The sequence below is a fragment of the Alteromonas sp. M12 genome, assembly GCF_037478005.1.
GTDB lineage: Bacteria > Pseudomonadota > Gammaproteobacteria > Enterobacterales > Alteromonadaceae > Aliiglaciecola > Aliiglaciecola lipolytica_A.
Genome location: NZ_CP144164.1, coordinates 1 through 461,373, shown reverse-complemented (window position 1 = coordinate 461,373; position 461,373 = coordinate 1). Strand labels below are relative to the sequence as shown.

Here is a 461,373-nt window from a genome sequence, read left to right as displayed (position 1 = left end):
CTATCTGATTCAACGCGCATAATGTCGAGTAAAAAGGCTTTTTCGAAATTCTCGTCCTTAATCATTGCCATAGTGCGATGCATGGATGTGCCAGGATAAGCATTGCTTTCTGTGGCGCTCACTACTTGGACATTGTCTTTCTCGGCATCAAAAGTAAACAACTCTGAATGGTGTTGACTCGCTATATCATAACTACCATTAAAGTGCTTTTTCTCATTTACCGACAAAGTATTATGGGCGATCGTTGTTTTCGCCCAAGTGGTGTTCTCTTTAAGGTAATTGCCGCCGCCTTTCTGCTCTATATTAACAAATCGTGCTAAGCCATAGTCCTGTAAAACTTCATCACCTTTTTCATACAAAGAATAAGAAAGCTTATCGTAATGGCCATGACTCAAACCCTGAGCAGCATATTTGAAGACTAGAGTGAGATCTTCGTTGCCGTAGCGCAAAATCCCAATTCCACCTTGCTTACCATTAATACCGTCACTTAAATTAATCGATTTTTTAGCAAAAGCTTTAGCTTTTCCATCGCGCACACCAATCGCTGCCTCAAGGCCAGACTCATCAATCAGAACCTGTCCTTGTTTCTCAACGATACTCAATAACTCAGGGTTTTTATCACCATAAAAATATGCCAAGTTCACCGCTGACACTAATGAGCTGGTGTAATATGACATGCCTTTTTGGCCGTCGTTAATAGGGAAAAATTCACCATCGGCATCAGATAAGTTAAGTAATGCGTTAACCCCTTTGAATAATACGTTATCTTTATGTTGTAGCACCTTAAGTTCTGGACGGTTATTTTCCATAGCCAGTGCCAGTATCAAGAATGGGTACATGGCATAACGTTGGTAGTAAGGACCTTCAGTATAATAACCATCAGGTGAGAAAGGTTCTTCTAAGTTGGCAAAGAAGCCTTTGCGTTGCCCTTCAACTTTGATTGTTCCGCCGTCGTTGTCTTTACCACCGACTTCCAAGCCGTCATCTTCAATGCCATAAAGTGCACGCTGAATGAGTTCTTCGTCATCCATTACCAAACCAATCATACCTACCGCTGTGACCCCCCAGGTACTGTGGTTGTGTACTCGATTGAAAAACTGCGGATTTTCTAATGATAAAAAGTCAGCAAAAGGACGAAATAAGTTAGTTTCTAATTTGTCACGCTCACTCTCGCTCAAATAATCGTAAATCGCATCATAGGCTTGGCTCATATAAACCAACCAGTTACTGTCGTTTAGACACTGCCAAAATAGCTTTCCCCGGGCGTAGGAACGCTCTTGTGGGTGAAGCGGTAAATCTTTATACATTGCTTCATACTGAAACAACATGTCACGAATATACTTAGCGTACTTCTCGTCTTCTAGAACCTGATATAGCACACCAGCTTTTTGCGCGGTAAAGAAATTAAGTTTGTGACGTTGGTGGGTATAACCGCCAGAAAAATCCTTAGGAATGGGTGTATCAATGCCCAATGCAATTTCAACATCAACTTGTTGCTTGATTGTTGCTAGAGATTCGTCAAATAAAGGAACCTGGCCTAAATTTGCTCTAATTCTCTCCACACCAGGCTCGGTCAGAATAAGATTTGGATGTTCCTTTGCACTAAGGGCGAAAGACGAAATACTAATCCCAATGGATAGCAAAGTAACTGAGAACTTTTTGAGGTTCATTAAGCTTGGGTTCCTTTTTTAACAAAAGCCGTTTGGCAAACATTCACGATTAATTAGAAACTCGTAACATTAACATATAGATGACAACTTAGGGACAGTACAATAACAGAATCACTGAAGTATAAAAGCAGACCACTGGATTGTTACGTTTCCCTTGATGAAAACTCCCTTCAGGCTAAATTGAATTGCGAATTAAAATACAAAACTTGCCATAAAAAAAGCCGCTCAATAGCGGCTTTCTAGAAAATTTTTCAACATTATTATTTTTGTCTTTGGTTAGAACGGAATATCATCATCAAAGTCAAAATCAGGCTCAGCCATAGGAGGTTTTTGCGCTGGGTTTTGGCCTGGGTTTTGGCCTGGATTTTGTTGCGGCGCATTACCGTATTGCTGACCACCGCCTTGTTGTGGTGGTTTAGTGTAATTCTGCTGTGGTGCTTGCGCTGGCTTTTGCGGCGCTTGGTTATATTGACCGCCACCTTGGTTAGCATAGCCACCTTGCTGACTGTCAGACTGACCGCCACGGCCACCAAGCATTTGCATTTGGTCAACGATAATTTCAGTGGTGTATTTGTCTTGACCACTTTGATCTTGCCATTTACGTGTCTGCAATTTGCCTTCAACATATATTTGCGAACCTTTACGCAGATATTCACCAGCGATTTCTGCCAGGCGACGGTACATAGTCAGTCTGTGCCACTCTGTACGTTCCTGCATCTGACCGCTCTGATCTTTCCAGCTTTCACTGGTAGCCAAGCTTAAGTTCGCTACTGCATTGCCGTTAGGCATATATCTTACTTCTGGATCTTGTCCAATATTGCCCACTAAAATGACTTTGTTGACACCTTTAGTTGCCATGTGTACTCCTATTATTCGTCGCTAAATGAGTTGTCTTTACCATCTTCGTATATCTCAGGTCAGACTTATTTAGCATCCAAGCTGATATTTCTAAATTGGTTATTAAATTCAGAAACTTACCCAAATATCTTTATTGAAAAGGTATGTTCGCTGCCAATTTAGTTAAAAAACTTGGCATCAATGATTCGATATTATCCGCGGTATTGTAACCCGATTAAACAGTTTTATCTCAATAAAATCGGAACTAAATTCAGTTTAAATCCCTTAACATTAATATAAATGAATTTGCTTAATGAGCTAGTCTAGTTTTGCTTATTCACTCTTTTTAATAGATTTTCAGCCCGTTGCACCACGGGTAAATCAATCATTTTATTGCCATAGTTAGTGGCCCCAGTGCCCTGCTTGTATTGCTGTTGAAACGATTGAATTAACTCTTTTGCTTGTTTGACTTGCAGTTCAGTAGGCATAAAGACCTGATTCAATATACTCACTTGCAAAGGATGCACGCAAGGCGCACCCGCAAACCCAATTTTATTTGCCAACTCAGCGGCGGTTTGAAACTTAGCAGGATCACTGAAATCGGCAATCGAGGCCGGAAATCCCATAGGCGCAATATTCGCACGCCGACAAGCCATAATTAACTGCTGGCAAGGACCGATAAGAGCTTCTGTAACCGGTTCCATGCCAATCGATAAGGATAAATCTTCAGTGCCCATTGTCATAGCAATTAAACGTGATGAACTAGCGGCAATTTCATCTAATTTAGGCATCGCATTAACATGCTCAATTTGCGCAATAAGTCGTGTATAACCTATGGGCATTTGCTTTTCATGTTCTAACTCGTCGATTGTCTCAGCGATTAGTTGAATATGGGCAGCGCTGCTGACTTTAGGGATAACTATGGCACATATTTGCGGGGCGACTACTGCTTCTAAGTCTCTTATTGCTAGACGCAATCCTGCGTTTATTCTGACTAAGGTATCAGCCCCATTTTTAGACACAACTTGGGCAGCAGCAAGAATATTAGCGCGCGTTTTGGTTTTGTGATCAATTGGAATACTGTCTTCTAAATCAAGGATATAACCATCGGCTGCGCGGGTATGCGCTTTATCAATAAACTTTTGATTATTGGCAGGTAAAAACAATAACGAACGCCAGGGGATTAATTCGGTCATCAGTATTCTCGTGAAAATTGTTATTTCAGTTTAGCGCAAATTTGGGCCAACATTGAAGTTGATATAACCTGCTTGAATTACAACTGCGGTGCAGTGTGAAGCACCAGTTGCTGCGCTTGTCGAAGATCAAATTCTGCCGTTGCTTTCACGTATACGCTGTCTTCCTCAGTCACCAAAGCAAGATCAACAACGCCAGGCATCGCCTGCAACTGTTGTTTCAACAAATCTAGATCCGCAGAATGATTAATACCGCTTAATGTATAACGTCGGTATTTATTTACGCTTTTAAGGTTATAAATGATGCCTGTCCATATAAACAAAATGGCGATTGCGAACATTAAAACTTGTGACGGGGAGAAATATTGGTTGAGGAATCCGGCTAACATCCCTCCTAAAAAAGCACCAAAAAACTGGAAGCTAGCATACATTCCCATTGCAGAGCCTTTTTTACCCGCTGGGGCAATGCTCGATACCCATGCAGGTAAATTTGCTTCTAAGTAATTAAAACCAGTGAAAAATATTACTACAAAGCAGGCTAACGAGAACAAGGTTGATGACCAAGATAAGCCAGCACAGGCAATGATGAGTAAAAATATCGACACTAACATCAGCACTTTCTGCGAGACTTTTCTATTTAAGCCCATCAAAATCGTTAAACCTACAATCGAGATTAACAATACAGGTAAATAAAGTTGCCATTGAGAGTCGATCAATAACCCCATTTGTTGCAGCATAACCGGTAATTGCATGAAAAACAGCGTAATCATCATATGCAACAGACATACGCTAATGTTTAATTTTTGAATTTGTTTATCGCCAAACAAGTTACCCAAGTCTTTCCACGTAGGCAGCGTATCGCCAGATGGCGCTGAGTTTTGTTGTGATGGAACCACAAATCCAACGATAAAAACACACAAAAATGCTAACAATGCAGTGACAAAGAATATCCCCGACAGCCCCCAAACATTGGAAATCATCGGGCCAATCATTAACGCTAGATAGAATGAAAAGCCAATAGCGATACCAATAATTGCCATCACTTTAGGTCGTTGATTTTCACGGCTTACATCCGCGGCTAACGCCATTATCGCACCAGCGATTGCGCCAGTTCCTTGCAGTATACGGCCCAACACCAGCATCCACATATTGTCTGCAAAACCAGCGATTAGGCTGCCTAAACAAAACATCAGCAGTCCAACGACTATGACAGGTTTTCGGCCAAATTTGTCTGACAACATTCCCATTGGAATTTGTAGCAACGCCTGAGTTAGTCCGTAACCACCAATGGCGATACCCACCATAAGCACCGAATAATCAGGGTACTCTTTGGCTAAGATAGCTAATACTGGCATAACCATAAATAGCCCTAACATTCTTAGGACATAGATAAAGGCAAGAGACAAGGCTGCGCGTAATTCAGTTGCGTTCAAAACAAATCACTTTGGTTTATATAGAGCTAATTGAAGTCGTCTAATATCAAGTTCGTGAATCACAAAGGTGATTGACCATTATTTTGATAAAGAAGTTAATACTAATTGGCCGCGAAGTTTATCACAGCATTAAAATACGCGATAGATCGTTGAAAAGTCGTTTTAAATAAAATATTTTGGCTTTTTTTAGCTAATTAGTCAGTTCCTAATAGAGCATGAATTGCAATTATGTAATACTGATCTTTTGGTCAGGCAACATTCTGGATCCATGGATAAAATTGAAGTTAGGGGTGCACGCACCCACAATCTGAAAAATATTAATATAACGCTTCCTCGTGACAAACTAATTGTGATTACTGGCTTGTCGGGTTCGGGGAAATCTTCATTAGCCTTCGATACTTTGTATGCAGAAGGACAACGGCGTTATGTAGAATCCCTTTCCGCCTATGCCAGACAATTTTTGTCAATGATGGAAAAACCTGATGTGGATCACATTGAAGGTTTATCACCTGCTATTTCCATCGAACAAAAGTCCACGTCTCACAACCCACGTTCTACGGTAGGAACAATTACCGAGATATATGATTACTTAAGACTGTTGTACGCCAGAGTGGGTGAACCGCGCTGTCCAACTCACCACGTTCCTTTAGCGGCGCAAACTGTCAGTCAAATGGTTGATCGTGTACTAGAGATGGAAGAAGGCACAAAGTTAATGTTGCTTGCACCTGTGGTGCAGGAGCGTAAAGGCGAACACATTAAAACCCTTGAAGGCTTAGCGGCGCAAGGTTACATACGTGCACGTATCGACGGTGAAGTCTGCGATTTGTCCGATCCACCTGAACTTGACCTGCATAAAAAGCACACGATAGAAGTGGTTGTCGACCGTTTTAAAGTGCGTGAAGATTTGGCATTGCGATTGTCAGAGTCGTTTGAAACAGCATTGCAGTTATCTGCAGGCGCGGCCAAAGTCGCGTTTATGGACGACCCAGCAAAAGACGAATTGGTGTTTTCAGCCAATTTTGCCTGTCCTCATTGTGGTTACAGCATGGCCGAACTCGAGCCTAGATTGTTTTCGTTTAACAATCCAGCTGGCGCATGTCCAACCTGTGATGGGTTAGGTAACAAGCAGTTTTTTGATCCGGGAAAAATTGTCAGCAATGAAGAATTGAGTTTGTCTGGCGGCGCAATACGCGGTTGGGACAAACGCAGTTACTACTACTTCCAAATGTTACAAGCCGTCGCTGATCACTATGGTTTTAGTTTGACGGTGCCATTTGAAGAGCTTGAAGAAAAACACAAAGAAGTGATTTTATTCGGCAGCAAAGGTACCGCAATAAAATTCAAATACATTAATGATCGTGGCGATATTATGGAGCGCAAGCATCCATTTGAAGGCATTATTCCCAATATGGATCGCCGCTACAAAGAGACAGAGTCTAACGCGGTGCGAGAAGAACTGTCCAAATATCTCAGCCAACAACATTGTAATAGTTGTGGTGGTGCACGTTTACGTTTGGAAGCCAGAAACGTCTTTATTGGTCAAACTGCCCTGCCAACAATCACTGAAATGTCGATCTCTGATGCACTCTCCTTTTTTGCTGAATTAGACTTAACAGGACAGCGCGCGCAGATTGCGGAAAAGATTTTAAAAGAAATCAACGACCGGTTAAGTTTTCTAGTCAATGTGGGCTTGAATTACCTTTCCATGTCAAGAAGCGCCGATACCTTATCAGGTGGTGAAGCTCAGCGGATCCGCTTAGCCAGCCAAATAGGTGCAGGCTTAGTTGGCGTTATGTACGTTTTAGATGAACCATCTATTGGATTGCATCAACGAGACAACGAGCGATTATTAAAAACCCTGCGTCACTTACGAGATTTGGGCAACACGGTTATCGTCGTAGAGCATGATGAAGATGCCATAAAAGAAGCCGACTATATCGTCGATATAGGCCCAGGAGCCGGTGTCCATGGCGGTCAAATCGTTGCTGAAGGTAGTCTTAAAGACATCCTAGAAAGTGAAGACTCACTTACTGGGAAGTACCTATCTGGTAGAGAACGTATAGAAATCCCCAAAGAACGTAATAAAGTCAAAGATGACAAATGGGTGAAACTGACGGGGGCATCCGGTAATAACCTACAACAGGTAGATTTACACGTTCCTGTGGGACTAATGACCTGTGTTACTGGTGTGTCAGGATCGGGTAAATCGACCCTAGTGAATGATACATTCTACAAGTTAGCCCATCACGCGTTAAACGGCGCAACCACCGGTGAAGCCGCTCCCTACAAAGACATCACCGGTCTTGAGCAGTTAGACAAAGTGGTTGATATCGACCAGAGTCCTATCGGTCGCACACCACGCTCAAATCCGGCCACTTACGCGGGTATTTTCACGCCAATTCGTGAAATGTTTGCGGCAACCCAAGAAGCTCGCTCTCGCGGTTACAAACCCGGTCGATTCAGTTTCAATGTCAAAGGTGGACGCTGCGAGGCGTGTCAGGGAGATGGTCTGATTAAAGTGGAAATGCACTTCTTACCAGATGTGTATGTGCCATGCGATGTGTGTAAAAGTAAACGTTACAACCGTGAAACACTGGAAATTACCTACAAAGGTAAAGACATCAATCAAGTGTTAAACATGACCGTGGAAGAAGCCCGAGAATTCTTCGATGCCATCCCGGCGATTTCGCGCAAACTACAAACGCTAATGGATGTAGGCTTGTCTTATATTCGCTTAGGTCAATCGGCGACAACCCTCTCCGGTGGTGAAGCACAGCGGGTGAAACTAGCCAAAGAGTTATCTAAGCGTGATACCGGTCAAACTCTGTATATTTTAGATGAACCAACTACCGGTCTGCATTTCCACGATATAAAACAACTGTTGGAAGTATTACATAGACTCCGTGACCACGGTAATACAGTTGTGGTTATTGAGCATAATCTGGATGTAATAAAAACCGCAGATTGGATTATCGATCTTGGTCCTGAAGGTGGTTCAGGCGGGGGCAATATTATCGCTCAAGGTACGCCAGAAGATGTGAGTAAGGTAAAAGGTTCGCACACTGCGCATTTCCTTAAGCCAATTTTAGACAATGCCAGACAGGCATAATTAGACACGGATTAGAGTATGTTTAGCGAACACTTTAAAGTCAGGTTTTATGAAACAGATGGTTTGGCTCACGTCAGTAACACTGTTGTTGCCGGCTGGTTTGAATGCGGCAGAGAGCCGATCTTCAAAATGTTTACGCCAGATCTAGATTTGCAGAATTGGCCATTGATTTTAGCCAGTTACAAAATCGACTTTCATTTGCAGATATATTACGGCAAATCAGTAGAAGTACGCACTTACGTAAGCCGAGTGGGCAATAGTTCATTCGATACTTATCAGGAAATTTGGCAACAAGATCAGAAAGTCGCCTCAGGTACTACAACCTTAGTGCGGTTCGATTTTGAAAGCAATAAATCGGTACCAATTGACGGCGCAATCAAATCCCAACTTGAAGAACATTTGTATCCCCAGCAGGAAGCTTAAAAGTGACAGATTTTATTGAAGTAATTGATGATGTATTGCCGCAGAAGTTGTGCCGCGGATTCATCCAGCGTTTCGAAAACAGCAAAAATATTCAGCCAGGTCGCACTGGCGGCGGTGTTGATACTGATAAAAAGCTCAGTAAAGATGTATCGATAGTACAACATCCTGAATTTCAGCCTGAATATCAAGCGATGCTGCCATTGTTATCTCAGCAATTAATGAATTACTTTGAAAAACATTTTTTTGCACTGATCGGCCCAATTGGTTTAACGGTGCAAGATCCCAGCAGCGGCCAACCAGTAAAGTTAACCCAAGAAAATTTCGAAACAGTGGGTAAACCGAACTTACAAAACTTGGTGCAATACCTATTTCGAATTGGTGACATCAACGCACAAAAATACCAAAAGAACAAAGGTGGATATCCATACTGGCACTCAGAAGTTTATCCACAAGCTGGTAATAATGACGCCCTGCATCGTATCTTATTGTTTATGTTTTATCTAAATGATGTGGATGAAGGCGGCACCACGGATTTTTATTATCAAAATAGATCTGTACAACCCAAAGCCGGTAGAATGGTGATTGCTCCTGCTTATTTTACCCATACCCATAGAGGCTCAGTGCCTGTTTCCAACGATAAATACATTCTCACCTCTTGGGTGTTATTTAATCCGGCAGAGCGCATCTACACGGCTTAAAAGTTCAAACGCTTATTTTATTTAGCCGTCGTAAGGTAATACCGATTGTCCCTTCAAGGTATACCCTACTGTTGCAATCTCGCCACTCCAACCTTCTGTTGTTAAGGTGCCGACTACCCAAACCACATCAGTTAATGCCATCGCTGGCACGCCCTCTGGAATTTTCACGTAAACAATTTGATTAGGTGGTGGCGGCGGTACATGGATACAAGCACCAAAAAAAGGAACCAATAAAAACTCAGTAATATTGTCTTGATCACCTTCAAGAGGAACGACAAATCCGGGTATTTTCACTTCCATATTGTTGAATTTGGTCACCACAGGCGCAGATAGATTTTGCTGACCGGTAGTCAAAGCGTGATCAATGTCTACAGGCGGTGCGACATAATTGGCAGGCACTAAATCTTCCCAAAACACTTCTGTGGGTTCGCTATAAGCAGAGGTTGTTATAAAAAGCAGAGTAAGTAATAGAGCTCGCATAAATTTAGTTAGTCCTTAGATAGTGGGCTTAATGTTGGCTGATTCTTCAGATATCGCAGATGCAGCAGAAATGTCTGGCGCTTGATAAGGATGATTTGCCCAACAAAAAGGGTTCTTTCTTACTTCGTTTCCTGCATCAGGTGCATCTGGAATATTCAATGCCAACAGCAATGAACACACAGCAAAACTTGCACCAATAAAGAATACTAAAGTAGGCGAAGTAAGCCAAACAATACCTAATAAAGCGGGTATAACCACAGCCGCAATGTGATTAATCGTAAAACTCACCCCTGCTGTGGATGCAATGTCCCGTGGATCAGCAATCTTTTGAAAATAAGTTTTCATGGCTATCGCCATGGCAAAAAACAGGTGATCAATAACATACAAAGCAGCGGCCCATTGTGAACTTGTCACTAAGGCGTAACTCACAAAAATCACAATTAAGCCAATGTACTCCACGGTTAAAGCCTTGCGCTCCCCTACTTTCGCAATCCATCGACCAATTTTACTGGCAAACAACAGGTTAAATACGTAATTGATAATAAATAGCAGGCTAATTTCACCCACGCTGTATCCAAATTTTTCGACCATCATAAATGACGCAAAAACCATGAATATTTGTCGACGAGCACCGCTAAAGAAGGTTAAACAATAATATAACCAGTAGCGTTTGCGCAGAAACATATGTTTGTGTTGTATAGAAGGTTGCTTAAACTGTGCGAAGAAAGCCCATAGAAACAGAACAATGACTAAACCTAATCCACCAGCTAGCATGTACATGGTTTGATAGCTTATACCCACGTAATCCATTAACAACCAAATACTGCCGTAAGCAAACAATGATGCGAAGCTTTTAACAGCTAATTGTTGCCCCATAAAATGCGCAGTTTTTTCTTTTCCAAGCCACTGCAACGTCAGCGATTGGTTCATGGTTTCAAAATAATGGAAGCCAACTGACATGATCACCGTGGTGCAATACAAACCTATCTCAAAGGGAAAAAAGCCTGTCATTGCGACACCGACACACATAGCTGCGAGTGAAAGCATTGCCAAAGTTTGTTCTTTAATTACTAACAATAAAAACACGGCGGTAAAGGCCAGAAACCCCGGTACTTCTCGCAAGCTTTGTAGCATGCCAATTTCGGCACCTGTAAACTGGGCTTTTTCAACCACAAAATTATTCAGAAGAGCATTCCACACCGAAAATACTAAAGGCATAACAAACGCCATCGCCAACAATAGTAATTGAGGATTATTTCGAATCGAATTGAGCTTCATGATGTTGTGCTTTAGCCATTTACGGGAATAATAAAGAATGGCAAGTTTACAGCAGTTTGCAGAAAAATGCTTTGCTCAGAAACAAGCAAAAAAAAAGGGCTAACCTAAAGTTAACCCTTTTCTAAATTTGCTTGGTACTAAGCTTTTTCTTCAGTTTGGTAGCGTTTTACGCTATCAACGATTTCAGCTTTAGCATCTTCACAATTTCCCCATCCTTCGATTTTCACCCATTTGTTAGGTTCTAAATCTTTATAATGGGCAAAGAAATGCTCAATTTGTTGCTTAGTCAATTCAGGCACCTGATCGATTTCTTTTACTTCACGATAGATGGTAGAAAGCTTATCAATTGGCACAGCCAATACTTTAGCATCTTCACCTGACTCATCAGTCATCTTCAAAACACCTACAGGTCTACACTTGATGACTGAGCCAGCCAATAAAGGAAACGGTGTCATCACCAAAACGTCAACAGGGTCGCCATCAAGAGAAAGCGTCTGTGGCACGTAACCATAGTTAGTTGGATAATGCATACAAGTTGCCATGAAGCGGTCAACAAAGATGGCGCCAGTGTCTTTATCTACTTCATATTTTACTGGGTCAGCGTGGGCTGGGATTTCGATGATGACATTTACTTCATCTGGCAAGTTTTTACCTGCTGGAACAGCATTTAAGCTCATTGATTCATACCTATAAGTTGATTTAACGTGAATATTGGCAATTATAAAGACTTCCAGTGCAAGATGAAATCGCTACCTTGGTCTTATTAAGGTTGTTTTAAAGTATTATGCGCAATTATTTAGCAAAAGTGTGTACTTTTGTGTCTTCAATAGCGATTTCATCGCCAAACGACAACTTACCTGCAAATCACCAGTGCCTAGTTCACTTTAAGATTAAAAATAAAGCAGACCGGATTCAGCTAATATCGCCCATAAAAAAGGGCGTAAGTTTTTATCCTACGCCCTGATTTGGAATTGCCTATAGAAACAAATCTATTACTTAGATTATTTTGAGTAATAGGTAATACAAGTTTCCACTTCTTCTTTAGAGCCCATAATAACTGGAACACGTTGGTGAATTTCTTCTGGCATAACTTCCAAGATTCGTCTGTCACCTGTTGTGGCAGCACCACCGGCCTGTTCAATTAGAAATGACATGGGATTTGCTTCATATAATAAACGCAATTTTCCCGGTATTTTTGGATTACGTTTATCAAATGGATAAGCAAAAAGGCCACCACGAGAAAGGATACGGTGAATATCACCAACCATTGCGCCAACCCAACGCATATTGAAGTTTTTACCTCTAGGGCCTTCATCACCAGCAATCAAGTCGTTAATATAATTTTGCATAGGTTCTTCCCAGTGACGCTGGTTAGAACTATTAATGGAAAACTCTTTAGTTTGCTCAGGTACCTCTACGTTAGCTTCTGTTAATAGGAAGCCTCCGTGGGTTTTATCCAGAGTATAAATGTGAGTACCGCGACCAGTGCTCATTGCCAACATGGTAGACGGGCCGTAAAGCACATATCCAGCAGCCACAATCTGCGTTCCAGGTTGCAAGAAAGCAGAAGGATCATCTGGGTCCATCCATTGTGGTGCATGGGTAATTGAGAAAATTGTACCTATCAAACTATTGATATCTGTATTTGATGAACCATCAAGAGGATCAAAACTGACCAAATACTTACCTTCAGGGTGGCACCCTACAACGTCATCTTCTTCCTCGGAAGAAATTGCTTTTACATAACCCGACTCTTTTAAGATATCTTTTAAGATTTGGTTAGAAATAACGTCCAGTTTCTTTTGCGTTTCGCCTTGAACGTTTTCACTTAACAAAGAGCCCAACACTCCCGCTAGTGCGCCCTGACTAACCCTAAAAGAAATTTCCTTGCAACCTGCTAATAATGTGCGGATCAACAATATTAGCTCCATTGGAGCGCCGTCTTCTTGCAATTGTGAATTGAGTCGTTTCATTCTTGTGAAAGCCTATTTTTAGATTGTATAAGGGACATGGTTTAGACAGTAATTGTTACTAATCATAGAACACATTGATAAAGTGTACCTTTATTAAACACAAAACTCAGCACAAAAAACAACAAGTTAAAATTAATATCCATTTGTTGGCATTCGAATCTCTGTTAACCTTACGAAAATTTTTTTTCAAAAAACCAAAGTTATGCATATTCATATTTTAGGGATTTGCGGCACCTTTATGGGTGGAATTGCCGCCATTGCCAAATCAATGGGACATCACGTAAGTGGTTCCGATGCCAATGTTTATCCGCCAATGAGCACTCAGCTAGAATCTTTAGGCATTCCACTGACCCAAGGGTTTGATCCAGCCCAGCTCAACCCAGAACCCGATGTGGTGATTATTGGTAATGCAATGTCGCGGGGAAATCCATGTGTAGAAGCGGTGTTAAATCGCAATTTAAATTATATCAGTGGGCCACAGTGGTTATCTGAAAACGTATTAAAGCAAAGATGGGTAATAGCTGCATCAGGCACCCATGGCAAGACGTCGACCGCCAGCATGATAGCGTGGGTACTCGAGTATGCAGGATTGCAACCTGGCTTTCTAATCGGCGGGGTTCCAGAAAATTTTGGAATTTCAGCTCGTTTAGGTGAATCACCATTTTTTGTTATTGAAGCAGATGAGTACGACAGTGCGTTTTTTGATAAACGTTCTAAGTTTGTGCACTACCATCCTCGTACCTTGGTGTTAAACAATTTAGAGTTCGACCACGCTGATATTTTTGAAAATTTGGCGGCGATACAAAAACAGTTTCATCATTTGATCCGAATATTGCCCGGTAATGGTTTGGCATTAGCACCGGCGAATGATGAAAATATAAAACAGGTTTTAGAACAAGGCTGTTGGACACCCGTTCAATATTTAGGCACGGATTGGCAAGTTGCAAATCAAACCGCTGATGGCAGTGAGTTTGATGTGTTATTGCAGAACAAAACTATTGGCCGGGTAAACTGGTCATTGATAGGGCAACACAATATTCACAACGGGATTATGGCCATTGCAGCGGCCCGTCATGCTGGCGTAAAGCCTGAATTGGCGATTGAAGCTTTGGCACAATTTGTTAATGCGAAAAGACGCATGGAGACCCGTGGTGTGGTAAATGACATTACCATTTATGATGATTTCGCCCACCATCCCACTGCGATTGCAACCACGATCGATGGCTTAAGAAACAAAGTCAAAGAGGCACGTATTTTTGCCGTATTAGAGCCTCGTTCAGCCACCATGAAAATGGGGGTTCATCACAGCACGCTTGCTAATTCGTGGAAAAATGCAGATCAAGTACTACTGTTTCAACCAGACAATTTAGACTGGTCTTTACAGCAACTTACCGCAGAATCAGCTGTGCCGAGCCGAGTTTATGCTAGTGTTGACGACATTATCGAAACACTAATACACGAAGTGGCACCAGGCGATCATATTCTAATAATGAGTAACGGTGGCTTTGGCGGCATTCATTCACGTTTACTGGAACAGTTGGCCCAACATGAAATTTGAAAAACGAATTACATTAGCATTCACCGGGGCATCTGGCGCACCTTACGGTTTGAGGTTACTGGAAACCTTAGTTGCAGCTAACTATCAAGTTTATTTACTCATATCTTCTGCCGCTAGAGTCGTTTTAGCGACCGAAGAAGACTTGAAAGTACCCGCCAATCCGAAAACCTGTAGTGAGTTTTTTACTAACCGTTTTGATGCTAAACCGGAACAAATAACCGTGTTTGGAAAAGACGAGTGGTTTTCTCCAGTAGCCTCCGGCTCTGCCGCCCCTAAACAAATGGTCGTGTGCCCTTGTTCAACTGGCTCACTGAGCGCTATTTCCACCGGTAAAAGTGACAACCTAATCGAACGCGCAGCAGATGTTGTGATAAAAGAAAGAGGACAATTAATTGTAGTTCCTCGGGAAATGCCACTATCCACCATTCACCTTGAACATATGCTCAAATTGTCGCAGATGGGCGTGACCATAATGCCTGCGGCGCCAGGGTTTTATCACCAACCTAAACGGATTGAAGATTTGGTCGACTTTGTGGTCGCACGGATCCTCGACCACTTAGATATTGACCAACAATTGATGCCTCGTTGGGGCTACCAAAAATAATAAAAAGAGATAGATATTTATGTCATATACCGCTTTTTTGCGTAAACATTCAAAATGGGCGCTGCTTGGAATCTGTTTATTTCAGAACAGCCAAGCCTTTGCGTGGGGGCAAACTGGTCATCGCGTCACCGCGAATATTGCGGAGCAGTATTTAAGCGCAGATGCGAAAGCAAAAATTGCAGCTATTTACCCAACCAAATCCTTAGCTGAAATATCGACCCTTGCAGATGAAATGCGCTCTGACCCTTCGGAGTTCTGGCAGAAAACTTCATCTCCTTGGCATTATGTTAGCGTCCCCGAAGGCAGCGATTATAGTGCCGCTAAACATGCCCCGTCACAAGGTGATGCTTACACGGCTTTGCTGTCATTTAGTGCGACCCTGAAAAACCCAGAAGCAACTTTGCAAGACAAACAATTAGCGCTGCATTTTATTGTCCATATTATCGGAGATTTGCATCAGCCATTACACGCTGGTGATGGCACAGACCGCGGTGGAAACGATGTCAAACTCGAGTTTTTTTGGGAAAACTCAAACCTGCACCGAGTTTGGGATAGCGGCATTATTGATAGACAACAATTGTCTTTCACAGAATGGACAAACTGGTTAACTCAAAAAATCTCACCCGAGATGGCTAAACAATGGCAAACCACTGATCCCAGAGTGTGGATCAAAGAAAGCATTCAATTGCGCAATAACATATACCCACAGGAAGAAAAATTAAGTTGGAGCTATCAATACCAACACCTACCTGAAGTTAAGCAAAGGTTGCAGATGGGTGGAGTGCGAATTGCTGCCTACTTGAATTCAATCTTGTAACCAACACCCTAACGAAGATTTATCGTAACAGCTGCCTATTCCCATTAGGCAGCTGCTAGCAAATAAGATTCACTGAATCATTCAAACTCATTCTATATCAAGCGGCTCTGGGGATAAAATAATGCCAGTGCTATCAGCATAAAGATGATCTTCAGGTAAAAAAGTGACACCACCAAAATTAACCGCTACATCAACTTCGCCGACTTGTTCAAATGCAGCGTTAACTGGAATAGACGCGACGGCATGAATACCAATATCTAATTCTTCAAGCTGATCGACTTCACGCACGCTGCCGTAACAAACAATGCCTTCCCAATCGTGCTCAATGGCAATTTGAGCCGTATTCACATCAATCAAGGCTCGACGAGTAGAACCGCCACCATCAATTAGTAAAACTTTGCCTTTTCCAGGTTGAGACAATACTTTATCAATCAATCCTTTATCTTCATGGCATTTAACGGTTGTAATCTCACCACCGTAAGAAAGCCTACCACCATAATTAACAAATAAAGGGTCGACAACATCTACACTATCAGCAAATAAATCACACAGTTCAGACGTGTTGTATTCCATCAGAATATCCAACTCAAGCATTAAAGCTCTAGATTAAGTGTTACGAGCGAGTTTGTAAAACCTTAAGATTAGTTTTCTTCACTGTCACAAATATGACTTACATCTGTCACAAAGGTTTCGTATTTTTGTCAACTAGCGTTCATACACAAGGGTTACTTTTATTCGCAATGAGTACAAAATGTAAGAGTACCTAGAGATGAATGCATTTGGCAGAGCTGATACACATATATTCCGTTGGATTTTCGGTGTAACCGCCGGTCGCGATTGCCGAATAATTAAATACATCTCAAAAAGTGGCGACGGGCACGTTTATTTGCTGTTAGGCGTGCTGTTGTGCGTTTTCGACCCCAAAGATGGGGCGATATTCCTTTACACCTCATTATTAGCCTACGCTTTAGAATTACCCATATATGTGATTTTAAAAAAATTGTTTAAGCGTCAAAGGCCTTGCGATTTAATCTACAATTTTCGCTCTCACATTACTCCTTCGGATAAATTCAGCTTACCCTCAGGCCATACCGCAGCTGCTTTTTTGATGGCATCGCTATTGGCTCACTTCTATCCCAGCGTAGCTGTTTTAGTTTATATTTGGGCAAGCTTAATTGGATTATCCAGAGTCATGCTGGGTGTCCATTATCCTAGTGACATTGTTGCCGGTGCGTTTTTAGGTATCACTATTTCAATGTTAAGTCTTTCTATCCTTGTATAAGTAGTTTTAATGAAAATATTGTATGGCGTGCAAGGCACGGGTAATGGTCACATTGCTCGGGCGCGAATCATGGCGAAAGCTTTTGCCAAACGAGATGATATTGAAGTTGACTTCATATTTAGTGGTCGCGATCCCTCCCGTTACTTCGACATGGAAGTGTTTGGCAATTATCGCACTGTGACAGGATTAACGTTCATTACCGAAAATGGCGAGGTAAATCGCTGGGAAACGCTAAAACAAGCCAATATCAGACAATTTATACGGGATGTAAAACAACTCAATGTGGCCAAATACCATGTATTACTGAATGACTTCGAGCCAGTAACAGCTTGGGCCGCCAAAATGAAAGACCTATCGTCTATATCAATTAGTCACCAAGCAGCATTTAAACATAAAGTGCCTAAACAAGGTGAAGCTTGGACCGACAGAATGCTGATGCGCACGTTCGCTCCCTGCGATGTCAATTTGGGAGTCCATTGGTATCATTTTGGCTTCCCTATTATGCCTCCATTCATCGAAGAATCTTACAGCAAGGCAACCAAAGGCGAACATGTGCTGGTCTATTTGCCGTTTGAAAATGTAGAGGCCATCAAAGCGTTACTAGAAAAGTTTCCTAACGAAAAATTTGTTTGTTACCACCCAGATATAGACGGCCCTTTTGCAACTGTAAACAGCCAATGGCGACCACTTTCTAAACAAACCTTCCAACAAGCTTTATTTGAATGTGCGGGAGTCATTGCAAATGGAGGTTTTGAGCTGTCTAGCGAATGTTTGCAATTAGGCAAAAAAATTCTGGTAAAGCCGCTGAAAAATCAATACGAACAAACATCCAACCGCGTCACACTAGAGCGCATGAACCGGTGTGACAGTATGGATAGTTTAGACCCAAACATCGTTTCAAAGTGGCTAAGTAAAGACTCACCGGAACCAATTACCTACCCAAATTCCCCAGACATACTAATCAACTGGCTACTGGAGGGGGATTACATGGATACCAAAAGACTGTGTGAGCAACTTTGGAAAATCACCCGTTTCCCAGAGTCAGTGCGCATGTCTTTAGCCAATGGCGCCTAACTCCAAATTTTGCAAATGTCGTTCAGATCAAAGTGGCTGTCCAAACATGCCCCTTTGGATGGCTGTCCTAACAAGTCCTTTTGGATGGCTGTCCAAACATGCCCCCTTTGGGTGGCTGTCCTAACATGCCCCTTTGGATGGCTGTCCTAACAAGCCTTTTGGGATGGCTGTCCTAACATGCCCTTTTGCATGGCTGTCCAAACATGCCCTTTTGGGTGGCTGTCCTAACATGCCCCTTTGGGTGGCTGTCCTAACATGCACCTTTGGGTGGCTGTCCTAACATGCCCCCTTTGGGTGGCTGTCCAAACAAGCCCCCTTTGGGTGGCTGTCCTAACATGCCCCTTTTGGACGGCTGTCCTAACATGCCCCTTTGGATGGCTGTCCTAACATGCCCCTTTGGATGGCTGTCCTAACAAGCCCCTTTGGGTGGCTGTCCTAACAAGCCCCTTTGGATGGCTGTCCTAACAAGCCCCTTTGGGTGGCTGTCCTAACAAGCCGTCCTAACAAGAAAAAGTGCGGCGTCAGTTTAATGTGACAGCGACGTAAGTGACCTTGATTTAGAGGCAATTATTAATTTATTGCATGTCTTATCCCAAATCAGGCAGTGGCAATGCTTGTTTTTTTTGCTTTTGATGAGATGATATAGCCTTTCGTAATTGTTAGGTGATATCAGTGTTCAAAAATCTGTGTTTTGCGATTCGTATGCTTTCCTTATTGGCGTTCATTTTTATCATTTCAGGTTGTGGGCTTAAGGGTGAACTAATTCATCCCACTGAGCAAAACTCACCCACCGCAGAGCAAAATTTAGATGACTCAGAGGAGCAGTCGTAGTTGGATTATTTTCAGTATCAAGACTCTACCCTTCACGCCGAAGATGTGCCGGTTCAACAGATTGCAGAGCAGTTTGGGACACCTTGTTATGTTTATTCCAGAGCAACAATAGAGCGTCACTGGCATGCTTTTGACAAAGCTGCAGGTAAGCATGCTCACCTGATTTGTTACGCGGTGAAAGCAAATTCCAATTTAGGTGTGCTTTCGGTCATGGCGAAGCTAGGCTCTGGTTTTGATATCGTCTCAAGCGGTGAATTATCTCGCGTAATTGAAGCCGGTGGTGATCCAACTAAAGTGGTATTTTCTGGAGTCGGTAAAACCGAACAAGAAATTGAATTTGCTCTGTCTAAAAACATTTTATGTTTTAACGTTGAGTCTGCTCCTGAATTAGAGCGGATCAATAAAGTTGCATCTAAACTCAATGTAGTCGCGCCAATTTCTATTCGCGTAAATCCCGATGTGGATGCTAAAACGCACCCCTATATTTCAACAGGGCTCAAAGCCAACAAATTTGGTATACCACGAGAAAACGCGGTTGCCATTTATAAGCTTGCCGCTAGCTATGAGCATTTAGAAATTAAAGGCATGGACTGTCATATTGGCTCACAACTCACCGATATAGTGCCATTCGTAGATGCACTAGACAGATTGTTATTACTGATTGATGAGCTGGCCGAACTGGGTATCACCATCAGTCACCTCGATGTCGGCGGTGGTTTAGGCGTGGCGTATAAAGATGAAACGCCGCCCCATCCCGATCAGTACGTTGAAGCACTTATGACGCGCATGCAGCAGCGCCCAGAGCTTAAGCTAATATTTGAACCTGGACGTGCGATTATGGCAAACGCAGGTATTCTCATCACCAAAGTAGAATTTATTAAACAAGGGGAAGAGAAAAACTTCGCCATAGTAGATGCCGCAATGAATGATTTAATTCGTCCAGCACTTTATTCAGCTTGGCAAAACATCATTCCTGCGGAACTGAGTACAGGCAAGCCTAAGGCAATCTATGACATCGTTGGTCCAATTTGCGAAACCGGAGATTTCATTGGTAAAGACCGAGAGCTGGAAATTGCTCCTAACGACTTGTTGGTTGTGCGCAGTGCAGGTGCTTACGGTTTTGTGATGGCGTCAAATTACAACAGCCGTTGTCGTCCAGCTGAAATAATTGTTGATAAAAACCAATTACATTTAGCACGTGAACGAGAAGTGTTATCTGACCTGTGGAAGGGTGAACACGTTATTTCGTAGCGATAACATGTAAATTAGTTACCTGAATTTACGTTGTTTTTAGTGTGTGTCGCAAATAGACTGCAAAATAGCTATTTTGGTCGCCGCATATGTAGGTTAATATAACCGTAACAAAACTTTTAGTAGTAATAATGCAAATTCAATTTTCTAAGATGCATGGTCTTGGCAACGATTTCGTCGTTATCGACAATGTCACGCAAAATGTATTTTTTTCGAAAGATAAAATTCAGCAATTGGCTGATAGAAACTTTGGCATAGGCTTCGACCAACTGTTGTTGGTTGAACCGCCTTATGATCCGGAACAAGACTTCCACTATCGTATTTTTAATGCCGATGGTTCGGAGGTTTCTCAGTGCGGCAATGGCGCAAGATGCTTTGCAAAGTTTGTAAAAATAAAGGGGTTAACTAACCGTAATAAAGTGGTGGTTAGTACTAAGTCTGGCAAAATAGTGTTGTATCTTGAAAAAGACGGCCAAGTCACCGTAAATATGGGACGCCCGATTTTCGAGCCAGCAAAGATACCTTTAAAAGCCAATAAAGAAGAAAAAATTTATTTGATTCGAGCACAAGAGCAAACCTTTATGGTTGGGTCGGTGTCAATGGGGAATCCCCATTGCGTGCTTGAAGTTGATGACGTGCAAACTGCAGATGTAGAAAACATCGGCCCATTACTTGAAACCCATGACAGATTTCCTGAAAACGTCAATGTTGGGTTCATGCAAATAATCAACGAAAATCATATAAAACTGCGAGTACACGAACGCGGAGCAGGTGAAACTTTAGCTTGTGGAACGGGTGCTTGTGCAGCAGTGGCAATTGGTCAGATTCAAGGTAAACTAAGCAAAGATGTACAAGTTGACCTACCCGGTGGTACATTAAAAATACGTTGGCAAGGTAAAGACAATGTATTAAAAATGACTGGTCCTGCGGAACATATTTTTGATGGAACCCTCATAATATGAGTGATACAGCACAACAACAGGTAAATAGGGAAATGCTAACTAATTATGAAAAAGTGGCAGACGTCGTTAGCGATAAAGACGTAAAAGACTACTTGTTAGAGAATCCTGATTTTTTTGTTGAGTATCCAGAATTGGCGGAAAAACTCGTCATTTCTCATCAACAAAAAGGCAGTATTTCTCTGGTTGAGTTGCAATCAGAACAATTACGCAAGAAAAATCGCGAATTGTCCCACAAGCTCAATCAACTCATTTCGATAGCAAAGCAAAACGAACAAATATACCGTATTTATGCAGATTTGAACCTTCAATTACTCAGTTGCCGATTTTTTAGCGAAGTCCAAGATGTACTTGAAGATGTTATGTGCCAAAAGCTACGATTATCTGCAGTCACGTTAAAATCGTTCAGCGGTGCCCATGCGTTACCAGAGATTCAACGCAAATTATTTATCGAAAAGCGTTTTAAACAAGACTGTTTTTTCTTCGGCCGCTTAAGCCAACATGAAAAGCAGTTGCTGTTCAAAGAAGGAAACGTTGAATCTGTCGCTCTTATGCTGCTAGGTGAAAAAGGCGAACTAGGCATTTTAGCCATTGGCAGTAAAGACCCAAGTCATTTCAATCCAGATATGGATACTTTACTGATAACTCAGTTGCAACAGTTCTTAAACGTACTGCTGCCAAACTTGGCTGGATATTAACCATGGACGCTCCAGCCTTAGACCACTGGCTGGAAAAATTTTTTTCGTTCATAAAATACGAAAGAAACCTTTCACCCAAAACAATAGAAAACTACCAGCGACAACTGCACTCGATAAGTGAACAGTTAGACATATCAAGTTGGTCTGAACTAACTACTCATCATATTAAATCTATTTTGAGTCAGACTAGACGCAAAAATTTAGCCCCGCGCTCAATTGCATTGCGTTTGTCTGCATTACGCACGTTTTGCCAATTTCTAGTCGCTCAGAGTGTACTCAAAACTAACCCAGCGAAAGCCGTACAAACACCTAAACTTGGCAGGCCACTGCCGAAACACTTGAATGTAGACCAAGTTGGCCAATTACTGGAAATAGATCCTGAATCAGTGTTGGCGGTGCGTGACCGAGCAATGATGGAGCTAACGTACGGTTGCGGATTACGTTTAGCCGAATTGTCTGGCTTAAACTTGCAAGACATAGTCACCAAAGGTCAAATTAGAGTATTCGGTAAAGGTCGTAAAGAGCGTGTGATACCGGTTGGTAAGACAGCCATAACTTGGTTAAATAAATGGTTGGCGGTACGCAGTCAAATGACTCCCCCTGCCGACGAACAAGCGCTGTTTGTTAGTATGCACAAACGCCGCATAAGCCACCGTCAAATTGCCAAGCGAATGCAATTATGGGCACACAAACAACATATTGACCAAAAAGTAAATCCACACAAGTTGCGACATTCTTATGCCACTCATATGTTAGAATCCAGCGGAGATTTACGCGCAGTACAAGAGCTACTAGGTCATGCGAATTTGTCGACCACCCAAGTGTATACACACTTGGATTTTCAGCATTTATCCAAGGTGTACGACAACGCACACCCTCGGTCGCGAAAAAACAAATAGTAGTCAGACTTCCAGTATTGACGAATAAAAAACATTTTAAGGTTGAAGAATAGGTATTCCTGAATGAAATTTTATCGGAATTTTTCCCCAATAAAAGCCATTAGTTTTGATTTAGATGATACGTTGTATGACAACTATCCCTTTATTATGGAAGCTGAAAGAAAGCTACTTAGCTATTTGTCTGCTAGCTACCCAAAAACATCAGAGTTTTCCTACCAAGATTGGCAACAATTCAAACTAGAACATTTACAAAGTCAACCTCAACTGGCCTCAGATATGGGGGCTTTACGCAAACATACATTACAAACAGGATTACAAAAAGCGGGTTATCAAGATCACCATCTCAGCTCCGCGGTGGATGACTGTTTTGATTTCTTTTATCACCATCGCAGTAACTTTCAAGTGAACCAAGAAATATGTGCCTTGTTGTCTAAGTTGGCTAATAAACTCCCTCTGGTTGCTATCACCAACGGTAACGTGAACCTGCAACAGATTGGTATTAGTGAGTATTTTAGCCATTGTTTTAAAGCCAATTTGGAACGGCCGATGAAGCCTCACGATGCGATGTTTACGCTGGCAAGTTCAACATTGAAAGTAGCTCCCAAAGAGATTCTACATGTGGGTGATAACTTAGAAAAAGATGTGATGGGCGCAATCAATGCGGGCATGCAAAGCGGTTGGTACGCCTACAACCGGAAAATGCATTTAACTCAAGAAAAGACCACAGTCCTTCCTCATGTTCAATTAGATGATTTGGAAGAGTTAAATTTATTGATTGAAAACTAAATACGGACAGTTCGCTCTTATAACACGAGCCTAAAGCACTCGCCTACAGATAAATAACCAAATACATTTTCGCCTTTGTAGCACGGGCTTCAGCTCTCAGTAAACAATTCAACCAATCCACGGCATAAGTACCGTGCTACTAATGTCTGTAGCACGGGCTTCAGCCCGTGGAAAAGCGATGACAAACTCGGCCTAAAACCCCCGCCTACAGGGGAATAACGAGACGCTTTATGGTCGACTTATCTGCCCAACCATTAATCTTCGTAAATATTTTGGTTCATTGTTTCACAAGGATTAGGACAACTAGGTACACCGACAATTTTCGCAGGCACTCCTGCAACTGTAACGTGCTTAGGTACGTTCTTGAGAACCACACTACCAGCACCAACTTTAGCACCTGCACCAATCTCTATATTACCGAGAATTTTGGCCCCTGCTCCCACCATGACGCCCTGGCGTACTTTAGGGTGACGATCGCCGGACTCGTTACCAGTTCCGCCTAACGTGACGGATTGTAGAATTGAAACATGATCCTCCACAACGGCTGTTTCACCAATAACAATACCAGTTGCGTGGTCAAACATTACGCCTTTGCCAATCACTGCGGCAGGGTGGATATCAACACCGAAGACTTCGGAGTTTCGACTTTGCACAAACAGGGCTAATTGCTTACGGTTTTTGGCCCATAAATAATGGGATAATCGATAAGCCTGAATCGCTTGAAAGCCTTTAAAATACAACAATACAGTGAGAATTTTATCTACTGCAGGATCTCGGGTTAACACAGCTTCAATGTCTTCGATTGCTGACTCTACAATTTCGGGACTCAATGTATAGGCTTGATCAAGCACTTCGCGAATAGCGAGCGCGGGCATAACCTCATCTTGGATTTTATTGGAAAGAATAAAGCTCAAAGACGTCTCAAAGTTGTGGTGAGCGAGAATACAAGCATGCACATAGCTGGCTAAGAGAGGTTCGCTTTCCACTAATTCTTCAGCTTCAGCTTTTAATCTCTTCCAGAAATTATCGATTGGCATCTAGTTCTCCTCAATTGAATTCTACCCAAACGTAGGGTAAGTCACTTTTGTCTTATGTTAGTTTATTAGAACGGATGTGCGGGCAAAAACGTTCAAATACAAGCTCAGTTTGCATATTGCTGGGTAAAAGTCACAAAACCAGCCCTTTCGATGTATAAAAACACAGTATAACTGATATACTTCGTCTATTAATCAATAAATTTAAATAAGCTTGTTATGGATGTATCTCGACTTTTAGACCAACTTAACGATAAACAACGTGAAGTGGTGGCAGCACCCCCGTCCGATATGTTGGTTTTAGCCGGTGCCGGAAGTGGCAAAACTCGAGTGCTTGTGCATCGTATCGCTTGGTTAATGGAAGTTGAGCAACTTGCTCCTTTTAGCATTCTTGCCGTGACATTTACCAATAAAGCAGCCAGAGAAATGCGTGGTCGAGTAGAACGTTTAATGGGTTCAGGATTGCACACTATGTGGATTGGTACCTTTCACGGACTCGCCCATCGACTGCTTAGAACTCATTTCAAAGAGGCACGCTTACCTGAGAATTTTCAGATATTGGACTCTGATGACCAGTATCGATTAGTTCGTCGGGTGATTAAATCGCTTAATTTAGATGAAAAGAATTGGCAACCTAAATCGATTCAATGGTACATCAATGGCAATAAAGACGAAGGCCTGCGACCTGAGCACATAGATACTCAGGGTGATCCAACCAAACAAACCATGAAAGACATATACCAAGCTTATCAACAAACCTGTGATCGCTCAGGCTTGGTAGATTTTGCTGAGTTATTGCTGCGCGCCCATGAATTGTGGCTGAACAACCCCGATGTACTCAGACATTACCAAAAACGTTTCCGCACAATTTTGGTCGATGAATTTCAAGACACTAACAACATCCAATATGCTTGGTTGCGCATTTTGAGCTGTGCAGACAACAACATGATGATTGTAGGTGACGATGATCAATCCATATACGGCTGGCGTGGCGCCAATGTGGAAAATATTCAGCACTTTTTGCGGGACTTTCCTAGCGCCAAGACAATTCGACTAGAACAGAACTATCGCTCAACAGGCAATATTCTCAAAGCCGCTAATGCGGTGATAGATAATAACCAAGGGCGACTAGGCAAAGACCTATGGACTGAAGATGCCGAAGGCGAAGCCATTTCTATGTATGCAGGCTTCAATGAACTGGATGAAGCTCGATTCATTGTGGCACGGATTAAGGAATGGAGCGACAAAGGTGATGCGTTAGCAGATTGTGCCATTTTGTATCGCAACAACGCTCAATCCCGGGTTATAGAAGAAGCTCTGTTACAGGAGTCGGTGGCGTATAGGATATACGGCGGATTACGCTTTTTCGAACGCCAAGAAATCAAAGATGCCCTAGCCTACCTAAGGCTGATTAATCAACCAATAGATGATGCAGCTTATGAGCGAGTTGTGAACACGCCAACTCGTGGGATTGGAGATAAAACCCTTGGATTAATTCGAGAAACAGCCCGTAATGAAGAGTTATCAATGTGGCAAGCCACCAATGACATGCTCCGTGAAAAGCGTTTTTCAGGAAGAGCTGCCACCGCACTTCAGCGCTTCGTCGAGTTAATATTGAAGTTACAAGTTGAAGTACAAGAATTTGAATTAGACCAGCAAGCTGATCATGTCATCAAAAATTCAGGCCTATTTGCTATGTATCAGGCGGAAAAAGGTGAAAAAGCCCAAGCTCGTATCGAAAACCTTGAGGAACTCGTGACCGCTTGTAAGCAATTCGAAGCCCCTGAAGAGGCTGAAAACATGACTCCCTTATCAGCGTTCCTAGCCCACGCATCATTGGAAGCAGGTGAATCACAAGCCGATGCCCACCAAGACGCCGTGCAAATGATGACAATACATTCAGCAAAAGGCTTGGAATTTCCATTAGTTTTCTTAGCCGGTGTTGAAGAAGGTATGTTCCCCAGCCAGATGAGCCATGAAGAGCCCGGGCGCTTAGAGGAAGAACGCAGACTTTGTTATGTCGGTATGACCCGTGCGATGCAAAAACTATACATGACTTATGCCGAATCAAGACGGTTATATGGTCAAGATAAATACCATACACCATCACGTTTTATCAAAGAAATTCCCAGTGAATGTATTGAGGAAGTGCGCCTGCGAACAACCGTCAGCCGCCCGATTCAAAACCGCTTTCAACCAGCAACATCGCATATGGCGTTTGAGTCTACCGGTTTTCAGCTAGGGCAACGGGTCAAACATAGTAAGTTTCAAGAAGGAACCGTTTTAAATTACGAAGGAAGCGGTGAACATGCCCGAGTTGAAGTGAATTTTGACAACATAGGGACAAAGTGGCTAATGTTGGCCTATGCTAAATTGGAAAAAATTTAAAACGAACTGAATTGCCAATGAAATTTAAGGTTCTGTTAATAGAAGATAGTGAATCAAGTGTGCGCGTGCTCAAGCGTGTCATTGGCAAAGCTAACTTAGATGTAGTGTTAGCCAATACGTTAGCTCAAGCGAAAATCATTTTTGAAACTACATCACCAGAGCTTTATTTGTGCGCGGTTGTTGGCTATTCCCTTCCCGACGCTCCTCATGGACAGGCAATTAATTTCACCATAGATGCCTTTATTCCTACCATTGTTATAACCGGTGGTGTTGAAGAGGATGTTCGCGAGAATATTTTAGCCAAACCTGTAGTTGATTATATCCCTAAGCAAAACGCACAAATGTTCGAATATCTGAGCCGGCTATTAATCAGATTAGAAAAAAACAAACAGATTGGGGTGTTATTGGTAGATAAATCTAGGCGCGATCGCAATAAGCAATCTTCATTGATAGCCCGGCATAACTTCATCACTTACGAAGCCTCAAGCGCCGAACAAGCACTAACCCTGTTACAAAGACACCCACTTATAAAATTGATGTTAGTTGAAGAACAATTGGCCGATACGACAGGGTTGGAATTAGTCTCAGAAGCCAGAAAACTTTACGATAAAGATCAATTAAGCATTATTGGTTTGTCAACGAACATGAGCGCTTCGTTATTAGCTCAATTCATAAAGAGTGGCGCGAATGATTTTTTACGAAAGCCTTATTGTCACGAAGAATTTTTTTGCAGAATCGTACAAAACGTCGAACATATCGAGCAGATAGAAGCCATTAGACAAGCGGCCAACTCAGATTATTTAACCGGACTCCCAAATCGCCGGCACTTCTTTAATAAAGTTAACAACACCATCCACCGTGGACAGGCACAAATGTCGTTAGCTTTAATCGACTTGGACAACTTCAAATTAATTAACGACTCTTTTGGCCATGACTTCGGAGATGTAGTGCTAAAAGAAGTTTCAAAGATAATTGTTCGCCACTTTTCATCTTTTCACTTCTCACGTTTCGGTGGCGAAGAGTTTTGTATTTTTATGGCGAATGTCGACCATGCTCATGCAGTTGAACTGCTAAATGCTTTTCGCGAAGACGTAAGTAAAAAAATAATAAAGAGTAAAGGTATTAGCCACTCATGCACATTGAGCGTTGGAGTGACGAGCCGCGCTAGTAAAAAAATAGAGTCGATGTTAACCGTAGCTGACGAACACCTTTATAAAGCCAAGGCCCAAGGTCGCAACCGAGTGATTGGCGACCTTGACTAAAAGCAGGGATAATTGTTACCCCCCCATGCATTTCAAAGATTTACGATATGCCCGATAAGAATCAAAGCTAAAAATCACTAAAGCTAACCAAACAAATCCGAATGTGACTAAACGCGCCTCATGCAAGGGCTCGTCATACAAGTACACAGCCAAAATAAACATAATGCTAGGGCCGATATATTGGAAAAAGCCCAATGTAGAATATCGTATACGGCGAGCAGCCGCGGTAAAACATAATAAGGGTGCGGTTGTAATAATTCCTGCCCCTATTAATAATGCGTTTAGATCTGCATCATTACTGAATAGGTTACTCATTTGGGAAGCAAAAAACAGCCAATAGAAGATGGCAAATGGCAACATCATCATGGTTTCGATTAACAGTCCTGGCAAAGAATCTACTGCAACTTGCTTTCTGAGCAATCCATAAACACCAAAACTAGATGCCAGTAGCAAGGCAATCCAAGGTAGTTCCCCATAGGAAAACAGTAAGATTAAAACGCCGAAAAGTGCAATCGCCACAGCAATTTTCTGCATTCTCCGTAATCGCTCCCCTAAAAACATGCGACCTAAGAAGACATTAAGCAAAGGGTTAACATAGTAACCTAGGCTAGCATCGAGTAGATGACCATTGTTGACAGCCCAAATAAACAACAGCCAATTCCCAGCTAACAGTAATCCCGATATCAATAAAATTTTAATTACTCGTGGATTTTTTAATGCAGCTTGAACTTTTGGTAGCTGCTTTAAGGCCAATACTAAAACCACTAATAGCAGAGCAGACCAAATCACTCTATGTACGAGGATTTCTGCCGCAGGCATCACCATCAGCATTTTGAAATATAGTGGAGCAAAACCCCACATGGCATATGCAGCGACGGCGAAAATAACGCCTGCTTTCAACGATTTATCAGACATGAATTTACAACAACCAGAAAAATGAACTCGAAGTTTCGAGCGAATAATAACAAAACGTCAACAACGATTTGATTACAAAGAATTGAATATATGACGACAACCAACAATATGACACGATTTCACAATTAACATTAGGCCGCAATGCGCTTTAAAAGCCTCGGCGATATTAAATAAGCTTGCGGATATTTTATAGATCAAACCTGCAAGCAAAGAATCATTAAGATCCTCCGCGTAGATTTAATACCGACGTTTTTCGAAATCAATTTGAATCGCGAAATTGATTGATTTTATTCTACCGGTTGTTGTTCCATTCCGTACTTTTCTTTCATTAAGTAAGCGAAAGCGGTGCTAAAGGCCACTTCCTGAAACATTTTCAAACCTGTTTCTGAAAATAGCACGGGAATTGGATTACGTTTTAAAATTTCTTTGATAAACGTTGGCGCCAAAACATCGACCTTTAATTCTTCAATTAATTGAATTGCCGCTTCCATTTTAAAACCAGCCGCACTGCCTGCAAATTTGCCTTTGGTTGGACGTTCACGAATAACCACAGCGTCAATCTTGTAGTCTTCCATCAATTTTTTAAATGTAAACTGAAATTCCCGAACTTCTTCTGTAGAATCCTGTTTAGGATAAGTTAACTTGCGCGCACGGCAATCTGGAATATGAAACACTTCGTTTTCCAAAGACAACAAACATAAATTGGCTTCACTACCTTTTAGTTCAACACCGCAAATTCTCATAACTTCTCCTAAACAATACACTTTTCACAATTATACCTCATGTTTCACCAAGTTATTGCAACAAAATATCTTCCATATCGAATCTGTTTGCTGACATTCTCACCAATTTGTTCTATTTTGATTTCATAACATGGACAGGCATCATTGAATACCAACTAATATTAACGTTTATCTTGGACAGGCATGTTCGTTTATTTTGGACAGGCACGTTTGAAGTTCATTTTAGACAGCCATGTTTGTGACATTTATTACTTTATCAGTCGCCAACAAAAGTGGCTGTCCAATAACTCATATCGTTAAACCATAAGGAGCGAGTATGTTTCGCCCAACTACAGTAGTAACACTTATTCTAACCTTGTTTTCCTCGGTAACTTTTGCGGAGAACATTGAAGAAGCATCTATACGTTTGTGTGATCATATTAAAGTTTGTGTGACAGAACAGATAGGAACAACAGATGGTATCCCTCCAGAAATGCGAGTGATGATAGATGGTGTAGTGGATAATATGTGTAAAAGTATGATGGATACAAACGCGGTTAAGGGAAACATGGATTTCGAAGATTCTGCCATTGCGTGTATAGACTCAATAACAGAATTAAGTTGCGCAGATATTGAAAGTGCAGGACAAACCCCAGCCTGTTTAGCGTTCGAAAAGAAGCTGTCAGAACGCTATCCCAATCTAAAGAATAAATAAAATGACAAAAAAACCACCTTTAGAGGAAGCAAAGATACCGAAAGGTAGAGTTTCTCGATTTGCAAAAATGGGAAGTTTAGCTTCCCGGATTGCAGGGAATATGATTTCAGAGGGCGTTTCTGAGCTTGCTAAAGGTAACCGGCCAAAAGTAAAAGATCTGCTGCTGACACCGTCAAATGTCAAACGGGTAGCAGATCAACTTGCTCAAATGCGTGGCGCGGCCATGAAAGTTGGACAGTTAATTTCCATGGATGGCGGTGATGTGTTGCCCAAAGAATTATCTGATTTATTAGCTCGATTACGATCTGACGCTAAATCTATGCCTCGAGCAGAATTGATGACTGTCTTGGAATCACATTGGGGAGGTGAATGGCAATCGCAATTTATCCAATTTCAGTTGAACCCCATTGCATCTGCTTCTATTGGCCAAGTTCACAAAGCAATTGACAGTAATTTGCGACGATTAGCGATTAAGGTCCAGTATCCAGGAATTAAAGAGAGTATCAACAGCGATGTAGATAACGTCGCGAGTTTAATAAAATTATCAGGCCTTCTACCTAAGGGAATAAATATTGGACCACTTTTATCTGAAGCTAAAGCGCAATTGCACGAAGAAGCTAATTACATTTTAGAAGGTAAACGCTTAGAACAGTACGGTTCTTTATTAGGAACTGACGACAGGTTTGTAATTCCTCACTGGATGCCGGAATTAAGTAGCGAGACGGTGTTAGCCATGACTTTTTTAGATGGAGAACCAATTGAAAATCTCAGTGAAGCAAGTCAAACACTGCGAAACAAAGTCGTAAGCGACCTTTTTTCACTATTTTTCAGAGAGTTATTTGAGTTTCAACTTATTCAAACCGATCCGAATTTTGCAAATTTTTTGTATGATAACGAAGCTGAAAAGATTGTATTGTTAGATTTTGGCGCAACGAGAGAATACAACAAGTCTATGGCTCAGGCGTATCTCCAGTTAATGCAAGCTGGATATCGAAACGACAAAAATGGAGTCGCTGATAATGCGTTGGAATTAGGCTTAATGACCACTACCCTTTCAGAAAAAACACAAGTCGATATAACTGAAATGTGTTACTTATCCTGTGAGCCACTTTATTTAGAGGGGGGCTACGATTTTTCAACTAGCGATTTGTTAGATCGATTAAGGGTAATCGGCACCCAAATGAGTATAGACAAAAGCTATGTGCATACGCCCCCTGTAGATACTATTTTCTTGCACCGAAAGCTAGGTGGCTTATTTTTGTTAGCGATGAAACTCAAAGCTAAGGTAGATTTACGTTCTATATTTGAACCTTATTTGGATTATCGAATTTAAACCTACTCTATTTTTACACTGGAATAATTTATGTTTTCAACAGATTCATTGTTAGAACTAACACTTTCTTTTATACCGCTATTGATAACCCTTTTAATTGTATTTGTGGTGCTTTGGAGTGCGCACAATATATTGATAGTTAAACAAGCTGATGCTGGAAATGAAAAACTGTTTTCGCGACAGTTAATAATGCTTGGATTGACCTTAGTGGCATTACTGGCGACAGTATTTGCATTACCAGTGAGCGAAAGTTCTCGCAATCAAATCATAGGTTTAATTGGTTTAGTCATCTCAGGGATTTTTGCGTTCTCTTCTAGTACCATTTTTGCCAATTTATTAGCTGGAATAATGCTAAGAATTACGAAACCATTTCACACTGGTGATTTTGTTCAAGTAGGAAGCTTCTTTGGGCGAGTTGTGGAGCGTGGATTGTTAGATACAGAAATCCAGACAGAAGTTAGAGATTTAGTAGCTCTGCCCAATACGTTTATGATCACTAATCCCATCACAGTGACTCGTACATCAGGCACAATTATCTCTACAAGTTTATCCCTTGGATATGATATTCATAATTCAACAATTGAAACCATGTTGTTACAAGCTGCTACCAATTGCCAACTAACCGACCCTTTTGTGCATATTGTTGAGCTAGGGGACTTTTCGGTAACCTACAAAATCAGTGGTAAATTGGAAGAAGTTAAGAGTCTAATCAGCTCGAGAACTCGACTGAACCGGGAGGTTTTAAATATCCTTCACGAAAACGATATCGAAATCATGTCCCCTAGTTTCATGAACCAACGTAAAATTCCAGATGACGTCAAAATTATTCCACCTAAACAACAAGTTAACAATGAGAATAGTGAGTCGACTGTAGATCAGGTGATTTTTGACAAAGCTGAAGAGGCAGAACAAAAAGAAGTACTTTTAGAACAGTTAAAAACGCAATTAGTTGAGTTAAATGAGCGACTCAAACAAGCTGATGAAAATCAGAAAGAATCGTTTAAATTACAAATCGAAGATTTAACGCAAAAAATAAAATCTTTCAATAAAGCCGAAGAAATTAAAGAAAGTTAATACCCAATCAGTTCTTACTATTCCGATTCAAAAAATGTGATAAAAAGCAGAATTCCATAAAGGACAGTCACTAGTTATAATCAACTTAAGTGATCAAACCTCGACTGAGACAGTCATAAAAACTCGACCTAAACTGGACTGGTGTTTAGCGCCCTAAGCGCTATGCTTGTGCACAATATTTAGTGTTCGGAGTTTTATATGCCGCTGCCCAGGAAGCATCAAATCAGTCTTGAAGATACCCCCTACTATCATTGTATGTCGCGGTGTGTTCGTCGTGCTTTTTTGTGTGGTTATGACAAATATTCTGGCAAAAATTACGAACACCGCAGACAATGGGTAGAAGATAGATTGCTCCTGCTTGCTTCTGTATTTTGCCTTGATGTGTGCGCTTACGCGGTCATGAGTAACCATGTTCACGTGGTCTTGCATATAAATAAAATTGAAGCCTTAAAATTATCAGATTTCGAGGTCTTTAAACGTTGGCAAAAAATACACAAGCCAACGGATCTTGTTCAGCAATTCTATATGAAAAACAATTCTGCTGAACGTTCTAGCATTCAGCTAGAAACCATTGCTAACACCATATCCATCTATCGGAAACGCTTGTACGATATTAGCTGGTTTATGCGTGAACTCAATGAGCCTATTGCTCGAAAAGCTAATCAAGAAGATGACTGTACAGGACATTTCTGGGAAGGGCGGTTTAAATCCCAAGCACTATTAGATGAAAAAGCTTTAGCAGCTTGTTTAGCTTATGTTGATTTGAACCCAATTCGGTCCAAAATAGCTTACAACCCCGAATCTTCCGAGCACACAAGTATTAAGCGACGCATAGATGCACTTCGTCAAGGCTATCAACCAACGTCATTAATGGCTTTTGAGCATAGTCCAATTCAAAATCAGCGAACCGAATTACCGTTTCGCTTAGATGATTACATTCAACTTATTCGCTTTAGCGCTCAAGGGTTTGATTCGGCAAGTAGAAACGAAACTACACAGCCATCAATAATTCGAACTTTCGGGTGCAGTGAACAGCTTTGGATGAATCTTCTTCATAATTTTGAGAAATATTTTGGCGTGGCAGCTGGTGAGCCAAGGTCGATGGAACGTTTTATGCTAAACACGGGGAGGGGCAGACTAAAAGGCAGCAGAAGGATAGCCCAATAGCCTCGCTCCATAAACCACCGATTATTCCAAATGCATCCACTTACCTGCTGTCCTTTCTAATTTGGCTAAATCGACCAAGACAACATAAATACGGTATAAATATAGAGTATCGGCTGTTCTTAGGTCAAAAACACCCTTGAACATTTGCACTTACTGCTTAATCACAATATATTTTCACTAAAGACTGTCCTATTTGTGGTTTTATATATGACTGTCTCGAAAGCGAAGTAATGTGCTAACCAACCATATAAGTGGCTGTCCCAAATGCGATGCTAACCAACCATATAAGTGGCTGTCCCAAATGCGATGTGAGTGCCTGTCTCATTATGTAGTTCCATTCTACACACGGCGACTTTCTTGCCCTTGCGAATCACCTTCGCCGTAGCGATAAACTCTTTTCCCTTGCCTGGCCGCAAATAATCAACCCGCATATCGATAGTGCCAACATTAGAAAACGAGCCCTGAAACTCATCCAAACTAATATCTCCAAAATCCTTAATAGAATACAAAATGGCCATCACCCCACCCACCGTATCCAAAATTGCTGCAGTAACCCCCCCATGCAAAATTTTGTGAATAGGGTTACCCATTAACTTGTCATCCCAAGGCAACCTAACCTCAACCTCATCAGCGCTCAATTTATCGATTTTTAGTCCAAGTAGCTTATTAAATGGCATTTGCTCACTAAACATATGCATCACAAATTCACCTAACGCCTCAGAACTCAAACGTACAGTTGTATCCATGTTATTTTGTGTCATATTAGATCCCATTAATATTTGGTGTTTATAGCGTATACCCCAAGGCGCTTTTTAAGTAAAATCATCATTACTAATTCCAATTCAACACCATTTTTGATTCGTACGAGGAAACTACTTGTCTACTGCCACCAGCAACCCCCTAGCAAGCAAAGATTTTGCAGCGCCAGCAGTAAAAGTGCTAAAAGATGTTTTCGGTTATGACAACTTCAGGGATGGACAACAACAAATCATCGAGCAAGTCCTAAACGGACGTGACGCGCTGGTTTTAATGCCCACTGGTGGCGGAAAATCCCTATGTTACCAAGTTCCCGCTTTGCTATTGCCCGGATTAACCGTTGTCGTATCTCCACTTATTTCATTAATGAAAGATCAAGTTGATGCATTAACCGCATCAGGTGTTGCCGCAACCTACATTAACTCATCAATTCCCCGTGAGCAGTTGGTCAATATCTATCGGCAACTACAAGACGGCAAATTTAAATTACTCTACGTTGCCCCAGAAAGACTCATGCAATTGGAATTTATCGACCGTCTACACACCCTAAATTTAAGTTTAATTGCAGTAGATGAAGCCCATTGTGTTTCCCACTGGGGACACGATTTCAGACAAGACTACCGACTTCTCGGCCAATTAAAAAAGCATTTTCCCAACACCACCGTTATGGGCCTAACAGCAACAGCCGACATCGCAACCAGAGCCGATATCTCCCAACAATTGAATTTACACAATCCATTTGTATTCAGAAGTAGTTTTGACAGACCCAACATACGCTACAATTTACTCTCAAAATACAAAGCAGTAGATCAGCTCATCCACTACGTAAAAAACCAAGAAGGCAGCGGAATTGTTTATTGCAACAGTCGCGCTAAAGTAGATGAACTAAGCTTTAAATTAGCCAAACAAGGGATTAATAGCGCCGGTTATCACGCAGGCCTAGAGCCAGAGATAAGAGATAAAATCCAACGGGACTTCATTCAAGACAATGTAGATGTGATCGTCGCCACAGTTGCCTTCGGAATGGGCATCAACAAATCCAATGTACGCTACGTCGTGCATTTTGACTTGCCACGAAGCGTCGAATCATATTATCAAGAAACCGGCCGAGCTGGACGCGATGGCATGCCAGCGGAAGCCTTATTGTTATATGACGAAAAAGATGCCGCCCGCATTCGTCAATGGATCAGCATGGGTGAAAATACCGAGCGTCACGAAGTAGAACTGCAAAAATTTGCGGCCATGGAAGCCTTTGCTGATGCACAAACCTGTCGACGCCAAGTACTCCTCAATTATTTTTCCGAGTACAGTGGCGCCCATTGTGGTAACTGCGACATCTGTATCGACCCACCCAAACGTTTTGACGGCACCATTCAAGCGCAAAAAGTACTTTCCTGCATATTCAGACTAGGTCAAACCGTGGCAACTCAATACGTTATCGATGTTCTGCGGGGAAAAAACCACAAACGTATTATTGAACAACAACATGACAAACTTCCCACCCACGGGATTGGCAAAGACCAATCAGAAGCCTACTGGCACAACGTGATCAGCCAACTTATTCATCAAGGTTTAATTCGAATAGATATTACCCAAAACGCCAACTTGAAACTCACTGAGGCAGCTCGACCAATCTTAAAATCTGAAGTGATGGTTACCCTTGCTGTGCCGCGCCTTGCGTTAGAAACCACCAAACGAAGTAAAAACGACAAGCGATATTATGATCGAGCCTTATTCGCCAAGTTAAAACATTTACGCAAGACAATTGCCGAACAAGATGACGTGCCCCCATTTGTCGTGTTCAGTGATGCTAGTCTGGCAGATATGGCTGAATTTTTACCAGAAAATGCATCCCAATTTCTACAAATAAGTGGCGTAGGAAACACTAAATTAGAGCGCTACGGAGAGCGCTTTTTAGCACAAATAAGTCGGCACGTTAATGGGAGTTAAAAGCCTCAAGGCGTAACTCAAGCGTAGGCGTACTCGCCACCTTTTTGCAATGCCCGCTTGTAAGCTTCGCGCTGATGGATTTTTTGCACATAAGCAGCAATAGCGGGATATTGCTTACCTCCTCCACGAGAGAAGCTCGCTTCCAATGGAAAACTCATTTGGAAATCGGCACCTGAGAGCTCATCGCCAGCAAACCAGAGATTATTTTGTAAGTGAGTATCAACATACTCCAAATTACCTGAAATCATTGGCATGTAGTAACCATCCATGACTTTATCAGCAATTTTGTTGGCAATTATTTTGATGAAAAATGGTTTCGCATTAGCTCTAACTTTATCAAAAACCAGTTTCGCTACCATGGGCGGCATCAGAGTTCCCTCGGCAAAATGTAACCAATATTGGTATTGTCTAAGGGCTTCAGTGTGCGCTTTAGGTTTCAAATGCTCACCATAATGCTCAACTAAGTATTCGATAATCGCACCCGACTCAGCAACCGTAACGTCACCATCGGTAATAACGGGCGACTTTCCTAAAGGGTGAATTAACTTTAACGTAGAAGGCGCAAGGTTGGTATTTGCATCACGCTTGTAATGTTTAATTTGGTAGTCTAATTCAAGCTCTTCGAGCAACCACAAAATGCGTTGCGAACGTGAATTATTGAGGTGATGTAGAACGATCATAAGAAATCTCTGTTATTTAATTTCAGTAGATACGTTAAGGTTTCGAAAAAGATCTATTTCGAAAAAAATGCGTCAGCAATAAACAGGAGGTATTAAACCTCCTGTCACAAACTGTTACTTACAATTTATCCAGCCGGATTCAGGCTCGCGAAATAAGCCGCTAAATCATCAATATCCTCGTCGCTTAGGCCCTTAGCCATAGGTGCCATAACCATATTGTTACGCTCGCCACTACGAAATGCTTTCATTTGTAAAACCAAATACTGCTCTTTTTGACCAGCTAAATTTGGATACATAGGGATCATAGAAATTCCATTAGACCCGTGACAAGCTGCACAAGTAGCAGACTTACTCTTGCCTTTTTCTGCATCTCCAGCAAATGCAGGGGCACACAGGGCACTACCAGCAATCAACATAGCGAAAAGTGCTACAGGTTTTAAATTCATGTTACTAACCTCGTAATAATTGATTAAGAGTTCCAAAATCGTTTTTCAGAACAAGGGTATCAAGATAGCCCCATGTCAGGATAAACTATACTTTGAATTAATACTAATAAGGCGCAAACGTGCATTTCGATCATTCTTACGCACAAAAATTATCCAACATGGTAAGCCAGGTTCGAATTTCACCGTTACTTGAGCCAGAATTAGCATTATATAACTACCAATTGGCAGAAGACATAGAACTTAAGAACGAATTTTCGCAAGCCGAAATCCTTTTTAGAGAATTATTTGAACCTGAGGGCCAGTTAAATCAACATGCTATCGCGCAAAAATACGGAGGCCACCAATTTGGCGGCTGGAATCCAGAACTTGGTGACGGTCGCGGCGTGTTATTGGCTGAAGTGATAACCCAAAAACAGAAGTCATGGGATCTGCATCTTAAAGGGGCTGGCAAAACCCCCTACTCACGCTTTGGCGATGGACGTGCGGTGTTAAGGTCGACGATCCGTGAATACCTAGCAAGTGAAGCATTGCACAGTTTAGGCATCCCCACCTCACGGGCATTGTGCCTAATTTCCAGTAAAGAGATAGTATATCGTGAACAACCCGAAACTGGAGCGATGTTAATTAGAGCATGTCAAAGCCATATTCGATTCGGCCATTTTGAGTATTTTTATCAAACGAAACAGCTCGATAAGCTCGACAATCTTTTTAAATATACATTCCAAAAGCATTACCCAGAATTACTGAATCACGATAACCCTCATTATTCGTTGCTCGAACAAATCGTGTTAGATACGGCAGACTTGATTGCAAAATGGCAGGCCTACGGTTTTTGCCATGGCGTAATGAACACTGATAATATGTCGATTCACGGTATTACCTTTGATTTTGGACCCTACACCTTTCTAGACACCTATGACCCAGAATATATCTGCAATCACTCTGACCATAGCGGACGTTACGCATTTGACCAGCAACCTAGTGTAGCTTTGTGGAATTTAAATGCACTAGCCCATGCATTCACTGCCTACTTGTCCATCGAGCAAATAAAACAAGCTCTCACACAGTATGAAACACGTTTACAAACTCAATATGCCGAGCTTATGAGGTTGAAATTTGGATTCAAAAAAATCAGTAATAGCCACATGACATTAGTAAATGACTGGCTCGCATTACTTGCTCAAGACAAACGGGATTACACCCAAAGTTTCCGTTTACTGTGTGACGAAAACTTGAATATCCGTAAAGTTGCAGACCACTTCATTGACCGTACGAAAGCAGAAAGCTGGTATTCCTCATATATTGCAATGTTAGCAGAGGAATCAATACCTAAAAACGAACGCTTAGTGACAATGAAAGAAGCAAACCCGAAATTTATTTTACGAAACTACTTAGCTCAAAATGCGATTAATGAAGCGGAAAAAGGGAGCTTTGACGAGTGCAAGCGCTTACTAAAAGTACTTTCTAATCCATTCGATGAACAACCTGAATTCGAGCGTTACGCACAAACTCCACCAGACTGGGGACAATCAATGGAAATATCATGTTCAAGCTAAACAACTATAGCTGGCAATTAGAGGAGTCGATTATCAGATTGGTTTGTGATTATTTTCCTTCTCAAGAGGAAGCAATTGAGCAAGCCCAAAATTGGTTACAGTCGATAGAATCTAGAGTTTCAGATGTTAGTGAAGGTGCTGACCGAGCACAAATACAATTTGTATCAGATCAAGATACCTTTTTACTTTGTTATGACGGAACTTGTGAGGCATTATGGATAGAAGTGACGGGCTACGCCGAGTCGACTAGTTTAACAAAATTATTAGCTAAATTAGATGCAATTCAATAATATAGCCTTCTCACGCACTGAATATATGTTCTTTATTTTTACCAATAAAGTTAACGTCAAAATAATAAAAATGGTTGCTTAATGTGAAATTTGTCGGTCTTCTGAGTCTGTTGTTATTGAGTTTCGCAGGCTGTGTTGTTGCTCAACAAACAGATCCTATCCCAACGGTAATAGTAGATGCCGAAGTGGAGCATGTGCGTGTAAACGGCTTGTCTGAATTAAAACGCACCAATAAACGTGATCAACTTTCTCAAGTTCAGGCGTTACAAGACTGGTCAAAAGTGATTGATACAACGCCATTAGTTGAAAACCAAGCCTTGTGGCAGCGTTTTTCAATTGTTCACCAAGACAGCATAGACCAACAATATTTGTTGGTCATCAGCAACCCTTCAATAGATTATCTAGACGCCTATGTGCTCGATGATAAAGATCGACTTTTGGAGACTTATTTAGTCGGCGCAAAACGCGATTTAGCAACACGCCCTTATAACCATAGAGACTTCGTTTTACCCATAGCATTGAGCCCAAACCAAAGCGTCAATATATACCTACGCATCCAGGATGATGGTCCCTCTGTTTATGCTATCGATCTTTGGACAGACACCGAATTTATTGCCGAAGAACAATTCCATTTGGCCTTCATCGGCGTGGTCGGCGGCGCCCTAGCTATTCTATTTTTCTACTTCCTTGTCACTTATGTGCTGCTTAGAAGCCCCATCCGATTTTGGTTTTCTGTGGCTAATGCGGGTTTGTTATTCCTATTTTTGAATATTCAAGGAATTGTCAGCCAGTTCACCGGCCTAGGATCATACACCTCTCAAATTAGCAGTGTAACAGTAGCAATTGTAATATTCGCAGCTGCAAAAGTTTGTCACGCCATGTTGGTACGGGTCCCAATATTTTGGCGTTTTATTTCTTATTTAATGGCGATTTCGCTGATTGTTATCGCGCCTATTTTAAACAGCTATCTACAACTAGTGGTTGGCTCAGCCCTCGCTGCTGCCGCGGTCTTGTTACACTTATTATTAGCGCTAATTTATCATGATCGGAAACATACTATGCCCAACGGCTTATATGCATTCGGCTGGTTGATTATCTGCGCTACAGTAATGGCTGAAGTAAGTTTTTACTTATCTGGAAATGCAATAGATACATACACGGGGTTGATATTGTCGTTAATCGTTATGTCCGGTGTCTTGCTAATAGCGGTTGCAATTGAAAGCCATGAAAAAGCACTCGCCTTTGCCAAACAGGTACAACAACAGAACGCCATTGAAAACCTACACCAATTTTATGATCTTTTCCGCAACTCCGCAGAGGGCCTTTATACATCAACCCAAGACGGTAAGTTAGTCACCACCAACCCAGCAATGTGTCAATTGTTCGGATACGCTGACGAATCGCAGATGTTATTAGAAGTCAAAGATACATCCGTGCTCTACGCCAATCCCCATGAACGTGATTTATTAATGGAAGAAATCTTCCTCAACGGCATGGCATTAGGCAAAGAAATAAAAGGTATTCGTAGGGACGGCAGTGAATTTTGGTTTTGTATTTCAGTACAACTCACTGGCACAGAAGATAAAAAATACTTTTTTGGGTCAATTTTTGACATCACCGAAAAGAAACAATCAACGATTAGCTTAGAATACTTAGCCACCCACGATTCATTAACCGGTGTGTATAACCGAAGAGAGTTTGAGCAAAAACTACGAGATGGCATACGCCGTTCTAAGCAGTTAAAACAAGAGCTCACACTGCTTTATATGGATCTTGAGCAGTTTAAGATAGTGAATGATACCTGCGGTCACAAAGCCGGAGATGCACTCATTAAACAACTATCACAGATCCTCAATGACGTGGTATTGAATAAAGGTGTATTAGCCCGACTAGGGGGCGATGAATTTGGCGTGATTTTAGAATCTGAAAATGCGCAAATGGCAGATGTTATTGCAAACCAATTAATGAACGCCGTTAAGGAATTTAGGTTTATTTGGGACAATCGTATTTTTGCTATGGGCATAAGTATAGGTATGGCCAAATGGCAAGACGAGATTGAAACGCCGGAACAACTTATGAGCATGGCCGATGCAGCCTGTTACGTAGCCAAAGAAAAAGGCCGCAGTCAGATACACCTGTATTCCAGTGAAGATCTCAAAATGCAGCGTTATGAATCTGAATTAAAGTGGGTGTCTCAAATAAACTTGGCGTTGGAACAAGATAAATTTCAGCTCTATTATCAACACTACTACCCGCTGTCTAAAGTGGCCGATGGCCACCACTATGAAATTTTGCTGCGGATGCGAGACGAAGATGACCAAATAGTACCACCAGCGGCATTTTTACCTGCAGCGGAACGTTACAATTTAACCATCGAAATAGATAAATGGGTAATTCAACATACCTTTAAATGGCTGTCCGAACACCCCGAACACCTAGCACAATTGCGTCAGTGCAATATCAATCTCAGTGGTCATTCGCTAGCCGACAACGACCTCAAGCGTCATGTAACCAAAGCCTTTGAAGATTATCAAATTCCCCATCAAAAGATTTGCTTTGAAATTACCGAAAGCATGGCAATCGTCAAAATGGAAGAAACCTTACGCTTTATAAGCGCATTTAAGAAACTCGGCTGCACCTTCGCGCTAGATGATTTTGGCAGCGGATTTTCGTCTTACAGCTATTTAAAAAACCTGCCGGTCAATTGTCTCAAAATCGACGGAAGTTTCGTTAAAGATCTCTTAGTTGACCCAGTCGATATGGCAATGGTTGGTTCGATGAAAGATTTGGCCAAAGCAATGTCCATGAGCACCGTCGCTGAATTTGTAGAGTCTAAAGACGTAATGGTAGAGCTAGGTAAGATGGGCATAGACTTCGCCCAAGGTTATGGCGTAGCGAAACCAGCTCCCCTTAACGAATTTACTGACTGTAAAACTATCGACTAAAGGTTGTAATGTGTAGATTCGTGCCCATATTGGTGAATTAATATTTAATTTACAATTTATAAAGGCCCGTAGTGGTGACAAACACGCCAACCAATAAGTTTGAATTTGTAAGTTCAGCTGCCCTTCCAACCCAATTTGGATTATTTACTATCCATGGTTTTGTTGAAATTGAAACACAACAAGAACATGTTGCTCTTTCATACGGTGAATGGCAGCAAGATGAAACCATTCCAATCCGCGTACATTCTGAATGTTTAACAGGTGATGCCCTATTCAGTACTCGCTGCGATTGTGGGTCTCAGTTAAAAAAAGCCCTGCAAAATATTGTTGAACAAGGAAAAGGGGTGTTGCTTTATCTTCGTCAAGAAGGACGAGGTATAGGCTTATTGAATAAGATCCGCGCCTACAAATTACAAGACAGCGGCCTAGACACAGTAGAAGCCAATGAACATTTGGGTTTTGATGCTGACTTACGTGACTATGCAATATGTAAGTTAATGCTCGATACGCTGGGCGTTAAGAATGTTGCGTTGATGACCAACAACCCCAAAAAACAAGCGGCGTTGGCAGAAATGGGCGTTAATGTGGTTTCCAGAACCCCTATCGACCATGGTTTAACAGAGGATAATCGACGCTACCTACGCACAAAAACAGAAAAGCTAGGTCATCAGTTCGATTTACACTTACTCAATAACGGTCCGAATAAATAGCTAACGGCACTCGAATTTGCCAATTACATAGGTATTAGCCAAAGCCAAATACCTGCCTAATAAAAAAGAGACCTAGGTCTCTTTTTTATTGTCTAAAACAGTCTCTTTAGCACTGCTTAGTTGTGAATTTGAACACCGGGAACACAACCGTTTTCATCGAGTTTCTGGCGTTTAACCAACATCGACAATTTGCGGCATAAAATGTAAAAAACCGGCGTAAAAATAAGACCAAAGAATAACACGCCAAGCATGCCGCTAAATACCGCCACACCCAATGCTTGACGCATTTCGGCTCCAGCTCCAGTGGCAATCACCAAAGGAACAACCCCAAGTATAAAGGCAAAAGAGGTCATCAATATTGGACGTAGTCTTAACCTCGCAGCTTCAACTGCCGCATTATAAAGCGGGACGCCATGCTGTTCTTTGTGACGTGCAAATTCCACTATCAAAATCGCATTTTTACTGGCCAAGCCAATCAACACAATCAAACCAACCTGAGTCAAAATATTATTGTCCATTCCAGCAATGTAAACACCAGCGATAGCCCCTAACAAACACATTGGAACAATTAGAATTACCGATAGTGGTAAAGTCCAACTTTCGTACAAGGCAACGAGTAACAAAAACACAAAAACAACCGCAAAAACGAAGGCCAATATAGCCGAGCTGCCCGCTTGTTTTTGTTGATAAGCAAGTTCAGTCCACTCATAAGCGATGCCGTCTGGCAAAATTTGCGCAGCTAAACGCTCCATGGTGGCGATTGCCTCGCCAGAGCTATAACCAGCAGCGGTATCTCCGTTCAAATCTGCCGCTGGATAAAGATTATATCGGGGAACCCGCGACGGCCCAGAGCGATATTCGAAAGTTGCCACAGAGCTCAACGGAACCATATCACCCGCTTTGTTGCGAACCCGAATCCGGCCAACATCATCGGCCTCCATCCTAAAAGGAGCATCCGCTTGTGCCGTGACTCTGAAGGTACGCCCTAAATAGTTAAAATCGTTCACAAAGGCGCTACCAAGATAAATTTCAAGAGCACTAAAAACCTCATTAACTGGCACACCTAAGCGCTCAACTCGTTCTCGATCAATGTCAGCGTACAACTGCGGTGTATTCGTTTCAAAGAAGCTAAACACTGAGGTAGTAGCAGGCTCTTGATTGGCGGCGTTAGCAAGTTGCCACATGGATGCCTCAAGCGCAGGAAGACCCAAGCCACGACGATCCTCAAGCATCATTTTAAACCCACCACCGTTACCTACTCCACGTACAGGTGGAGGCGGAATTACCGCCACATAAGCCTCTTTAATGCCAGACAACTCCTTACGTGCCTGAGCCACTAACTGGTCGAAGGTGATGCCCTTCGCTGCCCTATATTCAAAGGACTCAAGCGCTGGGAACAAAGCTGCCGAATTAGACGCACTTGAAAACGTTGCGCCAGAAAACCCAGTAAATGCAACAGATGTTTTTATGCCATCAATTTTCAGCAACTTATCCAATACTTCCTGCACCACATTATCAGTACGTTCTAGTGATGCACCAGCAGGTAACTGCACAGCGATGATCAAATAACCCTGATCCTGAGCAGGGATAAATCCTTGCGGGACTTTATTGAAGAAAAAGCCCGTCAAACACATCAAACCCAGATAAATGATAGACATGATCGCGCCAAAACGAATTATCTTCGACACGAACTTGCCATATGCAGAAGACGTACGATGCATGCCGTGGTTAAACTTATTCGCAAACCATGCAAAAGGACCTTTACTCGATGTCTTGTCACTATGAGGTTTAAATAAAACCGCTGACAACGCAGGGCTTAACACCAAAGAGACAAATACCGAAATCATAGTAGCCGCAGCAATGGTTATCCCAAATTGGCTATAAAAAGTGCCGGAAATTCCATCCACAAACGCAGTAGGTAAAAATACAGCCACCAGCACCAAACCAATTGCTACCAAGGCACCGCCCACTTCCGTCATGGTTTCCCGCGCAGCTTCCCGCGGACTCATTCCTTCGGCAATAAGGCGCTCCATGTTTTCAACCACCACTATGGCATCATCCACCACAATACCAATGGCTAATACCAAACCAAACAAGGTCAAATTATTCAAAGAAAAGCCCAGAGCGCTCATTACCGCAAAGGTACCAACTAACGAAATCGGAATCGCCAATATGGGGATAATCGCCGCGCGCCAATTTTGTAAAAACACCAAGATCACCAGCACCACTAGCGCTATAGCTTCATAAATAGTGACTTCTACCGCATCAATCGACTGACTAATAAATTGGGTAGGGTTATAAGCAATATCGTAGGTAAGCCCTGGAGGAAAGTCTTGAGACATTTCTAGCATGGTTTGTTGAATCGCCGCAGCGGTCTCCAATGCATTTGAACCAGGCCGTTGAAATACAGGCATCGCAATGGCTTTTTTAGTGCCTAAATACCCTCGGGTGGCATAACTTTCAGCACCTAACTCAACTCGTCCCACATCTTTTAAGCGTACGATTCGACCGTCGGTATTTTTGATTATCACATTCTCGAACTGTTGCGGATCAATCAAGCGTCCTTGGGTTTGCACACTTAATTCAAAGGCATTTTGCCCTGACTCTACAGGTGATTTATTTAGCGTACCACTGGCGACTTGAATGTTTTGCCCTTGCAGCGCAGTAATGACTTCTGAAGCCGTCATCCCAATGGAAGATATTACGTCAGGATCAAGCCAAATTCGCATCGAGTATTGGCTAGCACCAAAAATACGCACCTCGCCAACCCCATTAATTCGTGCTATCTGATCTTTTATTTGCAAGGTTGCATAGTTGGCAATGTAGGTTTGGTCATAAGTACTGTTAGGTGAAAACAAATTCACCACCAACATCAAATCCGGAGAGTTTTTGCGGGTCACAATACCCAAGCGCCTAACCGTTTCAGGTAACCGAGGTTCGGCTATAGCGACCCGGTTCTGCACCTGTACCTGTGCATTATCTAGGTCGGTTCCCAGTTTGAACGTAATAGTGATAGACACTTGTCCGTCGGCAGTAGATTGCGACGACATATACAGCATGTTTTCAATGCCGTTAATTTCTTGCTCAAGGGGAGTTGCCACCGTTTTAGCCGCAGTTTCAGCATTTGCGCCTGGATAACTGGCCGAGACTTGAATCGTCGGCGGAGCGATTTGCGGGTATTGCTCAATCGGCAAGGTAAAATACGACAGCGCCCCCACGATAAGAACGATAATTGCCAGTACCGAAGCAAATTTAGGTCTATCAATGAAAAAATGGGAAAACTTCATCTGTTATTCTCCCAATTAATGACTGTAGATTTCACTGATATTGACTTCCACCGGAGAGACTGTCGCTCCTGGTCTGGCTCGCATCATGCCGTTGACTACAATTTTGTCGCCTTCTTCAAGACCCTGTTCAATTATTCTTAACTCGCGGGTATGCAGCTCACCTAAAGTGACAAATCGACGTTCAATTTGGTTGTCTTGATTAATTAAATTCACGTATTTACGTGACTGATCAGTGCCGATAGATTTGTCAGGTATGAGTAAAACAGTAACATTTTCCCGATTTAGCAAACGAATACGCCCAAATATTCCTGGAACAATAAAACCGTCTTCGTTTTTCAAAATGGCGCGGCCCTGAATTGTCCCTGTGCTTTGGTCCATTTTATTATCAACAAAATCCATCACACCTTCATGGGTGTAGGTATCTTCATCTTGCAATTTGATTTTCACTGGATTGGGTACATCACGTGAACTTTCTCGCTGATTATTCTGATCTAGGCGAAGATATTTCAAAAAATCTCTTTCCCCAGCGTCAAAGTAAAAATGAATCGGCGAAATGGACACTACAGTGGTTAACAAAGTGGCATTAGTAGCGGTTCCGTTGACCAAGTTTCCGGCATTCACAAAATCTCTAGAAACAATCCCATCAATGGGCGATTTAACTTCGGTAAATTCCATTTCTAATTTAGCGTTGTCATAGGCAGCTTCAGCCATTTCGAATTCACTAAGACGCTGATCTACTTCTTCTTGCGAGATGGAATTTTTTTTACGCAAATCCAGTCCACGCTCTAGCTCTTTTTTAGCCAAGGAAACCCGAGACTTAGCGCTTTTTAAAGCAATTTCAAACGGTCTCTGATCGATTACAAACAACACGTCACCTTTATTAACCGCTTGGCCATCTTTAAAGTTTACCTTGTCTAAGTAACCGCTTACTCTAGCAACAATTTCTACCTCTTTAACCGCCCTAAAACGCCCAGTGTATTCGTCCCATTGATCAATTACCGTTTTGATTGGCTGGGCAACATCCACTTCTGGAATTGGCTGAGACTGAGGGGCTGACGGCTGTTCGCTGCATGCAGATAACAGCGTTAGAGAAAAAATGAGTGTAGCAAAACTAAGACGCATTCTTAGAGTCCTTAAATTGGTAATTACGGCACCCAAACACTGTGGTTTAGCGCTTATTGTTAGGCCCAACTGCTAAGATTGCCTCTTAGCAGTATAGTTAATCTTGGATAGAACGATTAAACGATAAATTTATTGCAGAATAATGTGAAAAATTTAGAGGTGAGAATCATATCTTCCAGCCAAGATTGTAACTTACTACGTGGTTAATCTGTAGAAAGATCTCAGTTAATTCACTTTAACGCTGCGAATTAAGGTGAGATTTTAAGCATTGGTTCAGCTAAGGTTAAGGACAGTCATTCTATAAGTATTCTGTAATAGAGGAGAATACTATGAAAAGCAGTACAAAATACGTTTTAGTGTACCTGACATTAATTTCGTTGACTGTGATGTTAGCTGTCAATCTTGCACAAGCGCAAGAAACACAAAATGTCATTGCCATTGAAACTAATAGTGACACAGATATTGATGAGTCTGCTCAAGAAAGTGCTTATTTACTTGATCAGGCAGAGCTAGATCAAATGCTTGCTCCAATCGCACTGTATCCAGACACAGTGCTATCACACATTTTAGTAGCCTCCACTTATCCATTGGAAGTAGTGCAAGCGGCTAGATGGCGTGAAAAAAATCAAAGCTTGTCAGAACAAGAAGTGATGGACGCGACAGCGGAGGAAGACTGGGATCCGAGTGTCAAAGCGCTGGTGCCATTTCATCAACTGTTGCAACAAATAACTGAAGATCTTAACTGGTTACAAGATTTAGGTGATGCCTTCCTAATTAACGAAGAACAAGTATTGTCTAGCGTGCAGAACCTGCGCCAAAAAGCCTATGCTCAAGGTAGTTTAGAAAACAGTGAGTATATAGAAGTGGTAGAAGAGGATAATGACATCCTTATTCAACCCGCCAGCACAGAAATTGTTTACGTACCTTATTATGACACGCGTGTCGTTTATGGTTCATGGTGGTGGCACGACTACCCTCCAATTTACTGGCATCGTCCGGCCCATTTTTACATACATGCAGGTTTGTATTGGAGTCCACGAGTTTATGTCCGTCACAATCTATTTTGGGGTGGGTTTAATTGGCGTAATCGCTACATTGTTGTGAATCATCGTTATCCATATCGCAATGGTCGTCGTGATGATGGCGTGCGCAGAGTCAGCTCTAGTGAGTATCAGCGGTGGCAGCACAACCCGACTCATAGAAGAGGCGTAAGATACGACGCGCACACACCAAAAGTGGTATACCGTCAGCAGAACCGAAATGATAATAAACGAGTGATTAGTTCTGAAGGAAAGTCTCGTGTATTAGATAAATCTAGACCGGTTCAAGTGCGCCAAAATATCAAAACAGTAAAAACCAGTACTAAGGCGCAGCAAACACAACAGCGTTTGCAGACCAAGTCTAACCGAGTCAATGACTATTCAAATAAGAACGATAAATCGAGTCAACGTCAACGGGTAGAGCGCGATAAGACAGAGCAAAAAAATGTACGCCAGGTGTCTGCCCAGTCGCGTAATAATGTAGTGCAACGTTCACCAAAAGATTTGCAGCAAAATGCCGCGAATGTGCAACGTAATAGCAACAATATTACAAGTGACAAAGCAAGTGCGCAGCGCAACACGGGCAATGTCTCAAGGGATAAGGTATCTAGTGCTAACCGTTCAAGTTCTAAAAGCAATAATGCCTCGAAACAAGGTTACTCGAATAAACAATCGCAGGGCGCGCAACGGAGTACCAGAAGCTATTCAACCAATAGAGCAACCACGCCAAGGTCGAGCAATAGACCTGCACAAAAGCAGAGTCACAGAGGGAATACTAAAGAGCGCTAAAATTAGCATCTAAGGTTTTTTCAAACTTCATTTAACCCAAAATCAATCCATGCTAACAAAGACTTTGTGAGTATGGATTGATTCCATTATGCGCTAAGGCGCTTGCTAATCCTCACATCTTGCGCAATTATACGGTTAAGCGGTCTTTTTGAACCCTATCCACAAGGTTAGTGGCACGCAGCAAAATTTAACACCTTTGAGTTGATTGACTGGTTAACGGGGTTAAATTCGATTGAAAGCAATCCCCATAAAAGCAATCGATTCAATCACAATTTGTCTGTCGATAAGGGTTCATGTTGTATTCGACCTTCCACAGTAGAAAAATAAGATGTTGGAATTTAAGAATTGATTGAGATCCCCCCGCAAAAGCCATTAAGCAGCTTAAATGTGTTGGTCATTGATGGACAATCGTTAGTTCACGATAGCATTAAGTCGGCGTTAATAGAGATTGGTATCAGTAATTGTAAAAGTGCTGAGAATGCCTTTTATGCACTGCGTTTATGTGAACAAACTAAATTTGATGTAGTACTCATTTCGTTTGACATCCGTAGTGACAAAGACGGCTTCAATTTACTTGAAGAAATGCGCCTCAAAGGCCATATCAGTAAAACAACCATGGTCATATTCTTAAGCGCTGACACCTCTATGTCATTGGTGAATTGCGTGGTTGAATTGCAGCCCAGCGATTTTTGGGTGAAACCATTAGATCGCAAAACTATGGAAAAACGCTTTAAGTACTTATTTGCGATTAAAGAAAAACTGTATAAATTATCCTACTGCATTGATAAAGCAGAGTATCCCACAGCCATCTACTACGCTGAACGCCAACTAAAAGACGAATCCCTTAGCAAATACTACCCCATGATTAACCGCTTAATCGGCGAATGTTTAATTAATCTAAAAGAATATTCCCAAGCAGAAGCTTTTTATAAAAAACTAAGCGAACGGTATAAATATGGTTGGGTTCAGGTCAATCTCGCACGCAGTTTATTAAAACAAGACAAAATGTCTGAAGCCATAACGCTCACCGATGCACTCCTCGAACGAGATGATACGCGCTTCACAACTTATGATGCCTTAGCCGAGTACTACATTGAAAAAGAAGATTACGCCAAGGGTTACGAGATTATCCAAGAGGCCACCAAATTAGCGCCACGCAACCTAGACAGAAATAAAAAATCGTGGAATTTAGCACGCCTTAATCATGATAAAAAAGGCCAATACATGGCCACCATGAACATGGCGAAATTTGCTAAAAACTCGATCCACGACACACCAGATTTAAATCTCAACGTTATCCGCGCCGCCATAGATTTAGCAGGTTCGCTAAACGGCGAAGAGGCCACTCGACTGATCACCAAAACCGAACGTGACTTATCTTTTTTCGTCAATGAATACGGACACGACAGTCAGTTAAAAGAACAACTGGCTATTATCAATGCTCGCATGTTGAATTTGAAGAGTGATAAAAAAGGTGCCGAAGAAATTATCAAAGAGCACATGGAAACAAGTTCAAGCAATTCTGTGGAAGATAGCCTAGACAAAGTAAAAGCATTTCATGAAATGGGCTATTGGGAAGAGTCGATTCGTTTACTTGACTCTATCAAGTCTAAAATTGAAGGCGATAGCTTTATCGGACAGGTGATCAATGAGTACCTAGATCAGGAAAGCAAAGAGCGCACAGATATTCGCTACTCTCCCAAAGAGCTAGGCGAAATGGCTTCTTCCCATTATAAAAATAAACGCTATGAACCTGCTTATGAATTGCTTACGCAAGCTTTTGTCTTAGCGCCGAAAAACCCCAATATGGCGTTAAGCATTCTAAAAGTCATGGTTAAATTAATTGATGAAGTACATTTTGACGAAGAGCAACTTGCTTGCCTCAAACGATGCAAAGATTTACTAGATTCCATCCCGCTATCCCCCAATCAGCATAAAAAAATGGACGAATACTTGGCGGTTATCGAACCATTATTAAAATCCGCTTAATCAAGCCGAGATAACAATTGGCAGGACGAATAAAATCACCTGCCAACTTCTCTTTAGTCGTCGCTGTTGTGCTTAAACGCAGCTATCAACAAGTCAACTTGTTGCATCGAATTGTAAACATGAAACGACAAGCGCATTACATTACCTCGAGTATCAAAATAACAATTCTGCTTTTTTAAGCGTTGGCTAATTGCCGTGATTCGAGGAGCTGATAATTCGATACACAAGGTACCGCCAACATTTGCCAAATCAATTGGCTGCATCGCACCTTCGTCCAAGGTTGCTAAAAAGTACTCTGCCAATTTTCGATTGTGGGCAAAAACAGTGTTTTGACCAATCTCCAACAAGGTTTGTAAACTTCCCAACGCCAAAGCATAGGGCGCAATATTTGGTGTACCTCCCCAAAACCGTTTGGCATCGGGTGCATAGGCAAAGCGCTTAATCTCCATTTCGAAAGGATCGCTATGGGAAAACCAACCCACATCTATTGGTTTAAGTTGTTCGACAGTATTGGGATTAACCCACATAAACCCAGCGCCTGGCCCTCCACATAGCCACTTAACGCATGAACCAAACAACGCATCTACATCCCAACGATGCAAATCAATCGGCAAGATACCCGCCGATTGCGCCACATCCACAGCTAGATAACAGGATTGTTGTTTACACAATTGCCCAATAGCTTCGACCGGTGCGACCTGACCCGTATTGGAGTGAACATGGGTTGCCAGAACGCAATCAATATCTTTTTGAATATAACGCTGCCAAGTTTGAATGTTGAACGCTGACTCGGATGCCGGAATGAACACAAGTTCAAAACCGAATTGCTGCATTGCCTGTGCTACATATCCCATGGATGGAAATGCGTCTTCGTGGATCAGTATCTTGCGTTTACCGACCTGAGAATTTTCCATTGGCAAAGCCATCAACCACTTTGTAAAAGCACTGGATAAATTAGTTTGAGGACAAAAATCCGCAGCCTTTGCGTTAAACAACTTTGCTAACGAAGCACAAAATAAATCAACGGTTTGCAACCAATCCGGCCATGCATCGCCCCCTGACAATTTCCAAGGGGTTAGAAAGTTTTCAGCCAAACTAAGTTCCGACTGTTTGCTTAAGCACCCCACTGAATGACTTAAAAAATAGGGCCCAGCGGGAAGATTGAACATGTTAGAAAAACTCACCCTGCTTGGGTTCCGGTAGCTTGTTTTGGCACGATAGAGTCTCTCACTTTACCGTAAGACTGTCCCCATGCATCCGTCATCTGATTCCGTATCTGCCACAATTCAGGGAAAAATTGATTCCTTGCCCCTGATTTTAATAAATCAACAGGTCGGCCTTTTAACGAATGAGATTCCATGCCGATGGTGCGCTGAATCAAGAACAGATGCTGCCAACGGAACTTCTGCAGTAATTCATCAAATTCAACTAAACTCTCGGCGATCACATAGCTATCATCATGCTGATATTGGCTATCGTAAATAGCTTCGATAGTGGTGTTTCGGTCTTGAATATAGTGTTTATTAAATACCGTCCACAGATCCGCAGGAATCTTTACCAAAATACGAAAGCCAGGAGACTCCTGGCCACTACCATTGCCTAACTGCAAACGAATTTGTTGATACTCTTTGGGCGACATTGTTTCCAATAAGTCCATTTGTTCGCTCATCATTTTTTGCAGCATGTGTACCCGCTTCATGAGCGAAATCACACGATGACTTTGTTCAGTTTGCATGTACTCCAATACATCGATAAGTGTGAATATCATCAACTTCATCCATAACTCTTCAACTTGATGGACAATCTGAAACTGCAGTTCGTCTGAATTACACAATTTATCTAAGGGCTTTTGGCATTGTAGTAAGGTGTCACATTGCAAATAAGCACCGTAATCAAGAATTTCTGGGTTTTCTAATAGACTGCTGTATTTTTGTCGGTACATGGGACTTTCCAAACGTTTAATTTGGATTTTATGGTAATGGATCGGGATTTGAACATTGTTCCTGAATTACTTGATATTTTGCAATTTTTAGAACAAAGTTTCATTTATTTAGAAATAATTAGAACGAATGTCGGAATAAGCCATGAATGACAAAGATAAACAAATCGTTTCCAAACTAGAAGAAGATGGCCGTTTGTCCTTCGCCACCCTTGGCGATTCAATTGGTTTGAGCAAAACTCCCTGCTGGAATAGAGTAAAAGCCTTGCAACAGAAGCAGATAATTACCGGGTTTTCAGCGATTTTATCGCCACAAGCCATGGGACTTAATATTCGTGCCCTAGTCAACGTGGTCATTGACATTGGCCAACACCAGAAATTTGAACAAGCAATTATTGAGCACGCTTCGATACGCTCCTGTCACGCAATCACAGGAGAGTTCGACTATGTATTGGAGATTTTAGCCAAGGACATAACTGACTTTGATGAGTTGCTGCGAGTAGATTTAAGTAAGCTTCCTGGGGTTTTACGTTTTAACACTTCAATTACTACTCGCTTAGTTAAGCAAAACGGACATTACAGCAAAATGCTTTAAATCACTTGCAAACATTTTGCTAGTTGCCTCGGCCATATTTATCCACAAAACCATCGGCAAAGCGTTGTGCAGAGTCCACATCCATATTGAAATACAATGAGGGTTCAATCAATTCAACTTCCATTGTCACGTAGGTGTCTTTGTATTTAACTAGGTCGATACGGGCATACAACGGCATTTCCGGTAAGGCTGCTAACACCTTTTGTGCGCTCGCTAATATATGTTCGTCGGCTTCTACACTTCGAAGTTGTCCACCATGTTCTTCTTGCACTCGAAAATCATTTTGTTTGGGCACTTTAACAATGCAATGACTGTATTGTCCGTTAAAATAAAACAATGAATATTCGCCTTCGTTAATCACACTCTTTAAAAAAGGTTGGATCATAAATGGACGAGTGGAAAATACCTCAGTCAAACCTTCTTGCTCTTCCACCACAGATTCGAGCGACAAACGATAGGTGTAATCGGCATTTGCACTGACTAAAGGTTTGACGACGATTTCTCGGCTATTAAATTGTTCAAAAGCACCTTTCATAAATGCTAAATCGAAAGTGTCACACCAGATAGTAGGTACTATCCCCACGCCCTTGGCTTCAAGTGACTTTAAATAGTCTTTACGGATATTCCACTGTACCAACGCTAAACTGTTCTCTAGTTTTGCTGTGCTGCTGTCTATTTGTTGTAAACGCGCTAAAAAGGCATCGGCGTTATTTTGATAATCCCATGTACTGCGAATTATCACCACTTCGTAGTCATCCCAGTTGGTACCGTCTGCATGCCAAGAAATTTCAACTGCTTCCCAGCCCATTTCTGCCAGAGGCTCGTAAGCTAGGTGATCGTAAACGAAAAAATCTTCCAGATCGTCAGTCGATAAAATTGCTACTTTTCGCATCGGTTATCCTCCGAGTAATTGCAAATACATAGGTTATTAGGTTGAAACGCAGGATTTAGGGTAACTAAGAATCTACGCCTTCACCAGCATTGTTAAAATTTTGTTAGAAACCACTGTTGCAATAGCGTGTTACTTTAGACAAGCAACTTTCACACTGCGGTCTAACTCACTTGGCGTTAGGCGAAAAACAGCGATTTGTTGATTAGTTGAAAGCCAGCCCAAGTCAACAATGGAATAGATATTAATATGGTGACTCGTACTATCAATTGAAAGGCATTTGCCCATTTTTTTGGTGGGGTGTTATGTAGGCGTTCTGTATCACTTAAAATCAGATCTCGTTCACGTGGCGTTAACTTTTCAAAACTGACATGGGGTGTCATCTCCGAAAAATGCCACTCATATTGATTAGCTGCTTTGAGGGTTTCAAAAGTACTACTTTTTATTTGTTTGATTCGCAGCAGTGGATAAAAGGTCAGGTTAATTAGGATTAAAAAGACCGTTCCGGCCATGATAAAGTCTTTAAATTGAGGTTCCCCGCCAATCCACAGTAATGGTACTAGTGACAGACCGATAGAAAAGAACAATGCATTCCAAAAAACCGCTTTAGAAAAAGGATAAGAGTGATGGCTTCGAAACAGCTCTACAGTTAAATGTTCAACAATGAACTTATCAATAATGTGCGTATTACGCAGAATTACTGCAATAGCTAAACAGATACCTGTCCACATCCACCATGTCTGTAAAATCAAAGGAAAACGTTTGAGGTTACCTTCAAAGCCCAATTCTTCTATGTAAAAAAGACGCTCGCTATATAAATAGCTGAACATAATAACGAAGCCAGCAATCAGGCTGAATAGGAATACTTTACGGGGAATTTGGCTGATTTTATTCGCAATGATGCTCGACTCGTTAAGTGACAAGCCGCAATTTTGCGCATTTTTTAAGACTTCTTTATAGGCAATTGAAATAATCAACGGCAAAATAAGGTAGCTAAAAGCGCCAATTATTGGCAACCCTAACGCAGCCCCAACATCTCTAACCTGCTCTACATTAGAAATTGAGTTAGGACTTACTATCAAACCACTAAGTGTATTCAGTGCAATAAAACAAACCGCAATACAAATTGCCAAATACGCTGAATTCACAGTTAAACTAAAACTTCTACTACTCACAAACGTCCAATCACTACTTACTATTTGTTAACGAACAAAATTTGTCCGGCTAATATTTATACATTTAAACAACTAAAAAGCAAAAGTTTAAAATGGATTAAGTGAATACCCTTGCTGATTCAACAAGGCATGAGCCGTCATAGCTGAAAGCGACATTTGAACTCCGTCTATCAGATCTTGATTGGCAATCTCATCAAAGGCGGCTGACTGGCCACATAAGAACACTTGAACATTGTTTTTTAACAGCTCAGTGATCAACGGATGATTAGGGTTGTCGGTAGCAAAACGTTTTTTATAGGCTGTTGGATTAAGTAAATCGTTACCCGCGCGGCCATGTACTACCAAAGCCAATTGAATGTTTTCTTGCTTTGCGCCGTTAGCCACCAGCATATTGATAAACCGAGCTAAACTACCAAAGTGACGGTTAAGCTTCTTCTCGCCACTGACTTTACTCACGTCAAATGCCACTTTGAATTTAGTATCGCTATCAAAAGTTTGATCAATTTGCACTTTTGCGTGTTTCCCGAAATTATGGATCACAGGACCAGAGCTAAACACTTCCGCCTTTTTGCTTTCAGCTGCGACACTTTCAGTTAAGCCACCTTGCCAACAGACCACCAAAACACCCAACATTAGAATAAACTGTTTCAACCTTTTCACTCCCAATTCGAATAAGTGACAAATTCTACCTTACTTTTGCAAATTCTCTGAGTACGATTTTGCCCTTTACTTTGTGTTTAAACCCAATGGTAATTCCGAGCGTACCAACGATTGTTGCCAAGGTTACAAGTTAAGACACATATTTTAACAAATCAGCTAAGGTAAAATCTTCTTTATTGCCATTAGACAAGGTAAGATTGTCGGCCTTTAAAACAGTGAAAGATAATCAGGCATTCTTCAAAACGGTTAATCGCTGTTTTGAGAAGACCTTAGGTGTGAAGTAGTTGATTTGTGAGTGTTGGTCTGAAAACGACAGGTACAGCAAACAGATGCCCATAAAGTATAAAAATAAAAATGTGAGTTAGTATGAATAATACATGGATTAGAGCCCTGCTATTTATTGGTGTAGTTGGTTTGGGAATTGGCGCTATGATAATAATTGGCGCATCAGGTAAAGAAGAATCAGCAGAAGAAAAAGTAGATACTCGACCTCTGGTCAATATTATTCCTGCAGAATCCATGAATTATCAGGTTTTGATTCATAGTTTTGGTGAAGTCACACCGCTAGAAAGTACTAATTTGTCTGCTCAGGTATCAGGTGAAGTGACCAGCTGGAACCCTAAATTTGTTGCCGGTGGACTAGTCAAACGCGGCGAAGTTTTATTTAGCATCGAAAAAGACACCTACGAAGCCGCGCTATTGCAAGCAGAAGCGGAATATACCCAAGCCCAGGCAGCATTAATTGAAGAACAAGCCCGCGCCGAAGTAGCAAAACAAGAAGCGAAAAACTTCCCATCAAGTCAAGTGAGTGACTTGTACCTACGTAAACCGCAAGTGATGAGTGCCCAAGCTGCCCTAAAATCTGCGCAAGCAAGAATGAAAATAGCGCAGCGTGATTTAGACAATTGCGAAGTGACCGCTCCTTATGATGCGCTCGTCATCGAACGCTCCATTGGCCTTGGAGAATACATAAGCAGTGGCACCCAAGCAGGCACTTTAAACAGTATCGAAGCGGCGGAGATTTTGTTCCCAATTGCTGGATTCGATAGCGCTTTTCTGCCGACCAACTTAGAAAACCAAGATGCAGTGGTGATTATCAAGGGTGCAAAAACCTTTACCCGTGTGGGCAAAATTGAACGTGATACTGGGGTTATCGATCAATCCACCAGAATGAGCCATATCGTGGTTAGAATAGATGACCCTTATGGCTTGAAAAGCCAAGTCCCAGCCTTGAAATTTGGTAGTTATGTAGAGGTCAACATTTCCGGTCAGGTATTAGAAAATGTATACCGCCTACAACAAGACTTGGTCACCAATAAAACGGTGTGGGTCGTTGATAAAGACAACAGGTTACAACCCAAACCAGTGCAGATTATTCGCGAAGAGGGCGCGCACTTTATATTAAAAAGTGGTTTAGACAATCAAGATCGCGTTGTTACTACTATTCCAGAATATCCTCAGAAAAACATGGAAGTACGCCTGTCTAGCGATCCAAAAGATGACGATTTAGTCGCCCAGCAACCGAACCAGTAGGCCGAATATTATGACAAATGAAGCCAAACAGACGGGACTAATCGCCTATTTTGCGAATAACGCAGTAGCCGCCAATTTGCTGATGATTTTTATCGCTATCATGGGTGCAGTCACGTACTTCTCGCTACCCAGACAAATGTTCCCCAGTATTGAAGTAAACTTTATTTCGATTCAAGCCAATTACCCTGGTGCGTCCCCGCAAGAAATTGAAGAAGGTATTCTGATTAAGATTGATGAAGCCTTAAAAGATGTCACCGAAATTAAACGTAGTGTTTCTAGAGCATTTAGAAACAGTGGACGAGTGTCCTTAGAAATCGATCCTGATGAGCAACTATCTGATGTGCTCGACAAAGTTAAGTTGCGTGTGGATGGCATCGCCACGTTTCCAGCGGGTATGGAACCGGTCACGGTTTATCAAGAAGAATTTAATCAAGACGTCATAGAAATGGCAATTGTCGGCGATTCAAGCTTAAAGGACTTGAAACCACTAGCCAAAGATATCGAAAACGAATTGCTGCAATTATCCAATGTGTCTTTGGTTGACCTATATGCCCCAGATGACGAAATTGCGGTTGAAATTCAGCCCGACCAATTACGCAAATACAACATAACCCTAGACGATATTCGTCTGGCGATTCAGCGTTTTTCAGCCAATTATTCGGCCGGCCAACTACGCACCGACACCGGCATCATTTCTGTGCGGGTGGAAAACCAATTCTATAAAGGGGATGAGTTCCGCCGTATCCCAATTAAAATAGGCAACAACGGCGCCCAAGTTTTGCTTGAAGACGTGGCCATTATTCAAGATGGTTTCACCGAAGGCGAACGCTACTTTAGTTTTTCTGGCCAGAACGCCATTTACATGTCGGTGAAGGCCACTAAAGATCAAAACATGATCCCCGTGGCAGAATCGGTAAAAGCCTACGTTAAAGAACGCAATAAATCCTTACCCGAGGGCTTGGAACTAAAAATCTTAGTTGATATGACCAAATACGTTACCGAACGATTAAATATGATGCTCAGCAACCTGTTTCAAGGTTCGATTTTAGTTGCATTCATGTTGACCCTGTTCCTACGTTTCAGGCTTGCATTATGGGTAATGATTGGTCTGCCCGTGTGTTTCTTGGGCGCTATTTTAACCATGAGCATGTTTGGCATTAGCATCAACGTGCTATCGTTGTTTGCGTTTATTATGGTACTGGGCATAGTCGTAGATGACGCCATAGTAATAGGTGAAAGTGCCTATACCGAAATAGAAAAACACGGCGGAGGGGTCGAAAATGTGGTTAGAGGTACAATGCGGGTAGCCACCCCAGCCACCTTCGGAGTACTGACCACCATAGCTGTATTCGTACCATTCACCCAAGGCAGTGGGTTTTTAGGCACTATGATGTGGAACATCGCCGGTGTAGCCATATTTTGTTTAGCCTTTAGCTTAGTTGAATCAAAATTAATCTTGCCGGCCCACCTAGCCCATACCAATTTTAAACCTATCAAAGCAGGCAGTTGGCGAGATAGATTTAATAGCCGATTTTTTGGCTTTGTTAACGGCCCATACCGTAACTTCATTGAAGTCAGTACACGCTTCCGCTGGGCAGTATTTGGTACCTTTATTGCCTTGTTGCTGACCAGTGTTGGGCTAATTTCCGGCAACTTTGTACGCATGGTTCCATCGCCATCTGTACCACATGATTTCCCTAGTATTCGCATAGAAATGAATGAAACCGTTTCAGATACAGCGACCATAGAGGCATTAAAACTTATCGAAAAAGTTGTCCAGAAAGTGGAGAACGACGTGATAGATGAATACGGCTCTGGCTTGGTCAGAGACACGCTTTCATTTAACGATGGTCGCACCGAAGGTCGGATTATGGTTGCACTAGTGCCAGAAGAACAACGTCCCTTTGATACCTTTGAATTGGCAAGAAGATGGCGTGCGGAAATACCTGAAATTCCGGGCATGAAGTCATTTACGATTAGAGATGACCCCTTCGCTGAAGGTGGCGGTGATGGTGACTTTGGCTACTTATTATTTGGCCCCGACATTGAGACCCTCAATGCCGCTGGACGAAAATTCATTGAGCTATTGCAACAAGAAAAAGGCTTATTCGATATTAGCTCAACTATCGATCCTGCCAGTAAAGAAATCCAGATGACACTATTACCAGTGGCCTACGATTTAGGCTTGGATCTTTCATCTATCGCCAACCAAGTGGGTGCCAGCTTCTATGGCGGCGAAGCCCAACGCGTCATTCGTAATGGTGAAGAAGTGAGAGTTATGGTCCGCTACCCTAGGCTGACTCGGGAGCGATTTGCCGAACTAAAATACGCCGTCATCACCACACCTTCTGGTAAAGAAGTGATGTTAGGTGACGTGGTAAGTTTAGAAGAAATGCCCGGTATCAGTTACATCCGCAGAGAAGGCGGCTATAGAAGCGTTTATGTATATGGCAATATCGACGAAGAAGCGGTAGAACCCAATGCCGTAGTCGAAAGAATTGCTGAAAACTTACTGCCTGAAATGCAGAAATTTTTCCCATCGGTGAAAACCGAATTAGGTGGTGCGATAGAAGAAACCCAAGCCCAGCAAAATGAACAAATACTGTTTTTCATTGCCGGCTTAATCATGATGTATATTCTATTGGCCGTGCCGCTGAAAAGTTACATGCAGCCCTTTATGATATTGATGGTGATTCCATTTAGTTTTACAGGAGCAATATGGGGCCACTTTTTCTTTGGCGTTGACCTTAGCACCATGTCGACCTTTGGGCTCATTGCTGCAGCAGGGGTAGTAATCAACGATTCATTGTTAATGACAGATTTTATTAATTCCAGACGCAAAGAAGGCATTCATATAAAACAAGCAGTACTGGACGCAGGTTGTGCTCGTTTCAGAGCAATCACATTAACCTCGATCACCACTTTTGTGGGGGTATTGCCAATCATGTTCGAAACCAGCATGCAAGCCCGGATGGTAGTGCCCATGGCCATCGCACTAGGCTTCGCCGTAATGTACGCCACCATAGTGACCTTGGTTCTGATTCCAAGCATGTACCTGATATTGGAAGATATTAGATTACCGTTTAGATGGATCAAAGCACGCCTATCCAAATCCGAACCAACCCCACAACAAAGCACCCCATAGGCGGGTGCTTTAGCCTCACTAACACCTGCGTATTCATAGGGGTTTTCCATGGGCTTTCTCCATGGCCTGAAGGCCATGCTACAGGGCGATAAAATCCGGCTACCGCGGATCCATGGCCTAAAGACCATGCTACAACCCGCGTTTACCGTGACGTATTCCCCCTGTAGGCGGGTGTTTTAACCCCGCGAAAATGTAAAATATTCCATGGCCTAAAGGCCATGCTACAACCCGCGTTTACCTTGATGTATTGTATTCCCCCTGTAGGCGGGTGTTTTAACCCCGCGAAAATGTAAAATATTCCATGGCCTAAAGGCCATGCTACAACCCGCGTTTACCTTGATGTATTGTATTCCCCCTGTAGGCGGGTGTTTTAACCCCGCGAAAATGTTCAATATTCCATGGCCTGAAGGCCATGCTACAAGAGATAACCTTCGGCTCCCGCGGATCCATGGCCTAAAGGCCATGCTACAAGAGATAACCTTCGTCTCCTGCGGATCCATGGCCTGAAGGCCATGCTACAACTCGCGTTTACCTTGATGTATTGTATTCCCCCTGTAGGCGGGTGTTTTAACCCCGCGAAAATGTTCAATATTCCATGGCCTGAAGGCCATGCTACAAGAGATAACCTTCGTCTCCTGCGGATCCATGGCCTAAAGGCCATGCTACAACCCGCGTTTACCGTGATGTATTGTATTCCCCCCGTAGGCGGGTGTTTTAACCCCGCGAAAATGTAAAATATGCCATGGCCTGAAGGCCATGCTACAAGGGCGATAAAATCTGGCTTCTGCGGATCCATGGCCTAAAGGCCATGCTACAGGGCAATTAAATCCGGCTTCTGCGGATCCATGGCCTAAAGGCCATGCTACAGGGCAATTAAATCCGGCTTCTGCGGATCCATGGCCTAAGGCCATGCTACGGGCCGTAACCTGCTACTTACTTTTAAATTTCATAATTTCGTCACAGCTTAGTCATACTTTAATCGCATGCTTTATCTTCGTTAATTGGAGAAAGTAAAAATGAGTTTAAGTATTTGGCAATTGGTTTTAGTGGCGTTGTTGTTCATTTTATTGTTCGGCAGAGGCCGTATTCCTGCTTTGATGGGTGACTTGGCGCAAGGCATAAAAAGCTTCAAACAAGGCATTGGCGAAAACGACGAAACAGCGACTCAAACACCGACTGAGTCACAGCCAAAAGACAAGTTAGAAAACCAATAATTACACTGTCTGGAGCACCTTATGTTTGATCTCAGCTGGGTAGAACTTGGTTTTGTGGCCGCCATCGCACTATTGGTAATTGGTCCTAAAGACCTGCCAAAAATGTTCAAAATGATTAATCAGTTTGTGACCAAAGCAAAACGCACTATCAATGACGTTAAAGGCGGCTTTAAACAACTTGAAAATGAAATACGCATAGTTGAAGGCACTACGCCGGAGTCAACAAACTGGAAGCAACTATTACCAGACGAGATACGCAACTTGCCCGATGATTTCATACCCGGCTCGCAACACGCCGAATATCACAGTAACCGTGAACAGCAAATAGCAAACAAAAAAGCTGAAATCGAGCAGCATCAAACGACGCAACTAGAGCAAAACGCCACTCCCACAAAACAGGAACAGGCGCAATGAAACAATCTCAACCAAACGACAGTCATTTAAATAACGATGGGGCAAACAAAAGCCACACTGAAAATAAAGCGCCACTGCTGACTCACTTAATAGAATTGCGCAGACGCCTACTCTTCTGTTTTGCGTTTTTTGCTTTAATGTTTGGTGTTTCTTACTTTTTTGCAGAACAAATTTACAGCTTTTTACAACAACCTTTGTACCAAATTTTCGGGCCGGACAGCGGCAGAAGAATGATCTACACCGGCTTACATGAAGCGTTTTTTACCTATATTAAACTTGCCTTCTTTAGTGCCACTTTTTGTACTTTACCCATCACCTTAATTCAAGTCTGGAAGTTCATTGCCCCGGGCATGTATAAAAACGAACAAAAGGCTCTCTCACCACTGTTTATAGCCACCCCAATTTTGTTTGTAATGGGCGCAGCCCTAGCCTTTTATGTGGTGATGCCATTAGCTTGGGAGTTTTTCATAAGCTTTGAATCAAGCGGGCAAAACGCCACTATCAATGTTGAACTGGAAGCTAAAATGAGTGAATACCTAGCATTGGTGATCCGCTTAATCTTAGCCTTTGGGCTGTGTTTCGAATTACCAGTTTTACTGCTGGTTTTAGCCAAAGCAGGAGTGATTGATGGGCAAACCCTAAAAGACTACCGAAAGCACGCCGTAGTCGCGGTATTTTTCATTGCCGCGTTAATTACACCTCCAGATTTAATTTCGCAGATAGCCTTAGGCGTGCCTATTTTAGCCTTGTACGAATTGTCGATTGTACTGATAAATTGGACCCAATCAGACAAACAACAAATACTTCGCAAGCAAATGGACCAGTCCACCTAACTGATTAATAAAAAAGCAATATTTGTGTCATTAAAAGTTTAAAAAAGCGTAAAAAAACAGATCCTAAACTGTCATTTAAGGTCGGTAGATTAGTTGTCAGCAGGTTGTTTTCTAAAACAGAATTCAACTATCGCCAAACCACTAATAAAGGACCGGAGACAACATGTCAGAACAAGATTTAATACCACAAAATAATGATAAAATTGAACCTGCTTTTAGCCGCCGTCAAGTGTTAAAAGGTGGCTCTATTGCCGCAGCAAGTACTGCTTTTGCAGCGGTTTCTAGTAAAGCACAAGCTGCGTCTTTACCTTTTACCAGCTCATATGGTCCATTAGTACCAACAGCTGACAAAGCAACTGGTCTAAACTTACTTTCTTTACCAGAAGGTTTTGAGTACACCTCTTACGGCTGGACAGGTCAAACACAAGCAGATCTTTTACCTACTCCTACTGATCACGATGGTATGGGTATTGCGGCAGTAAAAGGCAACATCATTGCACTTGTGCGTAACCACGAATGTTCAGAAGGCGAAGGTTCTCCAGCATCACCTCGCGGTGGTCGTGGCGTGTATAACCCAGCCCAAAACGGCGGCACAACTAATCTTATGTTTGATATCGTCAAAGGTGAATTTTTATCTTCCTATAACAGCTTAGGCGGCACGATCAGAAACTGTGCTGGCGGAAGCACGCCTTGGGGTACTTGGTTGTCTTGTGAAGAAACGTTCCACACCTGGAATCAAGGTCCACAAGGTGAAAACCACGGTTATGTATTCGAAGTACCTGGATTTGGTATTTCTGATGGCCAACCAATTCGCGAAATGGGTCGTTTCTCTCACGAAGCTGCAGCTGTTGATCCGGCTACTGGCTATGTGTATGAAACTGAAGACGCTGGCTCATCTGCATTCTACAAATTTGTACCTGCAGGCGAATGGGGCGACTTAAAATCTGGCGGTAGCTTGTTCGCTATGGTTTTAAACGGTGAGTCTCGCGTAGATTTGCGTGGCGGTTTAGTTGTAGGAACAGTTTGGGATGTGACTTGGCAAGAAATTGCTGATCCAGATGCAACTACCGAAAGATGTTACAACCAAGCTTCTGACGCGGCAATCATTGAGCGTGGCGAAGGCTGCTGGTATGACGATGGCAAAATTTACTTCGTGTCTACTTCAGGCGGCGCTGCAAATCTTGGCCAAATCTTCTGCTACGATCCTCGTAAAGAAACACTAACCATTATTTTTGAATCTTCAGACGCTGTGAATGAAGTTAACGCGCCAGATAACATCGCTGTTAGCCCACGTGGAAACATCTTGATGTGTGAAGATGGAAGCTCTAACCCTAAACGTCTTATCGGTTTAACCCTATCAGGTGAAACCTTCCCATTCGTTGAAAACAACGTGTCTTTGGACCAAGGCGATTTAGCCCACATCGATTCAATTTATCCGGGTACAGCAGCTAACTTCTGGGACTCAGTAGGTGACTCAACAGACGGTAGCAACAGACGCAGCTTCACTAGCCGAGAAATGGCTGGCGCATGTTTCTTTGGTCGTTGGTTATTCGTAAACGTGCAATCTCCAGGTGTGACTTTCGCAATCACAGGTCCTTGGGAAAACGGCGCACTTTAATCTAAAACAATAATAAATGGCACCTCGAAATACTTCGCAGGTGCCTTCTTCAAATTAGGAAAGACTATGAAACGTATATTTACTCCAATGCTAGCTGCCCTAGTATTGTTATGCAGCGCATCAGCTTCTGCTTCAATTATTTCTTTACCGAGTGACGGCTTAATCGCTGACTCAGTTGTTGGCGATAGCGGTTGGTTAAACGAAGATACTTTTGGTGACGCCATCGACTTCATCACTTTCGATGTTGCAGCACAATCGACTTTCTCTGCCACTGCTGATTCATTGATCACTATGGGTTTGAGCTTATATCAAGGAACGATAGCTAACGACTTCGCTATTCCATTTTCAAATAACTCAGATTTTACTGATTTCTTCAGCAATTTAGTGTTTGTAGATGGAAATAGTCCGTTTGTACCTGGCTTAGGCGGAAGCTTAACAGGCCTAGTATTAGAAGCGGGTTCTTATACTTTAGCTGTTGGTGGTAACGAAGGTTTCTTCGATACATTCACAGAATACAGCTACAACCTTGAAGTAGCGATTGCAGAAGTTCAGCAAGTTTCTGAACCATCTGCATTATTTTTATTGTTTTTCGGTATCGCTGGTTTGTTAGCAGCTCGCAAACAACAAACAAAATAAACCGCGAAACAATCATCGAATACCAAGGGGCAAACGCCCCTTTTTTGTTTTGTCCTCGCCAATGCCAAACCCATGGCCCCGCAATCCATGGCCCGCGTTCCATGGCCTAAAGGCCATGCTACAAGGACGTTAACATCCGGCTTCTGCGGATCCATGGCCTGAAGGCCATGCTACAACAGAACATCTACCTGTAGGCGGGCGCTTTAGCCCCGCGAAACGGTAAACCATCCCAACATCGGCGGTTCCTCCATTGGAGGGTTCCATGGCCTAAAGGCCATGCTACAACAGAACATCTACCTGTAGGCGGGCGCTTTAGCCCCGTGAAATGGTAAACCATCCCAACATCGGCGGTTCCACTGGGATTTCCCATGGCCTAAAGGCCATGCTACAACAGAACATCTACCTGTAGGCGGGCGCTTTAGCCCCGCGAAACGGTAAACCATCCCAACATCGGCGGTTCCTCCATTGGAGGGTTCCATGGCCTAAAGGCCATGCTACAACAGAACATCTACCTGTAGGCGGGCGCTTTAGCCCCGTGAAATGGTAAACCATCCCAACATCGGCGGTTCCTCCATAGCGTATTCCATGGCCTGAAGGCCATGCTACGGGCGATAGATTCCAACTCCCGCGTTTCCATGGCCTAAAGGCCATGCTACAAGAGAGATTACCTCCTCCACCTGTAGGCGGGTGCTTTAGCCCCGCGGATTGCCATGGGTTTTCCCATGGTTTTTCCATGGCCTAAAGGCCATGCTACAAGAGAGATTACCTCCTCCACCTGTAGGCGGGTGCTTTAGCCCCGCGGATTGCCATGGGTTTTCCCATGGTTTTTCCATGGCCTGAAGGCCATGCTACAAGAGAAATTACCTCCCCCACCTGTAGGCGGGTGCTTTAGCCCCGTGAAACGGTAAACCATCCCAACATCGGCGGTTCCTCCATTGGGGGGTTCCATGGCCTGAAGGCCATGCTACAAGAGAGATTACCTCCCGCACCTGTAGGCGGGTGCTTTAGCCCCGCGGGTTGCCATGGGTTTTCCCATGGTTTTTCCATGGCCTGAAGGCCATGCTACGGGCGATAGATTCCAACTCCCGCGAATCCATGGCCTGAAGGCGATGCTACAGTTTTAATTGCTGTTTTCGCCATAAATAGAACACCACGGGCACGACCAACAATGACAAGATCAATGCACTTGCCATGCCACCTACCATGGGTGCTGCGATACGGCTCATTACCTCGGAACCTGTACCTGTGCCATACATGACGGGCAACAATCCAATCATCACTGTTGCAACCGTCATAATCACTGGTCTTACTCGTTTTCCAGCGCCGTCTAAAATGGCTTCAATTAACGCACTTTTGGTAACAGGCACCGCATCAGTCGAGGGTTCATTAACATGCCTGTCCACGTTAGCGTTTTCATGCCTGTCCAGTAAAACCTGAAAAGCCTGATTCAGATAAACCAACATGATCACCCCTATTTCCACGGCCACGCCGGCCAAAGCGATAAAGCCGACACCAACAGCCACCGATAAATTAAAGCCTTCAAGGTAAAGCAACCAAATTCCACCAATTAACGCCAGCGGTAAGGTGCCCATGATGATGATGACTTCCACAACATTTCGGAAGTTCATGTATAGCAGAAGCACAATAATTGCCAGCGTTAAAGGCACAACATAACTGAGCTTTTGGGTAGCACGCTGCATATATTCATACTGTCCTGCCCATTGCAGACTGTAACCTGTAGGTAAATCCAAATTTTCTGCTAAGCGTACTTTGGCGTTTTCCACATAGCTGCCCACATCAATATTCTCAATATCAATGTAGGTCCAACCGTTGATCCGCGCATTCTCACTCTTAATCCCCGGCGGACCTTCTTCGATATACACTTGGGCGACATCAGCCAGCGCAATTCGTTGGCCATTGGGTGTCACTATGGGTAGCAATTGCAAGGCTTCTGGCGAATCGCGGTAAGATTGTGGGTAACGCACATTCACCGGATAACGTTCCAAGCCCTCAACAGTTTGGGTAATGTTCATTCCACCGATAGCAGTAGCTACCACTTGTTGTACATCACTGATATTAAGACCATAACGGGCTGATTTTTCGCGATTGATATCCACCTTGATGTAACGTCCACCAGCCACACGCTCAGCATAAACCGAAGCCGTGCCGTCCATGGTAGAAAGGATTCTTTCGATATCCTGACCAATACGCTGAATGACTTTGATATCTGGCCCTGCTACCTTAATACCCACGGGGGTTTTAATTCCCGTTGCCAACATATCAATTCGGGTTTGAATCGGCATTACCCAAGCGTTGGTTAAGCCCGGCAACTGCACTACCTGATCAAGTTCCTCGCGCAAATCATCAATACTCAACCCCTCTCGCCATTGGGATTGGGGTTTTAATTGAATGACAGTTTCGATCATGGTGAGCGGCGCTGGATCTGTGGCTGTCTCAGCTCGGCCGATTTTGCCAAACACGCTTTTCACCTCGGGAATGGTGGCAATTAACTTATCGGTTTGTTGCAATATCTCGCGCGCTTTACCAATAGATAACCCCGCGTACGTGGTAGGCATATACATCAAATCCCCTTCATCAAAAGGGGGAATAAATTCAGTCCCTATTTTGCTCAGTGGATAAAAACCAACAACTGCCAACACAAACGCCCCAAGCAAAGTCAGTTTAGGGAACAGCAGGACTAATTTAAGTACAGGGGTGTAAACCGCAATCAACAATCGATTCAATGGATTTTTAGCTTCACTGATTACTTTGCCGCGCACCAAATACCCCATTAACACCGGAATTAAGGTTACCGCCAAACCAGCTGAAGCGGCCATGGCGTAGGTTTTTGTATAGGCCAGCGGCGCAAACATCCGGCCTTCTTGTGCTTCTAGAATAAACACCGGCAAAAAACTTACGGTGATGATCAACAAACTAAAAAATAGTGGTGGCCCCACCTCTGACGCCGCTTTAGCCACTATTTGCCAACGATTTTGCTCAGTTAATGGGGTTTTTTCCATGTGCTTATGCAGATTTTCAATCATCACAATTGCACCGTCGGTCATGGCCCCAATGGCAATGGCTATTCCCCCTAACGACATGATATTGGCATTAATTCCCTGCCAATACATCACCGCAAATGCAATCAAAATCCCCATCGGCAAACTCACTACCGCCACAATGGCAGAGCGCAGATGAAATAAGAAAATCGCACACACCAGAGCCACAATAATCAGCTCTTGAGCCAACTTACTCCATAAATTATCCACCGCTCGGTTGATCAGTTCCGACCTATCGTAAACCGTCACCACCTCTACCCCATCGGGTAAGCTAGATTGCAGAGCGGCCAATTTAGCCTTGAGGGAATCAATGGTTTTTTGTGCATTTTCACCAAAGCGCATCACCGCCACGCCCCCAACAACTTCACCTTGGCCATTTAGCTCGGCAATCCCCCGGCGCATTTGTGGTCCTAACCGAATATCAGCTACATCGCGCAATTGCAGCGCAGTGCCTTTATCGTTTAATCCTAGGGGAATCGATTCTAAATCGGCAATGCCAGTTAAGTAACCAGTGGCTGTCACCATATATTCGGCTTCGGCCATTTCAATCACCGACGCCCCCACCTCTTGATTGCCTTGGCGAATGGCGTTTTGAATATGACTAAGGGGAATGTTGTAAGCACGCAACTTGTCGGGGTCAATATTCACCTGATACTGTTTTACCATGCCGCCAATAGTGGCAATTTCAGCAATACCTGGCACAGTTTGCAGCTCAAATTTCAAAAACCAATCCTGTAACGAACGCAACTGGCTAATGTCGTGCTGACCGCTTTTATCTGTCAGGGCATACATAAACACCCAGCCCACACCAGTGGCATCAGGCCCCAGCTGCGGCTTCGCGGAATCAGGAAGGCGCGAAGAAACCTGCGATAGATATTCAAGAACCCGACTGCGAGCCCAATAAAGATCAGTTTTGTCGTCAAAAATCACATACACATAAGAATCACCAAAAAATGAGAAACCGCGCACGGTTTGCGCCCCAGGGACCGACAGCATGGCCGTGGTGATGGGATAAGTGACTTGGTCTTCGACCACCTGAGGTGACTGTCCTGGATAACTGGTTTTGATGATAACCTGTACATCAGACAAATCGGGAATGGCATCTACAGGCGTATTTTTCACACTATAGACACCCACCCCAATCATCATTGCAGTGCATAACAACACAAAAAATCGATTGTGAATGGACCAATGAATTAGCTTCTCAATCATGCTGCATCCCCTGATGCTTTTCAGCGTGGTTAGCATGGCTGTCCTGTTTATCCATGCCCGTCATATCATGCCTGTCCATGTTGCCTTGGTTCATGTTGCTGTGGTCCATGCCCTCGTGATTAGCGTGGCTGTCCTGTTTATCCATGCTCGACATATCATGACTGTCCATGTTGCCGTGGTCCATGTTGCTATGGTCCATGCTCTCGTGGTTAGCATGGCTGTCCTGTTTATCCTGTCTATCCATGCCCGACATATCATGGCTGTCCATGTTGCCGTGGTTCATATTGCTGTGGTCCATGCTCTCGTGGTTAGCATGGCTGTCCTGTTTATCCATGCTCGACATATCATGACTGTCCATGTTGCCGTGGTTCATGTTGCTGTGGTCCATGCTCTCGTGATTAGCATGGCTGTCCTGTTTATCCATGCCCGACATATCATGGCTGTCCATGTTGCCGTGGTCCATGTTGCTGTGGTCCATGCTCTCGTGATTAGCATGGCTGTCCTGTTTATCCATGCCCGACATATCATGACTGTCCATGTTGCTGTGGTCCATGTTGCCGTGATCCATGTTGCTGTGGTCCATGCTCTCGTGGTTAGCATGGCTGTCCTGTTTATCCATGCTCGACATATCATGACTGTCCATGTTGCCGTGGTTCATGTTGCTGTGGTCCATGCTCTCGTGATTAGCATGGCTGTCCTGTTTATCCATGCCCGACATATCGTGGCTGTCCATGTTGCCGTGATCCATGTTGCTGTGGTCCATGCTCTCGTGGTTTGCATGGCTGTCTTGTTTATCTGCTTCTTGTTTATTCGAGAGTGCCGTCATTCGTGAAAAGTCTGAATTGATACTGCTTTCGGAGTCCAGTAAGAATTGTGCTGAGGTGACGATGGTATCGCCCTGTTCTAATCCATCGAGAATTTGTGCCTGTCCATGAGCTACTGTGCCGAGTTTTACCTCTACGGATTTAAATTGGCCATCGCCTAACGCGAGCACTACGCGGTTTTGTGCGCGGGTGCGGATCACCGCTTCGCTAGGAACCCATAAACTGCGCGCGCTGGGTTTGGTATGGATCACCACTTGGGCAAACATATTGGGTTTGAGTTTTCGCTGGCTATTGCTGAACCTTAATCGGGCACGAAGGGTGCGCGTTTGTTCATTCAATGTAGGATAAATATAATCCACTACACCTTGCCAGCTTTCACCAGGCAGGTAATCCAAACTCATGGTTACCGGCAATCCAACTTCCACTTGCCCTGCCAAACGCTCAAAAACCTCAGTTTCTACCCACACATCGTCAAGTGACGCTATCGACATCAGGGTGCGCTCGGGATTCACAAAAAAGCCTTCTCGAATATTTAAGTTATCCACCACTCCAGCTTGGGGTGAACGAAACTCCACGGTTTGCAGTACTTTTTGTGTCTGCTTGAGTGTTTGAATGGCTTGTTTGGGCATTTGCAGCGCCACTAAGCGCGATAGCGCAGCATTGGTGAGTGCACTATTACCTCTATTTACCGCAAGTAAATATTCTTCTTGAGCATTAACCAGCTCGGGGGAATAAAGGGCGTATAAAGGCTGGTCTTTTTCCACCGGCTCGCCAGAGGCGGTAACATAAAGTTTATCTACCCAACCTTGGGCACGAGCATGAATATGAATTAATCTATCTTGGTTATAACCAACATAGCCAATTGTTTGTATCGGCACATGCATGCTGCTGTACGCTACTTTGGCGGTGCGCACTCCTAAATTATTGACAATGTTCGGAGCAATAGAAACCGTGCCTGAGCTATCGTTATTCGTCGAATTATTGTTGGCATATACTGGCACTAAATCCATTCCCATGGGTGACTTGCCAGGTTGATCACGTTTGAAGTTAGGATCCATAGGCGCTACCCAGTAAAGCGGCACTTCATCTGCTTCAACATTTGTATCCTGTTTAGCTGATGCTGATTGACCGTGACCGCTAAAGTTGAAATACAACCCCGATAACAGCGCTCCACCTAACAAACCGGCAACTAAATAAAGTACTGGTGTTAATTGCGATTTGCTATTTGTGGATTGATTGTTAGTTTGATTCATTACTGTTCTCCTAAAACCAGTTTTGATTGGTGGTTGTCACTGGGTTTAGCCTGTACAAGAAAATACTGTAAGTGAGCATTTACTTTTTGTTTTTTAGTGGCGATTAATATGCGCTCTAAGCGGCTATTTAGCTCAGCGATTCGAGCTCGCATCACTTCCCCAAAATCTCCGTTGTTACTGGTGTAGGCAGTCAATTCAGCTTCGGCCTGTTCGTGCATTTGCGGTAAAATGGATGTGTCATAATTCGCTAACCTATCTGCAAGTCGCTGGCGCTGAGAAAGCAAAGATTCAAGTTGCGCCAACATATTGCGCAACAACAGACGTTTTTCAGTTTTTAAGGATTCGGCTTGGTATTTTGCGGCCTGCACGGCTTTGTCTTGGCGCTGATGGGTAAACAGCGGCAAATCCACAGACACACCAACAGAAAAGAAATCCGCACGGCTTTGCCCCGCCTGATCGTCGGCTCGCATGGCATAACTGGCATTCACGCCCCATTGCGGCTGATATTTTTGCTGCGCTAGTTCAACTCCAACCTGTCCAGCCAGAATGGTTTGCTGTACCGCCAGCACCGCAGGATGTTTGCCAAGGAGCTGTCCATAACGTTGCCGATCAAAGGGGGCAGATACAAACTCTGTCATAGCGGGAAACATGGCTGTCTCGGCTTGATTGGTCTCGGCTTGATTGCTGACCGCCTGATTTAGTGCAAAATCGAAAGCGCTGACATTACTCTGGTCAAAATGCTCATTTGCTATCCATTGATATAGCGCAGCTGTGGCTGTCTCTTTATCACTCTGTAATTGGGTTAAGCGGTCTTGTAGACGTGCGAGCTCAAGATTGGCGCGTATCACATCTTCTTGGCGAGTACGCTTTTGTCCAGAGGCGTACTGAGATTCAACCGTTTGCGCCAATTGTTCAAAAAGACGACTTTCTTGTTTTAGCAATTGAATGCTTTGTTGCGCCCCATAACCATCAAGCCATAACTGCGAAACTGTCACCGCGATTTGCGCTGAGCGATCTTGCGCCAGAAACGGATGTTTAGCCGCTAGTTGCTGAAGCTGACGTTTGCGAATACCACGACTATCACCACGAGGAAATTGTTGCGCAATACCCACTTTAAGCTGCGTCATCGCCTCTTGATCGAATGCGAATCCGTTGGTTGGCAAATTCAGCAAGCCCATAGATAAAACCGGATCGGGCAAAGTATCAGCCGCATAGCTTTGCGACTCCAAAGCCTGACGCTTTAATTGATTGCCGCTTTGCCAAGGATCATTATCGATGGCCAACTGCACCGCATCATGCAAGGTCAGTTGCCGTTCGGCAGCCTCAAGATTAGCCTGAGCCGCAGGCAGCGCAAACATAAAAGCACCTGCAATTAAAATCTGGGTTAGATAATTAAGCTTAAACATGTCAAAACTCTATTCATAATGTAATTCCAAAACCTGTAGGCGGTTGCTTTAGCCGCGAAACAAATCGCAAATCCAAACCTGTAGGCGGGTGCTTTAGCCCCGCGAAACAAATCGTAAACCCCAACCTGTAGGCGGGTGCTTTAGCCCCGCGAAACAAATCGCAAATCCCAACCTGTAGGCGGGTGCTTTAGCCCCGCGAAAATAATAAAAATCCACACATTCGTATCCATGGGGTTTTCTCCATGGCCTAAAGGCCATGCTACGGGGCCCCGCGAAAATAATAAAAACCTAAACGTTCGTATCCATGGTTTTTCCCCATGGCCTAAAGGCCATGCTACGGGCCCCACGAAAATAATAAAAACCTACACATTCGCATCCATGGGGTTATTCCATGGCCTAAAGGCCATGCTACAGGGCCCCGCGAAAATAATAAAAATCCACACATTGGTATCCATGGGTTTTTCCATGGCCTAAAGGCCATGCTACGGGCCCCGCGAAAATGATAAAAATCCACACGTTCGTATCCATGGGGTTTTTCCATGGCCTAAAGGCCATGCTACGGGGCCCGCGAAAATAATAAAAATCCACACATTCGCATCCATGGGGTTTTCTCCATGGCCTAAAGGCCATGCTACGGGCCCCGCGAAAACGATAAAAACCTAGACGTTCGTATCCATGGTTTTTCCCCATGGCCTTAAGGCCATGCTACAGGACGATAAAATCCGGCTCCTGCGGATCCATGGCCTAAAGGCCATGCTACACGGGCGTACGGTAAATCCCGTGCGACGAAAAAACGGCGGATCTATTTTGGGGTATTAAATAATCGGGGGTTTGATTAAATTTGAGGTGTGGGCGTCGAGGGCCCTGAATTGCTCGGCGATAACATCGGTATGATTTATCAGCGAATCTGGAAATGGATTGGCCACTACCAACGCTGCTGAAAACGCAGTGCCGTGTTCGCAATCGCAGGTTTGGTTGCAGCAATCTTGGCTTGATTGCATGCTGTGATACTGGGTTTCATCTAAAATCGGAATCGGCTCACCTAGCTCACCTTCATCACTACCATGCTGCATTCCACGATGGGAATCCTGTTGTTGCACCATAATAGAATCAGAGACATTAGCAATATGATTCATTTTTGGCATATTTTCCATGTCACAAACCGCCACCAACGCAGAAACCCCTTGGCTGAAAAGCAAGGCGATTATCATTAACGCGGTAACAAGTTGTTTAACCATGAATAAACCTAAATGAAGTATCTCCAGTATAATAAACCCAGCGAATAAAGAATGCTACCAACAAAAAGAAATAGCTTTGGTGCGGAATGTGCATATCCTTTGTACGACTTAAGGGTGGATTGCCCACTGAACGAACAATAATGTGGATTAAGTCACAAAAATTTAATTACCAATTAATCTATATTTTTGCGTCGAGGTTTGCTATTTTCCCCAGCAATTATGCGTTAATCGACTTGCTTAGTTGTGGTGATGCAGGAATTCTCTCTAAAAGCACGTTTTACGGCCGATGAGAGGAAGACCGGAGTTTATGGAAAGAGCTGTATGATTAACTTAAATAATATGATCTCTCATTTACAGAGACCATTCCTCAAGCTTATTTTGATGCTTATTGCGTTGGCGTACTTCAATTCTGCTAATGCACAGCAACATGAAGGATTTTCGGCCGTTATAGGTGCTAGCCTCGGACAAGATGACAATATTTTCCGAAGCTCAGAAGAACTATCCGACCAATTTTTACAACTTGCCCCTGCACTAAAATTGACCGAGCTTTATGAGTCTGTGCAACTCGATGCACAATATAAGGGCAATTATCGTCAATATAATGATTTGAGCGACCTAAGTTATGCCGAACATGAGGCATCATTGAAAGGTCAGTATAAACACACTTCTAAGTTCACATCAGAATTAACCTTGGGCTACTCAAATAAAATAGAAGAGCCTGGCACAACTAATGCTGAAACCAGCGTGTTAGACGAATTTACTGAGGTATCGTCTTCCTCATTAAAAACCTCAGGGACTTACGGAACGCGAAAGAGTATTGGTCAGATAAGAATAGCTTACGATATAGACAAACGCAGATACGACAATAATGAACAATTCTTCCGTGATTACGATGTCAATCGAATTACTGGGACATTTTATTATCGATTAGCCCCAAAAACCCGATTGTTGTTAGAAGCAAGTATAGATGATTTAAGCTATATAAATACCGAGACATTTGATGTTTCAGCAAGCCAGAATCGATTTTTAATGGGGGCGGAGTGGACAGCAACAGCGCAAACCACTGGAATATTCAAAGTAGGTTATCAAGATATAGATTACGACAATGAGTTTTATGATGATATATCCGGCCTAGCTTATTATTTAGATATGGTTTGGAAACCCAACACATACTCCACAATCACGTTAGGAGCTGATCGCTCCACCCGAGAAAGTGCAGTACAAGGCTTACCCAGTTTCGTCAGCGAAACTTATTCCATTGGGTTAGAGCATAATTTTAGCGCAAAAAGTGAAATAAGCTTTAGTTACCTTTATCGTGAAGATGATTTAGGAAGCACTTTCTCTAGAAAAGATACTATTAGCGCCATCGAAACTAAATACACTTATGCATTAAAACGCAGTTTAGAAATTTATATTGATTACTCTCATAGAAAGCGTAGCTCTGAACTTGCACTTTATGATTATGACTCAAATATTTATATGTTAGGTATTGACTGGTTAATCGATTAGTCAATTTACAGATTTTGAAAAGGAACTATTAAGTGAAAAAACGTATTCTTTTGTTCATTGGCATTTTATGGACTGGGCTTAGTGTAAATGTGTTTGCACAAAGCGTTGAAAATACAAGTGACACCGACACTACCTATCGATTATCAACCGGTGATTCCATATCTGTCACGGTATTTGATGAGCCAGAATTAGGCCTAAAAGAAGCGCAAATAACCGATGAAGGGACTATATCTGTGCCACTGTTGGGCCAAGTAGTAGTGCAAGGCAAAACCGTACCTGAAGTGGAAGCCTTGTTGACTAAGCTATTTGGTGACGACTACCTGAAAAAGCCCAGCGTATCTGTGAGCATCGCTGAATATCGCCCTTTTTATATTAATGGTGAAGTGAAAAAACCAGGAAGCTACCCGTTTAGAACCAAGATGACGGTACAAATTGCAGTAACTATTGCGGGCGGGTTTACTGAGCGTGCTTCAAAAAGCAATATTTACTTGTTAAACCAAGCCCAAAATAGCGAACGAAAAAAAGTCGATTTAAATGCCACGGTTAAACCGGGCGATGTAATTACAGTGGAAGAAAGCTTTTTCTAAGCACTATATGTTAAAGCTCAGCGGCCATTAGACCTATGAGCAGTAGTAACAATAGTAGTGTTTTGAATGTAGCAAAGATAATAGGTAGCGCAAAATAAGCGCAATAGAAATGGAACAGTGAAAAAATGACATCACAACAAGGCTTGAACCCCACTTTAACTAACGACAGCGCCGAAGAGACGTTAGACTTGAGCCAGTATTGGCGCACCATTAAACGGGCCAAATGGTTAATTGCTGCAGTGACTATGGTATGTCTGTTAATTGGTGGTTATATTGCGGCTACCGCAACGCCCATTTATCAAGCTAGCTCAAAAATACTCGCAGATCCCCAGCAACCTAATGCTGCAAGAGAAGAGCAATATATAGCTTCGGCCTTAGTATTTTTGTTTTATGAAACTCAGTATGAAATCTTACAATCTAGAGCCATTGCCGAAACCGTTGTCGACAAACTTGATCTGGTAGAAAAATACAAAAAAGAACAACTAGCAAATAAAGGCAAAAAAGCCAGTGGATTATCGGCCACCATTACTGAAATAAAACAAGAAATCGTTGCACTTTTTGGCAAGGATGAGAGTGCCGCTCCTGCTAAAAAACGCTCTGACCACGAGATTAAAGTAATGTTGGCTGCAGACATTCAAGCGGGGCTAAAGGTGAGTGGTGGTAAACAAAGCCAAATTATCAATATTAGTTATCAGTCGGATGATCCACAGTTAGCTACCGATATTATTAATGCTTTGGGTGAGGCTTATATTCAGTTTGGTTTAGAGTCCCGCTTGGGTGATGTGAAAAATACTGAAAAATGGCTGTCGGAACAATCATCAGAGCTAAAAGCGCAGTTAAGCGCCTCTGAAGAAAAACTACGTCAATTCAGAATGCAGCAAGGCATTGTCGATAGCTCCTTGCAACAGCGGGATTCAAACTCGCGCTTACAATCGTTAAATAGTCAGTTAATCAGTGCACAAACTGAACTCAGTACTGCAGAAGAGTTATATAGACAGGTGGAAGGTGTAAAACCTGATTCCAAAGCATTTTATTCACTAGGGCCTGTGTTACAAAATAAAACCGCTAGTGACTTGGTGAAAGAAGAAGCCAGATTGCAAAGTAAAGTTGATGAGCTGTTTGAGCGTTATAAAGAAAAACACCCTAAAATGATTTCAGCCCGTACTGAACTGAAAAGTGTGCGCGATAGTTTATCTCGCGAAATTGCTAAAATTGTTGATCGCATTGAAAGTGATTACCGACTAGCGAGCCAACAAGTTAACAATATTCAACGGTTAATTAGCAATGAAAAAGATGAAATACAATCATTACAAGGTTCAAACTTCACTCTTACTTCCTTGGAACGTGAAGTGGAGAATAACCGCCGTATCTATGAGTCATTTATTAATCGCTTGATGGAAACCAATATTCGCGGTGACTTTACTGCATCTAATGTACAAGTAATTGATACAGCGACGGTTCCGACCTCGCCAATTAAACCTAACGTCAAATTGATTGTGGCATTGTCAGTGTTTATAGGCGTGTTTTTTGGGGTGGTATTAGCCTTTGTAAAAGAGGCACTACACAACACTTATCGAACACCAGATGCACTGGAAGAAAATCTAAATATTCCAGCGCTGGGCATTACCATGGCCTTGAAGAAAAAAGATACTCACACTATTCCAGAGATGGAATACTCAGAAGATACCCGCTCTGTTTTTGCTGAGAGTATTAACAGTATCCGTACCGGATTGCAGTTTTCGAATATCGATAATCCGCCTAAAACCTTGTTAGTGACCTCGGCAACGGGTGCAGAGGGTAAATCCACTTTAGCAATGAACTTAGCGGCGGCCTATAGCCAAATTGGCAAAACGCTGTTGTTAGAAGTCGATTTACGTAAGCCGAGCATTGCAAAAAACCTTAAAATTCAATCTCGTCATGGTTTAACGGATCTTTTAGCAGGCACGGTAAACTTCGCAGATTGCATTGTAAACCCAACAGACAATAAACAGTTTAATGTGATGCCTTGCGGGACTATTCCACACAACCCCATTGAACTGTTGTCTTCAGAAAAGTTTGCTAAAGCCTTGCAGTCGTTAAAAACCCACTTCGATCACATTATATTAGATGGCCCCCCTACTTTACCGGTAAGTGATGCCTGCATTGTGGGGACTAAAGTTGATGGTGTGATAGTCGCAGTACGAGCAGAAGAGACTAAAATTAAAGTCTCTAAAGAAGCGGTTAAACGTTTGCAGAAGCTACATGCCAACGTTATAGGCGCAGTGTTGACAGTAGCCGAACCTCAGAAGATGAGTTACTACGGTGATCATTATTATTCAGGTGAATATTACGGTACTGTGGTTCAGCCTGAAAACGTTAAAAGCTGAGCTGCATAGCTTGAAGGAACACCAGCTATGATAGATATTCACAGCCATATATTACCGGGAGTAGATGACGGAGCAAAAACTCTGGCTGAAGCGCTGGAAATGTTAAAAATGGCTGTGGATCAGGGGGTGAAAACACAAGTGCTCACCCCACATATACATTTTGGTCGTTATGAAAATACCAAAGCCGATTTAATCAATCGTTTTGCGCAATTTCAACAACAGGTTATTGAAGCCAATATTGATATTGAATTACGTTTAGGTGCCGAGATCCGAATTGGCACTGAGCTTATGCAATTGGTGCAGCAAGATCAAATTCCTTGGCTAGGCACTTACCAAGGCAAGAAAACTTTCTTGTTAGAGTTTCCTCGTATCGATGTGCCCCACGGCAGCGATAATTTAGTCCGCTGGCTACTGCAAAAAGACATTATTCCCATCATAGTGCACCCTGAACGCAATAAAACCTTTTTGAATCACCCTCACAAACTAGAAATTTTTACCGATATGGGTTGCCCACTGCAAATTACCGCCAGCAGTTTAACCGGAAAATTTGGGGATGACGTTAAACAGATGGCATTGCAATTAGTTGAACAAGACAAAGCCTTTGCTATCGCTTCTGATTGCCATAACTTGAAAGGACGTGCGCCGGATTTAAAACCTAGTATTGCAGATTTACCAGCGATTATTGGCCAAGATAAGCTCAATAACCTAGTGTTAAATAATCCACAATCCCTTTTCGACGGTAATGAAACTCGGCTTTGAAATGTAGATGCTATTTTTTAGTGGCTTACAGCCAATAAATTTCTTTATCTCTCTAAATTGCAGTGAATTCAATCATGACTAGTTCGTCTAAGCATTCCCCCAACAAACTAGCTAAAATCAGCAAACTAGCATGTATTGCTTTTTTAAGTTTTTTACTCATTCTCGCCTGTCAGTTTTTTATCTCATCCGTTCTTATTGTAAAACCGGAACAGACAATTAGTCTGTGGGAAAATAAAAAAAAGCCAGTGGACGCTGCTCAAGCACTTACAATTATATATCGTTTGGAGCGTGCGGAAAGACTGGCATTTTTACCACTCAGATTAAGGGATTCCACGAAAATCAATGAGCTATATAGCCGACTCTATCTAACTTTAGCTTTATTGGAGCACCCCGAAAGTAACTTAATATCAGCAGAACACTATGCCTTGCTATTGACCCAAGAGGCACCGTCAGATTATTTAGGTTGGACTTTACTTGCACAATCCAAAGTCAACAACGAAAACTACAATTGGGAAGATCAATCAGCTCTGACAAAAACACTAACTTTGGGCCCATTCGAAAGGACGAACCAGATCCGTCTTGTTCCTTTACTTATAGAGAATTGGGCAACTTTATCTCTCAAGAATAAGGCTCTTGCTAGTAATATGCTCCATGCCGCACTGAATGAACTCCATATGTCACGGTTAGCTGCTATGAATATGCGTAAATTTGGCAATATTGAGCCTTTTCGTCGATTGATCGCTAATTCACGATATAACGACCGTATTCAGCGGGTACTGCTACAATGAAAACACACATAAGCACTTGGTTAACAGCTAGCGCATTTTTATGTTTACTGGCTGTTCACATTGTTTCACCGTGGTTACACGGTGCTGAACTGGCTTGGGAGCTTTCCTCAATCGCGATAATCACGACTTTTGGGCTAATTCTTTTAGTCTTGGGTAAAGAACAGTTTTTTGCGGAGACTAGGCAGGTACAAAAACCACTATTGGTTTTGTTGTTGTGGTTGCTGTATTTGGGTATCTATTTAATTCCAATCCCCATGGAATTATTATCGATAATTAGCCCGCAAAGCGCTTATTATTATCAACTTAATACGAATACAGATTATGGGTACCTTAGTTTATCTCCTACCACCTCTGCCATCGAGTGGTTCGAACTCACCACCCTAGTGATGCTGTTTTTGCTCACTTACGTACTTTTAAAACGGCCACAGCGATTAAGCAAATTAGTGTATTGCTTGTTAATTGTTGCCTCAGCTACCGCGCTGTATTCCCTAGTAAATCATTACACTGGGGGACAATACCAACTTTCAAAGGCCATACCACCCTGGGATTCCGATTGGAACAAGGTGATACGGGGCACCTTTAGTTACAAAAACCAATATGCCATCTATTTAGCGATGAGCATTCCTCTGGCCCTTGGATTAACTTTTGATGTCCTAAAAAAGCGGAAGAAAAATTGGCAACATAATCGTTTATCACGTGCGCTGATTTATATCATCTGCTCGCGAATATTTGTCTATCTTTGCATCGCACTGTTACTGTTTTTCGTACTAACCAAAACCGACTCTAGAGGTGGTAACTTGGTATTTATGCTGGTTATGTGTGGAATATGTGCACGCTATATATTTTGGCAACAACAGAAGCTTAATAAACGAAAGTCACTTTTATCTATTTTTGGCGTAATTGTGGTGCTTGGACTGATTTTTGTGAATTCCAATTCCTTCGAGCGATTCGAAAAATATGGTTTTAGTGATAGCTCACGCTCTAACTTACACAGCGTGGCTTTAAGTGTGATAGCTGATTTCCCGCTATTTGGCAGTGGCCCTGGCACTTACCCGCTAATTCAACATCATTATAAACCTGAATCATTGGGTAACAGTGAAATGTCGAAACGAGCTCATAACGACTACCTTGAAACCCTCGCGACCCAAGGTATTATCGGGATCTTGATATTTAGTATTGCAATTTTACTTATGCTGAAAAAAGTATTCATGGGCAAATCGAGTACCCAACAAGGGCTGTTAATGGGCTGCCAAGCATCCTTGTTAATGTTGTTATTGCATTCAAGCTTCGATTATAACGTTGCTACTTTTTACTTATCCGCGCTGTTTTTTACCTTGTTAGCCATTGGATTAAAGTTAGTTGAACCATCTAAACGCAGAGGGAGCGCCAGTGCTTAACTCACCCCAAACAACACCAAAGCTAGTACAGCTTAGTAAGTTGATTCTTGCAGATCTTACAAGCTTGCAATCAATAGGTATGCAAGATGCTCAAGCGCTAACCGACATAGCCATTGAACATGGTGTGGCCGCGTTGCTTGCTCAAGTACTCGAACATCATAAGCTTAAAAAAACGTTTTTTGCTTCTTTAATCAATTATCAAATGCACCAAAGCTTACGCAATCAATTGTTAGAGCAACAGTTCCATCAAACTTTAACGCAGCTTACCGAGTCTGGGGTTCAATTTGTGGTACTTAAAGGATACGCCCTTGGTCACGCTGTTTATTCCAATTCCTTATTACGAACCAAAGCCGATGTGGACATTATCATCCGTACCGATGATAAAAACTCTGTTGTTGCAGCATTTGAGTCGATGGGTTTTGCTAATCCAAGAGGGTGGAACCCTACAGCTATTATCAACCAATTTTCAATGCGTAAAACCTTAAGTCCTGGAGTAAACGTTGATTTTGATATTCATCTGCGATTAAGTAATGAACTTGGAGTGGAAAACATTCTCAAGTTTGATGAATTAGCCGGCGCTGCGGATCCCAAAACGCTAAGGAACATTCCTCTAGTGTGTAAATCTCACGGGCTAATACACGCAATAGTGCATCTTCTTCATCACCGCAATGTGGGTGATGCGGTGAAGTTGATTTGGTTATATGACTTGCTGCTACTTTGTCGACAAATGACCCATTCTGAAAAAGCTCATTTTCGTCAATGTGTTGATGAGAAGGGACTTGGCACACTAGCAAAGTTTGCCCTCGATCTAGCCAACCAGCACTTCGAGGATGCTAGTCTTAAAAACGTGATAGAGATACTGGATGGTGCAACTACAAACGCTGAATTAGATTATTTGATAAGGGTGGATAGTCGGTCTAGCCAGTTTTGGCGTTCATTGAAACAGCGCAGTAGTGTTCGCGAAAAATGGTTATTTATAAAAGAAATGGCGTTTCCACCAGCGCAAGAAGTTTATCAAAAATACGGAAAACAGCCGGGTTATTTAATGCCATTTTTTTACATTCGCCGTTTGCTCGGCGGTGTTATCAAGCACCTAGTCAATTAAACACCTGTAGTCGGGTGCTTTAGTCCAGCAAGAACCGTTCATACATTCCATGGGCTGAAACCCATGCTACAACGTGATTCGTTCACAACCTGTAGGCGCTTGCTTTAGCCCCGCGAGAATTATTCATAGATTCCATGGGCTGAAGCCCATGCTACAACGTCATACGTTCACAACCTGTAGGCGGGTGTTTTAGCCCCGCGAGAATGCTTTATACCTTTTTCCATGGCCTGAAGACCATGCTACAACGTGGTTGTTGCCACCTGTAGGCGGGTGCTTTAGCCCCGCAAGAATTATTCATAGATTCCATGGGCTGAAGCCCATGCTACATTGGGGGGATTATGAAATACCAACATGGCCTGAAGGCCATGCTACATAAAATACCATTTGGTATGTTTGTGTACGGCATCGTTGTTTAACAATTCGCTGATTGGCATCCACTGATAACTGCCATGCTGTTTATCTAATGGCAGGTTTTCTAATGGCTGGATTAATTTTAACTTGTAGGCAATAGCTACATAATGGGTGGTAAACTCGTCCCCAAACACATTATCTTGGTAAAAATGGTCATAAGGACCAAGCAGAGTGGCTTGAGCCATGGTAAACGCTTCGCCTAACTCTTCTTGAGTTAGACGTTTAAATGCATTGGCCAGCGATTCATCTTTTAAGATTCGCCCGCCTGGCACAAACCAATAACCTTTGGCAGGGCGATTTAAGCGCTGCCCAAGCAGCGCTTCATTGTTTTCATTGGTGATCACCAAATCAATAGATACCAGCGGTGTGCTGGCAATGACAGTGCTAAAGGTGGGTTTATCTAAAAACATATTGGTTTCTTATTTAATACTAAACTTATTTTCTAAAACTATCCTGGTTTGCCAAGAACCACTCATAAGTACTGGCTAACCCTTCTTCTAATGAAATGCTGTACTGCCAGCCTAAATCTTTTAAGCGTGATACATTCATTAGTTTACGGGGGGCTCCATCGGGTTTAGACGCATCAAAGCTAATATCACCTTCATAGCCTGTTACTTTAGCAACGGTTTCAACTAACTCACGAATAGTACAATCAACACCTGTTCCCACATTAATGTGACTAAGCATAGGCTGAGTATTCGCTTCGTAAGTAGCGTTATCAAGTTGCATAACATAAATAGACGCTGCGGCCATATCATCCACATGCAAAAACTCACGCATTGGCTTACCACTGCCCCAAGCTACGACTTCCGGGTTTCCTTCCAATTTCGCTTCATGGAAACGGCGAATAAGAGCCGGAATAACATGAGAATTTTCAGGGTGGAAATTATCGTTTTCACCATACAAGTTGGTAGGCATCACTGAACGGTAGTTACGACCATATTGGCGGTTGTATGACTCACACAGCTTGATACCGGCGATTTTAGCAATGGCATAAGGCTCGTTAGTTGGTTCAAGTGTACCGGTAAGCAGCGCATCTTCTGACATTGGCTGTTCAGCCAATTTAGGATAAATACAAGAAGAACCTAAGAACAGCAAATCTTGCACACCAGCTACGTGGGCGCTATGAATAATGTTGCATTGGATCATCAGGTTTTCATAAATAAATTCAGCAGGGTAAGTGTTGTTAGCAATGATCCCACCTACTTTTGCTGCAGCTAAATACACTTGTTCGATGTTTTCTTTAGCAAAAAACTCGCTGACTTCGGCTTGGCTAGTCAAATCTAGCTCTTTGCGAGTTTTGGTGACAATTTCCACATCACCTTGTTTTGTCAGCTGACGAACGATGGCGGAACCCACCATGCCTCTGTGGCCTGCAACAAAAACTTTTTTCATGTTGATTTACTCTTTAAATAATAGTCATTTCACCGAGATAAACCCTCGGTATACAAAAGGCGATAATATTGCCCGGGCTAAAGCCCGAGCCTACAACGAATTCTTATCCGTTTTTATTTTGTAGCATGGGCTTTAGCCCATGGAATATCGATATCAAAAACAATACCGGCATTTGAAATATTTCACCCGGGCTGAAGCCCGAGCCTACAACGAATTTTAATCCGTTTCATTTTGTAGCATGGGCTTTAGCCCATGGAACACCGATATCAAAAACAATACTGGCATTTGAAATATTTCACCCGGGCTAAAGCCCAAGCCTATAACGAATTTTCGTCCGTTTTAATTTGTAGCATGGGCTTTAGCCCATGGAACACCAATATCAAAAACAGCCTCGGTGTTGCAATTTTCACCCGGGCTGAAGCCCGAGCCTACAACGAATTTTCGTCCGTTTCTTTTTGTAGCATGGGCTTTAGCCCATAGAGCACCGATATCAAAAACAATACCGGTATTTGAAATATTTCACCCGGGCTAAAGCCCGAGCCTACAACGAATTTTCGTCCGTTTTAATTTGCAGCATGGGCTTTAGCCCATAGAGCACCGTTATCAAAAACAGCTTCCGAATTGCAATTTTCACCCGGGCTGAAGCCCAGGCCTACAACGAATTTTAATCCGTTTTATTTTGTAGCATGGGCTTTAGCCCATGGAGTACCGAAATCAAAAACAATACCGGCATTTGAAATATTTCCCCCGGGCTGAAGCCCAGACCTACAACGGATTTTAATTCGTTTCATTTTGTAGCATGGGCTTTAGCCCATGGAGTACCAATATCAAAAACAATACCGGCATTTGAAATATTTCACCCGGGCTGAAGCCCGAGCCTACAAGGAGTTTTACCTTACTATTCTCTGGATACTGCTAACGAATAGCCGTGTTCTTTCAACAAGGCGTGTTGTTTGGCTTTATCCAAATCACTGCGAACCATTTCGGCACACATTTCTTCAACTGTGATCTCTGGTACCCAGCCAAGCTTTTCTTTGGCTTTTGAAGGGTCGCCTAACAAGGTTTCAACTTCTGCAGGACGGAAATAACGTGGGTCAACTTTCACAATCACATCACCAACTTTAACGCCTGGTGCATCATCACCAGAAACGGCTGTTACCGTGGCAATTTCATCGACGCCTTCGCCGCTAAATTCAAGCGTAATACCCGCTTCTGCTGCAGACATACGTACGAATTCACGTACTGAAATTTGCTTACCGGTAGCGATAACAAAATCTTCTGGCTTGTCTTGTTGCAACATCATCCATTGCATACGAACGTAGTCTTTTGCATGACCCCAATCACGTAATGCATCCATATTTCCTAGGAATAAACACTTTTCTAGGCCTTGGGCAATGTTCGCAATAGCACGAGTAATTTTGCGCGTTACGAAGGTTTCGCCACGGCGCGGAGACTCATGGTTAAACAAAATACCGTTACAGGCATAAATACCATAAGATTCTCGGTAGTTTACTGCTATCCAGTAAGCGTACATTTTTGCCACGGCATAAGGTGAACGTGGGTGGAATGGCGTGGTTTCTTTTTGTGGAATTTCTTGTACTTCACCGTAAAGCTCTGACGTAGAGGCTTGGTAAAATTTAGTTTTCTTTTCTAACCCTAAGAAACGAATCGCTTCTAACAGGCGCAAAGTACCTAAGGCATCTACGTCAGCAGTATATTCTGGCGCTTCAAATGAAACAGCAACGTGAGACTGAGCACCCAAGTTGTAGACTTCATCAGGTTCAACTTCACGCATAATGCGGATTAAGTTAGACGAGTCAGATAAGTCGCCGTAATGTAACTTGAAGTTAGCATTTTCAACATGTGGATCTTCATAAATATGATCAACACGCTGAGTATTAAATAATGAAGCACGACGTTTGATACCGTGAACTTCATAACCTTTTTCTAATAAGAACTCAGCCAGGTAAGAACCGTCTTGACCTGTAACCCCAGTTACCAATGCGACTTTTTTTGTCATTTTATTTCCTTTGCAAAATCTGAATTTGATTCCGTTATCTCTGTTAATCTACTAATAAATCTATCAATGATGACATTTTTATCTAAATGGGACAGCGCAAACTTTCGTGCCACCTCATTGTGTTTCGTGGTGTTCTTTTTAATAGAGCTTTCTATTGCTGACACTAGTGTACCAATACTTTCCGGCTCAATACACTCATAGATGCCAGGCTGTTCTTTTTCAATACGCCCCAATTCTGTATCTTCTTCCGCGGTGACAATTGCATGACCACCAGCGGATAATATATTGGTTAGTTTTGAAGGTAAAACCGCATCTGCAGCACCTTTTTTCTGAATCACCAAATGGATATCAGCCATAGCAAGCAATTGGGGTACTAACTCCCAAGGTTGCAAAGGTTTAAAATACACATTCGACAATTCAAGATCACTTGCCATTGTTTTTAGCTTATCAACAATAGCCCCAGCCCCAACAAATACAAATTTGATTTGGCTGTTTTCTCGTAAAGCACTGGCAGCATCTAAAACAATTTCCAAGCCTTGCTTCGCGCCCATGTTACCAGCATAAAGTACAATTTTATCTTGGTTACTAAATCCCCACTCTTGGCGCAAAACAGAACCGTCGGTATCTGGAGTCACAAAAGTAGTATCTGACCAATTGGGAAAATGAATTAATTTCTGTTCTGGCACACCCTTTTTTTTCGCGTTTTCTAACATACTATAAGAAATAGTCGATACAGCATCGAAACCAGACATTAACCAACGTTCAATTTTCTTAGCGACACTAGCAGCTTTACCATCCCCCATTAACCCAAGGCCAAATATTGCATCGACTTCAAAGTCTTGAATATGTAAAACCGTTGTAATGCCAGTTAATTTGGCATACAACAAAGTCAAAGGCGCACAGAACAAAGTAGGTTGAACCAAAATGATCACATCCGGCTTTTTAAAAAGACGACTAAAAAGTGCTAAACCGGAACTAAAGGCAAAGGTAGCTAAATGCAGTAAACGCTTAATGGTGGTAACTTTTTCAGGCACATACAAAGGGCAACGAACTAGCTCTACACCGTTTTTAATTTCAGACTTAAACCAAAACTTACGATAGCCAGTGTGAACTTTCCACTCGGGATAATAAGGAGGCGCGACAATTGCAGTTACGTTCACACCTTTTTCTACAAAAGCTTCACACATTTCACCGTTGTACTTACCGATTCCGGTTAATTCCGGCGCATAATTTAAACTTTTCAAAAGCAGTTTCAAGCTATATCCCTATTAAAATTGCCAACTAAATTCACGCTCGAACCACTTCCTAGACTGTTCTGTTCTGTTCTTTATTATTCAAGCATTTTTAATACTTGTATATACAGCCTTAAATCAGCTGCAAAATAACTATGGGGCAAAAAGGTAGACTCCCCTACCATTTGTTGTGCAACATGCAAGTCTCTTACCAGTAAACTAGAATTTACTGTAAATTTGTTGCAATAATTTGAAATTTACAAAAACTAAGGCTTCAAAACATCGAGCGTTCACTTTTGCCAAAAAAACAGTACTTCTTTAACTGAATACTCTGTGACAGATAGATTTGAAAAAGAGGAACGTTTTTTACAGACTAACCAAGACTAAGATGCTGGTGTTAAGTCTCTATTTCTATAGTCGATATTGTCTCATTAAAAGGCAGTTAAGCCAATCATTGCACCAAAAATGATCAGCTTCATAGTCCTAAGAAGGATCACGTCGTCGATTGACCTGTTACTTGCCTTTTTTTAACTGGTTTAGCCGGGTACCCTAGGCAGATCATGCCACTTGGCATGTCCTCAAAAACAGAACTTCGCGCCCCAACTAAAGCTCCCCTACCGATTGTTATACCAGGAGCGACAAAAACATCTGTAGCTAACCATGCTTCAGCTTCAATCACTATTGGTTTTGCATATATGTCGAAGGTTTCAACTTGAAAATCATGCGAACCTGTACACAAATAGCACTTTTGAGAAACAACAGCACTCGCGCCAATATTAATTTCTCCAAGGGTATATAGTTCAACATCATCACCAACCCATGCGTAATCCCCGACAGTTAATTTCCAAGGGTATGTAATTTTGACGGTTGGTCGAATAATTACGCCAGTACCAATTTTTGCTCCAAATAGCCGAAGTAACCAATTTCGCCATTTATAAGCGAACTGAGGTGACCAAGCAAATAAACACGCTTGTACGAGCCACCAGAGTTGCACCCATAATGCATTACGACCCCGAAAGCCTGCAGGCACGCGAAAGCGACTAAGATTTTGGTATGTCATCTTGTATCATTCCATTAATAAGTTGACTAAGGGTTCCATCTGTAACTTCTTTTTGCTTGTTAAACAGATTTATTCTAGCCAAACGCGCGTCATTAGCAAACAAGTTACATTTTTGAGCATTTAGGATTGAAAGAACAATTTCTTCGGCTAAGTTTTTATTTTCTTCAAAAGAAAACCCACCAAAACAACCAATCACATCTTTCATACACCCCCTTTGAGAACCAATTAAGAGTCCACCAAATTGAGCTGCTTCATACAATACAAGTGGTTCAGCTTCATTTTGATATTTCGACGGAAATACGAAGCAATCTAATGATTGAAAAAATTCTTGTTTCTCATGTCCGTAAACAGAACCGACATACTCTATCTCTTTCAAATCTTGTAAAGCTCTCTCTAAGAGTGTTTTTTCAGCTTCACTTGAGAAGGGTCCAGCCACCCTCGCATGAAAATCAACACCTGCTTCTTTGAGCGCTATACAAACATCAATAAAAATATCTAAACCTTTATCGATACTCAAATTAGCAAGATGCCCTATCACTAATTTGCTTTTTCTTTCAGTGACACTCGACTCTACTGATTTAGGAAAAAAGGCTAGATTGGATAACACCACAATATTATTTTCAGGAATAGCATAAAGCTCTATAAGTTTTTCCTTCATTTTGGCACCTAGAGCGACGTGGACAGTTTTATCACCCAAGAGTTTATTCAAAATAAAAAACAGTCTACTTTTGTCATTGAGGTAATTGAATGAATGGTGATGAATATATAAGTGTGAATTGAAAGCTTTACAAATGGTAAAAAATACAACGTCAAATATCTGACCTGAACCACCATTGATTGGACGATATATTGTTTTGTGTTTTCTAAAAATCAGAGTAATCAATAGCCGAAAATAAGAGACAATAGTATGGAATATTTTAATAAATACCCACAACTTTCCAGGGAATAAAAATGCGGCGTAGGAAGGTACCGTATTTAAAACATAAACATGCTTAGACTCTCCTAACTCTTTGAGTATCGATTCATTTATGTTTGACATACCATGTATCGGTTTGGCTCGGTCAAGCAATGCAATCACGATTCCCCTGCCTCTGAAATTTTAATCTTTTTTGCCAGCAAAGCATCGTAAATTGGTGTAAGACTTTTAACTTTTCGCGCCAATTCTGGGTTTTCCTTAAATAACTCTGCGTATCTATTTTCATTATTCGAAACAAATTTAAAATCTGTATTTTTTTTATTAGGATCACCGTACAACGATTCTAACTTCGCCATATTTTCACGAGACGATAAAAGTAAACTATTACTAATAATTGGTTCTTCGATTTGATACCCAAGTAGCTCTAATATTTGGGTAATACCTACAAATTGATTTTTAATGAGATCATCATAAGAAACAAAAATAGTGTTTTCGGAACTAAGCCAACTACGATGAAACAACGACCAATAATCGATACCTACTCTCGATGAATTTAAAAACCTTTCGAAAGAGCTATAACTCTTTCCTTGCTCATTAATCATATATTTATAGTACGATACGAGCGCTTTTTGTGGCTCTCGAAATAAGACTACCGATTTATACTCTTTACACTTACGAGTATTATAAAAATGTGTTTTCAGAAATGTAGGGCATTCATTTGAAAAAATGGCGTTGTCTAAATTTCTATTTCCCCTAATCTCAGGGGCCAGTAATTGTATATTGTCGAAGTTTACCTCTTGAGGAAAGTTTGTCTTTTCTGCAATAACATTGGAAAAAACAAATCTCAACCAAGTATTCCCAGACTTAGGGAAAGACGCAAGTAAAACTGCATTAGTGTATTGTTTAGCCGGTACCTCCCAACGGGACCTCAGACATTTCTCTATTTTTTCAATTATCATAATTATTGAGCACCTTACAAAATATATTAAAGTATTGGTTCGCAACTTTTTCCAATGTGCACTTCGCCATTATCTCCTCAATGTGCTCAAATTTAATACTTTCCACCGGAGCAGATATGAGGTTATCTAACATTAAACAAGACTCGTTTATGTCAAATTCGATAGGTAACAAATATTTATAATTCCGTCCGACAATATTTTTATGTTCGTCAATATCGCTAAGCAACATCTTATTGCCTAATGCTGCATTTTCTACAACCGAGTTGGGCATACCCTCATATTTACTCAATGATATGAATACATCTGCTGATGTAAAAATATCGCTTATTTTTTCTTCAAATGGTTTCATAAAAACTTGGCTTCCCAAGTATTCCGAAAAGATTTCCTTTACCACGTCCTCTTGGCTTCCTTCTCCAAAAATATGTAAGTTCACTGACTTACGTTTACTCACGTATTTGGATAAAAACTCCGCTGTTCTTATAATATTCTTTTGTTCTTCAAGCCTTCCTGCGTAAACGATGTTGCATTTACCATCATTAAAATAGTCGTTTTTTCCTTTTTCTTGAATAAATGCGTTTTCTATTAAACTAATTTTCACATTTTGTATTCTATTTTTACGCCAGTAAGATGCACCTTTTTCAGAGTTTGCAATTATATGATTGGCTTTTTTAGCAAATTTCTTTCTCAAATTGAATAAAATACTATCAGGATATTTAGAGTTTCTTTCTGCCATAATCCACAAAATGTTACTCTTAATTTTTTTTAAAAAATAAGCATAAAAGTCAGAAGATCTTAACCAAGAAAATAAAACAACTTTGTCGCTAGGTAAAATGCTGCTTATTCGAGCAATGTTTCTGGGGTCATAAAAACTTGAATAATTTATTTTATGAAGAATTAGCCCTCCTGTTTCTAGTAGGTGAAAGTAAAATCCTTCATAAAAATAAATAAGGTGTACTTCCAACTCCAAATTTTTTTGAAGTTGATTAAGTAAATAAACACATTGTCTTTGTGCTCCCCCTTTACCAAAACCATTAATTAGAAAGTAAATTTTTTTCTTCATTTTTGTTTGCTCAAAGAAAGTAAGTATTCGCGTTTCTCGCTTTCCTCAAGTTGCTTGGTTTCAACTCCCGTGGAAATAACTTTTTCCTTGTATTCATTTAAAGACTTAATTTTTCTGGCTGGCACGCCACCATAGATATAACCGGCTTCGAGATCTTTAGTAACGACTGAATAAGCACCAACAACTACGTTACTGCCAATTGTAATACCAGGCATTATTACCGCTCCATAACCTAAAAAAACGTTATCCCCTATATTAATTCCTTTTATGACATCTAGTTTTGGTAATTCATTTCGGAATACCCAAACACCGCCATCATGAGTCTCAAACCTAACTTTTGTAGCACTAACGTGATTGCCCATTTTTATCAAGTATGGTTCAGTACTGAAATCAACTTTTATTAGCCGACACCCATCACCAAATTGAACACCAATCTTCTTAGCGTAACCTAAAGGGTTTAGTGATTTATATATGTAGATAAATAGTCGTCTAATCATTTTCTTGTAACCTTAAAAAGCTTCTTGTATATAAAAAATAGTAGAAATAGCCAAACTAAATTTCTGATTGGAAAGGAAAAAGCATAACGTGGTAACTCACTGATCAATCCCAAAGAGAATAAGTAAATTACAATGTATTGAAGATCGCCATGGTTTTGGCGAACACCATTTTCAACAAATTTTGTAAAGAGACCGACAATGAATAACAATATGACTACCCCATATACTCCAAAGTCCAAATAAGAATCAGATACTATATTAGTCCCAACACTCCAAGTAGCGTTTGCACCAAGAATTTCTGTTGTATTAACTTCTGCACTGTTGGTAAAGGGGTCATTTGGATCAACAATCATACCGCGAACGAGCGGTATAACACCCAATAGTCCTATTGCTTTAAATTTTCCCTGAAAACTTTCATCTGTTTTTTCCAAATATGAAATTGAAGCTCTAAGAGAAATAGTAGTGTTATTCAATGACCCTTCGAAAAAAGAGCTTTTGCTATCTTCCGAGTCTGATATTGAAGAAGCTATAGAAGAAAAAGAACGCTCTTCGAGTTTTCTGCTTTGTTCAATTACTCCATACAAAGCAATACCAACGAATACTGTTGCAGCAACGCCCACATAAGAGATTCTGCGACAGAATGTAAAATATCCCCCAAGTAAAACTATACCGTGAATAAAGAAAGTATTACGGTCTCCTAATACCAAAAGAACCATACACCAAAATAAGACCACTAAAATAGAAATCATAAGTAATGTTGAAATTTTTTGGCCGAGAGCTTTCTTAGCGATAAATATAGCCGCGACTAAAAGTGAAAAATGGTTTAATAAGAAATAAAGTCCATTCTCCGTACTGCTTCCAACATCAGAACCGGAATATGCTCCCTGAATCATTTTTGGAAGAGTTGCCAGAAGATTGATTAATATCAATGAAAAAAAAATGTAAATTACAGAGGTAACAAAAAAACTATAATCCCTTAGTTTCTCTGGGCTTAAATTTGCGCTTTTATTGGGTAGGATTTCTCTTCCTAATAAAAAACTAAGGTACCCAATATTAGATAAAATAATAGCTTTATTAGAGTGCTCTACAAATGTATGAGAAAAAAACGGGCTGTAATAAATGTCAGATAAACCAAACGAATATGTAAGATAGGGCAAATAAAATAATATAAAGTAAAATACTGTAAATAAAACAAGCACATTGATTTTAGTATCAATTGCTTTAAATACTGTGAATCGATTCTTTGCAAAGGCTATAAATAGTAGGCCAAACATAATACTTGATGAATAGACTATGTATTCGGAAACGCCATAACCGACAAAATAAAAGGTAACAAAATTAACCATCAATAAAATTAATAAAATAACCATAACTCAACCAATAACCTTCCGAAACATCGTAAAGACAAAAGAGCGACTAGACGAGTCAAGAATGAACAAATAATATATTGCGGAAAAAATTACCGAATACAAAGTAGACATAATAAATAAGTTTAACCAAGACTCGGCTAAATAATTACTCCCCAAATACATTACTAAGGGTGATAAAAAGAATATTACACACACTAATTTAGCGCCTGAACCTACTCCTTTTATTTCTTTGTATACTAGTTCTCGTTGTGTAACATAAAAAAGACATCTAAATGCTAAAATAACAGTCAAAATGGTGATCATATTTGGATAAAAATCGAATAGAATATAAACAAAAAGAAAAGCTCCAATGCAGAAAATTAAAGACCATAACGCTCTACTCTTTAAGTCCAAAGACAAATTACCTACTTGAGAATCACTACGTATTAATGAAATAAAAACGAACAGCAAACTAAGCAAAAAGTTTTCTATTTGCCCGACATAATGATCAGAACCTATCCACAAAAAGACAAAACTAGCATTAAAGATCACCATATAACCAAAAAGTATACTTGTGATGAAATATAGTATTTCTTTGTAAACTTTGATCCCGTTTATAAAGTTAGAATGCCCCTCTGTTTTGTTTCCATTTGCCAAATAGGGCATAACCGCTGAACCAATCAAAAGTGTAACTGACAGAGAAAAAACTTGGATAAAACTAGAAAATATAAAAGAAGTAACTGCTGTTGTACCAAGTAAAATTGAAATACAGAAAAGCTCTTGGGTTACAAAAAGTTTATCGGAAAAACCCCAAACAGACATCCATTTACTAAAAGGTTGTATTACTGTCTTTTCGCGATTTATTTCGCCAAGACTTTTTAATTTAAACCAATCAAACTCACTCTTGAGTAAAAATATTAGGATAAGTAGAAGTAAAGTAGTCGATATCAAATATGATAACGCGATACCGATAATTCCAAAACCAGCGATTAAATTCAATACAATAAAAAGATTAAGGAAAATCAAAAACAACAGTTTCAAGCTTTTACTTTTGTATGCCTCATTCATACCGACAAAAACCCCGTCAATTACTTCACACATCAAATTAATTAAAAAATGTAAACTTAATAACAATCCAAAAACCGAAACAAGAAGAAAGTCCTCTTCAACAAAGTCCTCAAAAAGATAATTAACAGTAAATGAACAAGTTAGAAGTACTAGAATATAGTAAGGAAGCGCTTTAAGTGTTACCGATAAGGCTTCAAATACGGCTCTTTTAAACTGTTTCTCAAGTAACTTATTTTTCCTTTGTTGAGCTATTACCCATTTTATAGATTGGGAAGCCCTACCATCAAACATAGTTAAAAAATCAAATACCTTTAGAGAAGTTTTCCAAATAGCAAAATAATAAGTACCGAGAAGTCCTACAAAAATAGGGTTAAGTAAGAAATTAAGAAAAGCAAATAGGAAGAAGTAAATGTAATTTGTAGTTGCATTATATAACATTTTCCGCTTTTCGCTGAGTTGACGACTTTTCACTTACATTAATTCACTTAGTTGAAGTACTAGTACCGGGTTAATTTTATTGAGCATTATTGCCAGTGTGTTTATATCGTTTAATATATTTTTATTGATATGTACTATATGACTTATACCATTTAACGAATTCTGAAACGCCATCACAAATATTCGTTTTAGGTTTATAATTAATAACCTTCATCAAACTAGCAATATCAGCATAAGTCTTCTTCACATCGCCGGGCTGCATCGGCAACATGATCTTTTCTGCTCCTTTCCCACAGGAAGTTTCTATAGCAGAAATAAAGTCGCCAAGCTTTACACTGCTGTTATTACCTATATTAAAAACTCGATAGGGTGCTGTACTTGAAGACGGGCTACTTAAGTCATTATTAACATCGATAGTTGGTATTTCGTTTTGAATTCGAGTAATCCCCTCTACTATGTCATCAATATATGTAAAATCTCGCTCCATTTCTCCATTATTGAACACTTTGATTGGCTCACCTTTGATTATTGCTTCGGTAAAAAGCCAAGGAGCCATATCAGGTCTACCCGCGGGTCCATATACCGTAAAAAATCTTAGCCCTGTAGTAGGAATGTTATATAAATGGGAATACGAATGTGCCATCAATTCATTTGATTTTTTAGTCGCTGCATATAGAGAAACGGGATGATCAACGCTGTCATCCGTTGAAAACGGAACCTTGGGGTTCATCCCGTAAACAGAACTGGAAGATGCATATATCAGATGTTCGACGTTATTATGTCGACACCCTTCTAAGATTGTCATCATACCTATTAAGTTACTATCAACATAATCAAAAGGGGCTTCAATTGAATATCTAACACCTGCTTGCGCTGCTAGGTGAATTACTCTATGAAATTGTTCTCTTTTGAACAAGTCTGAAATTGCATGCCTATCACTAATATCCATCTTAATAAAACGAAAACTTTCAAAAGGCTCTAGTTGTTTAAGTCTATATTCTTTTAGAGTTACGCTGTAATAAGCATTTAAATTGTCTACTCCTACTATCTCATGACCTTCTTTTAAGAGCCTTAAGCAAGTATGCATCCCGATAAAGCCTGCTGCGCCAGTAACAAGAAACTTCAAAATCTAATCCTTATAAATCAATACGCATTCTTGTCAGTAAAACTACGAAATACTGTAAAAACAACAATTTTAAAATCCATCCATAGTGACCAATTGCGAATGTATTCGAGGTCGTATTCGATGCGCATTTTCATTTTGTCTACCGTGTCGGTTTCACCGCGCCAGCCGTTCACTTGTGCCCAGCCAGTGATGCCAGGTTTTACTTTGTGGCGCAGCATGTAGTAATCCACTAACTTTCTATACTCTTCGTTGTGTTTTACGGCGTGAGGACGAGGGCCAATCACCGACATATCGCCTTTTAGCACGTTAATAAATTGCGGTAGTTCGTCGAGTGAGGTTCTACGTAAAAATGAACCGACTTTGGTAATGCGGCTGTCACCTTTTTTGGCTTGTACCACGTTGTCGGAGTTTTCCGTTACCGTCATAGAACGGAACTTCCATACCTTGATTTTTTTACCGTTTAGGCCATAACGGTCTTGTTTGAAAATAATCGGCCCTTTGGAGGTAAGCTTTACGGCTGCAGCTATGGCTAACATTGGAATGGCGATCAGGCTTAAAATGGCAGTAGACAAAAATATATCTTCTAAACGTTTTACGATTGCCACGCCGCCTTGCATAGGGTTGTCGTATACGCTAATAGTTTGTACGCCGCCCACGTGTGACATTTCACCGTGCATCAGGCAATACATAAATAAATCAGGAACAACGTGTACGTTAGCTGTGGTATCCCCTAATTGATAGAGCATTTCTTGTATGCGATGCTGAGCTTTAATGGGTAAGGCAATATAGATAACGTCGTATAGGCCGCGCTTGGCACAGTCGATGCCTTTTTCGACGTTACCGTGTAGCAAATAGTGATAGTCGTCATTTAAGCGTTCTGGGCCACGATCATCAAATACCGCCGTTAATCGATAACCGGTTTCAGGGTTTTTCATGACTTCATTGGCTAAACGTATGCCTTTTTCAGACAAACCAAAAATAGCAATACTGCGGGTGTTATACCCTTTGCGGCGCATATTATGCAGGAATAGCTGAAACATAATACGCCAGCCAATTAGCGCCATAAATGCCATGGAAAACCAAATGGCTAAAGCAAAGCGTGAATAGTCTTCGGCGATTTTAAAGAAAAACAAATAGGCAAGAATTAACATGCAGGCGCAGGCCCAACACAGGAAAGTGTAAAATACGATCTGTTTGAAAAAGCCGGCGCGCCAAGAACGATATAGGGCAAAAGATTCAGCAACTAACGCAAAGCTCACCGAACCGATAAGAGAAAGGGTAAAATAATCTTTTGTATAATCTAAACCGTAAACGAATACCGCACCAAAAAGTGCGAATTGAATCACTACTACGTCAACAAGTCGATAAGCGGCCGCAAACTTGTTGGTATTGTTTTTAACCATACCACTTTGCATGTTCATTTATCTAGTTCCTTTACTGTTTAAGAAGTTGAATGGAGTTGGAGTGTATCCAAGTCTTCTAAAATAGCCTTACTTACGAAATCCAAATTTTCCTTACCACTAGAGTAAGTGATCATTTTTACTTTTGTTGTTTGAACCAAAATGGACAGTTGGCGTATTCTGTCGGCTTCTAGTTCTAATGCCGAATAGGCATTTCCCAATATACTGTTCTGTAAAAGCAAGATTAATGCCTGACTTGAATTGATAGTTTCAATTCGACAGTGCGGTTTATTATCGTGGTTATCTGTTACAGTTCTATTAAGAATATATATTGTTGATAATTCTGAAGAATGTTTACTTTCTTCGGTCAACTCTGGCATTTCAATCAAACGTTTATCAAAGCGGTTATGTACTTTCCTTAATACAGCTACCTCACCACCGAGGGCATTTTCGACTGAATCGGGCCACATGCGTGCAATTGGCCAACTGGGGTAAACTTTTGGGGCGTTCCCTGATCTTATACTTGCACCAACTTGATGCAGCGCGATCATATCATCAGTTAGCCATTCACATCCAGTTTGTTGTAACTTTGCACTTAACGTTGATTTACCTGTGCCGCTATTTGCCACTAGCGCAAAGGTTTTATCTGCTCGCTTTAAGGCATTTGCATGTATACAAGGTACATGCTGAGTTTCTAACCAGAGCGCTAACGCTAGGGTCTGAAAATAATGGGAGGAAGATGTACCTTCATCCCAATCAATGGTTATTTTGTGTTGTTGGATTAGAAAGCGACCTTTGCCTTCACAATTAACGCTAAGTATGTAGCTTGGAAGTGCTGGCGTAGCCTGCTTTACTTCTTGGCTTGTATTGTCAGCATTAGAAAGTGAAAGGTTAGAAACATCTGGGGGACAAGAATGGGGGTAGAGATTTAACTCACTGAAGTATCTCAATCCCTGATCTTTTAACGTCCATATTGGCTGCTGATTTGCGTCAATGCTAACCGCTTCAAAAGCGAGTTCAACAGCCAATTCACAGAGTTCAGTTTTATCACCAGTGCAAGTAGCATCAGCTAAAAAACATTCAACGCCATGAAGCGGCGTTGAATAATATTTATCTTGCATTGGTGACTAGTGCCTCTGTTCAATCCTGATTTGAATCTAAGGTAGTCGCTTTCGCAGACTAAAGATTAACCCGTAAAAGGATTACGCTTAGTGTGTCCGCCTTGCTCATCAGGAATGCTACCCGCATAACCTTGAGTCAATTCAGCTAGGTTACCTGGATTGGTTAACTCTGGCTTAGTATAGGGCTTCTTGCCACTAACGTTATCGTTTACATTTACTTCATTCATGACGTGTCTCCCTAATTATTTATTCTGATACTATTTTCTAGAACGTAGACGCGCTGCGCCAAACAATAAACCAGTTAAGATCATCGCAGTAGTAGCTGGCTCTGGTACTTTTACAGTTTCAGTATCCGCTACGAAAACTAGTTCTTCATCAATCGCTAGTTCTGATGAACCGAATAATACTTCAAGTGCAAAAAACAAATCACCGTAAGCGGCATTTAGTTGATCGCTATACGTTACTGAATCAACGCTTGTTGCTGAAGCAAATGCAACACCCACACCTGAGTAAGGAGTGACTTCGCTACCAGAGTCGATATCAAAAGCAACATTAGCAACTGAACCATCAATGCTAAAGCCGACAATTGCAGATGCAGAAGCTAAGTTAGTTAGAGTCCATGCACCATAAATATCACCACTTGGAGCAACGTTACCGCTACTGAAGCCTTGTTGAGTCAAAGACCAAGTTGAGGTGACTACACCACCAGAAAAACCTTCAGCATCAGCAATTGGGTCGCCAGTACCTAAAATAACGTCAGGAAACGCTGACCAAATACCTGTATCTGTAGTTCCATCACTGAACATTGCTGTTACAGAGATACCGCCCATATCAGCACCAGTGATGTTTGACTCATCGATTAAAAGAGCTGACTGAGCGCTAAGGCTCATACCTATTAATGACAATCCCGCAATAATTTTCTTAATCATGTGATGCTCCTTAACTAGTTCGTTCGTTGAACTTTGAAATCTGTGAATATGCAAAATTTGCTATTACTACTGCCAAAGTAAATGCAAAAGCTATTCCAGAAAATAATAAATCCATATTTATCATATACTTAAACAAAAAGTCACGTTAAAAAAATGTTAAATCAAAATTGATCTGTAAAAAAATTTGACAGAAAAAAGCTAATGTAAACAAAAGGTTATAAAACCAATTGATATGACAGCTACGTGACATTTGGCGTATAGTACAGTTTAATTTAACGGATTGTTGTAATTTATTTAGGTCTAAAGATTATATGAAATCGATTTTTGCTCTTTTTGGGTCTAAAACAGCGTTTTATTTAGATGCTATTTCAGGGTTTTATAAAAATCTAAATAGTTCATTAATTTCAAATAGTTACATAATAAATACCAACACAAATATTAGCGTAATTCTTGGTGAGATTGGAAACCTAGAAAGTGCAATTCATGGTGTAAATAATCTCGACTTTAACCATGTAAACCTGGGAAGAATAGACAGCAAAAATGCACCTAACCCGTGCGGCTCTGCACTAAAAGATCGCGATCCTACGAACTTGAGCGATCAAAATCACTTGCAGATGATCAAAAGCTTAAACACCAGCTTCAATCTTATATCTTGGGATCAAGCATCCGCAACCTTACGCTTTAGTAGTTCAGCGTTTAACCCTCGCACACTATATTACGCCTGGCTCGACGATTGTTTTTTGGTGACCAGTGATTTGGCATTGATGACATCATTGCGTAAACCTGAAGTGGATAAAATTTCAATACTTCAGTGGTTAGCCGGCCGTCCCGATCCCAATCGATCGATGTTTAGTAATATTGATCAATTGCCTTTTGCGCATACGGCTTGTTTAACTGCCAATAAGCAATTAAGCGTAGAGCGTTTTTGGGACATAGATCCGAGTAAATCGTTGATTTTAGCCAGTGAACTCGAATATCAGCAGGCGTTTTATGACGTATTAAAGCAAAGTGTTGAAGCTGAACTGCCGGTAGCCAAACTAGGTGAGAAGCCGGTAGCCAAACTAGGTGAAAGGCCGGTAGCTAAAGTAGGTAAAGCGCCAGAGCCTATCTTTAGTCAGATGAGCGGCGGTATGGATTCAACGTCAATCACTTCAATTTTGAATTCGTTGATTGAGGAGCCAGCCAATGGCGTTGAACCCGGAGAATTTGCGCTACATTCCATCTCTCATACTTATCGAAATACCGAAAGTTGCGACGAAATAGACAAAATTGAAGCGATGCGTGCTTTTTTAAAATTGCAACATAGTCATTTTGTCGAGCTTGACCAATTTAATAACCTTTCTTTTGCACAGCTTTATCCAACACAGTTGCAGAATCCTGGCGTAGTAGCTTCACCTAAGTACACTCAAGAAGCGGAAATGATTCAGCAATTGGGCGGTCATCATTTATTTACCGGCAACGGTGGTGATGAGATGTGTTGGGGCCATAGTTTTGCTTACCGTGACAGGCTAGCCAATGGTGAACTGGGAGTGATTAAAGAAGTGTATAATTCGGCGCAGCAATTAGGTATGTCGCCGTTGACTATAATGCTGCAAGTGTTGGTTAAGCCTTTGTTGCCAGCATCTTTGTTAACCTTGTTGGGTAAACAGCCGGTAGATGCCGACCATTTTCCGCAGTGGTTAGGGCCACAACAGCAAGAGATGTTGAAGTCGGTGGAGAAGCACAATCCGTTTGCGCAAAGTAAACAATGGGCAAAGCGCGCCCGTTACGAAGGTTTGTTTACCACCTCAACATTTAACAGTATGCGTTCTTATCAGCAAGTTTGTGATCCCTTAGGCATTGACGTGCATCATCCGTTTTTCAACAAACAGATAGCGGAGTTTAGTTTTGCGGTGCCGCAAAAATTACATATTCAGGGCCGGTATCCCAAGTATTTGCTGCGCAAAGCCATGGACAGTCATTTGCCAAAAACAGTGTGTTGGGATCAGAATAAGACGGTATTTGATCAGCATTTCGCAAATTTGGTGAGAGAAAATAAAACCGAGTTGCGCGCCCTTTTAAGCCACCCAGGATTAGAAGAGTTAGGTTTAGTCGATAACCAAAGCTTGTTAGCCAGTTTCGATAAGGTGGTAGATTCACCAAATGGTTCATTGAACGTAGATTTGTTATACGCCATTTTAACCCAATCCTGGTACCAAACCCACATGCTGTAGCATGGCCTTTAGGCCATGGATTCTTGCATATTCCCGCGGGTTAAAACACCCGCCTACAATAAAAACCCCGTAGCATGGCCTTTAGGCCATAGAATCTTGCACGTTCGCGCGGGGTTAAAACACCCGCCTACAAAAAAACCGTAGCATGGTCTTCAGGCCATGGAATCTTGCACGTTCGCGCGGGGCTAAAGCAACCGCCTACAATAAAAACCGTAGCATGGCCTTTAGGCCATGGATTCTTGCACATTCCCGCGGGGCTAAAACGCCCGCTTACAAAAAACCCCGTAGCATGGTCTTTAGGCCATAGAATCTTGCATATTCCCGCGGGGTTAAAACACCCGCCTACAAAAACCCCGTAGCATGGTCTTCAGGCCATGGAATCTCGCATGTTCCCGCGGGGCCCGTAGCATGGCCTTTAGGCCATAGAATCTTGCATATTCCCGCGGGGTTAAAACACCCGCCTACAAAAACCCCGTAGCATGGTCTTCAGGCCGTGGAATCTCGTATGTTCCCGCGGGGCTAAAACACTCGCCTACAATAAAATCCGTAGCATGGTCTTTAGGCCGTGGAATCTCGTATGTTCCCGCGGGGCTAAAACACTCGCCTACAAAAAAATCTGTAGCATGGCCTTCAGGCCATAGAATCTTGCACATTCCCTCGGGGCTAAAGCACCCGCCTACAAAAAAACCCGTAGCATGGCCTTTAGGCCATGGATTCTTGTATGTTCGATGCCCCCGTAGCATGGCCTTTAGGCCGTGGAATCTGACATGTTCGCGCGGGGTTAAAACACCCGCCTACAGGTAAATGCAATCCCAATGGGGATATTGTTTGAGGCTTTTGACTATCCCTGCCCTTAATGGATTGGCAACAATATATCGTGCTGCATCGATTACATTTTCCTCATTACGTATGGCGTGGTCGTGAAATCCGGCTTGCCAAATTCCGCCTTTTCGATTTAACCGTTTGCAAATTTGGTGTGACGTGGTGCCCTTGATGTAACCGATAACATCACTGAGATTTGAATCGCCTTCTAAGGAAATTAAAAAATGAAAATGGTCCGGCATAATTACCCAACTTACGAAGATTAAATGTCCTCGTTGTTGCGCTTTCATCATGTGATTTACGACGATTCTGGCAAGATTAAAATTGGTAAACAGGGGCTCGCGATTTTTTGTACAAGCCGTTATTAAATAAACCTGTCCGGTAATGGAGCGGCGTCCCTTTGTTAAGGTTTTGGCCATTGTTCAATCCTTGGAATGGCAAATTTTAAGTTTAGGTCGATTCAGTATGAGATGAGGTACAAAAATTCAAAATCCGTAGCATGGTCTTTAGGCCATGGATTCTTAATGCTAGAGCGCGGGGCTAAAACACCCGCCTACAATAAAAACCATGTAGCATGGCCTTTAGGCCATGGATTCTTGCACATTCCCGCGGGGCTAAAACGCCCGCTTACAAAAAAACCGTAGCATGGCCTTTAGGCCATGGAATCTCGTATGTTCCCGCGGGGCTAAAGCAACCGCCTACAAAAAAACCGTAGCATGGCCTTTAGGCCATGGAATCTCGTATGTTCCCGCGGGGCTAAAGCAACCGCCTACAAAAAACCCCGTAGCATGGCCTTTAGGCCACGGATTCTTGCACATTCCCGCGGGGCTAAAACACCCGCCTACAAAAAATCCGTAGCATGGCCTTTAGGCCATGGATTCTTGTACATTCCCGCGGGGCTAAAGCGCCCGCCTACAAAAAAGCCCGTATCATAGTCTTTAGGCCATGGAATGTAATATGTTTGCCCAGGCGGTTTACATGGAGGATATGCTTGTTTGGAAAAATTGGCTTTTATTGGTTATTTCTGTGTAGGTACTTACCACTTCTTTGCTGTCGTTAATGATAAATCCGTTGATGGTTAACCAAGAATGGGCTTGTAATGTTTTGCCTGTGCTTGGTTCTATTGCGGGGCTTTGTGATGGATTTGGGGTGGTGAATCTGACGCCAATGTGTAATCTCGACGGCATGTTTTTGCTCAATAACAGCTCTTGCAGCGCTAGGCAGCGACGTAAACAATTCATTGGTCGGTAATGATGTCGCGTGACTTTGGCAAACAGGATTGATTGCTGAAGATATTTTTGCTGTGGATAGGCGTCAAACTGGTTGCTTGGACTGCTAACTGACAAACTTGAATCGAGATGCTTTTTCCATTTTTTGTAGGGCTGTTTGGATATTCGCCAATCCCATTTCGCCAATAACCAATAGGCGTGCACTATGGTGGGTAGAGAGGTGATCAGTTGCATCATTTTCATTTCCCTTGTTTCACCCACATCCCTTAATCAAATCTCGATTCCTACTGAATTTCTTCTAGTAATCCTTTGTCGCTCATTTTACTAATGAGTTCTGCCAAATCGGCTTGGATACTTTCAGCTTGGGCATCATAACTTTGTTCGATGAGAGCAACCACCTGTGACACAGACTTGCCAGTGGTTAGCGCTTCGACCATTTCTGTTCCAATGGGATCCAGGGTGTAATATTGTCCGCTGATGGAGTCTAATATCACCGTTTCATCAACGACTTTTTGAAATAACGCTTTATCTGAAAGTTTATATTTAGTGTTGCTATTCAGCATTTTACGTCCTATTCAGTGTTAGTTTTGACTGATCTGCTATGCAAATTCACGCTATTACTACGAAGGTTCTTTTTCCACAAGCGCGAGAGTTCCTTGCTGTATTTTATAGACTTTATCGGCGACTTCACACAGTTGTTGGTCGTGAGTCACGATTATTACGGTTTTGTCTTTCAATGATTTGGCCAACAACTTTGAAAACTCCAGTTTTCCGGCATCATCGGTAAACGATGTTGGTTCATCAAAGAGCAATATTTGCGGGTTAATCACCAGCGCGCGAGCTAATGAAATACGCTGGCGTTGGCCGCCGGAGAGCAGCACACCGTTTTCCCCGACTTTGGTGTAGTAACCGTCTTTCAACTCGGATATGAAGGTGTCTGCACCGGCAAGTTTGGCTGCCTCAACTATTTCTGCTTCGCTGGCTTGCGGCAAACCGTAAGCTATGTTGTCTAAAATGTTGCCATCACACAATGCGATATCTTGAGAAACCAAACCTATGGCTTTACGCAGTGAGACTAAACTGCAATCGGCAATGGCTTGATCATCGATATAAATGTTGCCCGATTGGGGTTCCATAAAACGCATTAATAAATGAATTAAGCTGGTTTTTCCAGCGCCATTTGGCCCCAAAATAATGCTGGCGCTGCCGCTGTCAAAAACTACATCTACGTTCTTCAGGATGGGACTTGACGCATGATATGCAAAAGATACATCGTTAAACTGAATACTGCCGCGTTCACAGTTTAGGTCGAATTGCGCTTTATCATCAGACTCGGGGGATACATTAAATACCTCCAAAATACGTGTGGAAGATCCCCTAGCCTGTTGCAATTGGCCGTAAAGCCCCGCAAAGGTGCTCATGGGTTTTGCGAACACTAGGCCGTACATTAATAACGTAATGAGGCTGGGAATTGTGAGTTCACCAGATTGATAATGCAAAGCGCTAACCACAACAATGAACACGATGCCGATTGAGATAATCATCTGAATTAGTGGCGAAATTAACGCTTGGATTCGTAATAAGCGGGTTCTAAGATCAAGTACCTGATTGGCATTTTTGCGGAATTTTTTCGACTCGATACCTTGGCGATTAAAGGCTTTTACCAGCTGCATTGAACCAAAATTTTCGGTGGCGATGGCAATGGCACCTGCTTGGTGTTTTATGACTTGTTCAGAGATGGGTCGGATGGTTTTGCCGACAATTTTGATCGTGATTAAAAACACCGGCACTGTGATGATGATAATGAGCGCAATACTGAGATTAATTTGCGCCATCATAATAATGGCACCAAAAACCAAAAGTGCCGCAGGCACCAGGCCTGTCAGTACGCCAGATAAAAAGTAGCTGAGTACGTTGGCGTCATTGCTGATAAGAGATAGTATTTCGCCCTTTTTACGGTTACTGAAATAGGCCATTGGCAGCATTTGTACGTGGTCGTAGAGTCGGCAACTCAGGTCGTTTAGCACCTCAGCGCCTACGATGTTGGTTCTAAACGTAGATTCAAAACGCAAAACCGCTTGTAAGATAATCAGGCCCACCCAGGCCAAACATATTTGACCGATCGACCAACCAAATGCGTTTTGTTGATCTAAGATGCTAGTTGAAAACTGGCCGATAAAGTACGGAATGCTTAAGCTAATCAGGCTTTCTGCGATCATCAACAGTACCGCGAGACTTAGCGCGGTTTTGTGGTAGCGGAGTAGTTTAAACAGCGATAAAAATGACATGCAATGAGTTAGCTAGGAACAAACGACTAATGCCTTCTACTCTATCTTAATTTGGTCAAAGATGCACCTGTAGGCGGTGGTTTTAGCCCCGTGAAAAACCATGGAAGGTTAGATCGTTCGTTCATGGCCTGTAGGCGGGTGTTTTAACCCCGCAAGGATCGTTCGTACATTCCATGTCTCCTTCCATGGCCTAAAGGCCATGCTACGGAGGTATGGCCCTTGTAGGCGGGTGTTTTAGCCCCGCGAAATCGTGTGGGATTCCATGGCCTAAAGGCCATGCTACAGGAATGGCCCTTGTAGGCGGGCGCTTTAGCCCCGCGAAATCATGTGGGATTCCATGGCCTAAAGGCCATGCTACAGGAATGGCCCTTGTAGGCGGGCGCTTTAGCCCCGCGAAAATCAAATGAATGCCTCTTGTAGGCGGGTGTTTTAACCCCGCAAGAATCGAATGGATGCCTCTTGTAGGCGGGTGTTTCAACCCCGCAAAATCCTGTGGGATTCCATGGCACATTCCATGGCCTAAAGGCCATGCTACAGGGTATGCCCCTTGTAGGCGGGCGCTTTAGCCCCGCGAAAATCAAATGAATGCCTCTTGTAGGCGGGTGTTTTAGCCCCGCGAAAATCGAATGAATGCCTCTTGTAGGCGGGTGTTTTAACCCCGCGAAATCCTGTGGGATTCCATGGCACATTCCATGGCCTAAAGGCCATGCTACAGGAATGGCCCTTGTAGGCCGGCGTTTTAACCCCGCAAGAATCCTGTGGGATTCCATGGCACATTCCATGGCCTAAAGGCCATGCTACAGGGTATGCCCCTTGTAGGCGGGCGCTTTAACCCCGCGAAATCCTGTGGGATTCCATGGCACATTCCATGGCCTGAAGGCCATGCTACAGGAATGGCCGCTGATTGACTACGAGTGTAAAATCTGATTGAAATTTGTGCAAAATCGACTTTACTTAAAATGGTGTTTTAAAATCCGTGGCAATCAAATATAGGGAGATGCACATTGGCTAAGTTTGGAGAGTTGTCAGATTATAAAGTTGAAGGAAATATCGACGAGTCATTTTCTGAAAGTAATCAGAAAATGAAACCCATGGACGGAAGTTTTCGTGTTAAAGAAAAAAGGGGAAGGTCAAACAAAGATCTGATTGACGAAGATCAAGTGGGCCATATCTTCAATATTAATCCGAAACTCGAAGGTGACGCATTGCTTGATCCTCACGAAACTGTTCCTGACATAATTGGCTCTGAAGATCAGCCGGATGTTATTTTGAAAACTGAGCTCGCCACCTTCCATCCAGCCGAAGTTGATGAAGACAGTATTGGTGCTTCGTTAAGAATGGACATAGGACAAGACAGTACTTCTAATTCTCTGTTAAAACCCTTATTTTGGTCGATTGCAGCGGGCTTGGATATTAGTAACGCAGCTAAACAGTCCAGAGATACCACCAAACTTCGTGCTAATTTCTCCAATGACTTATTTAACAGACAGCCTATACAAATTGGAGGCGGTTTAGCGCAGTTTAGTTTAGAAATAATGGAAAATAAAAAACCCAAATGGTGGCAGGATTTATTTGGTTTATTAGGAAGTGAGCAAGGGAAAAAACTCACCAGCGCATTCGGTTTCCCCGGTATCGCGAATGAAGCTATAAAAGTACTTAACGAATTATTTAATCAATTCAGTGCAGAACAGGAGCCGATTTTAAAGAGCCCGCGTTTTGTATTTGCCCTCTCAAAGTATGCACAAGATGAATATTTATTGGGAAATCCGCGGATAAAAATTGGTGTTATAAACAAAGGATTTAGTATTGTTGTACCTAAACAGTATAAACATCAATTTGAAGAGCATGACCCTGTTTTTTATAACACCTATGGGGTCGCACTCCCCAAAGAAATGGATATAAACGAATACTTAGAAACCGGTTTCGATCCTTTTGCCAACATACCTTATGCTGTAATAAAAATAAGAACAAAACAAACTAAAATAGATGTATCAATCTAGCCACAGGAAGTGAATCAAAGTATGTATGAATTGACCATCTTAAACCATGAGGGTGAACAAATCACAACGACCCTCTATGTATTTTTGAAAAATGGAGAAAGTATTCAGCTTAAAGATTTTCGACCATTTAAAATTGCCGACGTAGAAGAAAAGGATATTGACTATATTCAGATAAAAGCCTTTGCGCTAGGGTTTTGGCGTCATGCTCAAAACGCCCCTCCTAGCGGTTCTACTATTCGTTTGCAGCGTATCGACCAAACGGGTCCTTTAGGTTGGTGGCACCGTGCCCATGGTATAACTAGCAGTGATATTAATCGTGGACAAAATATTAGAATTGGAGTCATTGATTTATGCTTAGAAATAGATGAATCACTTCAGCATATTAAGAATCTAGGACAAATGGATCCGCAAGGACAGCTTAAAGAAATGAATATAGCTGAGCATCCTCATGGGCGTTATTGTTGTTCTTTGTTAGCGAATAAACAGACTGAAGATGGGGGTTTTGAAGGTATTTCGCCAGGATCTGAAATCTTTTTTATTGGTGCGATGGATGAAACCGATGTGTCCAGATTGAATCCTCTCCAAGTGGCGACAGCGGTACTAACACTATCCAGAGATTATCAATGTGACATTATCAACATTAGCGCAGGAGACTTAGATAAAAAGCCGCAGTTTTTGTTAAGCGTCATTCTGCAAGCTAGAAAAAACGGAACAGTGATAGTCGTTGCCGGTGGAAATGATAATAAAAAACTCAAATATCCTGCGGGATTTGCCGAGGTGGTTACGGCGGTTGCTCTCGGTAAAAAAGGGGCGTGTCCTCCTTCGTCACCCGGTTATGAACATGAACGGTCTCAACAGGCTGTAGATATCGATGATACTTATTATTATTGGCCAAATAACGATTATGGTGAGAACGTGGATTATATCGCGGCCGGTGCAGGTATTATCGATACGCTAGATCAAACACCCAACGTCGATATTTACGGCACGTCATACGCTTCTCCGATGTTATGCGGGATATTGGCAGCTAAATTGTCTAATAATTCAACATATCATAGTTGCAACCGAGATATATCAAGAGTTACACTCGCCCTTGATGAGCTTAAATCGACATCAATACCCTTGGAATTAGGGGATAATATGAAGTTTAGCATTCCTGTATTATAATGTGAGATACGGTGTTTAGGAAAAAATGGCAATTCAACAGATGCAAACCCAAAGGCGACAACTTATGACTTACGTTATAGCGCCTGCTTATGGTGCAGCTTCAATAGATAATCTGCGTGAAGAACTAAGCAACTTTAATGGTGTTAAAGTCATAGCAGGTAATGAAAGCGTAGGTTATCAAGTAAGCGCAACTGATACAGTGCTAGAAAAGATTAAAAACACATTTGATGGCAAAGTGACAATAGACGAATTCCAGCTCATGAAGCCCCTCTGATCCCATGTTATTGTACATGACTTGCACTTCCCCCTGTAGACGGGTGTTTTAACCCCGCAAGAATCCTGTGGAATTGCATGGCACATTCCATGGCCTGAAGGCCATGCTACATTGGAATACCTCTTGTAAGCGGGTGTTTCACCCCCGCAAGAATCGAACGAATTCCTCTTGTAGGCGGGCGCTTTAGCCCCGCGAAATCCTGTGGGATTCCATGGTACATTCCATGTCACATTCCATGGCCTAAAGGCCATGCTACAGGAATGGCCCTTGTAGGCGGGCGCTTTAGCCCCGCGAAATCCTGTGGGATTCCATGGCCTAAAGGCCATGCTACGGTGGGAGGATTGATTAATCGACTAAATGATTCAACGAATATAAATCGCGGGTTTGGGTCGATTGTTTGCGCACTTCTTCTAGGGCTTTAGCTTCGCTAATTTCGAATAATGTATTGATTAATCGATTGAAATGATAATGCATTGCTTGTCTTGCTTCGGCCGAATCTCGATTTTTTAGGGCGGTGAATATCTTTCGATGTTCTTCTAATCGGTCGCTGTCGCTGCGGTTGCAGACATTTTTGTAGACGTTAACAATCTCTGGTTCTGAATCTCGTAATTGCCAAAATTTTTCGACCGCTAGAGAGACCGCGTTGTTTCGCGTTGCCTTGGATATGATGAGGTGGAACTGGCGATCGGCCTTTTCCGGTTGAATGCCTTTTTCCATGGCAACTAAAGTGGCTTCTAATTCAGCCAGTTCTTGTTCGGTAATTGAGGCTGCTGCTAACGCTGCGGCTTCACCTTCAACTAATGCTCTTGCTTGGGTTAATTCAAAGGCACTGACTTTTACTTCAGGTTCTGCTTTTTGAGGATTTTCCAGCACGTAAACCCCAGAACTTGTTTTCACGTCTACCCGTTCCCTTACTTCCAAAGCAATGATTGCTTCTCTAATAGTAGGGCGGCTTACGTTAAACGTTTCAGCTAATTCACGTTCGGGTGGTAATCGACTGCCGGGAGGATACTTTCCGGAATCAATTAACGCTTCGATTTTTTCGACTATCTGCCAAAACATGCGACGATTTTTCATCTTATGACCTCTCACCCAAACACTACAGCTTTAGTATTATTATTTCGCTTTTCTGTTTATTTTACTTATACCTAGGTTTGTACTAATACTTAGTTAGGATAAACCTTGTCTATCTTTACACTTGCTTAACAACTAAGGTAATTAACCTAGCATACACCTCCCCAAGATTATTACCAATAAAATTTAAATTGGTAACAACAAGAGGGCATTAATGGTTGACAATTTTAGGTTAAGTTGATTAGATACCACCATAAATTAACTTGGGGAAAAAATATGACACATAGCGAAGCGTTTATTTACGGTGATAAACAACCAATTGAAGATATTGGTAACGGCATGAAACGCCAATTAATGGGCTATAACGACCAAATTATGATGGCCAAAATCTGGTTTGACGACAATGCGATTGGTTATGTTCACGCCCATCCTCATTCTCAAGTTACCTATATTGAAAGCGGTGAATTTGAAGTGCAAGTGGGTGAAGAAAAACAATTATTGAAAGCTGGCGATTGCTTTTTTATGCTACCTCATGCTGACCACGGCGCAGTATGCAAAAAAGCTGGCATTTTAATCGATGTTTTCAGCCCGCTTAGAGAAGACTTTTTATAATATTTATTAAATAGAGAACCAATGAATGTCACATCAGAATGAAAATACCAGCGATAACCCGTCAGTGGATATTTTTACTAAAGTAAGCGGGCCGCTAGTATTTGCAGGCGAGTGTATGCTTGAGTTGGTAAACAAGAGTGAGAATGAGCTTGGAAAGTCATTTGCAGGCGATTTATATAACTCTTGTGTCTATTTAAAACGTGCCTTTCCTGAGCTAGACATTGAATTTATGTCGTGCTTAGGAATGGACAAACTCAGTAGTGAGTTGGTGTCTCGTCTATCCAATGAGAGCATCGGCAGCCAGTTTCTCCCGAAGATAGCTTCACATCATATTGGCAGTTATATGGTAATTACTGACGATTTTGGTGAGCGCTCATTCATTTATTGGCGTGGTGATTCTGCCGCGAAGCGCATGGTTAGTGCTTTGTCTTCTGAGCAATCCTTGGCGTTAAATGAAACCGGAATGTTCTTCTTCTCAGGCATAAGTTTAGCGATTTTGTTGGATGAAGAAAGATCCTTGTTCTGGCAGAAACTAGAGGAAATGCAGCAGGCTGGCGTGGTGATTGCGTTTGATCCTAACTACCGCCCTCAGCTTTGGCGTTCTGCCGATATTGCGAAATTAAATATCGAAAAGGCGTTCCAGATAGCCGATGTATTACTACCTGGCGTAGATGACTTTGATAAGCTTTATGGTATGGATGACGTTGAGCAATGTATCGAGTTGTGCATGCAGTATTCGCCAAAAGAATTGGTGATGAAGCAAGGCGAGAAGAACGTCATCATCATCAACGAAGGCGGCCGAGAGGTTGTCCCCATTGTGCCCAATGACAATGTAGTTGATACCACCTCAGCGGGCGATGCATTTAATGGCGTTTATATTGGTGCTCGAGTTTCCGGTTTCGATCCTAAAACCTCTGCCTTAGCGGCTAGCGCAGCTGCAAGCAAAGTAATAGAAACACCAGGCGCTATCATGCCTAAAGACCTGTTCGAAAATTTCTGGCAGTCTTATAAATTACCGGTTTAATCAAACCGGTAATTCCCTTTTCTAATCAGTTAGATCCCCTACCCTTGTAGGCGGGTGTTTTAACCCCGTGGGTGTGATTTGATGGATTCCATGGCCTAAAGGCCATGCTACAACCCCCCGTTTACCATGATATATCGCATTCCACCTGTAGGCGGGTGTTTTAACCCCGCGCGTGTGATTTGATGGATTCAACCCTGTAGGCGGGTGCTTTAGCCCCGCAAGTGATTAGATAGATTCCACCTGTAGGCGGGTGGTTTAACCCCGCAAGTGATTAGATAGATTCCACCTGTAGGCGGGTGTTTTAACCCCGCGCGTGTGATTTGATAGATTCCACCTGTAGGCGGGTGTTTTAACCCCGCGCGTGTGATTTGATAGATTCCATGGCCTAAAGGCCGTGCTACAACCCCGCATTTGATTTGATGAATTCCATGGCCTAAAGGCCATGCTACAACCCCGCATTTGATTAGATAGATTCCATGGCCTGAAGGCCATGCTACGAAGGCGATAAATCCCCTTAGAGACGTCGGATTCTGGTTAACCAAACAAATATAACCAAAAACGCAAATTGGTCTTACATTATTCTTGGAGTAACTAATTTTTACGCATATAATCCTTTTATAGAAGTAACATTAATTTTACATTTTGTAGGGGAAACGTATGTTTCGAAAGCGGTTACATAGCCACAATCAAAGCCAAAAGGTCCATGCCTTGATAGTCATGATGTTGTCGATTGGGATCAGTGCTTGTGGCGGAAGTAGTGGAAGTACCGCAACTCCACCAGTCATTCCTCCAGTGGTTGTTGAGCCTACACCAGAGGTCTGTGTAAACGAGATATACGCTATTACTGCTGCTAGTGATGATGGTAGTTTTGAAAGTGGATATCCACCTGCAAATGCGGTTGATGGATTGACCACTCCTGAATCAAGATGGACAAGTAATGGCTCAAATAAAGAGTTAATACTTGATCTTGGTAGTAGCAAAGTAGTAGGGGCTTTAACGATTAAGTGGTACAAAGGCAATGAACGTAATGCCTACTTTTCGGTAGAAACCTCGGCGGATACTTCACTTCAAAATGCCAGTTGGACTAGTGTGCTTAACGACGCAGAATCAAGTGGCAAGCACAGCGGCTTTGAGTTGGTCAACTTGGTCGAGTCTGATGCTCGCTACATCAAGATTATTGCTGATGGAAACAGTGAAAACACATTCAACAGTATTGTCGAGATACAAGTCCATAGCTGCGAAGAGGCAAATGGCGAATTCGCAGATATTTTCCCCAATGAAGTGGGTATCGACTTATTAGATTGGTATTTAAGTGTACCAACTGATGAGGATAACAGCGGAACTTCAGACTCCATTTTTGAGACTGAACTAGCTGCGGGTTACACCAATTCCGAGTATTTTTATGCTTCTGCTGACAATGGCATAGTCATGCGTTCTCCAAGTTACGGCTTTAAAACCTCGCAAAACACAAGTTATGTGCGGGTAGAATTGCGAGAAATGTTACGCCGCGGTAATACATCAATTAGCACTCAAGGTGTAAACAAAAATAACTGGGTTTTTGCCAGTGCTTCCTCACAAGGTCAAGCTAATGCTGGAGGCGTAGACGGAGACCTGCGAGTTTCGTTAGCGGTGAATAAAGTCACAACCACAGGCGAAGATTATCAAATTGGACGGGTGGTGATTGGTCAGATCCATGCTAACGATGATGAGCCTGTGCGTTTATATTATCGAAAACTGCCGGGCAATAATCTCGGTTCTGTCTACTTTGCTCACGAGAGTCGTGTTAAAGACAGCGACGGTGATAATATTGAAACCTATGTTGAGATGATAGGTTCGAGAAGCAATTCAGCGAGTAATCCTTCAGATGGGATCGCATTGGACGAGAAGTTTAGTTATCAGATTAGTGTTAACGTTAATTTGCTGACGGTGACAATAAGCCGTGAAGGAAAAAGTGATGTGGTTGCCAATTACGATATGAGCGAAAGCTTGTACGACCAAGACGGCCAGTATCATTATTTCAAAGTCGGGGTTTATCACCTGAATAATTCAAGTGATCCTGATGAATACGCCCAGGCCACCTTTTACGAGATCAAGAATAGTCACACAGGTTATAGCGCCAGCGAGTAAAGCGTAAAATAGTGGGGGTGTTTTAACCCCGCGGGTGATTTGATGGATTCCATGGCCTAAAGGCCATGCTACAACCCGCGTTATCGATGATGTATCGGATTCCAACCTGTAGGCGGGTGTTTTAACCCCGTGGGTGATTAGATGGATTCCATGGCCTAAAGGCCATGCTACAACCCACGTTTACCATGATGTATCGGATTTCACCTGTAGGCGGGTGTTTTAACCCCGCGGGTGTGGTTCGATGGATTCCATGGCCTGAAGGCCATGCTACGGTGGTATCTTTTAACCCCGCGGGTGATTCGATGAATTCCATGGCCTAAAGGCCATGCTACAACCCGAGTTTACGATGATGTATCGGATTTCACCTGTAGGCGGGTGTTTTAACCCCGTGGGTGATGTGATGGATTCCATGGCCTACGAGGCCATGCTACGGTGGGGTGTTTTAACCCCGTGGGTGATTTGATGGATTCCATGGCCTGAAGGCCATGCTACTAGTGCTGATTGTCTAGATGATAAAAAGTGGCTTGCACGTAATCTTTGGGTTCGCCGCCATTGTTTTGATTATAAACACCGGCTTTAAAATACATGTATTGGTTATTTTTGTGGTAGCCGCTGTCACTCATATCAAATGATTTGGTGATATTGGGTTTGCCTTGGCGAATCAAAGTGACAAAAAGAATATTGTTTTCGACCGTGATCTTATAACTAAACTTTTCGTTTAATTCGATGCCATCTTCCGGATTAGCTAGGGTGTGTGAGCGCGTACCAATTAGGTTTATCCACTCATCATCTCCACCATTAATTTCATGAGCAAAGTACACCGAACCTTTAGAATTATTAGGCAGCTTGCGATAATAGAGTCGAATAGGTTCATCATCAGTGGCATGGATTTGGCCAATGATAACCCGCCCTAGCTTTTTCTCATCGCCGGTGGTTGACACGCGGTTCACCGCTAAGGTCGCTTCTAAGCTCCCCTCAATGGCACCCGCTTTCCTTTTGACCGAGCCATGAGCTGCATCGAATACCCAGTTATTTTCAGTTATGCCTTGGGTTTTAATACGAGTATTTCCACGCCTTAACATTTCACGAAGTTCAGTTCGAGCGTACTTAGTGTTTTTGGAGGTTTTGGCACCGACATTGGGACAGGCAAAAACCATCCCACCATCATCTGCTGTATAAAAAAGCGGTTTTAACTCAAAGCCGCCGCTTAATGGTCTTTCGTATATGATATCGGCTTTTTTATCTTTATTAAGGTCGGTAGGTAGTGTCAGTGTCCAATCTAACAAATCAAAGTTTTCACTTGGCTTTTTAGTTGGATCGAGAGAGTCAAAGTTACCTAGCAAAACACCGTCAGCAAGGGCCCGGTGAGACTCAGGCATATAGCTTTGGTTGTTTGCCTGAGTTGCTTGATTTGCATAACCGAAAGGCGCAGCTGAAACAGCTAGGCCGATCAGAGAACTACAACAAATACTGCGTAAACTTAACATTGAACTCCCCCACATCTTTAACAAACCCAAAGCACTATTTGGCTTCTACAGGCTCTATTTTAGGACACAATATCCAAATACTTGCCATTGCTAGTATCGCTAACGCAGCACCAATCACAAATACCACTGTGTAGTTACCGTCGGCAGTTAATGAGGGCACTAGATAAATCAACACACCGGCAGCCAACTTCGCGGCCATCCCAGCAAAGCCCGATAAAGTACCAACAGATTTTCCGCCAAACAAATCACTTGGCAGTGTTTGAACATTACCAATAGAGGTTTGGAAACCGAACAAGATGGTCGCCATAATAAGTACAGCAGCAACTTCACCACCTGGATCAGACAGCATTAACAATGCAGGCAGCATGATTAAGCAACCCATAGTGATAACCAGTTTTCTGGTTTTATTTACTGTCCAGCCGGCTTTAAGACGATTTTGTGCAAGTAGGCCACCAAACCATGCGCCTAGCATCGCACCAACATAAGGAACCCAACCGTAAATCGCCAAGCCCTTAACATCCATTTGATAGACTTCAACCAAATAGGTAGGAATCCAAACAATAAATAACCACCAGATTGGGTCGATTGCTGCGGTAGCAATAATTACGCCCCAGCTTTGTTTATGAGATAACAGTTGACCTGTAGTTGGTGTGTACTCTGGCGCGCTGATGCCATTTTCACATTTCACTTCATTTTTCTGACCAGTCAGTATGTATTCGCGCTCTTCTTCAGTGATCCAAGGGTGAGATCCAGGAGGAGATTTAACAACAATCAACCAAGGAATAAGCCAAAGTAGTCCGGTACAACCTACAATCACAAATATTGCTTTCCAACTGAAAAACAATGCAAGGTAGGCGATTAACGGAATTGAAACTATCCCGCCGATTGCAGCGCCTGAGTTGAATATCCCTTGAGCTAACGCTCTTTCACGGGTTGGAAACCATTCCGCATTCGCTTTAGCAGCGCCGGGCCAGTTACCTGCCTCAGAAATACCTAAAATCGATCTAAAGATACTAAAGGTTAAGATACCTTGGGCAAAGGCGTGCATAATCGTCGCCAAAGACCAGATTCCGATGGACAGTACGAACCCCATTCGGGTTCCGACCCAATCGAAAATCTTACCAAATAACGCTTGTCCAAACGCGTACGAGAATAAGAAAACAATACTGATAATACCGTAGACTTCTTTCAACTCTGCATCAGTTTTTTCAGGATAAATTTCCTTACCCATGAATGGCCAGAGTACGCTCAAGGATTGTCTGTCGATATAGTTCACTACCGTTGCCAGAGCAACGAGAGCAATAACCCACCATCTTAAATTCTTCATGTTTATGTTTACCTATACCTGATGCTAATAATATTATTCTTTACGTTTATGATTACGTTTGTTGGTTAACTTTTAGAACCTTCATTAATCTCGAAACCCTTGCATAATGCCGTGCTCACATATTCTTTATAAGACTAGGTGAGCACGGTTTCGCTGTCTTGGTTTTATTGCTTCACTTAGAAACATTACCTTTCATAACCGCAGTAGAAGGACCCTTAGCAAAGGTTTCTGTCACTACCGGTAAAGGTGTTTTAGTAAATGTATTGTTCAATATCTGGGTACGCGGCTCACCAACAGTATGATCGATAGTGATGACCTTGCTTTGCGTAAACTGATTTCCCTCTAATAGAGTCTGTTGAACACCTAAAAGAAAGATAGCAGAGGCAGATTTATTACGTTTGCCGCCACCAACATTTTCAACGGTGCTGTTGGTCATTCTAAAATGTGGACCAAAAGTACTTTCATCTGTACCGCCACGATAGACTTTCGCAACCGCACCTTCAATGTTCACAAAACTAGAATTTTTGATAGTGACGTATTCCGCATTATAAATGCCCAAATCATCTTGTTCTTTGTCTAAGCGTAGAACATCACCCGTGATATTTTTGAAAACACTATCAGTAATCTCAATATTTTCGGCCATGCTGCGATAACCAGAGTCAAACACATGGGCCGAGTGGTTCACATTTAAATCGGTGATATGCGTATTGTTGATGGTCAATTTGTAATTATGTAGGGTGGGTAATTTGGTATTTCGAATTAACACATTACCTGCGTTGTCTGGAGTTTTCACGCCTGAGATATTCAGTCCATCTAATTTCAAGCTGCCGCCATCTTCTATCTCAAAAGTCAAAGAACGCATTGGGTAAAGAGTAACGGAACGTGGAGTAGCGGCTTTAAGGGTTACCACAGACTTCACTTGTAGTTGTTTGTTGAGATCATAGTTACCTGGCGCAAGCATTATGACGCTGCCGTCTGCTACTTCACCGATTGTTTTCATAAGCTCTTCGGCTGAAGAAACATTCACCACACCTGCAGAATCAAACTCAACAGGCGCGTCGGCTTTAGGATACCAACTTACACCGGTTTCATCTTTAGCAATAGGTTTAAGTGACGCTGCAGCACCAACATTGGCTTGCTGTGCGCTGGCACTTTGAAGAAGACCATTATCGCCTCTGACCAAATCACTTTTGTGTATTGTGAAACCTGAAGCAATCTCTTCTTGTGGAGATTGGCTGGCAATGTTGTTGGCAAAGGTAATACCTGAAACATCATCAAATATTTTAAAAGGATTACTGCCGTCAGCATTGATGATCAAATTATTTGAAAAGCTGCTGTCAATTGGTGTTGCAGTACGCTCACTGTCACTGCCGCCAGCCAAATTAATGTTGTCGACGTTAACAATAGTGTTGTTTTCGATTGTCGCGTTTTTAACTTGATGATAGCGGTTAATAGTTGAATTAGGCACGCCGTTTAGAATAGTAAAGCCACCACCAAAACGAATTCCTGTTAACCCTTCCATATAGTTGTTGCGAATGGTTTGGTCAGCGTTGATGACACGAATACCACCAGTATGGTCTTTGCCATTACCGAAGAATACGTTGCCTTCGACTACGTTACCGTTACCATGACGTAGAGTTAAGGTTCCGCGGCTTTCTAAAAATACATTATTAAGGAATTGGTTTTTACCAGATTTATTAGAAATGATTTCCACTTCACCGTTACAACGTTCAAAGTAATTATTTTCAACCACTGTGAAAGAGTCTGTTAAAGAGTACTTACTGGTACCAATACGCAGTGTTTCGCCACCGTTAGAACCAAGGATTGGACGTGGACCGAAGTAGTTATGATCTATGCGGTGATGGTTCTGTTGGCTATCTTCTGTATTCAGTCTAACCGCCATGGTCACACCAGCATTGTTTTTACCTTCCAAATGGCTGTGGTCAAAACGGTTATTCTTGCCGTATAAGACAACCCATTTATCCGCATTAAATTTGTCCGTGTTGCTAAATCCATCTATGACGACTTCCGTTACTCGTGAATTATAAGCTAAGGTGTTAGCGTCTTCTCTGAACGAAATCACTTCACCAGTGGGGCTGTATCCGTCTTTAAATACGAGTCCTTCAACAACTAAATATTCACCAGATAAACGTAAGTTAGAAAGTCCGGTTAAAATGACTTTGCCTTTGGTTTGGGCTTTTAGGGTAATTGGTTTTTCAGCTGTGCCTTTACCTTTTAAAAGAATTTCAAAATCTTTCCATTCTTTGTCAGCGAGAATTAAGGTATCGCCAGGTTGTAATGAGGCCGCGGCTTCTAAAAACTGCTGTTGGTTGTTAATCAAAATACCATCTGCGGTTTTGAGCATTTCAGCAGAAGCTGATTGGCTAGTTGAGTTTTTGCTAGTGTCAGCATTTTGAGAAGATGCGCTACAACCCACAACTGAAACAACCATGGTAAGCGCGACAAGACGAGGAAAAGAGAATTTTTTAGCAAACATTCAACACGACCTAATTCCATTTTTAAAAATAAGTAGAACCCTTTCAGTATTATTAATACGATGAGCTCTGGTTGGCATTGTATGTAGTGGAAACCATACATGATTTATTTGTTACTGACACTATTACTTGTGCGTCAACTAAGCTTAGGCTTTGAATTGCAATAATTAAAGTAATGAATATCGAATAGACAATGTAACCAATTCAACAACATTGTGTCAACCACACATTAACATTTATTATTACCAATAGCGCCATTATTGGTAATACCAAATGGTAGCCCGTTGTTTTTAAAAGAGTTTAATTACAAAAAAAAGGGCCCCATTAAAAGAGACCCTGAAATTCACTACCTAACTTATCAAAATAGCCCTGTCACTTAACCCAGACTTTTCAAACTAGTTTGATAAGCTATTGTTTTATTATGAGAAAAGTAACCCGCCGTTTATGTCAACATTATTTCCCGTCATATACGAAGAGTCATCATCAGCTAAAAATCCAACTAATTTAGCCACTTCTTCTGAAGTTCCCTCACGTTTGATACAAGTCGCCCCAGCCACATTAGTTCGCACTGCATCTGGAGTGAAAGTGTCATGGAAGCCAGTTGAAATCATCCCTGGGCAAACCGAATTAACCCGAATATTAGGACCTAGCTCTTTGGCTAAACCACGGGTAAAGGTTGATACAGCGCCCTTAGACGTTGCATAAGGGATAGCACCACCGCCACCACCGTCACGAGCAGCTTGAGAAGAGAAAGTGACGATAGAGCTGCCCGGTTTCATATGCGGGATTACAGCTTGCGACATTAAAAACAGCGAAGTTAGGTTCACATCTAGTACTTTTTTCCAGTGAGCTAAATCCATTTCGGTTATTTTTTTGCGCTCAACCAAGCCACCAGAAACGTGGACTAAGCAGTCGATAGCGCCAAATTCTGATAATGCAGCTTTTACGGTCGCATCAACACTGCTTTGCTCGGTTAAATCGGCTTGCACAGCGACCGCTTTGCCACCAGCGGCAGTAATTTTAGCAACCGTTTCTTGTGCTGTTGTGGCACTGGCATGATAGGTTAACAAAACGCTCGCACCTCTCGATGCTAATTCTACTGCACAGGCAGCGCCAATATCTCGACCACCACCAGCTACAATAGCTACTTTACCTGTCATTGACATAAGTTGTTCTCCAAGAGTAAATGTTTGTTTATACCATAATGAAATCTTGCAATTATTACGTTGTATAGCTGATAACCAGTGATCTTAACAATCCAATTAACGTCAACATGCACGCGCAACTGCTGGTGTATATGTTAAATTAAAGTAACTAACCCGAATTTCATTGTCAACCAAGAAATTAAATTGATCATTACCAAAAATACTAACCAAAATTACTATTTGGTCGTAATAATGACTATAGTCTATTCATTATATTAATGACTATTATTTAATATATGCAGAGTAAAGTGCCACAATATGTTAATCAAAATGCGCCCTGTAACGGAAGAAAGATTAATCAGTGCGACTAAAGCAGCATTGATATAAAAGTGGAAAAGGTTTTCAATCTAGCTTTGATACGCCTATGTTTAATACAGACATGCTTAAATTTGATAGATAGAAGGAATGGCCGTGAAAGGTATTGTTTTTGTAAAGTTTAATGAGTTTATCGAAGAGCTGTGGGGTGAGGAGTTTTGGGACACCTTACTGGATGAAGCAAATTTACCAAGTGAAGGCATTTATACAACAGTAGGCACTTATGACGATGAGGAGTTATTTACCCTAGTTGGACTTGTGGTAGAAAAACAAAACATCTCAGCTAAAGACGCTCAGTTCGCATTCGGAAAATGGGTTTTCAAGGAATTATTTAACGCCGCGCCAGCTGGTGCTCATGATTTTAAAGACGTTTTTGAATTTTTACACGCGGTGCAAGACTTTATCCACGTAGAAGTCAAAAAACTCAATCCAGATGCCTTATTACCTGAGTTTGAATTTCTATCTGAAACACCGACAACCCTAACCTTTCACTACCAGTCTCCGCGCAAGTTATGTTATTTCTGCGAAGGTATTGTGTACGGCCTCGCGGAACACACAGAACAAAAAATAGCGGTCTCACAAATAGAATGTGAACATCGAGGTGATCAACGCTGCGTGTTAGAGGTGGTGAAAGTTTGACACTATCCAAAGAAGAATTGGAAAAAAGAGTTTCCGTTCTTGAACGCAAGGCCTTGAGGGAGAAAAAGGCACGACAACTAGCTGAGAACCAGCTTGAAAAATACTCTTTGGACATATACGAAGCCAATCTATCTTTGAAGAGCGCGCTGGCCGACTCTGAACAAAAGCAACTGGAATTGGAATATCTAGCGCGTACCTCCAGCGAAGTGGCATCTGAAATACCGCTCAACGACATGATATCCAATATCGTGAGGTTGACAGGTGAATTTTGTTCCGCAAGTTATGGACTTTTAATTATTAGCGAAAATGGCCAAGACTTATCTGACAAGAACAAAAAAGTATGGTCGTTAGAACAAGGTTGGCAGGAAAACAGCCAAGCTAAAGAATTAGCAGTTTCTTTATTACCCCTTTGTGAGTCAACAATTATGGACTCATGGTTGGTTTCACTAGTTGACAACAGCGAGCTTGACCAAAATCGACCTATCAATTCAATTTTCTATACGAACTTTGCTTGGTCTGGCTCTAAAGTAGGATGGTTAGCGTTTTTAAGCGAAGATGAAGGCATTGCGGAAGATTTGCTACCGGTATTAAACACCTCAAAAGAGCACTTAGTCAGCGGTATTCGAAGACGCTTAACGGATATTCGGATATTGAAACGTAACGTGCAGTTGCAAGATTCCTTAAGTAAGCTCGAAAAAGCTCGCCGTCAACTTATTCAGTCAGAAAAAATGGCATCTTTAGGGCAGTTAGCCGCTGGCGTAGCCCACGAAATTAATAACCCTATCGCTTTTATACGCTCAAATTTAGAAGTGCTGCAAGATTACTTAAATGATTACAAACAACTCAATACGCAGATGCAAGCCAGCTTCGAAAAAAACAAAACATTGGATATTTCTCGGTTTAAAGACATATGTAAAAAGGTTGACCTAGACTACATCGAAGAAGACTCCGAAGATCTACTTCAATCAAATATTGAAGGCTTAGACAGAGTGAAAGAAATCGTCGATAACTTGAAAGGGTTTTCTCACTCAGGAGATGAAGCTTTAGTTGAGACATCGTTAAACGACTGTATTCAATCTGCTCTTAAAATTGCTGGAAATATGTTCAAATACCAGCACAAAATTGATAATCACATGTCTACTGATTGCCCTTTGATTTTAGGTAACTCCGGCCAATTGCAGCAAGTTTTTGTGAATTTATTTGTCAACGCTGCTCACGCAATGGAGGACGGCGGTTTACTCACAATTGACTACACCAAAATCAACGACGCTGTGGTAATCCACATCAAAGACACTGGCAGCGGTATGGATGAGGAAACGGTAAATCAACTATTTACGCCTTTTTTCACCACTAAACCTGTAGGTGTGGGCACCGGCTTAGGACTATCCGTATCTTATGCAATTTTAGAAGCTCACGGCGCACAGGTTACTGTTGATTCTGAGTTAAATGTGGGCACCACCTTCAATATCACGTTTCCAGTGATTAACTAAGCCTCAACCCTATCATCTTCTACAATCAATGAGATCGGTTTGGCTTGGCTTTTTTCAAATTGGGTTAGCTTCAAAATCGTCGCTTGATTAAAAACATGTCCTTCTGGCAACACCAGAATATGTTTGTCATTCAAAATGTTGTACTTCAATGTCATCCCAGGCTCGAGCTCCTGAGTAGTAATAACGTTTTCGACAAACTCATCTGAAACAATATCTTCGTTATCCAACAAAATATCCAGTATTTGCGGATCGTAATGAGTCCCTTTCAGTTTAGTCATTTCGATCGGAAAAGTAGTATCGTCCAATTTTACTGGATTGATGCGGCCCATCTTATAACGCCAATAGTCTCTGGCTACCGCCAAGATTTTTGCGCCTAAAGGGATTTGTGCATCCACTAATTTCTTGGGACCAGAACCGTTCAATGTTTCAAATTGGCAGGTAATTATATCTGCTACATCTTGTAAATGGGTTGCAGGAGCAAGTACCAACTGAGCCACTTTAATTTGTTCTAGGTATTCCTGCTGCTGGTTGTAATTGAGCTCTTTGAAGGGTTTGCTATATAGGGCTGTATCTAGCCCTAATAAGCCAATTTCACACAGCAATGCGGCATAAGATATGGTATTAATCTGTTGTTTGGGTAATGATAATTTTTCCGCTATGCGTTTGGCAAGTAAGCTAACACTATTCGCAAAACCACCGTTTAAGTTAGGGTTAATACTGATTAAATTGTATAGTACTTTTTGGGTGGCACTGTTGTTATGCTCAATTCGCTGCATCGCTACGTGTATTTGTTTAGTACGCAACTTAACTTTGTCTTCTAAGTTTTGATTGAGCTTTTTAAGCAGCGAGTTTTGTTTTTTTACTAACTTCTGTAAATGACTATTTTCATGCTTTAATCTGACTTTTTCCAAACCTTCTTCGATAGTTTGAATAACCTCTTCGTTATTCCAAGGTTTTTGTAAATAACGGTGGATCTTGCCTTTGTTTACCGCATCTATGGTTGATTCCATATCGGAATAACCGGTTAGTAGAATACGATGACAATCCGGTTCTGTTATTGCTACTTTTTCTAATAATTGCGCACCAGACATGCCCGGCATTTTCATATCGGATATAACGAGATCGATCTTATTTTGTTCCATTATCTCTAGTGCTTGTGCGCCACTTTCAGCAAGTAGCAACTGATAGTTTTGTCTATGCAGCAAGCGCTTCATTGACTTAAGAATATTTACTTCATCATCAACGCAAAGCACTGTCATTGGTATTTCTGTTTCAACATTTTTTTCACTCATTATGGTTGCTCTTGAGATCTTCGCTATCGTTTTGAATCGGCAGGGTTACGGTAAAACAACTGCCTTTGTTGAGTTTACTGGTTACGCTAATGTCACCACCGTGTTCTTGAATAATGCCGTAGGAAATAGACAAACCTAAACCTGTTCCCTTGCCCACATCTTTAGTAGTGAAAAACGGATCAAACAACTTACTTAAGTTATCAGGCGCGATACCAGATCCATTGTCTTTAACCGATATAACAACATCTTGGTTTTGTACTTTAGTGGAAATAGTGATTTGTCCTTTCTCACCTATCGCCTGCCCTGCATTGATTAATAAATTGGTGAGTACCTGGCTAATTTTTCCAAAATTCATCTTTATTTTGGGTAACTCGCCGAGATCTTTATGAATTTCACAATGATATTTAAGCTCATTGCCGACCATTTTAAGGGTGGTCTCGATACAATCATTAATATCTAACCAACTCTTTTCCTCTGTGTCTGCCCGAGAAAATTGTTTTAGATCTTTGACGATATTGGTGATCCTATCTAAACCATCAACAGACTCGCTAAGAATGTCTTTCGCATCTTCATTGATAAAATCTAAATCTTCATTATTTACAATATCAATTAATTTTTGTTTAGAGGGCTCTACAGATTGGGATGTATCGTTCGCAAAAACAGTTGCCACTTGTGTACTGATTTGACGATAGACATCAATATATTGTTCAAGGGAACTTAAATTACTTTTAACAAAACCAATGGGATTATTAATTTCATGGGCTACGCCTGCAGCAAGTTGTCCGATGGAAGCCATTTTTGCAGATTGCGTCAGCTGTTTCTGAGTGGCATGTAGCTCCTGATTTATCTGTTCCAGTTGATGATTTCGTTGGTTTAATAAGGTAGTGCGTTGCTCTACTTTTTGCTCCAATGTGCTATTAAGCAGCTCAAGCTCCTGCTGGTAAGCTTCAGTGCGTGCATTCTCATATTCCAAGGTAGTCGCGAGTTTATTGAAAGCGCGAGTCACTTCGGCTAATTCGTCATTGCCATTCACTGGTAGCTGAGCCTGATTAAAAGAGCCACTTTCTATATTGCTTGAAATTTCTCGTGCAGCAGTTCGTAGAGTTGCCAATTGCTTGGTTAAGTAATTTCCCAACACAAAGGAAAACAAAGCCACTAGCGCCATTTCTATGACAGCGATACCAGTAGTCCAATTTTTAATCATGTCTACTGAGGTGCGAATATTAGAATTATCTAAGCCAAGCTCGACGCGACCATAAATGTGCTCAGATTCAGTGATTGTGGCAAAACTATCAAACACTCCATCATTTACGTCTTTGACTTGCGCATCTTCGACAAACTCACGAGATAACAATTGTGTATCACCGGCTTGGGCCAAAACTTGGTTTTCACTGTTTATGACCCTTACATAAAGGATATCTGGATTTTCCAATAATTCGGCGCTATAGGTCTCTAAAGATGCGAGGTCATAGGTTAACACTGCGTGTTTTATAGTACTTGCGAACAGCGAGGTAACAGTTGATGAACGGGTCGCTAAATTATCATTTAAAGTATTACGCATAAAATTGACGGCAGTAAATATCAAAGCAATCAATAACACAGCCTCGATGGCCGCAATGCTTACTATCGTTTTATTGCGTAAGGAAAGATTCATTAGTTAGCCAAAGCTGTTGCTGGTTTGCTAGTCATTAGCGCATCGATATTAAGTGCTCTTACATCATCCCAATCACTATTTTGTGCGCCATCAAAACCATTGAAATTAATACTTTTTAGTAACGCCTTTCCCTGTTCACTGTTATTCATGTTCAAAAGAACGGCTAGAATCTTATCTCTTGTGGTTGCATCCACGTTTGGATGGGTGGCAATAGCATGGCAAGTGTATCTAGCACTCTTCCAGATAGTTACTAGGGTAGATTGGGTATTTTCGTCCATGTTGTTAAGTGTGCGTTGAATCCCGCCACCAGCTGGAAAAAAGCTTCTAGACACATTCAGATAAACTGAGTCATGGGATCCCACGTACTTGGGAGTATATTCCAAACCTAGATTATTAAGCTCTGCTTGCGGCAATAAACTTGCGGCGAATGCTGCTGGAGCCGGAAAAGCTAATTGGCTACCTGCCAGATCTTGGATATTCTTAACCTTACCATCAGCATGAGCAACTAGGACGCCTTGGATGGTTTTATTGCTTTGTTTCGCTAAGGCGTTGTAACCAGAGCTTTGGTTATAAACAACATAGTGATAAGGATTCATATAGGCGATATCATATTCACCGGATTCAAGACGTTTTTCAAAGGTAGGAATATCTTTTGCCGTAGTGAATACAATATTGAGATCGGTTTGGTCGCTAATATGTTGCAGTATAGGGGTCCATAAAGTTGCTAAGCGTTTGGCCGACTGCTGCGGTACCACGGCGAAGGTTAAGGTGCTCTGTTGTGCAATTACAGCACTTGGAAAACCAATCAAAAAACCTATAAAAAATAATAACTTACACATTAGAACACCTCACTTTTGAATATCACTACTGGGTCATTTCGTTTACTAATTTCAATAATTCATCGTTTTCGAATGGCTTGGAAAGTACTGCGTTAGCACCTAATGCAAGGGCTTCATCAAGGCTGTCTTGATTCAATGCTGATATCACCAATATTTTCAAATCACGAAACTGTTCTTCTGCGCGTAAATGCTTCAAAAGCTCGAAACCATTTAAACCAGGCATGGTCAGATCAAGCGTCATCATGCTAGGTTTGTGTTGCATGAGTTTACTGCCCGCTAAAAAACCATTAGTGGCGGTATCACACTCAAAACCCGCTTTTTTGAGTACGCGTTTTATCGCATTGCCCATATCTTTATCATCGTCAACAATCAGAACGGTTTTGTTATTGGGCAAAAGTCCTGGTGGCACTGGCATATTGTTTTCTCTTAAAAAGAGTACAAAATTATCCACTGTCACCCTATTGTTGCCTCTTCCCGGTAATTTATAACCTTTCAAACTTCCCTTATCTATCCAACGTATCACCGTACGTAAATTGACATCGCAATATTCAGCAATGTCACCTGTAGTAAGAGATTTAACTTTCGTCATAAACGCTTTTCCTGAATTAGTTTTATAGTTATATCACATAAGACAAACAAGACATACATGACTAAAGTATAATACACGACATTTGTGACATTTGCTACATTTACGTCACCGATATGAATATAGTTAATTTAGCTTTGCACAACGCAGAGAATTTAGGTCCTCAGAGGTAACGTATATAATGAATAAATTGCATGTACTAATCGCTGTCTGTGTGCTGAGCATACAAAGCGTGCAAGCAACAGAAACAGAGCTTGATGGCAGCGTATTGCTCAGATACGAAAATGAAACGGACCAAATTAATTTAACACCACGTAAAAGAGTAAGAGTAATTGCTGCGATTGGCGTCACTAGTCAATTGAATGATATGTGGTCATTTACGGCACAAGCGCGCACAGGATTAAAAAACAAGCAGAATGTTCCGGCCTTTACGTTATATCAAATCACCGACCAACCCGCTGGCGACAAAGACATTTACATATCACGGGCTTTTGCGAAGGCAAAGTTTGACAGTCTAACCATGTTTGCAGGGAAAATTCCTTGGAAAACCAATCAAGTTACCGATCTGTTTTGGGACAGGCACTTAAATCCTATTGGTGTTCATTTAGATTATGACCTTGGAGCTGGGCAGAATTTGAAATTCACTAGCTTCAAACCTCTCGATGGCGCGAGTGGCACTGTTGGCCACATGTCTATTTTTCAATATCAGAGCGCATTTTCAACTGATTTAGGGAAATTAACTATATCTCCATGGTTTGTCGATTATCGTGGCCAGACAGGTGCGTTGTATGCCAAAAAAGACACACAATTCGATAATCAATTTGTACGTTTATCGATGAAAATAAAACAAGGGAATTGGCAGTTAGGAACCGATATTGGCTGGTCGATTAAAGACACGCCAATAGAACTTGGAGAAGCGTTTTCTAAGCAAAAATTGAGTTATGCCATTGAGTTAAAACAGGGTGATTTGAAAACTAATGGAAACTATTTAACCCAACTAAGATATTTACACGTTGAACGGTTTTCAGTGGTAACAGAGTTTGCACAAAACGCGTCAAGTCGTTTTGCTACAAGCAACTTTAAGGGGTGGGATTTACGTATACGCCATAAGTTAAGTAAAAATTTATGGGTAGGTGGTCGTATATCTCGGACGCAACGCTTAGTGGGGACACCCGAGCAAAGTGTGCGATTCAGATTAGAAACAAAATATACCTTTTAACCGTTATTTAGGGCCAACTATTATGTCTACAGCACTTCAAAGATACCTTTCAGAAACGCCTGCGGAGCTTTGCAATCTTCTTGTTATAGACGACGAAGAGAGTAACCTAAAAGCCATTAGCCGCACGTTTAGACGCACAAAGTACCAGGTCTTCACCGCCACCAGCGCCAAAGAAGGTTTAGAGTTACTCACTCAACATGATTTTCAAGTGGTTTTGTCTGACTTTCGGATGCCGGATATTGATGGCGGTACCTTGGTTAAAAATATCAAACAATGTTTTCCCAACATCATTTCGATGATTTTAACTGGCTATGCAGACTTCGATTCTGCTGTAGATGTAATGAACTCAGGAGCGGCTTATAAATTCCTAACCAAACCTTGGAATAATCAGTTGCTAATAGAGAATGTTGAACAAGCGTTTAAAGAATACCATCAGCGTTTGCTTAAAATGTCTAAAGAGAAACTAAACGCACAATACATCAAACCAGATCGTATAAGATTAGATAGCACCATTAAGTTTTTACTCGATCAAGAAGCCCAATTTGCGCTAGCTTCGGTGATTATTTCTGATATTTCCTTGCATGACCAATATTGGGCTAAAAGAGGAGAGCAACAACTTTTAGGCTTAGAGTCGGTAATTAAAAATATACAGGCCTGTTTACCAAATAACTGTGAGATATTTGAAGTAGATGTCGACCAAGTGCTGATTATTATTCCCGAGTCTGAGTGCGATACTGAACTGCATAACAAAATAACTTTGTTGAGTGGAGCTTTGTCGGCTTGTTCTCAAAATGACCTTAATATTCCTAAACTACAGTGCAATTTATCTTATGCTTTAGCCCCCTTCTCTGATATGGATACGCAACAGTTATTGCACTCCATCAGAAATCTTCCGGAGCAAGACTTCCACGAGAGCAAACATCACGGTCAAAAACCATGTGTAGTGAAATTAGATGCCACTTATGTGGCGAAAAAGAAGCGTAAAAAAACCATTCAAAATAGTATCCAACAAGCAATAAATAGTGACCAGTTCAGTTTGTATTTTCAGCCGAAAGTGCGGTTATCTGATGGCATGGTCGAAACGGCTGAAGTATTAATGCGCTGGCAGCACTCATCTTTAGGCTGGGTGTCTCCGGTTGAGTTTATTAGCCTTAGCGAGCTAGATGGTCAAATTGAAAAAATCGGAAGTTGGCTATTAAAAAACAGCATCAATCAGTTGATTGGCCTGCAAAAACAATATGGCAATAATATCAAATTAGCGATCAATGTATCTCCCCGCCAACTTCAGAACAATAGATTAGTAGAAGAGTTAACATATTTGCTAGACAAGACCGGATTGAACCCTGCTAGCCTGGAACTTGAAATCACTGAAGGATGTATTATCGATGATTTAACGCAAACCAGCGAAGTACTTTGGAAATTAAAGAAGCTAGGAGTAAATATAGCAATTGACGATTTTGGCTCTGGCTATACTTCGTTTGCCTATTTAACAAAATTACCTGTTGATGTGCTCAAACTAGACAAAATTCTAATTGACGATTTGGGGATAAATTCAGACGTAAGTGAGATGGTTCAAAGTGTTATAGAGCTATGTAAAAAGATGCAAATTGAGGTCGTCGCTGAAGGGGTTGAAGATGAACGCCAAGTTAAAATATTAAGAGATTTTGGCTGTGACTACATTCAAGGCTATGTATACAGTAAACCTGTCGCCAAACCTGAATTTGAAAAAACTCTAATTAACCAACCATTTAAGGTTGCAGATAAAGCCAATTAGATTTGCACAAACGCATTCAGTGGATCTTGGAATATGATTTACACATTTTGCCCAGCAACCCAAGCGCTGCTCCAGGCCCATTGGAAATTATAGCCGCCAAGCCAACCGGTGACATCGACCACTTCACCGATAAAAAATAGGCCATCGATGTCGTTTGCCATCATGGTTTTCGACGATAGTTGGTTAGTATCGACGCCGCCCAAAGTGACTTCTGCTGTTCGATAGCCCTCTGTACCATTGGGTTTTAATTGCCATTGATGGAAGGCTGCGGAAACTTGCTCAAGCTGCTTACCTTGGAATTGTTTGAGGGGTTTATTTTGTAATCCCAAATAGGGTAACGCAGTCTGTACGTAGCGTTTTGGAAAGTGCTTAGATAACGCGGTCGCTAACAAACTATCTGGTGACTGTTGCTGGCTTTGGTTCAATTCTTCGAGTAAATCGCCGTTGGGAAACAAATCAAACTCAACCTCTTGACCTGGATGCCAAAACGATGAAATTTGTAACACCGCTGGGCCGCTTAAACCGCGATGGGTGAATAAGATATTTTCGTTAAAACTAGTATTATTGCAGCTTGCTCGCGCGTCTAAAGAAATGCCACTTAACTCGGCTAATACGCTTTTGTCTTGCTCGTGTAACGTGAAAGGAACCAGTCCAGCTCGCGTTGGTTTTACGCTTAAACCAAACTGTTCAGCTATTTTGAAGCCGAATGGTGATGCGCCTAATTTCGGCATAGATAAGCCACCGGTGGCCACCACCAGCGACTCGCACCTATATTCACCTTTGCTGGTTTGCAAAGTAAATCCATCGGATGTTTTATCAATATCGAGAATTTCACATTGATTAGTCACCCCAGCCCCTGCCTTATCGCATTCTTGCAATAGCATATTGAGGATATCTTTGGCCGAATCATCACAAAATAATTGCCCGAGAGTTTTCTCGTGATAAGCAATTCCGTATTCAGCGACCAACCCAATGAAGTCCCATTGGGTGTAACGACTTAGGGCTGATTTACAATAATGGGGGTTGTCTGAAAGAAAGTTTTCAGAGCTGGCGTACATATTGGTGAAATTGCAGCGCCCACCACCTGACATCAGTATTTTGCCACCAATACGTTTAGCGTGATCCAGTACTTGCACCTTGCGGCCACGCTTAGCGGCTTCAGCTGCACAAAATAATCCGGCAGCACCAGCGCCGATGACAATGACATCAAGTTGTTTCAATATTTACTCTGTTGTTGTGTGTGATGAAATTTGAGCGATTAGAAATATCTACGCAAATTGTTGAGGGGCATTATATCGTTTCCAAGAAGGTGTGGCACGGGATTTATCCGGCAGAGGACAATACACCCGTAGCATGGCCTTTAGGCCATGAAAGCTTAATGCGAGAGCGCGGGGCTAAAGCAACCGCCTACAAAAACATTCACCTACCGCGGGGCTAAAGCACCCGCCTACAAGAACATTCCCGTAGCATGGTCTTTAGGCCATGGAAAAATACCAAGCCGCGGGGTTAAAACACCCGCCTACAAAAACATCCACCTACCGCGGGGCTAAAACAACCGCCTACAAGAACATTCACCTACCGCGGGGCTAAAGCACCCGCCTACAAAAACATTCCCGTAGCATGGTCTTTAGGCCATGGAAAAATACCGAACCGCGGGGTTAAAACACCCGCCTACAAAAACATCCACCTACCGCGGGGCTAAAGCAACCGCCTACAAAAACATTCCCGTAGCATGGTCTTTAGGCCGTGGAAGAATTCCGAACCGCGGGGTTAAAACACCCGCCTACAAAAACGTCCACCTACCGCGGCGCTAAAGCAACCGCCTACAAAAACATTCCCGTAGCATGGTCTTTAGGCCATGGAAAAATACCGAACCGCGGGGTTAAAACACCCGCCTACAAGAACATTCCCGTAGCATGGTTCAGGCCGTGGAAAAATACCGAACCGTGGGGCTAAAGCAACCGCCTACAAGAAAACTCACCCCTTGTAGGCGTTAGAATCAGGTTAATGGTTCGGTGCTTTTTCCTCGTTATTTTTAATATAGAAGGCTTCAGGAGGAGTTGCGTTGAGCGTGTTGATTAAAGTCCTCGCTGCGTGCTTGGCTACATAACGGGTTTTTTCGTCCGGTTCGTTGTCACCCACTTCGTAGGTAACGCCATGGACATGGTAAACATCGGCAAAATACTGCTTAAAGACACCTCTACCAGGGGAAGTGCCAGGTTTGTCAAACACTTTAAACACTCCTTTAGTTTGTTCTTGTAAACTTGATAACCAAGTCACGACCATTTCGGTTGGAGCGATATTTTCATCCTGGGGAATGGTGTAAAAAACATTATTATGAGTTGAATGGAAGTCCATCCCCATCACAATTTTACCGCCGCCATCAGTTATGATGTCTAAATATTGTTTCACCGCGCTCGTTTCTGGCTGAGAAAATACATTCCAATCGCGATTCAGGTCTTTATGGCCTAAACCATGACGCCAATGACCTTCTGCAACGCCATCAGGATTGATGTTAGGCACGACCAACACATTAAACCGAGATAAAAAGTCAGTGTTAGATGCGGTGTCTGCAAGAAACTCGTCTAAAAATGCGAACATGGCTACAGCACCGGTGACTTCGGGAGGATGTTGACGGCCAACAAATATTACCCATTCTTTGTTTTCAGGTTTACTTAAAGTGAAGGCTGACAAGGACCGGCCTGCGGTGGACTTGCCAATAACAAATGGCTCAAAGGAATAAGTTTGCGCTGCTTTTTCTAACCAATTGTGGTACTCCGAATTTGGCATGGGCCGCTGCGCTGCAACGTACAAAGGTTTGCTATTCACTTCGAGTGACATTGACATACCCTTTTCATTTGTATCAAAGGCAATGGACTGCCAAGACATTTGATCATCACTTACTTTAGGCAAATATCTTGGCGCAAAACCGTCAAAAGTAAGTACAACTTTTATTGTTTTAGCCACCGGCGATTTTACGCTGAAGTAATACCAAGGGCTTGGGTTAATAGGTTTATCTTCAGGCAAGAAGGTCAATACGTACTCGCCTTTTTTGTTCAGTTCACAATTATCTAAACTACCAGACTCAAATTTGGCAGAAAAGCTTACATCCTTAAACTCACAAGCAAAGGTTACAGGTGCCGAAAATGCCAGTGCAATTAATAAAAATCGGATCATTATATCTCCAAAGAATTATCGCCCATGTTTAATGGGCGATATTTTCTAAACCGAATAGATTTAGGTATTTAGGTTAAAATTTATGATTTAATGTTATGTAAGAATAACGTCCTAACGAAGAATGTAAGTTGCTGCTATAACCAAAGGTGTTATCAGAAAAAGGAGGGGCTTCGTTGGTAATGTTGCGCATTCCCACAGTAACCTTAGTTTTACCAGAAAACAAAGCATCTTCGCTAAAGCGATAGCTCAGGTAAGCATCGACCGTCGACCAATCATCCACCACATAGGTAATCAAATCACCTGCATCATTGGTGTAGGTTAAGCTCGTATCTTCAACATCGCTGACAAAACGGTATTTCAGTCCAGCTCGCCACCCATCCTTAGAGTAGGTTAAAGACAAATTAGTCCGCCATTCAGGTCGTTCATCTTGGCGGATTAGATCACCATCGCTACCAGCTATTGATACCTGGTCACCTTGATACAATAACGCTTCGTTACCGGCTTCTTGAGCAGCCACGACTATGTCAGTAATTGCATCGGTGCCTTGGCTAAATTTTCGTAAATTAGCGGCGTTCAACTTAATTGAGAATTTCCCAATATCCGTTTCAAATTGGTAGTCAGCGCTATAATCTATGCCAGAAATTTCTCTGGGCAATAGATTGGTGTAGTCGTTTCGAATGTATAAAATCTCATCATTTTCGTCACGGACAACATTTTCATTCTGACTACCTTGACTACGCAGTAATGCATCATAAAGAATTTGTACGCGACTATCTAAAATACCTACGGTGTTCTCTTGCTTGATGCGCCACCAGTCTACCGTCAAGGTAAGTCTTTCGGTTGGTGTTAAAACAAGACCAAAAGAGTAGTTTTCACTTTCTTCTGGACTTAGAGTATCACTACCGTTACGCAACTCTAGGGTTCCCCGATTAGTTTGAGTCACTGGATCTATGCGGGTATTTGAACGGGCCACATCTACCGCGGTAGTTTGTGGTAAACCAGGCGCTTTGAAGCCACCAGAATAGGCACCACGAAGCAAAGCTTTGTCATTAACTATCCAAGCTAACGCAAACTTAGGTTTAAACACACTGCCTACATCAGAGAAGTTTTCATATCGCCCCGCCACCTGCAAATTTAAACTTTCGACAAAAGGTTTGTCGGTGATCAAAGGGACAGCGAATTCTACAAAAGCCGATGATACATTACGACTACCGCTGGCATCGGGTGTAGGACTACTTCCCAAAATTTGGCTGGCAATTTCTGAAGAAGTTCCTCCCACTAAGTCAGTAAAGTACAAGGTACCGTTTAAGTCATCAGAACGATTGTCGAAAAAGCTTTCATGGCGAAACTCGATACCAGCGGCAAACCCCACATCTCCGGCCGGCATTGTAAATAAGTCTGGTCGAGAAATTTTAGCATCAATAGAGGCTAATTCTGTTTCAGATTCACGTTCTACATTAACAGTAAAACTATCAATCACACTTTGTGAAACTGGGGTATCGTCGACGGTATTAGGGTTGGTAACACTTGCCCCACTAAATACATTGTATGCACTACTCTCATCGGTACTGTTAATCGCTTGTTGAAACAAGGTGGTGTTAATACGGTTAGCTTTATCTAAGGTATTGGCTTTTGAATAAAGCAGCCCCGTATCATAGTCCCAATCGCCAAAGTAACCACGACTGCCCACTAGAAGTCGATAGCTATAATCATCCACGTCGATATTACGTGGGCCAGTATCAATGGGACGGTATCTTCGCAAGGTTACTTCTTCACCAAAAGGGTTGTAAAACGCATCTGCTGATATCGTAAAGCGTTGGGCGGTGAGATTGCCCGATTGTTCACGCAAGCGCTTCGCCGTTGCCGAGTAATAAAGGGCTTCACCATAAATTTCTACTTGGTCGTTTAATTGATGATTGATTAAGGTGTAAAAGTTTAACCTGTCGACTTCAGAGCTAAGGCTTCGCTGAGAATTTGAATCGAATCTTAAATCACGGGGAGTGGAACCTGATGATGCGCAGACATCATCGTTAACGGCAACAGTACAATCATTGTAAGAGGTTGGTTCAAGGTGAAACGTACCTTGGCTATCTGAAGAAAACTCGCCCCATGGTGTGACTGTAGTTCGGTTATCTAACTGAGTGTCCCCGACAAAGTCACTCGGCACTTCACTAAATTCACGTAAGTCTGAACTCGCAGCGTAGTCTCTTTCGCTGGCCATCACCATATCACGGTGATAATAGCCACCACTGAAGGTTAAGTGAGTTTTATCATTATTGAACAGCCAGCCACCAGCGCCAGATATATTAATTTGATCTCGGCTGGTTCCCTGACTATTTCCATACTGGGCCTGGAGTTCACCACCGGTATAGTTGTCATCTAAAACGTAGTTAACCACACCGGAAATGGCATCAGTGCCGTAAATTGCGGCTGCACCATCGCGCAGAACTTCAACTCGTTTTATGCCTTTAACCGGAAGCGTATTGGAGTTAACCGTTGTAACCGGCACTAAATTTTCCGCCTGAGTTCCTGGGTGAAGCACTAATCGGCGACCGTTTAATAATGTAAGCGTATAGCCGGTACCTATTCCACGCAAATTAACTGACGAAACATCGCCGCGGGCATCATTTACGCCACCTACTACACGTTCACTGGTAAAGTTCACCGCACCTTGCTGAGGTAGTTCGGCCAAGATTTCAGCACCACTGCTGATACCTAAACCGTCAATATCTTCTGCGGACATGGTGGTTACCGGCAGAGCGCCGGTATCTTTCATGCCCCTGATATTTGAGCCTGTCACTTGAATTCGTTCAACACTAGATTCACTTGACGTATCGGTTGACACAACCGGTGATGATGTATTTTCTTGCTGACTGCTATCAGGGCTTTGAATCGGCGTAACTATATAGGTTCTTTTTGATGTTTGTTTAAACGTAAAGCCCGTGCCTTCTAATAAGGTAGAAAGGGCTTCTTGCACATCCATACTGCCTTCAAGCTTAGGCGCTACCTGTTCTTTTATTCGTTCATCTGAAAAGAGGATTTGAATTTCACTGTGCTGAGCAAGAGAAAGCAACGCGTTATCAAGGCTAGTTGATTGAATTGATAAATTATCGATTTGTTGAGCGTTAACACTGGAATTAAATGACAATGCGACGCATAGAGCTATTGTACTTATTGTTGTTTTAGGCAACTTCATGGCTGCTCCTTAGTTTTTTAATGTGTTCCTATAGAGTTAATACGCAGCCAAAAACAAAACCCTCCGTTATTTTTTCAATAAAATTATACGTTCTTTCTCAATTTGCGCTTCTATGGGTAAAGTTGCCTCTAGTGCCGTTAAAATAGCATCGCCATCTGATAACTTAAACACACCGCTGATTCGCAAATTTGCTAACTTTTGGTCAATCTCAATTTTTTTGCTTCTGTATCGATTAAAACTTGCGATGACCTTCTCTAGTCGTTCATCATCGAAGCGCAAGTATCCGGTACGCCAACTCTGTGCCTTCTCAACAGTTACTTCATTCTTCTTAGCAATGATGGCATTGGAGTCATTAAACGAAGCAATAGCTCCGGCCTCTAAAAAAACCTGTTGGCTTTTTTCTGCTTGCTTATCAGTGCTGCTAGCACTTTCTTCAACAGCAACAACCCCTTCTGCAACAGCAATATCAAAACCTGCCTGGGATAATTTAATGTTGAATTTGGTTCCTACCACCCGTACCGTTTTAGTACCGGTATGAATAAGAAATGGACGAGAAGGATCTTTAGCTATATCGAAAAAGGCTTCACCAGTTTGCAGCCAAAGCTCTCGTTGCTCTTCATTAAATTCGACTTTAATTTGAGTGTTGGTATTTAAACTAATTGTCGAACCATCTGCTAAACCGACACTACTGATTTCACCAATAGCAGTGCGATAGGTACTTGGTAGTTGGTTTTGTGGAGAAGTATCTATGTGGGTGTTTTTAGTAAACAGCATAAAGCAGAACATAAATACAAAAATGGATGCCGCCAAATAGCGCATGCTATAGAAACGTTTTTCTAATTTTTGCCTCCAACCCACATGAGGTGATAGCTCAACTGAGGCATCCCAAAGTGCAAGAGCCTGGTCAAATGCTGTTTGATGAGCGTCATTTTCTTCGCACCAACTGATAATGCGTTCTTCTTCCTTGGACGTTAGCTCACCAGAATAAAGACGCACAACGTATTCACTCGCTTGCTTATTTATTGCGTTCTGATGACTTAAACCTGTAGTCATTAATTTTGCACCTTATTTCGAATAGCGGTGAGGGCTGCAGATATATATTTTTCAACAGTGCTAACAGAAACCCCCAGTATATCGCTTATTTCTCGGTAAGCTTTTCCTTCGACTCGACACAGTACAAATGCAGTTTTATGCACAGGATTGATATTGTCTAGCACCTGCTCAATATCGGACAACTTTTCGGCAATATTTGCTTGCTCTTCTGGTTCATCCGCCTTTGAAGAATAAAGCGTATCAGAAAAGGGTTCGTGATCGTCTTGCGCCCGAGCTTTGGCTCGACGTTCTCTATCTATAATTAGATTGGTGACCACTTTAAATAAAAAACTACGAAAGGTGTCTTGCCGTTCTTCTGTTTTTGCTGCGAGTCCATTAAGTGAAAACAACTTAGTATACATTTCTTGCAGTATGTCTTCGGTTTCCGATGCATTTGCTCTTGCGCGAACACGGATAAACCGTCGAAGTGCAGCTTCATGTTCTGAGATGAGATCATACAAAACGCCATTGTCTCTGCCTGACTGGGCTATTGCTGACTGTGTATTAATATAAACAACTTTCACACTATTTATTTCTTTTTCATCTCAAGATTACCTATTAATACGCAGCAGAGTAAAAATCCCTCCATTGTTTTTGAAATTAACTAGATAGAAATAACCCGTAGCATGGCCTTCAGGCCATGAAAGCTTAATGCTAGAACACGGCGCTAAAGCAACCGCCTACAAGAAACATTCTCGTAGCATGGTCTTTAGGCCATGGAAAAATACCGAATCGCAGCGCTAAAGCAACCGCCTACAAAAACATTCACCTACCGCGGGGTTAAAACACCCGCCTACAAAAAACATTCTCGTAGCATGGCCTTTAGGCCATGGAAAAATACCGAACCGCGGCGCTAAAGCACCCGCCTACAAGAACATTCTCGTAGCACGGCCTTTAGGCCGTGGAAAAATACCGAACCGCGGCGCTAAAGCACCGGCCTACAGAGACTTCAACATTGTCTCGGCATCACTAACTTCGAATGTGCCTGGTTCTTCAATATTTGCTACTTTGATAACGCCATCTTCGACCAACATGCTATAACGACACGAACGGACGCCACCAAATGTGCCGGTGTCGATGTTCATACCGATTGCACTGGTAAAATTACCATCGCCATCGGCTAACATTAAAATCTCGTCGGCATTGTGCTGTTTACCCCAAGCTTCCATCACGAAGGCATCGTTTACTGATAAACAAATAATAGTGTCGACGCCTTTGGCTTTGATTTTATCGGCTAGTGTCACATAACCAGGTAAATGTGCTTGTGAACAAGTTGGTGTGAATGCACCAGGCACAGCAAACAAAACAACCTTTTTATCAGCGAAAAGGTCTGTGGTTGTGAATGTTTTCATTTCACCATTAATTCTTGCTGTGACATTTGCTTCTGGTAACTCACTGCCTTTACTAATCATAATGTTCTCCAATTAATTCTATAGGTTGGTCAAATAGACATCAAAGCGAAGCTTTTTGCCTTTAATCGACATATTAGGTTGTTTATCATTTAGGTAAGGAGCCGTATCTGGCCTTTTTACCACAACTCGTTGTTTTGCTAATTTTAGCGCAGGTTCGAGTAAGTCATCCGCATCTTCATCGACTCCCAGCAACGTTTGGAACAAGCGCATTTCTTTTTTCACTAGCGCCGATTTTTTGCGATGGGGAAACATAGGGTCCAAATACACCACATCTGGTTGTGTATTTTGCCAACTCGCCATAATTTCCGTCGCTGTGCCGCGCAAAAGAGTCATTCGTTGCGGTAGCCAATCACTCACCAGTGGTTGAGATTTAGCTCGCTGCAAACCATCTTCTAATAAGGCAGCTACTTCTTTGGATCGTTCAATCATATCTACGTGGCAACCAAAGCTTGCCAATATAAATGCATCTCGGCCTAAACCAGCGGTTGCATCTAAAATCCGCGGAAAAACATTTCCTTTGATGCCCACAGCCTTTGCTATGGATTCTTTTTTAACACTGGTTTGTTGTCGTCTGAAGGTCAATACATCAGATGCAAAGTCTACAAACACCGCGCCCAATTTGGGTTCATCCAACTGTTTAAGGGCCAAATAGTGTTGATCTAATACTAGCGCTAATCCCTGAGTTTGCTGATTATCAATCTCCAATCCCCAGTTTGTTTGCCAAATAACAGCTTGTTCCTGTAATTGTGGATTTTCCGGTTCAGTTAATATTAGCTTAAGCATGGCCATAACGCTCTTTATGTCCTAGCCAGCGATTAATGATGGCTTGAGATTTTGACGGATAATGTTGCCACATATGAGAAGCAATATTTTGAACTTGAGGGATGAGTTCGGCATCTCTAATTAAATCAGCAATTCTGAGATCCGCCAATCCAGTTTGCTTAGTACCAAGCAACTCCCCCGGCCCTCGTATTTCAAGGTCTTGTTGCGCAATATAAAAACCATCATGGGATTCACGCAACACTTTTAACCGTTTGCTCGCGGTTTTCGACAATGGACTTTGATACATCAACACACAATGACTTTCCACTGAGCCCCGCCCTACTCGCCCTCGCAACTGGTGTAATTGTGCTAAGCCAAGCCGCTCGGGGTTTTCAATAATCATTAAACTAGCATTAGGTACATCGACCCCCACTTCTATTACGGTTGTGGCCACTAATAAGTCCAATTCACCTTGCTTAAATTGCTCCATGATTTGCTGCTTTTCTTGCGATTTCAGGCGGCCATGCACCAGTCCTACCTTTAATTCGGGTAAAGCGGTATGCAAGGCAATAGCTGTGTCTTCTGCGGCCTGACACTGCAACACTTCTGACTCATCAATAAGGGTACAGACCCAATAAGTTTGACGCTTCTGGTTAACTGCAGCGTTACGCACTCTTTCAATCACTTCACCTCGGCGCGTATCGGGTAGCACAACTGTGGTGATTGGCGTGCGCCCTGGGGGTAGCTCATCAATTATCGAGGTATCAAGATCCGCATACGCTGTCATCGCCAAGGTTCGTGGAATAGGGGTTGCGGTCATAATCAGTTGATGGGGAAACGCCCCCTGTAGCTCGCCTTTCTCTCGTAACGCCAAACGCTGGTGCACACCAAATCTATGTTGTTCATCGACAATAACTAAGGCAAGTTTATGATACTCAACCGCTTCTTGGAAAACCGCATGAGTACCTATGAGCATATCAATCTGACCATTTTTCAGTTCAGTTAATACCGATTCTCTGGCTTTCCCTTTTAACTTACCGGCCAGCCAACCAATTCGAATATTAAGCGGTGAAAGCCAATCACTAAAGTTATTGGCATGTTGTTCTGCCAGCAGCTCAGTGGGTGCCATCATTACCACTTGGAAACCTGCACCTATAGCAGACAAAGCTGCCATTGCCGCCACCAATGTTTTACCAGAGCCCACATCTCCCTGGACTAACCGCATCATTGGCGAGTCTTGTTGCATATCATGCTGAATTTCATCTACCACACGGGATTGCGCGTTGGTTGGAGTAAAGGGTAAGTTTCCTAAAAACTGGTCGATTAACGCTGTAGAAATCGGAATCGAAAAAGTTTGTTGGCGCTTACTTTGTTGGCGAACCTTTAAAACGCTTAAATGGTGAGCTAGTAGTTCTTCGATGATCAAGCGTTGCTGAGCTGGATGTTTGCCTTCCTCTAATAGCGACAAGGCGACATCGGGAGGCGGCCTATGGACGAGCGATAGCGCATCGACTAGGCTAATTTGTGCCGCGTAAAGATTATCAGGCAACAGTTCCGCTAGACCACCCTGTTTCAGTTTAGTTAAAGCTTGCTCACTAAGGTTACGCAGCGTGATTTGCTTTACGCCTTCGGTGGTGGGGTACACTGGAGTAAGTGATTCTTCCAACTCGCTGACGGATTCATCACGTTTAACGCGATATTCAGGATGCATCATTTCTAAGCCGAATTTGCCTGCCCGCACTTCGCCGAAAGCACGAATCGTGGTGCCTTTTTCTAAACTGTTTTTTTGTGCTGCCGAGAAATGGAAAAAGCGTAAGGTAAGGGTGCCAGTATTGTCACTTACTCGCACCACCAACATCCGTTTTCGGCCAAATTGCACATCACAAGACATTACTTCCCCTTCAATGCTTGTGTGCAAAAAGGGCTGCAAATCGCCAATGGGGTAGATACGCGTGCGATCTTCGTAACGAAGGGGCAAATGGAACAGCATGTCCTGAATGGTAACTAACCCAATTTTTTCGAGCTTTTCAGCAACTTTGCTGCCTACACCTTTTAATTCGGTTAATTTTGTTATTGCCAGAGATTGCATCTGAGCCTTTTTATTCAGAACGAAACAACCTGTTATTTTGCCTTACAGCCAGCAGAATACAACTATTCTGAAGGCTAAAAATACAAAACCTTGGACAAAGCCGCTGCCCGCTGATATTTAAAGGCTTTTAACCTATCTAAAATACACGAAGTTTCACGCTTAAGATTGCTTTTAACATGAACACCGACCTGAAATTGGATAAAAACCAAGTCTATACTTAGTGCAATTATTCCGAACCAACTATACGAATTGACGGTATTGGTTCATAGTAAGTTTAGAAATTTGAAAATGTGAATTGATATGAACCTAGAAACCATTTCCACCCAAGCTGATCAATTATGGTTAGTTATTCTTAGCACTTTAACCAACCCAAATACTTATGCTCAAGTTTCCATAGTGCTGTTTGTCTACTTATTGGCTTTTTGGTTGGCTCGCAAAATACGAAATGCGGTAGGACTAACTCACTACGAACCAGACTCAAGCGCTCACCCTATGCGTAAACTCGCCTATCGAGTGGGTTATTTAGTATATCCATTGATTGCACTGATTACCTTAAAAGTGATTATCGAAACAGTCCACAATGCAGGCTTTTCAACATGGCTTTTGGATACAGCCTTGACCATTGCGGTTTTACTTTTCTATTACTCAATGATTCGCGTGTTGGTTGTAAATACTATCGCCGCGAAACTATTCAAGTGGGTGGGATTACCGATTTTACTGCTGCATTTAACCGGCTCACTTAGCACTGTTATTGTTGCACTCGAAGACATATCTCTTACCTTAGGTAACGTTAATATCACCGCATACGGCGTGGTCAGAGTGCTGATTTTCGGTGCAGTGCTATTTTGGCTAGGACGCGCATCTAATAGCTTTGGCAAAGACATCATTCGTAAACAAGAATCGATAGATATCCGCACTAGAGAAGTTTTTTCGAAACTCTTTGAGGTCGCGGTATTTTGTATTATTGCACTGTTATTGTTAAATGTGATGGGCATTAATCTAACTGCGCTTGCCGTGTTTGGCGGCGCCGTCGGTGTAGGGTTGGGTTTAGGTTTACAATCCATCGCTTCGAACTTTATTTCAGGCATTATCATTTTGCTAGATCGCTCGTTAACCGTTGGCGATTTTGTGGAAATGGATGACGGCAGTAAAGGATTCGTCCGTGAGTTCAGAATGCGATACACGGTTCTAGAAACCTACGACGGCAAAGACATTCTGGTACCCAATGAAAAATTCATTTCCAATTTAATGGTCAATTGGACTCATAAAGATCCTAAGCAGCGTTATCGAGTGGATTTTTCAGTGCCATACGCAACAGACATACGCTCGATGGTAGAGTTTATTAAAGTGGCAGTGGCCGAACATCCTTCTGTCATCAGCGGCCCGGACGTACCATTTGAAGAACGCCCAGATTGTGAAATTGATAGTTTCGGGGACTCTGGAGTAAACATGTTTGTGGAATTCTGGATGGAAGGCATCGATGATGGCAAAAATCGCGTTGGCGGGGATTTGATGTTAATAATCTTTGAAACCCTTAGAGAAAATGGCATTGAAATACCATTCCCTCAACGTGAAGTTCGGATCCTCAACGAAGAGACATTCAGTGTCAAAAGTTCAAGTTAGAGAATAACTGAGCCCTGTTCAACTTTAACTGTTTGAAAGGGCTCACAACTTAAGTAAGTATTTACAAACTTAGTTTGGCTGCTTGTAAAAGCAGCTCTGCAGAAGGTCTTACTTTAAAGTTTGGATTAACATAGTTGAATTTGATTAAGCCTGTTTTGTCGGTAATAAACACTGAAGGAGCCGGCAATACCGCCCGTTCACTGTCCGCATCTTCGGTTAACACTATGTTGTTTTTCTCTTTGTATTTAGATTTTGTTTCCGCAGGTACATAAAAACCAATTCCAAACCCTTTGATGGCCTGTAAACTTTCGTCTGATAACAACTGCACGGCAAATTCAGTTTCTAGTTTTTGTTCTTGTAAACGTGTTGGTGATTCGGGCGATATTGCCAATATTTGATAACCTAAATCAACCAAAGGTTGCTCGATATCTTTGAGCTCTGCTAATTGACGGCTGCAATAGGGACACCATCCCCCACGATAGAACAATATAATCGTCGGTTTTTGCATAATCATCGCCTGCAAACTAACCGGCGCACCAGTCGCAGTGCGCAGTGTCACATTGGGAATAGTTTGGCCATTTAATAAGGGAGTTACATCTTCAGGGGATTCCGCGATCAAAGTTCGGTCTAAGGCAAACAGCTGTGTTGCAAAAAGCGTAAGAAACAAGCCGATTAGGTAAGCGGATCGCATAGTAGGTTTCCTTTTAAAGTATGTTCGCAAACATAACAATGTAGCATGGGATTTATCCCATGGAAATATTTAGGTCGGATGATAGCGCGGGGCTAAAACACCCGCCTACAAGAGAAACCCGTAGCATGGCCTTTAGGCCATGGAGGTCGGAAGATAGCGCGGGGCTAAAGCAACCGCCTACAACAGAAATCCGTAGCATGGCCTTTAGGCCATGGAATATCATAGGATAGCGCGGGGCTAAAACACCCGCCTACAACAGAAATCCGTAGCATGGCCTTTAGGCCATGGAATATCATAGGATAGCGCGGGGTTGAAACACCCGCCTACAACAGAAATCCGTAGCATGGCCTTTAGGCCATGGAGGTCGGAAGATAGCGCGGGGCTAAAGCAACCGCCTACAGCTTTCGGAATTGCAATGCTTGCCACCAATCATCGTCGGCGACAATACTTCCTTGTTCATCAATATGTGGGTATGGCAGTTTTTTTTCGTCGCATAATTTACGAAAGTCAGGATAACCCCGTTCGAATAACATTTTTTGGCAGTCTGATTCATCAAGGTGCTGCGTATCATACATACCGGCAATTTGCCGTTGCCGCTGCGCCTCATATAAAACCAGTGCAGCTGCTACACTGACGTTGAGGGATTGAACCATTCCTACCATAGGAATGACAATCTCTTGATCGGCTAAATCGATAGCTTGTTGCGTAGCACCGTGCTTTTCTTGGCCTAAAATTATCGCTGTTGGCTTGGTATAATCGACGTCGCGAAAATCTACGGCCTGATCAGACAAATGGGTAACCAACACCTGCATTTTTTGCTCTTGCAAATGAGAAACTGCATCACCAATGCTATTGTGGTTTTCCATGTACACCCAATTTTGGCTGCCCATTGCGGTGCCACCACGTAATTCTTTTGTTTCATCATCCCAAACGGCATGCACTTTATGAATGCCTACCGCATCACAACTTCTAATCACTGCGGAAACATTATGGGGCTTATGAACTTGCTCCAAACATACGGTTAAGCTAGTTTGTCGCTTGCTTAAGACATCACGAATTTTTTGATAACGTTCTGGTGACACTGACACTAAAAAACCTCTAACTGAAAGCCAAACTTTCTAAAGCAATATCACTCAGGCAATTCCATAATGCCGTCGATTTCAATTTGTGAACCTTTTGGTAGTTCTTTTACACCTATAGCGGCACGAGCAGGATATGGCTTTTTAAAATACTGGCTCATCACCTCATTGACGGTGGCAAAATTAGATAAATCGGTTAGAAATATATTCACTTTAACCAAATCATTAGTAGTACCACCAGCGGCTTCACACACTGCAGTTACATTTTCAAATACCTGAATAGCTTGTGTTTTAAAATCGTCAGAAACCATTTCCATGGTCTCTGGAACCAAAGGAATTTGGCCAGATAAATACACAGTTGTGCCAGACTTTACAGCTTGACTATAAGTCCCAATAGCTTGAGGGGCCCGGTCAGTATGAATTACGGACTTTGACATAATTATTTACCTTAGTTGTGTCGAATTTGACTATGACGTGAGACTTTTTGCACTTCCGGCATGGAGCGAATTTTGCGCATGACCTTAGCCAGATGTACACGATTTTTTGTGGTTAACTCAATATCAATGTAATAAACATTGCTTTCTTTTTCTTCTGTTTGTAAACCAATAATATTTGAATCACAAGAAGCAACGGCATTGGTTAACGTAGCCAATGTGCCTTGATGATTAATTAGCTCTATTCTTACCGACGCTTTGAATTCACCTTGAGCTTCGCTATCCCAATGCATTGGTAAAACACGTTGAGGCTCTTCTTTACTTAACTTACGAATGTTACTGCAACCTACCTGATGGATAACCATGCCCCGACCAGGACTAAGAATCGCGATAATTTCATCATCGGGAATCGGGTAACAACATTTGGGGTAGGTCACTAACAAGCCTTCAGTGCCTTTAATCGCCACATTACGGCCTTTATCTGGCAGCTCTTCAGACTCGCCCAACAGTCGTCGAGCGACAATGGCACTGAGTTCATTACCTAAACCAATATCTGAAAGCAATTCGTCAAAAGAGTCGTGTTTGGTTTCAGCCACAACACGATCTCTATCTTCTTGCGGAATATCGTCTAATCTTCTCGCCCCTAAAGCATGTCTAAGTAAACGATTACCCATACTGATGGCTTCTTTGGACTGCTGCCGCTTGAGGTAGTGGCGTATGTTAGAACGGGCTCTGGCACTGACCACGAAATTGAGCCAGTTGGCGTTGGGTTTTGCTCTTGGAGAGGTAATTATTTCCACCGATTGACCATTTTGCAGTGGCTTATTAAGTGAGTAGTTACGTCGCTCTACTCGCACACCCACACAAGAGTTACCTACATCAGTATGCACTGCGTAAGCAAAGTCGACGGGCGTGGCTCCCATGGGTAATTCGATAATTCGGCCGTCTGGTGTAAACACGTATATTTCATCAGGAAACAAATCGGTTTTAACGTTTTCAATAAATTCAAATGATGAACTTGCACTTTGTTGCAGTTCTAATAAGGATTGCATCCATTTGCGTGCTCGAACTTGCGCCGTAGTGCCTTGCTGCGTTTCACCATCATCTTTGTAAATCCAATGTGCGGCGACGCCTTTGTCAGCCATCTGATCCATTTCAGCAGTTCGAATCTGAATTTCAACAGGAATACCATGAGGTCCAATCAAAGAAGTGTGTAATGACTGATAACCATTTGTGCGTGGAATGGCCACGTAATCTTTAAAACGACCTTCAATAGGCTTATACAAACCATGCATAGCCCCTAACCCGCGATAGCAATTATCGACAGAGGAGACTATCACCCGAAACGCATATATATCCATGACTTCGTTGAACAACAATTCTTTGTTCTTCATTTTCCGATAAATCGAATACAAATGTTTTTCGCGGCCAATGACTTGCGCATCAAGACCATGGGCTTTTAAACGAGTTTCCACTTCATTGCGGGTATTTTCAATGATTTCTTTGCGGTTACCGCGAGCCTGTTTAACGGCCGCCGAAAGAGCTCGATGACGCATCGGGTACATGGCTTGAAAACCTAAGTCTTCTAGCTCATTTTTAATATCGTGGATACCGAGTCGGTGAGCAATAGGCGCATAAATTTCGAGGGTTTCTCTGGCAATTCTGCGACGTTTATCTGGTCTTAGCGAACCTAAAGTGCGCATATTGTGGGTTCGGTCTGCGAGTTTAATCAGAATGACCCGGATATCTTGCACCATCGCCATCATCATTTTACGGAAATTTTCGGCTTGTGCTTCTTGTTTGGTACTAAACTGGATTTTATCCAGCTTAGACACCCCTTCCACTAAATCGCCAACAGTTTCACCAAATGCTTCAACCAGATCTTCTTTGGAATAATGGGTGTCTTCTATCACATCGTGTAATAACGCAGACTTGATGGTTTCTTCATCAAGGTTCATGTCGGCAAGTATGCCTGCAACGGCAACTGGATGGGTAATGTAAGGATCACCGCTGGAACGCATTTGTCCATCATGTGCATCTTGGGCTAAAACGAAGGCAGCCTCAATCCCCTTGACCGCGTCTAGAGGTAGGTAATCACTTAATTTGTTTTTAAGGCCTTCGAATAAATACACTTAACACATGCTTTTAGTTGACTTAGGAGTTAAGAATACGGAGATTTTGTAAGCTTGTCAGCCTATAAGTTTGTCCTGAACTCATATGAGTTCAGGATTGGCTTATTTTTACTCAGACAGGATGTTAGCAACTGACGAGAATTCAGCTTGATCGTGCTCTTGTTGGTCACGAATTGCTTCAGCTGCAATTGTTGAAGCATCAACAAAACCTTCTTCAATTTCACGAAGAGCGATTACTGTGGGCTTATCATTTCCCATAGGAACATGAGCGTCTTTGCCTTCAATAGCAATCTGACGTGCGCGCTTAGCAGCAACTAATACTAAATCGAAACGATTGCCAATTTTGTCTACGGCATCTTCTACTGTTACACGAGCCATATATTTCTCCGAGGTGGTCGATATGTCTAAAGGTGTTCAAAAAAAGGTCGAGTAGTTTACGTTTTTATTGGTCTAAAGGAAAGATCTTTCACGATCATTAGACTGTTTATTTTCCGAGTAAATCAGCAAATAAGCCAGCATGCCGAATTACTTGCTTCTCTTTTCGTAGTCTGCGAGCACTTACTATCGCATCTAACTCATTTAAAGCTGATTCGAAATGATCGTTGACGACAATAAAATCAAATTCATGATAATGGGAAATTTCTGACTCCGCTTCTTGCATTCGCTGCTCGATCACCTCTTGAGAGTCTTGATTGCGTTGTGTAAGACGACGGAAAAGTTCTTCTCGAGACGGTGGCGCGACAAAAACCGTCGCAGTGTCAGGAATTTGCGCTTTGACCTGACGCGCTCCTTGCCAGTCAATATCTAAGAAAATATCGGTACCTTCTTTGAGGGTTTTTTCTATTACCACTCGCGACGTACCGTAATAATTTCCAAATACTTCAGCCCATTCGAAAAAAACCTGCTGTTTGATCAAATCCTCGAACTCCTCTCTTGAGACGAAGTGATAGTGTTGACCATCGACTTCTCCGGGTCTAGGAGCGCGGGTTGTATGCGAAACTGAAACCTGCAGTTTATTACTATGCATATTCGACTCACTATGCCTTTCTATTAGCGCATTAATGAGACTAGATTTACCTGCTCCTGAAGGAGCGGCCAAAATAAATAAGTTACCGGGTGCTTTTGCCATAAAATTTAATAAAATAACTGTCGCGAATTTTTAGCAATGTTAACATATTCTGACTTATTACCTAACTAGCGAATCACAAAATGAATGACAGCCAGTATCACCAACTTGTAGATGACATGTTTATCCAACTGGAAGAAGCGTTAGATGCCTGCGAGGTGGATATCGACTACGAATCAGCAGAAGGAATTTTAACCCTAGAGTTTCAAAATAAAACCAAGATTATTTTGAACAAACAAGCACCTTTGCACCAACTTTGGGTGGCGACCAAATTCAATGGTCATCATTTCAATTATCAAGATGAAGTGTGGATAGATGAGCGCACCGGTGTTGAATTTTGGTCATTTATTGATGAAGCTGCCAGTAAACAAGCAGAGCAAAGCGTAAAATTGTCATAATTTAAATCAAAGGAAGCAGCTAAATGTCTGAGCAGATATTGCCCTACGTAGAAGTAAATCCCAAAAAGCCATACGATGCCGTTGTAATTTGGATGCATGGTCTAGGGGATTCTGGTAATGGATTCGCGCCAATCGTGCCCGAATTAAAGTTACCGGAAAGTATGGCGGTACGGTTTGTGTTCCCTCACGCGCCTGTAAGACCAGTAACCATCAATAATGGTATGCCGATGCGTGCTTGGTACGATATTAAAACCATGGATTTTAATAATCGCGCAGATGTGGACGGAGTGTTGGACTCAGCAGCTAAAGTCAGTGATTTAATTGAAGCCGAAAAAGCCAAAGGAATATCAGCTGATCGCATTGTGTTGGCCGGTTTTTCACAAGGCGGAGTTATCGCGCTTCATCTAGGCACTCGATACCCAGAAAAGCTAGCTGGCATTATGGCGCTTTCAACTTATATGTCTGAACCAGATAAGTTTGCCAGTGAAGTTCATCAGGCCAATAAAAACACACCTATTCTATGTGCCCATGGCCAGCAGGATGAAGTGGTACCAATGTTTTTAGGACATGCCGCGTTTAAAGTGCTCGAAGATATTGGTTACCCTGTGAAATGGAAAGAATATCCAATGCAACATAATGTTTGCCCACAGGAAATTAAAGACGTTTCAGAGTGGTTGCAGGAGCGTTTAGGTTAACTAGCAAATACTTAACCTAAGCAACTCAGACTTGCCAACGTTACGCTAACGCGGTATATCTTATTAAAAGAGCGGTAATTTAAGCAAAGTAATAGCAATTTCAACCGTCATCATAAATCGCCATGTGGATGAATTTGATTTCGTTCACTTTGGGTGGTGACATGCTTTATAAAATACCAGCCTTAACCTCATTTATCTAAATACATAAAAATACCAATATGCAGACACTCGGCTGTGTCTTGGTATTCGTAATTTACTGCCCCACAAGTCTTATCAATGACTAGATTGGTTGGGTTCAATTGCAATGCAATACGCAGAATAATTACAAACGTGGCTTTTACACAGATTTTAGAACAATACTTTAAATTTGTCCTATAGCTGGAATTGTTTTCCAGTTTCGACCTTTTCGATGTTAAGGCAGTATTATGAGTGATAGTTTACCGGAAATAACTGATCCGCAACGTGGTCGATATCAAAATATTGGATTATTGGCTGGGCCTGCCCTATTCGTTTTAATGATGCTTCTAGGAGCAAATCAAACAACAATGGATCCTACCGCTTGGCGCGTCGCGGCTGTAGGTATGTGGATGGCACTATGGTGGGCAACAGAATCCGCGCCCGTCCCTGTCACCGCATTTTTACCCATAGTTACCTTTCCCTTTCTAGAAATAACAACTCTAGCAGACGCCACATCCCATTATGCTAACCCAATTATTTATTTGTTTATGGGAGCCTTTATCCTAGCATTGGCGGTTGAACGCTGGAATTTACATAAACGAATAGCCCTAGTCATTTTGTCTTATACCGGTACCGATGGTCGAAATCTGGTTGGTAGTTTTATGGTAGTCGCGGCATTGCTTTCAATGTGGATGACAAATACTTCCACTACTATGATGTTAATGCCCATCGCCTTATCGGTTACGCATATAATTTCGGAGCAAAATGCGCACCTCAACAAACGGCAAATTAAGTCTTTTCAAGTAGCAATGTTACTGGGTTTAGCCTACGCCGCTACAATCGGTGGATTAGCCACACTAGTTGGTACTCCGCCTAATGCATTGTTAGCTGCATTTTTAAATGAAAACTATGATATCAAACTCACTTTCGCTAGCTGGATGGCACTTGGCATACCTGTAATGTTGCTAATGTTGCCGCTGGCTTGGTGGTCTCTAACACGCTGGACTTTTAAGATCGATATTCCAGCAAATCCAGTAGTCCATGAGCACTTAACCGAGTTACGCCAAGCATTAGGGCCAATGAGTCGTGCCGAAAAGCGAGTAGCAATAGTATTTGCTCTAGTTGTCACATTTTGGATTGTTAGACGCCCTATCTCGGTACTTCTTGGTATCGACTTTTTAACTGATACAGGAATAGTAATGACCGCGGCGTTACTATTGTTCTTACTTCCAAGTGGTAACAAAGCTCAACCGCAAATAATGACTTGGGACGATGTAAGTCGGCTACCCTGGGGAGTGTTGATTTTATTTGGTGGCGGATTAAGTTTAGCCGCAGCAGTTTCTTCATCTGGGCTGGCAGCATGGTTGGGAAGTAGCTTAATGCCTTTAGGCACATTTGGTGTATTTGTGTTGGTGATCGCAGCTACCGCATTGGTTATTTTCCTAACAGAACTAACCAGTAATGTTGCAACAGCGGCAACCTTCTTACCAGTAGTAGCGGCCGTTGCATTAGAGCTTGGTGTATCTCCGTTAGTGTTGTGTATTCCTATTACCTTAGCTGCAAGCTGTGCCTTTATGTTACCTGTTGCAACACCTCCAAATGCGATAGTTTTCGCCTCAGGTTTGCTCAATATTCCACAGATGATAAAAGCGGGTTTTGTACTAAATATTGTGGGTTTAATTCTTATTAGTGCTGTTTCATTGTGGCTAGCGCCATTAATATTTTTATAAATAACAGCATGAACTTTTATAAGAGCCGCGTCTCAAGGCCATGATTGTTTAGATAATGAGATTAAACAGCACAAGCGACGGTTTTAAATAAGGCGTCTATGGCTCTTTTTATAAACTCTTATTAAGTATCCTAAATTAGCTATTCGTAAAAAAGTAAGTGTTCACACTGCCTGCACCCTATATTAAATAAGTTATAGTGAACATCCCATGTAAAATACGTAAGCGTTGCGATTCCCGTAATTCTACCGTGATAAAATTGTGATGAAATTTTAAGTCTGAATAGCCGGTTTTGTAAGTAATTATAATTTAATTACCAAATCGGATTCCTCATGAACGCTTTAAAAGTACTAATATTTGCCTTAACCAGTTTGTTTTTCACTGCGGCTCACGCCTCAGATCCCATTGAGACAGGCTTTTTTAATAATCACGCTATTTATGGTTACGATACAGTGGCCTACTTCACCGAAAACAAACCTGTAAAAGGTAACAAACAGATTAGTTATGATTGGCGTGGCGCGCAGTGGCATTTTTCATCGGAAGAACATAAAGCCATGTTTGTCGCAAATCCCGAGAAATATGCCCCCCAGTACGGTGGATATTGCGCTTACGCAATGGCTGATGGCAACTTAGTTGGTATAGATGAAGAGGCATTTACAATTGTAAATAACAAACTCTATCTAAATTATAGTATCGGCGTGATGGAAAAGTGGCTCGAAAACCGTGATGAATATATTCGAAAAGCTGACGAGCAATACCCATTAGTGGTTAACTTTTAAACTTTTTTCATTGCTATTGATGTAGATCAGCTTGGTTGTTAGGTTTTTTACAACTCTGCTGTACCAATCCGGTCAGCAAAACCTTAAAATGGTGTTAAAAGGTTAATCGGATTGTTTATGACTCGCTCAGTAATTAAAATTGCTACCCGTAAAAGTGCCCTTGCTCTTTGGCAGGCAGAATTTGTCAAAGCAGAATTAGAAAAGGCGCACCCTCACATTGCAATTGAACTAGTCCCTATGACTACAAAGGGCGATGTGATTTTAGATACACCACTTGCAAAGGTAGGTGGTAAAGGATTGTTCATCAAGGAATTGGAAGTGGCTATGCAAAAAGGCGAAGCCGATATTGCAGTGCATTCCATGAAAGATGTTCCTGTCGAATTTCCCGATGGTTTTGGTTTACACGCTATTTGCCAACGGGAAAATCCATTAGATGCGTTTGTATCCAACAAATACGAAGATATTGTTTCCCTACCCAAGGGCGCGATTGTTGGCACTTCAAGCTTACGTCGGCAAGTCCAGCTCAAAGCGTATCGCCCAGATGTGCAGATAAAAGATCTGCGCGGCAACGTGAATACCCGCTTAGCGAAGCTAGATGAAGGCCAATACGATGCAATTATTTTAGCATCAGCGGGGTTAATTCGTTTAAATATGGCTGACCGCATACGACAAGAAATTAGTAGCAGGGTCACTTTACCAGCTGTTGGTCAAGGTGCTGTAGGTATTGAATGTCGTACTGAAGACGCAGAATTAGTGGCATTATTACAACCCTTGAATCACCCTGATACTGCGACCCGTGTGGTGGCAGAACGGGCGCTTAACGCTAAACTGCAAGGTGGCTGTCAGGTCCCCATCGGCAGTTTCTGCGAAATCATAGATAATCAACTACACTTGCGTGGTTTGGTTGGCTCTATTTCTGGAAAACAGATTATTATGGCTGAGCAGTACGGCGATATTGCAGAACCCGAACAACTTGGTAATGCAGTAGCTGAGAAATTGTTAGAGCTAGGCGCACAAGAATATTTAGCAGAAGCATACGTGTAACATAAATGTCTATTTTATTGCTGCGGCCAAAAGAAAAATTTGAAAAAAGTACCCGTTACTTGCAACAACAAGGTATTAGAACCGTTGGTGTAGGACTGATAGAAATAGACATCAATCAGGATAATCTACAGCAATTTGCGCAAACTATTTTAGCCATGGATGCACAGCAAATTAGCCGTAGTAAGTGCATATTTGTCAGCACGCACGCTGCCGAAATCGTTATTGAAGGTGTCAAAGATTGGCCCTCTGAACTCGCTGTTTTTGCGGTAGGTCCAAGCACTGGTGAGCGTTTAACACAGTTAACCGAGCAAGTAATTGTGCCTGACATGGCCTGTTCAGAAGGCTTATTGTCGCTACCACAATTGCAAAATTTATCGAGCCACAAAGTATTTCTGCTAAAAGGTGTTGGCGGCCGCAAAATGTTACCCTCAGAACTGCAACAACGAGGGGCTGAGGTGGAACATATCAACCTCTATAATCGTTTGCCATGTGTAAATTATTCGCAAACAGAAGCTTGGCAGCAGCAAGACATTCAATGTATTGTGGCTACAAGTGGCGAAATTATCCAAGCAGCATGGGACAAATTTGACCAAAATTGGTTAAAATCTACACCTTGGATTATGGTTAGTCAGCGTCTTGCCGATTATGCAACTAAACTAGGTATACAACAGGTATATCTCAGTGCTGGTGCAAGTGACGAGCAATTAAAAGACGCAATCAATCAATTTTTGGAGCGCTAAATGACGGAAAAAGACAAAATCACCGCCCTCGAAGAGGAAATGAAAGCCTTGGAAATCGAGAATGCGTCCTACGTCGAAGTAAAGGAACAGCCGAAGCCCAAAGCTAAAGTTGAAACAAAAAGCGAAAAACCGCCATTTACGCCCAAATCTAAGAACACTCCAGGCAAAGATGCGCCAGCTAAAGGTAAATCGAAAACTGGATTTTTATGGTTTGTCACATTAATTAATTTGCTTTGCCTCTTAGCTATTGCAGCTGCCGGTTATTGGTTTTGGCAACAATGGAATAGTACGTTAAATAATGAAAATGCAACTTTGACGGCGCAAAGTGAAACTATTTCAGAGCAAGGTCGAACAATTGACCAATTAGCTCGTCAGTTAGGTACTCAACAAACAGAGTTTGAAGAGTCCATCGCCAAGCAAAACGAATTAACTAACCAAGCATTGACCCAAGCGCAAGCCAATAGTAAAAATCTTGCAGACGTATCAGGCCGTCGTCCAGCTGATTGGTTATTAGCAGAAGCAGATTATTTGGTACGAATGGCCGGTCGAAAACTTTGGTTGGAAAATGATGTCCGCACTGCCGTGGCTATGCTGCAAGCAGCAGATAGCCGATTACAAGATTTAGCGGATCCGTCTTTACTACCAGTAAGACAATTTATTGCCAGCGATATTCAAAACCTTCAACAGATCAATCAGGTTTCATTAACCTCTATCGCTTTGTCGTTATCAGGCATGGTGCAACAAGTTAATAACCTCCCCTTGTCGCTACCAGAAGTGGAAGTGAAGGGATTTGAGCCAGAAGAACTCACGGGAATGGCAAGAGTTTGGGCCTATATTGAGAGCAACTTTAAATATCAAGCCAATGAAGGACCAGTTGAACCCTTACTATCACAACAACAACAGTGGCTAGCCAAAGAGCAGTTACGTTTTGCATTAATGCAAGCGCAAACGGCAATAATGAAAGAGCAAGACACTCTGTTTAAACAAAGTTTACAACGGGCGATAGGATTAATTGTTCAGCATTATGATCTTGAAACCACTGAAGTGGCAGGCATGTTAGACGCGTTACGTAATCTCGAAGAAACGGAAGTCGCGCGTAAATATCCTCAGCAACTTGATGCCGCAAAACCATTGCAAGATATCCTAGAAAACCGAATGAGCAACGCATTCTCAAACGGGAAGTTTGAACTATGAAAAAAATCATTCTGCTGTTAATTATCATCGGCCTCATTATCGTAGGTTTGTACGCAGGCCCAAGTCTAATTAATTACCAAGGGTATTTTCTAATCGCCCTTGAAAGTGGTACTTATCAGGTTTCCATTTTCGGCTTTGTGGTTTTAGTTGTTAGCTTGTTTTTTGTGACTTGGTTATCCATCATTCTGATTAAAAAGCTCATCGATATCTTAGCAGGCTCACAAGACTGGTTGTTCGGATTTAGCAGCAGACGTAAACAAAAAGCTTTCACCAACGGCTTAATTTCACTTGCAGAAGGAAACTTTTTAGAAGCCAAAAAATCCCTAAACAAAATACGTAACGAAGATTTTGACGGCATTAACTTATTAGCTTTGGCCGAAGTGGAAGCGCAGCTTAATAACAAAGTTGATGCTCGAGAGTTATGGTATGAAGCAGCAGAAAAAGACAAAACTGCTTTAGCCGCAAATCTATGCCTTATCCGTGATTTGGTCTTAGAAAATCAGGGTGAGCAAGCACTTACACACATCAATGAAGCCTCAGAAAAGATCCAACGAGATCCAAATATCATTAAATTGTGGGCCAGAGCACTAGAGCAAACTGGGAAATTTACGGTATTAAAAGAGCACGTTAAAAAGTGGAAAAAACCACTTGGAGAGGAATACGATTACTGGTTATTAAAAGCATCAAAAGGTGAATATGCAGAAATTGCCAGCAAAGAAGGTGCATTAAAATTGAAGGAAAAATGGCAATCTTTACCTAGAGGCGTTCGCAAAGAATCCGGCCAAGTTGCAGCTTATTCTCAACAATTAATTGATCAAGAGATGTATGAAGAAGCACAAACAATTTTAGTGAATAGCCAGAAAAGTGGTCCAATACCGGTACTGTATAATCTCTATCGACAGCTCAAAAATACCCAAACAAATGGTGCAATTAAACAGCTAGAAGGGTGGCTTAAAAAGGACGATTCCAATGTTGATATACTCTCAACTCTAGGACAACTTGCGTATAATTCTGGCGATTATATGCTTGCCGAAAAGGCCCTTTCCAAGGCCATTAAGCTTGCAAATGAACGTCGCGATGTGTTGCTTTTAGCGCAAATCAAAGAGGCGCAAAAAGACAATATTCACGCCTTAGAACTTTACAAACAAACCGTTTTAAGCGCTGATTAAGGACACCGAAAAAGCGCCTTATCAATTTTTATATCAATCACTACAATAATCGATTTTAAAACCTTATAGATTATTGTAGTGATGATTACATTAAATCCCCTAACACCCCGTCACTTGCTTGTACGACATTTATAAAAAACCCTCCCTATTTATCTCGAAAGCCTTGTAAAATAGCTTTTTGTAGCGTTTAATACAATTAATATTCCTAGCAATTAGCTAATTTATGTAATGAATGATACAAATAGTTCCTCGACACGAGGCAGGCCGAGAAAACTAGATACCAACGAAGGCCTAAAAAGAGCCCTAACACTCTTTCAAAGGTACGGATTTGAAAATGTATCAGTAGCCGAATTGTGCTCAACATTAAATGCAACCGCTACTTCTATTTATGCTACCTATGGAAATAAAGAGTCACTTTTTCTACGCGCCTTAGCACTGTATAAAAATCAGTTTTTAGGAAAACTTGAACAGACCCTAAAAGAATCAGAAAGCCCCAGTGAAATGTTCAGGAATTGCCTTGAAATGAGTTTAGAATTTTACCTAAACGACAATCATAGATCCGGCTGTTTAATTCTGCAAGGAAACCTCTTTTGTCGAAATAAAATTTTGCTAGAAGAAATCGCTAAACAGCAAATAGAAATACAAACAAATATAAAAATCCGTTTACAAAAATTGGAATCCGAAAACCCTGAAGAACTAGCCGATGTTTTAATGACCCTCATGCGCGGCATTGCCCTGTCTGTAAAATCTGAATCCGACGAAGACAAGCTTTATACTACTTTGGAATTTTTCTGTACCGCGTTTGATTGTTAGGATATTTAAAATAGAAAGAACAAAAACAAAAATTAATTTAAAAAAATGAGGCCTAAATTTCCATCGTATTCACAAGATGTCGATAACCGAATCTAACCAGAAGTTTTTATCTAAGTTAGTTGGTAATCACTATTATTTTTATAGATTAAAAATCAACCTCAGCCCGATAATTCCGCAAAAAATGCCTAGGATTAAGGATAATTGAAAATAACAGTGGAAAATTCCTAGGTTTTCATTAAGATCACGCCTGCTTCCAGCGCACCCGTAGCTCAGCTGGATAGAGCGCTGCCCTCCGGAGGCAGAGGTCGTGAGTTCGAATCTCGCCGGGTGCGCCATTTTTAAAGGCCTTTTAATTGTAGTGCTCACTAACTAAAAAATTCTGTGACCAGATTGTGACCAAAATTAACTAATACAAAAAGCCCATTACTCCAATTCAGCTTTTTGAACATGACTAATTTTAGTGGCTTGACTCAACTTATAAACCACTCTCACACCACCCTTTGCTGTTTACTCTTCTTTAAATTCAAACAACTCAGTTGCCAACATAAAACTATTTAATGTTTTATGTCCCTAAGTCTCGCGTAAAACTGTAATGCTCTAATTATCAAAATACGTCGTTGGAGGTATGATATCTAAAACCAACGAGATAAAAATGAAGAAATACACAGCCGAATGTAAACCAGAATGTGTTGAGTTGTTCACAACAAGCTGCCGAAGCTATGGGAGTGGGGTATTCCACCTTGCAGAAATGGGTGCATCAGTATCGCGAAGAACAAAAAGGGATTACACCTAAAGCGTCAGCTATCACTAATGAGCAAAAACGAATTCGAGAGTTAGAAAAACAAGTTAAACAGTTGGAAAGTGATAATAACCTTTTAAAAAAACCTTTGGCCATAATCACAATAGAAATCAACAAAGGGCGCAAGACGCGCTAGAATTGAAGAAGGCTGGATTTAATGTACAGCATATCTGTCGATGCTTAAATGTACCTCACAGCTCGTTTTATTTTCATGCTAAACCAAAGCGAATTAAATCGGCCGAGATTCGCTTAGAGGTTACGGGAAAGTATGTTCATAATTAGATGGACGCCACTTACGGCTGTCGAAGAATGATGATAGAAGTTAATCATCAACGTTATGTAGTAGGCCGTTATAAAGTACGACGATCGATGCGAAAATTTAAATTGATAGAGAAATGCCCTCGGTTACATCGTTATCCAGATGCGGGAAAGGCATCTATCATTGCCCCTAACTATTTAAATAGACAGGTTTGCTCATTACTAAAATGACATTAACACAAGGTGAGATTGGCTTTACTTACTACTGATAAATACCACACACCTAAACACGATATTCGTTTGGAAAATCAGGTTATAACACTTCCAATCTCGTGTTATAACCATAAATGATTAATTAATTTTAGTTACTTCTCGTTTTTAATAAATGCCAAAGCAGCGTTGCGTCCTGGCATACCCGAAATCCCTGCACTAGGATGTGTTCCCGAACCACTTAAATATAACCCAGGTATTGGTGTTTTGTAATCAGCCATCCCTGACATTGGACGTCCAGGCCCAAATCTAGTCAAATACGGCTCAACATGATAAACACTGCCATCAATGGCAAAAAAGCGCTTCTCGATATCTGGTGGAGCTAAAGGCCGTCGTGCTATTTCCAAATCTTCAATACCTTCATATATGATAGCTGCATCGGCAACTGTTTTGTTAGTGATCTCATCTCGCACTGAATCCCAGTCAGCTTTTGGTTGGGATGGTATCAACCCCGACCAAAACCAATAAGTATCACATCCTTTAGGTGCCATGCTGGGGTCAAATGCTGTAGTAATTTGTGATAAACCACCTATTTGTTCAGGTACTTCACCTTGAATACAAGCATCATATGCATCTAATGCTTGTTGATACGTCTGCCACTGTAGTGTTGGTAAACGCATGTCTTCACTCCACCCACGTTGTTTACGCCAATTAATATGACGGGTTGGCGATATTTGTCCTTTTAGAGCTATATTAAGTTTATAGTCTCCCAAACCGCGTTGATTTGTTGGAATGCGCTTAGCTCGAGTCTGTAATTTATCAGATAAAAGCCCTTCTGGTAGCATGTGATTAAGCACCATTTTGGGACTAAATGCCGTGATTACCCCCTTGCTAGCAAATATTTCATCACCATTTTGTAGTCTCACACCTTTTATCGCACCATCCCTAGCAATCATCTCAGCGATTGGCGCCCCGGTTTTGATTTCTCCTCCATAATATTTAAGGCAGCGTATTAGCGCACGGGGAAAAGCACCAGTTCCCCCTTCAAACATTGAGATCCCTTTACTTTGTAGAGCTGCTAAATAAACTACAGCAAAACCTGAAGTATCGACTTTAAAATCCATAAAAGGCAAAGGCGTTAAACAAGCAGCACGCACTATGTCAGCTTCAAAAAGCTCTTCAACTAAACCTGCATGTGAATTGCTGACCATGTTAATAATTGGTTTTAAATGTTTGAAGTGTTTAAGTGTCTGTCCAGCAGCTTTCATGATAGCGGAAAAGCTAGGTTTTACAGGACTTGTTAACATCATTGGCATTGCAATCTTAAACGCCGCATCGATTACTTCAGACATTTCTAACCAAGTTTTTGCATCTTTAGGGGAAAAGTATTTAATCTCTTCTGCTGTTTTTAGTGGATCATTCCACATTGCAAAAGATTCATTTTCAGTAGGAGAAGCCAACTGAATGTGACAAGGATCGATTTGTCTTTGACGTAAACCAAACTTGGTCGATAACTCTAATTCATCATCAATAGGAGAGAGTCTAAATAATGAAGCATGTATTGATGCTTCATTGATAATGTGTTCAGGCGCCTCTGGTGTCATCGGATTAGTTGCCGTCATTCCTCCAGGCGTGTCATGAGCTTCTAAAACTAAAACTTTAAGACCTTTTTTAGCCAAGTAGGCTGCCGAAGTTAGTCCGTTGTGACCCGCACCAGCAACTATCACGTCAAACGTTTTGCCTTCCAAATTAGTATTGTTATAACTAGTAAAATCGAACATTTTAACCCTCTAAATCGGTTACTAATATTTAAAAATATTTCAATGATTTTTATTATATAACGTTCGATATACAAATCAATGTAAAATGACAATATTTAACAATTTTTTAGCATTTAAGTAATGATGGTCACAATTAAGATTGATAATTTTATTAATTGCAGTTTATAAAAAAGCTAAACTGTGGAGGTGTTCCAAAGTTCATATTAAAAAGAGTTTTAAGGCGCGGAATAGTTTTTGTTAAATAATAATAGCTAGGTCACTTTTATCGCATTGATTACCGCTTCAGTCAGCATTGAGCGTTTTTCTGAGGGAGTTATTTCAGCGTATTGATAACCTGTAAGAAACTTTGAAACGGGGCTCATAGTGAAAAAGCCGAGGACTAACGAAAATAAAACTATAGGTCCAATACCGTCACCACAGCCCTCTTTATATTCATTGAGTAAATCGCGTAAAACAAGATGAACTTTTTGGAGTGCAATGTTAACTAGAAACTCATGGTTTTTTTCGCCGTCTTCCATTAAGTTGCGTTGTGACAGCCTTAAAAAATCAGAGTTGTTTTCAAATAGATCAATGAGGCTCGCGATGAATTTACGCAATTTGACTTCAGGCTCAATGTCCTCATGAGCAACATCCATTAAGAGAGTAGAATATTTACCATACATTTCTGTTTCAACGGCTTTATACAGCTCATCTTTATTTCCGAAGTGATGATAAATTGTTGGCAGTGTAAAATTTGACTCTTTAGCAATCTGACGCATTGACACCCCCTCGAAGCCTAACCTTGCAAACAATTTGGTTGATACGTCTAGAATTACTTTTTTGCCGCTAACACTATTTTCCCGTTTTGTCGCCATCTATGTCTCTCTGGTTACTATTTTAGTTGAGGTTTCCGTATTAATTTAGCACATTGATTAGCGCTTTGTAGACTAGAATTATTTATTCTCTGATTACCCATTTACAAAAAATAAACCGACAGATGGCCTCTTTGTAGAATACCCAAATAAGTCATGGCTAGATAAAGCAAAGAACATAGCGCTTCATCCCTTCATTATTTTTCTTCCTAGTTAGAAGAACAACTTGTCAGACTAAACCTTTTTGTCAATATTAACGACTTTGATACTATTTAGTTGTTTATGTTGATCTATTTGATCCGCCATATGTGTATTATTCAGCACATAGATTAACGCTTTTACGCCAGCCTCAACAATATCTGTAGCCAAGCCTATACCATTAAATCGCCTTTGGTTATATTCAACTACAACACTAACCTGAGCCAAGGCATCAGACCCTTCTCCCTTTGAATCTAGTTTGAAATCAACCACCTCAAGCCCATCAATCCCTGTAGCTGAAATTATCGCATTGAACGCAGCGTTTACCGGTCCATTACCTACTTCTGTTGCAGTTTTTAATGTATCACCCACTTCCACTTGAATCGTTGCAGTAGGAATGATGTTTGCTCCTGAGTTAGCTTGCAAATACACCAATGAATAATATGCTTGTTGATGTTTTTGTTGATCAAAAAACACCAATGCTTCTAAGTCATAATCAAACACCTGACCTTTTTTGTCTGCTAAAGCCAAAAAGTTAGAATAGAGTACTTCCAAATCGTAATCGTTTGGCATGTACCCCAGTTCCTTCATTCTATGTTGAATAACATGACGGCCTGAACGAGAGGTCATATTCAAATGATTTTTACTAATACCAACACTTTCTGGCGTCATAATTTCATAGGTATCTTTAGATTTCAAAACACCATCTTGATGAATACCTGAAGAATGACTAAACGCGTTTGCACCAACAATTGCTTTATTTCCTTGCACGGGCATATTGCATAATTGACTAATTAATTTCGAAGTTCGATAGATTTCATTGCTGTTGATACCGGTTTCAAAATTTAACAAAGACTGTCTTGTTTGCAGAATCATTGCGACTTCTTCAAGTGAACAGTTTCCCGCTCTTTCGCCTAAACCATTTATTGTGCATTCTATTTGGCGGGCACCTTGTTGAACTGCAGATAAGGAATTAGCCACCGCAAGCCCCAAATCATTATGACAATGGACTGAGATTACCGCTTTATCGATATTAGGAACGCGATTAAAAAGTGTTTGGATAATGCCTCCAAATTCACTTGGAATAGTATAGCCAACTGTATCAGGTATATTTATTGTAGTGGCCCCAGCAGTAATTGCAGATTCAACCATTCGACATAAGTAATCAATATCTGTTCGCCCAGCATCTTCGCAAGAAAACTCAACATCATCTGTATATCGGCGAGCACGCTTTACTGCTTTGACGGCCATATCCAATACATCTTGTTGCGTTTTTTTAAGTTTGGCATTTACATGAATGTCTGAAGTGGCAATAAACGTATGAATACGAAAATGTTCAGCGACTTTTAGCGACTCGCCACAAGCGTCTATATCTTCATATAAAGAACGAGCCAATCCACATACAGTTGCATTTTTGATGTTACGAGCAATTTCTTGAACCGATTTAAAATCACCCGGTGAGGATACCGGGAACCCTGCTTCGATAATATCAACACCAAGTCGTTCGAGAGCAAATGCTATTTGCAATTTTTCTTTATTGGTTAAACTTGCCAACAAGGCTTGCTCACCATCTCGTAAAGTAGTATCGAAAATCAAAATACGGTCGTTCATCATGCTATTCTCTTGATCACAAAGTAAGTTTCATATTGAAACGAATGTCTGCTAATGTCAACGCCATTAAGCGTTTAAAACAGTTAAAACTTCTTCCTATTCACGGTGCCCTGAATAATACTGTTTCAGTGAATTCAAGAACTAAATCATCACGCTGGTTCATCACTTTATGCAATAGGTTTACGACAGTAAATCCACTACGTGTGACGGCTTTAATGACTCCTTCCCCTTCTACATGAATAGTATCTCCGACAAATACTGAGCCCTTTATTTGAGCATCAACATTAGTCATACCAGCAAACTTACCTACCGGGTGATCACCTAATACTCGATCAACTATTGCCATCATTTGGGTAGAAACTAAGCCCATCCCAAGGGAGATTAATAATGGCCCTGGTGCAAATCGTGACTTATTAGCACCTTCCATATTGTCGTTTATAAACTCCATATCAATAAAATAAGGCTCATGTAAGCCAACTAGGTTAACAAAGTTGACGATATCAGTTTCCGTAATAGTCCGTGCATGACTTTTAAAATGATAAGGTTCATAATTTGGTTTTTCTATTTCATTTGCTGTAGACATATCTCACTCGCTTTTTTTAACTTACACTCGTTGTAATCGCGCTTTTAAGAGCACACTGATAATTTCTATTGGTTATATTTTTGCTTGCAGTTCTGGCAATACTTCAAATAAATCGCCAACTAAACCATAGTCTGCAATTTGAAATATTGGAGCTTCAGGATCTTTATTGATTGCAACTATGAATTTCGAGTCTTTCATTCCAGCTAAATGCTGGATAGCGCCTGAAATGCCAACGGCAATATACAAATCTGGGGCGACAACCTTTCCAGTTTGCCCAACTTGCATATCATTCGGTACGAAACCAGCATCTACAGCAGCTCTAGAAGCGCCTATGGCCGCCCCTAGTTTGTCTGCAATTCCTTCTAACAATGTGAAGTTTTCGCCATTTTGCATTCCGCGCCCACCGGAAATGACTACTGCAGCGGTTCCTAAATCAGGTCGCTCAGAAACACTAATTTCATCTGCAACGAAACGAGACAAACTGTTTGCATGAATACTTGAAATACTTTCAACTTCCACACTATTACTTTGTTGAGCGCCCTCAAATGCGGAGGTACGAATAGTCAATATCTTAACCGAATCGTTAGATTGTACCGTTGCAATTGCATTTCCTGCATATATTGGCCTAACAAAGGTATCAGAAGATTCAATTCGTATAACATCGGAAATTTGCGCAACATCGATTAAAGCTGCAACTCTTGGCATAACGTTTTTACCAGTTGAACTAGTAGCAGCCAATATATGTTTGTAATTACTACTGAGTTCTACAATCAAATTCGCTAAATTTTCGGCTAGTTGGTGCTGATAGACTGGATTGTCAGCGATTAAAACCTTAGTCACACCTTGTATTTCACTTGCTCGTTTTGCAACCATCGAGCAGTCTAGACCAGCGACTAGCAGGTGGATTTCGTCCCCTAAGCTTACCGCTGCCGAGACTAATTTCATTGTTTCAGTTTTTAACTGCTTATTGTCATGTTCCGCTACAATTAATACGCTCATGAGATTACCTTTGCTTCATTTTTTAATTTTTCGACTAATTCTGCAACGTCCGCAACCAATATTCCGCCCGCTCGTTGGGGTGGAGTTTCAACTTTTAGTATGCTTACTTTTGATGTTAGATCGAGACCAAAGTCATTCGCTTGAATCACCTCAAGTGGTTTACGTTTGGCTTTCATTATGTTTGGTAGTGAAGCATAACGTGGCTCATTTAAACGCAAATCGGTGGTAACTATGGCGGGCAAGGTAAGCGCTAATTTTTGCAATCCACCATCAATTTCACGAGTTAACAATAGTTCATTACCTTCGATACTAACTTCTGAGGCAAAGGTACCCTGAGGCAGACCAGCTAAGGCAGCCAACATCTGGCCAGTTTGATTATTATCAGAATCAATCGCCTGTTTACCTAAAATAGTCAGACTTGGCTGCTCTTTGTCTATCAACTTGTTTAGCAACTTAGCGACGTTGAGGGAATCCAATTGGCTGTCAGCCTCTATTTGTATACCTCGGTCTGCGCCTAGCGCGAGTGCCGTGCGAATTTGTTCTTGACAACTTTTGTCGCCAATCGAAACGACTACGACTTCAGTTGCAATTCCCTTTTCTTTGAGACGTATTGCTTCTTCAACAGCAATTTCACAAAAGGGATTAATTGACATTTTAACGTTACTTAAATCCACGCCACTATTGTCATTTTTGACACGTGCTTTGACGTTATAGTCAATTACACGTTTTACCGCTACCAGTACTTTCATAGAGTTAAACCTTTGTATTTATTGTTGGCAAATATCGATTTACATATTGGGATAATTAGGTCCCCCGCTCCCTTCAGGCGTTATCCACGTGATATTTTGAGCAGGGTCCTTGATGTCACAAGTTTTACAGTGCAAGCAGTTTTGTCCATTAACTTGCAATTTGGCTGCTTGCTCCGTGCCTATCACCTCATACACACCAGCTGGGCAATATCGCTGAGCAGGTTCAGCGTAAATTGGGAGATTGTGATTAATTGGAATTGATTCATCTTGTAAGGTTAAATGACAAGGTTGATCCTCTTCATGATTTGTATTCGATAGAAATACAGAACTGAGAATATCAAAACTAACTACGCCGTCTGCTTTAGGGTAAGTAATTTTTTGACTAGATTTTGCTGGTAGTAATTGTGCATAGTCTGGCTTTCTATCGTGCAAAGTAAAAGGTAGTTTTCCAGCGAAAATATTCTGGTCAATAAAATTAAATGCCCCTCCCAAGTATGCACCAAACTTATGCATTGACGGTCCGAAGTTACGAGCACTGTATAACTCTTTAAACAACCATGATTTCCTAAAGGCTTCTTCAAAACTATGGAGCTGATTATCGTCTTTTGCATTTTCATTTAATGCAGTAAAAATACTTTCAGCCGCCAACATACCCGACTTCATTGCTGTATGGGTGCCTTTGATTTTGGCAAAGTTTAAGGTTCCAGCGTTACAACCAGTAATAATGCCACCAGGAAAGGTCATTTTAGGAAGTGAATTAAATCCGCCTTTAGCAATAGCCCGAGCTCCGTAAGAGACACGAGTTCCGCCAACCAAATATTGCTTTAGTTTCGGGTGCTGTTTAAGTCGTTGAAATTCTTGAAAAGGACTTAAATAAGGGTTGCTGTAATTTAAATCTACTATCAGACCAACCACTAGCTGACAATTGTCTGTATGATATAAAAAGAATCCGCCACTATTACCTTCGTCCAGAGGCCATCCTGAGCCATGTATAACCAAACCAGGTTGATGAAGTTTAGGATCAATATCCCATAACTCTTTAAGTCCTAACCCATAATGTTGCGGATCTGAATTAGCATCTAAATCGAATTTGTGAATTAGTTGCTTGCCAAGATGGCCGCGGCACCCTTCAGAAAATACGGTATATTTCCCATGCAACTCCATCCCCTCAGTGTAACTACTTTTTGCTTGGCCTTTATGGTCTACCCCCATGTCCTGGGTGGCGACACCTTTGACACTATTGTCTTCATGATACAGAATTTCAGCAGCTGGGAACCCCGGGAAAATATCAACACCTAGTTGTTCAGCTTGCTCTGCTAGCCAGCGGCAAACTTCTCCCAAACTGACCAGATAATTACCGCTTTTTCCGCTTCCTTTATTACGATTGTGCATCGTTTTGGGGATCAGGCAATTAGGTATTTTCAGCGCAGAATCGCTATCTTTTAGTAAATAGACTTGGTCTTCTTCAGCTTTTAAGTTTAACGGCGCTCCACGTTCTTTCCAATCCGGAAACAATTCATCTAGCGCTTTACTTTCAATAATAGCGCCGGAGAGAATATGCGCGCCGACTTCCGAGCCTTTTTCTACAACACAAACGGAGAGAGCATGATTGCTTTGCTGTGCCAGTTGCATCAATCGACATGCAGTTGCTAACCCAGAAGGTCCAGCTCCAACGATTACGACATCATATTCCATCGACTCACGCATGTGCCGTTTACTCCTCATAGTCCAACATCAATCAGTTCTTGTTCTTCAGTTATCTATATAGCCACAAACGGCCTACATTAAACTTTTCAAATCCACGGTTTCATCTGCTAGCTTTGATTTATCAACGGCTTTTTTTGAAAGCAAAAGACGTTTTCCAACCATAAATGCTACCGGCATATTTACAGCATCAACGGCGATAAATTTATCCCCTTCAAAATAAAAAGCTGCAAATTGTCGGCCTTTAGCGATATCGCCTCTGATTACAATATTGTCGAAGCCTTGAGATAGTCCAGCTATTTGCAATTTTAAGTTATATTGATCTGACCAGAACCAGGGAATTTCATTGTAGGTAAGTTTTTGACCACAGATTGCAGCGCCTGCAACACGTGCCTGTCCAGTAGCATTTTGCACCGACTCCAATCGTAACCAGCGCTCATAGGTTGGATTAAAATGCCATGTACAGTCACCGGCAGCAACGATATCCGGATTAGATGTGGTCGCAAATTCATCGACGACTATGCCGCCCTGCTCAACGTTAAGTCCTGCCTCCGCAGCTAATTCAAGATTAGGAAGAATACCAGCCCCTATAATCACTAAATCCGCAGGAAATAACTGGCCATCTTGACTTCGCACAGCAGTGACGGCTTTATCACCTTCGATCTGATTGATTGCCGTATCTGTAACAATTTTGACGCCTTCCTCGGTATGTATACGACTGTAAAAATCAGAAATTTGCTCGCCGGTAACCCTTTGTAATATGCGCGACATCATTTCAATCACTGTCACTTCCATGCCCATCTTACGCAGAGCCGAAGCTGTCTCAAGACCAATATATCCGCCGCCAACAATAACGGCTTTTTTACCCGCTAGTGCGTACGGACGAATATTTTCTATATCGTCGATGGTGCGCAAATAAAAAACGCCAGCCTTTTCAGATCCGTTAATAGGTACTTTTCTAACCCGCGCTCCTAATGTTAAAGCCAGTTTGTCAAATGCTATGGTTTCGCCACTATCGAGTGACAATGTTTTGTTTTGCTGGTCAATTTTAGTAACCCAAGTATTCAGCCTAAATTTAATATTGAGTTTTTCGTACGCAGCTGCAGATTTCAGCAAAATATTATCTACGCTTTTTTGACCAGCGAGAAAATCCTTGGAAAGAGGTGGACGGTGATAAGGCAAAAAAGCCTCATTTCCGATAACCAAAACTTCACCTTCCCAGCCATGCTTTCTGACGCTCTCTGCTAATTGAGCACCAGCGTGACTAGCACCAATAACAATACAAACTTTTCCTGTTGATTCTGACATTACTTACCTCTTCAGCTATACATATCGATAGGACTTTAATAGCTACCAAACACTTATTATAGTCCGTCTCGCCGGTCTATAATAAATTTAACACACCTTAATTAGTTTCGCAACGAAACTTAGGTGGGTATTTTCAGCCAAATTAACATGACCACATTAGACAAAAAGAGGAACACGCAAGGCTTTGTTATCGACAAACAAAATAATGGAAGGAAGACCGCGAAAATACATTTAACTGTTAATAGTTTCCAGCAGTCTTTTAGCGCGAGCATAGACGGGGGCATCAATCATTTGTCCTTTGTACGCTATCGCGGCAGAGCCATTTTTTTGCGCATTCTCAAAATTGGAGACTATAGCAACAGCATCTTGTATTTCTTCAGCGCTAGGGGAAAACTCTTGATTTATAATTTTCACTTGTGTTGGATGAATGCAACAAGCACCGCGAAACCCCATATCACGAGATAGTTTTATGGTTTCTCTAAACCCTTCAACATCGGCAAAATTTGCAATCGAGTCAGGGAAACCGAAAGCTCGAATGCCGGCGCTATATGCTGCAAATATAATCTGTTGGCATGGGGCATATAAAGTAGCTCTATTTGGTTTCGCGCCAACCACGGTAGAAAAATCTTCAGTGCCGAGGCTTAACCCCACCAACCTTGCTGAAGCAGCTGCGATAGAGTGCGCTTTATCTAGCGCTGAAGGTGATTCAATAAAGGCTAATAATTTTGTTGAGCCAATTGTTAACCCCTTTTCCATTTCTAATTCGGTGACTATCTCGTCTATAATCTTTATGTGCTCTTCGCTACTTGCTTTGGGGACGATTATGCATTGCACATTTTTACCGATACTCGTTTCTAAATCACGTACAGCAAGCCGCCATTCAGAGTTGATTCGTACCATCACCACTAACCCTTGATTGGCTATCTCTGCGCTTGCCCCTTGGATACATTCACGCGCGGATATCTTTTGGTCTACTGCAATACTATCCTCAAGGTCAAGAATTATCGCATCAGCTCCAGTTTTATGGGCTTTAGCCACAAAATCACTTTTAGTAGCGGGCATAAACAATGCTGATTTAATGCTATCTAGTTCTTTCACAAAATCTCCTTAGCGAAACCACAAGGTCCTCTAATCTTCCGTCAGTAACGATACGTTTAATTGTGCTCTGCGGCGCAACCACATACTAGTTCGATAGCGCGGATCTCTCGTTACCTCAAATAAACCATCTAGAATTTTGACGATATTTTGGGTTCCGACTTTATCTCCCCAGCTTAAGGGGCCATGGGGGTAACCTAAACCAAATTTAACGGCGATATCAATGTCAGTAACACTAGCAACGCCTCGCTGTGCAATATTTGAAGCTATATTAATAATTACAGCTAGCACTCTTTGGCTAATGAACCCGGGACTGTCCTTTATAACTGTTACACTGTGACCACTTCTTACTAAGGATGCATGAATATTTGCTATGTATTCTGGCTGCACAATCATAGTCGACATAATAGTGCGGCGTTTCGACTCCTTAAATAACGGATCTATCGCTACCACCCGAGTAGCGTCAAGCCCTTTGTCTTCACAGACCTGACTAACATCCTTTCCCCAAGGTTGAATGACCAGAATACTATCCTGCTTAGCTTCAGTTACAACCGAGATTCCAGCTTCGCTGAAAAGATCTCTCAAATCGGCGTATTCATCCGCATCGGGGTCAATCCAAATGCTTAACGACTCTGAAAGAACAGGCAGACTAGATAGTTTATCTTCGACCTTTTTGCCATCTTCATATTGATACCAACCTTCACCAGTTTTACGCCCAAGCAAATTAGCGGCAATTCTCGGAGGAACTAGAGTAGATGGACGAAACATAGCTTCTTGTTGGAATTGTTGGTAGATGGATTCCATTACCTTACCAGAAACATCTAGACCAGTAAGATCAAGCAACTCAAACGGGCCCATTTTAAAACCGCAAGCTTCTCGTAATACTTGATCAATATCCGCCACTGAGGCTACTTGCTCTTCAAGGATGCGCAGTCCTTCCGTATATAGTCCTCGCCCAGCATGATTGACTAGGAAACCGGGTTGGTCTTTTGCAAGAACGGCAACATGACCAACACTATTTATCAAATTTTGAGCTGTTATCAGGGTATTTTCTGATGTACGCACCGACGATATGATTTCAACTAGTTTCATTAGCGGGACTGGATTGAAGAAGTGCATTCCTACTACACGATTAGGTAAAGTACAGGCAGCTGATATATCAGCAATTAATAATGACGATGTATTGCTGGCTAATATACAGTTTGCACTAACAACTTCTTCTAATTGTTGAAATACGCTGCGCTTTATATCAATGTTTTCAACTATAGCTTCAATAACAATATCGCAAACGGCGAGGTCTTTGATATGCTCTGCATGATTCAGATTGTTTTTTGCAATGGTTGCTGTGCTTTGTTCTATTCGCCCTTTGTTGGCTAATTTATCAATCATTTGCAATATTGAAGACATTGCACTTAAGACAGCTTCCTGCGCACTATCGTAAAGGTGCACTTGATGACCATTTTGAGCAAACAACTGAACAATGCCGCGCCCCATAGTCCCAGCACCAATAACACCAACAACTTGCTTCTTTTCGTTTACCATTTCACGTCCTAAGAATTCGATTATTTTCCGCTATATTCGGGTTTACGCTTTTCTAGAAAAGCAGTCATACCCTCTGTTTTATCTTTTGTATCAAAGAGTAAAAGAAATTCTCTATTCTCAATTGCAATCGCAGCACCGAGATCTATATCAGCACCAATTGCCAAGGTACGTTTGATAGCTAACATCGCTTTAGGTGGCATTTTGGTGATCCGTTTAGCCAATTTTTGAGCTCGATGAATGGTCTCTCCATTAGCAACAACATCACTAACAAGTCCTGCTTGAAGGGCTCTTTGTGCATCTAAAATTTCACCGCACAAAAGCATCATACTGGCGATAGGCTTACCTACAGCTCGAATTAACCGTTGAGTACCACCAGCACCGGGCATAATGCCTACATTCGCTTCAGGCTGACCGAAGCGAGCACTTTGATCAGCGATAACAATATCTGACATCATAACTAGTTCACACCCGGCACCAAGAGCATAGCCACTTACTGCGGAAATTACCGGTTTGGGGCAGTTAACTAATGGTTCCCAATATTGTCCTAAATTAAGCTCAGCTACTTCTTGAGCCCCCTTGGAAACCAGCATATTTAAATCCGCGCCGGCTGCAAAAACGTCATCTCCACCGGTTACTAACAAACACAATATGCTGTTATCTTCATTCAGTTCTTTTACTGCCTCAGCAATAGCTTTTCGCATCGTCAAGTCGAGAGCATTTCTCTTTTCAGGACGATTTAAGATAATGGTACCAACCCCCCCCTGCTTTTCGATTATTACAGCAGGAGTGGTTTTTTCGCTTGATTCACCCATTTTTTACTCATCAGTAGTTGTTTCGATAAAAATATTGTTTGTTGACCAATGCGTGACAACAGCCAGCATTAGTCAACTTAGCAACACAATAATTAAGCTACAGATTTTGCGAGAATATTATCTAGCGAGTCGTCTAATGAGAATCTAGAACCATATTTGGCTTCTAGATCTAAGCGCCGTTTTTCGAAACTCTCTTTCCCGCCAAACCAATCAATAAACTGAATTACCCCACCAGTATGAGCTGGGAATCCCCAACCAAAAATCGACCCGATATTGGCATCACGGGATGACATTAGTACACCGCGATCAATGCAACCTAAGGTTTCCACAACCTGACGGAACATGATTCTGTCCTTAATGTCATCTAATGGCATCTCAGAGTCGCCACCGAACTTATCTTTAAGTTCTGTCCAAAGTGTTTTACTACCATCTTCATGATAGTCGTACCAACCTTTACCGCAGGCTCTTCCAGAACGTCCCAACTCACACATCTCTATTGCACATGATTGCAATTTGGAGTGGGTATCATAAAAGTTGTCACCCAATTTAAGATCCAACTCTTGATTGGTCACACCCACTTTACGCATTAGTTCTATTTCGACTTCATCCATTACCGATAATGGACCTACTGGCATACCTACTTGTTTAGAAATATTTTCAAGGACCGCTGGATTTACCCCTTCGGTTAGCATATGCAAACCTTCATCAACGAAACAGCCAAACACCCTAGATGTATAAAAACCTCGACCATCATTAACGACTATAGGCGTTTTGCGAATTTGGGTAACGTAATCGTATACATAAGCTAAAGTTTCTTCACTGCTTTGCTTACCTGAAATAATTTCCACTAAATTCATCTTATCTACTGGTGAGAAGAAGTGAACACCTATAAACCTAGACGGATCACTGAAGCCTTCTGCAAGTAAACTTATCGGTAGTGTTGATGTATTAGACCCCCAAATACAGCCAGGTTTTAGGAAAGGCTCAATATCTTTGGTTAACTGGATTTTCAGATCTAGATTTTCAAAAACCGCCTCAATAATGAGATCACAATCACTCAAATCTTGATTGTCAGCAGTAGGTAAAATCCTCTCTAAAATCTGCTGTTTTTGCTGTTCAGTTTTGCGCCCTTTTGCTACCAGTTTATCTAATAACTTTTGTGAATATTCCTTACCTTTTTCGGCATTTTCGACTGAGATATCTTTAAGCACGACCTCAATTCCCGATAGTGCCGAAGCATAGGCGATTCCTCGTCCCATCATCCCGGCTCCCAAAATACCCACTTTCTTGATAGTATTTTTTTCACATTGAGCGGGACGGCTTTTTCCTGCGGCAATTTCGTTCATTTGGAAATAGAGTGTTTTGATTAAGGACGTAGATTCTGGGCTTTGTAATAATTCAGAAAAATAACGTGATTCAACCATCATGGCGGAATCGTATCCACACATTGTACTTTCAGACATGACTGCAATAATGGCTTCAGGAGCAGGTAACAAACCTTTTGTTTTTTTACGCAACATAGCCGGCGATGCAGCTAACATCATTGCATTGTGTGGCTTGAACGCATCTCCTCCAGGTATTTTATAACCCTTTTTAAACCAAGGTTGCTGTGCTTCTGGATTGGCTAATATCCATTTTTTTGCTTGTTCGATCATCTGTTCTGAGGTTTCTGCCAGTTCATCTATTAGGCCCAAATCCAGAGCAGCTTTAGCCGAGTAACGCTTGCCTTCTACCAAAGCAGGGAAAGATGATTGAAGACCAAGCATTCTTACGGTCCTTACAATACCGCCAGCAGCAGGTAATAGACCTAAGGATACTTCTGGAAAACCAACAGTGACAGAAGGAGCATTCAATGCGACTCTGTGATGACAGGCCAAACAAATCTCAAATCCACCACCCATAGCCGCACCATTAATTGCAGCAACTACTGGTACGCCTAATTTTTCAAGGTCGTTTAGCTGACTTTTGAGTTTTAAATTTAACTCGAAAGCTTTATCCCAACTTTTTTCTTCTTTGCTCTTTAATATAGTGTTGATGTCACCACCGGCAAAAAATGTTTTTTTAGCGGAAGTTATGATGATCCCTTTGATATTAGTTAAATCGCTTTTTATGGCGTTTAGGGTTTCGTCCATATAGATAAGGTAATCATCATTCATGGTATTCGCTGTTTGACCCGGCATATCCATAGTAACAATAGCGAACCCACTATCGTCTAATTCATATTTAAACCCTGAATTGACATTCGACATATTCTTTTACTCCAAAATTCTTATGAGATTCGTTCAATGATAGTGGCAACACCCATGCCAGCGCCTATGCACAAGGTACACAATCCATAGCGCTTATTTCTGCGCTCAAGTTCATCGAGTACGGTACCTACTAGCATTCCACCGGTTGCACCAAGTGGATGGCCCATGGCAATAGCTCCACCATTTACATTTACCTTTTCAGCAGGCACACCTGTTTCTTTCATAAAACGCATCACTACAGAAGCAAAGGCTTCATTTACTTCAAATAAATCAATATCATCAATGGTTAACCCCGCCTTTTTTAACACTTTAAAAGTAGCTGGAGCAGGGCCGGTAAGCATTATCATTGGTTCTGTGGAAACATTCGCCATAGCCACAATACGGCCTCGAGCTTTCAACCCGAGTTCCTTGCCAACAGCTTCATTTCCAATTAGCACTGCGCTAGCGCCGTCCACTATTCCCGACGAATTCCCTGGGGTATGCACGTGATTTATATTGCTAACTTGAGGGTAACGAGTCATGGCCATCGCGTCGAAACCCATGTCCCCCATTTTTTCAAATGCAGGTTTAAGTTTGCCTAAAACTTCTAAAGTTGTATCAGGCTTAATGAAACTGTCTTCACTTAAAATTGTGCGACCATGCATATCCAGAACGGGGACCACGCTTTTAAAATAACCTGCTTTTTGCGCGGCGGATGCACGTTGTTGCGATTGCAATGCGAAGTTATCGACATCTGCGCGGCTGTAACCATCAAGAGTTGCAATTAAATCGGCGCCAATTCCTTGAGGGAGGTAGTTTGTTTTAATATTAATCTGCGGATCAGAAACCCAGGCACTACCACCACTGCCAATGGCAACGTGTGACATAGACTCAACGCCACCAGCTACGACCAAATCCTCAACACCTGCAATAACTTTCATAGCTGCTAGGTTGACAGCTTCTAACCCAGAACCACAATAACGGTCCAGTTGAAAACCGGAAACAGAATCTGGCCAACCAGCCATCATTGCTGCTGTTTTTCCTATGGCTCCGCCTTGTTCAGCGAAAGGTCCTGTGCACCCTAATATTACGTCACCGACTTTACTAACATTAAGGTCATTACGCTGTTCTATCGAACGCAAAACTCCGGCAGCAAGTTCAACAGGCTTAACCTCATCAAGGGCCTCATTCGCCTTACCTTTGGCCCGAGGGGTACGAATAGCATCGTAAATAAGAGCATCAGTTGTCATATAGATTTACCTTAACTTTTCAGTATTTTTGAGAAATTTTGCAGCTATTAATTTCATTAGCGCTATTTCTAATGAAGATGAAATGTTCTTCATTGATATTAAATTCAAGTCATTCTTTAGCCTTCAACTTTATAATAGTCCGACGCGGCGGTCAACTCTAAAGTTAAATGATATTTACAATTTTGTAATTAATTAAACGGCTTTAGAATCGAGTAAGTTAACAGTTTGTAATAGCGAAATTCACTGCTACTTAATTTATGTCATTGGCCTATTTGACATGACTGTCACTTAGCAAGACGATGGCTTCTTTAAAAATAAGATAGTTGTTTCAAAGCTCAAAACCATTTCAGCTTCCCCCCGATATACCTCCACACTAAACGACACCCAACCTCGATCTTTCTTTAGACGATGGGGAAAGGTCTTTCTTACAAATAAATTCACCTTTAACTTATCGTTTGGAACGACCGGGGCGTACATATTTATTTTATCAACGCCTCTACCAGCCACCAATTTACTGCGACAAAATAAGTTATCGCAAATCAATTTATGGGCCATAGCGGTAGTATGAAGGCCACTTGCACAGAATACCCCTAAAGGCGATTTTTGGGCATGAATAGGATCGATATGATGGGGTAATGGATCATACTTTTGAGCGAAGTCGATAATTTCATTCTCAGTGACTTTGCAATCACCAAATTCAAAAACTTCATTCTCAATAAAGTTTTCCCAATAAACAGTTTTATTTTCCAAAATAGTCTAGACTCCAAAAAATTTGAAGTCCATAATAGTCCGACCAGTCGTTCAATTGCAATACTCATTTGAGTAGCTAACGTTGATCAAATATTGTTTAGTGATATCATCGAATCAATATAACTGCATTAAAAATTCTAACCCGAATTTCAATTAATCGTGAGTAAGAAACATACATAAACAGGAGTAACGCTGTATGCCGAGAGTAAAATCGGATAGCTACGACACTAAACGCGAACTTATCATGGATCAAGCGGCTCAATTATTTTCTGATTCGGGTTATCCGAGCGCTCGTATGATGGATATCGCCAAAGCCTGCGACGCTTCAAAATCAATGCTCTATCATTACTTTCCTAAAAAAGAAAATATTCTTTACGCCATCCTAATAGAACATATGGAAGAGGTAATAAGTGAAATAAATGGTTTAGTAACCGGTAACTACGATGCGGCTTCTTTGATTGGTAAATTTGTAAATTTGTTCGTACAAAAAACAGCTAAGGCTCGAGCTCGACATTTAACGGCCATGATGGACGTAAAGTATTTACCAGAAGAACAGCAATCAGATGTTATTGCGTTAGAACGTGAAATCGTAAAACTAGCCGGTAATATATTGAGGTTAGCCAATCCTAAACTACCTGATAGAGAATATAATCTTTATGCGCTAATGCTGATAGGCACGATCAATAGTATGGATTTGTGGAGAAACCCTGAAGGACGATATACTGCTGAAGAAATGGCGGATATTTACACTAACATATTCGCCAACGGCTTTATGAATATTTAGGAAACAGTTAACTATTCGATATTCAAATCACAGAGCTAACGCTAGGGTTAACTCTGTGCTCGTTTGAATCATTACTATTTGTTTACTTAGTTTTCTGGTGTACAAACCAAGAAATAAAACGCATAGGTAAATGACGCAAAAAGAATGCCTGAATGGATAAAAATGTACTGGGGACAACAATCATTTTATTTTTTTGTAGACCAGCGTAACCAGCCTTTGCAACTATGTCAGGTGTTAACATAAAAGCAGATACAAATTTGGTGATTCCTGAAGCCGACTTATGCCCATCTTGCGCTGTTTGTAAAAACGCAGTTTTAGTCGTCCCAGGACACAGACAGCTCACGTTGACACCATACTCTCCTAATTCCCTTGCTAAACTAACGCTAAAGGCCAATGTAAAAGCTTTGGTTGCGCTATAAGCAGAGAAAAATGGCGATGGTGAAAATGCAACTAACGAAGCTACATTTAGTATGCTTCCATGGCCCCTGAGTTTCATATTCTTACCAAACATATGACTTAACTTAGTTAATAGCATATTATTTACTATTAACATCTTTTCTATTCTCCCAAGATCAAGCTCTACATGCTCACCTAGTAACCCAAATCCTACATTATTAACCAAGACATCAACTTCTAGACCTTCGTCGTTACACCATTTAAAAACAGCTTCAGCAGCATTTTGTTGAGACAAATCCATTTGCAGAGGCCTATATTCAACCAATGGAAATTTATTTTTTAACTCTTCGCCTAAGTTGTCTAATGACTCTTTAAGCAAGTCAACAACGATAATCCGGTAACCATCACGAGCGAAAAGTTTAGTTAATTCTCCTCCAATTCCACCTGCACCGCCTGTTATTAATAACGTTTTTGTCGCCATATACTATTCAATCCTAATAATTTTAGCTTTATGATCTGAGTAAAACTTCATGGGTTAAAAAGACGTTCTATTGCCTGTTTAAATACTCATCGCGCAATTTTTTCTTATATAATTTTCCATTATCTAGTCGCGGTAACATTTCTGTGAAGACGATTTCTTTTGGCGTTTTTACCGCTGACAGCTGACTTTTACACCATCTAATCAGCTCATCTGATAAGGCTGCTTCTTCATTTTTATTTAGGGTACTACCAACTTTAGCTTGCACAACGGCAAACACTTTTTCCCCAAAATTTTCACAAGGCACACCAAATACAGCCACGTCAGCGACTTGTTCATGAGTTACAAGTAGGTTTTCTACTTCTTGAGGATAAATATTGACCCCACCAGAAATAATCATGAAGTTTTTTCTATCTGTAAGATATAGGAATCCATCGCTGTCCAATCTCCCTACATCACCTACCGTCATCCAACCTTTTTCATTCCGAGTTTCGCGTGTTTTATCCGGTTCTTTATAGTATTCGAAATTACTGCGAGGATTTTCAAAAAACACTTCACCTATTTCACCAGTAGGCAATTCGTTCCCATCTTCATCAAGTATATGAATTATGCAGCCTAAAGGACTACCTACTGATCCGGGATGCGAAAGCCACTGTTCACTGCTCAGTAACGTTACACCGGCATTCTCTGTTGAGCTATAGTATTCGGTCAGAATGGGCCCCCACCAATCAATCATGGCTTGTTTAATTTCCTGAGGGCAAGGAGCGGCAGCATGAATAGCACACTTTAGTGAAGATACGTCGTACTTCGTGCGCGTCGATTCGGCCAATTTAAGCATACGAATAAACATAATAGGAACCCATTGACCTATGTTCACTTTATACTTTTCGATCAATTGCAAATTCAACTCTGCATCAAATTTCTCCATGATGATCGACGTTCCACCTTGGAACATCACTAGCATGTTATAAATAAGAGGTGCTGCATGATAGAGCGGTGCCGGAGAGAGATATACGGTATTTTCATTCAATTTGAAAAAGTCCCGCAGCAGAATCATTCCTGGTTCCATGTGAGTAATTGGACGCCCATCCTCCCAAGTGGGATAAATTCCCTTGGGACGACCTGTAGTGCCAGAGGAATACAACATATGGACGCCAGCGCACTCATTTGCTATTGGCGTGGTTGGAAGTTCTTTAGTAGCTTCCTCCCACGAAGAAAAAAGATTTGTTTGTCCATTCACCATGAAACCTTGTAGCTCTTTGCTAAGACAAGATAAAACGGCATTACCAACAGCTTGCATCTTTTCAGAAATGATGAATGCTTTTGCATCACAATTATCTACAATATATGCCACCTCTTCAGCTTTAAGATGACTACTCACCGCCGTAAAGATAATTCCAGCCCTTTGGGCTGCCCAAACGATTGAGAAAAAATGACGGTTGTTCTCCATCATTAATGCTATATGGTCTCCGGGGTTAAGTCCCAACGAGCGGAATAAATGTGCGCCTTGATTTGATGCTATATCCAATTCCCCGTAAGTCACAGTTTCATTAGTGTCAGCAATTATATAGGCTGGTTTAGTCGGGTTCTTTTGGGCATGGATGGATGGATGCATGATCGTCTACCTATTGCAATTATATTAATTAATTTACGAGTGAAATTCATAGCCTGACATTGGCAATTAAATCTCAATTAACTCCACAAATGGACAACTCTGAAAAACATTGAACACATTTAAATTAAGGTCATTGTGGAGCTTTCATAAAACTGTCAACTTAATGTTGAACAGTCGCTTGAGCGACTAGTCCTCTTCAATTAAGTCGTAATCTTCTTTTAAAGCACCACAATCGGGACAAAACCAATCATCGGGTACATCTTCCATTGCAGTTCCAGGAGCGACTCCATTTTCCGGGTCACCTAAACTTTCATCGTAAATATGACTACAAAATCTACATTGCCATTTGTTCATGAAGTAACTCCTCTTGTATCTGTCGTACTTTTTTCTGCTGACGCATTTTTTGAAAACTCAATGTCTGCCACTAACTGAAAGTCATTTGCTACAGCTAGATCACGTAAACGCAATTCGGGCTCCAATAATTTCCATACACGTTGATTGTTATAAAATGGGGTTGTTGGCCATAAGTGATGAATGAGATGATAATTTTGATATTGCAACAACGGATTCAAGATCCATTCTTTTCCTAACCTTACAGCTGTCGCAATAGTGTAATTTTCCGATTGGCGTAATTCATAGTCTTTGTTTGGCCAGTGGGAATGAGGTAACCAGAAGAAGGAAAAACCAATGCCGATGAAAGCCAAACGAGAAGGTAAAAACCACAGCCAAAAGTACTCAACTCCATAGCCAGAAGCAATCAAACCCACAACAATTAATATTCCTATTACCATGTATGGTAGCGATTGCTTTAAGACACCCTTAGCCTGCGGCTTGTCATTTATCATCAAACGATAAACATAATAAATATCTATCGTCATCCATCGAAAAGGTAAGCTCCACCAAGCGCCATGTACGTAATGATCAGGGTCATCTGCTTCATCATTGGTAAAACGGTGATGCTCCATGTGTGCCCACCGAAACAACTCCAACGAAGCATATGGCGCATAAATTGATGTCACAATCTGCCCGATTAAATCGTTGAGTTTTTTATCTTTGCTAATGCTTCTGTGAACACTGTCGTGCATAACACTAAAAAACCAATAATAAATAAATGACAAAACTATGCATGCAATCGGCAATAAGATATATCCTGACAACGCCAGAACATCGACAGCAATAACCGCTCCTACAACAAATACAGCCAACATAACCGCCGGCCAAGAATATTCTGGGATACGAGTTAGCTTGCTGAAAGCTGCTTTTTTATCTGGTGGTACAACGATAGGTCGACCTAAATGATTCTTCATAATGTCCTCTTTAATAGTCGTCAAAATGGGTTGTTCGTTTTTAAGTTTCCAAGTAAATGCTTATTTAGAAATTTCATGATCAATTAGCTTGGTAAACAATTTTCCATAAGGTGGGCGCAGGAAACGACCCACATCGAATTTTGGCGCAATAAAAATAGACTTGGCATGGCTAAAAGTTTTGAATCCTTCCTTGCCATGATAAGCCCCCATTCCACTTGGACCTACGCCTCCAAAAGGCATGTCATCTTGCAGAAAATGTAGTAGTAGATCATTTACCACCATACCTCCACAGGCCACTTCCTCTGTCACTTGATTAATCAACTTTTGCTTGTGACTGAATAAATATAGAGCAAGAGGTTTTGGTCTTTGCTGTACAAAATTTAAAGCCTCTATTGGATTTTCTACCGTAACAATTGGCAACAGCGGACCAAATATTTCTTCGCGCATTAGCCGACAATCATGGTTGTTAACATCAATTATTGCTGGAGCAACGTATCGCTCATCAACCTCTTGAATAGGCTTAGAAAAAATGTCTATAACTTGATTTCCAGCATTTGCTGCATCAATCAATATTTCCCGTAAACGCAGGCTATGATTAGTATTAATAATATTCGTAAAATATGGGCTAGCTGCACCATCAGGAAACATCCTTAGCACAGCCTTTTTGTACTCATCGATAAATGGTTGGCGATGCTTATTGGTCAACAAAACGTAATCCGGCGCAATACAAATTTGTCCAGCATTTGACGTTTTCGCAAACGCAACTTTTTGTGCCACTTCAGCAATATCTGCATCATCAGCTATGATTACTGGCGACTTTCCCCCGAGCTCCAATGTTGTAGGAACCAAATTAGGTGCGGTGGCTTGCAGTATTTTTGCTCCAACCTGAGTAGAGCCAGTAAATAACAAATGGTCAAAAGGAAGAGAGCAAAATTCACTCGCAATATCAGCTCCTCCTTGAATTACTGCTAACTCATCAGGCGCAAAATAATCAGCAATAAGGTCTGCCATTAACGCACTGGTTCGAGGCGTATACTCGGAAGGTTTTAACATGGCTCTATTCCCAGCAGCGAAAATTCCACCCAAAGGAGATAAAGTTAGTGTTATAGGAAAATTCCACGGCGAAAGGTTACCTACAACGCCTAGCGGCTCGTACTTAATATAAGACTTTGCGCCAAGTAAGCCGAATGGGAAATTTGACCGCCGCTTTTCGCTTTTCATCCAATGAGTTAGATTTTTGCGTGCATACTTTAAAGCAGCAATAGGCGCCATAATTTCCTGCATGCGGCTAGCTTCCACAGCTCTTCGTCCATAATCGGCTTCTACCGCTTCGCACAATGAATACTGATGATCCACTAATAAATTGATCATTCGACTTATACGGTCAATTCGTACTTCAGCCTTTGGATAAGGATCAGACAAATAAGATTTGCGTTGAAGATTGAAAATACTCTCAGTCTGATTGCTAGGTAGTGCAGATTTTACCGCTGTGTTCATATCTAATTACCTTTCGCTAAGCAACAATTCTAAAGCAGAGTCAAAGAGTTTATTAAACGTGCGCCCTTCTACTAATTGCCGACTTTCATTTAGAGCTAAAATGCCATGCATGGTTGCCCAAACAATGTGTACCCAAGTACGCGCATCGATACTGATTTGTCCTTGTTGTTTTGCTTCCTTAGCAATTGCAACTATATGATCAAAAACTTCGTGTCGTAACGATAGCAAGGGCTCATTGACTTCCAAGTCAGGTTGCTCTGTAGAGAAGAGAAAACGATATTCTTTCCGATACTCAGTGCTAAAGGACTGCACGACATATGCAGCAGCTCGTATCCTCGCAATTGGATTTTCATTACGATTTTGTTCATCACAATTACGTAACATTTCGTGTAGCTTTTTTAAGCTTTCTAATCGAATCGCGCGAAATAGAGCTTCTTTACTATCAAAATAACGATACAACAGCGTATGACTTACCCCCATAAAATCGGCTAACTTACGTAAGCTCAATTTATCTGGGCCTATTTCACTAAAAAGTTTAAGTGCCCCGACGGTTAAATTTTCTCGAACTGATTCATATTCAGAATCCGTATAGGCTGGTCTCGCCATAAAACCTCTAAGTCTTTATTTAATTACCACTGTTAATTTAACTAAACTTTATATATTTTTTGTTAACGAGTCAACTATTTGGTGTAAATAAAATGAAATGAAAATCGGATGAGAGATGCGTAATTAACTCTCTTTTTGTCTAACCCAAGCCTAAGCCGAATAATTAGAGCACTTTAACAATAATCTTAAATAATTGATTTATATGACATTAAAAGGTTAAACAACTACATTTTCAGCCATAAAAGGCCAGTTAAACAAAGTTTTTTTGTTGCAATAATTTAAATGCTTTGTTAAAAGTTAACGCATACCGACAAGTCGGTCGAATTTAAACTCAACCACTTTTTTGAGTCTCAATCTTGTAGTCGGCATTGGGAGTTAACCTTATTTAAGTGGTCTTAAAAAGTGTTACGTAAACTAAATATTATCTACAAGGACATACCGTAATATGACCACGATACATACAAAGACCCTTGTTACTGCATTGAGTATTCTAGCCATATCTTTACCTGCAATAAGTCAAGTCAACGAAAACGACAAAGGTTTAGAGCAGATCACTGTTACCGCTCAGAAACGCTCTCAGTCAATCAATGACGTAGGAATGTCTATTACTGCGGTCAATGCTGAAGAAATAGCCAGTGCTGGCATTAACGATGTGGGAGACTTGGCCAAAATAACGCCTGGGATGACAACATCTCAGAGTTTAATGGGAACACCGACCATTACGATAAGAGGGATCGGGTTCAATGGTTTTACACTAGGCTCGAGTCCTGCTGTCAGTGTCTATGTAGATCAGGTTGCCAGTCCATTTATGGAAATGACAAGAGGCATTACCATGGATATAGAAAGAGTCGAAGTTCTTAAAGGTCCACAAGGTATTCTGTTTGGGCAAAATTCGACAGGTGGGGCGGTAAATTACATTGCTGCGAAGCCCACAGATCAATTCGAGGGTGGAATAAAGGGTAGTTACGGCTCATTCAATGAAACTCATTTAGAGGGTTTTGTATCAGGACCGCTAAGCGACAAACTCAATGCTCGATTGGCAATGCGCACTTCTCAAGGGGGGGATTGGCAGGAAAACTACACTCGTTCAGAAACCCATGGAGAACGAGATTTCACTGCTGCTAGATTATTGCTAGATTGGAGTATTTCTGAAGATGTAACCTTGCAGTTTAATTTTAATGGCTGGCAAGACAAGTCCGATTCAATACTTCCTCAATTTCGCGGCGAACGTATCCAAAACCCCGGCACTGATGGCGGCGATGCAATTGAACAGGAAAAATATGATCGCGCCCAATTAATTAGCGCCCTTCCAGTTGCACCTGATGATGCTCGGGCAACAAACTGGGGGAACCAAAACGCCAATACCCATGACGATAACGCTTACCAAATGTCTCTACGTGCAGATATAACGCTATCCAATACTATGATTTTCACATCCATAACTTCCTATGATGACTATTCGCAAAGTTTCAGTTTAGATAGAGATGGTACTGATCTTGATTTGATCGATATTACATCAAATACAGGTGAAATAGAGGATGTAACCCAAGAGTTTAGACTCAGCGGTGAAACTGACAATATGCAATGGGTGGTAGGCGCAAATTATATGAGTGCTTCAACGTCAAACTCTACGGTAATAGGCATAGGAGATGCCACTAATACAGCAGTAGTAACCAATGCTATTGTTGGTAAAAATTGGGCATCCGCTGTTCAAAAAGGAAATCACGAAATCGAAGAGTACGCGGTGTTTGGTAATATTGATTATTTGCTTTCCGACCAGCTAACTTTAAGTACAGGAATTAGGTTTACTGACAGTACCAAAGATTTCGAAGGCTGTACTACTGGGGATGAGTCTATTACGGCTCTACAATCCCTAGTTTCTAGTGGTTTCACCAATCCATTTGCTATAACACCAGGCGATTGTGTAACCCTTAATCCTGACAACAGCTTTGCTCCAGAATTAGTACAAAAAACATTGGCTGAAGATAATATATCGTGGCGTTTAGGGCTAAATTACAAACTTAACCGCAACACCCTTTTGTACGCCACCGCATCCCAAGGTTACAAATCTGGAAGTTTTCCAGTGCTGTCGGCACCTTTATCCATTCAACTAGATCCAACAACGCAAGAAGACGTTCTTGCATACGAAGCTGGTTTCAAATGGTCTTCAGACTCTGCTCCTATACAATTAAACAGTGCAGTATTTTATTACGACTACAGTGACAAGCAGGTGCGAGGAAATATTCTTGCGGCTCCGTTTGGCGTACTTGAAAAGTTAGTAAATGTTCCAGAAGCCCATGTACAAGGAGCAGAAGTACAATTTAGAGCCATACCACTTTCAGGGTTGACCACCAGCTTTACAGCAACCATATTAGACTCAGATGTTGATCAATACGTCGGCTTGAACAATGCAGGAATAGAAGAAGATCTTTCAGGTTCAATTATTCCTTTTACCCCAAAATTTCAAGCGAATGCTGATGCTGAGTATCGTTTTTCTGCGACCTCTGATATTGAAGCATTTGTTGGCGGATCACTGATTCACAATAGCAAAACCAACTCAAGTTTAGGTGAACCCGATTCCGGAAGAATTGATGCTTTCACCGTTTTAGATCTGCGAGTTGGACTAGCTTCAGACGACGGTATTTGGAATGCAACCTTATATGGTCGTAACGTTACTGATGAATACTATTGGACCAATAATTTTGCCTCGCAAGACGTAGAAGTTCGTTTCGCTGCAAAACCCGCAACTTTTGGAATAAGAGTCGAATATAATTTTTATTAGTTGGTCATATTGGCTGGCAATGTTTGCTTTAAAAACACTGTCGGCCTCGGCTTTTTTGCAATATTGAATTCATCGTCGAATTAACATAGCACGAGAGAGAACATGTCGATGTACATTACACAAGGTTTAAGAAAGTCCGCTCGTCAAACACCTTCGAAAGTTGCAACTATTTTTGGTTCTAAACAACAAGACTTCAGGACCCTTTTAGAACGAGTCTCGCGCTTCTCAATGGCATTGCAAAGTCGTGGACTAAAACAGGGTGATAGGGTAAGTATCATAGCGTTAAATTCAGCCAGTTATATGGAAATAATGTTGGGTACGTTTTGGGCTGGGGGCGTTGTTAGCCCCCTCAACACCCGATGGACTCTACATGATTTCATTTATGCTCTAAATAATTCCGCTACCAAAATCCTGGTCCTTGACCATCAGTTTGTGCACTTGGCAGGCCCGCTAAAAGAAGCTTGCGATTCAATTCAAACTATAATTTGTGATACCCACACAATAGAGTCCGATGAATATTTACATTATGAGACATTAATTAATCAACATTCCCCAGTTGAAGACGCAGAAAGAAGCAATGAAGACCTTGCAATGATTCTTTATACCGGTGGCACTACAGGTAAACCCAAAGGTGTGATGCTTTCCCACCGTAATCTGGTTTCAATGGCAATTGGACAGCAAGCGATAGACTGCGGTACTCAAGGCGACCGTTATTTACATGTCGCACCTATGTTTCATATGGCTGATATTCAAATGATGTTTAATCATATGCTAAACGGTGGCACTCATGTGATTTTACCAAATTTTATTCCAGCACAAACACTTGCAACCATTGTAGAAGAAAAGGTGACTGACGTATTAATGGTGCCTTCTATGATTCATATGTTAGTCAACTATCAAGATATAGATGAATTTGATCTTAGTCATTTACAAACCATTTTTTATGGTGGTGCTCCTATCACTAAAAAAGCCCTTGAATTGGCGATAAGCAAATTCTCTAACTGTGACTTTATCCAAGGCTATGGCATGAGTGAGACGGGCTTACTTACTATGCTTCCAGCATACTATCATACGATTGAGGGACTCACCCTCAACAAGCTAAAAGCAGCTGGCAGAGCAACTGCATTGGTAGAAATAAAGATTGTCGATGAAAATGATCAAGAAGTTGCAAAGAATACCATCGGGGAGGTAGTTGCAAAAGGACCTACTGTAATGCAAGGCTATTGGCAGGATTCTAAGCAATCAGCAAGCGCACTAAGAAACGGTTGGATGCATACTGAAGATGCAGCCTATATGGATGAAGACGGCTTTATTTTTATTGTTGATCGAATAAAAGACATGATAGTAACTGGTGGTGAAAACGTATATTCAAGTGAAGTTGAAAATGCACTTGCACAGCACCCTGAAGTCGCTCAGTGCGCAGTTATTGGGATACCTCATGAAAAGTGGGGAGAAGCAATCCATGCAGCAGTTGTACTTACGCCAGAGAGTAATTCCACCGCTGAACAACTCATTAAACACTGTAAAACCTTAATTTCAGACTACAAATGTCCTCGTAGCATCGAGTTTTTAACCGAATTACCGCTATCTGCTGCTGGCAAAATAATGAAAACTGAATTACGAAAATCATCAGCACTTGCCTCGCGCTAGCGCAATTTTAATTAGGAAAGATCATGGACAAACAACAGTCTTTGAGAAAGGCGGTCATCAACAGCCACTCAAACATTCAAGACGAAGCAAGAAAAAGAGCGGTTGAATATCAACATTCTCGCGGCAAACTGACCGCAAGAGAAAGAGTTGAACTTATCTGTGATAAGGACACATTTCTGGAATTTGGTGGTCTTGCGCTACCCTCTGACAATAATGATTCTGCGCCAAGTTTTGGTGATGCACTGGTTACAGGTTGGGCAGACATTGAACATAAGAGGGTGATTATTGCCGTCGCGGATTTCACTATTAACGGCGGAAGTAATGGCGATATTGGCCTTGAAAAAATGCGTCGCAGCTATATGCGAGCCATTGATTCAGGTGTACCAATGGTGCAATTATTAGAGGGAGTTGGGCATCGAATATCTGAAGGCTTAGACAGTCGATTATTTTCACCTGGTTTTGATTCACTGGCGCTTCAAGCGCAACTCTCAGGCTGGGTGCCAACCCCCGTAGCTGTGCTTGGTCAAAGTTTTGCAGCAATGACATTAATTGCATCCATGTGTGATTTTGTTGTGGTAGTAAAAGGCATGTCATACATGGGCATAGCCCCACCGCAACTAGTCAAAAAAGCAATAGGTGAAAATATTGATGCCGAAGAACTTGGTGGTAGCGATACGCAAGCTAAAAAAAATGGAATTGCAGATTATATTGTCAACAGTGAGGATGAAGCCAGTTCAATAATCAAACAATATCTTTCTTATTTTCCAGCGAACTCTTCATTAGCTCCCCCCGTTTCAGAGGTTAAAGCACCGGATCCAATATTTGCGGCTAAATTACCAGAGATTATTCCGGCAGATATGCGTTATGCCTACGATGTGAAAAAAGTAATTAAAGGGATTATTGATGCAGATTCAATGCTGGAAATAAAAGCAGATTATGCCAAAAACATAGTGTGTTGTTTAGTTAAAATAGGCGGTCGAAGTGTCGGTATCGTAGCGAATCAACCCAATTTTTTGGCAGGTTCTTTAGATTCGCCAGCCTGTGAAAAAGCGGCTCACTTCATTAACCTGTGTGACAGCTTTGGTATTGCTTTACTTTTTCTGCTTGACCTACCAGGCTTTCTCGTAGGTAGTGAAGTTGAACGCAGCAAATTAGCCCGAAAAAGCGCGCGATTAATTTATGAAATAGCCCTTACTACTGTGCCCACATACAACGTGGTGTTGCGTAAAGCCTATGGAGGAGCTTACATGGCAATGAATGGCGGAAGAAGCTTTAATGCCGAATTGACCCTGGCCTGGCCTACAGCTGAATTTGCGGCTATGAACGTAGAAACCGCAGTCGATGTAGCTTTTAAAAAACAGATAATGTCTGCGGAAGATCCGCAACAAGAAAAACAAAAAATAGTGGAGCAGACTCGTGAAAAACTTGGACCTATAAGGGCTGCTGAGGGATTTGGAATTGACGACGTCATTCTTCCAGAGCAAACTCGCAAGTATTTAGTGCATGCATTAAAATCTGCACCAGTGAGACGCAGGCAAACAACTAATACCCCCAAAACAAGACCAGTATCCCCAATATGAATACGCATCTCAATCCGGAACATAGAGGCACTGAATAAATCGACGTAAGGTTTACTGAATTTTAATTTTTAAGATATGAAGTGATATCACGGTCCATTGCGTCGTTAAACAGTAACTTTAAAATACATTTACACATCGCCTTACTTTTAAACAAATTGTCCATATTAAATATCCATTGTTAATATTAGATAATAATTACTACAACGATGACTGTTTCTGGAAACCCTCTAATCGCACTTAACAATAAGAATATGATTATATTCTTAGTAATGCTTTCGCCTGCGTTAATTTTTATGCCTGAGCATTCCCCTCTCCCTCGCCTGCAAAATGTGTTGAGCAATTAATGGCTATGTTTATTGAAAATCATACCAGTATCCGTTTAGCTATTATAATTACGATGTTATCGATTGTATTTTACAAAATGTACACCACCGTGATACCTCATTACATCAGTATATTAGAAGAACATAATGGGGTTTTAACTATGTTTCTCACAGGTCAGCTATTTTCTTTTTCCAAGAAGGGGGATTTGCATGGAATGGGTTAATCGGTTTCTGGTTATCAGCAATCGACTTCTTTTTATAACTATTAATTGCTTTATACTTTGTCTGTAAAGCTGTTAATCAAGAAAAATTGCATTTAAAGACAAACTAAGTAAATAGACTGAAAAGGTACGAGTATCGCTTTGCATGCTCTTAAATTAAGAGCTTGCAGTTTGGAAGGAAAATTAGATAGCAGAATTGAATTAAAGCATAGCGATAGTAAACCAAACGCATCTGGCTTTAATTTGAAAAGAAGTAAAATTTAAGGTATTCACAAGTTACGAGCGACAATTCTGTTTCGAAAAGGCTTAAATGTCGTTGATGTTAAAGCAATAGTGATAGTCAACTCGGGTGTAGATGGCCGTTATTTATATTTGCGAGTGAGCGCATATCGCGCTCATTCTATTTTTCCGCTGGCTATTACTTCTAATCCGTCAAGCTTTATCATGAATTAGTCAATTCTTAATGAAGCAAACAAAACTTTTGCTTCCTAGTACTGCAAGGGCTATATACTCCTTGAAATTAACTCCTTCATTATTTCATTAGTACCACCATAAATGCGTTGAGCACGGGCATCCACCCAAGCTCTAGCGACTGGATACTCTTGCATATAACCATATCCACCGTGCAATTGAACACATTCATCAACAACCTTACATTGCAGATCTGAACACCAATATTTCGCCATTGAAACCGTGTCCGCTGTCAGCTTATTATCTAAAACTAATTCCATGCAGCGGTCAACGAAGACTTGGCCAATTTGAATTTCACTTTTCATTTCTGCTAATTTAAATTTAGTATTTTGAAAACTGGCGACTGATTGGCCAAATACTTTTCGTTCTTTTGTATATTCTACTGTGCGTTCATATGCATCTTTTGCACAAGCAACAGCCGAGATAGCAATTTGAAGCCTTTCCCAAGCGAGCTCTTCCATTAAGTAAAAGAAGCCTTTGTTTTCTTCGCCAAGTAAATTTTCAACCGGTACTTTCATGTCATTAAAGAACAGCTCAGCTGTATCCTGGGCTTTCATGCCAATTTTTTTAAGTTTGCTACCTTTTTCAAAGCCTTGCATAGACTCGTCAATGACGAACAAGCTAACCCCTTTGGCTCCTAAAGTTGGATCAGTTTTAGCGACGACAATCACAACGCCACTTTCGTAACCGTTTGAAATAAAGGTTTTTGAGCCATTTATTATGTAGTGCTCGCCTTGTTTTACCGCCGTTGTGCGAATCGATTTTACGTCTGACCCAGCACCAGGCTCAGTCATTGCAAGTGCACCTATAAATTCTCCAGAAGCCATTTTTGGTAGATATTTTTGCTTTAGTGACTCACTGCCGTAACGTTGTATATAAGGAGCAACAATATCTGAATGCATTGCAATAGAGACACCAAGACCACCGAAAGGCGCTAATTCTTCTAACAGAATCATGCTAAATAAACGGTCACAACCCGCACCTTTATAATTTTCATTAATGTTGGTACATAAAAACCCCATTTCACCAAGGGTATTCCAGAGTTTTCTATCTACTCCACCAGCTTCATCCCATGCCTCTAAGTTTGGAATGATTTCTTTTTCTGCAAACTTTTTGACTGTATCACGAAAGAACTCGTGCTCCTCCTGAAATAACGTTCGTGGAATCATCTAAGTAACCTTTTAAGTAAAAAACACTCTACGAGTAGCAGTAGCTCAAGAAGTTAAAAACTTTAACCTTTACTACACCTTGTCAATCGGAAAATTTAAAATAGCGCTCAAACATATATAATCCGACCCGTCGGTATGTTATTATTGAGGGTATAATTTGTCAACAACTCAATTCTAATAAAGTGAGGTTTTAGAATTACTTATTTTTACATTCCTATCCAATTATTCTGCAGCACGCAGCAAATAGCTAACCTGCTCCCATATTTTAGAGATAATCAAATCTGAAGATGAAGGGGTAAGCCCATTCAGAGCAATTTAAAAACTACAGTTGAGGTTACTTTTAATTAGATTTTCACTGAATTTCGAATTGAATATCTTACATTTCGTAAAATTTAAAGAGCCTTTACAGTTAAATTAAAATTTAGATAATCAAACAACCCCCTACAACGGCAACTTCTGTGTTTTTAGTCGGTTCAATGTAGATTCTTTATACGAACTACCGTAAAATCAAAGTTCAACCTCGGTAGCAGTAATTGTCAAAAGGCCTAAGCAAAAAACAACTATTTATACAAAGTAGACATGCTACCAACTGAATTTACTTAATCGATGCACTACTCATGGAAAATAACTCTAATATGACCGAAAGTAATCAAGCCCCCTCAAAATTACCGCGTCCCGTTGCTGTAAAACGAACATTAGAGATTTTTAGCGACCCTTGGTCATTTGCTGTCTTACAAGAATTATTTTTTAGAGTGAAACGTTTTGATGAATTTCAGCAAAACCTCAATATATCTCGTAGCGTGTTAACTCGTCGTTTACGACATCTAGAAGAACAGAAGGTTATTACCCGAAAACTTTATTCTAATCATGCTCAACGTTTTGAATACGTACTCACTGAACGCGGCCGGGATATGTACACTATATTCATCGCTATACGCCAATGGGGAGAAAAATGGTTGGATGATGCTAAAACCGAAGAACTATCTTTGGTACATACCAGTTGCAATGCCGTTTTGGACTTGCAACTGGTTTGTGGAAATTGCCATCAGGAAGTGAAAGCGAGCGATATTTCTTATCAACAAACCGAACTAGAAAATATAAATAAGGATTGATTGGCTTGTCACATCAAGTCTCCTTTATAAAACATCCAAATCATTAATATACAGGTTATGGCTAGCCAGCTTTCATTGAGCAACCTTAAGACAATGGGAGCTTCACGAATTTCCATAAAATCAAGGATGACATATCTCACTTTAACAAAGGTGATGACAAAGATGCTGATTCCAGCATATTTCGAATCAATGGTTGCAAAGTCGTGGCCCATTACAAAAGTAAAAATTGTTGCAGCCATTAAAATAAACCAAATAAAAGTATAACGAGAAAAAAGTAAAGTTTTCATTATTACTCCGAATCAATTTCTTATTTTATCAAATAGAATAAAGCAAATATTATAATCCATAAAAAGTCCACCATATGCCAAAAGCCGACGCAGCTTTCGACAATCATAGTGTCTTCTTTGCTAAACTTTTGTTTTCTAAAATAAACCCAAACTGCGGCTAACCCAAAGAGACCAAGCCAAACATGGAGTAAGTGTAATCCGGTTAGTAAGTAATAAAACGTAAAAAACTCATTCGAGTATACTGTATATCCAGCATTTATTTTTTCATAATATTCAAAGCCTTTTATTATACTAAACACGATACCGCAAAATATTGCCAACTCCACCATTCTTTGAGCTCGAGTTTTCATATCTTTACGGTGTAAATGTAAAGCCATCGCCGCGAACCAAGAACTAGTCAGTAAAATGAGAGTATTAACGAATCCAGCATTTTGACTCAGTAATGCTTGAGACTCTAGAAACACGTCTAAATTCAAATTACGGAAGTGTGCGTAAACTAAAAAGAAAGCACTGAAAGTTAATTGATAACCACCTATTACTAACCAAAGCTCATCATAGCCGGGCGTATAGGGTTTTCGAGATATTCGACTCAATTGGTCGTATTGAGAATCAGAATGCACTTGAACGAATCCTTATTTGATATATCTTTTGGGTAAAATCAGAAAACTCAGAGAAGGTGTTTGGCTTGCATATATTCAAGTGAATCTTAAATATATGCTCACCAATTTAGCAGTTATAAATTAGCAAATCTCAATTTGCCAATTATGCAGTTACTGGCCGTTTCTTCGTATTGACACCTAAGGCTTCAACTGTGTTATCGGACTGTGAACTAACTACAGCCCCTACAAAACGAACAACCAATAAACAGAGCAACAGGGAAAGTACTGTTAATAAATAAGTCATATAAACTGGCATTTCCCAATTAAGCGCCATGAAATAAGGCCATGCTGTCATGCCATATGAAGCTCCCATGGCAATTACTGGAACCAGCATAATAAATGCTGATGAGTTTCCTTTTAAATGTGGTTTAACCAACCACAATAAAAAACCCACCATCAACATGGACGTTCCATTAAGCCATGACCAAGCCATTGGGAAACCAAGTATTTTGAACGGTACATCACCATAATAAGTATAAGCCCCAGTGGCAGTGCCTGGAATTTCAAGCGCTAAGTCGGTTGAAGCTATGATCAACCACACCATAAACAAACCTTTTAAGTCTAATCCGTCACGCATTTTAGTGTAAGCCCAATATCCCGTCATAGAAATGAAAGCTACATAGCAAGGAGGAATAAGATAAGGAATATGTAAATCAAATCCGATAAAAGCAGGACCCGGTAAATTAGTTGGATACCAGAGATGACCCAAATGATCTAACATAGGCTCAATTACCGAGCAAATCAGCCCCCCCAGCCACATCCACATCAAAGTTTTATCGCCGTCTTTGATCCAACTTCTGAGCACCCAGGGAATCAAGACAAATGCGAAGCCCCCTCCCCAGATTGTAAAAAGCATAGCAACCAAATCATTCGCAAAGTAGTCTTCTGGAACAGGTAACACAACTCCAGGACTGATTTCACTAAATATAGACATTATATTTATCTCCATTATTAAACTAACCAAATTGAAAAAGTTAGCCTGAAACTATCTGGCTAACTTTTGCTTTTGCATATTTCTAGTAAAAGTTATACAACAAAGCTATACCAAAGGTTCTTGGCGGTGCGGCGGAAATGGCATCTCCAACCTGAGCGCTGTTCGAGTAATATGAATACTCTTCATCGAGTAAATTTTTGCCATAAACTTTCACGCCCCAGACTTCATCTTTACTTGTCCAACTAACTAGAGCATTAATAATTTGGTAGGATTCTTGCTTTAATCGATTTTCTGCCTCCCAATAAAACCCATCATTGTAGTAATAGGTAAGGTTTGCTGACACTTCTCCGGTATCAGTAAAGACGGTATAGTCAGCTCCAATATTAATTGTGTAATCAGGGGTTCGAATTAGTTTATTACCCGTTGCATCCATAACGCCTGTAACGTTTCCGCCGATACCGGTAGGGGTTTGAGTCGGTGCATTAAGAAATTCACTGAATTCACTGTCAATCAAAGACAAGCCACTATTGATAGTTAGGTTATCTGATGCCAACCAAGTCAAACTGACTTCCGCACCTTTGATTTCTGCCTCTGCTGCATTTAATAGAACGGCTGCACCGCTTTGTACCGTTTGTAATTGCATGTCTGCATAATCGTAGTAAAACATAGATGCGTTAATCCGTATGCTGTCATCTAAAAGATCAGCTTTATATCCTACTTCCACGGAATCTAATATTTCTGGATTGACTGCGCTATCCGGGTTGGGACCTGATGTCACGGCCGCTGCAAGATTATATACGCCACTTTTAAAACCTCGACTATAGCTGGCATAAACCAGTGCTGAAGAATCAAGGTTGTGATCTATTGAAATACGCCATGTTGGTTCGGTCCAGCTATCACTGATAGTCCCTTCAGGAATTCCTACAATGTAGTCTGTACCTTCCCCGAATTGAAATAATTGCGACGACGTCAGTTCTCGTTCGTCTCGCGTAATACGTCCGCCTAAGGTTATTTTAGTCGACTCTGTAATATCGTATGAGCCTTGCGCGAAAGCTGCGTAAGATTCGGATAACTGTTCAGGAGAGCTGCGTAAAGAAGTTAATCCAGGAGCCAAAAGCCCCAACGCCGCACCATCTAAACCAAATGGTGCATAGCGTGCAGTTGAATCCATATAAAAGAAACCTATAATCCAGTCATAGCCGTTAGTATTTTTAGACAAAAGCTGTATTTCTTGGGTAAAGGTTTCCATTTCAATATCTAGTACGGCGTCTTGAACGGACATTCTTGATGCGTCAACATCCATAATTTGAGGAGAAGCACTTTCTTGATACGCAGAAATGCTCTTAAAATCGACCGTTGAAAAGCTATGGTCAATAAATAACGATGTTCCCCAATCTCGATTTTTGGCGATAGAAGTTAAATTGGAATCCACATTATACCAATCACCTGTGTAGGTTGATGCCGAAGCAATTGCTAGCGGCACACATTCAGCATCAGAAGCACCACTTGCTATGCATCCACCATATACTAAAGCCCCTTCAATCCCTAAAGCACCAGGCGCGAGTTGCCTACTAATTCCAAGGTCAGATTCTGTTTCAGAATAATGTGCAGCTAATTTAATGCTGGTATTTGTAGAGGGTTCGAAGAGGACTTTTGCCCGCACAGCTTCGGTATTTGAATAGTTAACGTCTTTGCCTGTTGTTAGATTGGTGCCCCACCCTTCGCCTTGATCATTATATAAAACTGCAATATTAGCTGATACATTCTCACTCAAAGCCCCAGTTAAGTACCCTTTGAATTCTGTTGTTTCATAGCTGCCATATGAAGCTTCAAAATTACCTTCAAATGTGTCAATTGGATCCTTTGTAATAATATGGATCATTCCACCTGTGGCGTTGCGACCGAACAAAGTACCCTGTGGCCCTTTCAATACCTCAATTCGTTCAATATTATTAAAACTATATGTGTTAGACACCATATTAGGTGAATAGATACCATCCACATAAGTTGCAATACTACTTTCATCTCCAGCTGCACTTGCTGATGTGCCCACCCCCCGCAAGAATGGAGTGCTGGAACCGATCTGTCTTCCTGATTGTAATCCAGGTGTAACAAGTGATAGGTCGTCTGTGCCCTTAATGCCAGACTTTTCAAGTCTAACTGACGTCACCGCAGTAATTGCGATCGGCACTTCCTGAAGATTTTCAGTTTTCCGTTGTGCTGTCACCTCAATTACTTCCAAACTCGAGTTTACTTCCGTTTTTTCAGCTGGAATATCTTGCGCAAAAGCACTACAAACAACCATTGAAACGGCAGTTGCCACTACAGTTAATCTAAAGTTTTTATGTGTCATGTTTTAATCTCTACTAAAGTTATCGCACACGTCTTAGTTATCAACCAGACGCAATTATTTATTAAATTCTATTGAGACCTTTATTCACTATGCCGTTAATAGCCAGCCTTGGCTGTATACTCCCTCTTAACGCATTATTTGTGACTTCGAAATCGCACACTCCCTCTCTAGTGCCCACTTTAAATTTGCAGAGAGTGTCTACACATGCGATACCGTGAATCCATGAAACTGCTCCTTTTTGCAATGGAGTGCAGTCAATCGTTAGAATTTCATTGGTGGTTAAAGTCATCACCACTTGACCGCCGCGATTGGTCAACCCGTCAGCCTCCAAATAGGTAATCACCTCTACATCTTTTGCATAAGTCAAGGTGTTGTCTTGAATAAAGCAACCGAAACGTACTAGATCGTCATCTGAGCTATGGAACGTCTGAGCTAAAAAAGAAAAATTTTCACCGACTCCGGCAACCCATCGATGGCTAACAAATGCATCCCATTTCCGGATGCCCCAGCCATGGTCTCGAAACGCCAAGCCATTGATAACGTGCACTTTACTTTTAATAGTTAATGATCCAGATACTTTTGAAGCGACTTCCATATGATTTGGTGCAACATCCTCTGCCAATGAACCTTTTTTAGGATATATATCCACAGGCGTATGCTGATCATACACATGTAACTCAGCCTGTATTTCAGGTTCATTTATGGTCCATACGGCATGATCTGTATATTCAAAAATACAAGTGTCATCACCACAGTTAAAACCATTTTTGAACTTATCTTGGGGCCTTAATGGAATTGTGTCGTCTCGTTTAAATATATAATCTGGAGAAAAGATATGATTCCACAAATTCACTTGTGGACCGTTCTTCGTATTAGGTTCATGCCCAATTCGATGCATGCCTCCAACACTGTTTTCCTCATCCCACCAGAACAGAACGACACTTTCTTGCCAAAACTCATGACTTCCAACCTCGTGTGGCCCTTCTTCTTCTGGCCCATACTCAAGAGCAGTACCGCCACCTACAACTTCCATAGTATTCTCCAATGATAAAGGTGATACACACTTAAACCGGCCAGAAATATTGAGGCTGAAAAACTATGATCATCTTTTTTATATAAAACACTCTATACCAATAATTGTTACCAGCTGTGTTAGCTGCTTGTTGCGCTCTTTAAAGCTGATTGCATAAAAGATGCAGTAAAACCAAGCTCTACCATTGCGTAACGTAGGTCTTCGTTTGCACCGGACTGTAGATTCTGACTGGCTCTATTTCCTGCTAAATTAGTTCTTAAGGCTGCGTATACTGTGCCGTATTTCATTGCTTCTGAATTAAGCGGCTTTCCACCGTTTGCAATGTAGTGATTAACAAAGCGTTCCCAGTTAATATGTTTCGATATGTTGGGACGGATATAGGCCATATCCTGTTCTGGAGAGCCAAACCCAGCGCACTCCCAATCTAGAACAGCAGAAACCTGATCGTCATGAACGAGAACATTGTGAACATTAAAATCTCCGTGAATTAAAACAGGTCTTCTATCATCTACGGGTATATTGTTACTCAACCAATTAACTAGCCAGCTTAGAAAGGGTGAGGGCAGATGTTCTTCACGTTCAATATATTTGATCCAACCTTCGATGTTATGCCTGTAGGTTTGCTCAACAGTGCAGCTAACAATTCGAGGGTCTTCATATTTAGCAATATAATCTTCGAAGGTGATAAGTGGGATACTGTGTAACCGAGCTAGTAGCTCAGCTAGTTCCAGAACCACCTTTTCAGATATTGTGCCTTCCCCTCCTCCTTCTAAATAGCTGCCAGCGACTACACCTGGAATTCTATTCATCGTATAAAAACTGCCATCGATATCTTTCCAACCTTCTGAAAAATGAAGGGGGGTTGGAGCGGGAAAACCTGTCGAGGCTATAATTTTAAGAAGGTCATATTCGTTTTCGAGAAGACAAGCACTGTGCTGCATAATGGGTGTTGGATCAGTCTTGCGAACAACTAAATCCTGTTTGTTACCTCGCTGGTCCGTAAATTCACACAGGAAAGTTTGCTTGCCAAACCCTCCCATTAAAGGCATGAACGAAGTTAGTTCGATACTTCCTTGTTTCTTATCGCGCATACTATTTAAATAGTCTTGCAATCTGTTTCTGGTTAGGGGCGAGCCAGAGTTTTCGATTGAGGGTAATTTAGGCAAAGATAACTGAGCTTGCTTTGTATAATACGACGCTTCCCACTCAGCAACTTTACAAAGCAAAGCAGAGCCTGTGTTCTCGTACTCCAGAGAGACCTGTTCACACAGAATAGCAATCTCACTTGTTAATTCTGCATGACGAGTGCGTAATTGCTCTAATCCTAAACCTTCCATTAATTCTATTGTTTCTGGAGCGGTATCACTTTTCACTAGATCTAAATGGAGCTTTAACTCATGAAGCAATATCTCGCCTTGAGAAATATTGTCCCTAATAATGGATTGAGTCCCGCTTTCGCGTTTTAGTAATTCAATTAGCGTTGCGCGTATCATATCAGCAGCCCCTTTTGCCGCTGATGACGTTAATTCTGGAAAAATTGTGTTTTCAAGCGTTTTCAATACCAACGATAGATAACGATCATTAGGATTAATTTTCAAAACAAACAACTCCAATTGAATTAAAGTTCATCTTAGAAAGACGCCATACTTTCTGCGTCTCTAAATTTTAAAAACACATTAAGGTTATTGCTGACAGGTTTTTGAATTAAATAAACTCATTGAACACCGTACAGTTTTTATTCCACAAGATAACGCCGCAGTGATAACACATCAAAAGGGCGGAAATTACCGCTACCCGTGATTGTTAAGTTGCAGTTTAGCAAATGTTAATCTATTGTATATAACGTTCGCTACAAATGTCAATCTCTAATGAGAACTTAAATTCGTTATTTTCTTATATTCTTGAAAATTAGCTCCTAACGTTTTGATTTTATTGAGTTATAAAAAGTTAAAATTATAAATTTGTTGACTCTTTTTACTCGAAAAGGGTTAGAGGAAGAAAAAAAATGTCTAAAACCAAAGCAAATAATTGCAGAAATAAAATTTTGCAGGTATCAACTGGTTTATTTGCCAGCCTCGGTTTTGAAGGTGTAACTATGCGTCAAATTGCATTTAACGCCGAAATAACAATGCCATCTATCTATCATCATTTCGGCAATAAAGAGGAACTTTACCGTGCTGTTGAGAAGGAAATGTATGGAACCTATAGTGGAAGCCTATTAAACGAGTTACAGGCAAAAGCCCATCCTGAAGAAAAATTACGAAACTTTATTACTAACGTAATAGATAGTTTCGAAACTAACCCAGAATTTCTTAAGTTATTGCAACGAAATCTAGTAGAAGATGACGAAAAAAATCAAAAATTTTTGGTAGATTTGTCTTTACAGAATGTATACGACGAATTAAAAATGCTACTGAATGAATATTCACCAAAAAGTGGAGATGGTATTGAACCTTTGATCATTTTTTCAATTGTATTAGGTTTCTTTACCATGCAGCCAGTCAGTCAAATGTTGAATAATTATGAGTATGCTCAAATCGACGCTAAGCAAAAGCGAGATTTACTCATTAATGCAGTCATGGCTTCAATTACGAAAAATGAATCATAGAGTTGAGGGCTGTTAAGCCCTTAGAAGGGTAACTACAGGCATTTCAATAAGTCAATTAAGTCTCTGTCGCAAAAATTCACCAATTTTCTCTATTGCCCTATTAGCTTCTGGAAGGTCAGCTGCGAACAAGTGGAAAGCGTGAATCATTTCATCCCACACTTCGAGCTCAACTTCCACACCTGCATTTGTCGCTTTATCAGCATATTGAATTGAGTCTCCTAGGCCTACTTCGTGATCCCCAACCTGAATTAAAAGTGGAGGCAAGCCATCTAAACTTGCACAAAGAGGAGACGCTAATGGATCATCAGCATCAGCTTCAGTACGAAGATAGTCCCTAGCTAAAGCTAATATCATTTTGTGCTGATGTATGGGATCGAATTTTGCGCGACTTTGATAAGTATCCGATGTTGCTTTCATGTCCAACCAAGGCGACAACATGACAGCTGCTGCTGGTAGGGCTATATCCAAACTATTTAATTGATTTAATAAGGCACCAACTAAATTCCCTCCCGCAGAGTCCCCGGCTATAGCGATTTGGTTACTGCTATATCCGTTATTTAACAACCAGCTATATGCATTAAACGCATCCTCTAACGCAGCGGGAAATCGGTGTTCGGGAATTAAACGGTAATTTATTCCTAGTACTTTACAACCAGAAAATTGGGATATTCTGGCCATTAAATCTTGATGGGAATCAATTGACCCTAATCGGAAACCACCGCCGTGAAAATACAACAAAACCTTGTTTGAATCTGCATTTTGATGAGCAATCCAACGACAATGCAATGCGTTAATATGAAAGTCACAAGTTTCTACTGGAGTTGTATTCCCATTGAATAGATTGTCCCAATCCACACGCATGTCAGCAACCGAAGTATCTTTGCTCCAGCCAGCGTAAGTTTTCTGAACACGTTTTATAACTTTAGCTAAAGCTTCATTTTTCACTTCATTATCCACCTAAGTTCTTATTAGCAACTCACATGGAAATCGTATATGATTGTTTCACTTATGTAAAGAACCCATTATTTATTTGCAAATGGCTTGAATGAAAATCTAACAGTGAGCAGGAGTTGTCCCTTATGACTAAATCAGTGAATATTGAAGAATTAATTAACTCAGGACCGATTTTATTGAGCATCCAAGATGGTATCGCACATTTGAAACTCAATCGTCCCGATGATTCGAATGGTTTGAATGTAGAAATTCTCAAAGCAATGTACGATGCAGTAATGCAGTGCCACGGTGATCCGCGGGTAAAAGTTTTAGTATTGAGTGGTGCAGGCCGACACTTTTGTGCCGGTGGAGACGTAAAAGTTTTTGCATCAAAAGGGGAAAAGCTACCTGATTATTTGCGGGAAGCTACCTCTTATTTACAGATAATAGTTTCTGCTCTTATGCGTCTTAACGCACCTGTGATTGCCTCAGTACATGGTTTTGCTGCCGGTGGAGGTGGTTTTGGTTTTGTATGTGCAGCCGATATGGTTGTGGCTGCCGAATCGTCTAAGTTTTTAGCCGGCGCAACGCGAGTTGGTATGGCACCAGATGCAGGCCTGTCGGTTACATTGCAAAATTTAGTAGGCTTTAGAAAAGCCATGGATATTCTATTAACTAATCCTGTCATATCTGCATCAGAAGCAATGGGTATGGGGCTTGTGAGCCGGGTAGTTGCAGATGAAGAATTGCAAGTTGCTACACAAGAATTAGCTGAACAACTTGCTAATAGTGCCCCTTTGGCATTATCAGAAACCAAACGTTTACTATGGAATGGTATGGGTTCACGAGTAGAAACCTGTCTAGCAGACGAATCACGCACAGTATCGGCGTTATCAGGCACTGAGGATTCTAGAGAGGGATTGGCTGCAGTCATCGAAAAACGCACTCCAAACTTCATTGGTAAATAAAGCGATCTGAATTTGGATTTGCAAATTAGATGCTATCAGACAAATAAAGGATAAAAAATGAGTTCACAACAAAATACACATAGTGCAAAGCGTGCCTTCGTAACCGGAGGTTCAAAAGGGATTGGCGCTGCTATAGTGCGCGCCTTGTGTCTTAAAGGTTACAATGTAGTATTTGCAGCTCGAGATGAAGAATCAGCTAAAGCATTATGTGCTGAAACCGGAGCTACCTCAGTTATTTTTGACCTGATGAATCTTCAAGAAACCCATGATACAGTTTGTAAATACGGGCCATTTGATATCCTTGTAAATAATGCAGGAATGGACCAACACGCATTTTTTACAAAAACAACTATTGAAGATTGGCGTTACCTTTTGACGATAAACCTAGAAGCAGTGTTTGCAACCACACATGCAGCGCTGCCTTCCATGCAAGAAAAAGGCTTCGGTCGGATCATAAATATTTCATCAGAGGCTGGCCGTATGGGGTCTCGTGGCGGATCTATCTATGCCGCAGCTAAAGGTGGCGTGCATGCTTTTACGAAATCTATTGCAAGAGAAAACGGTCGTAAAGGGATTACCGCTAACGTTATTGCTCCCGGCCCGATAGACACCCCTTTACTACAAAAAGCTGTGGCCAATGGCGGAAATAAATTGCTGGATGCAATGACTGGCGCAACCCTGTTGGGGAGACTTGGCACACCCGAAGAAGTAGCCGCTGCGGTTGTATTTCTAGCTTCAGATGAAGCAGGATTTATTACTGGTGAAGTACTAGGTGTATCAGGTGGGATGGGGATTGGTTAATGTGAATGAGTGTAGGCTGCTCAATATAAGGTTAAAAGCAGCCTGCTTTTTTAAGAATTGAGACAGAATTAACTGATTAAAAACTAAAAATTATAAAACCCCTGAATCTAATTTGATGTTAGATCTATAGCCAAAGATCAAATTAACACCTTCATTTAGATGATCTATATATTCTTGTTTTAAAGCAGAAGCATCTCTACTTTCCAACGCGCTAATAATTTTATCATGACCATGAACCAACTTTTCAAAACCAATATCCGAGTTAATAATATGGCGGGAAATAAACATTTCTATGTATAGTTCAGAATACAGTTTTTGCAAATACTTATTACGTGATATTAAGATTAAAATTCGATGAAATTCAGCGTTCAATACCATGAATTTTTTGAATTGCTCGTAATGATCGCTACCGTAAACATTATTGGCCATATTTGCATTTAATTGTTTTAATTTTTCTATGTCTTTAGGGGTAACGTTACTTATTAAGCTAGGTATCGCAGCGATATCGATAATGAGTCTAGTATAAAAAAGATCCACAAATTCCTTTTGAGATAGATTTGGTGATACACGGTAACCATGATTAGGAGTGAATACCACTAGGCCGACAGTACTCAATTTAGCCAGCGCTTCCCTAACTGGAATAATGCTCATATTAAATTCTTTTGCTATCTGTGAAATTACTAGTTTTTGATCGGATTCATAGGAACCGTTTATAATTTTTTCTTGTAATTTTTCAAAAATAAAACTAACTAGATCAGAGGGCAATGTGTTCAATTGTATAAACTCTTTTATTTTAGAAACTAATATTTACGGATATATTAGGGTATGAACCTCGCTACTCAAAGTTTAAACTGAAGCGAATTAAAAATATAACCTTGATAAAAGAAAACTAACATACAATTTATGAGGTGAAAAATGTATTTTAAATTCCACATTTTCCTGTATAGCACAATTTGCCATCGATTTATGTTCTGCTAAGAACTCAAAACTCTGAGCTCTTCAAAAACAGATCACAACACCATACCTTCTTCGTCACATTCTTCGGAGTAAAGTTTTATTTCACTAACTACTTAACTGGGTAATCTACCACTAGCTATCTTAAAGCCTTTAAACATTTTCTTTTGTCACCGATAAACAAAGCATTTAATCGTCAACTCTGAGAATGCTTCAAAAATGCGTTGATAAAACTGTCGTCGAAACCCAAAGAACGCAATATACTCTTACTATGCTGTCCTGGTTTCTTCAGCATTAAATCAACCTTGCAGGGTGTATTTGAAAAGCGAGGTGCGGGTGATGGTTGCACAACACCATCTAAGGTCATGAACCCCTGGCGTTTGGAATTTGCAGGGTGTTCAGCAGCCTCCCAAAAAGGTAAAACAGGCGCAAAGCAAGCATCCGTCCCTTCTAACAAATCGCACCATTGCTTTTGAGTTTTGGTTAGAAAAGTCTTAGTTAATATATCACTGACAATGGGCCATTTTTTAGGATCTTGGTGGGCTTCCAAGACAGCATCGGGAAGTTTAGCTTTCTCAATAAAGATACGCATAAATTGCTTTTCTATAGCACCTAAAGAAACGTATTTGTCATCGCTAGTCTTATACACTCGGTAATAAGGAGCACCGCCATCTAGAAAGTTACTGCTTCGCTCTTTTCGCCACATATCACTAGCGTGCAACGAGTGAAAGAGACTCATTAAGGTATTAACCCCGTCTACCATCGCAGCATCAACAATTTGCCCATTTCCGGTCTGACGGGCATTAAGAATTGCACAAACCATTCCAAATGCTAAAAACATTCCACCTGCATAGTCACCAACCAAATTCAATGGAGGTGTAGGTAATTCCCCATCAAAACCAATTGCGTGTAAGGCCCCTGTTAAAGCAATGTAGTTGATGTCATGACCTGCGACATTTGCAAGTGGGCCATCTTGCCCCCAACCGGTCATTCTGCCGTAAACCAGTTTAGGATTAACGGCCATACAAATATCGGGGCCTATCCCAAGTTTTTCTGCTACTCCAGGTCGGAAGCCCTCAAAGATGGCATCTGCGCTTTTGCAAAGCATTAATAATATGTCTTTATCCCTGCTTTGCTTTAAGTCTAATATAATCGATTTTTTACCCCGTCGGTGGATATCCACTTTCAATTGTGGAGCTTCCGATTTAGAAATACGGTCAACGGCAATCACTTCAGCTCCCATATCAGCTAACATCATGCCTACAAATGGGCCAGGACCCAGCCCGACAAGTTCAATGACACGAACACCTTGCAACGGCCCCATTTCAGTCTCCTAATAAAGAACTAATTATTGACATTATTTAATTTTTATAAATAAAAAACGCTAATTACAGCCCCCGACTTTAATTCTTTCATGTCAGTTTATTGGCAATTAAAATAAAGTTTGAATGTATTTATCGTGAGTTTCCCCCTCTGCTATTCGGCTTTACTAACTCAGTGAGATTTTTCTGTCCAGAAGCACCTTATTAATTAACGTTTAAGTGCCCTCACAACTAAAAGAAACAGAGTACAAACTAACGTTATTAGAAGGCGTTTCCTGCACCAGTTCCCTTCCCAATCTAGAAAAGCGTTACTTGAAAAAATTAAAAAGTAGCCGGCAACAAACTAGGGTCTTGTACAAACCAATCTTGTATTAAGTGTTTTTGTATCTTTAAATTAACTGATTTCGGCAACGGTTCGCTGACTAGGTGGATGTACTTAGGCATCATGACTTTGCCCAATTTATCTTTGCAATATTCTAACAACTCGTATTGAGTCACTCCCTCAAAACCGGGACGCGGATAAATTACCGCTACCACAGCTTCTCCCCAAACCTTGTGTGGGACTCCCACCACAGCTATTTCTGCGATGCTTTCGTGACTCGAAATGACCGCTTCAACATGGGCAGGAAACACGTTGATCCCCCCTGTAACTATCATAAATTTGCGGCGATCTTTTAGATACAAATAACCTTCTTCATCCTGCATACCCATATCATTGGTGATCAACCAACCATCTTCTTTAAGTACTTCTTTTGTTTGTTCTGGTAGGTTCAAGTAACCATTCATGATGCAATCGCTGCGAACCCATACTTCCCCTATTTCGCCCTGAGACACTTCAATACCATTTTCATCCCGTATCGACAAATCAAAATATGACGGCGCACGACCTGCTGACTGCAAAAGTTTTGGCTTCTCCTCCAATCCTTTTTTGTGATCCCTTGGTGTTAAATTTGTTATCCATCCCGCACAGGTCTCCGAAACACCATACGCCTGCAACAAACCACATTTGAATCGCTTCGATACTGCTTCAATTAGTTTAGGTGACGCCGGTGCAGAACCGTACATAACCATTCTTACACTGTCCATATCGCTGTCACTCTCTGCCAATGCATCCAATAACCATTGAAGCATCGTCGGCGCTAGCAAGAATATGGTGACTTTTAATGATTTAACCTCTTCAATGAAGCATTTTGTCTCATATTCTTTATCAGGAATTGCCGTAGTCATCCCATTGCAAAGACCTAATAAGTTTGCCACCACCGCCGCCCACGCATTTGCAAGTGGGCAATAAAATATATCATCTGACGAAAACCCAAAGCTGGCCGGTGCTCCTTCAATAACTGTTCGTACTGCCTTGTCTGATATCACTACACCTTTAGGATTGCCCGTTGTGCCCGATGTATAGGTATATATGGCCGGTGAATCCGCATCAACAGCTGGTGAGCAATACTTTTCTGTCGTTTCAGATAATAAATGCTCATAATCATAAGTTAGATTATGAGGACCACCATAACCTATTAATTTCACCCCCAATTCAGCCAGTTGGTCTGCCACACTTAGTAATAAATCCTGACAGTCTGAATGTGCTAGAATCAATCTTACTCCCGCATCTTTAACCACATGAATTAATTCACTACTACTAAAACGACGATTCAACCCCGTCCGAATTGCGCCCATTTTAAAACAGGCGTAAAAGTGTTCATAAACTTCGATGCTCTCTGGTGCTAAAATACCTGTGGCTTCTCCCGCGCTCAGTCCCAATCCAGCCATGGCTGCCGCTGCTTTATCTGAACGGCTATCCATTTGACCAAAATTAGCTCGACGATTTCCACAAATGTATGCCACACTCTTCGGTTTGTTCGCCGCATTGCGCCTAATTAAGTCTCTTACTAGCATATTGGCTTCTCTCTTACGTTTATTTAATCAGGTAGTCATCATATTTATGACTACCCAGCATAAAGTTAACCTAGTATTGATAACTCACTTCAATTCCTACTTGTCTAGGTTTAGACAGCCCCCAATAAGTATTTAAGCCTCCTAAAGCAAAGTTAACGTACTCTTTGTCTGTAATATTTTTAACGTATAGTGAAACTCGAGTATTGCCACTGGGTAATATGTAAGCCAAAGATGCATCACTAAACGTATATTCATCTAAGTCTATAGCTGCGGTGTTAGAAACATCTCCTGCTTGACTATCTGTGTATGTAGTAGACCACCTACCCTCTAGTTCGCCTTCACCAATGAAAGTGTTATAAGTAATTGAGATATTTCCACTTTTTTCTGGGACATTGGGGAGTTTAAAATTGACATCTCCGCCTTCGAAGCGGTCATATTTGGCATCAAGTAAACCTCCAGAAAGGTCAATGCGTAATCCCTCAAACAATAGTATCGAAAACTCTATTTCTATCCCTTTGATCGTTGCGTCTGCAGCATTTAACTTGGTCTGAATTACGCCAGAACTTCCTGAAGTTTGAATCGTTCGCTGAAGATCTGTGTAGTCATTATAAAATAGCGATGAATTAAAGCGGATAGCATATTCAGGCCATTCCGTCTTAAAGCCAATTTCATAAGCATCAAGTTGTTCCTCGTTATAAGGTCCAGGACTATTAGGAGCCGTATTTCTGAGGTTATATCCACCACTTCGAAAACTTCGAGTCCAACTGGAGTAGGCATTTAAATCTTTATTAATTGACCAATTAAGTCCAGTGTAAGCACTGATAAAGCTCCAATCATCTTTATTACTAAAATCATAATTACAATTTTTACCAAAGTCGTCACAAGAACCAAAACTTGCCACGTCTGCTTCTTTTTCTTCATAGGTATAACGAGACCCTAAGCTGATCGTCAACGATTCGGTTATATTGATATCTCCTTGCGCGAATAAAGCCCATGAATAATGATCGAGAATACCTCCAGCGCCTTGAAAGATGTCAAAATTAGGTGTGGCGGGCGTATTAATTGTTCTAGATTCTGAATAATCTATGTCTTGACTAAAATAAAATCCGCCCACTGTCATTTCTGCAATATCACTGATAGGTGTGTAATAGCGCAACTCTAAACTGGTCTGTTCTTGATTAATTAACCATGGATCGTTTGAGTGCACTTTAAAATTTTCTAGATTCGTCCCATCAGCATCTAATTCAGCTCCAACTTCAGCACTTCGCCAAGAACCAATAAACTTAAGTGTTCCCTCTCCAAGTCTCCAGTCCACATCAGCAATCAATTGATTAATCTCATATTCAGCCTGAGAATCAAGATCTGAAATTACCTGATGATCACCAAGGGTTCCGGTGAGATCTGAGTTGACATTACGACTAACCACCCCATCCCCATCGAAATCGGAATATTCAGCAATGAAAGTAATATCTAAATCTTCGTTAACCTGAAACGTAACACTTGGACGGATATAACGACTCGTGGCTTCACCTCTATTGGGGCCGGCGACATTCTCAAAGTAGTCTCCGTTCTTTTGATACCCTAAAGCAACACGTCCTAGTACGTCATCGCTTAGAGTATTTCCAGTTGCGATATCGAAACTTCTTTCACCATCAGTTCCTATACGTACACGAGCCTTAAAATCTAATTCTGCCGCTGGGCGACGACTTGATACAACAACAGCGCCTCCAGTGACATTACGGCCAAATAAAGTACCTTGCGGTCCTCGCAATATTTCTACTGTTTCAGTGTCAAAAAGGTTGGTCAATGAGCCAGCATTGACACCTAAGTACACACCATCAACGATGACTCCTACAGCTGATTCATCTGAAGGAATAGAGCTAAACACGCCCATTCCGCGGATAAAAAAGCCAGCGGTACCAGGCAGACTACCTACAGGTGTTAACTTTACATTTGGTGCGATATTTCCAACGTCGGTTAAATCTTTTACGAACCTCCTCTCAATCATTTCTCCACTCATTCCGGTAAGTGAAATGGGTACTTTTTGAGCGGATTCGCCTTTTCCCTTTTTCCTAGCTGAAACGGTAATCACTTCAAACTCCGAGTTTGATTCTAAAGCGTCTTCTACATTTTCAGCTTTTACTGCTAAGGCTGCTGTTGGTGCAACGCTCGATAATGTCACTATAGTGACGGCAAATGTTAAACGGTTAAAACTCTTAATCATTGTTTTTACTCTTGATGAAATGTTCGTCAAATTAGCGATAGTTTTAAATAGATTAAGCAACAAAAAAAACCATCACATCAGTCTATGATATATCATATATGATCTTGCCAATTTAATTAATACTTTATTAACATTAAATTAAATAAATATATTTTCCTTTTTAAATCAGATATATATATATAAGTTTCGGAGGTGGATTTACAATTTCATCGGTTGCTAATTGAATTTAGGCCTGTATTTTCTTTAAAATAAGTATGTGAATTATCACCATTGAATGCATTTAAAAATGATGAGGGTAATCATAGAATCTAGAAATTATGAATAAAATAATTAGATTCTAATAGGCGGCGTAGTTATTTCTCAGTGACTATCCAACCATTTTCAATATACCTTCTGGTCTCAATAGTACGGGAGATTGGATTGCTTTTTTGGGGGGTACACGTCGATGTTACTTGCTGATTCGGTATAAACAATGCATCGCGAATATGCCCCATACCAATAATTCAAAAGGCATTCTGGCCTAATCTCATTCTCAGCATAAAAGTTAAAAAGTGCGTTATTTCATCTATCTTTGTATTTGATTAAAAAACTCTAAATGCCTAGGGGGTAATCCGACCTCAAAGCCAGTCGAATTGCCCCTTAAATATTTTCCTTCACATTAACGTGAAAAATTTGCAATGATGTTGGAAATTATCACTTGATCTCTAAACAATATAACTTCCAGATTACTCTGTATTGTGATTGTTCATAGGTCCTTATTTACTCAGCTATCATCGAGCTACTCTTTAATGCAAATCGTTTATCTTGGTGAGTAGTCGGGTACATTATGATTGTGAGTTTATCAGGTTACTGCGTTTTGGCTTTTTTTAAACATGTCCACCAAGTGCGGTTTACACTCTCCGCCGTTTACAAACGATTATAAATACATGTCTAGAGTGTAAAATGTGAAGAGTGTAGATTGATATTATCGATTTAACTTTTATGAGAGGAAAGCCACGAGCCGATTGCTTCTAAGGTGTTAAAGAAGCAACGTTTGAATTGTTATTTGAAATGCGTTTTTAGCCGCTTAGCAAAATTGCTAAGCGGCGTTTGACGCCACTATATGAAAATAGTTTTAACTAGCTAAGTTCGTTGTTAAATTAAGAACGAAATAGTATTAAGTGCTTTGTCGTTGTTGACCAAAACGACTTTTTTGAATGCCATTTTCAACTCACCTTCAACACGTCGTAAAGTATGCAAATTGCTACAGGCCCAAACGGAGTCGCCACGAGTGGCAGAATCAAAAATGATCACATTGCTAGCCACTTTAATTTCTTCTCCTTCGCTTTCCAAAAGTTCAATGTTTGAAACTAAGCGGCGTAGATTGGATGGGGGCTCAACAATGAACCGTTTTCCTGTATAGAATTGTCTTACTCGCAACGCAATTCGAGACCGATTGTCGTAAATAATTGACATCTCTGTTTCGGGATCAATGTCTGCGCCATTGGCTGGTACCCAGTAAATCCCGTCGTCGGTCCACAGAGACTCCCAGTCATTGTATTGACGGTCATCAGCTAAACGAGCCTCACGATATAAAAATTGCTCTACTTCTCGAAGTAAATCATAATCAACTTTCGAACTCAGCATCATTGAGCCTCCATCATTTTTTTGTAATGCTTCCAAATTCCGCGGGAAGGAAGATCATCAGTTGAATCACCGACCAAAAATCCGTCATCATCTAACCGTTCACGGTGATCACCGCGGCCATTATATGTAAATGCCGGCTGTTGAGCCTGTAGACCAAGCTGATTGCGTTCATACATTTCAGAATCATCTGCAAGTAAAAAACCAGCAGGTCCAACCGAGCCCATTGTTTGCTGACGCAAGCGACGATTAATATCTGGGGATCCTTTAAACTGAATTGCCGTAACGTGTTGAATACTTTCACTTTCTGAAATTGGTTGAATTACAAATATCTGTATTTCAGCAATAAACAAATTAGGAAAAATCATTACATGGGGTGTACCGTCTATCATGATCTCTCGCGCCTTTTCAACGCCATATTTTTCTTGCATCTGCTTTACATAATCCGGCAAACGACTTGCATTGGTATTAAACCAACTAAGCTCTTCATCACGTTTACGAAATTCAGGTCTTAGATCAATCTCAGTGTGTCCATTGCCATAGTCACGGCTCAATGAAGTCGACTTATCGCCATAAAGTTCATTAATTCTGCTATCCATTGCCTGAAATACTGAAGCATGGACAAACCCTGGGTGATAACCGTCGGTTTCATTTTCAACCATCAACTTCCAATTTGCTGCGACTCTATGTTGAAGGTAACCAGCTGTAATTTCAATTTCGCCAGAAGGAGAGTTGGCAAGTAGACGGTCAATAGTTTCTTTAGCCCCTCCCAAATGTTCTTCTAGAGTAGGTCCAGTTTCAGCAAAACTACCAAACACGAAACCACCATAACTAGCAACGCGAGTTACTCTCCCTAAGCCAAGCTTGGTTTTATCTGCGTTTTTGAATCCATCAGGGAAAGCTTGTCCCATCAGTCGACCATCTGTAGCAAAGGTCCAAGAATGATACGGACAAGTGAAGGACTTGGTGTTTCCTTTGTTCTTGACGCAAACTTGGTTGCCTCTGTGAGAACACCGATTTAATAATAAATTTATTTCGCCGCTACGGTCGCGGGTCATAATCACAGGTTCCGGACCAATAGACTTCATTATGAAATCATTTTTATTTGGAACTTCACTTTCATGACCAACATATACCCAAGTGGTGTACCAGATTTTTTTAAGCTCTTCTTGGTAAATGTCTGGGTCGTTGTATAACTTCCCACTTACTCCATCGGTGTGAATAAGCTCGCCCCATTTAGACGCTGCGTTTTTTTCATTCATCGTTTTAAACCCATGTTAGTTCTCTTGTGAAACTAACAATAATTTAATTTTTAATAGAAGTCCATAACTATTGAAGGTAATTTTTAAGCATAAGATTAAAAAGCTTTTCGACCTTGAATTGAATCACTGCTTTCATGCGGTATAACGGCGGACTAACCCCAACAAGGCGAAATCCAAGTTGAATATACTGAAGTGTGATTGGTTTAAAACAGGAGTTGATTTAGTTTCTGAGGTTACTTATTGTAGTCTCGATTAATCATTTCTAGAGTGCGGCTAATCATAGTCTGTAACTTTATTGCTTCAATTTTTGGCCATGAGGATTTTTCGCCGTTATTTATAAGTTCTAGGATTTCATCTTTGCTTCTATGTGATAGGAATCTAAACGGGTTATACAACTTTTTGTGAGGTAGAATGTTAATGTTGCCTAGATAAATTTGAGAAGCCAATGATGAATAAGTTCTCAATGCTTTGGATAGGAAGTCATTAGAACGCAGAGGCTTTTGTAACACTTTTTCGCCTGCTAAACTCCAGTCCTTCGCGGTTTTTTTGAATGTATCTTTGAAAATATTGGTTAAGCTATTTCGCTTCCCAGTCTCACTGATAAAAGGCAATGCTAAAGGGTTTGTTTGGCTCACTATATAATGATTTACACCGTATAATCTTGCCACCTTTTTGATTGGCAAATCCTCGCTCAATGACCCATCAACCCACTTGCGAGTCGGCAGATATGCTTGCTTTTCGCCTTTTTCATTTTTGGCCGCTAATGTCACTGATGGAAAAAATCCAGGTGCTGCACAAGAAGCTAATATTGCCTCACGAATAAGTACATTGGGAGAGGCGATAGCATTCAATAATCTAGAATTCTGATGCTGCTCTGCGGGTGCAATAGAGATATTTAGATGTATACCAGTAAGTTCATAGGCTTCATGAAAGGTAATGTCTGGAATTAAGCGCTTTAAATGCTTAACTATTTCTTCAGAAGCCATATTATCTGAACTGAAAAATGACAGCTTCTGAAATAAACTTTCTTCACGTTCTGCTTCTAATTTTAAATATTCTGTGTCAAATATCCTCTCAAGAGCATTGTGAGAATGGGTAGCAACTAAAGATGCAACCAGTGCTCCCCCGCTGGATCCAGAAATTATATTTGGGAGCAAGTTCTGCTCCCACAGAGACTTAACAACCCCTAGATGGAAGTACAATAAAGTCCCAGCGCCACTTAGCATTAATGCAGTTTTACCGAAGCATTGACTTGCGCGCTCAAAAAATTCGGATTTCTCTCGGTAAGATATGTCTTTCACTTCTGAGCTAGCTAAGTAAATTAACGAACTTGCAATCTCATTAATATAATCTTCAATTAACGTTTTAGTGCCAACATTAGCTACTTTATATAGGGCCTCATTTCCTATGCCGGCCATATTACCGTGAATACCCTCATTCAACGTAAATAAAAGACCGTGATTATCTCCAATACGTCTAAATATCCGTAACCTTTCTAAACGAACGCGTATGGCTTTGTAGTCATATAAACTAGTCTGATCTTTGCTTCTCCAAAGATTAAGTCGGCTTGTTTCATCTTTTTTGAGAGCGGCCTTTTTCCAATCATTGTAATTTTTCGCTTGTTTCATTTTTTCATTAACACTGTTTTTAGTGTCTAAAAGCATTTTAAAACCCCATTACAATTTTCGTTTAAGACCAATATCCTTATTTTGAATTTTTCCAATAGTGACTACTAAGGATTCCCTTCAGAACTTTTTTGCTATAACCTGACAAAATTAGTTCTCAATCAAAACTTACATATCTATGTTAAATTAGAATAGAAAAATAGCAATTCGAATAATTAAAAATTTTAGTAATTAACTAATCAAACAGAATTTATGTTAATTAATTGAAAATTAAATGTATACTAAGTTTTCATTTAAAACCCACTTTGGCTGAATATGAATAAATCGATGAGACTTATAGATGCAGCATGGTTTTTAGTCGAGAAACCGAATGCGCCGGCGCATTTTGGACCACTAATTATTTTATCGAAACCAAATAATGTTGAAGACACTTATGTCCGAGATTTAGTGAATGAATGGAGGAAGTATAATCATGGATATCAACCTCCATTCAATTACAAATTGTCAATGTTGCCCACCCCCAGTTGGGATATTTTGGCTGATAGTGATATTGACTTAGAGTACCACCTAAGACATTCCGCTTTACCTGCTCCAGGCGGCGAAAAAGAGCTGGGCGAACTTGTATCTCGTCTTCACTCGCACCCTCTTGATAGAGACAAACCCTTATGGGAATGCCATGTAATTGAAGGACTGGAAAATAATCGATTTGCGTTGTATTTAAAACTTCATCATGGCCAGATGGATGGGATGGGGACTGTTAAGTTGATTCAAAACTCCTTTTCACTATCTCCTCATGACAAACAACTCCCACCTTGGTGTTTTAACGTTATTAAGGACTTGGAAAAAAATCCAAACCTTTCAGAGCTCTCTGAACAAGTTACTTTTAAGCCATCCTTGGTGAATAAATTAATTAAGACTGCAAGCTCTACAACGCAATTTTCACAACGCGTATTGTCCTTTTTATATAGTGCGTACGTTAAAAAGATGCCAGAAGTAGCCGCGCCTTTCAAAGCACCGGATACACTGCTAAATGGGAGAATTCATGCCTCACGACGCTATGCAACTCAGCACTATCCATTAAGCACCTTAAAGAATATAGCTAAAACAGTTCAGGTCAGCATAAACGATGTTTTCCTAACCATCTGTGGAGGTGCACTTCGTAAATATTTATCAGAACTTAATTCTTTGCCAGATAAGGATTTGATAGGGCAAGTGCCTGTCAATATTAGACCTAAAGATGGTGATGCGATTGGTAACTCGTTAGCGTTTATATATTCAAACCTCGGCACCACAATTAGCGACCCTATTGAGCGGTTATTGGCTATACATAAATCAATCGAATCAGGAAAAAGTGTTCAAGAAAGCCTGCCAGAAGAAGGAGTAGAGCTTTTTAGCACTATGTTATTGAGCCCCTATATGACTGAGATTATTCTAGGCTTAGGTGGGCATGTTTCTCCCGCAGCAAATATGGTTATTTCAAATGTCAGGGGGCCTAATAGGTACTTATTTTTTAAGGATGCTAGGGTTGAACACATATATGGGCCTTCAGTGTTATTTCATGGTCAGGCATTGAATATAACCATGTCAACTTATGTCAATCAGGTTGATATTGGCTTTACTGGTTGTAGAGAAACCTTACCCTCAATGCAAAAACTAGCTGTTTATACTGGTGAAGAATTGGTCAAACTAGAAAGAGCAGTGAATGCATTGGATGATCAAACAAAATATAAAATTGATATCGAACGACGAATAGCAGTTTCTCGCAAAGAATCAGTTGCCCCCAACCAAAAAATAGATGAACTGAATGCTAAAATAGATAAATTAACTGAACAAATAACTAAGTTATCCAAATAACCTAAAGTAATCTGTTAATTTACGATCCTATTTTGTGCAAGAATGTAAGATACTCTATAGCCGATTTTTTTGGTGATTCCATCATTGGAATGTGTCCGTCATTGTCATGAATAATCAATGTTGCGTGCTTTATTTTTTCATTTAGGACATGTGCACAACTGACATCAAGTAATTGATCTTGCAACCCCCATAAGATTAGGACAGGTATCCTAATCTTAGCTAACTCTTCGTTTAGTGGCGGTTCTGTTACCAATGCCCAAAATATCTTGTCATAAAAATCGTAATTCTGAGACAACTGATTAAATAAATCACGCTTAAAAAGCTTAGGTATCCAAATTGACTTGTGCATAGTGATTGAAAGCAGCTTATCCAGTTCTGAAAATTCAGTCACTAAAAGCGGGTTGTTTTTTTGTGCAACTGCCAATTCTAATTGAGAGCTTTTTTTACTTTTAATGCCTGCCGCATTCATCAATTGAAGTGAACTAAGATAATTAGGATAATCAAGAGCAAACTGCAAAGCAATCAGTCCCCCCATCGAGTTACCCACAATATGGACTTTCTCCAGGGACAATTGATTTACAAACCTATCAATACGCTTTACTTGAGAAGCAACGGAATAATCCATCGTTTGATCTTTTTTCGTATCTCCGAAACCAGGAAGATCGGGCATAATAACGCGATAATTTTTTTTCAGATAATAACCATACAATAACCAATTGTCTTTGTTTGCTCCGAATCCATGCAAAAGAACGATTGATTGTTTGTTGTCTCCTTTAGAGTCGAGATAATGCCATCGATATCCATCGATCAACATTGTTTCGTACTTAAAACCTAAGAGTTTGCGAGAAATGCTGAGTATAAGGTCAATTTTTCGTTTTGGTTTAACCAATAACCACAACAACACTGACATAAAAACTAATACCGCAATAACCAACATTGTTGATGTATTCATTCAATTTCCTTGCGGTTTAATGGATTAAGGGAGTAAATACAACAACGGAAATAACAACAACCAAACGATATCAATCATATGCCAATAGCTCGTGCCGCTTTCGAAGATACTCTCTTTCATACTATGAATTCCAGAGCTGGAAATTCCATACAGAAAGTAACTAAGCACCATCAAGCCGATAAACACGTGCATCAGATGAATTCCAGCTAACGTGTAATAAAAAATGTAAAAATCGTGAGAATCAAAATACCAGCCATTATCTAACATAATCAAAAACTCCTGAATTTTTATCGCACAAAATAGTGCACCAAAAAACCAGCTAATTTTTAAAAACAAACACACTTTTGCTTGGTTCTGAGATCGGTATGCACTTACTGCTGATGCCACAAAAAAAGAGCTTAGAACAAGAATTAGGGTATTCGTTAAACCGTACCCTGTTAGCAAGTTATGTTGAGCCTCTATATATTGATCATAGGATAATTGCCTGAAATACACGTAAATAGCGAAGCATAAGGTTAATATAGTCATCTCACCAAAGATGATATACCAAACTATTTCCTCACCGGGAGAACTACGTTTTGCCTGAGTATTTGCTGTTAGCGTGTGCATACAAATTCCTTGTTAGTAAGCGGTCTCTCAATTTAACGCGACAAAACCCAAATAAGTAATCAATAAAGCTGACCCGCCTAGTATCAGCCAAGAATAGCTAATAAATTTAAGAACACCCGAAGCCCTCCTTACTTCCATAAAATGAAACATGACTAGCCACACTTTGAGAAAAGCCAACAAGATAATAATTGCACCTAATGTTTGATAACTAACGCCCCCGAAAACATGACTAAAAGCAGTGCCTCCAGAAATTAACGTTATTATTATCAACGCAACTAAGGTTAGAAAGTTGTGATTTTTAATAAAAGTAAACATTTTTTAGGACATCTCCATTCTAGCGCTGAAACATACCCAGTTACCTTTAGTCGACTTTGAGATTCGTAAAGTTCGCGTTTCGTTTTTGTACAAATGCGTCGTAACCTTCAGCAAATTCAGCATGCAATAAACACTTCGATTGTGTTTCTTCATCACTCGCCAATTCTTCATCCAACGTTGAGGCAATAATATTTAGCCTGGCTTTCATAAGACCTAAAGCGGCTATCGGTAATTTGCTCAGTTGACTAGCTTTTTCAATTGCCGTTTCCATGACTGAATCCTTAGCGACCACTTCATCAACTAAGCCCGTCATTTCTGCTTTATTAGCCGGTATTTTTTCGCAGGTCATAAGCACTCTTTTTGCGAATGTAAATCCAACTCTACGAGGCAAAGAGCGTAAAATCCCCCAATCTGGCACCAAACCAATTTTCAAGAACGGGAACATCACAAACGCATCATCCCCCATAACAATGTAATCCCCTAACATAGCTAACCCTACGCTGTTTCCTACACCCATCCCCTCAATCGCAGTAACTACAGGTATTTGAGCTTCAGCAAATGTGCGACTCAATAATCGACCATGTCGCATTCTTTCGCGAGCTTGTTGCTCGGTTAAATTTGCCATACTCCCTATGTCTCCGCCAGCAGATAAAATCCCTTCAACACCACCGAAAACCAGAGCGCGATTGTTTTTATCACTAAAAATAGTTTGTAAACCCTCTATCAATAATTGCCGCGTATTGTGGTCAAGGGCATTACGTTTTTCTGGGCGATTAATGCGAATTCTGGCAACATGAGGGGCAGGATAATCAATTAACACTGTGGACATATTTCACCTTTATAAATTGTGACTGTTATCGTTAAGCTAACAGACTGCGAGCGATAACCTGCGCTTGAATCTCTGCTGCTCCTTCAAACACATTTAGAATGCGAGCGTCGCATAAGACTCGGCTAATCGGATACTCCACCGCATAACCATTGCCGCCATGAATTTGTAAAGCGTTATCAGCACAAGACCAAGCTAAGCGAGCACCAAGTAATTTGGCCATTCCAGCTTCAACATCTGTACGTTGACCCGCCTCCTTAGTTCTGGCTGCACGATACGTTAGCTGTCTAACCAAGGTTAACTCGGCAACCATCCAAGCTAACTTTCCGTAAACACGAGGAAAAGCCAGAATTGGTTTACCAAACTGCTCCCTGTCGTTTGCGTAGTTAAACCCTAGTTCGAAGGCATTGTGGGCTACTCCAACTGCCCTTGCGGCGGTTTGGATTCGAGCAGATTCAAAAGTTGCCATTAGTTGTTTAAAACCATTACCTTCACTGCCACCTAGGGCATTCTCGAGGGGGACTTCAAAATTATCGAAACCTAATTCATACTCGCGCATTCCACGATAACCGATAACATGTATTTCGCCACCAGACATTCCTTTAGCAGGAAACGGCTCAACTTCTGTCCCTCTTGGCTTTTCTGCAATTAGCATGGTTAATCCCTTGTAACCAGGCTCATTGAGATCCGTGCGAACTAACATTGTCATCACATCTGTTCTAGCTGCATGAGTAATCCACGTTTTATTTCCCGTAATCTGATAGACATCATCAGTTTTCACGGCGCGGGTTTTCAATGACGCTAAATCAGAACCGGTATTCGGCTCAGTAAACACAGCAGTAGGTAGCATTTCTCCCGAGGCTAATTTGGGGAGATAGTGATTTTTTTGCTGTTCTGTGCCGCCTTGCTTTATCAATTCACAGGCAATTTCGGTTCTAGTTCCTAGGGAGCCAACACCAATATAGCCACGAGAAAGTTCCTCAGTAATGACACACATAACATCTATGCCCATTCCCATGCCACCATACTCTTCAGGTACGGTAACACCGAAAACACCTAAATCAGCCATTTGCTGGATGATGTGTTCTGGAATTAGTTCGTTATTATCGTGCCAGTTAGACGCATAAGGAGTAACTTCTTCATCCGTAAAGCGACGGAACTGATCTCTGACCATATCGCAAGTTTCGTCTAGCCCATCATTACCAAGCCCCTGCACTAACCCTCTCTCTGAAATCACTTCGATAATTGCAAGTTTAAAGTCATGTTCAAGGGAAGCATCAATGATACTTTTAACTGAAGGAGAGGCGAGCAAGTCAAACGCTTCTGTTTCAGCACCAAAGTGTCTAGGCCGGATCACTTCATCTTGGCTCATCGAAATACCCGCCCCAATTTGGGATAGGTATTCAGCAAAAGCTAAGGCGATGATAAGCTGCTCAAGGTACCCAAAATTATCTTCTTGTTGCAATGAATCAGCCCAGTTATAAGTTGCTTGCAACGCATCTTTGTAACAAGCAAGCCATGCAAATCCATGAACGCAATGCTGTTGTTTTTCTATTTTTTGCGAATCGATTTTACCATTAGGCTGAACTACTCGAGTGCGCAGTTTTTCTCTGACGTTAGCGTAATAAGCTTCAACTTGAGTAACTGCATCGCCATAAGTTGATAAAGGATTCAATATTAAAGATGTAATGTTCGACATAGTTTAAACTCTTCAAATAAGGCAAAAAAACTCGTTTTTACCTGTTCTAAATAAAATGATGCTGCCAGTAATTTGCATGGCTACGCAAATGAAACCTTTGCATTTACAGCGACTTCTCCAGCCGGTGTATAAGCTACAAGATTGACGTTGTCGTTATCTTCTAAATTCCCACGAGTACGAATTGTCTGTCCGCAGAAAAGCGGCGACTGTGCTCTGAAACTAAAACTTCGCATTTGCCTTTCACTGTTTCGACGTACAGTTTCTGATAACAAAATTGCGGTTAACGGGCCGTGGACAACAAGTTGTGGATAGCCTTCTTGTTTTTTCGCATACTCTAAGTCGTAGTGAATTCTGTGACTGTTAAATGTCAGTGCTGAGAACCGAAACAGGGTCGTAATATCAGTCGGTAAATCGAGGGACCATTTGGCCTCCTCCACTTTATTGACTTCGTCAGCAAGCGGTGTTGGCGATGTTGGTTTAGCGACCTCTGGTAAATACACAAAATCCCGTTCTTCACTGATACAAAGCGCTGAATTCTGACTATATTTAAATTGCACGGTCACTATATAGATTTTGCCTTGGCGCCCTTCTTTTATTTGGATATTGGAAACCGTTTCCTCAAGTGTTGCTGGCACCTCAAGTTTGAGCGGTTGGTGGTAGTGAGTACGCCCACCAGCGAACATTCTTCGAGGATGAGGAACTGGCGGCAAGAATCCGCCTTTCACAGGATGACCATCCGCGCCTATTTCACTTTGCGGCACTCGTTCTAGAAAATACAGCCAATGCCACAAACCTGGTAAATCTGCTGAGGGCTTTAATTCTGGCATATTCAGCACTGCTGCTAATGCGTTAGCTGGCCACGTATCTAGATTAGCGTTTGTTTTACGGGTTTTACCTATCCAGTTTGAAAAGTCGTGTTCATTCATTTTGGCGCACCTGCTACTATACCCTCGTCATGAAGCCTTCCGATTTCGACAGAAGTCAAACCCATTACATCAGCCAATATTTCATCGGTATGCTGACCTATCACCGGCGCTGGGCTAGCGGCTTTGCGTTCTTCTTCAGAGAAGCTTAGAGGTGTACTTGCAATGAGGTGCGGGCCTACGCCTGGCTGTTCAACGGTGTTAAACATTGGATTCTTTTCGGAACAACGGGGATCCTCTGCTACCAATTCAATGAAGTCTTGATAAACATCCCAACACACTCCATGGGTATCAAATATTTCGCGAATTTGTTCAAGTGTATGTTTCTGACACCAACGTTCGAAAAACTCGGCAATAGAAACTCGGGCTTCGTAGCGATGCTCGTCGATATTAAAATCAAGTTCCAAGATACTTTGTAATTGCTGCATTTTTTCAGTCAAATCGCATGCTTTACAAAGTACTTGCCATTGCTTATTCGAGATAGCCATAGCTGAAATACGTCTGCCATCACGTGTACCGAAATCACGACCAAATGCACCATGAACAAAATTACCATTCACGGGACGTTGCTCACCATTAATTTGCGCTTCTGCAATATGACCCAAGCTGCCGACGACTGACAAAGCCATATCGGATAATGCCAGTTTAACCTCTTGCCCCAAACCACTTTTCTGACGATACATTAAGGCCGACGTCACCCCTAAAGCAGCTTGCAAAGAACAAGTAACATCCCAAGCAGGAAGAACATGGTTGACGGGTTTGTCTCTGCTCGTAGGGCCGGTAACAAAAGGAAAACCTACTGCACAATTAACGGTATAATCTACAGCTGTAGAGCCATCGTAGTTGCCAGAGATTTCTATTTTTATCAGATCATTACGATGTTTTCGTAATGCTTCGTAGGTCAACCATTTGACTCCAGCAAAATTGGTCAAAAATATACCAGCTTGTTCACCAGGCTGGGTGATAAGTTGCTGAATTAACTCACGCCCCTGAGGGTTCTTTAAGTCAACAGCAAGAGAACGTTTGCCTTTATTCAAACCTGTCCAATAAAGACTTCTACCGTTATTTTTAGCTCGTGGCATACGGTTGTAATCTATACCACCGCCAATTTGGTCGAACCGAATGACATCTGCACCTAGTTGCGCCAAACTCATACCGGCCATAGGTGCAGCAATAAAAGCAGAACCTTCAACCACACGAACACCTTTTAGAACAGAAGACATAGTCACTCACTTAATTATGTTAATCGTTTTTCTCATGGCTAAAGCAATCAGTAAGAGTTAAATCCCTTCTTTGCCTACAATCGCGACTGAACACGCGTTCTGAGAGGGTTGTCCACCTAAATTATGAATCAAACCTGTTTTGGGGTCGTCAAGTTGCCGTGCACCAGCACGTCCCTGCAACTGCAAGTACATCTCGTACAACATTCTCAAACCACTGGCACCAATCGGGTGCCCAAAACACTTCAGACCTCCGTCTATCTGGCATGGTATTTTGCCATCAGCGTCATAAAAACCATCCATCACATCCTTAATTGCACCGCCTTGCTCTGATATAAACAGATCTTCCATAGTGACCAATTCTGTAATAGAGAAGCAATCGTGTACTTCCAACATGCTAATTTGATCTCTTGGTTTAGTAATTCCAGCTTCTTTGTATGCGCGCTGAGCAGCAATGCGAGTGGTATGTACATAACTGCCATTCCATTCATTTGATTGCATTTCCCACCCATTAGACACGCTTACTTGTAACGCTTTAAACGTTACCAGGTCTTTTTTACCTAACGATCTAGCAATTTCAGGCGTCGTTACAATTAATGCTGCAGCGCCATCAGAAACACCACAGCAATCAAACAAACCTAAAGGCTCGGCAATTATCGGCGCTTTGAGTACCTGCTCTTCGGTAATGATTTTTTGTAAGTGCGCCTTGGGGTTTTTCGCTCCATTAGCATGACTCTTTACAGAAACATGAGCGATTGCGCGTTTTAAAAGTGCAGGGTCAACTTTATGGTGAGCTTGATAAGCAGAGGCTAATTGCGCAAAATTAGCAGGAGCAGATACCGTTGGATACCACTGTGGAATCAAAGTACCGATGCTAGGCAAAGGTAAACCGCCATAGCCAGTATCCTTGAGCTTTTCCACGCCAACAGCTAAAGCAATATCACAAGCCCCTGAAGCAACAGCATAACTCGCGGCTCGAAATGCTTCTGAGCCGCCAGCGCAAAAATTTTCTACCCGAGTGACACCTATATTCGGCAAACGCAGAGCTATCGACATGGGCGTGCCTCCACGACCTGTTCCTACGTCATCCATATGTGTTGAAAACCAGGCAGCATCGAGTCTATCCAGGCCTATACCTGCATCTTGCATAGCTTCATTAAAAGCTTCTACCATTAAATCTTCTGGACTGGCATCCCAACGTTCGCCAAATTTTGTACAACCCATCCCTAAAATTGCAACTTTGTCTTTAATACCTGCAGCCATTGTGCATTCCTCTTAAACTAAAACAGTGATGACTAAATGGAAGCCTTAACCGGCGTCGCTTTCCAAAAGTAACGCTTGAAACCGCGCTGCCTGTCGATATCTTTGATGCGAAAGACCATTTCCATTTTTTTGTTATTTTCCACATCACCTTTTGCTACATCAGTAAATTCCATTAATAGCCGTCCTCCGCCGTCAAAGTCGACCATTCCATATTGATTTGGTGGCGACATTGAGAAACTAAGATAATCTGCAGACCAACTTGCAACTGATGCGGTAATATCAGCCAATTTGTAAGGAACTTGCGTATCTTGTAAGGGATTTTCCGTATCGTATGAAATTCGAGTTGGTGGGAAGAAAACGAGCCCTGTTTCTTTGCAACGACCAGCAATGAATCCGGTAATCATATTTTTATGGCGGTAAAGTGTGCTCAACGCCGTTTTTTTATCCTGTTCCCCTCGCATTCCTTTTTCTAACTCTATCTGGTCGTTATAGGCTAAAAATCTCGTGTAACTTGACTCCTCAACACCACGAGAAAGCCAACCAGAAAAACCTCTTTGTGGTTTAAACGAGTTTATTTTGTCAGTAACTTTGAATACTAAAGCGTCGGCCCCTTGACCAAATTGGGTTATAACAATAATGTCGCCAGAATTCGCTTTTTCTAACGTTCTACTTAACATTAGAAGACCATGAGCGGCCCCAGTATCTCCAACTTCTGCAGCCAAATTATCTACTACAGCATCGTTTTTAATGCCGCATATTTGAGCAATTTTTGCATCTAATTTTTTAAAAACAGTGGGGAAAATGAAATGATCGACGTCGCCTGCATCAACCCCTGCTTTAGTGAGAGCGGAAGCCACTGTTTTAGGTACTATTTTACTAATACCTTCATCACGAACCCAACGCTCTTCCCAGTTATAATCAACGTCTTGGTCGAAAGCCCGAAAATGATCAACAAAATCATCCGTTATTGTTGCTCCGGCTAAATATTCAGCTAAGACATCATTGTTACCTAACAATAATGCAGCAGCTCCATCTCCAAAATCTAATTCTTGGGTACTAGCAACTCTCGCTTTACGCTTATCTGCAGCAACGACCAATGTATTGTTGCCGCTACTTGCACTTCTCAATGCTTGAGATACCGCTGACATTGGCGCCCGCAATGAACCTGTAATATCTAATGCTTCAATATTTTCATTCAGAGTCAGAGCGGCTGCCATAAGTCCAGAATTTAACCGATCAGCAAATGGCAATGTAGTGGAAGCTAAATACACACTACTTACATGGCTTCTATCATTATCCTTACCCAAGCAATCGCGCGCAGCAGCGACAGCCATTGTGATGCTATCTTCATCCCAATTAGCCATAGTTCTTACGCCTTTTCCTTTACCCTTCAAACCAGGGGCAAACCAAGCATTAGCTTGAACAATAGCACTACGATTTAACCTGAGGCGCGGTACATACGCACCGTAAGCAGTAATACCAACCATCTCTCGGACTCCAACTTGTTTACTATCAATTTTTAATTTTCATCAATCAAATCATTAACCGTCTAACCGGTCTAATTTAAACTTAACACACTTAACATAAGTTTCGCAATAGAACTTAACTTGAGCATGCAAAAATTTACCTTGTATAAAAACTCCAAAGAAATACTAAGACAAAATAAATATTAGTTTCCAAAGAGAACTCACTTGTGATAATGTTAATTTTCTAGGATTAAATGGCAATAGGTAAACCTCTACAATGATAGAAATTAAGTTTATTAGTTCATCACAAGAATCGGTGCAAACTTCAGGTCACGAAGGTCAAACTTTAATGGAGTTAGCGATTGAAAATAATATTGAAGGAATTGATGCAGATTGTGGCGGAGCATGCGCATGTGCTACATGTCATGTACACGTAAAGCCTGCCTGGAAAGACTGTATTGGCGGACCTAATGAAGCTGAGGCTGATTTATTGGATTTTGAGGAAAATGTTGATGAATTTAGCCGCTTATCTTGTCAAATAACGCTCACAGATGAAATGAACGGAGCCGAATTTGTAGTAGATAATTCCTAGTTACTTCTCCTAGTGGCAATAAAATTTAAGACTTTATAATAGTGGGGACGATCAATACGGTAAATATTTTATGATTACAAGCGAGCATAACACTCTTTTCGGGGCGGGTTCATAAATTGAATTTCCCTCCGGAGGCAGAGGTCGTGAGTTCGAATCTCGCCGGGTGCGCCATAATCATGCTAACAAGCTAAAAACGGTTTGAAATCTGTATTTTTACGTAACGCTTTCCACCTGCTTGCTGCCAAAGAATGTTTTACATCACCGGTTTCAAAACAAGCCAAAATATGGCTGATGTCAGTGCAGCAATGCGCAGCCAACTTAGCCGAAGGCGCAACGTTAGACAGTAAAAAAATGGCTAAGTCACGGGTCGTAACATTACCAGCTTTGAGAGTCTCAATGGTTGATTTACTGAATGAAATCGTGGATCAAACTCAGGCTTCATCTGCATTGATTAGGTGGCAACCGGAGCCTGATTTGGAGGGAGTGTTTGGGAATCAACCGCCTTTGTATACTCCAGCGGCTGAAAAAGCGGGTACGATTTAGAGCATTGCCCTCATTCAACCCATTGTACTTTCCCTGATGCTCGCTGTGTTATTAAAACCTATCGTTCCGGCGTTGATAGTACAGTTCAAACACTATGAAAGTCTGAACCTCAGTTGACAGAAGAAAAGCAGAAGTGGTGGAATTAGATAAGAAAAAGGCCTGAGTTAGTCAATTTAATTTTTACTGCGACTTTAGGCTGATCAGGTAATTAATGATCGCCAAATTGCAGGCACAAAAAAACCGATCGCAATCGGTTTTGATAACAGAGTATGTATTACGCTTTTTTACGGCGAGCAAAACCCATTACTGCTAGGCTGAGGCCGATTATCGCTAAGTTGCTAGGCTCAGATACGACCTGTTCGGACACTGTGAAATTTGCGGCATTTAATGTATAACTTTCACTACCAGAAGGTGTTAATACAGATGCAAATGTGCCAATCAGACAAAAGCCATTACCATTCAAACAGTTATTACTTTCAGGTAAAAAGACAACTGCCAGGTCGAAAAAACTCCCATCAAGAGAAAATGTTCCTGAATCGCCATCAGAATCTCCAGAAATATGGAAACCACCTAGTGATGTATCAAAGGAGAATGTACTTACACCAAGCGTTCCTCCAGTTGACGAAATAGTCCCCATTACATCGCTTACAGTAACAACACCCCCAGTAAGCGTGCCTTCAAGGGTACCATCAATGCTGGTAAACCCATCAAACTCATATGAAAAGTCATAAATGAGTGCTGCTTGCGCAGTACTTGTTAATCCTGCAGATACCAAAACTAATACTTTTAAAAAACTATAGAATGTTTTCATTGTTTAATCACACTTCTGTTTGTTATGAATCTATATTTAATTATTTAATTTAGCAAAATTCATGACTACCAATTAAATCAAAGATTTACGGTGTGATTTACCTTTAAGTGTAAAACTATCTGACACTATTTCTGCCGAACTGAAAAAGTTTACTGATGCCGATATCCCTATTTTATGACGCCCATTACATGAAGCTGAAGGAGCAAGATTTTGGTGGGGAGCAGTTGGACCAAAAAGCGTTAAAAGAACTATGGATTTAATGTACGACCGCATGACTAACACTCATGGTATAAACAATTTAATTTGGGTTTATACCCATGCACAAAGCTTAGCTAGCAATTGGTATCCAAGTGATAACTATGTCGACATAGTGGGCATACTCTTTTCGCAGGGGCCTATATTGGTTAATTTTAACCAATGTTTTTTGGCCATTCCGTGACGTGATCTAGACCAAAGGTGTTAATCGTAGTAATTCGGCTTGTTCCCATGAAACTATCAATCACTTGATATACGCGGTGTAGACGCTTTTCACCGAGTGCACCATTATCGCGCTGTCTTATCAAAGCTCATTACCGAACGCAGTGAGCGCATATATCTGAGATGACGTTAGCGCGAGGTGAGCTTGGCTGTCTGACGACTTAAAAATAACCATTTCACTATTTGTTCATCGCATGGTTTTGCTACACCAAAGTGACCGCATTAACAAAGCGATAGCAGCCAATGCTGGCGTATATACGTTTCCCGATAGTGAAGGTGATTACCCTTATTCTCTACCTGAGCAACATCCTCCGCTTGCAAATGCATTCAAAAAAGAACTGATAGTGCTGCTTGGAGAACTAGATAATTCGTCTGAAAGTGGCAAGTTAGACGAATCAGAGTCTGCATTGCGACAAGGTAAACATAGATTAGAAAGGGGCAAACAGTTTTTTGCTACTAGCAAAAAAATCGCCAGAAACTTAGCACTCCCCTTCAACTGGAAATTACAAATTGTGCCAAATACCGGACATGATAAACGCCTAATGATACAAGCGGCAGCAGAACTGCTCTAAGAATGGATATTTACCTCCTCCTAAATTATTGCAAGTAGCATACAGACTTGAACTCATTGTCCGACTAATTTGTGTGGAACAAATTAGCACAGCTTTAGCGGTCGCGAAGCGACAAAGCACAGGGATATGCTGAGCAATATCGCGCAAGGGCGCTATTTTTAAAGGGTGTCGAGCAGTTTGGGGCAATATAGAAGTTTGTTTACAGTTTTTAGACGCTTGTAGATGGAAAAATGGGGCTTTGATTAGTTGTCATCGCCCCATCAAAAACACCTGTATTTTGATAAATGCGAGCACCATCATTTTCGCCTTAATTTAAATCACTCCAAAATGTCGCTATTGACACGCCGTGATCATCCTCAATTTCATTACCAATATCCCAGTCATTAATGGAATACTGTCCTAACCATAACAATCGAAAATTAGCCAAACAAACCCAATCTATTGGTTTCATTTTTCACGACGATGTAACACTCGCAACACATTTCTTCTAGCTTTTTCCTGTCTATCACTGTGATGTGGCCTCGTTTGTAGGTAATCACGTGTTGTTTTTGTAATTTTCCGGCAGCCTCGGTAACCCCCTCCCGCCTGACGCCTAACATATTGGCTATCAACTCTTGGGTCATAATTAGATTATTTGTAGATAGACGATCAATTGACAGTAAAAGCCAGCGACAAAGTTGCTGTTCGATAGAGTGGTGACGATTACATACTGCTGTTTGTGCCATTTGTGCCATTAGCGCTTGCGTGAATCGTAATAACAACACGCGAACGGCCACATCATTATTGAATTCTTGTTTTATTACTGAAGCAGGTAAACTAAACGCAGTTCCTTCACTTTGCACTATCGCACGATTTGGTGTGCTTTCTCCCCCCATGAAAACTGCAATGCCGACTAAGCCCTCGTTACCTACCACTGATATTTCCGTTGAGGCTCCATTTTCCATCATCGAAAGTAATGAAATAATGCTATCTGTGGGGAAATATACATTAGCAACTTTTTGTCCCGCTTCGTAAACCACTTTACCTAAAGGCAAATTCGTTAGTTTCAGCAGCGGAAATATTCTGTCTTTACAGGTTTGTGGTAAAGCATTTAGTAATTTATTGTCCTCTGGCCTAGGCATGTCCCACCATTCGTATGCCCCTAAAGTCGCAGTTATAGGGTTTGAGTGCTTTTGCAGTTGTCTGCATATTTTGGGGATTTAGTATTAACACAACAATCTCCTATATCTTTTTAACTATGTATGAACATAAAACAATTTTATTCTATCAAAGTGAATGACATCACTATGTTCGATAACGCACATAGCATTCAGATATTTCATTGTGCTCCTATTAACAGCAAAACCAAGCAAAATTTTGAAATGAAAAAACAACTTGTAACAGCTAGACGAATGCAATTTAATTCTGTCGCAGGCCTTTTTGACGCAATGAAAAACAAACCACACAATCAGGGAATTAAAGGAAGCAACCTAGAATCAGTTGGGGTTTTGTCCTTTAACTGGCTAATGTTTTTCATCGAGGCTGTCACCAGAACTTTGGGCCAATGAGGGCTGACGTTACTATTATGGACGTCACTCACCAAAGCTTGGCTATCATATAATATTCGACGATTATCAATTCTATTCATGGGTGCCCTTACTGCAGATTTGTGTCTGATATTTTTAAAAAAAATTTTGTCTGGTGTTTAAGTATTAACGACTTAGCATTAAAGGCGTTTTCTCATATCCGAGTAATTCCGAAAATTTCTCTGCTACTAATGGACGTTTAAAATAATAGCCTTGTGCTGAAGTGCATTGGCTGTGTTGTAGATAAGTCAGTTGTTGCTGGTTCTCGATACCTTTTGCAATAATATCTTGACCTAAATTTTTACTTAAACCGATTACGGCTTGGGCAACTTTAGCTTTGTCATTTTCCAACACAGCATCGACAATGATATTCGAGGCTATTTTTACGGTATCAAAGGCTAAGTACTGAAGGTAACTCAAATGCCCAATGCCACTGCCAAAATTATCTAAAACTAACTTCACCCCCAAACTTTTAAGCTTCTGAATGACGGGATAAGCACTAAGGGTGATGTCTTTCTCCTCAACCTCCAACCCCAAACACCAAGGGTCTAAACCAGTATCTGTCAAATTCAATTTAACATTATTCAAAAAGTGAGGCTGCAAGAATTCAATTGCAGATATATTGACCATAACAGGCACTATATCAAGCCCCTTACTTTGCCAAACTTTTTGCTGTCTACAGACTTTCAAACGCACCCACTCACCAATTAAGTGTATTAATGATGATTGCTCCGCAACTTGAATAAATTCACTGGGATATAGTAAACCTAGCTCAGGGTCGTGCCAGCGTATTAAAGCCTCAGCCCCTGTCACTTTGCGGCTGTTGATATCAAACTGGGGTTGGTAATAAACTTCAAACTCATCCTGTAGTAAAGCGCGCTTTATACGAGTTTCAATCTCGCTACGAAGCTTTGCATCAGAATGCATCGATTGTTTAAAAAACTGGTAACAATTGCGGCCACTGGCTTTTGCATGGAACATGGCGCTATCTGCACTTTTCATGAGTATGTGACTATCTTCGCCATCATTTGGAAATATACCAATACCGATACTTAGTCCTACTGAAATCTCTTTACCGTTGATTACATGAGGTATCGCCATCGCAGCCAATAACTTACTAGAAAATAGTGCGGCATCATTGGGGTGCTCAATTTCAGATAGTAACACCACAAATTCATCTCCTCCTTGGCGACAAACTGTATCGCTATCTCTCACTGTGTCAGCCATGCGCTTAGCAATCGAACATAACAATTTATCGCCCACTTCATGTCCATGTAAATCATTGATATTTTTAAATAAATCAATATCTAAATACAATAGAGCCAATCGTTTTTCATTGCGTTTTGCCAGCCGCATAGCCTGATTAAGACGTTCGTGTAAAAGCAACCTATTTGGCAAACCCGTTAGTGCATCATGCTGTGCCAAGTACGCCATTTTTGCGCTTATCACCCGAGATTTAGTGACATCACGAAATACAATAACCCCGCCAATAATTTTGCTTCTTTGATCGTGAATTGGCGTTACAGATTCCTCTATCATGGTTTCAACACCGTCTTTACGAGTCAGCACGCAGTCTCGATGCAATTCATTGGTTTTATTTTTCGCTAAAGAAAATTCAACAGAATCATCCAAAGTAGCGCCGCTTATGTGGTCTTTTAAATTATAAATAGTCGCTAGCAAACGCCCACTTGCTTCGCAATTATTCCATCCGGTAAGACGCTGGGCAGCTTGATTTAAGTACGTTACTCTGCCATTTATATCGGTACTTAATACTGCATCATTCATCATGTCTAAAGTTAATTGTGCCGTTGTAGCTGGCAACCAAGTCCGATTTATTTTAAATAATGAATGCGCTGATGGCGCAACATTGTTTCGATCTCTGAGTACTTCAAAGGTACGAGCATGACCATAAAACCCGTTTTCGTCTTTAATAAAAGTGCCTGTCATACCTACTTGGCAAGTACTCTTATTCTGACGAGTCAATCTGAGTTTGGAGTAAAAAGTTTGTTGCGTTTGCAGCTCATCTCGCCACTCCCGCTCAAGCCGCAATCGATCATTTGCATGGATAGACGTTGCCCAATGTTGCCCTAAGCATTGTTTGGCGCTCAATCCCGTAATAGTTTGATAGGCGGGGTTGGTATAAGTGATATTGCCAAGCTCATCAGATATCATCACACCAAGAAAAGACGCATTGCATACTGCTTGTAACTTTGCATCACTGATGACCCTCTTTGTTTCTACATAGGCCAACATTAAATGATAGAGCAAAATTCGCTTAAGTCCGTTTTTACCAAGCTGACTTTTCTCTAAACAATCATAAGCCCCTTTTTGCATCGCTTGTTGGGCAAAAGCTTTATCAATACTGCTGTACAGCAATATAATGATAGCCTGAGGCGTTTGTTGTCGTATCTGTTCAACTAATTCCGCACTTTTTCCATTGGAAACCGCTAAATCAAGCAAAACCATATCAACATGAGTGTTATCCATGATGTTAACAGCCTGCTTAGTTTCTCGTACCCAAGCTACATTGAATATAGCCGGTTGTTCACACATTAATGATTTTCTAATCCGCCTTGCCAGTGTCGGACATCCTTCAATTAATAGTACTTTTACACGCTTAATGTTCATGATAAAGCTATCCTCATAAGCACAATGCTCTTGTGTAATGCATTTAAGACTAGGTTTCATCAACATTAGTAAACCAATACTTAACACTTTGTTTTAGATGTAACCTCTATCGTTAGTAACGCTATTTTGCAATCTATACGTTAGCCTACAACCGAATCCACGAATTAAATTAAGCTTTGTCTTTTCCTGTTGTGCTGGGGGCTATTGCCCAAATTTTTACGTTATGCACCTCTCCATCTAACGCAACATCAACCCGCCGTTTTGAGTTAACCAATAAAACACCGTCGAGTTCACTTTTCAGCGTATTATTTGCCAATGGAGGGGTGTTGTTCACATTAATGTCGAAATGACTGCTTTCGATCTTCACGCTAGCGTTAAATCCAGGCCATTTAGTAGGAATACAAGGTTGTATTATCAAGGTTTTTCCTTCTCTACGGATACCCAGAATAGCTTCTATACCTGCGCGGTACATCCACCCAGCTGCGCCTGTATACCAAGTCCAACCGCCTCTACCAATATAAGGAGAAACCGAATAAATATCCGCGGCGACCACATAAGGTTCAACCTTGTAACGTTCAATATCTTTAGGTGTACTGGTGTGGTTTATGGGGTTGAGCATATTAAACAAATCACAGGCCTTTTTGCTTTCACCTTGTTGACTAAACGCAAAAATAAGCCACATAGCAGCATGACTATACTGACCACCATTTTCCCGCAACCCCGGCGGATAACCCTTGATGTAACCTGGATTATTGACGCTGTGATCAAAAGCTGGGGTGAAAAGAAGCGCTAAACCGTCTTGCTGTAGAATAAGATTTTGTTCAACTTGACTCATAGCTGATGCCACTCGTTGAGTGTCTGTGCCCTTAGCCAATACCGCCCAAGATTGCGCAATTGAATCAATTTTGCACTCGTCATTGTCGTTTGAGCCTAACCAGGTCCCATCATCAAAAGTGGCGCGGCGATACCATTCTCCATCCCATGCATGTTTATCGATGTTTTCGCGCAACTGTTTCGCATGACCCTGCCAGCGTATGCCACGAAGTCGGTCTTTTTCATTTCCCCTTGCTAGTGCATGTACGACGAACGAATCAATGGTGTAAATCAATAACCAGCCCAACCACACGCTTTCGCCTTTGCCTTGGGCACCGACTAGGTTCATGCCATCATTCCAATCGCCCGTGCCCATTAATGGCAATCCGTGTTCCCCAGTTAACGAAATTGACTGTTCCAGACCCAGAGCACAATGTTCATATAAACTCGCTGATTCGTCGGTCACCTCAGGTTTAAAGAAAGCATCATGCTGCCCAGCGTTTAGTAAAGGTCCGTCTAAAAAAGGCACCATCTCATCTAAAATTGTGTGATCGCCAGAGGTAGTAATATAATTCGTTGTTGCCAGAGCCAACCAAGCACGATCGTCGGTAATGTGCGTGCGTACGCCCTGTCCTGAATGAGGTAGCCACCAATGTTGCACGTCACCCTCTAAAAACTGTCTGGCTGCCGCACGTAGGATATGAGAGCGAGTCATATCAGGACGACTGAATGTCAAAGCCATGCCATCTTGCAATTGGTCGCGGAAACCATAAGCGCCACTAGCTTGATAGAAAGAAGATCGCGCCCAAATTCGACACGCAAGTGTTTGATACAACAGCCAACCATTTAACATGATATCCATAGAGCGATCAGGTGTTTTGACTTGCACTGCAGTTAGCAGACTTTGCCAGTGTTGCCTAACTTCATCCAAGACAACGTTGAGATCAGTCTGCCGATAACGATTAATCAATTCCAAGGCTTGTTGTTCGTTTGCACTTTGTCCTATAAAAACAACACATTCGATACTCTCCCCATCAGCTAGTTCAATCACTTGCTGGAGCGCTGTACAAGGATCATAACCAGCCCCAGTCGTCCCAGTTAGAGGAGTTTTTAAAAGCAAGGCTTGAGGGGCCGATTTATGGCCTCTTCGCCCAATAAACTCAGTTCGGTCAGTGGTCCAAAGAGTTTGTTTTCCGCCCATATCAGCAAACGCTACTCGTTCTGGAAAGGCCATTCCCCAGCGGTTGCGCAGTAAAATAGCCTGCGTGGAAGGGTCAAGCTTACTACTTATATATGGACCTGTTTGTTTGCGTGTAGTACCAAGCACCCATTCTGTATACGCGGTGACCGACAAGCGCCGTGCTCGGCCAGAGTCATTGCGAATACTCAATCGAGAAATCTTGATAGAATCTTGGAGTGGTACATATTGCAACAAATTCAGCGCAAGACCATCCACTTGATGCTCAAATTGACTATAACCAAAGCCATGGCGAGCCACATATTTGCCATTATCGTGCAATGGTTGCGCGGTGGCAGTGTAGAGTTGAAGGCTCTGTTCATCACGAATGTATATAATCTCGCCCGAGGGGTCTGAAATGGCGTCATTTGACCAAGCTGTTAACTGGTTTTCACGGCTATTTTCCGACCACGTATAGCCACTTCCTTGCTCTGAAACATGAAAGCCAAAGTTTGGATTAGCAATGACGTTAATCCATGGCGCCGCTGTCTGCTGTCCATTTTCTAAATAAATCACATATTCTTTACCATTGTCGGCAAAACCGCCCATGCCATTAAAAAATTCTAACTCTGGTCGGTGTTCTATATCAGACTGTGAATCGTTCGATTTATTTTTAATCTGGTGATAGGGCTTTGCCCCACTGATTAGGTCTTTCGTCTGTTCATTTGTGCGCAATTTAACTTGTTTGTTTATAAGACCATGGCGTGCAATCAATACCACTCGTGCAACTGCATTTAGTAATTTTCGGGTATCGCTGGGGATAAGATCTGCACGCAGTACATGCACCGAACAATTAAGCTGGTCACCCACAATATTTTTGTGGAAACGTGGACGTGATTGACTACTACGCACAGCAATATCCAGTGCATTTTGCAGATCTTGAATATAACTAGCTGTGCGCTCGTTGATAATCACCAAATCCACCGCAAGCCCCTTCATGCACCAGTATTCATGAGCACGCAATAGCTGTTTAACTTCCGCCATGTCTTCAATATCATCAATACGTAACAACACTATCGGTAAGTCTCCGGAAATCGAAAGCGTCCAGAGTTCAGATTGACATGCCATACCGCGCACTATAGCTTGTGATGATGCTCTGAAACGCGCATCGGCATAAATGATTGGCGCAGCCAGTCGTTGGAAGTCTGCCACCTCGGCATCTTTAATACCTAAGTAACGAAGTTGTACCTGAGCCTGAGTCCAAGCTAAGGTTTTTGCTCTATCGTAGGCACTAAGATCATTATGGCGGTCAATCAGCTCCAGCAATTCAGCACGAGACGCGGCCACCACTGTCCAATACACCACCCGTACAACAGCACCTGGCGGCACTTTGAGTTGAAAGCGCAAAGCAAAGATTGGATCCAGTACACAACCTACGGTATTTGATAACTGCTTGCCGGCGGATAATTCAGTGATGCCCATGGCCGCCGCACTGGCAACAGTATTTCCTCGTCCAATAAATTCCGCACGACTGGTTTCATACTGGGGAATTGCTGATATCTCCCCTTCGACAATGGCAAAATGAGCAGCCCAAATATCGGTGTCATTGGCCGAGCGTTTGCGACGAGTAGCCACTAACGCGCCAAATTCGGGCATAAACTCGGTTTGCACAAACATTTTGGCAAACGCAGGGTGAGCGTTGTCGTTGGCCGCTTCTGCAAGCACTAGTTCAGCATAGGATGTGACCTCGACTTCATGACAAAAATGTCCGTTGTTCGTCACCGAAAGTCGTCTAACTTCACCATCATCCTCGCCAGAAACCAATATTTCCATTTTAGTGCTCAAGTTCCCCTGACGCATACTAAACTCAGCATGATCTTCAGCAAATAAACAGGGCTGAAACTCGCCATGAACGTCGAATGGTTGAGCCGTTCCAGACCAACATTTGCCGCTTTCTATATCACGCAATAGAATAAAAGAACCATTATTGTCACAGGTACTATCTTCGTTCCAACGAGTGATAGCAAAGTCACGCCAACGGCTATAACCTGCACCTGAGGTGGTTAACATCACTGTGTAACGTCCATTTGATAACAAATGGGTCAGCGGCACTTCGTTACTTGTGGCACTTAACCTTCTTACCGTGTTAGCTTCAGAGGCCTGCACACTATTTGAGCCTTTTACTTCTTCAGCACGGGGATGACCAATAGCGATATTGCGAGGCATTTTTTCTTGCAGCAACAATTCACAAGCTTGAATTTTAGGTTCACGGTGAAAACGCGAACGCATTAGTCCTTTGTGCAAACAGTTGAGAATAGCCACTATGGTCATGCCTTGATGATGAGCCATAAAACTGCGCACAATGGCGACGTCAGCCCCTAGTGGCAGGCGTGCTGGGGTAAAATCAAGCGCTTCGTAGAATCCAAAGGTCCCTCTAGCTCCCATTTTTTCAAGGCGTCGATAGTTTTCAACCGCCGCTTTAGGATCGACCATAGTGGCAAGCCCAGTAGCATAAGGTGCAATAACTGTATTTTCTGATAATCCTCGTTTCAGACCTAAACCGGGTACACCAAAGTTGGAATATTGATAAGTTAATTCGATATCCCGCGCATTAAAGGAGGACTCAGATATGCCCCAAGGAATGCCCAATTGATGACCATATTGTTGTTGACGCTCGACCACTAAACAATTGGTCTGCTCCAATAAACTGCCCAAAGGTGCGCGCATTACCAGGGAAGGCATCAGATATTCAAACATAGAGCCTGACCAAGAAATCAACGCCGAACCATTGCCCAGTGGCGTGGCTGTGCGTCCAAGGCGAAACCAGTGTTTGGTCACGACATCACCTTTCGCGATAGCGAACAAGCTGGCTAAGCGAGCTTCTGACGCCAGTAAATCGTAGCAACTGGGGTCAAGACAATTCTCAGCCAGAGAGTATCCAATGGATATCAAATTTCTTTCAGGGTCGAGTAAAAACGCGAAATCCATCTCGTGGGCCATGTAACGGGCGGTATTGGCAAGTGTATAGAGCCGCTGAATTAAAATATTTCTAGCTTCTGGCTTAGCAAGCGCTTGCTGATCGAGTAATTGCTGAGTAACCAATTTCCCTATTGATCCAAGCCAAAAACATACTTCGGTTACGTAAAGTTGATTGTCGCTAGATAGTTGTTGGTTAACTAATTTTTGCGCTTTTTTAGTGAGTTCGAGAACGGTTGGCGCAAAAACCTCAATGTTTTGTGAGCCATTTATCAGCACGCTTATGTCAGTTATTAACGTATTGAGTAATTGGTTGGGTCGAGAATTGTTGCTAGTTGTTGGGTGAGTTACCTCGAGTAGCAATTTGAGATTGTCTTGTATGCCGGTACTAATACAGTTGTGCATTGGTTGTTCTTGCCATTCATCACAAGCATTGGCTAAAGCAATCAAATGGCCCGCTAAGTTACCACTATCAACAGATGAAACATATGCAGGTAATAAGACTTGCAAGGTTTGAGTGGAATACCAATTGTAAAAGTGGCCTTTATAACGAGGTAGTCCTTTAAGGGTTTTAAACGTGACCTCCAAACGTGCAATAGTTTCTTGCAACCCTGCCCAACCAAAGTCTCGCGCGCAGACCGCTGATAATAGGTAAAGTCCAATATTGGTTGGTGAAGTTCGGTGCGCAATAACAGCTTGAGGTTCTTCCTGAAAATTATCAGGAGGAAGCATATTGTCCTGTGCAGTAACAAAGGTTTCAAAATAACGCCAAGTTTGTCGTGCTGTGAGACGTAACTCTCCACTAAACTGGTCTGTATCTTGCCCTAGGGCCGAGGGCTGAGAGCGGCTACTAAAAAACGCAAAAAGCGGAGCCAATAACCACAGCAGTGCAAAAGGTACTATCAAGGGCCATGATGTTGGTGCAAGGACCAGCAATCCCAAACAAATCACTTGGCTGACTACGGTGCCTGTCCACATTGTTCTATAGAATCCCACTAGACTTAAGCGAGGATGACCATTAGATTGAGCTGTACTTGTCCATTCTAACAAGCCCCTATGGGAGAAGAACACGCGCAGTAATGTTCGACTAATTGCATCAATTGTGCGCCAACTATGATCAGGCAAAAAAGCCAGATTAAACAAAACTTGGGCACCAGCATTACGTAAATCACCTGTCCACATCCGCAGATGATTCGCAAGATTAACACTGCTTTTATGTGGTGTGAGTGAAAATACACTAGGTATGAACGCCGGTATTATCATAGTAGCAAGTAACAAGGCTGTGCTAATAACAGCCAATGACAAGGGTAATAACCAAGATAACAACAGAGCCAAAAGTGTTAGCGGCCCCACTAAGGATCGCCTGAGGTTATCTAACATTTTCCAGCGCCCAATATGAGACACCGATTTAACCCCTGTAAAGCGTGCAAATATCCAAGGAAGTAACTGCCAGTCACCACGGATCCAGCGATGTTGACGTTTTGCCAAAACATCATAACGAGCCGGAAATTCCTCTACCACTTCAATATCTGAAACCAAAGCAGCGCGGGCAAATATCCCCTCAAATAAATCGTGACTTAATAATGTATTTTTCTGCACTCGCCCTGCCAAGGAGCTTTCAAACGCGTCAATATCATAAATACCTTTACCGGTATAAGAGCCTTCGCCGAACAGATCCTGATAAACATCTGAAATAGCAGCAGCATATGGATCCATCCCCCCTGGATTTGAAAAAACCCGTTGATAAAACGATCCTTCAGTACCGACAGATAGTGACGGAGTCACTCGTGGTTGAATAATGCCGTAACCTGCTTCAATCCGCTGAGTATCAGGATTAAGCCTTGGACGATTTAAAGGATGGCCCATTTTACCAATGAGACGTTGGGCCGTATCTCGGGGTAATCGAGTATCAGCATCCAGCGTAATCACATAACGCACATTTGTCGGTAAATCCGTCATGCAACCAACCGATGACATAAAACTGGTATCAGTAGCGCCACGTAATAAACGATTTAGCTCGTGAAGTTTACCGCGCTTACGCTCCCATCCCATCCACTTGTTCTCAGAAGGATTAAACAGTCGGTGCCGATAAAGTAACAAAAACCGTTTTCCAGTCGGGCCTGGCCCGTAACGTTGGTTTAATTCGTTTATTTTTGCGCTCGCTTTGGCCAACAAAGGAGCATCGCTATCTAGCACTTCTTGATCAGCATCGACTCCATCCACTAACAAAGCAAAACTTAAGTGACCGTCAATACCACCTAAAAAATGTACTTCTAGTTGTTCAACTTGCTCCAAAATATCATCTTCATTAGTCAGCAGAGTTGGCACCACGACAAGAGTACGTAAGGCTGCTGGAACGCCAGATTTAAGTTCGAGTCCAGCCAATACTCTTGAGCCTAGTCGCCATGTCACTGAACGATTGACTATTGCGGTTGATATTTCGGTCGCGGGTATAAAACCTAATGCAGTTATCAACACCAGCCATGACAGCGGAAGCTGGGAAAAACCAAAAGCGTAAATCGATAGCAGCACTAAAGTTAAAGCAGAGATTAAAATTGAAGCTATATAACCACTCAAACCGATTCGAATATGTAAACGACTGAGCCATAAACCTAGCTTTGGTTTAAATTTTAGCGAACGTTCAAAACTGCGTCTGCCCTGTTCGATTAAGCAATATCCGGGATCCCCGAGCCGTTCAGCCTCTCTTTCATTTTCCGCATTTTTGGACGCTTCCTCGGCTGTTTGCAAAGCAAGTTCAGCCACTTCAAGTTCAGAAAATAGTGAACCACGAGCAAGTTGTTCAATCGCGCTGCGGTATAAATTTCGCGTTGCAAAATCCAATTCAGAAAATTTACTATCTTCACTTAAACGTTTATCAACCAAACTGACTCGCTCAAACAATTCTGTCCAGTCGATATCTGAAATGAGTCGCATACTCGTAATCACGTTGCGAATAGTCACATTTGATGCGCCTTGGCGCAGCTGTGAACGTTGCACAACCGCTTCAACTGTCAGCTCTTGTGCATTCAGCCTTTGCTCTAACCACTCAAGAGCTGGGGTGGTTTTTGGATCTTGATCACGCAAACGTTTAGCCAATTGTGCGGCAAAAGGCTCAGACAAGGGGCCTGAAGAACGCGTCGCAATGTCTTCAGCTAATACTGAGTGAGCACAACCAGAGACCAGCAAACGGTCGGTGAGTTGATCAGCATCAGCACGGGCAAGTCGTCCCACTGTGAACTGGTCTGCCAAGCGCCGTAAATTTTCGATCAACACAATACGCAAGGTAATGGCAATCGCCCACAACTCTCCAATAGTTAAGGGCTGAACACTTTGATAGGCTTGAATAAATCGACATAGATTATCAGGGTCAAAATGGCTATCGGTATGTGCGACATAGGCCCACGCAATACCAAATACCCGAGGGTAACCAGCAAAAGGTCCGACTGACAATTTAGGTAATTGACGATAGAAACTAGGGGGTAAATCCTCTTTTACTTCGCGAATTTGCTGCTCGACTAAGTGATAATTGTCTAACAACCACTCTGCGGCGGGCACGACAATATGACCTGCTTCTAATTCTTTGGCACTGGCTCGGTAAGCATTCAGCAACACCGATGCATTTTGTTTAAGTCTTATTTGTAAAGGCACCCCCCTTGGGGTTGACTTAGCCACTATCTGTGCTGCAGCCAAAGTAACGGCGTGCTGCTCTAATCTTTCGATACCAAATAGTTCTTCTCGGACAGGAAGTAGGCTATCCCAAGGTGGCTCAGAACACGCAGAACCAAAAAGAAAATAGATCAAATTTGACATAACTACCCTTTAAATAATGGAACTGTCGAGTTACTGATAGATCTATAGGAATGTGTAAGATTGAAATCGAAAAAATGAAGATCGTTTCTTCCGTTTACAAATCTCTAGCGCTTAATAGTAAAGGGATAACTAATGACAGTCTGTTCGATAGCGCACGGATTGGCAGTTGATAGATAAGCCTTGTTCAGAACCAAAGGTGTTTCAAGTTGATAAGTTTAAATCAGTGTCTTAACGAATGTTACGCTATAGTTCTACGCTCATTAGCGAACGGCGAGGTGAGTGCCAGAGTGTTATGTTTTGTGAAATTTTAAACCGATTGTTTCGAGGTTTTGCAATCAGCGAATAACAATACCGATAGCTGGCGTAGTAGATGTTCCTCTTCTAAGCTCTAAGTGAACAACTGAATTTATAATAGTTATAAATTGGAACAAAAATACGAATAGGAAAATTTTATGTATGCAGGCCTACGGGATATTAAACGATTCACCATAGCCGCGACTGATGGTGATATAGGTGTGAGTCAAGATTTTCTATTTGATGACCGCTCATGGACAGTCAGATATATGTACGCAGACACCCATAAATGGTTACCTTTGGGTGAGAAAGTACTGATCAGCCCGATTTCTCTCCGTGATATTGACGTTGCAGCAGAGAAGATTCATGTAAAACTTACCATGCAAGAGGTCAAAGACAGTCCGTCAATAGATGAACACCAGACGGTATCACGTGCATACGAAGCGCTATTATTTAAGTACTTCGGTTATGGTTATTACTGGACGGGTCCTGGCGTCTGGGGAGATTATGCTCATCCAACGGCCTTAGCAAAAAGTCCCCAAGCAGATATGCAAGATTTCGAAAAGATTACTGATGATTCGATAGACGACAATCATTTACGTTCTATCGATGAATTGCAAGGTTATGGGATTAAAGCAAAAGACGACACTTTTGGGCAGATATACGACCTAATATTAGATACCGACAATTGGGTTATTCAATTCATTGTGATAGACACGCATGATCTGTGGCCTGGTGGTAGAAAAGTGTTAATAGCGCCTAAACACATTGATTCCATAAATTGGATGGAACACGCTGTCAATTGCCACCTCAGTGTTGAGGTCATCAAGCATTGCCCTGAATTTGACTCAGAGTTGCTTAATGACAACACTTATCAAGACAAAATTAAGCAACAGTTAGCTACAACATAGCTTGAAAAATCCATTAAGCAGACGCTAACTCTAGATTCATCTATCGGTCTAAACATCGCCAACTTAACTTGCATGGTTGAGGTTAAACTATCCGTTGTCTGGAAGCGGAAAATTTTGTTGATAAGCTTTAATAGCCGCGCTGTAGCATCCACAAGATGCCTGTTTGAGGCCGTTTCTTGACAATACTCTGATATGCCCACGGCTATAACTGATAAGCCCTTGCTGCTGCATGATCCCTGCTGCGATAGTAACAGCACTGCGACGCACACCTAACATGCTTGCCAAAAACTGATGAGTGAGCTGAAGATGATCGCTATGGGCACGGTCTTGGGTCATCAACAACCAGCGGGCTAGACGTTGTTGCACCTCATGAAAACTATTGCATGCACCGGTTTGTGCCAGTTGCTGGATTAACACGTAGAGGTATCTAAACAATAATTTTTGCAACGGAAGGCAGCTTTTAAGATATTGACGAAACATGACAGCATTAATCCTTAACGCACTGCCCGTTCCCTGCACAATAGCTTGCAAAGGTGCATTATTATTGCGCAACGCCATGGTTGCACCTAACATCCCCTCATTGCCTATTACCCCCATTTCTAAAGGTGGTTCATCTAAAATAATGGTCAATAGTGAAATGAATCCACTGATTGGGAAATAGACATATTTTGGCGGTTTATCAACTACATTTAGCACCTGCCCAAATACTAAGTCGACCGGTGTACTATGGGTTTGGAACCAGTAACGCTGTTGTTCCGACAGACAATCTATCAAATGATTGGTGATTGGGATGGTTGAGGATGCAGTCAAAAGAAGCTCCAAAGAATAACACTCTGTTCAACAAGGCGGCTGCTATGTTGTTTCCTCCCTAAACTGACCTTTTAATGGACGCTAGTCTGTGCGATACAGCACTCAGCCGCAAATCAATAAATACAGAGCTCCCCTTTGCATCAATCAATGTGAAATAAAGCAGATTAGTTAGAAGAGGAGATTAACGAGCAACTAGTCGTTTAATAAAAGGCATATAGGTTAAAGCATCTACAAAAAATATAAAAAAAGAGCCCAAATGGGCTCAATGCGTTTACATTCCGAGGCTTTAGTAACCTTCTTTTTGTAAACTTTTTGCATCACCAAAGAATAAACTTATGCTTGTTCTAAGGATACTCGGGCACGAGGATGGGCTTGCTGGATTGATTCTTCAGTGGTTTTAACAAGTTCGATGTTAAATTCAACATCTAGGTATTCTTTGGCAAAACCATGTTCACTAATAAGTTTGGCATCATTAACCGGATTTGCATCAACAACCAGTTCGTCACGTGTGGCGAAAGCGAAGTCGTCATAGGTGTATTCATCACCGGCTAAATTAATTTGCGAGGTAAGGTGTTTAAAGTTAGGTTTAGATACAAAGTAATGAATGTGAGCAGGTCTGTTGCCGTGGCGACCTAAGTTTTCAAGCACTTTCATGGTAGATCCGCCTGGAGGGCATCCGTATCCACTTGGCACGATTGAGCGCACAACATATTTCCCATCTTTGTCGGTACGAATTCTGCGACGCAAGTTAAATTCACTTTGGCTTGGATCAAAATATGAATAAGCGCCCTTCGTATCTGCATGCCAGATATCGACCATTGCATCGGCGATTGGGTTTCCTTCTTCATCGGTAACACGACCATGTAGCAACATTTCTTGGCCTGGTGTTTTACCATCATCCATTTTTTCGCCTTGTTGGATAATAGGTGCACCTTCTACGTAAAGTGGCCCTTCAATTGTGCGAGGAGTACCACCAGCGATGCCTGCTAACTCATCTTTTGCATCTTCGCGAATATCTAAATAGTGGTCGAATCCAAGACCTGGCGCTAACAATACCGCTTCTTTGTTTGTACCTAACTCATTTAAGTAATTAGCGCCTTGCCAAAACTCTTCTGGAGTAATGTCCAAGTCTTCTATCATTTGATAAATGTCTGATAAAAACCTATGCATTATGGTTTTAAAACGCGGGTTTCCGCCTTCTTTATCTAGTCCAGCCGCTTTTTTTAGTAGGGTTTGTACTGCTTCTGTTTGCATTGTTTTAACGCTCATAAAAATCTCCAAGTACGCTAATTGATTATGATTAATGAATGGAAGAAGGGTGATCACACAAAGGAGTCACGGTCATTTCCATATAGGGATATAAAGGAAGCCCCATCAAAATCTCATGGAGATGCGCATTATCTTTTACTTCAAAAATACTCACATTGGCATATTGCCCTACAACGCGCCAAAGGTGCTTCCAAATACCTTGCTGCTGAAGCTGCTCGGCATATTTCTTTTCTGTTGCTTTTATTTCGTCAAATTGCTCTTTAGGCATATCTTTTGGTGGAATTACGGTCATATTTACTTGAAATAACATATTTTTATCCTCGCGTTACTTACGCATGTAGTGAGTAAATTTATCTTCATCAATCTCAAGTCCCAATCCTGGAAGCGTAGGAATTTCAACACCGAAATCACGATACTGAAGTGGGTTTTTGATAAAATCGTCTTTTAAAAGCAAAGGGCCAAACATTTCTGTGCCAAATTGCATATTAGGGATGGTCGACCATGCGTGTAAGGCGGCGGCTGTGCCTATTGAGCCTTCCAACAGGGTTCCACCGTAAACATCGATTCCAGCAGCGGTACACAAAGTAGCAACATCGAGTGCGCCTTTAAGCCCGCCTGCTTTTGCAATTTTGAGTGCCACTGAGCCAGCAAAGCCCTGCTTGGCAAGAATGTAGGCGTCTTGTTTGTCTGCAATAGATTCATCGGCAAGAATCGGAATATTAAATTTTTCGGATAATCGCACTAAAGTGGCAAAATCTTTAGCCGGTGTCGGTTGCTCAACTAAATCAATGCCTGCATCTTGTAGCGCTGCCATACCTTTTACCGCGGTCACTTCGTTCCACGCCTGATTCACGTCCACGCGAATACTGATGTTACTGCCAAGAGCTTTTTTCACGGCTATGACGTGCTCAATATCTGCTTCGAGTGCTCTAGCACCAATTTTCATCTTAAAGTGGCAATGCCTTTTTTGCGCAATCATTGCTTTGGCTTCTTCGATATCTTTTTCAGTATTTCCAGAGGCCAATACCCAAAGACAGTCCACTTTATCGTGACAAGCACCACCTAATAAATCAGAAACAGGAACACCTAACTGCTTGCCTTTCAAATCCAACAAAGCGGTCTCTACTGCTGATTTAGCAATGTAATTTCCGCGGATAGATTGATTCAGCATTTGCATCAGCACATTGATATTGCTTGCTGGCTGATTGATAATGAGTGGCGAAAAATATTTGTCGATATTCGTTTGAATACTTTCGGGGCTTTCAGGTCCATAAGCTAAACCACCAATAGTAGTACCTTCACCTATACCTTCTAAACCGTTATTATCACGGATGCGTACAATCACCATTGATTGTACTGACATCGAGGTCATCGACAGTTTGTGTGGTCTAATTGTCGGAATATCGACAATAAAAGTATTGATACTTGCAATCTTGCTCATGTTAATCGTCTGTTACCATGTAGTTAAAGTTTATTTAATTTAAATGCTATTTTGAGTGCTTACCAATATTGAATTGGTTGCGAGCAATACCTTGGAGGTATGATGGAACTAAGGCATCTACGCTATTTCTGTGCGGTAGCTGAGGAGTTAAACTTAACCAACGCGGCTAAAAAACTCTTCATCGCTCAGCCACCTTTAACCAGACAAATCAAACAGTTAGAGGAGGAGATCGGTGTCACTTTGTTTAACCGCCATCCACGTGGATTAACTTTGACGCCGGCCGGCCAATACTTTTGGCAACATGCTAAACAAATCCTATCTAAGGTATCGGTAACCATAGAAGATACACGTCGAGTGGCCGAAAGTGGCAAAATTGTTTTTGGTATTGGATTTGTACCATCGGTTTTTTATGGTCAATTTCCGACCATGGTTAGAAGGTTAAGGCAGAACAACACAGCTGAAATTATATTGTACGAATTAAAAACCCGTGACCAATTAGACGCACTCAAAACCGGCAAAATTGATATCGGTTTAGGACGCATCTATATAAACGATCCAGAAATTGAACAGACAACCTTGTTACAAGAGCCGATGTTAGTGGCACTGCATAAAGAACACCCGTTGGCATCAAAAACCATCACCATGGCTGAATTAGCAAAGTTACCTATGATCCTATATCCAGCTGGTCAAAGCCCGACATTTGCCGACATTTGTATTGATTTATTCTCTCGTAACGGATTGAACGTACGTATTGCACAACAGGTAAATGATATTCAAACGGCGTTGGCATTGGTGGCCTCAGAAATGGGCTTTGCGCTTGTGCCTGAACAAGTTAAACGCATGACGAGAGATGATGTAGTGCTGGTGCAACTAGAAGATAAATCCATAACTAGCCCTGTCATTTGCAGCCGACGAAAAGAGCCCTATAGCGAAATAATGCAAGCTGCGACACAAATACTGGATGAATTAGTTGAGAATCAAAAAAACGGTCGGTATTCGTAAGCAGTATTAGATTTAGGCCATAATAAACAATTCAAACCAGCTATTTAGCATGCGCAGAAATCTGTTTAGCGGCATCTTTTAACACCAGTGAATATTCGTTAATAAGCTTTTCGATACTGACTCGCAGAGAATTGGTGCTTATATTGGCCGCCCCAAGTAGTTTTCCATGATAATCAAACACGGGAATGGCGAGGGATCGTAGACCTAATTCCAATTCTTGGTCAACCACACAAAACCCGTCCTGTTTGACCTCTTTCAGCATGTTCAAAAAGTCTTTTTTATCCACAATACTGGTTTCTGTATGCTGATAAAGTTCGGCCGTCTGCAGCCACGCTTTCTGTTGGGTTTCAGACAATTGAGCAAGCAACACTCTGCCCATCGACGTATAAGCTGCCGGTAATCTAGTACCTGGGGTTAAATTAATCGCCATTAATCGGTGGGCAGCCGACGACCTAACCAAATATATGATTTCTTGGTTGTCGAGTATCGACAAAGAACAAGACTCGCCCAGCTCAGTTGTGACTGATTGCAAGTAATGTTGCACGACATCGAGATGGTCATTGGTGGCATTAAATGCGTAACCAAGGCGCAATACTTTAGGTGTCAGCATAAACTGACGCCCATCTTTGGCGATGTATCCTAACGCATGTAGAGTTAATAGAAGCCTACGAGCTTTCGCCCTGTCCATACCTGTGATTTGCGCGACTTCAGACAGTGTCATTTTTTTATGCTGCACATCAAAAGAGCCTAAGACTTCAAGCCCCGAAGCTAACGCACCCACATAATCCCGATGATCTACTGATATTTTTTCTTCATTCACGTTAAAGCGCCCTTCATTCTCTTCATTAAGCTATTTGTCATTCTATCTAATCCAAAGAATTAAAACCTTTTTTATCAACTTCGTAATCATTTTTAATGCTTTTTAGCACGGTTATGACTTGACGATTAACACAGTGTACATTACATTGTTCGTATAATGAATATATGTTTGTAATGCGAACAAGAGGAAAGAATGGCAATTTTCAATTCACTGCAACAAGTAATATCTGAATCTGTAAGCGATGGTGATACCGTTGCATTGGAGGGTTTCACACACCTTATTCCATTTGCAGCAGGACATGAGATTATTCGCCAGCAAAAACGTAATTTAACCCTAATAAGAATGACCCCAGACTTAATCTATGATCAATTAGTGGGTGCAGGTTGTGCAAAAAAACTAATTTTTTCATGGGGTGGAAACCCAGGTGTCGGATCATTACACCGTTTACGAGATGCATTTCAAAATGATTACCCCAATGCCTTAGAGTCTATTGAACATAGCCATGCAGCTATGGCCAATGCATATGAAGCAGGCGCTGCGGGTCTACCTATGGCTGTTTTTCGAGGCTATATCGGCAGTGAATTACCCGATGTCAATGAATCCATATCTTCCGTGGAATGTCCATTCACCGGTGAAAAACTAGCCTGTGTTCCGGCTATAAAACCGGATGTAGGTATCATCCATGCGCAGAAAGCAGATAGGCATGGCAATGTCTTAATTGAAGGGATTATCGGTGTACAAAAAGAGGTCGTACTGAGTTCAAAGTGCAGTATTGTTACCGTTGAAGAAATAGTTGATGACCTCAACGCTGGACCAAACTCATGTGTGTTACCAGCATGGGCGATTGATCATATTGCAGTTGTACCTAAGGGCGCTCACCCTTCCTACGCCCATGGCTACTACCAACGTGATAATCAATATTATCTCGATTGGGATGCAATCAGTAGAGATAGAGAACGTTTTAAGCAATGGTTACAAGACGAAATTCTGCAAACAGGAGCAAACTAACATGACTGCTAATTACACCCCTGCTGAAATGATGACAGTGACCGCAGCCCGTGCATTGTCAAATAATATGACCTGTTTTGTAGGCATTGGTTTACCTAGTGAAGCTGCCAATGTGGCACGCATGACACATGCGCCAGATATTACCTTAATTTATGAATCAGGCACGATTCAAACTAAACCTGAAATTTTGCCCTTATCTATTGGTGATGGTGAACTGTGTGAATCTGCATTAACCACAGTATCTGTGCCTGAAATGTTTAGATACTGGTTACAAGGCGGTCACATTGATGTGGGATTTTTAGGCACTGCGCAAATTGATAAATATGCAAATTTGAATACTACCGTAATCGCGGCAAATGATGGTACGACATCGAAACTAGGGAAAACAAGTTACGCCAACCCTAAAGTTCGTTTACCAGGAGGCGGCGGCGCACCAGAGATCTCAACGAATGCAAAAGAAGTCTTTATTACCGTAAAACACTCTACTCGTACTTTTGTAGAGCAGGTAGATTTTGTCACTACTGTAGGCTTTGGTCGCGATGGAAAGGTACGAGAACAACATCCGCAAATAGGCAAAGGCCCAACTGTTGTAATCACCGACTTATGTATTCTCAAACCAGATCCTAACACTAAAGAATTAGTGGTAGTTAGCCTGCATCCAGGTGTATCTAAAGAGCAGGTTATTAACGCCACCGGATGGCCGATTAAGTTTTCGGAAGCGCTCACCACCACCCCGTCACCGAATGAACAAGAGCTGGATGTTCTGCGTCAATTGAAAGAAAAAACCGAACGCGCTCACAGCGCTCAAGGAGAAGTGTAATGTCCGTTTTTATTTGCTCTCCTAAACGCTCAGCGATTGGTCGATACGGTGGCGCGTTGGCAAATGTCAGACCCGACGATATGTTAGCGCAAGTAATTAAAGCCGTGCTTGCCGACATGCCTAAATTAGATACCTCACAGATTGATGATGCAATATTTGGCTGTGCTAATCAGGCTGGGGAAGACAATCGAAATGTTGCTCGCATGTCTACGCTACTAGCAGGATTACCCGTTGAAGTACCGGCAACAACCATTAACCGCTTGTGCGGTTCGGGTATGGATGCAATAGGTACTGCGTTTAGAGCCATCGCAAGTGCTGAGGCTGAGATCTATCTTGCAGGCGGTGTTGAGTCGATGTCTCGAGCGCCATATGTAATGGGTAAACCAAGCGCTGCGTTCGATCGCGCACAAACAATGCAAGACACTACTATGGGTTGGCGGTTTATCAATCCCCAGCTTAACAAACTGTATGGCACTGAAACCATGCCGCAAACGGCTGAAAATGTTGCAGAACGCTATAAGATTTCGCGGGCCGATCAAGACCTTTTTGCATATAATTCACAGCAAAAAGCCCAGCGGGCGAAAGTTGCAGGTTGTTTTGCTAAAGAAATTACACCTATTAGCTATCAACCTAGACGCGGTGACGCCGTGCAAATTACCGAAGATGAGCATTTACGTCCAGAGACCACATTAGAAGCGCTAGCAAAATTAAAAACACCATTTCGAGAAAATGGAAGTGTCACAGCGGGCAACGCGTCGGGAATAAACGACGGGGCTGCAGCCATGATTGTTGCTAGTGAATCAGCGGTAAATAGCTATGATTTACAACCTGTAGCTCGGGTAATCGGGATGGCCACTGCAGGGGTCGAACCAGCATATATGGGTATAGGCCCGGTAAACGCGGTCAAAAAATTACTGTCCAGAACTAAAATCAAGCTGCAAGATATTGCGATTATCGAACTAAATGAAGCCTTTGCTGCACAAGGACTAGCATGTATCCGAGAACTCGGATTAGAAGACGACGATGAGCGAATTAATCCTTATGGTGGCGCAATTGCTTTGGGGCACCCATTAGGGATGTCAGGGGCTCGCTTAGTACAAACAGCAGCTTTTCAATTACAGCAAAGTCAACAAAAGTATGCGTTGTGTACAATGTGTATTGGTGTAGGCCAAGGCATCGCAATGTTAATTGAACGAGCATAGGTTAAATTATGAAAAATATAGATACTTCCACACATTTTGAGACTTTAGGCTCTGCTACAAAACCACCAATGGTCTTAGCGCATCCTCTGGGGATGAACCTTGATGCTTGGGATCAAGTTGCCCAAGCAATGGCCAACGATTTCTATGTACTCAGGTGGGATTTGCCTGGTCACGGAAAAAGTCAGCCTATCGCTAAAGATGCAGCCCCTCTTGGTGAGCTTGATTTGGTTACTCAACTGCTTAACCTGTGTGATGCATTAGATATTAGTCAATTTCATTACGTTGGAACCTCAATTGGTGGCACCATCGGGCAACAACTTGCAATATTCCACCCTACTCGCTTGCTCAGTCTCACATTAACCAATACAGGTGCTAAAATTGGTACGCCTGAGGCTTGGCTAGAGCGCAAAAAAACAGTACTAGAAGTTGGTCTGCAACAAATGAGCGCCGACATTGTGGCCAGATGGTTTAGCCCCACATCAACACAACGAGATCCAAATTTAGCAAAACATTGGCAACAAAGTTTAGCTGCTACTGATGATTTTTCTTATGCAGCCCTTTGTGAGTGGCTTGGAAAAAGAGATCAAGCCAGTAAGCTTCATTCACTTGATATACCGCAAAACTTCATTGCCGGTAAAGACGATGTTGCCACCCCACCAGATCTAGTCCGAGCGTTGGCAAAGATAATGGGCGTTAGTGACATTATTGAGCTTGAAAATGTAGGCCATGTACCATCTGTTGAAGTACCGGATAAAATCCGCAATATTCTGAATAAGTTGATTTAACTCAGTTACCAAACAGGAGCTATAAATACATACAAAATCATGTACTTTGTGGATTTAAGTGTGATGTTTTTTGTTAAAAAATAAGGTTATACTAGCCACGTTTTTTCACACTAAATTCATAAAATAGAGAAAATTGCATGAAATTTCTGTCCCTATTTATAGCGTTTTTTCTATTCACCAGCAGCAACAATGTGAGCGCTGCTGCTGAGGTAAAAGACTGTGTCGGCTGCCATCAGCAAGCAGTGTCAGATTGGCAACAATCAGACCATGCGAAGGCGATGGCAATTGCCGACAAACATAGTGTGTTGGGCGACTTTTCTGGCGTTGAAACAGAGCATTATTCACAGCACGCCAAATTTTATACAAAAAATGATACTTATCGAATTAGCTTTACTGAAAACTCAAGCACTCATGACTATGAAGTAAAATACACCTTTGGCCATTATCCGCTGCAACAATACCTTATCGAAAAAGAAGGTGGTCGATTACAAGTTTTCCCCTTTGCTTGGGATTCAAGAACAAAACAAAATGGTGGCCAGCGTTGGTACCCCATTTATCCTGAAGAAGACATTAAACCCAATGACCGCTTGCATTGGCAGCAACCTTTGCAAAATTGGAACGGTATGTGCGCCGACTGTCATTCAGACGGACTTAAACGCAATTACAACGTAGCCGAAGATAGTTTCGATACACATTGGGACAATATCAATGTGGGTTGTCAATCTTGTCATGGTGAGATGACTGAACATCCAAAAACAAACGCCAGGCAAACCACAAGCACTAAGTCACTGTTAAATAAAGAAGAACAACGGGAGTTTGGCAATTGGTTACGGGGTAAAGAGGATAAAGTAGCTCATTGGCAAGGCCCTCCTCGCGATAATAAATTTATGGATAGCTGTTTTGCTTGCCACTCTTTACGTGCCCCGCTTACTGATGGAATCAACCCTGAAACAGCATTTTTGGACCAATTTTCGCCCACGCTGTTATCGCCTCCTTTGTATCATGCCGATGGACATATCAAAGAAGAGGTTTATGTATACGGCTCATTTTTGCAAAGTAAAATGTTTGCCGCTGGGGTCAATTGTCTTGACTGCCACAACCAACACAGTATGAAAATTAAAGTGCAAGGCAACGGTTTGTGTCTGCAATGTCACAGTCCTCAAGAATACCAGCAGCCTGAACATATTCGTCACCCGATGGACTCCGCTGGCGCACAATGCGTTAATTGTCATATGCCAGAAACCACTTACATGGGTGTAGATGATCGACGTGACCACAGTTTAACCATTCCTCGTCCAGATTTGTCGGTAACCTATGGAACGCCGAATGCTTGTAATCAATGCCATCAAGACCAGTCTGCGCAGTGGGCAGCTAAAAATGTGCAACAATGGCACGGTAAACCTAAATCGTTACCTCAAGGGGAACAGGCTTATATCGACCTGATGCATCAGGGCTACCTTCCGTTGCAAGCACACTTTGCATTAATTAACGACGAACAACTGAGTGTGATAAAACGCGCCAGCGCCATCTCTATGTTACCTAATTCAGTTCAACAGTTGAGCGACGCAGACATTCAACAATGGGTAAGCTCAGAGCATGATTTGATTCGCTTGGCCACTGCCAGAATAGGCCAATTACTGCCACCAGCAGAACGTTTAAAAAGCTATCAAACACTGCTCAGCGATCAATATAAAGCGGTACGCGTTTTTGCGGCCAGTAACCTAATTAACTTGGGCTTCGAAGCAACCCCAGTTTTCAAACAAGCATTAGACGCTTTACTTAGCAGCAATGAATTAACCCAGTGGCGCGGTGAAGGGAACCTTAACCAAAGCCAAGTGTATATGAAACTTCAACAAAACCAGCAAGCGATAGATGCACTTTTACATGGAATTGAAGTCGATCCTTACTTTGATATCAATTACGTTAATTTGGTGGATATTTATCGTGCATCACAACAAACCGATAAAGTTGCACAAACCCTTCAACAAGGGCTAACAGCCAATCCTAAATCAGCAGTATTACACTACGCGCAAGGTTTGCATTTAATTCGTCAGCAACAAAAATTGCAGTCTATAAAGTCATTTAAACAGGCTATAAAATGGGACTCGCAAAATGTTCAATACGCTTATGTTTACTTTATTGCATTAGATAGCGTTGACCAAACAAAACGCGCGGTCAGTGAACTGAAAAAAGTCATTAAACAGTACAATAATGCACCTCAATTGATTGAACTTGGCATTAATTTTTCTAGAAAAATCGGTGACCAAGGATCGTTCAATTTTTTCCAAAGGTTAAACTAACAAATTAACTTTCACTGACCGAGCAAGGCGATATTGCCAGTTTATGGGCAAATCGCCATCGGCGTGAGCGCAACAAAACTGCTAACAATCCCTCATTTATGATCGCAAGATAGTCCATAATGTTCACAAGATTATCAATCTTCTAGTTCGGCCAGATATGCTAATCTTAAAGTATTGATACGATACTTGAGAATTGTTATGTCCGAACAAATACACAAAGTGCCATTGCTAATTAATGGTGAGCTAGTCCAAAGTAAAACCCAACACTGGTTGGATGTTACCAACCCAGCCGACCAACAAGTGATTGCTCAAGTCCCTCTCGCCACCTCGCAAGAAGTCGAAGATGCAGTGAACGCAGCCAAAGCAGCGTTTGAAACTTGGAAAGATGTGCCAGTTGGTGACAGAGCGCGACTCATGTTGCGTTACCAAGCTTTACTTAAAGAGCATCATGATGAACTTGCCAGCTTACTGGCTAAAGAAACCGGAAAAACCTTTGCTGATGCCAAAGGGGATGTATGGCGGGGTATCGAAGTTGTTGAACATGCCTGCAATATCGCCTCATTGAGTATGGGTGAGATTCTTGAAAACGTAGCTAACAAGATTGACTGTTACAGCATCACGCAACCTTTAGGTGTTTGCGTCGGTATTACCCCCTTTAATTTTCCAGCGATGATCCCGTTGTGGATGTTCCCCATGGCAATTGCCTGCGGTAACACATTTGTACTTAAACCGTCAGAACAAGATCCACTCACGCCTATGCGATTGGCGGCACTATTTAAACAAGCAGGTGCACCTGACGGCTTATTACAAGTTGTGCACGGTGGAAAAGATGCTGTTAATCAATTATTGGAACATAAAGATACACCGGCGATTTCCTTTGTAGGCTCAGTGGCTGTGGGTGAACATATTTACCGTACCGGTACCGACCACCTAAAACGAGTACAAGCCTTTGCTGGCGCTAAGAATCACATGGTCGTCATGCCTGATGCATCAAAAAACCAAGTTATTAATGGTATTGCTGGAGCTTCAGTTGGCGCTGCCGGACAACGTTGTATGGCGATTTCGGTAGTCGTGTTGGTAGGTGAAACAAAGCAATGGATTGGTGAAATGCGTGATGCATTGGCGAAGGTCAAACCTGGTGTTTGGGATGATCCTGAAGCCGGTTATGGTCCTTTGATCAATCCACAAGCGAAACAACGGGTGTTGAAGCTCATTCAAGAAGGCAAAGATGCGGGGGCAACCTGTTTACTCGATGGTAGTGACTATCAAGTTGCTGGATATCCCGATGGTAATTGGGTTGGTCCAACGATGTTCACCGATGTCACTCGCGACATGTCAATTTACCAACAAGAGATATTTGGTCCGGTATTGATTGTATTGGAAGTGGACACCTTAGAAGAAGCCATTAACCTAATTAATGAAAACCCTTATGGCAATGGCACCTCCATTTATACCTCTTCTGGCGCAGTTGCTCGTAAATATCAACACGAGATAAAGGTCGGACAGGTGGGTATCAATGTCCCAGTCCCTGTGCCGCTCCCGATGTTTTCGTTTACTGGTTGGCGAAAATCGTTCTACGGTGATCAACACGCTTATGGTAAGCAAGCCGTGAAGTTTTATACTGAGACAAAAACCATCACAGCAAGATGGTTCGACGATGATATTGATACCGGTGTAAATACCACTATTGAATTGAAATGATTTTTCACCGTTTAACGTTATATTAGTAAGGGACAAAGTCATGGCCGTTATTGGTTTTATAGGTTTAGGTAATATGGGTGGTCCAATGGCCATCAATTTAGTTAACGCTGGTCACACTGTTAAAGTATTCGATTTATCTTCTGAGGCGATTAAACATGTCGTAACAAAAGGTGGTTTAGCCGCAAGCAGTGCGGTTGAGGCGGCTCAAGAGTCAGATGTAGTGATCTCAATGTTGCCTTCTGGGAAGCATGTTGAAGGGCTTTACGTATCGTCATCGCAACCATTGTTTGATGTGGTTAAAAAAGACGTCTTAATCATTGATTCATCAACGATTGATGCAGCAACTGCAAAACGTGTATGTGAAATTGCCGAGCAGCGCGGATTAAGCTTTGTTGACGCTCCAGTTTCTGGTGGTGTGGCTGGCGCAGTGGCAGGTACCTTAGCGTTTATGGTTGGCGCGACAGATGCACAATTTGCCCAAGCTAAACCGATTTTATTGAACATGGGTCAAAACATCTTTCATGCAGGCGCTAGTGGCGCAGGTCAAATCGCAAAATGTTGTAATAACATGTTGCTGTCAGTACTAATGGCAGGCACTGCGGAAGCACTTAATATGGGCGTAAAAAATGGCCTAGATCCCGCAGTGTTATCGCAAATAATGTTACAAAGCTCTGGCAATAATTGGGCGTTACAAAAATATAATCCTTATCCCAATGTGATGGAAGGAGTGCCTTCGTCTAACGGATATCAAGGAGGCTTCCAGGTTGATTTGATGTACAAAGATTTAGGCTTGGCGATGGACATTAGCCATCAAAGTGGCTCACCAGCGCCCATGGGTTCGCAAGCAAAATCACTGTATTCGATGCACAAGTCAAAAGGCAATGGAGCTCTGGACTTTTCCAGCATAATGCAATTATATCAAGACTAATAAAACCAGTTTATTCAAATACATACGGCTAAAAATAGTCCGTTATAAGTGACACTAATTTGACCGTCACTAGGCTAGTATGATGGAATTTATGTTTTGTGATGATTATTGAGGTAAAGCAATGAGTATCTGGTTTGCAAAACCACAGGTTGAAGATCTAAATCAAATGTTAGCCAAAGGTCAGATTAATCGCTCACTTGGGCTGGAAGTAACGGAAGTGGGTGACGACTTTATACGTGGAACTATGCCAGCGGATGAACGCACTTTTCAGCCATACGGTGTAGTCCATGGAGGCGCAAATGTGGTACTTGCAGAAACCTTAGGAAGCATAGCTGGTTACTACTGTGTCGACACAAGCTTATTTCAAGTGTTTGGTCAGGAAGTCAATGCCAGTCATATACGTTCGGTATCCTCAGGTTTAGTAACGGCAACAGTTAGACCTATTCACTTAGGTTCTCGCTCACAAATCTGGGAAATTCGCTTAGAGAACGATCAAGGTAAACTTAGTTGTTTGTCGAAATTGACGACTGCGGTAGTTCCAATAAGACGTTAAGCAAGAATAACCAAAGGCATTATCACTTAACTATGCTTTAGTTTTCGATACTCTGAAGGCGACAACCCAGTGTGTTTTTTAAATAATCGAGAAAAATACAAACTATCATCATAACCTACCCGTGAAGCGATACCCTGTATCGCTAATTCGCTGGTTTCTAATAAGTAGCTGGCATATTCCACTTTCATTTTTAAAAAGTGTTGAACCGGTGAAAAACCCGTCGCTTCTTTGTATTTCTTACTGAAATGAAATTTAGACAAATTCACCTGCTTTGCCAATGCATCCAGATCAATTGATTTATTCAGGTTCTGCAACATATAAGCTTGTAAAATATCGAGGTTAAATTGCTGCCTTTCGGGAGTGTTAACTTGCTGCGCCAGCTTACCGATATAAGCAAGTAATTGTTTAAGCATATTGGCAGCATAGATCATAGCTGGCGTATTGTAACCTGTGCTTGATTCGGCCAGCACTGAGGCAAACTGTGCCATTAGTTGGGGTGAATGCCCGATTTTAAGGATCGGCATTTGCTTTTTATAATCCATATTAAAGACATATTCTTGAGCTTGATGACCGGAAAAGTGACACCAATAAATCGACCAAGGATCATCGGCATTTGCCCAATATCTATGACTCACTCCCCTAGGCAATAACGCCAGCTCACCACTTTGTATCTCGCCGCTCCAGTCACTAGTACGTAAAAAACCTTTGCCCGAAAAGCAATAAATCAAGATATTGTCGTCATGCCTATTTCGTGACATTTCATGAAAAAGCGCTTTTTCGTAGCGGCCCACTGCCAAAGGGTAACAATCTTGAGTAAGTGGATGTTGTTGTAGTTGCTGGCGAATAACAACGGGCGACACCATTCGTTCGCTGTGGCTACTGAGGGGCCAGTTCGATGTTTTGCTCACTGCGCTGTTCTCTCCAATTGGATAATCTAAACCTAAGGCTTCATTTTACTCAAGGCTGCACAACGCAATATAATCCATATTAATAATGAGATACAAAATAAATTAGCGGAACCGAGAGGGTGATCCAGATGAGTAGAAGTCTAATGTGAGGACGCACTGGGGCCATCTTCTAACAGAAATTAGCAGCTAGCAAAGCAGTGGCAGGGGGTGTGGCAAACTAATCGGCTGTCCAACCACCGTCCACCACTATACTGGTTCCAGTGACTAACGAAGAAGCATCCGAAGCCAAATATACTGCAGCGCCCATCAAATCTTGCACTTGTCCTAATCGACCCAATTTAATTTTGCTTAATACCGAGCGTAAAAATAACGGATCTTCAAAAAACGGCTTGGTTAAGGGTGTTTCAATAAAGCTTGGCGCTATGGTATTGGAGCGAATGCCATAACTTGCAAGATCCAGAGCTAGGCTTTTATTCATTCCCTCTAAGGCCCATTTTGAAGCGCAATATAACGACCGATTAGGGCCGCCAACATGACCCATTTGCGAACCAATATGTATAAGCGAACCTTTAATATTTGACGCGACCATTTTTTTCACACATGCCTGTGCAACAAAAAACGCACTTTTGAGATTCAGATTTAAAACTGCATCGTAGTCATCTTCAGTGACATCCATCATCCCTTTCGGACGATTAGTACCCGCGTTATTAATCAAAACATCAAACCCTTGGCGCTGCTCGAAAAAGACCTCGACTTGTTGTAAATCGGTAACATCCAAACACACAGCTTCAGCCTGACCGCCAGCAGCGACGATGGCCGCAGCCACCGCACTTAATTCGCCCTGACTACGGGCAACTAAGGTCACATGCGCACCAACCTCAGCTAAACCAGCAGCCATTGCCATGCCAATACCTCGACCAGCCCCCGTCACTAGCGCACGACGTCCATCTAGTCGCATATTTGGAAGTTTAGGTAAGCTAATCTCAGTCACAATTCACCTCAAGCGCGAGTTTTATCAGAAGGAACAACGGCACTTGCGTATGGCACATCTCTATGACCATAACGACGAACACGTATATTCGCTTGTTCACCATGACCAGAAAAACCTTCCAAGTTACATAAACGTGAACAATACTCACCCACCAAAGCGGATGCTTCGTCAGTGATGACTTTTTGATAGGTACAGGTTTTCAAGAATTTACCGACCCACAATCCGCCAGTGAAACGAGCCGATTTTTTTGTTGGTAATGTATGGTTAGTACCAATCACCTTATCTCCAAAGGACACATTGGTGCGTGGACCAAGGAACAAGGCACCGAAGTTTGTCATGTTATTCAAGAAATAGTCCGGGTCACTGGTCATCACTTGAACATGCTCAAACGCAAGTTCATCGGCAATTTGTACCATTTCTTCGTAACTTTCTGCGACTATAACTTCACCATAGGTTTCCCAAGCTTTGCGCGCGATATCTGCGGTCGGCAATATCTCTAATAGGCGTTCAATTTCAGCCATAGTTTCACGGGCAAGTTTTTCAGAGTTGGTTAATAAAATACCTGGACTATCAGGGCCGTGTTCAACTTGACCAAGGATATCGGTAGCACATATTTCACCGTCAACCGACTCGTCTGCAATAATCAATGTTTCCGTAGGACCGGCAAATAAATCGATACCGACGCGACCAAATAACTGGCGTTTGGCTTCAGCCACAAAAGCATTTCCAGGGCCAACAAGAATATCGATAGGATCGATAGTTTGCGTACCTAATGCCATCGCGCCCACAGCTTGAATACCGCCTAAAGCATATATTTCATCAGCTCCCGCCAACGCCTGAGCTGCGACTATCGCCGGTGCAGGTTTACCTTTGAACGGTGGCGCACAGGTTATGACTCGTTTAACCCCAGCCACTTTTGCAGTGATAACTGACATATGAGCAGAGGCCAAAAGCGGATATTTACCGCCAGGTACATAACAACCAGCAGCGTTAACTGGCACATTTTTGTGGCCCAAAATAACTCCGGGCATAGTTTCCACTTCTACGTCTTGCATCGATTGGCGTTGAATGGTGGCAAAATTTTTGACTTGTGCTTGAGCAAACTCGATGTCTTTTAAGTCTTGTTTCGACAAGGTATCAATACAGGCTTGGATCTCTTTAGCTGAGAGTCGATAATCTTCACGATCCCAACCATCAAATTTTATCGACAAATCTCGCACTGCGGCATCACCACGTTGATCGATATCGGCTAAGGTACTTTCTACAATATCTCTGACTTTACGATCAGCATCAGCTTTTACTTCTGCGGTTGCTCCGCGTTTTAACCAAACGGCCATTCTATTATCCTAGTTTGTTAATTGTGCTTGTTGTTTTACCAACGGTACTGCTACGAATAAGCAGCTCTCCTGGTACGACAAAATGTTCTGCCTGTTGACTCACAAGTGCAGGGTTTATAATTAGCTCGGCGGCCTTTTGTGCCATCAGTGCCACCGGTTGACTAAAAGTGGTTAATTCAAAGCTCGGCCAGCTAGCGGCGCTTACGTCATCAAAACCGACGATGCCGATGTCTTTACCAGGCTCTAAATCAAATTCAAATTTTGCGACATCAAGGCAAGCCATAGCCATATGGTCATTGGCACAAAATATGGCATCTGGCGGCTGTGGTAGCGCTAATAGTCGTCTTGCCGCTGCTAATGCACCTTGACGGCTAAAATGTCCTACTTCGCGAATTGGAGCTGGCCGCCCTTGTTCTTGTATGTATTGGCTAAATGCCTGCTCTCGTTCTGAGCTGGTAGACGAATCAACATAACCAGCCATAAAGGCGATTCGCTGATAACCACAATCGATTAAGTGCTTACCAATTAAGTGTGAGCCACGCTGGTTATCACCTGTCACTGCCCAGCATTCGGGAAATTGTCCCGTGCGGTTTAAAAAGACAACGGGAATACCGGCACTTTGACATTGTTTAGCGAGTGAGGAAGACAAGGTGGTCGACATAAGAATCAAGGCATCAACTCGGTACTGAAGCATTTCATCTATCTGCGCATCAGCTTCAGCATTGGCTCCAACGGTAAAGACCAACAGCCTTTTACCACCCGCCGATAAACTGGTTGATAACACATCAAGTATCTGAGAATAAAACGGGTTTTCCAGATTTCCTAAAACCACGCCAACAATATTGGACTTACCTTTGAGTAAACTGCGAGCTAATAAATTAGGTCGATAACCTAATTGCTGCGCCGCTTCGATTACTTTGTTACGGGTTTTTAGCGAAACACTCGCTCCTTCAGTAAAGGTGCGAGATACCGCGGACTGGGATACGCCTGCGAGTTTGGCTACATCGCTGGCCGCGGCCACTTGTTTATGATTTTCACTCATTTACCAAACCAACAATTAGATAGTTATGACAACGTTTTAGCGCTGCGCAAAAATGCCCGCTAATGAACACTCGCCTAAAGTCCATTTGTACTATTTGATAAATCATATTCAGACCTTAATTAAGCTTGTTTTTATCAGCCAGAATTGGCTAATCAGCATTTTTGCATAGCTATGCAAAAATCTATATTTGCACGCATTGATAATTATTGTCAATATAAATTCGAAAGTTGAAATATATGCAATCTGAGATAATTGCAGTACGGCTTATTAAGGATTAAAAGAGTTTGACGCTTAAAAAAAGCGTCATAATACGTATTAGCAAAGAAGAAACAATTTGAGTTTATCGGCCTTGCAAGGCGTGTAATATGATTAAACTAAATAATGCCATTTGTGGGGCATAAATTTATCAAACGCAAAACTAAATTAGCTTCGCGCTGAGTGCGGTTTTGATATCACTAAATTGACGTTGGAGTGCAATGTAGTTTCGCAAAATCAAACACTTGCTTGCCAACCAGTGTGAGTTGAGTGTCTACGTTAGCATCATCAACTGTACCGTCTTTAAACATACCTGGGGTTACTCGAATACCAGCTCCAAAAGGTGTAGGCCAACCGCGCAATGCATGTACAATTGAGCGCATTGAGCCAAGTGTCGATCCTATTGCTTGCCAACCATAAGCTGTCACAATAATCCCAACCGGAAGACCATCCATATAAACTCGGGAATCCTTAGACGTTTCTTCGAAATAATCAATGGCGTTTTTTATTAATCCAGAAATTGAGCCATGATAACTTGGAGTGGCAATGATAATACCATCTGCCTGACGTATCTTGGCGACTAACTCACGAGCTTCAGCAGAATTGTTTAATGCATCCATTGAGTAGTGCGGTAATTCGGAAAGAAACTTTCCGTCAAAATGGGTTACTGAGTAGCGTAATTCATTTACTCATTAAACAACCCAAAATAATAGAGAGAGATTCAACAATGGTGCAATTAACTAGTCCCTATAAAAGCATTAGCTTTGGAGATGATTGTCTATTATTCAAGCACATGAGCAAGCCAGACCTGGACTGCTTATCAAACAGCGCTAGGTTGAAAGTACTTGCCAAACAACAGTACCTTTTTATGCAACATGTTCCTTCCGACAGGCTATATAATATTGTTTCTGGTGTAGGGATAATGGAAAAAATAGCGAGCAATGGACGTCGTCAAATATTTGCGTTCGTTTATCCTGGCGACTTCATTGGTTTATCCAATTCTGACAGTTACCAATATGGCGTCAAGAGTCTAAGTAATCTGACCGTTTACGAATTTAAACGTCAACACCTTTTGGCGCTCTCCGAAGAGCTTCCAACGTTAGGCGAAAACTTGAAAGAAATCCGTTCAGTTGTCATGTCTCATACCTTTGAACAAGTTTACCTTTTGGGTCAATTAAAAGCCTATGAACGCGTCTGTTTTATGTTGAAACAATTACTTAATCGCCTGCCTGGTGCCAAACCAGAAAAAATAGAATTACCGATGACGCGAACAGATATAGCCGATTATTTAGGGCTAACAGTAGAAACTGTCAGCCGCACCCTCAGCCAACTAAGAGGAGATGGACTCATTTCGGTCATCTCACCCAATACTATCAGCATTCTTAACCTCAAAGCAGTGGAGGAAATGGGCAGCATAAACTAACGTTAAGGCTTAAAAAGTATTTATCTTTGCGGGTAATACAATGATTTTTGCCCTTACCACGGCACTGATTTACCAAGTAAATCTATGAATTTCCCCGTTGCAGAGGGAGTTAAATTGGCAATAACATCACGCTGGTGTCTGACGCTATCGTCTACTTCCCAAGGAGCATCATCACCTCCTAAATCTGTTTTCACCCACCCTGGAGCAAGTGAAATAACAGTGATCTTATTAGGCGCTAATTCAATAGAAAGACCTTTTGTTAACATATTTAAGGCTGCTTTACTGGAACGATAAGCGTGAGCCATCCCAAGTTGATTATTGGCGATAGAACCTAAATCAGATGACATCATAATGATGGTTTTTCGTGTACTCGCTTCAAGATTAGCCAATAAAACTGCAATCAACTCAAAATGGCCATATACATTGGCTTGCATTATTTCATGCCAAAGGGCGTAATCCATACCCGCCAATGACTGTTTATAGCGATCAGCCTGATTCGACCAACCACCACCGAACAAACCAGCAATATTAAACAAAATATCAATAGCCACACCATCTAAACGTTTAGCGATAGCCGCTATGGAATCATGTTCAGATAGGTCAAGCTGCTCTATTCTCAGCTTTGGATAACGCTCACTTAATGCCAACAACTCAGTTGCTTTTTCTGGTTCTCGGCAAGTTGCAATAACGCTCTCGTCAGCCGCTAGGGCTTGTTTAGTATGCTCAAAACCTAAGCCTCGATTAGCGCCAGTAATTAGATAAGTTGTCATTATTTAAGCTCTCCTGTAAGCCGAATGGAACAACGTAATTCATATCTTCATACATAAATTACGCATTCAGTTTTCCACTAATCAACAATCTCAACATTGATAATTGTCATAGGGCTTTGAAGGAATTTACATTTAACCACTGCAATCCAGTGAGAACCCATTGGGTATTAGCCAAAGATATATTATGTGATGCAAAAGATTTACTAGCGTTATGATTAAATAATGAGCAACCTTGCGTGTAATTCTGCTCCCCCTAAACATAAAACACCTAAATGCCATAAATGATTGAATGCAAACCTTTCTAATATGCAAAAAGATAGGCTGTTTTTGACATTTGTTAATGCCCTTGTATTTTGCAGCCCCTAATCTAAAGCCATTGCAAAATAAGTTTGCAAATTAAATTAGTACTTATTACTGACAAGATTAAATACTTGATAAACGTTAACGAATACTAGTGTTGTGCCCAATATAACAACTTAGGTATTCGCAAGCATTACATAGCTGATGACCGAGGATATTATGGATTCTAAAAAGCTAAAAACTAACACTTCTGAGCGCAGAGATTTTCTGCTTAATTCAGGTAAAATTTTGATTGGTGGTGGTGTTGCAGCTTCCGGCACACTGGCATTAGCAGGTTGCGCAACTGATCGCCCAGCTAAGCCTTTTAAAGCATCTGGTGCATTGCCTTACCACGATCCTGAATGGAATCGTGATGCCATGGCTCGTTTACAAGGTGATCTTGATTTTGGTAAACAAAAATTTGGTTATTTTGCCGGTATAGTGAATGGCGTTCGCCCTAATGAAAAAGTTAAACCTTTGTTTGGGTTTGAAGGATTTTCATATGCCCGTTTAATTGACGAAGGCAATGGCGTATACGGAAAAGTGCTCAAAGAAGTTGGTTTTTATACGGATTTAGAAACTGGCGACGTATTAGAAGAATGGACGAATCCATATACCAACGAAACCGTGAAAGTGGTGCCTGTTGCAAACGACCCATTCAACTATAAACTGACTCCCTATGTTCCTGAGGGTCCTTCTTATGGTGGTTTGATTAAAACCGAGAAGAAAAAGATCCCCATGCTCTACCCCTGGAAAGAAACACCAAACAATACCGTCACATTAAATAGGCATATTCATTTATTTTATCCTAATGCATTGCAACCAGATACATGGCCAAGAGAATCTTCAGGTCCAATGAATCGTGTTTCTGAGATGTTTAATTACGTTATCAATAAAGACGACTTAGCCAATCCAGACTTGACCAGCATTCAATACTCTGGAGCTTGGAGTCGAATCACCCCTTGGCTACCGTGGATGTTAATGGGACAAGCCGAAGGACATTGTTTCTACGACTGTGAGATGGGTGGCTATAATAGTTCGGAAATCCTTTCACCTAAAATACGCGCCTATGCTGAAAAACACTACCCTGAGTATTTCGAAGCGCCAACAGAATGGTATGGCCCGAGTTTATCAAGTTTAGAAAACTATGCCCGCCAACAAAAACCAGCACCTGTTAAAAAATAATTAAAATAAGCATGTGCCCTACAAATGCAAAAGCGGCTTAATTGCCGCTTTTTTATATTTAATAAAAACGCTAACCTAAAATCCCCCTAATTCCCCTTCATCTTTACTAGGTAACTTATTGATATTCAGTTACTACTAGTGAAAACTACTTGATTGCGTTATGTGCATATGGCAACTCATCAGTTATAGTAGGCTATACTTCAGGTTTTAATGGATTAGCCCTGCTCAACGATGTCTAAAATAATTACACAATGCATACTTTTGTTAGTCCTGATTTTTTATGGAAAATTTTCAGCGGCTTCTGAACTAGCTTCAAAAGAAACAATTAAAGTACTCGTTCTCGGTGCAGAATTTCCCCCATACAGCACACAAAAGATAAAAAATGGTGGATTGATGTTTGATGCACTGCGTACTTATACAAAAAAGCATCAACTGCCCGTCAATTACGATTTCGACCCTTTTGTGGTACCAACTGCCAGAGCGGAACGAATCATGGGGTCTGGCGAGTGGTGTATTAGCATGCACACCATGCAAGGCAATAAGAATCAGCCCTATATCATGTTGGATATGCCTCATGTTGCATTAGGCTTATATCGACTTGCAGAATCCACCCCTTTTGATTGGCAGTCGATAAATGAGCTATCAGGCAAAAGCATCAGTGTTCTTAGGGTATCTGACGAACAACCAGTAATGAAACGCTTAACCCAAGCAGGCGCCCAGTTAGTCAGTGTTGATTCGTTGATGCAAAGTTATCAGATGGTTATGATAGGCCGAGTGAACTATAGTTTGGGGGATAGTTTGTCTTACCAATACTACCGTGAAAATGGATTGATAGATGGCCCAGCTTTGCAATTTTCAGAAAAGATGCTGGCTCGTTTTCCTTTGCCTGTTTGGCTAAATCCAGAATGTGAATCAGTTGCGCATTTAATACCGAAAGGCTTTATGCCCCAGGCGAAAAAGTAGCCCATAAACAATAAATTTTTGATTGTTGTTGTCGCTAAAGGTATCAACTTGTCAATCCCCGCTATCATGCCGCGAAGAACGCTAAAAGAGCGCAAATGAAGTAGCCACTAAATGTTACTTAGTGGCTAATTTTGCACTCCCTTAGGTTACATATTCGCGCTTATTTTAACCACGATTGCTGCTTAACTGATTCGAGTATTAAGTAGTTTATTGGTACTAAAATCAGCGTGATAAACGTGGCAAATAAAATCCCAAAACCTAAAGAAACCGCCATAGGAATTAGAAATTGTGCCTGTGTCGATTTTTCAAATAATAATGGCATTAAACCAATAAAAGTGGTCAAACTGGTTAACATTACTGGCCTGAATCGGGACGAGCCAGCGGTTAGAATAGCCTTTAATAAGTCCATACCCAGCTCACGTTTTTTATTAATGTAATCAACAAGAACTAACGAATCGTTTACCACTATGCCAACTAAGGCCAAGAGTCCTAAAAGGCTAAAGATAGTGAGGTCCATTCCCATTATCCAATGTCCAGCTATCGCGCCTATCGCACCAAAAGGAATCACACTCATCACCACAAGTGGTTGTGTATATGATTTAAATGGAATTGCTAAGAGCGCATAAATAATAAACAGTACAATGACCAGACCTGTCGTCAAAGAACCGAAGGAGTCTCTTTGTTCCTCCGCTTCCCCTTCCAACTCGTAGCTCACGCCAGGATATTGGATCAATAAGTCAGCTATATATTGGTTTAAATCTTCTTGTAAAACCGTCATGTTAGTGTTGTTTTTATCTACATCAGCAGTAACACTAATTGTCCTTAAACGGTCAATTCGACGAATTGACGACGGGCTTTGTCCCGGCGTAAGAGTCGCAATACTCGACAGAGGAACCGTCTCGCCATTACCCACATCAATCAACAAATTGGTTAAGCTCGATAACGATTGTCGCTCACTTAACGGTAACCTCAACATCACTTTTATATCGTCTCGGCCACGCTGAATACGCTGTACTTGCGCACCAAAAAACGCATTGCGGATTTGTCCGGTTACATTAGCTCTAGTTAAACCCAGTGATTCACCTTGTTTGTTCAGTTCGATTTGCAACTCTTGTTTGCCATCAGAAAGACTATCGGCGATATCATATACTGTAGGGTAAGTGTTTAGTCGTTCTATCACTTTGTCGGCGACTTGTTCCAAAGTGGCGACATTGTTAGCACTCAATCGCACATCGATAGGGTCTGATGAACGACCTAACTCGGCCCGATAACTTAGCGCTTCAGCCCCAGGAATATCCCCAATCATCTTGCGCCATTCATTCAACAATTGAGCGGATGTAATAGTCGAAGCTCTCGATTCTGGTGGTGTAATTTCAAATCTTACACTACCGGCATTAGTTGTCCCGCCGCGCCCACCGGTGGTGGCTAAAATATTTAAGATAATACTTTCACCGGTATCTTCCTCGGTGTATTTTTCCTGCAACTCTCGGGCATCATCGGCTATTTTCACAATATATTTGTTAGTGATTTCAAATGCAGTGCCTGTAGGCATGGTTAAGGATACCGTTATTGTTTCACTAGGGATTCGAGGGAAGAATACAAAACGCGTCCAGCCACTGAGAATAAGCACTAAAATAATTGCAAAAATACCACTGAAAGTCATTATGGTAGTCCACTTATAACGCAGTGTTTTTACCAACGCAGGTCGATAATAGCGCAGTATGGCCTGCTCGAATCCGTCGGCAAATTTTTGCTGGTAGTAATCCAATTTACTTTGTTTGGTTTTTTCAGTTCTCAGTTTCAAGTGCTTCAAGTGTGAAGGCAAAATAAACTTGGACTCGATAAGGGATAACAGTAAAACGGGAATTACTACATAGGGAATCTGAGCAAAAACATCCCCCCTTCGCCCCTCAATAAAAGCTAATGGCAGAAATGCCGCTACAGTAGTTAAAATGCCGAACGTAACCGGCTTAGCGACTTCAAGTGTCCCTTCAATGGCAGCCTGCTCGCCTGATTTGGCAGTACCTAAGTGGGTGTAAATATTTTCACCGGTAACAATGGCATCGTCGACAACGATCCCCAACACTAAAATAAAACCAAATACGCTCATCATATTTAGCGTCACACCAAAAACAGGCATCAGTATAAACGCCCCCATGAATGCCACAGGGATACCAATAAATACCCAAAATGCGATAGATGGACGCAAAAATAACGTGAGTAGAATAAGGACTAGAATTCCGCCTTGAATCGCATTTGAAACCAAGCTAGAAATACGCCCTTTAACAATCATAGAGTCGTCATCCCAGTAGCTCAAAGTAAAACCTTTGGGCAGACTCTGTTGATGTTCGTCTATGTAATTTTTTACTTTATCGGCGACTTCTATGGCACTTTGTTGGCCAATTCGATAAACCTCAATAAATGCTGCCTGCTGACCATTAAATCGCGTTCGCACCGGCGTTTCTTCAAAGCCATCTTGAATATTAGCGATATCTTGTAAGCGGATAATTGAGCCATCTGAATTAGTTTTGATTGGAATAGATGCAAACTCGTCCTTTCGGTATGCTTGGCCTTTTGAACGAATCAGTACATCGCCACTTTCAGTGCGTAAATTACCTGCAGACACATCGACACTATTATTATCAATAATATCAGATACTTGGCTAATGGTTAAATCAAGCTCTCGGATTTTATCTAGACTAAGTTCGATGGCAATTTCATAATTGCGAATACCATCTAACTCTACTTGGGTAACACCATCAATAGCAAGTAACTCATCTCGCACCTTCTCAGCATATTCACGCACTTCCTTCTCGCTGTAAGGAGCTGTGACAGCTACCGTAATCACATCTCGTTTACGATCGGCTAAGGCAACAACCGGGTTTTCAGCTTCGGCTGGAAATGTATTGATGGCATCGACTCTACTTTTTATATCGGCAAGTAAATCGCGCCTGTCGTAATCACTGTCAAGTTCAAAGGTAACACTTCCGCCCCCTTCAGAAGACTGACTAATGATTTTAGTGATACCTTCGAGGTCTTGCACCGCTTCTTCAATGCGAATAGTAACGCCCTGCTCGATATCCTCTGGCGTTGCCCCATCCAAGGTGACACTGACTGACACCACATCGACTTCAAAGGAAGGAAAAACTTCCAGAGGAATTCGATTCGACAGACTCAATAGACCCGCACCAATGATAGTGATCATTAGCAGATTCGCGGCAACCGAATTTCTTGCAAACCAAGCTATCATTTACCCTTCCTTCTGCGCTGCAGAGTTAGATCCAGGACGGCTATTTGATTTGTCTGGTCTTAGGTTAGGATTTTTAGATCGTTCTTTGCCTTTACGCTCAGTATTTTTAAGCCTTTTAGTGCTTTTTCCATCTTGATTTATTACTGAAACAGCGGTTCCAGAACTAACTTGTCCCAGTGGCGTTATAACTAACGCTTGACCGCCTTCCAAGCCAGATTTAATTAAGGCTTGGCGATCATTTTGCCATGCAATTTGTACTTCTTTTCTCAGCAGTACACCATCTTCTTCAATATAAACATAACTCCCTTGATAGATAGCCGTTACCGGTATAACAATAGCCTCTTTGATTGTTCGGCCATCTATTTCTGCGGTTAAATACTCACCTATTTTAATCGAGACGCCCCTTTCGATAGCCTGATTAAAGGGATCATCTATTTGCGCGACCACGTACAATTGTCGCGAAACAGAATCTATAGCGCTTTCGGTGCGCACAATTTTACCTGTCCAACTCTGCTGACCAATCAGATCAGATGTGAAAGTCACATTGATAGGTGGCGTAGAGATTGTATTGTCGATATTCGCTTCCGGTAAATTCACAAAGCCTAAATCACTATTGTTAATCGCTAATCGAACCTCTAAATAGTCAGTCGCATAAATGCTCGCCAACTCAGTATTGTTGGAAACAACCGAGCCGATATCGACGTTTTGGGTGACCACACGCCCACTGTAAGGCGCGACTATCTTAGTCCGTTTTAGCGATAATTCAGCTTTTAACAATTGTGCTTTTGCAGAGGTCAAATTAGCTTGCGCACTTTCCTGTTGCGGTATTCGTAAAACTAGATCTGTTGGTTTTTGTTTACCGCCTAAGCGCTGCCAATCTATTTTAGCTTGTTCAGACCGAGCCATCTCCTCAGCTAAATTTTGTTGCGCAGTAATAAGATTCGCCTTGGCGATATTTACTTCAGCAAGATAGTCGCTATCGTCTATAGCGACTAACAAATCACCTTTTTGGAAGAATCCGCCGGTGCGAAAGCCATCGTTGACAAACACGACTTGCCCAGCCACCTGCGACATTAAGGTGCTTTGTGTGCGCGGAGTAACTACCCCGTAGCTATCCAAAGTGATGTGAAAACGTTGAGGTCGCAATAGTTGCGTTTCTACACTTAACACTGCCGCACTAGATGGCTTTTGACGGCCAGCTTGGGGAGGGTTGTTGTAGATGATCAACACAGTAACTACAGTGATAAGTAAAACAACAATGGGCAGTACGATTTTTTTAGAAATTACCATTTAATCAAAGCTCTTGAATAGGGGCGTAGAGGTTCATTCCTCCTCCAAGGGCAACATGCAGTTGCACTCGATTCGCAATTAAGTCAGTTTTAATATCAATAAGGTTGTTTTGGGCTGTAATAAGTCTTGCTTGCGCCTCTAACACTGTGGTGTAAGTAATTAGACCGGCTTGGTATTGTTCGAAAGACAGTTGATTTGCAAATTGCGCATTTTCAGCCGCTTTTTGGGTCGCTTGATAACGCTCAACTAAGCTCGCTTCAGCAGATAGAGTATTTTCCACTTCCAATAGGGCATTTAAAACCGCATCTAAATAATTTTCTTCCAGACGTTTCAAGGTTAACAACTCAACCTCTTCATTCGCCTTAAGCTTTCCAGCATTAAAAATCGGCGCTGAAATACTGCCAATCAAAGACCAACCTGCAGAAGTGGATAGCAAGTCTGATAAAGAGTCACTTGAGGGCCCAACACTAGCGGCCAAATTGATTGCAGGGAAACGAGCTTTATGTGCAATGGCAAGGGTTGCATCTTGTGCCATTAACGCCAGCCAACTGGCTTGTAAGGCTGGTTTGCGGGTCACCAACTCAGAAGGTAAACCGACTGCAACATCCACATCAGGCAATGCCAATACTTGAGTTACATCCAGTTTTGCATCAGGGTAGCGCCCTAACAACCGTTCCAAAGCTCGTACACTCTCCAGTAATGTTTGCTGGTTTGTTGCAAGTGTGGATTTATCACTGTTAAGTTCATTACGAGCAAGGTATACATCTAAAGATTCGTTTAGGCCGGCCCGATAACCACGTTCAATAATGTCTAGACTGTCAGTTGAATTTTGAACTTGTTGAGCGGCCAGCTCAACCCGCTGAAAAGCCCTAGACGCATTCGCATAAGCGACAATAACGTTGCCAGCGAGCTGCAATCTTGCCTCTTCTAATTCGGCTTTAGCCTGCAAATAATTGAGTTTTGCTTGACGCTCAGTGTCTGACAACGCCCCCCAAATATCCAACTCATAAGAAAGGCCCGCTTCTAAACTAAAACTATTACCATTGCTGCTAGTCCGTGACGCATCAAAGGATGTATCTAAGGAAGGCCAAAAATTACTTTTGGCAATAGTTAAATTCTGCGCCGCGATATCCACTAAATAGGCTTGGGCACGAATCGACTGATTTGCCTGGATGGCTTCATTGAGTAAAGCGGTTAAATGTTGATTATCGGATTCGGAAGTGAAATTTGCTAACCAGTTATCGTCGACGTCGTCGGCATTGTGTTGAAACTGCCACTCATCGGGTAATGCTGGGATTTCTTTGTCTTGGTCTAACTTGACAGAAGCACACCCATGCAACAACGCCAAAATAAACAATAGCGAAATTCCCTTTACTTTTTTGTTCATAGGAGAAAAAGGTGACAACATAAGTCCATGTAATTTGTGCATTTTGATTGAAATGATAAAGGTAGTGTACAAGTTCTGCAGCAATAAAAAATTGAATTTACGTAAACTTTACGAAGCTAACAAATTTGCTTTTAAATATTACATAAACTGGTGCAACACTGATTTTTAAGTCGCAGTGGAAGTTTATTAGACAATAACGGCTAATCAAACAGGAAAAAACGATTTTATGACGTATTATGTAGGTTAAATGAAGTTTCAACTTCACTTAATTTCACAATTCACTCTTGGACACGAGTAAGTTTTATGACTTGTTGCAGTTTTTTCAAGATATCCTCTGTTAGAACCCAGCTTTTGGCTTGGATGCTATTCTTTGTTTTGGCTTATTTTGGAATGGTTTCAACTTCTCAGGCAATCGATAAAAAATCAATCACATTAAAATACAACTTAATTGGCACCGAATCTTGGACTCCCTATGGATACTCCGGCGATGATGCAAACCCCGGCATCTTCGCAGAAGTGATTGACTTAATATTGGAAAAGGCTGGCTACTCTTATGAGTTTTATTATTATCCGCCCAAACGAGCAGCAAAAGTATTCGAAGAAAATCAATTAGATATCGATTTTATGAGCCCGAGTTGGTTTAAAAATGGTGATATGGGAGATGAATATGTGCAATCCATTATGATTTTTGAATTAACCGAATACAATGTCACCTTACAAGAAAACGCCGAGAAATATGCAGATCCTCACGCCATTTATGACAAATATGTAGGTACTATTGCAGGCTATAGTTACTTCGATGATGATATGTTTACAAGAATCGACTTTAGCACAGAAGATGGATTAATTAGGGGCTTAAAAAGAGGTCGTTTTGAAGTCGCCATATTAGAAAATTTAACCGCTCATTACTGGGCCAATAAACATAATGTCAAAATATCACTCGCCAGTGTTCATTCCCATGGCGATATCGTTTTACGCCTTCGTCGAGAACTGAGTCATCTGTTACCGAATCTAAATGCAGCGATAAGAGCACTTAAACAGGAAGGCGAAATTGATAACATTTTACGCAAGCATGATGTAATACCGAAAAACCTAAAACTCAACAACGAATGAAGTTATTGATTTAAGCGCGCCCTAATTCGCGCGCTTTTGATTCATCAATATTGTCTGAGTTCGGTCTTAAGCTACTGCTTTTTGTAACCCTTGATGAGAAAGGTATTCCTCATAAGTGCCCTGAAAATCAATTACTTGTTGATCTTTAATCTCAATAACACGAGTCGCCAAAGAGGAAACAAATTCGCGGTCGTGGCTTACAAAGATTAAAGTGCCATCGAAATCTTTCAAAGCATTGTTAAGTGCTTCAATCGCTTCCATATCCATGTGGTTAGTAGGCTCATCCATCACCAACACATTTAAGTCAGCCATCATCAGCTTACCGAATAACAAACGATTTTTCTCACCACCTGAACACACTTTCGCTTTTTTATTGAAGTCGTCTGCGCTAAATAACAAACTGCCCAATAAACCTCGGACCATCAAATCGTTGTGTTTTGGCGTGCGCCATTGAGACATCCAATCAAAAAGGCTTAAATCACAATCGAAATCGTCTGAACTGTCTTGAGGACAATAGCCGACAGTGGCATTCTCAGACCACTTAACCACACCTTCCGCTTTCAATTTATCCATCAAACAACGTAAGAAACTGGTTTTACCCACACCGTTTTCACCAATAATGGCTAACTTTGCACCCGCTTCTAATAACAGATTAGCGTCTTTAAACAAGGGCTCTTCTTCAAAACCAAAACTCATATCTTCTAAAATCAGAGCTTGTCTGTGCAGTTTTTGATGTTGTTTGAATTGAATACGCGGTGTACGACGACTCGAGCTCTTCACCTCATCCAATTGGATCTTATCCATTTTTTTCGCACGAGAAGTTGCCAGTTTAGCTTTCGAGGCGTTGGCAGAAAAGCGTGCAACAAAAGCCTGTAATTCTTCTATTTCTTCGCTCTTCTTGGCATTTTCTCGCAACAATTGCTCTTGAATAAGTGAAGCAGCTTCTTGATACTTTTCATAATTACCTGGATAAATACGTAATTCACCATAGTCGATGTCTGCCATGTGGGTACACACGGAATTCAAAAAGTGCCTATCATGGGAAATAATTATCATGGTGGACTTACGCTGATTCAACACTTCAGCTAACCAATTGATAGTATAAATATCCAAGTTGTTGGTAGGTTCGTCGAGTAATAATATGTCTGGATTGGCGAATAAAGCCTGTGCAAGTAACACCCTGACTTTCCAACCTGGTGATACTTGTGACATCAAACCGTAGTGATAATGTTCATCGATACCCGCTTCTAACAAAATCTCGCCTGCCCGTGATTCAGCAGTATAACCGTCCATTTCAGCGTAAAGGGTTTCTAATTCAGCCACATGCATACCATCAGCTTCGCTCATTTCAGGTTTGGCGTAAATTTCATCACGCTCTTGTTTAACCTTCCATAACTCCATGTCACCCATAATAACGGTATCAACCACAGAATATTTTTCAAACGCGAACTGATCTTGGCTTAACTTACCCAATTTTTGACCAGGTGAAACAGAAACGTTGCCAGAGGTAGGTGCTAAATCGCCACTGAGAATTTTCATAAGTGTGGATTTACCACAGCCATTAGCGCCAATTAAGCCATAACGATTGCCATTGCCAAATTTAGCAGAGATGTTTTCAAACAGTGGCTCAGCGCCAAACTGCATAGTGATGTTTGCGGTAGATATCAAAACAAAATTCCAAATAGTAAAAAAGCAACAAAAACAAACCAAGGTTCACAATAAAAGCCCAATGTCGCTGCGCAATACTACTTAGTTCAAAACGGCGCGCACTATATATAAATATGCACGAAAAGTCGAGGAAAACTGACTATAAATTGTACTAAAAAATGGATTCTCGCAGCGACTCTCTTTGGCTGTTTCATGTTGCTGAGTCATTTCTCACACTTTTTCTGCTAAATGGCATAAAAAGCAGAATAGAAGTATCAGTAATCTATGCTGATTGACTAAACAACACCTTGTTCGATCATCGCATCCGCAACACGGCGAAAGCCGGCTATATTGGCACCAAGAACGAGATTTCCAGCCTGGCCAAATTCTTTGGCTGTCTCATTTGCAGTCACAAAAATGTTTTCCATAATGTGCTGTAGTTGCTGATCAACTTGTTCAAACGTCCACTTCTGCATACTCGCATTTTGCGCCATTTCCAGTTGGCTTGTTGCCACACCACCAGCATTAGCGGCTTTGCCCGGGCCATAAGCGATATCAGATGCAACAAACAAATCGGCAGCCTCTTGAGTGGATGGCATATTGGCCCCCTCGCAAACCAAGTGACAACCATTAGCGAGTAATTCTTCAGCATCTGACTTGGTTAACTCATTCTGCGTCGCGCATGGAAATGCAGCATCAGCGCAATAACGCCAAACTGCATGACCGTCTGATGGATAATCTGAAGTCGGCGTATATTTAGCATTAGGATACTTTTCAATATAAGCAATTAAACTGGCTTGTTGCTGTTCTTTGAGCTGCTTTACCAATTCTAGGTCGATACCATTGGGATGATAAATAGTGCCTGAAGAATCGCTGCAACTGATGGGCGTAGCCCCCAACTGATAAAGTTTTTCCATTGCATAAATTGCCACATTACCCGCCCCTGAAACTAAACACGTTTTCCCCTCTAAACTGTCTTCTCTGGCTTTTAGCATATTATCTGCAAAATACACTGTTCCGTATCCAGTGGCTTCTTTACGTGCTAATGAACCTCCCCAAAGCAGACCTTTTCCAGTTAGGATCCCTTCGTAACGCCCAGTTAGGCGCTTATATTGACCAAACATATAACCTATTTCAGCTGCGCCCACGCCAATATCGCCCGCAGGAACATCTGTAGTTGGGCCAATATGACGGTAAAGTTCACTCATAAAAGATTGGCAAAAACGCATAATTTCATTATTGGAACGTCCTCTAGGATTAAAGTTTGCTCCACCTTTACCTCCGCCAATAGATAGACCGGTAAGGGAGTTTTTAAAAATTTGCTCAAAGCCTAAAAACTTTATGATGCTAGCATTCACCGAAGGATGAAATCTTAAGCCGCCTTTATAGGGTCCAAGGGCAGAATTAAACTCAACCCGATACCCCTTATTGACCTGAATGTCGCCATTATCATCAATCCAAGGAACGCGAAACATAATCTGCCGTTCCGGCTCGACTATACGTTGAATAATTGCTTGTTGACGATATTTACTGTTGGATTCCAATATGGGATCCAAGGAGTTCAGCACTTCTTCAACGGCTTGATAGAACTCCGCCTGAGCTGGGCTGGTTTGTTTTAAGTCTGAAATAGTTTGATTTGTGTATGTCATCAATCGTAACCCTATATTTTCCATTAAGTTTTTTTGTAGCTGCAGAATCAGTGAAACTTTGAATGTGATGAATTAAGCACAAATCAACTGCAAAGAAAGCCCATAGAACCCATTTCCACGAGCTTTCCGAAGACAATAAGATGTTTAGCTAGATCCAGTATTCACTTGTACTATTTGCACTGACTGCTGCCCACGTTGAGTTTGCCAGTCAATACTCTGACCAGCTCTTAAGCCTAATAAAGCTGAACCTATGGGAGCAAAAACTGAAATGCTATCTGCATGCTTGGCCGTATCGGCGGGAAGGCATAAGGTTTTTGTAAACAACTTATCGCTATCTAGTATTTTGAAGGTCACTTGTTTGCCAATAGTCACTACATCTTCTGGCATATTTTTACCGTCAATAACGGTTGCTCGGGCAAGTTCATCTTCTAAGGCAGCGACTAATTCTTCAGGCAATTTTGACGCTTCAAGTTGTTCCTCAAGCATGGCTAAATCAGAAGTTGAAATAAATATTTCAGGTTTATTTTGCATAAATCACCTCTTTCATTGAGATCGGTTAACGGCACTTTGCCGTGCACCTTGGTTTGAAATTATCGTTTCTGTTTTATGTTTAACCTTTCAACTTCAGACAATATAAAAACCACTACTGCGCTAACCTATTCAGTTGAATACGGTGACTAGCGTCGGTAAATATTGACGTTAAAAGGTAAACCAGGATTTGGAAATATGAATATTTTAATGAGCAGGCGTATTACGCTTGCTAACGTTACTAACTAACTTAAATTAACGAACAGGAAAGTATCGCCGAGCGTAAGGAATACGCTCGGCTTAATTTGGTAAGGTGAGTAAATTACTCTTTATTGTGTTGCGGTAGTTGTACATTTTATCCTCACAATGGAATGCTAATAATAGCTTGCTTAAAAATAAAAACAAGATCAAACAAGGTCAATTATTTACACTCTAAAAGATAGATAAATTCGAGAATCTTGGTAACTTTCTCAATAAAAAATGCCAGTTAGGTAACTAACTGGCATTTTTGATCAAGCTGAGGAGTTTCTAAATCTACGGATTATTTTCTGTAGCTAATATTGAAAAATACACTATACAACACGGGCACAGCAATTAACGTGAGTACAGTGGCGAAAGCCAATCCCCCCATAATTGTCACTGCCATGTCAGCAAAAAACGCATCAAACAAAAGAGGTGCCATACCTAAAATCGTGGTGATTGCGGCTAATGAAACGGGTCTCAAACGACTTAAACTGGCATTGGTTATGGCTAGCTTCGGGGTCTGACCTTCTTCTATCAGCAAATCGATTTCTTCGATCAACACAATGGCATTTTTAATCAACATACCAAATAAACTCAAAAACCCTAACAACGACATAAATCCAAACGGCATGTTGGTAATTAACAACCCAGCCACGACTCCCACTGCCGCCATAGGTACAACCATCCAAATGATCAATGGTTGCTTAACCCGCCCAAACAAAACGACAGAGATTAAAAACATCACTATGAATCCGACCGGCAGTCCTTTACTTAATGCCGCTTGTGCATCATTCGAATTTTCATATTCTCCTCCCCATTCAAGTCTATAACCTTCGGGTAATTCAATAGCTTCAATTTTAGGACGAATACGCGCAAAGGCTTCTCCTGCGGTTTCATTAAAACCTGGTTCAGCTTTAATGGTGATGGTTCTAATCCTATCTCGACGCTGTATCAATACATTTTCATTTACCAGTTCCAATCCTTTGGACACTTGTCGAAAAGGAACATAAACTCGTTGCTGAGAACTCCACACTAAGTTGTTTTCTATCGCTTCAATGGGTGTTTGTCCAGCGGTCGCCATTTTGGCTTTAATAGGGTAGGAATAGTCACCATCGCGCACCACACCTAAAGATAATCCATCACTGGCATATTGAATGGCGTCGTTAAAATCGGACCGTGATATACCTGACATACCGGCATTAAACTCATCGTAATGGGCATTCAAAGCAAGACCTTTTTCGCGCCAATCATGACGAATATCGCGGATACTTCCGTCATCAGTGAAAATCCGTTGTGTTTTTTCGGCTAATTGGCGCAGAACTAATGGATCAGGGCCGGAGAAGCGAGCCTGTAGTTTAGACCCACCACCTGGACCAAATTGCATTCGTTCAATATAAAAACTCGCATCAAGGTCAACATCCTTAAGTTTTGCTAAAAGGGCAGGAAGCAGAGCTTCTATATCATCTCGGTTGTGGACACGTACAAACAACAAACCGTAGCTCTCATTATTCGCTTCGGGCGAATAGGTCAGGGTAAAACGGTCTGCACCTCTTCCCACAAAGCTGGTAACCGATTCCACAGCATCGAAGGTTAGAATGCGTTTTTCTGCTTGTGCAATTTTGCCTTCTGTATAACGTATATCTTGGTCCTGTGGCCCCCAATAATGCACAAAGAAAATCGGCGCATTTGAAGAAGGGAAAAAACCTTGTTTTAGATAACCAAAGCCCGCAAAAGCAATAACTGTAATAATCAATAACGAAGTCAGTGTCACCCACCTAAAATGCAAGGCTTTATGCAAAACACCTAAAAATACTTTTTGTACACCACTGATACCCGGTTCTTCGCCAACCACTTTTTCAGATTTATAAACATAACCACCTAACACTGGTACGACTGTCACAGCTAACACCCAACTTAACATCAGTGAAACTAAAACGACTAAAAACAGGGAATACAAAAACTCACCAGTGGAGTCATCTGATAAACCTATTCCAGAGAAGGCCGTAATCCCAATAATTGTTGCGCCAAGCAACGGCCATTGAGTACGTTTCACCATAAAACTGGCAGCATCTACGGGTTTATTACCACCTCGAATTTTCAGCATCATACCCTCGGCAACCACAATGGCGTTGTCAACTAACATCCCCATTGCGATGACCATAGCTCCCAAAGAAATACGTTGAAGTTGCACACCCATCAGCCACATAATCAGCACTGTTCCCATTACGGTAACAACCAAAACCATGCCGACTATAATAGAAGAACGCCAGCCCATAAATAACCAAAGCGTTAAGGTAACGACCACAACAGACATGATAAGATTCAAAATGAATCCGCCCACAGAATCTTCAACAATTTTTGCTTGATCATAAATGGGGGTCAGCTTCATCCCCAGCGGTAATTCATCGAGCAAACCATCGACCGTTTGACGGACATGATCTCCCACTTCAACGATATTCACACCGTCGATGGCAGATACTGCAAGAGTGATGGCTTCACTACCTTGGTAGCGAATTAACGACGATTGAATTTCAGCAGGTTCAAGCTCCAGTCTGGCGATATCTTTGATTCGCACCGAACGGTTACTACCAGGGATAACTAACGATAAATTGCCGATTTCTTCCAATTGATTTGGTGATTCTTCAACAAGTAATCTGATTTTTTTCCCATCCACTTGAATCCGACCACTTTTGAGGGGATTTAAATTGTCTTCGAATAAGCCCACAATATCAGGAAAGCTCATACCTAAACCAGCAATCTGGTAGGGATCAATATAAGCAACCACTTGCTCTTGTAATACGCCACTGACTTCTACTTTTGCTACCCCTTCAGTGGTCAGCAATTGTCTGCGAATGATACGTGCAAATTCGCGCATTTCATAAGGCGTAAAATCTGGCGCAACCAACGCAAAATATAATCCGTAAACATCCCCAAAATCATCATAGACCTTAGGTTCTTGCGCACCAACAGGTAAAGAGTCACTCATATCACTGAGTCGTTTTCTTAATTCGTCCCAAATTTGTGGCAACATATCACTGTCATAGTGATGCTGTACTTCCACGGTAATTTCAGACTGCCCTGGTGATGAGATTGAAGTTAAACGATAAAGTTGGGGCATTTGCTGGAGTGCAATCTCCAGAGGTTCTGTTAATTGCTCTTCTACCTTTCTTGCGCTAGCCCCTGGAAAAGCAGTAATGACCTTTACTTGCTTAATAGTAAACGCAGGATTTTCAAGACGTCCAATTTCCGCAAGTGCAATTAAACCACCGATCAAGAAGACTAAAATAAGCAACCAGATATTCACTGGCGTACGCATTGCATAACGCGCTAAATCCATTTTATTTTTCTCCGTGATAAGGTTCGACTTTCATACCCGCATGAACTTGAGCGGCACCTGCGGAGATAACAAAATCTTGCTCATTTAATGGGCCATCGATGACTACCACAGCATCTTCAACACTTAACACTTCAACAGGCACTTTTTCAACTGACTGAATCTCAGCAAGATAACGCCATACAAAAAAACCTTCATCATCGCTTCCTACTAGAGCCCTAAAAGGAATAAGTAAATTACCATTTGAATTGGGAGTTTCCACTGTCACATTTACTATTGCTCTTGCACCTGGAGTAACCTGAATTTGGTTTTGACCTTCTAAAGCGAATACCGCTTGGTAGGTTTGTGTAACCGCATCGGGCTGAGTGGAATGCTCCACGTAAACTAAATCGTACCATTTATCGGGGTTACCGAGTATCGACGCCTGCGCCCTGAATATTTCGCGCCCTTGATTTGCAGACAACAATCTCTCTGGCACATTAATATTAAAATAGATACGGGACACGTCTTGCAGTTGAGCTATCGATTGGCCAGCTGTGACAAAACTGTTGTTATCAATTAAACGCTTAGCGACCAGCGCATCAAAAGGCGCATGCAGCTTGGTATATGCAAGGTCTTGTTGGGCGTTAGATAAATCTATTTCGGCTAACTCGTATTCCGTTTTCGCGTCATCTAAATTACTTTGAGAAACGAGTTTTTTGTCAAACATAGACACAATTCTACTCAACTCTCTGTCGGCTTGTTGTAGTCGAGTTTGTTGTTCTTTTACTCTTCTTTCAAAGGGTTTAGGGTCTAAACTCGCCAGCAAATGGCCTTTTTTAACCTTTTCACCCGCAACAATATCCGTTTGAATCAAGCGCCCTGTCACCTCAAAGCTTAAGTCGATGGTTTTCACAGCTGATACAACTGCTGGAAATGTCGACTGATCTTGAATAGACGCAGACATTACTGGTGTTAGTTTCACAACTCGCTTTTCTACCTGGTTTTGCGGTTGGCTTTCTTCACCACAAGCACTCAGCAACACCACTGAAAGCGCTAATAAAAAACGGGCAGGCAGTGCACGTAAAAATAATCTCATTGCAGGAACTTCTCTATTTAATATAACTGATCGGAACTATTGATAAATGCATAGCTTAAAAGTAAACTACTCGGTGTAGTTTACATTATCGAATAGCTGAAAGTAAACTACAAATGTATGATGTATATTCGAAATTAAGTAACAACATTGTTGAAGTTAGTTGCAGAGGTTTATGAGCACAGCAAAAAAAAACCGTAGTGAATTAAAGCGTGAAGCAATAGTGGAAGCCGCCAAAAGTGCCTTCCAAGAGTTTGGTGTGCATGCCACTAGTATGGATCGGTTGGCTGAGATTGCTGAAGTGTCGAAACGGACTGTATATAATCATTTTGCCACTAAAGCCGAATTAGTTTTACATCTCTTAACTGATAAGTGGGAAACATCCATACTCAAAAGTACGATGGTTTACCAGGCTGATCAGCCAATCTATGAGCAATTTGTGAAGTTGATTAAAGAACAAGTGAATTTAATGAGCGACGAAGAACACATAGAATTAGTTCGTGTTGCCATAGGAAGCTTTTTTTACAAACAAGACACCTTAAGAAAAGGAGTCGACAGAATTATTAGGCTAGAAACTGCTATTCACCGTTTTGTCAGGGCGGCGGTAAAAGATAATACCTTGGAAATTGAAGACATTAATTTTGCAGTCGAACAATTAAATGACTTAATCAAAGGTCGTTGCTTTTGGCCTTTGGTGTTTAAACTACAGCCGCCACTTAGCGAAGCTGAAAAGGATTTCGTTAGCAAACAAACCGCAGATATTTTTCTAAATCACTATTCAACCTCACGACAGCAAGCTCAATAACAATGAAAAATTTTGCAAGCCTTACTAAACAGCTACTAGCCTTAACACTAATCATCTCGTTTCAGACTTTTGCACATCAACATGCTGGCATGGCCGAAACATCCCAATCTTCCGCATTTGAACTTATCGTTTTAGGCGATAGTGGTGGCATTGAGGATGGTAATTTAAGTGCATTTTTATTACGTTCACTCAATAGTTCTCACTATGTCGCGTTAGATGCAGGGACAATAGTGAACGGTATTAATCAAAGTGTTCAACAAAACGCTTTCGCTGACTTACCTATTAAGCAAAATGACAACTGGACAACAGCGGGAACCATTTTAAGAGAACATGTTAAGGGTTACTTAATTAGCCATGCCCACCTTGATCATATAAATGGCATGTTGGTCGCCTCCCCCGAAGACACGAGTAAAAATATCTATGGGTTAGCATCGGTGAATAAAATGATTGGCGAAACCTACTTTAACGGCAAAGCTTGGGCGAATTTCACCGATCGAGGTATTCCACCAATGTTGAATAAATACCATGTTGTTGATCTGCCTGTTGGCAAACCCATAAACATTGAAGACACAGATCTTGTGGTAACCGCCTTTAGTCTTAGTCACCCGGTTGAGTCCAGTGCATTTGTAATTGAAAATGGCAGTGATATGTTTGTGTATTTTGGTGATACCGGACCCGATGTTGTAGAGAAACAGGGTAAACTCGAAGCAATTTGGACATACCTTGCAAAGCAAATAAAGCATAAACAATTGCGCGGTATGGTAATTGAAGTATCTTTTGAAAATGAACGTCCACACAACTTATTATTTGGCCACCTAACCCCGAAATTGTTAATCCAAGAGTTACATAATTTTGCCTCCAAAATTGATGGCGAAACGCCGCTAAACAACCTTAAAGTGGTGATTAGTCATATTAAGTATACTCTGGCTAAAGGTGTCAATCCTCGTCATAACATCAAACAACAACTCGATGAAGCAAATGACTTAGGCTTGGAAATTATCATTCCTCATCAGGGGCAAAAACTGCTGTTTTAATTTTTCAAAGCCGCTGAGTAGTTATTTACTGAGTGATTTGACTGCTGAGATTTGCGCTGTACTAAAGTACTAAGGCGAAATTTCAAACAAGCCCCTAAGCTACGTTTACATTTTTTTAACAAAAAAGGTAAACACATGTTATTAAAAAATATTCGAATCCTGAATGGATTATTTTGGCTTACATTAATCTTGTCCTCAGGTGCCAATGCCGGTAGTTGGCAAAATAATCAATCTGTAGGTGGGTTTAGTCAGGTACATATCTATACCCCCGATAGCATCTCTTCCGTGGGTCAAGGACGAGCATTGTTGTTAGTTTTGCATGGCTGCACTCAGTCAATAGATACTTATTTAAATGCAAACTTGGAACAAGCAGCTGAGGCTTATGGAATGGTAGTTGCTGTGCCCAACGCCATGAATAAAGCAGGTTTTGGTTGCTGGTCATATTGGCAAGGGACCAAGTCAAGAACTGCCGCTGATTATCAAAACCTAATTAATCTAGCCACAGCATTGCGCAGTGACCCTACTTATAACATTGATGATGATCAGGTATATATTTCAGGACTTTCTTCAGGGGCATCATTTGCGAATACGACAGCGTGTTTAGCCCCAGATATTTTTGCAGGAATGGGGATTAGCGCGGGCCCCAGTATTGGCACAAGTTCCAGTGGCGCACTAGGAAGTTGCGAGTCGGCCAATGTAGCCAGTCGCTGCCAAACTTATGCTGGCGCTTTTGCTTCTCATTTCGATACACAGATTGCGTCAATAGCACATGGAGATGCTGACACCACGGTTGACACCTGTTACAACCAACAAAATGCACAAGGAATGGCCGCTGTTTATGGCGTACAACAAATCCCTAGCAGCCAACAGATTACCCTAGCCGGCAGAACCGCCGATGAAACTTTATGGCAAGACAACCGGGTTTCAATGTTGTGGTTAAATGGGGTTGACCACTCTTGGTCTGGAGGCCAAGGAGCGAGTGGCTCTTATATCAGTGGCGCAGGCATTAACTATGCGATGTATTTAGGACAATTTTTTGCTGACAACAATCAGCGAGTAAGCCGCAATTTAGCGCCTGTGGTAGATTCCTTAAATACTCAGGAAAATAGCGGAACAATTCTGATTACCGGCACAGTCAGTGACCCTGATGGACAGGTGATACAGGTTGATTTCGAGATAGAAGATTCGGTTGGGAATAATTATTCTAGCAGTACTCAAACCTTCTCTAATAACAGCTTTTCTATTTCAAGCGCCAGCCTTGCAGATGAGCTATATCTGGTGACGGCCGTTGCGACAGATAACCTAGGAGCGCAATCTGAGGCGACTTCGAGTACCGTTAGAATTGGACCTGCGCCCCCCGCTACAGCTCCTGTTTTAACTGAAATTATTGCCACTGTGAATAATCAATGCGCCACGGTTTCTGGCGAAGTGGTAGACGTTAATCAGAATTTAAGTAGTGTAATTGTCAGCTTCTCAACTGGAAATGAAACGGCTCAATTGCAAGGGAACACCTTTAGTGCTCAGGCATGCAGTTTAGCCGGAGGTCAGCAAAGTGCCACTATTGTGGCCACCGATTCTACAAACTTACAAGCAACGGATACTGTCAGTTTCAGCATTGATGCTGGCCAAACAGCCACATTAGATCAACATATAAACGCTGGCCGATTAAACTACACAAATTATGCAAATTGCTATTTAGAATACAGTACCAATGCATTTAAACTTAATGAAATAACCGCTTCAGCACAGCAATGTCAGTGGCAAGATGATGACGCCAGTTGTACTGGACCAGTTCAGGCATGCAGTACTTCAAATGATGATGGCGGTGGCAATAATGATGGCGGTGGAAATGGTGACGACGAACCAACTTGTGAGCAATTCACTACTTACAATTATTACCATAAGACTGCAGGCAGGGCTTATAGCTCAGGTAATCCGTACGCACCTAGCTATTTTGCGCAAGGTAGCGATGAAGCACTGACTGGCTCTACATGGGGAAATACCAGTTTATACAGTATAGATGCACAGAACTGGCATCTGGGTTCTTGTCCTCAGTAGTCATTTACATAAAAAACTGTCGCTGAGCCTTTCGCTCACCGACAGTTTAGTTTGATGCAAAGCGATGGCTACTTACAAAGTTTGGCGCTTTTCAGATCTAGGAAAAAAGACTGAGCAACTTTTACTGTTTCGATTGGACGTTCAATATTAATATAGTGACCGCCACTTTCAAAAGTAACTAACTTGGTTAAACACGCATTAGGTAAAGCATCAATAAATGCACTAGCGGTTTTTGTATCTAACGCTTTATTTGCCGTTCCCCACATTATCAAGCTTGGGGCTTTTACATGGGATAAGACTCTTTGCGGATCGCCTTTTTCATAAAGTTTAAAGGTTGCGATGGATGTTTTATCGCGCTCTTGAATATTCAAAAAGTCCAATTTCCGTTGTACAAATTCAGGCGTAACTTTACTTTTGTCATTAATATAGTTGTCGTAAAAAGAGACTATGTCATCTTTTTCAACCACCGGTGAGTACATAAAGATACTAGTACGTTTGGGTTTTTCACCCGGAGTTTTTGGTTTTCTCTTAACTGCATTAGCGGTCTGAATACCTGCAGAATTGATAAGTACCATGGACGTTACTCTATCGGTGCGGGTTGCGGCATATCGAAAAACAACCATCCCACCATAAGAGATACCAGCTATGCCAAATTTCTCTGCGCCAACATGGTCCATTAAGCTATCAATCAGGGTGTGGGTGCGATCAACGGAATAGTTACCATTAGCAATATTGCCCGACAAACCAAATCCAGGAATATCAAAACGAACTACACGGAAACCAGATTTCAATAGCTCCTGCGTCCAAACATCCCAATCAAATAAATCGCCTAATGTTCCGTGGACAAGCAGTATAACGGGGCCTTTCCCTTCGTCTTTGTAATGAACATTGATACCGTCCAAATCAACAAATTTCGAGTTACTATCAGCATACTTTGCTCTAACATCATCCATGGATAACGTGCGAGTTGTATGAGTTTCAGTTGCGTTTTCATCACTGTGACTAAATGCAGAGGGTATATTGACTAAGTACAAGGTGGCACTTAGTACTGCGACTATTATCTTGTTGCTAATTTCCATTTATTATTCCTCTTTTATTCTTTTGATAGCTCAAATTTACCTGTCCTTGTTATCGAAAACCCTGTGGTTTGAAGACTTGGGGGCTGGGTAATATGCTTTTATCGCCTATGAAATAGTGCTCTATTTGATAGCCTAAGAGCTTAACTTAACTGCAGAAAACCACCCATGCATTAACAAATGTCAATAATCAGATTTTTTTGATGTTAAATCAGTATATAAGCACCAAAAAATACGTTTATTTAGGCTTGTTGTTGAATGATTTGACAGTTATCAAATTATTCAAGATATAAGAGTGATATACCTAGGTAATCACTCGTATCGTTAAACTAGAACTGCTGACAGGAGTATATAAAATGTTTTTTCCCCCCCACAAACAACGGATATTTAATCGGCTGTTATTTGCACTAACGATACTGTTCTCGTTGTGTACACAGGTTCTAGCGCTTGAAGCGCAGACAACAACATTAAAAGTAAATGATAGAGAAGTTTCCGTTTGGAAGTGGCAGGCTAAAGGCGAACAAAAAGGAGTAATACTATTTTCTCATGGCGCATTGTCTGCCCCTTGGAAATATGATCCGTTAATCGAACCATGGATAGAACAAGGTTTCACTGTGTATAGTGCATTACATATGGATTCAACAGATCACCCTTTGCGTGACAAATTTGAACGCAGTATGTCTTGGCGAGCTCGACTTGAAGACATGCAATTATTGGCTGATACCTATGGCGGTGATCGTTATATTGCCGCAGGTCATAGCTATGGCGCATTAACTGCGTTAGTAAAAGGTGGCGTAAACGCTACTATTCCAGACGGCATGAATGCATCACAAGCAGACCCTCGTGTGGCATTGGTATTAGCCTATTCTCCTCCACCAGCGATGCCTGGATTAATTGATAAACAAGGTTTTTCTGGCTTAGCCGTCCCAGCTTTAATTCAAACCGGCACTAATGACATTCCAATGGGTGCCTCGTTAGACTGGTCAGCGCATCTTGATGCTTATGAGATGGCGGCATCGACAAACGACCATTACGCACTGGTGCTAGATGATGTGGATCACTATTTTGGAGGTGCCATTTGTCGTCCAGAGTTACCTGGTCCAAAACAACTAGCCGAACTTACGCAAGTCAGTAAAATTTCTGAATTAATGATTAATGGCTACTTTTTCGCACAATCTGACGGGATAGAGCAACTAACCTCATTACTTTCTACTGAAGGACCCACTGCCCTAAGCAGAAAATAGAACAAATCAAAATAAAAGCCTGATTTTTATCATCTAAATCAGGCTTCCATACACTCAATATCGTTTATTGTTCACTTAAAACCACTTCTCGAATCCAAAAACCTAGTTAGCAAGCAATACCCCAACACAGATTTACCAGATGAAAGTGTTTCAACATTGATATTTGTCATTGCGTGAAAAACAACGCCCGCTACTCTAGTTCGCAAATATCCATCGTTACAAATATGCATGGCGTGTTTAGCGAGTTAACACCAGATAGCAATAAACCAGATAAATTAAAAACCTGAGTTTAGTAAACCTGAGGGAATGAAAAGATGACTCATCTTTTAGCTGTTGGCATTTCTGACAACAAGGATGATTTAAACGCCATAGCAACAGTACGAGAAACGCTTTGTGAATAAGGTGGCCAAATTTCACTATCCAATCACGGTGACAGTATTGACGAAATTGAAGCCCGTTGCATAGAAGAAATCCATCTTCGAGCATCTATTACGCCTGCATTCCAACACGCTTAAAGTTAGGTAACGAAAAGATAAAATCAAATCAAGCATGGCTGCAAAACCGGCGGTTGGTTTCAGTCATTTAAATGCAAATTGCCAGTAAACGAAATCCGGAGAATAGATTAAATGGTTAAACAAGATAACCCTAAAACCCTTTACGACAAACTTTGGGAACGTCGCTGTATAACGACTTCTGAAGATGGCATGTCGTTGATATACATAGACAGGCACATAGTACATGAGGTTTCCTCAGCCCAGGCTTTTGAAGGATTGCGCGCAGCAAACCGGCAACCATGGCGTCGTGACTCAGTTATTGCTACACCAGATCATAATGTACCTACCACTGGTCGCGAAGAAGGCATCGAAGGTATTGCCGATGACATATCGCGAATCCAAGTAAAAACCCTTGATGATAACTGCCATGACTTCAATATTCAGCAATTTGATCTTAAGGATATACGTCAAGGAATAGTGCATGTCATCTCGCCAGAACAAGGGCTAACACTGCCTGGCATGACAATAGTCTGTGGCGATTCTCACACCGCAACTCATGGTGCATTTGCCGCATTGGGAGTGGGTATAGGTACGTCCGAAGTCGAGCACGTATTAGCCACCCAATGTTTACTGCAACGCAAAGCCAAAAATATGCTGGTAGAAGTAAACGGTGAACTGCATCCAGGTGTTACTGCCAAAGACGTTGTGCTTTATGTTATTGGTAAAATAGGCACTGCCGCTGGCACTGGATTTACCATAGAGTTTGCTGGTTCAACCATCCGCGGCTTAAGCATGGAAGGCCGCATGACAGTATGCAACATGGCCATCGAAGCTGGCGCTCGAGCGGGACTAGTTGCTTATGATCAGGTTACCGAGGATTACATTGAAGGTCGTCCTTTTGCGCCTAAAAACGAACAATGGCAAGAAGCGACGACTATGTGGCGAGAATTGCATAGTGATGTAGATGCCAAATTTGATGTGGAATTTCAATTTAATGCGCAAGATATAAAACCGCAAGTAAGTTGGGGAACGTCACCAGAGATGGTGATATCTGTGGATCAGTTAATCCCCAACCCAAACCTGTTCAAAGGGAAATCTGAAGACTATCAAAAAGCCCTTGATTACATGGGATTAAGCGCCGGACAACCAATAACTGATATTAACTTAGATCGTGTTTTTATTGGTTCTTGTACCAACTCTCGCATCGAAGATATTCGCGCTGTTGCGCAAGTAGTTGAAGGTAAGCAGGTTGCCAAAACAATCAAACAAGCTTTGGTGGTACCTGGATCTGGTTTAGTCAAACAACAAGCTGAAGCTGAAGGTTTAGACAAAATCATTCTGGCTGCCGGTTTCGAATGGCGTGAGCCTGGCTGTTCTATGTGCTTAGCGATGAATGCCGATCGTTTAATGACGGGAGAACATTGCGCTTCTACCTCAAATCGTAATTTTGAGGGACGTCAAGGCAGTGGTGGACGAACCCACCTTGTAAGCCCGTCGATGGCTGCGGCTGCAGCTATTGCTGGTCATTTTGTCGATATCACTGAAGGTGGAGTCCAATAATGGAAAAATTCTTATCTCACACAGGTACTGTTTTACCTTTTGATCGCAGCAACGTCGATACTGATGCAATCCTGCCAAAACAATATTTAAAGTCGATTAGTAAATTTGGCTTTGGCGATTGGTTATTTGATGATTTACGTTATTTAGATCCTGGTGATGTCAGGACAGACACTAAAACCCGCAGACCTAACCCAGACTTTGTTTTGAACAACCCTCTATATACTGATGCCAGCATTCTTATTGCGCGGGAAAACTTTGGTTGTGGTTCAAGCAGAGAGCACGCAGTTTGGGCGTTAAAAGGTTATGGAATCAAGGCGGTAATTGCGCCTAGCTTCGCTGACATCTTCTATAACAACTGTTTCAAAAACGGCGTATTACCCGTTGTTTTACCTTCAGATGTAGTTGATAAGTTATTCAAGCTAACGGCACAACATGACGCAATTCAACTTACTGTTGACTTAGAAAATTGTAAAGTGAGTTATGGAACTGAGCACAGTTGGTCATTTACTGTTGATGAATCTAGACGCCAAAATTTGTTACAAGGGCACGATGAAATATCAATAACCCTGCTGCAAAAAGGTGCCATCCAAGGTTTTGAAGACCAATTGAAAACCACTGAAAAATGGTTGTTTAGCAACTAACAACAATCAATTAACCTAGCGTCTATCACAGATGCTAGGGCAATTAAAAAAGCGGATATTGAAACATCAATATCCGCTTTCTGATTTACTACAGAGTGTAAATTAACACTACAAAACGGCGCACACCGTTTTCCACTCCAAATAGTTATCCATGGCTTGCTTGCCGCTGTCACGACCATAACCAGAGTTTTTCATTCCACCGATAGGCATCGCTGGGTCAAACATAGAATGGGTATTAATCCAAACGGTTCCGGCTTGTATCTGACGAGACAAACGATGAGCAGTCGATAAATTTTCAGTCCAAACACTCGCCGCTAAACCATATTCATTGTCATTACTCCACTGCAACGCTTCGTTAATGTCATCATAAGGTTCTGCAACAATTACCGGACCAAAGACTTCTTGGCAATGAATAGGACTGGTGGTGCTTGTACCTGTAACCACAGTGGGCTGTATAAAAGTCCCAGCACTGCCGAAACGTTCACCACCGGTTAAAATAGTCGCACCTTCAGCTTTCGCCCCTTTAATATACTGCTCAATTTTTTGCGCTTGTTGAGCAGAAACAACAGGTCCCATTTGCGTATCTTGGTTTAACCCATGCCCTACTTTCAAACCTGCTCCATAAGCTGCAATACCTTCAACAACTTTGTCGAAAATAGAACGATGGATATAGGTTCGCGAATTCGCCACACACACTTGACCGCCATTGAAAAAGATACCATTGGCAATGCCTGGAATAGCTAAATCTAAGTCAGCATCTGGGAGTACAATGGCTGGCGATTTACCACCTAGCTCTAGCGTAACACGGGTTAAATTTTGCTTACTGGCTTCGACTATTGCGCGACCAGTAGCTGTTGAACCTGTAAAAGCCACTTTATCCACACCCGCATGACTGGCTAACACACTTCCACACTGCGCACCGTCACCGGTCACAACATTCATTACCCCAGGTGGTACGCCCGCTTCAGTAATTAACTCGGCCAAACGTAATGCTGTGAGCGAAGTTAGTTCTGCGGGTTTATGCACTATGGTGCAGCCTGCGGCGAGCGCTGGAGCTAACTTCATGGCAGTAAGAATTAACGGTGAATTCCAAGGGGTAATGGCAGCGACCACTCCCACAGGTTCGCGCACAGTCCAGGCATGAACTTGTTTACCTTCAGGTTGGTAATTCACTGATGGGTTCAACGTATTGCCATCAAGGGTCAGTGCTTGTCCGGCAAAAAAGCGAAACTGTCCCGCAACAGCTGGCACTTCCGCCCAACGTGCCACAAACCATGGCTTACCTTGGTCAAGCACCTCTAATTCGCATAATTCATCCATATGCAGATCAACTAAATCAGCGATACGATTTAGAATCATGCTGCGCTCCATAGGTGTCATCGTTGCCCAAGGACCCTTTAATGCTTGTTGTGCAGCGGCGACCGCATTATCCACATCAGTCTGATTCGCATTGGCGATGCGCGCTATGATTTTACCCGTAGCAGGATCGCAGGTTTCTAAATACTGGCCACTTTTAGGCGAGCAATACTCTCCGTTAATGAACAGCTGCTTATCAGGTGTTGTCGCAAGTAAATCGCGTACTGCTTGAGTTTGCGGTTCTGGAATAACGCCGTCGTTTAGTATTGCATTCGTCATAAAAGACTCCTTATTGGATTTCAGTTCGACTTATATTTGACCAGGAATATGATGTTCTTGCTGATGTTCTAAATACCAATCAGCAATCTCTTCTCGTGTCGTCCACCAAACATCAGGTAAGGTTTTTGCGTATTCAATAAACTCTCGAATCGCTCTAATCCGATAAGCTCGACCGGTAACATGAGGGTGTAATCCAACGTTCATGATACGAGCCTGAGTAGCACCTTCTTTATACAGTACATTCAATTCTTCAATCAAAATATCTCTATACTCGTCGGTAGTGTGTCCACGGCGAGTTATGATAGTGAAATCATTGATTTCATTAGAGTAAGGAACTGACACTATTGGGCCGTTATCAGTGCGGATCATAAAGGGTTGATCATCGTTCATAATGTCGCAATAAAACTTGTAGCCTTCTTTAGCAAGAATAGCTGGCGTATTTAGCGTACCGCGCAATGACGACGACAACCAACCAACCGGACGTCTACCAACATATTGTTCAAACATATCGATTGAACGAGAGATAACTTCTTGCTCTTTTTCTGGCTGATGTGCGAAATTAGTAAGTAATTCACCTTGCTCGTAGTTATGGGTAATCAATTCCCACCCACGATCTAAACAAGCTTGCACCATAGCAGCACGACGCTCAAAAGTGACTGCATTAGTCGTACAACTGGCTTTTACTTTAAGTTCATCAAATAGCTCGTATAAACGCCATATGCCAACACGCTGACCGTATTCACGCCAGCTGAAATTTGGAAAATCAGGAATATTACCAGGCAAAGTATCCGGCAATACTGCTGGACCACCAGCATAGTAAGGCTCGTCGGTGTCCTTAGTCAGATCCCATGTTTCAAGATTGAAGGTTAAAATCAAAGCGACTTTTTTACCATCGGGCCATTTTAATTGACCACGTTCGCTAATTGGTACGTAATCATACTCCATCTTAAAACTCCTCTAACAAACGTCCAAAACCGCTAACCTTGTCGGTTATGCCGTATGCACGTAATGCATGCCAATAAGTGGACGTATTAATCGCAATAACTGGTTTACCTAATTCAAGTTCTAATTTAGGCGCAAGTCTTGCCATACAAAGGTTAGTACCAACTTGTATAATTGCATCAACATCATCGCTATCAAGTTTCTTCACAGTATCGCGAGACATTGAAAACGGTGTTTCAGCAATACTCAACCAGCTAGGACGTTGTAACGGAATATCACGCACAGTTTCGTATCCGTAATCGCTCAAATAGTTTTCAACTTCTTTGTTTGCAACTGGGAAATAAGGCGATAAAAAGGCTACCTTTTTAATTCCACCAATAGCTTCCATCGCAGCAATAAGTGACTCTGACCCCATTGAAATTCTTAAGCCTGAAAACGTTTCAATGCGTTTTTTCCAGGCTTCTGCGCCTTTAGCACCACCATAAAAAGTCACCGCAGACATACCCATAACCAAGTAGTCAGGTGCACAAGTTAATACGCCTCTTACCGCTTCCTCGGTACCTTCATCAATCATCTTGGTGCCGGCCATAAAACTATCATTTGAAACAGCTTTTGCATTTTCAATTACGATACGGCTGTAGTGATTTGTGACACCAGCAGGGCGCATTTCATCAAATTCAGGTTGCACAATTGTATTAGTCGAAGGACCTAATACGCCAAATTTAGCTCTGTATCCAAGTGCGTCTTTCATTATTTTTCCTATTTGATTTTGTTAGCTTCTTCAAGACTGGTAAACATGGCTTGTCGTCTCAGAAAAGCTAAGCGTTTTTCGTCGTCATTGCAGATATCGTGCATTTCTTGTAAACGCATCGCATGGTTCTCTTCAGGACTATGCTCTAACAGCTTTTTGTTTTGCATCGTCTGCGCTTGAATAAAACTATGGGTTACTGGACGACGTTGAGCGTCATATAATTCAAAATTAGCGTCATCATGACCTTCGGTAAGGTTTAACTTGATTTTGTCGGCTAAATTCCAACCGTCATGAATACCGCTATTCATGCCAAAACCACCTAGTGGATTGTTCATATGACAAGCATCACCGACCAAACATACTCGTCCGTGATTGAATTTTTTAGCTACCCGTTGATGTACCCGGTAAATGGTTCTATGTTCAGTCTCAACATCATCACGACCGATTAAATCTCGGAATACCTGGTTTTTCTTCTCATCAGACAATAAGTACTCGTCTGGTTGATCTTCACTAGCAGGTACCAAAATTCGCCAAACACTTGGCACACGTAGCAGTACCATCCATTCTTTTGGATCGGACACGTAACTAACGTAAGCAAGGTTATCGATGTAGTCTTTTAACTCAACTTTTGTAGATAGGGTTAAGAACTTTTCAGGGTAGGTAAAGCCTTCAAATTCAACGCCTAACCATTTGCGAATAATTGAATTACCACCGTCCGCGGCGACCAAATATTTGGCTTTTACTTTTTCAATCGAAAAAGGCCCTTCTAGTGCCACTTCAACCCCATCGTCGGTCTGTTCAAAGTGGACCACTCGGTGACTAAATCGAACTTCAGCTTTAGGATGATTATTTAATTTTTCGGCAACCATACTGGCTAGTACATGTTGTTCGCACTGCAAGCGGTAAGGGAATTTTTCCTTACCTTCTAATTCAGATAAATCAAATTCAACAACCTCTCCGGTTGCCCGTTCACGGAAATGATAAATCGGCGCTTTCAGTCCTCGTTCGATTAGTTCGTCGGCCATGCCTAGCTCATCAAGCATTTCTAAAGTAGGCGGATGGAAGGTCGATGCGCGCAAATCAACAGCACAATTAGGGCCGGCTTCACACAACATGACATCAAACCCCATACTTGCTAGACGATATGCGGTAACCGTCCCTACAGGGCCTGCACCTGCCACAATAATCTGTGTAGATTTCATATTAATTTCACCTTTATTCAAAAAGAGTAAGTGCTTACATCAAACACCACATCAAAGACATTTAGATGTTGAGTGTTTAAGCGTTATAAAGGGACAATGTGGTTCTCACATTGTCCTAACCTTTCCAGATGATTTTTCTATAATTCGTACGATACACTCAATCGCCACGTCATCGGGTCGGCCATAAAACGAGGTTGAATCAAACTAAAGCCAAAGCCGGTAAACGCGTATTTTTCATTACCAAGGTTTTTACCCGATAAAGTGAATTTCCAGCGTTCATAGGCGTAAGCCGCGTAAGCATCGATTAATGTTACTGGCTCTATATGACCAATCTCTGAGTTATCTGCTGTTGAATAATAATCATCACGATGATTAACATTCGTGCCTAACATTAAGGTTCCGTCACCAATGTCTTGTGTATAGTCCAATCCTGCTGCATATTGAAACTCAAACACATTGGTCATTTTGTTGCCGACCAAGCCACCGTTTGACGAAACGCCATTAACACTGACAGCGGTATATTCGCTATCTTGGGAAACACCGTTAGCCCATAAATTCAAATTAGAGGTTAAACGAACATTAAGTTCGACCTCGATACCCTTATGCTCGGCATCGTAATTTTCAGTAATAAATGAACCAAATTCGTCTACAGATTGTTGTTGTAAACTAGAATATTCATTGAAAAATCCGGCGACATTGATACGTAAACGGTTGTTCCACCATTCACTTTTCAAACCCGCTTCATAAGCATCCATCACTTGCATCTCAAAGGGCGTATTAAGACCTTCTGGTGTAGACGCCAAACTATTGTATCCGCCAGCTTTGAAGCCTTCGGTGTAACTTGTGTAAAGCAACAAGTCGTCGTTGGCTTGATAGTTTAAGGCCACTTTAGGCGTGAATTTTTTGAAGGTATCCTCACGGTTTACCGGACTTGTTTCTAGGGTAGCGTCAAGGGATTTTTCATCTCGGGTATAACGGGCACCAACAATCAAACCAAGTTTGTCTGTTAAGTTGACATTAGCCTGACCGAATACCGCATAACTTTTTGTATCTATGTCAAAATCGCCATAGGAAGGGGCGAAGAAAACCGTTGAATTGACAATTTGTTCGCCTGATTCGTTAAAATAATACAAACCGGCAATATAACTTACTCGGTTTTCCCAAGCCTCGCCCTGCAATTGTAACTCTTGGCTAAAACTGTTTTGATCACTGACGGAATCCCGTGAAAATAATTCCACGTAACCATCACCTTCTATGCCTAACAACGCATTTGCCACACCGCCACTGAACCCAGTAGACCAATCATTCTGCAACTTTGACCATGAGGTAACCGATAACAGCTTCATGGAATCACTGATTTGTTTGGTTAGATGGACACTGGTACCATATTGTTTATCTTCAGTTGAGGATTCAAAAGGCGATAAAACCGTATCGAATTCGCCAGAGGTAAAGGGTATTTGGTCGTATTCATTATCAACTTGAAAAGGGTCAAGGGAGGATGCATATAGGCCGTCACTTTCATAATTGGTATAAAAGTACTTCCACCTTGCGGTGTACGTTTCACCTTCATAAAATAAGTCGCCCTGGAAACCTGCGTAGTCTTCTTCACCAACCTCTTTATCTAATGTTGCATTATACTGGCGGCCACCATCGCGCTTGCGCAGCATGCCGGTAATGCCACCGCGCAGCTTTTCGTCTTCACTTAGCGGGCCACTGATACTAAATTTGTCATATATTTCGTTCCAGCTACCAATCCCTACTTCGTTTTTAAAGCGGAATAAATCATCTGGTACCCGAGAAATAATTTTCAGGGCACCTGACGAGCTGTTACGTCCGTAAAGTGTTCCTTGCGGCCCACGAAGTACTTCAATGCGTTCTAGTTCTAGGGATTCAATGAAAGACGCCGCAGATCGAGGTTGATAAACATCATCAATGTAGATACCCACTTCTGGCTCAGAAGTAATAAGTGCACCATCGGTCACCCCTCCACCACGAATAAAAGGCGTAATCCCGGCGCTACCACCAGTAACCCCCTTAATCATGACATTGGGCATAACCTGACTTAGATCTTTTGTATTATCAATTTGTAGTCGTTCAATATCTTCGGGACCCAGTGCGGAAATGGAAACAGGAGAGCTTTGGATACTTTCCTCTTTCCGCTGTGCCGTCACCGTAATCTTTTCTAGGCTTAAATCAGAGGTTTGACTGTCTTGCCCAAAAGCGACACCTGAGGAAGCTAAAACGCCCCCCAAGGCCATCTTAATCATGAGGCTTATGTTCGCTTTTTTCATAGTGCTTTCTCCGAAGTTACATTATTATTAGTAAGATTTTATGTGTATATCTTCTGCTATTTTCTAAACTAAACTTCACCCTTACTCAGACAAGAAGGGGTAAACTCGTATGACTCTGCACTGCAAACACAAGTGCTTGATGTATATAGGATTACAGCTAAACCAATTCAGATATAATCGCGCCAAGATGGATTTAATCTACCGTTAACTCACTCACTTCACTATGACAATTGTCAATATTTGCGCACTAATATTCGGATTTCTTCAACTGCTGAAATAAGCGCTTTTTACTGAATCGGGCAAGTCTGGAAGTCTGTGAACATTTTCGGTTGAGACAAAAGAACGGCCGAAGTAAACCGACATTGATCGCAAACTTATTCACAGGTTGCCTGTGAAAAAAAACGTCTAGGATTAAGAGCATGCTGGCTTAATACTTTTTGTGCATGCTCTAACTTAAAAGCAGGACCAGTGGCATACACATCAGCATTGTGCATTTGGGGTTGCATACCCAACATAACATCTTGCGCTTCACCCAATTGACCAGACCAAGCGGGACAAGCTGAAGACAACGTGCGAATAAATCGAATATCACTATCCATTTGCGCTACATCAAAATAGAAATCTTCTGGCTGTTGACCTTGCCAAATCACGGTAATACTTGCAGCTTGCTTGTCTTTTGCTAAATTTGCATGGGCTTCTAGCATGGCTGTAATAGCAGCAATACCAGCCCCAAACGCTAGAAAGAACAGATCTCGATGGGCAGTGTCACGCAAGAAGTGGGTACCTTTAGGTCCTTCAAGTTTAAGAAGCTCTTTGACTTTGGCTTGATGAAACCAATATTGATGCATAGGATCTAGTTCATTGTGCGCAATGTGTAGTTCTATTTTTTGCTGCTCTACACTCGCTTTACTCAACCAATAGCTGCTTGATAGTCCCTCTGATGTAAATACATCCACGTATTGCCCAGCTAGATACATAAATTTAACTATCAATGGTAGCTGTAAAGTTACCGTTAACATTGTCGGGCTCAACAACTCAATTGCATCAATCGCACAGGGAATCGAACAAACTTTAGGAATGATTACTTGAGTAAGGTTACCGGCATCAATTTCAATATCAGTCAACGCGGTATGGCAACATGAGAGTATCCAATTGTCATCTCTGTCTTGCTGTAAAAGTTGCTCTGCACGATACGCAGAAGTTTCGCCGGAAAGTAATTGCACCTTACAAAAACCACAGCGACCAGACCGGCAACTGTGATTAATCGGATAGCCAGCATTGATACTGGCATCAAGAATTGTTTCGCCACTATTTTGCTGGAAACTAGTTCCATTTTTTATACTAATTTTCATAGTTGCAACTTCATGCAGAAACACATTGTGAAATCAATTAATATTGTGCTGTGGCCATCTGAAACCCCTTCGGCAATCCAGCTTCAGGTGTAAAGCCATACAAATCAACTTCAACAGGTAAACTGTCACGCAGAATTTTTCGAGCTAACAATAAACGCTGATAGTTGATTCCTGTTTTTAACCCCATACCCTCAAGTAGAAAAACCAAGTCTTCAGTGATTATGTTACCTGAAGCACCGGGAGCAAATGGACAGCCGCCGATTCCTGCCATTGAAGAATCTATGGTTTTCAAGCCGACTTCGAGGGCGGTCATCACATTAGCGAGTCCCTGACCACGAGTATTGTGCAAATGAATACCTGTAAGTCTGTCTTTGCCCACTAGATCCCAAATCCCGAGGGTTAATCGCTTCACTTGATTCGGAGTACCGAAGCCTGTGGTATCCGATAAGCCCACTTCGTCACAACCAGCTTCAATTAATTTCTCAGCCATCTCGAAAACTTTAGACTCAGGTACATTTCCTTCTAAAGTGCAACCAAAGGCGGTAGATAATCCACCTTCCAGTATCGGTTTTTGCGGATTATCAGATTGATTAATCAGTTCTCGAATTTTTGCAACTTCTTGAATAACTTGAGCGTGTGTGCGGCGTACATTTTTTAAACTATGGGTTTCAGACACCGACAAAGGAATAGTTATTTTATGTGCACCGGCTTTTATTGCATCTTGAGCTCCCCGATAGTTCGGGACCAACACAGCCACATTTAAGCCCGGAATTGTGCGCGCATGAGCGACTATTTCAGCGGTATCAGCTAACTGAGGAAGAATACTCGCTGGTACGAATGAACCGACTTCAATTTCAGGAATGCCAGCCGCGGCTAACGCACTAACCCAGCGTTTTTTATCATTAGTAGACATAATTGGTTTGATACTTTGCAAACCATCTCGTGGGCCTACTTCACTAATTTCCACATCTATATCTGGATTCATAACATAACACCGACAAAGTAAAGATATAAATATATATCATTCGGTCTTTTTCTTCAAATAAATTAGTCTTGGTTCATTTTAAGCCATTAACAAAGCACAATTTGTGCACCTCAACGAAACTCTAAGAATATGATTTAAATAAATTTATTTAAGTTTAATGTGATTATGTTGGAAGAATCAGTTAGCTTGTTGAACTATGCCTGCAGATGGACACCTAACTTTTCGATTCTAGCTTTATCGCTGGTTTAATCTCTTGAACGCATTGCTTTATTGTTATATTAATAGTACTTTACTAATTAGATTTAGCATGCGACCAATAGATTTATAGTGTCAGGTTGAAACTGAATATTACTAACAAACACGCATACTAGCTCGGTTGAATAGACTTTTTTGGAGACGAAGAGTGAATAGCAGAAGTGATATATCACAGGTTTTAGAAAGCTTAGTAAAATTTGTTGGTCAAGAACACGTTTTAACCGATTCCTATTCTTGTAGTCTCTATGCGCAAGATGTTTTTACTAAAGAAAAACCTGCTATTGCCGTTGTTCAGCCAGGCTCTACTAGCGAATTAGCTGACGTTGTTAAAACAGCTACAGCACACAAATATATCACTATCCCCCGCGGTGGAGGTATGTCGTACACCAGTGGATATGTGCCGCAACAAGACAATTCTATCATTATTGATATGAGTAGAATGTCTAAAGTGCTAGAAATAAATGAACAGGATATGTACGTCACAGTTGAGTGTGGATGTACATGGAAAGCGCTTTATGAAGCATTGAAAGGTACCGGTTTGCGTACTCCATGCTGGGGAACATTGTCAGGAATTTACGCTACAGTAGGTGGCGGGTTATCACAAAATGGTATGTTTTGGGGATCCGGTCACTTTGGAGCTATAGGTGACTCTGTTATCAGTATCGAAGTCGTACTTGCTGACGGTTCAATAGTAGAAACCGGATCAGCAGCTCAAGTCAATGGCACTCCTTTTTTCCGCCATTTTGGACCAGATTTAACTGGTTTATTTGTTGGCGATACTGGCTCGTTAGGATTTAAAACACGGGCAACATTTCGCTTAATGCCCGAATTAACTGCCAGAGAATACATTTCGATGGACTTTAAGAGTTCGGATGATGCATTAACTACGATGAGTGAAATTTCTCGTCGTGGTTTAGCCATGGAATGTTTCGGATTCGATCCGTTTTTGCAAGCGCAGCGCAAACAACGGGAGAGTTTAGCCTCTGATGCTAAAGCACTGGTTGGTTTTATGAAATCAGCAGGGTCTATTGGCCAAGCCATCAAACAAGGATCTAAGATAGCGTTTGCTGGCAGAGGTTTTATGGATGATGTTGATTTTTCAATACATGCATTTATAGAAGAGCGTTCACCACAAGCGGCAAAACAATGTCTTGATGATATCCGCGCCATTGTGAAAAAAAATAACGGTAAAGAGATTGAAAATACGATTCCCAAAATCCTCCGAGCGAACCCTTTTGGTCCAGTAAATAATATGGTCGGCCCAAATGGTGAGCGTTGGGTACCCGTTCATGGTCAATTCCCTCACTCAAAAGTCATCCCTGCGTTTAATGCTGCTGAAGCCATTTTTACTAGTCACAAAGCTGAAATGGAGCGATTGAATATTGGTGTTGGTTATTTATTTGCGGTTATTTCTACCAATGCATTCGTCATTGAGCCGGTATTTTTTTGGCAAGACTGTCTCAACGAATTGCACGAAAAAAGCGTAGAGTCGGCCCATTATAATAAATTGAAAAAGTTTGACGAAAACATCGAAGCCCGTGACGCCGTTACCAAGATAAAAAAAGAAATAGCGGCAAAATTCAGTGAGATGGGTGGTGTGCATTTCCAAATAGGAAAGAGTTATGCCTATAAAGAAGGTCTGAAACCAACAGCTTTACAACTCATTGAACGTATCAAAGGGCTAGTTGATCCCGAGCGACTTGTTAATCCAGGCTCTTTAGGATTATAACTTCCCTTTTATTAGGCTAAATGCAGTGCGCAAGCATCCGCGAAAGGAACAGAATACAATGACAAATAGCGTTAAAATGTTAGATGGAAATGCAATCCCCCAATTGGGTTTGGGTGTATGGCAGGCCAGTAACGAACAGGTTGTAAGCGCCATTCACGCTGCTTTCGATGCGGGTTATCGCTTAATTGACACAGCTTCTGTTTATGAAAATGAAAGTGGTGTTGGCACTGCCATCAAGTCGAGTAATTTAGCCAGAGAAGACATTTTTGTTACCAGCAAGTTATGGAACAAAGATCAGGGTAATGTCCAAAAAGCCCTTGAGAAAAGTTTAACGCTTCTAGAACTAGATTATTTAGATTGTTATCTGATCCATTGGCCCGCACCTTCTTTAGGTCAATATACCAATGCTTGGAAAGAGTTAATTAAAGCGCAACACAGCGGTTTGGTAAAATCCATTGGGGTAAGCAACTTTTTACCTGAACATATCGACACTCTCATCCAGCAAACCGGCGTCACGCCAGTAATAAACCAAATCGAAAAACATCCCCTATTTAGCCAACAATCCATATCTAAATGGTGCACTGAACGGGATATATTGGTCCAAGCATGGAGTCCTTTAGCACAAGGTGGTGAAGGTATTTTTGAGCGTCCAGAAGTGATGGCCATCGCAGCAGCACATCAAAAGTCTCCAGCACAGGTAGTATTGCGTTGGCACATACAGAAAAACACCTTAGTCATACCTAAGTCTGTTACTCCATCTCGTATTGCTGAAAATATTGATGTTTTCGATTTCGTTTTGACTCCGGATGAACTCAAAACAATAGATGCGTTAGATAAAAACCAGCGACTCGGACCAGATCCACTCGACTTCGTTTAAGCAGAACCTAATACCTAAAACACAATGACTAACATTGGAAATAATATGAATAAACATTATCCATGGCTAATCGCCTCTATTGCATGTATCGCGTTACTTGTTAGTAACGGTATGGGCATTTCCGGTTTATCTGTTTTTGATGAATCCCTAATAAAAGAATTCGGATGGAGCCGAGGAGAACTAAAGTTCAGAGATATGGTGACCTTTGCCACTAGTGCTTTATTAGCTCCCTTCGGTGGCATGATAATCGACAAGATAGGTGCTAAACGTGCGTTACTTATGGGTTGGGTATTATTAGCCACAGCTTATTTTTCATATAGCCAAATAGATTCATTGCAAGGATTGTATGTCGTCCACGCATTACTTGGTTTAGTATTGATTCTATGTGGTCTTAATCCTGCGGTTATTTTAGTTTCCAATTGGTTTACCTCAAAACGTGGCGCGGCCATTGGTATTACCTTAGTTGGCACTAGTTTAGGAGGTGTTTTATTCCCTCAATACGGTTTATATATGAACGAATTGTTCGGATGGCGAGAAACCATGCAATGGGCCGTCGCATTTCCTTTAACTATGTTGATTGTAGTCGCGGTTTTAGTAAAAGATCGCCCTTCACAGATGAAGCAGAAAGCCAACCAAACAGCGGAGCAAAGCAAACCTCAACCATTAACAGGTATGAGCTATTTAGACGCACTTCGCACCCGCACTTTTTGGGCACTTACTTTAGTTGCCATGACCACCTTTTATACGGTCTTAGGTGTTCAAGCTCATCTATTCCTATATATGCGTGATTTGGGGTTTGAAACTAGCACTGCCGCAAACGCAATTAGTTTATTTTTTATGTGCGCGTTGATTGGTAAATTTGTTTTTGGCTTTGTCGCTGACCACATACATTTCAAAAAGGTTTTCATTGGTAATATAGCGATAATGTTGACCGGGTCGTTATTATTAGCATTGATGAATAAAGCTGTTTTGTGGGAAGCAATCGTATTGTTCGGCCTAGGCTGGGGCGGCGTGTACACGACCATTCAATTGTCTGCAGTTAATTGTTTTGGATTAAAGTCAGCAGGCAAAATACTTGGAACAATTACCGTATTAGATTGCTTAGGCGGCGGATTAGGTATTTGGCTTACCGGTGTATTTTATGGAATGAACTCAAGCTACGATTTAGCTTTTTGGGTATTCTTTGGACTTATTTTGATAGCCATTCCGTGTATTACCCAAGTAAAAGAAACTGCCTATACTAAATTAAGTAAAACGGCTGCTTAGCCAACGATATTGAGCTAAGGCCTTAACGTATTTTGTTAGGGTCTTGGCGCCCTCCCCCCTCTCTGATTGATTACATCTTTTTCATCCCATTTGGTTTCCCTTAATACAATTTTGCTACTTTTAGACTAGCACCTACCTGCAAACATCTTGGAAAATGCTAATAATATTAAGTATTTACCGCAGTCCAACAGGTTTAGATAAATTAAAACACAAAAATCACTTGGTTTTTGACATTTGTTAAGGCGGCGAAAATTCAAGCTGCTTATGCTGGTAGCACATAAGCACAAAGGTTGCGAGTGTCGGTTAACTTTTAAATGTTACAGGTTATTTAAAAAACACAAAAATCACAAAAATCACAAAAAAACGTTTCATTTTTCGTAAAAGTTAATCGCTGCCTAGATAAACACTAAAAAAGGAATGGTTATGATCAACTCTAAATTACGCAAATACGTGTATATTGCGGGAACCGCATTCGCGTTATCTCCAATTGCTACAACGCTGGTACACGCTCAAGATGCTGGCGCAGAAACTGAGGTTAACAGTAATTCACTGGAAAGAATTACGGTTAGTGCGCGTAAAACAGATGAATCCATTATAGAAGTACCTCTTTCAATCCAAGCATTTACTAGTGCAGATTTAAAAGAGAAAGGGATATCCGACTTAGAAGTTTTAGCTAATTTTGCGCCTAATTTGGATTTCCAAAACGTGGGTAACTCCCAACCAGGCCGATTCAACCCAGGTATTCGTTTCAGGGGAATGGATATCGCCATAACAACGCCTACCAGTCAAACAGGTGGTTTCTTAGTAGATGGTATTTCCATGCTAGGCGGCTCTAGCTCTGTTTCTTTTAGTGATATATCTCAAGTTGAAGTAATACGTGGGCCTCAACCGGTATACTTTGGTCGCGGCACATTTGGTGGTGCGATTAACTATACGACGGTAACACCTTCAAGTGATTTCAGTGCTGGCGTTTCTGCAAATTATAGCCCTACATTTGGTAGCCAAGAACTAGAAGGTTATGTAGAAGGCGAAATTGTTGAAAACATAAATGCACGATTAACTGCCTTTACTCGTAAACAAGGGGCTCCTTTTACAGCCAATGATGGCGGTGATTTAGGTGAAGAAAAAACCACAGGTGTTTCGTTAATAGTGTCATTTACACCAACCGATGACTTAAGCATAAAAACTCGCTTTGCCTATTCCGAAGATGATGACGGTGCAACCGCATCTACCTTTGTTCCTTTCTCTATTTATAACAATGTTTCAGCAGGCGATGCACTTACTATTCCAACGAATAATGGCAGCCTAGATACGGCATTTACTCAGCCTTGGTTAATTGGCTCATTACCAACCATAGATGTAAGCAACAATGCGACCATTTACGATTTGGTTGTAGCTGGCCAGCCGTTATATGGAGAAACCATAGCGGACGGTACATACAACACTTTAGATTTATTAAACCAACGTCCTGCATCAGGTGATACACCAAGCCTAAATAAAATAGGTCTGGCGGGTGAATTAGTATCGTTTTCAATAGATGCTGAATACCTCATATCTGATGACTACACATTCTCATTTTTAGCCGGCTACAATAAAAGAGATACCACGCAAATACGCGATAGCGACCAAACAGACAGCCAAGCTTGGTTAACTGCAACTTGGTTGGAATTAGAGTCTTGGTCAACAGAAGCTCGTTTCACTTTTGATAATGCAGGCAAGTTGCGTTGGATGGTAGGTGTGAGTAAATCAGAAATTGATCAAATGGGTGACGTTGATGGTGGTTGGAATGTATTTAATGGTTACTTCGGTGGTTTATTACTGGGTTATGGATCAAGTTCAATAGATGCTAATAACGTCGCTTCAACAGGTGTTTTTGGTGCCATTGAATATGACTTCAGTGATGAATTTACTGCCGTATTTGAAGGTCGTTACCAAGAAGATACGACAATTACTCGTGGCGGCTTTACCGAAGCAACACTTACTGATCCAGTAGAGCAAGACTACGATGCATTCTTGCCTCGAGTGAGCCTTCAATACAAACCAGATGAAGACACCAATATATTCCTAACCTATGCCGAGGCATTGTTGCCAGGATCATATAACTCACAGCTTGATTCAATTGACCAAGGTGATGCAGCAGCATTCTTGGCAGAAAACCCGAATGTGCAAAAGACCACGGGAGAAGAAAGTTTAACTAGTTATGAATTAGGTTTAAAACAGTCTGTACTAAATGGCAGTGTGTGGTACTCATTGGTGGCTTTTTATCAAGAATGGGAAGGCATGAAATCTTCAGGTCTCTATTCTTTCTTTGGTGCTGAAACAGGCACAGCTTACTTCTTAAACCCTGTTTTAGAGGGCTCTAGTACACAGCAAGGTATCGAGGCTGAAGGACGCTGGCAGATCACTAAAAACCTTAATATGCAATTTGCCTACGGCTATACTGAATCTGAGTATGATAGATACGACAGTAACTCTTTCCGCTCGGTACTTGGACTGCCATATGGCACATTCTTAAAAGCTGACGGTAATACTTTACCTCGTTCACCAAAACACAGTGGAGCGATCGGTGCTAGCTGGAAAGATACCTTAAACAGTGAATGGGACTACTCTGTGCGTGCCGATTTAACCTACAGAGGTAAAACCTATACTGACGAGCTCAACTTGACCACAATTGATTCATATTCATTGTTGAGTCTCTCTTTGGGATTCCAACATGAAGGTGGTATCGATGTAGAACTGTACTGTAAAAACTGCACAGATGAAGATGGATGGGCTACTGGACGTCGTAACACAGACTTCAGTGCTATACCAAACTTCTTCGCTACACAAGGTGCGGTAGTTGACCCCATTATGCCAAGAGAAGTGGGTGTAAAAGTCGCTTACGCATTTTAATTTGTAATTGGTTATTCGAGGGCGCCTAATCTAGGCGCCTTTTTTTATTACATCACTTAACACACTCATTGGCTTAATTATGTTACTAACTCTGACCCGAACTATGCGCTTATTGCATAAAACGACTAAATCTTTAGCCCCCATGCTAGTTTGTAAAATATTGGCTGGCACTATGTTGCTTGGTACGGCAATCACTAGCTATGCAGAAGATTTAAAATCTGTGCCATTTTGGACTGTTCAACAGGGCCATTGGCTTAGTGAAAATACCTACATGGATGGTAAATTTAATACTAAGATAAAACACTACGGCACTATCTTCTCTATTGATGTGAATGCAACAGAGGCCAGTATAACGGAAAGGAAATTCTACCCACCTGGTTATTTTCCAGGTAGCGCCGTTGGGCTCGAAATACCCGAATCAATGGGTGTACAACTGGTGCAAATTAGCAAAGCCCATTCTGTCAATAATCTGCAAGCACCTGGCAGTGTGGTCTTCTCCCCTCTCAATGCCTATAGAGCTGGAACAGAAGACAAAATACAACCAATTACGCAAAATAGTGCTCTTTTTACCTCAACCAATAAATCAACTAAGCAACTCGCTTACCAAATGCTAATCTCTTTACCCAATCCCAATACACGTATTGTGGTTAATTTAGGACTTAATCCAGAAGATAAAATATATGAACTCGGGCCATTGCGGGGCGTTTCTGTATTTTCGGCAGTTCGAATTCAACACGCTGAGATAGAAAAACAACAAAAGTTATTACGCCAGCGCTACAACACCGGTGTTGTGGTGACAACCGATGAGCAAGGAAAATATAAAGCAACATGGTTAGAAACCCAGTAAGTAGCTGTATACCTCCTAGTTTGTAAATGGCAATAAAGCATCAACCAGCACTTACTATTGGCGCACCTTAGTGGATGAATAGCAGGCATTAAAAAAGGCTTTAACATAAAATGTTAAAGCCTTCTGACTATCTGAAGTGACATACCTTAGAAAGGTTTTGTCGCTCCCAAGAAGCCTACACCGGCAATAATGATCCAATATAGATATGCTAAATAGCGAGAGATTCGAATCGAGTTCTCAAGTTCAGCTTCTAAAGCGTCATCTTGTTTTTCAGCTAGTTGTCTGAAAATAGTTGTCCATTGACGCATAACAAATCTTAGGTACAAACCAATACATAGCAAAACAGAAAACAATAAAATCTTTACTGAGAACCAACGCATTCCTTCTACCGCAATAAAAGGACCGTTTCCTGATAGAGAAGAAATAGCACAGATAGCGATTACAGGAATCAATATATAACGTAGCTTTTCGTCTATTTTTGTCAGCATCACACCACGATCCGTTTCCCGGAAGAAAAAAGCCGTCCAACAAAGTGCCAACCAAAGCACAAAAACAGACCAAACTGCTACCAGTGCCCAACCACCATAGGGCTGTATTCCCCAGATATTTCCCATGTGGAAACCAAGGGGAAATAATAATAAAATGCCTGTTCTAGCAAGTATATCTATGCGATATGCGGTTTCTAAATGTCGTTTCCTTTCGTCCATAGATAACTTTCTATTAACGACGTTAAACGAGATTTGGAATACCCCCCACTCACCACCTAACCAGTAAACCATTGCAATAATATGTGCCCATTTTAGAACGGAAAGTTCTACGATACCCATTTGTTAACTCCTCTTTTAAGCTGAGTTTACAATACAGTGAGAATTTGTACCGTCCTTAACAAAAATCAAAATTGCGAAAGAAAACCCAAAAACAGCTCTAAATACTTTTTAAAATTCGAGGGCTATTAATGATTATCTATGACAGATGTCTTATATGACAATTATCAAAGTACCTTGCAGCTAAACAAACTAAACTAATATCAAATTCCATTGTTAGTCGAAAGTTGACTGCATTTTTGCTGATAAGAAGAGAAAACATGATCAATACAATCGTTCAATTAAGTGAAACGCCTGTAGGCGTGCCAAAACCATCTGATTTTAAATTAGCGACAGCTGAAGTAGCTAATTTGCAAAACGATGAGGTGCTGTGCCAGATTATGTATTTGTCGTTAGACCCTTATATGCGCAGTCAAATATCAGGATTACATATTTCCGGTTCGGTATTGCCAGGAACAATGATGAACGGTGAAACAGTAGCTCGTGTCATCGATAGCAAATCTGATGAGTTTAAAAAGGGTGATATCGTACGAGGTTTTGGAGGCTGGCAGCAATATGCAGTTTTACCGGCTAAAGCGCTCACTAAATTGCCTGCAGATGCCTCGTCTTATTCTGCTTATTTATCTGCTTTAGGTTCTACAGGTTTAACAGCTTACGCTGCTTTAATTCTTAAAGGTGCCCCCAAACAAGGTGACACAGTAGTTATTCCAGCAGCAACTGGTGGAGTAGGCTCTACAGCCGCTCAGCTTGCCAAAATTTACGGCTGCAAAGTTATCGGTATTGCCGGTGGCGAAGAAAAATGCCGCTTGGCCATTGAAAAACTGGGCTACGATGCTTGTATTGACCGCAAAAATGAAAATGTCGCAGAGAAATTGAAAGAGCACTGCCCTGACGGTGTCGATATTTATTTAGATTTAGTGGGTGGCGAAACACTAAATATCGTTTCAACTCAATTGGCCATAGGCGCTCGGGTTATTCTGTGTGGCATCATGTCCGAAGTAAATAAAACTGAGCGTTCTGGTGGCCCTATGCCAGCAATGTGGATAAAAAGCCGGGCTACTGTATATGGCTTTGTGGTTTATGATTTTGAAGGACAACGAGCCGAGTTCATCAAAGAGTGTCAAGCATACATCGACGATAAACGATTAATGTTGTTTGAAGAGATTACTACTGGCATTGAAAATGCTCCCGATGCTTTCTGTCGACTAATGAACGGTAAAAATATCGGTAAAGTTATAGTCAAAGTTTCAGAATAGAAGGGGTAGGTCATGACAGCAGTGAAAAGACACTATATTGATTTACCCAATGGCCAAATTCATTTTCTTGTGGCTGGTCAAGGACAGCCTGTTTTCTTATTGCATCAATCGCCAATGAGCAGCGCTGAGTGGGATGACATCATCCCACTACTTGCCAAGGACTTTATGATAATTGCACCAGATATGCCTGGACACGGTCAATCTTATGATCCAGATTATCCGATGCAAATAGAGGATTTTACCGATGTAACCGTACAGTTTATCGAAAAACTCGGATTTGAGTCGGTAATGTTAGTTGGCAATCATTCAGGTGCTGCCCTTGCCACCTCAATTGCCACTCGATATCCAAATAAGGTGTCTAAGTTAATCATTTCCTGCGAAATGTTGGCATCTAAGGAACAAATTCACGCATTTATCGAAGCATTGAAAAAGAAGCCTTTGAGCCGAGAAATTCCTATGGACTCTGAAGGACAGTTCATTGCCGACGCTTGGAAACGCTATCAAATGCTCGCACCTACAAGTTCATTAGAAACCCGTTATAAGCCCTTTATAATTGGCCAGGCTGGACGATTGCGCCCCTACGATATACATCATTGTGTCTTAGAGTGGATGGAAAAAGAAGATTGGATGAGCCGCATTGAATGCCCTACGTTGGTATTCGGGGCAGAAAACGATTTATTTTACTCTGAACAAGAGCTTGAAAAAGCCATAGAGCGCATTAAACAATGTGAAATAACCACCATTAGTAATGCGGGAGCCCTTAGCACTTTTGAAAATCCGCAACAAATGGGTGAAAAGTTTCGGGCTTTTCTGAACCACTAATTATCCCTCAGTTATCGACAGGACTATGAATAGCCCTACTGCCTATTTCGGCTCACCTTTGTGGGCATAGCTAATTCAGTGTCACTAACAAAAAACCTCAGAGGTATTGATGAAAATACAACTGAGGTTTTATCTAAAGCTGATAATAATTAATATCAGCTTATTAGATGATTACTAATTAAGTGTAATACGGGTCTTTCATTGGACCTAGAGACTTAGAACGTACTGGTTGCAATGGCTCTGGCGCTTGTGTTCCAGGATAATCAGGACCCCAGTTTACAGGGTCGCCATGCATTTCCATTTTCGCATTATCAGTATACCAGTCAACTAAGCGACCATCACAACGCAGAAGCCATGTTGTGCCTTCAGGTCCCGCTACAAAGTCACCATGACGAATCAATGGTGGACGGAAGAAGTAAACTCCTGGCCATTGTTTACCAAAGTTAAATTCGAATGTACCTTCAAGCGTATAGGCTTCTTCATAAACTGGGTGATGAGCAAGTGGATGTTCCACCCAACCTGGCTTAGCTTTAATTAAACGAGTATAAAAATCGGTTTTTTCATCACGGAACAATAATTTAATGAACAAACCTGGTACCGGTGTACCACCAGCAGAGAAATCCATAGGGCTACCAATTTCAACAGGAACCCAATCCATCAAATTACTGTGCTTAACAACTAGTTTTTGGTCTTCGCGAACGCCTTCTTTATCTGCACTGGCTTCTTCAAATTCCCAAGTACCAAATTCGCGGAAGTACAAAATTTCTGTACCTGGTTTAACTTCAATTGCCGGACACAATACACCAGGAGGAGTACACCAGTAGCCGCCTTCAATAAGAACTTCATCACCAATTTTCACTTCACCACTGAGGACATACCATTCGGTTTGTGCCACATGAACACCAGCGGGACGAGCCCAGTAGGTGTCGAACAAAATCTTGGCTGATACTGAACCATCTTCTTCGTCATAAGAAAGGTTGCGTTGTCTAGCTTCGCCTTCGGTAGCACCTTTTAATTCTGAAGGATGCCAAATCAAGTCCTTTTCGTCGATCATTTCTACATGAGGTCTCATGATTTCTCCAATTAGTTATAGTTAAAATTATAGTTTTAAAGGGCTACTATTACTTCAGTCCTTTAGTAATTTTGTTCCACTAATTCATTACAATATTAGCGAAACAACGTAAATTTAGAAGTCAACGATTTTGATGCCACAGCTTCTACCATCAAACATCGATTGCAGAGCATCAGGGGCAGATTCCAACCCTTTAAAAACATCTTCTGTCGGTTTGAGTTGACCAGATTTGTACCAGTCAATGAGTTCCTTTTCGGCCGCAGGGAATTGATTAAAGTAGTCCCATACAAAAAAGCCTTCCATCCGCGCTCTTTTGTAAATCACGTTGTAATAATAACGAGGACCTGGCAATGGCGGCTCTTGGTATTCGGTAGAAATCATTCCACAAATTACGGCTCGACCTTTTAGCGCAATATTTTTTAGTGCAAGGTCGAGAATATCGCCACCGACATTATCAAAATAAACATCTATGCCTGTTGGACAATATTGTTTAAATTTAGCGTCAATATCGTCATTTTTATAATCTATCGTTTCGTCAACACCAACAAACTCTTTTAGCCATTGGCACTTATCTTTGCCGCCAGCGATACCGACAACTTTGCAGCCTTTAATTTTAGCAATTTGGCAAACGATTGAACCAACACCACCAGCTGCAGAAGAAACTACAACCGTCTCCCCTTTTTGAGGTTTACCAATATCTAGCAAACCAAAATAGGCAGAAAATGCGGATGAGCCTAAGATACCTAAATGAAGATACTGGGGTTGTTGTGGGTTATCGACTTTTTGTAAGGTTTTAACTAACAATTCACCGATATCGCCACTTTGAACCGAATAGTCTTGCCACCCTGTAGAGCAAGCTACAACATCACCGACTTTATAGTCTTTGTTTTTAGACACTAATATTTCGCCGACACCACGTCCTCGCATGACATCGCCAATCTCAATTGGTTCGTGAAAGCGACTCTCTTCACCCATTAGATAAGCTCGTTGCGCCGGAGAAAAACCCAATGCAGAGGTTTTCACCAAAAATTCACCTTCACCCGGCTCTGGAATCGGTGTTTCTTTCATCTCAAATAGTTCAGAAGTGACTGCTTCACCCTGACGAATATTTCGACTCAAACAAAGTTGCCTATTTAATGTCATTGGTTCGTCCTCAATTGCTTTACAAAGAACCGTTATTTGTATTCAAAGTTTGATAAAGCGAATTCGCTTCAATGAAATAACCGTTCGATTAATCTGTTGACTGTTGATATGGTCTGTTTGCAAAAATGCAGGCTAACTGAATATGCTCCCGCAAATTCAATGTGTCGAAACGTCGAATTATCGTCACTCTTGAGTATTGACCGATAATTTAGGGTAAACCTTTAACGCAGGTCTATCGTAAAAATGTTTTCTGTGAAAGCCCGTATTCGTACAGTAATTGGATAATAGCGTTCAGTCGATGGGTATTAAAATGATAATTGTCAATAAACGAAGAATTAAATCTAATTTTTTCGACAAATTGTAATAAAAAACAATAAAGAAATACTAAACGAATATAAGCATTTTTTGCTAAAGCATTAATTTTAAAGAGATTAACGATCAGATGATTGTTTAATATGCAACGACCAAATGAAAAGGTATAATGACTTACGTATAATTCTTTTGTGAGTTAAACACCGTTTAAAATACACGACAGCTTAAGGAAAGAAATTTGTCTAAGTTAACTATTATTAAAACACTTAAACAGTATAGCCAACACATTGGCTTAGAATGGAATGGACCTACTCCCCTGTATCACAAGTTGTACAGTTTATTGAAAGACCAAATCGTCGATGGCACCATCAGTTACGGGGCTCAATTACCCACAGAGCAAGAGCTGGGTGAAGCTTTTAAATTGTCTAGAATAACTGTAAAGCGGGCCATGGATGAGTTAGCTGCAGAAAAATTAGTGGAACGTCGTCGTGGACGTGGCACTTCGGTTACCTATAAATATAAACCTAAACCAGCCAAATCTCCGTTAGTGGGGTTACTCGAAAATATCGAAACCATGGGTCGACATACGCTATCTCGAACCATCGAAATTTCACAAACTGTACCACCAGCTGATATTCGTGAAGCGCTTGATTTAAAAGATGGTGAAACAGCCTGTCGCTTGCTACGTGTTAGGTTAACAGAAGACGAAAAAGTACCTTATGCATACTACATAAGCTGGACTTTGACGCCAGCGAGTACCTTTAATGCAGAGGCATTAAACAATCACACACGGATCGAATTACTCAGACAAATCGGTATCGATATTTCACGTATTGATCAGATAATTAGTGCAGAGGTGGCTAGTCCCGAAGTTGCTAGGGAGCTCAATATTCGTGAAGGAAGTCCATTGTTAGTACTTGAGCGTCGTTCTTATGATAGCAATGACAAACTCGTCGACATTCTGTATTGCCGATATAACCCGTCTATTTTCCAATATCAAATGACGATGGATTTAGATGGCTATAAAGAAAATGCACAATAGTTCTACATTAGGAATGGTTGTTGCTGACAGCCATTTGAACAAGGTATCGTTAACCACGATATAGTTGTGAAGAGTAGCGCCAAGCTAATCGAAATTAACTTGGCGCTTTTTTACTTTAAGATTTTTTAACAGGTGCTGGGGTTTGTTCGTTAGCGTAATGCTCTAAACTAGACCAGCTAGGCTCTACCCATTTGGTTGGAGCTGAAAAGTACTTAGGATAGTGTTTTTTCGCATAGGCCAAGACCTTTGGAGAAACCATATCCATGTTGTCATAACAGCCCATGATACAATTATAATAAGCATGACCTTCTGCCTGACCCATCAACATCCACGGTAACCATGGGGTAATTCGGTTCCAACTACCAGAAAACAGTAAACTGGTTACTTTAGGATCTGCTAAGTCTTCTTTATCAAATACATATGTGAACATCTCAGAAACGCGATTCATTTCACCTGATGATTCACGTGGCCATTTGTCTGGTTGTAGTGCATTTTTATAAAACAAATGCGTACTATTTTGCAGCATGACTTTATCATCGCCTACTTCAGTCCAAGGTAAAATCATTGGAATGTCAGGCATCTCAACTTTTTTATTCAAACCGCCGTATGAAGGTGGTTTTGGATAGAAGGGGCCAATTTTAAAGTTGAACGGGTCATTGGCGATATGCACCACTTTAACCGTTTCATCAGTATATGGATTTTCCCACTCTTCTAAGACTTCACCGGTTTTTAAATCGGTATAAAAACCAACTTCACGGAGTAATTTTTCATATACGCCAGTTCCAGTGTCTTTCAGTCTTGCAAAAGAGAAACCTTCAAAACCACATAGTTCGCGATTTTTTTCACCTTTTCTAACACCAATAACCGTACCGCGATACCAACCAAACTTCTCTTTACCGAAGTCCATATCACCCATGATTCGCGCCAAGGCGTCACGGTTCCAATAGTTGTCGCTATATTTAAGGGTATCACTATCTTTGGGCAATTTAGCTTTTACACTCGGATCTATAGTAATGGCTTGAGCTCTGCCAACGGCCAAACCAAGACCAGCAGTTGCTACACCAGCGCCAATAAGATTCTTTGCTGTTTTGCTTAAAAATTCTCGACGAGAATTACTCTCTTCGATTTCATTGTCTTTCTTATCACTTTGCATATTTATCTCCGCATTTAATAATTAAGTCGCTTCTGCCAACAAACTTCATAATCTAGAGTGAAGTTCTGATCACGCTTTCAAGCATTGATCTGGTTATTTGTTACTTAAGTGCCTTGCTTCACACAATACTGACCTGCCCTCGCCGTAAGGTTTAATCGCCTCAGCGGCAGAACAGATTGGATATTTACTCACCTAAATGATTTTGAGTTAATCAATCTTGCCACTAGCGATATCATCAATAACTTGATCAAATCGACTTTTACTATCTCTGGCTTTTAGTTCAGCAGATTCTTGATTCATAACACTGAAAAGATTACCTAGGAACACCTGACGCCTAGCTTCACGCTGTTCAAGTGTGGCTTGATCTGGTGTGTATTTCTCAACATCATCAGCACTAATCTGGTTCTTTTCTATGGCTAGCTTTTCCAAGGTATCAAGACGATCCCTTGTAGCTGAAAGTTCTTGTGCAAGAACCATCACCATATGCATTAAATAGTCAGATTCTGGAGCTGCGTAAAAATTTGGGCGTTTGCCTTTAATAATTTTATTTTGATTCATGTTTTCACCTTTTAGACTTTATTATTGGGTCGTGTGTAGAGTTAACGTTAGACAGCTTTTTGTGCTATCAACACTTCCCAACCACCACCAGGTGCATACTCTCCAGCCGTAAACTCTCGATCCGCCAACTCCTGCGCTTTTTCTTCAGAATAGGACTCACTTTGCGCCATTAATTCCATAATAGCCATTGGTGCTGTATCAAACTTAATGTCTTCTCGCTTAAATCCAGCTTCAACTGCTGTAGCAATTTGATCGGTATTTCGCATAGCCGTCCAAAACGGCTCGTTGTTGTACCAAGTTTCGTTATCTAAGATAAGTTGAGTGTAAACGTCCATATCATCAAATGGCGGTAAATCAGCGTGGATCATAATTCCACCAGGCTTAAGCAAACGCATACATTCTTTGAATATCTTAGGCATGGCATTTTTGGAAGTTTCATGCAGTAAAATGTGAGAGACAATCAAGTCAAAACTCTCATCTGGATAATCGGTTTTTTCAGCATTAGCAAGCTTAAAATGAACCGGCAATCCTAACCCTTCAGCACGGTAATGGCCGTAGGTGACACAGGCTTCAGATACATCAATAGCGTGTACTTCAGCCTCTGGAAATAATTCAGCAAAAGGTAATGTTGAGTGACCAATTGTGCAGCCCATATCCAAAATACTTGTGGGGTTAAAGTCTGGATAATTACGCTTTATATAGTTACAAACCGACCTTCCCATGTCGTCATTGTTTGGGCCCATATAACCTAGGGCGTAAATATAAACGCCTCTGTCATACAGTGCGCCACTATATAACTTGCTTACATCTTTAGGTCCACAATATCCCCCAGGCATACAATGAATATCCAATTCAGAAATATATTTAGGAACAACGAAACCTTCATCAATTTTTAACGAACCGCCCGCTTTGGGTAAATTTTTCGCTTTCTCTTCTAAGTCATCCATTCTCTGTTCAATGCCATCAATTACTGAAAACCACTGTAATTCTTGACTGGAGCGATTCACGCTTAAATAGGTTTTAAAAATGGGGTCATCGGCGAAAGCTTGTCTTGCTTCTTTGAAATCTTGAGGATCACGCTTATGGGTTTTGTTAAATTTTGCGGTAGCGCGAGTTTGATAGGTATTTTGTACCAAAGGTAATATGTCTTGCTGGATATACCCCTTTAAACTTTTCACAAACTCTTGACGAGCACGATCGTCGGCATCACCAACAACCAGCATTGGATGTTCATTCTGTTGAAATGTATTCAGTAAATTCGATGACATAATTTTTCTTCCACATGTCTAATGTTTAAATATATTGGTATCAAAGCAAATGCCGTGATTGAAAATTTATTGTAAATTGACCCAACTTTAAGATGACGCACACTTGTTCCAATCGAGTTAGACAAATAAAAGTCTGTTAAGCATCAAATGAACAAACTGATAAAATCAAGTAATAAACTAAAGTGATGCAAAGTACGCTGCTAGATCCGTTATTTCTTTGTCATTTAACGGCTTTGCTAACAAGTTCATCATCGGATCTTTACGTTCACCACTACGAAAAAGTTTTAGTTGATTTTCCATGTATGGACCGTGCTGACCTGCTAAATTCGGCCAAATAGGGCCATAACTAATACCAGCACTGCCATGACAACCAACACACCCATCTTTAATTGCGAGCTTTTTTCCAGCTTCGACATCACCAGCTAAGGCGTCTAAAGAGGGGACTAACGCAATCAATAACACTAGGATGACTTTAAATTTTATCTGCATATCAAACTCCAACATTTACTCATTCGGTATTCATTATTTTCTAAAAATCGAAATTGGTTTATACCAAACGAGATAAAATCTCCTGCGTGACGCGCTCACTTGATTCAAGCGCACCTTCCATACCTGATGACCACTGAGCAGTATGCTCGCCTGCAAAGTGGAGGTTGCCAGCCGGTTTAGCCATAGATTCGCTATAACGACTAACCTGACCAGGATGCCAAACGGCAAAAGAACCTTTTGACATAGGCTGTTGCTGCCAAGAATTCACTTTAACGAACCGCACTGATCCTTTTGCCTCAGGTAATGCTCTGTAAAATTCTTTTTGGATTAATGCGCTGGCTTCAGAAATCGACATTTTGTCTAAGGCCTCAACGGATTGACCATTTATCCAAACCGTAAGGTTGGTGATACGCCCCACCTGACTAGGGTCGGTTGCCATAACACGCTCAATGACAGTGTCAGCCCATACATTTGGTAATATGCCTGAGCCTTCCCAGAACGGTTTTTCAACTTCGAAATAGGCTTGATACACCTGACTGTAAACAAGCTTATTAATTGCTTCATTTTGCAGGGCTGGTAGACCAGGAATAGATACGTCTCGCAATGTAGAAAACGGTAAAGAGCTAATCACATAACTTGCTTGATGTTGGGAGCCATCGGCACAAGTCACATGCATTTTATTGCCTTTTTGAACAATCGATGTAACCACTTTATTCTTTAAAACTGGAGCTTTAATTGCTTTCGCCATAGCTTCAGGTAAACGCTGATTGCCATTTGCAACCATTCTCACACCACCGGGAGTTTGCATTGATTGATACAGTAATCTGTTAGTCCGATGTTGAAATAGTAATGAAGTATCTTCTAAGGTACGGCCGTAGTTATTAGTGCGTCCGATAATATCAATGGCTTCGGGAGAAAAACCTTTTTCAGCTAATAGGTTAGCCACCGGAACATCCAATCCAAAATTAGCTTTTTTGAGCCAATCATCAGGAGAACTTAAAGGCGGTCTTCCCAATACAGTTAACAACGCTCTATCTGGCGGTAATGAACGGTACTTTTCGGGAAAAGGATTATATTTTGAGGTTGGCCAATCAGTTGGCAAGACTCTTTGACCTTTGACAAAGAAAGTTTGTCTTATAGGCTCGTTGCCTAACATAAAGTCGACTTGATTTAATGGAACGCCAAGACGCAGAGCTGTGTATAAAGTACGTCCATAATTAGAACCAATTGTTTGACCACCAGCCTCTGGTTTGCCCGGCACATCATCTAAGGTGAATAAGCGACCACCAATTCTATCCCGGCCTTCTAAAACAGTGACGGATAGTCCCGCTTGCTCTAACAAATGGGCAGAATTCAAACCTGATAAACCTGCTCCAATGATTAGAACATCGGTTTTTCCATTTCCCCATGAAAGCGGCGGAAACATCGCGGCTCCAGCCAATGTGGCAGTGGATTGGAGAAATCGTCTTCGGTTCAACTTCATATTAAATATCCTATATATGATTGGAGCGTGCTAATTGGTTTTTCAACATAGTTAGCTTGAGCCTATCCCAGGGTTTTGCGACTAGCATTGATATTTATCAATACAAAAAGAAAAAGATTAAATCGAATTAGACAGGAGTTTTTGATGATTTTAAAAGAGCGCAGGGCGTGTCCTTGCCCAAAATGACAGTCACATTTAATGAACTAGCATTCAGCCAATTCGCTTAACGCAGGTAAATTCAAAATTTGTAGGTGATTTAGTTTGGGGAAAGCGACCAAACCGTCGGATTTTAACTTAGCCAAACAACGACTCACCGTTTCTATGGTTAACCCCAAATAGTCAGCCATATCTTGACGGGACATATACAATTCAATGCGATCAACACGGGCACCGGGTAATCGTTCTAATAATTGCATGAACAAGAAACATAAGCGTTCTAGCGCTTTTTTCTGACCTAAAACATAAAGTTGTTCCATCACTCTAGAAAATATGGCCGATTTAATCTGTTCCATATTTTGCTTAAGGTGACCGCCTTCTTCACTAAGGCTATTTAGTTTTTTGCGACTGAATTTGTATAGTTCAACTTTGGTTAAGCAGCGAACCGCACAATCATAATTTATTGAATGGGTTAATCCAATGAAATCACCGGGAAATAAAAAACCAATGATTTGTCGTCTGCCATTACTGAAGATTCGCTCAATCGCTACAGTTCCGGAGATCACGTTATAAACAAAATCAGCAGGCGTATCTTGGCGAAATAAATACTCACCTTCATCGCACTTGGATTGTTCAGCATAGGAATCCAAACGGTCCAATTCATTAGGTGTCATGCCATGAAATAACAGGCAATCGTTAAGCACTGTATTGGTATAAGTAGGACGTATATGTTTAGGTATAAATATTGTTGACATATCATTATTCCTTTTTAACAAGATAATTACATGAATTTTGATTACTAGCAAGTACTTAGCTGCATTTTTGATCAGCAACTTTTAAAGCAAACAGCATACCAAAATCCTGATTTTTGATATTTATCAATATTTTTCAAAGACTTATTTGGCAGTTTTAGTTCAGATAATGAACAAATGATATATCATTAGTATTAAATTTAGTTTATTTGGTACATAATGATGCATAGCGTTTACCTATTTTGGTAACTTATTCTGAGTACGTATTATTAACAAGCGGATTAAGCTCAGGAGGGATATGGGCAATTACACAGCAAAATTGGTCAATTCATCAGCGAACCAACACATTGTGTTTGTCCGATTTCTTGTCTTTGACATTTGTCATGGCTGATTTAACTAAAGCATGCAAAATAGTTAAGGGGGAGTTCTGTTCACCAGCGTTGTGAAAATATAAGTAGTAAGTGAAGCATTCCATCAGTTGCGTAAACAAAGTTGTAGTTTGGCAAAATCAGGTTAGTTTCCGTCTTTAGATGTGTTTGATTCTCGACTACCGACAAATTGGTCTTCTCACTCAGATCAGTGTTAGTTAGATAATTTTTTTAATCACTACCAATCATCAACAGCCCACAAAGCGATAGGGCGCAAGATATAGACAGTAAGTTAAACAGCGCAGCTTAAAACCATGGAGTTAACAGGCGGTGCATTAACATTACAGTAATAAAGGAGTCACCCATGACGAGTACCGTCGAGTTTATTACCGCAAATAAGATTATTTGTAACATTGGAGCTATTGAGCAAATCGCTGAGCATTGTCGCGCCCTTGGCATTAAACAGCCTCTTATCGTCACCGATCCTGGATTGGTAAAAGCAGGCCTAGTTACCCATATAACCGCGCCTTTAAACAAAGCCGGAATCACCGCCGTAATTTATAGTGATATTCAGGCAGATCCACCAGAATCATTGGTATTGTCTGCTGCAGAATTTGCAAAACAACTTCATGTAGACGGGGTAATAGGCTTTGGTGGAGGTAGCAGTTTAGACGTCGCTAAACTACTTGCTGTGTTGGTAAACTCGAAGCAGCCTTTGAAGGATATGTACGGGTTGGACAAAATTAGAGATAAACGTTTACCGCTAATTTTACTTCCTACTACTGCTGGGACAGGATCGGAAGTTACTCCCATCTCAATTATAACTACCGGAGAAACCACAAAATCCGGTGTCGTTTCGCCCTCTTTATTACCTGACATAGCGATTTTGGATGCCACCTTAACAGTAGGGCTTCCACCGGCAATTACAGCTGCTACTGGTATCGATGCCATGGTGCATGCAATAGAAGCTTTTACCGGAAAAATTAAGAAAAACCCTTATTCAGACATGTTAGCAAAAGAAGCGTTGCGCCTAATGTCGCAAAACTTGTTAGAAGCAGTGAATAATGGCAGTAACCTAGAAGCTCGTTCAAACATGCTGCTAGGCGCACTAATGGCAGGACAAGCTTTTGCCAACTCACCAGTGGCAGCGGTCCATGCCCTAGCCTACCCATTAGGCGGTAATTACCATATTCCCCATGGCCTGAGTAACTCATTGGTTTTACCCCACGTGTTACGTTTTAACGCACCTGTAGCGGCCGATTTGTATGCTGAACTGCTGCCTAGTGTCACCTCGGGGCAAAATCATCAAACCGGTCAAAAAGGCTGTGATGCATTCATTAATGTCATCGACAATTTAATTACTGACGTTAGCTTGCCCAAAAGTTTACAGGCATTAAATGTTCCCCGTGAAGACCTAGGAATGTTGGCCGACGAAGCGATGCAACAACAAAGACTACTAGTTAATAATCCCCGCGAGGTGACTCGCGAAAATGCCCTCGACATATACGAATCGGCCTATTGAAAATGCAATAAACAGCAACGTTGTTTTAGTTCGAGATTTTATTAAATATTAATGGAGAAAAGTTAAAAAATGGCTAGTCCAATACTGAGAGAAAAATTAGACAAAGGTGAATTTATATTTGCCCCTGGAATTCAAGACATGATCACAGCGGTAGTTGCGAACAAGGTTGGATTTGAAGTAGTTTATGGCACTGGCTACTGGTTAACAGCTTCAGCTTATGGCATAGCCGACGCTGGAATAGTAAGTTACACTCAGATGGTTGACCGTATGCGTACTCTTGTTAAAACCAGTAATGCAGCGGTAATGGCCGATGCAGACACAGGTTTTGGCGGATTATTAAACGTACATCACACTGTCCGTGGTTACGAAGAAGCGGGCGTTTCTGCCATCCAAATCGAAGACCAAGAGTTTCCAAAAAAATGCGGTCACACGCCTAATCGCAAAGTGGTTCCTTGCGCTGACATGGTCGAAAAAATAAAGGTTGCTGTTGACGCTCGTACTGACAGAAACATGTTAATCATAGCTCGAACAGACGCCCGTCAAGCCGAAGGTCTAGACGCTGCTATCGCCAGAGCTCAAGCCTATTACGAGGCTGGTGCAGACGTCCTTTTTGTTGAAGCATTGGAAACCAAAGAAGAAATGCGTAGAGCTTGTAAAGAAGTTGGCGGTCCAATGTTTGCAAATATGTCAAATGGTGGCTTCACGCCTATTTTGACCGTTGAAGAAATGAAAGAGGTGGGATATGCCATTGCTATCGCCCCTTCATTAACCAGTTTAGCGGCAGCCAATGCAGTAGAAAAATCGCTGATTGCAATGAAAGAACAAGGTAGCGCTGAACCAGAAGGCGTGCCAATCAACGACTTCAGCGAATTCTGTTCTTTAATAGGATTCGAAGATGTATGGGCTTTTGAAAAGAAATGGGCAAAATAAACAAGGTAGAGAAAGAGTAATTACATGACTATTAGTGAAGATATTGATCAAAATTACGCAAATGTATACGGCAACAAAGTAGGCTATGGTAAAAAACCAGCGTTACTGCTGATTGACTTTGTAGAAGCCTATTATGATAAATCTTGCGAACTGTATGCCGATGTTGAAGATGCGTTAGCATCCGCGCAACGGGTTCTAGAAGCCGCTCGAAAAGCCGGCGTTTTAGTTATCTATACAAACGTTGTTTATCATAAATCTGGGGTAAACGGCGGAGCCTTTTTTAAGAAAGCTAAACCTTTACGCTATTTAACAGAAGGTTCGCCTATGGGTGCTTGGGCAGGAACATTGAAACCTACCGAAGACGAGTTGGTTATATCCAAACAATACCCAAGTGCTTTTTTTGGTACATCCTTAAGTTCTACCTTAGCGGCTTATGGTGCAGACAGCGTGATATTAACCGGCTTAACAACCAGTGGTTGCGTACGTGCTAGTTGTGTTGATGCTTGTTCACATGGCTTTATACCGATAATAGTAGAAGAAGCTTGTGGTGATCGTCATGAAGATCCACATAAGGCTAACTTGTTTGACATGAACGCAAAATATGGCGATGTTGTTAGTGAGGCAGATATCATAACTTACCTGCAATCTTTGACCGCATAAAAGCGCTAGTGCAATAAAAAAGTCAATCAACTAAGGTTGATTGACTTTTTTAGTTAAAGCGACTTACCTGCTCTTAACCCCATCTAATTTTGCAAATACAACCAACTATGTTGTTTGCGTACTTGCTGCTCAAATGCACTAATTTCTTTTTCATGTTGTAGAGTTACGCCAATACTGTCTAAACCATTTAGCAGCATTTCTTTGCTACCCGTCTCTATATCAAATTCAAATTTTAGACCATGGGGGCTTTCAACTTTTTGCTCCTGCAAATCTATTTTGAGCTTTAAATGTTGCGGATCTTGTAGAGTTTCATCAGATAACTGCATGACAGCTTCGTTACTAAGCACAACAGGAAGTATGCCGTTGCGCATACAATTCTGGTAAAAAATAGCGCCAAAGCTAGGAGCAATAATGGCCCGTATACCATATTCAGCCAAAGCCCAAACCGCATGTTCACGTGATGAACCACAGCCAAAATTGTTACCCGCTAGCAACACTGTGGTATTAGCGTATTCTGGTTTATTTAAGATGAAGTCGGGGTTGAGTTCGCGAGAATCGGGCATCACATAACGCCAAGAAGCAAATAGCCCCTCACCCAAGCCCTTTTTAGATACTCGACGCATTTCCCTACTCGGAATAATGGCATCAGTATCAATATTGATTCTTAATAATGGCGCGGCAATACCACAGTGAGTTGTAAATGCTTTCATCGATCACTCCTTGGAACCGCACGCGGATCGGTAATACAACCGTATATGGCACTGGCGGCCACGGTTTCTGGACTGGCTAAATGGGTACGAGTCTCTGGACCTTGGCGAGATTCAAAATTACGATTACTCGTAGATAAAACCCGTTGTTGTTTACCAAAGTGCTCCCCCCCAGCATAGAAGCACATGGAACATCCACTTTCTCTCCACTCAAAACCTGCATCTAAGAAAACCTGATGTAAACCTTCACGCTCGGCAGCCGCTTTTACTTGCTGCGAACCGGGAACACAAATGGCTTTCACATGAGTAGCCACTTTTTTACCTGCTAAAATAGCTGCAGCTTTACGAAGATCTTCAATTCGCGAATTGGTACATGAACCGATAAATGCGCAATCTATCTTGAGGCCGAGCAACTTATCGCCTGACTTTAAGTCTTGATAAGCTAGAGCACGTGTTGCCGCTGTGCGTGCATCTTCAGAAGCTAAGGTATTTAATTCAGGAACGGTTTGGCTGATACCACAAGCATGTTGTGGGCTTGTACCCCAAGTGATGGTAGGTTCAATATCTGCAACGTCTATTTTAATTTCAGTATCGAACAAGGCATCCTCATCGGTGCGCAGATTATGCCAATATTCTACAGCAGTGTCCCATTGCTCGCCTTTAGGCGCATAAGGGCGACCTTGTAAATAGTCGATGGTTTTTTGATCCGGTGCTACTAAACCTGTAAATGCCGCAAACTCTACAGCCATATTACATAGAGTCATTCTCGCTTCTATCGACAGGGCTTCTACTGCAGGACCAGCAAATTCTATTGCATGACCAGCGCCACCGTGGGCACCAAATTTACTGATAAGGTGAAGAATCATATCTTTGGCTGTGACACTTGAATTCAGTTCGCCTTCAAACCAAACCCGCATCAATTTGGGTTTATTAATACGTAGAGTTTGAGTCGCCATTGCATGTTCAGCTTCAGAAGAACCAATCCCCCAAGCAGCCGCACCTAAAGCACCTTGAGTACAGGTGTGACTATCCGGGCAAACTAGGGTTAAACCTGGTTGTACGATACCCAGTTCTGGACTAATGACATGGGCGATACCTTGTCGTTCATCACCTATGTCAAATAAGGTAATGCCAGCGGCTTTGGCTTCTTTACGTGTAGCTTGAATGAAGTCTTTCCCTGAAGGCATGACAGTTTCATCACCACGACCTGGAAATGTATCGACAATATGATCCATGGTGCAAAAAACTTGGTCTGGATGACGAACTTTTCGTCCAGTTTCGGCCAAACTTTGCAACGCAATAGAACCTGTTCTTTCGTGTAAAAAGACTCGGTCAATGTAAACTAAGTAAGTCCCATCAGGTAATTGTTTAACCTTATGAGCATCCCATATCTTCTGAAAAAGTGTTTTGGACATTATTATCTCTTGTCTCAAGGATAAGGAGGGTTCTAACGCCCCTACAAATTATTGCTGTGCTTGCCAGCTCTGGTAAATATCACTCGCGCTAGCACTCCAAACTCCATCTTTACTACTGATGTATTCAAGTACTTTCTCGAAGCAAGCAATACGGTGGGGTTGACCCAACATCCATGGATGTATATTCAATGCTAATAGACGCCCACCTTGTGTTTCGGCTTCACTTAACAACAGGTCACATGCATCTTGAATTTGCTCAACATAGCTATCTTCACTGTGCAGATTGTTTTGCAAAATAAAAAAATCATCCAGTTCATTAGATAAAGGCATGTTGCTGAGTTGACCCGTTTCAGTTCTAAAGGCATAGGGCAACTCATCGTTAACCCAATCGCACATGTAGTCGATACCATTTTGCTGCAATAACTCAGGGGTATTTTCTGATTGCAAGCGACCAGGACTTAACCAGCCTTTCACCGGTTGCTCAAAGCGCTCACGTAAAGTTTGCACACTTTTAGCAACCCAACTTGCTTCATCGTTTGGCGAAACTTCGCCATGATGCAACATGTCCATCTGCCAACCATGGGCAATGACTTCATTACCTCGCTCTTTAATGACATCCATCAAATAAGGTGCGCGTTCAACCATGGCGCCATTAATCGCGATAGTTGGTTTGATATTAAATTTATCTAATGCTTTGAAGATTCGAAATATACCGACGCGATTACCGTAATCACGCAAACTAAAGTGGCGTAAATCTGGATAAGGCATTTTCATACCACCAGGCACGGCAACTGGGTTTGCACCTTGGTTCAAAGGAAAAAACTGGACGTTGATATTTACCCAAAGCGCTAGTTTTTTGTTATTTGGCCAGACAATAGGTTTACGCTCTGTCAGCATCGACCAATCATATAAATCGTGGTCCATTCCGTAATGTCGTTTGGGATATTGAAGATAAGAATCATCTAGACTCATGATTATTTCCCTCCTTGCTTGGCAGCTATATCAGCGACACTATCGTCATAACAATGCTGCATGTAATAACTTGCTATTTCGCGCCCAGTAGCTACCCAAACATCACTGTGTCCGGTGATGTATTCCAAGGCTTCTTCGTAGGCTTTTAGACGATGTGGGCAACTCACTTGATAGTTGTGAGTTGGAATACACATGATGGTTCCACTCTCTTCGCCTTCTTGGTACAAACGGTCAAAATTTGCTTTGAGCATTTTTCCATATTGACGAGGTGTAACTTTATTAGATACGTAAGCAATGGTGTCATTCATCTCTAATGAATAGGGAATTGACACAAACTTTTTACCAGAACGAGTATGGATAGGAGTTGGTTGATCATCATGAAATAAATCACAAGTGTAAAAGCCGGCATCATCGCCAAATAATTCCGTTCCCACTTCGGCAAACAAGTCAATAGTATGGTCACTGTGCGATAGTGCTGGGGCTAAGTAACCAGCACATTTCTGTCCGGTATGTTTATAGATGGTTTCAATTGAGTCGCGGATCATTTCTCGTTCCTGCTCCACGCTCATTCCATAAGTATAACGAGTGTTATAGATACCATGACTGAAAAACTCCCAGTCCCGTTCTTTACACAGGCTAATAATCTCAGGATGGTGATCACATAATGCGGTAGATAATGATATGGATCCGCGCACACCATATTTATCCAGAAGCTGCATTTGACGCATATGACCCACACGATTACCGTAATCACGAATACCATATCCGGCAATGGCAGGATAAGGTTGCGGCCAAGCCTTACGAGATGGATTTGCAGGTGGATCTAGCTCATAAAACTCAATATTGGGTGCTACCCAAAATGCGACTTTAGCGCCATTTGGCCAAGTGATTTTAGGACGTTTGTGATAAGGCCAATAATCATAGTAACCGGGATCTGTATGCATTAAAAAACTCCTTCTACTATTTTTCTAACCAGTCATATACTTCTTGTACGGCTAATACATCAGCATATTTCAATGATAAATCGGTAAGGTTAGCGAAGTGATAGCTTTCATGTTTGTCAGCAACACACTCGATCGGCACTATAGTGCGATATCCGCGTGACAAACTATCTACCGCAGCGGCTCTGATACAACCAGAAGTTGAACCACCGGTTAATATAACGGTATCCACTTGGTGCCATACGCATAGACTTTGCAGTTGAGTTTCAAAAAACGGAGAAGGCATTTTTTTACAGTAAAAAACATCTTTTTTACGGTCGACTTGCAAACGGTCATCAAGCTCTGAGCGCTCACTATCAAATTTAATATTCTGTAAACTATCGGGAGTATCTGTGCGGGTTCCCCAGATACCAGCATCTTCACCAGAATCCATATATGCCACATTAGTCCAAACAACAGGCCAACCCAATGCACGGAATTTTTCCGCAAGTTTATTGACATATTCAAGCTGTCGCGGGTCTGTCTCGTAGGCAGTTTTAAAAAGATCGGTTCGAGTGTAGGCCTTTTGCAAATCTATATTGACCAAAATAGCCTTATTTCCAAAACCAAAACGCTTTCGGGCTGGATTAGCCTGAACCTCCGCAAAAATCTGACGGGCCGTTTTTTCAGATAATTCCATAGTCGCTCCTATTTGCCTAAACTTAACTATATGTTTTATTCTAACTCAGGGTGTGACTCGTTTTCGGTCACAACCAAATGATATATCAGCATATCTTTTATGCGTAAGTATTGATACTTTTATGTACCCTTAAACACTCTTATGATTCACAAAAAATGAATCTTGAACATCTCCACTAAGCACTAACTTAAGAGTGTTTGCATAAAACCAAAAAGAGTAAAAAAAAGGGCTAAAACGCCCTTTAAAACAACCACATTTCGGAGTAGGTTGAAAACTTTTATTAATCAGTGGTAAGGGCTTTTACTACTTTTAAATCAATTAATTCTGCTATTTGTTTATCACTGTATCCGGCGTCTTTTAGCACCCGAATGGTATCTTCGCCTTCTTTTGGTAAATCATGATGTAGAACAGTACGTTTACCATCTAATTCAATCGGTAAAGAAGGCAGGTTAGCGATACCTTGGGGTGTTGTAACCGGTAGTAATCCACCACTATTAAGGTGCGGATCATTAAACAAATCAGAGGGAGTATTGATTGGCGCAAAGGGAATACCCGCACGCTCTAGACGGTCCATCAGGGTTTGCTTATCTAAGCCACTAAACAATTCCTTGATTACCGGAATAATTCTATCTTTCTGCTTCACCCTATCATTGTTTTTATCTAGGCTGCTGTCTGCTGCAAATTCGTGTAGTTCAAATTCTTTACAAAAGTGTTTCCACAAAGTGTCACTGACAACCCCAACAAAAACACGTTCGTCATTTTTACAATTGAAAATTTCGTAGATTGACCAAGCACTTCTGCGCACAGACATAGGAGGGGGAGCTTCACCTAGCACCACTTCTTGGGCCATATGCTGACCAACAAAATATGCGGTAGTCTCAAATAATGAACTAGTAACGTGACGACCTTTACCGCTCGTATGGCGTTCATGCAAAGCAGAAAGAATGCCGATAACACCAAACATACCGCCAGTGATATCAATAACAGAAGAGCCAGCCCGCATAGGCTTGTCAGGAAGACCTGTCATATAAGCCAGTCCGCCCATCATTTGCGTCACTTCATCCAACGCAGTACGGTTTTCATATGGGCCGGTTAAAAAGCCTTTTAATGAACAATAAATAAGTCTTGGATTCAGTTGACTCATTGCTGCATAACCAAACCCAAGCTTTTCCATCGCACCCGGTCTGAAGTTTTCAATCAACACATCCGCTTCGCGAATTAAGTTTAACGCAACCTCTTTACCTTCTGCTGATTTGAGATCTATACACACACTGCGCTTATTGCGGTTATACATGGGAAAGTAACCAGCACCCGAACCTTTTAGGCGGCGCGTTTTATCACCTTCAATAGGCTCTATTTTTGTCACCACTGCACCTAAATCTGCTAGTACCACACCAGTAGCAGGCCCCATAACCATATGTGTAAACTCTACGACTTTGAGGTCTTCAAGTGGGTATGAATTTCCTGATGACATAAATAATAATCCTGTAATAAAGGGTAGGCCAAATGCCCTAATGAACATATGTTATAGCTTTATACCTTTTATATCAAGAAATTCTACTCATGAGCTAAAATAATGATGAGTTTTAATTACTTAAGTTCTAAAAACATTGATATAAAAGGACAATTTCACTGCAAAGCGAAAAATCTGAAGCCAAGTTGTTATGGTTTTATTTTAAAGACGCGTAATAAGCTGCTAATGCTTTAATATCTTTGTCGCTTAATCCTTTAGCCATTGCCGCCATCGTCGGTTCTTTACGCTCACCATTACGGAATGCTTTAAGTTGCTTTTCTAGATAAGCGGATTTTTGCCCAGCCAAATTTGGCCAAATAGGACTGAGGCTGATACCAGCACTACCATGGCAACTAGCGCAAATCATCGATTTCGTTTTACCCACCGATATTAACGCATCAGCGGCAAAGGTTTGCGTGACAAAAACCATGCTTGATATCGCTATCAAAAAGTAACGTATTTTGAGCATATTCAAATTTCACCTGTATCAATAAATAAGGATTTCGTTATCAATTCTAATTTAACAATGGATAACCCTTTTTTTCATGAGGTAAGATGAAGGATGTAACAACCAAATAACCTCAATCAGTTATTTCAATATACGTTGTATAACCAGGTGCTACATTGACTAAAATCAAAACTGCACACGGCATTCAAATTAATTAAAAATAACCAATAAAAACAAAATATTAGAGAAAAACAGAAGATTAAGGCGTGGTTAAATTTAGTATGATTGTCCCGTTAATTAGGAAAAAACTTTGAAATATAAATATGCAAAGTGAAATGAAAATGGCAAGCCATACTTTATTAAGTGACTGCTTAGAGGTGCTACAGGTTTTTCGCTAATACGCCATCTACTACCAGCGCAGCAATGGCCATCGACGCGGTCAGCCCCGGTGATTCTATACCGTACAGATTAACTAAACCTGCAATACCATGTTGTGATTCAGTCTGAATCATAAAATCTCTTGCCTCTTCACCTTTCCCATGGAGTTTAGGACGAATTCCAGCATATGAAGGCGCTAGAGAACCGTCTTTAAGGTTAGGCCAGTATTTTCTAATTTGCTGATAAAACCCATCGGCTCTAGCAGGATCGACCTTGTAATCCAATTCATTGACCCACTCGACATCAGGACCAAAACGGACTGAATTACCTAAATCTAATGTGGAATGCACTCCTAAACCAGCACTTTCAGGAACAGGATAAATAAGGTGGCTAAACGGCGCTTTGCCAGACAAGGCGTAATAGTTTCCTTTTGCATAATGAATAGCAGGCACGCTTCTTTGCGGTAAACCCTCAAAACATCTAGCAATTTTCTGGGCGTGTAAACCTGCGCAATTAATTAAGTACTTTGCGTTAATTTGTATGCTTTGGTCGCCAACAATATCCAGTAGAATTGAATTATCAGTACATTTAGCTGAACCCAATTCCGCTCCTAGTGCTACCGCGCCACCAGCACTTTCCAAGTCACCTTGTAAATTTAACATAAATCCATGACTGTCTATAATGCCCGTTGAAGGAGAAAACAATGCACCGTAACAGGCAAGTTCAGGCTCTAAAGCTAAGGCTTTTTGTCTGCTGTAAAATTCAAGATCTGACACATTATTGGCACGTGCGTTTTGTTGAATTTCAGTTAGCTTTTGCAACTGAAGTTCAGATGTAGCGACAATCAGTTTGCCACATCTTTTATAGGCAATATTGCGTTCCTCGCAATACGCATAAAGCATTTTATTCCCCTGAACACAAAGCCGAGCTTTAAGAGAATTAGGCTGATAATAAATACCAGCATGTATTACTTCGCTATTGCGAGAGCTAATTCCTGTGCCGATTTGAGATTGACTTTCAATGACAATGGTTTCCACACCTTTTTGAGCCATTTCTCGTGCAACAGCTAAGCCAACGACGCCACCGCCGACAACAATACACTCTACAGACTCGGCCATTTAATCACTCCTAGACGCATAAATAAGGGGATGGGGAAGTTAAACATTACAGAGATTTCTTGGTCCCAGCCAGCGAACAGCTTTTGAAAACGCTTACATGCTTAGAATTCGATGAATTGTTATAACTTATCGCTTTTTTTTTTGAATCAGTAGTAAGTTGATCTAGTTTTTCCTTTTCAGACCCATTAGTGTTAGGGAGTCTAACTTTAATAACAAAGTTAGCTTAAATACAAAAATAATAATAAAAATATAAAACCCTACGGAAAAATAGTTCATGAATACTGAAAAACTAACCAAATATTTAGACAACAACGGCATTCTTGATGCCACGGAAATTATTCATAATCCATCCTATGAGTTTCTGTTTGAAGAAGAGACAAAAAGTGATTTAGTTGGTTATGAAAAAGGTATTGAAACAGAACTCGGTGCAGTGTCTGTCGACACTGGTATATTTACCGGTCGCTCACCAAAAGATAAATACATCGTTCGCGATGACACCACTAAAGATACGGTATGGTGGTCTGATCAAGGCACAAATGATAACAAACCGATTAGCACTGAAGTATGGCAAGAGCTAAAACAAACGGTTACTCAACAGTTAAGCAGTAAAAGACTGTTTGTTGTGGATACCTTTTGTGGTGCTAATGCAGATACCCGTTTGAAAGTGCGGTTTGTGACCGAAGTGGCATGGCAAGCACACTTTGTGAAGAATATGTTTATACGTCCAACAGAACAAGAACTTGAAGGTTTTGAACCTGACTTTCTAGTTCTGAACGGTTCTAAAACGGTGAATAAAAAGTGGCAGGAACACGGCTTAAATTCAGAGAATTTTGTCGCCTTTAACCTCACTGAAAAAGTCCAAATTATCGGCGGTACATGGTACGGCGGCGAAATGAAAAAAGGTATGTTCTCAATGATGAATTACTTTTTGCCGCTCAAAGGTATTGCTTCCATGCATTGCAGCGCGAATGTGGGTAAAGATGACGATGTGGCAATTTTCTTCGGTTTATCAGGTACAGGAAAAACCACACTATCGACAGATCCACACAGAAAACTCATTGGCGATGACGAACATGGTTGGGATGACAACGGTATCTTCAATTTTGAAGGTGGTTGTTATGCGAAAACGATTAATTTGAGCAAAGAACAAGAGCCGGAAATCTATGCTGCAATACGTCGTAATGCGTTGTTGGAAAATGTGTCTGTAGACAGTAATGGCAAAATCGATTTTGACGATAACTCAAAAACTGAAAATACCCGAGTCTCTTATCCCATTGATCACATAGAAAACATTGTCCAACCTATTTCTAAAGCCGGTCATGCAACTAAAGTTATCTTCTTAACCGCTGATGCTTTTGGTGTGCTTCCTCCTGTTGCTAAGTTAACCCCACAACAAGCTGAGTACTACTTTTTGTCTGGATTTACAGCCAAATTAGCAGGTACAGAACGAGGAATTACAGAGCCGACACCAACGTTTTCGAGCTGTTTTGGTGCGGCTTTCTTAAGTCTTCATCCAACAAAATACGCAGCAGTTTTGCGTAAACGAATGCACGCAGTGGGTGCCGAAGCATACTTGGTAAATACTGGCTGGAACGGCACGGGAAAACGTATTTCCATTAAAGCTACTCGCGCGATTATAGATGCCATTTTAGACGGTTCAATTAATCAAGCGGAAATGAACACACTTCCAGTCTTTAATTTGTCGGTACCTAAACACTTACATGATGTTGAAGACAATATTTTGGATCCTCGTGACACTTATGAACAAGCCGAACAATGGACTGAAAAGGCCACTAATTTAGCAACTTTGTTCACTAAGAACTTTGTGAAGTTCACTGATAACGATGAAGGAAAGGAAATTTCTAATTCTGGACCAAAATTATAAAGTGAACGAAAACTGCTCAACAACATTTTGAGATCAGTAAAAATGAGCAGCAATTTGCATAAGTCAAATTGCTGCTTTTAATTTTCTACTCATAACTGGGGTTGACCGCATTAACAGTAAGAAAGGGCCTTTCTCTAATTCAACTCGATAACAGATAAACGTTCAATAAGTTTGGGTTCGAAAACGCGCTGAATTTCTCTATTTGACTCTTTATAAACATATTTCAAAACCCATTGAGCCGCCATTTTCCCCATTTCTAATACTGGGTTATCAATAGTGGTTAATTTGGGAAACATATGTTTTGCAAATAACACATCATCAAAACCAATCACGGATAAATCTTCTGGCAGCACCAAACCATGCTCTCTAGCACAACTCATTGCACCGGATGCCATTTCATCATTTGAACAGGCTAATGCACTAAAATGTTCACCTGAATTGAGTAAATAATTCATCCCTGCGATACCACCGGTCTCAAGATAATCACCTACATAATGGAGTTTTTCATTAAACACCACGCCATACTCTTGCAACGCTCTTTTGTGACCAATTAAACGCTGCTTAGTATCTTCTTTATAAGTAGGACCGCTAATGTAGGCGATGTCTCTATGTCCTTTTTTCAACAAAGTCTGTGCGGCCATATAACCACCAGCTTGGTTATTAACAATAAAACACTGATCTTGCATGCTTTCGACGACGCGGTTCATAATTAAAATGGGGAGTTTGCTTTTGTTTAGCTCAATTAAATATTCATCAGAGATGGCTTCAGAGTGCACAATCAAGGCATCACATTGACGACTGATCAGAAAATCAATACCGTCTTTCTCTTCCGCCTCTTCATCATGACCGGCAGAAATAATCACGTGTTTACCAGCGGCTCTTAGCTCTGTTTCCACGCCGCTCATCATCTGTCCAAAAAATGAGCTATTAAGGTTAGAAACCAAAAGACCAATGCTATTTGCTTTATTTGATGCGAGTGAACGAGCGAAATTATTTGGCACATAGCCAAGCTCTTTCATGGCATGCATTACTTTGTCACTAGTGCTTTGTCTGACTTTCACATTGCCGTTCATGACTCTGGAAACCGTTGCCAAAGACACCCCAGCATGTTTTGCTACTTCGTAAATCGTTGCCATAAATTTTTGCTAATATTCGCCCTGAGACTAGAGGATAGCTAGCCTACTATACAATCGCCACCTTGTAATGAATAATTATGCGGCATTACAAAACATCCGATGTGTGTAAAGTTTAGGGCAATCAGGCAAGGATACTACTGATTAGAAAAAACTACGCCAATGCTCTTTGCCCCTTGAGTTCTAGAGTAATTTTTTTCTGTTGTTTATCGGTAAGGGGATAAAACAACATCAAAATTGCAGCAGCTATACCAAAAAATCCAGGTATCCAGCTCATCAACAATTTAATACCAGGTAAGCTATCTGCAACTGTCGTTTGGTCCATACCGTCGTAGCCATAACTAGACAATACTACCAGCACTAATGCTCCTGCGAACCCTCCGCCAGTTTTCTGCACAAATGTACCTGCAGAATAGACTAAACCCGTTGCTCTTCGTCCGTTTTTCCATTCAGAATAATCAGCGGAATCCCCTAACATCGAAAAGAACAAAGTAGGAAAAATAGCTGCAAAGAATTCTGCGGAACAACCTAGCACAAACACTAAGGTGACATTTCCTTCAGGCACCCAGTAAAAGCAAATAGTTAGTATACTGCCAATAACTAATGAACCAATAAACAGTACTCTACGACCAAAAACACGAGCGAGAAACGATGTGCTTAATGCACCAAAAATAGATACCACTAACAGGGCTACGAAGAATTGACCTGTCATCAATTCATCACCAATAACGTACTTAAAGTAATAGGCAATCACACCGTATTTGATGCCATTAAACATCATGGTTAAAAAGCCCATACCTAACAAGATTAACCAAGGTTTATTAGTTATCAGGTCAATCATATCCTGTTGAGTCGAGCTAATTTGCTCTCTGGGTTTGGCCAGAAAGCGGTTTATTAGTATCCAAGTCCCAGCAATAACAACCGCAAATATCACACCGGTTAATACGTTACGGTAATAGAAAAACAGACTAATACTCATCAAAGGTAATAAAATAAACGGCAGATTTTTAGTCAGATCCCACAGCTCAGTTTTCAACCCTGAGGTGTTATTGACTACAGGTTTCACTCGCTCTTTAGTGGATAAAAACGTAAAGACCATTAACGCAACCAATATTCCAGCAAACAGATACATCGTTGATTGATAACCCTGTACATCATTACCTTGGCCAAATAAGTCGACGAAATACGGTAAAAACCCCATAACCAGCAAACCACCAAAGAATGCGCCGGCGAAGCGATACGCAGATAAACTGGTCCGTTCAACATCACATTCGGTCATCACTCCCATTAAAGCCGAATAAGGCACATTATTGAGGGTATAACAGAGTGTTAAGCCGATATAAGTGACATAGGCGTAGACTAGCTTGTTACTCGCTGACCATTCTGGTGTGGTAAAACATAGCACCATGAATAGGCCAAGTAATGGCGTAGAAAATAAAATCCACGGTCTGAACTTGCCCCACCGAGTATCTGTGCGATCGGCAATCATCCCCATAATGATATCGGTTATACCATCAGATAGTCTGACCACGAGGAACAACAATGCGGCCGCTGCGGCAGTCAAACCGAACGTATCAGTATAAAAAACAGCTAAATAAGCAAGCGCCCCGCGCCAGACTAAATTAGCGGCGGCGTCCCCCATGGCGTAACCGACTTTTTCAATTATTGGCAGTTTGGTTATTTCGCTTTGCATAATTTACTTTGCTACCTACTAGTAATCAGTTGTTTATAGGCAAGTCCACTGTCTTTAATAGTGCGACTCTGGGTAAGATAGTCAACATACACAATACCAAACCGCTTCTCGTAACCTTCTGCCCACTCAAAGTTATCCATCAAACTCCAGGCGAAATAACCGGCGATATCAACACCCTGCTGGGAGGCGTCATCAACAGCATTGAGATGTGATTGAAAGTAGTCAATTCTGTCTTGATCATTCACTCTGCCGTGTTTAATTTCATCCTGCATCGCCGCACCATTTTCAGTGATGTAAACTGGTGGCAGTGTATAACGTTGATGAAGAGATATTAAGAGCTCAGAAAGTGCTTTAGGGTGAACTTCCCACCCCATGTCAGTAGTGACTACACCTTTAGGTTGAAGCTCTTCATACCAGCCTTTGCCATCGCTGCGATATTTTAGTCTGGTGTAAAAATTTACTCCTAAGAAATCTAAGCGCTGGCTAATCAAGTCCATATCGCCCGGTAAAATATCAGGTCGGTTTTGTGGTTCAATTAGCTCAACCACATCTGGATAGAGCCCTTCCATAACGGGTCGCATGTACCACTGATTAATATAATCATCGGCTATTTTCGCAGCCTTTATATCTTCAGCCACCTGAGTCTCTGGATAGCAGGGGGTGAAATTAAGTACAATTCCAGCCTTAGTATCGGGACAATTTCGACGCAATGCGCGTATGCCAAGACCGTGAGCTAACAGTAAATGATGGGCTGACTTCCTACCGTTTGCTTGTCCCGTTTTACCCGGTGCGTGCACACCATTTTCATAACCTAGGTAAGCTGAACAAAATGGTTCGTTTAAGGTAGCGTACGCGTATACTCGGTCTCCCAAAGCTTTAGCAACTAAATTCACGTAATGCTCGAAATGAAATGCGGTTTCACGATTCAGCCAACCACCCTTTTCTTCTAAGTGCTGAGGCAAATCCCAATGATATAAAGTGACAAAGGGTTTGATGTTGCGCTTAACTAACTCTTCCACCAAATCAATGTAAAACTGCATCCCTTTATCGTTTAGAGAACCGTCTTTTTTGACCACCCTAGGCCAAGAGATGGAAAATCGATAAGCATCCACGCCTAAAGAGTCAATCAACTCCACATCTTCGCGCCAAAACTTAACATGCTCACATGCCACCAGCCCGTTAGAAGCATCGGAGATTTTACCGGGTGTGGCACAAAAAGTGTCCCAAATTGATTCTAATCTGCTGTCCGCTGCTCCTTCAATTTGGAAAGAAGACGTTGCTACACCGAACACGAAGTCATGGTCCAGTAATTTTGATGAAGATGGTAAGGAAAGGTTGCTCATGATTTGATAATTACTAATTCTGTTAATGGTTAATCGGTATCTTTTTGATGGTCAACAAAGTGTTAAGCGCGAAAACTATAACGAAAACCACCTAAATGAAAGCGCTTACATTTAGAGGTTAGTTGGATTCGCAATAAAAAGCAATGCTTAACGTTAAAAAAATGTAAATGCTGGAATTATTCTATCCCCAATACCTGTTTTGTTGATTTCTACTACAAACTCATCATCGTTAATTGGGTGGGCTACAATATTGTTGAATAAAACGTTGATGACTAGGTAATTGGGAAACCGCCTTAGATATTGATTGTTCCAGTGAAGATAAGAACTTTTCTAACTCCATCACCGGCATTCCCTGAACACTGGGATGGTATTGTTTTGGCTCAATCCCTTGACCAAGCATAACTTGTGTCCAAGAATCGACTCTAAACAATTCACCATCGGCTTGAAATGCATGGGCGTGATCGGTAAACAGCCGTATTCGATGAGCCAGACTCTCTGGCACCTCCATGCTTTTACAATGTCGCCAAAATTCGCTGTCTTGCCGTTGAGTAACATGATAGTGCAAGACGATGAAATCGCGGATTTTTTCGATCTCGTCGGTGGCTTGTTGATTGTATTCATCAATTACCGAATCGGATATTTCCCCACATGGGAAAAGCCTGAGTAAGCGAATAATGCCCATCATAATGAGATGAATACTGGTTGATTCCAAAGGCTCCACAAAACCGCTAGCCAAACCAAGGGCTAGACAGTTTTTATTCCAATGTTTACGACGCCTACCTGTGCGATATTTTATCACTCTGGGCTCGGTAATAACCTCGCCCTCAATATTCGATAAGAGATACTCTTTAGCTTGTTCATCAGTCATGTACTTGCTGCAATAAACAATGCCATTTCCAACCCTATGTTGTAATGGAATCCGCCATTGCCAGCCACTGTGATGAGCAATAGAACGAGTGATTGGAGATACTTCCCCTACCGACTTAGTTTGTACCGCAATCGCACTATCACAAGGTAACCAATGCGACCAATCTTCATAACCCGTATGTAACGCTTGCTCGATTAGCAAACCTCGAAAGCCGGTACAATCAATAAATAAATCGCCCTCGACTAACTGTCCTGAATCCAATTTTAAGCTAGTGATAAAACCGTTTTTGGGGTCTTTATTTACTGCGGCAATTTTTCCTTCTATCCTTTTCACTCCTCGAGATTCGCTAAACTTACGCAAATAAGCGGCATATTTACTGGAATCTAAGTGGTATGCATAATTGATAGATGACTTATCTGAAAGCGCAAATTTATTGGCCTTAGCAGCTTCCAATTCAAAACAGTATTTACCAAAGTCCTTTGCAACGCCCTGTTCTTTTCCGTATAGCCAGAAGTGATGAAATGGAGCAATAAAGCTTTCTTTACCTGTCATACCGAATGAATGAATATAGCTATCTCCTTGCTTACCCCAATTATCAAATTGAATGCCTAGCTTAAAGGTAGCTGACGTTTCTGCCATAAACTGAGACTCATCAATGCCCAACAGTTTATTGAATATTCGCATGGGCGGAATAGTTGCCTCACCGACGCCAACGGTACCGATTTCTTCAGACTCCACCAAGGTCACATTGATGACGGAAGGCATCTGTTTAGCCAATGCTGCGGCAGCTATCCAACCAGCGGTTCCACCGCCAGCAATAACCACATTTTTGATTTTTCTGTTCACCTTCTGCTCACCTTTGCGATCCATTTATCGATTTAGTTTATTGATTAACATGGCACGAAGTTGACGTGACATCATTTCATTCATGGGCGCTAAAAAACCATGGGCTTCAGGCGGTAAATGCTCTGTAGGTTGCTCACCCTCACCAAAAATATAGTAATCAAAGATATGCTTCCAACCTGCCTTTTCATGTGCCGGTTTATCGCGAAGACTTAGCATCGCGTGGTACAACACATTCATCGCAGCCCCCATATACTTTTCCGCATTACTCCACCAATAATTGACTAACACATTATATGGGCTTAGCGCCTCGACTTGATGCCACCACATACTCGGAATATAGATACCATCGCCCGGTTCTAATTCCGCGACTTGTCCGTGGGCTAATGCTTGTTTGATTTTCGGGTATTTTTCATAATCAGGATTGTGCAAATCCACCATAGTAATCGCCGGGCCACCTGGTGTAGGAGCTAAGGGGCCGGGATATAAGTTCGCAATTTGATCCGGTGGGAAAGTAATAAAACGCCGTTTTCCGGTGACAACGCAAGCAATATTGTCAGAAGCATCGTAGTGACAGCGAGCAATTGACTTGTTGCCAATCCAAATACTGGGTATCGGGGGTTCGGTCGCATGCTGTTTTTGGATAACAGGAATATGCAAATCATTGTCAGCGCGAAGTCCAGGGAAATTCAAATCAATAACATTTGATGCAATGTAATATCCTGGTGGGCGCTGATCGTAAAGATGTTCCATTATAAGGTCGAGCACCTCATCTACTTGTGCCCGTTTAGACTCATAATTTAACTCAGTTGCATTTTCATTGTAGGCGTACTTCCCTTCTATATCAGGATTGCCAAAGTAAGCAAATACTGACTTACCATTATAAAACGACTTTAAATAGTCAACGCTTTTTTGCGCAGATTCCAAACCTACTTCCACCAGCTTCCAATGCTTAACCACACCTTTAAGTACTACAGGGTGGCTATACTGATGAATATCATTAGGCACCTCCCCTGACTGACAATTTTCAATAACTTCAGTTTGTTTGGTGATGTTTAACATAGGTACTCTAAGCTCTGCTTATTAAGCAAATGTGGCGTTTTTACGCTGAATCAATTTTCTAATATTAGTAACAGATGCCACTGCCGCGTACGCAAACTGTAAATATCCCGATTGATTAAGCTCAAAAAGTTGCTCTGCTGACAGCGCTCTTAGTTTCTCCTCATTAATCGTAAAATTTCCAGATACTTTGCACTTTTCGCCGTTGTTTAAATCAAATTCGATATTAACCGGCTCAATCAACTCGCAACTTAGGAAACTATTAAACATTGCATCTTGAATTGCCATGCCCTCGTGAATAGACTGCAATCGGGTAGCGATATGATTCAAATAAGGACTGTTACCGCCATGCTCGAGAAATAATGGCTGCCCTTTGTCGGTGGACACCTTGGGATGTTGCATATCAATGTGTATAACCGGAGACGGATCTGAATGGGGATCTTGTTGCTGAAAACCGATTAAAAAAGGCCCTCGTTCAATCATAGCTGGTATGTAGTTAGCGTCCCAACCTGAAGGAGTTGTATCGCTTAGGAAAAGGTTTTCATCTTTTTGCAAACCAAGCATAACAACACATTGATATTTACCCGTCTGTTGGTCTAATTGGAAAAAGATTGGATATTCTTTTTGTAATTCAACAAATTCTAGTGGGAAAACCAATACGCTGGCTACATCGTCGGCAAACTCTTTAGCATAATGCGCAAGCACCTTAGTATCTTTATGCTGCACATTATTCAAAAGCACATGTTTGGCCATTGTATTTCCTCAATAATTTTTTGCTCGTTGGTTATTTCAAACCAGCAAATTAAAAATGAAAATATTCATATTTAATTGAACAAAATAAGAAGTGTCAGTGTGCTACATCTTCAAATCCTATTCAAATATTTACAAAAACAAAAGCCGCAATAAACAGCGGCTTATGGACGATGGCAAACAACACCACTGGTGTTGTTTGCCGTTTCATACCGCCTTAGAACTTGTAACGAGCCCCCATTTGATAGCGTGCACCTAAATCGGTTGCATACCATAATTGCGTTTCGTTTCGAGCGTGTTCACGGATGTCTTCTTCAGTTATATTCAAACCTTCAAAGAACACTGTGAATTGGTCGTTAATATCGTAGCTAACGTTTACATCAAGTTGAGTATAAGACTCCACATAACGCGGGTTATTAGAACTACCTTTATTCACTTCTGCCAAGTATTTATCACGCCAGTTAAGGGCAACACGTGCTTGGAAACCATCTTTTTCGTACATAGCCACTAAGTTAGCCGTATCACTCAAACCCACTAAAGCAAATTGCGACTGGTTAGGATCCGCTTCGTTATCAAAGCCCACATCTCCGCGTACAAACGTATAGTTAGCCTGCACACCAAAGCCGGTATCACCAAAGAAGTGTTGTACCGCAAATTCAGCGCCATAAATTTTGGCTGCTCGGTTATTGTCTGGTGTATTAGTACGGAAAATGACTTCAGGATCATCCTCATTTGCGACCAAATCCCAACCTTCGGTTTCGGCTAACTGTTGAATTTGTTCTGGCGAACCAGTGTAATCATCAGCTCCACCAGGGAAGGCTTCTGGTTGACTTAGCAATACCATCATGGCGTAAAGTGATGTGTCATCAAGTGCAATACCGCGGTCGGCTAGCGCTTGAACGGCAGCCTCGGCACGGGGACCGCCAGTTACATCACGAATACCTAGTAGCGGTTGGTCAACTTGACGGCTACCTAAGAAATTAACCACATCTTTTTGGAACAAACCGGCTGAAACATAACTTGTTTCATCGTAGTACCATTCCAATGATAAATCGACGTTAGACGACTCCAATGGTAATAAGGCAGGATTTGACGCATCCGCTGTTGGTTGCGCACCCAACAATGTTGAACCACCACCGCCAGCAAAGTTTGAAGCAGATACACCTAAACTTCCAAATCCTGCTCGAGCAATTGTTTTGCTATATGAGAAGCGACCGATTAAATCATCTTTAATCTCAAGTTTTAAATCCAGGCTCGGTAATAAAAAGTCATAGTCACTTTCTGCCGTAACATAACTGGTTTCTGAACCATCCACATATGACACTACGTCATTATTGTCTTCCCATTGAAAGTAGTTACGACTAATTAATGAAGTCGAAGTCACGTCTGTAGTTTCATAACGCACACCGGTTAAGATGCTAAATGGCATTTCTCCGATTTCACCTTCTAAGGCGACTTGAACGTAAGCGGCTAAGGAATCTTCTTGTATCGTATCGTCGAATGACAATGCGTCCTCGGTTCCAGCTGGAATACCAGGATAAAGAGCTTCTGCTGCAGTATACAAATCAGGCGCGTTAGCAATGAAACCATAACCACCAGAGTTTGTGGTAAAGTCGTCGAACTCACCCGGCAAATCAAACGGTTGAATCAAGTCACCGAATTCACCAGGGTTAGCGACCCCCCAATTACCCAAAGCAATGTTGTTGCCAGCAGTTTGAAATGAGCGAGATTCCATTTCACGAGCTTCCACACCAAAATCAAAATGACCGCTGTCTAGGAAGTAAGTAGCGTCAAGTTTATACTGGGTGATTTTAGACTCTTGGCTGGCGTTTCTAATACGAGCAATCGACGAACCTACATCACCGGCATCCACTTGCCCGTTATTGTTTGCACCTCGAATGCTGTCGTCATATACATTAGTATAGGTAGGCAAGTCACCATCCCAAAACCATTCTCTTGAGGTCACTGTTGGCGCCCCTAAACCTACCGCTAGTTCGCCGGAACCTCTTGGACCTGTCCCCCGACTATGCATCGTTGAGTCGTGCGCATCAAACATGATTTTAAAATCATCATTAACATTGTATTCAAAGTTCACACCAATCGAATCTAGTGTATTCGTCTGTTCACGCCACTGTTGCTCGTACCCTTCATCTACACCTCCAGCATAGGTTTCAGATATGTAGATGGGTGTTTTCACAGCAGAATTATCGAACTCTACCGTCCCGGTATTTGTACCGATTTGCAGCCAGTTACCAATTTCACCACGTTGCTCAACAATTTCGTTTTCAGCAAAGGTGTAGTCTAATGACGCTTTAAAGTCATCCGTTGGTGCAAACTGCAATGTTAGCTGCATATTGTCGCGAGTTCTTTGGGTATTTGAAAATGCATAACGGATGTCATTGGGACGCGCATAAAGCTGTCCCTGCTCTGGAGCATTAACATAGTTTGCTGTGGTGTTGTTATTCCACATTCTATCCGGATCGGCGATATCATCCCAATAGTCAATATTCCAGTTATTCACAGTGGCGCCGGTATAACCTGAATCACGTTCTTGATGCACAGCAGACAAACTCACACCAAATGTTTTCTCATCATTAGCGTAGCTTACAATAGTAGACAATTCAGGGGTAAGATCATCACCAGTACGGTTGGTAGTATCGTGTACCGCTTTTGCGCCGACAGTAGCCACAAAACCTTCTTGATCAAGTGGTTTAGCGGTGATTATATTAATGGTTGCACCAATTCCACCAGTTGCAATGTTCGCTTTACCTGTTTTGTATACTTCGACAGCTCTGATACTTTCCGATGCTAGGTTTGCAAAATCGAATGAGCGCGTGTTTCCACTTTTAGTTGTACCATCCGCACCTGAGCCTGCACCATAGGTTATTGCTGCAGGCATTGTTCTACCGTTTAAGGTAATCATGTTGTTTCCACCCGCAAAACCGCGGACAGTAACTTCAGAGCCTTCGCCATTGGTACGACTGATCGAAACACCGGTTATACGTTGCAGCGATTCTGCTAAGTTGGTGTCAGGGAATTTACCGATATCTTCAGCAGAAATAGCGTCAACTACACCAGCTGACGAGCGTTTTATGGCCGCAGCCTCTTGTAAACTTCCCCGTAAACCTGTTACTTGGATAACCTCTAAGTCTTCAGCTTCTTGTGCAGCTAGTGGTGCGCACAGTGAAGCCCCTAAAACGAGCGAAAGGCTCGTTGCTAGATGGGTTTTTGCAAACCTTGTTTTAGTCATGTTGTTTTCTCCCAAAAACTACCTTGATTGTACTCATTACTACATTTTTCACCCGCGCACGTCCTGCTTATGCCACCCTAAGGTTGTAAAATTATTGTAATAACAAGCAAAATGTAAGCGCTTTCATTAGAATAGAGCACGAAAATGTGGTCGTCAACTAATAATCATCGAAAATGAAACTTTTATTAACTATTTATTTACACTCTCTAAATTCACCGCTTTACGATGCTTTACTGAAAACCTTTAAACAAAAGGCTTAGCGGCTAACCTGACAATGAAAGGTAGGTCCTAAAAAAGATAGGGTCAATTGAATGAGCATTATGAAAACCGCTATACGCTTAACCAAATATTAACAATTAAGAAATCAAAGACTGTTTGCGCGCTACCAAAGATGCTCTAAGTGCTTGTTAATTATTTGTTCTAGATAATTTTAATACGTAGAGAGCGGATTCAATAACAACGATATCAATACCCGCGCGGTTCGAATTTCCGTTGAGCAAAACTTGTTATTAAACTGACCTAGATCAATGTGACCTCATGAATTACTGATTAAATACAATTCAAGAATTCACATATAAGGGGAAACCATGATGACGAATTCAAAAGTAATGACGTTACTCAAAGTGGTGATGATCTCGGGATTATGTTTAATTATGTTAGGGATTTATTTACATCTTTTTAGTCAAACAATTGATGAGATGGGAATAGGCGGAATCATCATCAGTGCAGCCTGTGTGGCAGTGGGAATGATTATGTCACTTCCAACTAAAATGATTATTACCTTTATTTTAGTCAAGCGTGAGTCCGAACAAACAGAGCGCGTCTTGGATAACAGAATATAGCCCCGTTATTTTAAAAATAATTTATTAATCGAAATTATTGACTAAATATCAATCAATATTATACTGTACAAAAACACAGTATAATATTGAGAGGATGTTATGACACGAGAATTAATTAATTTACACGATTCAATATGTGAATCCACTCGCAGTGAAATACAGCAACAAAGAATTGAACAAAAGAATAAAGATAGGGCCGTCCGAGACCAACAATTTGATAGCCTTATCAGGCGTTTGGATAATCTAAGAATGCTAGCGAAATCGAAAAATAAAAACCATAGCACCGAACGCAGAATTCAAACTAGTTTTGCTTTTTAAGTGTTTCCTTTAGCGAGTATTAAAGGCTTACCTGAAAAGTTATTTTGATTAGATTTTGCAGAGCTGGATTAACCAGCTCTCAGGTTTTCAATACGTTTTTCCAATGGCGGATGACTTGAAAATAGCTTTTGTATTTTTCCTGCATTAATCGCAAAAGCAGCCATTTCATCAGGCATATCAGGGGTTCCCTGAAAACTTTTCAATTTAGCTAGGGCCGCAATCATATTTGCCCTACCCGCGAGTTTCGCACCACCTTCATCTGCTCTAAACTCTCTATATCGAGAAAACCACATCACTAACATCATCGCTAAAAAGCCGAGAATAATTTCAGCAATAATAGAGACGATCCAAAAAGCCGGACCATGACCTCTTTCAACCTTAAAAACCACTCGATCAACGACATGCCCAATGACTCTAGATAGAAAAACGACAAAAGTGTTCACCACACCTTGAATTAGGGTCATAGTGACCATGTCACCATTAGCGACGTGACTCACTTCGTGAGCAAGTACTGCCTCAACTTCATTTTTGTTCATATGTGAAAGAAGCCCAGTACTAACTGCGACTAACGCATTGTTGCGATTCCAGCCTGTTGCAAATGCATTAGGAGATTGACTATTAAAAAGTCCAACTTTAGGCATTCCAATACCCGCCATTTCAGCTTGCCGCCTTACCGTATCTACAAGCCATCGCTGAGTCGTATCTGCTGGTTGTTCAATAACATGAACCCCCATTGAGCGTTTGGCCATAAACTTGGAAAGAAACAAAGAAATAAAGGCCCCGCTAAAGCCAATAACTCCAGCATAAATCATTAGCGCAGTTAGGTCTAAATCAACCCCATTTTCTGCCAGTAACCCTTGAAACCCCAAAAGACTAAATGTCACGCTCAATAACGCTATGATGGCTATATTTGTACCTAAAAACAGAAATATTCTTAACATTTACGGCTCCTTTTTTCGGTTTAAAACGAACACTGCTTAGATAGAAATATTAACAATTATAAAAAGCAATCAAACAAGTTCATTTGCATAGTTCAATATGGGTCTTGAAAAAAATTGTGCAATAGAATAATTGCACAATTTAGCGCTAATTTACGTAAAATATCGATAAGTTTTCTTTGAAACAACTTATCAGCCGTGTAATCTTAGAAAGTTTATCAATATATTTACGGTTGAAATGATGATTTTGCTGAGTTGAAATCGGCAAAATAGGGTTAAATCCGTAAAATAAGTAGTTTTTGAGTGAAGATAGATGGCAATTGCAAAGTAAATTGTTGTTCAGTATCAATAACTCGCTATAATTTGTTATTCTTTGGTGAGTGACAAAATTTAAATTTAGATCGTTGGAGATTATTGTGAAATTAAAAGCGTTGTTGAGCGTGTTAGTTGGAAGTTTGTTGATGTTTGCCGTACAAGCGCAAAACATGTCTGAGGAAGATATCAAATCCCGTATTGCGCCAGTTGGTTCTGTGCATGTTGCGGGTGCTAAAGCAGACTCGGCTGCAGCTTCAGGTCCTCGTTCTGGTGAAGACATATATAATACCGCTTGTTTCGCTTGCCATGCATCAGGTGTGTTAAATGCTCCTAAACTGCATGATGCCGCTGATTGGTCACCGCGATTGGAAAAAGGAATCGACGAAGTATTGCATAACGCACTCAATGGACTTGGTTCTATGCCTCCAAGAGGAACCTGTGGCGATTGTTCAGATGACGATATTAAAGCAGCAATAGAGTTCATGATAGAAGGTGTCTGATTTTAGTTAGTTTCGCTGGTATAAGGTTCTTTATGATCAATCATTTATTGGATTAAATTAATTGACTGAAGACTTTAATGCAGGGCAGTTAACAGTTGAGGAATTGCGAGAACTAATTCCTCAGCTTCAGCAGTTAACTGAAAAATATAAGCGCTCTGAGCATATCCAAAGAGCGCTTTTTGACATCTCAGAGTTAGCTGGTTCTATCAGCGAACTTTCACGCCTGTATGTAGCAATTCACGAAATCATTGGGCAATTCATGAATGCTCAAAACTTTTTTGTAGCCCTTTACGAAAAAGATGATGAGTTTGTGGAGTTCCCGTATTTCGTCGACCAGTTTGATGAAAGCGTAATCAAGCAAATTCCCGCAAAAGATTTACTCGGTGGTATCGCTGGCTATATTCTCAAAAGCGGCCAACATTTGGTTTTAACCGAAGAAAACTTCGAAAAAGAATCTAAAGAACGTAATATCAAAGCAATTGGTAAAACGCCTGTAGATTTAATTGGTGTGCCTCTCAAGCGCGGCAATCGGGTTATCGGCGCTATGGTAGTTCAAAGCTACGACAAAGCGGTTCGATACGTTAAAGATGAATTAGATTTATTGCTGTTCGTATCTCAGCACATTGTTAATGCACTCGATAGAGTTAAAAGTCGAGAGCTGACAGAACAAACGATTCGCGAGAGAACAAAACAATTACGCGAAATCAACGATGAGCTTCAAGAAGAGATATTAGAGCGTCAAAAAGTTGAATCTTTACAACAAGCACTTTTTGAAATTTCTGAAATAGCAGCTTCTGTTGAAGGGGAGATGTCTGATTTCTATGCTAGTTTGCATGACATTCTAGCCCGCTTATTGAGTGCTCCTAACTGTTATGTTGCAATTATTGATGAAAAACAAAGCTCGCTGGAATTTCCATATTACAGTGATGAAATAGATGATGTTGTCAATTCAAGGCCGTTAAGTAATGGACTCACCGAATTTGTATTACGTTCAGGCAAAGCAGAATTAATCGACCCAGATCGGGTTAATGATTTAGCCGCTCAAAACGAGTTAGATCAAAAAACTGCAGATAACATGATAAAGCATACCAATTCTTGGATAGGCTCTCCTTTGTATGTGGATGGTGTTATTTCCGGCGTCATTGCAGTTCAAACCTATGGGAAAGACAGCAAATACACCCTTAAAGATTTGGAACTATTAAAGTTCGTTTCACACCATATTGCGGTAGCTATAGAACGTAAAAGAGCTGCAGAATCGATTCAAAAATATAATATGCAGTTAAGCCGAAAAGTGCGAGAACGTACTGACGAATTACATCAAACCAATTTGTATTTAAAGAAACAAATTGAAGAACGCAAAGACATAGAATTAAAGTTAATCCACGATGCCCACCATGACGCGCTCACCAACCTGCCCAATAGAGTCATGTTTAACAGTCGATTAGAATTAGCTGTTGCAAACAAAAATCGTTACCCTGAACATCAGTTTGCTGTGCTTTTTATCGACTTAGATAGGTTCAAGCAAATTAATGACAGCTTGGGTCACCATGCTGGTGATATGTTCTTAGTTGAAGTTGCCAAACGCATCAGTAAATGCATACGTGCCCACGACCTATTAGCTCGGCTAGGAGGCGATGAGTTTGTTATTCTGCTTGATAGCTTCGACGATTTTAATGATGTGGAAGAGGTTGCCAATCGGATTATTCAAACACTTGCAATTCCCTTTCAATTCGACAACAAAGAAATGTATTCAGGGGCGAGTATTGGAATAGCAAATATTGAACAAGGATATAAAACAGCAGACGAATTGATTCGCGACGCAGATGCCGCTATGTACCAAGCAAAAGCACTGGGACGTGGACGCTTTGTACTGTTCGATACCAGTATGCGTCAAAAGCTATTGGAAGAACTCGAATTAGAAAATGAGTTTCGTAAAACCCTCAATAACCAACATTTTGACTCTCAAATTCAAGCGGTTGTAAATTTCCAAACTAATAGGATTCTCTATCACGAATTTTTTGTGCGTTGGATTCATCCTACAATAGGTAAAATAAAGCGGGAACAGTTCTGGAAGGTAGCCCAATCTAGTGGACTGACCGTAGAAATTGATAACTTTATGCTGGAGCAGGCCATTAAGGTTTTGCAACATTGGCGCACATTAGGTGAGTCTGAAGCGACTCAAAAGATAGCAATTAACTTGTCAATTAGTCATCTTTCACAAAGTCGCCTAGTAAACCAGATAATTGAACGGGTTAAATCTGCGCAAATTGATCCATCGAATTTAGTGTTTGAGTTTGATGAAAACGAATTAAATCATCGCAGCCAGTTTATGTTACCAGCCATTAAAAAGCTTAAACGTTCCGGGGTAATTTTGGTTTTAGATAACTTTGGAAGTGGTCTTGCTTCTTTAAGTTATTTATACAGCTACCCATTTGATTACGTAAAAATTGATCATAAATTCGTTAAATCGATAACTCGCTCAAAACGCAATTACAATTTGATTCGTTCTGTATTAGCCATATCAAGTCAGTTGTCATTTAAACTGATAGCGGAAGGCATTGAAAATGAAGATCAGTACAATGCACTAGTCGAGGCGGGCTGCACCTTAGGCCAAGGTCATTATATACAATCACCCATCAGTATGACGGCGATTTTGGCACAAGATTCACTTCCCACTAGATAGAATGTTTCTCAAATTTGCTATTCCAGTTTGACCTTTTTGCTGGCGCACTTCTGCACTGTCTTTTACTTTTTTATGTTCCCAAACAATATCATCTTGAGGCAACTCGTAAAGAAAACGACTTGGTTCAGGTTGAATCACCTCACCAAATTGACGACGTTCTTTGCTTAAGGTAAAAAACAACTCCTTCTGTGCTCGAGTAATACCAACGTAAGTCAATCGTCGCTCTTCTTCGATATTGTTTTCATCGATGCTACTTTGATGCGGTAATAGTCCTTCTTCCATACCAACCATGAAAACATAAGGAAATTCCAATCCTTTAGACGCATGTAAAGTCATAAGTTGTACCTGATCTGACTCCTCTGCGTCTTCGTTACGTTCCATCATATCTCGTAAAATTAACCGATTTACAACCTCTTGCAGGGTCATCGGTGGGTCCAGTTCATTGCCTTCGAGCATATCGCTTATCCAACCGAAAAGCGTACTGATATTTGCCATTGCCATTTCAGCTGCTTTGGGACTAGTGCTAGACTCGTAAAGCCATTCTTCGTACTGCATAGCTTTGATCATGCCCCGAATGGCAGCAATACCATCACCACGAACGGCGTTGTCAGAAGCTTCAACAATCCAGCGACTAAAGGCCTCGATATTCTGCTGGGCTTTGCCGCTTAAAACGCTGTGTAATTGCGGATGACACGCGGCCTCAAAAATAGAGCATCCTAACTGATTGGCAAAGCTACCTAACTTTTCTAAGGAAACACGGCCAATACCACGGGTAGGAGTGTTAATCACTCTAAGCAGCGCATTGTCGTCATCTTGATTAACTAATAGTCGTAAGTAAGCCATCAGGTCTTTGACCTCAGTGCGACCAAAGAACGACATTCCGCCATTGATTTTGTAAGGGATTCGATTACTCATCAATATCTTTTCAAACAACCGAGATTGATGATTGCCACGATACAAAATCGCATAATCTTTAAATTGGGTATTCTTCATAAACTTATGAGCAAGCAGTTCAGCAACAACCCGCTCTGCTTCATGCTCTTCATTCTTTGCAATCAGCACTTTAAGCGGCTCACCGTACCCTAATTCTGAAAACAACTTTTTTTCGAACACATGAGGATTGTTTTGAATGAGAATATTCGCGCTATGAAGTATTCGCCCTGAAGAGCGATAGTTTTGTTCCAGTTTTACTAGTTTCAAGCTGGGAAAATCTTGCTGCAAAAGCACTAAGTTTTGCGGTCTGGCTCCGCGCCACGAGTAAATGGATTGGTCATCGTCCCCTACCACAGTAAACCTTGCCCGTTCCCCAACTAACAATCTAACCAGCTCGTACTGACTCGTATTGGTATCTTGGTATTCATCAACCAGCAAGTATTTAATTTTGTTTTGCCATTTTTGCCGAACGGTTTCATTATTTTGTAAAAGCAAGGTAGGCATCAAGATTAAATCATCAAAATCTAGTGCGTTGTAGGCTCTAAGATGTGTTTGATATTCATGATAAACTTTCGCAAATTCCACTTCTCCGGGCGACAATGCACGCTTTTGCAACTGTTCAGGCAAGATTAGATCATTTTTCCAATTTGAAATACACGACTGCAACAAGCTCAATTGCTCTTTATCACCATCAAGAGAGTCTTCGGTTAGATCTTTTAGCAAGGCCATGGTGTCTTTGTCGTCAAATAATGAGAATCCAGGTTTGATCCCTAAACTACGAAACTCCGACTTGATGATATTCAGACCCATGGTATGGAAGGTAGAAACTTTGAGACCGCGAGCGTCTTTTTTGCCCATAGTTTGGGCCACACGCTCTTTCATTTCTCTGGCGGCTTTATTGGTGAAAGTTACCGCGGCAATTTGACGAGCAGGAATACCACACTGTTGAACCAAGTATGCGATTTTATTTGTAATTACCCGAGTTTTACCACTGCCCGCCCCAGCGAGCACTAAGCATGGGCCTGAGATAAATTTGACTGCTTGATTTTGACCGTCGTTGAGTTTCATGGGTGTATCTTTAAAAAATGGCCGGGAATTGTAAAAAATTAACGACCGAATAGCTAGCATCGTTATATCAATTCAGGACTTTTACTACAAATGCAGTAAGTTCAACATTCGTCTGTTACAATCATATTTTTATTTGGAGGCTCTATCCATGTTGGATCCGAAAAAACTGGAAGATATCGCAAAACAAATAACTGATTCGATTCCCCCTGGTGTGAAAACCATGGCTGAAGGAGCGGAGGCAAAAGTAAAACAGGTTCTTCAATCTCAGTTGAGCCGCCTAGACTTCGTAAGCAGGGAAGAGTTTGATGTACAAAGTCAGGTGCTGATTCGCACACGAGAAAAACTCGAAGCCTTAGAAGTTAGACTAGATAAGTTGGAAAATCCAAGTCCTTCAACTGAAAAGACTAACTAAATTCGGTTTTCGAACGACTATAACCAATAGTGACAAAGCATTCCAATTGCTACGCCCATACCTGCGTAATGGTTGTTTAAAAATGCTTTAAAACAATTCACTCTGTTTCTATCCTTAATTAGATACTGTTGGTAAACAAAAAATCCTGCCATGGCCAAAAGCGAAATATACATTGGCCATGTCATGTTTAAATAGTAAGCCACAAATCCCAGCAACAGCAAAGTGACTATTTGGGTGATACCCACAGCAAGTTTGTCGGCCTGACCAAATAGCACGGCTGTGGACTTAACCCCAATTTTTAGATCATCATCTCGGTCGACCATGGCATATTCAGTGTCATAACCCACAGTCCAGATCACGTTTATCAAAAAAAGTAACCAAGCAATCCAATTGAGATGTTCGTTGATCGCCATGAAAGCCATTGGAATTGACCAACTAAAAGCAGCACCTAACACCACTTGAGGAAGGTTGGTAAAACGCTTCATAAACGGATAGATAATCGCTAACGCTAACGCCCCAAACGACAAAAGAATTGTTTGATAGTTGAGGGTTAAAACCAATAAAAGAGAAATAAGTACTAACCCGGCAAACAGTAACAAGGCTTCTTTTTCAGATACTTCTCCACTGACTAATGGCCGTGATTTAGTACGTTCAACTTTGCCATCCACATGCCGGTCCGCATAATCATTGATAACACATCCAGCACTGCGCATCGCAAAGACACCAATAACAAAAACAATAACTATCTGTATTGGTGGATTGCCTTGGGCAGCGATTAGCAATGCCCAGACCGTCGGCCACAACAATAAATAGCTACCTATTGGTTTATCCATACGGGCCAATCTGATCAATGCGTGAACTTTACTATTCCCCATATTTAGCCTTGTTTAGAGTAAGCTGGACAATCAGGAAGAAATATCTCTGCGACCATCAACTGTAGTTGCTTAAAATCAAACACCGAGCGACGCCCCCACACTGGACGCTGCGCTGAAATTGCTAGCAAATCAGAAAAGTGACGCGTATCGGGTAACTTTAACAGCTGAAATGGACTGCGTACAAACCGACTATCATTGAAGATAATTTTTCCCAATGGTTGATTTCCCAACTCGACTAAATCCATTTCACAAAGTTGTTGCGGCAAAATCGAACGAGCAAACACCCAAGGCTGGCCATTACCACATAAAATCACTTCTCTAACTTGCCATTGAGTGTCATTTACTAACAGAGAACCTGAACTAAGTTGGGTCAATTCCTCAAGCTCTGGCTGCATCTGCCGTTGACCTATTAATTCAAGCTTAAAATCCGCACAGTGTGATTGCAATCGTTCAGTAAGTGAGCCGGTATCTAAAAGCCAATTTTTTAGATAGGGATCGCTAACAGTAAGATCGTCTGCTGACAACCAATTTGCTGGGATTGAAACGGGAAATTGAGTTTGCTGAATCAAAATTGCGCTAAGTCCATGAAAATATGACGCTATCATACCAATAGCTGCTAACATACTGAAGATAATAGGTTGATAAGATTTATCGCCAAAGTGTAAAGATTATAATCTTCAGTTTGTAATAGGCAAATTGGTTAAATTAATTCTCTACAATTGCTAAACTAAAGACATTTGAATTGGCACTTAATAAAGCCATTAAAATTCGCATTTAAATAATTCGAGATAACAATATGAAATCTGTGCTTTTTGCGTTCATTCTAGCGATTACTTCAAGTCAATTTATTGGAACCGTCCACGGCCAATCAAATTTCGCTTATTATGGATTAGAGCCAGATATCGTTACTAACTTTTTAGGCTCCAACGCGAACAATTTAGGTTTTGTCCGCACGACTATAGAGCTAATGTTGGAAGATGCGGATTATATTGAAGCTGTTGAGCACCATTCGCCACTATTAAGAGCGACAGTCATAGACATACTCGGCAGACAACCAAAAGACAAAGTAAAATCTCTTACCGGCAGAGAAGACTTCCGCAGAAGCAGCCTTGAACGACTTAGAGAGTTAATGGAAAAAGAAACGGGTAAACCGATGATAAAAGACATCATCATCACTAAATTTATTGTGCAAGGCGGATAGCTAGCCTGTTGTAAGTTAGTTTTTACTGTGGCTTTTTTGAGTGAAGTAAACGTAGCACCAAGCAATTGCGCATCCGCATACCAAGCCTAAAGTATGAGCGGTATTGGCAACCGAAACCCATAATACATCGATATACCCTAAGACCAACCAGACTAACGAAAAACCAATAATGTAGTTAGGTAATGCGAGTCCCCATTGTGGACGCAGCCAGCCGCACCACCACACAAAACCAATAATTCCATATACCACACCAGACAAACCACCAAAATCAGGACCTGACATCAGTAATTGACCAATATTAGGAATAATTGCAGTTATCAAAAAGACTAACAGTAAGGTGCTAGAACCAAACTTCTTCTCAATTTCCTTGCCGGCTAACCACCACCAAAGCAGATTAAAAATAATGTGCATTTCGTCAAAGTGAATAAATGCAGGCGTAATAGCTCTCCACCATTCCCCTGTTTCAATCAGTAAAGACCAGGGCAATAACATCAGGTTCTCTCTGACCCAAATGAAGCCACCCGCGATAGAACCCAAATAAACCAGAATACATATGCCCATTATCAGCCACATGAACGGGGTTTGTTGGAACATACTCCAACGCAGTTTGGGGAATACTGATTTTTGTCTAGAACGTAAGAGTTGTTGCTCTAATTCCCAAGCGTGTTTCTGATACTTAGGATCTGTCGGGTTATCGACAAATTCCTTAACAATAAACGCGGCTTCTTGAAGGCAGGCAGGATCGTCAAGTAAGACTTGATGGTTTAAGTCTCCTTCTGCATAAGCATAACTAGCTGGGATATTCTGGCTAATTAAGTAAGTAACCAACAACATTGCAGGACTTTCATGGCCAAAGCTAACTAACTCGAGAGATTTACTCACAATTTTAGTCTGCTTCCTGAGAGACGAAAGGCATGGCAGCCTTCCAAGCTTCAAAACCACCATCCATGCTATAAACTTGCTCGAAGCCCTGATGAATCAAAAATTGAGCCGCTTGTTGGCTACTAATACCATGATAACAACAAACAATAACCGGGGTTTCGAATTCAGTTTCTGACATAAACTGCTGCAAACTACCATTGGTTAAATGCACCGCACCTTCAATATGACCAGCCGCAAATGACTGTTCATCTCGAATGTCTACTAGTTGCGCTTTTTTGTCTAACAAAAGAGCTTGTGTTTGTTCTACGGAAATATGTTCGAACTGCTCCAAATCTACCCCTATTTACTATTGTTTAGTTAACGACTACCAATTTAATATCACTTTACCAGATTGTCCCGACTCCATAGCATCAAAGCCTTGTTGGAAGTCGTCGATAGAAAACTGATGGGTAATAATAGGATCTAAGTTCAATCCTGACTGCAAGAGACTAGCCATTTTATACCAAGTTTCAAACATTTCACGGCCATAAACACCTTTAATGGTTAAACCTTTGAAAATCACTTGGTTCCAGTCTATTGCCACATCTTTAGGTGGAATGCCCAACATGGCAACTTTACCACCATTATTCATTTTAGCCAGCATATCTCGTAATGCAGAGGGGACGCCTGACATTTCTAAACCAACATCAAACCCTTCGGTCATCCCTAATTCAAGCATCACATCTTGCAAATTTTGAGTGGCGACATTTACCGTGCGAGTTGCGCCCATTTTGTTAGCCAAATCTAAGCGATAATCGTTGATGTCGGTGATAACCACATACCTAGCACCGGCATGCTTTGCCACAGCTGCAGCCATAATACCAATAGGACCAGCCCCGGTGATCAATACATCTTCGCCAACCAAGTCAAATGACAAAGCAGTGTGAACTGCATTGCCAAAAGGGTCAAAAATCGACGCTAGCTCATCGCTGATATTGTCGGGAATTTTAAATGCATTAAACGCAGGAATCACCAGGTACTCAGCAAAAGCCCCAGGGCGATTTACACCAACACCTTCGGTATTGCGACACAAGTGGCGTCTACCAGCACGACAGTTTCGACAGTGCCCGCAAGTTATGTGTCCTTCACCAGAGACCCGATCCCCTATGTTAAAACCTCTGACTTCCTGACCAATTTCAACCACTACGCCAACATATTCATGACCTACAATCATTGGCACAGGAATGGTATTTTGTGACCATTCGTCCCATTGATAAATATGCATGTCTGTGCCACATATTGCGGTTTTATTGATTTTAATTAGTAGATCATTGTGACCAACTTCAGGGACAGGAGCATCGTTCATCCATATCCCTTTTTCGGGGTATAATTTCGCAAGTGATTTCATGAGATCACCTTCAATTCACGACCGACATCGATAAAAGCATCGATTGCACGATCAACCTGCTCGATTGAGTGAGCGGCAGACATTTGCGTGCGAATTCGCGCTTGCCCTTTTGGTACAACAGGAAAAGAGAAGCCAACCACATAAATGCCTCGTTCTAACATCTTGTCAGCCATTTCACTGGCTAGCTTCGCGTCACCTAACATCACCGGAATAATTGCATGGTCTTTGCCTGACAAGGTAAAACCGGCACTTTCCATACGGCTTCTAAAATGTTTAGCATTTCGGTTAAGTTGCTGGCGTAATTCATGCCCTTGCTCCAGCATCGAAAATACTTTCAATGACGCGGCAACAATTGGAGGTGCAACAGAATTAGAAAACAAATATGGTCGAGAGCGTTGACGCAACCATTCGACGACTTCTTTTTTACCTGATGTGTAACCACCTGATGCACCGCCAAGCGCTTTACCAAGAGTACCGGTAATGATATCTACCCGCCCCATAACATCATTGTATTCATGGCTACCGCGTCCGTTTTCACCGACAAACCCAGTAGCATGACAATCATCGACCATTACCATGGCATCGTATTTGTCAGCTAAGTCGCAAATACTATGCAAATCGGCTATCACACCATCCATCGAGAAAACGCCATCGGTGGCAATTAATTTAAAACGTGCGCCATCTTTTTCGGCTTGAATCAATTGCTCTTCCAAGGCTTGCATGTCGTTATTCGCATAACGATATCGCTTGGCTTTGCATAGACGAACACCGTCAATAATACTGGCATGATTCAAAGCATCAGAGATAATGGCATCTTCAGGGCCCATAATAGTCTCAAACAAACCGCCATTAGCATCAAAACATGATGGATATAAAATGGTGTCCTGCATTCCCAAAAAAGCACTGATTTTTTGCTCTAACTGCTTATGGATATCTTGGGTTCCACAGATAAAGCGCACCGAGGCCATACCAAATCCATGCTCATCTAAACCGTCTTTAGCGGCGGCAATTAACGCCTCATGATTGGCTAATCCTAAATAATTATTAGCACAAAAATTAAGTACATGTTCACCGCTTTGAACAACTATATCAGCGCTCTGGGCTGAAGTAATTACACGCTCGGATTTATACAAGCCATCTTGTTTGACTTGTTCAATTTGCTGATTGAGATGTTGGTAGAATGATTGACTCATATTGCCCCCAATGAATTAGATGGCGCTATATTAAAAGAAATTTTCGCTAGGTAATACGTTGTGCCACTGCTTTGGCACTAATTATAGGACATGTTGAGGTGTAAGGATTTAATTACACACGGAATTTAGCACAGAAGGCGAACTGGACATGGCAGTCACAATCGCAATCTTTGCACGCAATTAATGCGACTGACCGTATTGCCAAATTCCATTTTTACAGTACTTTTGTAACTCTTCGAACAACAAATCTTCGGGGATAGGTTTTGCAATATAGAAACCTTGCGCCATGTTGCAATCAAACTGTTTGAGTAAATCAATCTGCAATTGTTCTTCTATCCCTTCGGCAATTACTTTCATTTTTAAGTTTTGCACCATGGACACAGTCGCCGCCACTATCTGCCTATCGGCATCATTGGATAACATACCGTCAATAAACGCGCGGTCTATTTTAATAAAATTCGCGGGCATTGTTTTCAAGTAACTTAAGGAAGAATAGCCGGTGCCAAAATCATCAATAGAAATTAAGAAGCCTTTATCAATTAACCTTTGCATAATCTCGTTGGTACGCTGGATATCAGACACTAAGGTTCTCTCGGTCAATTCCAATTCGATTAAGCTGGGTTTCAACCCAGAACTTTTTATTTTTTCCTCTAAATAGGGGACTAAATCGGGATCAAGAAATTGAATACCGGCCAAATTGATTGCTATTTTTAAATCGGGATATCCTTGTTGTTTAAACGTTTGCAGCAAACTAAACGCATTTTCAATACACCAATATCCAAGGGTCAACATAAACTCAGTGTTTTCTAGGATAGGGATGAAATCACCCGGTGAAATAGGTCCCCTGTCAGGGTGATTCCAGCGCAACAAGGCTTCAAACCCCACAAGACGTCCAGTTTTTAGCTCTATCTGGGGTTGTAAGGAAAAACTAAAATTATCGTTTATAAGAGCAATTCGGGCCTCATCTTCTAGGGCTACTTTATCTATGGCGTTTTTCGACATAGATTCGATATATAGCTTGATACAGTTACCGCCATCGTTCTTCGCGTGGTACATAGCAATGTCTGCACAACGAATCAGTTCATTGACGTTAGTTTCTGCCGATGATGTGTGAGCAAAGCCGACACTGGTTGATACATAAAAACGCAATTGCGCCACGTTTATCGGCGCTCTAAAGCGATCCAGAAGTTTCTCGGCAACTTTGATGGCACTTTTGATATCCTCTACATTGTTCAATAAAATTGCAAATTCATCACCACCTAGTCGACAAACGATGCCATTTTCATCTAATGCACTTTGGAAACGAGCTGCAGCCTCTCTTAATAATTCATCGCCAATTGTATGCCCATAACTATCATTTACTTTTTTAAAGTCATCTAAGTCGAACATCATTAACACGACAAACTTTTCACTCTCGACTAACTTTGCCACCGCCTCTTTAGTTTTACTCACCAACATATTCCGGTTGGGTAGATTAGTTAGCTGGTCATACATAGCCATTTTTTCTAATTCATTGGCTTTGGTTAAAACTTCATTATCAAGTTGCTCAAGGCGATCAGCCAGTTTATTAGCGGAGGCATTTAGGGTGTCCAGCTCATCTTTAAAATAATGTGTAGTCACTCTGTTTCGGAGTCTAAATTGTTGATACTCCCGCAACGCTAACAGCGGCAAGCGTTCGCTGAAATCAATTAAGCGCTGACGTACGCTGTTGGTAATCAAATAGAATAACAACATGGCCAGCACAAACACCACAGATGCAGTGATCAGTATAGTTTGTTGGTAAGCCCGGTGGGCTAACATCATTGGCGTAATATCGTATGCTGCCAAAATATAATCATCATCGGCATTTACAGTCGACATTGGAATAACCACAGCAAAATAATGTTTATTGTTGATATTTAACTGGGCTCCTTCAACGGTAAGTTTATCAATGGTTAGCTTTGCCGGAAACGAATCAATTAAGGGTTCAAATAAGTCAAAATGTTTAACCGCCAATGGTTCTCTTATTCGGAAATCCCGAGCATATTTAGCCTCAGTTTTATTAGACACATAAACTAATGCAAGGGTGGCATCTGTAGACTGATTAAGAAATGCTAGTGTATCAATTAGACTTAGACTCAATGTAATGACTGCTACACTTCCATCTGCCTGAAACAGAGGAATAGACAAAATCTGTGAACACTGAGGTACACAAAATGTGCTTTCTTTAGGTGACTGATTTTCAAAAACATACTCCGTATTTTTCAGAATATGCGGTGGTATATCCGATTCAGAGGAATACATTAGGTTTTTTTGGCTATCGAAAAGCCAACCTTCTTCCACTTGCATGTTCAATTGCAAAAACTCAAAACGAGAAGATAAGGTTTTAGCTAATGCTTGAATCGGTTCAGGCTCGTTCTGATGTAACTGAACCAACATCTCAACCCAAGACTCAATGCGGGCGCCAAATATCTTATTTAATAGTAGGTATTGACTTTGATTTTGATGCTTGATTTCTTGTTGTTTGAGTATGAAGTCCTGATTGGTTTTTTGTAACCAGAGAAAGGACATAGATATTCCCAAAACCAATAAAAAAACCAGCAACAGTAGGAGCATTTTGTTAGTAAGGCTAAGAAAAGACTTCATGTTAGAACCAATGGGCTAATTGAACACCCCAAATATTCCAATATTTGTGGTCGTTCTGGATCGTATTGGGCATAAAAACAGGAGCTAAACGCCCAGTGCCTTTGACACGATGAAATTCGGCTTGGACTTGCCAATTTTCTGAAAAAGTCCAGCTAGTCCCTAAGGTGAATTGATCTTGATAGCCAAAGTACGCTGGCACAATGCCACCAGATAGCGCCGACCTAGCTTCACCACTTCGATCCTTGCGATCTAAATCAAAAATGTCCAATCTTGCAGTTAAGCTAATGTCTTTATTTACATTGTAACGACCTTGAATATACCCACCCTCACCGTGGGAGTCGTTATTGAACCCCAAATAAACTAGGTTGCTATAGATACTCCGTTCCCTGAATAATTCCATGGCTAACTGCCAATTTTGAGTCTCATAAGTGCCCTGAAGCATAAAACGTTGGACTTGTGCGTCACCATCAAAAAAAGCATCATTTTCGCCACTATTATACTTAAATTTGGAATCCAACAATCCGACGCTAAACTTCACAGCTTGGTTGTGCCAAACGAAATTCCCTTGATGCACAAACTTTTGTTCAATGTCTCCTGTGGCAATCTCTGCAATCAAATTCTTAGTTTGTTCCTGACTGATGGGCGAGCTTCCATAACTCCAATTGAATTCCCAGTCTCCCAAAGTATTTGATGTGTTGGCAACTAACGCCACACCATCAACCCCAAGGGCCACATCTCTGAAGGCGTCAAAATAGATGGACTGAGGTAGAATGATGGTTGGTCTAGTATGGGGTACATCCCGAGTGGATGAGTACAACCAATGATAGTTTTTCACTCTGCCTAAATGCACGTTGACCTGCCAATCTAGTGTACTAATAGCGCGCCAATCTAGAAATAAATAGTCAACTCGGAATCCCTCAGGATAACGATTACCACCGTTTAAATAAACGACCTGTCCCGCCACTCTAAAGTTGGAATCTAAAGTATAAGATCCATTGAGACCTATCTCTGTCAGTTTCAAGGTGACGTCGCCTTCGTCATCAATGTAATTAGAGTTTTGTGCCTGAATCACTCCTTGAGCAATAAAGCCACGCCAATTAAAGTTGTCTGAACTACTCGCGCTAAACGAAAAAGCGGATATGGTAAAACCAAATAGAGCTAGCAAATTTACCGATAATTTCATCTGCTATTCTCCTATTACTTTTATTTTTTTGACTTTCTCGGTGCTGCTAACATCGAGTACATAACCTATGGCACCGGGGGTAGAGCGGAGTTTTTTAAGCATTTCTTTGGTACTTTTCAGCTCTTTGGGTTTATCTCCTAATCCAGAATAAGCTAACTTATTCCATAGTCTTTCTATTTGGTAAGGGAACATTTTAAGGACATCTTTACAAAGTGCTTGATGGGCTGGATTATCGGTTTTTAATACAAACACAGATATAGGCTGTCCATCAGGCCAGACAGTTTGTCGCATCGAGAATATTTTGCGCAATTGAGCGGGGGTCAGTTCTTCCGTTTTTACATCACTGTTAACTAAAACACTGATTGACCTATCCTCTGCCAGAGTCGCAGTTGATAATATGGTCAATAAAATAAAAGTGACCTGAGCCAGTCTACTTAACAATCCTTTCACCTTTCCTCTAAACAGGATTTCTCCTGAGAAATTAAGATTAGTTTATCTTTTTAGAACTTGCGCATGCTTTTTTGAGTTAATATTAGTTTCGTTTACTGTTTTCAGTCACTTTGGCTAAAAAACGACCTTTAAACGCGATTATTCGACTTTTACTAATCATATGCCGACAGAGTATAATAATTACCAGCATGACTCAATCACCCTCTCAACAGTCTTCATTTTTAAATTCTACGAAGCTAGTTTGTAGCCGCTGGCTGTACTCATTAACTTTATCGTTGGTTATTCCTATTTTATTTATACATTGGTTAGTCAATTTTAGTTTGCGCAAAAAACAATTTAATTTACATCGTTTAAGCCGTTTCTCGATTTACACCAAAGCTGTAAAGGGATCGGAGATATTAATTCACTGTGTTTCAGTGGGCGAAGTCGCTGTAGCTGCTAGTTTAATTGAAAAATTATTTCGCGAAGATCCAAACCTAAACGTAACAGTCACGACCACTACCCCTACAGGGGCAGCTAATGTGAAAAATCTTTTAGGTGAGAAAGTGCAGCATTTATATTTACCTTTTGATTTGGGATGGATGATGAAACGAATGTTAAACAAAATTCGTCCAAAACAAGTTTTGGTGGTAGAAGTTGAATTGTGGCCGAATATGATAAGGCAATGTGTGAAAGGTCAAATTCCGGTAATTTTGGTCAACGGCAGAATGACCGATCGCTCTGTTCGCGGATATCAAAAAATGGCTGCGTTGATCAGTCCAATGATGCAATCCATCAAACACGTTTGCGCCCAATCAGAAAGAGATTACCGAAATTACCTTAGCTTGGGCATCCCCGCAGATAAACTGACGATTACCGGCAATATTAAATTTGAATTGGAAAATACTATTAGTGGTGTAGCTGAACCCTTAGTCACCAAATTTAAGCATGAAAAGCGAAAAATACTTATTGCTGGAAGTACCCACGATCCAGAAGAGCAAGTTTTAGTTGAAGCCACTAAGTCTCTTATCAAACAGTTTCCTGAATTACTGTTAATGATAGTTCCGCGCCATCCTCAGCGTTTTGATAAAGTTTATGAGTTGCTCAGCGACTCTGGATTAAGCGTCTCCAGAACGTCTCAAACAAACAAGAGTGTGCGCCATACCGACATTGTTTTAGTTGACCAAATGGGTGTTTTAACCGACCTATATCATTATGCTGATTTTGCGTTCATCGGTGGTAGCATTGCAGCGAAAGGCGGACACAATCCACTGGAAGCGGCAGTGGCTGCAATCCCCACAATGATGGGAAACCACATTCACAATAACCCTGCTATATGTGAATCTTTAAAACAAAGCGGTAATCTATTCTTAGTCACTACTAGCCAAGATATTGTTGATTTAGTTAGTCATTGGCTTGTTGACGATAAAGCGCGTATTTCCGCCGGCCAGAAGGGTTACGATGTTATAAAATCCAATAGAGGAGCGCTGCAAAAAACCATTGAACTAATAAATACTCATCGGCCTTGAGCAGATAACAGCCTGTCAATTTGCTCAACAACCTTTTCCACTTCAATTAACTTCATCAAATCTTGACCTTTTGCCCGGGTTCCCCAAGGAAGCTGCTGCCAAGTTTTACCGGTTTGTTGCAAAATAACCTGGTCGTAAACTGAAACCACATATTGCAAACTTAAATATGGCCCCGTCCGGCGAGGATTACTGTGTGCATACAGGCCAATTACGTCAGTGCCAACAGTAGTCGCCATATGGGCTGGCCCAGTATCAGGAGCAATCACAAATTTCGCGAACTTAAGCACTGCTAGCATTTGTTTTAGCGAGGTTTTACCAATCAAATTTGTAACTTTATGCTTACTATGAGTTTCAATTTGCTGACCTAAACTTTTATCTAAATCAGCTGGACCTCCGCACAAAACAACGTTAATCCCTTTTTCAGTTAAATAATCCGCTATGCTCGCATATCGCTCCGGTAACCAGTTTCTTTCCGCTTTACTAGCAGCGGGGCTGATTACCACATAGGATTTAAGCTCTGCTTGCAGATCTTTAGCCAACTTTTGCTCGTCATCAGCAAGTGGAATGGACCAACTCACGTTGTTAGGTGAAGGCACATTTATGCTATCAGCAAACCCCATAAAGCCCTCTAAAACATGGGCGTGCTGCTGTGCGGCTATGCGCCGATTAGCAAATAACCAATGTAATTCTTTGCTTCGAGCCCAATCAAAGCCAATTTTCGTTGTAGCATTGATTAATCTCGCCGCCCAGTTGGCACGAAATGCCACCTGCATTAAAAACAAGGCATCAAACTTTTCTCCATTCAAATCATCTTTGAGTTTGACATAGGCATCTTTTCCCATTTTTTTATCAAAAATGATGAAACGTACATTTGGCATACCTTTCAATAATTGATACTCAATCTTGCCAATGATCCAAGTAATTTGGATGTTAGGAGCATGTTTAACAATTCGGTCTACCATAGCTGCGGCATGGCAAACATCACCAATCGCTGATAGACGCAGAAGACAGAGTTTTTGGACATTCACAATAGTAGGTTCGATTGCTGCTGTAATATGTGTCCAATTTCATTACAATTCATACCATTACACAAGGGCGAATCAGAATTTATATGACAGATACAGAGCAAACCAATAAAAAAGGAGAAATAATCTACTTTGATCCGTGTTTTTTGCCTAATTGTCAGTCTGATTACTTTTCACCAATATTTTGGCAGCAAAAAAATGCGATTATCGGCTCAGCAGTTGGTCGCGGTACAACACACTTTATTCAAACCGAACAACATGAATTGGTGCTCAGGCATTACCGTCGTGGTGGTTTGATTGGTAAATTGCTCAGCGATCAATATTTATATTTAGGCCTTGAGTCTACTCGCGCATTTCGAGAATATAATTTATTGGCAAAGATGAACGCTATGGGTTTGCCTGCCCCCACTCCGGTTGCCTATCGCATTATTAAAAAGTGCATCTATTATCAAGCCGATTTGCTCACTGTTAAAATTGCAAATGCCCAAGATATTCATCATGTTTTGCAAAATCGGGCGTTATCTGAACAAGAATGGAAAAACATCGGTGAAACCATTGCTCAATTCCACCAGCAACAGATTTATCATCACGACTTAAATATCCACAACATCATGCTCGATGATGCTGGTAAAATCTGGTTGATTGATTTCGATAAGTGCGCAGAAAAAGCCGGGGAGTCGTGGAAACAGAGTAATTTAGAACGACTTCTGAGATCGCTTAATAAAGAGACAAATAAAATCGATAATTACAACTTTCAACAAAGCGATTGGCTATTTTTGCAAGCCGGCTATAAAAATCACTAATTTCACAATCACTCGCTTACTTCTTCCTGTTATTTTTATTCACAAAATGCAATTCGTGTAATTTCGCTTCTTTTAAAAAGCCATACATTGCTGAAATATAGGCATGAACGAGCCCTCGACGACCGGAAAGAAACATTCGTTCAATAAAATAAGCTTTTACAAACATCAGAGGGAACACCAAAAACAATTTTAGCCAAGAAGGCTTTTTGCCTTTATTAAACTTTTCTTGGGCTTTCAAAGAAGAGTATTTATTCTGCTTTTCCATGAGCACTTCAGTGCTTTGATATCCATAATGTATGACCAAGCCTGACATATCTTGTTGTTTCGCGCTTTTACTTACCTTTACGTTTTCATGCACTAAGCGATCGGTTGGAAATTGGACTTTATGTTTGTTGTAGAGCCTAACGATAGAGCGTTTTTTCGAATTGGCGGACATTGGTAATTGCCAAAATATATCTTCAAAATACAATCGATAGGCATCCGCACTTTTTTCATCCACTACCGATTGAATCCGACTAACATATTCAGAGCTAAGAATCTCATCACCATCAACATTTAGTACCCAGTCGTTACGGCATAAAGACATTGCGTAGGACTTTTGTTTAGCAAACCCCAACCAATCTTGGTGATACACTTTGGCACCATATTGTTTAGCGATTTCAACCGTGTTGTCAGTACTGCCTGAATCGACAAGTATAATCTCATCAAAATTTCGAAGGTTCTCTAACACTTGGTTAAGGTACTTTTCTTCGTTGAGGGTAATAATAAAAACGCTAATGGGTGTATGAGACATGACGATTAATCTTCTTCGGTTGAGTCAGGTTGTTGATTGACTGCCCACAAAGCGGCGTATTTATGAAAAGCGTACTGCCCTAAAATTATCGCCATTAAAAATCCACGTTTTCCGTCCAAAAAACCCAATCGAAAAATATATTGCTGAATGAAGTCGACAAAGAATCGCAGTACAGCAAAGCTCAAAGACGATTTTTTATTTTTCTTAGCTTTATCACCGGCACCTAAAACCGCATATTTCAGGTGTTTTTCTTGAACATGATAATAATCTCGCCAACTATAATGAAGTAACGGCGATTTCAATATGCGGACTTTTTCTACCGGCATTTCTAAAGATTCATGTACACTTCGGTGTTTGAAATTAGCGCCTTCTTTGAGAAATAGCTTACCTTGCGGCGATGCATAACGACCGTGTTTGAGGGTTTTGCCGAATAAAAAGGTGTGCCAAGGAAATTTGATAAAAGTAGCATCTAGGTTAGGTTCGCTTAGCACATCATCAATTTCTTGTTTGAGCTCTTCGGTAATAACCTCATCAGCATCAATATTCAGCACCCAATCATGTTCACAATAGGTAAGAGCACGATTACGCTGTGCGCCAAATCCAGGCCAATCGGTCTGATAAACCTTGTCCGTGTATTTTTTGACCAGCTCTACTGTGTTATCTGTACTGCCAGAATCGAGCACTACCAGTTGGTCAACCCAACCCGCTAGGGGCTTTAAACTTGCTTCAATTCTGTCAGCTTCATTACATACGATCATGAAACAGGATATTTTGCGTCTAGTCATTGGCGGCTCTTATTCATTCGAATTTCTAATAGTTACAGGCTGTATTTAATTTCAGAAAAAACTGTAAAGTCGTTTTCAGAGTCCTGCTGATTCACCTTACTTGCATCAAGAACAGCGCCTAGCTTGACTTGCCAGTGTCCCCACACAGTTTGATAATATCCGCTTAGCTGAGTAATTTTTTCAGTAAGTCCGACTTGCTCTACATCAGCATCGTCAATTTTAATATAACGAATGGCGGCTTCGAACACATCACCATCGGTAAAGTGTTTTAGAATACCTAAGGATGTCATACGTGCATCGGTTTGACGATCTTCGCCCAGTTCTCGGGTGTAATAACGATACCCAGAGGAATAGGTGCCACTTTCATAATAGCAATGGGTTACGTCTACAATGGCGTCGTCGCAAGATACGTTGGTATCGCTATTTTCTAGGTAGACTTTTGCATCCCACAGGTAACTAGATATACCAACACTGCGAGCTTGGTTACTGACGTTAAATTCACTGGAGTCTCCTTCATCTACATATTGACCGTAGATACTGACTGGATGTTGTAGAACGCGAAATGTGTATTTAGCTTCAAGACCGGCTAAATGACTGCCGATATGAGTTTCCATAGATGGCTCACATTCATCAGCACCATCAGAACAACGTTTTTGAAAAGTAAGCACTCTGAAAAAGTCATTCATTCGGTCTGGTTGGCCATCACCACCCCATACAGCTAACCAAGAAAGGCCGACTTCTAGTCCTGGAATGGGACGGGAGGTAAAGCGGCTAGCCCATATTTTTGCATCGGGTACATCACGGCTATCTTCTAACTGTCCAACCTGCGCTGTGGCGTACCAAGGGCCCAAGAATGACAACCAGTTAGAATCAGACTTTGAGGTTCGAGAGCGAGATAATGCCAATGTGGGTATTGGACGTGCATTGTTGGATAATATTAAGCTATTGCCGTGAGATGGTCCCCACCACTGATCGATAGAGCCTAAACGAAGATTCCAATCACCAAGTTGGTATGCCAAATAACTTTGATCTAAATTCTGCTCGCCATTAGGCTCAAAATTGACTGATAGTTTCCCAGCCAATCTTCCTACTCGCGTTTCAGAATTAATATTGAGACGTCCCTTTTCCCCCTGCTGACCATCAAAACTGGCATAACGGGTGCGTTCAGTCGCACCGTATGCGGTCACCGACGAAAATGTATCTTTATGCTTTTGCAGCACTAAATAGTGTTTTAAGCGATTCGCTGCGATGGCTGCAGACGGATGCATAAAGGCAGTATCAAGCTGCGATAGCTGCTCCGAGATGCCTTTCCAAGGAATAGGGAAAGTCGTGGTAACGCTATCTAAATAACCAAATTCACTGAGTATTTGTACATCATAATGCAATTGCGGATCTGTGGTACCAACCCAAGGAGATGCGGAACTCTGTCCAGAAAAAATTAAAAACAATAAGCAAAACTGAATGCACTTAGGCACTAAAAACGCTCCATAATATAAGTAACCTTAACGCCAGTTAAGTACCAACAAAACTAATAAGTGAAAAATCACCGGTATATTCTGTTAGTTGATGAATACTCATCATAAACTCTGATGATGAGTTAGGGCTATTCACCCTTGGATTTATGCTTAGGTCTATTATAAGCTGTGTGCTTTAATTATTGAACTTCATTGAGTTGTTAATATGCACACAAAAGCCATTTATCCAGGCACATTCGATCCTATCACTAATGGCCACGCTGACCTAATTGAAAGAGCCGCGAGAATGTTCTCAACGGTGACAGTGGCTATTGCTGCGAATCCAAGTAAAGAACCTCTTTTTACCTTAGAAGAGCGAGTTGATTTAATAAAGCAAGTTACATCTCACTTGGAAAACGTGAATGTTGTCGGCTTCACTGGGCTTTTGGCAGATTTTGCGGATAGTTTAGATACATCGATTTTAATCCGTGGTTTGCGAGCAGTTTCAGATTTTGAATATGAATTCCAGTTAGCAAACATGAATAGACGGTTAAATCCAAAGTTAGAAAGTGTATTTTTAACACCCGCCGAAGAAAATTCATTTATCTCTTCAACATTAGTCAAAGAAGTGGCTAAACATCGCGGTAAAGTGGATGGCTTTTGTCATCCCGTTGTGCAAAAAGCCTTGACTGAAAAGTTCCACAAAGACGCTTAATAGATTGTAGGCGGGTGTTTTAACCCCGTGCAATTGTGCGACCTTCCATGGCCTAAAGGCCATGCTACATGAGAAATGTCTCTTGTAGGCGGGTGTTTTAACCCCGTGCAATTGTGCGACCTTCCATGGCCTAAAGGCCATGCTACATGAGAAATGTCTCTTGTAGGCGGGTGTTTTAACCCCGTGCAATCGTGCGATATTCCATGGCCTAAAGGCCATGCTACAGGAGAAATGTCTCTTGTAGGCGAGTGCTTTAACCCCGTGCAATCATTCGATATTCCATGGCCTAAAGGCCATGCTACATGAGAAATGTCTCTTGTAGGCGGGTGTTTTAACCCCGTGCAATCATTCGATATTCCATGGCCTAAAGGCCATGCTACGGGAGCAATGTCTCTTGTAGGCGGGTGTTTTAACCCCGTGCAATCATTCGATATTCCATGGCCTAAAGGCCATGCTACGGGAGCAATGTCTCTTGTAGGCGGGTGTTTTAACCCCGTGCAATCGTTCGATATTCCATGGCCTAAAGGCCATGCTACATGAGAAATGTCTCTTGTAGGCGGGTGTTTTAACCCCGTGCAATCGTTCGATATTCCATGGCCTAAAGGCCATGCTACACGAGAAATGTCTCTTGTAGGCGGGTGTTTTAACCCCGTGCAATCATTCGATATTCCATGGCCTAAAGGCCATGCTACGGGAGCAATGTCTGTTGTAGGTGGGTGTTTTAACCCCGTGCAATTGTGCGACCTTCCATGGCCTAAAGGCCTTGCTACAACTTAACGCTGGCAGGTGGGGCAATAGAAGGTATTACGTTGCCCGATAACCACTGATTTAAGTGGCGTTTCACAACTCACACATGGCTGTTTAGCGCGACCATAAACCCGTAATTCTTGGGCAAAGTACCCAGGACTACCGTCGGCTTGGGCGAAATCTTTCAAGGTAGTTCCACCTTGTTCAATGGCCTTGGACAAAACGTCTTTAATAATGGGGGTTAACGCTAAATAACGCTTTTTACTGACTTTCCCCGCCTGACGCCGCGGATCTATTCCAGCCAAAAATAATGATTCATTTGCATAAATATTTCCCACCCCAACAACAACTTTGTTATCCATGATAAAGCTCTTCACAGGCACCAGCTTTCCCCGTGACATATCAACAAGCCGCTGAGCGTCAAAGTCATCGGTGAGTGGCTCAGGTCCAAGATTACTAAATAATGCATGAGACTCTTGCTGCTTATCTAACCATAAACACGCGCCAAATCGACGGGCATCATTGAGACGTAAACACAATCCATCAGTTAATTGAATATCTACATGATCATGCTTTTGCAAGGGTGTATTAGTAGGAATAACCCGCAACCGCCCTGACATTCCTAAATGCAGAATTATGCTGCCTGCATGAGTATCAATTAACAGGTACTTAGCACGACGGCGAATATTTTCGATTACCAAGCCATGAGTTAAATGCACTTCATCGGGTATCGGCCAACGAAGTTGTTTATGACGAACAACGACTTGGCTAATGGTCTTGCCAATCATATGGGGAGAAATACCTAGGCGGCTCACTTCAACTTCGGGTAACTCAGGCATTAATAAGTCTCTAGTAGCAATGTTGTAATGGGTATATCGCGAATCTCAAATAACTGTTGTTGATGTAACACCAAGGTATTATCACCATCTTCGTAAAGCTGAAATACACGACCACTATTTTCTCCTGCCAACCAAGCAATGGCTATTTTTGGCATTTGTTGCGGAAGATCACCCTCGAAGGGTGTCATTTTTGCAGTTTCCCAATTTTTCGCTATCGCTAACATCTGCGCTTCGGTGATTTTTTCAGATGGCCTAGCTCGCCAACCTTGGCCAATTCGCTCCATGGTCACTATGGGCATTTGCAAAGTCATCAATTTAGAACCGCTTGGAAGCATGCTGGCTTGCAGCTCGCCATCATCCCCACCGGTGAGAATATTATTGGTGGAGTTGAATAAAAAAATCATTAACAACATGCTGATGATAATGACATTGTTCCAAGCTTTTCGTGATAAACGCATTTTTAACCTGAATTGAGGATAAGTAGAATCAATAAAGAATGAATTATAGCGATTATTCAAAAGTTATGAACAAATAGTTAAATAACGCAAAAAACCCGGCATAAACCGGGTTTTTCGGGAGACAAAAACAAGCAGGTTTACTTGATTTTGGCTTCCTTGAACATAACGTGTTGGCGAATTTTAGGATCAAACTTTTTGATCTCCATTTTGCCAGGCATGTTACGTTTATTTTTGTCAGTGGTGTAGTAGTAGCCAGTACCCGCTGAAGAAACTAATTTAATTTTATCACGCATGGTCGGGCTCCTTAAATTTTCTCGCCACGGGCACGAATATCAGTAAGAACTGAATCAATACCTTTTTTATCGATGATACGCATGCCTTTTGGCGTTAGGCGTAATTTAACGAAACGGTTTTCACTTTCAACCCAAAAACGGTGGGTTTGAAGATTTGGCAAAAAGCGACGACGGGTCGCATTTTTCGCGTGAGAGCGGTTGTTTCCTACCGCTGGGCGCTTACCAGTTACTTGACATACTCTGGACATCGTATTTGTCTCCAAAACAACTTTTAACAATTAGCTTCGCTATATTTAAGAAAAGCAATAAATCACACTAAACGCATAGCGGTAGTGACAAGAGGGCGCATTTTATACAGCATATAACCGTCACGATCAAGGCTTTTGTGTGAAAAAGATCTTATCTTTACTCAGTTGCAAGCCAGCTTACAACCCTAGTTACATGGGATATCCGGTGCTTTGCCACTCAATATGGTTTATCCCCGCCTATTGTAACTCGATAGCCAGAACGCGTTTCAGGGAAGTAATCCCAAACCGCAAAATGTTGGGTACATCGATTATCCCATAACGCAATTGAGTGAGGCTGCCAGCTAAAACGCACTTGGAAATTGGGATCTTTTGCCAGTTCAAATAACATTTTAAGAATGCCATCGCTTTCGGTTTTCGATAGACCCACAATTCGAGTAGTGTAAGAAGCGTTGACAAAAATGCCTTTTCTTCCGGTCACCGGATGGGTTCTTACAATTGGATGGCGGCTACATGGATAGGCCGTACCATAATCACCATAGATACTGTGATAGACAGGATTTGCGTCATGTTCGGCTTCGAGTCCACTTAAATAGTCTTGCATGGCTGGAGATAACGAATCGTATGCTGCGTACATCGATGAGAACAGCGTATCGCCACCAATTGATGGCAGAGTATGTAAATACAACATCGAGCCCATAGGAGGCTCTGGGTTGCAACTCAGGTCAGAGTGCCAATTATCGCCTGCCACATATTTGGACTCTTTATCTGCATGTATCGCCACAATATCTTTGTACCCTTCAATGCTTGGTGCACCTGGATGCACAATAAGATCACCAAAAACTTGCCCGACTTCTCGATGTTGGTCGTGACTCAATGGTTGGTCACGAAAGAAGATAACTTGATGATCCATCAATGCTTGATTTAAATCCGCACGCTGTTGTTCAGATAATGGTTGAGTTAAATCCACATTTCCGATAATCGCCCCAATATTTTTTGTCATTGGCGTGACAGTGATGCTGCTCATGTTATTACCTTTAGGTTGAATACGATTGTGCTTACATGCCGTATTGATAGGTTTTGTAATCTGCCACTTGGCTATTTCTAACTGCGCTCAACGCCTTAGCATATTCGGTTAACAAATTAATAGAATGCTGTAATCGAGTGCGAATATAAATGTCATCTTGGTTTTCAGGTGGATTTGTATCATTCATACAAAGCTTTACGTTGCGCACGATAATATGATCAGGTATCCAACAAATTCTATTATTTTTGTAACTGCTAATGCGCAATTCTGCCACCGGTAAATATCCTCCGACGGAAGCAGATATTGCGACTATCAAACCGGGTTTATTGGCCATTTCTGCGGCGCTACTGAATAAGAAAAAGTTTTTTAAACAACTAGGTACCATTCCATGCCAATCAGGAGTGAGAACAATAAATCCATCGCAACTTTGTAATTCTTTAGCAATGGGTTGCCAGGCGGTTTGTAAACTACCTTGTTTTTCATACCAAAAGCTATCATCGAAATTAGCCAGAGGCTGTTTACCTAAGTCTAATAAAAAAGTGTTCACATCTTGCGAGTTTAACGTTTGTTGAATATATAAACCCACTTTACTGGTTTGCGATTTGGCCCGTTGGCTACCGCAGATAATACCTATTTTCATATTTACGTCTTCATTAGCTATGTTTAAGTTAAATTTAAACAAGCCATGCCACAAGTTCTTGATTTTTTACGCCCGATAAATTGTGTTTGCCAAAAGAGTTGCGCTAATTTCGCATTGCATCAGTGCAGTTGCGCACAAGCCTGGTGCATTGGACCATCATCCCCCCGAAATAGAGCAAACCAAAAGACGTCTTTTTACAACTTGTTTGACGGATACGTCCAAGATACGCCGCTATGAAATTTTTATACTAGAGCCAGTTTGAGAAGTAATCAGTTTCTGTTTCAAAGAGGCTGTATCGATATTCTCTTCAACAAAAATACTAAACAAGTATAAAAATAGCATTGGGAAATAGCGCATGATGAAAAAAGTATTCGACGAAGAGTTTTTTGCCAGTTTGGCCAGCTCCACATTAGAAGTTGAGCAAGCGGAAACGTTACCTCCAGAATGTTATTCTGATCAAGCATTTTTTGAATTCGAAAAAGAAGCTTTATTTAACCACGAGTGGCTGTGTGTTGGGCGTGAATCGTTGATTCCCAAAGTCGGTGATTTTTTCACTGTCACTCACGTCAACGAACCTTTGATTATATGTAGAGATAGAACCCAAGAAATTCATGCTTTGTCGGCGGTGTGTCAACATAGAGCAATGTTAGTGGCTGAGGGCCACGGTAACGCACAGGCCTTCTTGTGTCCTTATCATCACTGGGGTTATCGTTTAGATGGCACTTTGTCAGGAGCTCCTGCAATGAATAAGACCTGTGACTTTAGTCGTGATGATATTGCATTGCCAAAACTAAAAGTTGAAGTCTGGTTAGGCTTTATTTTTGTTAATTTTGACCTAAATGCAGCGCCATTGGCATCAAGATTAACCGAAGTCACTAAATATCTAAAAAATTACGACTTGGAAAAAGCCGAAGGCCCCAGACCCATGACGCCAGAGAAATACAACTGGAACTGGAAAGTGATGATGGAAAACAATAATGACGGATATCATGCAACCAAACTTCACAAAGGTCCCCTGCACGACTTTATTCCTAGCGAAAAGTCAGTTTTTCCAGAAATGCCTGCAGGTGAAGCAGGTTATGTTAGATTAAATGGAACCAATCACCCTGACGCAGCTTTTAATCCACTGCAAAAAGCGATATTACCAATTTTTCCTAATTTAACTGACGAAGACCGCCACCAAGCGGTGTTTGCCAACTTGCCGCCAACTCTATCTTTGGTGATGACTAGCGACATGATTATTTACTTAATCTTGCATGCAGAATCCGCTGACAGTCATAGTATGACCATTGGCTACTTGGTTGCTCCTGGAGCAATGAAAGATCCTTTGTTTGAAGACAAAATAGATTTTAATATGAAAGCTGCCATGGAAATTACAGAGCAGGACTTGCATGTCGATAGATTAGTACAAGTTGGCTTAACCTCTAGATTCGCTCCCAGAGGCCGCTATTCTTGGCAAGAAAAGGCACAACAACTATTAAATGAATGGTTAGTAGAGCGTTATCAATCTTGTTGGGACAAGTCTAAACAGATCATTCCGATTAAACAGAGTGCTTAATTAATATCGTAATTTCTACAGTACGCAAAAATAAATTTCGTCATATGCCATGCAAATGGTATATGACTTTTTGGTAGGTAAAATCCATGCAAAATCAATCTGATAATCAATCAACGAACACCATGCCATCGATTTTTTTCGGTCATGGCAGTCCAGGTAACATTCTTGAAGACAATGAAGCAACAAGAATGTGGCAACGTCTAGGGCAAGAGTTCCCAGCCCCAAAAGGCATAATATGTATTTCAGCCCATTGGTACACTCAAGGTGTGGGCGTTACTTCGATGCTTAAACCTCGCACGATTCACGACTTTGGGGGCTTTCCACCAGCCATGTATGAAATGCAATATCCAGCCCCAGGATCACCGGAATTAGCGGAAAAGTTGGTCTCCATTTTATCTGAAGAAGGCGCAGCACTGGATGACAGTTGGGGGTTTGACCACGGCGCTTGGTGCGTCTTAGCTAAAGTCTACCCCAAAGCCAATATTCCCGTAGTGCAACTCTCGATTAATCGTCAACAAACACCAGAGTTTCATTTTAGAATAGGTCAAAAGCTTGCGCAACTTCGCCAGCAAGGATACTTGATAATGGGAAGTGGCAATATAGTACACAACTTACCAGCCATGGATTGGGGTGGTCGCAATAGAACCTATGCTTGGGCGAAACGTTTTGGTGATGCGATGCGTACTGCGATTGTCGAGAATACCCCCGAAAAAGTAGTGCAGTACACTGCCCTTGGTGCAGATGCCAATGAGTCAGTTCCGAGTCCAGATCACTTTTTGCCGATACTTTATGTATTGGGCGCACGCTTGCCTGACGATAAATTGCGCTTTGAAACTGCTTACGTTGAATACGGCTCATTAGATATGACGACGGTAGTATTTAGCTAAAAGGTTATTTCACACAACTAAGCTGGCGTAAACAGTCAAGTAATAAACCTCCTCAGCCCTTAATCTGGAAAAATACTATTTCCATTAAGACAAACTAAATAATTGAAAGGAGAGTTTATGTCACTGTTGAAAACTGACGATTTGTCAGAACAGGATCGTTGTCAAGCAAGCGCTATGCACACCTTAAAAGCCACAGTGGAAAACTGTCATTGGGGTTACTTTTCTGCAACCGAAGCGCCAGCATTAAAGGTGAAAAGTGGTGATATCATTCAGGCGGAAGCCATAACCCATCATGCTGGCGATGCGCCTGACTTGATGATGGATGATAGTCTCAAAGCCATATGGGACGGCATTCCAGAAGCAGACAGAAACCCTGGTGTCCACCTAATGACAGGACCAATATTTGTCGAAGGTGCTCAACCTGGTGATATCCTAGAGGTTCGTTATTTGTCGATGCGTCCGCGCTTTTCTTATGGTTCAAACTTAGCAGCTAACTGGGGACACTTATATGATGAATTCGAACAAAAAGAACGAGTCACCATTTACCGTTTAGACATGGCGAGTATGCAAGCTCATGGTCACTATGCTTATGACTTTAAGGGAAAATATTTAACGCCTGGAACGATAACTAAGTGTCCTGAATGTGAACGAGAAACGACTTTAAATGGCGTCCGAGTGCCTGTTCGCCCTCACTTAGGCACTGCTGGAGTGGCACCGGATGTCAGTGGCAGAGTGAGCACTATTCCACCTGGTAAACATGGTGGTAACATTGATAACTGGCGGATTGGTGCAGGTTCTACCATGTATTATCCGGTGCAGGTAGAAGGTGGATTATTTTCTATTGGCGACCCCCACGTATCACAAGGTGATGGTGAAATCAGTGGCACTGCAATTGAAGCCTCATTGGATGTCACCATGCAAATCATTGTGCGCAAAGACTTTGTATTCCCTTCCCCGCTGTTAGAAACACCAAATTATTTTGTGGTACATGGCTTTGACGAAGATCTCAATGTCGCTATGAAAAATGCCTCAATCGATATGCTTGAATTGCTTTCAGAACATCGAGGTTTGAGCCGCGACGACGCCTACTCTTTGATGAGTGTTGCCAGTGATTTCGGGGTAACTCAAGTGGTAGATAGTGTACAGGGTGTTCACGTTAAAATACCACGTAGTATCGTAGACACCGGTGAGCCTGATTCAGACTAAAGGCTGTTGAATCCTCACACTGAACGCATACTCTTTGAGCGTGCGTTTTTTATAATCATTCTCATTTCATGCTTTGCTTCACAACTCCCCTGCTGTGGTATGTAACTTGCTTTGCTACCTAACCTTAAAGAAAAAGTTTTCCTAGTAACACCAATCCGTTACGTAAAAATACAAATTGCTATCCGTGCAGTCACGAGAATTTGAAGAGAGAAAGTTATGCTTAGTCGAAGTTGGGAATATTCCACCGATGCCCATTCTAAAATTGAACGACTTCCTAGTTGGCAGGGGGCGTTAGAAAAACTCGGTTTATTTTGTGAATATAAGGGCAAGTTAGAGGATTTTTATGCTGTGATGCATAATTTAACCACGCCTAACGGGATTGAATTCACTCGAATTAGTTCGGCATCGCAGAATATTATTGCTAAAAAAGAAAATACCAATAATGGTGTTTGGGTTGCTTTCCCCCTCGAAGGGCGAATGACAATTAGAGAGGGGAATCGGTCTTTTGAGGTTTTACCTGGTGATATTGTATTTGGCGCTATGGGTTCCAAAACCTCACTAACCTTACATTCTGATTTCAGACAATTATTCGTGACCGTACCAAATATCGCATTCAATGCACGTTTAATCGCTCCTCTTCCTTCACACATGCTGCATTTACCGGGGCATTCAGGTCCTGCTCAAACATTAGCCGCGATGCTAGTTTCAGTGGCTAATAATTTGGAAAAAATGACTGAAGATCAGCTACGTCCACTAGAAATGGCTATTCCTGAATTTCTAATCGCAGCGCTATTTCCAGAAGCAGATACCCGCTCTCTCGGCGGTTCGGCTGGAGTAAAAGCCGCTTTATTACATCGAATTTGCCAAAGTATAGAAGTCCGACTATCCAATCCAGATTTGAACTTAAATGAAGTAGCCAGTGAACATAAAGTGTCTCCCCGATACTTGCAGAAATTATTTGAATCGGTAGATCAGAGCTTCAGCCGCTACATTCGAAATCGGCGTTTAGAGCGCTGTAAAGATGACTTCGATAGTCCAGTGCATGCGCAATTATCTATTTCTGAAATTTGTTTCCGCTGGGGATTTAACGATTCAGCTTATTTTAGTCGTTCTTTTCGTGATTACGTAAAAATGTCTCCCAGAGAATATCGTAAACGTTCTAAACAGAAGGCCGCGAAAGAGCATGAATTAAAGCAGAGCAGAGGCCGCCCCATAGGTGTGAGTACCACCGAAAACCGCGAAGACACCGGCAATAAGCCTCAAGTTGATGTGGCGGCAATGGCCAAACAGTCGCAAGCGCTTAAATTAGCCCAAGACAAAGCATCTTCGGTTCATCATTACATTCCAGTCAATAAAGATACTATTCACTGGGGCTTTTTCGACCGTGAACTGACTCCAGTGCTGTATATGAATTCCCATGAAAAGGTAACAATAGAGACCCTCACCCACCACGCCTACGACGACTATGAACGGATGATAAAAGATGATCCCGGTGCCGAGAGTGTTTTTAAATGGACATCTAAACAGAAAAATGTTGATCGCAGAGGTGCAGGTCCCATGGATGCCTCCATTTACGGTCGAGGCGCGGGGGAAGGATTTGGAGTCCACGTTTGTACTGGCCCCATATACATAAATGAAGCCATGCCTGGGGATGTAATCGAGCTACGAATATTAGATATTCATACTCGACACAATCACAGTGACCAGTTCAAAGGCCGCAGTTTTGGCTCTAACGCCGCTACTTTCTGGGGATTTCATTACAATGATTTGCTCACTGAACCTAAGCCTAGAGAAGTGGTTACTATCTACGAAATTGACGAATCAGACAAACCCAGCTGTGCGCACGCTGTGTATAATTATCGTTGGATACCGCAAACAGATCCATTTGGAGTTACCCATGAGCGCATAGATTATCCAGGTGTACCAGTTGACCATAGTAAGACCCAAAAAAACTTCGACATTTTACAAAATGTAGAAATACCTCTTAGGCCACATTTTGGTACTATTGGGTTAGCACCTAATCATGCTGACTTGGTCGATTCTGTTCCACCATCTAATCAAGGTGGCAATTTAGACAATTGGCGTTTAGGCAAAGGCTCCAGAGTATTTTTACCTGTGGCCGTTAAGGGAGGTATACTGTCAGTGGGTGATCCTCATGCGAGTCAAGGAGACTCTGAGCTATGCGGAACGGCGATAGAGTGCTCATTAACGGGAGAATTCCAGGTTATTTTGCACAAACAAGCCGACTTACCCGGACAATATTTTGATATGGACTTCCCGTTAATCGAAACTGACGATGAATGGGTTGTTTTAGGGTTCAGTCACCCTAATTATTTAAAAGAACTGGGCAGCAATGCCCAAAGTGAAATTTATAACCAATCAACAATCGACTTGGCTATGCGAGACGCGTTTAGAAAAGCGCGTCGATTTTTAATGAATTCGCAAAACCTAAGTGAAGATGAAGCTATTTCGTTATTGTCTGTTGCTGTGGACTTTGGCGTGACTCAGGTGGTTGATGGTAATTGGGGAGTGCATGCAGCTATCCCGAAAGGAATATTCACGAATTTGGCTGAAAACACAGATTAGGTTGATAAATTTACCAACGTTAAAAGGATAAAGCGTCGAGTTACACAAATAGTCAAGTACTTAGACGGATAACTACAAAAGTGATGACACGTAAGTTGTTAGTGTAATACCCAGCAGCAAAAACGAAAATAAAAACAGAAGGGTTCACACTATGTTCAAATTGAATAAGCTCTTTAAATCAGTTTCGTTAGCTGTAGTTGCGATGCATGGCGCTAGCACTGAGTTAATGGCACAAGAGTTAACAACACAAAATGAAGAAAATTTAGACTCTATCGAGGTGGTATCAGTAGTCGCAAAAAGAGATATTGCGGGCTTTCTTGAGAATCAACCCAGCGGCTTATTGTTCGGCTTCGAAAAGTCATTACTCGAAACGCCTCGTTCGGCAACATTCGTCAGTGATGAAACATTGAAGGCATTTGGGGTAACTACTGTAGATGATCTTACTGCTGTAGCTCCAGGTACATTTACCGCTTCTTTCTACGGTGTAGAGGGTGCTTTAAATGTGAGGGGAACATTGGCAGAGACCTATTTCCATGGCTTTAAACGCATTGAAAACCGCGGTACTTATCAAACTCCAATCGGCTCAACATCCAGAGTTGATATTCTTCGAGGTCCTCCTACGGCTAATTTTGGTCCAGGTAAAATTGGTGGCTTGCTTAACCTTGAACCGAAAACAGCCAGATTAAGTCAAAGTGGAGGCTACTTGCCAGAAACGGTTGGTGAAGTACAACTGACCCTAGGTTCATACGACAAAAAGAATTTAAGCTTCCAATTTGGTGTACCTGTTAATGTGGGTGACGCAGAAGGCGGCATTTATACCTATGTTGAAATAGAAGATTCAGGTAGTTATTACGACGGTATTGAGCCAGAGCATCAAATGCTGCAAGTAACTGCAGACTTTGAGTTAAGCAATAACTGGACATTAGTTGCTGGCCTAATGGCATATAATGCCGAAGGCTACGTGCAAACTCCTGGATGGAATCGTGTAACCCAAGAATTAATTGATAATGGGACTTATATTACCGGCCGTGATACGGATTTAGTGGATACCAATGGTAATGGTCAAATGGAATGGGCGGAACTATCTGCACAAGATCCTACCTACTTTGCCAAATTGACGTCTTATCCAGACTTTTATTTATATGCTGATGCGAACGTCGCAGCTTTAGATAGCAATGTAGGCACCACACAATTATCTCGTCACAATGTGTATACAAGTGACAGCGACTTTTCTGATACATCAACCTTTACTGGATTTGTCGATCTTATCAAGACCTATGACGATGACAGCCAACTAAAACTGCAACTATTTGCTGATTACTTAGATAATCAACGTTTTGTTAGTTATGGGTTCCCCGCAGATTATTTAGCCAAAACAGCGGAGCTTCGTGTTTCATATATCAGTGCCTTTGGCAGCAGTAGTGACGCAATTCAAGGTTCCTATAACGTAGGTGTAAGCAGCCGTTATTATGATGCGCGTAGAAAAGAATCCTATAATGGTGGTCAAATTGCCATCAACCGCAGAGATATTTCTGTAGGTGCGATGCCAAACGACATTATTGGCTCCCCATTTAACTCTGATTTTTTCTGGGACTTAGATACCCAATCAAAATGGAGCTATAACTCTGCGTTTGCGATGGTCGACTTAACCGCAATGGATATTTGGAATTTGTCATTAAGTGGTCGCTACGATTACTACGACGTCGAGTCTACTGAGAATGGCGATCCTACCTATTCTTACGCGACAGAAATCTACGCTGAAGATACAGACGGTGAGTTTACCTTCAGTGCGATGTTGTTATTAGACCTAGAGTCGGGTATTCGACCTTATATAAGCTACGCAGAATCTTCAGCCATCGAGTTTAGTCAAGCAGGTGACGTATCACCGGACTTGATTGCGAATGGCGAGTGGTTATCTGACGGCGAATTGCTCGAAGGCGGTGTTAAACTCGAATTATTCGAAGGCATTGTCACCGGCTCTATCTCTGGCTATCGACAAGAAAGAACCGAGTTGAGCACTGTCGGGGGAAGCACCGTTAGCCGCACTCGAAGTGAAGGTACTGAATTGGAACTGCGTATTCTAGCCAGTGAAAATTTAAGTTTTAGCATTACCAGTAACAAACAAAAAACCGAATACATTGACGGCTTTGCCGGTTATTACATTGTTAATCCGCGAGATATTGGCTTGAACGATATCGATAACTATGGCATCTCGGTGGCAGCATTGAGCTTTGCTAGCAGCATGTATGCAGCAACGGGTAGCGACTACTACTTAGGAGAGTTAGAAGATACGCGCATACCGGATGCAGTCACTAGTATCTATGCGACTTATGCCAGTGAAGCAGGAGTTTTTGACAGTATTGGTTCAACTTGGGGGGTAAGATACGTATCAGAATCCTCCGGCTTGGTAGAAAATTCTGTTAAGTATCCAAGCTATTTGACTGTGCAGGGTTCGTTCTTCGCTCACTATGGTGATTGGTCGTTGATGTTGAATATAGACAATGTATTTGACGAAACCTACTTTACATCACTACAGGATTTATACGGAGACGTGGCCGTATTGCCAGGCAAGGGACGTGAATGGCGAGCAACAGTCAATTACGCTTTTTAAATAGAAATATCTGTGTGCAGCTGAAAAATTGTTGTATTCACACTGCACACTTTGAGGATCATTATGGGTAAGTTAAGCGCTGACAAACAAGCATGGTTTGTTTTATGCACCTTCAGTTTAAGCTTTTTTGTCGTCACCGCCGCAACCTTTACTTCACTGGGCGTTATTCTACCAGCAATGGTCACTGAGTTAGGTTGGGATTGGACCACAGCAGGCCTAGGATTTACTTTTCTGGGTGTGGCTTGCGGGCTAAGTGGGTACTTACCTACAGTGACAATTAGAAGATGGGGTGTTGCCACTACGCTGATTATTGGTGTATTGCTATTGGCGGTTGGTTTTGTTGTTTTGTTTTTAACAACGGAACCTATAACTTACTTTTTAGGATGCATTCTCACTGGCACTGGATATACCTTTGTAGGTTCAGTACCAGGTACTTATATCATCACTCACTTTTTCAAAAGACGTTCAACGGCCTTCGGTTTTTATTATACCGTAGGCGGTCTAGGTGGCGTGGTTGGACCCATTGTTGTTTGGATGGCAACCAATGTGCTAGGAAACTGGCGGCTGCATTGGCTGGTTATGCTGGCAGCAATTGTAATCTCAGTAGGGCTAATGTTGCTATCGCTGTTATTCACGGACGCCAATCGATTAAGAACACCTCCTAAACAAGAAAAAGTGGATACCGAAAAACAACGGGTTTACGAAACCGAACAAACTTGGACATTTAAACAAGCGGTTCGCACCCCTCAATACATTTTACTACTCGTAGCGTATTCCACAGTGTTATTTGTGGGAATTACAGTCAACAGCTTCTCGGTAGCACATATGACTGAAGTGGGAATCACTTTCGCTTTAGCCAGTACTTTGTTGTCCGCAGAAGCTTTCTGTAATGCTATTTCCCGTGTCGTTGGCGGCTTTATCGGTGAGTTTTTTGATCCAAAAGTAATGCTTCAAGTTGCACTACTTCTATTGGCCGGCGGAATGTTTGCCTTAAGTTTTGGTCAAACATTAGTGACCTTAGGTTTCTTCGCCTTTGCCATAGGTTTTGGATTTGGTCTTACCTTCCTATCCTGCACAGTTTTACTTGTAAGATACTTTGGAACCGGACCTTATTTACCTCTATTTTCATTAATGAACATTGGTGCAACTATCGCATCTGCAGCACCAATAATAAGTGGTCGTATGCGCGATGTATCAGGTACCTTTGTACCGCCTTTCGTAATGATTGGTATATTGCCCATGCTGGTTTTAGTTGGCATTGCATTCATGCGTCCGCCAAGACTAAATCAGAAAAAAGTAACCGAAACGCCCCCATCTGACCCATCAATTAATAATATGCTTGCCGCTAAAGTAGCCAGCAAATAGTTGTTATTCAGGAGTTTATAATATGACGACCAACACTAAAGAATTTGGCGTGTTTTTACCGATCGCAAATGGCGGTTGGATTGTTTCAGAAAACACCCCCACTCTCGATGCTTCATATCAGCAAAATAAAACTGCCGCAGTGATTGCTGACAGTTACAAAATGGATTTCATTATGTCGATGGCAAAGTGGCGTGGTTATGGCGGTAAAACTGAGCATTGGGGAACGTCATTAGAATCAATCACCATGATGGCTGGGTTAGCGGAAGCGACTAATCACGCCAAAATTATTGCCACTGTGCATACTTTAATGATGAATCCTGGAGCGGTAGCCAAAATGATGAGCACCCTCGACCAGATTTCCGGTGGCCGTGCCGGTTTAAATATTGTTTCAGGTTCTTTCAGAGATGAGCTTAACCAAATGGGCGCGTGGCGTGATGATATCGACCATGACGAACGTTATGTTTATGCCCAAGAGTGGAGTGACTTAGTTCATAAACTCTGGCAAGAAGATCATGTGGATTACGATGGTAAATACTTCAAGTTTGAAGATTGTGTGTCACAGCCTAAACCCCAAAACAAACCATTCACGGTTTGTGCAGGCCAATCAGAACGCGGTTTGCGCTTTTCAGTAAAAAATACTGATGCATGTTTCGTGGGCGGAAAGGACGATGAAGAAACCTTAAAAATTACTCGTATGGCACGCAAGATTGCCGATGAGCTTGATACGCCAGTGAAATGTTTTTGTATGGCAACGCTTATCATTGAGGACACTGAAGAAGAAGCTCAAGCCAAAGCTGACTATTATCGCGAGGGTAAAGATCTAGGCGCAATTGAAGGCATGATGCGTTCTTACGGAATTGACCCAGCTTTAAAAGATAACGCCATGGTAATTCGTGCTCAAGGTGCATTTATGAGTCGCGAGATCGTAGGCACTGTAGAGTCAGTGAAAAAGCAGCTTATCGAAATGATTGATAACACTGAAATGGACGGTGTCATGGTGATTTTTGATGATTACGAAAAAGGGCTGCACAAATTTGGCAAAGATATTTTACCCGCGGTAAGAGCCCATTATGGCTGATTCTGATTTAACAGAGCTTCAGCCTGATTGGATAGCACCTGCTCGAACCGCGTTGTGCATCGTCGATGTGCAAAACGACTTCGCCAGTCCAGACGGCCTTTTAGGCCAGTTTGGACTGGACATGAGTTTGCTGCAACCCGCTATTGAAAATATCCAAAAGCTAGTTGCCAGTGCTCGTTCAAAGGGTATCGCGGTTATCTTTGTTGGCTTAAAAACCACTGAACAAGATGACTCTCCTGCTTGGCAAGAATGGATGACCAGACAAGGCAGAGATGCTAAAGCAGAAAGCGCAATCTGCCGTGCAGATACCTCAGGTATGGATTTTTATGGTATTCAGCCTCAAGACGGTGATGTGGTAATTTATAAAACACGTTATAGCGCTTTTTTTAATACCCAACTGGATGAGGTGTTAACACAAAAGCAGTTAGATACGTTGGTGTTTTGTGGCGTTACGACTGAATGTTGTGTTGAGTCTAGCGTTCGAGATGCTTTTCACCATGATTACCATGCAATTGTTGTGACTGATGGTTGCGGCGCATACGAACCAGAGTTGCACGACGCTAGCCTGCGAGCGATGGCGATAAACTTCGCTTTACTAAGCGATACCCAATCTATTCTTAAACGTTGGGAGGCAGCATGACCAGCCCACTGTACCCATCTGATACACAAGTAAATTACTCTGTTACAGATGAAGATGTTGCAGCAATTAAAGCCGCCATCGACATCCAAGAAATAACTGAACTGGCGCTAACCCTTGGTAATATTCCTAGCCAATCTGGCTATGAAGCAGAATCGGGTAAATTTGTGTTTGACTGGTTACAAACAAATGGTTTCAAAGCCCGTCAATGTGGCGCGACACCAGAGCGCCAAAACATCATCGGTGAATATGGCGGTAAAGGTGTTGGTAAAAATTTGTTGTTTACCGCCCATCTTGATACCGAAAGCCCCAGCGATGACCCGCATATAAATCAACATAAATTTTCACAAAAAACCTTAGATAATCCCGAATGGAACAAGTGTTGGTTGGAAGATGGTAAATTTCACGGCTTTCCTATTAGTAATGATCGCGGCCCTATGAGTTGTTTTTTAATTGCCGCTAAAGCATTAAAACAAGCCGGTTTCGAATTAGCGGGTAAGTTATATTTAACGGCTTGCCCGGGAGAAATTGGTCCTGAGCCAATGGAACAATGGCAGGGCGTGGACTATATGGGCAAAGATATAGGTGCACACTACCTATTTCATCATGGAGGCGTAATAGCAGATTATGCCATCGCTGCTGAAGGTTGTGACTGGGGCGTTACATGGCAAGGAAATGGTTATGCGTTGTATCGTATTCAGTTGTTCGGCGAGGGGGTATTTACACCAATATTGGAAGCTCCTGTAGAAACGAACAAACATCCAAATCCGATATACAAATTAGGCGCTGTGATTGATGCCTTACATGGCTGGTCACAACAATATGAAGCTGAAAATAAATATGTGACTACAGGTGGAGTGTCTGTCCCTAAAGTACAAATTGATTCTATTAAAGCCGGTTCGCCATTGACCTTTGGTGCCGGTACAGATGTTTGCTCAGTGTATATCGAAGTGGGCCTTACTGCGCAACAAACAGCGGCGCAACCATACCACCAACTAAAGCAACTAATGGCATCTTTAGATGTTGATGATTACGACATAGAACCAATGGTTGTTAGAAATGGTTTCGAGGCAGATGCGCAAGCCGTAGCGCCATTAGTCAAGTCGCTGTGCGACGCCACTAAGGCAACCAAAAATGAACCAATTGAACTTGCCCATCCCGCTTATTCAAGCATGTGGCGTGACCACAATGTATTTAATATGCAGCGGATTCCGGCCGTAACTTCCGGTATGCCCAGATGGCGCGCCACTCCACAAGATTTAGTAGACAGTGCATTAATTTATGCATTAACTGCTTTGTCGGTGTGTGGCAAACGTGAATCTTAAAATGAGTGAGCCAAATTATGAATAAGTCATTAGCTAAAACGTCAGAAGAATTAACCATAGAGCATTTAAAGGGCGACTTTGGTGCGCAAATAGTCGATGTAGACTTACAATCAGCAGACCAAGAAACCTTGACCAAAGTAGTCGCGGCGTTTCATCAACATGGCGCAATTTTATTACGCAATCAAACAATGGAACCAGATGACTTAATGCGGTTCATCAACGCATTTGGTAAACCAGAATTACATACCCAAACCAAATTTTGTTTACCTAACTATCCGCATATTTTTAAAATTTCTAATATGCTTGATGAAAACGGTGAACCCATTGGCGCACATAACGACGGTTTAGGCTGGCACACTGATTATTCTTACAAAGAAGAACCGGTAATGTGCACTATGCTCTACGCGGTTACCGTTCCTGATGAAGGGGGCGACACCCTGTTAGCTGACCAAGTGGCTGCCTATGAAGATTTACCAGAAGAGCAAAAAGCACGATTAGATCCGTTAAAAATTCATCATTCATTGGTGCATTTTATTCAAAATCGTGAATTCAATAGCTATGAAATTACCGATGAATTGCGTCGCGAAAACCCTGATGTCATTCATCCAATGATCCGCGTCCACCCCGCCGATGGCCGTAAGGCATTGTGGGTTAGTACAGGTACGGTAAAGCATATTCTAGGCATGGAAGATGACGAAGCCATGGCTTTGGTCGATGAGCTAGTTGAATACATTACCCAACCTAAGTATGTGTATGCCCACAAGTGGCAGAAAGGCGACGTGTTAATGTGGGACAACCGCTGCACATTGCATACAGGCACCGTTTACGATGATAAAAAATATCAACGTATGGCACATCGATTATGGGTCAAAGGTGAAAAACCGATTTCAGTAGGTGACCTGTAGACTGGTATTTATGCCAGTGCAAATTAAACGGATTTCAGGGACTAGAGCCCCAGCTACACAATACCTGTAGACTGGCATTTATGCCAGTGGAAATTAAATGGATTTCAGGGACTAGAGCCCCTGCTACACAACACCTGTAGACTGATATTTATGCCAGTGGAAATTAAATGGATTTCAGGGGCTAAAGCCCCTGCTACACAACACCTGTAGTCTGGTATTTATGCCAGTGGAAATTAAATGGATTTCAGGGGCTAGAGCCCCTGCTACACAACATCTGTAGTCTGGTATTTATGCCAGTGGAGATTAAATGGATTTCAGGGGCTAGAACCCCTGCTACACAACACCTGTAGACTGGCATTTATGTCAGTGGAAATTAAATGGATTTCAGGGACTAGAGCCCCTGCGACACAACACCTGTAGACTGGTATTTATGCCAGTGGAACTTAAACGGATTTCAGGGGCTAAAGCCCCCTATCACAGTTATTCTTGGGTAAAATGAGCAGGTATCTGAGGTGCATCACCACCTTTTACCCACAATATAATTTCATTACCCCAAGGATCTTGAAAGGCTGCGTTAATACCATTAAATTCAGCCCAAAAATGATCCTTCCATAAAATACTTGCACCTCGAGACTCTGCACGGGCTAAAATATCGTCAATATTGTCATCATCACTGACTAAAATCCAAACCCTAGGCTTACGCCCTTCGGTGGATATAGAGCGGGGCTCAACGCCATCAGGACTGGGATGAGGACGGGCATTTTCAGCTTTATGTATGCCAAGGTGAAAGTTTCCAATCGTGGTTTCATTGCCTTCACTGTCGTGCATAACACCACCGGGAACCATGCGATGATAAACCCCCATTGGACGAGGGTCATTTTCCCAACCAAACACCTCGGCGTAAAACTCACCAGCAGCAGCGGGATCATCAGCGCTGAGATCAACAAAAATAAGGGTATTGGGGTAAGTCATTATACTATCCTGTGTTTTACATGAATTTACACCTATGATGAATTATTCCTTTACCAATACTTTCATTCATATGCCTTTTTAATTGATTTTATGCATCTGATTGCCTTATACCAATCCCCGTTCAGCAAAAGACACGCAGTCACCATCGCCGACAATAATATGATCCAGTACAGTGACATCAATCAACTCTAAGGCGTGTTTGATACGTTGAGTAATATGTTGATCTGCTTGACTAGGCTCTGCGATGCCCGACGGGTGGTTGTGACTTAATATAATTGCCGCTGCATTACACTCTAAGGCTTGTTGAACAATGACTCGAGGGTAAACACTTGCTGCGTTAATCGTCCCAAAAAACAGTTTTTTGAAGGTAATAAGACGATGTTGGCTGTCGAGCATTAATACCGCAAAGACCTCGTTAGGTTCGTCACGTAGTTGACTCAGCAGATACTGTTTAGTGCGATTGGCGCTATCAAATGTGTGTGTTCGCGTGAGTGATTGAGCAAAATAGCGTTTCGACATTTCCAAAGTCGCTTGTAACTGTACATATTTCACTTCGCCCAAACCTTTACCCAAGCAAAATTGGCTTTTACTGGCATTCAGTAAACTGCGTAAAGAGCCAAACTGAGTGAGTAATTCACGAGCTAAATCAACAGCACTGCTTCCTTGTACTCCAGTTCTCAAAAAAATAGCGAGAAGTTCTGCGTCTGAAAGAGCTTCACTGCCCATGGATAGGAGCTTTTCTCTTGGCCGCTCCATTTTTGGCCATTCTGATAGTTTCATGCATCCGTGCCTGAATTAGGGTTAAAATTACTAGCAATTAGTCGTATATCACTAATTAAACCTAGCAAATGATCGCCGATCAGGCCAATATTAAGTCATATCAAGTACCTAAGTGTTTTGTCTAACCTTTATATTAGGTAAAATGCAGCACAGATTTTTAGTGAATATTTAGACACATGGCCATTCAAAAGCACAAGGTTTTACTCGGAATTACAGGTGGCATTGCCGCTTATAAAACCCCAGATTTAATACGCAAACTAACCGCCAAGGACGCTGAGGTACGAGCAGTATTAACCGCTTCAGCTGAACATTTTGTTAGTCCTTTAGCATTGCAAGCAGTATCAGGCAATCCGGTTTCTAGCGATTTACTCGATCCGGCTGCAGAAGCAGCTATGGGTCATATAGAGTTGGCGAAATGGGCTGATAGCATTCTTATCGCCCCTGCCACCGCAAACTTTATTGCTAAACTTGCCCATGGCATGGCCGACGATTTGTTGTCGACGTTATGCTTGGCCAGTACTGCTGAGGTATATATTTCTCCTGCCATGAATCAGCAAATGTGGAAGGCTGATGCTACGCAGAAGAACCTTTCCATCTTGTCCAATCGTGGGGTCACTATTATTCCACCCGACTCAGGTGAGCAAGCTTGTGGCGATATTGGGCAAGGACGTATGCCTGAACCTCAGTACTTGGCAGACCTAATCACCCAACCCAAGCCGCCTCAATGCTTGACTGGCAAAAAAATAGTGATTACGGCAGGACCGACCCGAGAAGCAATTGATCCCGTGCGTTACATCAGCAACCACAGCTCGGGCAAAATGGGTTATGCACTAGCCAATGCGGCAATAGCCATGGGTGCTGAAGTGACTTTGGTGAGTGGCCCAGTAAATTTAAGCGCTCCTAACAAAGCGAACCTGATTAATGTTGAAAGTGCGCAACAAATGCATGATGCCGTTATGGGAAATATACAAAGCGCGGATATTTTCATTGGCTGTGCAGCCGTAGCCGACTATCGTCCTTTAGAAGCGGTAAATCAAAAAATCAAGAAGAACAATCAAGAGTTGACCCTTACTTTTACTAAAAACCCTGATATTCTTGCAGATGTCGCAAAACAACAACGGTCAGTGTTCACTGTCGGCTTCGCTGCCGAAACACAAGACGTTAGTCGTTATGCAAAAGAAAAGCTGGAGCGTAAACAGCTTGATATGATCGCTGCTAATGATGTTTCAAATAGCAACATTGGATTCAATAGTGATCAAAATGCTTTGACGGTTTTTTGGAAAGAGGGTGAAAAATCTCTCGATGTTGCCGATAAAAAGCAACTTGCTTTTAAATTGATGCAATTAGTATCTGAAAAATATAGAAATAAACATGCAACAAAATAACTCTAAGAATAATAATATGGTCCTACAGACAGGGAGACATGATTAATGCCCGCGATTAAACGTCCAAACCGCAGAGCGCAAATTCTGCAATGTCTAGCAAGTATGCTAGAAAACAACCCTGGACAGCGTATCACTACGGCTAAATTGGCAACAGAAGTAGGCGTGTCAGAGGCTGCTTTATACCGCCACTTTCCCAGTAAAGCACGGATGTTTGAAGGTTTAATTGAGTTTATCGAAGAAACCTTGTTTTCACGTATCAATAAAATTATTAATGAAGAAAAAGATAGCGCTGTGCGTATTCAATTGATTATTCATTTGATTTTAGGTTTCTCAGAAAAAAATCCAGGTATTACCCGCATTTTGAACGGTGATGCCTTAATGGGAGAGCAGGAACGTTTACGTGGCAGAATTGCACAGATTTTTGAGCGCCTTGAAACGCAAATAAAACAGGTTTTAAGAGAACGTAAACTTCGTGAAGGAAAATCATTACCTGCGGATGAAGGTGTGATTGCAAATATGCTGATCTGCTATACCGACGGTCGTATTAATTTGTTTATCCGTAGTGATTTCAAACGCCGCCCCACCGAAGATTTTAAAGAAACTTGGCAGTTCATCAACAAACAGTTTTTTTCTTAAATTCGTTTCGATAATATAATCCGGTTGCTGATGTTTATTCAATCTGGAAACCGGACATCAGTCAGGGGCTAAAGCCCCTGCTACAATTTATACCCGCAGAAAATCGAACATAGCGCAAAGGCTAAAGCCCCTGCTACAATGTATTGACACAATCTAATTCTCGACTAACCTATAAAGAACACATGTTCTTTTTTATTTAAGCGAATTTGATATGCCTCGTAAGGCCCTATACAACGTTGAAGAGGTGCTTGAACAAGCAATTGCGGTCTTCTTGGAGCATGGTTATCATGGTGCTGCAATGGACGAAATTATCGCCAGAACCGATTTTAACCGACGTGGATTCTATATTGAATTCGGTTCTAAACAGCAGTTTTTATATATTGTGCTAGCCCATTATCAAGAGCAGCATTTATCCAAAGCGTTTTCACACCTAGAACACAACCAAGGTATGCTTTCTATTCAAGGTTTTTTCTCAGCTTATATTGATTTGGTTAGAGGTAGAGGCTGTTTGTTAATTAATATTATTACTGAATTAGGCTTCGATGACCTCAAGATCCGAGATATTGGTCGGCATTATCTGGATCGTCTCCAGATTGACTTTATTGGTTGTTTGGAAAAAGCCCAAAAACTAGGAGAAGTTAGGCAGGATATCAATATTGAGTCCACCGGTTTACAGTTATGCAGTTACGTACAAGGATTTGCCGTTAATGGGATTTTAGCCGGTGACACTGATGAACTAATGTTGGCTACTCAGGCCATTTTAGGGCCACTGAAACCTTAATTAAATAGCCTAGTCTTCTCACTTCTGGTTTTCATATTTAATAACCTATATGGTTTTATCAATAGCCTTCGAATTTCACTTGGCGATTGTCTCAGTTGTCGTTAGAATTCATGCCCGTTTTGATATCTAAAAGTGAGTAAGATGACAACTAAAAATCCTTTATTTAGGGTACAGTTTGTTAGTAATGGCGAACGTTATGAAGTTTATGTACGTGAAGTCAGTCAAGGCAGTATGTTTGGATTTGTAGAGATAGGTGATTTTGTCTGGGATACCCACACAACGCTGGTATTAGACCCGAGCCACGAAAAATTAAAAACCGAATTTGCTGATGTAAAACACACTTATATACCTATGCACAGCGTGTTAAGAATTGACGAAGTGAAGAAACAAGGTACGGCAAAAATTACTGAATTGTCAGATAAAGTAACGGCATTTCCGAGTCCGATTTACACACCTAAAAATTAGTACTTTTCCGTACAGCACCTAACATACCGTCAATTACAGTTTCAGTACGTTTTGTATTGGAGCCGTTTTGCCTTAAGCTGTAACTATAATAATTAGGAAAAAGTCCAACATGCATATAGTTTTGAACAGAGTATCGATATTTTTCTTGCTGTTTCTATGCCTTCCAGTTACCGCATCTGAACAGCAAAAATTACTTCAATTGATGGATGATATTTGGCAATACGAGCTATCTATATCACCTGTTTACGCAAGCTCTCAAGGAGTACATGACTTCGATGACAAACTTGCCGATATTTCGCCTGATGGGCTCGCCAAACAAAACTCTCAATTCAAAAAATTCTTAAACCAACTAGACCAAATAGATAAACAGCAGTTAGCTCGAACAGATCAAATTAATTTGCTGATGCAGCGTTATCGGGTGCAAAATTATGTCGATGAATATCGTTTCAACGCACATTATGTACCGTTAACGTCGGAGTACGGTTTTCATAGTGCAATGGCTGGACTCCCCCGTTCGAGTCGCTTCGCGGATCTAAAAGACTACCAAAATTATCTCACTCGACTTCGTTTAATCCCCGCTTATTTTGCGCAACAAATTGCGTGGATGAAAAAAGGGATGGAAGTGGGAATGGTTCAACCCAAAGCGGTTATGCTGGGTTTTGAAAAGTCGGTAGAGAGTTTTTTTAACAGTCAGGTAGAAGAAAATACATTTTACAGCCCCTTCCTAAAAATCGATGATATCAATGTTTCTGAGGCACAAAAACGTGCATTAATAATAGAAGCGAAGCAAGTTATCAAACAAGATGTTATGGGTGCTTATCAACACTTTTACGATTTTTTAGTCACCGATTATATTCCTAAAGCAAAGTCAGATGTGGCTTCTAAGTCTTGGCCTAACGGCGAACAGATGTACCAAAATCGCGCCCAATATTATACCACTACAGATCTTTCAGTGGATGAAATCCATCAACTGGGATTAACAGAAGTAGCGCGTATACGAGCCCAAATGCAGAACATTGTGGATGAATTAGAGTTCCAAGGTAGTATTAATGAATTTATCCAATTCTTACGTACCGACCCGCAATTTTATGCAAAAACGCCAGTTGAACTGTTGAAACACGCATCTTACGTAGCTAAACGCATGGATGCACAGTTGCCTAAGCTGTTTTATAAGCTACCTCGTACTCCTTACGGCGTAGCCCCCGTTCCTGATGCCATTGCACCGAAATACACCACAGGCAGATATGTATCACCAAGGCGTGACGATGAACCTGGTTATTACTGGGTAAACACCTACGCATTAGATAAACGACCTTTATATGCTATCCCTGCACTGACAATGCATGAAGCGGTTCCGGGCCATCATTTACAAATCTCACTTGCATCAGAGATGAGTGATTTACCAAATGTACGTCGTTACACTTACATTTCAGCTTTTGGTGAAGGCTGGGGCTTGTACTCTGAGTTTCTGGGCAAAGAAGTGGGAATTTATCAAACACCCTACGAAGAATTTGGTCGCTTGAGTTATGAAATGTGGCGAGCGTGCCGTTTGGTGGTTGATACCGGTATGCACATAAAAGGTTGGTCGCGACAGCGCGCTTTAGATTATATGCTAGAGAATACAGCGCTTTCAGAACACAACGTGACCACTGAAATCGACCGTTATATCTCTTGGCCAGCACAGGCGCTAGCCTATAAAATTGGCGAGTTAGAGATTAAAAAATTACGCGCTGAAGCTGAAGAAGCCCTTGGTGATAAGTTTGATTTACGTGCATTTCATGATGCAGTGTTGGAGTACGGCTCTATCCCACTGTCTGTACTTAGAGAAAATATTGCTTTATTTATTGAACAACAGAAAAAGTCATAATTTGTAAAATATGCAGAGCTTCAATGCTCTGCAATCTATTTTTAATTAAAGTTCGTTACACTCTTTAAGCAAATAAGCGAATTCTTCTGCATTCACGGGCATAATAGACAAACGATGGCCTTTTTGAACCAGGCCAATTTGTTGTATCTGCGGCATCGCCTTTATGCTTTTTAAGCTCAGGATTTGATTGAATTTTTTAACCAATTTAACATCCACCATATACCATCTAGGCTGCTCAGGATCTGATTTCGGATCATAGTATTTTGACTCTGGGTCAAACTGAGTATGATCTGGATAAGCGCCCTTCACCACTTCGGCCAAACCTGCTATTCCGACATTTTTACAACTAGAATGATATATGAATACTTGATCACCAAGTTGCACTTTATCCCGCAAAAAGTTGCGAGCCTGATAATTACGAATACCATCCCAATGCTCTGTTTGATTGGCCTTATTCGCTAAATCGTCGATGCTAAATGCATCTGGTTCACTCTTAAATAACCAATAATTCATAACCTACCTTTTATGCTCTTTGGTACTACAGCGGTCCATCATAATAACTATTGCTTCAACTTACAGCAAAACTTGCATCTATGAAATTGATCAATATACTGTACATAAATACAGTATAAATTATACCTGTTTATTATGCTCGATAATAAAATTGTTATGGATAGTAGAGCGGGGGTTTGCACGTAATAGCGGACTATTTTTAGAACCTCCAACGCCGTAGGCGTAAAAATAGCATTGTCGAGATGCGGTACTTATCCGGAGTTTAAGTTATTTATGAACACACTATTGGAACAACTAAAAAATAAACGCTTAGTATGGCAAGGCAATCAACAAGAACAGTGCCTGACCTCCGAAAGTACAGGTTATGAAGAACTTGATGAAGCACTTCAAGGCGGCTTCCCACAATCGGGAATGATTGATATCCATACTCCCATAGGCATCGGCGAATTACGTTTGTTATTGCCAGCTTTGCGATATCGTCAGCAGCATAAGCGCTTATTGGTGTTTATTGCGCCTCCGATGCAAATTAACGGAGAAATGTTGGCGGAATTTGGGATCACACTTGAACAGGTTCTAATTGTTCAACCAAATAGTGCAGAGCATGCGCTTTGGAGTGCCGAGCAATGCCTTAAGAGCGGCTGCTGCCATAGTGTCCTAATGTGGCATCAACAGCTTGAAATCGCCCAAACCAAACGTCTACAACTAGCCGCTGAACAAGGTGACGCTTTACATTTTGTAGTGCGTCAAAATCGACAATTAAGTTTGTCGTTACCGGTGAGCCTAGCGATGAAACTCAGTGCTCATGAACAGGGCTTAGAGGTGCAAATTACCAAACGTAAAGGCGGTTGGCCAGCCCAGCCATTTAATCTCAATATGAGCCACATTTGGCCTGAATTAGCACTCAACCAACGCGCCACTAATGTGCTGACATTTCCACGGGCTAAAGTCAGCTAATATGCAATCTCTTTGGTTATATTTACACTTTCCTCATTTGCAATTAGACAGTGTATGTCATGCAATTCCATCGCCTCAGCAAAGGCGTGTTGAAGACACTAGCGGGCAGATCAATACTCAGCACTCATTGGTCATATTGCATCATCAAACAAATTGCGTATTGCAATTAAATCAAGCTGCTATTGATGCCGGTATTCGCACAGGAATGGGATTGGGAACCGCCGCGGCACTAGATCAACACCTCCAGGTGTTGCCCTATAAAAGTGATATAGAGCAAAAAAAATTAGTTGAGATAGCCGAACACTTGTATCTAGTCACCTCTGATATCTGTCTGTTTCCGCCAAATGGCTTGCTGTTACGAATACACAATATGCTGATGTTGTACGGCGGACTTAATGGCTATTGGCGGGTTGTTAAAAACCAACTAAAAGAGTTCCAGGTAAAATATTATTATGCCAGCGGACAATCCCCTTATGCCGCTCGCATCCTAGCCCGTACCGCATGGAATCAGGTCAGTGACCATCTTCCTATGCTGCAACATCAAATTGGCATACGCCAACTGACTGACTCTGAACTAGATAAAAAAACCGTGAGCAAATTAGCCCGAGTTGGTATCCACAGTCTTGCAGATTTGATGGCATTACCACTAAAAGATGTCGCCAAGCGTTTTGATATAGATTTGGTGACTTACTTGGGTAGACTAAGTGGTGAATTTCATCATCCAATGGATTTCTACCATCCCCAATCTAAGTTTCAACGTTACTTAGAACTACTTTATGAGATAAGTCATACCGACACACTTCTATCACCAATAAAACTGTTGTTAACTGCATTAGAGCAGTTTTTAAAAATACGGGATTTGCTTACTCAGAAGATTATTTTTACTTTCTATCAACGAGATAATAAAGCACTCACCTTAGAGGTAGGTTCTGCGCAAGGAGAATACCAAGCTGACAAGTGGGTTAATCTTAGCATATTGAAATTGGACAACTTAGTTTTACAAGCGCCCATATTTGCACTAGAGCTAAGTACCGCCGAAACCCAATTACGTAGCCCCGATAAAGGCGATTTATTCAGTGCCAGCAAGGGTACTCTCACGTATTTACAATTAATCTCATTGCTACAAGCCAAGCTAGGAGAAGAGGCGATTTCGAAGGTGATGTTAGATGATGATTTTCGCCCCGAAAAAGTAAATAAATATGTGCAACCCCAACTGGAAACAACACCTAAACATATTTCGACCTACCCATTACGACCAAGCTTTATGCTGCAAACACCACAACCATTAACAGAAAAAGTATCCATCATACATGGGCCAGAACGCATAAGTACTGGATGGTGGGACAACCAAGCAATCACCCGAGACTATTTCATCGCGCGTAATCAACATGGCCAGTGGCTATGGATATATCGTACCAGTAATAGCTTGTGGTTTGCCCATGGTTTTTTTAGCTAACGTGCTCGTTAAAAAGATAAGTTAGAGACCAATCTATGGCCTACGCTGAGTTATTCTGCCAGTCTAATTTTAGCTTTTTGCATGGTGCTTCCCATCCTCAGGAACTCATTCAACAAGCGCATTTTTTAGGCTATGAAGCAATAGCAATTACTGATGAATGTTCTGTTGCAGGCGTAGTAAGGGCTTACACCGAAATTAAAGATCACAAGCTTGCAATTAAACTCATCGTAGGCAGTTATTTTAAACTAGATGACAGCTTGCGGTGTGTTTTGTTATGCCCTAACCGGGAAGCTTATGCTGAATTATGTCGAATCATTACAAATGCTAGACGACGCTCACCTAAAGGTGAATATAGCTTGGCTAAATGGGATCTTAAAACCATTAAACATTGCTTAATGTTGTGGCTGCCCAATGGCAAACTAAATGTTGATGAACCTTGGGCAAATTGGTTAAAAAAGCACTATAAAAATCGTTTATGGATCGCCGCCCAACGTCACCTCACTGCCAATGAGCAATCGATGCTCGACCATTATGAAAAGCTCAGCCAGTTATTTGATCTTCCAATCTGTGCTTGCGGCGGTGTGCTAATGCACAATCCAAGTCGCCTCCCTTTACAGCATCTGCTCAGCGCCATCAAACACGGTACTACGGTGGCCGCGCTTGGTCGTAAACTACTATCCAATAGTGAACGTTGTTTACGTAGTCATGACAAGCTCAACAAGCTTTTCAAACGGAGTTGGCTGGATAACTCAGTAGAAGTTGCCCGTATGTGCAATTTTAATATGCGAGAGCTGCGATATGAGTATCCTGCAGAACTTATTCCTGAAGGAAAATCCCCCCAACAACACCTTAGAGACTTAGTCGAAGTAGGTATTCAAAAACGCTTTCCAGAAGGCATAAAACCTGACATTCGTAATATTATTGAAAAAGAATTGGTACTCATTGAGGAACAAGAATATGAATTCTTTTTTCTCACTATTTATGATGTAGTGCAATTTGCGCAGTCTCAACAGATTTTATATCAAGGACGGGGTTCGGCGGCGAATTCCGTAGTTTGTTATTGTTTAGAGATCACTTCTGTCGATCCTCGTCAAATTAACGTGCTATTTGAACGCTTCATTTCCAAAGAGCGAGATGAGCCCCCTGATATTGATGTCGACTTTGAACACCAACGCAGAGAAGAGGTAATTCAATATATCTATACTAAATATGGACGGGAACGCACCGCCATAGCGGCAACCGTATCCTGCTACCGTTTCAAAAGTGCGTTACGGGAAGTGGGTAAGGCATTGGGGATAAACGAAACCCAGCTAGACTTTTTTATTAAAAATATTAACCGTCGAGACAGCGGTCTAAATTGGCAGGCACAAATTGCCGAATTAGGTCTAGATCCTGCCTCAGTAAAAGGTAAACACTTCATCTCTTTGGTCAATGAAATAATGGGTTTTCCAAGACACCTATCCCAACATGTAGGAGGTTTTATTATTTCATCAGGTCCTTTATATCAGCTTGTACCTATTGAAAATGCGGCCATGGCAGAGCGCAGCGTCATACAATGGGATAAAGACGATCTGGAAAGCCTAGGATTATTGAAAGTCGATGTGTTGGCCTTAGGTATGCTCACTGCCATTCGTAAATCTTTTCAATTAGTCGAAAAGCACTATGGTCACTCCCTCAGCATAGCGCAGATCACCAAACTCGAAGATGATCCACAAGTCTACAAAATGATTCAACAAGCCGATACGGTTGGGGTTTTTCAAATCGAATCCCGTGCGCAAATGAGCATGCTGCCTCGCCTTAAGCCGAAAACCTATTATGATTTGGTGATTCAAATTGCGATTGTCAGGCCTGGGCCTATCCAAGGTGACATGGTTCATCCATTTTTACGCAGACGTGATGGCAAGGAGCCTATCGAATATCCCTCAGAAGAAGTCGCTGGGGTGCTTAGTCGAACCATGGGTGTACCCATTTTTCAGGAGCAGGTTATTCAACTGGCTATGGTCGCTGCTGGTTTTAGCGGTGGCGAAGCCGATCAACTTAGACGAGCAATGGCAAGTTGGAAGAAAAACGGACAACTCATGCAATTCCAACACAAACTCATCAATGGCATGCTTGAACGAGGTTATACGCAAGATTATGCCCAACGTATATTCAACCAAATATGTGGCTTTGGTGAATATGGGTTTCCGGAGTCCCACTCGGCATCATTTGCGGTACTTGCCTACGTGTCATCTTGGCTTAAGTATTATTACCCGCAGGCATTTTACGTGGGTCTGTTGAATAGTTGGCCCATGGGTTTTTATCCACCAGCACAATTAATTCAAGACGCGAAACGCCATCACATTAAGATACTCCCCATCTGCATCAATCACTCTGATTATGATCATATCTTGCAAAAAGATGGGGACACCTTCGCCATACGTCTAGGATTACGCATGATCAAAGGGTTGTCGAAGAGTGCTGCACAACTACTGGTTAATCAACGCCCCCAAAACGGCTATAAATCTGTTGTTGAACTAAAACAGTTGTCAGTTCAGCGCGATCATATGGAAGCCCTTGCCAGCGCCAATGCACTATCCTCACTGGCCCAGAATCGCTATAAAGCACGCTGGGCATTAATGGAGAGTGAGTCGGAATTACCCTTGTTCAAAAATCAGGAACAATCATTCTTATTTGATGTTGCACCAACAGATGTAGAGGAAATGGTTGAAGACTATGCGGCAACAAGCATGTCGTTAACCCATCATCCGATAAAATTATTACGTAATGCGGGGAAATTAGGTAAGTACACAGCGGCAAAGCAATTGGCTGAAAAGCAGCATAAATCTGTAGTCAATGTTATCGGTGTGGTCATTGGTAGACAAGCACCAGGCACCGCAGCAGGAGTAACCTTTATTACCTTAGAAGATGATACGGGTTGTTGCAATGTAGTGGTATGGCAGGCTACCGCTCGGGCACAAAAAAAGGCTTTTTTAAAATCAAAAATAATCAAAGTTAGCGGTATTTTGGAGCGTGGCGATGGTGATGTCACTCATATCATTGCAGGGAAAATTACTGACTTGAGTCACTTACTGGAAGATTTAAATACCACTTCCAGAGATTTCCATTGAAGACTGATTAACGTCAATAAAACGGACTACTCAACCTGAATCAATTTAAGGGCTTCAAGAATATTCGAAGGAATAGCAGTACTCTTGTTAGATTGTTGTTCAACAAACACATGCACAAAATGACCTTGTGCTGACGGTGAACTCTCTCCCTCAACAAAAATTCCAATTTCATAGGTAACCGAGCTATTGCCTAAACGAGAAACTCGCAAACCAATTTGCAAAGATTGTGGATACGCAATGGCAGAAAAGTACTGACATTTTGATTCAACAACAAAGCCCACCACTGCATCGCTATGAATATTCAAACCGCCTTCTTCAATTAAATAACGGTTAACTGCAGTGTCGAAATAAGCGTAATACTGAACATTATTAACATGCCCATAGATATCGTTATCAGCCCAGCGGGTTTGCATAGGATAAAAAACTTTATAATCGTTTCGAGTGTACTTAGTTGACATGTTTAAACCTAAAAATCTGAGCGCTAAAGCCCCTAATACTTTGCAATCAGAATATTAGGGGCCGCTTATCATTTTATCCTAATCGTAAAATGGTGCTCTCGCTTCGGTCAAATTTTTCAACTTAACTGGGCGTTGCAACATTTGCCCGCCATCACGGCCAATAGGAATCCATGGAATTTTTCCACGCCCTTTAGCTGGCGCTAACGAGAAGAGATCAAATGGTATGGAAATATAGAATCCTTTGGTAAAGCTACCTTCTCCATATTCCTCAGCTGATACATTAGTAAATGCGGCATAGGCACCCACAATAATGCCACTGTCAAAACGTTTAGCTACATCGATATTAACGCCTTTATCTTTTGCCAAGAACTGACCAGCATTTACGGTTAGCTGCATGTCAGGTAAAAATTCAGGCGTCCAATAAACACTCGCATGACCAGTGAAGGCTTTATAATCGAAGAACCCTGTTTCGTTATTAAAGTCACGTTGTTGTACGTAGTTTAGATCAACTCCAAACGCTAGGCTGCTATCTACAGGGCGATATAGCACCTCGGTACCCACACCACCAAACATGGTCTCTAAATAACCACCATACACTTGCGCATAAGTATCTTCTGCAATTTTATCGAACCAATGCAGGTACGCATTTTCCATAGTCACTTTACTGCGCGTTACATATTCTCGAACTTGCGTGCGCACTCTAGGTAGATGCGAGGTTTCAGAGTCGACTAAAAAATTAAACTTATCGAAGTTTTCAAGCACAGTCACTTTCAACCCACCACGAACAGAGAAGTTTGGATTAAATTGGTAACCGCCGTTAAGATATGCACCACCTTGATAAAGGTAAAAATCCTCTGGATTACCAAAAGTTTGAATCCAAAAGCTTTCCATATTGAAAAACGCCCCAGAGTAATCTTTGGGGTGGTAATTATCGACTGTGGATTGAGTAGGGTTTTGACGAACGTATGCTGATTGAATATCAGTTTCTAAACGCTGATAGTTTGCGGCAACTTTAAATTCTTGCGCATCTATTTTCGTTTCGAGTAATGGAATGTTGGCCAATGTATCCACCAACTTATAGGTTTTAATAGAATCAGGTAACTCGGAAGCTAATATTCTACCAACACGCTGAGTTGCCTCATCATGATCACGGTAACCTAACTGAGTTCCGTAAAACGTCATTTCGTCTTCACCAGTATGAGTTGCATTAATGATAAAACTGCCTTCATTTACTAAATCAGCATACAGGCGATCACGGTTAATTGTTTCAACTGATTCTGCCGGTTTCGCATTGTTCAGCTCTCTAGGTGGGCGATCAAATTTATGTTGTTTAACCGTGTGCATATTGAAGTTGTATGACACGCCAAAACCAAAGGTATTGCCCCTTTGATAACTTACGTTAAAGTCCCAATTATTGTATTTATAAACCGCGCCAACATTCCACTCACTGTCTTGTTCTAGCGTTCCAGCACGGTCATTTACATAATCATTACCGTCATATTCTAGCTTAAGGGTTAGCCCCTCAATAGGTGTTCTATACTCAATGCCACCAAAAACCGACGCTGGACCTTTGAAGAACTCGTTGTAGTCAATTTTTCCACCTCGACCACCAAATCCACCAGGACGCTCACAAAATGAATCCTTAATTTCACACAGTGGGTTAGTGATATTTCCACCTGCGCCAAGGTAACCGGTACCTACACCAAGATGTATGTCAAAGGGGCCAAGATTTTTACTAAAGTTAAGAAACTCACTGCTAAAGAAACCGGTTCCACCGATATCCGTTAAACCAAATGAAACATCAGGTAAATAATAGCTTTCTTTAATCAGTCGAAACTTAACATCAATGCCTTTGTCTTTTAGGGTTTGATCACCACTAAAGCTTGGATCTTGGCTATAAAGTTGTGTTCTTACGTCGGTATAACGAACTGTAGACTCCATCCACGGGAAAAGCTGCAGGCTTGCTGACCAAAATCGATATTGATCAATATCGTTATAGTTTAAAGTGAACGAGCCTTCTTTAGCCATCCGCGCTGTGGGAGTCTGTATTAAACCGGCTCCGCCCCTAATCATTTGCGACACATCTCCATTATCGTCGTCAAACGATTGCTCAGAGGCATATGCAGTTGATGTAATAAAACTAATTAACGCGGCGTTAGTCATTACAACAAGAGCTAACATCCTTTTAATTGTGATCATTCAATGACTACCCTATTTACTGCAAGTTCAGCGATAAGCTGATTGAGCTGACTATTATCTGCAAACCATTGGGACTCTACCAAAGGAATATAAAGTTGTGTACCGGGCATCACCTGGTGGCATTCTTGGTTCCAATAGGCTACAGGTAATTGACGAATAACGCCGTCAGGTTGAATTGCATAAACAATGTTTGCATCGGCAGATTCTGTTTTACTAATTTGCGCCACGATGTTTTCGATACACTGATTATTCTCATATTCAATCGTACTTGGCTGTGACACAGCGCCGAAAATAAACAGAGTGGTCATTCGTTTACTAAGGGTTAAACGGTATTTTCCATCATCGAATAGTGGATTATGATTTAGTTGAAACCGCGCCAAATCGTAATCGATGGCAATGTCGATCCGCTGTGCGAGTGTCCAGCTTTCTATTTGTTTTATAAGTTGGTTAAATGTAGCTGAATCAGCAACCTTTGATTTAACCGAAAGCTGTTTAACCAGTTCCTGTCTGCTTTTTTCAGCTATGTCGGAATCCAATTTAAATAACTGACTAGCACGCCAATACCAATTTTGCTCCAGGGCAATTGATTCTAAAACTTGATTCAATCTGGGGTTTTCAGCAAAGTTCAAAATATTGCCATTAACCGTAACTTCGACTTGGGAATTCGCATAGTTATTAATGCAGAATGAAAACAAGATAACTGTGAAAAGGCTTTTTAATCTATTCATTAGTAGACTCCAGCAATCTCATAGCCCTGCTAACATATTGTATTTCGTAACGCTCAGATGAGCCAGAGAACTGTTGTGAAGAACGCAATAACTGTCCAGTTTGAGTATGATACCAATACACATTCTGCCAACTATCTGAAGCAGTTTCGACACTTTGAGTTGTGACGTTTTCTATTACTTTAGTGGTTGTAAATTGCTGATCCAGAATTGTCAGGGGTATATTCTCTTGACGTTTAAACTCTGAATACAATCTCACCCCATACTGATGTGGGTCAAAATCTAAATAACTATTCCAATTCGCATTTTCTGCTACATCACTTTTTGACACCATAGGATCAGCATCTAAGTTAGCCACATAAATTAAATTGTTTTTTAGACCTAAAGTACGTACCAACCTTCCATTTTGAGTAACCAATACTGCATTATCTGCGGAAACCCATTTATATCGACTGTTTTCGATAAAAGCCAGTGCCATAGTAGCGTATGGACGTTCACCCGCTTTTATGTATATGAGATCAATGGGGGTTTCTAAAACGGTATCTTTAGTTAAAGTGACACTTTGTTTACTACTAAAATACAATTCTATGTTTTGTTTATAAGCTCTTTGTGTAGAAGAGCAAGCCGACAGAAAAAGTGCACTACATACTAATAAGCTAAAAGTTATTTTCATTGTTATCCATAATAGATATTCACAACCAATAAAAAAGCCGCCCAAAGGCGGCTTTAAATCTTTTACTAAACTTAGATCGAAGGCGAGTAAGTATAAGTAACAGGAACAGTTACAGTTGATGTACTAGTTCCAGTTCCAGTAGTAGTCACTGTAATAGTGGTACCGATACATACACCGTCAACTAAATCATCATCGCCTTCACACGTAGGTGTAGGCGTAGGTGGAACAGTAATAGGACGCTCTGGAGCATCACCATTCGAATTTGAAATCACACCCGCTAAAATAGTAGCGCCAACAACACCAGCAGCGATAGTACCACCAGCAACACCACCAAATGCACCGCCGCTTGCGCCAGCTCCACCTTGTTGCTCTTGCTGAGCTTGTACGCTAACAGAAGCGACTGCTGCAGCTACTGCTAATCCAATTAAACTTTTTCTCATCACTTTTCCTTGAAAGTATTTGACACCTGATGTCGGATATTAAAGTATCCGCTCTACGATCTCAATGCCTAATTTACGATCAATGGCTGATTTAAAGAACTTTTTAATCTGAATATTTCAAAAAGTTTTTAATCGTGTTTTAAAGTAGACATAAACTGTCACTTTATTAACACGGATGCAACATAATCCCGTTATATTTCAATACCTTTATATACTTAAATATACCTGATAAAGCCGTGTTTATTGGCTTTCAGACCAGACTGCAAACTCATTACCGCTGGGTTCACTAAAATGAAAACGGCAACCTCCGGGAAAATCAAAAATAGGACGAATGATCTTGCCATTATGCGATTTTATTTTTTGTAATGTTGCTTGTATATCGCTGCTGTAAAATACTAAAAGTGCACCGCCATTTTCAGGTATGTTGCAAAGCTCAGCTTGATAAAACCCGCCATCAAGCCCTTGATTCGAAAACGACGTGTATTCAGGACCATAATCAACAAACTGCCAATTGAATACCGCACTAAAAAACTGTTTGGTGGCACTTAGATCTTTTGCAGCAAATTCCACATAATTTAGCTTTTCATTTTCGTTCATATTAGCTCCTGAAATCTGACATTTATGAGTAACGCAAAGCGAGCGTAATCACTGAGTATAAACTTTAGATGTAATTTTAGTTTAGTTTTAATATACGCTATTGCAGAGTTGCAGCATTAAATTGAATCAAAAAGGTGTGTGACAAGATGATAAGGATACTTCCATCAAAAATCGTCCTTCTATGTATCTGGTATTTTTTATCGATACAAGCGCAAGCGAACGACAAACACAAAACAATCGAAGTTAGAGTATTTATCGCGGCAATGTTTGAAATTGGAGCTAACAGTGGTGATAAAGCCGGAGAGTTCCAACACTGGTATGAACATTATTTTAGCGACAGTAGACCAATAAACGTTAAAGGCGCACATCGTCCGGTATTTTGTAATTCAAACGGTGTTTGTGGCTCAGTATTGGGGATGGGAAAAGTAGGCTCTTCAGCGTCCATGCAAGCTATTTTACTTTCACCGCAATTTAATTTTACAAATAGCTATTTCATACTCAGTGGCGTTGGCGGTACTCCACCATCTAAGGGGACTATCGGTGACGTCAGCTGGGCTAGTTGGCTTGTAGATTATGACTTAGGTCATCGCTGGAAAGCAGAAGAAGGGCAAGCAGGCGCTCCTACATTTATGCCACGCAAAGGATACGAAGATATTCGTCGCTACCAGCTTAATCCAGAATTACTGAAATGGAGTGTTTGGTTAAGTCAATCTGTGACATTAAAAGACTCCGAATCGGCCAATGCTTATCGCATGCGCTATCCACAAAAAGAAGCGAGACGCAGCCCAGCAATAACGATCGGCACCCATATGACCGGCGACACTTTTTTTCATGGACCTGGATTATCAAAACAAGCGCAATACATTACACAACTATATGCTGCTGATGACTATATCATAACTGAAATGGAAGCCACGGCTTTAGCTCAGGTTCTATCAAGAACAGTAGGAATAGATCGAGTCATGAGTCTTCGGGGAGCAGTTAACTTCGACCAAGGAAATCCCAACGAGAGCACTCTTGAGCACTTAGATCCAGCGCCAGGGGAAACCGCGGGAGGTTTTGCTGAAACCGTTGAAAATATTGTTTTGGTTGGTAGTAAGGTGGTCGACACTATTGTGGCTAATTGGGACGATTGGAAAAATGGAGTGCCTGAATTAATTCAGAATTAAATCGCTACCGAATTAACTAGCCCACGGCATTGAGTAACTGGGAAAGTCTTGGATGAGTAGTTATACCCATCCAAGATGTTAAACGAATTAACGCTCGACGATAATGCGAACGACTTTGTCATACTGGCGATGATCAAACTCACCAGTTGCCGCACCTGTCTCATCGGTTACCGGGAAGACATAGCGAGGAGTCATAACCACTTCGTAGTTATAATCACCAGAAGGGCGCACTTCTACTTCAAGAAATCCATAATGCTTGCCGCCAGAGATTAACTGCTCTCCATCCCAAACTTCAGGTGCATCTCCATGGGCACTCCAATGGGTCAACTGTGCTTCGAGAGGCAATAAATCAAAAGGTACATAATCAGTAGTTGGCGGGTATCCTGGCCCTCTGAGGCCATCGCCTGCAAAACCGACATCCCAGTAACTCACGCCATTAATGTTTACATATTCCAACAACTCATCATGGCCAGACAAAACCGCGGTAACATCATACTGTTCAAAAAGCTGCTGATAAATACGCATTGGCACACCAGACTGACTATCTTCAGCATTAGCGATACCCGCACTTCCCGATGGAAGACTATGCACACCAGTGCCAAAAGCAGTGTGGTGGAATTGCACAAAGATTACTTGGCCTTCAGCTTGAGCGCTAGCAAGTTCACGTACAGCCCAATTCCATTGCTCGCTTCCTTGGTTAAAGTCGGGTACTCGTGATTCTTCACCATTGATAAACAAATTGGTATCTTGACTTGGATCCTCATCATTACCATTAGATGAATCTAAGGTAATTAAAGTTACAGGACCGTAGTCGACACGATAAAATCGTTTTTCGTAGCGTTCATCTGACGCGTCGTTGGTGGGCAAATCCCAATAGGTATTCCATTTATCATAAGACAACATAGACGCTTCAGCATTATAACCCGGCGCATCTGGATGCCAGTAATTTTCATGATTTCCTAATGCAGGAAAAATCGGTGTTGTGGAAGCTAGTGTTCCCCACTCACCGGCACTATGTCGCCAAAACTCATCCCAATCGAGTTGTCGCCCACCTTTCTCAACTAAGTCACCGGCGATCACCCAAAAATCTGGCGTTCTTTGCGCAGCGTAAACCAAGTTAGCCTTATAACCCGTTGTTTGGTCAACAGGATACTGGCGAGTATAAGTATCGGGGTCAGTACCTAGCTTATCACCACCGATCGCCAAAGCATTTGCCGTCCAACGAACAGTTTTTTCAGTCGATTCCGGCTCTGTCTCCATATCAGACATAGTAATAAATCTAACAGTTTCACGACTACCTTGATTTGGAGCTGTAGTTAACGTAGCGGTAAAAGCACTAGCCTCAGGTTGCTCGACGGTATATTCATAAGAAGTATTAGCTTCTAAACCTGTAATTCTAACGGAATGCTTATAACTAGATGCCGGAGCTTCACCTTCTGCAACCTCACTATGAGTTTCGCCAAAATTGGTTTCCCCATGAATATATTCAACTTCAGAGGTTCCATAAGTTAGCGATTCAGCCAGTTGTACATCAGACACAAAAGAACCAATACCTTCAATCGTAACTGTGCCCGGTTGATCAGTGTCACTTAACCAATTCACGGTTATTTCACTCGATGTCGGGTTTTGAAGATATGGAAGAACAGTAAAGTTGATATATGATGTTGGTGTAATCTCAGCCTCAGGTGACGATTCATTGTCACTATTACAGCCAGCAAGCGAAACTATACTCACGGCGAGAAGCGTTTTAAGAACATATGGAAATGTAGAGGTAGACTTCATGTACTAATACCCTATTTAAGTTATTTGGAAACAGTACAATTCCAAAGAATCAATCTGTTTAATTTAGACTGCGCGTAGGATAGAAGTGCTTAATGACATTTTTGCTACTTATTTATGATAAATAGAAGTCAATTTAGCGTCACAAATGTGACAGAAAATAGAACCTAAAAACAATGAGTTAAAAATTTAACCTAGGTTTATTTAAGGTTAAATATCAGGGACTAAACGCGCCACGGGTGAGGCATTCCATGGGCTGGACATGCCACGGGCTAAAGCCAGTGCTACAAGATAAAAAAATTTAGGTTAGCGGTGTAGGCCATTCGTGTATTGACATCTACACCCAAGCTGCAGCCTTTTAGTCATTATTAGAATTGGCATCCATTGAAGTGGCTGCACAGTGTTGAGCAATAAACTGTGCTTGGCTTGGCATATAGTCGACAGATTTTTCGATCACGCTCTTAACGTTATCCATGCGCTTTTTTATTTGCTCTTCGCTCAATACGTCAACCATAGGATGATAGCCGTCGGGCACAATACCCTGCCCCACCATTACACTTAACCAACTAGTTTGATTAAATAATTCTTCGTCTTCACGAAATATGCGGCCATTTGCCTTAAATAAGTCTATTTTTCTCTGTAGATATTCTGGTATTTCCATATTGCGAACATAGTCCCAAAACGGCGTATCGTCCCTTTCTGTAACTTTGTAGTGCAGAATAATAAAGTCGCGAATGCGCTCCATTTCTAAAGCAGCCTGCTGGTTATAAGTATCTATATCAGATTTAAAAAACTGCTTTGACGGGAAAAGGCTCATAAGACGAGAAATACCACTTTGTACTAAGTGGATTGCAGTTGACTCAAGCGGTTCGATAAAACCACCAGCTAAACCTATCGCCACACAGTTTTTATTCCAGAATTTCCGTCGCATGCCGGTTTTAAACCTAATGATACGTGGCGCGGTTAACGGCTCACCATCTATACCTTCAAGTAGAATTTGTTCAGCTTCTTCATCGCTCATAAACTTCGAGGAGTAAACATGCCCATTGCCAACCCTATGTTGCAAAGGAATGCGCCATTGCCAGCCAGCTTTTTGCGCTGTTGAACGGGTATAAGGAATAGGCGCTTCGGTGGTTTTACTTTGCACAGCAACCGCACGATCACAGGGCAACCAATGACTCCAATCTTCATAACCGGTGTGCAGTGCTTGTTCAATTAGTATGCCCCGAAAACCACTACAATCAATAAACAACTCGCCTTCAACCACTTCACCATTGTCTAACAACAGGCTTTCTATAAAACCGTCTTCTTTACGCAATTTCACTTCTGTGACTTTTGCATCAGTGCGTTTAACGCCATGTTTTTCTGCAATTTCACGCAGATATTTAACATATAAACTTGCGTCGAAGTGGAAAGCATAAGCGATATTATTCAGTGGCGAGTTCGGTGTATCGATTGAGCGCATCATCTTGCCCGATTTAGCGGCCACACTGTTAAACGAATAATCCTGTAAGTTACTGGCTTTACCGAGCTTTGCCATCTTCAACCAAAATTGATGAAATTCCACACCTTCAAAATTCAAGCCTAATGTACCAAAGGGATGCATATAGCTATGATCCAACTTCTTCCAGTTAACGAATTCGATACCATGTTTGAAGGTCGCTTGGGTTTTTCTGACAAAATCATCTTCGTCTAATCCAAGCAAGTCATTAAATAGTTTAAGTTGCGGAATGGTTGCTTCACCTACACCTACATTAGCAATATCACTTGATTCTATTAAGCGGATATTCATGCCCTCTTGGCGCAGCAAAGTGCCCAAGGCTGCGGCCGTCATCCAGCCTGAAGTGCCACCACCCACGATCACAATATTTTTAATTAGGTGCTCGCTCATTTACCTCTCCTACTCTTTAACTACTCTGTGTTACTTAATGAAGCGGGTCAACTTTTTGTTGAGGTTATATCTGACTGAAAGATTACAAACATATGATTGAATGTAAATGCGCAACCAATAGGTTGCGCATAATTCTTCAGCTTAGTTAGATAGATTAGAAATTCGCTCTAACCACAAAAGAGAATCGTCTATCATTTACAAACCAAGAACGTCCAGTTCTAGTTCCTGCATCGTCAATCTGCATGGTCGTCTTGGTAACTGTATCTAACAAGTTAACGGCTTGCAGTCCGACTTTAATATTGTCAGTTACGTTGTAAAAAATCGAACCATCAAGAAAACCAGCACTTTCATTATAAATGGGTCTATAAGGCGCGATAACGTCCCTAGCGGTTAACAAATATGCAGACCGCCAGTTATAGGCCATGCGCGCTGACACATCATTCTTTTCATAAGTCAGCACTAAATTAGCAGTGTGTTTAGACTGTCCCTCTAACGGCAATGATTCAAATGCCGCTTCCGCTGGTCCATCCTTCGGTTGGCCGTCAGGTTCTGTTTCAAAAGTATTACTATTGGGCACACCTTCAGCTTCAATATAAGTGTAGTTTGCCTGTATACCTAAGCCATCAAAAGGTTCTGGCAAGAAATCGAAAAACTGTGAATAAGCAAACTCAATACCTTGCATAGTACCTTCGTCGGTATTAAGCGGTTTTTGTACCCGCACGGTATTCGTCACACCATTATTGGTATACTGCTCATCTACAGCACCTGTCACAAAGAAGTTACTCAAATCTTTGTAGAATACCGTTGTGGTTAGTGAGTTTGAGGGGCTGAAATACCACTCCAAAGAGAAGTCATACTGAATCGACTCCATTGGCGCTAAATACGGATTTCCTGAACTCCCTTCCCAAGTAACTACATCTGAGCTGTTTATGATGGCTTCACCACCAGGTTCTGATGGTTCAGTTCGGTCGGTGATAAAGATGCCATCTTGAATATTAACGTAGTTTTTTAAGTTGCCAGTGTCTGGGTAAGCAATCGCTTTAGATACCGCAAAGCGAGCAATTAAATCGTCGTCCAATTCTACTTTTATATTAAAGCTAGGCAGAATGAAATCATCCTTGTAAACATCGTTAAGTACCGCGGTACCATAGTTACCAAAGGCACTGTCATCCGCGGGTAAAAAGTTTAAGCGGTCAGAAGTATCCGCTGGATCATTAGGAATTAGGTTAGGAAAGGTAACAGCGCCATCTGTTTCCCGCTTGACTTTAACGTAGCGAACGCCAAAGTTACCATTAAATGGGAACTTGTATGCATCAGATTCAAAATCAAATCGTACATAGGCGGCGGTATTTGTTTCCACAAAAGTATTAGTTTCAGCTGGTCTAAAGGGGCCGTCTAATTGTTCGTAAGTGGGGTTGCCATTGGCATCAACACCGTTTTGTATTTGTCTCTCAGACAAGGGTTCCCAGTCAGAAGCTACTCCAGAAAGTCGACTTCCCCAATTAGCGTAGTCTTGTACTAATGCAATCGAAGGATGCAGAGTTGTGCCGCCAGGTACTATTACATTGTTGCCACGATGATGATCATCCCAGCTCACTTGTTGAACTTCGTTAATCAAGCTTTCGTTTGCCGGTAAATCCAGCCATGCAGCGGCATAGCCATCACCATCGACGTCATTACTAAATAGTGCACCAAGTGTTTGCCAGTTATATGCAGAAAAGCGCACTGTTTGTTCCCGTTCAGAGTATCGCACACCGGCTTTTATCGAAGAGAAAAAACCGCTATCGAAGGTATACTTAGTATCATAGCGAAACGCCACCGAATCCCCTTCACTGCGTTCGTAATGATCCATTGCAGAACGCCAATAATACGAAGATTTGGTTTGGAAAAAGGCCGGATTACTCTCTTGTCCGTTACCACCAGCGTTACCATTCCAAGGCTCTAAAAGTTCGATTTGAGGAACATCACCTTTTAAGTTCAAACTCAAGTTGGCTTGAGTACCTAAATATAAAGTCACATCATCGTCTTTAGTTGTTGCATCGATATACTGAATGTCAAACTCGTGGGACCAAGTATCATTCGGTCTAAATTTAACATTAAAAGCATAATCATCAACAACCGTCCGTTGCTCTTTAGAGCGGGTGGTCGATTGATAAGTATTACCAAATTGCGGTACAGACGGATTTCCCCAATCAGCGGCAATAGGGACTCGCTGTTGGTCACTACCATTTGAACGCCAACCACCATCACGTTGATCAGTAATTGTGCCATTAATGAAAGTGCCGCTATCATCAAATTCATAAGCCGGCGTGCCGTCAAGAGGATAAGTGTCACGTCTTAGGCCATCAGCTTCGTCGCCATTATTTTGATCAGTCTGATAGCTAAACGTATTTTCTGTCCAAGCCAAGGTCGCGTCTGAACGCATAAACTGGCCTGTCACTAAGGTACGTCGGTCAGGACTTTCCCATTGAGCGGCGAGTGCAAGCCCTTGTCGTTCGCGATTTATATTGTTTTTCCCAAAATTGCCGCCGTTAGGAGCAAGGACAGTTTGTCCATCGACTAAATCATCGCGGGTTAAAAACACTTCTGACTGCATACTATGAGACAGGCTATCTAACTCTGACTTAGCGACGTTAACTAGAAAACCGAACTTACCAGCGTCGGTATTCCAACTGTCGCTAAACATCGCAGAAGCACTAGGCGTTGTTTCTTCTATCAGGTCGCTGTATGTGAGATCTGCTGAAACCGCAAAAATACGCTCTTCAGAATCAAAAGGCAGGCGAGTATGTAAACTAACAGTACCACCAATCCCCCCTTCGATAAGATCAGCACTCTGATTTTTATAGACTTGTACCGACCCCATTAATTCTGGTGGGACATCTTGGAAACTAAGACCACGGCCCGAGTTTGCAGTAAATGAGTCCCGCCCGTTAAATTCACTTCGGGTTGCAGACATGCCGCGGATGACCGCGCCACTGCCTTCCACACCAAAGTGATCAGGATCATTGGCGGCGGCAAAACGTTCAATTGAAATGCCCGGAATACGTTGCATCGCCTCAAGTACGCTTCGGTCAGGAAGCGCACCAATATCCGACGCGGTTATTGCGTCGACAAAAGTATCGGCTTCACGTTTTAATTCTTGCGCCTGAATGACGCTTGATCTCACACCTCTGACGTTGATTACTTCAACATCATCGCCTTCAACTGCGGTGATTGCCCCAGCTTCTTGTGCCAAGCTTTGGCTGCTAAAACCCATTATTGCTAGTGCAATCATGGATTTATTAAATCTAGGTATACTCTTACGTTTTAGTTCGGCTAATTCGTTATTATGTTGCACGGTTAAGCTCCAAGTTCGTATGATTATTTATGGTTTTATTTTTATTGTGTTTATTTGGCAATGCGCTTACCAGCAGCCCAATAAATGCCGCCGTATAAAAGGTCTAAAAACACTCACTCTGTCTAGCATTCAATGTATTCAAAATAGTCAAAATCAGCTTTGCATTGCTGTCCTGACACATCTTGGCAAGCCATACCGACAAAACCCCCGGTAAAATGACAGCCATCGCCTCCACCTGCTTCATCAGAAATAATGGTGTAGTCAAGGTTAATAGGCAGTTTTGTCCAGTGTTTTTCGTCCACTGAAAAAGAGAAGGTGAGTAAGTGATGGTCAACATCTGCTCTTAAATATACAGGCCCTTGGTTTGGCAATAAAAAGCGGGGATCCGTGATGAAACCGTCTGTATGCCCCTCGCGAAGGCCAAATGTGAGGGTTAAGTCTTGGTTACCCAAACAACTCATCACATCCACAAAACGATTACCTTCATCGTCGATGGATACGTAACAATAGTGAAATTTATTGCTGTTGTAATAACAGATAAGCCCAGCAGTTTGCTGAAAATTAGTTGGCGAAAACTCCATAGCGGTTTGTGCTGAATAAGCAAAAGCCTGTTGTCTGCGGGCGACTAACGCATGTTCGTATAACGACCCGATTGATTCTCGGCCAATCAAACGCATGTAACCTGGTCGAGCACTTAAACTGAACAAGCGCTCGGGATTCGGTGTACGTAACCATTGAAATTCTATTGGTAGCTCTGGTGTATCAAAATCATGTTTATGTTTAGTGGCAGGCCATGGATGTTCTGGCATATTCGGCGCTGGCACTAGCATTTCGGGTAGCCCATCTGTGACTGCATTTTCAACTCTTAGCCAGTCATCCTCAGTCCAATAAGTCTTTTGCAAACCGGTTTCACGGCCAAGTGGACAGCGTCGTTCGCCTAATAATGGACGACCGCACAAATGAACAAGATAAGTTTCACCGTTGGGTGTTTCAAACAGATCGCCGTGCCCTGTCCGCTGCAGCCCTAAATGTTGGTTGTCTTTAGCGGTTAGCAAGTACCCATAAGGGTCTAGCTCGTAAGGACCGTCAATATTTCTAGAACGAGCAACCGTCATCGCATGGGTATAAAAGGTGCCACCTTCGGCAGTGATTAAATAATAGTAACCGTTTCGTTTATACAAATGAGGGGCTTCGGTACAAGCGAGTTTACTGCCGGCAAAGATATTCTTGATTTCACCAACAAGTTGCTTTTTAACAGGGCAATATTCTTGAAGCAAAATACCACCAAATCTATTCTTTTGATGGCGATGATCCCACACCATATTTACGAACCACTTTTTGCCATCATCATCATGAAATAAAGATGGATCGAAGCCGCTAGAGTTCATGTAAATAGGGTCACTCCACTCGCCATCTATAGTGTCGCAAGTAGTCAAATAGTTGTGTGCGTCTTTGAAATTGCCATCGAATCGTTTTACGTCTGTATAAATTAGATAAAACAGCCCATCATGATAACTAAGACACGGGGCCCAAACTCCGCAAGAATCCGGCTCGCCACGCAAATCCAACAAAGCCTCTCGATTTAATGGCCGACTTAGTAATCGCCAATTTTTTAAATCTTTTGAGTGATGTATTTGCACACCTGGGTACCATTCGAACGTGGATGTAGCGATGTAAAAATCGTCACCAACGGCAACAATACTCGGGTCAGGATTGAAACCTGGAAGTATTGGATTTTGTATCATTGTTTGAGTAGAGGTTGTCATTCTCACGCTTCCTTAAAATCACGTGTAAGTTTGTAAAATTTCATGCATGCAAATACTACAAGGCCGGCAATAACAGAGCTTGCAGAATACAAAAACAGGATGCAGTTCAAAGCTGATTCGCTTTGATCTATATTTGGTTGGTAGCCAGAGGTTGCCAGAATCCAGCCAGTAAACGCGCCGCCCAACGCGATACCTAGCTTGATCATCAGGAGGTGGCCAGAAAACGCCATTGCCATCGCACTTTGACCTAACTTTTTAGCGCCATAATCAACGGTGTCGGGTACGGCTGAAAATAGTAAAGGGGTAAATATCATGTGCGTAAAATTGGCTAAAATTGAGAACACTAGTGCAATTTCCCATGCATCCCGGGGCACAAAGAACAACACACCATTGGCAACGACTATGCCCAGAGCAGAAATGCGCATAAGTGTTACTTTGCAAAATCTTTTTACCAGCCAATTCGCGCTTAAAGCCCCCGCTATACCAGCAACCATACCACTGGTCATAAATAACGTAATTAAGCTCTCTTGTTGCAAATAATATTGCACGTAATAAGGAGTGGTTGCGCCTCGCATCGCCACGCTGATTAGCAATAGCAGGCTAACAAGGGCGATGATTCGCCATTGATCATTTTGCAGCATTTTTGCAAAGTCGAGCCAAATGCCTTTGAGAATATTATGTGTAGTCGATTTCGGGATTTCTACTCGTTCTTTGGTCAGTGAAAAGCAACCGACAAAACAGATTACGGCAAAAACGGACAAGGTGGCCATTGCCATCTGAAAGCCCCGTTGCTCATCCCCTTGACCAAAAAAGTCAACTAGCGGCAACATACTCGCGGTGACAATTGCACCACCTGCCATTGCTAGCGCAAATCGATAGGATTGTACCGAAGCGCGTTCGGTCGGAGACGGAGTCATAACGCCGCCGAGCGCAGAGTATGGGATATTAATCCCGGTGTAAGCGGTCATCAATAAGGTATAAGTAATGTAAGCGTAGATAAGCTTACCGGTGGCACTAAAATCTGGAGTGGTAAAAGCCAAAACGGCCAGTAATCCATAAGGTATAGCGAACCACAGCAAATAGGGCCGATATTTCCCCCACTTTGTATTGGTTCTATCTGCAATTCCTCCCATAACAGGATCGGTAATCGCATCGAATATTCTAACCACTAAAAACAAAGTGCCTACTGCTGCTGCAGATATCCCAAATACGTCAGTGTAGAAATACAGTAAAAAGCCCATAACAACTTGGAATACGATGTTGCTTGCCGCATCGCCAAGACCATAGCCAATTTTTTCGGTAACGCTTACCTTAACCATTCTGCAATTACCCTGAACTATTGATATTCGCTGGCTAATGCCACTAAGTCTTGCACGAAAGCTTTAGCTTGATAGTCACGATCAAACAACAGTGGGTAATCGGTTCTGCCGTTCATCGGCCAATTGTTGCGCCACGTATCATTATCAGAAACACCCCAAAACGTGACTCTGTCAATGTCCTGTCGATAGGTTAAAAACAATCTAAATAGATCTTTATATGCTTTAGCTAATTTAAGATAGGATGATTGGGAAATGCCATTCGCATACGGGTTGTATTCGTCTTGAAGCACAAAATTTAAAGAAATATCCGCTCCCATGTTGTTTTCATCTGGGAATTTAAGTACGGAAATGTCTAGTTCAGTAATCATCATGGTTAAGCCCGCCGCAGCGACTTTTTGAATACTTAGTTCCAACTGTTTAAGTGGGGGTTCTACTCCGTAATGACCTTGTTCGCCGATACCGTCAATACGAATACCTTTGGCTTTAAGACCCTTGGCCATAGCGATTACGCTATCCATTTTTGCCGCTTTATATAGGTTATAATCGTTATAATAGAGCTTGGCATTAGGTGCGGCTTGATGTGCGTATTCAAACGCTTTTTCTATAAAATCATCGCCTATAATTTGTAACCACTTCGACTCCCGTAAAGTACCATCTTCGTTAAAAGCTTCATTGACCACATCCCAGCCTTTGATATCGTCTTTATATCTGCCTGCTAGAGCGAATATATGGGTTTTCATTCGAGACAGTAAAAGCTCGCGACTGGCAAGATTGCCGTTTGCGTCTTCGAAAACCCAATCCGGAGTCTGCTGGTGCCACACTAGAGTATGACCAATAATGTTTTTGTTGGTCGACTTTGCGTAATTAACAAGAGCGTCTGCGGCTTCGAAAGTGAAATTGTTGGAGCTAGGTTGAATGCTCTCCCATTTCATATCGTTTTCAGCTGTCAGGGTGTCGAAATGTCTATTTATAATTACGACAGACTGACGATCCTTGCCGTTTGCCTGTTGCGTATTGATTGCAACACCAATATTGAAATGCGGAGCGAAGGCGCTCTGAAGTGAAATATCCGTTGTATTGCTGGCCTGTGTACTAGTCGATTTATTATGTGTGCAGCTAGACACAAAGCCAAACACTAAGCATAAAAACACCGTTGTTATAGTTAATTTCATTATTTCACCGAAAATCCCAACCAAAATGTTAGCGCTAACAATATTTTGTTGTATTCGGTTTGTCAATTGCGGTTTTACGTTATTTTAACAATATTTTTACTTGAATCTCTTAATTGCAGACGGTAGTCCAGTACATGGCGCATGTTAGAAGCTTTAAGTGTTTTGTCAGCTTTCGAGGTTGTTAAGATATCAATAGCAAGTTCGGCCATCTCTTTAATAGGTTGGGTAACCGTTGAAATATTGGGCCAAATTGTGGTGGCAAGTTCGGTGTCATCAAAGCCTACGATAGAAACATCTTGCGGTACATCTAAATGTTTCATGTGTGCAACAGAGACAACAGCAGCTGCCATTTCATCATTTGCAGCAAATATCGCGTCGGGTTTGTTCGGCAGTTCCAGTAATCGTTTAGCCGCATCCAAGCCGGATTTGTAAGTGAAATCGCCTTGTTCAATATACTCAGGAGGCATCATTTTTTGATTGGAACGTAAAGCGTCTAAATATCCTTGGTAGCGCAATCTACTTACACCTTGGTTGGGGCTACCAATAATATGCGCGATCCTAGTGTGGCCGCTTTTAATAAGTTGCTCAGTTACGTCGAATGCCGCCTGATAGTCATCCATACAAATGTAGTGGCTAGCGGACAAATTAATGTCGGGAGCAATACGAACGAAACCAACATTTGCATTTGATAATAAATCTACAACCTCCGGCATATTGCTAATAGGCGGGAGCAAAATCAACCCATCAACTTTGGTTACTTCAATCAGGTTTTTTATTATGTCTAAGGCTTTTTCGCGATCTCCGGCTGTTTCGTCTAAAACAACATGATAACCAGATGTACGACATTTACGTAAACCACCAACTAGAAATTTATTAACATATGACGAACTGGCGTATTCGCACACCAAGCCGATGAAATAAGATTTAGAGGTTGCTAAATGTCGAGCAGCTATATTCGGCTTATATTGCATTTCATTAGCTATTCTACTTACTTTTTCACGGGTCTTTGCACCCACCTTAGGATCATTATTCATTACTCTCGATACAGTCATCATGGAGACGCCAGCTTTAATCGCGATATCTTGCAGTTTAACCTTAGACATTTATTCCGAACCATTTGTTGGTGAGGCAATATGTAGAGTCGCATAAGTCTAATTGATCATGTTGAATAAACCAAAATGTTAAGTAACATTTTGGTTTATTTATTTTGTTAAAACGACTTTAAGAGGGCGATATTCCACGGACTGAAGCCCGTGCTACAGAGTTGAGCACCTTTTGGCTCTCACATGGGGGTGGAGTCGGTTGTTTTTAGCTTCGCAGAAGCGTTAAGCGACGGAACGGGCAGCATGGATGCTGCACTGGAGGTAGCCACATGGAGGTGTGACACCTAGATGCCTATTACATGAACAGCTATTGCATGACACTCGCTGGGTTAGGTTTCTCTGCGGGATATTTCTTGCGCGGCAGCGCTTAGAAGGAATGCTACCTATCTCGATGCTCATAAAGGTGCTTCGTTAGGTAAATCAACATTCCACGGGCTGAAGCCCGTGCTACGGGGTTGTACATGCATTTTCTCTCACATGGGGGTGAAGGAGGCTGTTCTTAGTTGCGCAGCAACGTTAGCCGACTGAACGACTCGCATGGATGCGAGGCTGGACGAAGCACCAGGGACGGTTAACACCAAGCGTTTTATTACATCGTCAGCTATTGCATGACACTCGCTGGGTATGGTTTCTCTGCGGGATAGTTCTTGCGCGGCAGCGTTTAGAAGGAATGCTACCTATCTCGATGCTCATAAAGGTGCTTCGTTAGGTAAATCCCAGGCATAAAAAAGGCTACCTAAATAGGTAGCCTTTCTTCTAATGGGAGTCCCGTTCCGGCAAGGGACAATGTGCTACTCTCACATGGGGGTGAAGGAGGCTGTTCTTAGTTGCGCAGCAACGTTAGCCGACTGAACGACTCGCATGGATGCGAGGCTGGACGAAGCACCAGGGACGGTTAACACCTAGCGTTTTATTACATCGTCAGGTATTGCATAACACACCGATGGGTTAGGTTTCCCTGTTAATAGTTCTTGCGCGGCAGCGCTTAGAATGAGGCCACCTTAATAATATTCGATAAATACGCGGTTATTTTACAGGCATCAAAAACGAAAAAAGCCACCCGATTAAGGTGGCTTTATTCTAAATGGGAGTCTGGCGATGTGCTACTCTCACATGGGGAAACCCCACACTACCATCGCCGCTAACACGTTTCACTTCTGAGTTCGAGATGGGATCAGGTGGTACCGTGTCGCTAAGGTCGCCAGACATAAACTGGTTGTCTCGCCGCTTGGGCAAAACATTAACATATTTGGTAAAGCTGTGTAATCAAAGAGTGCGTACTCTTGCTCTTATTCAGAGCTAATTTTGTGTTGTTCTTGTCACTCTTACAACACCAATGCTTCTTTAGCTTAAAGAAGGCATTTGGGTGTTGTATGGTTAAGCCTCACGGGCAATTAGTACAGGTTAGCTTAACGCCTCACAACGCTTCCACATCCTGCCTATCTACGTCGTAGTCTTCAACAACCCTTTAGGACAGTTAAACTGTCAGGGATGACTCATCTTGGGGCTCGCTTCCCGCTTAGATGCTTTCAGCGGTTATCGATTCCGAACGTAGCTACCGGGCAATGCCATTGGCATGACAACCCGAACACCAGCGGTTCGTCCACTCCGGTCCTCTCGTACTAGGAGCAGCTCCCCTCAATCATCCAACGCCCACACCAGATAGGGACCGAACTGTCTCACGACGTTCTAAACCCAGCTCGCGTACCACTTTAAATGGCGAACAGCCATACCCTTGGGACCGACTTCAGCCCCAGGATGTGATGAGCCGACATCGAGGTGCCAAACACCGCCGTCGATATGAACTCTTGGGCGGTATCAGCCTGTTATCCCCGGAGTACCTTTTATCCGTTGAGCGATGGCCCTTCCATACAGAACCACCGGATCACTATGACCTACTTTCGTACCTGCTCGACGTGTCTGTCTCGCAGTTAAGCTAGCTTATGCCATTGCACTAACCTCACGATGTCCGACCGTGATTAGCTAACCTTCGTGCTCCTCCGTTACTCTTTGGGAGGAGACCGCCCCAGTCAAACTACCCACCAGACACTGTCCACAATCCCGATAAGGGACCAATGTTAGAACATCAAATATACAAGGGTGGTATTTCAAAGGCGGCTCCACACAATCTAGCGACTGTGCTTCAAAGCCTCCCACCTATTCTACACATGTAGATTCAATGTTCAGTGCCAAGCTGTAGTAAAGGTTCACGGGGTCTTTCCGTCTAGGTGCGGGTACACAGCATCTTCACTGCGATTTCAATTTCACTGAGTCTCGGGTGGAGACAGCGTGGCCATGATTACGCCATTCGTGCAGGTCGGAACTTACCCGACAAGGAATTTCGCTACCTTAGGACCGTTATAGTTACGGCCGCCGTTTACCGGGGCTTCGATCAAGAGCTTCGCTTGCGCTAACCCCATCAATTAACCTTCCGGCACCGGCAGGCGTCACACCGTATACGTCATCTTTCGATTTAGCACAGTGCTGTGTTTTTAATAAACAGTTCCAGCCACCTTTTCACTGCGGCCCTCGTTCGCTTAGGAAGCAAGTTCCATCACAAACAAGGGCGTACCTTCTCCCGAAGTTACGGTACGATTTTGCCGAGTTCCTTCACCCGAGTTCTCTCAAGCGCCTTAGTATTCTCTACCTGACCACCTGTGTCGGTTTGGGGTACGGTTCGATATACCATAAGTTTAGAGGATTTTCCTGGAAGCATGGCATCAACAACTTCGTCACCTTGGTGACTCGTCTCGTGTCTCAGGTTAGTGTTGAACCGGATTTACCTAATTCAACGCCCTACGCACTTTCACTTGGATAACCAACACCAAGCTTGCCTAGCCTTCTCCGTCCCCCCTTCACTGATATACCAAGTACGGAAATATTAATCCGTTTCCCATCGACTACGCATCTCTGCCTCGCCTTAGGGGCCGACTTACCCTGCCCTGATTAGCATGGGACAGGAAACCTTGGTCTTCCGGCGTGGGGGTTTTTCACCCCCATTATCGTTACTCATGTCAGCATTCGCACTTGTGATATGTCCAGCAAGCCTCACAGCTTACCTTCAGCCACTTACACAACGCTCCCCTACCATGTTTACAAAGTAAACATCCGCAGCTTCGGTATATTGCTTAGCCCCGTTACATCTTCCGCGCAGGCCGACTCGACTAGTGAGCTATTACGCTTTCTTTAAAGGGTGGCTGCTTCTAAGCCAACCTCCTAGCTGTCTTAGCCTTCCCACATCGTTTCCCACTTAGCAATATTTTGGGACCTTAGCTGGCGGTCTGGGTTGTTTCCCTCTTCACGACGGACGTTAGCACCCGCCGTGTGTCTCCCGGATATCACTCATTGGTATTCGGAGTTTGCAAAGGGTTGGTAAGTCGGGATGACCCCCTAGCCTTAACAGTGCTCTACCCCCAATGGTGTTCGTCCGAGGCGCTACCTAAATAGCTTTCGGGGAGAACCAGCTATCTCCCGGTTTGATTGGCCTTTCACCCCCAGCCACAGGTCATCCCCTGACTTTTCAACGTCAGTGGGTTCGGTCCTCCAGTTGATGTTACTCAACCTTCAACCTGCCCATGGCTAGATCACCGGGTTTCGGGTCTATACCTTGCAACTAAACGGGCAGTTAACCCTCGCTTTCACTACGGCTTCCCTAAACGGTTAACCTTGCTACAAAATATAAGTCGCTGACCCATTATACAAAAGGTACGCAGTCACAGAACAAGTCTGCTCCCACTGCTTGTACGTATACGGTTTCAGGTTCTATTTCACTCCCCTCACAGGGGTTCTTTTCGCCTTTCCCTCACGGTACTGGTTCACTATCGGTCAGTTAGGAGTATTTAGCCTTGGAGGATGGTCCCCCCATCTTCAGTCAGGATAACACGTGTCCCGACCTACTTAATATGGCAAAAATAACGCTTAGTGTACGGGACTATCACCCTGTACCGTTGTGCTTTCCAACACATTCCACTACGTCATAATTACTCGGCTGCTCCCCGTTCGCTCGCCGCTACTAGGGGAATCTCAATTGATTTCTTTTCCTAAGGGTACTTAGATGTTTCAGTTCCCCTCGTTTGCCTCTACAACCTATGTATTCAGTTGCAGATAGTGCATAAATGCACTGGGTTCCCCCATTCGGACATCTGTGGCTCAAATGCGTTTTGTCAACTCACCACAGCTTTTCGCAGACTTACACGTCCTTCATCGCCTCTAACTGCCTAGGCATCCACCGTATACGCTTAGTCACTTAACCATACAACCCCAAACACCTTCGTTATCCCGTTAAAGACATGAATGATTAACGGTTACCTTGGTTTGATTTGCGCCTTTTTATTCACAAATCATAGGTGCTCATTAAAGAGCTCGTGTATGCGTGACAAGTACTAATCACAAAATCAGATAGAGTACGCTCGAAGATTGCTCTTCAATTATTACTCTTTATTTTTGATTACTTTTATCAGCTTTCCAAATTGTTAAAGAACATTGACTTGGCGCTTCGCGCCGCGTCTTAAGGTTTAAAAAACCCTAATCAATATATGCTAATTCACATTTATTGATTAAGGCTTGCTTTCCTTTATTGAGCAATCACTTTCTTTTTGAAAGTGGTGGAGCTAAGCAGGATCGAACTGCTGACCTCCTGCGTGCAAGGCAGGCGCTCTCCCAGCTGAGCTATAGCCCCTTATATACAGCATAAACATCGTAAATAAGGTTGAAGATGATGAATCTTCGGCCAGTTCGCGTTTAGGCAAGGCGGATATCGAGGACGTTTAGCTCACTAAACGACGAGGTATCCAACGCAGCATAAATGCGAAATGGTAGGCTTGGGCAGACTTGAACTGCCGACCTCACCCTTATCAGGGGTGCGCTCTAACCAGCTGAGCTACAAGCCTATATCTTGCTTCTGCCAATTCATTAGCATGTGCAATATTTGCTTGTTACCCAAGCACTTACTTCTTTGCTCTTCTTTATTAACAACAAAACAATCTGTGTGAACACTGCATCACAAAAGTGATACCTATAGTGTAAGGAGGTGATCCAACCCCAGGTTCCCCTAGGGTTACCTTGTTACGACTTCACCCCAGTCATGAAACACAAAGTGGTAATCGTCCTCCCGAAGGTTAGACTAACTACTTCTTTTGCATCCCACTCCCATGGTGTGACGGGCGGTGTGTACAAGGCCCGGGAACGTATTCACCGCAACATTCTGATTTGCGATTACTAGCGATTCCGACTTCATGGAGTCGAGTTGCAGACTCCAATCCGGACTACGACGAGCTTTAAGGGATCCGCTTACTCTCGCAAGTTCGCTTCCCTCTGTACTCGCCATTGTAGCACGTGTGTAGCCCTACTCGTAAGGGCCATGATGACTTGACGTCGTCCCCACCTTCCTCCGGTTTGTCACCGGCAGTCTCCTTAGAGTGCCCAACTAAATGCTGGCAACTAAGGACAAGGGTTGCGCTCGTTGCGGGACTTAACCCAACATCTCACGACACGAGCTGACGACAGCCATGCAGCACCTGTCTCAGAATTCCCGAAGGCACTGAGGCATCTCTGCCAAATTTTCTGGATGTCAAGAGTAGGTAAGGTTCTTCGCGTTGCATCGAATTAAACCACATGCTCCACCGCTTGTGCGGGCCCCCGTCAATTCATTTGAGTTTTAACCTTGCGGCCGTACTCCCCAGGCGGTCTACTTAGCGCGTTAGCTTCGCTACTCACGTATATAATACACAAACAGCTAGTAGACAGCGTTTACGGTGTGGACTACCAGGGTATCTAATCCTGTTCGCTACCCACACTTTCGCACATGAGCGTCAGTCTTTGGCCAGGGAGTCGCCTTCGCCACTGATGTTCCTCCAGATATCTACGCATTTCACCGCTACACCTGGAATTCCACTCCCCTCTCCAAGACTCTAGTCTGCCAGTTCTAAATGCTATTCCCAGGTTGAGCCCGGGGCTTTCACATCTAGCTTAACAAACCGCCTGCGTGCGCTTTACGCCCAGTAATTCCGATTAACGCTCGCACCCTCCGTATTACCGCGGCTGCTGGCACGGAGTTAGCCGGTGCTTCTTCTGTTGCTAACGTCATAGCTAGCAGGTATTAACTACTAACCTTTCCTCACAACTGAAAGTGCTTTACAACCCGAAGGCCTTCTTCACACACGCGGCATGGCTGCATCAGGGTTTCCCCCATTGTGCAATATTCCCCACTGCTGCCTCCCGTAGGAGTCTGGACCGTGTCTCAGTTCCAGTGTGGCTGATCTTCCTCTCAGAACAGCTAGAGATCGTCGCCTTGGTGAGCCTTTACCTCACCAACTAGCTAATCTCACTTAGGCCACTCTTTGCGCGAGAGCCCGAAAGCCCCCTTTGGTCCGTAGACGTTATGCGGTATTAGCTATCGTTTCCAATAGTTATCCCCCACACAAAGGCATGTTCCTAAGTATTACTCACCCGTCCGCCACTCGTCATCTTCTAGCAAGCTAGAAATGTTACCGTTCGACTTGCATGTGTTAGGCCTGCCGCCAGCGTTCAATCTGAGCCATGATCAAACTCTTCAATTAAACTTCTTTCGAAATATGAACTTTTTTTGGTAAACACTCTTATAATGAGTGCCCACACAGATTGTCTTGTTGCAAATTGTTAAAGAACATTTAGTGCAAACTTATCGAAGCGTAATGCGGAACAAAGTGACGTCCGATTACTGAGATAATGTTTGCGCAAGGTGACTGTCATTACTTGACGTCGCCTAGAAAACTTTTTCTCTGCTTAGTGAGTCCGTTAGGTCTCTCTCAAGCGGGAGGCGTATTCTACACTTCCGGTATTTGATGTCAACGTTTTTATTTAGTTTTTTTGAATTTATTTCAAATCGCTAAATCGTCTCCATCCCGCTTCACACTTGCCTTGCGGCTTGCTCTTAACATTCTTATAAAGGCTATTAAGAAGAGACATTCTTTAAAGTTTGTCCCGAAGCGAGGCGCGCATTCTACAGACCATAATCCGAAGATCAAGGGCTATTTTAAAATAAATTGAAAAATCCGTTTGTTTGCTTATTTTTGCGTCAATTATTGCTTATTTGCTGATTATTTGAGCTGACTTTTGTAGTGTTTCGCTTAGCGGTTAGAGAAGCTTTTTAAAACTAATGCTTGGTTATTCGTATCTTTAGGTTTTTTAGACGATGCGTTTCTAGTTATTGAAGCGTAAACAGAGAACAGTGGTACAGAGTTGAATAAGCTTCCTATTACTTAGTTTTACAAAGCTTCTAAAATCTTTATAAAGCACAACTCCAAATAATACTGGCTCAAAACAACTACATCATTGCTAAATAAATACGTTTAGTTTTATAACACTTATATAAGAAGACTTTAATACTGCCTACTATTAACCGGTAAAGGACGATTTTTAAAAACAATGTTAGTATTGCCCTAATAAACAAAGGTCGCTTCATATAGGTAACAACGACATGCAAAAACCAATTTCATCGTTTAAAGGAATGACTCCAGTGTTTGGAGCTAAGTGTTATATTGATAATTCCAGTGTCATAGTTGGCGATGTAGTTTGTGGGGACGAAGTGAGTATCTGGCCATTAGTCGCCGCCAGAGGTGATGTGAATAGTATACGAATTGGTCATAGAACTAACATTCAGGATGGTACAGTGCTACACGTTACCCGCTCCAGCGTTAATAACCCAGACGGATATCCATTAATTGTTGGTGACGACGTAACCATAGGCCACAAATGTATGCTGCATGGTTGTACATTGGGAAATCGTATATTGGTCGGTATGGGTGCAATTATAATGGACGGCGCGATAGTCGAAGATGATGTGTTTGTTGGTGCAGGTTGTTTAGTGCCACCAAATAAAACTTTAAAAAGTGGTTTCTTATATGTTGGCAGCCCGGCGAAACAAGCTCGAAAACTATCTGAAGCTGAAATAGCATTCTTAAAAGTTTCCGCAGACAATTACTTAGTGACTAAAGATGAATATTTAGCTGAAGTTTAAGCGCGACTTTAGAATTAACTAAGAACTGATACTTAGTTAAGTGGCAGTTCAGATTTAGAAAACGATATATCACCGTTTTGATTAAACTCTTCTTGTTCAATTAGCAAACTTATATGCTCTTCGAAATCAAATTGATGAAGAGCATAAAATGCTTCCGCTTCTTGTTGTGTCACTTCGGTAATATAACAGTTTACTAATGCACCGTTATTTATAGCGATAATTTTGAGTCCTTTATATCGCTCATCATATTCAAAGCCATCCACTATTTGAATAGCCTGATTCATAACATACGTCTTATCTGTTGCATTACCGGTTCAATGTCTGGCATGTAACCGCGCCACAATTTAAAACTATGGGCGGCCTGTCCGACCAACATACCTAAGCCATCACTCGTATGGGTAACTCCTAGTGTTTTGGCTCGTTCTACAAAAACAGTTGGAGTTGAAAGGTAAACCATGTCGTAAACCATAGTTGCTTGCGACAGCACATTGTCAGATAGATCAGGCAATTGACCACTTAAGCTCGCAGAAGTGCAGTTCACTATTAAATCAAAAGATTGTGATAATTTAGTATTTAATTCCGAAAAATCTGCAGCACAAACCTGTTCATTAGCAAACCAGTTAGCAAGTTCTGCGGCTTTTTCTTTTGTACGATTCACAATCGTAATATTTTTAACGCCTTGCTCTAAGATAGGAAGAATCACTCCCCTCGCCGCGCCACCAGCACCAATTAATAAAATCCGCGTGTCAGTAAAGTCAAAGTGCTGATGTTTCAAGTCCAAGACTAAGCCAGGGCCATCAGTGGTTTCACCTCTGAAACGATTTTCATCTAAGCGAATAATCGTATTGATTGCGCCAGCTTTTACCGCTGCAGGAGAAAGCTCTGTAACCCATTCCACTGCGTCTTGCTTAAAAGGACTGGTTATGTTGCAACCTTTAGCATTAGGATCGGCGAAAAATTCATCTAAATTGGCTGAGAAATTTCCCTTTTGACCTAAAATCTTTTGATAATCAATAATTTCATTGCGTTGCTTAGCAAACGTTTGGTGAATAAGTGGCGAACGACTTTGTGCTATCGGATTACCAAACACAGCATATTTGTCTATTTCCAAAATCTATTACTTCCCTTTGTCTTGTTCGTTTAACCAGTCGCGTGGTTTAAGGAATTCTTCAGTGAGTCTAGCTTCTGGTGTATTTGACTGAGGTTGGAAATTATATTCCCAACGAGCTAACGGGGGCATAGACATTAAAATAGACTCTGTTCTTCCACCGGTTTGCAAACCAAATAATGTTCCTCGGTCATATACCAAGTTAAATTCAACGTAACGACCTCGTCGATATAATTGAAATTGTCTTTCTCGTTCCGAATAAGAAGTTTCTTTACGCTTTTCAACAATAGGTATATAAGCATCAAGAAAGCCATTACCGATAGACTTCATAAATTCAAATGATTGTTCGAAACCTAACTCATTGAGATCATCAAAAAACAATCCCCCAACCCCTCTGGTTTCGTTTCGGTGTTTGATATAAAAATATCTGTCGCACCATTCCTTATACTTTTCATACACCCCTTCCCCAAATGGCAAACAAGCCTGTTTCGCCACACCATGCCAATGCTGTACATCCTCCATAAACGGGTAAAAAGGGGTTAAATCGAAACCACCACCAAACCACCAAACGGGTTCCTCTCCTTCTTTCTCAGCCATAAAGAATCGAACATTGGCATGAGATGTTGGCACGTAAGGATTTTTTGGATGAATAACTAAGGACACACCCATTGCTTGAAAACTGCGGCCAATTAGTTCAGGTCGAGCGGCAGTAGCAGAATCGGGTAACTGGGTTCCAAACACATGAGAAAAGTTAACTCCACCTTGTTCAATTACTTGACCATTGGTCAGAACTCGAGTGCGGCCACCGCCACCTTCTTCACGCTGCCAATTATCTTGTTTAAACTGTTTTTTTCCATCAACTAATTCTAGGGTATGACAAATATCATCTTGTAGTTTCAGTAAAAAGCGCTTTACTGCATCTATATCGGGAGTACTTTTTGAGTTCATATTTAACTTGCTCTTACTGTTTCACCGGTTATGCCATTACGGATTTGACTTGGATTTTTTTGATTACCTAAAGCCCCATGCACGCACAGTAGGGAGGGACCAAATTGCGCATAGACTTGTTCGCATGTTTTAGCCGGTGGTTCACCGTTTAAATTCGCACTTGTCGATACAATTGCACTGTTAACTTGTTCACACATTTGGTTAACCACAGGATGATCACTCACCCGAACAGCTACCAAATCAGAGCCTCCGGTAATAAAGTCTGGTGTGCCTTGTTGTTTAGGTAGTAACCAGGTGTTTGGCCCAGGCCAAGAGTTTTTAACCTCAGCAAGTATCTCTGGGTTGATGGCGGAAAAGTTCACATATTGGGTTAGTTGCTGTTTACTGCTGGCAATCAATATCAAGCCTTTTTCCAGGCTTCTATTTTTTAACGCCAACAATTTCATTACTGCCGCTTCATTAGTTGGATCGCAGCCCAGACCGAAAACTGCTTCGGTGGGATACGCAAAAACTTCGCCAGCAAAAAACTGCTGCTTAAAATTTTGTGGATTTTGACTTATGTCCATTTGACTAGGGATACTTAAAAATCAGACGTGGAGTGTAATGCAAATGAGATAATGTGGAAAGACGTCAGAACGAAATGAGCTTATTTGCTATCAATAGGAACCTTGATACCGCAATCTTTTTGTGGACACTGATAATAAACCTGACCGTCCGCTTTCTTCTCTATTAAAACTGACCAATGACATTTAGGACAGGCTTTGTCTACCGGCTGCGAATTTAAAACATATTTACACTTTGGGTAGCCATCACAGGCGTAAAAACTTTTACCGAATTTATTTGTGCGTTTAATTAGTTTGCCTGTTTTACATGACGGACAGGCAATGTGGATGTCCTTTTGTTGCTTAACAGCTTCGATATGGTGGCATTCTGGATAACCAGTACAACCAATAAATAAACCAAATCGTCCTTTCTTAATCGCTAAGGTCATACCGCAGTCAGGACATTTAGAGCCGTCAATTTGTTTTAGCTCTACAGTTGCGTTGTCATGCAAGGGCTTAGCAAAATCACATGTTGGATATTGGCTGCAGCCTAGGAAAGCACCATTTTTGCCACGTTTAATTTGGAGTTTTGCGCCGCAGTCAGGACACACACCAAAATCTCCATCGAGTGCGTGTTCATGAGCGGCAAAAAGAGTGTGATCGATCTTAGACATAATCGATCATGCCATTTGCTTCAATTTGCAGTGGCTTATTGCCACAGATTTTACTACCTGAGATTTAATGCAAGGGGCCTTCTGGCTCTTCGAATAAAAGATCTTCCATTTGAGCATAGGCGTTTTCTTTACCAGGAACGTTAAAGAGTACCATCAGCACAACCCACTTTAAGTCTTCGAGACAGAATTCTTTAGAGTCTATCTCCATTACTCTATCAACCACCATTTCTCTTGTTGCTGAGTCTAAAACATTAATCTGCTCTAAAAACATCAAGAAACCACGGCATTGCACATCCAATCGCATTTCTTCTTCTTGGGTATAAATACGATTGACTAAAGCACCACCGGATTTAACAAAATACGGGTTGATATCCGTTTCTTGTAAAGCGGCTAACTTTTCTAACCACGATAACGCTTTGTAGATTTCATCATGATGGAATCCAGCGCGCACGAGTTCGTCGGTCAATTCATCTTGATCAACACGAATTTCAGTTTCACTGTGAATGAAATTTTCAAACAGATACATGAGGATATCGAACATATTATTTACCCCTCAATTTGATGTAGCCTCCAGATACTGAGGCTACTAAACCACGCAACTCATATTCTAATAATTGCGCCAATACGACTTTAATCGGCATCTCGCTACGTTGTATAACGACGTCTAACGCAGTAACGTCATGATCTACACTATCTAACAATTTGTCGGTTGCCAAGCTTTCAATTGGACTTTTTTCACTGTTTTTAGAATATTCCGTTAGAACACAAGAATTAACGTTCTGAAATTCTTCAATTATGTCCTGCAGACTTGATACGAGTTTGGCGCCTTGTTTGATCAATAAATGTGCACCTTCACTAAGTGGGTTATTTATATTACCGGGAATAGCAAATACTTCGCGATTTTGCTCTATCGCATATTTTGCAGTGATCAATGAGCCACTTTTAATCGCGGCCTCTATCACCAATACACCAAGGGATAATCCGCTAACAATTCTATTTCTGCGAGGAAAGTTGTGAGGTGTGGGTTTAGTACTCGCCCTAAATTCAGACAAAATTACCCCCTCATTCTGAATAATGTCATGGGCTAGCTTAACGTTTCTTTTAGGGTAAAGATTATCTAATCCGCTACCTAATACAGCCAAAGTGTTTCCACCAGCGCTCAAGGCTCCTTGGTGGGCGCAAGCATCAATTCCCATTGCTAAACCACTGGTTATAGTAATTCCATGCGAAGCAAGCCCAGAAGCAATGTCAAATCCGCAGTTTCTACCGTAATGACTTGGATTACGGCTACCAACCATGGCAATTTGATTGGAGGCAAGTAAATTTTTATTGCCCCATCCGAAGAGAATCAGTGGTGGTCTAGCGATTTCAGATAATAAAAAGGGAAAGTCAGGGTGTTCAGGGTAAACAGCAAATCGCGAGCGCTCTGCAGCTAACCAATTAAGCTCCTTATCAACTAATCGTAAGTCAGGGGCAGTTATAGCCTGCACTTGAGCAGAATCAAAGCCCAAATCAGCCAACTGTGACTTCGAATAAGTTAATAGAGAATCAGCAGATAGGTTATAAACATGCTGAAATTTTTTGAGTTTGCCCATACCGAAGTTAGGAATTTGGTCAAGAATCAACCAACTCCGCAATGCTTCCTCGGTGTCCTTAGGGCGCTTTATATCAGCCTGTAGGTTTTGTTCACAGTGACGCACTTCCTGTGCCATGATCTGTCCTTAAATTTATTGCATTATATTTTACGGTTTAGCGACTATAGCTCCTTCGCGGATAGTTTTTGTCGAACGGGTAATCAATCCGTAACTGGCTTTTTTAAACACTTTGAACACTACAACCTCGCCAACTTTAATCGCAGGTTGTTGCAATTCATCACTGCCGACAAAAAGATTATCAATAAAGCTATTTTCACCATCGTACTTTGGATCGTTACTAACTTGGATATTCGGGCCTTGTACGTAAATACCTAAAACAGTACCTGGCTTCACTTTGCGGCTGCCTAAATCAAGTATTACAACATCATACTTACCAAGAAGTTGATGCTGTTCTAAGCTACTAATAATTTTGCCTTTTTGACGGGTTGCAGCTTTTAATCGCATACTCCCCATTTGCATAGCTTCACTTGGAAGCAGTTTGTCGCCTCGCCTTGCTTCAAAATTGGCATCTTCCACTTTTACTAGATGTTGACCTTCGACATCACTTTCCAATGGCGTCGCATCAGCGACATGACGAATTTGAAAACCAAGCAGGTTGTCATATTGGTCACGAAGCTCATTTTGTTTTCTGACCACGTTATATTGCTCAGGCGTATCCGAATCAGCTTTCGTTAAGACTAAGTCACCTGAAGCAAATGCTGTATTTCCATCTTGATTTCCCAATAAGTAGGGAAGCTGCTCGTACTCCTCTTCATCCATAATGGTACTACTTTCAATGTATGGTCGGATAATACTCCAGGGCAACGTATTAATCGGTTGCACTGTTTTCAACTCTTTACGCCCTTCTGGAGAAAGTTTGATTTGCGGCTTAGGGTCATCACGGACAATATCGAGAATAGGTTCGCCTTGTTCGTTATACCTTAAACGTAATTCGTCACCAGGATAAATTAAATGGGGATTGTTGATGTGTACGTTATTGCGCCATAACTCAGGCCATAACCAGGGCTTGCTTAGATACATATTCGATATATCCCACAACGTATCGCCCTTTTTCACCACATAAACTTGCGGTGCAGTCTGCTTAATATTCATTACGTCTGCAATTGTTGCCAATGGTAAAAACAATAGCATTACCAGAAGTTTACTCAATCTTTTGCCCATACCAACCTCATCATGCAGCGAACCTTGTTGTTAAGTATCGACCTAAACACTGATTTGCTTGATCGAACTTTAATTCTATTTAGGCTAGAATAGCGCCTTAAATGATTCAATAGCGTATTTTATTGAACCGTATAGTAATTAATACTGACCCTAGGTACAGTTTTTCTAAAAATGTACCTTATATTCACCAAAGTATAGTGTAGCTGAAGATCAAGATGGCCATTTTAAACGTATTAAAATTTCCCGACGAACGACTTCGAACAGTCGCTAAGCCTGTAGATAAAGTCGACGGAGAAATAACCAAGTTAATTGAAGACATGTTCGAAACCATGCGAGAAGAAAACGGTATCGGACTTGCCGCCACGCAAGTGGACGTGCATAAACGTGTAGTTGTTATGGATATTTCTGAAGACCAAAATACTCCGCGAGTATTTATTAATCCTGAAATCATTGAAATGGATGGAGAAGCCATCAGTGAAGAAGGTTGTCTATCAGTACCTAATAATTATGCAAAAGTAGAACGTGCAGAACACGTAATCGTAAAAGCGTTAGATGCAGAAGGTAAAGAATTCACCTTGGAGGCGGATGGCTTGTTAGCAATATGCATTCAACATGAACTTGATCATCTCAAGGGTAAGTTATTTGTAGATTACCTGTCGCCATTAAAACGCAAGCGTATCCGCAGTAAGTTAGAAAAAGAAGCGCGTCTTGCCGCTCGCGCATCTTGATGTTTGGAGTGCTACATTGAGCAAAAAATTGAACATAGTGTTTGCCGGTACTCCGGACTTTGCAGCACAACATTTACAAGCATTAATTGATTCAGAACATAATATTCTAGCCGTATACAGTCAACCTGATCGTCCGGCTGGGAGAGGTAAAAAACTGCAAGCAAGTGCGGTTAAACAATTGGCTCTAGAACACAACATTAATGTTCAACAACCATTGTCTTTAAAAGCACCCGAAGCGCAAAAAATATTAGCTGAATTAAAACCAGATATTATGATTGTTGTGGCGTACGGATTGATTTTGCCGCAAATCGTTTTAGATACGCCTAGATTAGGCTGCTTAAATGTACACGGTTCTTTATTACCTCGCTGGCGCGGCGCTGCACCTATTCAACGCTCGATTTGGGCGGGTGACGAGCAAACGGGTGTGACTATTATGCAAATGGATAAGGGCTTAGATACCGGTGCGATGTTGCTTAAAAAAGCAATACCAATAGGCCCTTCGGATACCAGCGCTAGCTTATACGATAAATTGGCAAAAATTGGCCCAGATGCATTGCTAGAATGTTTAGCTAAAATTGAAAACATTGAGCCAGAAATACAAGATAATGCACTTGCCAATTACGCTGAAAAACTCAGCAAACAAGAAGCATTAATTGATTGGCAAATGACGGCAGAGCAAATAGAACGCAATGTCCGAGCATTTAATCCTTGGCCCGTGGCCTACTTCGAACTAACCCCTGAGGAAAGTGAACAGCCAATTGCCATCAAACTTTGGGAAGCAAGCTTAATCAATACAGGTAATGTGAATAGTGAACAACCAGGGAAAATTGTTTCGGTCACCAAAAAAGGTATTGAAATAACCACAGGTGAAAACAATTTATTACTAACTAAATTGCAAATCCCCGGAAAAAAACCGATGACAGTAGCAGACATAGTAAATGCTAGGAAAAATTGGTTTGTAACAGGCCAATCCCTCTCGTGAGTACCCCATCCAATGAGAAAAGAGTGACCAAGACAAATAAAACATTGCGAGCTGATGCGGCAAAAGTACTTTATCAAATTTTAGAAAATGGTCAGTCTTCTCGGGAATCCCTGCCCAAAGTCCAAGAGTTATATTCAGATAAAGACAAAGCCTGGTTGCAAGAGATGGTATACGGCGTACTGCGCCAACTACCGGTATTGCAAAGCTGGTTAAGGCTATTATTAGATAAACCGTTAAAAAATAAATACAAAGTTGCTGAGCATTTGATCATGCTGGGGTTTTATCAACTGGCATTTACCCGAGTATCCACCCATGCTGCGGTTTCTGAAACGGTAGCGGCAGCACGACAACTAAAAGTTGAACCGCTAAAAGGTTTGGTAAACGCATTGTTGCGCAACTTTATTCGACAGGAGTTAGCGCAGCAAGTTATTCAAGATCCGCAGATACGCTCAGGCCTGCCTAAGTGGTTATTCAAGCGGCTACAAGTAGCGTACCCCGAACAATTAGAAGAGCTTTGCAGTGCAATGCAGCAAAGACCGCCAATCTGGTTACGAGTCAACAGCCGTCAAACCGATATCAACACATTCAAGGGCCTGTTAGAAGAACAAGAAGTTGGTTACGAGCTAAGTGAAGAGCATACCGATGGATTGATACTTTCAAAGAGCCAAGACATCACTCAGTTACCTGGTTATCAACAAGGTCTATTTGCAGTGCAAGATGGTGCAGCTCAATTAGCAGCGAGTTACTTAGATGCTCAAGAAGGCGACCTAGTATTAGATTGCTGTGCAGCCCCAGGTGGGAAAACCTGCCATATATTGGAACGCCAAGCAAACTTGCAGAAATGTGTAGCCTTAGATATTGATGACTTGCGCTTAGATAGAGTACGAGAAAATTTAACGCGCCTAAAATTAGATGCAGAATTAGTCGCTGCCGATGCGCTTGATACCAGTAGTTGGTGGGATGGCCAGTTATTTGACCGAATTCTACTCGATGCCCCTTGCTCAGCAACAGGTGTTATAAGACGTCATCCAGATATTAAGTGGCTGCGTAAAAATGCGGATATTGAAGCATTGGTTGGTTTACAACAGCAGATACTCACAGCCATGTGGCAAATATTAAAGCCAGGCGGTACGTTATTGTACGCAACTTGTTCTATTTTACCTGAAGAGAATCACCTACAAATCAGTGAATTCTTAGAAAACAATGCAGATGCTACACTCAGTGAATTAAGCAATCCGTCTAAAACACCTTTCCCAGGAAGACAAATTCTACCCGGAGAAAAACAAATGGATGGTTTCTATTATGCGAGACTGCTAAAGTCTTCTAATGCAAAGTAAATTGTTTCGAAATTAACACATCATGAAAATTATAATTCTAGGTGCTGGTCAAGTAGGCGGTACATTAGCCGAAAACTTGGTAGGTGAAAAAAACGAAATTACCGTAATTGATTCAGATCTAGATACCTTGCGGTCGTTGCAAGACCGACTGGATTTGCGCGTAGTACACGGTGTTGGCTCTCACCCTGATATTTTAGCAAAAGCCGGTGCCGAAGATGCAGACATGTTGATCGCTGTTACCAACAGTGATGAAAGTAACATGATGGCCTGTCAGGTTGCCCACTCTCTTTTCAATACACCCACAAAAATTGCTCGAGTTCGCTCCGAACAATATATTATTCATCAAGATAAATTGTTTCACCATCAAGATATTCCTGTAGACCACCTAATCGCTCCAGAACAATTAGTCACCAAAGCGATTAAGCGCTTGATTGATTATCCAGGTGCGTTACAAGTCGTGGAATTTGCCGATGGTAAAGCAAGCTTAGTCGCCGTTAAGGCGTATTACGGTGGCCTGTTAGTAGGTCACGCGTTATCTACGCTGCGGGAACACATGCCCAATGTTGAAACTCGGGTGGCTGCCATTTATCGTCGTGGAAAACCAATAAGACCGTTGGCATCAACCGTCATTGAGGCCGATGATGAAGTGTTTTTTATCGCTGCAACTAAACACATTAGAGCAGTGATGAGCGAACTGCAGAAATTAGAGTCAAGTTATAAACGAATTATGATAGCTGGCGGAGGTTTAATTGGCGCCGGACTGGCTAAACGATTAGAGCACAATCATAACGTCAAACTGATCGAATACTCCCAAGAGCGAGCCAAATACTTATCAGCACATTTGGATAAAACCATCGTCTTTTGTGGGGATGCTTCCGACCATGAATTATTGACAGAAGAGAATGTGCAACAAGTTGACGCTTTTATAGCGGTAACGAATGACGACGAAGCAAATATTATGTCGGCCATGTTAGCCAAGAGACTGGGTGCACAAAAAGCCATGGTATTGATCCAAAGAAGTGCTTATGTTGACTTGGTTCAAGGCGGCGAAATTGATATTGCATTTTCACCACAACAAGCGACGATATCTGCTCTGCTTACCCATATCCGACGTGGTGACATAGTCAATGTTTACTCATTACGTAGAGGTGCAGCCGAAGCCATTGAAGCAATTGCCCATGGTGATGAAAACACCTCGAAAGTTATCGGCAAAAAAATAAGCGATATTAAGTTACCACCAGGAACAACCATAGGCGCTATCGTTCGCCAAGATGAAGTTATTATCGCCCATAGCACCACATCAATCGAAGCGAACGACCACGTTATCTTGTTTTTAGTCGATAAAAAATTCATCTCAGATGTGGAAAAATTATTCCAGCCCAGCGCATTCTTTTTTGGTTAGTTAAACAATAGTTGTATATCCTTATTAATATAAGTTGTGCTACTTTGCGCTATTATTGCAGTTAAACCTGTTGAGACACCCTCAACTTTTATACAGAGACAAAAAAATGAAACATATTGCCATTTTACTTACTGTTGCTACATTAACTTTTTCAGCTCAATCTCATGCCGAAGGCTGGTTTGATTCATTAAAAAGTATGTTTGGAATGAGTGAAGAAGCGGAAGAAACAGTGCCAACTACGAGTGCGATGGTAGGCAGCCTAATTGAAAATTTGAACGTCGATTCATCACAAGCAGAAGGTGGCTTAGGTTCATTGTTTAATTATGTAAAAGGTAATTTGACCGCTGACAAATTTAGTCAGTTATCTGAAACTTTGCCAGGCATTAACGAACTTATCAGCGCCGCTCCTGACGTAAGTGAGTTAAAAAGTACTGATGGGCTAGGTTCATTATTAGACAAAGCTGCAGAGTACAACGACTCAGTTAAAGCCATTAATGAAGTGAAAAAACAATTCGAAGCACTAGGTCTTAAACCTGAAATGATTATGCAGTATGTAGAACAAGCTAAAGCATATCTAGATACAGAAGAAGGCAAGCAAGCTAAAGACTTATTAATGCAAGGTATCGGCAATTTAATGGGCCAAACTGGCAACTAAAATAAATCTATTTCCATTCTATCTTTTAATAATACTGCTTTTAATTGGCGATTATTGAAAGATAGAAGCTTGTTAGGTGAGGGATATTCACCGGCATGACAAAAATCATTTTAACATTAAGTTCATCAAAAACTGGTGTTAAAATGAACAATGTTGAACTATAGTATTGTTAATACGTTGTATTTAATTTTGTATTTTAACTTTTAAGGAGGAAAGTTATGAATATTCAAACTTTCTCAAACAAAGTCACTTTCCCACGTTTTTGTATATTTGTAATGTTATTCACACCTCTATTCAGTTGGTCTGATCCGCAATCAGACGCAGACGAATTAGCCAAGATGCAAGCCCAATTAAATAAAGAAGTAATGGCTAAACCATTTTTGGCAGAAAAGCCGGAAGAAGTTGATGCTTATATAAAAAGCATGCTAGAAAAAAATGTAAAACCAGCGGAATATTCAGGACAAAATTGGCGCCCAGGATATACCTGCCGAGATTTACTTAGATATAATTGGAGAGAATATCGAAACTGTCGTTATTATTACCGATATTATGGACGTTATTACTAATAATAGTTTTTTTATTTAACCTCACCACACAATACTAATAAACATTAAAAAGGTAATTATAAAAATGAAAAGGAATCAACACTTCAATTTTTTGATATTCGCAATGCTCACGCTCATGTTGTCTGGGTGTGCGGCTGTGCATACGTCAATAGCCAAAAAAGATTTAGATGTTCAAACTAAATTAAGTACCTCAATCTTTGTTGATGCTGTGGCACCTGAAAAACGCAAAATATATCTTGAAGTTCGTTCTGCAGTAATGGAATTTGACCGAAATGCGTTTCGTGAAGCATTAGTATCGCAAATTTCAGGCAGTGGAAATGGTTACTCATTTGTAGACAGTCCAGAAGATGCACAATTTTCAATGAGTGTGTTTGTACGGAACCTCGAAAAGGCTTCACCCACAGCAGCAGCGAACTACCTAAGAACTGGTTTTGAAGGTGTAGCCGCAGGGTCTGCGCTAGGTTATGCCGCTGGAGGTGGTTATCGTGATGCAGCAGCAGGTGGTCTTGTTGGTGGGTTAGTGTCTACCGCAGCAAACGCATTTGTTAAAGATGTGACTTTTTTATTAGTCGCTGATATTCAAATAAAGGAACGTGCACGTTCTGGCGTTTTGGTCCGCAGAGATTCAAAAATTAACACCAAAATATCTGATGATGGTGCTACCACGCAAACCTATTCAGAAGCAACGAATCAAAAAGAATATCGCACCAGAGTAGTCACTACAGCGAATAAAGCCAATTTAGAGTTAGAAGAAGCACAACCTACTATGTTTGATAAAACAGCATATGCAATGGCGTCATTTTTCTAAATTTTACTGCTAGGCATACGATTCTAGTGTATGCCTAAACCATACTATTCAAATCAGCGATGTTTTGTATACCCAATAACGTATTCAAACATCGCTTCTTATCTCACTCAGACTCACACTGCATCATCCCAAGTTGACATAGCATCTACCCATAGGTCCGGTTTTACGCTAGAAAGAAGATAAATTGAGACTGCTAGTATCAGTCTCCGCGCAGCTATCAAAGTTTATGTGTCTTTTTAGATTAGCTACGCCAGAATGTTGGAGAGAATAAGACTAATAGAGAAAACACTTCAAGTCGTCCAAATAACATCGCAATAATTAACAACCACTTCCCTGAATCAGAAACATCAGCAAAAGTACCGGCCACTGTACCCAGCCCTGGACCTAAATTGTTAAGTGTTGCAGCGGTAGCAGAAAACGCCGTTAAATTATCCATACCTGTGGCTATCAAGCCGATCATAATGACCACAAATATCATCGCATAAGCAGAAAAGAACCCCCACACAGCTTCTACGACTCGCTCAGGCATAAGTCTATCCCCTAACTTTACAGAATATACCGCTTTGGGATGTATCAACCTTTCAACTTCTCGTTTACCTTGCAGGTATAAAAGGAAAACGCGAATGACTTTTAATCCTCCACCCGTTGAGCCAGCACAGCCACCGATGAAACTGGAAAAAATTAATAATATAGGTAGGAATACCGGCCAACTGGTAAAATCAGTGGTCACAAACCCAGCCGTGGTACTAATAGATACGGCTTGGAATATTGCCTGATTAAAAGCGGTTTCTGCGGTGCCAAATATCTGGTGGTTTACCAAAACCAAAAAACACACCAGAATCAATACGAACTGAATGAAAAAGAAGGCCTTAAATTCTGGATCATAGATATATCCTCGCAACGAACGTCCGCTGGCTGCAGCGTAGTGCAAGGCGAAATTTAATGCTGCAATCCATAAAAAAACCACACAGATAAGATTGATAACTGGGCTGTTAAAATGACCTAAGCTTGCGTCGTAAGTCGAGAATCCGCCGATGGCGATAGTCGAAAATGAGTGACAAATGGCGTCAAACCAATCCATACCAGCAACCCAATAGGCGATTGAACAAGCTACGGTAAGAGCAAGGTAGATGTACCACAAGTGTTTTGCAGTATCTGCAATCCGAGGTGTCATTTTAGAATCTTTAACTGGGCCAGGAGTCTCAGCACGATAAAGCTGCATACCCCCTACCCCTAGAATGGGCAGAATAGCTACGGCAAGTACAATTATCCCCATCCCGCCTAACCATTGTAGTTGTTGACGATAAAACTGAACAGATTTAGGTAGGTATTCGATCCCTTCAATAACGGTGGCCCCCGTTGTCGTTAATGCCGAAAATGACTCGAAAAACGCATCTGTAACCGTCATTCTGGGTTGATCGAGCAACAGAAATGGAAAGGCACCAAAACTGGCCAACACCACCCAAAACAAAACGACAATTAAAAACCCTTCTTTTGCACGTAAGTCATTTCGGTGACGTCTATTGGGATACCAAATTGCTAAGCCAGTGAATAAGATTAAAAAGAATGCAAGTATGAATGGCAGCCCACTGCCATCTTCAAAAATCAATGAGATAGTTGCAGGAAACAACATTGTTGAGCTGAACAATGCGACCAATAACCCCAGAATACGAATGATAGTGCGGTATTGCATCATTGCGTATTCGGCCTATTTTGAGGCCGTTGGTCGCACCGGTAATTTGGATTCATATTTGTTGTATCTCTAACAAGACCAAGCCTTGTATATTTAATGTTTGGTTATTTATGCAATTATCATCTGCAAGCTTACAAATCTAAAGTACTAATTGTAATTAATCTAGGTTTAAAATGTTGTTTTTGTTGAGCTTGCGACCTTGGGCTGAGGTAAAACTGCCCTTTTGAGAGCATTTTAACTAATAGTTAAAATCTGACGACCAACATTTTTGATAGATCTCCGCCCCTACCAAGCATGCAAAATGTAGATTCATTGGCAGGTAAGCAGCGCTAAAACCGAAAGTTTGTAAGCGCTAACATACGAGTTATATTTTTTAATTATTTTTACTGTACAAAGAACTTGAAATTGATAAATCGCTAGACGCTAGCCCTTTGTTTTTGTGGCTTATGCAAATGTGTATTTTAACCCTCAAGTTTTGATTCAAAAATAGTTTAAGCCAGAACCTTCCCTATTGTTTTTTATGTGGTACATTACCGCCCTGCTCGATTTTCAGCTAATCAGAATCTGTCGATTTGCCGCGATAAATGGAACTTATTAGAGCAGTCCAGTTTTACAATCTTAATTGTTTTTAAGCTGTAAGAACTGCTAGATCAAGTTGGGACGACAAACCAGCCCATGCTAGAAACAACAATCTAGAATAAGCTATTTACAATAAAGCTCTCTAGAATAAAAAAGTTATCCACAAGATAATAAAAAAAATATGTTAAAGGATATTCTTTCTCCTTAATAACGAAAAGTACAGCCGATAAGGCTTTGAACACATTGAAAAGATTTATTTTTGATGCGTTTAACCGTGCGTGATACTTTTTATCTACAAAGTTATCCACAACTTTGGTGGTAGATGCTAAAGCCTTTATGTGGCATTCTGACGCCTTTTCCAGCTTAATCAATATGGATCTCTTCTATGGCATCGGTTCCAAACAATCCTTTTATCCTTGTAGATGGCTCATCTTATCTTTTTAGAGCGTTCCACGGCATGCCGCCGTTAACCAATTCGAAGGGTCAAGATACGGGTGCAATCTACGGCGTAGTTAATATGTTACGCAGCCTTATACAGCAATATTCACCTACGCATATGGCTGTCATTTTTGATGCTAAAGGGAAAACCTTTAGAGATGATATTTATCCTGAATATAAAGCCAACCGCCCGCCCATGCCTGATGAATTGAGAAGTCAGATTGCACCTTTACATGCCATCATTAAAGCAATGGGGTTACCTTTGATTGTTGAAGATGGGGTTGAAGCCGACGATGTAATTGGCACCTTAGCGCAACAAGCCACTGAACAAGGCATCCCTACCCTGATCAGCACCGGCGATAAAGATATGGCTCAACTGGTTAATGAACACGTTACGTTAATTAACACCATGAACAACCACATCATGGATAAAGACGGTGTAATCGAAAAATTTGGCATACCTGCCAATTTAATAATCGACTTTTTAGCGCTCAAAGGCGACAAAGTGGATAATATTCCAGGTGTTCCAGGGGTGGGCGATAAAAGCGCTTTAGGCTTGCTACAAGGTATTGGCAGCATTGATGAAATCTATAAAAATTTAGATAAGATTGCAGAGCTTGAGTTTAGAGGCGCTAAGAAAATGGCCGACAAGATGCGTGAATTTGAAACTCAAGCACGACTTTCTTATGAACTTGCCACCATTAAACTTGATGTGAAGCTCGAATTTGGACCGACTGAACTCAGCCCCACACCACCGGCACATGAAGAGTTAGTAGAGCTGTTTAAGGAATACGAGTTTAAACGTTGGTTAGCCGAAGCAACTGACGGCCGCAGTATACTGAATTCAGCGAATAAATCTGCCAGTGCCACGGCGAAAGTAGATGAAACAGACGTTAATACTCCTCCAAAAGTTGAAGAAACAGCTTACACCACAATATTAACCGAAGCCGAATTAGAGGATTGGCTAAGCCGTTTAGAACAAGCTGAATTGTTTGCCTTTGATACCGAAACAACGAGCCTAAATTATATGGAGGCAGAATTAGTCGGTATGTCATTTTCGGTAAAGGCAGGCGAAGCTGCATACCTGCCTTTAGCCCATGACTATTTGGATGCACCGGAACAACTAGACCGCGCAATGGTATTAGAAAAATTCAAACCTTTGCTGGAAAGTGAATCCCATAAAAAAGTCGGACAACACCTGAAGTACGACAAAAATGTATTAGCGAATTACAATATTGTACTTCGCGGAATTGAATTCGATACCATGCTTGAATCCTACGTCCTCAATAGCGTGGCCACACGCCACGACATGGATAGCCTATCGAAGTATTACTTACAACATAACGCAATTAGTTTCGAAGAAATTGCAGGTAAAGGCGCTAAACAATTAACCTTTAATCAAATACCGCTAGAAAAAGCTTCCCCTTATGCCGCTGAAGACGCAGATGTTACTTTACGCTTGCACCAAGAGTTGTGGCCAAAGCTGTGTGAACACGAATCACTAAAACACGTATTACTCGACATTGAAGTCCCGCTGGCATCGGTGTTAGCTAAAATGGAACAAAGAGGCGTGTTAATTGATAGTCAAACCTTATTGCAACAGAGTCAAAATTTAGCTTCTCGTATTATGCAATTGGAAAAAGAAGTTCATGAAATGGCTGGCGAAGAGTTTAATCTTGGTTCAACCAAACAATTGCAGGAAATTTTATTTAATAAGCTAGATTTGCCGGTCTTGAAAAAGACCCCAAAAGGCGCACCATCTACTGCTGAGGAAGTACTTCAAGAACTCGCTTTAAACTATCCTTTGCCGAAACTTTTGATGGAATTTAGAGGGCTAACCAAACTAAAGAATACCTATACAGATAAACTACCTAAGATGATAAACCCTAGAACAGGTAGAGTGCACACTAGTTATCATCAGGCGATTGCAGCCACAGGACGTTTATCATCCACCGAACCAAATCTACAAAATATCCCAATCAGAACCGAAGAAGGCAGAAAAGTTAGGCAGGCCTTTGTCGCGCGAAAAGGTTATAAAATTGTCGCAGCCGATTATTCTCAAATTGAATTAAGAATAATGGCGCATCTGTCAGAAGATAAAGGGCTTTTGGACGCTTTTTCTTCCGGTAAAGATGTGCATAAGGCCACGGCTGCTGAGGTATTTGGAGTCGCTCTAGAAAATGTTACTACAGAGCAAAGACGAAGTGCTAAGGCGATTAACTTTGGGTTAATTTATGGGATGTCTGCGTTCGGTTTAGCCAGACAATTAAATATTCCAAGGCAAGATGCACAAAAGTACATGAATTTGTACTTTGAGCGATACCCTGGCGTATTAAAATATATGGAACAGACCCGAGTAGCTGCAAAAGAAGACGGTTTCGTTTCTACCGTGTTCGGTCGACGTTTATACCTTCCAGATATCAACGCAAGTAATGGCATGAGACGACAAGGCGCTGAACGAGCTGCGATTAATGCACCTATGCAAGGAACCGCGGCCGATATTATTAAAATGGCCATGTTGAAGGTAGATGATTGGATCGAGAGCCTGAAAAATGACGATGTGCAAATGATCATGCAGGTACACGATGAACTTGTTTTTGAAATAAAAGAACAAAACATAAAAGAAAACACACAATCCATAATAACCTTGATGGAGAACGCCTGTGACCTATCAGTACCTTTAATAGTAGAGGCTGGAGAGGGTGAGAATTGGGATGAAGCGCATTAATAAAGTGCTTAAATCTAATCTAAATCCGATTATTTCTGTAATAATATTACAAAAATATTTGATTTTTTCAATTCCATAGCTAGAATGAGCTTTGTAGGGTACAGAGGTTAACTTATTAAGTTAGATATACCTTTGCTTTCGACCCCAGCAATTTGCTGGGGTTTTTTTATGCCTTTTAGAACCGTCCCAGCCTAACACTATCAGCTATAACTAAGACCTTTTTAATTTGCTATTAAACGCCTGCACATCAAATGCTGAATAGACTCGCAGCCATCAAATAATCAAGATGAGAGCAGTTTGAATTTATTAGTTTTCGAAAACTCGAATTTGAAATTATCAATAAAACAGGAATTTTTTTACAAAGCGGTGAACTTTATTGAAATGAGCTACTCTGAATATACGGTTTTTATGTGTTTTCTCTCTATCCTGTGCCCCTTCTTTTGAAGGGGCTTTTTTTTATCTAAAAAGTAAATTAACCCTCGATAGGTTTTTCTTTATCAGCAAAACCCAACCATTCATCTAATACTCTTTCAACGTTGTCCAGGCCTAGACCATTTAATGAAGAAAAAACATGCACTGTAACGTCACCACAAAACGCCATAGACGCTTCTCTTGCCATTAATAGTTGTGCTTTACGTTTTCCCGCCTTTAGCTTGTCAGCCTTTGTTAACAACGCTAATACAGGCAAGTTGCGCTCCACTGCCCAGTAAATCAATTGTTGATCTAAATCTTTGAAAGGATGACGGATGTCCATTAACACCACTAATCCAGCAAGACTTTTGCGTACTTGTAAATATTCACCTAGGGCTTTTTGCCATTTAAGTTTCATATCCAAAGGTACTTTGGCATAACCATAACCAGGCAAATCTACTAATCTTCGCCCTTCTTCAATCTCAAATACATTGATTAACTGTGTTCGGCCTGGTGTTTTACTGGTTCTTGCTAAACTTTTTTGACGGGTAAGACGATTTAGGGCACTGGATTTTCCCGCGTTTGAACGACCGGCAAAAGCGACTTCGTTGCCCTCGTCTTGTTCAAGATGATTGATATCTGGGGCACTGGTAACAAACTTGGCGTGACTGTAATGACTCACTCGAACTCTCTTTAAAAACGGTAATTAGGGGTAAATTTCTGGCATAGTATACCATTTAACTGCATTTATTAGCGTAAAACACTGAAATATCCACACAATTGTTCGGGAAATGATTTTATCGCGCCATTAAATGTGTAAAATACTGATATTCTATTAACCAATGCATAAGATGTTTTGAGAGTCACTATGAAAAAATTGGGTTTGTTGGTGTGTTTGACCGTAGGTTTTTCTGCTTCAGTATTTGCCAAAGGCGACGCACAAGCGGGTGAAGGGTTAGTTACAAGCAAAGGCTGTGTTGCCTGTCATGGTGCAGATGGAAATAGCCCTCTGGATATTTATCCGTCCATAGCCGGCCAACACGCTGAATACATTGCAAAGCAGCTAAAAGAATTAAAGCTAGGTGGTGAAACAGCAGGTGCAGAGGGACGTTACGATCCGGTCATGAGTTCACAAGCAGCATTGTTGAACGAGCAAGAAATGCTAGATTTAGCAGCATACTTCGCTACCCAGGAAGCAAAACCTGGTACTACTCCAGAAGACGTAGTGGAAAAAGGCGGTGAATTGTATCGCGGTGGCGACCTAGAGCGAGGCATCACAGCTTGTATTGCCTGTCATGGACCTAGAGGTAATGGCTTAGGCTTAGCTGGATTCCCAGATATTAGCGGCCAAAAAGCAGCTTATTTGAAGTCTCAGTTAGAGAAGTTTAAAGCAGGCTCTCGTGCTAATGACTTAAATGGAATGATGCGAGATATTGCAGCTAAGCTAACTGATGAAGACATCGAAACTCTTTCTCAGTATTTAGGCGGACTACACTAAGTTTTTTACTTAGCAACAAATAATTTCGACAAAAAAGTGAACCTTTTTAGACTAAAAGGTTCACTTTTTTTGTTAATAGATGTAAATAAGTTGTAAATTTTATTTTTTGCTGTATTCTTTGCGCAAATAAAAAGAAGGATTAACAAACCTTATAAGGTTTGTCAGGGAAGTTAGAACAGCTAATAATAATAATAACAATCCGCTGTTCATTGAGGTTCCATTTTGGAAATTATGGATTAACTATAAAGCGTCAGGAAGACCCAAAACAATATAACAACTTCGTTAGCAATAATAAAAAGTGAAGTGCAAGACAAGGAAAGCAATACAGGTTTAGGATGAACACGTAACGGGAGAAGTGTCATAAGACACTCTATATTTAAAAGGTAACAGGTTCCTGTTACCTTTTTTCTTATCTGCGTCTTTATAACGTCAAATTAAGTCAATCGATTCAACCAATTCAGCAAGCATATTAAATCTGTATATGTAGGTTTAAAATGCGCTAAAATGAAGAATCGACTTAATATGGCAATCAATTATGGCTAGAGTAAAAAAATCACGTAAAGTTGGACGCATTGGTGTCCCTAAAGAAAGTTGGGCGCCAAGAAAGCCCAAAGATCCAACCAACACTAAACCTAAAAAGCATAAAGGCAATCCCTCGGGAAGTCGTCATAGCGCCGTGGAACTTAACCAGCAGGCGCCGAATCAATCGAAGCAAAACGATCCTCGCATCGGCAGTAAAAAGCCTATTCAGCTAATTGTAGAGCCGAAGGAATTCAAATCTAAACCTAAACCAAGTAAACCGAAATATTTCTCCCCCGCTCAAGAGCTAGCAGAACTGGAAGATAATGAACGTTTGAATAATTTGCTAGACAACATGGATAGTGGAATAGCATTGAATGCTGACGATAAACGTTATGTCGAACGAAAACTCGCCAGACATAGAGAATTATGTGAACTGCTAGGTATAGATGTAGAACCTGAAGCAAAAGACAAGCAAGTTGAAGGTAAAGAAGACGATCCTTTTGCACGCTTTGAGTCTATTAACATAGATGAATTTAAATAGGAGATAAGGTTTTGTCGGTTTTAGAGTATACGCTGGTAGCGTTAGCACTTTTGATCATTGGGTCTCTCGCGTTTTATGCAGGCAAATTACTGTTTCAATTAAAACGACAGAAACAAGCCCAACAAAAAGCAAGACAAGATCGTGTCGTTAGAATTATGGAAAGTGTTCACACCATTGCCTTGGCAGTAGAACAGCAGCAATGTAACTTATCTGAAGGTGCGATTAGATTGGTCAACTTGTTAGACAGTGTACCTGTGGCGTCACCACCAAATTGCCAACGGGACTATCCCAATCTGTATAATTTGTTTTTGGCAGTTAGGGAGTTGCCTACGCACCAACAGCGCAAAGCTTTGGCACCTGAAGTAAGAGCGCAGCAAGACCAAAATAGAGAAGAACAAGAGGCCAAATTGGAGTCTGCTATTTTAAAAGAAATGGTGATGATAAGGTCACTTAGTTTTAACTAGTTTAGGCCTGTTTATAGCAGTGGCAATCGGTAGTGTGGTCATTGACTAGCCCTACCGCCTGCATAAACGCATAACAAATCGTCGTACCAACAAAGCTAAAGCCCTTTTTCTTAAGGGCTTTAGACATTTCCTCAGATTTTGGTGTAGAGGTTGGCACTTCACTGGCGCTAACCCAATGATTTGTTATCACCTTATTGCCGACAAAACTCCAAATAAACTGATCGAATTCAATCCCCTCCTCTTGCATTTTTAAATAAGCTTTTGCGTTGTTAATGATAGATTTAATTTTTAAACGATTTCTGACTATGCCTTTGTCTAACATTAAACGTTCGATATCTTGGTCATCAAATAGTACGATTTTTGTTGGTTCAAAATTGTGGAATGCAGCTTCATAGTTTTGTTGTTTTTTTAGAATCGTAATCCAGCTTAGTCCCGCCTGTTGACCATCTAGACACAATTTAGCAAACAAATCGATAGGGTCCCTGACCGGCCTACCCCATACCTTGTCATGATATTCTTGATAAATTGGATCTTTGCCCACCCAACTACAGCGATTAGTATCCACATTCTTTCCTTATTTCACGCAAAATTCCCAACAACTTGGGCTTAACTTGCATGTTTATTACAAAATTCGATGAATTAGCCTACATTCAAAGCAAGACAAAAGGTATACTTGCGGGCATTTTTTTAGTAACCGATAATGTAGTGATTGTACATGCAAAAGTTTGATATTAAGACGTTTCAGGGCCTTATCCTCGCATTGCAGGATTTTTGGGCTCGTCAAGGCTGCGTAATTATCCAGCCATTAGATATGGAAGTGGGTGCAGGTACCTTCCATCCAATGACATTTTTAAGATCCTTAGGGCCCGAGCCGATAAGCAGCGCTTATGTGCAACCTTGTCGTCGTCCTACAGATGGACGCTACGGTGAAAACCCAAATCGTCTACAACATTATTACCAGTTCCAGGTAATGCTCAAACCTTCACCTGATAATATTCAAGAGCTTTACCTAGATTCACTTAGAGAGTTAGGTTTTGATCCATTAGTGCACGACATACGCTTTGTTGAAGACAACTGGGAGTCCCCCACTTTGGGCGCTTGGGGTCTTGGTTGGGAAATTTGGTTAAACGGAATGGAAGTCACTCAGTTTACTTACTTCCAGCAAGTAGGCGGATTGGAATGCGCCCCTGTCACTGGCGAGATTACCTACGGCTTAGAGCGTTTAGCAATGTACATCCAAGGTGTCGACAGTATCTATGATTTGACCTGGACTGACGGCCCAATGGGTAAAGTAACTTATGGCGACGTTTTTCATCAAAATGAAGTTGAACAGTCTGCTTATAATTTTGAACATGCAGATGTTAAAGCCTTGTTTGGAACCTTTGATCAATGCGAAAAAGATAGCCAACGACTAATTGAAGCAGGACTTCCACTTCCAGCTTACGAACAAGTAATGAAAGCATCTCACGCATTTAATATGTTAGACGCACGTCACGCAATATCGGTAACAGAACGCCAACGTTACATACTAAGAGTGCGCACTCTGGCAAAAGCAGTAGCAGAAGCCTACTACCAAAGTCGTGAAAAACTCGGGTTTCCCATGTGTAAAGATGACGCAAAACAGGGAGGCAAAGGTGATGCGTAAAGAAAATTTGTTAGTTGAATTAGGAACAGAAGAACTTCCACCAAAAGCACTGAAGAACTTAGCGCAAGCGTTTGCAGATAATATTAAATTAGGTTTTGAAGCAGCAGATTTAGAATTTGATGCTATCGAAAGCTTCGCCACGCCGCGACGCCTAGCGGTCAGAGTCATAGCATTGGCCGAGAAGCAACTTGACAAGCAAGTCGAAAAACGTGGTCCTGCAGTCACAGCCGCATTCGATGCACAAGGCAATCCTACAAAGGCAGCAGAAGGCTGGGCTCGTTCAAATGGTATTAGTGTTGACCAAGCACAGCGACTCAAGACCGATAAGGGTGAATGGCTCTTACATGTTGCCAATGTAGCCGGTCAGACGTTAACGACCTTATTGGAAGAAATCGTTGAAAGCGCATTAAAGAAATTACCTATCCCTAAAGCAATGCGATGGGGTAATAAAGGAATTCAATTTATACGCCCTGTACACACGCTCTGTATGCTTTACGGAGAAAGTATAGTTGCGGGCTCAGTATTAGGTTTAACGTCAAGCAGAACGGTTAACGGCCACAGATTCCATGGTGAAACCAGCTTCGAGCTAGCCCATGCTGACGATTACCAAACTCAGCTTAAAAATCATTATGTAATTGCTGACTATCAAGCCCGCCAAGATATCATCAAACAACAGCTTCAAGACGCTGCAGCTCAAGAAAACGGTGTAGTTGAACTTGAACAAGAGTTGTTGGATGAAGTAACGGCATTGGTTGAATGGCCCGTAGTATTAGTTGCTAATTTTGAGGACGAATTTTTACAAGTACCAAAAGAAGCCCTAATTTATACAATGAAAGGCGACCAAAAGTACTTCCCGATGTTAGATACTAATGGCGAGCTTAAATCTCGATTTTTATTCGTAACCAATATCGAAAGTAAAGATCCCGCTCAGGTTATTCACGGCAATGAAAAAGTAATTCGTCCCCGTTTAGCGGATGCCCGATTCTTCTTTGAAACTGATAAAAAGCGCACATTAGAAAGTCGTCTAGATAGTTTAGAAACAGTTTTATTCCAAAAACAATTAGGTACCTTAGCGGATAAGTCTCGCAGAATTTCTAAATTAGCCGCAAAAATATCCAAACATATTGGTGCCGATGAAGCCCAGGCAGCTAGAGCTGGATTATTATCAAAAACTGATTTAATGACAGAAATGGTAATGGAATTTCCAGATGTTCAAGGCATCATGGGAATGCATTATGCGAATCACGATGGCGAAGATGCAGTTGTTGCAAATGCATTAAACGAACAATACATGCCTCGTTTCTCTGGTGATGCCCTACCCCAATCTAACGTGAGCTGTGCCGTTGCACTTGCCGATAAGCTAGATACTTTAGTAGGTATATTCGGTATTGGACAATTACCTAAAGGTGACAAAGACCCCTTTGCACTTAGACGCGCAGCAATAGGTATATTGAGAATAGCTGTTGAACTGAAACTACCAGTAGATTTGACCGTGTTAGTGAGCGATGCATACCAACTATTGCAAGACAAAATAAATAACAACGACACTGAAGAACAAGTTGTTGACTTTATTTTAGGTAGATTTAGAACCTGGTATCAGGAACAAGGCATTGAAGTTGATGTCATACAAGCAGTACTTTCTCGACGACCTACAGCACCTGCGGATTTCGATGCGCGTATCCATGGTGTTAAACAGTTTAAGTTACTACCCTCAGCTCAAGCCTTAGCTGCAGCAAACAAACGTGTAGCTAACATATTAGATAAGAATAATGTATCTGATGAATATAAGCTGGATGCTAGCCTATTGGTAGAGTCTGAAGAGAAACATTTAGCCGAAGAGATATCTCGCATTCAAGAAGAAGTAGCGCCATTGTTGGCAAAAGCCAATTATGAAGCTGTGTTGCAAGTTCTTTCGCAACTGGCAAGCAGTATCGATGCATTCTTTGATAATGTAATGGTAATGGCCGACGATCAGTCTGTTAAGAATAATCGCCTCGCACTTCTACTGCAATTACGTCAGTTGTTCCTTAAGTGTGCCGACATATCATTATTAAGATACGAATAAAACGAAGTTGAGGTTTAAATACAAGAATATGAAAAATAGAATCGCTTTGATTTTTCTAGTCAGCACCTTTGTTTCCGGCTGCTCAACGACCTTTGTTGAGCAGATAATGGAAAAAGACTACCAAAGCTTCTATCTACGAGGAGTCTTTACTTGGTGGGAAGCTGATGAGAATTATCGAATTAAGAAAGTAAACGGTAATCTGTATAAGGCAACCGTGAAGCTCATCGCAGATGGTCAGCCCTATGATTTTAAATTTGCAGACGAAAATTATACCCCTGGATATGACTGTGGCAGCCCTTCCGGCTCTGCTGGAAAAGTACTAACTGTGGGTAAAGCAGCAAAGTCGTCCTGTGAAAATCCTGGCGGTAATTTTCAATTTACTCCAGATGAAACAGGCGCATATGACTTTTTTATCGATTTTACCAGTGAACAATCTCCGGTTGTTTATATTGAAAAATCCTAAATATTAGTTAACTCTTGCATACTCACCTCTTAGGGAAACCTAGGAGGTGAGACGCTATAACCTCCATAGAAAGTCTTAATATCCCCTCTATCATCCCGTTAAATCAGAACAAAATAGATGTTCCATATCTATTCAGTAGTCGCTCTTTTACTCCATACATTAAAATCAACGCTAACGTCTGCTCTTTTTGATCTATTATTGCGCGGTTAAAATTGATATTTTTGAATTAAATCAATAATTTAGAGCCGAAAAAAACGCTGAAAACAGAAGTTCTCAGCGTTATTAATTTAACAAGTTGTCAGGTTCTACAAGTTAAAGCTTGCAGACTATTGGACTAAACGTCTAGGTTAGCCACTCTCAAGGCGTTTTCTTCGATGAAGTTACGTCTAGGTTCAACTTGGTCACCCATCAAGGTAGTGAACAATAGGTCAGCACCAATAGCGTCTTCTATGGTTACTTGAAGCATTCTACGATTAGCAGGGTCCATTGTAGTTTCCCACAACTGACTAGGGTTCATTTCGCCCAATCCTTTATATCGTTGGATATACTGACCACGTTTAGATTCGGCCATTAACCATTCCAATGCACTTACAAAATCGGTGACAGGTTTGGTTTTCTCGCCGCGTTTAACATAAGCGCCTTCTTCCATAATGCCATTGATTGCTGCATTTAGTTCTTTGATTTTGGTGTATTCAGTTGAATCAACAAAATCATGGTCAAATTTATATTCAGTATCAATACCGTGCTGACGCAAAATAATTGATATGTAATGACTGCTGCGCTCTACATCATCTTTAACTTCAAAACTGTAAGTTGCACCATCAGATTCATCATCAGTTAGTGAAGCAATATAAGTTTTACCAAAAGCTTCTAGTTTAGCTGGATCAGATAAATCAGAAACATTTAAAATATCACTGTAAATTAATTGGTTAACAAGAACCTTCGGATATAACCTACTAATTCGATTAATCATTTTCACAGCAAGGTGATACTGCTTAACCAAGTTTTCTAAGGCAACACCTGAAATGCCAGGTGCTTCAGAATTAACATGGATAGAAGCGTCATCTAATGCAATTGAAGTTAAGTAATTAGTTAATGCATCGTCATCTTTAAGGTATTGTTCTTGTTTACCCTTTTTAGCTTTGTAAAGCGGCGGTTGTGCAATATAGATATAACCACGCTCAAGAATTTCAGGCATTTGACGGTAGAAAAAGGTAAGAAGCAAAGTACGAATATGGCTTCCGTCGACGTCAGCATCTGTCATGATAATGATTTTATGATAACGCAACTTTTCAGGGTCGTACTCATCTCTACCAATACCACAGCCTAATGCAGTAATTAGCGTCGCTACCTCTTGAGAAGAAAGCATTTTATCAAAACGTGCCTTCTCAACATTAAGAATTTTACCTTTCAATGGAAGTATTGCTTGGTTCTTACGGTTACGCCCTTGCTTTGCAGAGCCTCCCGCAGAGTCCCCTTCCACTATATATAGTTCAGAGTTAGCAGGATCTTTTTCCTGACAATCCGCAAGCTTTCCAGGTAAACCTGCTAAGTCCAACGCACCTTTACGGCGAGTCATTTCTCTCGCTTTTCGAGCGGCTTCTCGAGCACGAGCTGCATCAATAATTTTACCAATGATGATTTTACTTTCAGTCGGATTCTCTAAAAGGAAATCAGTTAAGGCTTCACCCATTGCAGTTTCAACAGCAGGTTTTACTTCAGAAGAAACCAATTTATCTTTGGTCTGTGAAGAAAACTTAGGATCAGGTACTTTTACTGAAATAACAGCAGTTAGCCCTTCTCTTGCATCATCACCACTTGCGTTCGTTTTAGCCTTTTTATTCAGGCCTTCTTTTTCCATGTAGTTATTTAATGTACGCGTTAGCGCTGCACGGAATCCAGCGAGGTGACTACCACCATCACGTTGGGGAATATTATTGGTAAAGCAAAATACATTTTCGTTAAAGCTATCATTCCATTGCATCGCAACTTCAACTGATATGCCATCATCCCTTTCAGTTGTGAAATTGAAAATCTTTGAATGAACGGCTGTTTTAGCTCTATTGAGGTATTCAACAAATGCCAAAATACCACCTTCATATTTGAAGTGGTCTTTTTTACCATCTCTATCATCAGATAAAACAATGGAAACACCAGAGTTAAGGAAACTTAATTCTCTTAATCTTTTCGCCAAAATATCGTAGTGATATTCAACATTAGTAAAGGTATCTTCGCTAGGCCAGAAACGTATTGTGGTTCCAGTAGTGTCAGATTCACCAACCGCTTTTAGCGGTTCTTGAGGAACACCATGAACGTATTCTTGTTCGAATACTTTACCCATGCGACGGATTTTCATGGTCAGTCTTTTTGATAATGCATTTACAACAGAAATACCAACACCGTGCAATCCACCGGATACCTTATAGGAATTGTCATCGAACTTACCACCGGCGTGAAGTACTGTCATAATAACTTCAGCTGCAGAGACACCCTCTTCCTCATGTATCTCTGTAGGAATACCACGACCATCATCTGATACAGAAATAGAACCATCAGTGTGAATTTTTACGTTAATTTCCGAACAGTGACCAGCCAAAGCTTCATCGATGGAGTTATCAACCACCTCAAAAACCATGTGGTGAAGTCCGGTACCATCGTCTGTATCACCAATATACATACCCGGTCTTTTTCTTACTGCATCTAGTCCTTTAAGTACTTTAATACTCGAGGAATCGTAGTTATTCTCTTCTGCCATTTGATTAGTTCTCCTCTCTCATATGGCCATGTTCCACGTGAAACATTTTCTTGTTTTTGTATTTCTCTATAAACAGCAATTGAGATTTTTCGATTGCTGTAATAAAAAGCTGTGTTTCGTTTTCTAACAGTTTATCAATAAAAGATTCTCGTTTAGTCTCGTCCAGTTCAGCACCAACATCATCTAATAGAAATACACAGGACTTTTTCGTTTTACCGCTTAGGTGCTGTATTTGAGCAAGTTGTAATGCTGCCACCAACATTCGCAATTGACCACGAGATAAGGTCTCTGAAACTTCAACACCATTGCATTTAAGTTTCAGATCAGCCTTGTGTGGACCAACGCTTAAATAACCATTACGACAATCTTTTTCAAATTTTCTTTTAATAGACTCTTCAAGTGAAGCGTCTTTTTCCCAACCCCTATGATACGAGATTTCTACCGAAAACTCAGGTAGAAATTGCATTAAATTGCTATTTATATGCTCCAAAATGCTATCTAGGTAGCCTTTTCTCAATTCTGTAAGGTGGTTTCCTACCTTTATGATTTGTTTGTCCCAGAATTGCATCTGAGTGCTATTTTCGTTGTTACTTTTTAAGCCGATTTTACGTAGTAGCGCGTTCTTCTGTTTTACTAGTTTTTGGTAGTCTTGAGAGGTCTGAATGAATGAAGGTTCCACGTGGAACAATCCCCAATCTAAAAACCGACGTCTTAGTGACGGACTACCTATTATTAAATCTGAACTTTGTGGTGTGAATATCTGAATAGGAACATGACTAACAAGCTCAGACATTTTATTCGACTTGTTGCCATTTACACTGACCAACAGGGAGTCATCATTTTTACGAGACATACCGAGTTTTAGAGAATGATTAGAATCAGATACAACACAAAAAACACTGAATTCAGTCGAATCATATTGAATCACGTTTTTGTGTTTAAGGGTTCTGAATGACCGTCCAAAACCCAAGTAGTGGAGAGCCTCTAAAAAAGAAGACTTTCCACTACCGTTTTGACCAAATATAAAATTCAACGAAGAAGAAGGTGAAATGTCAACATTTTGCAGATTTCTAAAATGTTGGATCTGGACTTTGTCCAGCTTCATATGCCGATGTTTCCTAAACTACAATTACAGTCTCATCGGCATAATAACGTAAAGAGCTGAATCATCAGCAGCATCTTCAATCAATGCACTACTATTAGAATCGGCTAGCGTTATCTTAACGTTTTCAGAACCCAACGAATTAAACACATCAATTAAATAAGCAACATTAAAACCTATTTCTAACTCCCCTTCACCTTCGTAAGAAACATCTACAATTTCTTCTGCTTCTTCTTGCTCTGGGTTGTTAGCTGTAATTTTAAGTTCGTTTTTAGAAAGGTTTAAGCGTACACCTCTGAACTTTTCATTAGATAGAATAGAAGCTCGAGAGAAAGCATTTTTAAGAATATCTTTGCTGGCCTCGATGATCTTATCACCATCTTTGGGAAGCACTCTGCGATAGTCTGGGAAACGACCATCTACCAACTTACTAGTAAAGATAAAGTCAGTAGAAAAAATTCGAATGTGATTTGAACCCAACTGTACTTTCACAAGGTTATCATCAGCTTCGATAAGTCGACTTATTTCCAATACACCTTTACGAGGAATAATAACTTGTCTACTTGGCAAAGGAGCTGCTGTATATTTCAATCGACATAACGCTAGTCTGTGACCGTCAGTTGCAACAGTTCGAATAATATCTTCTTCGGTTTCAAGGCTCATCCCGTTAAGGTAATAACGAACATCTTGCTGTGCCATTGAGAACTGAGTACTTTCAATCAAATGTTTAAGATTAGCTTGGGAAATTTCAAATTCAGTTTCCCCTTCCCAATCTTCTAGATTTGGATAGTCACTGGCCGACAAAGTAGATAACGAATATCGACTTCTACCTGAGCGTATCAGTGCTTTATTACCATCAACTTCGAATTTGATTTCGCTTTCATCGCCTAAACCTCGACATATGTCGAAAAGCTTTTTGGCAGGAACGGTAATTTCGCCCTCTTCAAATTCACCGGTTAAGGTTACGTTAGAGATCAATTCAACCTCTAGATCCGTACCCGTTAGCCAAAGTGAACTATCACTGACTTTTATTAGTACATTAGATAATATCGGTAAAGTATGTCGTCTCTCTACAGCACCAGAGACTAATTGAAGAGGTTGGAGAAAGTTTTCCCGGCTGATGGTGAATTTCATTTATAAACTCATTTTTTATTTTAAGAAGATAGTGTTCGAATAAGATTCTGATAGTCTTCTTTTATATCATGACTTTCATCTCTTAGCTGTACTATTTTTCTGCATGCATGCAAAACCGTAGTATGGTCCCTTCCGCCAAATGCGTCACCAATTTCTGGAAGGCTATGATTGGTTAATTCCTTTGCCAAAGCCATCGCCACTTGGCGTGGTCTTGCTACACTGCGGCTACGTCTTTTTGACAAAATATCAGCAATTTTGATTTTGTAATATTCAGCCACAGTTTTTTGGATATTATCAATGGTAACTAACTTTTCTTGAAGCGCTAACAAATCACGAAGCGCTTCTCTAACAAAATCAATGGTAATTGCACGGCCAGTGAAATTTGCGTTGGCAATTACCCGATTAAGTGCCCCTTCTAATTCCCGTACGTTTGAGCGCAAACGTTTAGCAATGAAAAAAGCCACTTCATCAGGTAATGAAATTTTGTTCTCAAGGGCTTTACGATTCAAAATCGCTACTCTTGTTTCAAGTTCTGGCGGTTCTATGGCAATAGTTAAACCCCAACCAAAACGAGATTTTAATCTATCTTCCACCCCATCGATTTCTTTTGGATATCGGTCAGAGGTCAGAATGATTTGTTGATTGCCTTCTAACAACGCATTAAAGGTATGAAAAAATTCTTCTTGTGAGCGTTCTTTATTAGCAAAAAACTGAATGTCATCTATTAACAAAGCATCCACAGATCGGTAGTAACGTTTGAACGATTCAATCGCATTATTCTGCAACGCTTTTACCATATCCTGAACAAAACGTTCTGAATGCATATAAACCACAGTGGCATTTTTTTTCTTTGCAATAATTCCATTACCTACAGCGTGCAGTAAGTGAGTTTTACCCAACCCGGTCCCGCCATAAATAAATAGCGGGTTATATGCCCCGCCTGGATTATTAGCCACCTGAGTTGCCGCAGCTCTTGCTAACTGGTTTGACTTACCTTCAACAAAATTATCGAATTTGTAGGTTACATTAATATTACTTTTATGAGCTTGACTGGAAACACTGGCTTTTTGATTAAAATCTTTATTATCCGGTTTTTGCGTTTCTGAATTTTGGACGTCTACTGCAGGTTGTTGCGCGCTATTGGGTTTCGCCGTATTACTCGCACCATTATTGTTAGGCGCAAAATTACCATTTGAGTTGTTATTGTTAGAAGCAAAGTTTGACGTCTGTCTAGCTGTCACTTCCAATAATAGACTTGGCGCTTCTGGACCACAAAATTCTTCCAACAACTGGGTTATACGACTGTGGTACTTATCCCGAACCCAATCAAGCACGAATCGGTTAGGAGCAGACAAAGTTACATAAAGATTATCTTCTGAAACTTTTAGCGGTCTTATCCACATACTAAATTCTTGCGTAGAAAGATCGTGTTGAAGACGATCGAGGCATCTATTCCATAAAGACAT

The 461,373-nt window shown here is 41.5% G+C and carries 372 protein-coding genes, 3 tRNA genes, 3 rRNA genes and 3 pseudogenes (1 of these 381 only partly in view); 156 read left to right on the top strand and 225 right to left on the bottom strand.

What is annotated here, in order from left to right:
* From VUI23_RS01905 to VUI23_RS01890, 4 genes are all read right to left on the bottom strand, one after another.
* Positions 1 to 1,670, bottom strand: partial view of a heparinase II/III family protein gene (locus tag VUI23_RS01905; protein WP_342806578.1) — the 5' portion only. It extends 568 nt beyond the left edge of the window; the window shows 1,670 of its 2,238 coding nt (coding positions 1-1,670); the start codon lies at positions 1,668 to 1,670; the stop codon falls past the left edge of the window.
* Between the two features lie 276 nt (positions 1,671 to 1,946).
* A complete protein-coding gene (gene ssb, locus VUI23_RS01900) occupies positions 1,947 to 2,528 on the bottom strand; it encodes a single-stranded DNA-binding protein (protein WP_342806576.1) in 582 nt (193 codons plus the stop codon).
* Positions 2,529 to 2,830: 302 nt separating this feature from the next.
* Entirely contained in the window at positions 2,831 to 3,703 is an 873-nt protein-coding gene (locus VUI23_RS01895) for a CoA ester lyase (RefSeq protein WP_342806575.1), read from the bottom strand.
* 77 nt (positions 3,704 to 3,780) lie between these two features.
* A complete protein-coding gene (locus tag VUI23_RS01890; RefSeq protein WP_342806573.1) occupies positions 3,781 to 5,133 on the bottom strand; it encodes an MFS transporter in 1,353 nt (450 codons plus the stop codon).
* Positions 5,134 to 5,401: 268 nt separating this feature from the next.
* On the opposite strand from VUI23_RS01890, the gene uvrA reads away from it, so the two are divergent.
* The 3 genes from uvrA to VUI23_RS01875 are packed head-to-tail and all read left to right on the top strand — an operon-like array spanning position 5,402 to position 9,363.
* Positions 5,402 to 8,242, top strand: coding sequence for an excinuclease ABC subunit UvrA (gene uvrA / locus VUI23_RS01885; protein WP_216050499.1), 2,841 nt, complete (start codon positions 5,402 to 5,404; stop codon positions 8,240 to 8,242).
* 18 nt (positions 8,243 to 8,260) lie between these two features.
* Positions 8,261 to 8,665, top strand: a complete 405-nt coding sequence (locus tag VUI23_RS01880) for a thioesterase family protein (protein ID WP_216050500.1) — start codon at positions 8,261 to 8,263, stop codon at positions 8,663 to 8,665.
* 2 nt (positions 8,666 to 8,667) lie between these two features.
* Positions 8,668 to 9,363 (top strand): 2OG-Fe(II) oxygenase, encoded by a 696-nt coding sequence (locus VUI23_RS01875; RefSeq protein WP_342806571.1) that lies wholly within the window; start codon positions 8,668 to 8,670, stop codon positions 9,361 to 9,363.
* Positions 9,364 to 9,384: 21 nt separating this feature from the next.
* Here VUI23_RS01875 and VUI23_RS01870 read toward each other — a convergent pair whose 3' ends face one another.
* From VUI23_RS01870 to VUI23_RS01855, 4 genes are all read right to left on the bottom strand, one after another.
* On the bottom strand, positions 9,385 to 9,843 hold the full coding sequence (locus tag VUI23_RS01870) for a DUF3299 domain-containing protein (RefSeq protein WP_342806569.1): 459 nt from the start codon (positions 9,841 to 9,843) through the stop codon (positions 9,385 to 9,387).
* Between the two features lie 15 nt (positions 9,844 to 9,858).
* On the bottom strand, positions 9,859 to 11,121 hold the full coding sequence (locus VUI23_RS01865; protein WP_342806567.1) for an MFS transporter: 1,263 nt from the start codon (positions 11,119 to 11,121) through the stop codon (positions 9,859 to 9,861).
* A gap of 137 nt (positions 11,122 to 11,258) precedes the next feature.
* Complete coding sequence (gene ppa / locus VUI23_RS01860) at positions 11,259 to 11,798, bottom strand: inorganic diphosphatase (protein ID WP_216050504.1); 540 nt, start codon at positions 11,796 to 11,798, stop codon at positions 11,259 to 11,261.
* 324 nt (positions 11,799 to 12,122) lie between these two features.
* Positions 12,123 to 13,094 (bottom strand): class 1 fructose-bisphosphatase, encoded by a 972-nt coding sequence (locus VUI23_RS01855; RefSeq protein ID WP_216050505.1) that lies wholly within the window; start codon positions 13,092 to 13,094, stop codon positions 12,123 to 12,125.
* A 202-nt stretch (positions 13,095 to 13,296) separates the two neighbouring features.
* On the opposite strand from VUI23_RS01855, the gene mpl reads away from it, so the two are divergent.
* Genes mpl through VUI23_RS01840 form a run of 3 tightly spaced genes read left to right on the top strand, consistent with a single transcriptional unit; the run spans position 13,297 to position 16,073 of the window.
* Positions 13,297 to 14,652 carry a UDP-N-acetylmuramate:L-alanyl-gamma-D-glutamyl-meso-diaminopimelate ligase gene (gene mpl / locus VUI23_RS01850; RefSeq protein ID WP_342806565.1) on the top strand — a complete coding sequence of 452 codons (1,356 nt, stop codon included), beginning with the start codon at positions 13,297 to 13,299 and terminating at the stop codon, positions 14,650 to 14,652.
* Positions 14,642 to 15,256 carry a flavin prenyltransferase UbiX gene (locus VUI23_RS01845; RefSeq protein ID WP_216050507.1) on the top strand — a complete coding sequence of 205 codons (615 nt, stop codon included), beginning with the start codon at positions 14,642 to 14,644 and terminating at the stop codon, positions 15,254 to 15,256. Before mpl ends, VUI23_RS01845 begins: the two co-directional genes overlap by 11 nt.
* Before the next feature lie 19 nt (positions 15,257 to 15,275).
* Positions 15,276 to 16,073: a S1/P1 nuclease gene (locus tag VUI23_RS01840; RefSeq protein WP_342806563.1), complete on the top strand. Its 798-nt coding sequence runs from the start codon at positions 15,276 to 15,278 to the stop codon at positions 16,071 to 16,073.
* A gap of 87 nt (positions 16,074 to 16,160) precedes the next feature.
* On the opposite strand, the gene rraA is transcribed toward VUI23_RS01840, so the two are convergent.
* On the bottom strand, positions 16,161 to 16,646 hold the full coding sequence (gene rraA, locus VUI23_RS01835) for a ribonuclease E activity regulator RraA (RefSeq protein ID WP_216050592.1): 486 nt from the start codon (positions 16,644 to 16,646) through the stop codon (positions 16,161 to 16,163).
* Positions 16,647 to 16,842: 196 nt separating this feature from the next.
* On the opposite strand from rraA, the gene VUI23_RS01830 reads away from it, so the two are divergent.
* The 8 genes from VUI23_RS01830 to VUI23_RS01795 all read left to right on the top strand — a co-directional run bounded on the left by VUI23_RS01830 (position 16,843) and on the right by VUI23_RS01795 (position 23,853).
* Positions 16,843 to 17,355, top strand: coding sequence for a phosphatase PAP2 family protein (locus VUI23_RS01830; RefSeq protein WP_216050509.1), 513 nt, complete (start codon positions 16,843 to 16,845; stop codon positions 17,353 to 17,355).
* Between the two features lie 9 nt (positions 17,356 to 17,364).
* The gene (locus VUI23_RS01825; protein WP_342806561.1) at positions 17,365 to 18,429 is read left to right on the top strand and encodes an MJ1255/VC2487 family glycosyltransferase; all 1,065 of its coding nucleotides are present in this window, start codon (positions 17,365 to 17,367) and stop codon (positions 18,427 to 18,429) included.
* A gap of 672 nt (positions 18,430 to 19,101) precedes the next feature.
* Complete coding sequence (locus VUI23_RS01820; protein WP_216050511.1) at positions 19,102 to 19,260, top strand: hypothetical protein; 159 nt, start codon at positions 19,102 to 19,104, stop codon at positions 19,258 to 19,260.
* A complete protein-coding gene (lysA, locus tag VUI23_RS01815; protein WP_216050512.1) occupies positions 19,261 to 20,511 on the top strand; it encodes a diaminopimelate decarboxylase in 1,251 nt (416 codons plus the stop codon). It abuts the gene before it with no gap.
* Positions 20,512 to 20,642: 131 nt separating this feature from the next.
* The gene (gene dapF, locus VUI23_RS01810) at positions 20,643 to 21,473 is read left to right on the top strand and encodes a diaminopimelate epimerase (protein ID WP_216050513.1); all 831 of its coding nucleotides are present in this window, start codon (positions 20,643 to 20,645) and stop codon (positions 21,471 to 21,473) included.
* Positions 21,470 to 22,168 carry a DUF484 family protein gene (locus tag VUI23_RS01805; RefSeq protein ID WP_216050514.1) on the top strand — a complete coding sequence of 233 codons (699 nt, stop codon included), beginning with the start codon at positions 21,470 to 21,472 and terminating at the stop codon, positions 22,166 to 22,168. Before dapF ends, VUI23_RS01805 begins: the two co-directional genes overlap by 4 nt.
* Positions 22,169 to 22,170: 2 nt before the next feature.
* Positions 22,171 to 23,067 (top strand): tyrosine recombinase XerC, encoded by an 897-nt coding sequence (gene xerC, locus VUI23_RS01800; RefSeq protein ID WP_342806559.1) that lies wholly within the window; start codon positions 22,171 to 22,173, stop codon positions 23,065 to 23,067.
* A 63-nt stretch (positions 23,068 to 23,130) separates the two neighbouring features.
* Positions 23,131 to 23,853: an HAD-IA family hydrolase gene (locus tag VUI23_RS01795; protein ID WP_342806557.1), complete on the top strand. Its 723-nt coding sequence runs from the start codon at positions 23,131 to 23,133 to the stop codon at positions 23,851 to 23,853.
* Positions 23,854 to 24,107: 254 nt separating this feature from the next.
* On the opposite strand, the gene cysE is transcribed toward VUI23_RS01795, so the two are convergent.
* Entirely contained in the window at positions 24,108 to 24,890 is a 783-nt protein-coding gene (gene cysE, locus VUI23_RS01790; RefSeq protein WP_216050517.1) for a serine O-acetyltransferase, read from the bottom strand.
* A 216-nt stretch (positions 24,891 to 25,106) separates the two neighbouring features.
* Between cysE and uvrD the strand changes: the two genes are divergently transcribed.
* Together uvrD and VUI23_RS01780 are read left to right on the top strand one after the other, a co-directional pair.
* Positions 25,107 to 27,275 carry a DNA helicase II gene (uvrD, locus tag VUI23_RS01785; RefSeq protein WP_342806555.1) on the top strand — a complete coding sequence of 723 codons (2,169 nt, stop codon included), beginning with the start codon at positions 25,107 to 25,109 and terminating at the stop codon, positions 27,273 to 27,275.
* Positions 27,276 to 27,292: 17 nt separating this feature from the next.
* Entirely contained in the window at positions 27,293 to 28,537 is a 1,245-nt protein-coding gene (locus VUI23_RS01780) for a diguanylate cyclase (RefSeq protein WP_342806553.1), read from the top strand.
* Between the two features lie 15 nt (positions 28,538 to 28,552).
* Here the strand turns inward: VUI23_RS01780 and rarD are convergent, their stop codons facing one another.
* Positions 28,553 to 29,452: an EamA family transporter RarD gene (rarD, locus tag VUI23_RS01775; protein ID WP_342806551.1), complete on the bottom strand. Its 900-nt coding sequence runs from the start codon at positions 29,450 to 29,452 to the stop codon at positions 28,553 to 28,555.
* Positions 29,453 to 29,739: 287 nt separating this feature from the next.
* Positions 29,740 to 30,195 (bottom strand): DUF3010 family protein, encoded by a 456-nt coding sequence (locus VUI23_RS01770; RefSeq protein ID WP_342806549.1) that lies wholly within the window; start codon positions 30,193 to 30,195, stop codon positions 29,740 to 29,742.
* A 316-nt stretch (positions 30,196 to 30,511) separates the two neighbouring features.
* Here VUI23_RS01770 and VUI23_RS01765 point away from each other — a divergent pair, with 316 nt between their 5' ends.
* The 4 genes from VUI23_RS01765 to VUI23_RS01750 all read left to right on the top strand — a co-directional run bounded on the left by VUI23_RS01765 (position 30,512) and on the right by VUI23_RS01750 (position 34,463).
* Positions 30,512 to 30,889, top strand: a complete 378-nt coding sequence (locus VUI23_RS01765) for a hypothetical protein (protein ID WP_216050522.1) — start codon at positions 30,512 to 30,514, stop codon at positions 30,887 to 30,889.
* A 1-nt stretch (position 30,890) separates the two neighbouring features.
* Positions 30,891 to 32,222 (top strand): AarF/ABC1/UbiB kinase family protein, encoded by a 1,332-nt coding sequence (locus VUI23_RS01760; protein WP_342806547.1) that lies wholly within the window; start codon positions 30,891 to 30,893, stop codon positions 32,220 to 32,222.
* A gap of 30 nt (positions 32,223 to 32,252) precedes the next feature.
* Positions 32,253 to 33,296, top strand: coding sequence for a mechanosensitive ion channel domain-containing protein (locus VUI23_RS01755; RefSeq protein ID WP_342806545.1), 1,044 nt, complete (start codon positions 32,253 to 32,255; stop codon positions 33,294 to 33,296).
* Between the two features lie 198 nt (positions 33,297 to 33,494).
* Positions 33,495 to 34,463, top strand: a complete 969-nt coding sequence (locus tag VUI23_RS01750) for a transposase (protein WP_342806543.1) — start codon at positions 33,495 to 33,497, stop codon at positions 34,461 to 34,463.
* 272 nt (positions 34,464 to 34,735) lie between these two features.
* On the opposite strand, the gene VUI23_RS01745 is transcribed toward VUI23_RS01750, so the two are convergent.
* A complete protein-coding gene (locus VUI23_RS01745; protein WP_216050526.1) occupies positions 34,736 to 35,224 on the bottom strand; it encodes a thioesterase family protein in 489 nt (162 codons plus the stop codon).
* A gap of 115 nt (positions 35,225 to 35,339) precedes the next feature.
* On the opposite strand from VUI23_RS01745, the gene recQ reads away from it, so the two are divergent.
* Positions 35,340 to 37,169 (top strand): DNA helicase RecQ, encoded by a 1,830-nt coding sequence (gene recQ / locus VUI23_RS01740; protein WP_303501462.1) that lies wholly within the window; start codon positions 35,340 to 35,342, stop codon positions 37,167 to 37,169.
* Between the two features lie 17 nt (positions 37,170 to 37,186).
* Here the strand turns inward: recQ and VUI23_RS01735 are convergent, their stop codons facing one another.
* Both VUI23_RS01735 and VUI23_RS01730 read right to left on the bottom strand, forming a co-directional pair.
* Positions 37,187 to 37,849 carry a glutathione S-transferase gene (locus tag VUI23_RS01735; RefSeq protein WP_216050528.1) on the bottom strand — a complete coding sequence of 221 codons (663 nt, stop codon included), beginning with the start codon at positions 37,847 to 37,849 and terminating at the stop codon, positions 37,187 to 37,189.
* A 125-nt stretch (positions 37,850 to 37,974) separates the two neighbouring features.
* Positions 37,975 to 38,265: a cytochrome c gene (locus tag VUI23_RS01730; RefSeq protein WP_252729426.1), complete on the bottom strand. Its 291-nt coding sequence runs from the start codon at positions 38,263 to 38,265 to the stop codon at positions 37,975 to 37,977.
* Positions 38,266 to 38,414: 149 nt separating this feature from the next.
* Here VUI23_RS01730 and VUI23_RS01725 point away from each other — a divergent pair, with 149 nt between their 5' ends.
* The 4 genes from VUI23_RS01725 (at position 38,415) to ribA (ending at position 43,796) form a co-directional block, all read left to right on the top strand.
* Complete coding sequence (locus VUI23_RS01725) at positions 38,415 to 39,851, top strand: protein adenylyltransferase SelO family protein (protein WP_342806541.1); 1,437 nt, start codon at positions 38,415 to 38,417, stop codon at positions 39,849 to 39,851.
* A complete protein-coding gene (locus tag VUI23_RS01720; RefSeq protein ID WP_216050531.1) occupies positions 39,839 to 40,141 on the top strand; it encodes a DUF3630 family protein in 303 nt (100 codons plus the stop codon). The genes VUI23_RS01725 and VUI23_RS01720 overlap by 13 nt, the downstream gene beginning before the upstream one ends.
* Positions 40,142 to 40,224: 83 nt before the next feature.
* Positions 40,225 to 43,086 (top strand): EAL domain-containing protein, encoded by a 2,862-nt coding sequence (locus VUI23_RS01715; RefSeq protein ID WP_342806539.1) that lies wholly within the window; start codon positions 40,225 to 40,227, stop codon positions 43,084 to 43,086.
* A 71-nt stretch (positions 43,087 to 43,157) separates the two neighbouring features.
* Positions 43,158 to 43,796, top strand: coding sequence for a GTP cyclohydrolase II (ribA, locus tag VUI23_RS01710; RefSeq protein ID WP_216050532.1), 639 nt, complete (start codon positions 43,158 to 43,160; stop codon positions 43,794 to 43,796).
* Positions 43,797 to 43,912: 116 nt separating this feature from the next.
* Here the strand turns inward: ribA and VUI23_RS01705 are convergent, their stop codons facing one another.
* The gene (locus VUI23_RS01705; protein WP_342806537.1) at positions 43,913 to 47,083 is read right to left on the bottom strand and encodes a multidrug efflux RND transporter permease subunit; all 3,171 of its coding nucleotides are present in this window, start codon (positions 47,081 to 47,083) and stop codon (positions 43,913 to 43,915) included.
* A 15-nt stretch (positions 47,084 to 47,098) separates the two neighbouring features.
* Complete coding sequence (locus VUI23_RS01700; RefSeq protein WP_303501474.1) at positions 47,099 to 48,205, bottom strand: efflux RND transporter periplasmic adaptor subunit; 1,107 nt, start codon at positions 48,203 to 48,205, stop codon at positions 47,099 to 47,101.
* A 329-nt stretch (positions 48,206 to 48,534) separates the two neighbouring features.
* Here VUI23_RS01700 and VUI23_RS01695 point away from each other — a divergent pair, with 329 nt between their 5' ends.
* Both VUI23_RS01695 and VUI23_RS01690 read left to right on the top strand, forming a co-directional pair.
* Entirely contained in the window at positions 48,535 to 50,034 is a 1,500-nt protein-coding gene (locus tag VUI23_RS01695; RefSeq protein ID WP_342806535.1) for a DUF3300 domain-containing protein, read from the top strand.
* Positions 50,035 to 50,379: 345 nt separating this feature from the next.
* Positions 50,380 to 52,023 carry a response regulator gene (locus tag VUI23_RS01690; RefSeq protein WP_342806533.1) on the top strand — a complete coding sequence of 548 codons (1,644 nt, stop codon included), beginning with the start codon at positions 50,380 to 50,382 and terminating at the stop codon, positions 52,021 to 52,023.
* 53 nt (positions 52,024 to 52,076) lie between these two features.
* On the opposite strand, the gene VUI23_RS01685 is transcribed toward VUI23_RS01690, so the two are convergent.
* Complete coding sequence (locus tag VUI23_RS01685; RefSeq protein WP_342806531.1) at positions 52,077 to 53,192, bottom strand: aminotransferase class V-fold PLP-dependent enzyme; 1,116 nt, start codon at positions 53,190 to 53,192, stop codon at positions 52,077 to 52,079.
* Between the two features lie 11 nt (positions 53,193 to 53,203).
* Complete coding sequence (locus tag VUI23_RS01680; RefSeq protein ID WP_342806529.1) at positions 53,204 to 53,965, bottom strand: tryptophan 2,3-dioxygenase family protein; 762 nt, start codon at positions 53,963 to 53,965, stop codon at positions 53,204 to 53,206.
* Positions 53,966 to 54,107: 142 nt separating this feature from the next.
* On the opposite strand from VUI23_RS01680, the gene VUI23_RS01675 reads away from it, so the two are divergent.
* Positions 54,108 to 54,557 carry an Lrp/AsnC family transcriptional regulator gene (locus tag VUI23_RS01675; RefSeq protein WP_342806527.1) on the top strand — a complete coding sequence of 150 codons (450 nt, stop codon included), beginning with the start codon at positions 54,108 to 54,110 and terminating at the stop codon, positions 54,555 to 54,557.
* 19 nt (positions 54,558 to 54,576) lie between these two features.
* Here VUI23_RS01675 and VUI23_RS01670 read toward each other — a convergent pair whose 3' ends face one another.
* The 3 genes from VUI23_RS01670 to VUI23_RS01660 form a co-directional block, all read right to left on the bottom strand.
* Positions 54,577 to 55,449, bottom strand: coding sequence for a hypothetical protein (locus VUI23_RS01670; RefSeq protein ID WP_303501484.1), 873 nt, complete (start codon positions 55,447 to 55,449; stop codon positions 54,577 to 54,579).
* A gap of 176 nt (positions 55,450 to 55,625) precedes the next feature.
* The gene (locus tag VUI23_RS01665) at positions 55,626 to 56,621 is read right to left on the bottom strand and encodes a hypothetical protein (RefSeq protein ID WP_342806525.1); all 996 of its coding nucleotides are present in this window, start codon (positions 56,619 to 56,621) and stop codon (positions 55,626 to 55,628) included.
* An 87-nt stretch (positions 56,622 to 56,708) separates the two neighbouring features.
* Positions 56,709 to 57,272 carry a DsrE family protein gene (locus tag VUI23_RS01660; protein ID WP_342806523.1) on the bottom strand — a complete coding sequence of 188 codons (564 nt, stop codon included), beginning with the start codon at positions 57,270 to 57,272 and terminating at the stop codon, positions 56,709 to 56,711.
* A 375-nt stretch (positions 57,273 to 57,647) separates the two neighbouring features.
* Between VUI23_RS01660 and VUI23_RS01655 the strand changes: the two genes are divergently transcribed.
* The 7 genes from VUI23_RS01655 (at position 57,648) to VUI23_RS01625 (ending at position 66,674) form a co-directional block, all read left to right on the top strand.
* Entirely contained in the window at positions 57,648 to 58,814 is a 1,167-nt protein-coding gene (locus VUI23_RS01655; protein ID WP_342806521.1) for an efflux RND transporter periplasmic adaptor subunit, read from the top strand.
* Positions 58,815 to 58,824: 10 nt separating this feature from the next.
* Positions 58,825 to 61,959: an efflux RND transporter permease subunit gene (locus VUI23_RS01650; RefSeq protein ID WP_342806519.1), complete on the top strand. Its 3,135-nt coding sequence runs from the start codon at positions 58,825 to 58,827 to the stop codon at positions 61,957 to 61,959.
* 1,016 nt (positions 61,960 to 62,975) lie between these two features.
* On the top strand, positions 62,976 to 63,173 hold the full coding sequence (locus VUI23_RS01645) for a twin-arginine translocase TatA/TatE family subunit (RefSeq protein WP_216050544.1): 198 nt from the start codon (positions 62,976 to 62,978) through the stop codon (positions 63,171 to 63,173).
* A gap of 21 nt (positions 63,174 to 63,194) precedes the next feature.
* Entirely contained in the window at positions 63,195 to 63,587 is a 393-nt protein-coding gene (locus tag VUI23_RS01640; protein WP_342806517.1) for a preprotein translocase subunit TatB, read from the top strand.
* Positions 63,584 to 64,420, top strand: coding sequence for a twin-arginine translocase subunit TatC (gene tatC / locus VUI23_RS01635; protein WP_252729421.1), 837 nt, complete (start codon positions 63,584 to 63,586; stop codon positions 64,418 to 64,420). The genes VUI23_RS01640 and tatC overlap by 4 nt, the downstream gene beginning before the upstream one ends.
* Positions 64,421 to 64,583: 163 nt before the next feature.
* Positions 64,584 to 66,038: an alkaline phosphatase PhoX gene (locus VUI23_RS01630; RefSeq protein ID WP_342806515.1), complete on the top strand. Its 1,455-nt coding sequence runs from the start codon at positions 64,584 to 64,586 to the stop codon at positions 66,036 to 66,038.
* Positions 66,039 to 66,104: 66 nt separating this feature from the next.
* Positions 66,105 to 66,674 carry a PEP-CTERM sorting domain-containing protein gene (locus VUI23_RS01625; RefSeq protein ID WP_342806513.1) on the top strand — a complete coding sequence of 190 codons (570 nt, stop codon included), beginning with the start codon at positions 66,105 to 66,107 and terminating at the stop codon, positions 66,672 to 66,674.
* Positions 66,675 to 67,786: 1,112 nt separating this feature from the next.
* On the opposite strand, the gene VUI23_RS01620 is transcribed toward VUI23_RS01625, so the two are convergent.
* The 4 genes from VUI23_RS01620 to VUI23_RS01605 form a co-directional block, all read right to left on the bottom strand.
* On the bottom strand, positions 67,787 to 70,945 hold the full coding sequence (locus VUI23_RS01620) for an efflux RND transporter permease subunit (protein WP_342806511.1): 3,159 nt from the start codon (positions 70,943 to 70,945) through the stop codon (positions 67,787 to 67,789).
* A complete protein-coding gene (locus VUI23_RS01615) occupies positions 70,938 to 73,022 on the bottom strand; it encodes an efflux RND transporter periplasmic adaptor subunit (protein WP_342806509.1) in 2,085 nt (694 codons plus the stop codon). The genes VUI23_RS01620 and VUI23_RS01615 overlap by 8 nt, the downstream gene beginning before the upstream one ends.
* Positions 73,022 to 74,428: a TolC family protein gene (locus VUI23_RS01610; RefSeq protein WP_342806507.1), complete on the bottom strand. Its 1,407-nt coding sequence runs from the start codon at positions 74,426 to 74,428 to the stop codon at positions 73,022 to 73,024. The genes VUI23_RS01615 and VUI23_RS01610 overlap by 1 nt, the downstream gene beginning before the upstream one ends.
* Before the next feature lie 815 nt (positions 74,429 to 75,243).
* Positions 75,244 to 75,666, bottom strand: coding sequence for a hypothetical protein (locus VUI23_RS01605; protein WP_342806505.1), 423 nt, complete (start codon positions 75,664 to 75,666; stop codon positions 75,244 to 75,246).
* A gap of 321 nt (positions 75,667 to 75,987) precedes the next feature.
* On the opposite strand from VUI23_RS01605, the gene VUI23_RS01600 reads away from it, so the two are divergent.
* From VUI23_RS01600 to VUI23_RS01570, 7 genes are all read left to right on the top strand, one after another.
* Positions 75,988 to 77,175 (top strand): outer membrane beta-barrel protein, encoded by a 1,188-nt coding sequence (locus VUI23_RS01600; protein WP_342806503.1) that lies wholly within the window; start codon positions 75,988 to 75,990, stop codon positions 77,173 to 77,175.
* Positions 77,176 to 77,207: 32 nt separating this feature from the next.
* Positions 77,208 to 77,762, top strand: coding sequence for a polysaccharide biosynthesis/export family protein (locus tag VUI23_RS01595; RefSeq protein WP_342806501.1), 555 nt, complete (start codon positions 77,208 to 77,210; stop codon positions 77,760 to 77,762).
* 125 nt (positions 77,763 to 77,887) lie between these two features.
* On the top strand, positions 77,888 to 80,128 hold the full coding sequence (locus VUI23_RS01590) for a polysaccharide biosynthesis tyrosine autokinase (RefSeq protein WP_342806499.1): 2,241 nt from the start codon (positions 77,888 to 77,890) through the stop codon (positions 80,126 to 80,128).
* Positions 80,129 to 80,155: 27 nt separating this feature from the next.
* Positions 80,156 to 80,887 (top strand): CpsB/CapC family capsule biosynthesis tyrosine phosphatase, encoded by a 732-nt coding sequence (locus VUI23_RS01585; protein WP_342806497.1) that lies wholly within the window; start codon positions 80,156 to 80,158, stop codon positions 80,885 to 80,887.
* Positions 80,888 to 80,961: 74 nt separating this feature from the next.
* Positions 80,962 to 81,675, top strand: a complete 714-nt coding sequence (locus VUI23_RS01580) for a hypothetical protein (protein ID WP_342806495.1) — start codon at positions 80,962 to 80,964, stop codon at positions 81,673 to 81,675.
* Positions 81,672 to 83,072 carry an O-antigen ligase family protein gene (locus tag VUI23_RS01575; protein WP_342806493.1) on the top strand — a complete coding sequence of 467 codons (1,401 nt, stop codon included), beginning with the start codon at positions 81,672 to 81,674 and terminating at the stop codon, positions 83,070 to 83,072. The genes VUI23_RS01580 and VUI23_RS01575 overlap by 4 nt, the downstream gene beginning before the upstream one ends.
* Positions 83,065 to 84,177 carry a nucleotidyltransferase family protein gene (locus tag VUI23_RS01570; RefSeq protein WP_342806491.1) on the top strand — a complete coding sequence of 371 codons (1,113 nt, stop codon included), beginning with the start codon at positions 83,065 to 83,067 and terminating at the stop codon, positions 84,175 to 84,177. The genes VUI23_RS01575 and VUI23_RS01570 overlap by 8 nt, the downstream gene beginning before the upstream one ends.
* 368 nt (positions 84,178 to 84,545) lie before the next feature.
* Here the strand turns inward: VUI23_RS01570 and VUI23_RS01565 are convergent, their stop codons facing one another.
* From VUI23_RS01565 to VUI23_RS01490, 16 genes are all read right to left on the bottom strand, one after another.
* Positions 84,546 to 84,998 carry a GDP-mannose mannosyl hydrolase gene (locus VUI23_RS01565; RefSeq protein ID WP_342806489.1) on the bottom strand — a complete coding sequence of 151 codons (453 nt, stop codon included), beginning with the start codon at positions 84,996 to 84,998 and terminating at the stop codon, positions 84,546 to 84,548.
* Positions 84,999 to 85,023: 25 nt separating this feature from the next.
* On the bottom strand, positions 85,024 to 85,983 hold the full coding sequence (locus VUI23_RS01560) for a GDP-L-fucose synthase (RefSeq protein WP_342806487.1): 960 nt from the start codon (positions 85,981 to 85,983) through the stop codon (positions 85,024 to 85,026).
* 898 nt (positions 85,984 to 86,881) lie between these two features.
* On the bottom strand, positions 86,882 to 88,003 hold the full coding sequence (gmd, locus tag VUI23_RS01555; RefSeq protein ID WP_342806485.1) for a GDP-mannose 4,6-dehydratase: 1,122 nt from the start codon (positions 88,001 to 88,003) through the stop codon (positions 86,882 to 86,884).
* Entirely contained in the window at positions 88,000 to 89,259 is a 1,260-nt protein-coding gene (locus VUI23_RS01550; protein WP_342806483.1) for a glycosyltransferase WbuB, read from the bottom strand. The genes gmd and VUI23_RS01550 overlap by 4 nt, the downstream gene beginning before the upstream one ends.
* A 469-nt stretch (positions 89,260 to 89,728) precedes the next feature.
* On the bottom strand, positions 89,729 to 90,295 hold the full coding sequence (locus VUI23_RS01545; protein ID WP_342806481.1) for a putative colanic acid biosynthesis acetyltransferase: 567 nt from the start codon (positions 90,293 to 90,295) through the stop codon (positions 89,729 to 89,731).
* Entirely contained in the window at positions 90,276 to 91,373 is a 1,098-nt protein-coding gene (locus tag VUI23_RS01540) for a glycosyltransferase family 4 protein (RefSeq protein ID WP_342806479.1), read from the bottom strand. Before VUI23_RS01540 ends, VUI23_RS01545 begins: the two co-directional genes overlap by 20 nt.
* Positions 91,370 to 92,170, bottom strand: coding sequence for a sulfotransferase domain-containing protein (locus VUI23_RS01535; protein WP_342806476.1), 801 nt, complete (start codon positions 92,168 to 92,170; stop codon positions 91,370 to 91,372). The genes VUI23_RS01540 and VUI23_RS01535 overlap by 4 nt, the downstream gene beginning before the upstream one ends.
* Complete coding sequence (locus VUI23_RS01530; RefSeq protein ID WP_342806474.1) at positions 92,160 to 93,230, bottom strand: glycosyltransferase; 1,071 nt, start codon at positions 93,228 to 93,230, stop codon at positions 92,160 to 92,162. Before VUI23_RS01530 ends, VUI23_RS01535 begins: the two co-directional genes overlap by 11 nt.
* Positions 93,227 to 93,727 (bottom strand): acyltransferase, encoded by a 501-nt coding sequence (locus VUI23_RS01525; protein WP_342806472.1) that lies wholly within the window; start codon positions 93,725 to 93,727, stop codon positions 93,227 to 93,229. The genes VUI23_RS01530 and VUI23_RS01525 overlap by 4 nt, the downstream gene beginning before the upstream one ends.
* Positions 93,724 to 95,097 carry an O-antigen polysaccharide polymerase Wzy gene (gene wzy, locus VUI23_RS01520; protein ID WP_342806470.1) on the bottom strand — a complete coding sequence of 458 codons (1,374 nt, stop codon included), beginning with the start codon at positions 95,095 to 95,097 and terminating at the stop codon, positions 93,724 to 93,726. Before wzy ends, VUI23_RS01525 begins: the two co-directional genes overlap by 4 nt.
* A gap of 3 nt (positions 95,098 to 95,100) precedes the next feature.
* A complete protein-coding gene (locus tag VUI23_RS01515; RefSeq protein ID WP_342806468.1) occupies positions 95,101 to 96,615 on the bottom strand; it encodes a hypothetical protein in 1,515 nt (504 codons plus the stop codon).
* An 88-nt stretch (positions 96,616 to 96,703) separates the two neighbouring features.
* Positions 96,704 to 97,708, bottom strand: a complete 1,005-nt coding sequence (locus VUI23_RS01510) for an NAD-dependent epimerase (RefSeq protein WP_342806466.1) — start codon at positions 97,706 to 97,708, stop codon at positions 96,704 to 96,706.
* Positions 97,709 to 97,725: 17 nt separating this feature from the next.
* Entirely contained in the window at positions 97,726 to 99,129 is a 1,404-nt protein-coding gene (locus tag VUI23_RS01505) for an undecaprenyl-phosphate glucose phosphotransferase (protein WP_342806465.1), read from the bottom strand.
* Positions 99,130 to 99,149: 20 nt separating this feature from the next.
* Complete coding sequence (locus VUI23_RS01500) at positions 99,150 to 100,229, bottom strand: hypothetical protein (protein ID WP_342806463.1); 1,080 nt, start codon at positions 100,227 to 100,229, stop codon at positions 99,150 to 99,152.
* Positions 100,230 to 100,294: 65 nt separating this feature from the next.
* On the bottom strand, positions 100,295 to 100,456 hold the full coding sequence (locus tag VUI23_RS01495) for a lasso RiPP family leader peptide-containing protein (RefSeq protein WP_342806461.1): 162 nt from the start codon (positions 100,454 to 100,456) through the stop codon (positions 100,295 to 100,297).
* Between the two features lie 30 nt (positions 100,457 to 100,486).
* Positions 100,487 to 101,158: a PEP-CTERM sorting domain-containing protein gene (locus tag VUI23_RS01490; RefSeq protein WP_342806459.1), complete on the bottom strand. Its 672-nt coding sequence runs from the start codon at positions 101,156 to 101,158 to the stop codon at positions 100,487 to 100,489.
* Positions 101,159 to 101,469: 311 nt separating this feature from the next.
* Here VUI23_RS01490 and VUI23_RS01485 point away from each other — a divergent pair, with 311 nt between their 5' ends.
* Positions 101,470 to 103,371 (top strand): asparagine synthase-related protein, encoded by a 1,902-nt coding sequence (locus tag VUI23_RS01485; RefSeq protein WP_342806457.1) that lies wholly within the window; start codon positions 101,470 to 101,472, stop codon positions 103,369 to 103,371.
* A 794-nt stretch (positions 103,372 to 104,165) separates the two neighbouring features.
* Here VUI23_RS01485 and VUI23_RS01480 read toward each other — a convergent pair.
* The 4 genes from VUI23_RS01480 to VUI23_RS01465 all read right to left on the bottom strand — a co-directional run bounded on the left by VUI23_RS01480 (position 104,166) and on the right by VUI23_RS01465 (position 107,710).
* On the bottom strand, positions 104,166 to 104,612 hold the full coding sequence (locus VUI23_RS01480; protein ID WP_342806455.1) for a transposase: 447 nt from the start codon (positions 104,610 to 104,612) through the stop codon (positions 104,166 to 104,168).
* A 555-nt stretch (positions 104,613 to 105,167) separates the two neighbouring features.
* Positions 105,168 to 105,659 carry a lasso peptide biosynthesis B2 protein gene (locus VUI23_RS01475; RefSeq protein ID WP_342806453.1) on the bottom strand — a complete coding sequence of 164 codons (492 nt, stop codon included), beginning with the start codon at positions 105,657 to 105,659 and terminating at the stop codon, positions 105,168 to 105,170.
* 47 nt (positions 105,660 to 105,706) lie between these two features.
* A complete protein-coding gene (locus VUI23_RS01470; protein WP_342806451.1) occupies positions 105,707 to 105,985 on the bottom strand; it encodes a PqqD family protein in 279 nt (92 codons plus the stop codon).
* Between the two features lie 57 nt (positions 105,986 to 106,042).
* On the bottom strand, positions 106,043 to 107,710 hold the full coding sequence (locus VUI23_RS01465; protein WP_342806449.1) for an ABC transporter ATP-binding protein: 1,668 nt from the start codon (positions 107,708 to 107,710) through the stop codon (positions 106,043 to 106,045).
* 1,004 nt (positions 107,711 to 108,714) lie between these two features.
* Here VUI23_RS01465 and VUI23_RS01460 point away from each other — a divergent pair.
* From VUI23_RS01460 to VUI23_RS01450, 3 genes are read left to right on the top strand one after another with little or no spacing between them, the layout of a single operon-like run.
* Complete coding sequence (locus VUI23_RS01460; protein WP_342806447.1) at positions 108,715 to 109,710, top strand: hypothetical protein; 996 nt, start codon at positions 108,715 to 108,717, stop codon at positions 109,708 to 109,710.
* Between the two features lie 21 nt (positions 109,711 to 109,731).
* Positions 109,732 to 110,877, top strand: coding sequence for a S8/S53 family peptidase (locus VUI23_RS01455; protein WP_342806445.1), 1,146 nt, complete (start codon positions 109,732 to 109,734; stop codon positions 110,875 to 110,877).
* 25 nt (positions 110,878 to 110,902) lie between these two features.
* Positions 110,903 to 111,151: a hypothetical protein gene (locus VUI23_RS01450; protein WP_342806443.1), complete on the top strand. Its 249-nt coding sequence runs from the start codon at positions 110,903 to 110,905 to the stop codon at positions 111,149 to 111,151.
* Positions 111,152 to 111,496: 345 nt separating this feature from the next.
* Here the strand turns inward: VUI23_RS01450 and VUI23_RS01445 are convergent, their stop codons facing one another.
* Entirely contained in the window at positions 111,497 to 112,228 is a 732-nt protein-coding gene (locus VUI23_RS01445; RefSeq protein WP_342806441.1) for a FadR/GntR family transcriptional regulator, read from the bottom strand.
* 273 nt (positions 112,229 to 112,501) lie between these two features.
* Between VUI23_RS01445 and VUI23_RS01440 the strand changes: the two genes are divergently transcribed.
* From VUI23_RS01440 to VUI23_RS01425, 4 genes are all read left to right on the top strand, one after another.
* Complete coding sequence (locus VUI23_RS01440; RefSeq protein WP_216050586.1) at positions 112,502 to 112,837, top strand: cupin domain-containing protein; 336 nt, start codon at positions 112,502 to 112,504, stop codon at positions 112,835 to 112,837.
* Positions 112,838 to 112,862: 25 nt separating this feature from the next.
* Complete coding sequence (locus VUI23_RS01435) at positions 112,863 to 113,861, top strand: sugar kinase (protein ID WP_216050587.1); 999 nt, start codon at positions 112,863 to 112,865, stop codon at positions 113,859 to 113,861.
* Positions 113,862 to 114,518: 657 nt separating this feature from the next.
* Positions 114,519 to 115,988 (top strand): polysaccharide lyase family 7 protein, encoded by a 1,470-nt coding sequence (locus VUI23_RS01430; protein WP_342806439.1) that lies wholly within the window; start codon positions 114,519 to 114,521, stop codon positions 115,986 to 115,988.
* A 164-nt stretch (positions 115,989 to 116,152) separates the two neighbouring features.
* The gene (locus VUI23_RS01425) at positions 116,153 to 116,308 is read left to right on the top strand and encodes a hypothetical protein (RefSeq protein WP_342806437.1); all 156 of its coding nucleotides are present in this window, start codon (positions 116,153 to 116,155) and stop codon (positions 116,306 to 116,308) included.
* A 171-nt stretch (positions 116,309 to 116,479) separates the two neighbouring features.
* Here the strand turns inward: VUI23_RS01425 and VUI23_RS01420 are convergent, their stop codons facing one another.
* The 4 genes from VUI23_RS01420 to VUI23_RS01405 all read right to left on the bottom strand — a co-directional run bounded on the left by VUI23_RS01420 (position 116,480) and on the right by VUI23_RS01405 (position 122,463).
* A complete protein-coding gene (locus tag VUI23_RS01420) occupies positions 116,480 to 117,475 on the bottom strand; it encodes a polysaccharide lyase family 7 protein (protein ID WP_342806435.1) in 996 nt (331 codons plus the stop codon).
* A gap of 34 nt (positions 117,476 to 117,509) precedes the next feature.
* Positions 117,510 to 118,802, bottom strand: coding sequence for an MFS transporter (locus tag VUI23_RS01415; RefSeq protein ID WP_216049488.1), 1,293 nt, complete (start codon positions 118,800 to 118,802; stop codon positions 117,510 to 117,512).
* Between the two features lie 172 nt (positions 118,803 to 118,974).
* Positions 118,975 to 121,299, bottom strand: a complete 2,325-nt coding sequence (locus VUI23_RS01410; RefSeq protein ID WP_342806434.1) for a chondroitinase-B domain-containing protein — start codon at positions 121,297 to 121,299, stop codon at positions 118,975 to 118,977.
* Between the two features lie 417 nt (positions 121,300 to 121,716).
* The gene (locus VUI23_RS01405) at positions 121,717 to 122,463 is read right to left on the bottom strand and encodes an SDR family oxidoreductase (RefSeq protein ID WP_216049486.1); all 747 of its coding nucleotides are present in this window, start codon (positions 122,461 to 122,463) and stop codon (positions 121,717 to 121,719) included.
* Positions 122,464 to 122,907: 444 nt separating this feature from the next.
* On the opposite strand from VUI23_RS01405, the gene VUI23_RS01400 reads away from it, so the two are divergent.
* The gene (locus VUI23_RS01400; RefSeq protein ID WP_342806432.1) at positions 122,908 to 123,456 is read left to right on the top strand and encodes a heme NO-binding domain-containing protein; all 549 of its coding nucleotides are present in this window, start codon (positions 122,908 to 122,910) and stop codon (positions 123,454 to 123,456) included.
* On the top strand, positions 123,453 to 124,946 hold the full coding sequence (locus tag VUI23_RS01395; protein WP_342806430.1) for an ATP-binding protein: 1,494 nt from the start codon (positions 123,453 to 123,455) through the stop codon (positions 124,944 to 124,946). Before VUI23_RS01400 ends, VUI23_RS01395 begins: the two co-directional genes overlap by 4 nt.
* Here VUI23_RS01395 and VUI23_RS01390 read toward each other — a convergent pair.
* Genes VUI23_RS01390 through VUI23_RS01375 form a run of 4 tightly spaced genes read right to left on the bottom strand, consistent with a single transcriptional unit; the run spans position 124,943 to position 129,320 of the window.
* Positions 124,943 to 126,238 carry a response regulator gene (locus VUI23_RS01390; RefSeq protein ID WP_342806428.1) on the bottom strand — a complete coding sequence of 432 codons (1,296 nt, stop codon included), beginning with the start codon at positions 126,236 to 126,238 and terminating at the stop codon, positions 124,943 to 124,945. The genes VUI23_RS01395 and VUI23_RS01390 overlap by 4 nt on opposite strands.
* Positions 126,231 to 127,892, bottom strand: coding sequence for an ATP-binding protein (locus VUI23_RS01385; RefSeq protein ID WP_342806426.1), 1,662 nt, complete (start codon positions 127,890 to 127,892; stop codon positions 126,231 to 126,233). The genes VUI23_RS01390 and VUI23_RS01385 overlap by 8 nt, the downstream gene beginning before the upstream one ends.
* A complete protein-coding gene (locus tag VUI23_RS01380; RefSeq protein WP_342806424.1) occupies positions 127,892 to 128,731 on the bottom strand; it encodes a phosphate/phosphite/phosphonate ABC transporter substrate-binding protein in 840 nt (279 codons plus the stop codon). The genes VUI23_RS01385 and VUI23_RS01380 overlap by 1 nt, the downstream gene beginning before the upstream one ends.
* 25 nt (positions 128,732 to 128,756) lie before the next feature.
* On the bottom strand, positions 128,757 to 129,320 hold the full coding sequence (locus VUI23_RS01375; RefSeq protein WP_216049480.1) for a response regulator: 564 nt from the start codon (positions 129,318 to 129,320) through the stop codon (positions 128,757 to 128,759).
* A 178-nt stretch (positions 129,321 to 129,498) separates the two neighbouring features.
* Between VUI23_RS01375 and VUI23_RS01370 the strand changes: the two genes are divergently transcribed.
* Together VUI23_RS01370 and VUI23_RS01365 are read left to right on the top strand one after the other, a co-directional pair.
* Positions 129,499 to 130,536, top strand: coding sequence for a hypothetical protein (locus tag VUI23_RS01370; protein WP_342806422.1), 1,038 nt, complete (start codon positions 129,499 to 129,501; stop codon positions 130,534 to 130,536).
* Positions 130,537 to 130,558: 22 nt separating this feature from the next.
* Entirely contained in the window at positions 130,559 to 132,310 is a 1,752-nt protein-coding gene (locus VUI23_RS01365; RefSeq protein ID WP_342806420.1) for an EAL domain-containing protein, read from the top strand.
* 38 nt (positions 132,311 to 132,348) lie between these two features.
* Here the strand turns inward: VUI23_RS01365 and VUI23_RS01360 are convergent, their stop codons facing one another.
* The 8 genes from VUI23_RS01360 to recG form a co-directional block, all read right to left on the bottom strand.
* A complete protein-coding gene (locus VUI23_RS01360; RefSeq protein ID WP_342806418.1) occupies positions 132,349 to 133,530 on the bottom strand; it encodes an NAD(P)/FAD-dependent oxidoreductase in 1,182 nt (393 codons plus the stop codon).
* 784 nt (positions 133,531 to 134,314) lie between these two features.
* Positions 134,315 to 135,487: a M14 family metallopeptidase gene (locus VUI23_RS01355; RefSeq protein WP_342806416.1), complete on the bottom strand. Its 1,173-nt coding sequence runs from the start codon at positions 135,485 to 135,487 to the stop codon at positions 134,315 to 134,317.
* Positions 135,488 to 135,560: 73 nt separating this feature from the next.
* Positions 135,561 to 138,683 (bottom strand): TonB-dependent receptor, encoded by a 3,123-nt coding sequence (locus VUI23_RS01350; protein ID WP_342806414.1) that lies wholly within the window; start codon positions 138,681 to 138,683, stop codon positions 135,561 to 135,563.
* Between the two features lie 66 nt (positions 138,684 to 138,749).
* Positions 138,750 to 139,736: a FecR domain-containing protein gene (locus VUI23_RS01345; RefSeq protein WP_342806412.1), complete on the bottom strand. Its 987-nt coding sequence runs from the start codon at positions 139,734 to 139,736 to the stop codon at positions 138,750 to 138,752.
* Positions 139,736 to 140,299, bottom strand: a complete 564-nt coding sequence (locus VUI23_RS01340) for an RNA polymerase sigma factor (RefSeq protein WP_342806410.1) — start codon at positions 140,297 to 140,299, stop codon at positions 139,736 to 139,738. The genes VUI23_RS01345 and VUI23_RS01340 overlap by 1 nt, the downstream gene beginning before the upstream one ends.
* Positions 140,300 to 140,713: 414 nt before the next feature.
* A complete protein-coding gene (locus VUI23_RS01335; protein WP_216049461.1) occupies positions 140,714 to 141,187 on the bottom strand; it encodes a peroxiredoxin in 474 nt (157 codons plus the stop codon).
* 18 nt (positions 141,188 to 141,205) lie between these two features.
* Positions 141,206 to 141,970: a class I SAM-dependent methyltransferase gene (locus VUI23_RS01330; protein WP_216049460.1), complete on the bottom strand. Its 765-nt coding sequence runs from the start codon at positions 141,968 to 141,970 to the stop codon at positions 141,206 to 141,208.
* Positions 141,963 to 144,038 carry an ATP-dependent DNA helicase RecG gene (recG, locus tag VUI23_RS01325; protein WP_303501816.1) on the bottom strand — a complete coding sequence of 692 codons (2,076 nt, stop codon included), beginning with the start codon at positions 144,036 to 144,038 and terminating at the stop codon, positions 141,963 to 141,965. Before recG ends, VUI23_RS01330 begins: the two co-directional genes overlap by 8 nt.
* A gap of 300 nt (positions 144,039 to 144,338) precedes the next feature.
* Here recG and VUI23_RS01320 point away from each other — a divergent pair, with 300 nt between their 5' ends.
* Complete coding sequence (locus VUI23_RS01320) at positions 144,339 to 145,661, top strand: mechanosensitive ion channel domain-containing protein (protein WP_342806408.1); 1,323 nt, start codon at positions 144,339 to 144,341, stop codon at positions 145,659 to 145,661.
* A gap of 61 nt (positions 145,662 to 145,722) precedes the next feature.
* Here VUI23_RS01320 and VUI23_RS01315 read toward each other — a convergent pair whose 3' ends face one another.
* The 6 genes from VUI23_RS01315 to gmk all read right to left on the bottom strand — a co-directional run bounded on the left by VUI23_RS01315 (position 145,723) and on the right by gmk (position 151,126).
* Positions 145,723 to 146,352 (bottom strand): peroxiredoxin-like family protein, encoded by a 630-nt coding sequence (locus tag VUI23_RS01315; protein WP_342806406.1) that lies wholly within the window; start codon positions 146,350 to 146,352, stop codon positions 145,723 to 145,725.
* 395 nt (positions 146,353 to 146,747) lie between these two features.
* On the bottom strand, positions 146,748 to 147,434 hold the full coding sequence (gene trmH, locus VUI23_RS01310) for a tRNA (guanosine(18)-2'-O)-methyltransferase TrmH (protein WP_342808224.1): 687 nt from the start codon (positions 147,432 to 147,434) through the stop codon (positions 146,748 to 146,750).
* A gap of 47 nt (positions 147,435 to 147,481) precedes the next feature.
* On the bottom strand, positions 147,482 to 147,868 hold the full coding sequence (locus VUI23_RS01305) for a RidA family protein (protein ID WP_216049215.1): 387 nt from the start codon (positions 147,866 to 147,868) through the stop codon (positions 147,482 to 147,484).
* Between the two features lie 11 nt (positions 147,869 to 147,879).
* Entirely contained in the window at positions 147,880 to 149,997 is a 2,118-nt protein-coding gene (gene spoT, locus VUI23_RS01300; protein ID WP_216049216.1) for a bifunctional GTP diphosphokinase/guanosine-3',5'-bis pyrophosphate 3'-pyrophosphohydrolase, read from the bottom strand.
* A 108-nt stretch (positions 149,998 to 150,105) separates the two neighbouring features.
* Entirely contained in the window at positions 150,106 to 150,375 is a 270-nt protein-coding gene (rpoZ, locus tag VUI23_RS01295; protein WP_216049217.1) for a DNA-directed RNA polymerase subunit omega, read from the bottom strand.
* Positions 150,376 to 150,481: 106 nt separating this feature from the next.
* Positions 150,482 to 151,126, bottom strand: coding sequence for a guanylate kinase (gene gmk, locus VUI23_RS01290; protein ID WP_216049218.1), 645 nt, complete (start codon positions 151,124 to 151,126; stop codon positions 150,482 to 150,484).
* An 80-nt stretch (positions 151,127 to 151,206) separates the two neighbouring features.
* Here gmk and cyaY point away from each other — a divergent pair, with 80 nt between their 5' ends.
* From cyaY to VUI23_RS01235, 11 genes and pseudogenes are all read left to right on the top strand, one after another.
* Positions 151,207 to 151,521 carry an iron donor protein CyaY gene (gene cyaY, locus VUI23_RS01285; RefSeq protein WP_216049219.1) on the top strand — a complete coding sequence of 105 codons (315 nt, stop codon included), beginning with the start codon at positions 151,207 to 151,209 and terminating at the stop codon, positions 151,519 to 151,521.
* A 23-nt stretch (positions 151,522 to 151,544) separates the two neighbouring features.
* Positions 151,545 to 152,216 (top strand): alpha/beta hydrolase-fold protein, encoded by a 672-nt coding sequence (locus tag VUI23_RS01280; RefSeq protein ID WP_342806404.1) that lies wholly within the window; start codon positions 151,545 to 151,547, stop codon positions 152,214 to 152,216.
* A gap of 425 nt (positions 152,217 to 152,641) precedes the next feature.
* Positions 152,642 to 154,123: a DASS family sodium-coupled anion symporter gene (locus tag VUI23_RS01275; protein ID WP_342806402.1), complete on the top strand. Its 1,482-nt coding sequence runs from the start codon at positions 152,642 to 152,644 to the stop codon at positions 154,121 to 154,123.
* A gap of 329 nt (positions 154,124 to 154,452) precedes the next feature.
* Complete coding sequence (locus VUI23_RS01270; RefSeq protein WP_216049222.1) at positions 154,453 to 154,899, top strand: YHS domain-containing (seleno)protein; 447 nt, start codon at positions 154,453 to 154,455, stop codon at positions 154,897 to 154,899.
* 117 nt (positions 154,900 to 155,016) lie between these two features.
* Entirely contained in the window at positions 155,017 to 155,943 is a 927-nt protein-coding gene (gene hemC, locus VUI23_RS01265) for a hydroxymethylbilane synthase (protein ID WP_342806400.1), read from the top strand.
* Positions 155,944 to 155,948: 5 nt separating this feature from the next.
* Positions 155,949 to 156,683, top strand: coding sequence for a uroporphyrinogen-III synthase (locus VUI23_RS01260; protein WP_342806398.1), 735 nt, complete (start codon positions 155,949 to 155,951; stop codon positions 156,681 to 156,683).
* Complete coding sequence (locus tag VUI23_RS01255) at positions 156,684 to 157,877, top strand: uroporphyrinogen-III C-methyltransferase (protein ID WP_342806396.1); 1,194 nt, start codon at positions 156,684 to 156,686, stop codon at positions 157,875 to 157,877.
* On the top strand, positions 157,874 to 159,046 hold the full coding sequence (locus VUI23_RS01250; RefSeq protein ID WP_342806394.1) for a heme biosynthesis HemY N-terminal domain-containing protein: 1,173 nt from the start codon (positions 157,874 to 157,876) through the stop codon (positions 159,044 to 159,046). Before VUI23_RS01255 ends, VUI23_RS01250 begins: the two co-directional genes overlap by 4 nt.
* 228 nt (positions 159,047 to 159,274) lie before the next feature.
* On the top strand, positions 159,275 to 159,859 hold the full coding sequence (locus VUI23_RS01245; protein WP_342806393.1) for a TetR/AcrR family transcriptional regulator: 585 nt from the start codon (positions 159,275 to 159,277) through the stop codon (positions 159,857 to 159,859).
* A 258-nt stretch (positions 159,860 to 160,117) separates the two neighbouring features.
* Positions 160,118 to 160,194 (top strand) — tRNA-Arg (locus tag VUI23_RS01240).
* Positions 160,195 to 160,560: 366 nt separating this feature from the next.
* A pseudogene (locus tag VUI23_RS01235) lies at positions 160,561 to 160,743 on the top strand (transposase); the annotation flags it as partial.
* A gap of 538 nt (positions 160,744 to 161,281) precedes the next feature.
* Here VUI23_RS01235 and VUI23_RS01230 read toward each other — a convergent pair.
* From VUI23_RS01230 to VUI23_RS01165, 14 genes are all read right to left on the bottom strand, one after another.
* Entirely contained in the window at positions 161,282 to 162,907 is a 1,626-nt protein-coding gene (locus VUI23_RS01230) for an NAD(P)/FAD-dependent oxidoreductase (protein WP_342806391.1), read from the bottom strand.
* 251 nt (positions 162,908 to 163,158) lie between these two features.
* Positions 163,159 to 163,761 carry a TetR/AcrR family transcriptional regulator gene (locus VUI23_RS01225; protein ID WP_342806389.1) on the bottom strand — a complete coding sequence of 201 codons (603 nt, stop codon included), beginning with the start codon at positions 163,759 to 163,761 and terminating at the stop codon, positions 163,159 to 163,161.
* 231 nt (positions 163,762 to 163,992) lie between these two features.
* Complete coding sequence (gene leuA / locus VUI23_RS01220; protein ID WP_342808222.1) at positions 163,993 to 165,567, bottom strand: 2-isopropylmalate synthase; 1,575 nt, start codon at positions 165,565 to 165,567, stop codon at positions 163,993 to 163,995.
* Positions 165,568 to 165,667: 100 nt separating this feature from the next.
* Positions 165,668 to 166,150 (bottom strand): hypothetical protein, encoded by a 483-nt coding sequence (locus tag VUI23_RS01215; RefSeq protein ID WP_342806387.1) that lies wholly within the window; start codon positions 166,148 to 166,150, stop codon positions 165,668 to 165,670.
* Positions 166,151 to 166,222: 72 nt separating this feature from the next.
* Positions 166,223 to 167,149, bottom strand: a complete 927-nt coding sequence (locus tag VUI23_RS01210; RefSeq protein WP_342806385.1) for an FAD-binding protein — start codon at positions 167,147 to 167,149, stop codon at positions 166,223 to 166,225.
* Positions 167,146 to 167,898 (bottom strand): electron transfer flavoprotein subunit beta/FixA family protein, encoded by a 753-nt coding sequence (locus VUI23_RS01205; protein WP_342806383.1) that lies wholly within the window; start codon positions 167,896 to 167,898, stop codon positions 167,146 to 167,148. Before VUI23_RS01205 ends, VUI23_RS01210 begins: the two co-directional genes overlap by 4 nt.
* Before the next feature lie 39 nt (positions 167,899 to 167,937).
* Positions 167,938 to 169,593, bottom strand: coding sequence for an electron transfer flavoprotein-ubiquinone oxidoreductase (locus VUI23_RS01200; RefSeq protein WP_342808220.1), 1,656 nt, complete (start codon positions 169,591 to 169,593; stop codon positions 167,938 to 167,940).
* Between the two features lie 84 nt (positions 169,594 to 169,677).
* Positions 169,678 to 170,910, bottom strand: a complete 1,233-nt coding sequence (locus VUI23_RS01195; RefSeq protein WP_342806381.1) for an FAD/NAD(P)-binding oxidoreductase — start codon at positions 170,908 to 170,910, stop codon at positions 169,678 to 169,680.
* A 231-nt stretch (positions 170,911 to 171,141) separates the two neighbouring features.
* Complete coding sequence (locus tag VUI23_RS01190; RefSeq protein ID WP_342806379.1) at positions 171,142 to 172,008, bottom strand: CoA ester lyase; 867 nt, start codon at positions 172,006 to 172,008, stop codon at positions 171,142 to 171,144.
* A gap of 30 nt (positions 172,009 to 172,038) precedes the next feature.
* Positions 172,039 to 173,547 (bottom strand): 3-hydroxyacyl-CoA dehydrogenase, encoded by a 1,509-nt coding sequence (locus VUI23_RS01185; RefSeq protein WP_342806377.1) that lies wholly within the window; start codon positions 173,545 to 173,547, stop codon positions 172,039 to 172,041.
* A gap of 20 nt (positions 173,548 to 173,567) precedes the next feature.
* On the bottom strand, positions 173,568 to 174,359 hold the full coding sequence (locus tag VUI23_RS01180) for an enoyl-CoA hydratase-related protein (protein ID WP_342806375.1): 792 nt from the start codon (positions 174,357 to 174,359) through the stop codon (positions 173,568 to 173,570).
* Between the two features lie 92 nt (positions 174,360 to 174,451).
* Positions 174,452 to 176,608, bottom strand: coding sequence for a 3-hydroxyacyl-CoA dehydrogenase NAD-binding domain-containing protein (locus VUI23_RS01175; protein ID WP_342806373.1), 2,157 nt, complete (start codon positions 176,606 to 176,608; stop codon positions 174,452 to 174,454).
* A gap of 20 nt (positions 176,609 to 176,628) precedes the next feature.
* Entirely contained in the window at positions 176,629 to 177,837 is a 1,209-nt protein-coding gene (locus VUI23_RS01170; protein ID WP_342806371.1) for an acetyl-CoA C-acetyltransferase, read from the bottom strand.
* Between the two features lie 288 nt (positions 177,838 to 178,125).
* Positions 178,126 to 178,587, bottom strand: a complete 462-nt coding sequence (locus VUI23_RS01165) for a MaoC/PaaZ C-terminal domain-containing protein (RefSeq protein ID WP_342806369.1) — start codon at positions 178,585 to 178,587, stop codon at positions 178,126 to 178,128.
* Between the two features lie 196 nt (positions 178,588 to 178,783).
* Here VUI23_RS01165 and VUI23_RS01160 point away from each other — a divergent pair, with 196 nt between their 5' ends.
* A complete protein-coding gene (locus tag VUI23_RS01160; protein ID WP_342806367.1) occupies positions 178,784 to 179,371 on the top strand; it encodes a TetR/AcrR family transcriptional regulator in 588 nt (195 codons plus the stop codon).
* 82 nt (positions 179,372 to 179,453) lie between these two features.
* Here VUI23_RS01160 and VUI23_RS01155 read toward each other — a convergent pair whose 3' ends face one another.
* From VUI23_RS01155 to VUI23_RS01130, 6 genes are all read right to left on the bottom strand, one after another.
* Positions 179,454 to 180,248, bottom strand: coding sequence for an SDR family NAD(P)-dependent oxidoreductase (locus VUI23_RS01155; protein WP_342806365.1), 795 nt, complete (start codon positions 180,246 to 180,248; stop codon positions 179,454 to 179,456).
* A 67-nt stretch (positions 180,249 to 180,315) separates the two neighbouring features.
* Entirely contained in the window at positions 180,316 to 181,860 is a 1,545-nt protein-coding gene (locus VUI23_RS01150) for an acyl-CoA synthetase (RefSeq protein ID WP_342806363.1), read from the bottom strand.
* Between the two features lie 186 nt (positions 181,861 to 182,046).
* Positions 182,047 to 182,214: a rubredoxin gene (locus VUI23_RS01145; protein ID WP_342806361.1), complete on the bottom strand. Its 168-nt coding sequence runs from the start codon at positions 182,212 to 182,214 to the stop codon at positions 182,047 to 182,049.
* The gene (locus tag VUI23_RS01140) at positions 182,211 to 183,167 is read right to left on the bottom strand and encodes a fatty acid desaturase (protein ID WP_342806359.1); all 957 of its coding nucleotides are present in this window, start codon (positions 183,165 to 183,167) and stop codon (positions 182,211 to 182,213) included. The genes VUI23_RS01145 and VUI23_RS01140 overlap by 4 nt, the downstream gene beginning before the upstream one ends.
* 60 nt (positions 183,168 to 183,227) lie before the next feature.
* Positions 183,228 to 184,664 (bottom strand): coniferyl aldehyde dehydrogenase, encoded by a 1,437-nt coding sequence (locus VUI23_RS01135; protein ID WP_342806357.1) that lies wholly within the window; start codon positions 184,662 to 184,664, stop codon positions 183,228 to 183,230.
* Positions 184,665 to 184,670: 6 nt separating this feature from the next.
* Positions 184,671 to 185,270 carry a TetR/AcrR family transcriptional regulator gene (locus tag VUI23_RS01130; protein WP_342806356.1) on the bottom strand — a complete coding sequence of 200 codons (600 nt, stop codon included), beginning with the start codon at positions 185,268 to 185,270 and terminating at the stop codon, positions 184,671 to 184,673.
* Between the two features lie 445 nt (positions 185,271 to 185,715).
* On the opposite strand from VUI23_RS01130, the gene VUI23_RS01125 reads away from it, so the two are divergent.
* The 3 genes from VUI23_RS01125 (at position 185,716) to VUI23_RS01115 (ending at position 191,282) form a co-directional block, all read left to right on the top strand.
* On the top strand, positions 185,716 to 188,052 hold the full coding sequence (locus tag VUI23_RS01125) for a TonB-dependent receptor (protein ID WP_342806354.1): 2,337 nt from the start codon (positions 185,716 to 185,718) through the stop codon (positions 188,050 to 188,052).
* Between the two features lie 102 nt (positions 188,053 to 188,154).
* Complete coding sequence (locus VUI23_RS01120; protein WP_342806352.1) at positions 188,155 to 189,702, top strand: long-chain fatty acid--CoA ligase; 1,548 nt, start codon at positions 188,155 to 188,157, stop codon at positions 189,700 to 189,702.
* 23 nt (positions 189,703 to 189,725) lie between these two features.
* Positions 189,726 to 191,282 carry a carboxyl transferase domain-containing protein gene (locus VUI23_RS01115; RefSeq protein WP_342806350.1) on the top strand — a complete coding sequence of 519 codons (1,557 nt, stop codon included), beginning with the start codon at positions 189,726 to 189,728 and terminating at the stop codon, positions 191,280 to 191,282.
* Positions 191,283 to 192,329: 1,047 nt separating this feature from the next.
* Here VUI23_RS01115 and VUI23_RS01110 read toward each other — a convergent pair.
* Entirely contained in the window at positions 192,330 to 193,466 is a 1,137-nt protein-coding gene (locus VUI23_RS01110) for an acyl-CoA dehydrogenase family protein (protein WP_342806348.1), read from the bottom strand.
* Between the two features lie 635 nt (positions 193,467 to 194,101).
* Here VUI23_RS01110 and VUI23_RS01105 point away from each other — a divergent pair.
* The gene (locus VUI23_RS01105; protein WP_342806346.1) at positions 194,102 to 194,578 is read left to right on the top strand and encodes a helix-turn-helix domain-containing protein; all 477 of its coding nucleotides are present in this window, start codon (positions 194,102 to 194,104) and stop codon (positions 194,576 to 194,578) included.
* A gap of 8 nt (positions 194,579 to 194,586) precedes the next feature.
* Here the strand turns inward: VUI23_RS01105 and VUI23_RS01100 are convergent, their stop codons facing one another.
* From VUI23_RS01100 to VUI23_RS01075, 6 genes are all read right to left on the bottom strand, one after another.
* Positions 194,587 to 194,865: a cytochrome C oxidase subunit IV family protein gene (locus tag VUI23_RS01100; RefSeq protein WP_342806344.1), complete on the bottom strand. Its 279-nt coding sequence runs from the start codon at positions 194,863 to 194,865 to the stop codon at positions 194,587 to 194,589.
* A 20-nt stretch (positions 194,866 to 194,885) separates the two neighbouring features.
* Entirely contained in the window at positions 194,886 to 195,485 is a 600-nt protein-coding gene (locus VUI23_RS01095) for a cytochrome c oxidase subunit 3 (protein ID WP_342806342.1), read from the bottom strand.
* Between the two features lie 142 nt (positions 195,486 to 195,627).
* On the bottom strand, positions 195,628 to 196,458 hold the full coding sequence (locus tag VUI23_RS01090; protein ID WP_342806340.1) for a hypothetical protein: 831 nt from the start codon (positions 196,456 to 196,458) through the stop codon (positions 195,628 to 195,630).
* 82 nt (positions 196,459 to 196,540) lie between these two features.
* Positions 196,541 to 198,811 carry a TonB-dependent receptor gene (locus VUI23_RS01085; RefSeq protein ID WP_342806338.1) on the bottom strand — a complete coding sequence of 757 codons (2,271 nt, stop codon included), beginning with the start codon at positions 198,809 to 198,811 and terminating at the stop codon, positions 196,541 to 196,543.
* Positions 198,812 to 198,872: 61 nt separating this feature from the next.
* Positions 198,873 to 199,844, bottom strand: coding sequence for a hypothetical protein (locus tag VUI23_RS01080; RefSeq protein ID WP_342806336.1), 972 nt, complete (start codon positions 199,842 to 199,844; stop codon positions 198,873 to 198,875).
* A gap of 119 nt (positions 199,845 to 199,963) precedes the next feature.
* Complete coding sequence (locus tag VUI23_RS01075) at positions 199,964 to 201,442, bottom strand: phosphotransferase family protein (RefSeq protein ID WP_342806334.1); 1,479 nt, start codon at positions 201,440 to 201,442, stop codon at positions 199,964 to 199,966.
* Between the two features lie 407 nt (positions 201,443 to 201,849).
* Between VUI23_RS01075 and VUI23_RS01070 the strand changes: the two genes are divergently transcribed.
* Positions 201,850 to 202,452: a TetR/AcrR family transcriptional regulator gene (locus tag VUI23_RS01070; protein WP_342806332.1), complete on the top strand. Its 603-nt coding sequence runs from the start codon at positions 201,850 to 201,852 to the stop codon at positions 202,450 to 202,452.
* Between the two features lie 51 nt (positions 202,453 to 202,503).
* Here the strand turns inward: VUI23_RS01070 and VUI23_RS01065 are convergent, their stop codons facing one another.
* The gene (locus tag VUI23_RS01065) at positions 202,504 to 203,397 is read right to left on the bottom strand and encodes an alpha/beta hydrolase (RefSeq protein ID WP_342806330.1); all 894 of its coding nucleotides are present in this window, start codon (positions 203,395 to 203,397) and stop codon (positions 202,504 to 202,506) included.
* A gap of 134 nt (positions 203,398 to 203,531) precedes the next feature.
* Here VUI23_RS01065 and VUI23_RS01060 point away from each other — a divergent pair, with 134 nt between their 5' ends.
* Complete coding sequence (locus VUI23_RS01060; RefSeq protein WP_342806328.1) at positions 203,532 to 204,353, top strand: enoyl-CoA hydratase-related protein; 822 nt, start codon at positions 203,532 to 203,534, stop codon at positions 204,351 to 204,353.
* Positions 204,354 to 204,410: 57 nt separating this feature from the next.
* Entirely contained in the window at positions 204,411 to 205,154 is a 744-nt protein-coding gene (locus VUI23_RS01055; protein WP_342806326.1) for an SDR family oxidoreductase, read from the top strand.
* A 90-nt stretch (positions 205,155 to 205,244) separates the two neighbouring features.
* On the opposite strand, the gene VUI23_RS01050 is transcribed toward VUI23_RS01055, so the two are convergent.
* From VUI23_RS01050 to VUI23_RS01020, 7 genes are all read right to left on the bottom strand, one after another.
* Positions 205,245 to 205,928 carry a GntR family transcriptional regulator gene (locus VUI23_RS01050; RefSeq protein ID WP_342806324.1) on the bottom strand — a complete coding sequence of 228 codons (684 nt, stop codon included), beginning with the start codon at positions 205,926 to 205,928 and terminating at the stop codon, positions 205,245 to 205,247.
* 376 nt (positions 205,929 to 206,304) lie between these two features.
* Positions 206,305 to 207,432: a CaiB/BaiF CoA-transferase family protein gene (locus VUI23_RS01045; protein ID WP_342806322.1), complete on the bottom strand. Its 1,128-nt coding sequence runs from the start codon at positions 207,430 to 207,432 to the stop codon at positions 206,305 to 206,307.
* A gap of 319 nt (positions 207,433 to 207,751) precedes the next feature.
* Positions 207,752 to 209,326, bottom strand: a complete 1,575-nt coding sequence (locus tag VUI23_RS01040) for an AMP-binding protein (RefSeq protein WP_342806320.1) — start codon at positions 209,324 to 209,326, stop codon at positions 207,752 to 207,754.
* A 70-nt stretch (positions 209,327 to 209,396) separates the two neighbouring features.
* Positions 209,397 to 211,550 (bottom strand): TonB-dependent receptor, encoded by a 2,154-nt coding sequence (locus tag VUI23_RS01035; RefSeq protein ID WP_342806318.1) that lies wholly within the window; start codon positions 211,548 to 211,550, stop codon positions 209,397 to 209,399.
* A 1,134-nt stretch (positions 211,551 to 212,684) separates the two neighbouring features.
* Positions 212,685 to 213,179, bottom strand: coding sequence for an aromatic-ring-hydroxylating dioxygenase subunit beta (locus VUI23_RS01030; protein ID WP_342806316.1), 495 nt, complete (start codon positions 213,177 to 213,179; stop codon positions 212,685 to 212,687).
* Positions 213,176 to 214,435 carry an aromatic ring-hydroxylating dioxygenase subunit alpha gene (locus tag VUI23_RS01025; RefSeq protein ID WP_342806314.1) on the bottom strand — a complete coding sequence of 420 codons (1,260 nt, stop codon included), beginning with the start codon at positions 214,433 to 214,435 and terminating at the stop codon, positions 213,176 to 213,178. Before VUI23_RS01025 ends, VUI23_RS01030 begins: the two co-directional genes overlap by 4 nt.
* 233 nt (positions 214,436 to 214,668) lie before the next feature.
* A complete protein-coding gene (locus tag VUI23_RS01020) occupies positions 214,669 to 216,099 on the bottom strand; it encodes a DUF3336 domain-containing protein (RefSeq protein ID WP_342806312.1) in 1,431 nt (476 codons plus the stop codon).
* A 288-nt stretch (positions 216,100 to 216,387) separates the two neighbouring features.
* Between VUI23_RS01020 and VUI23_RS01015 the strand changes: the two genes are divergently transcribed.
* Positions 216,388 to 217,914: a wax ester/triacylglycerol synthase family O-acyltransferase gene (locus VUI23_RS01015; protein WP_342806310.1), complete on the top strand. Its 1,527-nt coding sequence runs from the start codon at positions 216,388 to 216,390 to the stop codon at positions 217,912 to 217,914.
* Positions 217,915 to 217,933: 19 nt separating this feature from the next.
* On the opposite strand, the gene VUI23_RS01010 is transcribed toward VUI23_RS01015, so the two are convergent.
* The 8 genes from VUI23_RS01010 to VUI23_RS00975 all read right to left on the bottom strand — a co-directional run bounded on the left by VUI23_RS01010 (position 217,934) and on the right by VUI23_RS00975 (position 227,208).
* On the bottom strand, positions 217,934 to 218,866 hold the full coding sequence (locus tag VUI23_RS01010) for an alpha/beta hydrolase (RefSeq protein WP_342806308.1): 933 nt from the start codon (positions 218,864 to 218,866) through the stop codon (positions 217,934 to 217,936).
* Between the two features lie 24 nt (positions 218,867 to 218,890).
* The gene (locus VUI23_RS01005) at positions 218,891 to 219,475 is read right to left on the bottom strand and encodes a cytochrome c oxidase subunit 3 (RefSeq protein ID WP_342806306.1); all 585 of its coding nucleotides are present in this window, start codon (positions 219,473 to 219,475) and stop codon (positions 218,891 to 218,893) included.
* A 361-nt stretch (positions 219,476 to 219,836) separates the two neighbouring features.
* On the bottom strand, positions 219,837 to 220,619 hold the full coding sequence (locus VUI23_RS01000) for an enoyl-CoA hydratase/isomerase family protein (protein WP_342806304.1): 783 nt from the start codon (positions 220,617 to 220,619) through the stop codon (positions 219,837 to 219,839).
* A 31-nt stretch (positions 220,620 to 220,650) separates the two neighbouring features.
* A complete protein-coding gene (locus VUI23_RS00995; RefSeq protein ID WP_342806302.1) occupies positions 220,651 to 222,315 on the bottom strand; it encodes an acyl-CoA dehydrogenase family protein in 1,665 nt (554 codons plus the stop codon).
* Between the two features lie 80 nt (positions 222,316 to 222,395).
* Positions 222,396 to 223,241, bottom strand: coding sequence for a hypothetical protein (locus VUI23_RS00990; RefSeq protein WP_342806300.1), 846 nt, complete (start codon positions 223,239 to 223,241; stop codon positions 222,396 to 222,398).
* A complete protein-coding gene (locus VUI23_RS00985) occupies positions 223,238 to 224,461 on the bottom strand; it encodes a CoA transferase (RefSeq protein ID WP_342806298.1) in 1,224 nt (407 codons plus the stop codon). The genes VUI23_RS00990 and VUI23_RS00985 overlap by 4 nt, the downstream gene beginning before the upstream one ends.
* A 57-nt stretch (positions 224,462 to 224,518) precedes the next feature.
* The gene (locus tag VUI23_RS00980; protein WP_342806296.1) at positions 224,519 to 225,721 is read right to left on the bottom strand and encodes an acetyl-CoA acetyltransferase; all 1,203 of its coding nucleotides are present in this window, start codon (positions 225,719 to 225,721) and stop codon (positions 224,519 to 224,521) included.
* A gap of 32 nt (positions 225,722 to 225,753) precedes the next feature.
* A complete protein-coding gene (locus VUI23_RS00975; protein WP_342806294.1) occupies positions 225,754 to 227,208 on the bottom strand; it encodes a 3-oxoacyl-[acyl-carrier-protein] synthase III C-terminal domain-containing protein in 1,455 nt (484 codons plus the stop codon).
* A 256-nt stretch (positions 227,209 to 227,464) separates the two neighbouring features.
* On the opposite strand from VUI23_RS00975, the gene VUI23_RS00970 reads away from it, so the two are divergent.
* Both VUI23_RS00970 and VUI23_RS00965 read left to right on the top strand, forming a co-directional pair.
* Entirely contained in the window at positions 227,465 to 227,779 is a 315-nt protein-coding gene (locus VUI23_RS00970) for a 2Fe-2S iron-sulfur cluster-binding protein (RefSeq protein ID WP_342806292.1), read from the top strand.
* A 198-nt stretch (positions 227,780 to 227,977) separates the two neighbouring features.
* Positions 227,978 to 228,322: a hypothetical protein gene (locus VUI23_RS00965; RefSeq protein ID WP_342806290.1), complete on the top strand. Its 345-nt coding sequence runs from the start codon at positions 227,978 to 227,980 to the stop codon at positions 228,320 to 228,322.
* 274 nt (positions 228,323 to 228,596) lie between these two features.
* Here the strand turns inward: VUI23_RS00965 and VUI23_RS00960 are convergent, their stop codons facing one another.
* A complete protein-coding gene (locus tag VUI23_RS00960; protein WP_342806288.1) occupies positions 228,597 to 229,133 on the bottom strand; it encodes a hypothetical protein in 537 nt (178 codons plus the stop codon).
* A gap of 190 nt (positions 229,134 to 229,323) precedes the next feature.
* Between VUI23_RS00960 and VUI23_RS00955 the strand changes: the two are divergent.
* A pseudogene (locus tag VUI23_RS00955) lies at positions 229,324 to 229,572 on the top strand (glycosyl hydrolase); the annotation flags it as partial.
* A 232-nt stretch (positions 229,573 to 229,804) separates the two neighbouring features.
* Positions 229,805 to 230,182, top strand: a complete 378-nt coding sequence (locus VUI23_RS00950; protein WP_342806286.1) for a hypothetical protein — start codon at positions 229,805 to 229,807, stop codon at positions 230,180 to 230,182.
* A gap of 419 nt (positions 230,183 to 230,601) precedes the next feature.
* Here the strand turns inward: VUI23_RS00950 and VUI23_RS00945 are convergent, their stop codons facing one another.
* The 4 genes from VUI23_RS00945 to VUI23_RS00930 form a co-directional block, all read right to left on the bottom strand.
* Positions 230,602 to 231,303, bottom strand: coding sequence for a Crp/Fnr family transcriptional regulator (locus VUI23_RS00945; protein ID WP_342806284.1), 702 nt, complete (start codon positions 231,301 to 231,303; stop codon positions 230,602 to 230,604).
* Between the two features lie 326 nt (positions 231,304 to 231,629).
* Complete coding sequence (locus tag VUI23_RS00940; protein WP_342806282.1) at positions 231,630 to 231,809, bottom strand: hypothetical protein; 180 nt, start codon at positions 231,807 to 231,809, stop codon at positions 231,630 to 231,632.
* 64 nt (positions 231,810 to 231,873) lie between these two features.
* Positions 231,874 to 234,375, bottom strand: coding sequence for an EAL domain-containing protein (locus VUI23_RS00935; protein WP_342806280.1), 2,502 nt, complete (start codon positions 234,373 to 234,375; stop codon positions 231,874 to 231,876).
* A 169-nt stretch (positions 234,376 to 234,544) separates the two neighbouring features.
* Positions 234,545 to 243,151 (bottom strand): glucoamylase family protein, encoded by an 8,607-nt coding sequence (locus VUI23_RS00930; RefSeq protein WP_342806278.1) that lies wholly within the window; start codon positions 243,149 to 243,151, stop codon positions 234,545 to 234,547.
* A gap of 452 nt (positions 243,152 to 243,603) precedes the next feature.
* On the opposite strand from VUI23_RS00930, the gene VUI23_RS00925 reads away from it, so the two are divergent.
* On the top strand, positions 243,604 to 244,356 hold the full coding sequence (locus VUI23_RS00925; RefSeq protein ID WP_342806276.1) for a PRC-barrel domain containing protein: 753 nt from the start codon (positions 243,604 to 243,606) through the stop codon (positions 244,354 to 244,356).
* 87 nt (positions 244,357 to 244,443) lie between these two features.
* On the opposite strand, the gene VUI23_RS00920 is transcribed toward VUI23_RS00925, so the two are convergent.
* From VUI23_RS00920 to VUI23_RS00905, 4 genes are all read right to left on the bottom strand, one after another.
* Positions 244,444 to 245,166 carry a Crp/Fnr family transcriptional regulator gene (locus VUI23_RS00920; protein WP_342806274.1) on the bottom strand — a complete coding sequence of 241 codons (723 nt, stop codon included), beginning with the start codon at positions 245,164 to 245,166 and terminating at the stop codon, positions 244,444 to 244,446.
* Between the two features lie 333 nt (positions 245,167 to 245,499).
* The gene (gene catA / locus VUI23_RS00915; protein ID WP_342806272.1) at positions 245,500 to 246,435 is read right to left on the bottom strand and encodes a catechol 1,2-dioxygenase; all 936 of its coding nucleotides are present in this window, start codon (positions 246,433 to 246,435) and stop codon (positions 245,500 to 245,502) included.
* Between the two features lie 31 nt (positions 246,436 to 246,466).
* Positions 246,467 to 246,745 (bottom strand): muconolactone Delta-isomerase, encoded by a 279-nt coding sequence (gene catC, locus VUI23_RS00910; RefSeq protein WP_216049230.1) that lies wholly within the window; start codon positions 246,743 to 246,745, stop codon positions 246,467 to 246,469.
* Positions 246,746 to 246,760: 15 nt separating this feature from the next.
* The gene (locus VUI23_RS00905) at positions 246,761 to 247,876 is read right to left on the bottom strand and encodes a muconate/chloromuconate family cycloisomerase (RefSeq protein ID WP_303500030.1); all 1,116 of its coding nucleotides are present in this window, start codon (positions 247,874 to 247,876) and stop codon (positions 246,761 to 246,763) included.
* A 99-nt stretch (positions 247,877 to 247,975) separates the two neighbouring features.
* On the opposite strand from VUI23_RS00905, the gene VUI23_RS00900 reads away from it, so the two are divergent.
* A complete protein-coding gene (locus tag VUI23_RS00900; RefSeq protein ID WP_252729292.1) occupies positions 247,976 to 248,878 on the top strand; it encodes a LysR family transcriptional regulator in 903 nt (300 codons plus the stop codon).
* A 40-nt stretch (positions 248,879 to 248,918) separates the two neighbouring features.
* Here the strand turns inward: VUI23_RS00900 and VUI23_RS00895 are convergent, their stop codons facing one another.
* A complete protein-coding gene (locus VUI23_RS00895) occupies positions 248,919 to 249,698 on the bottom strand; it encodes an IclR family transcriptional regulator C-terminal domain-containing protein (RefSeq protein WP_342806270.1) in 780 nt (259 codons plus the stop codon).
* 192 nt (positions 249,699 to 249,890) lie between these two features.
* On the opposite strand from VUI23_RS00895, the gene VUI23_RS00890 reads away from it, so the two are divergent.
* From VUI23_RS00890 to VUI23_RS00855, 8 genes are all read left to right on the top strand, one after another.
* Positions 249,891 to 250,706, top strand: coding sequence for a CoA-transferase (locus VUI23_RS00890; protein WP_342806268.1), 816 nt, complete (start codon positions 249,891 to 249,893; stop codon positions 250,704 to 250,706).
* A 1-nt stretch (position 250,707) separates the two neighbouring features.
* On the top strand, positions 250,708 to 251,526 hold the full coding sequence (locus VUI23_RS00885) for a CoA-transferase subunit beta (protein ID WP_342806266.1): 819 nt from the start codon (positions 250,708 to 250,710) through the stop codon (positions 251,524 to 251,526).
* Positions 251,526 to 252,728: a 3-oxoadipyl-CoA thiolase gene (pcaF, locus tag VUI23_RS00880; protein WP_342806264.1), complete on the top strand. Its 1,203-nt coding sequence runs from the start codon at positions 251,526 to 251,528 to the stop codon at positions 252,726 to 252,728. Before VUI23_RS00885 ends, pcaF begins: the two co-directional genes overlap by 1 nt.
* An 8-nt stretch (positions 252,729 to 252,736) precedes the next feature.
* Positions 252,737 to 253,513, top strand: coding sequence for an alpha/beta fold hydrolase (locus VUI23_RS00875; protein ID WP_342806262.1), 777 nt, complete (start codon positions 252,737 to 252,739; stop codon positions 253,511 to 253,513).
* 137 nt (positions 253,514 to 253,650) lie between these two features.
* Positions 253,651 to 255,813 (top strand): ammonia-forming cytochrome c nitrite reductase subunit c552, encoded by a 2,163-nt coding sequence (locus VUI23_RS00870; RefSeq protein ID WP_342806260.1) that lies wholly within the window; start codon positions 253,651 to 253,653, stop codon positions 255,811 to 255,813.
* 210 nt (positions 255,814 to 256,023) lie between these two features.
* The gene (locus tag VUI23_RS00865) at positions 256,024 to 257,514 is read left to right on the top strand and encodes a CoA-acylating methylmalonate-semialdehyde dehydrogenase (RefSeq protein WP_216049407.1); all 1,491 of its coding nucleotides are present in this window, start codon (positions 256,024 to 256,026) and stop codon (positions 257,512 to 257,514) included.
* Positions 257,515 to 257,554: 40 nt separating this feature from the next.
* Positions 257,555 to 258,442 (top strand): 3-hydroxyisobutyrate dehydrogenase, encoded by an 888-nt coding sequence (mmsB, locus tag VUI23_RS00860; RefSeq protein ID WP_342806259.1) that lies wholly within the window; start codon positions 257,555 to 257,557, stop codon positions 258,440 to 258,442.
* Positions 258,443 to 258,563: 121 nt separating this feature from the next.
* Positions 258,564 to 258,995, top strand: a complete 432-nt coding sequence (locus tag VUI23_RS00855; protein ID WP_216049259.1) for a hotdog fold thioesterase — start codon at positions 258,564 to 258,566, stop codon at positions 258,993 to 258,995.
* 26 nt (positions 258,996 to 259,021) lie between these two features.
* On the opposite strand, the gene VUI23_RS00850 is transcribed toward VUI23_RS00855, so the two are convergent.
* The 5 genes and pseudogenes from VUI23_RS00850 to VUI23_RS00830 form a co-directional block, all read right to left on the bottom strand.
* A complete protein-coding gene (locus VUI23_RS00850; protein WP_216049260.1) occupies positions 259,022 to 259,903 on the bottom strand; it encodes an AraC family transcriptional regulator in 882 nt (293 codons plus the stop codon).
* A gap of 217 nt (positions 259,904 to 260,120) precedes the next feature.
* A complete protein-coding gene (locus VUI23_RS00845; protein WP_342806258.1) occupies positions 260,121 to 260,894 on the bottom strand; it encodes an SDR family NAD(P)-dependent oxidoreductase in 774 nt (257 codons plus the stop codon).
* A gap of 8 nt (positions 260,895 to 260,902) precedes the next feature.
* Positions 260,903 to 262,231: a histidinol dehydrogenase gene (gene hisD, locus VUI23_RS00840; protein WP_342806257.1), complete on the bottom strand. Its 1,329-nt coding sequence runs from the start codon at positions 262,229 to 262,231 to the stop codon at positions 260,903 to 260,905.
* A 4-nt stretch (positions 262,232 to 262,235) separates the two neighbouring features.
* Complete coding sequence (locus tag VUI23_RS00835) at positions 262,236 to 263,273, bottom strand: LacI family DNA-binding transcriptional regulator (RefSeq protein ID WP_342806256.1); 1,038 nt, start codon at positions 263,271 to 263,273, stop codon at positions 262,236 to 262,238.
* A 455-nt stretch (positions 263,274 to 263,728) separates the two neighbouring features.
* Positions 263,729 to 264,187, bottom strand: a pseudogene (locus tag VUI23_RS00830) (NADPH-dependent FMN reductase); the annotation flags it as partial.
* Here VUI23_RS00830 and VUI23_RS00825 point away from each other — a divergent pair.
* The gene (locus VUI23_RS00825) at positions 264,139 to 264,951 is read left to right on the top strand and encodes a helix-turn-helix domain-containing protein (RefSeq protein ID WP_342806255.1); all 813 of its coding nucleotides are present in this window, start codon (positions 264,139 to 264,141) and stop codon (positions 264,949 to 264,951) included. The pseudogene VUI23_RS00830 and the gene VUI23_RS00825 overlap by 49 nt on opposite strands.
* A 53-nt stretch (positions 264,952 to 265,004) precedes the next feature.
* Here the strand turns inward: VUI23_RS00825 and VUI23_RS00820 are convergent, their stop codons facing one another.
* On the bottom strand, positions 265,005 to 265,721 hold the full coding sequence (locus VUI23_RS00820; RefSeq protein ID WP_342806254.1) for an SDR family oxidoreductase: 717 nt from the start codon (positions 265,719 to 265,721) through the stop codon (positions 265,005 to 265,007).
* 519 nt (positions 265,722 to 266,240) lie between these two features.
* Between VUI23_RS00820 and VUI23_RS00815 the strand changes: the two genes are divergently transcribed.
* Both VUI23_RS00815 and VUI23_RS00810 read left to right on the top strand, forming a co-directional pair.
* The gene (locus VUI23_RS00815) at positions 266,241 to 267,245 is read left to right on the top strand and encodes a DUF1838 family protein (protein WP_342806253.1); all 1,005 of its coding nucleotides are present in this window, start codon (positions 266,241 to 266,243) and stop codon (positions 267,243 to 267,245) included.
* A 261-nt stretch (positions 267,246 to 267,506) separates the two neighbouring features.
* Entirely contained in the window at positions 267,507 to 268,208 is a 702-nt protein-coding gene (locus tag VUI23_RS00810) for a hypothetical protein (RefSeq protein WP_342806252.1), read from the top strand.
* Between the two features lie 160 nt (positions 268,209 to 268,368).
* Here the strand turns inward: VUI23_RS00810 and VUI23_RS00805 are convergent, their stop codons facing one another.
* From VUI23_RS00805 to VUI23_RS00795, 3 genes are read right to left on the bottom strand one after another with little or no spacing between them, the layout of a single operon-like run.
* Positions 268,369 to 271,458 carry an efflux RND transporter permease subunit gene (locus tag VUI23_RS00805; RefSeq protein ID WP_216049290.1) on the bottom strand — a complete coding sequence of 1,030 codons (3,090 nt, stop codon included), beginning with the start codon at positions 271,456 to 271,458 and terminating at the stop codon, positions 268,369 to 268,371.
* Positions 271,459 to 272,748, bottom strand: a complete 1,290-nt coding sequence (locus VUI23_RS00800) for an efflux RND transporter periplasmic adaptor subunit (protein ID WP_342806250.1) — start codon at positions 272,746 to 272,748, stop codon at positions 271,459 to 271,461.
* Positions 272,749 to 272,752: 4 nt separating this feature from the next.
* Entirely contained in the window at positions 272,753 to 274,105 is a 1,353-nt protein-coding gene (locus tag VUI23_RS00795) for an efflux transporter outer membrane subunit (protein ID WP_342806248.1), read from the bottom strand.
* Positions 274,106 to 274,438: 333 nt separating this feature from the next.
* Here VUI23_RS00795 and VUI23_RS00790 point away from each other — a divergent pair, with 333 nt between their 5' ends.
* Positions 274,439 to 275,248, top strand: coding sequence for a transporter substrate-binding domain-containing protein (locus VUI23_RS00790; protein WP_342806246.1), 810 nt, complete (start codon positions 274,439 to 274,441; stop codon positions 275,246 to 275,248).
* Positions 275,249 to 275,314: 66 nt separating this feature from the next.
* Here VUI23_RS00790 and VUI23_RS00785 read toward each other — a convergent pair whose 3' ends face one another.
* The 5 genes from VUI23_RS00785 to VUI23_RS00765 all read right to left on the bottom strand — a co-directional run bounded on the left by VUI23_RS00785 (position 275,315) and on the right by VUI23_RS00765 (position 283,727).
* Positions 275,315 to 276,916, bottom strand: coding sequence for an ABC-F family ATPase (locus VUI23_RS00785; RefSeq protein WP_342806244.1), 1,602 nt, complete (start codon positions 276,914 to 276,916; stop codon positions 275,315 to 275,317).
* A gap of 275 nt (positions 276,917 to 277,191) precedes the next feature.
* On the bottom strand, positions 277,192 to 278,544 hold the full coding sequence (gene gdhA / locus VUI23_RS00780) for an NADP-specific glutamate dehydrogenase (protein WP_342806242.1): 1,353 nt from the start codon (positions 278,542 to 278,544) through the stop codon (positions 277,192 to 277,194).
* 144 nt (positions 278,545 to 278,688) lie between these two features.
* On the bottom strand, positions 278,689 to 279,075 hold the full coding sequence (gene rnk / locus VUI23_RS00775; protein ID WP_216049294.1) for a nucleoside diphosphate kinase regulator: 387 nt from the start codon (positions 279,073 to 279,075) through the stop codon (positions 278,689 to 278,691).
* A 538-nt stretch (positions 279,076 to 279,613) separates the two neighbouring features.
* Positions 279,614 to 282,652: an efflux RND transporter permease subunit gene (locus tag VUI23_RS00770; protein ID WP_342806240.1), complete on the bottom strand. Its 3,039-nt coding sequence runs from the start codon at positions 282,650 to 282,652 to the stop codon at positions 279,614 to 279,616.
* Position 282,653: 1 nt separating this feature from the next.
* Positions 282,654 to 283,727 carry an efflux RND transporter periplasmic adaptor subunit gene (locus VUI23_RS00765; RefSeq protein ID WP_342806238.1) on the bottom strand — a complete coding sequence of 358 codons (1,074 nt, stop codon included), beginning with the start codon at positions 283,725 to 283,727 and terminating at the stop codon, positions 282,654 to 282,656.
* Positions 283,728 to 283,899: 172 nt separating this feature from the next.
* On the opposite strand from VUI23_RS00765, the gene VUI23_RS00760 reads away from it, so the two are divergent.
* The 3 genes from VUI23_RS00760 (at position 283,900) to VUI23_RS00750 (ending at position 287,621) form a co-directional block, all read left to right on the top strand.
* Positions 283,900 to 284,529: a TetR/AcrR family transcriptional regulator gene (locus tag VUI23_RS00760; protein ID WP_342806237.1), complete on the top strand. Its 630-nt coding sequence runs from the start codon at positions 283,900 to 283,902 to the stop codon at positions 284,527 to 284,529.
* Positions 284,530 to 284,531: 2 nt separating this feature from the next.
* A complete protein-coding gene (locus tag VUI23_RS00755) occupies positions 284,532 to 285,563 on the top strand; it encodes a 3',5'-cyclic-nucleotide phosphodiesterase (protein ID WP_342806236.1) in 1,032 nt (343 codons plus the stop codon).
* Between the two features lie 135 nt (positions 285,564 to 285,698).
* Complete coding sequence (locus VUI23_RS00750; protein WP_342806235.1) at positions 285,699 to 287,621, top strand: PHB depolymerase family esterase; 1,923 nt, start codon at positions 285,699 to 285,701, stop codon at positions 287,619 to 287,621.
* A gap of 68 nt (positions 287,622 to 287,689) precedes the next feature.
* On the opposite strand, the gene VUI23_RS00745 is transcribed toward VUI23_RS00750, so the two are convergent.
* Positions 287,690 to 288,700 carry an alpha/beta hydrolase gene (locus tag VUI23_RS00745; protein WP_216049300.1) on the bottom strand — a complete coding sequence of 337 codons (1,011 nt, stop codon included), beginning with the start codon at positions 288,698 to 288,700 and terminating at the stop codon, positions 287,690 to 287,692.
* Positions 288,701 to 289,053: 353 nt separating this feature from the next.
* Between VUI23_RS00745 and VUI23_RS00740 the strand changes: the two genes are divergently transcribed.
* The 3 genes from VUI23_RS00740 to leuD (VUI23_RS00730) all read left to right on the top strand — a co-directional run bounded on the left by VUI23_RS00740 (position 289,054) and on the right by leuD (VUI23_RS00730) (position 292,636).
* On the top strand, positions 289,054 to 289,941 hold the full coding sequence (locus VUI23_RS00740) for a hypothetical protein (protein ID WP_342806233.1): 888 nt from the start codon (positions 289,054 to 289,056) through the stop codon (positions 289,939 to 289,941).
* Between the two features lie 626 nt (positions 289,942 to 290,567).
* Positions 290,568 to 291,995, top strand: a complete 1,428-nt coding sequence (gene leuC / locus VUI23_RS00735) for a 3-isopropylmalate dehydratase large subunit (RefSeq protein ID WP_342806231.1) — start codon at positions 290,568 to 290,570, stop codon at positions 291,993 to 291,995.
* The gene (gene leuD, locus VUI23_RS00730) at positions 291,995 to 292,636 is read left to right on the top strand and encodes a 3-isopropylmalate dehydratase small subunit (protein WP_216049303.1); all 642 of its coding nucleotides are present in this window, start codon (positions 291,995 to 291,997) and stop codon (positions 292,634 to 292,636) included. Before leuC (VUI23_RS00735) ends, leuD (VUI23_RS00730) begins: the two co-directional genes overlap by 1 nt.
* Before the next feature lie 108 nt (positions 292,637 to 292,744).
* On the opposite strand, the gene VUI23_RS00725 is transcribed toward leuD (VUI23_RS00730), so the two are convergent.
* The 7 genes from VUI23_RS00725 to VUI23_RS00695 all read right to left on the bottom strand — a co-directional run bounded on the left by VUI23_RS00725 (position 292,745) and on the right by VUI23_RS00695 (position 301,794).
* A complete protein-coding gene (locus tag VUI23_RS00725; RefSeq protein WP_342806229.1) occupies positions 292,745 to 294,271 on the bottom strand; it encodes an aldehyde dehydrogenase family protein in 1,527 nt (508 codons plus the stop codon).
* A gap of 30 nt (positions 294,272 to 294,301) precedes the next feature.
* The gene (locus VUI23_RS00720; protein ID WP_216049305.1) at positions 294,302 to 295,216 is read right to left on the bottom strand and encodes a polysaccharide deacetylase family protein; all 915 of its coding nucleotides are present in this window, start codon (positions 295,214 to 295,216) and stop codon (positions 294,302 to 294,304) included.
* Position 295,217: 1 nt separating this feature from the next.
* Entirely contained in the window at positions 295,218 to 295,964 is a 747-nt protein-coding gene (locus tag VUI23_RS00715) for a hypothetical protein (RefSeq protein ID WP_216049306.1), read from the bottom strand.
* Between the two features lie 8 nt (positions 295,965 to 295,972).
* Positions 295,973 to 297,166, bottom strand: a complete 1,194-nt coding sequence (locus VUI23_RS00710; RefSeq protein WP_216049307.1) for an NAD(P)/FAD-dependent oxidoreductase — start codon at positions 297,164 to 297,166, stop codon at positions 295,973 to 295,975.
* Positions 297,167 to 297,303: 137 nt separating this feature from the next.
* Positions 297,304 to 299,457 (bottom strand): TonB-dependent receptor, encoded by a 2,154-nt coding sequence (locus VUI23_RS00705; RefSeq protein WP_342806227.1) that lies wholly within the window; start codon positions 299,455 to 299,457, stop codon positions 297,304 to 297,306.
* Between the two features lie 374 nt (positions 299,458 to 299,831).
* Complete coding sequence (locus tag VUI23_RS00700) at positions 299,832 to 300,809, bottom strand: 2Fe-2S iron-sulfur cluster-binding protein (RefSeq protein ID WP_342806225.1); 978 nt, start codon at positions 300,807 to 300,809, stop codon at positions 299,832 to 299,834.
* 37 nt (positions 300,810 to 300,846) lie between these two features.
* Complete coding sequence (locus VUI23_RS00695) at positions 300,847 to 301,794, bottom strand: hydroxymethylglutaryl-CoA lyase (protein ID WP_342806223.1); 948 nt, start codon at positions 301,792 to 301,794, stop codon at positions 300,847 to 300,849.
* A gap of 403 nt (positions 301,795 to 302,197) precedes the next feature.
* Between VUI23_RS00695 and VUI23_RS00690 the strand changes: the two genes are divergently transcribed.
* The 5 genes from VUI23_RS00690 (at position 302,198) to VUI23_RS00670 (ending at position 309,660) form a co-directional block, all read left to right on the top strand.
* Complete coding sequence (locus VUI23_RS00690) at positions 302,198 to 303,778, top strand: FAD-binding oxidoreductase (RefSeq protein WP_342806221.1); 1,581 nt, start codon at positions 302,198 to 302,200, stop codon at positions 303,776 to 303,778.
* A gap of 58 nt (positions 303,779 to 303,836) precedes the next feature.
* Complete coding sequence (locus tag VUI23_RS00685) at positions 303,837 to 304,655, top strand: aldo/keto reductase (RefSeq protein WP_342806219.1); 819 nt, start codon at positions 303,837 to 303,839, stop codon at positions 304,653 to 304,655.
* A 45-nt stretch (positions 304,656 to 304,700) separates the two neighbouring features.
* Entirely contained in the window at positions 304,701 to 305,921 is a 1,221-nt protein-coding gene (locus VUI23_RS00680; RefSeq protein ID WP_342806217.1) for an MFS transporter, read from the top strand.
* 423 nt (positions 305,922 to 306,344) lie between these two features.
* A complete protein-coding gene (locus tag VUI23_RS00675; protein ID WP_342806215.1) occupies positions 306,345 to 308,813 on the top strand; it encodes a TonB-dependent receptor in 2,469 nt (822 codons plus the stop codon).
* A gap of 79 nt (positions 308,814 to 308,892) precedes the next feature.
* Complete coding sequence (locus VUI23_RS00670; protein ID WP_342806213.1) at positions 308,893 to 309,660, top strand: hypothetical protein; 768 nt, start codon at positions 308,893 to 308,895, stop codon at positions 309,658 to 309,660.
* A gap of 146 nt (positions 309,661 to 309,806) precedes the next feature.
* On the opposite strand, the gene VUI23_RS00665 is transcribed toward VUI23_RS00670, so the two are convergent.
* Entirely contained in the window at positions 309,807 to 310,487 is a 681-nt protein-coding gene (locus VUI23_RS00665) for a hypothetical protein (protein WP_342806211.1), read from the bottom strand.
* 257 nt (positions 310,488 to 310,744) lie between these two features.
* On the opposite strand from VUI23_RS00665, the gene VUI23_RS00660 reads away from it, so the two are divergent.
* Together VUI23_RS00660 and VUI23_RS00655 are read left to right on the top strand one after the other, a co-directional pair.
* A complete protein-coding gene (locus VUI23_RS00660; protein WP_342806209.1) occupies positions 310,745 to 311,740 on the top strand; it encodes an NADP-dependent oxidoreductase in 996 nt (331 codons plus the stop codon).
* A gap of 12 nt (positions 311,741 to 311,752) precedes the next feature.
* Positions 311,753 to 312,562, top strand: a complete 810-nt coding sequence (locus VUI23_RS00655) for an alpha/beta hydrolase (protein ID WP_342806207.1) — start codon at positions 311,753 to 311,755, stop codon at positions 312,560 to 312,562.
* Between the two features lie 178 nt (positions 312,563 to 312,740).
* Here VUI23_RS00655 and VUI23_RS00650 read toward each other — a convergent pair whose 3' ends face one another.
* Together VUI23_RS00650 and VUI23_RS00645 are read right to left on the bottom strand one after the other, a co-directional pair.
* Positions 312,741 to 313,634, bottom strand: a complete 894-nt coding sequence (locus VUI23_RS00650; RefSeq protein ID WP_342806205.1) for a DUF4437 domain-containing protein — start codon at positions 313,632 to 313,634, stop codon at positions 312,741 to 312,743.
* 114 nt (positions 313,635 to 313,748) lie between these two features.
* Complete coding sequence (locus VUI23_RS00645) at positions 313,749 to 314,777, bottom strand: NADP-dependent oxidoreductase (protein ID WP_342806203.1); 1,029 nt, start codon at positions 314,775 to 314,777, stop codon at positions 313,749 to 313,751.
* A gap of 550 nt (positions 314,778 to 315,327) precedes the next feature.
* Between VUI23_RS00645 and VUI23_RS00640 the strand changes: the two genes are divergently transcribed.
* The gene (locus tag VUI23_RS00640) at positions 315,328 to 316,131 is read left to right on the top strand and encodes a GntR family transcriptional regulator (protein WP_252729301.1); all 804 of its coding nucleotides are present in this window, start codon (positions 315,328 to 315,330) and stop codon (positions 316,129 to 316,131) included.
* A 115-nt stretch (positions 316,132 to 316,246) separates the two neighbouring features.
* On the opposite strand, the gene VUI23_RS00635 is transcribed toward VUI23_RS00640, so the two are convergent.
* From VUI23_RS00635 to VUI23_RS00610, 6 genes are all read right to left on the bottom strand, one after another.
* On the bottom strand, positions 316,247 to 317,284 hold the full coding sequence (locus VUI23_RS00635; RefSeq protein WP_216049320.1) for a DUF1838 family protein: 1,038 nt from the start codon (positions 317,282 to 317,284) through the stop codon (positions 316,247 to 316,249).
* A gap of 207 nt (positions 317,285 to 317,491) precedes the next feature.
* On the bottom strand, positions 317,492 to 317,842 hold the full coding sequence (locus tag VUI23_RS00630; protein ID WP_216049321.1) for a hypothetical protein: 351 nt from the start codon (positions 317,840 to 317,842) through the stop codon (positions 317,492 to 317,494).
* Between the two features lie 47 nt (positions 317,843 to 317,889).
* Complete coding sequence (locus VUI23_RS00625; protein WP_342806201.1) at positions 317,890 to 319,110, bottom strand: class I SAM-dependent methyltransferase; 1,221 nt, start codon at positions 319,108 to 319,110, stop codon at positions 317,890 to 317,892.
* A 177-nt stretch (positions 319,111 to 319,287) separates the two neighbouring features.
* On the bottom strand, positions 319,288 to 319,599 hold the full coding sequence (locus tag VUI23_RS00620; RefSeq protein WP_216049323.1) for a cytochrome c: 312 nt from the start codon (positions 319,597 to 319,599) through the stop codon (positions 319,288 to 319,290).
* Positions 319,600 to 319,657: 58 nt separating this feature from the next.
* Positions 319,658 to 321,082 (bottom strand): FAD-dependent oxidoreductase, encoded by a 1,425-nt coding sequence (locus VUI23_RS00615; RefSeq protein WP_342806199.1) that lies wholly within the window; start codon positions 321,080 to 321,082, stop codon positions 319,658 to 319,660.
* Between the two features lie 203 nt (positions 321,083 to 321,285).
* Positions 321,286 to 321,993, bottom strand: a complete 708-nt coding sequence (locus VUI23_RS00610; RefSeq protein ID WP_216049325.1) for a cyclic nucleotide-binding domain-containing protein — start codon at positions 321,991 to 321,993, stop codon at positions 321,286 to 321,288.
* Between the two features lie 729 nt (positions 321,994 to 322,722).
* On the opposite strand from VUI23_RS00610, the gene VUI23_RS00605 reads away from it, so the two are divergent.
* The 3 genes from VUI23_RS00605 to VUI23_RS00595 all read left to right on the top strand — a co-directional run bounded on the left by VUI23_RS00605 (position 322,723) and on the right by VUI23_RS00595 (position 325,470).
* Positions 322,723 to 323,880: an iron-containing alcohol dehydrogenase gene (locus VUI23_RS00605; protein ID WP_216049326.1), complete on the top strand. Its 1,158-nt coding sequence runs from the start codon at positions 322,723 to 322,725 to the stop codon at positions 323,878 to 323,880.
* Between the two features lie 69 nt (positions 323,881 to 323,949).
* Positions 323,950 to 324,810, top strand: coding sequence for an isocitrate lyase/PEP mutase family protein (locus tag VUI23_RS00600; RefSeq protein ID WP_216049327.1), 861 nt, complete (start codon positions 323,950 to 323,952; stop codon positions 324,808 to 324,810).
* 24 nt (positions 324,811 to 324,834) lie between these two features.
* Positions 324,835 to 325,470 (top strand): isochorismatase family protein, encoded by a 636-nt coding sequence (locus VUI23_RS00595; RefSeq protein ID WP_342806197.1) that lies wholly within the window; start codon positions 324,835 to 324,837, stop codon positions 325,468 to 325,470.
* A gap of 83 nt (positions 325,471 to 325,553) precedes the next feature.
* On the opposite strand, the gene leuD (VUI23_RS00590) is transcribed toward VUI23_RS00595, so the two are convergent.
* From leuD (VUI23_RS00590) to VUI23_RS00555, 8 genes are all read right to left on the bottom strand, one after another.
* Positions 325,554 to 326,180, bottom strand: coding sequence for a 3-isopropylmalate dehydratase small subunit (gene leuD / locus VUI23_RS00590; RefSeq protein WP_342806195.1), 627 nt, complete (start codon positions 326,178 to 326,180; stop codon positions 325,554 to 325,556).
* Positions 326,177 to 327,592 (bottom strand): 3-isopropylmalate dehydratase large subunit, encoded by a 1,416-nt coding sequence (leuC, locus tag VUI23_RS00585; protein ID WP_342806193.1) that lies wholly within the window; start codon positions 327,590 to 327,592, stop codon positions 326,177 to 326,179. Before leuC (VUI23_RS00585) ends, leuD (VUI23_RS00590) begins: the two co-directional genes overlap by 4 nt.
* A gap of 48 nt (positions 327,593 to 327,640) precedes the next feature.
* Positions 327,641 to 328,564, bottom strand: a complete 924-nt coding sequence (locus VUI23_RS00580) for a polysaccharide deacetylase family protein (RefSeq protein ID WP_216049331.1) — start codon at positions 328,562 to 328,564, stop codon at positions 327,641 to 327,643.
* A 2-nt stretch (positions 328,565 to 328,566) separates the two neighbouring features.
* The gene (locus VUI23_RS00575) at positions 328,567 to 329,508 is read right to left on the bottom strand and encodes a polysaccharide deacetylase family protein (RefSeq protein WP_216049332.1); all 942 of its coding nucleotides are present in this window, start codon (positions 329,506 to 329,508) and stop codon (positions 328,567 to 328,569) included.
* Between the two features lie 16 nt (positions 329,509 to 329,524).
* On the bottom strand, positions 329,525 to 330,184 hold the full coding sequence (locus tag VUI23_RS00570; RefSeq protein WP_216049333.1) for an isochorismatase family protein: 660 nt from the start codon (positions 330,182 to 330,184) through the stop codon (positions 329,525 to 329,527).
* Between the two features lie 280 nt (positions 330,185 to 330,464).
* Entirely contained in the window at positions 330,465 to 331,658 is a 1,194-nt protein-coding gene (locus VUI23_RS00565; RefSeq protein ID WP_216049334.1) for a CaiB/BaiF CoA-transferase family protein, read from the bottom strand.
* A 196-nt stretch (positions 331,659 to 331,854) separates the two neighbouring features.
* Positions 331,855 to 332,166, bottom strand: a complete 312-nt coding sequence (locus VUI23_RS00560) for a cytochrome c (protein WP_216049335.1) — start codon at positions 332,164 to 332,166, stop codon at positions 331,855 to 331,857.
* 359 nt (positions 332,167 to 332,525) lie between these two features.
* On the bottom strand, positions 332,526 to 333,641 hold the full coding sequence (locus VUI23_RS00555; protein WP_342806191.1) for an NAD(P)/FAD-dependent oxidoreductase: 1,116 nt from the start codon (positions 333,639 to 333,641) through the stop codon (positions 332,526 to 332,528).
* A 274-nt stretch (positions 333,642 to 333,915) separates the two neighbouring features.
* On the opposite strand from VUI23_RS00555, the gene pckA reads away from it, so the two are divergent.
* Positions 333,916 to 335,526: a phosphoenolpyruvate carboxykinase (ATP) gene (gene pckA, locus VUI23_RS00550; RefSeq protein WP_342806189.1), complete on the top strand. Its 1,611-nt coding sequence runs from the start codon at positions 333,916 to 333,918 to the stop codon at positions 335,524 to 335,526.
* 134 nt (positions 335,527 to 335,660) lie between these two features.
* On the opposite strand, the gene VUI23_RS00545 is transcribed toward pckA, so the two are convergent.
* The 7 genes from VUI23_RS00545 to VUI23_RS00515 form a co-directional block, all read right to left on the bottom strand.
* Positions 335,661 to 336,662 carry a LacI family DNA-binding transcriptional regulator gene (locus VUI23_RS00545; protein WP_216049338.1) on the bottom strand — a complete coding sequence of 334 codons (1,002 nt, stop codon included), beginning with the start codon at positions 336,660 to 336,662 and terminating at the stop codon, positions 335,661 to 335,663.
* A 151-nt stretch (positions 336,663 to 336,813) separates the two neighbouring features.
* On the bottom strand, positions 336,814 to 338,340 hold the full coding sequence (locus VUI23_RS00540) for an MFS transporter (RefSeq protein ID WP_342808218.1): 1,527 nt from the start codon (positions 338,338 to 338,340) through the stop codon (positions 336,814 to 336,816).
* A 23-nt stretch (positions 338,341 to 338,363) separates the two neighbouring features.
* Positions 338,364 to 339,695: a GH1 family beta-glucosidase gene (locus VUI23_RS00535; protein WP_342806187.1), complete on the bottom strand. Its 1,332-nt coding sequence runs from the start codon at positions 339,693 to 339,695 to the stop codon at positions 338,364 to 338,366.
* Between the two features lie 229 nt (positions 339,696 to 339,924).
* On the bottom strand, positions 339,925 to 341,433 hold the full coding sequence (locus tag VUI23_RS00530) for a tryptophan halogenase family protein (protein WP_342806185.1): 1,509 nt from the start codon (positions 341,431 to 341,433) through the stop codon (positions 339,925 to 339,927).
* The gene (locus VUI23_RS00525) at positions 341,434 to 342,468 is read right to left on the bottom strand and encodes a cupin-like domain-containing protein (protein WP_342806183.1); all 1,035 of its coding nucleotides are present in this window, start codon (positions 342,466 to 342,468) and stop codon (positions 341,434 to 341,436) included.
* 21 nt (positions 342,469 to 342,489) lie between these two features.
* Positions 342,490 to 343,218, bottom strand: coding sequence for a SapC family protein (locus VUI23_RS00520; protein ID WP_342806181.1), 729 nt, complete (start codon positions 343,216 to 343,218; stop codon positions 342,490 to 342,492).
* A 214-nt stretch (positions 343,219 to 343,432) separates the two neighbouring features.
* Entirely contained in the window at positions 343,433 to 346,465 is a 3,033-nt protein-coding gene (locus tag VUI23_RS00515) for a TonB-dependent receptor (RefSeq protein WP_216049343.1), read from the bottom strand.
* Between the two features lie 590 nt (positions 346,466 to 347,055).
* Between VUI23_RS00515 and VUI23_RS00510 the strand changes: the two genes are divergently transcribed.
* Positions 347,056 to 347,307, top strand: a complete 252-nt coding sequence (locus tag VUI23_RS00510) for a hypothetical protein (protein WP_342808216.1) — start codon at positions 347,056 to 347,058, stop codon at positions 347,305 to 347,307.
* Positions 347,308 to 347,406: 99 nt separating this feature from the next.
* Positions 347,407 to 347,625, top strand: coding sequence for a hypothetical protein (locus VUI23_RS00505; RefSeq protein WP_216049344.1), 219 nt, complete (start codon positions 347,407 to 347,409; stop codon positions 347,623 to 347,625).
* A gap of 68 nt (positions 347,626 to 347,693) precedes the next feature.
* Here VUI23_RS00505 and htpX read toward each other — a convergent pair whose 3' ends face one another.
* Positions 347,694 to 348,566: a protease HtpX gene (htpX, locus tag VUI23_RS00500; protein ID WP_342806179.1), complete on the bottom strand. Its 873-nt coding sequence runs from the start codon at positions 348,564 to 348,566 to the stop codon at positions 347,694 to 347,696.
* Positions 348,567 to 348,979: 413 nt separating this feature from the next.
* Here htpX and VUI23_RS00495 point away from each other — a divergent pair, with 413 nt between their 5' ends.
* Together VUI23_RS00495 and VUI23_RS00490 are read left to right on the top strand one after the other, a co-directional pair.
* Positions 348,980 to 349,378 carry a c-type cytochrome gene (locus VUI23_RS00495; RefSeq protein ID WP_216049346.1) on the top strand — a complete coding sequence of 133 codons (399 nt, stop codon included), beginning with the start codon at positions 348,980 to 348,982 and terminating at the stop codon, positions 349,376 to 349,378.
* A gap of 61 nt (positions 349,379 to 349,439) precedes the next feature.
* Complete coding sequence (locus tag VUI23_RS00490; RefSeq protein WP_342806177.1) at positions 349,440 to 352,061, top strand: EAL domain-containing protein; 2,622 nt, start codon at positions 349,440 to 349,442, stop codon at positions 352,059 to 352,061.
* Here the strand turns inward: VUI23_RS00490 and rep are convergent.
* Positions 352,044 to 354,062: a DNA helicase Rep gene (gene rep / locus VUI23_RS00485; RefSeq protein ID WP_216049348.1), complete on the bottom strand. Its 2,019-nt coding sequence runs from the start codon at positions 354,060 to 354,062 to the stop codon at positions 352,044 to 352,046. The genes VUI23_RS00490 and rep overlap by 18 nt on opposite strands.
* Positions 354,063 to 354,210: 148 nt before the next feature.
* On the opposite strand from rep, the gene VUI23_RS00480 reads away from it, so the two are divergent.
* Positions 354,211 to 354,474: an accessory factor UbiK family protein gene (locus VUI23_RS00480; protein ID WP_216049349.1), complete on the top strand. Its 264-nt coding sequence runs from the start codon at positions 354,211 to 354,213 to the stop codon at positions 354,472 to 354,474.
* Between the two features lie 17 nt (positions 354,475 to 354,491).
* On the opposite strand, the gene ubiA is transcribed toward VUI23_RS00480, so the two are convergent.
* Positions 354,492 to 355,349, bottom strand: coding sequence for a 4-hydroxybenzoate octaprenyltransferase (ubiA, locus tag VUI23_RS00475; protein ID WP_342806175.1), 858 nt, complete (start codon positions 355,347 to 355,349; stop codon positions 354,492 to 354,494).
* 2 nt (positions 355,350 to 355,351) lie between these two features.
* On the bottom strand, positions 355,352 to 355,954 hold the full coding sequence (locus tag VUI23_RS00470; RefSeq protein ID WP_342806173.1) for a chorismate lyase: 603 nt from the start codon (positions 355,952 to 355,954) through the stop codon (positions 355,352 to 355,354).
* A gap of 191 nt (positions 355,955 to 356,145) precedes the next feature.
* On the opposite strand from VUI23_RS00470, the gene VUI23_RS00465 reads away from it, so the two are divergent.
* A complete protein-coding gene (locus VUI23_RS00465) occupies positions 356,146 to 356,550 on the top strand; it encodes a flagellar basal body-associated protein FliL (protein ID WP_342806171.1) in 405 nt (134 codons plus the stop codon).
* Positions 356,551 to 356,565: 15 nt separating this feature from the next.
* Here VUI23_RS00465 and glpG read toward each other — a convergent pair whose 3' ends face one another.
* The 7 genes from glpG to VUI23_RS00430 form a co-directional block, all read right to left on the bottom strand.
* Entirely contained in the window at positions 356,566 to 357,432 is an 867-nt protein-coding gene (gene glpG / locus VUI23_RS00460) for a rhomboid family intramembrane serine protease GlpG (protein ID WP_342806169.1), read from the bottom strand.
* A gap of 4 nt (positions 357,433 to 357,436) precedes the next feature.
* The gene (glpE, locus tag VUI23_RS00455; RefSeq protein WP_216049354.1) at positions 357,437 to 357,763 is read right to left on the bottom strand and encodes a thiosulfate sulfurtransferase GlpE; all 327 of its coding nucleotides are present in this window, start codon (positions 357,761 to 357,763) and stop codon (positions 357,437 to 357,439) included.
* Between the two features lie 33 nt (positions 357,764 to 357,796).
* Positions 357,797 to 358,819, bottom strand: a complete 1,023-nt coding sequence (gene tdh, locus VUI23_RS00450; RefSeq protein ID WP_216049355.1) for an L-threonine 3-dehydrogenase — start codon at positions 358,817 to 358,819, stop codon at positions 357,797 to 357,799.
* Positions 358,816 to 360,012: a glycine C-acetyltransferase gene (gene kbl / locus VUI23_RS00445; protein ID WP_216049356.1), complete on the bottom strand. Its 1,197-nt coding sequence runs from the start codon at positions 360,010 to 360,012 to the stop codon at positions 358,816 to 358,818. Before kbl ends, tdh begins: the two co-directional genes overlap by 4 nt.
* 180 nt (positions 360,013 to 360,192) lie before the next feature.
* Positions 360,193 to 362,562 carry an EAL domain-containing protein gene (locus VUI23_RS00440; protein WP_216049357.1) on the bottom strand — a complete coding sequence of 790 codons (2,370 nt, stop codon included), beginning with the start codon at positions 362,560 to 362,562 and terminating at the stop codon, positions 360,193 to 360,195.
* A 76-nt stretch (positions 362,563 to 362,638) separates the two neighbouring features.
* Complete coding sequence (locus VUI23_RS00435) at positions 362,639 to 363,820, bottom strand: TonB-dependent receptor (RefSeq protein ID WP_342806167.1); 1,182 nt, start codon at positions 363,818 to 363,820, stop codon at positions 362,639 to 362,641.
* A 3-nt stretch (positions 363,821 to 363,823) separates the two neighbouring features.
* Positions 363,824 to 364,270, bottom strand: a complete 447-nt coding sequence (locus VUI23_RS00430; protein ID WP_303571368.1) for a hypothetical protein — start codon at positions 364,268 to 364,270, stop codon at positions 363,824 to 363,826.
* A gap of 188 nt (positions 364,271 to 364,458) precedes the next feature.
* Between VUI23_RS00430 and VUI23_RS00425 the strand changes: the two genes are divergently transcribed.
* Positions 364,459 to 365,778, top strand: coding sequence for a 3-deoxy-D-manno-octulosonic acid transferase (locus VUI23_RS00425; RefSeq protein ID WP_342806165.1), 1,320 nt, complete (start codon positions 364,459 to 364,461; stop codon positions 365,776 to 365,778).
* Here VUI23_RS00425 and VUI23_RS00420 read toward each other — a convergent pair.
* The gene (locus tag VUI23_RS00420) at positions 365,766 to 366,806 is read right to left on the bottom strand and encodes a glycosyltransferase family 9 protein (RefSeq protein WP_303500095.1); all 1,041 of its coding nucleotides are present in this window, start codon (positions 366,804 to 366,806) and stop codon (positions 365,766 to 365,768) included. The two genes, VUI23_RS00425 and VUI23_RS00420, sit on opposite strands and share 13 nt — an antisense overlap.
* An 83-nt stretch (positions 366,807 to 366,889) precedes the next feature.
* On the opposite strand from VUI23_RS00420, the gene VUI23_RS00415 reads away from it, so the two are divergent.
* Positions 366,890 to 367,606, top strand: a complete 717-nt coding sequence (locus tag VUI23_RS00415; protein WP_342806163.1) for a 3-deoxy-D-manno-octulosonic acid kinase — start codon at positions 366,890 to 366,892, stop codon at positions 367,604 to 367,606.
* Positions 367,607 to 367,622: 16 nt separating this feature from the next.
* Here the strand turns inward: VUI23_RS00415 and VUI23_RS00410 are convergent, their stop codons facing one another.
* The 3 genes from VUI23_RS00410 to VUI23_RS00400 are packed head-to-tail and all read right to left on the bottom strand — an operon-like array spanning position 367,623 to position 370,659.
* Positions 367,623 to 368,399, bottom strand: coding sequence for a glycosyltransferase family 2 protein (locus tag VUI23_RS00410; protein ID WP_216049361.1), 777 nt, complete (start codon positions 368,397 to 368,399; stop codon positions 367,623 to 367,625).
* 5 nt (positions 368,400 to 368,404) lie between these two features.
* Positions 368,405 to 369,184 carry a glycosyltransferase family 2 protein gene (locus tag VUI23_RS00405; protein ID WP_252729304.1) on the bottom strand — a complete coding sequence of 260 codons (780 nt, stop codon included), beginning with the start codon at positions 369,182 to 369,184 and terminating at the stop codon, positions 368,405 to 368,407.
* 32 nt (positions 369,185 to 369,216) lie between these two features.
* Positions 369,217 to 370,659: a capsule assembly Wzi family protein gene (locus VUI23_RS00400; RefSeq protein ID WP_342806161.1), complete on the bottom strand. Its 1,443-nt coding sequence runs from the start codon at positions 370,657 to 370,659 to the stop codon at positions 369,217 to 369,219.
* A gap of 205 nt (positions 370,660 to 370,864) precedes the next feature.
* Here VUI23_RS00400 and coaD point away from each other — a divergent pair, with 205 nt between their 5' ends.
* The 3 genes from coaD to VUI23_RS00385 all read left to right on the top strand — a co-directional run bounded on the left by coaD (position 370,865) and on the right by VUI23_RS00385 (position 372,130).
* Positions 370,865 to 371,353 (top strand): pantetheine-phosphate adenylyltransferase, encoded by a 489-nt coding sequence (gene coaD, locus VUI23_RS00395; protein ID WP_216049363.1) that lies wholly within the window; start codon positions 370,865 to 370,867, stop codon positions 371,351 to 371,353.
* 339 nt (positions 371,354 to 371,692) lie between these two features.
* A complete protein-coding gene (locus VUI23_RS00390; RefSeq protein WP_342806159.1) occupies positions 371,693 to 371,893 on the top strand; it encodes a hypothetical protein in 201 nt (66 codons plus the stop codon).
* 33 nt (positions 371,894 to 371,926) lie between these two features.
* A complete protein-coding gene (locus tag VUI23_RS00385; RefSeq protein WP_342806157.1) occupies positions 371,927 to 372,130 on the top strand; it encodes a hypothetical protein in 204 nt (67 codons plus the stop codon).
* Here VUI23_RS00385 and mutM read toward each other — a convergent pair.
* From mutM to VUI23_RS00355, 6 genes are all read right to left on the bottom strand, one after another.
* Positions 372,127 to 372,939, bottom strand: a complete 813-nt coding sequence (gene mutM / locus VUI23_RS00380; protein WP_342806155.1) for a bifunctional DNA-formamidopyrimidine glycosylase/DNA-(apurinic or apyrimidinic site) lyase — start codon at positions 372,937 to 372,939, stop codon at positions 372,127 to 372,129. The two genes, VUI23_RS00385 and mutM, sit on opposite strands and share 4 nt — an antisense overlap.
* Positions 372,939 to 373,397, bottom strand: coding sequence for a hypothetical protein (locus VUI23_RS00375; protein ID WP_216049365.1), 459 nt, complete (start codon positions 373,395 to 373,397; stop codon positions 372,939 to 372,941). Before VUI23_RS00375 ends, mutM begins: the two co-directional genes overlap by 1 nt.
* Positions 373,398 to 373,534: 137 nt before the next feature.
* The gene (gene rpmG / locus VUI23_RS00370) at positions 373,535 to 373,690 is read right to left on the bottom strand and encodes a 50S ribosomal protein L33 (RefSeq protein WP_216049366.1); all 156 of its coding nucleotides are present in this window, start codon (positions 373,688 to 373,690) and stop codon (positions 373,535 to 373,537) included.
* A gap of 11 nt (positions 373,691 to 373,701) precedes the next feature.
* A complete protein-coding gene (gene rpmB / locus VUI23_RS00365) occupies positions 373,702 to 373,938 on the bottom strand; it encodes a 50S ribosomal protein L28 (RefSeq protein ID WP_008845260.1) in 237 nt (78 codons plus the stop codon).
* Between the two features lie 217 nt (positions 373,939 to 374,155).
* The gene (locus tag VUI23_RS00360) at positions 374,156 to 374,962 is read right to left on the bottom strand and encodes a TauD/TfdA family dioxygenase (RefSeq protein ID WP_216049367.1); all 807 of its coding nucleotides are present in this window, start codon (positions 374,960 to 374,962) and stop codon (positions 374,156 to 374,158) included.
* Positions 374,963 to 374,993: 31 nt separating this feature from the next.
* Positions 374,994 to 375,602: an NAD(P)H-dependent oxidoreductase gene (locus VUI23_RS00355; protein WP_342806153.1), complete on the bottom strand. Its 609-nt coding sequence runs from the start codon at positions 375,600 to 375,602 to the stop codon at positions 374,994 to 374,996.
* A gap of 355 nt (positions 375,603 to 375,957) precedes the next feature.
* On the opposite strand from VUI23_RS00355, the gene VUI23_RS00350 reads away from it, so the two are divergent.
* The 10 genes from VUI23_RS00350 (at position 375,958) to VUI23_RS00305 (ending at position 389,760) form a co-directional block, all read left to right on the top strand.
* The gene (locus tag VUI23_RS00350) at positions 375,958 to 377,160 is read left to right on the top strand and encodes an SRPBCC family protein (protein WP_216049369.1); all 1,203 of its coding nucleotides are present in this window, start codon (positions 375,958 to 375,960) and stop codon (positions 377,158 to 377,160) included.
* 86 nt (positions 377,161 to 377,246) lie between these two features.
* The gene (ygiD, locus tag VUI23_RS00345; protein WP_216049370.1) at positions 377,247 to 378,047 is read left to right on the top strand and encodes a 4,5-DOPA dioxygenase extradiol; all 801 of its coding nucleotides are present in this window, start codon (positions 377,247 to 377,249) and stop codon (positions 378,045 to 378,047) included.
* Positions 378,048 to 378,164: 117 nt separating this feature from the next.
* Positions 378,165 to 379,253 (top strand): acetamidase/formamidase family protein, encoded by a 1,089-nt coding sequence (locus VUI23_RS00340; RefSeq protein ID WP_216049371.1) that lies wholly within the window; start codon positions 378,165 to 378,167, stop codon positions 379,251 to 379,253.
* A gap of 216 nt (positions 379,254 to 379,469) precedes the next feature.
* Positions 379,470 to 381,839, top strand: a complete 2,370-nt coding sequence (locus VUI23_RS00335; RefSeq protein WP_216049372.1) for an acetamidase/formamidase family protein — start codon at positions 379,470 to 379,472, stop codon at positions 381,837 to 381,839.
* A 151-nt stretch (positions 381,840 to 381,990) separates the two neighbouring features.
* On the top strand, positions 381,991 to 384,450 hold the full coding sequence (locus VUI23_RS00330; protein ID WP_342806151.1) for a TonB-dependent receptor plug domain-containing protein: 2,460 nt from the start codon (positions 381,991 to 381,993) through the stop codon (positions 384,448 to 384,450).
* Between the two features lie 63 nt (positions 384,451 to 384,513).
* Complete coding sequence (locus VUI23_RS00325) at positions 384,514 to 385,815, top strand: MFS transporter (RefSeq protein WP_342806149.1); 1,302 nt, start codon at positions 384,514 to 384,516, stop codon at positions 385,813 to 385,815.
* Positions 385,816 to 385,837: 22 nt separating this feature from the next.
* Positions 385,838 to 386,893 carry an LLM class flavin-dependent oxidoreductase gene (locus VUI23_RS00320; protein WP_216049375.1) on the top strand — a complete coding sequence of 352 codons (1,056 nt, stop codon included), beginning with the start codon at positions 385,838 to 385,840 and terminating at the stop codon, positions 386,891 to 386,893.
* A complete protein-coding gene (locus tag VUI23_RS00315) occupies positions 386,886 to 387,533 on the top strand; it encodes a cysteine hydrolase (RefSeq protein ID WP_342806146.1) in 648 nt (215 codons plus the stop codon). Before VUI23_RS00320 ends, VUI23_RS00315 begins: the two co-directional genes overlap by 8 nt.
* Positions 387,530 to 388,855, top strand: a complete 1,326-nt coding sequence (locus VUI23_RS00310) for a hypothetical protein (protein WP_342806144.1) — start codon at positions 387,530 to 387,532, stop codon at positions 388,853 to 388,855. Before VUI23_RS00315 ends, VUI23_RS00310 begins: the two co-directional genes overlap by 4 nt.
* Before the next feature lie 17 nt (positions 388,856 to 388,872).
* The gene (locus tag VUI23_RS00305; protein ID WP_342806142.1) at positions 388,873 to 389,760 is read left to right on the top strand and encodes a TauD/TfdA family dioxygenase; all 888 of its coding nucleotides are present in this window, start codon (positions 388,873 to 388,875) and stop codon (positions 389,758 to 389,760) included.
* A gap of 480 nt (positions 389,761 to 390,240) precedes the next feature.
* On the opposite strand, the gene VUI23_RS00300 is transcribed toward VUI23_RS00305, so the two are convergent.
* Both VUI23_RS00300 and radC read right to left on the bottom strand, forming a co-directional pair.
* Complete coding sequence (locus VUI23_RS00300; protein WP_216049379.1) at positions 390,241 to 390,732, bottom strand: VOC family protein; 492 nt, start codon at positions 390,730 to 390,732, stop codon at positions 390,241 to 390,243.
* A 105-nt stretch (positions 390,733 to 390,837) separates the two neighbouring features.
* Entirely contained in the window at positions 390,838 to 391,512 is a 675-nt protein-coding gene (radC, locus tag VUI23_RS00295) for a DNA repair protein RadC (protein WP_216049380.1), read from the bottom strand.
* 176 nt (positions 391,513 to 391,688) lie between these two features.
* Between radC and coaBC the strand changes: the two genes are divergently transcribed.
* The 5 genes from coaBC (at position 391,689) to VUI23_RS00270 (ending at position 396,646) form a co-directional block, all read left to right on the top strand.
* A complete protein-coding gene (coaBC, locus tag VUI23_RS00290; protein ID WP_342806140.1) occupies positions 391,689 to 392,897 on the top strand; it encodes a bifunctional phosphopantothenoylcysteine decarboxylase/phosphopantothenate--cysteine ligase CoaBC in 1,209 nt (402 codons plus the stop codon).
* Positions 392,898 to 392,942: 45 nt separating this feature from the next.
* Complete coding sequence (gene slmA / locus VUI23_RS00285) at positions 392,943 to 393,533, top strand: nucleoid occlusion factor SlmA (protein ID WP_216049382.1); 591 nt, start codon at positions 392,943 to 392,945, stop codon at positions 393,531 to 393,533.
* A 211-nt stretch (positions 393,534 to 393,744) separates the two neighbouring features.
* The gene (locus VUI23_RS00280; RefSeq protein WP_216049383.1) at positions 393,745 to 394,314 is read left to right on the top strand and encodes a TetR/AcrR family transcriptional regulator; all 570 of its coding nucleotides are present in this window, start codon (positions 393,745 to 393,747) and stop codon (positions 394,312 to 394,314) included.
* Positions 394,315 to 394,455: 141 nt separating this feature from the next.
* Positions 394,456 to 394,779 carry a DUF1820 family protein gene (locus tag VUI23_RS00275; protein ID WP_216049384.1) on the top strand — a complete coding sequence of 108 codons (324 nt, stop codon included), beginning with the start codon at positions 394,456 to 394,458 and terminating at the stop codon, positions 394,777 to 394,779.
* A 109-nt stretch (positions 394,780 to 394,888) separates the two neighbouring features.
* On the top strand, positions 394,889 to 396,646 hold the full coding sequence (locus VUI23_RS00270) for a DUF885 domain-containing protein (protein WP_342806138.1): 1,758 nt from the start codon (positions 394,889 to 394,891) through the stop codon (positions 396,644 to 396,646).
* A 45-nt stretch (positions 396,647 to 396,691) separates the two neighbouring features.
* Here VUI23_RS00270 and VUI23_RS00265 read toward each other — a convergent pair whose 3' ends face one another.
* Positions 396,692 to 397,159, bottom strand: coding sequence for an EVE domain-containing protein (locus VUI23_RS00265; RefSeq protein ID WP_216049386.1), 468 nt, complete (start codon positions 397,157 to 397,159; stop codon positions 396,692 to 396,694).
* A 273-nt stretch (positions 397,160 to 397,432) separates the two neighbouring features.
* On the opposite strand from VUI23_RS00265, the gene imuA reads away from it, so the two are divergent.
* The 3 genes from imuA to VUI23_RS00250 are packed head-to-tail and all read left to right on the top strand — an operon-like array spanning position 397,433 to position 402,679.
* The gene (gene imuA, locus VUI23_RS00260; RefSeq protein ID WP_216049387.1) at positions 397,433 to 398,113 is read left to right on the top strand and encodes a translesion DNA synthesis-associated protein ImuA; all 681 of its coding nucleotides are present in this window, start codon (positions 397,433 to 397,435) and stop codon (positions 398,111 to 398,113) included.
* Position 398,114: 1 nt separating this feature from the next.
* Entirely contained in the window at positions 398,115 to 399,569 is a 1,455-nt protein-coding gene (locus VUI23_RS00255) for a DNA polymerase Y family protein (RefSeq protein WP_342806136.1), read from the top strand.
* 35 nt (positions 399,570 to 399,604) lie between these two features.
* Complete coding sequence (locus VUI23_RS00250; RefSeq protein ID WP_342806134.1) at positions 399,605 to 402,679, top strand: error-prone DNA polymerase; 3,075 nt, start codon at positions 399,605 to 399,607, stop codon at positions 402,677 to 402,679.
* A gap of 26 nt (positions 402,680 to 402,705) precedes the next feature.
* Here VUI23_RS00250 and VUI23_RS00245 read toward each other — a convergent pair whose 3' ends face one another.
* The 6 genes from VUI23_RS00245 to VUI23_RS00220 form a co-directional block, all read right to left on the bottom strand.
* Complete coding sequence (locus tag VUI23_RS00245) at positions 402,706 to 403,137, bottom strand: thioesterase family protein (RefSeq protein ID WP_342806132.1); 432 nt, start codon at positions 403,135 to 403,137, stop codon at positions 402,706 to 402,708.
* 78 nt (positions 403,138 to 403,215) lie between these two features.
* Positions 403,216 to 405,336, bottom strand: a complete 2,121-nt coding sequence (locus tag VUI23_RS00240) for a YjbH domain-containing protein (RefSeq protein WP_342806130.1) — start codon at positions 405,334 to 405,336, stop codon at positions 403,216 to 403,218.
* Positions 405,333 to 406,064, bottom strand: coding sequence for a capsule biosynthesis GfcC family protein (locus VUI23_RS00235; RefSeq protein WP_342806128.1), 732 nt, complete (start codon positions 406,062 to 406,064; stop codon positions 405,333 to 405,335). Before VUI23_RS00235 ends, VUI23_RS00240 begins: the two co-directional genes overlap by 4 nt.
* Positions 406,057 to 406,734 carry a YjbF family lipoprotein gene (locus tag VUI23_RS00230; protein ID WP_342806126.1) on the bottom strand — a complete coding sequence of 226 codons (678 nt, stop codon included), beginning with the start codon at positions 406,732 to 406,734 and terminating at the stop codon, positions 406,057 to 406,059. Before VUI23_RS00230 ends, VUI23_RS00235 begins: the two co-directional genes overlap by 8 nt.
* 71 nt (positions 406,735 to 406,805) lie before the next feature.
* Positions 406,806 to 407,174 carry a hypothetical protein gene (locus VUI23_RS00225; RefSeq protein ID WP_342806124.1) on the bottom strand — a complete coding sequence of 123 codons (369 nt, stop codon included), beginning with the start codon at positions 407,172 to 407,174 and terminating at the stop codon, positions 406,806 to 406,808.
* Positions 407,175 to 407,414: 240 nt separating this feature from the next.
* Complete coding sequence (locus VUI23_RS00220) at positions 407,415 to 407,771, bottom strand: VOC family protein (RefSeq protein ID WP_216049395.1); 357 nt, start codon at positions 407,769 to 407,771, stop codon at positions 407,415 to 407,417.
* Positions 407,772 to 407,917: 146 nt separating this feature from the next.
* On the opposite strand from VUI23_RS00220, the gene VUI23_RS00215 reads away from it, so the two are divergent.
* Positions 407,918 to 408,940 carry a purine nucleoside permease gene (locus tag VUI23_RS00215; RefSeq protein WP_342806122.1) on the top strand — a complete coding sequence of 341 codons (1,023 nt, stop codon included), beginning with the start codon at positions 407,918 to 407,920 and terminating at the stop codon, positions 408,938 to 408,940.
* 87 nt (positions 408,941 to 409,027) lie between these two features.
* On the opposite strand, the gene VUI23_RS00210 is transcribed toward VUI23_RS00215, so the two are convergent.
* The 12 genes from VUI23_RS00210 to VUI23_RS00155 all read right to left on the bottom strand — a co-directional run bounded on the left by VUI23_RS00210 (position 409,028) and on the right by VUI23_RS00155 (position 427,864).
* Positions 409,028 to 410,722, bottom strand: a complete 1,695-nt coding sequence (locus VUI23_RS00210; protein ID WP_342806120.1) for a metallophosphoesterase — start codon at positions 410,720 to 410,722, stop codon at positions 409,028 to 409,030.
* Positions 410,723 to 411,077: 355 nt separating this feature from the next.
* Positions 411,078 to 412,610, bottom strand: coding sequence for a tryptophan halogenase family protein (locus tag VUI23_RS00205; RefSeq protein WP_216049398.1), 1,533 nt, complete (start codon positions 412,608 to 412,610; stop codon positions 411,078 to 411,080).
* A 154-nt stretch (positions 412,611 to 412,764) separates the two neighbouring features.
* On the bottom strand, positions 412,765 to 415,947 hold the full coding sequence (locus tag VUI23_RS00200; RefSeq protein WP_342806118.1) for a TonB-dependent receptor: 3,183 nt from the start codon (positions 415,945 to 415,947) through the stop codon (positions 412,765 to 412,767).
* A gap of 122 nt (positions 415,948 to 416,069) precedes the next feature.
* Entirely contained in the window at positions 416,070 to 417,713 is a 1,644-nt protein-coding gene (locus VUI23_RS00195) for a glycoside hydrolase family 43 protein (protein ID WP_303500110.1), read from the bottom strand.
* Between the two features lie 2 nt (positions 417,714 to 417,715).
* Positions 417,716 to 419,032 carry a glycoside-pentoside-hexuronide (GPH):cation symporter gene (locus tag VUI23_RS00190; RefSeq protein ID WP_342806116.1) on the bottom strand — a complete coding sequence of 439 codons (1,317 nt, stop codon included), beginning with the start codon at positions 419,030 to 419,032 and terminating at the stop codon, positions 417,716 to 417,718.
* A 17-nt stretch (positions 419,033 to 419,049) separates the two neighbouring features.
* Positions 419,050 to 420,204, bottom strand: coding sequence for an endo-1,4-beta-xylanase (locus VUI23_RS00185; RefSeq protein WP_342806112.1), 1,155 nt, complete (start codon positions 420,202 to 420,204; stop codon positions 419,050 to 419,052).
* A gap of 74 nt (positions 420,205 to 420,278) precedes the next feature.
* Positions 420,279 to 421,307: a LacI family DNA-binding transcriptional regulator gene (locus tag VUI23_RS00180; protein ID WP_342806110.1), complete on the bottom strand. Its 1,029-nt coding sequence runs from the start codon at positions 421,305 to 421,307 to the stop codon at positions 420,279 to 420,281.
* 1,090 nt (positions 421,308 to 422,397) lie between these two features.
* A 5S ribosomal RNA gene (rrf, locus tag VUI23_RS00175) occupies positions 422,398 to 422,513 on the bottom strand.
* Positions 422,514 to 422,680: 167 nt separating this feature from the next.
* Positions 422,681 to 425,559: ribosomal RNA gene (locus tag VUI23_RS00170) — 23S ribosomal RNA — on the bottom strand.
* A 350-nt stretch (positions 425,560 to 425,909) separates the two neighbouring features.
* A tRNA-Ala gene (locus VUI23_RS00165) sits at positions 425,910 to 425,985 on the bottom strand.
* A gap of 134 nt (positions 425,986 to 426,119) precedes the next feature.
* A tRNA-Ile gene (locus VUI23_RS00160) sits at positions 426,120 to 426,196 on the bottom strand.
* A 133-nt stretch (positions 426,197 to 426,329) separates the two neighbouring features.
* Positions 426,330 to 427,864, bottom strand: a 16S ribosomal RNA gene (locus tag VUI23_RS00155).
* The 16S, 23S and 5S rRNA genes sit together here with 2 tRNA genes alongside, the layout of an rRNA operon.
* Before the next feature lie 899 nt (positions 427,865 to 428,763).
* On the opposite strand from VUI23_RS00155, the gene VUI23_RS00150 reads away from it, so the two are divergent.
* On the top strand, positions 428,764 to 429,303 hold the full coding sequence (locus VUI23_RS00150; protein ID WP_216046766.1) for a gamma carbonic anhydrase family protein: 540 nt from the start codon (positions 428,764 to 428,766) through the stop codon (positions 429,301 to 429,303).
* Positions 429,304 to 429,335: 32 nt separating this feature from the next.
* Here VUI23_RS00150 and VUI23_RS00145 read toward each other — a convergent pair whose 3' ends face one another.
* The 8 genes from VUI23_RS00145 to VUI23_RS00110 all read right to left on the bottom strand — a co-directional run bounded on the left by VUI23_RS00145 (position 429,336) and on the right by VUI23_RS00110 (position 435,379).
* Complete coding sequence (locus tag VUI23_RS00145; RefSeq protein ID WP_216046767.1) at positions 429,336 to 429,587, bottom strand: DUF1488 family protein; 252 nt, start codon at positions 429,585 to 429,587, stop codon at positions 429,336 to 429,338.
* On the bottom strand, positions 429,584 to 430,414 hold the full coding sequence (gene aroE, locus VUI23_RS00140; RefSeq protein ID WP_216046768.1) for a shikimate dehydrogenase: 831 nt from the start codon (positions 430,412 to 430,414) through the stop codon (positions 429,584 to 429,586). Before aroE ends, VUI23_RS00145 begins: the two co-directional genes overlap by 4 nt.
* A 6-nt stretch (positions 430,415 to 430,420) precedes the next feature.
* A complete protein-coding gene (hemF, locus tag VUI23_RS00135) occupies positions 430,421 to 431,359 on the bottom strand; it encodes an oxygen-dependent coproporphyrinogen oxidase (protein ID WP_216046769.1) in 939 nt (312 codons plus the stop codon).
* A gap of 2 nt (positions 431,360 to 431,361) precedes the next feature.
* Positions 431,362 to 431,925 carry a Sua5/YciO/YrdC/YwlC family protein gene (locus VUI23_RS00130; protein WP_216046770.1) on the bottom strand — a complete coding sequence of 188 codons (564 nt, stop codon included), beginning with the start codon at positions 431,923 to 431,925 and terminating at the stop codon, positions 431,362 to 431,364.
* Positions 431,926 to 432,005: 80 nt separating this feature from the next.
* Positions 432,006 to 432,575: a topoisomerase DNA-binding C4 zinc finger domain-containing protein gene (locus tag VUI23_RS00125; RefSeq protein ID WP_342806108.1), complete on the bottom strand. Its 570-nt coding sequence runs from the start codon at positions 432,573 to 432,575 to the stop codon at positions 432,006 to 432,008.
* Positions 432,576 to 432,639: 64 nt separating this feature from the next.
* Positions 432,640 to 433,116 carry a DUF494 family protein gene (locus VUI23_RS00120; RefSeq protein WP_216046772.1) on the bottom strand — a complete coding sequence of 159 codons (477 nt, stop codon included), beginning with the start codon at positions 433,114 to 433,116 and terminating at the stop codon, positions 432,640 to 432,642.
* A gap of 1 nt (position 433,117) precedes the next feature.
* Positions 433,118 to 434,287, bottom strand: a complete 1,170-nt coding sequence (gene dprA, locus VUI23_RS00115; RefSeq protein ID WP_216046773.1) for a DNA-processing protein DprA — start codon at positions 434,285 to 434,287, stop codon at positions 433,118 to 433,120.
* Positions 434,288 to 434,317: 30 nt separating this feature from the next.
* A complete protein-coding gene (locus VUI23_RS00110) occupies positions 434,318 to 435,379 on the bottom strand; it encodes a LysM domain-containing protein (RefSeq protein ID WP_342806106.1) in 1,062 nt (353 codons plus the stop codon).
* A 227-nt stretch (positions 435,380 to 435,606) separates the two neighbouring features.
* Here VUI23_RS00110 and def point away from each other — a divergent pair, with 227 nt between their 5' ends.
* The 7 genes from def (at position 435,607) to VUI23_RS00075 (ending at position 441,869) form a co-directional block, all read left to right on the top strand.
* On the top strand, positions 435,607 to 436,119 hold the full coding sequence (gene def, locus VUI23_RS00105; RefSeq protein WP_216046775.1) for a peptide deformylase: 513 nt from the start codon (positions 435,607 to 435,609) through the stop codon (positions 436,117 to 436,119).
* A gap of 16 nt (positions 436,120 to 436,135) precedes the next feature.
* Complete coding sequence (gene fmt, locus VUI23_RS00100; RefSeq protein WP_342806104.1) at positions 436,136 to 437,101, top strand: methionyl-tRNA formyltransferase; 966 nt, start codon at positions 436,136 to 436,138, stop codon at positions 437,099 to 437,101.
* 23 nt (positions 437,102 to 437,124) lie between these two features.
* Positions 437,125 to 438,438, top strand: a complete 1,314-nt coding sequence (gene rsmB, locus VUI23_RS00095) for a 16S rRNA (cytosine(967)-C(5))-methyltransferase RsmB (RefSeq protein WP_342806102.1) — start codon at positions 437,125 to 437,127, stop codon at positions 438,436 to 438,438.
* Positions 438,439 to 438,460: 22 nt separating this feature from the next.
* Positions 438,461 to 439,840, top strand: a complete 1,380-nt coding sequence (gene trkA / locus VUI23_RS00090) for a Trk system potassium transporter TrkA (RefSeq protein ID WP_216046778.1) — start codon at positions 438,461 to 438,463, stop codon at positions 439,838 to 439,840.
* Between the two features lie 106 nt (positions 439,841 to 439,946).
* Complete coding sequence (locus VUI23_RS00085; protein WP_303501993.1) at positions 439,947 to 440,495, top strand: DUF2780 domain-containing protein; 549 nt, start codon at positions 439,947 to 439,949, stop codon at positions 440,493 to 440,495.
* Between the two features lie 275 nt (positions 440,496 to 440,770).
* Positions 440,771 to 441,061: a hypothetical protein gene (locus VUI23_RS00080; protein WP_252728753.1), complete on the top strand. Its 291-nt coding sequence runs from the start codon at positions 440,771 to 440,773 to the stop codon at positions 441,059 to 441,061.
* Between the two features lie 64 nt (positions 441,062 to 441,125).
* Positions 441,126 to 441,869, top strand: coding sequence for a complement resistance protein TraT (locus VUI23_RS00075; protein WP_216046780.1), 744 nt, complete (start codon positions 441,126 to 441,128; stop codon positions 441,867 to 441,869).
* 241 nt (positions 441,870 to 442,110) lie between these two features.
* On the opposite strand, the gene VUI23_RS00070 is transcribed toward VUI23_RS00075, so the two are convergent.
* Positions 442,111 to 443,562: a TrkH family potassium uptake protein gene (locus VUI23_RS00070; protein WP_216046813.1), complete on the bottom strand. Its 1,452-nt coding sequence runs from the start codon at positions 443,560 to 443,562 to the stop codon at positions 442,111 to 442,113.
* Positions 443,563 to 444,526: 964 nt separating this feature from the next.
* On the opposite strand from VUI23_RS00070, the gene polA reads away from it, so the two are divergent.
* Positions 444,527 to 447,307, top strand: coding sequence for a DNA polymerase I (gene polA, locus VUI23_RS00065; protein WP_342806100.1), 2,781 nt, complete (start codon positions 444,527 to 444,529; stop codon positions 447,305 to 447,307).
* Between the two features lie 472 nt (positions 447,308 to 447,779).
* Here the strand turns inward: polA and yihA are convergent, their stop codons facing one another.
* Positions 447,780 to 448,400, bottom strand: a complete 621-nt coding sequence (gene yihA / locus VUI23_RS00060; protein ID WP_303501988.1) for a ribosome biogenesis GTP-binding protein YihA/YsxC — start codon at positions 448,398 to 448,400, stop codon at positions 447,780 to 447,782.
* Between the two features lie 186 nt (positions 448,401 to 448,586).
* On the opposite strand from yihA, the gene VUI23_RS00055 reads away from it, so the two are divergent.
* The 3 genes from VUI23_RS00055 to VUI23_RS00045 all read left to right on the top strand — a co-directional run bounded on the left by VUI23_RS00055 (position 448,587) and on the right by VUI23_RS00045 (position 450,743).
* Positions 448,587 to 449,216, top strand: a complete 630-nt coding sequence (locus VUI23_RS00055) for a c-type cytochrome (protein ID WP_216046783.1) — start codon at positions 448,587 to 448,589, stop codon at positions 449,214 to 449,216.
* A gap of 535 nt (positions 449,217 to 449,751) precedes the next feature.
* Positions 449,752 to 450,279 (top strand): Der GTPase-activating protein YihI, encoded by a 528-nt coding sequence (gene yihI, locus VUI23_RS00050; RefSeq protein WP_216046784.1) that lies wholly within the window; start codon positions 449,752 to 449,754, stop codon positions 450,277 to 450,279.
* Positions 450,280 to 450,290: 11 nt separating this feature from the next.
* Complete coding sequence (locus VUI23_RS00045; protein WP_216046785.1) at positions 450,291 to 450,743, top strand: DUF2489 domain-containing protein; 453 nt, start codon at positions 450,291 to 450,293, stop codon at positions 450,741 to 450,743.
* 1 nt (position 450,744) lies between these two features.
* Here VUI23_RS00045 and VUI23_RS00040 read toward each other — a convergent pair whose 3' ends face one another.
* The gene (locus VUI23_RS00040; RefSeq protein WP_342806098.1) at positions 450,745 to 451,308 is read right to left on the bottom strand and encodes a DNA-3-methyladenine glycosylase I; all 564 of its coding nucleotides are present in this window, start codon (positions 451,306 to 451,308) and stop codon (positions 450,745 to 450,747) included.
* Positions 451,309 to 451,458: 150 nt separating this feature from the next.
* Here VUI23_RS00040 and glyQ point away from each other — a divergent pair, with 150 nt between their 5' ends.
* From glyQ to VUI23_RS00025, 3 genes are read left to right on the top strand one after another with little or no spacing between them, the layout of a single operon-like run.
* A complete protein-coding gene (glyQ, locus tag VUI23_RS00035) occupies positions 451,459 to 452,388 on the top strand; it encodes a glycine--tRNA ligase subunit alpha (RefSeq protein ID WP_216046787.1) in 930 nt (309 codons plus the stop codon).
* A complete protein-coding gene (glyS, locus tag VUI23_RS00030) occupies positions 452,381 to 454,453 on the top strand; it encodes a glycine--tRNA ligase subunit beta (protein WP_342806096.1) in 2,073 nt (690 codons plus the stop codon). Before glyQ ends, glyS begins: the two co-directional genes overlap by 8 nt.
* A 28-nt stretch (positions 454,454 to 454,481) precedes the next feature.
* Positions 454,482 to 454,916, top strand: coding sequence for a hypothetical protein (locus tag VUI23_RS00025; RefSeq protein WP_216046789.1), 435 nt, complete (start codon positions 454,482 to 454,484; stop codon positions 454,914 to 454,916).
* A 334-nt stretch (positions 454,917 to 455,250) separates the two neighbouring features.
* Here VUI23_RS00025 and gyrB read toward each other — a convergent pair whose 3' ends face one another.
* From gyrB to dnaA, 4 genes are read right to left on the bottom strand one after another with little or no spacing between them, the layout of a single operon-like run.
* Positions 455,251 to 457,671, bottom strand: coding sequence for a DNA topoisomerase (ATP-hydrolyzing) subunit B (gene gyrB / locus VUI23_RS00020; RefSeq protein ID WP_216046792.1), 2,421 nt, complete (start codon positions 457,669 to 457,671; stop codon positions 455,251 to 455,253).
* A 4-nt stretch (positions 457,672 to 457,675) separates the two neighbouring features.
* A complete protein-coding gene (gene recF, locus VUI23_RS00015; RefSeq protein ID WP_342806094.1) occupies positions 457,676 to 458,776 on the bottom strand; it encodes a DNA replication/repair protein RecF in 1,101 nt (366 codons plus the stop codon).
* A 24-nt stretch (positions 458,777 to 458,800) separates the two neighbouring features.
* Positions 458,801 to 459,907 carry a DNA polymerase III subunit beta gene (gene dnaN / locus VUI23_RS00010; protein ID WP_216046794.1) on the bottom strand — a complete coding sequence of 369 codons (1,107 nt, stop codon included), beginning with the start codon at positions 459,905 to 459,907 and terminating at the stop codon, positions 458,801 to 458,803.
* A 20-nt stretch (positions 459,908 to 459,927) separates the two neighbouring features.
* Positions 459,928 to 461,373 carry a chromosomal replication initiator protein DnaA gene (gene dnaA, locus VUI23_RS00005; protein WP_342806092.1) on the bottom strand — a complete coding sequence of 482 codons (1,446 nt, stop codon included), beginning with the start codon at positions 461,371 to 461,373 and terminating at the stop codon, positions 459,928 to 459,930.

What these genes read in the sequence shown, in the direction of transcription:
- ssb (WP_342806576.1), bottom strand. Translation starts at nt 2,528, where the DNA reads ATGGCAACTAAAGGTGTCAACAAAGTCATTTTAGTGGGCAATATTGGA.
- VUI23_RS01895 (WP_342806575.1), bottom strand. Translation starts at nt 3,703, where the DNA reads ATGACCGAATTAATCCCCTGGCGTTCGTTATTGTTTTTACCTGCCAAT.
- uvrA (WP_216050499.1), top strand. Translation starts at nt 5,402, where the DNA reads ATGGATAAAATTGAAGTTAGGGGTGCACGCACCCACAATCTGAAAAAT.
- VUI23_RS01880 (WP_216050500.1), top strand. Translation starts at nt 8,261, where the DNA reads ATGTTTAGCGAACACTTTAAAGTCAGGTTTTATGAAACAGATGGTTTG.
- VUI23_RS01870 (WP_342806569.1), bottom strand. Translation starts at nt 9,843, where the DNA reads ATGCGAGCTCTATTACTTACTCTGCTTTTTATAACAACCTCTGCTTAT.
- VUI23_RS01865 (WP_342806567.1), bottom strand. Translation starts at nt 11,121, where the DNA reads ATGAAGCTCAATTCGATTCGAAATAATCCTCAATTACTATTGTTGGCG.
- ppa (WP_216050504.1), bottom strand. Translation starts at nt 11,798, where the DNA reads ATGAGCTTAAATGCTGTTCCAGCAGGTAAAAACTTGCCAGATGAAGTA.
- VUI23_RS01855 (WP_216050505.1), bottom strand. Translation starts at nt 13,094, where the DNA reads ATGAAACGACTCAATTCACAATTGCAAGAAGACGGCGCTCCAATGGAG.
- mpl (WP_342806565.1), top strand. Translation starts at nt 13,297, where the DNA reads ATGCATATTCATATTTTAGGGATTTGCGGCACCTTTATGGGTGGAATT.
- VUI23_RS01845 (WP_216050507.1), top strand. Translation starts at nt 14,642, where the DNA reads ATGAAATTTGAAAAACGAATTACATTAGCATTCACCGGGGCATCTGGC.
- VUI23_RS01840 (WP_342806563.1), top strand. Translation starts at nt 15,276, where the DNA reads ATGTCATATACCGCTTTTTTGCGTAAACATTCAAAATGGGCGCTGCTT.
- rraA (WP_216050592.1), bottom strand. Translation starts at nt 16,646, where the DNA reads ATGGAATACAACACGTCTGAACTGTGTGATTTATTTGCTGATAGTGTA.
- VUI23_RS01830 (WP_216050509.1), top strand. Translation starts at nt 16,843, where the DNA reads ATGAATGCATTTGGCAGAGCTGATACACATATATTCCGTTGGATTTTC.
- VUI23_RS01825 (WP_342806561.1), top strand. Translation starts at nt 17,365, where the DNA reads ATGAAAATATTGTATGGCGTGCAAGGCACGGGTAATGGTCACATTGCT.
- dapF (WP_216050513.1), top strand. Translation starts at nt 20,643, where the DNA reads ATGCAAATTCAATTTTCTAAGATGCATGGTCTTGGCAACGATTTCGTC.
- VUI23_RS01805 (WP_216050514.1), top strand. Translation starts at nt 21,470, where the DNA reads ATGAGTGATACAGCACAACAACAGGTAAATAGGGAAATGCTAACTAAT.
- xerC (WP_342806559.1), top strand. Translation starts at nt 22,171, where the DNA reads ATGGACGCTCCAGCCTTAGACCACTGGCTGGAAAAATTTTTTTCGTTC.
- VUI23_RS01795 (WP_342806557.1), top strand. Translation starts at nt 23,131, where the DNA reads ATGAAATTTTATCGGAATTTTTCCCCAATAAAAGCCATTAGTTTTGAT.
- cysE (WP_216050517.1), bottom strand. Translation starts at nt 24,890, where the DNA reads ATGCCAATCGATAATTTCTGGAAGAGATTAAAAGCTGAAGCTGAAGAA.
- uvrD (WP_342806555.1), top strand. Translation starts at nt 25,107, where the DNA reads ATGGATGTATCTCGACTTTTAGACCAACTTAACGATAAACAACGTGAA.
- VUI23_RS01780 (WP_342806553.1), top strand. Translation starts at nt 27,293, where the DNA reads ATGAAATTTAAGGTTCTGTTAATAGAAGATAGTGAATCAAGTGTGCGC.
- rarD (WP_342806551.1), bottom strand. Translation starts at nt 29,452, where the DNA reads ATGTCTGATAAATCGTTGAAAGCAGGCGTTATTTTCGCCGTCGCTGCA.
- VUI23_RS01770 (WP_342806549.1), bottom strand. Translation starts at nt 30,195, where the DNA reads ATGAGAATTTGCGGTGTTGAACTAAAAGGTAGTGAAGCCAATTTATGT.
- VUI23_RS01765 (WP_216050522.1), top strand. Translation starts at nt 30,512, where the DNA reads ATGTTTCGCCCAACTACAGTAGTAACACTTATTCTAACCTTGTTTTCC.
- VUI23_RS01760 (WP_342806547.1), top strand. Translation starts at nt 30,891, where the DNA reads ATGACAAAAAAACCACCTTTAGAGGAAGCAAAGATACCGAAAGGTAGA.
- VUI23_RS01755 (WP_342806545.1), top strand. Translation starts at nt 32,253, where the DNA reads ATGTTTTCAACAGATTCATTGTTAGAACTAACACTTTCTTTTATACCG.
- VUI23_RS01750 (WP_342806543.1), top strand. Translation starts at nt 33,495, where the DNA reads ATGCCGCTGCCCAGGAAGCATCAAATCAGTCTTGAAGATACCCCCTAC.
- VUI23_RS01745 (WP_216050526.1), bottom strand. Translation starts at nt 35,224, where the DNA reads ATGACACAAAATAACATGGATACAACTGTACGTTTGAGTTCTGAGGCG.
- VUI23_RS01735 (WP_216050528.1), bottom strand. Translation starts at nt 37,849, where the DNA reads ATGATCGTTCTACATCACCTCAATAATTCACGTTCGCAACGCATTTTG.
- VUI23_RS01730 (WP_252729426.1), bottom strand. Translation starts at nt 38,265, where the DNA reads ATGTTGATTGCTGGTAGTGCCCTGTGTGCCCCTGCATTTGCTGGAGAT.
- VUI23_RS01720 (WP_216050531.1), top strand. Translation starts at nt 39,839, where the DNA reads ATGTTCAAGCTAAACAACTATAGCTGGCAATTAGAGGAGTCGATTATC.
- VUI23_RS01705 (WP_342806537.1), bottom strand. Translation starts at nt 47,083, where the DNA reads ATGAAGTTTTCCCATTTTTTCATTGATAGACCTAAATTTGCTTCGGTA.
- VUI23_RS01700 (WP_303501474.1), bottom strand. Translation starts at nt 48,205, where the DNA reads ATGCGTCTTAGTTTTGCTACACTCATTTTTTCTCTAACGCTGTTATCT.
- VUI23_RS01695 (WP_342806535.1), top strand. Translation starts at nt 48,535, where the DNA reads ATGAAAAGCAGTACAAAATACGTTTTAGTGTACCTGACATTAATTTCG.
- VUI23_RS01685 (WP_342806531.1), bottom strand. Translation starts at nt 53,192, where the DNA reads ATGTTCAATCTTCCCGCTGGGCCCTATTTTTTAAGTCATTCAGTGGGG.
- VUI23_RS01680 (WP_342806529.1), bottom strand. Translation starts at nt 53,965, where the DNA reads ATGTACCGACAAAAATACAGCAGTCTATTAGAAAACCCAGAAATTCTT.
- VUI23_RS01675 (WP_342806527.1), top strand. Translation starts at nt 54,108, where the DNA reads ATGAATGACAAAGATAAACAAATCGTTTCCAAACTAGAAGAAGATGGC.
- VUI23_RS01670 (WP_303501484.1), bottom strand. Translation starts at nt 55,449, where the DNA reads ATGCGAAAAGTAGCAATTTTATCGACTGACGATCTGGAAGATTTTTTC.
- VUI23_RS01655 (WP_342806521.1), top strand. Translation starts at nt 57,648, where the DNA reads ATGAATAATACATGGATTAGAGCCCTGCTATTTATTGGTGTAGTTGGT.
- VUI23_RS01650 (WP_342806519.1), top strand. Translation starts at nt 58,825, where the DNA reads ATGACAAATGAAGCCAAACAGACGGGACTAATCGCCTATTTTGCGAAT.
- VUI23_RS01645 (WP_216050544.1), top strand. Translation starts at nt 62,976, where the DNA reads ATGAGTTTAAGTATTTGGCAATTGGTTTTAGTGGCGTTGTTGTTCATT.
- VUI23_RS01640 (WP_342806517.1), top strand. Translation starts at nt 63,195, where the DNA reads ATGTTTGATCTCAGCTGGGTAGAACTTGGTTTTGTGGCCGCCATCGCA.
- tatC (WP_252729421.1), top strand. Translation starts at nt 63,584, where the DNA reads ATGAAACAATCTCAACCAAACGACAGTCATTTAAATAACGATGGGGCA.
- VUI23_RS01630 (WP_342806515.1), top strand. Translation starts at nt 64,584, where the DNA reads ATGTCAGAACAAGATTTAATACCACAAAATAATGATAAAATTGAACCT.
- VUI23_RS01625 (WP_342806513.1), top strand. Translation starts at nt 66,105, where the DNA reads ATGAAACGTATATTTACTCCAATGCTAGCTGCCCTAGTATTGTTATGC.
- VUI23_RS01620 (WP_342806511.1), bottom strand. Translation starts at nt 70,945, where the DNA reads ATGATTGAGAAGCTAATTCATTGGTCCATTCACAATCGATTTTTTGTG.
- VUI23_RS01615 (WP_342806509.1), bottom strand. Translation starts at nt 73,022, where the DNA reads ATGAATCAAACTAACAATCAATCCACAAATAGCAAATCGCAATTAACA.
- VUI23_RS01610 (WP_342806507.1), bottom strand. Translation starts at nt 74,428, where the DNA reads ATGTTTAAGCTTAATTATCTAACCCAGATTTTAATTGCAGGTGCTTTT.
- VUI23_RS01605 (WP_342806505.1), bottom strand. Translation starts at nt 75,666, where the DNA reads ATGGTTAAACAACTTGTTACCGCGTTAATGATAATCGCCTTGCTTTTC.
- VUI23_RS01600 (WP_342806503.1), top strand. Translation starts at nt 75,988, where the DNA reads ATGATTAACTTAAATAATATGATCTCTCATTTACAGAGACCATTCCTC.
- VUI23_RS01590 (WP_342806499.1), top strand. Translation starts at nt 77,888, where the DNA reads ATGACATCACAACAAGGCTTGAACCCCACTTTAACTAACGACAGCGCC.
- VUI23_RS01585 (WP_342806497.1), top strand. Translation starts at nt 80,156, where the DNA reads ATGATAGATATTCACAGCCATATATTACCGGGAGTAGATGACGGAGCA.
- VUI23_RS01580 (WP_342806495.1), top strand. Translation starts at nt 80,962, where the DNA reads ATGACTAGTTCGTCTAAGCATTCCCCCAACAAACTAGCTAAAATCAGC.
- VUI23_RS01575 (WP_342806493.1), top strand. Translation starts at nt 81,672, where the DNA reads ATGAAAACACACATAAGCACTTGGTTAACAGCTAGCGCATTTTTATGT.
- VUI23_RS01565 (WP_342806489.1), bottom strand. Translation starts at nt 84,998, where the DNA reads ATGTTTTTAGATAAACCCACCTTTAGCACTGTCATTGCCAGCACACCG.
- VUI23_RS01560 (WP_342806487.1), bottom strand. Translation starts at nt 85,983, where the DNA reads ATGAAAAAAGTTTTTGTTGCAGGCCACAGAGGCATGGTGGGTTCCGCC.
- gmd (WP_342806485.1), bottom strand. Translation starts at nt 88,003, where the DNA reads ATGACAAAAAAAGTCGCATTGGTAACTGGGGTTACAGGTCAAGACGGT.
- VUI23_RS01545 (WP_342806481.1), bottom strand. Translation starts at nt 90,295, where the DNA reads ATGACATACCAAAATCTTAGTCGCTTTCGCGTGCCTGCAGGCTTTCGG.
- VUI23_RS01535 (WP_342806476.1), bottom strand. Translation starts at nt 92,170, where the DNA reads ATGATAATTGAAAAAATAGAGAAATGTCTGAGGTCCCGTTGGGAGGTA.
- VUI23_RS01530 (WP_342806474.1), bottom strand. Translation starts at nt 93,230, where the DNA reads ATGAAGAAAAAAATTTACTTTCTAATTAATGGTTTTGGTAAAGGGGGA.
- VUI23_RS01525 (WP_342806472.1), bottom strand. Translation starts at nt 93,727, where the DNA reads ATGATTAGACGACTATTTATCTACATATATAAATCACTAAACCCTTTA.
- wzy (WP_342806470.1), bottom strand. Translation starts at nt 95,097, where the DNA reads ATGGTTATTTTATTAATTTTATTGATGGTTAATTTTGTTACCTTTTAT.
- VUI23_RS01505 (WP_342806465.1), bottom strand. Translation starts at nt 99,129, where the DNA reads ATGAACATGCAAAGTGGTATGGTTAAAAACAATACCAACAAGTTTGCG.
- VUI23_RS01500 (WP_342806463.1), bottom strand. Translation starts at nt 100,229, where the DNA reads ATGCAAGATAAATATTATTCAACGCCGCTTCATGGCGTTGAATGTTTT.
- VUI23_RS01495 (WP_342806461.1), bottom strand. Translation starts at nt 100,456, where the DNA reads ATGAATGAAGTAAATGTAAACGATAACGTTAGTGGCAAGAAGCCCTAT.
- VUI23_RS01490 (WP_342806459.1), bottom strand. Translation starts at nt 101,158, where the DNA reads ATGATTAAGAAAATTATTGCGGGATTGTCATTAATAGGTATGAGCCTT.
- VUI23_RS01485 (WP_342806457.1), top strand. Translation starts at nt 101,470, where the DNA reads ATGAAATCGATTTTTGCTCTTTTTGGGTCTAAAACAGCGTTTTATTTA.
- VUI23_RS01480 (WP_342806455.1), bottom strand. Translation starts at nt 104,612, where the DNA reads ATGGCCAAAACCTTAACAAAGGGACGCCGCTCCATTACCGGACAGGTT.
- VUI23_RS01475 (WP_342806453.1), bottom strand. Translation starts at nt 105,659, where the DNA reads ATGATGCAACTGATCACCTCTCTACCCACCATAGTGCACGCCTATTGG.
- VUI23_RS01470 (WP_342806451.1), bottom strand. Translation starts at nt 105,985, where the DNA reads ATGCTGAATAGCAACACTAAATATAAACTTTCAGATAAAGCGTTATTT.
- VUI23_RS01465 (WP_342806449.1), bottom strand. Translation starts at nt 107,710, where the DNA reads ATGTCATTTTTATCGCTGTTTAAACTACTCCGCTACCACAAAACCGCG.
- VUI23_RS01455 (WP_342806445.1), top strand. Translation starts at nt 109,732, where the DNA reads ATGTATGAATTGACCATCTTAAACCATGAGGGTGAACAAATCACAACG.
- VUI23_RS01450 (WP_342806443.1), top strand. Translation starts at nt 110,903, where the DNA reads ATGGCAATTCAACAGATGCAAACCCAAAGGCGACAACTTATGACTTAC.
- VUI23_RS01445 (WP_342806441.1), bottom strand. Translation starts at nt 112,228, where the DNA reads ATGAAAAATCGTCGCATGTTTTGGCAGATAGTCGAAAAAATCGAAGCG.
- VUI23_RS01440 (WP_216050586.1), top strand. Translation starts at nt 112,502, where the DNA reads ATGACACATAGCGAAGCGTTTATTTACGGTGATAAACAACCAATTGAA.
- VUI23_RS01435 (WP_216050587.1), top strand. Translation starts at nt 112,863, where the DNA reads ATGTCACATCAGAATGAAAATACCAGCGATAACCCGTCAGTGGATATT.
- VUI23_RS01430 (WP_342806439.1), top strand. Translation starts at nt 114,519, where the DNA reads ATGTTTCGAAAGCGGTTACATAGCCACAATCAAAGCCAAAAGGTCCAT.
- VUI23_RS01425 (WP_342806437.1), top strand. Translation starts at nt 116,153, where the DNA reads ATGCTACAACCCACGTTTACCATGATGTATCGGATTTCACCTGTAGGC.
- VUI23_RS01420 (WP_342806435.1), bottom strand. Translation starts at nt 117,475, where the DNA reads ATGTTAAGTTTACGCAGTATTTGTTGTAGTTCTCTGATCGGCCTAGCT.
- VUI23_RS01415 (WP_216049488.1), bottom strand. Translation starts at nt 118,802, where the DNA reads ATGAAGAATTTAAGATGGTGGGTTATTGCTCTCGTTGCTCTGGCAACG.
- VUI23_RS01410 (WP_342806434.1), bottom strand. Translation starts at nt 121,299, where the DNA reads ATGTTTGCTAAAAAATTCTCTTTTCCTCGTCTTGTCGCGCTTACCATG.
- VUI23_RS01405 (WP_216049486.1), bottom strand. Translation starts at nt 122,463, where the DNA reads ATGTCAATGACAGGTAAAGTAGCTATTGTAGCTGGTGGTGGTCGAGAT.
- VUI23_RS01400 (WP_342806432.1), top strand. Translation starts at nt 122,908, where the DNA reads ATGGCCGTGAAAGGTATTGTTTTTGTAAAGTTTAATGAGTTTATCGAA.
- VUI23_RS01390 (WP_342806428.1), bottom strand. Translation starts at nt 126,238, where the DNA reads ATGAGTGAAAAAAATGTTGAAACAGAAATACCAATGACAGTGCTTTGC.
- VUI23_RS01385 (WP_342806426.1), bottom strand. Translation starts at nt 127,892, where the DNA reads ATGAATCTTTCCTTACGCAATAAAACGATAGTAAGCATTGCGGCCATC.
- VUI23_RS01380 (WP_342806424.1), bottom strand. Translation starts at nt 128,731, where the DNA reads ATGTGTAAGTTATTATTTTTTATAGGTTTTTTGATTGGTTTTCCAAGT.
- VUI23_RS01375 (WP_216049480.1), bottom strand. Translation starts at nt 129,320, where the DNA reads ATGACGAAAGTTAAATCTCTTACTACAGGTGACATTGCTGAATATTGC.
- VUI23_RS01370 (WP_342806422.1), top strand. Translation starts at nt 129,499, where the DNA reads ATGAATAAATTGCATGTACTAATCGCTGTCTGTGTGCTGAGCATACAA.
- VUI23_RS01365 (WP_342806420.1), top strand. Translation starts at nt 130,559, where the DNA reads ATGTCTACAGCACTTCAAAGATACCTTTCAGAAACGCCTGCGGAGCTT.
- VUI23_RS01355 (WP_342806416.1), bottom strand. Translation starts at nt 135,487, where the DNA reads ATGATCCGATTTTTATTAATTGCACTGGCATTTTCGGCACCTGTAACC.
- VUI23_RS01350 (WP_342806414.1), bottom strand. Translation starts at nt 138,683, where the DNA reads ATGAAGTTGCCTAAAACAACAATAAGTACAATAGCTCTATGCGTCGCA.
- VUI23_RS01345 (WP_342806412.1), bottom strand. Translation starts at nt 139,736, where the DNA reads ATGACTACAGGTTTAAGTCATCAGAACGCAATAAATAAGCAAGCGAGT.
- VUI23_RS01335 (WP_216049461.1), bottom strand. Translation starts at nt 141,187, where the DNA reads ATGATTAGTAAAGGCAGTGAGTTACCAGAAGCAAATGTCACAGCAAGA.
- VUI23_RS01330 (WP_216049460.1), bottom strand. Translation starts at nt 141,970, where the DNA reads ATGCTTAAGCTAATATTAACTGAACCGGAAAATCCACAATTACAGGAA.
- recG (WP_303501816.1), bottom strand. Translation starts at nt 144,038, where the DNA reads ATGCAATCTCTGGCAATAACAAAATTAACCGAATTAAAAGGTGTAGGC.
- VUI23_RS01320 (WP_342806408.1), top strand. Translation starts at nt 144,339, where the DNA reads ATGAACCTAGAAACCATTTCCACCCAAGCTGATCAATTATGGTTAGTT.
- VUI23_RS01315 (WP_342806406.1), bottom strand. Translation starts at nt 146,352, where the DNA reads ATGCGATCCGCTTACCTAATCGGCTTGTTTCTTACGCTTTTTGCAACA.
- VUI23_RS01305 (WP_216049215.1), bottom strand. Translation starts at nt 147,868, where the DNA reads ATGTCAAAGTCCGTAATTCATACTGACCGGGCCCCTCAAGCTATTGGG.
- rpoZ (WP_216049217.1), bottom strand. Translation starts at nt 150,375, where the DNA reads ATGGCTCGTGTAACAGTAGAAGATGCCGTAGACAAAATTGGCAATCGT.
- gmk (WP_216049218.1), bottom strand. Translation starts at nt 151,126, where the DNA reads ATGGCAAAAGCACCCGGTAACTTATTTATTTTGGCCGCTCCTTCAGGA.
- cyaY (WP_216049219.1), top strand. Translation starts at nt 151,207, where the DNA reads ATGAATGACAGCCAGTATCACCAACTTGTAGATGACATGTTTATCCAA.
- VUI23_RS01280 (WP_342806404.1), top strand. Translation starts at nt 151,545, where the DNA reads ATGTCTGAGCAGATATTGCCCTACGTAGAAGTAAATCCCAAAAAGCCA.
- VUI23_RS01275 (WP_342806402.1), top strand. Translation starts at nt 152,642, where the DNA reads ATGAGTGATAGTTTACCGGAAATAACTGATCCGCAACGTGGTCGATAT.
- VUI23_RS01270 (WP_216049222.1), top strand. Translation starts at nt 154,453, where the DNA reads ATGAACGCTTTAAAAGTACTAATATTTGCCTTAACCAGTTTGTTTTTC.
- hemC (WP_342806400.1), top strand. Translation starts at nt 155,017, where the DNA reads ATGACTCGCTCAGTAATTAAAATTGCTACCCGTAAAAGTGCCCTTGCT.
- VUI23_RS01260 (WP_342806398.1), top strand. Translation starts at nt 155,949, where the DNA reads ATGTCTATTTTATTGCTGCGGCCAAAAGAAAAATTTGAAAAAAGTACC.
- VUI23_RS01255 (WP_342806396.1), top strand. Translation starts at nt 156,684, where the DNA reads ATGACGGAAAAAGACAAAATCACCGCCCTCGAAGAGGAAATGAAAGCC.
- VUI23_RS01250 (WP_342806394.1), top strand. Translation starts at nt 157,874, where the DNA reads ATGAAAAAAATCATTCTGCTGTTAATTATCATCGGCCTCATTATCGTA.
- VUI23_RS01245 (WP_342806393.1), top strand. Translation starts at nt 159,275, where the DNA reads ATGAATGATACAAATAGTTCCTCGACACGAGGCAGGCCGAGAAAACTA.
- VUI23_RS01230 (WP_342806391.1), bottom strand. Translation starts at nt 162,907, where the DNA reads ATGTTCGATTTTACTAGTTATAACAATACTAATTTGGAAGGCAAAACG.
- VUI23_RS01225 (WP_342806389.1), bottom strand. Translation starts at nt 163,761, where the DNA reads ATGGCGACAAAACGGGAAAATAGTGTTAGCGGCAAAAAAGTAATTCTA.
- leuA (WP_342808222.1), bottom strand. Translation starts at nt 165,567, where the DNA reads ATGAACGACCGTATTTTGATTTTCGATACTACTTTACGAGATGGTGAG.
- VUI23_RS01215 (WP_342806387.1), bottom strand. Translation starts at nt 166,150, where the DNA reads ATGTCTACAGCAAATGAAATAGAAAAACCAAATTATGAACCTTATCAT.
- VUI23_RS01210 (WP_342806385.1), bottom strand. Translation starts at nt 167,149, where the DNA reads ATGAGCGTATTAATTGTAGCGGAACATGACAATAAGCAGTTAAAAACT.
- VUI23_RS01205 (WP_342806383.1), bottom strand. Translation starts at nt 167,898, where the DNA reads ATGAAAGTACTGGTAGCGGTAAAACGTGTAATTGACTATAACGTCAAA.
- VUI23_RS01200 (WP_342808220.1), bottom strand. Translation starts at nt 169,593, where the DNA reads ATGGAATATGATGTCGTAATCGTTGGAGCTGGACCTTCTGGGTTAGCA.
- VUI23_RS01195 (WP_342806381.1), bottom strand. Translation starts at nt 170,910, where the DNA reads ATGTCAGAATCAACAGGAAAAGTTTGTATTGTTATTGGTGCTAGTCAC.
- VUI23_RS01185 (WP_342806377.1), bottom strand. Translation starts at nt 173,547, where the DNA reads ATGGTAAACGAAAAGAAGCAAGTTGTTGGTGTTATTGGTGCTGGGACT.
- VUI23_RS01180 (WP_342806375.1), bottom strand. Translation starts at nt 174,359, where the DNA reads ATGGGTGAATCAAGCGAAAAAACCACTCCTGCTGTAATAATCGAAAAG.
- VUI23_RS01175 (WP_342806373.1), bottom strand. Translation starts at nt 176,608, where the DNA reads ATGTCGAATGTCAATTCAGGGTTTAAATATGAATTAGACGATAGTGGG.
- VUI23_RS01170 (WP_342806371.1), bottom strand. Translation starts at nt 177,837, where the DNA reads ATGACAACTGATGCTCTTATTTACGATGCTATTCGTACCCCTCGGGCC.
- VUI23_RS01160 (WP_342806367.1), top strand. Translation starts at nt 178,784, where the DNA reads ATGCCGAGAGTAAAATCGGATAGCTACGACACTAAACGCGAACTTATC.
- VUI23_RS01155 (WP_342806365.1), bottom strand. Translation starts at nt 180,248, where the DNA reads ATGGCGACAAAAACGTTATTAATAACAGGCGGTGCAGGTGGAATTGGA.
- VUI23_RS01150 (WP_342806363.1), bottom strand. Translation starts at nt 181,860, where the DNA reads ATGCATCCATCCATCCATGCCCAAAAGAACCCGACTAAACCAGCCTAT.
- VUI23_RS01145 (WP_342806361.1), bottom strand. Translation starts at nt 182,214, where the DNA reads ATGAACAAATGGCAATGTAGATTTTGTAGTCATATTTACGATGAAAGT.
- VUI23_RS01140 (WP_342806359.1), bottom strand. Translation starts at nt 183,167, where the DNA reads ATGAAGAATCATTTAGGTCGACCTATCGTTGTACCACCAGATAAAAAA.
- VUI23_RS01135 (WP_342806357.1), bottom strand. Translation starts at nt 184,664, where the DNA reads ATGAACACAGCGGTAAAATCTGCACTACCTAGCAATCAGACTGAGAGT.
- VUI23_RS01130 (WP_342806356.1), bottom strand. Translation starts at nt 185,270, where the DNA reads ATGGCGAGACCAGCCTATACGGATTCTGAATATGAATCAGTTCGAGAA.
- VUI23_RS01125 (WP_342806354.1), top strand. Translation starts at nt 185,716, where the DNA reads ATGACCACGATACATACAAAGACCCTTGTTACTGCATTGAGTATTCTA.
- VUI23_RS01120 (WP_342806352.1), top strand. Translation starts at nt 188,155, where the DNA reads ATGTCGATGTACATTACACAAGGTTTAAGAAAGTCCGCTCGTCAAACA.
- VUI23_RS01115 (WP_342806350.1), top strand. Translation starts at nt 189,726, where the DNA reads ATGGACAAACAACAGTCTTTGAGAAAGGCGGTCATCAACAGCCACTCA.
- VUI23_RS01110 (WP_342806348.1), bottom strand. Translation starts at nt 193,466, where the DNA reads ATGATTCCACGAACGTTATTTCAGGAGGAGCACGAGTTCTTTCGTGAT.
- VUI23_RS01105 (WP_342806346.1), top strand. Translation starts at nt 194,102, where the DNA reads ATGACCGAAAGTAATCAAGCCCCCTCAAAATTACCGCGTCCCGTTGCT.
- VUI23_RS01100 (WP_342806344.1), bottom strand. Translation starts at nt 194,865, where the DNA reads ATGAAAACTTTACTTTTTTCTCGTTATACTTTTATTTGGTTTATTTTA.
- VUI23_RS01090 (WP_342806340.1), bottom strand. Translation starts at nt 196,458, where the DNA reads ATGTCTATATTTAGTGAAATCAGTCCTGGAGTTGTGTTACCTGTTCCA.
- VUI23_RS01085 (WP_342806338.1), bottom strand. Translation starts at nt 198,811, where the DNA reads ATGACACATAAAAACTTTAGATTAACTGTAGTGGCAACTGCCGTTTCA.
- VUI23_RS01080 (WP_342806336.1), bottom strand. Translation starts at nt 199,844, where the DNA reads ATGGAAGTTGTAGGTGGCGGTACTGCTCTTGAGTATGGGCCAGAAGAA.
- VUI23_RS01070 (WP_342806332.1), top strand. Translation starts at nt 201,850, where the DNA reads ATGTCTAAAACCAAAGCAAATAATTGCAGAAATAAAATTTTGCAGGTA.
- VUI23_RS01060 (WP_342806328.1), top strand. Translation starts at nt 203,532, where the DNA reads ATGACTAAATCAGTGAATATTGAAGAATTAATTAACTCAGGACCGATT.
- VUI23_RS01055 (WP_342806326.1), top strand. Translation starts at nt 204,411, where the DNA reads ATGAGTTCACAACAAAATACACATAGTGCAAAGCGTGCCTTCGTAACC.
- VUI23_RS01045 (WP_342806322.1), bottom strand. Translation starts at nt 207,432, where the DNA reads ATGGGGCCGTTGCAAGGTGTTCGTGTCATTGAACTTGTCGGGCTGGGT.
- VUI23_RS01040 (WP_342806320.1), bottom strand. Translation starts at nt 209,326, where the DNA reads ATGCTAGTAAGAGACTTAATTAGGCGCAATGCGGCGAACAAACCGAAG.
- VUI23_RS01035 (WP_342806318.1), bottom strand. Translation starts at nt 211,550, where the DNA reads ATGATTAAGAGTTTTAACCGTTTAACATTTGCCGTCACTATAGTGACA.
- VUI23_RS01030 (WP_342806316.1), bottom strand. Translation starts at nt 213,179, where the DNA reads ATGATGCTGAGTTCGAAAGTTGATTATGATTTACTTCGAGAAGTAGAG.
- VUI23_RS01025 (WP_342806314.1), bottom strand. Translation starts at nt 214,435, where the DNA reads ATGAATGAAAAAAACGCAGCGTCTAAATGGGGCGAGCTTATTCACACC.
- VUI23_RS01020 (WP_342806312.1), bottom strand. Translation starts at nt 216,099, where the DNA reads ATGCTTTTAGACACTAAAAACAGTGTTAATGAAAAAATGAAACAAGCG.
- VUI23_RS01015 (WP_342806310.1), top strand. Translation starts at nt 216,388, where the DNA reads ATGAGACTTATAGATGCAGCATGGTTTTTAGTCGAGAAACCGAATGCG.
- VUI23_RS01010 (WP_342806308.1), bottom strand. Translation starts at nt 218,866, where the DNA reads ATGAATACATCAACAATGTTGGTTATTGCGGTATTAGTTTTTATGTCA.
- VUI23_RS01005 (WP_342806306.1), bottom strand. Translation starts at nt 219,475, where the DNA reads ATGCACACGCTAACAGCAAATACTCAGGCAAAACGTAGTTCTCCCGGT.
- VUI23_RS01000 (WP_342806304.1), bottom strand. Translation starts at nt 220,619, where the DNA reads ATGTCCACAGTGTTAATTGATTATCCTGCCCCTCATGTTGCCAGAATT.
- VUI23_RS00995 (WP_342806302.1), bottom strand. Translation starts at nt 222,315, where the DNA reads ATGTCGAACATTACATCTTTAATATTGAATCCTTTATCAACTTATGGC.
- VUI23_RS00990 (WP_342806300.1), bottom strand. Translation starts at nt 223,241, where the DNA reads ATGAATGAACACGACTTTTCAAACTGGATAGGTAAAACCCGTAAAACA.
- VUI23_RS00985 (WP_342806298.1), bottom strand. Translation starts at nt 224,461, where the DNA reads ATGTCTTCTGTTCTAAAAGGTGTTCGTGTGGTTGAAGGTTCTGCTTTT.
- VUI23_RS00980 (WP_342806296.1), bottom strand. Translation starts at nt 225,721, where the DNA reads ATGGCTGCAGGTATTAAAGACAAAGTTGCAATTTTAGGGATGGGTTGT.
- VUI23_RS00975 (WP_342806294.1), bottom strand. Translation starts at nt 227,208, where the DNA reads ATGGTTGGTATTACTGCTTACGGTGCGTATGTACCGCGCCTCAGGTTA.
- VUI23_RS00970 (WP_342806292.1), top strand. Translation starts at nt 227,465, where the DNA reads ATGATAGAAATTAAGTTTATTAGTTCATCACAAGAATCGGTGCAAACT.
- VUI23_RS00960 (WP_342806288.1), bottom strand. Translation starts at nt 229,133, where the DNA reads ATGAAAACATTCTATAGTTTTTTAAAAGTATTAGTTTTGGTATCTGCA.
- VUI23_RS00950 (WP_342806286.1), top strand. Translation starts at nt 229,805, where the DNA reads ATGGTTTTGCTACACCAAAGTGACCGCATTAACAAAGCGATAGCAGCC.
- VUI23_RS00945 (WP_342806284.1), bottom strand. Translation starts at nt 231,303, where the DNA reads ATGCCTAGGCCAGAGGACAATAAATTACTAAATGCTTTACCACAAACC.
- VUI23_RS00940 (WP_342806282.1), bottom strand. Translation starts at nt 231,809, where the DNA reads ATGAATAGAATTGATAATCGTCGAATATTATATGATAGCCAAGCTTTG.
- VUI23_RS00935 (WP_342806280.1), bottom strand. Translation starts at nt 234,375, where the DNA reads ATGAACATTAAGCGTGTAAAAGTACTATTAATTGAAGGATGTCCGACA.
- VUI23_RS00930 (WP_342806278.1), bottom strand. Translation starts at nt 243,151, where the DNA reads ATGTCAAATTTGATCTATTTTCTTTTTGGTTCTGCGTGTTCTGAGCCA.
- VUI23_RS00925 (WP_342806276.1), top strand. Translation starts at nt 243,604, where the DNA reads ATGTATGCAGGCCTACGGGATATTAAACGATTCACCATAGCCGCGACT.
- catA (WP_342806272.1), bottom strand. Translation starts at nt 246,435, where the DNA reads ATGAGCGTTAAAACAATGCAAACAGAAGCAGTACAAACCCTACTAAAA.
- catC (WP_216049230.1), bottom strand. Translation starts at nt 246,745, where the DNA reads ATGTTATTTCAAGTAAATATGACCGTAATTCCACCAAAAGATATGCCT.
- VUI23_RS00905 (WP_303500030.1), bottom strand. Translation starts at nt 247,876, where the DNA reads ATGAGCAAGATTGCAAGTATCAATACTTTTATTGTCGATATTCCGACA.
- VUI23_RS00900 (WP_252729292.1), top strand. Translation starts at nt 247,976, where the DNA reads ATGATGGAACTAAGGCATCTACGCTATTTCTGTGCGGTAGCTGAGGAG.
- VUI23_RS00890 (WP_342806268.1), top strand. Translation starts at nt 249,891, where the DNA reads ATGGCAATTTTCAATTCACTGCAACAAGTAATATCTGAATCTGTAAGC.
- VUI23_RS00885 (WP_342806266.1), top strand. Translation starts at nt 250,708, where the DNA reads ATGACTGCTAATTACACCCCTGCTGAAATGATGACAGTGACCGCAGCC.
- pcaF (WP_342806264.1), top strand. Translation starts at nt 251,526, where the DNA reads ATGTCCGTTTTTATTTGCTCTCCTAAACGCTCAGCGATTGGTCGATAC.
- VUI23_RS00875 (WP_342806262.1), top strand. Translation starts at nt 252,737, where the DNA reads ATGAAAAATATAGATACTTCCACACATTTTGAGACTTTAGGCTCTGCT.
- VUI23_RS00870 (WP_342806260.1), top strand. Translation starts at nt 253,651, where the DNA reads ATGAAATTTCTGTCCCTATTTATAGCGTTTTTTCTATTCACCAGCAGC.
- mmsB (WP_342806259.1), top strand. Translation starts at nt 257,555, where the DNA reads ATGGCCGTTATTGGTTTTATAGGTTTAGGTAATATGGGTGGTCCAATG.
- VUI23_RS00855 (WP_216049259.1), top strand. Translation starts at nt 258,564, where the DNA reads ATGAGTATCTGGTTTGCAAAACCACAGGTTGAAGATCTAAATCAAATG.
- hisD (WP_342806257.1), bottom strand. Translation starts at nt 262,231, where the DNA reads ATGGCCGTTTGGTTAAAACGCGGAGCAACCGCAGAAGTAAAAGCTGAT.
- VUI23_RS00835 (WP_342806256.1), bottom strand. Translation starts at nt 263,273, where the DNA reads ATGAGTGAAAATCATAAACAAGTGGCCGCGGCCAGCGATGTAGCCAAA.
- VUI23_RS00825 (WP_342806255.1), top strand. Translation starts at nt 264,139, where the DNA reads ATGCATCCATTGAGTAGTGCGGTAATTCGGAAAGAAACTTTCCGTCAA.
- VUI23_RS00820 (WP_342806254.1), bottom strand. Translation starts at nt 265,721, where the DNA reads ATGACAACTTATCTAATTACTGGCGCTAATCGAGGCTTAGGTTTTGAG.
- VUI23_RS00815 (WP_342806253.1), top strand. Translation starts at nt 266,241, where the DNA reads ATGGATTCTAAAAAGCTAAAAACTAACACTTCTGAGCGCAGAGATTTT.
- VUI23_RS00805 (WP_216049290.1), bottom strand. Translation starts at nt 271,458, where the DNA reads ATGATAGCTTGGTTTGCAAGAAATTCGGTTGCCGCGAATCTGCTAATG.
- VUI23_RS00800 (WP_342806250.1), bottom strand. Translation starts at nt 272,748, where the DNA reads ATGGTAATTTCTAAAAAAATCGTACTGCCCATTGTTGTTTTACTTATC.
- VUI23_RS00790 (WP_342806246.1), top strand. Translation starts at nt 274,439, where the DNA reads ATGACTTGTTGCAGTTTTTTCAAGATATCCTCTGTTAGAACCCAGCTT.
- gdhA (WP_342806242.1), bottom strand. Translation starts at nt 278,544, where the DNA reads ATGACATACACAAATCAAACTATTTCAGACTTAAAACAAACCAGCCCA.
- rnk (WP_216049294.1), bottom strand. Translation starts at nt 279,075, where the DNA reads ATGCAAAATAAACCTGAAATATTTATTTCAACTTCTGATTTAGCCATG.
- VUI23_RS00770 (WP_342806240.1), bottom strand. Translation starts at nt 282,652, where the DNA reads ATGGATTTAGCGCGTTATGCAATGCGTACGCCAGTGAATATCTGGTTG.
- VUI23_RS00765 (WP_342806238.1), bottom strand. Translation starts at nt 283,727, where the DNA reads ATGAGATTATTTTTACGTGCACTGCCTGCCCGTTTTTTATTAGCGCTT.
- VUI23_RS00760 (WP_342806237.1), top strand. Translation starts at nt 283,900, where the DNA reads ATGAGCACAGCAAAAAAAAACCGTAGTGAATTAAAGCGTGAAGCAATA.
- VUI23_RS00755 (WP_342806236.1), top strand. Translation starts at nt 284,532, where the DNA reads ATGAAAAATTTTGCAAGCCTTACTAAACAGCTACTAGCCTTAACACTA.
- VUI23_RS00750 (WP_342806235.1), top strand. Translation starts at nt 285,699, where the DNA reads ATGTTATTAAAAAATATTCGAATCCTGAATGGATTATTTTGGCTTACA.
- VUI23_RS00745 (WP_216049300.1), bottom strand. Translation starts at nt 288,700, where the DNA reads ATGGAAATTAGCAACAAGATAATAGTCGCAGTACTAAGTGCCACCTTG.
- VUI23_RS00740 (WP_342806233.1), top strand. Translation starts at nt 289,054, where the DNA reads ATGTTTTTTCCCCCCCACAAACAACGGATATTTAATCGGCTGTTATTT.
- leuC (WP_342806231.1), top strand. Translation starts at nt 290,568, where the DNA reads ATGGTTAAACAAGATAACCCTAAAACCCTTTACGACAAACTTTGGGAA.
- leuD (WP_216049303.1), top strand. Translation starts at nt 291,995, where the DNA reads ATGGAAAAATTCTTATCTCACACAGGTACTGTTTTACCTTTTGATCGC.
- VUI23_RS00725 (WP_342806229.1), bottom strand. Translation starts at nt 294,271, where the DNA reads ATGACGAATGCAATACTAAACGACGGCGTTATTCCAGAACCGCAAACT.
- VUI23_RS00720 (WP_216049305.1), bottom strand. Translation starts at nt 295,216, where the DNA reads ATGGAGTATGATTACGTACCAATTAGCGAACGTGGTCAATTAAAATGG.
- VUI23_RS00715 (WP_216049306.1), bottom strand. Translation starts at nt 295,964, where the DNA reads ATGAAAGACGCACTTGGATACAGAGCTAAATTTGGCGTATTAGGTCCT.
- VUI23_RS00710 (WP_216049307.1), bottom strand. Translation starts at nt 297,166, where the DNA reads ATGAAATCTACACAGATTATTGTGGCAGGTGCAGGCCCTGTAGGGACG.
- VUI23_RS00705 (WP_342806227.1), bottom strand. Translation starts at nt 299,457, where the DNA reads ATGAAAAAAGCGAACATAAGCCTCATGATTAAGATGGCCTTGGGGGGC.
- VUI23_RS00700 (WP_342806225.1), bottom strand. Translation starts at nt 300,809, where the DNA reads ATGAAAATTAGTATAAAAAATGGAACTAGTTTCCAGCAAAATAGTGGC.
- VUI23_RS00695 (WP_342806223.1), bottom strand. Translation starts at nt 301,794, where the DNA reads ATGAATCCAGATATAGATGTGGAAATTAGTGAAGTAGGCCCACGAGAT.
- VUI23_RS00685 (WP_342806219.1), top strand. Translation starts at nt 303,837, where the DNA reads ATGACAAATAGCGTTAAAATGTTAGATGGAAATGCAATCCCCCAATTG.
- VUI23_RS00680 (WP_342806217.1), top strand. Translation starts at nt 304,701, where the DNA reads ATGAATAAACATTATCCATGGCTAATCGCCTCTATTGCATGTATCGCG.
- VUI23_RS00675 (WP_342806215.1), top strand. Translation starts at nt 306,345, where the DNA reads ATGATCAACTCTAAATTACGCAAATACGTGTATATTGCGGGAACCGCA.
- VUI23_RS00670 (WP_342806213.1), top strand. Translation starts at nt 308,893, where the DNA reads ATGTTACTAACTCTGACCCGAACTATGCGCTTATTGCATAAAACGACT.
- VUI23_RS00665 (WP_342806211.1), bottom strand. Translation starts at nt 310,487, where the DNA reads ATGGGTATCGTAGAACTTTCCGTTCTAAAATGGGCACATATTATTGCA.
- VUI23_RS00660 (WP_342806209.1), top strand. Translation starts at nt 310,745, where the DNA reads ATGATCAATACAATCGTTCAATTAAGTGAAACGCCTGTAGGCGTGCCA.
- VUI23_RS00655 (WP_342806207.1), top strand. Translation starts at nt 311,753, where the DNA reads ATGACAGCAGTGAAAAGACACTATATTGATTTACCCAATGGCCAAATT.
- VUI23_RS00650 (WP_342806205.1), bottom strand. Translation starts at nt 313,634, where the DNA reads ATGAGACCTCATGTAGAAATGATCGACGAAAAGGACTTGATTTGGCAT.
- VUI23_RS00645 (WP_342806203.1), bottom strand. Translation starts at nt 314,777, where the DNA reads ATGACATTAAATAGGCAACTTTGTTTGAGTCGAAATATTCGTCAGGGT.
- VUI23_RS00635 (WP_216049320.1), bottom strand. Translation starts at nt 317,284, where the DNA reads ATGCAAAGTGATAAGAAAGACAATGAAATCGAAGAGAGTAATTCTCGT.
- VUI23_RS00630 (WP_216049321.1), bottom strand. Translation starts at nt 317,842, where the DNA reads ATGAATCAAAATAAAATTATTAAAGGCAAACGCCCAAATTTTTACGCA.
- VUI23_RS00625 (WP_342806201.1), bottom strand. Translation starts at nt 319,110, where the DNA reads ATGTCATCGAATTTACTGAATACATTTCAACAGAATGAACATCCAATG.
- VUI23_RS00620 (WP_216049323.1), bottom strand. Translation starts at nt 319,599, where the DNA reads ATGCAGATAAAATTTAAAGTCATCCTAGTGTTATTGATTGCGTTAGTC.
- VUI23_RS00615 (WP_342806199.1), bottom strand. Translation starts at nt 321,082, where the DNA reads ATGAAGTTGAACCGAAGACGATTTCTCCAATCCACTGCCACATTGGCT.
- VUI23_RS00610 (WP_216049325.1), bottom strand. Translation starts at nt 321,993, where the DNA reads ATGTCAACAATATTTATACCTAAACATATACGTCCTACTTATACCAAT.
- VUI23_RS00605 (WP_216049326.1), top strand. Translation starts at nt 322,723, where the DNA reads ATGACGAGTACCGTCGAGTTTATTACCGCAAATAAGATTATTTGTAAC.
- VUI23_RS00600 (WP_216049327.1), top strand. Translation starts at nt 323,950, where the DNA reads ATGGCTAGTCCAATACTGAGAGAAAAATTAGACAAAGGTGAATTTATA.
- VUI23_RS00595 (WP_342806197.1), top strand. Translation starts at nt 324,835, where the DNA reads ATGACTATTAGTGAAGATATTGATCAAAATTACGCAAATGTATACGGC.
- leuD (WP_342806195.1), bottom strand. Translation starts at nt 326,180, where the DNA reads ATGAAAGCATTTACAACTCACTGTGGTATTGCCGCGCCATTATTAAGA.
- leuC (WP_342806193.1), bottom strand. Translation starts at nt 327,592, where the DNA reads ATGTCCAAAACACTTTTTCAGAAGATATGGGATGCTCATAAGGTTAAA.
- VUI23_RS00580 (WP_216049331.1), bottom strand. Translation starts at nt 328,564, where the DNA reads ATGAGTCTAGATGATTCTTATCTTCAATATCCCAAACGACATTACGGA.
- VUI23_RS00575 (WP_216049332.1), bottom strand. Translation starts at nt 329,508, where the DNA reads ATGCATACAGATCCCGGTTACTATGATTATTGGCCTTATCACAAACGT.
- VUI23_RS00570 (WP_216049333.1), bottom strand. Translation starts at nt 330,184, where the DNA reads ATGGAATTATCTGAAAAAACGGCCCGTCAGATTTTTGCGGAGGTTCAG.
- VUI23_RS00565 (WP_216049334.1), bottom strand. Translation starts at nt 331,658, where the DNA reads ATGTCATCAGGAAATTCATACCCACTTGAAGACCTCAAAGTCGTAGAG.
- VUI23_RS00560 (WP_216049335.1), bottom strand. Translation starts at nt 332,166, where the DNA reads ATGCTCAAAATACGTTACTTTTTGATAGCGATATCAAGCATGGTTTTT.
- VUI23_RS00555 (WP_342806191.1), bottom strand. Translation starts at nt 333,641, where the DNA reads ATGGCCGAGTCTGTAGAGTGTATTGTTGTCGGCGGTGGCGTCGTTGGC.
- pckA (WP_342806189.1), top strand. Translation starts at nt 333,916, where the DNA reads ATGAATACTGAAAAACTAACCAAATATTTAGACAACAACGGCATTCTT.
- VUI23_RS00545 (WP_216049338.1), bottom strand. Translation starts at nt 336,662, where the DNA reads ATGGCAACGATTTACGAAGTAGCAAAACATGCTGGGGTGTCTTTGGCA.
- VUI23_RS00535 (WP_342806187.1), bottom strand. Translation starts at nt 339,695, where the DNA reads ATGAGCAACCTTTCCTTACCATCTTCATCAAAATTACTGGACCATGAC.
- VUI23_RS00530 (WP_342806185.1), bottom strand. Translation starts at nt 341,433, where the DNA reads ATGGATCGCAAAGGTGAGCAGAAGGTGAACAGAAAAATCAAAAATGTG.
- VUI23_RS00525 (WP_342806183.1), bottom strand. Translation starts at nt 342,468, where the DNA reads ATGTTAAACATCACCAAACAAACTGAAGTTATTGAAAATTGTCAGTCA.
- VUI23_RS00520 (WP_342806181.1), bottom strand. Translation starts at nt 343,218, where the DNA reads ATGGCCAAACATGTGCTTTTGAATAATGTGCAGCATAAAGATACTAAG.
- VUI23_RS00515 (WP_216049343.1), bottom strand. Translation starts at nt 346,465, where the DNA reads ATGACTAAAACAAGGTTTGCAAAAACCCATCTAGCAACGAGCCTTTCG.
- VUI23_RS00510 (WP_342808216.1), top strand. Translation starts at nt 347,056, where the DNA reads ATGACGAATTCAAAAGTAATGACGTTACTCAAAGTGGTGATGATCTCG.
- VUI23_RS00505 (WP_216049344.1), top strand. Translation starts at nt 347,407, where the DNA reads ATGACACGAGAATTAATTAATTTACACGATTCAATATGTGAATCCACT.
- htpX (WP_342806179.1), bottom strand. Translation starts at nt 348,566, where the DNA reads ATGTTAAGAATATTTCTGTTTTTAGGTACAAATATAGCCATCATAGCG.
- rep (WP_216049348.1), bottom strand. Translation starts at nt 354,062, where the DNA reads ATGAAACTCAACGACGGTCAAAATCAAGCAGTCAAATTTATCTCAGGC.
- VUI23_RS00480 (WP_216049349.1), top strand. Translation starts at nt 354,211, where the DNA reads ATGTTGGATCCGAAAAAACTGGAAGATATCGCAAAACAAATAACTGAT.
- ubiA (WP_342806175.1), bottom strand. Translation starts at nt 355,349, where the DNA reads ATGGGGAATAGTAAAGTTCACGCATTGATCAGATTGGCCCGTATGGAT.
- VUI23_RS00470 (WP_342806173.1), bottom strand. Translation starts at nt 355,954, where the DNA reads ATGATAGCGTCATATTTTCATGGACTTAGCGCAATTTTGATTCAGCAA.
- VUI23_RS00465 (WP_342806171.1), top strand. Translation starts at nt 356,146, where the DNA reads ATGAAATCTGTGCTTTTTGCGTTCATTCTAGCGATTACTTCAAGTCAA.
- tdh (WP_216049355.1), bottom strand. Translation starts at nt 358,819, where the DNA reads ATGAAATCACTTGCGAAATTATACCCCGAAAAAGGGATATGGATGAAC.
- kbl (WP_216049356.1), bottom strand. Translation starts at nt 360,012, where the DNA reads ATGAGTCAATCATTCTACCAACATCTCAATCAGCAAATTGAACAAGTC.
- VUI23_RS00440 (WP_216049357.1), bottom strand. Translation starts at nt 362,562, where the DNA reads ATGTCCTTTCTCTGGTTACAAAAAACCAATCAGGACTTCATACTCAAA.
- VUI23_RS00435 (WP_342806167.1), bottom strand. Translation starts at nt 363,820, where the DNA reads ATGAAATTATCGGTAAATTTGCTAGCTCTATTTGGTTTTACCATATCC.
- VUI23_RS00425 (WP_342806165.1), top strand. Translation starts at nt 364,459, where the DNA reads ATGACTCAATCACCCTCTCAACAGTCTTCATTTTTAAATTCTACGAAG.
- VUI23_RS00415 (WP_342806163.1), top strand. Translation starts at nt 366,890, where the DNA reads ATGACAGATACAGAGCAAACCAATAAAAAAGGAGAAATAATCTACTTT.
- VUI23_RS00410 (WP_216049361.1), bottom strand. Translation starts at nt 368,399, where the DNA reads ATGTCTCATACACCCATTAGCGTTTTTATTATTACCCTCAACGAAGAA.
- VUI23_RS00405 (WP_252729304.1), bottom strand. Translation starts at nt 369,184, where the DNA reads ATGACTAGACGCAAAATATCCTGTTTCATGATCGTATGTAATGAAGCT.
- coaD (WP_216049363.1), top strand. Translation starts at nt 370,865, where the DNA reads ATGCACACAAAAGCCATTTATCCAGGCACATTCGATCCTATCACTAAT.
- mutM (WP_342806155.1), bottom strand. Translation starts at nt 372,939, where the DNA reads ATGCCTGAGTTACCCGAAGTTGAAGTGAGCCGCCTAGGTATTTCTCCC.
- VUI23_RS00375 (WP_216049365.1), bottom strand. Translation starts at nt 373,397, where the DNA reads ATGCGTTTATCACGAAAAGCTTGGAACAATGTCATTATCATCAGCATG.
- rpmG (WP_216049366.1), bottom strand. Translation starts at nt 373,690, where the DNA reads ATGCGTGATAAAATTAAATTAGTTTCTTCAGCGGGTACTGGCTACTAC.
- rpmB (WP_008845260.1), bottom strand. Translation starts at nt 373,938, where the DNA reads ATGTCCAGAGTATGTCAAGTAACTGGTAAGCGCCCAGCGGTAGGAAAC.
- VUI23_RS00360 (WP_216049367.1), bottom strand. Translation starts at nt 374,962, where the DNA reads ATGAGCAGCATCACTGTCACGCCAATGACAAAAAATATTGGGGCGATT.
- VUI23_RS00355 (WP_342806153.1), bottom strand. Translation starts at nt 375,602, where the DNA reads ATGAAAATAGGTATTATCTGCGGTAGCCAACGGGCCAAATCGCAAACC.
- VUI23_RS00350 (WP_216049369.1), top strand. Translation starts at nt 375,958, where the DNA reads ATGATGAAAAAAGTATTCGACGAAGAGTTTTTTGCCAGTTTGGCCAGC.
- ygiD (WP_216049370.1), top strand. Translation starts at nt 377,247, where the DNA reads ATGCAAAATCAATCTGATAATCAATCAACGAACACCATGCCATCGATT.
- VUI23_RS00340 (WP_216049371.1), top strand. Translation starts at nt 378,165, where the DNA reads ATGTCACTGTTGAAAACTGACGATTTGTCAGAACAGGATCGTTGTCAA.
- VUI23_RS00335 (WP_216049372.1), top strand. Translation starts at nt 379,470, where the DNA reads ATGCTTAGTCGAAGTTGGGAATATTCCACCGATGCCCATTCTAAAATT.
- VUI23_RS00330 (WP_342806151.1), top strand. Translation starts at nt 381,991, where the DNA reads ATGTTCAAATTGAATAAGCTCTTTAAATCAGTTTCGTTAGCTGTAGTT.
- VUI23_RS00325 (WP_342806149.1), top strand. Translation starts at nt 384,514, where the DNA reads ATGGGTAAGTTAAGCGCTGACAAACAAGCATGGTTTGTTTTATGCACC.
- VUI23_RS00320 (WP_216049375.1), top strand. Translation starts at nt 385,838, where the DNA reads ATGACGACCAACACTAAAGAATTTGGCGTGTTTTTACCGATCGCAAAT.
- VUI23_RS00315 (WP_342806146.1), top strand. Translation starts at nt 386,886, where the DNA reads ATGGCTGATTCTGATTTAACAGAGCTTCAGCCTGATTGGATAGCACCT.
- VUI23_RS00310 (WP_342806144.1), top strand. Translation starts at nt 387,530, where the DNA reads ATGACCAGCCCACTGTACCCATCTGATACACAAGTAAATTACTCTGTT.
- VUI23_RS00305 (WP_342806142.1), top strand. Translation starts at nt 388,873, where the DNA reads ATGAATAAGTCATTAGCTAAAACGTCAGAAGAATTAACCATAGAGCAT.
- VUI23_RS00300 (WP_216049379.1), bottom strand. Translation starts at nt 390,732, where the DNA reads ATGACTTACCCCAATACCCTTATTTTTGTTGATCTCAGCGCTGATGAT.
- radC (WP_216049380.1), bottom strand. Translation starts at nt 391,512, where the DNA reads ATGAAACTATCAGAATGGCCAAAAATGGAGCGGCCAAGAGAAAAGCTC.
- coaBC (WP_342806140.1), top strand. Translation starts at nt 391,689, where the DNA reads ATGGCCATTCAAAAGCACAAGGTTTTACTCGGAATTACAGGTGGCATT.
- slmA (WP_216049382.1), top strand. Translation starts at nt 392,943, where the DNA reads ATGCCCGCGATTAAACGTCCAAACCGCAGAGCGCAAATTCTGCAATGT.
- VUI23_RS00280 (WP_216049383.1), top strand. Translation starts at nt 393,745, where the DNA reads ATGCCTCGTAAGGCCCTATACAACGTTGAAGAGGTGCTTGAACAAGCA.
- VUI23_RS00275 (WP_216049384.1), top strand. Translation starts at nt 394,456, where the DNA reads ATGACAACTAAAAATCCTTTATTTAGGGTACAGTTTGTTAGTAATGGC.
- VUI23_RS00270 (WP_342806138.1), top strand. Translation starts at nt 394,889, where the DNA reads ATGCATATAGTTTTGAACAGAGTATCGATATTTTTCTTGCTGTTTCTA.
- VUI23_RS00265 (WP_216049386.1), bottom strand. Translation starts at nt 397,159, where the DNA reads ATGAATTATTGGTTATTTAAGAGTGAACCAGATGCATTTAGCATCGAC.
- imuA (WP_216049387.1), top strand. Translation starts at nt 397,433, where the DNA reads ATGAACACACTATTGGAACAACTAAAAAATAAACGCTTAGTATGGCAA.
- VUI23_RS00255 (WP_342806136.1), top strand. Translation starts at nt 398,115, where the DNA reads ATGCAATCTCTTTGGTTATATTTACACTTTCCTCATTTGCAATTAGAC.
- VUI23_RS00250 (WP_342806134.1), top strand. Translation starts at nt 399,605, where the DNA reads ATGGCCTACGCTGAGTTATTCTGCCAGTCTAATTTTAGCTTTTTGCAT.
- VUI23_RS00245 (WP_342806132.1), bottom strand. Translation starts at nt 403,137, where the DNA reads ATGTCAACTAAGTACACTCGAAACGATTATAAAGTTTTTTATCCTATG.
- VUI23_RS00240 (WP_342806130.1), bottom strand. Translation starts at nt 405,336, where the DNA reads ATGATCACAATTAAAAGGATGTTAGCTCTTGTTGTAATGACTAACGCC.
- VUI23_RS00235 (WP_342806128.1), bottom strand. Translation starts at nt 406,064, where the DNA reads ATGAATAGATTAAAAAGCCTTTTCACAGTTATCTTGTTTTCATTCTGC.
- VUI23_RS00230 (WP_342806126.1), bottom strand. Translation starts at nt 406,734, where the DNA reads ATGAAAATAACTTTTAGCTTATTAGTATGTAGTGCACTTTTTCTGTCG.
- VUI23_RS00225 (WP_342806124.1), bottom strand. Translation starts at nt 407,174, where the DNA reads ATGAGAAAAAGTTTAATTGGATTAGCAGTAGCTGCAGCAGTCGCTTCT.
- VUI23_RS00220 (WP_216049395.1), bottom strand. Translation starts at nt 407,771, where the DNA reads ATGAACGAAAATGAAAAGCTAAATTATGTGGAATTTGCTGCAAAAGAT.
- VUI23_RS00215 (WP_342806122.1), top strand. Translation starts at nt 407,918, where the DNA reads ATGATAAGGATACTTCCATCAAAAATCGTCCTTCTATGTATCTGGTAT.
- VUI23_RS00210 (WP_342806120.1), bottom strand. Translation starts at nt 410,722, where the DNA reads ATGAAGTCTACCTCTACATTTCCATATGTTCTTAAAACGCTTCTCGCC.
- VUI23_RS00205 (WP_216049398.1), bottom strand. Translation starts at nt 412,610, where the DNA reads ATGAGCGAGCACCTAATTAAAAATATTGTGATCGTGGGTGGTGGCACT.
- VUI23_RS00195 (WP_303500110.1), bottom strand. Translation starts at nt 417,713, where the DNA reads ATGACAACCTCTACTCAAACAATGATACAAAATCCAATACTTCCAGGT.
- VUI23_RS00190 (WP_342806116.1), bottom strand. Translation starts at nt 419,032, where the DNA reads ATGGTTAAGGTAAGCGTTACCGAAAAAATTGGCTATGGTCTTGGCGAT.
- VUI23_RS00185 (WP_342806112.1), bottom strand. Translation starts at nt 420,204, where the DNA reads ATGAAATTAACTATAACAACGGTGTTTTTATGCTTAGTGTTTGGCTTT.
- VUI23_RS00180 (WP_342806110.1), bottom strand. Translation starts at nt 421,307, where the DNA reads ATGTCTAAGGTTAAACTGCAAGATATCGCGATTAAAGCTGGCGTCTCC.
- VUI23_RS00150 (WP_216046766.1), top strand. Translation starts at nt 428,764, where the DNA reads ATGCAAAAACCAATTTCATCGTTTAAAGGAATGACTCCAGTGTTTGGA.
- VUI23_RS00145 (WP_216046767.1), bottom strand. Translation starts at nt 429,587, where the DNA reads ATGAATCAGGCTATTCAAATAGTGGATGGCTTTGAATATGATGAGCGA.
- hemF (WP_216046769.1), bottom strand. Translation starts at nt 431,359, where the DNA reads ATGAACTCAAAAAGTACTCCCGATATAGATGCAGTAAAGCGCTTTTTA.
- VUI23_RS00130 (WP_216046770.1), bottom strand. Translation starts at nt 431,925, where the DNA reads ATGGACATAAGTCAAAATCCACAAAATTTTAAGCAGCAGTTTTTTGCT.
- VUI23_RS00125 (WP_342806108.1), bottom strand. Translation starts at nt 432,575, where the DNA reads ATGTCTAAGATCGATCACACTCTTTTTGCCGCTCATGAACACGCACTC.
- VUI23_RS00120 (WP_216046772.1), bottom strand. Translation starts at nt 433,116, where the DNA reads ATGTTCGATATCCTCATGTATCTGTTTGAAAATTTCATTCACAGTGAA.
- dprA (WP_216046773.1), bottom strand. Translation starts at nt 434,287, where the DNA reads ATGGCACAGGAAGTGCGTCACTGTGAACAAAACCTACAGGCTGATATA.
- def (WP_216046775.1), top strand. Translation starts at nt 435,607, where the DNA reads ATGGCCATTTTAAACGTATTAAAATTTCCCGACGAACGACTTCGAACA.
- trkA (WP_216046778.1), top strand. Translation starts at nt 438,461, where the DNA reads ATGAAAATTATAATTCTAGGTGCTGGTCAAGTAGGCGGTACATTAGCC.
- VUI23_RS00085 (WP_303501993.1), top strand. Translation starts at nt 439,947, where the DNA reads ATGAAACATATTGCCATTTTACTTACTGTTGCTACATTAACTTTTTCA.
- VUI23_RS00080 (WP_252728753.1), top strand. Translation starts at nt 440,771, where the DNA reads ATGTTATTCACACCTCTATTCAGTTGGTCTGATCCGCAATCAGACGCA.
- VUI23_RS00075 (WP_216046780.1), top strand. Translation starts at nt 441,126, where the DNA reads ATGAAAAGGAATCAACACTTCAATTTTTTGATATTCGCAATGCTCACG.
- VUI23_RS00070 (WP_216046813.1), bottom strand. Translation starts at nt 443,562, where the DNA reads ATGCAATACCGCACTATCATTCGTATTCTGGGGTTATTGGTCGCATTG.
- polA (WP_342806100.1), top strand. Translation starts at nt 444,527, where the DNA reads ATGGCATCGGTTCCAAACAATCCTTTTATCCTTGTAGATGGCTCATCT.
- VUI23_RS00055 (WP_216046783.1), top strand. Translation starts at nt 448,587, where the DNA reads ATGAAAAAATTGGGTTTGTTGGTGTGTTTGACCGTAGGTTTTTCTGCT.
- yihI (WP_216046784.1), top strand. Translation starts at nt 449,752, where the DNA reads ATGGCTAGAGTAAAAAAATCACGTAAAGTTGGACGCATTGGTGTCCCT.
- glyQ (WP_216046787.1), top strand. Translation starts at nt 451,459, where the DNA reads ATGCAAAAGTTTGATATTAAGACGTTTCAGGGCCTTATCCTCGCATTG.
- glyS (WP_342806096.1), top strand. Translation starts at nt 452,381, where the DNA reads ATGCGTAAAGAAAATTTGTTAGTTGAATTAGGAACAGAAGAACTTCCA.
- VUI23_RS00025 (WP_216046789.1), top strand. Translation starts at nt 454,482, where the DNA reads ATGAAAAATAGAATCGCTTTGATTTTTCTAGTCAGCACCTTTGTTTCC.
- gyrB (WP_216046792.1), bottom strand. Translation starts at nt 457,671, where the DNA reads ATGGCAGAAGAGAATAACTACGATTCCTCGAGTATTAAAGTACTTAAA.
- recF (WP_342806094.1), bottom strand. Translation starts at nt 458,776, where the DNA reads ATGAAGCTGGACAAAGTCCAGATCCAACATTTTAGAAATCTGCAAAAT.
- dnaN (WP_216046794.1), bottom strand. Translation starts at nt 459,907, where the DNA reads ATGAAATTCACCATCAGCCGGGAAAACTTTCTCCAACCTCTTCAATTA.
- dnaA (WP_342806092.1), bottom strand. Translation starts at nt 461,373, where the DNA reads ATGTCTTTATGGAATAGATGCCTCGATCGTCTTCAACACGATCTTTCT.